Raw genomic sequence first — 456,881 nt, 5'->3', positions numbered from 1 at the left:
GGCTGATCAACCGGAAGTTCAAGGGCAACGACCTTTGGACAACACTGATCGTGCTGCCGATGATGCTGTCGCCGGCGGTGGTCGGGAATTTCTGGACGTTCCTCTATCAGCCGCAGATTGGCCTGTTCAACTACGGCATTTCGTTTCTGACCGGGGCCGACCCGTCGTCGTTTCAGATGATCGGGGATGTGGCGCTGGCGCCCTGGTCCATCGTGATCGTCGACACCTGGATGTGGACGCCCTTCGTCATGCTCATCTGTCTGGCGGGGCTGCGTTCGATACCTGACTACATCTACGAGGCGGCCGAAATCGACCGGGCCAGCAAGTGGCGGCAGTTCTGGACGATCACCGTACCGATGGTGCTGCCGTTCCTCATGCTGGCCGTGCTGTTCCGCGGTATCGAAAACTTCAAGATGTTCGATCTTGTCGTGCAGCTGACCGGCGGAGGGCCGGGCTCGGTGACGGAACTCACCTCGATCAATCTCAAGCGTGAAGCCTTCGAGAAATGGCGCACGGGATATGCCTCCGCCTACGCGATCATCCTGTTCGTCACCGTCTTCGGTCTTGCCTCGATCTATGTGAAGGCTCTCAACAAGGTGAAAGAAAGATGAGCAGCTATTCGATCACCGAACCGTCTTCGCGGCAGAAGTGGGCGGCCGGCACACTGGTCATTATTTATGCGGTCATCACACTGCTGCCGCTGGTCTGGATCCTGACAACCGGGTTCAAATCGCCCGTCGATGCCATCGCCTATCCGCCGAAGGTGCTTTTCGAACCGTCTCTGGAAGGCTACGTCAATCTCTTCACAACGCGCACGCGGGTCACACCGGAACAGCTGGAATCCCTGCCGCCGGCCGCCTCGTGGTATGAACAGATCGTCCGGAACCGCGATATGGTGATCGCCGGTCCGTCCCGCTACGGCGAGCGGTTCCTCAACTCCGTGATCATCGGTTTCGGGTCGACATTCCTGTCGGTTTTCCTCGGGACACTGGCCGCCTATGCCTTTTCCAGGTTCAAGGTGCCGATGAAGGACGATCTGCTGTTCTTCATCCTGTCGACACGCATGATGCCGCCGATCGCGGTTGCCATTCCGATCTTCCTGATGTTCAGAACCCTCGGGCTGTCGGACACCCATCTGGGCATGATCCTGCTGTATACAGCGGTGAATATTTCGCTGGCGGTCTGGCTGCTGAAGGGCTTCATCGACGAGATCCCGCGCGAATACGAGGAAGCGGCGCTGATCGACGGCTACACGCGGTTTCAGGCCTTCTACAAGGTGGTCTTGCCGCAGGCAGCCACGGGCATTGCCTCGACCGCGATCTTCTGCCTGATTTTCTCGTGGAACGAATACGCCTTCGCGGTGCTGCTGACCTCCGGCACGGCCCAGACCGCGCCCCCCTTCATTCCGACCATCATCGGCGTGGGTGGCCAGGACTGGCCGGCGGTGGCGGCGGGCGCGACGCTGTTCCTGGTGCCGGTCATGGTGTTCACCATCCTGCTGCGCAAACATCTCCTGCGCGGAATTACCTTTGGAGCGGTACGCAAATGAGCGCGTTTATCAGCGGCCTGGTCCGCTTCCGCCGTGGGGCCTGGGAATTGCTTGCATCGCTGCTGATCGCCGTGGGCGTGATCATGCTGATGCAGCCCCTGGTCCTGTGGGCTTACACCTACTCCTTCATTGTCACGCTGACCGGAACGGTGATGTTCATCGTCGTCAGCCATTTTCCGGAATAACGCCATGGCCGAGATCGTGATCAGAAACCTCAGGAAGGAATTCGGCGACTTCACGGCGGTGCAGTCTTCTTCCTTCAAGATCGAGGACGGCGAATTCTTCATGCTGCTCGGGCCGTCCGGCTGCGGCAAGACCACCACACTGAGGATGATCGCCGGGTTGGAACTGCCGACCTCCGGCGAGATCTATATCGACGGCGAAGAGGTGGGCCAAAGACCGGCGAGCAAGCGGGACATCGCATTCGTCTTCCAGATGTTCGCCCTTTATCCGCACATGAACGTGCGCAGGAACATCAGCTATCCGCTGGTCAGCCAGGGCATGCCGAAACAGCAGGTCGCGGAGAAGGTCGACGAGGTTTCCAGAATCCTCGGCATCGGCGATATTCTCGACCGACCCGTCAGCGGTCTGTCCGGCGGTGACCGGCAGCGAGTGGCGCTGGGGCGTGCGATTGTCCGCGACCCGAAAGCCTTCATGATGGACGAGCCGCTCGGCGCGCTTGACGCCGAGTTTCGCGAACACATGGCGGAAGAGCTGCGCGCATTGCACGACAGGATGAACGCCACGACGGTCTATGTGACCCACGATCAGCTTGAAGCCATGCAGATGGGTGACAAGATCGTCGTGATGAACCACGGGGTGATCGAACAGTTCGGTACGCCGAGGGACATCTACGACAAGCCGGCCACCATGTTCGTCGCTGATTTCATCGGGTCACCCTCGATGAATTTCCTGAGATTTCACGGGCAGGTGCATGCAGGCTCCGGCACCGTTGTCATGCATCACCAGGAACTTGAGGTGCCAAGATTGCAGGAGCCGTTCGAGGGCGATCTGGTCTACGGCATCCGGCCGGAGCATATTTCCCTGAGCGACAGCGGAACCTATCGCGGCGAGGTGATCGCCAGCGAATATCTGGGCACGACGCAGATCGTGACCCTGAAAACCGGCAGCGGGGAGCTCAAGGCCCGTATCCCGTCAGACCAGCCTGTCCGGGCAGGAGAACATGTCGGGCTGGAATTTGATGGCGCCACCGTCACGCTGTTCGACAACCAGACGGGCAGGGCGCTGAGGTCCGAGCTGAACGAGGGAGTGCTGTCCCATGTCTGAGGTCAAGCTTTCCGGGCTCTCGAAAGCCTTCGGCGAGACGGTTGCCGTCGACCGCGTCTCGCTGACGATCGAGAACGGTGCTTTCGTGACGCTGCTGGGCCCCACGGGTGCGGGCAAGACGACGATCCTGCGGCTGATTGCCGGGTTGGAGCAGCCCGATGCGGGAGACCTGGTCATCGGCGGGCGGTCCGTGGTCAGGGATACGCCGGCGCAACGCAACGTCGCCATGGTGTTCCAGCAGTATTCGCTCTACCCGCATCTGAGCGTCAGGGACAATCTGGCTTTTCCGCTGCGCTCGCCACTTCTGAAGACGCCGGAGGATCTGATCGACCGCAAGGTGGCAGAAGTCGCGGAGGTCCTGAAGATTTCCCACAAGCTCAACAACCGGGCGACGAACCTTTCGGGAGGCGAGATGCAGCGTGTGTCCATCGGCCGGGCGCTGGTTCGCAATCCCGCAATCTACCTGATGGACGAACCTCTGAGTTCGCTGGACGCAAAACTGCGCTCGGATCTGCGTATCGAGCTGAAGCGCATCCAGGAAAGCCTGGGCGCGACGATGCTCTATGTCACCCATGACCAGATCGAGGCGATGACCATGGCCACCCATGTCGGGGTTCTCGATGAGGGCAGGCTGGTGCAGTTCGGGTCTCCGCGGGAGATCTACGAGGATCCGGTCAATCTCTATGTGGCGGGGCGGCTCGGTCAGCCGCGCATCAATGTACTGCCCGCGGACATGTTCGCCGGAGCGCCAACCGGCGCGAAAACAATCGGTCTGCGGCCGGAACATATTTCGCAAGGAGAGGGCAAGACCTGCAATGTGAGACGGGTGGAGCATCTGGGCGACCAGATCCGACTGCACCTGTCGCTGGAAGGCCATGACATCGTCACGCTTTCGGAAAACCGCATGGATTATGAACCTGGCGATACCGTCGCCATTCAACCGCGCAAACCGCTGTTTTTTGACGCCAGCGGCGCGCGTATCGCCTGAGGAGACGGGATATGAAGCAGTTCATCAACTCTAAGGAAACGCTCGTCACCGAGGCCATCGACGGGACCTTGCGGACGGCCGGGGGGCGTCTTGCCCGCCTCGACGGCTACCCGCATATCAAGGTGGTGGTGCGCACCGACTGGGACAAATCCAAGGTCGCGCTGGTTTCCGGCGGCGGCTCGGGACACGAGCCCAGTCATGCCGGTTTTGTCGGTCAGGGCATGTTGACGGCTGCCGTCTGCGGCGAGGTTTTCGCCTCGCCATCGGTGGATGCGGTGCTTGCCGGTATTCTGGCGGTTACCGGCAAGGCAGGCTGTCTTCTGATCGTCAAGAATTATACCGGCGACCGGCTGAATTTCGGCCTGGCGGCCGAACGGGCGCGGGCTTTCGGTCTGAAGGTCAAGATGGTGATCGTCGATGACGATGTCGCCCTGCCGGACCTGCCGCAGGCGCGCGGGGTTGCCGGAACGCTGTTCGTGCACAAGATTGCCGGTGCGCTGGCTGACCAGGGGGCGGATCTGGAGACAGTGTATGAGACCGCGCAGCGCGTGATCGGCGGAGCGATCTCCATCGGCATGTCCCTTGACACTTGCACGATCCCGGGGTCTCCGAGAGAGGCGCGGATTGAAATGGGCAAGGCGGAACTTGGCCTGGGCATCCACGGTGAGGCCGGTGTCGAGCAGGTGGATTTTTCCAACGCCAAGGCGGCCATGGCAATGGTGGTCGACCGGCTTGCGCCCAATCTGGTCCCGGGACCGCATGTGGCGCTTCTGAACAATCTCGGGGGAACGACACCGCTTGAAATGGCGGTGCTCGCAGAAGAACTGACCCTGTCGCGCATCGGCGGACAGATCCGCTGGCTGATCGGGCCGGCCGAGATGATGACCTCGCTGGACATGCACGGTTTCTCCGTATCGCTGCTGCCGGTGAGCAAGTCGGACGAGGCGGCGCTCCAGGCTCCGGTGGCGCCGTGGGTCTGGCCCGGCTGCCTGGCGCTGGGGCCGGTTTCCATCCTGCCCCTGCCGGACGGACTGGCGCCCATTCAGCCGCTTCCTTCAAAGAACCCGGAGATGCGCGCGTTCATCGAGAATTGCTGCAATATCCTGATTGCAGCCGAGGCCGACCTGAACGCGCTCGATGCCAAATCCGGAGACGGTGATACCGGCAATACGCTGGCGACGGCGGCACGGGCGCTGATCAAGGCGCTCGAGCGGCTGCCGCTTGCCGATCTCACCCAGCTCTACCGGGCGATCGGCCTCGAACTCAGTCAGACCATGGGCGGTTCGTCCGGTGTTCTGCTGGCGATCTTTTTCGCGGCGGCAGGGGATGCCTCGTCCAGCGGGCGCAACGAAATCGGCGCGCTGAAGGCGGGCCTTGACCGGATCATGCAGGTTGGCGGTGCTCAGCCCGGAGACCGGACGATGATCGATGCGCTGATGCCGGCGCTGAATGCGCTGGACAAGGGCATCGGGGAAGCCGCGCGGGAGGCGCGTCAGGGAGCAGACGCCACGGCCCGGATCACGCGCGCACGCGCCGGGCGCGCCAGCTATGTCTCCGAGGCAAATCTTTCCGGCCACAACGACCCTGGAGCCGAAGCAGTCGCGCGCCTTTTCGAGCAGCTCGCCGCTCAGCCGTTCCTATCCTCCCGGAGCGCTTGAGCGGGAAACTTACCGGCAGTCCTCCGCCCAGCGGGTGGACTGCCGGATTTTTTTATGCGCTCACGAACATGTCGCCGTATTGATCCCTGAGGATGTTCTTTTGCACCTTGCCCATCGTATTGCGCGGCAGGCTGTCGACGAGGACGAGTTTGCGCGGGTGCTTGAAGCGGGCGAGTGAAGATCCGGCGGCCTTCATGATTGCATCGAGGTCCGGCGTCTGGCCGGGGGCCGGAACGATGAGCCCGAGAACCGTCTCTCCGAAGTCCGCATGGGGAACGCCGATGACGGCGCTTTCCAGAACACCGGGTTGGTCATCGAGGACCAGTTCGATCTCCTTGGGATAGATGTTGTAGCCGCCGGAGATGATCAGGTCCTTGTTGCGGCCGACGATATGGACATAACCGTCCGCGTCGATCAGGCCGAGATCGCCGGTGATGAAGAACCCGTCATCGCGAAGTTCCGCCGCGGTCTTCTCGGGCATTTGCCAATAACCCTTGAAGACGTTGGGTCCGCGGACCTCGATCTGGCCGACGGTGCCTTGGGGCAGTGTCTCGCCGCTTTCCGGGTCGGTGATCTTCAACTCGACACCGGGCAGCGGAAAGCCGACCGTTCCGGCGCGGCGCTCGCCGTCATACGGGTTGGAGGTGTTCATGTTGGTTTCGGTCATCCCGTAGCGTTCCAGGATGCGGTGGCCGGTTCGTTTCTCGAACTCCTGATGCGTGTCGGCAAGCAGGGGGGCACTGCCGGAAATGAACAGACGCATGTGGCTTGTCAGGTCGCGGGTGAACCTGGGGTCCTGCAGCAGCCGGGTGTAGAAGGTCGGCACCCCCATCATCACGGTCGCCCTGGGCATCCATTCGATCATTGCATCCACGTCGAACTTCGGCAGGAAAATCATCGATGACCCGGCTTCCAGCGAGATGTTGGTCGCCACGAAAAGGCCGTGGGTGTGGAAGATCGGCAGGGCGTGCAGCAGCACATCGTCAGCGGAGAAGCGCCAGTGTGCGGCAAGTGTCTCGGCGTTGGACAAGAGGTTGTCCTGCGTCAGCATCGCGCCTTTCGACCGGCCGGTGGTACCGGAGGTGTAGAGAAAGGCTGCGAGATCGTCCTTGCTCCGCTCGACGGTCGGATACTGCGCAGGCATGGTCTCGGCGAGAGCGGTCAGGGAGCCGGTCCCGTCGGCGTTCAGCGTTTCGATGCGCGCGTTCATCTCGGCGGCAACCGGCGCTAGCGACATCTTGCGGGCGTCATCGCAGATGACCGTTCTGGCGCCGCTGTTTTCGATGAAATAACTCAGCTCATCAACGGTGTAGGCGGTGTTCAGCGGCAGGAAGACGACGCCGGCCTGGACACAGGCGGCATAGAGCGCCAAAGCCATGGGCGATTTTTCGACCTGCGCGGCTAGGCGGTCTCCCGGCTGCAGTCCGTTTTCCGTCAGAACATGGGCAATCCGAGCCGCCTTTCCCAGGAAGTCCGCATGACTCAGGACAGTCCCGCCCGGCAGGTAAAGGAACGGGGTGTCCTTGCCTGCATGTTTGCCGAACATCCGGTCATAGAGTGGGTTGGTCATGGTATGGATTCCTAAACGAGAGCTTCTTCGGCGGACGCGCTCAGCGACCGGATTTCCGAGGAGGCGGCGATGGTGTGGCTGGAGGCAAAACGCTCATGGTTCTGCGTGACCTTCGACAGGTCATAGAGATAGTTGACCATGACACCGGCAGACTGCTGCATGCCTTTTTCGGAAATGTCGGCCCGTGCATGAACCTGATGTATTTGCGCTCCATTGCCGAGATGGAACCGGGCAACGGGATCAAGCGGCAGCTCGTCCTCGCGTTTGGCGGTCAGAAGATAATTGGCAGCAAGGCTCCGCATCCGTTCGTCGTCGGTGGGATCATAAGCTCTGCCGTCTTTCTTGAGCTTGCGCAAAAGCCCGGGGATCGGTGAGAGGGTGACGAATGTCTTCAGGCCGGGCAATTCAATGGAAAGATCCGTGACGACCTGCTTGATGAGAGAGTTTCCGAAGGAAATCCCGGCGAGCCCCTCCTGACAGTTTGAAATCGAGTAGAAGACAGCCGTATCCGCGCGTTCGGCGTCGATCAATTCGCGGTCGCCGGCAAGCAGGTCCTGGATCGATCCGGGGACGCCCTTGGTCAGCGCCACCTCGACAAAGATCAGAGGCTCGTCAGGCATTGCCGGATGGAGAAAGGCGAAGCAGCGGCGGTCTGCCGGTTCCAGGCGGCGCCTCAGGTCTTCCCAGCTGTCAATCGCATGCACCGCCTCATAGGCGATGATCTTTTCCAGCAATTGCGCCGGGCTTTCCCAACTGATCGGCCTGAGCACCAGGAAGCCGCGATTGAACCAGCTTCCGAAGAGATGGCGGAAATCGAGATCCAGCGCCTGAAGGGCGTCGTCGTCCCGACCCAGGCGCAAGAGATCCTCGCGCATACGGACCAGCGAGCGCGTCGCGTCCGGGACCTGGTTGAGCCGGCGGATCAACTCCTGTCGCGGCGGTTCGGACGCTTCCATGAAGGCCCGGTAGCTGGCTTTCGACTGGCCTTTTTCATAAGCCTCCAGCGCGGCCCGCACCGCGGGCGCCGAGATGGTCAGGTCCTCGGCGAGGTGATGGAAGAAAGCGCGCTTCTCATCGTCATCCAGAGTGGCATAGCGGCTGAGGATCTGCCGGGCCATGGTAACGCCGGAGACTTCGCCGGTCGCGCCGATAAGGTCGGCGACAAGCGCCTCCAGCGGCCTGCCATCCGCCTTGTCGGACGTTCTGAAGCGATATCTTCTCTCGAACACCGTTGAGAGGATGTCCGCAAGAAATGTCATCTAGGTGCTCCCATGACAGTATCGGGCAGCCAGGTGGCCAGATCCGGAAACAGGCACAGCAGAAAGATCGCCAGAACCATGCAGCCCACGAATGGCAGTGAGCCGGTGAGGATGGTTTTCAGCGAAATATCCGGCGCGATGCCGTTGATAACATAAAGGTTGAGGCCGACGGGAGGGGAAATCAGGCCGATTTCCATGTTGATGGTCAACACGACGGCGAACCAGACCGGGTCGAAGTTGGCCGCCACAATGATCGGCAGGAGAATCGGTGCGGCCATCAGGATCACCGCGACCGGCGGCAGGAAAAAGCCGGCGATCAGCAGGAACCCGTTGATCGCCGCCATCAGGATCCAGCGGTTGACGTCAAGCGTTCCGATCCATTCCGCGATGGCCTGGGTGATGAACAGCGAGGACAGCATGTAGGAGAAGACACCCGCGGCGGCGATGATGAACAGGATCATCACGCTTTCCTTGGTGCTGTCGCGCAGAACGACCCACAAGGCGGCCGGGCTCCAGAGCTTGTAGATGATCATGGCGATCAACAGGCACAACAGCGCACCCACGGCCGCGGTTTCCGAAGGCGTCGCGACACCTCCGTACATGGCGTAGAGAACACCGAGAATGATTGCCAGGAAAGGCAGGACGCGAGGCAGGATCTCGAATCTCTGTTTCCAGGAATAGCTGCCCGCGCTCAGGACACTGGCATTGCCGCTCCGCCAGGTCGAATAAAGCGACCAGGCCATGAACAGGCCCATCAGCATCAGGCCGGGAATGACACCGGCCAGGAACAGGCGGCCGATCGATGTTTCCGTTGCGATGCCGTAGACGATCATGGTGACCGACGGCGGGATGAGAATGCCCAGGGTGCCGCCGGCGGCGATGGACCCGGCGGCGACGCCATCGGGATAGCCACGCTTGCGCATTTCCGGAATGCCCATCTTGCCGATGGCGGCGCAGGTCGCGGGGGACGAGCCCGACATGGCGGCAAACAGGGCGCAGGCGCCGAGATTGGAGACCACCAGACCGCCGGGAATGCGCGTCAGCCAGCGTTCGAGCGCTTCGTAAAGGTCCGCACCGGCCCGGGTGGAGGCGATCGAGGCCCCCATGATGATGAACATCGGGATCGAGAGGAGCGCAAAATTGTCGAGCTTGCCGAAAAAGATCTCCGGCATCAGCTCAAGGGAACGCGCACCGTCGAAAGCAAGCAGGAAACCGGCGGAGACGATCAGCAGACCGATGGCGACCGAGACGCCGGAAAACAGGACAAGAATTGTGGTTACGGCAACCAGCAGTCCGAGAAAAAGCGGGTCCATCAGGCGTCCTCCAGTCCGAACGGTTTTTCCAGTCCGGCCAGGACGGCAAAGAGATCCGCGACCAGTTGCAAAAGGAGCAGGCCGAAGCCCACCGGGATCGACAGGTAAGGGATCCAGAGCCTGACGCCCCAGACCGTGTCCGATGTCCAGCCGCGCGCCCAGGCAAAGTACCAGTATTCAAAGCCGTAGTAGAGCATTACGGCGACGATCAGGGACGAGGTGGAAAGCGTGAGGCAGGCAAGAAAATATCTTGCGCGCGGGCCGAGCGACAATGGAAACAGATCGACATTCACATGCCCGCGCAGGCGCTGGACATAGGGAAGGCCGACAAGCGTGGCGGCGATGACGAGATAGATGACGGCTTCGGTCTGCCACACGGTGGAAGCGTTCAGCACGAAACGGACGAATATCATCTGGCAGGTGATTGCGACAGCAATGACGATCATCGCAGCCGAACACCAGCCGGCGACAGTCGAGATCGCCGCAACGCCGCGCAGAAAGGGATTGTTGCCGGCATACGCAACCGCAGCCGTACTGTGGCCCGCCATGGGTCACTCCTTCGAATGAAATCGGGTAGAAGGCGTTTTGCGGGGCGGCAGACTGCCGCCCCGGATCAGGTCATGTTCAAGCGCGTCAGTTGACCGACAGCGCCAGGTCGAGAAGCTGCTGTCCATTGGGAGTCTCCTCCACAAACGCCTTGTAGGACGTTTCCTTGGCCAGGGCCCGCCAGGCTTCGAAGTCTTCTTCCGTCATGGCCGCGATTTCCACGTCATTGTCGCGGAAAACCTGAGCCGACGCAGCATCTTCCTTCTTGGCTTCTTCAAGATAAAAAGCCTGTGCCTTTTCGGAGGCGGAAAGAAGGGCCTTCTGCTGGTCCTCCGTCAGCCCCTCGAAGGTGGACTTGTTCATGAGAAGCGGCTGGTACATGAACCAAAGCGCATATTCTCCGGCAGGAGTGTAGCAGGAGACCTGCTCATAGATCCGGTAGCTGACGAAGGATGATGAGGACGTATTCGCCGCATCCAGCACGCCGGACTGCATGGCGTTGTAGATTTCCGACGAGGACATGGAGGCGATGGATGCACCTGCGCCTGCAAGCATCTGTTCGAAAGCCTTGCCGGCGGCACGGGTCTGAAGGCCCGGCATGTCGTCAGGCTTGGTGATGCATTTTTCCTTGCCGGCAAAACCACCCGCCAGGTAGCCATGGACGAGGACCATCACGTCATCTTCGGCCATGATCTCCTCAATGGCGTCCATGAACGGGCTTTCGTTCAGCCGTGCAGCGTGATCGTGGTTCTTCACCAGACCCGGCATGAGGGTGAGATTGTATGCCGGCTGCTGTCCACCTGCATAGCTGAGCGGCAGGACAGTCATGTCGAGAAGGCCGCGGCTGAGCGGCTTGTACTGCTCGCGCGCCTTCAGGAGCGACTGCGAGGGGAAAATCTTGATGTCGAGGTCGACATCCGCGGCGGCAACGTCATCGGCGACCATCTGGGCAACCTTGTGACGGACATCGCCGTTCGACCACTGATGCGACAGGCGCAATTCTGTGGCGTTTGCCGTAAGCGCGCCGGCGAAAAGCGCCACGGCCGCGACGGACGCTGAGAGTTTGAAGTTCATTTTATTCCTCCCTGGAAGTTCCGGTTCTGGGACCGGGACCTGATCTTACCCTCAAGCCATGTTTTTTTGTCAAGCCTTTTTGTATACAAGAATGACAATATTGCACGCGATATAAGCTTATGCTAAATGCAACATCATGGAACGAAGACGTGCCGACTGTATTGCCGACGATCTGGAAGGACTGATTTTCGACGGTACTTTCGCCGATGGCGAGAGACTGGACGAGGTCCAGCTGGCCAACCGTTTCTCGGTTTCCAGAACACCCGTTCGCGAGGCTTTACAAAGGCTTACACAATCCGGTCTGGTTGTGCAGATCCCGCGCAGGGGCGTGTTCGTCCGTCAGCCCGGACCTGTTGAGCTTCTGGAAATGTTCGAGGTCATGGCCGAGCTTGAAGCGGTTTGCGCCAGGCTGGCCGCCTCGCGCATATCGGACGAAGGCTTCAATGACCTTCTCGATGCAAACAGGCGCTGCAAGTCAGTCGTCGAAGTGCTGGACACCGACACCTACTACCGTGAGAACGAGCGCTTTCACGCGATCCTCTACCGGCAGTCCGGCAATGCCTTTCTGGAGCAGGAATGCCTCCGCCTTCAACGCCGCCTGCAGCCCTTCCGCAGGGTGCAGTTGCGCGTTCGCGGGCGCATGAGCCAGTCGATGGCGGAACACGAGGCGATCGTTGCCGCCATAGGCGACGGAGACGGCGAAAGAGCCGCCGAGGCAATCCGGCAGCATGTGTCGGTTCAGGGGGAGAAGTTCCACCATCTGATCGCCCGTCTCAAGCCGGCGGCTGAATAATCGGTCGGTCCGCTCGGATCGGAATCGGTCCTCGAAGAGTACTATTCTTTCCTCAGATGTTTGGGCAGGGCCCGCAGGAAGACAATCGCATCCGGTTCGTAACGGACCGAATGTGACCGGTAACACATTCATTGTCCCGGCCCCAAGGTAACCTCTTTTTTGAAATGTCCAATTTAGTCCTTTTCACTTCCGGTTTTTCAACGGAAAGGAATTTTGATGTCGATATCGGACGCGCAATACATCAAGTGGGTACAGAGGTCCTTGAATCGCATCTTTGGCAGTGGCCTCAAAGTCGATGGCGTCAAGACTGTCGTGTATCAGGAGCAGGTGAAGGAATTTCAATTTGCCTATGCTCTGCCGTTGACCGGTTTCATGGCACCAGCGGATCAGAACAAGCTGATTAAAGCCAATCATTTTACATATGAATACGTTGTATGGATTCAGGAATGTCTCAATGCCGTCAAGGCCGGCGCGCTGGTGCCCGATGGCCTTATCGGTAACAAGACGCGCACATCCATCAAGTCCTTCCAGGCCTATCAGGGACTATTGGACGACGGTTGGGTCGGGGCAAAAACGGAGACCTCGATGATCGCTGAGGCCGGCAAACGCCCGCCGGGAGAAGAGGAAGCCGGACCAAAACCGCTGCCGGTTCCGCCAAAGCCTAAGCCAAAACCGGAAAATCCCCACGATCCGCTGACGCCGGAACAACGATTTACCAAGACGGTCAACAGTCTTTACTACGAAGCTCTCTATGATCGGGGGCGCATCTACCCGAATACATCCCAGCGCAAGAAACTGCTCTGCTTCCTTCACAAATTGAAGCAGCGCGGCAAGTTTAAGATGGATTTTGAATACATAACCGGTTCCGATGCCTACCGATACCAAAACAAGACCGGTTACACGGAAGGTGTCATGCCGGACGAGATCGTGAGCAACTTCGAAAAAGGTCTTAGACGACGGCTGAACTGGATGAGTTTCGAGGACAGGACCAACCAGGAAAAACTGAGATGGCATTTCCTTTCGGAAGCCAACGCGGTGGATTCCGGTGTCAATGCGATCAAGGACATTCATGGACGATGGGGCGATGCAAGCAACAGCGCAAAGGCGCTGGCAAGATGGCTCAGCAAGAAGCAGGACGATAACCGCAGTCTTTATTCCTGCTACCAGAGTGCAGGATTTTGGCCGTGATTAAGAGAAAACCCACGCATCCGCTCGTTCGTCGCGGTGAACAAGCTGCAGGAGGCTTTTTCCAGCTGGTGGCCGGATTGCCGTAGAAATTAAGTGGTTTTACAATCTTTGAAAGTACAAATTTATGGGTCCGTACCCTAATTCGCAAGGGAAACCAACGCCAACATTTGCCGCTTCAGGGAACCGAAAGATGCTCAAAGCCCTCTATGTCGACGATGACGAGGATATCGCAACCATTGTCGAGATGTGCCTTGATCTGGACGGTGCCTATGAGGTGCGATGCGTGATGTCGGGCCGGGATGCGCTCAACATGGCCCGTGACTGGAAGCCGGACGTGATCCTGCTGGATTTCATGATGCCGGAGATGGATGGACCGACGACGTTCGGCTATCTCAAGAAGGACGGCGAGACAGCGCAGATCCCGGTGATTTTCATCACCGCCAAGTCGATGCAGGAAGACATCGCAAAGCTTGAAGCGCTGGGCGCGGTCGGGGTGATTTCCAAACCATTCGATCCGACAAGCCTCGCAAGCGACATCAGAACATTGCTGTCGTGAACCGGGTCAGGGCGGCGCAGACTTTTTCAGCAGTCTGTGATGTTCAGACTATCCGACCGGGCGCTGGATTCTGACGCAGTTCCGTCCGTTGGCCTTGGCCTGATAGAGAGCTACATCTGCAGCGGAAAGAAGAGCTTCTTCTGAAGGGTTTGTTACGGACCCTGCCAGACCGCAACTGAATGTTACGTGAAATTTGCAGCCCGCGGCGCTGAACTCAATGTGCTCGAATGCGCTGCGAATTCTATTTACGGTCTTTTCGGACTGCTCCGGTGTCGCATCGAGGAGGATGACCGCGAACTCCTCTCCACCGTAACGGGCGATGATATCTATGTTTCTGAAAGAGTTCTTCAGCAAAGTCGCGAAGGTCTGGATGACCGTGTCACCGACCTGATGACCATAGGTATCGTTGATCGACTTGAAGTGATCGAGATCAAGCAGGGCGACGCTAAAAGTCGCCAGGGTGCGTTTGCTGCGGTTCAGTTCACCCGTCAGCCGCTCCTTGAACGCCACATGGTTCAAAAGCCCGGTCAAGCCGTCCTGAACCATGAGCTGGCGGAGTTCGACAGCTCTTACGGCGCGCATGCGCACCATCTTGACGAGGTAATTCACGTCGACGGGCTTCTTGATGAAATCGTCACCGCCGATCTCGCGGGCCAGTTCCTGTATGTCCTTCTGGTAGATGGAAGACAGAAACATGATAGGTAGCGACATGTAGGCCGGATCCAGACGGATCGCCTGTGCGACATCAATGCCGTTGGCCTGCGGCATGTCGATATCCATGATGACCAGATCCGGACGGAAGTCTTCTATCGTGGCTTGCGCCCGAAGCGGATCGTCGATGATCGCCACGCGTAAGCCGCACTCTTCCAGGGCCAGCGCATAGACAGAAGCGGTGAGTTCATCGTCGTCGATGATCAGAACCCGGGCGTCGGGCATGTCGGATTTGCGGGCGTCCTCAAGGTTGGACAAAACCTCAACGGCGTTCACCGGCAGGTTCAGCAGGCCCTTGGCGCCCATATTCACTGCCTTGATCTTGAACTCGAAATTCCGATCGTTGGTTGTGAGCAGGACCTTGCATTTTTTGCTGAGTGACTTGCAGATCTCGAGTTGAGGGTCATATTCCGGATTGACCAAGGCAACAACGACCGATTCCGCCCTGGTTCCTTCAGTGTGAGAAATGACCTTGAGCCCAAATTCGGCTAATTTATGCGTTATTTCTTTTAAATTGCTCTCACTGTCGACCACAATGACTGTTCTTTCGGGGGAAGTCAGTGTGGAACCTTCGTCAATGTCACCGTGAAATGATAGATTCTCTTTGGAACTAATCTTCATTGCCGACGCTTTCATTGCTTCTCACCTGTGAATTCACTCCGCGCGCGCATTCAACCATTCAGGTTGCTGCAGGCCTACAAGCAAGGACCGATCGATCCGTTCGACGAGTTCATTCACCGCCTGAATAACGAGGCTGGCATCCGCGCCGCAGTCGACCATTTTTTCAACGGTCCTTGCGGGCAGGTCTAAATCGTCACATCCAAACAAGTGCGCGCTTCCCACGAGCCGGTGTGCAATGTACCGGACCACTTCAAAACCATTGGTGGAACTGCCGTCACGAACCGCTGCCAAGCTGGAAATGAGTTTACTCTTGTCGTTGTCCAAACGTTGTTCAAACGCGGCTACAAGTTGCGCGCTCCTGGCCTTCAAAGCATCTGTCATGAAATTTCTCTTTACGTTACGTTCAACAGATTGACAGCTATATATTAAAATACTTTTATGTAATTTTATTGTAACATTTGACAATAAGTATCTATTTTCATCCGAAATATTTGATTTTTGTTGTATTTTCTGGTGAATATACTTGGTTTATTTGCCGGTGTTAATTTGCTTTTTGCTTGAGATCTACCGGTACTATTGTCGATGGTGGCCTTCGTGCTTTGGCTGGTTTGAAGGCCGAAGCAAGGTCATGCCGCTCCTGCCGCGCGGGTTTTTATCTGTTTTATCTCTTCAACCAGCTTGGAAACCTTGGCGGCGAACTCGCCCGGGCGTGTCTTGGCCTTGATCAGCGTAGCGTCGACATGAATGTGCTGAACATTTTCATCCACCGCCGTCACCACCAGGATCTTGGTGCTTTCGGGGGCAGGAATGAACCGGATCAGGTCCAGTCCATCGCCGTCTTCGATCAGCCGGTCGAGGATAACGATGTCGAACTCCAGTTCGTCCAGCCGCTGCCTTGCCTCGGCAATCGTCCTGACATGAAGCAGATCAAGATCAGGCTCCAGACCGGTGGCAAGAACGGTGTGGAAATCGGTGTCGTCTTCCAGATGCAGGCCACGCAGCCGGGTGCCTGGCGGACTTGGCTGGTGATTTCCACCAAGACCGGCGGGTACCTGCAAGGGGAATTCCACCCAGAAGGTGGTTCCAGAGCCCAGCAGGCTGTCAAAACCGATCTGACCGTGCATCCCTTCGACGAAGCTTTTGGAGATATTCAGACCGAGGCCGGTGCCGCCCTCGCTCCTGGTTGCGCTGCCATCGGCCTGGGAGAAGGCCTGAAAGATGTGCTTCCTGAAGTTCTCGTCAATTCCCACTCCCTTGTCCACGACTTCGATCCTGCCCTTGCGCCTGGAAACCGTGGTCCGGATCGTGACTTTATCTCCTTCGTTGGAAAACTTCACCGCGTTTGAGATCAGGTTGCTCATGATCTGCTGAAATTTCGTGGAGTCCAGGGAGAGGAGGATTTCACTGTCCGCCAGCTCCGCATCAAGCTGAATACCGGCATCGACCGCGTAGCCCTGATTGAGCTCCAGGGCCTTTTCGATTTCGCCGTTGAGATCGAGGATCTTCATCTCGAACTTGGTCTTGTTCGCGCGCAGCTTTTCAAAGTCGAGTATTTCGTTGACGAGCTGGATCAGCCGTTCCGTGTTTTTTCGGGCCATGCCGATCAACTGGAACACTTTGGGCGGCAAGTCGTCCGGCGCCATGGTGTCGATCAGTGTCAGCGAGCCCCGGATGGAGGTAAGCGGCGTTCTCAATTCGTGGCTGACGGTGGAGACAAACTCCTTGCGCAAACGGTCTATTTCCTTGCGCTGACTGATGTCACGAATGACGCCGCTGAATTTTGTCGTGCCGTTGAGTTTGACCGCGTTGATTGAAAGTTCGATGGGGAAGACCCGGCCGGACTTGTCGACCGCCTCGAGTTCACGGGTGATATCGAGCGTTCTGCCCCCAAGTCCATCTCTGTAGCGCTTCAGATAGCCGTCATGGGGTTTCGCATCTTCCGGCTTCATGAGCGTCTTGATATTGCATCCGATAGCCTCGGACGCGGAATAACCGAACATGCGTTCGCAACTCGGATTGAACTGCTCAATCAGACCGTAGCCGTCGATGAGGATGAGACCATCGACGACATTGTTGACGATCGCCGACGCACGTGTCCGGCTCTCCATGAGTTCAGAATTTCGTTTTTGAATGGCGGATGCCAGTTCGCCGATTTCATCGTCTCGATCCGTGGGAAGGTATTCAAACCTGTCCTCGTCGCTGGAATGGCGGACGGCGTTGGCAAGATCGGAGAGCGGCTGCATCATGGAGCGGGTAAAAATGACCGCGAACAAGGTGCTGATCAATATGACGATGAGCCCGACAATCAGGACTTCGTTGCGGCTTTGCGTTGCCGCCGCGTACCAGTCTTTCTTGGGTACGATGACAATGACACCCAGATTGGCCGATGCCTGGGAAAAGTAGCTGGTGTTGCGGATGAAATATCCCACTTCATCCGCAGTATAGAACAACCCCCGGTCTTCGGCGGTTTCCTGAACCCGCCGCACGATGTCCGGCAGCGGGCGCGTCAGGTTGCCATTCATCTCCAGTCGGTAGACAGGCTGCTGCATGCCGAGGTTGTGTTCCATGAAATCGCCCCATCCGTTGACAACGATGGTATGTCGCTTCGGGTTGATTTCGGAAAAGGCGGATTGCAGCATCGTCTCGTAGTTGACGTTTATGACGAGAAAGCCGAACCGGTTCCCGTCCTCATCGTCTATCGGCATCATGCCGCGCAATGTCGCGATGTAGGCGCCGTCCTGCTGGCCGTATTCCCGGTTGTAGGAGATATCGGAAAAGACGACATCCCCGGAGGGCGCTTCGACCGCGAACTTGAAATAGGATTCCAGTTTCTTCTGTTGAAGCTCCTCGCTTCGCTTCACTTTCAATCCATACCGCGTCCGGTCGACACGCACGAGCTCCCGTCCGGCATCTTCCACGCCGATATACCGGAACTGGAAATACTCCGGCCGTCCGCGGAGGACGGCTTGAAAGATGGTTGCAAGGCGCGAGCGCCAGAGAGCGTCGGTGGAGCCATCCAGGGGATCGACGCCCTCGTTCTTCATGCTGCGGATCATGCCCTGGATTGGCGGCGTTTCGGCAATTGTCTTCAGGTCATTGGCGATCAGATGATAGTCGAAGCCGAACCTCTGAGAGAGCAGCTGGGCTTCGGTGGCGAGATGTATTTCCGCCAGTTGAAGGGTCTCGGATCTGATGCGGACGTAGGAAAGCGTGCCGATCGTAAGCGTGGACAGGGCGACGCAGAAGGCGGTGAGGATCAGCGTTCTTTTCTTGAGGCTGGAACGGATCTTGAGCTCATGGAATTCCGCGACAATCTTGCCGAGCAGGTTTTTGTTCTTGGATGACACGGCAAGCCTCTGTTTCATCTCTTGATCAACAAACCTGTGATCGAAATCGAATACAGATCGCAAAATTGATCGATTTTAAAACTCCGAGCATGTTCCTGATCTCGGTTTTCAGCGCAAAACCGCGCCTTTGGCGGAAAGCCCGCAGAAACGAGTAAATTCGGCGGGAAACGACACCATCAAACGCCGCTTCTGACGCTTCTTGCCGTTCTGCCGACCTTCGGCCCGGGTTACTTTCCCAGACGAGACGTTATCCAGTCCGGCTGACGCACTCCCTCGGCAAGCAACCGTTCGATGCGGTCGATAAGCTCCTGCACGGCATTCACCACCTGGTCGGTATCGGCTCCGACATCGACCAGTTTCTCTACTTCCTTGGCCGGCTCAGCCAGGTCCTCGCAGCCGAACAGTCCCGCGCCGCCGTTTATGCGATGGGCGATGTAGCGCACATTGTCGAAACCGGCGGGATCGCACCGGGTGTCGTGAATGGACGATATGCTCGAGGCGAGCTCGCCTTTGTCGGTGTCCAGACGCTGCTCAAATGCAGACACCATCTGCATTGCCCTGGATTTAAGCGCATGGTTCATCGCGTTGTCTCGTTTGTTGCATCTATAAGTGTCTATCTTAAGTATTAATATTCTTTTTAAGAGTAATTTATTGTTAAATATGCCGATACTATAAACTCTGATCTTCAAGTTCTTTGTATTTGTAATATTTCCCGGTTTTTTCGGTTGCTGCGTGTATTTCCAGTTTGCGGGGCGTGTCACCTCCTTGCGTAAATTTGAGAGAACTTGTTCTGGCTTGTTTCCGCGGAGTTGCCTTATGACGGGATGTTGTCGGTGCAATATTCAGACTTCTCGTCCAAAGCGGTGGGACGGTTTCCATGCAGGTGTCAGTGGCAGCGCTGGTCAGGGAAGCTGCAGTTGACGGCATGGCGACACGTTCGGCGATGACGGCGAATGATTGGGCTTCTACCTACAAGGGAAGGTTCTTGAGGCTCTCGGCTTTCTGATTTCCGGCCGTAATTTCCGCTCTTATGGTGCGACCGTGAGTGTCACGATCCCGTTCTGACCGACCTGCCTCACTCGGTCACGCGAGGATCTGTTGCCGTGTGCGAAAGAAAACTACCCTCGAACGCATAATCGGGCAGGTCGGTGATCCGTTTGACCGGAAAGGACTTTCTGAAAACCCAAGTCTAAACAGATGCTTCAGGAGGGCACCGGTGCTGGACAGGTTCGTCAAAACAGGCTTAAAACCGGTCCTATCAGGTTAACTTGGGAGAATGCGGTCAAGGCGCAGAACTGCTTTCAGGCAGCCGCGATCACCTCAATCTCGATCTTCCAGTCTTCCGAGAGCGTTTGCGCGACGATAGCAGTTGTCGGCACACGCCTTTCGCCAAGAGCAGCCAGGCGGGCCTGCTGATTTTGCGCCGCGTAGGCAGGGTCCCTCATGTAGGACGTTACGCGGACGATGTTGTCCGTCGTCATTTGCGCTTCCGAGAGAATGCGACGGATGTTCGACCAGACACAGGTGAGCTGTTCCTTCAGAGTGTCCGGAGCCGTACCGTCCGCCGTCAGGCCCATGGTGCCGCTCAGATAGAGGATGCGCTGCGCGCCGGTCAGTTCGATGGCGTGAACATAGTCGCCGGTGGCCGGATAGATGCCGCTCTCCGGATTGACAATTCTCTCTTCCATGCTGAATTTCCTTTTGGTTTTGTCTAATATTGCCGATCAAAACTCGGCAAGAATAGAGAAAGCAATCGGCATGGTCGGAAAAACAGACAAGAGTCGCCGAAACCAATCGGCTAAGCGCCCGCTGGATGCGTTCGACCGAAAAATCTTAAGCGCATTGACGCGGGATGCGCGGCAGACCAATGCCGAAATCGGCGAAAGTGTGGGCCTGTCGCCGCCGGCGGTCTTCGAACGGATCAAACGGTTGCGTGGAAGCGGTGTGATTTCATCCACTGCTGCCAGGCTGAATGGTGCAGCTGTCGGCAAACCGATGCTGACTTTTGTTCATGTGGATGCCGATGGATGGGGCAAGAGCCAGCGCGTGATGAAGCTGCGCGATTTTCCGGAAGTTGAAGAGATCCATTCCGTCGCAGGAGATACCTGTGTCGTCCTGAAGGTCCGGACCGCGGATCCGCAAGCGCTGGAGCATTTCCTGTCGCAGCTTTATGTGCTGCCGGGCGTGCGCGGGACAAAAAGCTATGTGGTCCTGTCGACTTACCTGGAGCGGCCGGTGCAGGCGGACGTCACCGAGGACTGGCCGGCGATACCTATGCCACCGGTATGAACAGGGTCAGCCCACCGGCCGGTATCTGTGAACCCGGGACGGTTGCGCCGTTGCTGAAAACAACGGCAGCGACAGGCTGATAGGGTTGTTGATGAGCTTTTGGGTTGCGACAAGAACAAAATAAGAACATTATCGCGAAGCAATGTCCGGCGCACTGTCCGGATGTTACCACAGAGCAGATTGGTTGAATTGAATTCAGGAAACGGCCCGAACGCATTTGCAATGCAACCGCGGCCCCGGGCGTCTTCCCGAAGCCATGAAGCCGTTCAAACGCAAGACGCTTCAGGCGATGGTCAAAGGAGCAGGATTATGATCCGTGCCTTCAAATTAAAATACGCGATCTTCGCTCTTTTGATCCTCGGGGCAGGGTATGTTCTGGGATATTTTTTCGGGAGTATGCAGCCGTCGCCAAGCTATATCGCGGATCTGCGAACCATGCCGCTTCTTATGAATTCTCCGGAAGATGTGTCCGAACTGGTCAGGAGCCATCTGCCTGATGATCCATATGAGGCATTCAAGATCGTCGCGAACTCGTCTGAGCAAATAAAAGCGTATTACAGCAAAGAATGTGAATGCGATTTAATCGTTCTGCAGAGATACGTAACAAGGCTTCCTCTGCCCGACAGAGAGTTGACTATTTATTTCAAGGTGAAAGATGGGAAACTTGATTTTGAAAGTGCAGATGTCGTGATCTGGTTCGTTTAGAAAATGGACAGTTAAATTTATTCCTTAAGACGTTAATCCGGCAATCAAGATCGAGCAAAGGTGCTGGAGCGCCTTGCCCGAGGATCACGTGCTCGAGCATGTCGATTTGAATGGAATTCGGGAAGTTGCTCGAACGCAATTGCGATGCAAACGCTGCCTCGGGCATCTTCGTGCTGCCATGAACCCCTTACACGCAACACGCTCCAAATCTTGAAAACCGGTGAGTTTTCCAGCGCTTCCGCGCTCTGGACACAATCATTTTCTGAACGACCTCAAGCATATTCTTACGGGTCCGTGACCAAACTTGAGAAGGTGTTAGATGGAAAAAATTGAAGTCGGTTACAACGCGATCGGCACGACTGGTAATCTGGCTCACCACAAGTTCATTCTTTACACGCGCGCGGATGGAAGCACATTCCAGATTCATGGCGGCGGTTCGAGAGATTACGGATACAGTCCGGTCGAAGAACTTGTCTCCAGCGGCGTGCCCGGTCTTGTCGGATTCGGGCATCTGTCGGCAAAAGTCTTCAAGTCTTCAGCCAAGCAACAGGAGAATGCACTTCTGGCTCCGCGGGAAGTCATTTTTGAGGGAGAGGATCTTTCCAGAACCTTCTTCAAGATGGCTGGAATGGCGCAGGGAATAGCCGAGCAGGAGAGCAAATATCACGCAGACTCGAATAACAGCAATACACTGGTCGACCGGATCGTGCAGTGGTCCGGAGGGCGGGCGCCGGATCTGGACGAAAAGCACTGGTCACCCGGCAGCCTTGACGATCAGGAGTTCGATCCGGAATTTTTTTCCAAGTTGCCGCCGATCCTTTGGGGGAAGGACACCTATTCCAAGCACAAGGATGTGGTCGGGCAGCTATTCAAAAATACCGAAGAGGATGCGGGTGAAGAGGTCCTCCAGATTGAGGGCGCTCTCGATCCCCTGGATACAGCGCAAGGAGAAACTGACGGAGATCAGGCCGTCATGAAAGAGGCCGGTCGTATCGACTGGGGGGCGACCGAAGAGCCCATTCGGCAGCGGCATGCCAATGAGCCCGCCCTGACGGCAGGCATCATCGCGGAACTGGCTTCGGCCAAGTCTTTGGGGAGTGCCTGGGAACAGGATTTCGCAACCAGATATGAGGACTATCTGGTCTTCGAACCTGCTTTGGAGAGCTCCGCGAGCGGTCTGGCGCCTGATGTTCCGTCCCTGCCTGACCGCACGGATATTTCCGGATCCTTTCCGAGTGCGAATGAGCTGGAACCAGGTTCGCTTATCGCGACCGGCAGCGGGCAAGAGCGGCAATCCTCCTACGATACTTACAGACAGCTTGGCGCCACGCCGGAAGAGGAGGCGGCGGCTGTCGATGAATACAAAGCGCTTTTGAAGAAAAGTTACGTCGATGTCGGCGGGCGGAGCAGGGCGGCGGAAGCGCTGGCGACCTGGAGGTTCGAGCAGAGCTGGGGCCTTTCGGCGTTCGTGCCGGAAGGGCAGGGAACTGTCGTGAAGCATCCGGTGGAAAAGATGTATCCGGATCCTGAAAAGGACGGCCATGGTTACGTGCGGAAAGATGCCGAAGCGGCGCTTGAAGCCCGGGGCATCCGGGCGGCCCGATGGTATCTTTCGCCGAACGAAAAATCCGGGTCCGACAAGAGCAAGGGCATGACCGATGACCAGGGGCTGGGGCCGCGCATGACCTTGTCCTATGACGATGAAAGTGGCGTGCGGCACACGGTAACGGACAGCTTTCAGGCAGATGTGCGCAGCGCGGTCAAAGGCAGGAGAGAGGCACGCGGCCGGATGCATCGGGCAGAGGCAGGGCATGCCGGGCCGGAATTGCCGAACGCGGCTGCGGATGTTGCACCCGCACCGGTTCCCGCACCTTGACCGGAACCGTGCCCTGGAGGGGACGGGGAGGCTGCCAGCCAGAATTTTCACCTTAAAAACGGAATGAAGGAAGGCAGGAATGCCGACACCGGAACGTGATGCGCCGGCTCTGAAGTGGCCAACCAGGGCCACGCGGCGCAGGGCGTGTGAGGCGCTGTGTGCGCATATTGCCGCCGGATATTCGATCGACAGTTTTCCCGGCGCCGACAGGACGGCCATTCGCTATTACGCGGAGCAGTTTCCGGAAGACTTCCCGCCCGAGAAACTTGAGGAAGCCATGCGGCTCGGTTTGCTGGAATGGGAAAAGATCGGCAAGGAAGGTGCCAAGGGGGACCTTGCTAAATTCAATGCCAGCGCCTGGACCTTCACGATGAAAAACCGCGCCGGCTGGCGGGACCGGTCCGAGGCTGACACCCGAGACAATCCGTTGGCGCCGGGCGAGGCCAAGAGAAATGAGAATTTCAAGCCGCGCAGCTCGGAGGAAATTGCTCTGGGCGTTCTTGCCCTTCTGACCGCAAAGGATATGCCGACGGATGGCAACGGCTCTCAAGACGCTGATTGATCATATCGACAAGATGGCCGCGCCGGATCGCGTCGCCCTGCAAAAACAACTGGATGAGGCAGGCGTTCTTGAGCAGTTCGCTATCTGGCGTCCACAGCCGGGGCCGCAGACAGAGGGGTATTTCTGCGAAGCCGATCTGACGCTTTACGGCGGTGCCGCGGGCGGCGGCAAGACGGATCTGATCGCCGGACTGGCGCTTTTCGCCCATCACAAGACGGCAATCTTCCGCCAGTCGCTGAAATCCCTCAAGGGCTTGATCGAGCGGATGAATACGCTGTTGCGGCAGGCAGGTATGGGCAAGATCTCCGGCAATCCGCCGAGATGGGTGGGGCCGGATGAACGTATCATCGAATTCGGACATCTGGGCCTGCCGGGTTCGGAAGAGGACTGGCAGGGGCGCGATCATGACTTCAAGGCATTTGACGAAGGCGCGCAGATGGATCCGCGCAAGATCCTCTTCGTGCTTGGCTGGCTGCGCTCCGCACGGAAGGGGCAGCGCTGCCGCGGCCTGATTGCCACCAATCCGCCGCTGGGCGGGCAGGGTGACTTTCTGAGCGACTGGTTCGCTCCCTGGCTGGACCCGATGCATCCGCTTTACGGCAGGGTGAAACCCGGTGAGCTGCTCTGGGCCGTCTTCATCGACGACGGCGACGCCGTTCGCACTGTCTGGGTGGATGGGCCCGAACCGGTCAAGATCGAGGGCGAGATCCGCACTCCCAAAAGCCGGACTTTCATCCCGGCAAGGCGCGGCGACAACAAGTATCTGGGCACCGACTACGACGCCCAGCTCGACCAGATGCCGGAGCCGATGCGGACGGCCTTGAAGACCGGCGATTTCCTCGCTGCGCGCCAGGACCATGACTGGCAGGTGATCCCGTCAGACTGGTTGGACCTGGCCTTTCAACGCTATGACGAAGGTGTGGATGCCGACCAGCCCATGGATGTGCTCGCCGTCGACGTGGCGCAGGGCGGCAAGGACAAGACCGTTCTGCAGCCGCTGCACGGACGGAGGTTCGAGCAGAATATCGTGGCGAAAGGATCAGATACCAGGGACGGCGCGGATGTCGGTTCGCTGATCATCCGGGAGCGGCGGGACAACGCGCTGATCGTGGTGGACTGCACCGGCGGTTGGGGCGGCGATACGGTTGGATTCCTTCAAAGGGAAAACAGTGTCCCGGTCGAAAAATGCGTGTTTTCCGCACATTCGGGAGAGTGCGCGAAGGACAGCAGGATCCCTTTCTATAATCTTCGTGCGCAGCTTTACTGGCGGTTGCGCGAGGCGCTGCATCCGAAAAGCGGCATGGGGTTGGCGATCAAATGCACGTCGACCGTCAAGGCGCAGCTCACCGCGCATCGCTGGAAGATGAAAGGCGGTAGGATCCTGATCGAGAGTAAGGAAGAGATCAGGGAACGGCTCGGTTCGTCCCCGGACGAAGCCGATGCGATTGTCGAGGCTTTGGGATGGAAGGAAAAGGCGGAACTGAAGAAGGTGCTGAAGACCTCAAACCGGGCGGGGATGGCACCACTGTCCGATCCCCTGGAAGGCTTTTGATCAAGGATCTGTGCGTGCGTGACGCCAGTTTCATCGCCGCCAACATGCGGGTGGAGGATTTCCGGGAAATCGCCTGTCTCTGGAAGGACTGGGACACACGGGCGCTCGGGCTCTGCGCCCTGGAAACGGCCGTCCCGGGTATGGTCTGGTCGATCTGGTATGACGGTCAGCCGGCAGCGGCTTACGGTTTCAGCCGGGCTTCGGCCTTCGATCCCGAGCATTGGCAGGCCTGGGCTTTCGGGACGCGGCGGTTCAGGCGCTGCGTGCCGATGATGACCCGGCACTTCGTCGACCTCCGCCAACAGATAGAACGCGAATGCCGCCGCCTTCAGGTGATCTCACTGGTGGATCATGACATCGCGCATGGCTGGATCGAGGCGCTGGGCGCCCAAAAGGAGGGTCGGCTGCGGTCCTACGGCCGGGGAGGCGAGGATTTTTATGTTTATGGCTGGGTGCGGGAAGCAGCATCTCAGTCTTAAAAACGAGATGAATGCTGAAAATTCATGAAGATGCTTCGGTCTGGTTCTGTCTGTCACACAGCTCGGAATGGTACCGTCTACACCTTGCGCTGCAGGTCCGCTGACGGCTCACTGAGACGTCTCGGTTTCCCTGAAACCGATCAGTTCTTTTTTCTGATCTCAGCGGCTCTGCAGCATCGATCTGCCGAGGGAAAAATGCCTGCCGCGGTAATGTTTGCAGGTGCCATTCGGAGCAATCAAGAAACATCGTCCGAAAGCGCATAAAGATGCGAAGACGGAATGCGGTTGTTTGACAAGTTCTTATTCAAAAGTTGTGTCTAAACAGCAGCTTCAGACGAATTCAGTTGCTGGACGGTTCGTCAATTCGTGGCTAAAACAGTCCTCATACCGATAGCTTGAACAAGTGTAGCCAGCGCAGCGCGGTCAGCGCTTCAGCCTGTTTCCGCATCTTGCATGTCGAAACCACAGAGAGGCTGGCTCTCCGGGGGGCGGCAAGCCATGCGCTGTCGCAGGACCAGGCCCGTTCACCTTCGAAAAAAATCAATCAACTCAGAAAGGGACCACTCATGTGCATGTTTGGTGGGGGCGGCTCGAAGCAGCCTGACCCGGAACCGACGCCACCGCCGCCGCGCGAGCCCGATCCGCAGCGGCAGGCCCGGAACCTGCAGGAAAACAACCGGCGCCGCCGGGCCGCTGCCTATGGTACGCGGGCAACCAACCTGACCAGCCCGCTGGGTGTTGCCGATTACGGCAGCGCCTCCCGGCCTGGCGTAACGCTTCTGGGGCGGGCCTGATGGGCATTGTCGACGATCTGAAAACGGAACTGCAGTCCGCGCGCGCCGAGCGCCAATGGTATGAAGCCGACTGGCAGGAATATGTGACTTACACGGCGCCCGACATGGAGCGGGGGTTCAACCGGCCGGGCGGGGTGACCGCACCGGACGGAATGAGCGCCTTGAGGCATTCAGCGGCGCGCGAGCGTTCCCGCAAACTCTACGATCCGACGGCGGTCTGGTTGCTGGATCGCCTGGCCTCCGGCGTCGGCTCGCTGACCATGCCGGAAGGCTTTGCCTGGCATGGGGTCGGGTTCGGTGATCCTTTCGCGCCACCGCCGTCGCAGGTCGATGAAGAGTTCTTCGAGCTGGTGCGCGATCACCTCTTCCGCGTGCGTTATTCCGCCCGGTCCGGCTTTGCGCTCGCCAACCGTTCGCGGCTTCTGTCGACGGTGAAGCTTGGCACAGGCGTTCTCTTCCCGATCGAGAACGAGGACAATCTGGCCGATATCCGTACGCCGGTTCAGTACCGCTATGTGCCGCTCTACGAAATCTATCTGATCGTCGATGCGCAGGGGAACGATTGCGGGTTCTTCCGGGTGCGCATGTTGAAGGCCTGGCAGGCGGTGAAGGAATACGGCGGCAACGTTTCGGAAAAGGTGAAGGAAGAAGCCGGAGATCCGAAGCGCAAGAACACCGAGCACGCTTTCGTGCATGCGTGTTTCCTGCGAGAAGGCGGTCATGCACAGGCGGGGGACGTCCGGAAATCCCGCTATGAAAGCCTGCATTTCGAGGAAGAGAGCAAACATATCTGCCGGCGGGGCGGGTTCTTCGAATATCCGCTGGTGATCAGCCGCTGGGACCGGGACGGATTGTCGCCCTACGGGTCGCCACCGCAGGCAAAGCTGATGAGCGATATCAAGAGCCTGCAGAGCCTTGCCCGGGACGGGTTGATCGCAAGCTCACAGGCAGTGCGGCCGCCGATCGCAACGCATGCGCAGGAGCGCCAGCTCGATCTCAATCCGGGCCGGACAAATCCCGGTCTGATCGATGAACAGGGGCGGCCGTTGTTCCGGCCGATGATCGATACGGTCAATCCGGGCGCGGCCGACGCGCAGATCGAGAATATCCGTGAAAAATTGCGTGTCGGGCTCTATGGGGACCTCTGGCAGACGCTACTTCAGGGCAACGGCAGAACGGCAACAGAGGCCAATATCCGCCGCAAGGAAATGGCCGACATGATCGGGCCGTTCTCCACGAACATCATGGCGGGTAACGATGCCCTGTTCGAGCGGGAGATCGGCATTCTGGGCCGGCGGGGGGCGTTCGCTCCGGGATCTCCCCTGGCACCGCCGGAGAGTGTTCTCGAAAGCGATGTCACGCTGACCTCGACAGCGCCCATCGACCAGATGCGCGAGGCCGGGCATTTCGAGGCGATCATGGGCTTCCAGGACTATCTGGGTGTAGCCGCCGGTGCCGATCCGTCCATTCTGGATTTGCATGATCGTGAAGAAGAATACGACCTGACGCGGCGCGCATTGGGCCTGCCGGCGAAGCTGAAACGCCGCCCGGAGGAAGTGGAGGCGCTGCGTCAGGACCGGGCTGCGCAGCAGAAACAGCAACAGCAGCTTGCCGCAGGCGAAAGCATGGCACGGATGGCGAAGGACGGAACACCATTGTTGAAAGCCATCGGCGGGCAGGAGGGGCTGGATGGTCTGGCATAGCCTGAAACGGGTCGCACGGCGGCGGCGGGACAGGGTGGCAGAGATTGAACGGGCCTACCGGTCCGTTTTTTTGTGCCGGGAAGGTGAAACGGTGCTGGCGGACCTGGCTGCGGAATGCGGGATCTATCAGGCGCCGCCTTCCAGTCTCGAACCGCGTGCAAGCGGTTACCTGGACGGACGCAAGGCGCTTTATGCCCGCATCCTTGCCATGATCCGAATTTCGCCGGAAGAACATGCCGCACTGCAGGAAGCCGCTCGGCTGGAAGCCCTGCCAGATTTTGAAACGGATGAGGATTTTTGATGATCGACGGCGAAATTGACGTGAGCGAGAGCCTTGAAGCGGGGCAGGGCATGGACCCGGAGAATACCGGGTTCCTGTCCGCGCTGAGCGATGAGGACAAGGTTCTCGCATCCGAAAACGGCTGGCGGGGCGTCGGGAATATTCTGGAAAGCTACCGTTCGCTGCAAGAGCAGCTTTCCGGGTCGCTGACTGTTCCGGACAAGACGGCCAGTGCTGAAGAGAAAGCGGCGTTTTACGCGGATATCTCCAGGAACTGGACGCCGAATGAGGGGTATCAGTTCAAATTGCCCGACGCGTTGCCGGAGAACTTTCCCTACGATCAGTCCTTTGCCGAGGAGGCGGGAGGATGGTTTCAGGAAGCGGGGCTTCACCCGGACGCCGCGCAAGCGCTGCATGATCGATGGGTCGGCAAGATGGCCGGGCAGTTTGCTTCCCATCAGGAAACGGCCCGTGAGGCCTCATTGAAACAGACAGAAGCTGCGGAAGCGGCGCATCTGGCGCTGGTGAAGGAATATGGAGAGCCGGACAGCGACGGCTACCAGAACGTGGTTGCCAAGGCGGACAGGGCAATGAGCGGCCTGCAGTCGGCGGGTGTAGACCTTACGAGCTGGTTCTCGGAAAAGGGCGCTTTGACGGAAGCCGGAAAAGACGGCCTGCAGAAGGTGATCGATCCGGTCGCAGTCAAACTGCTTGCTTTTGTGCACGACAGTGCTTTTGCCGAGGACGGTTTGAGCGGGCTTGGCGAAGGTCCCGGCGGAGCAAATCCGTTCGACAAGGACAATCCCAATCTCAGGCTGCAATCGGAAATGCTGGAAAGCAATCCTGTACGCGCGCGCCAGCTGATCGTCTCCGCGGGCCGCAATCCGGATCTTTTCCGGGTTTAAGAGATTGCTGTTTCATGAAATCGCGTACCGATTTCCCCGTCTAATCCGTGTGGACCCTGGTCAAAATTTTGAAGTTGAAACTGGAACGAAAAGTGAACATATTTCCGGGTAAGGAAGCCTGACAGCAGGCGTATCGCAAGGGCGGAAAACTTCCGTCGAGGCGGTGAGCGGTTTGAACGGGATAGTGCGTTCGATGATTGGAGTGACCAGATGATAGCGAAGCGTATATTTTTTACAATTCTTAACACCGGGTTCCCGTATCTAGCCAATGTTATTTTTCTGAACGAGAGTAAAACCAATTTTATAATTTCTGGAGTTGCAATACTTCTGTTATTTTTCGGCCAGAATGATTTGTTCTTTGGAAGATATTATATTGATTTTTCTGTAATATTTTTGCTTTCTGTTATATTTTTATTTTTTATTCACTCCATTTATCGTTTGTGGAGTACATCTTCTGATGTTTCCCTAACCCGGTCGAAGGTTTGTTTGTCCGTTGTCTTGTTTTCTGTATTTCACCTGCTTTTCGTCGTGCTGCCAGTTGCTCCGGAGACGAACCGGATTGAATCGAATGGACTGCGACCGGTTCTGAAGCCTGGAAATATTGTTGTCAGTGAAAAGGCAGACTCGGGTCGCAGTGGTGATTTCATTCTTTTTACGAGTTCTGGCCAACAGAGAAAATTGGGATTTGTGGTCGCTGAGAATGTTGAATACGTAGGGGTTAGCGGTGAATTTCCCGCATATTGCGATCAAGGTGGTTGTTATATTCTGAAAAGCTTTTGTCCACTTGAGAAGGTGAACACAAACAAGCAAGCCATCACGAAATTCGATGAGCGGCGGGGACTGCTTGTTGTCACCAGTTTCGACCGTTCCGCTTTAACTTTTCAAAGCGAGCGCGAAATATTTCGGTACCTCATAAATAAAGAGGCCGTTTTCGGAAAAGTCGTTGGGGTGGTGGTGCCGGAGTCTTTTGTTTCGGGCGTTGTGCCTATTGACCAGGTCGTGAACCTGGAATGCAATTTGAGGTAAAAGATGTTCGGAAATTTCCTTATCAATCAAGCGAGAAAGCAAGTCGGTAAAGCACTTGGGAAAGCACCCTTTGATGGTTCTGTAAATGTAGACGGATTATTATTCTGGTGAGCGCGTTTCCGGGTTTCATCCGAGCTGGGAGAGACTTTACGGGAGCGACAGGCCACCCGTTTTCATGCCAGAGCAAAGAGAATTTCTCAAGGACTTGTCAAAACGAGACCTACCGGGCGACCGAACTTCTCTCGAGCATGATCCCCGCAAAAGCGCCAATCCGTTCGATATCAGGAAGCCGGACCTCAAATTGCTGGCCGCATTATTGAAACGTACTCCAGCGCTTGCGGAGCAACTGATTGTATCGGCAGGCCGCGATCCGAGGATGTTCGGGCTTTGAAAGCTCAAGAGCATGTCGCCTGAATTAAATTGAGGAGGCCGCCGCACGCATTTGCAATGCAAATTCTGCCTTTGGCGTCTTCCTGAACCCGGCCACCCGCCTAGACATAACACGCTCGAGAACGGTTTCCGTGGTTTTCAGTTTACCGTTGCTTCCCGTGCACCCCGGCCTTGCGCCGGGGTTTTGCTTTCATCCGGCGCATGGCTCCGGACAAGAGAGCTGAAGCTGCTGACACGCAATCCATACAGATTGGAACGGGGTTTCCCGGTTCCTGATTGCGCTGTGTCCGGCCGGAATACGGCAGCAGCAGCATTCCTGCACTCAATTCCAGTGCAAACCGCGGTGGGCCTTGTACGCCACCCGTCTTTCCCGGTGCGGCCGGAAATTCTCATAACAACTTCAACTCAAGGAAAATCCATGACTTCTGCAATTTCTGACATCGTCGTGCCGCGTGTCTTTACGCCTTACATGGCGGAGAACAAGCCGGCAAAGCTGGTCATGCTGGAAAAATCCGGCATCCTGGCGGCGCCGGCACCGGAGATCGCCAAGCGCTTCAAGACCGGCGGCAACCAGATCGAGGTGCCCTACTGGGAAGATCTGGACGATGCCGAACCGACGGTGATGGACGACAGCGACAACAAGATCACCACCAGCAAGATCACCGCCAGCGACATGAAGGCCTACAAGCATCGTCTTGCCAAGAAATACGGTGCCAAGACCGTGGCGAGTTATGCCGCGACGGGCAGGGGCGACAGCGCCATGAACCGGGTTGCCGAACGGATTGGCGCCTATTGGGGCCGGCGCAAGGAAGAGCGGATCATTGCCACCGCCGAAGGCGTGATCGCGGACAATGTGGCCAATGATGGTGGCGACATGGTGTATTCGATCTATTCCGATGTGGGGTCACCCACGGGGGCCAACCGGATCAGCTACCAGGCGATCAACCGGGCCCGGCTGACGATGGGTGAGAACCTCGACGATCTGCGTGTTATCGCCATGCACAGCTTCGTTTACGGTACGCTTCTGGATGATGAAAAGATCGAGTTCAAGAAGCCCTCCGAGGCTCCTTTCGAGGTGCCCTATTATGCGGGCATGATGGTTGTTCATTCCGAAATGATGCCCGTGACTGCGGGTGCGAATTCCGATGAATATTCCTGCTTCCTTTTTGCTCCGGGCGCTTTCATGCATTTTGACGAAGTCCCGAACCGGCAGACGATCTACGGCAATGAAGGTACGGAAATCACCCGCGATCCGGACATCGGCGACGGCGGTGGCGCTGACTATCTGACCACGCGGCGTTTTGAACTGATCCACCCGGCCGGCATGGATTTCCTGGCCAGCTCCCTTGCCAAATCCCAGGGCGCGTCGCTGGCGGAACTGCGCAATGCGGCGAACTGGGACCGGAAGTACACCCGCAAGAATGTGAAATTCGCCTGCCTGAAGGTGAATATCTAATTCCTGCTGCGAGGTATCGAATTTTCAGGGGTGGCTTCGGCCGCCCTTTTTCTTTGCGGGAAGGGGTTTGAAATGGACGAAATCATCATGCGGCGCCTGAAGCATCTGCAGACGCTTGAAGAAAATCACGAGTCGGATTTCCAGGCGCGTTGCGGTGACGGGAGAAGCAGCCCGGAAGAAAGACGCGCGGACCTGCGTGATGCGCTTTCCGCCGACTGGAACCGCAAACGCAAGACATCCGCCTCGCCAATGCCACCCAAAGCGCTCCCCAACGGCTGGCGCAAGGAGCACTGGAAGACGCAACAGGCGATGGCGGCTCACTATGCCGGTGTTACGACGGCCAACAAAAATGAAGCCGTTGAGGCACTCACAGCCTACGAGGCCCAATTTGCCGGAAATGCGGCAGCCTGATTTAAAAAAATAGAAAGCGTTTACATGTCCGGTACGGTCAACACATCCGTCGAGATGGCAAATCTTGCGCTTGCGCATTTGAAAGAGGCGCCGATCCGCGATTTTGATTTTTCCTCCGTCGCCTCCCGCTGGTTCCGTAATCATTACGCCGCCCACCGGGATGCGTACCTCGCCATGCATGACTGGGACTTCGCTACGGAACTTGTGAACCTGCCGGCGGAGACGGACAGGCCTCCCTTCCGCTGGACCTATCAGTACAGGAAGCCATCCGACAGCTTGCGCATACCACAACAGACCGTGAATGGTGAGGCAGGAGGCAGCATCATCGAGTTTGAAGTGGTCGGACAGCGGATCATGACCGATCAGCCACCGCCATTTCCGCTTCGTCATATCCGGCGGGTGATCCGCGAGGCCGAGTTTGCTCCTCTGTTTGTGCACGGCTTCTCGCTGTTCCTGGCAGCGGGCTGCGCTCATGCGATCACCGGCAAGAACAGTCGGGCAGAGGTCCTGCGTCAGGCGGCGCGGGAGACCTTCGACCAAGCTGGAACCTTCGACGCCATGCAAGGCACGTCCCTGCCCATGATTGACCTGGAAATAATCACAGACCGATGAGCTATCACCTTCAAGCAACGTTCAGCCGGGGCGAACTGGACCCCGAGTTGATTTACCGTTCGGATCTCGAACTTTTCCGCTCGTCTCTCGCGGAGTGCCGGAATTTCATCACGCTCAAGCGCGGCGGGCTGCGCCGGCGGGGTGGAACCAGGTTCATTGCGGAGCTCAAGAACAGTGCGGACAGCGGCTGGCTGATACCGTTCGAGTTCGGCAACGGCCAGTACTACATGCTGGAGTTCGGAGACTATTTCTTCCGGGTTTATACCCGTTCGGGCCGTGTCGGCACCGTGGAGGTGGCGACACCCTACAGCAAGACAGTGTTGCCGGAGTTGAAGTTCGTGCAGTCCACCGACACGCTGTTCATCACAGGTGGCGGTGTGCCGCCGCAGGCTCTGCAGCGCCTGGGTGAGACTTCATGGGCGATGGCACCGATGTCCTTCAAGGACGGCCCCTTTCTGGAGGTCAACATTTCGCCGACCAATCTGAAGCCTTCGGGCACCGGGAACCCGGTCCCTGACATGTCTTCCAACTCGGCGCCGAGCGGAACTGTTTCGGCCTCCAACGGCAGCGCAAGCGCATGGCAGGTGTTCAACCGTTCGGAAGGTAAAACTGTTCTGTCCGGCAGCGGGAACGGCTGGGTGCAGTATCACTTTCCAGGCGCGGTGGTGATCGACGGCTACATGCTGCAAGCGCCCGATGACAACAGCCAGAACGACGACATGCCCTGGCAATGGAACATCGAGGCGTCGAACAACGGATCGAGCTGGACTATTCTGGATACCCAGGACGGGCAGGACACATGGGCTTCGAACGAATGGCGGCAATATGCCTTTCACAACGAAACCGCCTTTTCCTATTACAGGCTGAGCTTCACTCAGGGTGGTGGCTCCAGTTCGGACAATTCGGCGATCGGACAGATTGTCTACCACCAGGCGGGAGAAGATCAGGCGCCGTTCAACCTGACTGCATCGAGCACGGCAGGCATTAACGGTGGAGCCGGGTTCAAGACCTCTGACGTCGGCAGACATGTGCGTTTTCGCGGGTCCGACGGATTCTGGCGCTGGTTCAAGATCACCAGCCGGACATCTTCCACCGTGGTGAAGGTCCAGCTTTTCGGACAGTCGCTTCAGGATATAAAGGCCCAGAGTATCTGGCGACTTGGAGCATGGTCCGAAACCACCGGCTGGCCGGAAACCGTCGGCTGGCACAAAAGCCGTCTTGCCTTTGCCGGAACCCAGCATGAGCCACAGAAAATATGGGAAAGCCAGACGGAGGACTTCACCAATTTTTCTGTTTCCCACGTTCTGGATGCATCGGACGCAGTGACCGCCGGCATATTGTCCGGGCAAGTGAACCGCATTCAGTGGCTCATTGACGACAGTGACCTTATCGTTGGTACCACAAGAGCTGTACGGGCCGTTGGCAAGGCGACCGACCAGGATCCATACGGGCCGGAGAATGTCGATCAGCGACCGGAAACCAATTTCGGGGCCAACAATGTCAGCCCAATCAAGGTCGGTTCAGTTCTGCTCTATTTTGGCCCGTATGCGACCGATATGCGGGAAATGGCTTACGATTTCGGAGCGGATGGCAGGGTTTCGCAATCGGTGAGCGAGGTGCAGTCGCATCTCTTTCGTGAGCGTATTTCCGGAGCCTGCTATCAGCAATATCCCGACAGCATCATCTGGGCCTGGGATATGCAGGGACATGCAATCGGCTTTACCTACGAGCGGCAGCAGCAGGTTTACGGCATGCAGCGTCATGACTTTGGCGGCATGGTGGAATGCATGGCCGATCTGGCCGGAGCCGGGGCGGATGAAGTCTGGATGATCGTCAAGCGGACCATCAACGGTCAGACGAAGCGCTATATCGAGATCATGCAGCGGCCCTTTTCGGCAGGCGCTATCGAAGATGCCTGGCATCTGGACTGTGCCAGCCGTTATGAAGGTCCCCCCGCGAACACGATTACCGGCCTGGACTATCTGGAAGGAGAGGATGTTGTTCTCTACGCGGACGGGACGGATTATCGCGCGCGCGTGTCCGACGGCGAGGCGAGACTGCCCAACGGGCAGACCGCGCAAAAGATCCTGATCGGACTGGATGTAAAGGCGAGAGCCAAAACGCTGCCTTTTCCGGTCAATGCCCAGGACGGATCGGCCATGGGCCGAAAAATGCGGATCGACAGTTGCAATGTCGCAGTTCTGGAAACCGGGACGTTGAAAGCGGGCTCCGACGAAACCTATCTGGACGAGCTGATCTATTATCGGGCAGGCGATCCTGTGGGGCAGCCGGCACCGCTGCGCACGGGCGTGCTCGATCAAACAATCGAAACCCGATGGGAAGACGGGGGGCAACTGACGCTTGAAGCCGGCGGCGGCAAACCCTGCACCATCCTGGCCATCAATTTCGGCCGAGACGCGGAGCCTTGAACCATGTGTCATCCAGCAATTTTAACGGCAGTTTCCGTCGTGGGGTCCCTGGCCGGCGGCGTCGTTCAAGCCAAGGGCATCAGCCAGCAGGCGGAAGCCGAGGCAAAGGCGGAGGAACGCCGCGCTCAGCTGACGGATCGTCAGAAGGAGGTCAACCAGACGCAGGCATCTTTCGAACGGAAACGAACGCTTGAGCGCCTGGACCGTGTGCTGGGCAACAACCGGGCCGCAGGAGCTGAACGCGGCTTGTCGGAAACCGGCTCGCTCACGGATGTCGCGGACGACAATGCTTACGAAGCTGCTCAAGATATTGAGGTGATCCGTTACAGGGCTGAGGGTGAGCGAAGCAATCTGACATTTGAATCCGCCGCCGCGAGAGAGCGGGCGAAATCCCAGCGCAGGGCCGGCAGCATCGGTGCCGCAGGCGCGATCCTGGGTGGCGCTACCGGTGCCGCAACCACACTCGGCAACGCCATCTACAGCAGCAGTTAAAATTCAGCCGACGACGGACGGTTCTCATAATATGGCAAGATTAGAAAAATACAGCGGTATGCAGGGGCTTCCGGGCGTGCGCCGACCGCAGGTAATTGCCGACAAGGCAGTCGGAAATGCCATCGAGGCGCTGGGCGGGCAGATCCAGCGATCTGCGGGACAGGCCGGCCGGTTGGCGCAGCTCGCGCAGAAGCGCCAGCAGCAGATAGACGACCTTGAGCAGGTCAAGGCTCAACGGCAGTTGGGTGCCTCTCTGCAGGCCAGGCAGGCGGAGGAGCTGCAGACGCTTCGCCCGGGAGGTGCCGGATACACCGAAGCCATGCTCGCCCATCTGGAAAAGGGACGCGAAGAGGCTCTCAAAACGCTGCCGGAAAGCGTGCATACCAGCTTCAATCGAGAATTCGAGACAAGGCGGGCAGGGTATGTCAGCGGTTTTGCCGCTGAAGAAAATGCTGCAAACAGGGCCTATTTCCGACAGGGAAGTCTGGATGTTTCGGTGCAGCTTGCTTCCGATGTCCGGGAAAATCCGGATTTGCTTGAAGACGCTTTCAAGGAAGGGGAAGCGGTTCTGGCAGCGATGCCCTTGCCGCCGGGCGAGAAAGAAGATGCGCTCCGCGAACTGGACGAGCGCCTTACCGGCGCCTGGGTGGAGGCCCGTCCGCCAAAGGAACAGGTTGCTGTTCTTGAAAGCGAACTGAGACGACGAGAACTGCCCGCTGCCAGCGACGATGAGCTTCAGATCGAAGAAGAGGTGTCGGGGATCTCTAGGTCCGGTGAGGCGCCAATCCGGCTCAGGGAGCTGTCGGACGTTTTCCTGAAGCGGCTGCATGACAACGCGGTGAAAAAAACGATTACGACGGCGTTGGCTGAATCAGAACGCATCGCCGACAGGATTGCCAAGGCACATGGGCAATTCGACCCGAAAGAAATCGAGACCAATTCAGTTCTCGAACCGTTTCAGAAGGTGCAGTTGATCAACCGGCTGAACCATGCTATTTTGGAACAAAAAGTGAACATTGATGCAGTTAATCGGGTGTTATTCTCGGAGACAGGAGAAGAACTGGGCGTGGACCAAGGTTCTCTCGTGGATCGAGCCTTTACCTATCTCGATGACGGTGAAACAGATCGCAATGTACTTGCGCGAGGGATTCTGCAGGCCAAGGGTGTGTTGCCTGAACCATATGTGAATTCGCTCAAAAGGAACTTGGAGAGCAACGATCCTGAGGAAGTTGGCAGTGCTTACGAAAATCTGACGCAGATATTCGCGATCAACCCGAATGCTTTGCAGGATATCGAGCATGCGGAAGGTCTTGAGGAGTCCGTAACAAAATGGCGATTGCTCACCGACCTGGACGGGATGAATGCCCAGGAAGCTGCCGTAAAACTGGCAAGGACCAATGATCCCGAACGACGCGTTGATCTTGCACAGGAGTTTGAAAGAGAGCTATCCGGCGGCAGGTTGAGACAAGTCGATACCACAGGAATTCTGGGTCGGCTTGGAACCTCGGTTTACGGCAATGTTGAAATTCCCGGTGACGGATTTTTAAACGGAATTGACTTCGTCGAGCAAAATCGCCGGCAAAGCAGGCGGGGGGACGAGATCAAGCTTGCGGGGAGTATCAGCGATTTCGGCAAGTCCGTCGGTGCACCTGTCATAGGCCGTCTCAATCCGGATGAGCCGAGCGGATTTTATGGTGGACTTTCTCCTGATCAAATGGGTTTAGCCACCTATCCCTATGTCCGCCTGATGTCGGACCTGATGAACCCGGTTTCGACTGCATCGGTTCTTCTGAGCAAAAAAGATGGAACGGGAGGAGGCAAAAAAGCTTCCAATAGCGGCAAAAACGACAACCATGGTGATGGCGGAAGACGGATTCAAAAATCAACGCCACAGATTGAAGAACTGGGTGCAAGGCTTTCGGATGCGAAAACACGGCGTGAGAAGAAAAAGCTGAAAGAAAAGATCAAGAGAATTTCTCAAGCGGGACACCGAGCCAAAGCGGGAGAAGCTCATAGTCAGAGAGGAAAGGGCAGAAAATGAGCGACCAAAACTGGAACTGGACGCCAGGTGTCGGAGTGGGGCCCCTTAAATTCGGAGTATCCATTGATGACAATCAGACGGATCTTGATCTGAAGCTCCTGGTGCCGGAAGGGGGCGATGCTTCGGGCTGGGCAACCTACGAGGTCGGCGGCCCGAACAAAACGATCTCCACCGAAAACGGAAAGATTGAGTCCATCCAGTGTGAAGACTATTTCGGTTACAAAAACGAAAATCTGATCGGAATGTCCGAAGCGGAACTTGTCGCGCATATGGGTGAGGAACCATATGAGATTGGTGTCAGTGTAGAATACGATAACGGGGTGATCGAGACCCCTTTCGAGTATGACAACCTGGCCTTGATCGCGTGGTCCGCCGACGGGAAAATCGTAAGTGCTTCCGCCCATGAAATCGTGGACGATTAGGTTAGCACCCGATTTTATGGGCTGACTGAAAGAAAAAAGCTCATCTTCGCGGGAGTATCGAAGTACACGGTCCGTGCTCTGCCGGACGGAAAATTCTCTGGAAGACATACCTTTCAGCTTGTGAAGCTGGTGCCAGTTCTTCAAGTGGGGGCGCTCGACCGATACATATTTGATATTTTACTCAATGCACCCTGATCGATCTGCGGTGATAGCTTTTCTTTTTCTGTCGTTTCCAGACTCCTTTGCAAACCAATTCGGCCTCCACTGGCTCGCCGCTGATAAGGCGGCTTCCGATTCAAGAGTTGGTTGAGGCCCATCGTCCTTTACGTCAAGCCGTTCTCATGCGGGTTGATCTGGGAATGGGTACTCTTTTCATTTCAATATTTTGCAGAATTTCTCAGCCTTCAGGCGAACGCCGGATGCTCCGGCCACCAATAGATTCTCTTGCACGCGGCAATTGATGCTGCTGCAATTACGAAGGAAAATTCATGACAGTAGCAGCCTTAACAGACGGCCGCGCCCAGATCCAAGGCGATGGCGTGACCAATCGTGTCGACTTGCCGTTCCAGTTTGTCGATCAAACCAACCTGCAGGTCATTCACACTTCCACGGAAGGTGAAACGACGATCTGGATTTACCAGCAAAGCCCAGGCAACTGGTCCTATTCTGGTGGGAATTTTTCGACCGGTACCGTTTTCTTCGACGCCGCGGCGTTGCAGACAGGAGAACAATTGACAGTCTTGCTGGTCAGCGGGTTTGACCAGCCCTACAGCCTGGCAGGCGGGGAAATTGACCCAACCGTCATGGAGCGGGCGATGGACCGCACTGCGATCAACATGCAGTCCGTGGCGACCCGGGCACTGATGGAAAACAACGGCGGCTTCGATCTTCTGGGAAGGCGCGTGACCAACGGGATCGAAGCGGCAGACAATGGCGACTTGCCGACCCTTCAGCAGGTGCTGGAAATAGCTTCGCTGCCAGGAGCTCAGGGACCCAAGGGACCGGTTGGCGACCAGGGGCCGACAGGACCGGCCGGTGCCCAAGGACCGGAGGGCCCGCAGGGACCACAGGGGGAGCGTGGTCCCCTCGGCTATGAAGGTCCGAGAGGGCCGACCGGACTGCAGGGACCGGAAGGTCCGCGAGGACCGGAAGGACCGACAGGGCCGACGGGGTCGCAAGGACCGATCGGCATACAAGGCACTCAAGGCCCGGAAGGTCCTGTGGGTAAGTCCTTTGATCCGGACGCTTCCGGTCTCACTGCAGACAGGAGCGCTTACAATGCGGAACCGGCCAATTTTTCATTTCTCGACGTCGAGACGGGAACGGTTTATTTCAAACTTTCCAACGATATAGCTGCCTGGTCGGAGGGTGTTCCCTTCGGCCGTGGGCCTCAAGGGTTGCAGGGCACGCAAGGCATTCAAGGGCCGGCCGGGCCGGTAGGGATCGTCCATCGGGGGAACTGGGCAAGTTCACAAAGCTACGACGTGGGCGATACCGTCTCCCATGACGGATCATATTACATTTGTGTTGAGGCCCATACGAATGTCCTCCCGGAAGATGCCGCTACTCAATGGGATATCGTTTCCTCGAAGGGCGAACGTGGCCTGCAAGGGCAGCAAGGCATCCAGGGACCTGAAGGCCCGCAGGGGATTCAGGGTCCGGAAGGGATCCAGGGGGCGAAAGGCGACACCGGTGCTCAAGGTCCGACGGGAGCTCAAGGTCCGCAGGGGCTGCAGGGAGACCCTGGCCTTATATACCGGGGAATGTGGTCCTCCGGCGAGACTTACAATTCCGATGAAACTGTTACCTACAACGGCTCGGCCTATATTTCGCTGACGGTAAACGTCGGGCAGAACCCAAGCACGTCTCCCGATGACTGGGGGCTGTTGTCAGCCAAGGGTGATACTGGCGCTACTGGGGCAACCGGACCGCAGGGTGCACAGGGTCCGGTGGGTTCAACCAGCTACGACGCCGGAACGCTGGACGGGCTGAACAGCACACAGTTCGTGCGCTCCGATGCAAGCGACACCATGGCTGGAACCTACACCGTAACGGGAAATCTTACGGTACAGGGGAGCTGCTACGTCGGCAAAAACGGAGGCAGTGACAGCAACGCTTATTTTTACGATGACAACAGCAATACTTGGAGGTCGTTGCAATGGGATGACAGTGTGAACCACTTTCGATTTGAGGATAACAGCGGTTCATTTTGGAAAGTTTCTGGAGTGTCTGACACCTCATCTTCGAGTTCTACAATTTTTCCTATTGGTCATGTTATTGATGTCTCAGGCGGCGGTTCGAATTACACGATAAATTCAAGTGTTCCAGCGAGAACTGCAAACACTCTCTTTTATGGCGTAAGTGGCGGCTCTGCACTCTCCGGCACGTGGCGAGCTCGAGGTCGTATCGAGGTTAATAGTTCAAACCGATTTTATGTTTGCCAACGAGTAGCTTAAGGAGAGTTAAATATGTCGATTATAGACATAAAAAAGTTTCTAGGATTTTTACCGAGTCCCGAAACAGATCATGATGAGTTCGATATGAGCGTAATTACTGGGATTGCTTTAATTGAGGGTAGACTTGATCGCGGCCCAAGCGAGATTATGCACTATGGACTTCGACCGGAAGATGTATCTTCGAACGCACAAAATATTCGAGTGCAAGCTCAATTATGGCGCAATTCTGGTGGTGTCATACCGGACTGGAAGCCCCCAACAATTGAGGAATTTCGAAAAGAAATGCACACTCTCTCTGCTCGGCAACTCCGTTTAGGGTTGATCCAGTATGGCTGCACATTGGCTCAAATAGATAGCGTAATTGAATCTCTCGAAGACGATATACTGAGGGATAAGGCCAAAATAGAATGGGAATATGCAACAGAATTAGAGCGTTTGCACCCACTCATACTTAATTTATTTGCGGCTCTCGGATTTAGTCCCGAGCAAGTAGACGATCTCTGGCGAGAATCTATGCAAATCTGATGTTTCTGACAATTTGAACTATTTATCCCGTTGTTAGGCGGTTTTTGCTTGAAAGAAACTTAATGACAATCGTTCCCGACTGGCGCCGGGTCCTGAAACGGGCGTGGAGCGTTCGTCTGATTGTGTTTGCGGCGTTGTTCTCCAGCGCCGAGGTGGCGCTGCCGTTCCTGGGTGATTTCATTTCACCCGGGAGAATGGCTGCGCTGTCTGCGCTTGCAACAGCGGGCGCGTTCGTCGCGCGGATACTTGCACAGAAGGACATGGAAGATGGGACGTAATACTCGTCTAGCGGGCGCCCTTGGTGCGGCCGCTATCGCTCTGGTCGGGGCCTGGGAAGGCCTGCGACTGACTGCTTATCGCGATGTCGTCGGGGTGCCCACAATTTGTTATGGCGAGACCCTCGGCGTCAAGCTTGGAGACCGACACACAAAGACCGAATGCGATGCCATGCTGCTGGCTTCGCTCAAGAAACACGAAGCCGGGATGCGGAAATGCCTGAAGAGGCCGGATACCATTCCTGCCCGTTCCTATGTCGCGTTTGTCAGCCTGACCTATAATATCGGTGTCGGGGCTTTCTGCCGATCCACCGCTGTGAGACGGCTGAACAGGGGGGATGTCGAGGGGGGCTGTGATGCGGCGACGTGGTTCAACAAGGCTGGCGGACGCAAGATCCGGGGGCTGGTGAACCGCCGCGCGGCGGAGCATGAGCTTTGTCGTGAAGGTGCGCGGGGATGATAGCCTTGATGTTGGGAGCTGTGCTCCGGAACCGAACCCTCAAAACCCTGATGATTCTGGCCGCCGTTTCGGGCGGCTTTTTTGTCTGGCACAAGATTGACAGAGCCAATGCAGTAAAGGCTGCACGGGAAGGCTACGTAAGGCACGTCGAACTGGTCGCAGCACAGAAGCAGTTGGAACTGCTTGAACACCGGCAAGCGATTGCCGATACGGCCCGGCGCCATTTGCACACCGAAATCGAAAAGGCCCTCGCCGAAGCGGAGGCCGCCGAACAGGAGCTTGAGCACTATGTCTCGACCGTTGAAGACAACTGTGTTGTTAAGCCTGACCTTGCTGAGCGCCTGCGGAACCGTTGACGGACGTTTGAAGGCGGCGGCGGAACAGGTCGGCCGTCTCGATGCGGAAAAGACACTGCCGAACTATCCGGCCGATTGCCGGAAAGAAGAGCGTTCTGGTGCCCGGATAGGCGAACCACTGGACGTGGCGCTGCTGCGAAGTGATCGAGCCTTGGGGCGGGCGAATGCCCGCGTGCTGCGTTGCGCGGGTTGGTATGATGAAATCAACACCGGTTTTGCCAAGGAGGAGTCGTGACTGAAGACGAGATGCGAGAAATCGCCCGGTTGGGCGGTAAAGAAGGCGGACGGGAAGGGGCGTGGGAAGTCCTTCGGGCATTGGGTGTCGACACTGAACACCCACTCGAAGCACAGAAGGACATGCATTTCCTGCGCGACCTCCGAAAAGGAACCTCCAGCGTCAAGGTGAAATTCACAAATACCGTAATTGGAGCCTTTGCATTGGCCGGTCTCTACAAGATTTTTTCTGGTGTCATATGGGAACCTTGAGTGAGATCCCGGGATATGATGGTGAGCGACCGGCCTCTGGAGATCTCGGCCCTTCTAAAACTGATTTCGTAGGTCCGCTTCGCCGGGTGGAGAGGTTGGAGATAGAAATATTCCCCAGTCTGATTTCTGGGCCGCTGTGATTTAGTTCCCAGGTTCCAGTCAGTTTCTATGGCACTTTTGAAAGCCAACTTTTCTTGCCGTGGTGATCAGATCTATCCGCGTATTCGTCAGGCCACAGCAGGGCGGTAAGAGAAAACGCAGTCGGGGGACTACACACTGTTCACTAAAACAGAGCTAGTATCCTGCATTTGGCGCGACTATCTCCAATTCACGTACAAAACGACCGGAAACGGTTGCCATTGATTGGAGATACCAGTGAGTAAGCCCGTAATCCTACAAATTGATGCTTCGGCCAGAAAGTCCGGTTCCGTAACGCGCGAGTTGACAGGTGCCATTGCAACACAGCTCCTGAACAGCTCTCCGACTGCGAAAGTTCTGGTCCGTGACGTTTCGCAGGGGCTGCCTTTTCTGGACGAAGAGTGGGTTGGTGCAAACTTCACCGATCCTGCGGAGCGAACAACGGAGCAAAGGCTGAAGCTGGCTCTGTCCGACACACTTGTTGCAGAGCTGAAGGCTGCGGACACGATCGTGATTGGCGTGCCCGTCTATAACTTTTCGATCCCTGCAGCTCTAAAAGCCTGGGTCGATCTGATTGCGCGGGCGAGGGAGACGTTCAGATATACGGAGAATGGGCCGGTTGGCCTTCTTGAAAGCAAGAAAGCTTATCTGGCGGTCGCGTCCGGAGGGACCAAAGTGGGCTCGGAAATCGACTTTGCCATCAACTACCTGAAACATATGCTCGGATTTGTCGGCATAAATGATGTCACTGTCATTGCCGCTGATCAGCTGATGATGGATCCGACCAAACAGGAGGCTGCGTTGGCGCAAACGCGTGAGCTGGCAGCATGACAGTTGAACCTAGCGCGGACAGACTGCTGAAAGCTCGATTCCAGTTGTCCTCAAGTCTCAGAACGTTCCGCTAGCGAACAAACGGACAACTGTTTTGGTCAAGCGTTAACAAGCCAAAACCGTTGTCCGATTCTGCCCAGTCTCCGCGAAACATTGTGGACTCAATCTATGATTGTGAGGGCGCCTGAGAAAAGTGGGGTGAATTTTTTGACTTCGGCCCGCAGACTCTAGCCAGGATAGGAACCGAGCGAGATCTCTGGTCGACAGATCCCTCGTTTCCATATCCTGCCTGCACCTTCTGGTGCAGCAGGTTGGAAACGCTTTTTTATTCTTTTTATTGCGGAGTATCTTTGGCCGACATTCCGGTATCAGTTTATTTTGTCTATCTATTTCCGGGTTGGATCAGATAACGCCAACCACAATGGCAGCCAGAAAAGCAAGGGCTGCAAGGAAGGCAATCATATTCAGGTTCCGTGAAAGGATCATCTGTGCGCTCCCGATTACCTCTGTTTGACGAAGCGATATTAAGGCAGCCGTTCCGGGAAACGAAGAAAAAAAGATGCTGCAATGCAAAGCCGGGATGCGCTCTTGAGTTGCGTTTCTTCAGGATCTGTTAATTAAGGCATTGATAGAAAACAGTCCCTGCGATTGCAAGGAGTGCGATTTTTGACCTCAGACAGGTTAAAAATTTTTCTGGCTGTCGATTTGTAAAGCTCCGAGATCACAACGGTTATTGAAGCCCCGGCTCGCAAAGAAACCCGCAGATAACCGGGGAAGTGGGTGGTAGTCTAATGTTAACAGGCTGTTGCTATTATCTTCGCTCATACGCGATCAACGCGTTGGAGTGTTAATGTTCAATCTTAGCAAACTTGCTGTTCTGGCAAAAGATCACAGCGCTGCAGGCCGAAAAAGCCTGATCTGCATGCTGACGGATCTTTTTGTAAGTGCAGGCGATGACCGGGATGAACAGATCAGTCTGCTTTTTGGCGATATCGTCCTGAAGGTTCTAGGACAGCTGGAGGAAGAGACCCGAATCATCCTGTCCAAGAGGATGTGCGCGGAAAAAGACGCACCGCACGAATTGATGGTCAAATTAGCACAGGATACGCTGGTCGTTGCCGAGCCCGTTCTGGAACAGTCTCCCGTACTCACTTCCGAGGACCTGGCGGACATAGCCAAGACAGCGTCCATGGACCATCTCGGCGTCATTGCAGGCCGAGACTCCGTCGATAAGTCAGTCACATCCGTGTTGGTCGATCGGGGTGATGCAGGTGTTCTGAGCAAGGTTACCGAAAACAAGGGAGCTCACTTTTCCGATGCTTCTTTCCTGAAACTGGTCGAGAAAGCCAGGACCAACGTACAAATCCAGGCTACGCTCATTCACCGCCCGGATTTAACTGAAGAGGCTGCCAAGGCCTTGCTGCCGTTCCTGACGGAAGAGCTGAAAGAACGTATCGCTGCTCTCGGTGCAGACAACACGCTTGTTCAGTTGCTGGCGCAGCGGGCAGCCCTTGAAGTGGCAGCCCGGTCCCAGAAACTTGAGGAAGCACGGGAGCAGTCCAACACGCTGATCCAGGATGTCGTCAGCAAAAAGGCGAAAATCGGCGATGCCGTGATCCTTTTTGCGCGGGCAGACCGTACGGCAGAATTGGGTATGCTGCTGGCCAAAGTGAGTCAACTTCCGCCAGCGGCTGTGTCTCAGCTGCTGTTCAGTACCAGCGACAAGCCACTGGTCATACTCTGCAAGGCAAACGGAGTTCCGCCAGAAGCTTATAAAGAGATCCTCACGATGCGTGCCAGGCGGCTTCGTATTGGCGGTTTGGAGCTGAATGCTGCCATCCAGCGATATGCCGCCCTGAGCGAAGAGGGAGCAAAGAGGTCGCTCGAGGTCCTGAAGCAGTCGGGTGCTTCGTTCGGCCTTAAAATCGGTGATGAAAAAGCAGAGCCGGATGAAGCGGTTGTGAAGAAAAAGATCCCTTTCGCATCCAGCAGAAGTTCTTCCTCCAGCTGAAGTCTATCCCGCCGTTCGTTGCAACGTAGCGGTCATAGCTGCTGCGGAAATTAGAAATCCACCCCCTACCTTGTTGACGATCCGCAGAAGAGACGGGCTTCGCAGCTTTCGGCCAACCGCCGCAGCTGCAAAAGCGTAAATTGCTGCATTGAAAATGCCCAGGACCACGAATGTAATCCCCAGCAGTGTCAATTGCGGCACAACGGGGGCCTGGGCAGCGATGAAGTGCGGCAGAAATGCCATGAAAAACACTATGCCCTTCGGGTTGAGCGCGGTAACGATGTAAGCATGCCAGAAGATCTTCCGGGCGGGTATGTCCGCCACTTCATGCGCGCCAAGTGCGGTGGGCCGGCTGCGCCACATTTTGATCCCAAGCCAGATCAGATAGATTGCCCCGATCCATTTGAGTATCGCAAATGCAGTGGTGGACGCCGCTAGAATTGCGCCCAGACCGAGGAGAGAAGCTGTCGCCGCGGTCGCATCGCCCAATCCTACACCCAACACGCTTGCGAGAGCCGATTTCCTGCCCTGGGTCAGGGCATAGCTCACGACAAGCATTACTGTCGGCCCGGGGATGGCCAACAGGATCAGCGTTGCAACAATATAGGCGGAATATAATTCTAGCGTCATGAGAAGCCTGAAGAGTTGTCTGCCGAAACTTAGCCTGCCGTTGAGTGTTATTCAAGCAAGCGCACCTGCTGTTGAATGGTTGGGAAACGTCGGAAATATGCGAATTGTCACTCAATTTGGTTGGGCCGTCCTGGCAGGGACAATCTTTGGTTTTCCTGCGTTTGCTGCGGGGGAACATGTTCCGGAGGCCAAGCCGTTGGCTACAGCGCAACAAGAGCCATTTCTGGAAGGGATCGACACGCCACCCGCCAAGCCAAAGGTTCCGGATAATCCCGGAAACACTCCAGGTGTCGTGCCAGAACCTCTTGCAGCATGTGTGATTCCAGGAGCCTTGCTGCTCGTGGCCGAACCACTCCGCGGTGGCGAATATCAAGATTGCGGGATTACGGACCCGGTCAGGCTTGCCGGTGTCGTGAGAGGGGCGAACGTAACAAAGTTTCCCGCCCCAGTGACAATCTCGTGCGACTTTGCCAGGGTTCTGACTGGCTGGCTGAGACAGGACGTTCTTCCCGCAGTTGAGCATGAATTCGAGAGTGCGGTGGCTATCGTGGCAAGCGGACCGGGTTACCAGTGCCGCCGGCGGAACAACCAGCCTGACGGTAAGCTCTCCGAACATGCACTGGGAATGGCCATTGATATCACTCAGTTTCAACTCGTCGACGGCTCAGACATTTCCGTCGAAAAAGACTGGGGAGTCGAGACCGAAAAGGGAAAGCTGCTGCAGGCAATTCATGCCAAGGCCTGCAAACGCTTCACGACGGTACTCGGTCCGGATGCCGATCCCAACCATCGATCTCATTTCCATCTGGATACAGGCTGTCATGGTCAGGACTGTACATATATTATCTGCCAATGATCCCAATCGCAGCTTGCAAATCATCTGCAAGCTTGTTCCATTCGATCCACTGACCGCAAACGCCGGAATCCCTGATGGAACGATATACGACTGCCGTTGAAGCCGCACTGGACCTCCGGCCCGACCAGCCGATTTACTGTTTCAGACCCGAGGTTTTGCGTCAGGACGTGAGGCAGTTTCAGGCCCTTTTTCCCGGGAAGACCGCATATGCGGTGAAGACCAACGGGGAACCCTTCGTGCTGGACGCGATCGCAAAATCCGGCATCGATTGCTTTGACGTCGCGTCTCCGGCTGAATTCGCTGCCGTCCGCAAGGCCGCTCCCAAGGCCGAGATGCTCTACATGCATCCGATCAAGGCTCAATCCGATATCCGGCTCGCCCTTGAACAATACGGCATCCGCACGCTGTCCCTGGATCACGAGGACGAGGTGGCCAAGATCCTGCGGATCGTGCGGGCTCTCGATATAGATCCGGCCACAATAACGCTGTTCGTACGCATCGCTACGAAAGGCCACGCAGCCTATGAGTTGTCGAAGAAATTCGGTGCGGCGCCGGCTCATGCGGTCGAACTCCTGCAGCGTATCGACCGCATCGGCTTCAAATGCGGGCTGTGTTTCCATGTAGGCAGCCAGATTGAAGAACCCGAAACTTATGAACGGGCTCTGGCTTCGGCAGACTGGATCAGGTCACGGGCAGGGGTGCCGATTGTCGAGTTAGACGTTGGCGGTGGCTTCCCGGCTGTCTATGGCCACGACCCGCGGCGCAAGGTTCGGGAAATGCCGTCACTTGATGAGCTCATGGCGCAGTTGAAGGCGGATATTACCGATTGGCAATTTGATGATTTGCCGCTGGTGGCCGAGCCAGGACGGGTCATTGTTGCAAGGTCGATTTCCCTGATCGTCCGGGTTCTTCTGAAAAAAGGCCGCCGTCTTTACATCAACGACGGCATCTGGGCCTCCTTGTCGGACAGCTGGACCGGCAAGATCACGTTGCCGGCGCGGTTTATCCCTGACCCTGCCCGGAAAACAAGGTCGGGGCAGGCTGACAAGATAGTACCGTTCAAGGTTTGTGGTGCGACCTGTGACAGCGTGGATATTCTTTCCCGTCCGTTCTGGCTCCCGGAAACAGTCGATACGGGAGACTGGATCGAGATAGGTCATATCGGTGCATACAGCCTGTCATTGAGAACGCGGTTCAACGGGTTTTATCCGGACAAGGTGATTGAAGTCAGCACGCCCTTCGATGCCGGTGAAGCACCCGAAAGCTTTGCCTCAATCGAAACGATGGCTGACTAGGCGGGGGCTAAAAAAAACGGCAACAAGCGGGTGGTCAGTGGTGCTAACCTGTCGCCTGTTGCCGCAAGTTTACGGGCTAGGGGGTATTCGGCTTTAGAAGCCTATTGGCAGAAACGTTGCTCGCCGCCATATGTCGTGTAGGTGCCGGTCGACGAATTAAAAGACCGGTATTTCGAGGAACAGTATTGGTACCAGGCAGGGCTCCACGGCTGGTATCCGACAACTCCGTGTACTCGTCCGGGATACGGGGTGGACGGATAGTAGTTCACAGGCGGGGGGGCGGCGTAGCTCGGTTGGCTGGTCGCGCCCAGCAGGATGGCACCAGCGGCAAGGCCGATGACACCAGCTGCGACGGCAGCACCGATATTGCCATTGTTTCCGTGTTTTTTGTGACCCTGCTTGTTGTTTTTGTTCCACTGGTTCTTGTGGTTCTTTTGCTCCCGATGCGACCGGTTATGCTGGTTGTGGCCGCCACGGTTGTCATTCCAACCGTTTCTTGGTCCTGCTTCTGCGGTTGCGATTGTCGGCAGAACGAGTACGCCTGTCAGGGCGGCGGCGATAATGCGTTTGCTTGTAGTGTTCATCGTCTCTCTCCAATGGCCCGCGCTTTTTGTGAATGGCGCCGTAGCTGATATTGAGAGAATTGCACACGCGGTCTGAACGCGTTCTGAGATGCATGTTCATCTGATGTTCAGATTCCAGACGCAGGGATTTCCGCATATTGTGCCGCAGGAAAAAGGTCTCCGGGAGTACCGGCGATCAGAAGGAATAATTGGGGGAACCGCAACGCCTTGGACAAAGAAACAAAATCCGTCATCCGTCCGACAGATAACGAGGCACGTATGCTGGCAAAGGGGTTGATCCGCTCTGCGAGGTTCGGTGCTCTTGCGGTGCTGGAAGCCAAGTCCGGGCATCCGCTGGCCAGCCGGGTTTCTGTCGCAACGGATCTCGATGGAACGCCAATTATTCTCACAAGCACATTGTCAGGTCACACTGCAGCAATTCTGAAAAATCCAGCCTGCTCGCTGCTCGTCGGAGAACCCGGCAAGGGCGATCCTCTGGCACACCCGCGAATTTCGCTCTTTTGTAATGCCGTGCCAGTTGAGCGGGGGAGCCCTGTCCATGAACGTTTGCGTGCTCGCTATCTGGCGCGTCATCCCAAGGCAGAGCTTTATGTCGATTTCGGCGATTTCTCATTCTTCCGGCTGGAGTTTCTGCGCGCCAGCCTGAACGGTGGTTTCGGCAGGGCTTTCGAATTGAGGCACGAGGACCTGCAGACACAGGTGAGCAATCTGGGGCATTGGGCGGAGTTTGAAGCCGGCGCCGTCGCGCATATGAACGAGGATCACCGGGACGCCGTAAAGCTCTATGCCGAAGTGCTGTGCAAAGCAGAGGTGGCCAATTGGCGACTGGCTTGTCTGGATCCGGAAGGATTGGATCTAGTCGCGGGAGATCGGATTGAGCGGCTCTGGTTCAGCGACCCGCTGGACGATCCGAAGGACCTGCGGCCAGCGCTTGTTGCCCTGGCTCTGCAAGCGCGCAATGCGTCTGGAAGCGCCTGAATGAGAGACGCTCTGCAATGGCTGCCAAAACCGCGGCCATTGCTCCTTCTCGTTACGGTAGCCGGACTTCCTGTCAACTTCACCGACTTGCTGCCGGGTTCAAAACCCACCTTGTCAGTCCGCAAATCCGCGGCAAGGTCTGTCTGACATGATAGTGGCCGCGGCTGTTTCGATCTGTCTCGGTCCGGCCATTTGTGCTTCAAGCAGCGCGCAGGTGCCCGAGGAAGTCGCCAAGGCCTTCACGGATGGTGCCGATCTGGTTGGAGACCTCCTGTATCCGGCCAACCACTTCTCTCACTTGTTGACCGGAGGTCTGGGCAGCCCGGTTCACCTCGGAAATATTCTGTGAAATGTCTTCGCTGCCACTGGCTACCTGATGCACATTCATCGCTATTTCCGAAGTGACCGCGTTCTGTTCTTCGATTGCCGAAGCGATGCCGGAAATCTGGTCCCTGATGTCAGTCATGGATTTGACGACTGTCGTTATGGACTGGGAGCAAGATGCGGCGCCGGACTGGACGCCGCTCAACTGCGACCCGATCTGGCCGGTCGCCTCGCCTGTCTGGTTGGCGAGCGCCTTGACCTCTGATGCCACGACAGCAAATCCCTTACCTGCTTCGCCGGCTCTGGCCGCCTCGATGGTCGCATTCAGTGCCAGAAGATTGGTCTGAGCGGCGATGTCGCTGATGAGTTTCAGGACTTCGTTGATCTCGTCGGCCGAAGCGGAAAGGCTTCCGACCGTAGCACTGGACGTTTGCGCCTGTTCAGACGTCTGGGTTGTAGAGGTATTGGCCAGGGTGATCTGGCGGCTGATCTCCTGAATCGAGCTGGCCAGTTCCTCTGATGCCGAGGCGACGGACTGAGCGCTCGTTGTTGCCTGGTGCGCGGCCGCGGAGACCGTGTTGGCGCGTTCCTCGGTTTCCTGGCTGTTCCTCGCAAGCTGGTCCGCGCCGTCTGCAAGTTCCTGCAAGGCGCTTGTCACGGTGTCGCAACTCGACATCAGCAGGCTTTCCAGCTGGTCCGCCAACCGGAGACGCGTTTCTCTGCGATCGGTCTCGGCCTGTGTTTCCTCCTCACGCGCCTGGTCTTGAAGTCGCTTCATTTCGATCGTGTTCACGCGGAACGTCTCAAAGGCTTCGGCTACTTTTCCGATTTCGTCCCTGGACTGTACGCGAACCTCCACTTCGGTGTTGCCCTGAGCGAGTTGAAGTAGGCCGTTGGAGACCCGGCCGAGCGGTTTCGAGATCATGAACCGTGCAAAAAGCAATGCTCCCACGCCACACAAGACAAAAGTCGCCACGGCGGTAAAGATGATTTGCTGGAGAGCCAGTTTTTCATGGTTCTCGGCCGCAGCTGCTGCCTCATGCGTAAAACGCTCGATTTCCTCCAGCAGCGCGACGAGTTCATGATCAAGCCGATCCTGTTCTTCTTCCAGGCGCAGAAGAAGATTGCCCGCTTCCACGAATTCGTTTTTTTCGATGAGATGCAGGATTTCGTCGACATGTGCCTTGTACTTGGCGTACTCGGCCGCGATGCGTTTCAGTTGCTCGACGGCAAGCAGAAACTCCTTGCGCTCGACCTCGGTGGTAGAATGGTTGAGGGCGTTCTGGGCCAACTGCTCGGCTTTCAGGATCTCCTCACCCACCTGGATTTCCAGTCGATGCAGTGTCGCTTTCAGCGATTGCATCGCGGCTGCTTCATTCTCGGAATGAATGCCGGCAATGCGTACGATCCGTTCAACAAGCGCTGCTTGCTCCAGCTGATGATTGGTCACATGGCTGATTGCTTCCGTGAGCGGGATGTCTTTCTCGGCGATGTCTGCGAGTTCCTTCCCGATAGCGTTCATCTGATAGATGGCAACTGCAGCCACGATAACGAGGCCGGAGCATAACAGCGCAACAAGTACGAGAATTTTGCCAGCGACAGTATTTGAAACCGGGTTAGATATCTGCATTCGGGAAACCTCAACCGTCCAAGGATGCTACTGAATTCGGATTTCGACAACCGCAAGCTTAAGTGGCAATGGGTTGAATAAATGGTAAAGGTATTTCTCAGGTTGATGGAAAAATGCACTTCTAAGTAGTGTTAACAGCGATAAGAGTACGCGTTTTTTGACAATCTGCTGATCATCAGTGCAACTGTCAGCGTAGTGTTGAAACGTTCGTCAAAAACGATGCAAGCCGCACCTTTCGATGCGGCTTGCAGTTAGTCTCGCGTGTGGTGATTTGGCAGCGCTCAGATTTTGCCCCAGCCGCCTGCTGTCGGTGTAACGACAGTCACTGCTTCGCCTGCTTCCAGAATTGTCTGGTCACAACCTTCAAGTTCCTCGATCGTCCCGCCCAGTCGCCGGACCTCTGTCCGGCCGAGCTGTCCGTCTGCGCCACCTTCGAGGCCTTTGGGCGGCACGGTTCGATGCGAAGCCAGGATGGCGCAATCCATTTTTTCCAGAAACCGCAAGGTTCGCTTCGTGCCGTCGCCAGCCGACCACTTGCCCCTCCCGCCGGATCCCTTGCGGATGTGAAAGTCCTCCAGAAGGACCGGGAAGCGGAATTCCAGCACTTCCGGGTCCGTCAGGCGGGAGTTGGTCATGTGAGTGTGAACACCATCGGTGCCATTGAAACCCGGACCTGCCGGCGAGCCTGAGCAGATGGTTTCGTAATACTGATAGGTTTCGTTGCCGAACGTCAGGTTGTTCATCGTTCCCTGGGCGTTCGCCATGGCGCCAAGCGCCGCGAAGACCGCGTTGGTGACATGCTGCGACGTTTCCACATTACCTGCGACAACCGCAGCCGGGTAGGTCGGCCGCAGCATGCAGCCGTCGGGAATGACGATATGGATCGGCTTCAGGCAGCCGGCATTCATCGGGATGTCTCCGTCGACCATAACGCGGAAACAATAGAGGATCGCGGCACGTGTCACCGGCTCGGGTGCATTGAAGTTGTTGGGCTTCACGTCCGAGGTGCCGGTGAAATCGACGGTTGCTTCGCGCTTTTCCTTGTCGACCGTGATCTTGACCTTGATCACCGCCCCCTGATCCGTCGGATATTCGTATTCAGAATCCTTGAGCGCCTCAATGACACGGCGCACGCTTTCTTCGGCGTTGTCCTGAACGTGACCCATATAGGCCTGGACAACGTCCAGTCCGAAATGGGTCACCATCTTCCTGAGTTCCTGAATACCCTTTTCATTGGCCGCGATCTGCGCAGACAGATCGGCGACGTTCTGGTGCGGGTTTCGGGCCGGATAGGCGTGATCGGTAAGAAGTTCGACGAGTTCGGTTTCCCGGAAATGGCCCTGGTCGATAATCTTGAAATTGTCGAAAAGGACGCCTTCTTCATCGACGACGGTGGCGCGGGGCGTCATGGAACCGGGCGCGGAACCACCGACATCCGCATGGTGCCCACGCGAAGCGGCCCAGAAAAGTATCTTTTTTCCCTCGTCATCGAACATCGGTGAAACCACCGTGATGTCGGGCAGGTGGGTGCCGCCATTATAAGGAGCGTTCAGGGCAAACACGTCTCCAGGTCTGATCTTTCCCTTGTTGAGCTTGATGACTGTTTCTACCGACCGATCCATCGAGCCGAGATGCACTGGCATGTGCGGCGCGTTGGCGACAAGCGCGCCATCGGCGTTGAAGACGGCACAGGAAAAGTCCAGTCTTTCCTTGATGTTGACCGAATAGGCCGTGTTTTGAAGTGTCACGCCCATCTGTTCGGCGATCGACATGAACAGATTGTTGAACACCTCCAGCATGACCGGATCGGCCTTGGTGCCGATGGCTTCGGTCTGTTTCAGAGGCACGACCCGCTTCAGGATGACATGGTCCTTGGTGTTGATTTCTGCCTGCCAGCCGTTCTCAACGGCAATGGTCGCATGCGGCTCAATGATCACTGCGGGTCCGGATACCTTCATGCCCGGTTTGAGTGCCTCGCGTTTGAAAATAGCCGCGTCATGCCATGCGTTCTCGGAATAAAGGCGCGTCGTGGAGACTTTTTTGGCGATGTCTGAGGAAAGGCTCAGATCGGGTTCCACGAGGCCTGCGCCACCGCCGGCCGTTTCAACTTCGAGCGCTTCGACAACAACAGGTTTGTTGTCATAGGCGAAGCCGAATTGACTGTGGTGGGCGCGCTCGAAAGCGGCACGCATGTCTGCAACGCCGCCAAGAGGAACGGGGAGCGGCGTGTCCGTTCCTTCATAGCGAAGATGCGCGGTAGCCGTTGTCCATCGGGCGTTTTCCGGAATCGCCTGTTTTTCGAGTTCTGCCTCCGTCTGAGTTGCCAGATGGTCTCGAAGGGCGGCCAATTCAGGGAGCAAATCTTCGTTCAGCGTCTTGACCACCGCCTGCTGGCGGTCGGCCCTGATTTCGGCAAGGCCCATTCCATACGCTGACAGAATGCCGGAGAACGGGTGCAGAATGACTGTTTTCATGCCGAGACTGTCGGCAACCCTGCAGCCGGTCTGACCGCCCGCACCACCAAAGCAGGTCAGCGCATATTCCGTGACATCATAGCCGCGCTGGACGGATATCTTCTTGATCGCATTGGCCATGTTCTCGACGGCAATCTTCAGAAAGCCGTCGGCGACCTCCGACGGCGTACGGCCGTCGCCGATCTTTTCAGCCAACTCAGCGAATTTTGTCGAAACGATTTCCGCGTCCAGCGGCTCGTCCCGGTTGGGCCCGAAAATCTTCGGAAAAAACTCAGGCGACAGTTTACCGGTCATCAGGTTGGCGTCGGTGACCGTCAGCGGTCCGCCCCGGCGGTAACAGGCCGGGCCCGGATTTGCGCCGGCGGAATCGGGACCGACCTGAAAGCGGCCGTCCGCGTAGTGCAGGATTGAGCCACCGCCTGCGGCCACGGTATGGATCATCATCATCGGGGCGCGCATGCGCACGCCGGCAACTTCCGTTTCGAATGCCCGTTCGTAGTCGCCTTCGTAGTGGCAGACATCGGTGGACGTACCGCCCATGTCGAAGCCGATAATCTTCTCAAAACCGGCCATGCGCGAAGTCTCGACCGCGCCGACGACACCTCCCGCCGGACCTGAGAGGATCGCATCCTTGCCCTGGAAGAGTTCCGCTGCCGTGAGACCACCGGAAGACTGCATGAACATCAGCCGCGGCCCTTCGCCAAGCTCTTCGCGCACCTGGTCCACATAGCGGCGCAGGATCGGCGAGAGGTAAGCATCGACGACGGTGGTATCGCCGCGTCCGACCAGCTTCATGAGCGGGGATACTTCGTGGGATACTGAAATCTGAGGGAAACCGACGTCCTGAGCGATTTTCTTCAAGGCCTGCTCATGGGTCGGATAGGCATAGGCATGCATCAGCACGATTGCGATGGAGCGAATGCCTGCATCCCAGATCGCCTGCATTTCGTTGCGGGCTCCGGCTTCGTCCAGGCCCATCTCCAGCGTACCATCCGCGCGGACGCGCTCGGAAATCTCATGGACGCGCTCATAGAGCAACTCCGGTTTGATGATCTCCTTTGCGAAAATATTCGGACGAGCCTGATAGCCGATTTCCAGAGCGTCCCGAAAACCCCTGGTGATCAAGAGAGCAGTGCGTTCTCCCTTGCGTTCCAGAAGAGCATTGGTGGCGACAGTCGTTCCCATTTTCACGGTCGCGATCATGTCCGACGGGATCTCTGCCCCCGGGGCGATTCCGAGCAACTCACGGATACCCTGAATGGCCGCATCCCGATAGGCTTCGGGATTTTCCGACAGGACTTTGTGCGGATGCAACGTTCCGTCCGGGTCCCTTCCGACGATATCGGTGAAGGTGCCGCCCCGGTCGATCCAGAAATCCCACTTGGCTGTCATGTGTTGCCCTCCGATTACCTTAAAATGCCGCCGTCGCGAGCGATCACTCGATTCTCGGCCGTCGTTCCGAATTTTGATATCTTGTGGCTTTATGTTTACATTTTATCGATAAATTGTCGATGAAAAATTTGGTCTTTCTCAAATCCGCCTTTTGGGCGGTTGAAGCCGTTTTCGGGATTGGAGTCTCGGGCGAAGCTGGCGTCCCGGGAAGTAATCGATCCAGACAGTCCGCTTACCGGTTCTCAGTTGCGAGGAGCAAATCGCAGCAGTTTCAATCCGCTTGCCCCCCACCCGAAGCGTTGCGCAACCGTTTCCGGTTCTGATGCGCTGAAAGCCTCAAGCGCCTGTTTCATTTCTTCGGGGCTGCTGTGAACCAGCAGAAGCCAGCGTTCATTTTCCGTTGTGCCTGACGGCTGTTTTTTCAGGTCGCCAATTTCTTCTGCCGCCACAAAACCGTCCGGTGATCTCAGATAGTATTCAAGGGCAGGGGCTGCGAACCCCTTGTAGAGCACAAGCCGATAGTTGGAGGAACGATTGGCCTTGTAATCCTGGACAATGCCGCGCCAGTCGGGCCGCATTTTGTCAAAGAGTGCAAATCTGAGTTCCGGAAATGTCAGCGTCAGCGCCGCAACGAGGAGCGCGGCCGGCCCTAATCGGGGAATGAGCTGATTTGCGCCGGCTGATGCAAGCAACAGCAAACCGGGCCAGGCTGCAATCAGGTACCGGTCGAACAGGATGGGTTGCACAAGAAGGGAATAGAGGTAAGCCAGAAGCAAGGGGCCGGTCGTGAAGGCGAGGCAGATTATCGCGAACTTTCTTGTGTTTCTGTCATCTTGTGAAGAAACGGATTCAACGAAAAACGTGCGCAGGCAGTAGACGAGTGCCAAAGTCGCCAGTGCCCAGAAAAACACAAGAGAGCCGGAAATACTGAATGCCATCGACTTCAGGAACGGAATGTCCGGGGAGGCAATCCAGAAACCGGCTTCGGCCACGGATCTGGCGCGGTTCGCCAGAATGAACAGCCAGGGCAGGAAGGCAAGAGCGCTGACACCCATGCAAAGGCAGGCAATGGTCGCAGGAGACAGCCGAAGCCGTCCGGCGCGAAGCGTGTCCTCAAGGGCGTAGATAGCGCAAACCAGACCGACCGCGGCAAATCCGAGCAGGGCATAGATATGGCTGTAGAGAAATGCCGCGCCGCTGAGGCTGAGAACAACGAACCAGCCGAGGGAAGGGCGGTTCAGCACTTTCATGACCGAAAGCAGGAAGGCAAGTCCGCCAGTCGCGAGAAGCGCATACATGCGTGCTTCGGTGGAATACCAGATGTGAAACGGCGAGACCGCAAGAAGCGCGGCGGCAAGCAGAGCGGCATATCTTCCATCCGGAGCGTTGCCGGTGAGTGATCTGCCGGCCAGGTAGATCAGCCAGACGGCCAAAACGCCGAGAATGACAGAGGGGATGCGAAGCGCAGTCTCGCTGTCGCCAAGGATCGGCATGGTCAGCCACAAGATCACATTGTGAAGAGGTGGGTAGTTGTCCGCAGCTACGGATGAGAGCAGTTCTGAAAAGGTTCCCCTTGACTGTGCCCAGGTCACCGCTTCGTCGTACCAAAGGCTGGTTCTGTCCAGATCGTAGATGCGGAGCGCAGCCGCAACGATCAGAATGACGACAAGCAACAGCGCGCCTGTCGTGTTGCCGGGTCCGCTGTGACCTAAGTTCTGCCGCACGTCTTGGCGTCCTCCCGCAGGCGTGATCGCGGCACGCTAGAACATACCGCGTTAACTTAAAAGCAGCTTGATACAGCGGCCCCTCCGATTGCGGAAGTCGTGTGCAGTTGGCGAAAGTAACGGCAACAATTTATCGATAAATTGTTGATGTTTCCGATTTTCGAGCTTAGGCTGCGGTGAGATGCGCTTTTAACAGGTGTGCACAGAATGCACTGGGAGCTGTATCGCGACGGGACCTGTCCCGCTTCCAAGAGGAGTATATTCATGCTGCAATCACGTTTTCTGAACCGGGCTGGCGTTCGTCTTGCCGCCGCCGCCGTTTTCGGTCTTGCCGGTGCCGCCGCTGTTTCCGCCGAAACCAAGTGGGACATGCCGACGCCTTATGGCGACAGCAACTTCCATACGCAGAACATCGCGGCCTTCGCCGAGGATATCAAAGAGAAAACCGACGGATCGCTGGTCATTCAGGTCCACTCCGCCGGTTCCCTCTTCAAGCATCCGGAAATCAAGAACGCCGTGCGCAAGGGCCTTGCGCCGATCGGTGAAGTTCTGGTGTCGCGGCTGTCGAACGAAGATGCCGTCTTCGGTGTCGATTCCGTGCCGTTCCTCGCACCGTCCTATGACAAGGCGTGGAAGCTTTATCAGGCCGCGAAGCCGGCCATGGAAGAGAAGCTGGACGCTCAAGGGCTAGTGCTCTTGTATGCCGTGCCGTGGCCACCCCAGGGCGTCTATGCGAAAAAGGAACTTTCCAGCGTCGATGACATGAAGGGCCTCAAGTTCCGCGCCTATAATGCGGCGACTGAACGCCTGGCCCAGTTGGCCGGTGCGGTGCCGACGCAGGTCGAAGTGCCGGATATTCCGACGGCATTTTCCACCGGTCGCGTGGAAGCCATGATCACGTCGCCCTCTACTGGCGCGAATTCCAAGGCCTGGGACTTCCTAAGCCATTATCACGACACGCAGGCGTGGTTGCCCAAGAACATGGTTTTCGTCAACAAGGGGGCATTCGATGGGCTCTCCGATGCCGAAAAGGCTGCCGTGATGGAGGCTGCCGCAGAAGCTGAAAAACGCGGATGGGAAGCCTCCAAGGTGGAGACCAACGGCAAGACCGCCATTCTGGTCGAAAACGGCATCACTGTCGTGGAACCGAGCGAGCAGCTGATCGAAGGACTGGCCGCCATTGGCGAGACGATGTCCGCCGAATGGCAGGCGGAAGCTGGTGAAACCGGTGCCGCCATCCTCGAAGCCTACAAGAACTAAATTCAAAAAAAACGCCGGGCAATTCAGCCCGGCGTTTTCTTGTTCAGCTGCACATCTGGTAGGGGGAGCCGATGCGAACGGCCCTGAATGCGCTCTATCGGGCGTCAACGGTACTGGCTGCGTCTTGTCTCGTCGTCATTGCCTCTCTGGTCGTCCTCCAGGTGCTCGGGCGTCTGCTGGACGGCGTGCTGGGCCTGATCGGTATGGATCCGCTCGGTTTGCTGGTTCCCTCGCTGGCCGAGATCGCGGGGTTCCTGCTCGTGGGAGCATCTTTCCTGGCGCTTGCCGGGACGTTCCGCAACAGCGACCATATCCGGGTCAATATCCTGCTTCAGGCGGTTCGGCCCCCGGTCGCGCATGTCCTGAATATCTGGGCCGTTGCGGTCGCTCTTGGCCTCGCCGCATTTTTCACCTGGCATGCCGCAGCACTTGCTCAAGACAGCTACACCTACGGGGAAGTGTCCTTCGGCATTATCCCGATCCCGCTGGTCATTCCGCAAACTGTCATGACGGCGGGGCTCCTGGTGTTTTCGATCGCCCTGCTGGACGATCTCATTGCTGCCCTTTGCGGACGCGCACCAAGCTTCGAGACGGTGAGCAAGGACGATCTGATTGAGGGAAAAGAGTAATGGACCTATCCCTGATCGCCTTTTTTCTCGGTTTCGGCATGCTGGCTGCCCTGGCAACCGGCATCTGGGTCGCGGTTGCTCTTTTTGCCGTTGCTCTTGCCGCCATCATGGCCCTCGTTGCAGTGCCTGCCGGCGCAGTCATGGCGACCACCGTCTGGGGCGCCTCGAATTCCTGGGATCTGACGGCTTTGCCGATGTTCATCTGGATGGGTGAGATCCTGTTCCGCTCGCGCCTGTCGGAGGACATGTTCGCAGGTCTCTCACCCTGGATGCGCAATCTGCCTGGCCGGCTGCTGCATGTGAACATTCTCGGCTGCGGCATCTTCGCAGCGGTTTCCGGATCCTCGGCGGCGACCACTGCAACAATCGGGCGGATGTCTCTGCCGGAACTCAAGCAGCGCGGATATGACGAACGCATGGCCATCGGTACGTTGGCCGGATCGGGCACGCTCGGACTTCTCATTCCCCCCTCGATCATCCTGATCGTCTATGGCGCCGCCACCGAACAGTCGATTGCGCGCCTCTTCATGGCAGGCGTTCTCCCGGGCGCAATGCTGTGTCTCCTGTTCATGGGATATGTGGCGCTCTGGGCGCTCGCCAACCGGCGGAAGATGCCCCCAAGGGAAGAACCGGTTCCCTTTGCGCGGCGGCTCGTTGCTACACGGAGGTTGTTTCCGGTCATCGGGCTGATTGCCGGTGTCATCGGTTCGATCTATGCAGGCCTGGCCTCGCCTACGGAAGCGGCCGCCATCGGCGTGATGCTGTCCCTGTTACTTTCCTGGGCAAGTGGAACCTTGAACCGCGAAAGCTTCACCGATGCGTTGATGGGGGCCACCAGAACTTCCTGCATGATCGCTTTCATTCTTGCAGGGGCATCGTTTCTGACCGTTGCCATGGGGTACACCGGCATTCCGCGTGAATTGGCCGGCTGGATAGGTTCCCTCGAACTGTCACCCTATGCGCTGCTGGTGGCGCTCACGCTGTTCTTCATTGTGCTGGGCTGTTTTCTTGACGGCATATCGGTGGTGGTTCTGACCACGTCCGTGATCCTGCCGATGGTGGAGCAGGCGGGTCTGGACCTTATCTGGTTCGGCATTTATCTGGTTCTGGTCGTGGAAATGAGCCAGATAACACCGCCTGTCGGGTTCAACCTGTTCGTGCTTCAGGGAATGACCGGATACAATATCTTCAAGGTTGCCCGGATGGCATTGCCGTTCTTCCTGTTGATGATCCTGGCTGTGGTTCTGATTGTAGCCTTCCCGGACTTGGCTCTTTGGCTGCCACAGACGATGTTGAGCAATTAACCAATAGCCCGCGCGGGAGGTCCATGCGTTGCCGGAGAAACCTGAGTCCAATACCGAACCGAAACCCGAAAGGTCGATAGGACCTGTTGTCTCCTCCGCGCATCTTGCTTCCGGTGCGATGCCGGCCCTGTCGGAGATCGAATTCGCTGTCACGATGATGGTCAATGCCTACCATCGCTGGATGGTCCGTTGCATGGCGGCCAGCGGCTCGGAGGGGCTGGGGCCTCTGGACGTCCTTGTGCTGCATTCGGTGAACCATCGTGGCCGGGCAAAAACGCTCTCCGACATTTGTCTGGTGTTGAACATAGAAGACACCCACACGGTAACCTACGCTCTCAAGAAACTTCAAAAAGCCGGACTAATTTCCTCCGGCCGCAGGGGCAAGGAAAAGACGGCGGAGATTACGCCATCGGGAGAAGCAGCCTGTATGGAATACAGGCGTCTGCGTGAAGCGTTGCTCGTTGAACCGATGAAAGCGCTGGGCCTGGACGAGAGCGAACTCTCCCGGTTGGCCGCGATGCTTCGCCTGGTATCGGGCAACTATGACCAGGCTGCCCGAGCCGCCGCCGCCATGTGAGCCCTTCCGACTGGATCGCGCGAAATCCGTTTGTTGAATATTCCAAAATTTCTTGTAAGATCGAATTATGAAAGATCAGGATGCCGTTTCAGCGCTTGGCGCTCTTGCCCAGGGCGACCGTCTGGCGGCTTTCAGGCTGTTGATGGCGGAGGGGCCGCGTGGGCTTCCTTCGGGTACGGTCGCCGAGCGCCTTGATATTCAGCCGACCCGCATGTCGTTCCATCTGACAACGCTTGAACGGGCAGGCTTGCTGACCGCGCGCCGGGACGGGCGCCATATCCACTACGCGGTCAATCATGACCGGATGAGAAACCTTCTGGCCTTTCTGACGGAAGACTGCTGCGGCAACAATCCTGCCGTCTGCGGTTTCTCCGTCAATGAATCCACAAAGCCTGCAGACCGCTTGGAGGACTGATTTCATGACCATTACGATCTATCACAACCCGAAGTGCGGCACGTCCCGCAATACTCTTGAGATGATCCGGAACGCCGGCGTGGAACCCGAGATTGTGGAATATCTCAAAACCCCGCCGAGTCGCGACGAACTTGTCAGTCTGATTGCAAGAATGGCTATCCCCGTGCGTGATCTTCTCCGCCAGAAGGGCACGCCTTACGATGAACTGGGCCTTGGCGAGGAGAAATGGTCAGATGACGAATTGCTCGATTTCATGATGGAACATCCCATCTTGATCAATCGTCCGATTGTTGTCTCCGACAAGGGCGTTTGCCTGTGCCGCCCGTCCGAAAAGGTGATGGACCTGCTGCCGTGGAATATCGGAACGTTTACCAAGGAAGACGGCGAAGTGGTGACATCCGGGGCGGGCAATGACTGAACCCGACCTGGCGGAACACGGACTTCGGAATGTTGCCGGTGGAGACTTGAGGCCGATCGCCAAGGAGCGGCTTCTTGTTCCCGACTTGCCGGCGCACCCGCCGCGCGTCCTGCTGCTTTACGGATCCCTGCGCGAACGCTCCTACAGCCGGTTTCTCGTCCTGGAAGCCGAACGGTTGCTGAAGACTTTCGGTGCGGAGACCAGGATCTTCAATCCATCCGGCCTGCCGTTGCCGGATGACGCGGACACCGGCCATCCGAAGGTCGCGGAGCTCCGGGAGTTGTGCGCCTGGTCGGAGGCTCAGGTCTGGTGTTCACCGGAACGGCACGGTGCAATGACGGGAATACTGAAATCCCAGATTGACTGGGTGCCCTTGAGCGTTGGTGCAATTCGGCCGACGCAGGGCAAGACGCTGGCCCTGATGCAGGTTTCGGGCGGGTCTCAATCTTTCAATGCACTCAACCAGATGCGTGTTCTCGGCCGCTGGATGCGCATGATCACGATCCCCAATCAGTCGTCGGTCCCACGGGCCTATCAGGAATTCGATGAAGAGGGACGGATGAAACCGTCGCCCTTGTACGACCGTGTGGTCGATGTGATGGAGGAACTGGTGAAGTTCACCCTTCTGACACGCGGGCAATCGGACTACCTCGTCGACAGGTATTCGGAAAGAAAGGCGGCGCGGGAAAAGCAGTCCGCTGCGGAAACGGCAGCGCTTGGTGTTGCCCGCTGACCAGGCAAGGCAATCCTACGTCATTGAAGTTGCGGGCCGCCGCGGTTCTTCACCTAGAGCTTCCGGTGCCGGAACGTTGCGGGCTTTGTTTTGCGAAAACCACAGCCCGCCGGAAGGGTTCATCGGGAAGGCCGGAAAATTGGCTTCGTGGCTCTCGACGCTGTCCGGTTTTCCGAACATGAAGCCCTGAACGAGGTCGCAACCGGCCGCGCTCAGCAGGATGGCCTGTTCTTCGGTTTCGACGCCTTCAGCAGTGATGATGACATCAAGAGACCGACCAAGCCCGACAATGGAGGTGACAATGGCGTCCGTGCTTACGTCCTTGCCGAGATTTTGAATGAAAGCCTTGTCGATCTTGATCTTGTCGAAGGGAAAGAGGCTCAGATAACTCAGGGACGAATAGCCGGTCCCGAAGTCATCCATTGCGATTGAAACACCCATGTCACGGATTTCCCGCAGTGTTGCAATCACTGCGTCGGTGTCCGAAATCAGAAGACTTTCGGTAACCTCGATCTCCAGGCGTCTGGGATCGAGACCGGATTTGCGCAGGGCTGCGGCCACACGTTTCTGGGTTTCCCCGGCGATGAATTGTGCCGGCGATACATTCACCGCCACGCGGCGGGTCTTGTCTTCCCAATGGGCAGCTTCCATGCAGGCGTTGTTCAGGACCCAGGTTCCGATTTCCACAATCAGTCCGGTGTCTTCGGCGATCGGGATGAAGATGTCGGGCTTGATGGTTCCCTTGGTGGGATGATCCCAACGGATCAGTGCCTCATAGCCCTTCAATTTTCCGTCTCGCAGAGAATATTGCGGCTGGTACAGGAGCTTGAACTGGTCGAACTTGATCGCCTTGATGAGGCCGGCTTCCACTTCCTTGCGTTTCTGGGCATCGGCGTCCAGTTCCGGCGTGTACCAGGAAAAGGTCGACCGCCCGCTATGCTTGGCGCGGTAGAGCGCAAGATCCGCGCAGTGCAGCAGACGGGAAGCCCGCCAGGAGCCGTCGGTGGCTCGTGCAATGCCGATCGACAGCGATATTCTGATCTCCTTGCCGTCAATGATGCACGGGACCTTTGTCGCCGCGTTCATGTTGGCGGCAAGCTTTGTCATGCGGGCCGGATCGGAAACAGAAGTCAGCAGAACGGCGAATTCGTCACCGGACAGCCGTGACACGAGATGGGTGTCGAAGACGGCTTTCAGGCGTTCGCTGACAATCTGGAGAAAAACATCGCCAGTACCGTGCCCGTGTGTGTCGTTGACCTCCTTGAACTTGTCCACGTCGATAAGCATGACGCCGATATTGGACGCCTTTGCCTGAGCCAGTCGCAAGGCTTCCGTAAGCCTGGCATTGAAAACGGCGCGGTTGGGCAATCCGGTCAACGCGTCGTGGTGAGCGAGATACTGGATGTCGCGGTTGGTCGTCACCTGATCGTGAAACCGCATCCACAACAGGATGCCGGCAAACATGAATGATGTCAGGCACAATCCGCCAATCGCAGCGCTGATGGACAGGATCAGGGGTCTCAGGCTGGACAGAAGATCGGCCTGCCGGGTCAGGAGCAGAAGGCTCGGCATGGCCGGATTCGTGCTTTCCGGCCGATAGGCGATCACGGCGTTGCGGCCAAACCTGCCTTCCCAGGTCATGTCCGGAACTGCGGCCAGCGATTGGAATTCCAATTTGGCATCCGCCTTGGCCAGAGTGTCCGGCGAAAGGAGGAACCTGTCTCTTTTCCACGGTATCTGTTGAAGATCCGTTTTCTGGTTGGTGGCGGGGAACACGACCGCCGCGTCCAGTATGGCCGAAACGCCATTTTTATGCTGAAACAGGGTCTTGATGGCCGCGATGTCTTTCGGCGTAAGGCGGGGCGCAGAAGCCGTCGCGGTGGAAAGCCGCAGACCCGACACTTCCTCGGGTACGGCCCCCCCATGATCGTCGGCAAGGGTCCCGAGCAGAGTGTCGATCGCCTTTTCCTGCGGAAGGAAAGTCTGCTCAAGCCCGCGGACAAGAAGCCAATGTGTCAGAAGCCGATTGCTGGCATACACACCCAGCGCCAGTGTCATCACCAGCGACATGGATATGAAAAATATAACAATGCTTTTTCTTGCCAGGGGGTCGGCCATCCAGAGAGGCACCATCTTCTTAAACTTATCGGTTGAGCCTAAGACGAATTTCTTTCACCAACATGAATCCCTCCTGATTTTTCCCTAGTTTCGCCGATGGAAAGGCCGGGTCAGGCTCGGTAGCCAGCCTGTCACATTCACCCTTGTGAGTTGTAAGGGTTACAGCATGAGGCGGAAACATCTGTGATCCTGCCTTGTGAACCTCCTGGCTCAGCCTTGGCACAAATCCCTAACACTCTCAGATCGATCAACTTTTCCGCTTTAGGGCGGTTCAATCCCGTCTCAGCTTGATCTGGTCAAACATCCGCACTGCCGATATGACTGGGGAACGCAACTGATTCATCTTAAAAAATGCGGGCCGAAAATGTCTGTTTCCCGCATCCGTGCCCGGCAGGAGCTGATTTGTGAGCGTCTGGAGCAGTATTGGCAGTATTGTTGGGGCAATCGGGACCGGCGGGGCCCAGTTGGTCGACCGTCTCGTCCAGCTTGTCCTGGCGCGCCCGGAGGGGACGGGAAGCGTTGCCTTCACCGTGGCGATGATTGCTCTGTCAGCGAAGATGGCGAAAGCCGACGGTGTCGTCACCACTGATGAAGTTCTGGCATTTCGGGATTTGTTCGAGGTTCCGTCGAATGAAGAGCGCAACGTTGCCAGACTGTTTAATCTTGCCAAGGAAGACGTGGCGGGATTTGAAGTCTATGCCCAGAAACTTGCCGACCTTTTCCCTTATGATCGCAAGACCTTGCTCGACATTCTCGACGGACTTTTTCACATCGCCAAGGCCGACGGTGTCATCCATGAGAGCGAACTGGGCTATCTTTCCAAAGTCGCCGAGGTGTTCGGACTGGACGACCGGGAATTCTCCAAGGTCATGGCCCGGCATGTCCGCAAGGACGGCAACCCCTACGAGATCCTGGGGCTTGGGGCCGAGGCCAGCGATACGGAACTGAAGGCGCACTACAGGCGGGAAGTCCAGGAAACGCATCCTGACCGGCTGATTGCCAGAGGTGTTCCGGAGGAGTTTGTCCGCATCGCCAATGACCGCCTCGCCGCGCTCAATGATGCCTGGGCGAAAATCTGCGCAGAAAGAGGGCTATGACAGTCGCAACCGACACAGGTCTGAAAGCCAGGGTCCATCCGTCGCCCAATCACGGCCCGAGGAAAACGGGCGTGCCGATCGACATGGTGATACTGCATTACACCGGGATGAAGACCGCCGAGGACGCGTTAAGCAGACTTTGTAATCCGGAGGCCGAGGTTTCGGCCCACTACCTGGTCGACGAGGACGGCAGCATTCTCCAATGCGTCCCGGAAGCCAGGCGTGCCTGGCATGCAGGGCGCAGCTTCTGGAAAGGGCAGAGAGATATCAATTCCCGGTCTATCGGCATTGAAATCGTCAATCCGGGGCATGAAAACGGATACAGACCCTTTCCGGACAGGCAGATCAAGGCCGTGGTGGCGCTGACGAAGGATATCTGTCACCGGCACGGCATTCAGCCCTGGATGGTGCTGGGCCACTCCGACATCGCGCCTGACCGCAAGGAAGATCCGGGGGAACTGTTTCCCTGGGACCGGTTGGCGCAAGCCGGTATCGGTCTTTACGTGCAGCCTTTTCCCATCGGCTCCGGACTGTTCATGCAGGCGGGCGAGCGCGGCCAGCCGGTGGAGGCCGTGCAGTCGATGCTGGCCCTGTTTGGATATGATGTTGCCATTTCGGGTGAGTTCGACGAGAAGACCCGGCTCTGCGTAAAGGCCTTTCAGAGGCATTTCCGCCCGGAAAAGGTGGACGGAGTTGTCGATCAGTCGACAATTGAGACCCTCAATGCGCTTTTGCGGAAGCTGCCGTCCCTGACCTGACCGACCTGTTGAAGACGATTGCGGCCGGGGAATCAGCCGCCCCGCTTTTAAAAAGAACGCGGGAATGACCTTTGCGAACGCAGCCGGGCCCAGTTTGTTCCCGCACTGCAGCAATTTCTTCGCAAAAAAATTTCGCCGATGTCACAGACTTTCTCTGGAGCGCCTCCAGGTAGCCGGAATTTCGGCCATTTTTGGTCACAAACCGCAGTATTTGACGAATTTTCGCACCGATTTTGCGTTAAAATTTGAAGTAATTTGAAATAATTCGTGATTTGGGCGCGCCTATTTTGGTCCCATAGCTCCGTCATTTCTCCGCCCCGAGTTCAATTGCAACCAATAACCAAAAAGGGCTGGACTGAATGTTACGGTCATTGAAGACACTTACTGGCGCACTCTGCCTTTTCGCCTATGCCACGACGCTTTCTGCTCCGGCAGCCCTGGCGGCAGGGTCAGGTGCCGAGCCGATCCTTCACATCATCGAAAAAGAGCAGGGCACACAGGTTGCCTCGCTAACAGGCACGAGGTCTGTCAAATCCGTCAGTCGCAAGGACAGATACGCGAAGCTGATCCGCAAGGCGGCCGCCAAACACGGTGTCCCGGTCAAGATCGCCAAGGCGGTGGTTGAGGTCGAGAGCAATTTCAATCCGAGGGCCCGGGGCAGTGCCGGTGAAGTCGGACTGATGCAGATCAAGCCGGCAACCGCCAGGGGCATCGGCTATCGGGGGTCCACCAAGGCGCTCTACGATCCGGAAACCAATCTGGAATGGGGTATGAAATATCTCGCGGGCGCCCATGATCGCGCCAACGGCGACCTGTGCGGCACCATCCTGCGTTACAATGCAGGTCATTTCGCGAAGCGGATGAACCCTGTCAGCCGTCGCTACTGTGGCAAGGTCCAGCGGATCCTGGCCTCGAACTGATCAGCCTCGGCACTTGTCGACAGGCCGTTAACCGGCCACGAAATATCCAAACCCCGTTGAGTATCAGCGGGGTTTTTATTTTTATTCAGCACCTTAAGCGAACTTCCGCCGCGCGGCGGAGAGGGACGTGGGCACAGGCGTGTCACCCGGCACATCGGACGCGGTGAGAGGCTGGCCGAGCGCAGTTGTGACCGGAACGATCCCGGCCCAGATATCGGTTCCCAGATCCTCACTGTCATCGACCGGCCCTCCTGTGCGGATTTTCGTGCTGGCGTGCTCTATCTCGAGCGACAGGACGCCGGTCGCCTTGTGTTCCTTCCGCATCATCTGGCGGCATTCGTCCCAGCGTCCCGGCAAGAGGTGGTCGGTTATGGCCGCAAGCGCCCTTACCTGTTCCGCCGGCTCATCCACCAGCCTCGCCGTCCCGTGCACGACTGCACAGCGATAATTCATCGAGTGATGAAATGCCGCTCTGGCAACGACAAGTCCATCGACCAGCGTGACCGTCGCGCTGGCAGGCACGCCGCCGGCATTGGCCGAGATAATGCGCGTGGTGCTGGCTCCGTGGATATAGAGCCTGTCGCCGATCCGGGCATAGGCCATGGGAATGACCATCGGCCGGTTTTCATGAATGAAGCCGCAATGTGCGATCAGGCCGGCGTCGAGAATTTCGTAGGCGAGGTCGCGGTCATAACTGCCACGCTTCATCTGCCGGATTTTGGCGAAATCCGGTGGGCTTCCGGCTTTCTGGTGCTCAAGAGAGGTCTTGTCCGAGGTCTTCATGGCTTGTCTCCACATGAATATCTGTCTTGTTTTCTGTGGTGTCGCCGATAAATTGGGTCCATGAAAGATCCGGTTTTTAAAATATGACAGAACCAGTTTTCCCTGACGGCGTCTTGTCCCTGGACCGATCGGGTGACGTTCCCTTGCCGGAACAGATTTATCGGGGTCTCCGGGAAGCTGTGCGGGCAGGCCTGTTGCCCTCAGGGGTGAGATTGCCGTCGACCCGCCGTTTGGCTTCGGACCTTGATGTTGCAAGAAACACGGTGAATACCGCTTACGAGCTTCTGCAGGCAGAAGGCATCATCTCCGTCAGGGCGGGGGCGGCACCGCGGATCGCGGAAGGTCTGTTTCCCGATGGGGTGTCGGCGGGTCGGCCGGAACCTGCTTCAATGCTCAATTTGTCACGGCGCGGCCGGATGCTTGCGGTGGATTTCCACGGGGATGGTTGGGCGGCACGTCACGGGTCGCTTCAGCCAGGAGCGCCGGCGCTGGACTGTTTTCCTTACGAGGACTGGGCGCGCTGTCTGCGCCGCGCAGCACGGCTCGAACGCAGCGCCGATCTGCAATACCGCAATTTCTCAGGTGTTCCCGCCCTCAAGCGGCAGCTCGCCCGCCATCTTGCAGCGGAGCGCGGTGTCCGGGCCGAACCGGATCAGATCCTCATCACCTGTTCCATGCAGGCCAGTCTGGCTCTCTTGTCTCAGGCGCTTGCTGACCCCGGAGATGAAGTCTGGCTGGAAGAGCCCGGATATCTGGGGGCTCGAACGGCGTTTCATGCGGCAGGATTCAAGATCCGGCCGCTGCCTACGGACGAGCATGGGGCGGATGCAGCGGAAATGACCGCCGGCGGTACGTCCCCGAAACTCATCTATGTGACGCCCTCCCATCACTATCCGCTCGGTGCGCGCATGCCGCTCGCCCGGCGCCTTGGCCTTCTTGAAGCGGCGCGCTCGGCGGGCGCTGTTATTCTGGAGGATGATTATGACAGCGAGTTTCTGTTTTCCGGACGTCCCGTCGCAGCTCTTTATGGCCTTGCGGGAGAAGGGCAGGTCATCTACCTGGGCACCTTTTCGAAAAGCCTCATGCCGGGTCTGCATATTGCCTATTGTGTCGTCCCGTCGCTTCTGGTCGAGCCGCTATCGCAGCTCATGCGCAACATGGGTTGCGCGGCCAACGTCCAGGCACAGGCTGCCCTGGCGAGCTTCATGGATGGCGGCGCCTATCAGAAGCATTTGAAGCTGATCCGGCGTGTCTACCTTGAAAGAGGCGAGATGCTCGTCGAGGCGCTGAAAGGCCGTCTGGGCAACAGGATCGAGGTCGAACCGCCGGCCGGCAATGTCCAGGTTGCCCTGACATTTCGTGAAAAACTAGACGATCAGGCTCTTGCGCGGGCAATGCACAGATCAGGATTTGCAGTCTCTGCTCTCAGCAAATGTTATCTCGGAGAATTCAGAAAATCCGGGTTGATCATCGGTTTTGCAGGAGCAACGCCGGATCAGATCTCTGCAGGCGTCGACACATTGGGCAACCTGCTTGAGCAATCTGTTGATGCGTGACAGCGGGCAGGCCACCGGCCGGGAAATATCAGAAGCCCGGAAACGAAAACTCCCGCGGTAGGTGTCCACCGCGGGAGGTAAGGCTGGCTTTCGCAAGCGAGGTCCGTTTGAAGAGGACGGTTTCCTCAGGCTGCGCGCACTTTGACCAGGAATTCGTCCATCGCGTGACGCAGGCTGCTGGACTGGTCGTGCAGTTCACTGACAGCAGAGTTCATTGCCGTGCCGAGCTTGGCGGTCTCGCCGGCGGCATCGCTGACTTCCGAGATGGAACGGGATACGCCTTCGGTGCCCTGTGCCGCTTCGGCAACGCTGCTGGCGATTTCCGTCGTCGCCAGGTTCTGCTCTTCCGCAGCTCCGGACATTGCGGCCGTGTTCTCGGTGATCTTGCGAACCATGTCCGCAACCGATCCGGTCGCTTCCGTGGACGCGTCCGCAGCCTGACGCATTTCGGTGATCTGACGGTCGATCTCTTCCGTCGCCTTGGATGTCTGTGCGGCCAGTGCCTTGACTTCGGAAGCGACCACGGCAAATCCCTTGCCGGCTTCCCCGGCCCTGGCTGCTTCGATCGTTGCGTTCAGAGCAAGCAGGTTGGTCTGTTCGGCAATGTCGGTGATCAGCTTGGTCACGTCGCCGATACGTGCAACCACCTGCTGCAGGCTCGAAACGGCCTGATTGGACCGCTCAACTTCGGTTTCCGCATTTTGTGCGATTTCCGCGGAAGAGCGAACCTGCTCGGTGATGGCGCGGATCGAGGCGGACAGTTCTTCCGTGGCGCTGGCTACAGTATTGACGTTGTTGGTAGCCTGTTCGGCTGCAGCCGACACCGTCAGCGCTTCTTCAGTCGTGTTGTTGGCGATATTCGACAGGGAGCCAGCCGAAGACGTCAGTTCGTCGAGCTTGGCAATCATGCCGTTGTAGATGCTCAGCACCGTGGTTTCGAAACCGCTGGCGACATTTTCCATTTCCTGGCGCTTCTGCAGTTCGGCGTTCTCCCGGTCCTGGGCGGCCGCGGATTCCAGTTCGCGCGTCCGGATCATGTTTTCCCGGAAAACGCCGAGAGCCCGTCCGAGCAGACCTATTTCATCACCCCTGTCGGTCACATCGACGGTCTGTGATGTGTCGCCGGTTGCCAGAGCTTCAGTGACACCTGAAAGCCGGGACAGAGGAACCGAAATGATCATGTGGTTCAAGAAGCCAAGGAACATGGCCAGTACCGTGAGCACCAGAGCACTGGCGATCGCAACGATCTCGACCGTCTGCAGAGCTGCGTCCTGCCGCTCTCCGGACGCGTGCCTTTTGGCGCCGACAGCGCCGGTGAAGTTTCTGCTTACCTGCTGTACGCCCTCGAGAAGCGCCGCGCTTTCGGGCGTCAACTCGATCGCACGGGCCAGATCGACCGTTTCAGGCGACCGCATGAGTTCAATCTGCCGCGACGCGATCTGAGAGTACCAGTTCTGCCAGTTCGTTTTGAGCTCGTCGAGGTTTGCCTGGAATTCAGGTGAAGTCTCCGAAATCAAGGTCTCGACTTCCGCGAACTGGGCAGAAATCTCATTGTCCAGCTCCTGCGACTTGGCAAGCCAATCGCGGTTGCCGGTCAGAAGGAACGATTTGACTGCAAGCGCCTGTCCGACGACCTTTTCGTTCAATTGAGCGGTCTGCGTGTTCAAAGTGGACAATGCGTTTGCTGCATTGACCTCCTCGCGCGCCGACATCGTCTTGTATGCACTTGCGCCGCCTGCGACGGCTCCGATGAGCGCCAGCCCGAGAAAGCCGGCGGCGATCTTCTTGCTGACTGAAAGGTTCTTGAGCATAGGGTCTATCCGTTCACGAATTCGGGGTCTGGCGACGCAAAAGTTCCGTCAGGTTGAATTCCACTGTTGCAGCACCAATCACTTTTTCGGTTTCCGGATCGGTAACCGCCAGGTTGAGCTGGGCACGCCAGATCTTGCGGTCCTCGTCCCATTCTGCTGCATCGATGAAAACCGTGCCCGGCCCGCCCGGGAAGGTTTTCTGGAACTTGTCTTCATCTCCCTGCCAGTAATCTCCGGTGATTGCGCTCTGGCCAACATTGAGGCCGTTGGCATCCATGACGAAGATTTCCGGATAAAGACCCAGCGAGTTGGCCTGCACCCTGAGAAGGTAGATTGAAAGTGGAGCGGACAGGGTGGCGGAAATCAACGGTTTGTCGCTCGCCTCGCGTTCCGCGCGCCATTGGGTGTCAAGCGCATCGATCTCGGCCTGGGAGAGCGCGCCACGCAAATTGTTCTGAGCGTTGATCGACAAGGAGACGATCGGATTCGAAAGCCACTCACCAACGCTTTCGATCACGGCAGGTGTGATCAGCGCCTCTGGATCAGGTGCATTTTCGGCGAATGCCCCCGGTGAAAATAGCAAAGCTATCGGTAAACAGGCGTGCAATATGCGCATGGAGTCTCTCCGTGAATAATCGTAGAGATACATTGAGGTAAAACACTTAATGTTACCTAAATAGATCGTTGATTATATTCTTGAATTTGGTATTGTTAGAAATACTTACTGATGAAATTAACCATATAATATTTCTGCTTATTTTTGGTCTAATCTACCTGAAATTGTATTCGGTGCTGTTTTTAGCTCTGATTGTGCTTTCGAGTGTCTAAGAAGGTACAAGGTATGCGGGGCACAAGTTTCGGGGAGGCGCGTTAACCGGCGGCGGGTTTTGAAGCGGCTGGGGTGCCTTGCTTGACCTTGGGCTCAAAGCCACTTAAGTCCGCAGGCGCCAGTCGGCCGGACAGCCGCTGCCGCAAGCGCCGAAAGGCCGCGGGGGAGGAAAGTCCGGGCTCCATGGAAACACGGTGCCGGGTAACACCCGGCGAGGGTGACCTTAGGGAAAGTGCCACAGAAAGCAAACCGCCTCGACCGGTCGCGAGACCGGATCGGGGTAAGGGTGAAAGGGTGGGGTAAGAGCCCACCGCGCAGCTGGCAACAGAGGCGGCATGGTAAACCCCACCGGGAGCAAAACCGAATAGGGGCAGCGCGGAACCGGAGTCATCCGGGGCCAGGCCGGTTTCCAGGTCAGCTGTCCGGGTTGGTTGCGTGAGGCGTCTGGCAACAGGCGTCCCAGATGAATGGCTGTCACGTCCGCGCAAGCGGGCCGTACAGAACCCGGCTTACAGGCCGGCTGGCGTTTCTATTGCGACAAGCAGATATCCGGGCCTCTCCATCGGGAGGGGCATCGGAGAGCTGCGTCCTGAGCGGTAAGACGCGTAAGGGTCACCAGTGCGGACCCTGAGGGCGGCCTGTCCCGGTCCGGCTTTTCATTCTCCACAAGTCTTTGCGACGAGGCAATTTTTGCCGGGTTTGCGTGCGCGGCGAGGCAAAACCTCCGTAAACCTGCGCATCCGATTCTTCTTTTCTGTCAAGGCTTCATTAAGCATGTTTGGCCTAAGGTCAGCCGATGGGGTCGTGTGCGATCAAATCGAGCCGGAATCCATGAGATTCCATTGACCACCCATGATTTCCCATGATATCCCATAAGAACCCGAAATGGGGAGCGCAGGCCCGTCTCAGTTGGGCTAAGGGCGGCAATTTAACGGCTCGGAAAGAGCTGCATTTGCAAATTGCACGTCCTGGCAGGTTGTCGGCCTTTCTTCTCATCAGGGTGTTTTCGTTTCGGGGATTGACGGGTGGAAGCCCGTTCGAGGGGTTTAATGGCCGGCTTTGTTTCTCATTTTACCAACCGGCTGGATGCCAAGGGTCGTGTATCGATCCCGGCGTCCTTTCGCGCGGTATTGGCGAGAGATGGGTTTGAAGGCCTTTATTGCATCAGCTCTTCCCACTGCCAGGCGGTCGACGCTGGCGGAAACGAACTGCTTGCCGAGATTGAAAAGCGTTCCGAAGCGTTCGCGAAACTGTCTCCGGATCATGATGCGCTCGCCGTTGCGCTTTTCGGTGCCAGCGAGAACCCGAAGATCGACGGAGATGGCCGCATGACCATTTCCGACATGATCCGCGATCACACCGGCATCACCGATCAGGTGACCTTCGTCGGCATGAAATACAAGTTCCAGATCTGGGAACCGGAAAAGTTCCGCGAGTATCGCGCAGAGGCTCAAAAGCGTGCGCTCGCGATGCTGTCGGGGGCATCCCCCGCATCCTCTCAAGGAGAGCCGGCATGATGGCGCTCGGCGACAAGGGCATGTCTCCTGCCGCTGGCGGACCCATGCGTCATGTGCCGGTTCTCCTGACAGAGGTTCTCAGGTGGCTCGACCCGCAGCCGGGTCAGGTCATCATTGATGGAACCTTCGGCGCGGGCGGTTATTCGCGTGCTGTTCTGGAGCGGGGTGCAAAGGTTCTCGGTATCGACCGGGATCCGGATGCGATTTCCGGCGGGCAGGAACTGGTGAAAGACGCCGGCGGGCAACTGGTTCTCGTGCAGGGGCAGTTCGCGGGTCTCGAAACCCATGCGCGCGATAACGGTTTTGACGCTGTTGACGGTGTCGTGCTGGATCTCGGTGTGTCTTCCATGCAGCTCGATGAGGCCGGTCGAGGATTTTCCTTCCTGCGCGACGGTCCGCTGGATATGCGCATGGAGCAGGCCGGGCCTTCCGCTGCCGATGTTGTGAACGAGCTTCCTGTAAAAGACCTGATCCGGGTAATCGGACTTCTTGGTGAAGAAAAGCGCGCCACCACCGTTGCTCATGCAATCGATGCCGCGCGCAAGGAAAAGCCTTTCTCCCGCACGCTTGAGCTGGCCGGGCTGATCGAGAAGGCGCTCGGCCGCTCGCCGAAGAAGGCCCAGATCCATCCGGCAACCCGCACCTTTCAGGCACTGCGGATCTACGTGAACGGCGAATTGCATCAGGCGGCCAAGGCGCTTGGCGCCGCCGAGCGCATTCTGAAGCCCGGCGGACGTCTGGTGCTGGTGAGTTTTCACTCCCTGGAAGACCGGATCGTCAAACGCTTCTTTCAGGACAGGACACGAACACGGGGCGGCGGGTCCCGACATATGCCGGAGCAGGACGTGCCACCGGCGACATTCGAGCTGCTGACGCGCAAGGCGGTCGAGGCGGCAGTGGACGAAACGGATGCCAATCCGCGTGCGCGCTCGGCAAAGCTCCGGGCGGGGCTGCGGACAGAAGCGGCCGCGCGCGAGCTGGACATACATGCCGCGGGCGTTCCGAGGCTGGCGGAATTTCACGGGTTAGGGGGCTAAGGTGGTTCGAACGCTGAACATCCTGTTCATTCTTGCGGTCGTGATCGGTGCGGCGACGGTTTACGACATGAAACTGGCGGCGACGAAATCCGCGGAAAAGGTTGCCGAGCTCCAGCGCCAGATCGACGAGGAACGGGACACGATCCAGCTTTTGAAGGCGGAATGGAGCCTTTTGAACAAGCCGGACCGTCTCCAGTCCCTTGTCGCGCGCTATAATGACTATCTGCAACTGGAACCCCTGGATGTGAAACAGATCGTGACGCCGGAAGACCTTCCGGCCCGTCCGGTCATGCTCGAGCCGATCGGCGGCAACCAGATGGGCGGCTATGCCGGCTCCTCGGCAGTGATCCGATGAGGAGCAGATCATGACAATGGTAAGTGAACCGGCAAGCTTCCTTCAGGTTCGGCGCGCGCAGCCAAGAGCAGCGCGCGGCTCTGTCTCCTCCAGCGCCGTCAAATCCCGTGTCTACGTCGCCATGCTGGCCTTCGCCTGCGTTTATGCGGCGATCGGGGGGCGGCTGGTGCTTCTTGCCCAGATGGAGGAGGCTCCGTCGAAGGCGTGGATCTCCGCGCAGGATTCCGTTTCCGCCTCGCGCCCGGATCTTATCGACCGCAACGGCGAAATCCTGGCAACGGATATCAAGACAACTTCCCTTTATGCCGAACCGCGCCGCATACTTGATGTGGACGAGGCGCTCGAGGGCCTGATCCGGGTGCTGCCGGATCTGGACCAAAACACCGTGCGCCGCCGCCTGGAAAGCGGTGCTGGTTTTGTCTGGCTTAAACGGGAGATGACACCCCAGCAGGCGGAGCAGGTGCATAATCTCGGGCTGCCGGGAATAGGCTTCCTGTCGGAAAACCAGCGTTTCTATCCGGGTGGGCCGACCGCCGGGCACATCGTGGGCTCCGTCAATGTGGACAACCAGGGGCTGGCGGGAATCGAGAAATATATCGATGACGCCTGGCTCGCCGAACTCCAGTCGCTGGGTTTTGCTTCCGACCGCACGATAGAGCCGGTACGCCTTTCCGTCGATTTGCGCGTTCAGCACGTTGTGCGCGACGAGTTGGTCAAGGCCATGGAGCGCTACAGGGCGATCGCAGCCGCCGGGATCGTGCTCGATGCGAAGACCGGCGAGGTCGTCGCGATGTCCTCCCTGCCGGACTACGATCCGAACGACAGGTCCCAGGCGCTGGAAAAGGACCGGTTGAACCGGGCCACAGGCGGCGTCTTCGAGATGGGCTCGGTGTTCAAGGCCTTCACGGTCGCGATGGCGCTGGATTCGGGGGCGGTCTCCATCAACGACAGCTTCGATGCGACCCGGCCGATCCGGGCGGCAGGGCGCACGATCACGGATTTCCACGGGAAAAACCGCATTCTGTCCGTGCCGGAAATCTTCATTTATTCGTCCAACATCGGCACCGCGAAAATGATGCTGGCAACCGGTATTTCCCGGCAGCAGGAATTCTTCAAGCGACTGCATCTGACGGAGCGTCTGAATACGGAGCTGCCTGAAAACGCCGCGCCCCTGCTGCCTCCGAAATGGAACGAACTGGCGGCCATGACGATCTCCTTCGGTCACGGGATTTCTGTGACGCCGATGCAGACCGCGGTTGCTGCGGCAGCGGTGGTGAATGGCGGTAAACTGTATCCGCCGACTTTCCTGCCGAGAAGCCAGGAAGAGGTTCAAAGCGTTGCGAAACAAGTCATTTCTCCAGATGTAAGCCGGATGATGCGCTATCTCTTCCGCCTCAACGTGCTGTCCGGTTCCGGGCGCAGGGCGGACGTGCCGGGCTATACGGTCGGCGGCAAGACGGGTACCGCCGAGAAGATCGAGAACGGCCGTTACATCAACAACAAGCTCCGGAATTCCTTCCTGTCGGCATTTCCGATGGACGATCCGCGATACGTGGTGCTGGTCGTTCTGGACGAGCCGAAATCGGAGCGCGAGGGCATCGGTGCAACCGCCGGCCTCAACGCCGCGCCGACCGTGGGAGCAATCATCCGGCGCTCTGCGCCGATGCTCGGCGTCATGCCGCGTTTCGGCAAGGGGGATGAACCGATCGAGATTTCCTATTAAGGAGACATGACTTCCTGGATCACTGCGTTCATATGACCGCAGCATGCTCAAGGAAAGCTTTGAAGACCGGCGGGGTCGCAGCCGTTATCCGGTCTTCAAATACAGCACCTGCAAGACGACGCACGAACCGGATGATCGGATGAGATGGATCTTGAATATTTAGCCGCCGGCCTGACATTGCCGGACGCGGCTGGCAGCCTGAAAATAGCGGGTTTGACCGCAGACAGCCGAAAGGTTCAACCCGGCTTTCTGTTCGCGGCCTTCAAAGGTGTCTCCGTCGATGGAACCCGGTTCGCCGCAGATGCTGCCGCGGCCGGGGCTGTTGCGGTTCTGTGCTCGGATGATGCCGTGGCAGCGGTGCGGGCGAGCTGTCCGCAACATGCGGTCGTTCTCGGTGCGTCCGAGCCCCGTCAGGTCTTTGCCAAAATGGCCGCCCGGTTTTACGGCGCCCAGCCGGACACGATCGTCGCGGTAACCGGAACAGCAGGCAAAACCTCCGTCGCCCATTTCGCCCGCCAGATTTTTCAGTTCGCGGGGCACCCGGCCGCAAGTCTTGGAACTCTGGGAACAATCAGGCCGGACGGCGAAAGCTATGGCGGTCTGACGACGCCCGATCCGGTGGCGCTTCACAAGGAACTTTCGGACCTTGAGGCTGAAGGCATCAATCATGCCGCGCTGGAGGCTTCCTCCCACGGGCTTGACCAGTTTCGCCTGGACGGTGTGCGGCTGACGGCGGCAGCCTTCACGAACCTTGGCCGCGATCACATGGATTATCACGCGAGCATCGAGGACTATCTGAACGCCAAGCTGCGCCTTTTTTCCGAATTGCTCCCGGCGGGCGGAACGGTGGTTGTCGACACGGGCGAAAAATACGCCGACCGGGTTCTGGCCGTCGCCGAAGCGCGTGGACTTCCCGTTCTGAGCGTTGGTGAAACAGGCAGGGATCTCAAGCTCACGGGGAGAAAACCGGCAGGAGCGGCGCAGCAGCTGACCCTGCAAACGGTTCGCGGCGAATACAAGGTGACCTTGCCATTGATCGGCCGTTTCCAGGTCTCCAATGCACTGGTCGCCGCCGGACTTGCAATTGCTGCCGGGATCGATGCTGGCACGGCTCTGCGTGCTCTGGAAAATCTGAAGGGCGCGCCCGGCCGGCTCGAACTCGCCGGCAAAACGAAGACCGGTGGGCTGGTCTTCATTGATTACGCCCACAAGCCGGATGCGCTGGACAATGCGCTTGCCGCCTTGCGGCCATTCACGGATGGCGCTCTTTCGGTCGTGATCGGTGCCGGTGGGGACAGGGACCCGGGCAAGCGGGTGCTGATGGGCGAAGCCGCCGCCCGGCACGCGGATCTGGTGATCGTCACCGACGACAATCCCCGTTCGGAAGATCCGGCGACGATCCGCAAGGCCGTGCGTCAGGGAGCACCTGACGCCCTTGAGATCGGTGACCGGTTCGAGGCAATCGCGGAAGGTGTCCGGCGGCTTGCGAAGGGCGATATCCTGTGTGTCGCCGGAAAAGGTCATGAAACCGGCCAGATTGTTGGCGACACAGTGATTCCCTTTTCGGATCACGAAGCCGTTATGCGCGCCATAAGCGTTGAAGGAAACACATGAGCAACCCGCTTTGGACCTTGGATGCCTTTGTTGAAGCTGCCGGTGGCAGCGCCAAAGGCGATATTGGCGCGGACATTACCGGAATATCCATCGACAGCCGCACGCTTGAAGCCGGCGATGCCTTTGTTGCGATCAAGGGGGACCGGCTGGACGGCCACGACTATGTGGCCGGTGCGCTGGAAGCAGGGGCATCGCTTGCGCTTGTCGCCGAAGATCAGCTGACGGAATTGCCCGAAGACGGCCGCTATGTTGTGGTTGCCGATCCGCTGGAAGCCCTGCGCGGTCTCGCTGTAGCCGCACGTGCCCGCAGTGATGCGCGCATCGTGGCGGTGACAGGCTCTGTCGGCAAGACGGGAACCAAGGAAGCTCTCCGGCTCGCGCTGGACCCTTCCGGCAAGGTGCATGCCTCTGTGGCGTCTTTCAACAATCACTGGGGCGTACCGCTCACCCTGGCGCGCATGCCGAAGGACACGGACTACGGCATCTTCGAAATCGGCATGAACCATGCCGGGGAAATCGTTCCCCTGGTCAAGATGGTGCGTCCGCATGTGGCCATCATCACAACGGTGCAGCCGGTTCATCTTGAGTATTTCGACTCCGTGGAGAAGATCGCCAAGGCGAAAGCCGAAATTTTCGAAGGCCTGGAGCCGGGCGGCGTCGCCATCCTGAACAGGGACAATCTTCAGTTCGATCTGCTGAAGTTTCTGGCGGCGACGGCCGGAGTTGCCAGGATCCATACCTTCGGCGAAACCCCGGCTGCCGACAGTCACATTGAAAAATCCGTCGGTTACCCGGCGGGCTCAAGTGTGGATGCCGTAATTCTGGGTCAGGAAATCACCTACAAGCTCGGCGCACCCGGCAAGCATCACGTGAAAAACAGCCTTGCCGTCCTGACCGCGGTTGCGGATCTCGGCGCCGATCTCGCCAAGGCCGGCCTTGCGCTGGACACCATGCGTGCACCGAAAGGACGCGGGCAGGTGAGCCGGTTGCCGCTGCCGGACGGCGAACTCAATCTCATCGATGAGAGCTATAATGCCAATCCCGCCTCGATGCGCGCCGCGTTCGCGGTTTTGGCAGAGGCGCCGATCAAGCGGCCTGGCCGGCGCATCGCCGTCGTTGGCGACATGCGTGAACTCGGCGAGGATGCCGACCGCCTTCACGCCGAGCTTCTTCAGCCGATCAGTGAAGCGCAAATAGACGCGGTCTATTGTGCCGGCCCGCATATGCATGCGCTCTGGAAACAGCTTCCGCATGAGCTTCGCGGGCATTACTGCGAGGACGCAAAAGATCTGGAAGACGTGCTTTTGAGCGACGTCCGTCCAGGCGATGTTGTTATGATCAAGGGATCGCTTGGAACCCGGATGGGCCCGCTTGTCGAAGCCCTTAAAAAGGAATACCCGCCTGCGGACGATAGCGCAGCGGCATAAGGGATAACTGATGTTTTATTTTTTGGGGCAATTCGCCGATCAGATCTCCGCACTGAACGTCTTCCGGTACATTACGTTCCGCACGGGCGGTGCCATCATGACCGCCCTGTTTTTTGTGTTCCTGTTCGGTCCTAAAATCATTTCAAGCCTGCGCATCCGGCAGGGACATGGCCAGCCGATCCGTGCCGACGGGCCGGAAAGCCATCTCCTGACCAAGAAAGGCACGCCCACCATGGGCGGGCTGATGATCCTCTCCGGTGCTCTGGTTGCAGCGCTCCTGTGGTCGGATCTTTCCAATCCTTATGTCTGGGTGGTGACAGGCGTGACGCTGGGCTTCGGCGGTATCGGCTTTTATGACGACTACCTGAAGGTGACCAAGTCGTCGCACAAGGGGTTCGGCGGCAAGGCGCGCCTGGGGCTGGAATTCCTGATCGCGGGTGCTGCCGCCTTCGCGGTCACAATTCTCGATTCGTCCCAGTCCTCGTCAGCGATCACCTTTCCCTTCATCAAGGATTTCACGCTTAATCTCGGCCTGTTTTTCATTCCCTTCGCGGCTTTCGTCATGGTCGGCGCCGGCAATGCGGTCAACCTGACCGATGGTCTGGACGGGCTCGCCATTGTGCCGGTGATGATTGCCTGCGCCTCCTTCGGGCTGATCGCCTATCTGTCGGGCAATGCGGTCTTTGCAAACTACCTGCAGATCCATCATGTCGCCGGAACCGGCGAACTGGCCGTGATCTGCGGTGCGGTGATCGGTGCCGGCCTGGGTTTCCTCTGGTTCAACGCACCACCGGCCGCCATCTTCATGGGGGACACCGGCTCCCTGGCGCTCGGCGGCATGATCGGGGCCATCGCGGTTGCCACCAAGCACGAGATCGTTCTGGCCATCATCGGCGGCCTTTTCGTACTTGAGGCCGTCTCGGTCATCGTGCAGGTCATCTCCTTCAAGCTGACCGGCAAACGCGTCTTCCGGATGGCTCCGATCCACCATCATTTCGAGATCATGGGCTGGACGGAAAGCCAGGTGGTTATCCGCTTCTGGATCATTGCCGTCGTTCTGGCCCTGCTTGGCCTTGCCACACTGAAGCTGAGGTAGGCCGCATGATCCCTGTCACCACATTTGAAAACAGCAATGTCGCATTGTTCGGGCTGGGCGGGTCCGGAATGGCGACAGCGCGCGCCCTCAAGCTGGGCGGCGCGAATGTGGTGTGTTTCGATGACAATGCAGAACGCGTCGAGCAGGCTGCAAGAGAGGGGCTCGATACCCGTGATCTGCGCGACCTCGACTGGAACGGCATCGCCGCCCTGGTTCTGGCTCCCGGCGTTCCGCTGACCCATCCGGTGCCGCACTGGTCGGTGGATCTCGCCCGCGAGGCGGGTGTGGAGATCATCGGCGATGTGGAGCTTTTCTGCCGCGAACGGCGCAAGGTCTGCCCGGATGCGCCCCTGATCGCGATCACGGGCACCAACGGCAAATCGACCACCACCGCGCTGATCGGTCATCTCCTGCGGGAACTGGGCCTTGATGTGCAGGTCGGCGGAAATATCGGGACGCCGGTTCTTGAGCTGGACCCGCCGCAACCCGGCCGCCACTACGTTCTCGAATGTTCTTCCTACCAGATCGATCTTTCGCCGACGCTGGACCCGACCGTCGGTCTACACATGAACCTGTCGCCTGATCATCTCGACCGGCACGGAACGATCGAAAACTACGCAGCGATCAAGGAACGTCTCGTGGCCGGGGCCAAGGTCGCGGTTGTCGGGGTTGACGATCCCATGTCCTCCTCGATCGCCGACCGTCTGGAACTGGCGCGCAAACCGGTCTGCCGGATTGCCGGAGAGCACGAACTCACCAGCGGCATCTATGCCCGCCACGGCCGCCTGATCGAAGCGCGGGACGGCAGCCAGAGCGAAGTTGCGCTTCTGGGCGGGATCGACAGCTTGCGCGGCGATCACAACGGCCAGAATGCAGCCGCGGCCTTCGCCGCTCTCAGGGCGCTGGAAATACCCGCTGGAAGAATTGCGGCGGCCTTGACGTCCTTCCCGGGCCTGCATCACCGCATGGAAGTGGTGGCAAAACAGGGTCGGGTGCTCTTTATCAACGATTCCAAGGCCACCAACGCCGACGCGGCCGCAAGGGCTCTCGCCAGCTTCGAGAGGATCTACTGGATCGCGGGCGGCCGGGCCAAGGCAGGCGGCATATCCTCGCTGGACGAGTATTTTCCGAGAATCGCCAAGACGTTTCTGATCGGCGAAGCGGCGGAGGATTTCGCCAAGACCCTTGAAGGCCGCGTAGCGTACAAGGTCAGCGGTACGCTGCCGCAGGCAGTGAAGGACGCTGTCAACGAGGCGGCGGAAGACGGGGCAGAGGAAATCGCCATTCTGCTTTCTCCCGCCTGTGCGAGCTTCGACCAGTACCGGAACTTCGAACTGCGGGGCGCGGCTTTCGTGGACGCGGTGCGTGCCTTGCCTGGTGCCGGCAATACGCAGGAGGTCGCCTAGATGGTGTCACGCGCTGATCGCAGCCGGTTCGCCGAGTGGCTCTGGACCGTGGATCACTATCTGCTCGCAGCTTTCGGTCTTCTGATGGTCGGCGGCGTGGTGCTGTCGTTTGCCGCCAGTCCGCCCGTCGCCGAACGGATCGGTGTCGATACCTTCTTCTTCGTCAAGCGCCAAGCTCTCTTCCTGTTGCCGGCCGTCACCATCATGCTGGCGGCTTCGCTCATGTCGCCGCGGGCGATCCGGCGAGCCGCGCTGATCGTTTTCGTTATCTCGCTGGTCCTCATGGTGGCGACCCTGTTCGCCGGGTTCGAGGCCAAGGGCGCGCGCCGCTGGATCTATATCGCCGGCTTCTCCCTGCAACCGTCCGAATTCCTGAAACCGGCCTTCGTGGTGCTGATCGCTTTCCTTTTGTCGGAAAGTGGCCGGCGGCGGGAAGTTCCGGGCGTTCTGTTCGCCTTCGTGCTGTTTGCCATCTGCGCAGCGCTTCTGATTGCGCAGCCCGATTTCGGTCAGACCATGCTTCTGGGTCTTGTCTGGGCGGGGCTCTTCTTTCTCAACGGGATTTCCTGGATCATCATCACGGCGCTCGGGCTGATCGGCATCGCAGGCCTGTTCGCGGCCTATGCCTTCCTGCCGCATGTGACCAACCGCGTGGACCGGTTCCTGGATCCCAGTTCCGGAGATACCTTTCAGGTCGATACCGCGATGGATTCCTTCCTTGCGGGAGGGTGGTTCGGGCGCGGTCCGGGAGAAGGCACGGTAAAGCGCATTCTTCCCGACAGCCATACGGATTTCATCTTCGCGGTGGTGGGCGAGGAATTCGGCGTCGTGGCCTGCCTGCTGCTGGTTTCCGTTTTCGCCTTCATCGTCATTCGCGGCCTGAACCATGCCAGCCGGGACCAGGATGCCTTCAGCCGCCTTGCCACGGCGGGGCTTGTCGTTCTCTTCGGACTGCAGGCAACCATCAATCTTGCCGTCAACCTGCATCTCATGCCGTCAAAGGGCATGACCTTGCCTTTCATCTCCTACGGAGGCTCGTCGCTCTTCTCTTCTGCGATGACGGCCGGTGCCATTCTGGCGCTGACCCGAAGGCGGCCGCAGCCTTCCCGTAGCGACGCCGTGACCGTGAGCAGGTTGTCGCCATCGTCTTTGATGTAAAGCCAGATCAAACGTTAGGCCAGAAACCGGACCTTATGAGCAAAACAGTACTCCTGACGGCCGGCGGAACCGGCGGCCACCTTTTCCCCGCACAGGCGCTCGCCAGTGAACTTATCCGGCGCGGCTGGACTGTCGAACTGGCGACGGACGAGCGGGCCGATAAATACGGCTCGGCCTTTCCGGCTCGCAAGATTCACATCATCGCGTCGGAAACCATCCGTGGCCGCAATCCGGTTGCGCTTGCAAGAACGGCCTTCAGCCTGCTGCGCGGCACGCTTCAGGCCCGGTCCGTGATCCGTGCGCTCAAACCGGATGTCGTTGCCGGGTTCGGTGGCTATCCGACTTTCCCGCCGATGTATGCCGCGCGCCTGACCGGTACGCCTTCCATACTGCATGAAGCCAATGGCGTCATGGGGCGGGCGAACAGATTGCTGGCCAAGGGCGTTACCGCGATTGCCACGAGTGTGCCTATCGGCGACCTGCCCGAGGAGCTGGCACGCAAGCTTGTTGAAACCGGGAACCCGGTTCGCGACGCGGTTCTGGATGCGTCGGAGCTGCCCTACGCAGCGCCGCGTCCGGGCGGAGAATTCAACCTGCTTGTCTTCGGCGGTTCGCAGGGGGCCAGGTTTTTCTCCGACCTCGTTCCCCCGGCGCTTGCAGACCTTCCAGCCGAGATCCGCGCCCGGCTGAAGATTGTGCAGCAATGCCGTCCGGAAGACATGGAACGCGTACAGAGCGTTTACGATGAGCTCGGGGTCCGGGCCGAATGCGCGCCTTTCTTTCAGGACATGCCGCAGCGCATTGCCCAGGCCCACCTGGTTCTGTGCCGGTCAGGAGCCTCTTCGGTGAGCGAACTCAGCGTGCTTGGCCGGCCGTCGATATTGGTGCCGTTGCCCGGCGCCATTGATCAGGACCAGGCCGCCAATGCCAGGGTTCTGGAAAAAGCCGGAGGCGCCTGGCCGATCCGGCAGGTGGATCTGCATCCGGGACGACTTGCCAAGGAGATCATCCGTTTCATGGAGACGCCGGACATGCTTGCGGCAGCGGCCGAAAAGGCCGGCAGTGTCGCAAGGCCCGACGCGGTGAAACGTCTCGCGGACCTGGTTGAAAAGGTCGCCAGCAAACAAGGAGAACGGCCATGAAAATGCCGCAGGATATCGGACCCGTCCATTTCGTCGGGATCGGCGGGATCGGCATGAGCGGGATTGCCGAAGTGCTCAAGACCCTCGGCTATCAGGTTCAGGGGTCGGACATGGCGGAAAACGCCAATGTGCAACGCCTCCGGTCTCATGGAATTGAAGTGAAGGTGGGCCATGCGGCCGAAAATCTCGGCGACGCGGAAGTTCTCGTGGTGTCATCGGCCATCCGGAAAGACAATCCGGAACTGGTTGCCGCCCGCGAGAAGCTCATTCCGGTGGTGCGGCGCGCTGAAATGCTGGCCGAGCTGATGCGCTTCAAGCAGGCCATCGCCGTCGGCGGCACTCATGGCAAGACCACGACGACCTCGATGGTGGCAGCGCTGCTGGATGCCGGTCGTCTCGATCCCACGGTCATCAATGGCGGCATCATCAATGCCTACGGCACCAACGCCCGCATGGGCAAAGGCGACTGGATGGTGGTGGAAGCCGATGAAAGCGACGGGACCTTCGTCAAGCTTCCGGCGGATGTCGCCGTCGTGACTAACATCGATCCGGAGCATCTCGATCATTACGGCGATTTCGCCGGGGTCCGTGCAGCTTTCCGGCAGTTCGTGGAAAATGTGCCGTTCTACGGCTTTGCGGTCATGTGCCTGGACCATCCGGAAGTCCAGACCATGATCGGGGCGATCGAGGACCGGCGGGTCGTGACTTACGGGACCAACCCACAGGCCGATGTCCGCTTCACCGATGTCTCGATGGACGGCGGCAAATCGGTTTTCTCGGTGACCATCCGCGACCGCCGGACAGGCGAGACAATCGAGCTGAAGGACCTGGTCCTGCCGATGCCGGGTCTGCACAACGTCTCCAACGCCACAGCCGCTCTCGCGGTGGCTTCCCAGCTCGGGGTCGGGCCTGAAGACCTGAAGAAGGGCATTTCCACCTTCGGCGGCGTCAAGCGCCGCTTCACCTTGACCGGCACCGCCGGCGGCGTTCAGATCTTCGACGACTACGGCCATCATCCGGTCGAGATCAAGGCCGTGTTGCATGCCGCACGCGAGTCGACGCAGGGCAAGGTCATCGCCATCATGCAGCCGCATCGATATTCAAGGCTCGCGAGCCTTTTCGACGATTTCTCGAATTGCTTCAACGATGCGGATGCGGTGATCATCGCGCCGGTCTATGCCGCAGGCGAACAGCCGCTCGAGGGGGCCGCGCATACTGATCTTGTCTCGGGCATGAAAACCAGAGGGCACCGCAACGTCCGGTCCATCGAAGGCCCTGAGGAATTGCCCGCGCTGGTAAAGGAACTGGCCAGTCCGGGGGATTTCGTGATCTGCCTGGGAGCGGGCAACATCACCCAATGGGCTTATGCGCTGCCGAAACAGCTCGAAGCGCTCTGAGGGAGGCTTTCAATGGGTTTCCCCGATCTTCTTGAGACTGTCCCGAACCTTGGTGAAGGCATTCGCGGCAGGCTGACCGCCAACCAGCCTCTCTCGTCAGTGACCTGGCTGCGCACCGGCGGCCCGGCGCAGCTGATGTTCCAGCCGGCCGATGAGGCAGATCTTTCGGTGTTCCTACAGAAACTGCCGAAGGACATTCCCGTTCTTCCCGTCGGTCTGGGGTCCAACCTCCTGATCCGGGACGGCGGACTGGAAGGCGTTGTCATCCGCCTGAGCGCCAAGGGGTTCGGGTCCATCGAGAAAATCAGTAACAACCGGCTCAGAGCCGGGGCCGCCGTGCCCGACAAACGGCTTGCCGAGGCCGCAGCGGAGGCCGGCCTTGGCGGTTTTGCATTTTACACGGGCATCCCCGGAGGCCTGGGCGGAGCCCTTCGCATGAATGCGGGCGCCCATGGAACGGAAACCTGCGAGCGAATGGTGGAACTCACTGCTTATGACCGTGACGGCAACCGCCATGTGCTGTCCAATGCCGACATGGGTTATGCCTACAGGCATTCTTCGGCACCCAAGGAACTGATTTTTACTGCCGCCGTATTTGAAGGCGTGCCTGGCGACGAGGTGGCAATCCGCGCGGAGATGGCGGATGTTGTCGCACACCGGGAAAAGGCGCAGCCGATCCGCGAAAAGACAGGCGGCTCGACCTTCAAGAACCCGCCGGGAACCTCGGCCTGGAAGGTCATCGACGCGGCCGGATGCCGTGGGCTGACGGTCGGTGGTGCGCAAATGTCGGAAATGCACTGCAATTTCATGATCAACACCGGCGATGCCACTGGGCACGATCTGGAGCTGCTCGGCGAAACCGTGCGGGCGCGGGTCCTGAAACACAGCGGCATCAGGCTGGAATGGGAAATCAAGCGGCTGGGTCGGTTCGGACCTGATGGTCCGGTCCAACCGTTTCTGGGTGAAGAAGAGGAGGCTGCGTAAAATGGCCGGAAAACATGTTGCCGTTCTGATGGGTGGCTGGGTCAACGAACGGCCGGTAAGCCTGTCTACTGGCAAGGAATGCGCCGACGCGCTGGAAGAAGCCGGCTACCTGGTAACTCGTATCGATGTGGACCGCGATGTCTCGGCCGTCCTGAAGGAATTGAAGCCGGACGTGGTCTTCAACGCACTGCACGGCCCCTTCGGCGAGGACGGCTGCGTTCAGGGAATATTAGAGTTTCTTAACATCCCCTATACGCACTCCGGCGTGATGGCGTCGAGCCTCGCGATGAACAAGGTGAAGGCCAAGGCGGTGATGGCTGCGGCCGGTGTTCCCGTGACCGAGCACGTGATCGTGAACCGCAGCGACATCCTTCGCGAACACCCCATGAAGCCGCCTTATGTGCTCAAGCCGATCAACGAAGGCTCCAGCTTCGGAGTGCTGATTGTTCAGAAAGATCAAGAGTTTCCGCCGCAAGAGCTGAGCCGGGAGGACTGGCCTTTCCCGGAGGTGCTGATGTGCGAGAAATTCATCGCCGGCCGTGAGCTGACCTGTGCTGTCATGAATGACAGGTCCCTCGGCATCATAGATATCCTTCCGCAGGGGCAGGGCTTCTACGATTATGAAGCGAAATATGCACAAGGCGGTTCAAAACACATTCTTCCTGCGAAAATTTCACCGATTGTTTACCAAAACATAGAGACACTAGCAGTCAAGGCGCATCAGGCTTTGGATTGCCGGGGTGTTTCCCGTGCGGATTTCCGATTCGATGAACGGGAAGACGGATCCGGAGAGCTGATTTGTCTAGAAGTGAACACGCAGCCAGGCATGACGCCAACCTCTCTTGTGCCCGAATTGGCGGCCCATCAGGGGATGAGTTTCAAGGACCTGGTAAGCTGGATGGTTGAGGACGCAAGTTGCTGTCGCTAGGACGCAAACATAAACGCAATGCACTTACCCGCCTGGAGGCCGAACTGGCTCCGCGCGGGCGCGGTGTCGCGCGTTTGCATCGTCAGCCGGTCTGGCGCGCTGCCGGGCGCCTCATGGAATTGCCGCAGTGGGCAGGGTCTGCTGCTGCACTGGGTTTCTTAACCTTAACAATTAGTTATGGAATAGTCATAGGGGGGCACGGTCGGATCGTTTCCGATGCGCTGCTCTCCGCTGCGGGTTTCGGTGTTGAAGCTGTAAAGCTCTCCGGCCAGCGGGAAATCGACGAGTTCCAGATCCTCGAAGCGCTGGAAATCCATGACGGCACATCCCTGGCACTCTTTGATGCCGCTGGGGCACGTGAGCGTTTGAACCGGATGGCGTGGGTGAAAAACGCCTCCGTCATGAAGCTCTATCCGAGCACGCTTCAGATCAGCATCGAGGAACGGGTTCCCTATGCTCTCTGGCAGCGGGGCGATCTGGTCTCGATCATCAACGAATCAGGCGACGTGATCACCGACGATGTCGATGGCCGTTACGCCAACCTTCTGCTCGTGGTCAATCACGGGGCGCAGCGCCGGGCTGTGGAAATCAATTCTGCTCTGACGACTGTTCCGGAGCTTCGTCCGCGTGTGCGGGCGGCGTTTCTTGTCAGCGACCGGCGCTGGGACCTGCAGCTTGAAAACGGCATCTCCATCCGTCTGCCGGAGAACAACATTCATGCCGCTCTGGCGGATCTGGTGAAAATGGATGAGGAAAGCGGTCTCCTGTCCCGCGACATCGTGGCGATAGATTTGCGTCTCGCCGACCGGGTGACGGTCCGACTGTCGGACGAAGCTGCCGAGCAACGCAAGGTCATGACCGGCGGCAAGGGACGATCCGGCAAGAAGGAGCGCGATACATGAGCCGCTCCTCCAGCCACCTCTATCTGCCTAAAATGCGGCCGCTGCCGACGCGGCGCGCGGTCATCATGTCGGTCCTGGACGTGGGCTCCACGAAAGTCTGCTGCCTGATCGCAAAGCTTGTGCCGCGGGACGACAAGTCGATCCTGTCGAGCCGGTCCCACAAGGTGGAAGTGCTCGGCTACGGATATCAACGTTCGCGCGGCATCAAGTCCGGTGTTGTGGTCGATATGGATGCAGCCGAGCAGGCCATTCGCCAGGCGGTGGATAGCGCCGAGCGCATGGCCGGCGTGACGGTCGAATCGTTGATTGCCAATATCAGCTGCGGCCGTCTGCAGAGCGAAATCTACAGTGCCGGCGTGCCACTGGCCGGCGACAGCGTGTCGGAAGCCGATATCCAGCGGGTTCTTTCCGCCGGCTCCAGCCATTCGGTCACCGACGGACGGGCGGTCACGCACGCGCTGCCGATTTCCTATTCGCTGGACGGAAGCCGCGGTATTCGCGACCCGCGCGGCATGATGGGGCACAAGCTCGGTGTCGAAATGCAGGTGGTCACAGCCGAAGTGCCGCCGGTCCGCAACCTGGAACTCTGCATCAACCGCGGCCATCTTCACGTTGAAACCATGGTGGCGACACCCTTCGCCAGCGGGCTGTCCACCATTGTGGACGATGAAGCGGAACTGGGTGTGGCCTGCATCGACATGGGCGGCGGCACGACAACGCTGTCGGTCTTCGTGGACGGCCACATGGTGCATCTGGATGCGATTGCCGTTGGCGGCAACCACGTCACCACGGATATCGCCCGCGCTTTCGCGACCCGTCTTCAGGACGCGGAGCGCCTGAAGACCCTTTATGGCTCGCCGCTGGCTTCCGGCTCGGACGACCGTGACCTGCTCACGGTGCCGCCGCTGGAAAGCGACAGCGACCTGCCGAACCAGATCCCGCGCTCGGCGCTGACCCGGGTCATCCGCCCGCGCGTGGAAGAAATCCTAGAACTCGTGAGAGATCGCCTGACTGCCTCCGGCTTTGCCGGTCGGGTGGGCAAGCAGATCGTCCTGACAGGGGGTGCAAGTCAGCTCACGGGTCTTGGAGAAGTTGCGCGTCACGTCCTGGGGCGCAACGTCCGTCTTGGCCGGCCACTTGGTGTCGCCGGTCTTCCCGAAGCCGCCAAAGGTCCGGCATTTGCCGCCGCGGTCGGCCTCTTGATTTATCCGCAAGTCGCTCAAATCGAACAGTTCGAACACAAGAACCGGAGATCTGGGTGGGGCGGGCAATCTGGTTATCTGGCCCGTGTGGGCCAATGGATCAGGGAAAGCTTCTGACGACATGAGCCAAGAAGACGAAAACCAGGAATTTGTGCTGCCAGCAATGGCGGAGAAAATTAGGGAAGAAGAGGCCACTCCCGTATCGGGGGCGCCATTGGGTCGCGAGGATAATATGACCATCAACCTGAAGATGCCCGACATTCAGGAGCTGAAGCCGCGGATTACGGTCTTCGGCGTCGGCGGTGCGGGCGGAAACGCCGTCAATAACATGATCACAGCAGGCCTCCAGGGGTGCGACTTCGTTTGCGCCAACACGGATGCCCAGGCGCTGGCCATGAACCAGTCCGAACGTCTCGTCCAGATGGGCGTGGCGGTTACGGAAGGTCTTGGCGCAGGCTCTCAGCCGGAAGTCGGCTCTGCCGCGGCCGAGGAAGTGATCGACGAGATCAACGACCATCTGTCCGGATCGCACATGGTGTTCATCACCGCCGGCATGGGCGGCGGCACCGGTACCGGTGCGGCTCCCGTGATTGCCCGTGCGGCACGCGAACAGGGCATTCTGACCGTTGGCGTCGTGACCAAGCCGTTCCAGTTCGAAGGCGCTCGCCGCATGCGGATCGCCGACAGCGGTATCGAGGAGCTGCAGCGCAGTGTCGATACGCTGATCGTCATCCCGAACCAGAACCTGTTCCGCATCGCCAATGCGCAGACCACCTTCGCCGACGCCTTCGCGATGGCCGACCAGGTGCTTTACTCCGGCGTTGCCTGCATCACCGACCTGATGGTGAAGGAAGGCCTCATCAACCTCGACTTTGCCGACGTTCGGTCCGTGATGCGCGGCATGGGCAAGGCGATGATGGGTACGGGCGAAGCCAGCGGCGAAAAGCGCGCGCAGCAGGCGGCGGAAGCTGCCATTGCCAACCCGCTTCTCGACGAATCCTCCATGAAGGGGGCACGGGGCCTTCTCATCTCCATCACCGGCGGCAACGATCTGACGCTGTTTGAAGTGGATGAGGCAGCGACCCGTATCCGCGAGGAAGTCGACGCTGACGCCAACATCATCCTGGGGGCGACATTCGATGAAACTCTCGATGGCATCATCCGGGTTTCGGTCGTGGCGACCGGCATCGACAAGGAGGAAGCCCTCGCGGCCAACACGTTTCCCTCCGCAGGTGCCCAATCCCTGAAAGCCGAGATGCCCGCAGCCGCGCGTATCCCGGAATTCACCACGGCCAAGCCGGCGGCAACGGTTGAAAAAGCCAATGCCATGGATGCGGCCGCGAAGGCGGTTGCCAGCCTGGAAAAGGAACTGGCAATTCCGGATCCGCAGCCGGTCTCCGTTGCCAGCGATCCCGACGTGGAGATCAAGCGCGTTCAGCCTTCGAGCGCCGCTCTTGCCGGCAAGGCCGCAATGATGGATCTCGACGGGGAAGCTCCGGCACAGGTCGTCGAGGATGCGCCGCTCAGCAAGCCGTATATTCCGCCGGCTGCCGAGGAACACACCACCACTTCGCGCATGCCGCGCGTCGAGGACTTTCCGCCCATCGCCCAGCGTGAATTGCGGGCACAGCAGACGGCTGCAAGTCCTGCCCGGCAACCTTTGGCTACCGAGGCTTCTTCAGCTCCGGCGCAGCCTGCTGCACCTGCCGCAGGCTACGAGGAGCACGGTGAGGAAGACCGGCGTCCGATGGGTCTTCTGCGCCGTCTCGCCAGTGGTCTCGGCCGCCGGGAAGACGAGGAAGATGAACTCGATGCAGAGGCTCCGGTTACCCGGTCCGCACCGCAGCTGCAGCCTGCGCCGCAAGCCGCGCCGCGCGCGCCTCAGCAGCGTCCTTCCGCCCAGGGGGCGGCCGGACAGCTGGACGGAACAGGCCGGGCAGCGCCCAAGCCGGTTACGACGACCGATGACGAACAGTTGGAAATCCCGGCATTCCTCCGCCGCCAGGCCAACTGATTCCCGACGCGATTGTCTTCCCTGATCGCAGCAGCCCGGAGCTCACGCTTCGGGCTGTTTTCGTTGGGGTCATAATTGTCGTGTTATTTCAGTATGTTGCGAAGCTGTGAATCGTTACAAACCGTAATAAAGCTTTATTTCGCTCTCTCCTGCATCGGGATTATCTTCCCCCAAATCGTGATCGTTAAAAGTCCGTAACCTGCAGGGGATAAATCCCGGACTATTTCCGATCGCTAACCGGAAGGGCAGAGCATATGACAACTTATGTCGATCGACAGACAACACTCGCCGATCAGGTAACCCTGACCGGGTTGGGTGTCCATTCGGGCAAGCCCGTGTCGATCACATTAGTGCCTGCCGAAACTGGTGTGGGGATTGTGTTTACCCGAACCGACAAGGAAATGTCCTCTGAGGTTCCGGCTCAGTGGAACAAGGTCTCCTCAACTGCTCTTTGCACGGTGCTCGGCGATCCTGCCGGTGAAGGCGTCGCTACTGTCGAACACCTTATGGCCGCTCTCGTCGGCATGGGGGTCGACAATCTCGTTGTAGAGATCGACGGACCGGAAATGCCGATCATGGACGGCAGCAGCTCGGCATTCGTCGAGGCGATCGAGCAGGTAGGGCTCAAGAAGCTTGACCGCGGCCGCCGGTATCTCAAGATCAAGAAGACCGTTCGTGTCGACAATGGCGGTGCCTGGTGTGAACTTCATCCCTATGACGGGACCAAGTTCGACATCACGATCGATTTCGACACCCCGCTGATCGGCCGGCAGCAGTTCGTCTCCGACATGACGCCGCAGGTGTTCCGCGACGAACTTTCCCGCGCACGGACCTTTGGCTATGTGAAGGATGTCGAGCAGCTCTGGAAAATGGGTTTTGCTCTCGGCTCTTCGCTGGAAAACTCCGTGGCCATTTCCGAAGACAAGGTTCTCAATCCCGAAGGCACACGCTGGCCGGATGAGTTCGCCCGTCACAAGGCGCTGGATGCCGTTGGCGATCTTGCTCTCGCCGGACTGCCCATCCTGGGCCTTTACCGCTCTTACAAGGGCGGCCACAAGATGAACAACGCCATTCTGGTCAAACTGTTTGAAGATCCGAGCGCTTTCGAAATTGTCGAAGCCCCGGCTTTCCGTCAGGTCGGTCAGGTGGACAAGGGCGGCCTGGCCGCGTCTGCTGCCTTCGGGCCGGACGTTTCCTGATCGTGTCTTGGGTCGTTTTCCGCAAATGGCCGTTTTTCAATTCGGCGGAAATCAGCACAATTCGGACCTCTTGCCACAAATTTGCTTAAAAAATCCGTCAGATGGCCGATGAGGACGTGACGGGGACGGGTGCTTTCCGCTAAACACTCCTGTCGATGAAATGCGTGGCCGTCTTAAAATTGGCCGGTTGGGCCGCTGCGGCCCGGGAGTATAGGCGTGAACGGAATGGACACTGGTTCTGAAGCAAGCGGAACCAAGGGTATGAAATTCTTCCTGAGACTGGCCGTCCTGGCCGCACCGCTGCTTCTGGCAGCTTGCGGAGGCAAGGACGATCTGGACGACCTGGCCCTCAACGACACGCCACCGGAAGTTCTCTTCAACGAAGGCCTCGCGCTGCGTGCGCAAGGCAAATTACGCGATTCCACCGAAAAGTTCGAGGAGCTGGACAAGCTCTACCCCTATTCGGAATATTCCAAGAAATCGCTCGTCAACCTGGCTTACCTGAATTACACGCGCGGCAAATACACCGAGACGATAACGGCGGCCAAACGATTCGTGACCCTTTATCCGGGGGACGGAGACTCAGCCTATATGCTGTATCTCGCCGGGCAGAGCTATTTCCGCCAGATGCCGGACATCACCCGCGATCAGGCGGTCACCCGGAAAGCAGCCGGCGCCTTCACCGAACTGGTCCAGCGTTTCCCGGAATCCGAATATGTGCCGGATGCGGAACAGAAACTGCGGATCGTGAAGGATCAGCTGGCCGGCAAGGAAATGCAGGTCGGCCGCTACTACTTGGAAAAGCGCAACTATGTTGCCGCCATCAACCGCTTCAAGACGGTGGTTGTCGATTTCCAGACCACGCGGCATGTGGAAGAGGCGCTGTTTCGTCTGACGGAAGCCTATTACGCGCTTGGCGTCGTGAACGAGGCACAGACTGCCGCTGCGGTGCTGGGTCACAACTACCCGGACAGTCAGTGGTATAAAGATGCCTATTCGCTGTTGAACAAGGGAGGCTACCAGCCTTCCGAAGACAGCGGAAGCTGGATAAGCCGCGCCTTCAAGAGTATCTAAAGCCTGTCTCGTCCATCTGGATGCCTTTGACCGGGACCGGCTCAAACATGCTCTGGAAAGACGACCCGATTCTCCTATATGGTGGATCGCGCCGAACCGTAGGCTATGCCCTTAGGAGCTTCCCTTCATGCTGGTCACGCTGTCTATCCGTGACATCGTTCTGATTGACCGTCTTGATCTAGATTTTGCCGCGGGAATGTCGGTTCTGACCGGCGAAACCGGTGCGGGCAAATCGATTTTGCTCGATTCCCTGTCGCTGGCTCTGGGAGCCCGCGGCGATGCGGATCTGGTCCGTCATGGCGAAGCCCAGGGACAGGTCACCGCGGTTTTCGATGTGGCTGCTTCCCATCCCGTGCGCGCGTTTCTGAAAGCCAACGATGTCGATGACGACGGCGATATCATCCTGCGCCGTATCCAGACTGCCGATGGCCGGACGCGGGCGTTCGTCAATGACCAGCCGGTCAGTGCGGGCCTGTTGCGTCAGGCCGGCAGCCTTCTGGTGGAGATCCACGGACAGCATGATGACCGGGCTCTGGTTGATCCGGAAAGCCACCGAGCGCTGATCGACGTGTTCGGCGGGCTTGTCGGGGAGAGCGAGGCCGTCGGGAAGGCCTTTTCGACCTTCAGGGCGGCGGAGAAGGCTGTGACCGATCACGAGAAGCGGATCGAGGCGGCACGCAACGAGGCCGATTTCCTGCGCTCCTCGGTAGACGAATTATCAGCCCTGCGGCCTGAGGCGGGTGAAGAGGATCAGCTTGCTGCCCGCCGTACGGACATGATGCAGGTGGAAAAGATCGCCGGAGATCTGAACGAGGCGTTCGAAACCCTGAATGGATCTGCATCCCCCATCCCTGAACTTGCCAGCCTGCTGCGCCGCCTCGAGCGCAAGGCCGACCAGGTACCGGTCCTCCTCGCGCCGCCGGTGCGTACGCTTTCTGAAGCGCTGGACCTTCTGGAAGACACGCGCGCCAGCCTTGAAAGCGCCCTTCGCGAAACGGAATTCGATCCGCGTGAGCTGGAATCAGTGGAGGAACGCCTGTTCGCGCTGCGCGCGGCGTCGCGCAAGTATTCGGTACCTGTCGACGATCTCGTGATGCTGCGCGAGCGCATGGCGGGCGAGCTTGCCGATCTCGATGCGGGCGAGGACAAACTTGCCGCTCTTTCCGAAGCTGCGGCCAAGGCCCGGGCGGATTACGACGCCAAGGCAGTTGCTCTTTCGGAGAAGCGGCGTAAGACCGCGCAGGCTCTGGAAAAGGCGGTGCTCGCGGAATTGCCGGACCTGAAACTGGAACACGCGCGATTCATCGTCGAGATGCAAAGCGATCCGCAAACTCCGGGCCGGTCGGGCATCGATCAGATCGAGTTTCACGTACAGACCAATCCGGGCACACGCCCCGGTCCGATGATGAAAGTTGCCTCTGGCGGGGAGCTGTCGCGTTTTCTACTGGCGCTGAAGGTGTCGCTCGCCGACAAGGGATCCGCCCCGACCCTGGTTTTTGACGAGATCGACACGGGTGTGGGTGGTGCGGTTGCCGAAGCTATCGGGGTGCGTCTGGCGCGTCTGGCGAGCAATGTTCAGGTGCTGACCGTAACCCATGCGCCCCAGGTGGCGGCGCGCGCGGAAGGTCATTTCCTGATCGCCAAGGAAGCGATGAAAGCGGACCGTGTTGCAACGCGGGTCAGGCGTATCGACGACAGCCATCGCCGCGAGGAAATCGCGCGCATGCTGGCCGGCAGCGTCATAACTGACGAAGCGCGCGCAGCGGCGGGCAAGCTGCTTACGGAAACGGCGGGATAGGGATCCCGCCGCTCTGATATTCATCGAAGTTACTGCGGGAGACCCGGGACTTTCAGTTCGATGCTGACGTCTTCGTCGTTGGTGAAATATCCATTGGTGTAGAGCAGGCCGCCGATGATCAGGGCGACAATCAGCCCTCCGGCGATGAACCAGCCGGCTCCGCCAGCGGTTCTTTTCTCGACATAATGCGTTCCATGGTCCTGATGGGCCATTTTCGTCTCCTGCTTAACGACAGCCTGCGTTCTTTCAAATGCGGGCTGCTCTTGCTTGATCATTTGCGCCCACCTGATGCAGACGCATGTATTATCAACGCTTGAGCCTCGGGTTTGGTTCCGGTATCCGGTTGGGATAGCCACTCCACTCAGGCCCGCGAAGACATCATGACCGACAGCTCAACCTCCCAGATTGGCATTGAGGATCTCACCCAGGAAGAAGCTCTGGTGGAGCTGAAGCGCCTGGCCGCGGAAATTGCGGTGCATGACCGCAGCTACCACCAGGAAGACGCTCCGACGATTTCGGATGCGGACTATGACGCGTTGCGCCGTCGAAATGCGGAGATCGAGGCGCGGTTCCCGGGGCTGATCCTTGCGGAGAGCCCGTCACATCAGGTCGGTGCGGCCCCGGCGTCAGGCTTCGGCAAGATCACGCACCGGGTGCCGATGCTGTCACTGGACAATGCGTTCAGCGACGAGGATGTGCGAGACTTTGTCGGCCGGGTGCGCCGTTTCCTGAAATTCGATCCACTGATGGGCGCGCTGGCCGTTACGGCCGAGCCGAAGATCGACGGCCTGTCGCTGTCCCTGCGTTATGAAAACGGCGACCTCATACACGCGGCAACCAGGGGCGACGGCACCACCGGTGAAAACGTGACGGCCAATGCCCGAACGATCGCCGATATTCCGAAAAAGCTCACCGGCGAGGTTCCGGACGTGGTGGAGGTGCGCGGTGAGGTCTATATGGCGCACAAGGACTTCCAGGCGCTCAACGAGCGCATGGCGGCCAATGGCGGCAAGGTCTTCGCCAATCCGCGCAATGCGGCCGCCGGATCGCTGCGTCAGCTCAAGCCGGAGATCACCGCTTCCCGGCCGTTACGCTTTTTCGCTTATGCGTGGGGAGAGATGACTGCGCTGCCGGAAGACACGCAGTCGGGCATGGTCGATCGGATGCGGGCCTGGGGCTTCCAGGTCAATCCGTTGATGAAACGCTGTGAAACCGTCGAGGAATTGCTGGGCGTTTATCATGCCATTGAGGAAAGCCGGGCCGAACTCGACTATGATATCGACGGAGTGGTCTACAAGGTCGACCGGCTGGATCTGCAGGAGAGACTTGGTTTCGTCTCCCGCTCTCCCCGCTGGGCCATCGCCCACAAGTTTCCGGCCGAGCAGGCCTTCACGCTTCTCAACGATATCGAGATCCAGGTCGGCCGCACCGGCGCTCTGACGCCCGTCGCGAAGCTCGAACCGATCACCGTGGGCGGCGTGGTCGTGTCCAATGCGACGCTGCACAATGAGGATTACATAAAGGGGATCGGACAGGACGGCGAACCCATTCGTGGCGGCAAGGACCTGCGGATTGGCGACACGGTGAAGATCCAGCGGGCAGGGGACGTCATCCCACAGATCGTCGATGTCGATCTGGACAAACGTCCCGGGGACGCGAAGCCCTACGAATTCCCGACCGTCTGCCCTGCCTGCGGCAGCCATGCCGTGCGCGAGGAAAATGAAAAGACTGGCCGCAAGGACGCGGTGCGCCGTTGCACGGGCGGGCTGATCTGCCCGGCGCAGGCGAGCGAAAAGCTCAAGCACTTCGTCTCCCGCAATGCCTTCGACATCGAAGGCCTCGGCGACAAGCAGGTCGATGCGTTCTACCAGGAGGGGCTTGTGACGACGCCGGCTGAGATCTTCACGCTGGAGGAGCGGGACAGGCAATCCCTGACCAAGTTGCGCAACCGCGAAGGCTGGGGTGCGTTGTCGGCGAAGAACCTGTTCGAAGCCATCAATGCCCGCCGGAACATCGATCTCAACCGCTTTATCTTCGCACTGGGTATCCGCCATGTCGGAGAAGGCAACGCCAAGCTGCTGGCGCGGGCCTACGGGTCCTGGAGTGCCTTTTACCGGGCGATGCAGGCTGCCCATGACGAGAGTGGTGAGGCCTGGGCCGAACTCAACGACATCGACGGGATCGGCCATATCGTTGCCGAAGCGCTGGTGGAATTCTTCGCGGAAGCCCACAACCGCGAGCAGTTGGACAAACTGCTGGCTGAGGTGACCCCGAAGGATGCGGAAAAGGTAGATGCATCCGGCTCGCCGGTCGCCGGCAAGACCGTGGTCTTTACCGGTTCCCTGGAACGCATGACCCGCGATGAGGCCAAGGCCATGGCGGAACGCTTCGGGGCGAAGGTCTCCGGATCGGTTTCCAAGAAGACCGACCTCGTCGTCGCCGGTCCGGGTGCCGGCTCAAAGCTGAAAAAGGCGCAGGAACTGGAAGTCGAGGTTATCTCCGAGGACGACTGGTTCGATCTGGTGGGGGCGTAAGCCTCCAGCAATTTCGCTTTGTCCTGCCAATCGCAGTTCGGAGGAGGGCCAGGATCCGGCACTTTTCGATTTCGGATCCTGGCAGCACGGAGGGGCATTTGTATCTCGACCGACAATATTACGTGTACATTCTGGCCAGCGGACTTGGTGGGACGCTTTATGTCGGAGTGACAAATGATCTTTTAGGAAGGGTCTCGCTTCATAAGGATGGTCTCGGCAGCCGTTTCACCGCAACGTATTGCGTAAACCGACTCGTCTATTACGAAGTTCATGAAGAGATCGAGCAGGCGATCAGGCGGGAAAAGCAGCTCAAGCGATGGCGGCGGGCCTGGAAGATCCGCCTTATTGAAGAACTCAATCCGAATTGGGATGATCTTTTTCCGAATCTGACCTGACATGTCTTTCCCTTCGCGTTGTGGTCTGCTGCGCAGAGCCAAGACCTGGCACGGGCAACTCCGATGGTGTCCTGGACCGGAGATGCCAGTGATTACTGGTTCCCGGACTTGGCTGCGCCAATCCAGGATGACAAACGAGGGCAATTGCACTTGCGTAATGGGATGGGCTGACATTTTCCGCAACACTTGCGATGCCAAGGCCTGTCTCACATCTCCACTTGTCGTCCCGGTTTGGCGCGGAGCGGCAAGACCGGGACCCAGTAGCCACGTGGTGGCCGGGTATCGGTCACTGTTAAGTGCGAGGGTTGGAAATATTTCAGAAAACAAATCTATCGGGATCTCCGATATGTTCGTCCCCACCAAAATCCAGATCTTTGCCTCGCCACAGCCGTTTTGTTGCTATATTGTTCTCGTCAAAGAGCGCTCAAAATCACCGGACCAGTAAACCATGGCAGACCCGGACGGGTATGACGATGCATTCGACGACCCTTTTCAGCGCGCAGGCGCGGGAGCGGCACCCGCGCCTGCGCGGGTGGAAGGCGGGATCGCGGCGCGAGCGATGGCGGCGCGGCAGGGGCCGTCGGATTACCTGACAGGGCTTAACCCGGAGCAGCGGCTTGCGGTCGAAACAACGGAAGGACCGCTGCTGGTGCTTGCGGGGGCGGGCACCGGCAAGACACGCGTTCTCACGACCCGTATCGCGCACATTATTGCGATGGGCAAGGCAAGTCCCGGTCAGATCCTTGCCGTGACCTTCACCAACAAGGCCGCCCGGGAAATGAAGGAGCGCATCGCCACTTTCGTCGGCGGCAATGTGGAGGGCATGGCCTGGCTCGGCACGTTCCACTCCATCTGCGTGAAGATCCTGCGTAAGCATGCCGAGCTTGTCGGCCTCAAGTCCAGCTTTTCCATTCTCGACACCGATGACCAGATCCGCCTGATCAAGCAGATCATCCAGGCCGAGGGGCTGGACGACAAGCGTTGGACCGCCAAGGCTTTTGCCGCGATGCTGGACGGCTGGAAGAACCGGGCCCTGACACCCGATCAGGTGCCGGAAGGCGAAGCGCGGGCGTTCGCCAATGGCAAGGGCCGCAAGCTTTACGCGGAGTATCAGGACCGCCTGTCGATCCTGAACGCCGCGGATTTTGGCGATCTGCTGCTGCATGTCATCACGATTTTCAAGACGCGTGCGGATGTCCTTGCCGAATATCAGCGCCGCTTTCGCTACATGCTGGTGGACGAGTATCAGGATACCAACATAGCGCAGTACCTTTGGCTGCGGCTGCTCGCCCAGGGCAATCCCAATGTCTGTTGCGTGGGGGACGACGACCAGTCGATCTATGGCTGGCGCGGGGCGGAGGTCGATAACATCCTGCGCTTCGAACAGGATTTCAAAGGGGCGGAAGTCATCCGGCTTGAGCGCAATTACCGGTCCACCAGCCACATTCTGGCGGCTGCCTCCCATCTGATCGCCTTCAATGAAGGCCGGCTTGGCAAGACGCTGTTCACCGACTTCAGCGAACCGGATCACGATCTGGTTTCTGTCGCATCCGTGTGGGATTCACAGGAAGAAGCCCGCACGATCGGCGAGGAAATCGAAGCGCTGCAGAGCAAGAACCATCCCTTGAACGAGATGGCCGTGCTGGTGCGGGCGTCTTTCCAGATGCGCGAATTCGAAGAGCGATTTGTCACGCTCGGGCTCAACTACCGGGTTATCGGCGGACCGCGTTTTTACGAGCGCATGGAAATCCGCGATGCGATGGCTTATTTCCGCTGCGTCATGCAGCCGTCGGACGATCTGGCCTTTGAGCGGATCGTCAACACGCCCAAGCGCGGTCTCGGCGATGCCACGCTGAAGCTGGTGCACGGGCTGGCCCGGGCCGAACGCATACCGCTGATGCAGGCGGCCGGCCAGTTGATCGATACGGAAGACCTCAAACCCAAACCGCGGAACGCCCTTAAAACCGTGCTCGACAATTTCGAGCGCTGGCGGCGCCAGCTCGAGCAGATCAAGCATACGGAGCTGGCGGAAATCATTCTCGATGAAAGCGGCTATACGGAAATGTGGCGGATGGACCGTTCGGCGGAAGCGCCCGGACGGCTCGACAACCTGAAAGAACTTATCCGCTCGATGGATGAATTTGAATCCATGGCCGGGTTCCTTGAGCATATCGCGCTGGTCATGGACCGGGACAGCGCCGACAGTTCCGACGCCGTGTCCATCATGACGCTCCACTCGGCCAAAGGGCTGGAATTCGACACCGTCTTTCTGCCCGGCTGGGAGGAGGGGCTGTTTCCACATCAGCGCGCGCTCGACGAGAGCGGTCGCGCCGGGCTGGAAGAGGAGCGGCGGCTTGCTTATGTGGGCATCACGCGGGCGAAAAAGCGCGTAAAGCTCTATTTCGCCTCCAACCGGCGCATCCATGGTCTCTGGCAGTCGACCGTCCCGTCCCGGTTTCTGGATGAGCTGCCGGCGGATCATGTGGAGATCGCCGAAGCATCCTCGAACTACGGCGGCTATGGCGGTGGCGGTTACGGTCCTTCGCGTTTCGACAGTCAGGATCCGTTCGACACGGGCAGCTATTCAACGCCCGGCTGGCAAAGGGCGCAGCGGGCGCGGCAATCCTCTGACGGGTTCAAGGACGGCGGTCGCGGCTACAAATCGGCACGGACGAAACGGCAGGGGCCGCTGACCATCGAGGGGGAGCTTGTGGCGCGGTCGGTCAGCGACACACCCTCGGACTTTTCCCTGGGTGAACGTGTGTTCCACATCAAGTTCGGCTACGGGGCTATCAAGTCCATTGAGGGCAATAAACTGACCATCGACTTCGAGAAGGCCGGCGTGAAGAAGGTCATCGACAGTTTTGTCGAGAGGCATTGATATAATTGACTATTGTTACAAGTATCTGAATTATATCTCAAAAATATCATTGTTTACCCTACGTTAATTTCCAGTTACGAGACTGGCGGATGAGAATCTTTTTCCGCGCTTGGTGCTGCGTTGCGGAGATCCGCAGAAGGTGCCGTGCGCATGAAAATACCAATCCGTTCCGGACGAAACGAAGCTTTCCGTTCCACTGTCCTGATGGCCGCCACCGGTCTTTTTCTATTGCCCGGAAGTTCGCCTTCAACAGCCAGCAGTTCCTGTGCTGCGCTCGGAGCGGGATTCGTGCGGGCGTCCGGAACGTTGACGATCGATGCCGCCAGCCTCTCGAGTTCAAGCACCCTGTGCGCATCCAACCAGCTTGAAACCAGCATCTCTTCAGGGACTGTCGCTTCGGACGGCCGATTGAACTTCTACGCGCCTGTCTTTTTTGCAAGTTCTGCCCTGTCCGGAAAGGTGCATTCCATCAACTTCATCGGGACGACTGTCGCCGGCAGCAGCACGTCTGGAACAGAGTTTCTGGAAACCTTCCAATATCCCGGTTCTGACGTTCTGGGAGCAACGCGGATCAATCTCATCAATACATCGATTGGTGCAAACCGCGCGATCACGCTGGTGGAGGAATCCGGCGGAACGCAGTTTCAAAATGTCTATATCGCAAGTACGGGCTCCGGTAGCCTGACCTACGACTCACTGACAATTTCAAATCCGACTCTTGTGGCAATCGGTCAGTACAACCTGATTGGACAGGACTTCACCAGCGCGACCGATCTGACCCTCAAGGACAGCATGATCGACAATGCGACACTTGTCGGGGTTCGCGGCGGGTCGTCACTGGCACTGGATAATACGACCATCGAAACACAATTCTTCCAACTCATTGGAACCGTTTCCGGGAACGGAACGATCAGCGGCAAGTCCGGTGGAAGCGATACGTCATTCTTCACGGTGGGCGGCGCGTCGATAAGGCCTGGCAATTCCATCGGGACATTGACCATCAACGGGAATGTGCGGTTAAGCGGTGCGACGGATCTGCTCTCCGAACTGGATCCGACAGCCACGCCGAATGCCGACCTTCTGGACATCAGCGGGAGCCTCACAGGCGCTGACAAGCTCACGATAACCCTGGAAAAGGACAGCGGCTACACCGGGTCCGGTGCAACGGAGATCTTGGATTTCAGCGGCGCAACCTATGTCGTCCTCGATGCCGCGAGTATCGACAGCGACGCCGTAACGCTGGTTGAGGGCAGCTCTCTGAATGCACATTTGAGTGCCAGCCTGGTAGGCTCCCCGACGTCCGCGACGCAGGTCGAGGTCCAGTTCACCGACAACTCCGCAAGCACGACCCATCTGCCTTCGAAAGTTAAGACCCTTCAAGGCGGCAAGTCGGTTCCGTCGGGAACTCCATGGGTTTCGCTCACCTCGGCGATTTCCGCCACCCACCATGGGACCGCCGTGAACGGAGCAACCGGCGGAAGCGGAGGCGGAAGCCAGACGCTCAGCAACGGCAGCACTGTCAGTCAGGCGTGGCTGTCGCTGACCAATGCCAACCTGCTCCAGCTCAACCAGGTCCACGCCGAGCCCTATTCCTCCAATTTGACCGTCGGACTGGAGCAACTCGACCATGTCGCCTCGACCGTGATGAACCGGATTTCCGGGAGCCATGATGTCCTGGACAAGGCACAGCGCGTGGTGGACGGACAGGGCCGGGCGATCTGGCTCGATGTTTCCGGTGTCATGGGAAACGTCGACGGCGAGGACGGCCTGGGCACCTTCAACTACCAGCTAGCCAACGTGATCGCCGGGGCGGATATCCTTGCAAGTCCGCTTGGCAGCCTCGGAGCGTTCGTGGGTTACGGCTATCAGCACATGGGAGAGCACGACACTGTAGACCAGACCTTTTCGGCGCAATCAGGATATGCAGGGCTATACGGCACCTTGTTGCTGGACAACTGGCAGTTCGCAGCATCGGCCGGTTATGGCTACAGCGCCAACAGCGGCTCGCGCAACAACCCGGATGTGGGGTTGTTCACGGGAGGAGAGGCCGAGTCGGACTTTTCCTCCAACGCGGTGTTTGTTGCCGTGAAAGCGGGCTATTCCGTTTCGGCGATCGGCGGGGTCACCCTGACACCTTTCGTTGCGTCTTCCTATGGTCATGTCTGGCAGAGCGAAGCTCGGGAAAACGGCGGCGGCGATTTCAACTACGATGTGCACGCGGCCACTGCCGATGCCTTCATGACCGGCGCCGGTCTGGACTGGGCCCTGGATATCGTGAATGTCGATCCGGCAAGGGCAAAGATCGTGGGCTTCGCGCGCTATGATCACGACTGGAGTGCGTCCCGCGACTCCGCCCATGAAGTGACCGTCACCTCCGATCTGTTCGGAACATTTACCCAGACAGGCCAGAACCGGGGTGCACATTCGCTTTCCGGTGGCTTGGGACTGGCAGGAAGCTTTTCCGACCGGGCATCCTGGAGGCTTGGTATCACAGGAGCCGCCCATGAACACGGCGAAGAAGTCGGAGCCGGCGCGCATTTCTCCTTCCGGTTCTGACCAGAGTGCAAGCGTTTCGTGCAGCCGGCAGGACCCTGGCCTTTACAAGTCCACGCCCTGCGGTTCGATCAGCATGTCGCGTTCCTTCAGGAAGGGATGAATCGCAATGGCCTCCCGCAAGGCTTCCTGCCCCAGCTTCACACGACCCATCGTCATGAAAATCATGGCCTTTCCCGATAGAGCGCCGAAGTGGCGGGGTTCCAGCTCCAGGGCGCGCTCGATGTCTTCCAGGCTGGCCTCGTAGTCGCCCTGGAGAAACAGGATGAATGCCCGCTGGTTCCAGCCTTCGGAATAATCAGGAGCCTGCGCGACAACTTCGTCGAGCAGGTCCCTGGCGCCCTGGAAATCATGTACGCCGCGTCGCTGCATGGCGGTGTCGATCTGTTTGCGGATCTCCGGCGTCGGCGCCGCATTCAGCCACGAATACCAGATGTCGTCCTCTATCTTGCGCGCCTCGGCTTCGTTTTGCGCGTTCTTCAATGCCTTGAAGAGAGCGTCCTGATCGGGAGTGGCGTTCGCCGTTGCCGCCAGTCCCGGCCCACAAAACAGAAGGACCACCAGAACGCAGAGGGGTTGCGTCATGCACGTGCGTAATTTCGCAAGGATCATCGATAGTCTCCTCTCCTTGGAGCATGTGGCATTAAATTGAATTCAGGAGGGCGCCCGAACGCAATTGCAAGGCAAACGCTGCCTCGGGCGTCTTCCAGAAACCGTAGATCGGCTTAAACGCAACACGCTCCCATGAAAGAAATGGAGCACAATGCCGAATTGCCCAGTCTGCAGGGGCTCTGGTATCTGCACTGGAGTACAGCTATACCGCTGGCCTCGACCCAATTTTACCAAAGGCACGCAAGGGCATGAAAACCATCCGGGTGCGGATTACAGCCGCGGAACTGGAAGCCAAACGGATCTCCGAAATTCTGGAGCGCGCTTTCGAGGATGACGGCAATCCGGTGGCGATCTACGAAGATTCAGCGGACGGAAAGACTTGGACGGCGGAGGTCCTGCTTTTCGACATGGAGCCGGAAGAAGCTGCCGCCATGGTACGGGACCGAGTCGGTGCGGACGCCTTCGCAGCGCCGCTCGATGCAGAAGAACTCCCGGATATCAACTGGGTCGCAAAAAGCCTCGAAGGGCTGAAGCCCGTCAGGGCCGGAAGATTTTTCGTCCATGGCGGTCATGACAGGAGCAAGGTGCCGGGAGGCGCTATCGGGCTTGAGATCGAAGCCGCGCTGGCCTTCGGAACCGGACACCACGGTACCACCGCTGGCTGTTTGGAGGAAATCGATCGGTTGCTGTCGCTGAGGGACTACGACAGCATTCTCGATCTCGGTACCGGCACGGGCGTGCTGGCAATAGCGGCGGCGCTCAAGGCGAAGCAGAGCGTTCTGGCAACCGACATCGATCCGGTTGCCACCAGAACGGCGCTGGAAAACGCAAGGCTCAACGGCGCAGCGCATCTTGTGCGGGGTTTCACGGCAAACGGCATGGAAGATCGGCGGTTCAGGCTTCACGGGCCTTTCGATCTGGTGATCGCCAATATTCTGGCGCGGCCGCTCATGAAGATGGCCAAATCCATCGGCGGACAGATGACACGAGCGGGCACACTGGTGCTGTCAGGCCTCAGGGTGGAGGATGGTCCGCGGATATTGTTTGCCTATGGGTGTCAGGGTTTCGTGCTGGACCGGCGCCGGGAAAAGGACGGCTGGCTCACGCTTACCCTGGTGCGCGGGCGCAAGACCGCTTGAACGGAAAATTCTATAACTCTTTAAATTATCTAGGCTTTCCAGTTTTCATATTGAGTCACATGAAAGCGGGTTGAACTGACACGTGAAGAGAAACCGGCTTTTCGGTCGCTTTTGTGGCTCGATGCCGGCAATACGGCTCTCTGAATTCGGATTTTGATTCACTGAAATTATTGAAGTCATTGATTTGAAAAGCAAAGAGCCTGCCGGAAATCGGCAGGCTCTTTAGAGTGCACAGTAATTTCAATCGAGCGTCCTGAGCCCCGTTTCAGGAGCTTAGAACCCGGCGGTCGTCGAACCTTCGCGCTCAAGCTGCTTGCGGTCATAGCCGTGGGTGGCCAGTGTCGCGTCGTCAAGCGAAAGCAGATATCCGTTGACGTAGCGGCGCGCCTGAATGGTGCGTGCTTCGATCATGCGGTCCAGTGCGCGGCGCATGAAGCTGTTTCCGCCGATACGGGTCGAAGTCGTGGTTGCAATGCTCATGGTGATCTTTCCCATTTGAAGTTTAAGAGCTTCCCTAGGGAGAAACGTCTTTTTGTTTTGTTGAACCATATATGCAGATTCGTTTCCCGGAGCGGTAGGCCTGCAAGTGCATGTCAGCCCTGCGCATTTCGCATATGCGAGAAGAAAATGCTGCATTGCGAAGTATGAAGGGCCAGGCTCGGGGCTTCTTTCTGTTGAGACGGCAACCGGGGGCATTATCCAGCTTGATCCCGGGCGCGGGCCAAATTAACGTCCGGGCATGTTTCAGACCTTCGACGATCTCAGCGATCCCTCCTGCGGAGCGCCGCATGCGGCCCTTCTCAGGGCAGAACTTTCCCGCCGCGGCCTTGACGGTTTCCTGATCCCGCGTGCCGATGCGCACCAGAGTGAATATGTGCCGCCGCATGACTGCCGTCTGCAGTGGCTGACCGGTTTTACCGGATCTGCGGGTGTGGCAGCGGTCCTTGGCGACGATGCCTCGATCTTTGTCGATGGGCGTTACACCATCCAGGTGCGCGAGCAGGTGGACCTGAACACATTCCCGGCACGGCATCTGATCGAAGAGCCGGTCACGAACTGGCTGGCAGAGCGGCTGCAGTCAGGCCAGAAGCTTGGTGTCGATGCCATGCTTCACACGGTGCGAGAAGTCCGGCGTCTGAGAGAGATTTGCAAGCAGGCAGGTGCCGAACTGGTCACGCTGGACGACAATCCTATCGACAGTGTGTGGCAGAACCGGCCGGAGCCGCCGGTCGGTCAGGTGTCGCTCTATCCGGTCGAACTGGCGGGCAAGGCGGCCCTCGACAAGATTGCACAGATCCAGTCTGCGCTCGCCGACAAGAAGGCCGATGCCTGCGTTCTGACGCAACCGGATTCGATTGCCTGGCTGTTCAACATCCGCGGTTCGGATGTCACCCATACGCCGCTGCCGCTTTCCTTCGCGACGGTGCCCGCGAACGGCAAGCCATCGCTTTATATCGATGGACGCAAACTTTCCAACTCTGTGCGCGATGCTTTGTCGGACCTGACCGAATTGTTCGAACCGGGAGATTTCAAAAGTGGGCTGAGTGCCCTCGGTGCCTCCGGTGCGAGTGTCATGATCGATCCCGGCCTGGCGGGGATCGGTATCGCAGAGGCGATCACGGGAGAGGGGGGTACGCTGGTCGAGGCTCAGGACCCGGTCCTGCTGCCCAAGGCGGTAAAAAACGAAACTGAACTGAATGGCGCCCGCACGGCCCACGTCAGGGATGCTGCGGCGTTCGTGAATTTCCTGTGCTGGTTCGACGAGGAAGCCCCGAAGGGGAGACTCGACGAAATTTCGGTGACGGAAAAGCTGGAAGAGTTCCGCAACGCGACAGGGGTTCTGAAGGATATTTCCTTCGACACGATTTCCGGGGCAGGGCCGAACGGCGCGATTTGTCATTATCGCGTCAGCCGGGCCAGCAACCTGAAGATACCGCTCGGCAAGCCGTTTTTGATCGATTCAGGCGCTCAGTATCTGGATGGCACCACGGACATCACGCGCACTCTTGCCGTCGGAGAGACAAGCGCGGCCATGAAAAAGCACTTCACGCTGGTGCTGAAGGGACATATCGCGATCTCGTCCGCCCGGTTTCCGAAAGGGACGACCGGCGCTCAACTCGACACGCTGGCGCGCATCGCGCTCTGGAACGCAGGGCTCGACTATGACCATGGGACCGGCCACGGTGTCGGCGCCTATCTCAGCGTCCATGAAGGGCCGCAGCGTATTGCCAAGACGGGGACGGTCCCGCTTCAACCGGGCATGATCCTTTCCAACGAACCGGGGTATTATCCGGCGGGAGACTACGGCATCCGTCTGGAAAACCTGGAGGTGGTCACCGAGGCTGCGGACATTCCCGGCGGCGAACGTCCGATGCTGGGCTTTGAAACGCTGACCCTGGTTCCGATGGATTTGCGTCTGGTTGACCTGGCTCTTCTGACGCAGGTGGAACGGGACTGGCTGAACAGCTATCACACCAAGGTGCGTGAGAAGATCGCTCCTCTCCTAGAGGAAAAAGAGCGTGAGTGGCTGGTGCGTGCAACAAAATCGGTCTAGATTTTACGGGAGCGATCCTGATCGCTCCCTTGTTATTTGAGTGACTTTACGCAATTTCGAGTTGAATTTCCTGTGATGCGCGCTGCCGATCTTTTCAAGACACCTCTTTATGCCGCCGAACTGGCGACAGGTTCAAAATCGTTCTGCGACAATCCGCTGATCGGCAGCCGCCGGCTGAACGAGGCGGGCCTGCACGTGAAGCGCATAGAGCTTGCCGAACGCATGGCCGATGCGCGGAGGCGTCGGCTTGCCCATCTCGTCCCGCAGGAAGACCAGGCCGCTTATGCCAGGGACGGATTCATTCAAAAACGCGGCCTGCTGGCGGAGAGCGATCTCGAGGGCCTCAGAGCCGAAATCGCGACAACCCTCTTCGATGCCTGGGACATGCGACAGGGAAATGCGGTAACCCGTTTCATTCCTCTTCCGCCCAAAGTGCTCAAGAACCTGCCGTATCTGCGTGATTTTGTCTGGAGCAAGCCCTTTCAGAACGGTTTGCGGTATGTCGGCTCCACCAATGGAGATCCGCTTGTTTACCTGCATATCGTCCTGACCGACCCGAAAGCTGGCAAGCGGGCGGATCCGCAGACGGCGTTTCACTCGGACACCTTTCATCCGACAGCCAAGGCATGGTTCTTCCTGTACGATATCGACGATGCGGAAGGCCCGTTCACTTTTGTCCCAGGGTCACACCGGCTGACACCGGAACGACTGGCTTGGGAACGCGAGCAGAGCCTGACGGCGGCGGTCAATCCAAACAGACACCATAGAGGCGGCTCCTTCCGGCTGCGCGCGGACGAACTCGGCCGTCTGAATTATCCCGAACCCCTCCGGTTCGCGGTGCCGGGCAACACGCTTGTTGTCGCCGATACCCACGGGTTCCATGCGCGTGCAACGAGCGAAAAACCGTCTGTCCGGGTCGGAATTTACGGATCCTTGCGACGGAATCCCTTTTTACCCTGGACCGGGCTGGATCCCTTCAGCCTGCCCGGCATGCGTGGCCGGCAGGCAAGACTGTTCGTCGCTCAGAAAGATCTGGCGACCCGCCTCAAGGGCAAGCCGGTTTCCCATCGCTATGCGGGCAAGGTCCTGGCGACAGAGCCGTCTCGGTTTTAGGGAGCGGCCAGTAAGATTTTGCTGTCAGACCGTCCAGAAAATGACTGGACCTATTGACGCGAAACTGGAGAAACCTTCTTGAGGCCCGTCCCAAGTTGTCTGAACCCGAAATAGTTCAGACATTCTTGCCACCTAAGTCGATGCAGCTAACGGACAGCGCCAGAGCCGTTGCGTTGCTGCGCCAGAACAGGGCGTTCAGCAGGCAATGATGGTCCGCGAGTAGCGATCCGGCGCTTTCAGGAGTTGGAGCTGCATGCTGTCCGTTTGCTTGAATGTACCGCTGTCGTCGTATATTACGCGCGCTGGAGTTTCGCGGCAGCCGATGCGTTCGGCACCACCCGTGACGAAGAGAGTGGCGGCCCAAGTGTCCCATGACGGGAGACCTGTGTAGCCGAGAAATTTCATCATTCGGCTCCGCTTGCGCGCATGTTCGGCAATTGCCTCGATACTGAAACTTTCCGCCAGTTCAGGGGAAAGAACTCTTTCTCCAACGCCTGCGCGATAGGTCACCATGTTGAGTTTGCCGGGATGATTGCGCACCAGATAGGCAATAGCCGTGACATCCATTGCAACATTCATGTCACGCAGGGCAAAGGCGCGAAACCCACGGCCTGTCGCGAAGTGCTCACCTGGCGAACGTCCACCAACCCCGATGATTTTCGCGATCATGCGAGGAGGGACAAGACCGTAACGCAAAAGACTCGCCGCGACCGTGGTTGGGCCCAATTCCAGGAGTGTCACGGCACGTGACGATCCCTTTATGACCTGTGCGATTTTCTTCAGATAGGAGAGGTCACCGGGTGTCGGTTGACCATTGTGGTCAAAGGACATCCGTCTGTCGGGTCCGTGAAGGAGCATCCAGTTGTCGATGCCGAGCTGGCCGAGCCGCACAATTAGATTGTCATGAACTTCGTTTGTGCTGGAATTACTATTTCCGAAAATGGACACAGCGGCGAGAATCTCGACGCACCCGCTTTCCTCGAGGCGCCTGACGAGCGCGATGGACACGGTATCGTCGATTTCACCGTCGCGGCTGACATCTGCAACAATGATGATCGGCTGATTGCGCGATACGCACACTGGGTTTTCGCCGAGAAAGTGGTCGTAGATATCGGGCGCTGCATCTGACGGATACGTAAAGCCGAGCATCATCGCGCTGAAAAAAATGGCGATACGCATGAAAGTCGTCCCCCCCAACGCCTCAAGGTTAGATGGTCTTGTGTAAAAATACTATTTTAAATTGTAACCCTTGCAAAAAGGGAAAAGAACCGGGTTACGGACTCATGGAGGAAAATCAAATGGTCTCGGAAATGGTTTCATCCCGAGGTGTCGGAGCGCCGGTCTACTGGTGCTCTTCCTTGGTCGCCTTGATCAGGGCGGCGTTGAAATAGCGAAGGGCCCGGACGTGGCGGGCGATTCCGATAATTTGGGTGGCATCGCCCTTGCGGACCACCGGCAAGGCGGCCTTGCCACAGGAATCGAAGCTTTTCAGCGCGCTTTCCAATGTGTCCGTGTCATGCAGATACGGACCGTCTTCTCCGGGATTGAATACCCGGTCTTCTTCCGCCTCCGGGGGCGGATCCATGAATTCGCCGACCTTGACCGCCTCGCTGAGGAACTGGTGCACACCTTCGTTCACGAAGCAGCCGCGCATGCCCAGCTGCCAGTGGAAGAAGGACTTGCCGTGGACAGCCTGGGTCAGGCCCGTGGCGATGGAAACAGCCAGCAGAAGGGCGATGGACAGGGCGTAGCCGCCGGTCAGTTCGAACACGATCACCGTGGTGGAGAAGGGCGCGCCGAGGACGGCCGCGGCGACGGCCCCCATGCCGAGAATTGCATACAGTCCGTGGCTCGACGCCATTTCAGGGAAGACCGAAGCGGCTATAAGTCCGAAAGCACCACCGGTCATGGCCCCGAGGTAAAGGGACGGTGAAAAAATCCCGCCCCCAAAGCGCGACGCCAGTGTGATCGATGTGGCCGCCGCCTTGACCACCAGCAGGGATAGCATCGTGGTGATCGTCAGTTCGTGTTTGAGGGCCATATCGGTCGCGTCATAGCCGACACCCAGAATGCCCGGAAAAGAGATACCGATGGCCCCGACCACGAGGCCGCCGATGACGGGCCGCAGCCACAGGGGCATGGTGATGTTGCGGGCTGTCCAGTCGGTGCCGATCAGGGCGAACTGGAAGAGGATCGCGACGGCCGCGCAGGTGAGGCCCAGCAGTGCGAAGGCAGGTATTTCGAGATAGGAGGTGATCTCATACTGTGGGATCACGAAGGCGGCGACATCGCCGAACCACAGGCGCGACAGAAGCGTTCCCATCACCGAGGCAAGCACGATGGGCACGAAGGCGGAGACCGCATAGTGACCGAGAACAACCTCGTGAGCAAAGAGAACACCTGCAATCGGGGCGTTGAAGGAGGCTGAAACACCGCTTGCGACTGCGCTGGCGATGAGAATGCGGCGGGAGGTGTCGGGCAGTCGAAAATAGCGGCAGACAGCGGCGCCCAGAGTGGCACCCAGATGCACGACCGGGCCTTCACGGCCCGCACTCGCGCCGCTGCCCAGCGAGATTGCCGTCACCAGGGCGGACCACAGACCGGCGCCAAGCGGCAGGCCGCGCCCGCCGTGGACCCTGGCCTCGATCACGTCGGCGACAGCGCCGGCGCGTTGATTGGGATGAAATCTCTGCAATATGAAGCCGACGATCAGACCGCCGACGGCAGGAGCCAGCAGGATGACCCACCAGGGCTGGTTCGCGGCGGCCTGCATGGTCAGTTCGGTCGTCGTGCGCAGCCAGGGCCACTGAAAGAGGCCGATCGCCGTCCTGAAGGCAATCGCGGCGAGCGCCACCAGCGCGCCGATGAAAACGGCAAGTACCCAGACAAGTTGCATCCGTCCCGCGCGGAACTGGCGCACGTTGGGCGTAATCCAGCTGATGAGAATGTCTGGGAGCTGTGCGGCGGTTTCTATTATTTTGCGCATCAGTCACGGTTGCTTTTTATGGGGCGTGAACGTGATTGCCCATCATAGTGCCCGAGTCGACGCGAATGAACAGACCCGACCACCTGTTTTCACTCGGAAATCACTCACTTTTTTGTCGTCTGTGTTCCGTGGGCCGTGTTCGGTCCGGTGTTAGCGGGGAATTTCGATGCGCCGTCCGGCCCGTTCGGGGCGGGGAAGGGAGGCATGGTCCTTCATTAGCGCGGCCAGCCTGGTCGCAATGTCTTCCGGCCAGGGGGCGACTTTCCTGGTGTTCAAATCGACGTGGAGGCTCATCTGTTCGGATGTGGCGGACAACCAGCCTTCCTCTGCGTGGCGCAGTTCCTGGAAGATATGAGCACGCTTCGCGTCGAAGTCTATAAGCTGCAGGTTGACCGTGACCGGCATGCCCGCCTCCAGTTCCCGCAGATAGCAGACATGCACCTCGGCGGTGAAATAGGACGCGTTGCGGGCCTTCACATAGTCGGGGCCAAGGCCAAGCTGCTCGAACATCTGGTCGAGCGCGGTATCGAACAGGACGTTGTAATAGGCCATGTTCAGATGACCGTTATAGTCGATCCAATCCGGCTTGACAGTCATGACCGCGCTTTGTAGCGGTTCGGCCTCTCGGGCAACCTTTGTCCCGTTCTCTCCATGCTTTTCCATGACCGTACCCTTATCGCCGGATTTGACTTTGACCTTTTTCGTGTCTCCTAACATATTCGGTTTTCACAGCGTGGCCAGAACCGCGCGACAGGAGGAAAAAACATGCCGGAAATGGCACGCGCTCAGCATTCGCCCCTAACCGACGACCAGAATCGCACTATTTCGCAGGCGATCACCGAGCTGAAGGAGCGTTTCGGCGAGCGTTGCGCCACGTCCGCAGCCCTGCGCGAACAGCACGGACACACCACGACCTGGCTCAGAAACCAGCCGCCTGACGCGGTGGTCTTTGCCGAAAGCACACAAGAGGTGGCGGAAGCCGTGCGCATTTGCGCCGCCCTCAAGGTGCCGGTGATTCCCTTCGGCGCCGGATCGTCTCTGGAAGGCCATTTGAATGCGCCGCTCGGCGGGGTCTCTCTCGACCTGTCCAGAATGAACCGTGTTCTCGAAGTGCATGCGGAAGATCTCGACTGCCGCGTGGAGGCGGGAGTGACCCGCAAGCAGCTCAACAGCGACCTGCGGGACACCGGCCTGTTTTTCCCGATCGACCCGGGCGCCGATGCCAGTCTCGGCGGCATGGCGGCGACCCGTGCTTCGGGCACGAACGCAGTGCGCTACGGTACGATGAAGGACGCGGTGCTTGCCCTTACGGTCGTAACCGCCGACGGACAGATCATCAGGACAGGTGGCCGGGCGAAGAAATCCTCAGCCGGGTACGATCTGACGCGGCTTTTTGTCGGGTCGGAAGGAACGCTCGGCGTCATCACGGAACTGACCTTGCGCCTTCATGGTCAGCCGGAGGCCATTTCGGGAGGTGTCTGCCCGTTCCCCGATGTCAACTCGGCTTGCAATGCGGTGATTTCAACCATCCAGATGGGCATTCCCGTTGCCCGGATCGAGTTGCTGGACGCTCTGCAGGTGAAGGCGTGCAACACCTATTCAAAACTTGACCTTGCCGAAACGCCGACCCTGTTCCTGGAATTCCATGGTTCGGAAGCAGGTGTGCGGGAACAGTCCGAAATGTTTTCCCAGATTGCCGAGGAATTCGGCGGCGGACCATTCCATTGGGCAACGGCCGCCGAGGAACGCACGAAGCTCTGGACCGCACGTCATGACGCCTATTGGGCGGGCAAGACCTTGAAGCCGGAAGCGGAAATCATGGTAACGGACGTCTGCGTGCCGATCTCCCGGCTGGCGGAATGCGTCAGCGAAACTGCGGAAGACATTGCAAGGGAGGGTTTTCTCGCCCCGATCGTCGGACATGTCGGCGACGGCAATTTCCATGTCCAGATCCTTGTCGACCTGGACAACCCGGAAGAAGTCCGCAGGACGGAAGCCTTTGTCGAACGACTGGCCATCAGGGCCATCGGGATGGACGGAACATGCACCGGCGAGCACGGCGTGGGGCAGGGCAAGGCCAAATATATGCGCCGCGAACACGGCGATGCGCTTGAAGTCATGGGTGCCATCAAGACGGCGCTCGATCCGGGCAATATCATGAATCCGGGCAAGATCCTGCCGCAGTCATGATATTGTATCGAATCAGTTCGATAAGCGCTGATTTGCTCGGCGGATGTTTCTTCGGCGGGTTTGCCCATACCGTGTTTGCACTGCAGCAGGGATCGGGTAAACCTGACCGGTAAGGTTTCCGGTGACTTTGGAGAACAAGGAGACAAGGCCTGAACTCCGTCTACATCACTGTGGGAATAGCCGTCATACTGGTGCTGGTCACGGCGCTGGTGGGGCCGTTCTTTATCGACTGGACGGTTTACCGGTCCACATTCGAAAGCTATGCGGAGCGGGCTCTGGGGCACCGCGTGACGGTGCTCGGCGAAGCCGACCTCAGGCTTCTGCCTGCACCGTCGATCAGTTTCTCCGATGTTCGTGTCGGAGAAGCAGAAGACCCGCTTCTGGTGGTCTCCCAGTTCAACATGCGGATCGAGCTGTCGCCGCTTCTGAAAGGCGAAATCCGTGTCATCGACATGGAACTGGATCGGCCGCAACTTTCCCTGTCGCTCGATGAAGACGGCCGGCTGGACTGGCTGACGGCCATGACGTCAGACGGCGCGCTGACGAAGCTGCCGCCGGACGATGTCGCATTCGAGAAAGTTTCGATCCGCAATGGAGCCTTGTCGATTGTCGACGCGCGTTCCGGCGAGATTCACCATGTCGACAATGGCAATCTGTCCGTCAGTGCCCGCTCGCTGGCCGGGCCTTTCAAGGCCGCCGGCAGCCTCTCCATTGAAGGGACGCCCTATAATATCAGCCTTGCGACCGGCAGGGCGCAGGATGACACGGGGCTGCGGATAAAGGGAGAAGTCACTCCTACCAACATGCCGGTGAATTTTGCCTTTGACGGCATGCTGACCCAGACGGACGCGGCGCCCACTTTCCATGGTGACTTCAACATCGCCTCTATCTCCCTGGAGGACACCGATGGTCCGGGCTGGACCGCGGAGGGCCAGTTCACGGCGGATATCGCCGAGGTTGCGGTGCCGGCATTCGAATTCCGGTATGGTCCGGAAGACCGGCGGCTCAGCGTTACCGGCAATGCCGATCTGCTCTATGCCGGCAACAAGCGCTTCGAAGTCCGGGCACAGTCAAAGCAGCTTGACCTCGACCGATTGCTCGGGGGTGGACCGCAGGAACCAGTCGATCTCGATACGGCGGGCGAACAACTGATCGCCGCGCTCAGGGCCGTGCCGCTGCCGCCTATCGACGGCGCGATCTCCATGGATGTTCCGGCGGTCGTTGCGGGTGGTGGAATTATCCAGAACGTGCGCCTCGATCTTGAAACCATGCTTGGCGGTTGGCGGGTCGCGCGTCTGGCCGGGCGCTTGCCGGGCCGGACCACCGTCGCGACCCAGGGCGATCTCGGGCTCGAACCGGCGCTGACCTACCGGGGGGCGGTCTCCATCAGTTCCGATCAGCCAGGGTCTTTTCTGAGCTGGTGGAAGCAGAAGGATACCGGCGTCAAGGCTCTGGATCCGGTCTCGCTGGAGGGGCGGCTCAACCTGCTTCCCGAAGGTGCTGCGCTGGACAATCTTCGCCTGACGCTTTCCGGAGCTGAAGCGCGTGGCGGTCTTTCCTATCGCAAGCCGCGCTCGGGAAATGCTGTCTTTTCGCTCAGTCTCGACGCGGACAAGCTGGACCTGGGCCAGGTGGAGCAGCTTGCCGCGCTCATCCAGCCCGACCGTTCGACATCGGGAGATACTGAAGATCCTACGGGTCTCGACGTCTCGGTGCGTCTACGCGCCAAACAGGTGAGCGCAAGGGGCGTGGAGGGCGAAAGCCTTGCCCTGGAAGCGGAATATTCCGACGGCGGTGTTCGCATCGACCGGCTGTTCGCCGAGGATCTGGCGGGCGCGCGGCTGGATGTGCAGGGCGCGATCCAGAACCTGTTCTCTGCGCCGGAAGGCTCGGTCTCCGGAACGCTTGATGCCAGGGACCTGTCCGGTCTCGTCGCGCTGGCGGGCGGCTTTTTTCCGCAGACCGTTTTTGTAGAGCGTCTTGAGAGAGCTGCAGCGAGCCTCGTACCGGCAAAATTCGATGCCAATCTGACAGCTGCGGCTGCGGGGGACGGCACCGACATGACGCTCAGTCTGGAAGGTTCGGCGGGCGGTGCGGATGCTTCCGTCAGGGCCGAGTTGAAAGGGCGTGTCGACGATTGGCAGAACGCCGGGATCGATCTGGCGGTGGGGCTACAGGGACCGGATGGCGGCAAGCTGCTGCAACAGCTCGGCTTTGATGTGATCCCCATCGATGCGGACAATGGCGGCAAGCTCAGTGTCACGGCGAAGGGCGTTCCATCGGAGGGCCTTGCCCTAGAAATTGAAACGTCGGTTGGCGAGTCGGAAGTCGCTGCGAAGGGGACGCTCACCCTGGAAGAGGGGCGTGAGCCGCAGTACCGCATGACGGTGGCCGCGAAAACGCAGGACCTTACACCGCTCGCCCTTATGGCCGGCCGGGTTCTTCCTGTCATGAGCGGAACGCTGCCTGCCGACGTCAGTGTCGACCTGGAAGGTGCCGGCAGCGCCCTCAAGGTGACGAATGCCTCCGGGCAGGTTGGAGAAACCTCGTTCGAGGGCAGTCTGGAAGGCGATCTTCAACCGGCACCGGGGGAGCGCAATCGCCGCTTTTCGGGAGATATCAGCGTTTCCCGGGCGGATTTGCGCAGCTTGAGTGAACTCATTCTGGGCCCGGACCAATGGTTTTCCATTGGCGACGGAAGCAGCAACTGGCCTTCCGCTCCCTTCGGCTCACCGCTTCCGGACGGCGTGGACCTGAGTTTCGATTTCCGGGCGGACCGGCTCCTTGTCGATGACGAGACGGAAATAGCCAATGCCCGCGCCCAATTGCGGATCACGCCGACGCTCCTGCGTCTTGACGGGCTCAACGGTGCATTCTCCGGCGGCTCCCTGGAAGCCAGTCTGTCCCTGCGCCGGTCCGATGCCGAAGCGGCCGCATCCGGCCGGGTGAAGCTGGAGGGAGCCGATCTGCGCCAGCTCGTATGGCGGCCGGACAGCCGGGCGGTTGCTTCCGGCACGCTTGATCTGTTTCTCGAATTCGAGGGGGTAGGCCGTTCGATTTCGGCGATTGTCGCCGGTCTTGGCGGCGGTGGAACCTTCTCGATGGAGAACGGTGATTTCAGGGGCGTCAATCCGCAGGCGTTCCAGCTCGTCACGCGAGCGGTCGATTCCGGCCTCGATCTTCAGGATGAGAAAATCCGCGAGATATTCGTCAGCCATATGGCCGCCGGCAATCTGCCCTTCAACCGCGTGGACGGTACGTTGACGCTGGTCGGCGGCCGCTTGAGCGCCCGCAATGTCGTGGTCGATTCGGGCAAGGCGGAGATTTTCGGATCCGCGGAAGTGGATCTGGGGACCTATGATCTGGATGCCGATTTCTCGGTCAAGGTCGACCCCGGTGAAGATGCCGTTACAGGAGCGGAGCCCCAAGTGGGTCTGCTCTTCGAAGGTCCGGTCGAAGCGCCTTCGCGACGGGTCGATATAACCCCCTTCACTGCATATCTGACCCTGCGCGCCTTCGAGCAGGAGGTCGAACGGGTGGAGCAACTGCAGGCGGAAATCCTTGAACGCGACCGGCTGGCGCGTGAACTCAAGCATCAGCGGGAAGAGCAAGCACGCAGGGAACGCCAGGCCGCCGCGACGGAAGCTGCGGAAGAAGAGCGGTTGCTGCAGCTTGAAAACGCGCCTCCCGGCGACAGTCAGGGCGGGTCTTCGGAGACCGATAACACGGTATTGCCGAGGCAGGGCAGTGCGGAGCCCGGGGAACAGGAGCAATCCGGTCACACCGGTTCTGTGCCATTGACGGAACGGATCCGCGCTCTTCTCCAGGACGATGAGCCAGCCCGGGTCGCGCCGGACCCGAAACCGGGCAGCAGCCTGCCGCCGCTCGATCCGCCGATTTCCATCGAGGATCTGTTGACGCAGGATGTTGGCGGACCGATGGTCCTGCCGGGTGCAACCCGGTAATTTCAAATGTGATTTTGAGGGGTCTTTTCGACCTGCTTCAAGGCCCAGACCCTGACCGCTGAGGAAAGCGGATCGTCCGGGTCGCGGTTGTCGTCGATTTCGACAATCAGGCTGGCGAGAGAGCATTTTTCTTCGCCAACATATCGGTCCACCACGTCCCAGAATTCGGTTTCCAGCGCCAGGCTGGTCCGGTGTCCATGCAGGGAAAGGGAGCGTTTGACGAGCGCCATGGCGGTTTATGCAGCGCCGTTGTCGTCAGGGGGACGGGGCGTGTCCAGGAGATGGCCGTCGACCTGTTTTTCCAGATCGTCCCGGCGTTTGCGGGCAGCTTCTCGTTCAGCCTTGGAGCGTCCGAACTTGCGACGGTTGTCGTCCGCCGCCTGGTCCTTGTCCTGACGCTGTTTCTGTTTGCGCACCATGCGCAGATTGATGATCTCCGCGCTCATGAGTGTCACTCCGGCTAAATTCAGGTCTTCTTGCGGAAGGCGTCCAGTGACACGACCTCACCGCCGCCATCGTTTCCGGTCGCCTCTGCCGCAGGTTTGGCCTTCTTGCCCTTGGGCTTGGTGGAGGCTGCAACTTCCTTGCCGTCTTCTACGCCGTCCTGCTTGGCTTCGCTGTCGGAATGTTCCTGTTCCACCTTGGCGAGTTCCTCTACGGCTTCCAGCAATTCCTCGGGCAATTCTTCCGCCGTCTTGCCGGGGTCGAATTCCAGTGCGAACTGCACGGAGGGATCGAAGAACCCTTTGATGGCAGAATACGGGACGAGCAGCTTCTCCGGCACGCCGCCGAAGGAAAGGCCGACTTCGAAGGCATGTTCCCCGATCGCGAGATCCCAGAACTGATGCTGAAGCACGATCGTCATTTCCTGCGGATAGCGTTCCTTGAGGCGCGGGGAAATGCGAACACCCGGCGCATTGGTATCAAACGCGATGTAGAAATGATGGTCCCCGGGAAGTCCGGTGCGTCCGACTTCGGCAAGAATCTTTTTGACCGCGCCACGCAGCGCGTCCTGAATCAATATGTCGTATCGCAGAAGGTCTTCAGACATCAGTTTTCGTCATATCTCGATGGGAATCTTATCTATCGCATCCACATTGACGGTCCGGGATGAAAAAGAAAAGGCTCTTTTCCAAGTGATACCAGATAAATGCACCTGATCTTTGGTATTATACCACTCCGGCTGGCAGAGGTACTCACGTCTTCACGACTGTCTTGAAAATTGAGTGGAGGCTTCTGTTGCCAGGTGCCTCCGGACCCCGCCTGAAGGTGCTACCCTACGGGACTTAGTGGACTACCGGCACTGCGTTACGCAGCGACAGCGTTGTCCATAGCATAGTTGTCATTTGCAACTATTAAGAAAGCCCGATAACGGTGGTACAATACCGGGCAAAAGCGCAGTCTTTACACCCTCGTCGATCCTATTTCGCCCCCGCCGAAACCCACAGGATTTCCGCTGGAAAAGCCCGTGGGCTTGGGTGGAGGCGCCGGGTACCGCCCCCGGGTCCGATAGGCTTATTGCACTGTCCATTTATTGCCATAGCTGGCGAACCAGCACGCCTGATATAAGGTGTTCGTACCTGAAATGAAAGAGGCTTGCGGGGTGAGAGACTGGTTTGCCGGTGAAGCTCATCCACAATTAACGGCAGGATCTGGGGAAAGACGCGGGCAGGGGCTGCGTTTTTGAAAAAATCTGCGAAGTTGGACCCGTTCCGCCTGAAACCGCCAGAAGGGCCGCGCCGTGCAGCAATATCTCGATCTCATGCAGAAAATCCTCGATGAGGGCGTTGACCGGGGAGACAGGACGGGAACCGGCACGCGCTCCCTCTTCGGCCATCAGATGCGTTTCGATCTTTCGAAGGGCTTTCCGGTGGTGACGACCAAGAAGCTGCATTTAAGGTCGATCATTCACGAATTGCTCTGGTTCCTCGCGGGCGACACCAATATCCGTTACCTGAAGGAAAACGGTGTCAGGATCTGGGACGACTGGGCGGACGAGAACGGCGAGCTCGGTCCGGTCTACGGCTATCAGTGGCGCTCCTGGCCGGCGCCGGACGGCCGGTCCATCGACCAGATCGCCAACCTCCTGACCATGATCCGCACCAATCCGGAAAGCCGCCGGCTGATCGTCTCGGCCTGGAACCCGGCACTGGTTGACGAGATGGCTCTGCCGCCCTGTCATGCCCTGTTTCAGTTCTACGTGGCGGATGGAAAGCTCTCCTGCCAGCTTTACCAGCGCTCGGCGGATGTTTTCCTTGGCGTACCCTTCAACATCGCTTCCTATGCGCTGCTGACCATGATGATCGCCCAGGTCACAGGCCTGAAACCGGGAGACTTCGTCCACACCCTGGGCGACGCGCATCTCTACTCGAACCATTTCGACCAGGCGCGCGAACAGCTCAAACGCTCCCCTCGGGCTTTGCCGCAGATGAAACTCAATCCGGACGTCACCGACCTGTTCGCGTTTAAATTCGAGGACTTCGAGCTTACGGGGTACGACCCGCACCCGCATATTTCGGCACCGATTGCGGTGTAGACCTCAGGGAACTCACCCCACTTCGAACCAGTCCATCATCCCCGAGGCCGCATGGCCGAGCATATGGCAGTGGATCAGCCATTTGCCGGGATTGTCGGCGACGAAGGCGATCTTGACCGTTTCGTCGGGCACGGTCGTATAGGTATCGCGCCAGTCCGGATGCACTAGCTTCCGGCCGTTCCGTTCAAGAACCCGGAAATGATGGCCGTGCAGGTGGATCGCGTGGGCGAAGGCGGTGTCGTTGCGGCTCTCAACGACGATGGTTTCGCTGCGTTCTGACGAGAACATCGGCGTGTCATCCATGCCGGCCTTGCCGTTGAAGGCCCAAAACTGGCCCTCCTGCATTCTCCGCTGCATGTCAGCGCGCGAGCCCATCATGCCGCGCATGCCGCCCATGGCGCCACCGGCCATGTCGAGAGTCAGTTCGCGCGCGTTTTCAAGGTCAGGTTCCGGCAGGTCGTTCCGCACTGGCAGCATCAGAGGTTGATCAGGAGCGGAGGCTTCACCGACTTTGAAAGTTGCGAACGTGATCGGCTGGCCGGTCATGGTCTCGAAGGGAATGTCACCGGCCTCACCAGGGCGCATCACCACGTCCATGCGCTGGCCGGGGGAAAGCTGCAGGATGCCGTCCATCTCGCGCGCTGTCGCAAAGGCCTGTCCGTCGAGAGCGATCACCTTGGCGCCGAAGCGGGACGGGGCAAAGTCGAGCACGCGCGCGGATGAGCTGTTGACCAGGCGGAGCCGGTGCCAGCGGTCCTTCTGCAAGGGGATGTCCGGCATCGAGGCACCGTTGATCGTCATCCAGTTGCCGAGCCGCCCGGCGTGGGCGAAATCGTGCATACCACCGAAACTGGCGGTTTCCATCACCCCGTTGTCGTCGAGGCGCCAGTCGCTGAGCATCAGGGTAATGTCGAGCGCGGGGTCGAACGCCGGCACATCATCCTCGACGATCAGCGGACCAGCGAGACCGCGCGGCACCTGGTTCCAGCTCATTGTGTGGGCGTGGTACCAGTAGGTGCCGGCATCGGGCGCGACGAAATCGTAGTCGAAGCTCTCGCCTGCTTTCACTGGGGGCTGCGTCAACCCGGCTACACCGTCCATGGTGTTGTCGATGCGGATGCCGTGCCAGTGTACGGACGTCGGCTCGTCCAGCTTGTTGAGGAAGCGGACCTTGACCCGCTCACCCCGCTTCACCCGGATTTCCGGGCCGGGCAGGCGCCCGTTGTAGAGCCACAGGTCGGAGAGCCCGCCGTCGTCGCCGAAAAGCCGTGCCTGACCCTTTTCTGCTGTGAGTTCAAAGAAGCCGTCATCTGACTTAGCCAGCGAAAATGTGGGCATCAGTGTGGCTGCGCAGCCGGCCACCGACGCCTTCAGAAACGATCTGCGGTTCACTTTATCGAACTCCCGGACTGTGTGTTGAGGCTACCCCTTTAAAACGATGGTGGTTCCAGTGGCTGGAAGGTCAAGGCTGCCCTTTCGAACTTTCACGCCTGATGTCAGAAAGCGCTCGCATTCCGTGTCGACACGCTTCACTCTGGCGCTGACATTGACGACGGGATTTCAGAACGATGGAGTCAACGAACGGTCTTTCCCTCTCGTCCCATGTATTCGCAGCCGAAAGGCGTGGTTTCGATCCTGCGATGGGCCACAAACTGTGCGCGGGGGTCGAAGCCGGGCTGCTGCCGCATCTTCATGCGGTGCTGGCGGAGCGGGGAGGCGAGACGGTTCTGGAGAGCTACGGAACCGGTCCGGACGAGACCTGGGGCAAGCCCCTGGGCGAGGTGAGTTTCGGGGCCGAGACGCTGCATGACCTGCGCTCCGTTTCCAAGAGCATTGTCAGCCTGCTTTATGGAATTGCGCTTGAACGCGGCGAGGTTCCGAGGCTCGACACGCCGATCCTGGAGTTGTTTCCGGGGTATGAGGATCTGGCCACCGATCCGAAACGCAAGAGTCTGACCGTCGAGCATGCACTGACCATGACCCTCGGCATGGAGTGGGACGAGACCCGCCCCTACACGGATCCGCTCAACAGCGAAATCGCAATGGAACAGGCCGCCGATCGCTACCGCTATATTCTGGAGCGCCCGTTCGTCGCGGACCCCGGAACACGCTGGATCTACAGCGGTGGCGCGACCGCACTGGTCGGTGCGATCCTGCAGCGGGGCACCGGCAAGAAACTGCCCGAATTCGCCCGCGAGGTGCTGTTTGCCCCCTTGGGCATCACACGCTTCGAATGGGCTGCAGGGGAGGATGGAACCCACTCGCCCGCCTCCGGCCTGCGGCTGACTGCGCCGGATCTTCTGAAAATCGGACGGCTGGTTCTGAACAACGGCATTTGCGAGGGGCACCGGGTTGTTCCGGAAGCCTGGATCACCGCATCATTGAGACCGGTGATCGCGACCAGCGAGGGTCTGTACTACGGCTATTTCTGGTTCTGCGGCGAGGCACCGGTGCCTATGCTTGGCGGCCCGGTGCCGTGGGTCGCCGGGTTTGGCAATGGCGGTCAACGGCTCTGGCTTTGTCCAGAGGCGGATGTGGCTGCTGTGATCTTTTCGGGCAATTACAACGTCTGGGATGCCTGGGTTGCTCCGACCCGGGTGTGGAGCGAGATCATTCTGGCGAATTTGCGCGCGGCATGATGCCGGTCCCGGTGGCAGGTCTCCGGGATCTGAACCACTGCCGAGCGGAAGCGTCAGTCGCCTGCCTTATGCGCATCCAGAAGATCCCGGTACCAGAGCGCGCTGTTTTTCAGGGTGCGGACCTGGGTGTCGTAGTCGACATGAACGATGCCGAAGCGCATCCGGTAGCCTTCCGCCCATTCGAAATTGTCCATCAGGCTCCAGAGGAAGTAGCCCTTCACGGGCACGCCGGCTTCCCGGGCATCTGCAATCGCGCCGAAGTGCTTTTCGAGATAGTCGATGCGGCGCTGATCGTCGACAACGCCGTTTACGGGGCCGTCGTTGTAACAGGCGCCGTTTTCGGTGATGTAACAGTCAGGCAGCCGGTAGCGCGCATAAAGGTCCTTCATCAGGTCCGAAAGTCCCTTCTCGTAGACCTCCCAGCCGATATCGGTAAGGTCCGGACCCTGCTCGGGCGCGATGGTGCGGGCTTGCGGGTAGTCTGCTGCATCCGGGTCGTGCGCGATGCGCAGGGGCGTGTAGTAGTTCAGCCCCCACCAGTCGAGCGGCTGGCTGATGATCTCCAGATCGCCGTCGCGGATGTCCATGCTGTCGCCGAATGCCGACAGGATGTCCGGGTGGTAGGTCCCCTGGAAGAGCGGGGAAAAGAAGATGCCGTTGTTGAACTCGAAGGCACGCTCGGCCGTCTCCCGGTCTTCCGGCGTCTCGCTTGCCGGATAGACGGAATGGGCATTGATCACGATGCCCATCGGCAGATCGGACCGGACCGCGCGGGCTGCCTGAACGCCAAGCCCGTGCGCAAGATTGAGCGTGTGCACGACCGCTGCGAAGGCCTCGGTGCTTTTCTCGCCGGGGGCGTGAATACCGTAGAGATGGCTCAGGTGGCAGATGCACCAGGGTTCGTTGATCGTCGCCAATGCGTCTATACGGTCGCCCAGCCTGCGGACGACAATGTCCGTGTAGTCGGCAAATGCCTCGGCGGTGCTGCGGGCTGTCCAGCCGCCGTCTCCTGCCAGCATCAGCGGCAGATCCCAATGATAAAGCGTCGGATAGACCTTGAGGTCGCGCTCCACCATTGCGTCGATCAGCCGGTCATAAAAATCCAGCCCTTTTTCGTTCACCTGGCCGCGCCCGTCCGGCAGGATGCGCGGCCAGGCAATGGAAAAGCGGTAGGCATCGACCCCAAGAGACTGGATCAGATCGATATCGCTTTCCCAGCGGTGATAGTGGTCGCAGGCGACATCGCCGGAATGCTGTTGAAAAACCCGGCCGGGCATCTTCGAAAAGGCGTCCCAGATGCTCGGCTTGCGGCCGTCCTCGTTTGCCGCGCCTTCGATCTGGTAGGCAGCGGTCGCAACGCCGAACAGGAAGTCTTGGGGGAAACGCTGCGCCAGCTCTTTGTTCGGTGCCATCGGGTCTCTGCTTCATCTTTATGAAAAACACGACGGTCATAGATTTCAAAGCGCTTTGGATCAAGCTTTTTCCTGCAGTCGCATGAGCCATTTCCAAAACGGCAGCGTGTCCTTCCAGGTCGCCAGCAGGGAGGTTGCGGCCGTTTCTCCCTGAACGAGGCGGGTGTCCCCTAGCGTCTTCCACAGCGCCAGCCCCTTGTGTCGTGCAAGCTCGCCATGCGGGTGATCGCGCGGAAAACCTTTCGGGACCTTGGCAAGGTCGGGTTCCGGTCCTTCGAAGCCTTCTGCCTCCAACCGCGCGATCAGGGCCGAGATCTCGTCGCCGTGTCCGGTTTGGAGCGCGTTGAGATAGGCAGCAAGCATGGGCTTGGCGAACACCATGGAACCGGTGCCGATGCGCAGATGATCTGTTTCGACAGACAGGAAAAAACCCGGCGGCTGGGCTTCCCTGCCGGCAAAGACCGCGTCCTTCGGCCAGAAGGCCATGCGGATGTGGGTGTTGTAGGGGGACTTGTCCTTCGAAAAGCGCAAATCCCGGTTGATGCGGAATTGTTTGGAGGCGATTTCGCGGCCGGTCAGTTCCGCAAGCGCCTCTTGAAGGCAAGAGCGTACAGCGTCCGCCGGTTTTTTCGCGAAGCGCAGATAGTCCTGCCGGTTGGCCTCGAACCAGTCTCGGGTGTTGTTGCCGGCAAGCGTCTTCAGAAAGGCAAAAGTCTCCGGAGAAAAACCGGCGGCGCTCATCGTGTTGTCTTTCCGACCCTGGACTTTTTGGGCCTGGAGGCATTGGGCGGAAGCGCGCAGACATAGGTCCGGGCCATTTCGACCCAGTTTTGCAGCACCTCATCGCTGTCGATGCCTTCCGGTTCGACCCGGATGAAGCCGGCCATGGGCCGTCCCGTCGGCCGACATTGCGAGGCATATGGCTTTGCCAGGGCTTCCGCTTCCTGTTCCTTGCCGACGCGCGCCATCAGGCCGCGTCTGGAGATGCAGACCAGCATGTTGCCGTTGACCATGAAGCAGGTTCCTCCGAACATCCGCTTCTGCTCGACATTCTCGTCCGGGATCAGGTCGCGGATACGCTCGATCAGAACGGTTTCCATCAAGTCGGACATGGCAAAAGAAATCTCCTGAATAACAGTTCCGGTACCAAGGACGGGGCGGGGCGCCTTGAACCGACAGGCTGTTGAAAAGAAATTTGCGTTGGTTTTTCACTGCCTTGAATTTCATGCTAGAGCATCACCCACTTTGATTGTATCGCTTTGGCGATCAATAAAATGGGTAAAGATGCTCTAACATGCTAAAAAGGCGAGCAAATTTACCTGGTCACACCGAACCGGAGCGGTTCGGTGTGACCAGGTTTTGCTCTCGGAGGCGATCGTGAAAAAGAAAACCGGAAAGGGTGGGTTGGGTGCCTGATATCGTCTTGATTGCCGCGGTTGCCCACAACGGGGTCATCGGCGCCGATGATGACATGCCCTGGAAACTCTCGACCGACCTGAAGCGGTTCAAGAAGCTGACCCTCGGAAAACCGGTTGTTCTTGGCCGCAAGACGTTTCTGTCCTTCGGCGGCAAACCCTTGCCGGGCCGTCCGCACATCGTGATTTCGCGAAATGCCGACTACGCCCCCGAGGGCGCCGAGGCTGCAACGTCTCTCAAGGATGCTCTGGAGCGGGCAGGTGTGCTGGCCGGCCAGCTCGGCGCTGAGGAGATCATGATCATCGGCGGCGGCCAGATATATGCCCAGGCCATCGGGATCGCCGACCGGCTTGAAATCACCGAAGTGGATGCGGAGCCGGAGGGCGACACAAGGTTTCCAGTCATCGATTCCGGTGCCTGGGAGGAAACCAGCCGCATTCCCGGCGAGCGGGGCGAAAGGGACAGCTCCGATTTCACCTTCGTGACCTATCGTCGCAAGAGCTGAGCGAAGCGGGTGTCAAATTTCATGAAACTGCCTGAAACAATGACCGCGACATGGGCGGCCTTCGAAGAACTGAGCCCGGGGGACGTTCATGATCTCCTGCAACTCCGGCAGGCTATTTTCGTGCTGGAGCAGGCGTCGCTTTATGCCGATATCGACGGAAAGGACCCGCTCGCGTGGCATTTTCTCATCAGGAACCGGGAGACGGGCGATCTGGCCGGCGCCATCAGGCTGTTCACAGGGCTGGAGAACGGTGACGCGCGCATCGGCCGGGTGGTGATTGCCCGTGAATACCGGGGAAGCGGCCTTGGCCGGACGATGATGCTCGCCGGGATCGACAGGGCGGAGGCGCTTGCGCCGGGCTGCCGGATTCATGTCACGGCCCAGGCGCATCTTGAAAAATTCTACAATTCTCTCGGTTTCCGTACCGTTTCGGAGACCTATCTGGAGGATGGCATCCCCCATATCGACATGTTGCGTGGCGATTGAGGCGGCTGGCTGAATTTATTTGCGTGTTTCTCACCGTGCAGTCTTGAAAGCCGGGACTTCCTTTCCCACCTGCGGCGCGGGAAATTGTACCGGATTTACCAGGGAGGCTGTCAGCCGTTTTCGTTGAAAGCGGGTCGTAACCTCCCTATAACCAACGGTGAGTCAGAAGAGGCGCGGCCTGAAGCCGGCAACGCCTGCGGGAATTCACAGAAGGAAGTTTTGATGCCTTGGAGCAATCAGACAGGTGGCGGTGGCCCCTGGAAGGGTGGCGGAAACAACGGCGGCCCATGGGGTAGCGGAAACAATGGTGGCGGCCCCTGGGGAGGTGGTGGTCAGAACCGGGGCGGTGGCGGTAGCCCGCCCGACCTGGAAGAGCTTCTGAAACGCACGCAGGACAGGATGAAAAACGTCCTTCCGGGCGGTGGCGGCGGCGGCCTGGGCTTTGTCGGCATCCTGATCGTCATCGGCATCGGTGTCATCGGCTGGCTGCTGACCGGGCTTTATGTGGTCGACGAAGGTGAAGTCGGTGTCGAGCTGGTTCTCGGCAAGGTGGAAGACCAGACGCCTCCGGGCCTCAACTACAACTGGCCCTATCCGATCGGCGAAGTTTACAAGCCCCAGGTCGAACTGCAGCGTGAAACGACCGTTGGTGTCGAGGAAAGCATCACCAGTTCCGGCGCCGTGCGGGCTCGCGATATCCCCGAGGAAAGCCTGATGCTGACCGGCGACGAAAACATCGTTGACGTCGGCTTCAAGGTCCTGTGGAGGATCAAGAGCACCCGTGAGGGCATCAGCGATTATCTGTTCAATATCCAGGAGCCGGCCGGAACGGTGAAAGCCGTTGCCGAAAGCGCCATGCGCGAAGTGGTCGGCGAGTCGAATATCGATTCCATCCTGACGGAAAACCGGGTCGCCATTCAGAACGACGTGGTGACCTTGATGCAGACGACGCTGGATTCGTATCAGGCCGGTATCGAAGTCGCTGAAGTGCAGATGCAGCGGGTTGACCCGCCGGCACAGGTCATCGACGCGTTCCGGGATGTCCAGGCGGCGCGTGCCGACCAGGAGCGTATCCGCAACGAGGCCGAGGCCTACGCCAACCGCATCGTTCCGGAAGCACGTGGTGAATCCGCCCGTGTCCTGGAAGCGGCGAACGCCTACAAGGATCAGACCATCGCCGAGGCGACCGGTCAGTCCCAGCGTTTCACCAAGATCTACGAACAATACGAGAAAGCACCGGATGTCACCCGGGAGCGCATGTATCTCGAAACCCTGGAAAAAGTTTTGGGCGTTACCAACAAGATCATCATCGACAGCGATGCATCCGGTACCGGCGTTATGCCGTTCCTGCCGCTTAACGACTTGAACGGACGCGGTTCCACCGCTCCGTCCGCACGGACAGGAGGGAATTGATCATGCGCAGCGGAATTCTGGCAGTCATTCTCGTTATCGTCGCCGTTCTCGGTTACATGTCGATCTTCATCGTAAACCCGACCCAGCAGGCGCTCGTCCTGCAGCTCGGCCGGATTATCGACACCAAGACCGAGCCCGGTCCGTATTTCAAATATCCGTTCATCCAGAACGTCGTCTATATGGACAAGCGGATCCTCAACCTGAACATGCCGCCGCTTGAGCCGATCTCCTCGGACAAGAAGCGGCTGGTGGTCGATGCGTTCGCGCGTTACAAGATCATCAATCCGGTGCTCTTCTACCAGCGTGTTCAAAACGTTCCGACGGCCAACCGGCGCCTGTCGACCCTGCTGCAGTCCTCGCTGAGGTCCGAACTGGGCCGCACCAGCTTTGCTGCCCTCGTCAGGGACGACCGGTCCGGTGTCATGGAGAACATCCGCCGGGATGTCAGCGCAAATGCCGCCGAACTCGGTATCGAAGTGATCGACGTGAAGATCCGCCGCGCGGATCTGCCGGATGCCAACTCCCAGGCCATCTACGCCAGAATGCAGACGGAACGTCAGCGGGAAGCAACGGAGCTGCGTGCGCAGGGTGAAGAGCTCGCCCGGCGTATCCGCTCGCGAGCCGACCGCGATGCAACGGTTCTTGTCGCGGAAGCCAAGCGGGATTCGGAAATCACCCGTGGTGACGGCGATGCGGAGCGGAACAAGATCTTCGCGGAAGCCTATGGCGCGGATCCGGAGTTCTTCGCGTTCTACCGCTCGATGCTGGCCTATGAAGAAGGTCTCAGGGCAGGCGACACCAGCCTTGTCCTGACCCCTGATTCCAGCTTCTTCCGGTATTTCAACGACCCGAGGGGCCCTGCGGCTCCGGCAGCGGGCAATGACAATGCTGGCACAGGGAACACCGGCGCGGCGTCGCTCTCCGCGCAATGAGTGAACTGATGACCGCACTGGGGCTGGTGCTGGTGGTCGAGGGCGTGCTTTACGCCCTCGCACCGGGCGGCATGAAGGCCGTCATGCGCAGCGCGCTCGAGACATCGGACCAGACTTTGCGCGTTGCAGGGCTGGTTGCGGCCGGTGTGGGCGTATTTCTTGTGTGGATCATACGCGGATAACGAAAAGTTTTCGGGCGGGAGAGGCAAAAATCTCCCGCCCGATCTATAATCCCGGTCAAGAACCTGAATGAAGCCGGTCGATTGTTCGCTGTTCAGGGTCTGTTGAGAACTAGGATCCAGTCGCTTGTCCGGACGCAATTCGCCCGGTTCAGGAAGCGAAAGCGCAGGGGCGGTGTGATTTTTCAGGTCCCGGCAGCGTGGACCTTTGGAACGCGCCGCAGGCGGAGCCTAATTCTCAGCAGATCCAGGGAACAGTCCAGCCGGCTGGGATGAGGAGAACACCCCATGGCCCCAGAATTTATTCGTCGTAAAATCTCCCGTATCGCCTTTGCGGCCGCAGGCATTGCTCTCGGCGGGATGATCGCAATTCAGCCTGTGCAAACCGCCCGGGCGCAAGGGCCGGTCTCCGTCGCCGATCTGGCGGAGAACCTTGCTGATGCCGTCGTGAACATTTCCACTGCCCAGACTGTGCAGGGACAGCGGTCCGTTCCCATGCCCGAAGTTCCGGAAGGATCGCCGTTTCAGGAATTCTTCGAGGAATTCTTTAACCGGCAGAACCGGGACAACGACCAGCCGCGCCGGGTGCAGTCGCTCGGTTCGGGCTTTGTCATCGACGGCAAGGAAGGCATCATCATCACCAACAATCACGTCATCGAGGGAGCCGACGAAGTCACGGCCAACTTCAATGACGGCACCAAGCTGAAGGCGGAAATTCTCGGCACCGACGAAAAAACCGATCTGGCGGTGCTGAAGGTGACGCCGGAGACGCCGCTCAAGGACGTCAATTTCGGCGATTCCGACAAGATCCGCGTTGGTGACTGGGTGATGGCGATCGGCAACCCGTTCGGTCTCGGCGGCACCGTGACCGTCGGCATCGTGTCTGCGCGTAACCGTGACATCAATTCAGGACCATATGACAATTTCATCCAGACCGACGCCTCCATCAACCGGGGCAATTCCGGCGGGCCGCTGTTCGACATGGAAGGCAAGGTCGTCGGTATCAACACCGCTATCATTTCGCCGTCCGGCGGGTCCATCGGCATCGGTTTCGCCATTCCGGCCAAGACGGCAATGCGGGTGATCGAGCAACTGCGCGAATTCGGGGAAACCCGCCGCGGCTGGCTGGGTGTCCGCATTCAGGAAGTCACCGACGAGATCGCCGAAAGCCTGGGCATGGACGAAGCCATGGGTGCGCTGGTTGCCGGTGTCACCGAAGACGGTCCGGCAGCCAAGGGCAAGGTCGAGCCGGGCGACGTCATCATCAAGTTCGACGGCAGCGAAGTCGAGTCGATGCGCGAGTTGCCGCGCATGGTGGCCGAAACCGCAATCGGCAAGGAAGTCGAAGTGGTGGTTCTGCGCAAGGGTGAGGAAGTCACCATCAGCGTGACGCTCGAGCGCCTTGAAGAGAATGAGGTCGAGGAAGCGAGTGCTGACGCCGAAGAGCAGCCGGAAGACCAGCCCGTCGAGAAGAGTGAAGTTCTCGGAATGATGCTGGCGGAGCTGGACGATGCCCTTCGCAAGCAGTTCTCCATCGATGAGGACGTCACCGGCGTCGTCGTCACTGAAGTGATCGCAGGCTCTTCGGCTGAGGAAAAACGCGTGACGGCTGGCGACGTCATCAAGGAAGTCGCCCAGGAGCCGGTCTCCACTCCGGCCGATGTCGAGGCTGAAATCAAGAAGCTGAAGGACGACGGCCGTCGCTCGGCGCTGCTGCTCCTGGCAAATCCGACCGGCGATGTGCGTTTCGTGCCGGTCCGGATCGAGGACGAGTAAGCCGGTCTGTCCGGTTACACGAACAGGAAAAGGCGCCGGAAACGGCGCCTTTTTGCTTTAACCCATAGATCCTTGCGCTGGTCTCAGCTCAGCACGAAATCGCTTTCGCTGTAGCCCTGCAGATAGAGCAGGGCGGTCAGATCGCCGTGATCGACGCGGAAGTCGGCGGCGGCGGCGACCGCAGGTTTCGCCCTGTAGGCGACACCGGCGCCGGCCAGTTCGATCATCGCCAGGTCGTTAGCCCCGTCGCCCACGGCGAGCGTTTCGCTGAAGGAAAGGCCCTTGTCCGCGGCAAGATACTCCAGCCGGGCGCGCTTGGCGTGGCGGCCGAGAATGGGTTCATCAACCTTGCCGGTCAGATGTCCGTCTTCCGTCAGAAGGATGTTGGCCTGGTGCTCGTCAAAGCCGATCATGCGATAGACCGCCTTGGTGAAATGCGTGAAGCCTCCGGAGACAAGGGCGCAATAGGCTCCGTTCGCCTTCATGGTCTGCACCAGCGTGCGGCCGCCGGGCATCAGCTGGATGCGGTTGGTCAGAACCGTATCGATGGCCGAAAGGGAGAGCCCCTCCAGCAGGGCGACGCGTTCCCTGAGGGCGGGTTCGAATTCGATTTCGCCGCGCATCGCCCGTTCGGTTATCTCGGAAATCCTGTCCTTCAGGCCAAGTTCGGCAGCCAGTTCGTCAATGCATTCCTGGCGGATCATGGTGGAATCCATGTCGGCGATCAAAAGCCTTTTGCGCCGTGCCTCGGGCGGCTGGACAAAGACATCCACCGGGGACCTGCCGACGATTTCGCGCAGAATGGCGTCCGCGGTACTTGCGTCGGGCCCGTCAAAGCGGATATCGGCTGCAATGCCGGGATTGAGTATAGTCGTGGTTCCGGTCACGCCGAGGACATCCGAAGCCTGGCGCAGCAGGTCCTGATCGACCGCCGGTGCAGTGGGAGTGGACACCAAAGTGGCAACTAAAGACATGGAGGCTTCCCTGGAAGGCAGTCGCAGATGGGCTGAAGACGAACGCGTCGTTTTGATAGCGGGACCGACGGCAAGCGGCAAGTCCGCATTGGCGCTGTCGCTGGCGAGAAAGCTGGACGGCGTGATCATCAACGCCGATTCCATGCAGCTTTACGAGGACTTGCGTCTGGTGAGCGCGCGCCCTTCCACTGAGGAGGAAACGGAAGTTCCGCACAGGCTTTACGGGGTTCTGCCGGCATCGACCGCCTTTTCCACCGGTGACTGGCTGCGGCTGGCCCCCGGGGAAATCGAGGCTGTGCGTGCGGCCGGCAAGACCGCGATCCTGGTCGGGGGAACCGGCCTTTATTTCAAGGGACTGACGGAAGGTTTCGCCGAGATGCCGGCGATTCCGGACAAAGTGCGCCGCGATGCGCGGCAGCTTGCGGATGTGGGCGGTGTCGAGGGGATCAAGGCACGCCTTTTGGATCTGGGTGACAGGGACGCGGCCTCCGGCCTGAACGACCCCCAGCGACTCACCCGGGCGCTTGAAGTGATCATGGCAACGGGAAAACCGCTTTCCGCCTGGCAACGGGAGGCACAATCCGCTCCGCTGCTGCCGGAGGCAAAATGCCAGAGGTATGTCCTTGCACCGCCGAGACCATGGCTGCACCAACGAATCGAACAGCGTGCCCGGATGATGCTGTCGCAGGAGGGCTGCGAGGAGGTGCGCGCGCTTCGGGCAAAGGGCCTCTCCACCAGGCTTCCCGCCATGCGCGCAATCGGCGTTGCGGAGATAGGCGCCTATCTCGACGGCAAATTCGATTATCAAGAGGCCGTCCACAGGCTGACTGTTGCAACGCGGCAGTACGCCAAGCGTCAGGAGACATGGTTTCGAAACCAGATGCCGGACTGGCAACGGATTGATCCATCAAACGGAATCAGCACGGACGATTTGGAGAAGCTGACCTGACAGAAGTGCCAATAACTTCTGCGTGTGCGGTGCACAGCCCGGTATTCACCTAACTTGTTGGTTATGCGTATATATTTTCGCAAATTTTAAGTTTATGATCGTGTTTGTCACAGGGTCGGCACAATTCAGGGTTACACGGGTCTACGCCTTTGGTGGAGGACCATTTTTGTAAATCTGGTGCCCGCCGTACGTAGTTCAACACCTGGAGGATACGGTGCAGACGATATTTCTCGAATGCGGCGCTGTGAAGCTTGTTCCCTTTTCTCCGGCCGATGTCGAACTTATCGACGACCTTCATTCTGACGCCTATGGAAACCGGTGCACGGAATATTCGACAAGCTGCACCGTCATGGACGCGGCCGAACTGGTAAATTCAGCCCTGCAGCATCAGGAAGATCTCGGATTTGGCAAATGGAAGGCTGTTCTGGAAGACGGAACCTTTCTCGGCTGGGCCGGCTTCACGCCTGTCAGCGAAACCTCCGAGATCAGTGTGAATTACTGCCTGCCCAACGAAGTGCTGCAACGCGATCCCGAACTTGCGAAACGTCTGTTCGCAGCTCTGGCCGACTGGTTCTTCGAAAACACCTATTTCTCCCATCTGATCGCGGTCGTGCGCACGGACAATCGAGAAATGCGGGATGTGGTGCTTAATTGCGGCTTCTATCATCGCGAAAGCAAGGTGATCGAGGGCATGCAGGCGGATGTCTTCCAGATGCTCAGCCCTTCCATGCAGTCCTATCTTCTGAGCGCCTAGACTGCTGACAAGATCACAGCCTAACGGCCATCATCCCGGCCAAGCGAAGCGCGAGCTGGGACCGGAGAGCCGCAAAGTGTTGTCTTGGCTGAGGCTTTTCCCACGAATAGCCTCGGCTCACCGATCCGGGATCTACGCTACGCTGCGTCCGGGATGGCGAATTGCAGGGTTGTCGGCAGACTGAAGGGCCGCCGTAGCGGCCCCTTGTGCATCTTCGGGTCCTTCCGCTCAGACGGCCTGCAGGGCGCCCGGGTTGTCAGCCTGCTGGCGCAGGGCCAGTTTGTTCATGGCCGAGACATAAGCGCGGGCGGAGGCGACCAGCGTATCGGTGTCCGCGCCCTTGCCGGTGGCGATCCGGCCGCCGGCTTCCAGCCTTACGGAGACTTCGGCCTGCGCGTCCGTGCCTTCGGTCACTGCATGAACCTGATAGAGCGACAGGGTCGCCTCATGCGGCACGATGGACTTGATCGCGTTGAAGGTGGCATCGACCGGGCCGTCTCCGGTGGCTTCCTTGGTGATATGCTGGCCGGCAACATCCATGGTCAGGATCGCCTTCTGCGGGCCACCTGTTCCGGCGATCACCGTCAGCGCGATCACCTTGGTGCTTTCGCCCAGGATGGTGATCTCGTCCTCGACCAGGGCCTCGATGTCCTCGTCGTAGACATGCTTCTTGCGGTCGGCCAGATCCTTGAAACGGCGGAAGGCGTCCTGCAGGGCATTGTCGCCCAGATCGAAGCCCAGTTCCTTCAGCTTGTCGCGGAAGGCATGGCGGCCGGAATGCTTGCCCATGACCAGCGAAGTGGCTTTGACGCCGACATCTTCCGGACGCATGATTTCATAGGTCTCGGCGTTTTTCAGCATGCCGTCCTGGTGAATGCCGCTCTCGTGCGCGAAGGCGTTCTTGCCGACGATGGCCTTGTTGTACTGCACGGCGAAGCCTGACGCCCCGGCCACCATCTTGGAAGCGCGCACCAGGAATTTCGGGTCGATCTGCGTCACGTAGGGCATGATGTCGCTGCGGGTGCGCACCGCCATGACGATCTCTTCCAGAGCCGCGTTGCCGGCACGTTCGCCGAGGCCGTTGATGGTGCACTCGATCTGGCGGGCGCCACCGGCGACACCGGCCAGGGAGTTGGCCACCGCCAGCCCCAGGTCGTCATGGCAATGGACGGAAAAGATCGCCTTGTCGCTGTCCGGAACCCGTTCGCGGATCTGTTCGAACATCGTCTTGTATTCGTCCGGCGTGGCATAGCCGACCGTGTCCGGCAGGTTGATGGTGGTCGCCCCGCACTTGATCGCGGCATCGACGCAGCGGCACAGATAGTCGATCGGGGTGCGGGTGGCGTCCATGGCCGACCATTCGACATCGTCGATCAGGTTGCGTGAGCGGGTCACCGTGTCGGTGATGATGTCCAGAACCTGGTCTTCCGTCTTGTTCATCTGGTACTTCAGATGGATCGGCGAGGTGGAGACGAAGGTGTGGATGCGGCCCTTGTCGGCGTGTTTCACCGCTTCGCCGCAGCGGTCGATATCGGCATGGATGGCGCGGGCCAGCCCTGCGATCACCGAGTTCTTCGAGCGCTTGGCGATTTCGCTGACAGCTTCAAAATCGCCGTTGGAGGCGATCGGAAACCCGGCCTCGATGATGTCAACGCCCATTTCGTCGAGAATTTCGGCAATCTGCAGCTTTTCTTCCAGCGTCATGGAGGCACCGGGCGACTGTTCGCCGTCGCGCAAGGTGGTGTCGAAGATGCGGACCTGCTCCGTGGAGGTATTGGCAGTCATGGTTGTTTCGTCCCTGGCTTGGATCGGGCCTTCCTGAATGAAAACGTCAGGAAGCAAGCGACGCGATCCGAATATCGTGATGCGTTGTCCGAAGTATCTCCCCTAAGTGCCCGTTCCGCAACAACAAGCGGATCAGCCGACGCTCAGGGGCATCTAAGAAGGAGGAGGTCGCCAAGTAGGAGGAGGCCGCCGCGCAGGGCCTGCGCGTCGCAAGAAGAACCGGAAATGTCGCGTGCCGCGATCATGGGTCTGTCTTTGGCCTTTGGTCGTCTTTCAAAAGGTCGCCCACCGAGGGTGACTCAAAAGCGTGACCCGACGGTTAACGGGAATGTTCTTAAGACAGGATCGGCTTCGATGCAACCGGCTTTTGCCAGAGACGGCATGCTGGTTGCCGAAACAAAGAGCCGCTGCAGATCTTTACCGTCCGGGCTTTGAGCCGGGATCTCCCGCCAGGCTGCGAGGTGGCCCCGGCTCAAGGCCGGGGCGGCAAAGCGTTGGAGAGCGTATCGGGATATGTTGAACAGAGGCTGCGGGAACCTTGCCTCAAGCCCCATACCTGTCCCGCCGTCTGACCCACGCCATCGGATAGTCGAGGGCCTCCTCGTGGCGGCCCATGGGGGTGAGGTCGAGGATGTTGTAGGCCGTGTTGAGGATGTCGATGCCGCGGCCGTAGGTGGAGTAGCTGTGGGCGATGCGGCCGTCTGCCAGTTTCAGGAAGGTGCTGATGCCTGGCATTTCCTCGCCGAAGATCTTCTCCGAATAGTTATAGCCGCCGGCTGCGGTCTGCTGCTTGTCGGGGAAGGTTACGCCGAAATCGACACCGAAACCGTTGCCGGCGCTGGAAACCCAGTCGAAGCTCCAACCCATGCGTTTCCTGTAGGCCAGGAGCTTTTCAAGCGGGGCGTTGGAAATGCAGACCAGCGCCGTGTCGCGGGCGGCGAGATGTACGTCGAGCCGTTCGTAATTGTCCGCCCAGAAGGAACAGCTCGGACAGCCTTCCTCCCAGGTCTCGCCGAACATGAAGTGATAGACCACGAGCTGAGGGTGGGAGCCGAACAGATCGCCGAGGGATCTTCTGCCCGAAGGGGTATCGAACTGATAGTCCTTCTCGACAATCACTACGGGCAGATCCCGGCGCGCGGCGGCGAGGGCGTCGCGTTCGCGGGTGAAAGCCTTTTCCCTTGCAAGAAATGCCTTTCTCGCCTCGAGCCAGTCTTCCCGGTTCACGATGTGCGGTGTCGTCATGATTTTCCTCCTGCGATTGCCGCGTCAAGCGGCGACAAGATCCGCCAGACGGCCGAAGCAGCCGTCCCAGCCGCCACCGACACCCCGGCGTGCGTCTTCGGTCTTGATGGCTTCGTGGCGAAGGCGGACTTCGGTCGCCTTGCCGGTTTCCGTAAAGGTGACCGTTACATGCGATGCGTCGGTCGCCTCGCGCCGGCCGTCGGCGAATTCCTGCACGTGACGCCAGCTGAATTCGAGCCGGTTCGGCGGGTCCAGGGCCAGATATTCGCCCTCGAAGTGGATCTGCTTTTCTGCCGTTCTTTCGATCACGAAACACCATCTGCCACCGATCTTCAGATCGATCTCGGCGGAAACGAGATTGCCGGAACTCGGCACGAACCAGGCCTGTACATCCTTCGGTTCGGTGAAGGCGCGGAAGACCCGCTCCGGTGAGGCGCGAAACAGTCCCTCGACCAGGACCGGTTCCATGCCGGGTTCGGATTTCAGAAATTTCCTGGGCTGCTGAACAGTCATTTGGCGCTATCCTCCTTGGCGAGATGACGGGCGAGGGCGTCGAATCGGTCGATCCAGAAGGCCTCGTATTTGCTGAGCCAGTCGACCGCTTCCTTGATTGGTGCTCCCTGGAGCCGGCAATGACGCGTGCGGCCGCGCTTTTCGATGTCCACCAGACCTGCGTCGGACAGAACCTTCAGGTGCTTCGACACGGCAGTGAGCGACATGTCGAAAGGCTCTGCAAGATCGGAAAGGGAGGTTTCCCCATCGGCGAGACGCGCGACGATGGCGCGCCGTGTGCTGTCGCTGAGGGCGGAGAAGGTTGCATCGAGCTGGGGCATGTCCATTGCATTCATAAAGTGAACCTTTTGGTTGACTAACATTGAATTCCATTATAGTCAACTAATTGGTTGAGTAAAGTGAAGCGCGCTCACCGGCTCAAGCCGTCAGGCGGAACGGGACCAACCGGACCGCATGCATCAATCAGACTGGAGAGACCGACATGAAACTCTATACGAGCAAGTTTTCGCCGAATTGCCGCCGCGTCGAAGCGGTCCTGCATCACCTCGGCCTTTATGAAGAAGTTGATATCCGCCGCCCGAACATGATGGAGGGGGAACACAGGAGCGACGAAATGCGCGCCGTCAATCCCAACATGAAAGTGCCGACACTTGTCGCCGGGGACATGAACCTCTGGGAAGCCAACCCGACCATGATCTACCTTTGCGACCGGGCCGGTGCGGAGGAGTTTTGCCCCTCGGATCTGAAAGGCCGGTTCGAAATCCTGCGCTGGATGTCCTGGGAGGTTCAGCACTATAACCGGGCGCTCGGCGACATCCTGTGGGAAACGGTCGCGAAAGGCCTGTTTGGCGGAGGGGATCCGGACCAGAACAAGATCGATGCCGCACTGGAAGAGTATCGCCGCTTCGCCGCTGTTCTCGAGGATCAGCTTGCGGGTCGGGACTTCGTTCTGGGGGACAAGGTGACGGTGGCGGATTTCGCCGTCGGAGCATACTCCGCGTTGGCGATGTTTCCCGGGTCGCAAGTGCCTCTGGATGATTATCCGGCTATCAAGGCGTGGTATCTGCGGCTGGAAAGTCTGCCATCCTGGGCAAAGACAGCACCCGAGAGCATGGCCGAAGCTGCGCAATAGGAGCGGGAGAAACCTGGCCTATGGATCTGTGGCGGACGGAATTGCCTGTCCGCCACGACCGTTGCCTGTTTTGATCGGGATTATCGCGCAGATCCGACCGGGAGGAACGCTTCTACAAATACAGCTCGCCGCGCGCGACAACAACGGCCTGACCGCCGATACGAACCGCGTGCATTTTTCCCGCCTCAATGTCGATTTCCAGATCGATCAGCGAGGGGCGGCCCATCTCGAAGCCCTGTTCGATGCGGATATGATGGGTTCCGTTCGGCAGGTCGTCGTAATAGTCGACGACACCGGCAAAGGCTGCGGCGGCAGACCCCGTTGCAGGATCTTCCGGGATGCCCATGTCGGGTGCAAACAGGCGGGCGTGGAAGGCACTGTCGTGAGAACGGGTTTCGCGGCAGTAGATATAGGCGTCGTTATGCTCGTCCTTGCCGAACCCGGCCTTCCACATGGAAGCCACGGGCTTGGCGCGGGCGAGGGCGTCGAGGTCGCGGACCGGAACGAAGGTGAAGGGCGGACCGACGCGGAACCTTGAAGGCGAATGGTTTTCGAAGCCGATGTCGGACGGTTCCAGATTGAGCGCAGCGGCAATCACATCGACACTGTGTGTGGGACCGGCCGGTTCGGGCAGGATCGGCACATCGAACTCGGCAAAGGCAGCTGCGTTTTCGCGCAGGATGACGGCGCAGCGTACGGGGCCGATCTTCTGTTTCAGCACCACGACGGAATCCTGTTCGCCGGTGATGTCGCCGAAGCGTTCCGTCGCCATCAGGATGGCGGTGCCGACGGTGGGATGACCTGCAAACGGTAGTTCCAGTCTCGGTGTGAAAATCCGAATGCTGGCGGATTGGCCGGGATGTTCGGGGGGAAACACGAACACCGTTTCCGACAAGTTGAACTCGCCGGCGATTTTCTGCATCTGCTCGTCGCTCAGGTCCTCGGAGTCCAGAACCACCGCCAGTGGATTGCCGGCAAGGCTGGTGTTGGTGAAGACATCCAAGATGGCGTAGCGACGGCCCATTTATTCATTCTCCCTGGCGATTGATGCCGCAGCGGCTCGTAAGGTGAGCGGACTTTTGCATTTCTAGGCAAGTCCCGCCAGTGCCTATCAGTCTTTCTTGGTGAACAAATTGTTGCCACCCGAAACACCACGCCTTAGCCGGATTCTTCTGTTTTCAAAGTGACCCCGGAGGCAGCAGATACGCGCCGATGGCGCGGGCATAAGGCACGATCGCAGGATCTGTCAGATCCTCCCGGCTGCGGACAATGCGGATATCGGCCAGTTCCTGTTCTTCGGAAGCTTCCGAAAAACGCAGGATGCTGTTGCGCAGGTCTTCGGCTTTCCTGTCGATGTCAAAAACCTGCGCGATGGAAATGCGCGGACCGTCGAAGGCGACCAGAAGATCGGCCGGGCGAACATCCCTGGCGGCAAGCCCGGTTTCTTCCGCCAGCTCCCGATAGATTGCGCCGATAACATCGACCTTGCCGTCCGAGGTCAGGTCGACCGGATCCAGATTGCCGCCGGGCGGATAGATCAGGCCGGCCGTGGCCGCGCGCTCCGACATGACGCCGTAAAGAAGTGCCCCCTCGGCGGATCTCAGCACCGCGGAGCCGAAGAGATTGTATGCCGAGGCATCGGGGGCTCCCCATTCCCGCCAGGTCAGGAACGCGGCGTAGGAACATTCGCAGCACGTGCCCACGAAGGCTCCGTCCTCGAAACGGAAGCCCGTCAGTTTCAAGGTACGGCCGTTCCACAGGAGGGCGATGCGTTTCCTGGCTTCTTCGAAATGGGCGGCAATGGCGGCTTCATTCGCCTCCTCGAACGTCCAGGGGGCGGGGGAGAGGTCGATGTCGATCGCGGAGACCTTGTGAACACCGGGCTGCAAGATCTTCTCCATCATGGGGATCTCACCGCCTGGCTGCATCTCGCTCGGCCTGGTCGTCATCGTCCGGAAGCCGCGTTTTTCGTAAAAAGGCGCTGCATTGGTGTCCGATTCAAGGAAAAGCCGCGTGAGATTTCGGGACCGGGCTTCATCCTCGGCGCGGGTCAGCAGCAGGTCGCCGATCCCCTGGCTTTGAGCCTCCGGGGCGACGAACAGGAAATCGATGAGGAGCGTCTCTTCGTCCTGCGGGGTGAGCGCTGAAAAGGCCACCGGATGTCCGCCGCGTTCCGCGACGGTCACGGCAAGGGAGGCGATGGTGGCCTCCGAAATCCGCCATTGCGCCCGGAATTCCTCCAGCTTCTCTTCCGGATATCCCCAGGAGGCCTTCGCCCGATGCAGTATATCGGTCAGCGCAGGCGCATCGGCGGGTGTGGCAGGGCGAAGCTTCAGGGGCATGAACGGTCCGGAGTTTCAAACATCGGTCATGCCTAGCGAGAGATTGTGAAACTGACAAGGCAGGGCTTTGCCCCAATGCCTTCAGAGGTATAGAGGGGCATTCCGGGTTAATACGCTGTTGGTCGCCAATTGTCTTTCCTGACTGTTACGCTTGCCGGGTTTAAAGCGGAATGTGACGGACCAGCATATGCCATTGGCGTGCCTGCATAGAAAGTCGGTTTGAAGGTGGGTCGAGATGTCAAAACATCGTCTCTCTAGAACCTCATAAATGCGTTCTTTCCTGGCGCCGGGTCCAGAACAGGGAATTGGGCCATCGCTTTTCCATGGCGTAAAAAAAATTTCGATTTTCGAGGTAATGATTGAACCGCGATAGAATGTCGATTTGGTAGGCGTCCAATGAATTGGCCTCTCCTGCGAGATACTGCACGATGATTTTGGCTGCCGACAGGCCGTCAAAAAGCGCCTTGTAGATCCCCTGTGACGAGATCGGGTCATATGAAGATGCCGCGTCGCCTACCGCGAGCCAGTTATCTCCGGAAATTTTATCGAGGATGAAGGACAATGCAGGATAGGTTAGCGGCCGCTCCAGATTGAACTCGCGTCCGGCCACTATGGGTGCAATGTGTCTGGTTTCTTTCAGTTCACAAAGCCAGTCGCGTGCATTGCAGAGTGCGCGTTGCCTGACCGTTTCTGGGTCGCTGGCGATGGCGACAGCCAATTTGTTGTTTGGCAATCTTGCTGCATACCACCAGCCATATTCCGACGACTCGAGGATCGTGAGCCTGGAGAAATCATGCGTTGCGGAATAGTCGAAAAAGCCGTAGGCGCAGATCAACCGGTCCAGAAAGCGTTTTCGGGCCCCCATTTGACGGGCCAGGCCAGAGTGCATTCCCATCGCGTCCACGACAAATCGTGCGCTGATTTCTTTGACTTTTTCGTCTGACTTGGACTGAAGTGACAGACCGTGCCCGTCACTTCCCTGGGGCTCGCATCTCACGAACCTGGTGTTCGTGCATACCGTGATGCCCTTCCGCGCAGCCATTTTGGCAAGGAATTGGTCGAAGCGGATGCGATCAAGATGCCAGCCATGGCCGAGCGGGTTGAACAAAAAATCATTGTAACCCAGAACATCGTCGCCCCAGGAGGAACAGCTGCCAAGACAAGGCTCGTGAGCCTGCTGTAAGAATTCTTCCCAGATACCCAACTCGTTCAAAAGCAGACGAGTGTCGGGGGGGATGCTTTCACCGACGCGGGCCGAAGTGTAGTCGCCACTCTCGACGATCAGGATGTCACGGATGCCGTGCTGCGCAAGGGCCATGGCTGTCGCACAGCCAGCCGGACCGCCGCCAAGGACCACGACCTCGAAACCGATTGACAGATCGCGCATTGCGGTGAAATCGGACCGGTTCAAACCTTTTTTGCATCCCGTCCCTTGAGCGGCGTCGCGGCAACGTAGAGCACTGCGTCTTCGGCTCCATCGTCGACGGGGGGGAAGTTGTCGATGGCGTCCTGATTGCGCTCGATTTCGAGGAAGTTTTTGCCAGCGGCATCGGTTCTCAGGATGATTCCCAGGTCTTTCCAGTTGGTTACCATTTGCAGATCTTCGAACTCTTTTGAGTTCGTGTCGCTTTGCCTTGTCCACTGCAGTTGCTGGGCCGGCATGGCCAATGGGAACACCGCATATGGCCTTTGTGCCGGCCACCACCAGCCAAAATCTCCTTGAACCGAGCATTCATTGAAATCCGCCTGCCATGGCTGCGCCATGTATTTGGTGGCGTCGCCCGGTTCCAGCCCAGCGGAATAGTCGTTGTTGGCGCCGTTGGTCAGGCTTAGCCCGCCCGACACATCCTTGTGTCGCAACCGGAAAGCGTCCGACAACGCGGGGAGGGCAGGCAGCGGTTGGTAGAGCGTCGGATTGCGGCAGATCCAGGTAATTTCGATACCAGGACAGAATGCGCCGCCGACGCAATTTTCCAGATTGGCCCGGTCCAGCGCCACGCCATCTCCGGCGGAGGCGGTTGGCGTGGTGGTGACGTTGCCGTGGGCGAACTGCTGGAACAGGAAGTACTGGGTCCGGGTGACGGAAAGATATTCGGACGTTGTGACTTTGCTGATCGGGTTGTCGCCTGCGAGTTTGGGCATCAAATCTTTGCCCACATTGGTTTGGTCGGGCCGCCGTACCAGCGGCAGGGACTGGCTCTTGAAGGATGAGGAGCCTTGCACCGCAACCGAGGCATGCTCAGTGGCGCCAAAATCTGAAATCTTGGCCACGTTCCGGTAGAGGTTCGGACGGATCAGGATCGGTTCGATGTCAGTCGTCTTGTTCGGCTTGTAGGATGTCTGGAACTTTCCATTCGCAAAGATTGCGGGGTTCAGGTCAAACTCTCGGATAAATACGTCGTAGATGGTGTCGTAAAGCGAAACCAGATTGAAAACTTCGGGTGCGTAGGCAGGCGGTCCGCACAGCACCCAGGACGGTTGATCGATGGGGATTCTGGAGCCATTCGCCAGCACCAGGGTGGCATTGACCGGGCCGTCCGACACATCATCGAACCAGCCATCGTTGTTGGCATAATGCTTGATCTCGGTTGTGGTGCTATTGCTGCCGGAATTGCCTTCGCCACCAAGTACGATCAGGTTGCCATCGGCATCGGTCTGGATGTTGCCCAGCGTCGTAATATCGAAGGGTTTCAGCCCCTTGCTGGCCACGGTGAAATCTGCAGGTGCGGCAGTGGCACCCGAAACGGTTCGTGGGCCGGGGTCGAGCAGCAATTGCCTCCGCCGGGGGTCGTCCAGGGTCGTAGGGTCCGTTGTCAGCCCAAGTTTGCTGTTGGACCGCAACGGATTGGCGGAGCCATTTTTCAGATAGCCCGCGTCTCCCTCCATCCCTGATCCGGTCAACTGCTCGAACTGAAACCAGCTGGCCTTTTTACTGGCGAGATAGACCGTCCATTCAATGCTGGCAACAGCTTCGCCATTTGCCGTCGATCCGATCTGCACCAGCGTGCCGGGGTCTTCCGGATTGGTGTCGTCATAAGCGTAGACCTTGAATCGAGCGGCTTGTTTCTTCAGCGCGCCACCTGCGTCGCGGAACAGGTTGGCTGGCAGCGTTCCCTGCCCGTCATAGATTGGTTGGTTGGTGACAGGGTCCAGCGGGAGCCCCCCGGGGGTATCTGGGGCAAGGTAGAACTCGGCGCTGTTGCCGACGCGGGCAATGCCGATTGCCGGATGGATCTTGTATTTCGTACCCATGGAATATGCTCCCCCGCAAAATGTCTTATGGAAACCGACACCGCTCTTGGCGGCCCTAAGGTCCTGCCAATTTATCGCCCTATTTTGGGTTGGCTTTCTGCGGGAACGGCTGAACCTTGTTACCGCCGTCGCCCAACTGGCTTTGCACCTCAAGATAGTGACCCGCTTTGAACGGCCCGCCGTCGCTGGCGTCGATCGAGGTGCCTTGAAGGATCACTCCGATCTTGTGAAAATTCTTCACCATGTTTAAGGAGTCCTGATACCGCCCCTGATCCGCCGGATTGTCGGACCCGGTCCCGTCGCCGCGCACCGAGAACCGCTGATCCCCAAGATTGCCGCCGCTCACATCCTTTGCTGCATAGACCGCGACCGGGCGTTGGGCGGGCCATGACCAGTAAAGCATGCGCGATGCATTGGGTGCCGGGCTCGGTGTATGGGTGGCGCAGGAATTGTAATCGGTGTGCCAGGGCAGGGCCATGAATTTTGACGTGTCACCCGGTTCCAGTCCTTCGTTGCCGGTGTGCAGCGGTACGTAGCCTTCGGTCAGCAATGGCGTGCCGGTCTTGGCGTTCGTGTAGCCAAGTGTCTTGGCCTTGATCCGGAACGGTCCCGAACCCGAGGTTTGCCAGTTCCTGATGTACAGATCGGGCTGCCGGACGATAAATGTCATGTCGATGCCGGGACTGAACCGCCCGCCCAGGCAATTGACCAGAATGGCCTTGTCCAGCGCCTCGCCGGGGCCCAGGTCCGGGCCTGCGGCGGCACTAAAGTTCTTTGCGTTCCATTGTTGCAGGATGAAGTATTGCGTCAGCGACAACGAAAGGAACGACTGCCCCTGATCGCCCAGCGACAGCGGCATCTTGTGTGTGTCGCTGGACTGGCCAGTGACATTCGGGTCCCTGATAATGTTCAGACCGGCGACGGGGGTTGATCCGGGATCTTCCGTTGCAGTGATTCCACCAACACTGTCATGCGCGCCTGCGGCAAAAGACGGCAGGTTCGTGTTCCATTGCTGCAGCGAGGCCGCAACAAAGATCGGCTGGATCTGGTCAGGAAACGCCGGCTTGTAGGCGCTGTTGAAGGAGCCGCTGGCGTAAAGGTCCGGCACAAGGTCCAGTTCACGAACGAAGGTGTCGTAGAATTCGTCCCAAAGCGAGACCACGTTCAGCGTCTGCGGCGCATAGCTTGGATCGGTCGAGACCACCCAGGCACCCTGCACCTCTGCGGTGCTCTGGTCGTCGAACACCAGCGCTGCCGAAACTGGTCCGTCCGCCGTGTCGTCAAACCAGCCGTTGTTGTCGACGAAATCGTCCAGCGGATAGGGCTTGCCCTGCTCGTCGTACCAGGCACAGGCCCGCCCGTAGGCGCCGACCACCAGAAGCCGCCCGTCGCTGTCGGTCTGCATCTCGCCCAACGTATCGATGGGTCCGACCGGGCAGTCCAGCTTGGCAAAGCTGTCGTCGGGAAATACCTTCGGGTAATTGGGTAGCGGCGCAACGGCGCTGCCGTCCCACCACGACGCTCCCGTCACCTTGTCGATGCCGACCTTCGCGGTGTTCTTGCCGGAGATGGTTCGGGGACCGGGGTCGATGGTCAGCTTGCTGACCCGGGTCGGATCGTTCAGCACCGAAAGCGGATCTGTCGGCTGGGTGCCGCCGGGCGCATTGCGGATCGGCGGCAGTTTGCCATTCTCATAACCCGCGATGATCAGATCATCGGGCGCCAGTCTGTTGTTCTCGGTCTTGAAGGTGTTGGCTTTCTTGTTGGCGACGTGCACGGTCCAGACAATGTTGGTGACGGTCTTGCCATCGACCTTCGAGCCAATTTTGATCTCGGTCCCCTGACCTGTGGGGTAGGATTCCGAACCGGTTTCCGGGTATTGAAAAATCTTGAACCGTGCGGCCTGGCGTTTGAACGCGCCCGTGTTATCACGCAATTCGCTGCTGGTGATGGTGTCTGATTCAGTCCCCGGTCTGATCGGTATGCCACCGGTTTTCTCACCGGTGCCAAGCGGCAGCCCAGCCATGGTTTCGGGGCCAAGATAGAACTCTTCGCTGTTGCCGACGCGGGCCATGCCGACGGCGGGGTGAACGCGGAAAATCATTAACTCGCTCCTGAAATTATTTTGTCATTCCGGACGCACCAGAAACCTCACCCGTGGGCGGTAGAGCCCGCTTGGAAAAGCGGACCTTGCCGTTTCAACTTGTCGCGGAGGCATTGCCTTTGGGGGCACCGGCCTTTACCCAGTCGAAAAAGGTCTGAACTTTGTCGGCAGTCCAAGCGGGTTCTCCTATCGGCATGGCGCCCGATTTGACCTTGATGTAGATCGCTTGTGCGTGTTGCTGATTGCTGACGTAGTCGTAGCTGTCCAACAGAACCCCCCTTGGGGTCATGCAGGCGACATCCTTAGCGGTGAAATAGTCTTTAATGGTGTTTTCCCATGTCACTTCGGCAGCACTGGTCATGTCTTGCTCCTTGGTCCGTAATTAGGAAATTTGAGATTGAGATACGTTCGTCAGCGCAGGCTACGATTTCGTATGGTCAAGCTGATGCCTGATGTGGTTTCAGGCGCTGGTGCTTCGGGTTCGGAAACCGAACCGCGTGCTGTAATCACGCTGAAATCTCCGGCTTGGTTCAGCGGGTTTTGGCCCTGACTGCCATGACAGCCCATGCAACCGCCCATGGCGTAGAAATGACCGCCGTAATAGCTGTTCTTATGCTCGGTGCCGTCGGTGTTCCAATCGGTTGTAATCGTGCCGTTTTCCGACAAGCCACCGCTGAACAACTGCAGCGACCGGTTGGTTTCGACCATGATATTCGCCAGATAGAAGGTCGAAGGCAGTGGATCGGTGCCGCTATAGATCGATCCGTTCTTGGTCTGAATCGTAATGTCCTTGTCGTGAGGGACGTACTGGACGTTGATCAGCTTGTAGGCCAGCCAGGGCGAGCCCGCGCTGCCCACATAATCTGAGATTGCATCATGCGCTGCTGAGTTAGCCGCGATCACATCGGCGGGGATCGCGTTCTCGCGCTTATTGACGCAGATCTTGCCTTCGCTCGGTGCATTGTTTGGCGACGGGAACTTGGTGTTCTGATAATAGATCCTGGAGCCAGGGGTATCGCAAAAAGCCACAGTGGATTGTTGATCCGCGCAAGTCAGTGGATCGCCCGGGACCGTTTCGAAGTTTTTGGTCAGGACGATATTTCCGGCGTTGCTGGCTCTTTCAGTTCCGCTGGGAGCGGTCATCGCTGGACGCGGGTCGTTCAGACAGACCTGCGGTTCCAGGCTTGTGACGCCGGATACGTCAACGACGATATTGCCGTCTTCGTCCTCGACCGGTTTGCCATCTGCGGTCAGGATGTTGTCGGCCTGCTCGAAAGTGGCGTAAATGAAATAGGGTGCGGTGGGCGTCTTGTGGATGATATGAAGTGCGACTAGCCCCCACGTCGCGTCGCGGTAGCAGATGCCATGGGTATTCTTGGCTTCCTCGTAGTATCGCACAAGCTGGGTGTGAAAGCGGCCCGAGGCCATTTCGTCAGCATTGAGTTCGCGCCAACCAGCCTTGGTCTCAATGGTACCATTGCGCAGACTGACCAGCTTGTCACCCATGTCTACTGGCGGGCTGGCCCTGTTGGCGGCCAGATAGGTCTTGGTATCCGCGACTACCTGCTTCGGGATTGCGTTCCACCATTGCTGATCGTTTGCGACCGTGCTGGAATTTCCAACAATATATTCGAAATGGGTCCGGTTCGATTTTGCCAGAAACCGCACCAACTTCGGCGCCGCGTTTGTGGCTGACGAAGCTGAACTGACAACTCCCGCGAACATCGATGCAAGCGTGATCTCGTCGGTTTCGTCAAGGTTGATCCATGGTGGCGTCGTGGGTGCCGTCTGGCCATGGCAGGGCGGTACGTCGGTAGAATACTTGTAAGCAGGTAGCGCGTCGTATCCGTAAGACTTTGATGCATCGGCAATATAACCGGGGGGCGGCGGTGGTGGTGAGGGTTCTTTAAACGCGTTGTAGCCGGGGAAAGTCTCGACCTTGTTGCGCATGGTCTCCCATACCAGCGGGCCATTGTAACTGGGATCACCGAACTTGACGGTTGTCGACGGTGCCTCGCGCTGTCCCGGCATTCCTTCTTGGGGACCGGCGGGCCAGCTTAACGCGATAAATTCCTGCCACGCGAAAGCCGAGGCCTGCGCCAGCGTCGCCTTGGGCGCGCCGCCGCCGGTCGGATTCAGCTCATCGGGAACCGTCGGATCAATGGTAATGACAGGTGTCGATTGGGCCATTGCCGGCGCAAGGGGTGTGGCAACGGAGGAAACCACTAATATGGTAGCGCGCGCAAAACTCCGAGCGGTGCCGACACATCCAGATGGATTTGGCATCATGCCTTTCGGAGACGGGTAATCATGCATTGCTAAACTCCCTTCGATGGCATCATTTGAACGGTCAACAAGCACTTCAAACAAATCTCGACATGAGGCTTTTCCTGGCGAAAGAGCCGAGTTCCTTGTTGGCGGCCAGTTATCAGAAGAAGCCCTGTGAATTCACGCGCACTCCGTCCCCTCTTAAGAAGCGGCGAGAACGACCACTCTTAGGTAGGCTGTTTTTCATCTGAAAATATTATGTAAATCTCATGTAATAATAAACGAGGAGTCTCAATTTAATGAATATCATTCACGAAGAACTAATTCACTTGTAGTAGTCGTTTATTTTTACATTGAAATTACGCTATCATAGTTTATTTGCAATCTGAAGTAGTTTTTATCAATTTTGAATCTATTTATTTAAGTTATTGATTTAAAACAAAAATAATAAATTGCCGCTAGGGCAACGACACGCTGGGATGGGGGCGTCTTGGCGGGCTTTGATGGGACATCAATTCGTAAAAATGCCTGGCATGTCCACGATCCCGTCACGCCTTTTGTCGTCGTTGTATCGGGTCAGTTTCTCGTGCAACTGCCGTCCGAGGATGCATGAGGCATTCGCTTGTCAATCGAGCCCCGGCTACATGCTTCAGGGCACTCATTGGTGATCCGGACGAACACTCTCTTTCTGTCTGTCCTATAAATCGGGGAGAGCATTGGGTGGATCAAATCACCTGAGACAGGGCACCATGGCTACCCTTTGACATTGATAAAAATTATTGCGCTCGAAACACGCCAATCACCGGTTCACACAAGAAGATAATCTGATTTTGCCGGAAGGAGCGCGTTGAATGGACGTACCCTGAAATCCGACTCGCCCCTTGTTTTCGGAACCTGGAATTTAACATAAATCAGATGCCCATCAGATTCCGTCTTCTTTGCTCAGGGCCGTATTCTTGCGGACCTTGTCTTTCTGACCTCTGAACGTTCGATGGATGCCTGCTTTTCGCTACCGGATAAACGTGCCGCTGCGCAGTTCCTTGATCGCCTGATTAAGCTCCTCATGGGTGTTCATGACGATCGGGCCGTGCCAGGCGACGGGTTCGCGGATCGGGGCGCCGGAGACGAGCAGGAAGCGGATGCCTTCATCACCTGCCTGGACGACGATCTCGTCGCCTGAACCGAAGATCACCAGCGAGCGGTTTCCGGTTTCGTCGCGGATCTTGAGTTCCTCGCCGCCGAATTCCTTTTCCGTCAGCACACCGAAGGGGTCGGAGGCGCCTTCGAAGCTGCCCGAGCCTTCGAAGACATAGGCGAAGGTCTGCTTGTAGGTGTCCACCTTGAAGCGTTTCTTCTTTCCCGCAGGCACATGGATATCGAGATATTGCGGCTCGGCGGCGATGCCGTCGACCGGTCCGCGTTTGCCCCAGAATTCGCCGCAGATGATGCGCGCCGAGGTGCCGTCGTCATCCACCTCGACGGGGATGTCTTGTCCCGCGACGTCCTGGTAGCGCGGCTCCGTCATCTTCAGCGAGGACGGCAGGTTGGCCCAGAGCTGGAAGCCGTGCATGCGGCCCTTCGCGTCACCCTTGGGCATTTCCTGGTGCATGATGCCGCGCCCGGCGGTCATCCATTGCACGTCGCCCGCGCCCAGATTGCCGGTATTGCCCAGGCTGTCGCCATGCTCGACGGTTCCGGCGAGCACATAGGTGATGGTCTCGATGCCACGGTGGGGATGCCAGGGGAAGCCTTTCAGAAAGTCTTGCGGCCTGTCGTTGCGGAAATCGTCGAGAAGCAGGAACGGGTCGAGCATGTCCGGATCCTGGAAGCCGAAGACGCGTTCGAGCTTGACCCCCGCGCCTTCCATGGTCGTTTGCGTGCTTCCGATGTGTGTAACGGGGCGGATGGACATGGGCGTCTCGCTTTCATCGAAGATTGTATCAGCCAAGATAGCGTCAATTTTCCGAAATCCCAGCCGGGGCACACCAAACGCAGTGTTTGCGCGGTGTGGACAATCCCGGTTGCCCGGGGTGGTCTCCTGCCGGAAGATCCCGGTAGGCCGCACGTCTTGCATCTTGCGGCATTCCAGCCCACATGCCAGTGTGGCGCGCCGATTTGGCCGCCCGGTCAAATTCGACTTTCTCAACCGGTTGGAACTTCATGGCTCCCATATTGTCCGTTCGCGACCTGGAAAAGACCTATGATGGCGGTTTCCAGGCTCTCAAGTCCGTTTCGCTGGATATCCGCGAGGGAGAAGTCTTTGCGCTTCTGGGACCGAACGGCGCGGGCAAGACCACGCTGATCAGCACGATCTGCGGTCTCGTGCGGCCGACGTCCGGAAGCATTGATGTGGGTGGTTTTGATGCGCTGAAGGATTTTCGCGCCGCCCGCCAGCTCATTGGCCTCGTGCCGCAGGAAATGCCGACCGCGCCGTTTGAAATGGTTGCCGATACCGTTGCCTTCAGCCGCGGACTGTTCGGTCTGAAACCGGACCCGGCGCTGGTTGAAAGTATCCTGAAGGACCTGTCCCTTTGGGACAAGCGTGACAATGCCATCATGTCTCTGTCCGGCGGCATGAAGCGCCGCCTTCTGGTTGCCAAGGCGCTTGCCCATGAGCCGCGGCTCCTGTTTCTGGATGAGCCGACGGCAGGTGTCGACGTTGAACTCAGGCACGACATGTGGCGCATCGTCGGCAATCTGAAGGAGCGCGGCGTCACCATTATCCTGACGACGCATTACATCGAAGAAGCCGAGGAAATGGCCGACAGGGTGGGGGTGATCAACGGCGGCGAAATCATCCTCGTGGAAGACAAGGCGGAGCTGATGCGCAAGCTTGGCCGCAAGCTGCTGACGCTCAACCTGAGCGAACCTCTCAGCGCCTTGCCGGCAAGCCTGGCTCAATATGACCTGACCCTGGCGAGCGACGGAACCAGCCTGGTCTACACCTACGATACGCACGCGGAGCGAACGGGCATCACGTCGCTTCTGACGGATCTGTCGTCGGCCGGTGTCCGGTTCCAGGATCTGCAGACCGACCAGTCTTCGCTTGAGGACATTTTTGTCGATCTGGTGAAAAGCGGGTAATGATCATCATGGGCAATGACTTCGCCATTCGCAGAGCGGAACCGGGCGACAGGGACGCTCTGACAGACCTGTGCATGCGCTCGAAGAGATCGAACGGCTATGACGATGCGTTCATGGCGCAATGCGCGGAAGAACTGAGGGTTCGCGACAGCTGGATTTCGGACGATCACTTCTGGCTGGCCGAGACGGCAAGCGGCAATCCGGTCGGCTGTATCCGGCTCAGCATTGCCGCCGACGGCGAGACGGGGGAAGTAGGCACCTGCTTCGTGGATCCGGACTGGAAGGGCAAACAGGTCGGCCGCCGGCTGTTCGGTCCGCTGCTGGAAGAAGCCAGGAACCGGGGAGTGACCCGGATCGAGCTGGATTCCGATCCGTTCGCCGAACCGTTTTACGTCCGCATGGGCTTTGTCACAACCGGCCGCACGCCCTCAGGCTCCATTGCGGGCCGCACGCTGCCGCGGATGGAACTGCTGCTCGACAGCAAACTGGTATAGAGACGGACATTTTATGAATTTCGAAGCGATCAAATCCATCTATCTTGCCGAAATGGCCCGCACCCGGCGCACGATCATGCAGAGCATCATCTCGCCGGTGATCTCGACCGTGCTCTATTTCGTGGTTTTCGGCGCAGCGATAGGTTCGCGCATCACTGAGGTGGATGGCGTGAGCTACGGAGCCTTCATTGTGCCGGGCCTGATCATGCTGTCGCTCATGACCCAGAGCCTGTCCAACGCCTCTTTCGGCATCTATTTTCCCAAGTTCACCGGGACCATTTTCGAAGTCCTTTCGGCGCCCGTCTCGTTTCTGGAAATCACCATCGCTTATGTCGGCGCGGCGGCGACGAAGTCCGTTCTGGTCGGCTTGATCATCCTGATCACGGCGAATTTCTTCGTGCCGCTGGAAATCCAGCATCCTGTCTGGATGGCGGCGTTTTTCGTGCTGACGGCGGTGACCTTCGCCCTGCTTGGCTTCATCATCGGCATCTGGGCGGACAACTTCGAGAAGCTTCAGTTCGTTCCGCTTCTGATCGTGACGCCGCTCGCGTTTCTGGGCGGGAGCTTTTATTCCATCAACATGCTGCCGGAATTCTGGCAGAAGGTGACCTTGATCAATCCGGTCGTCTATCTGATTTCCGGTTTCCGTTGGAGCTTCTACGGTCAGGCGGATGTGAGCTTGTGGCTTTCACTGCTTGCAACGATGATCTTCCTCGGTGGATCGCTTGCCATCATACATCGTATCTTCAAGACCGGTTACCGCCTGAAACCGTAATGCGGAAGACCGGATAGGAATGGGGCCGGGAATGCGCTGGACCGCACATCTGAAAATGACGGCTGCCATCGGCCTGGCCGTACTGCTGGCGGCATGTCAGACGGCGCAGCCGCCTTCCGGGTCCGCTCAGGCGCCATCGGGCGCTGCGGTGCAGACCGCTTCCCTCCCGGTTGTCAGCTATGCACCGGCCACCGCCGTCGAGCGCGGCTATTCAGCTCTGGTCGTGAATGCCGCGACAGGGGAAGAACTCTATGCGGTCGATGCGGACGCTGCGCGCTATCCGGCCTCCCTGACCAAGATGATGACGCTCTACCTGTTGTTCGAGGCGGTCTCCGAGGGGCGCTATTCGCTGTCGTCGCCGTTGACGGTCTCGGCGACTGCGGCATCGCAGCCTCCCGCGAAGCTTGGACTGAAGGCCGGATCCACCATCACCGTGGAACAGGCTGCCCGGGCCCTGGCGGTGAAGTCCGCCAATGACGTTGCCGTCACGATTGCCGAAAACCTTGCCGGAAGCGAAGCCGCCTTCGCCCGGCAGATGACGCAGCAGGCCCGGGCGCTGGGCCTTTCCAGAACCCGCTTCGTCAATGCGACCGGTCTTCCCGATCCGGCCCAGGTGACAACGGCGCGCGACATGGCCACCCTTGGCCTCGCCCTGAAGCGCCGCTTTCCGCAATATGCAAGCTACTACCGAGCCAAATCGTTTTCATACGGCGGCCGCACGTTCCGGGCGACCAACAACCTTCTCGGCAAGGTTCCCGGTGTCGACGGCCTGAAGACCGGCTATATCCGCATGTCCGGCTACAATCTGGTCGCCACCGCGGACCGCGGCGGCAAAGGGTTGATCGTCGTCGTGATCGGCGGCAAGAGCGAGGCTGCGCGGGACAAGGAAGTCACCCGGCTGATCGAGGCGCATTTCTAGAAAAAAGGCCCCGCCGAAACCGGCGGAGCCCTGTGTCTGCTGACGATCCCGAAAGATCAGTTCTTTGACTTGTCGACCAGTGCGTTGGACTTGATCCACGGCATCATGCCGCGCAGTTTCTCGCCAACTTCCTCGATCTGGTGAGCGTCGTTCAAACGGCGGGTCGCCTTGAACTTGGCAGCACCTGCACGGTATTCCTGCATCCAGTCGGAGGTGAACTTGCCGGTCTGGATGTCGGTCAGGACGCGCTTCATTTCCGCCTTGGTTTCGTCGGTCACGATGCGCGGGCCGGTGACATACTCACCCCATTCCGCCGTGTTGGAGATGGAGTAGTTCATGTTGGCGATGCCGCCTTCGTAGATCAGGTCCACGATCAGCTTCACTTCGTGCAGGCACTCGAAATAGGCCATTTCCGGCGCGTAGCCGGCTTCCACCAGTGTTTCGAAACCAGCGCGGATCAGCTCGACCAGACCGCCGCAAAGAACAGCCTGTTCGCCGAAGAGATCGGTTTCGCACTCTTCCTTGAAAGTGGTCTCGATGATGCCGGAACGACCGCCGCCGACGCCGCAGGCGTAGGAGAGGCCAAGGTCATGCGCGTTGCCCGATGCGTCCTGATCGACGGCGATCAGGCACGGCACACCGCCGCCTTTTTCGTATTCACCGCGCACTGTGTGGCCCGGGCCCTTCGGCGCGACCATCAGAACGTCGACAGTGGATTTTGCTTCGATCAGGCCGAAATGCACGTTGAGACCATGGGCGAAGGCAATCGCCGCGCCGTCACGGATGTTGTCGGCGATATGATCGCGGTAGATGTCGGCCTGAAGTTCGTCCGGTGCGGCCATCATCATCAGGTCGGCCCAGGCGGCAGCCTCGGCAACATTCATGACCTTGAAGCCGTCGGCTTCGGCCTTGAGGGCGGTGGTGGAACCATCGCGCAGGGCAACGGCAACATTGGAGCAGCCGCTGTCCTTGAGGTTCATCGCATGGGCGCGGCCCTGTGAGCCGTAGCCGATGATGGCGACTTTCTTGGATTTGATCAGGTTCAGATCGGCGTCACGATCGTAGTAAACGCGCATGGGGTGTCCTTTCTCCCGTTTGCATTCTGTCTTTTTGAAAAGCCGGATTTCAGGCCGGTCTTTGTTGTCGTCTGGCCGGCAGGGCTTACGCCCCGAACAGCCGGTAAAAGCGGTCAACGGCCGTTTGGGCCTGAGCTTTCAGATCCTTTTCGGCGGGGCCTGCGGCCTCACCGAGAAGCAGGCGGATATGAACGTCCCGGATCGCAAGGCCGTAAAGCACCTGATAGGCGTCCTCGGCCTTGTCGAATTTCAACAGCCCGTGGCGGCGGCCGCTTTCCAGCATGGCGCGCGCGCGGGCGGAGATCATGTGCTTGCCGCGCACCAGCAGCAGCTGTCCGAGACGGTTGGAATTGGTGTTGGACTGGCCGATGGACAGGCGGTTGAGCGCCAGCGATGTTTCGGAAAACAGCACGCCCAGCAGGGCTTCCACGAAGGCGGCCACATGGGCGCGAAAGGTTTCAGCGTCGGCAGTCGCGCCTGCTTCGGAGGGAAACTGCACCTGGCTGGCCTGAAAGGCGACGACCGCTGCCAACAGACCGTCCCGGTCCCCGAACCACTTGTAGAGGCTTTCCTTCGAACAGCTGGCAGTGCGGGCGAGACCTGCCGTCGTCAGGGCTTTTTCCCCGCCTTCGACCAGCAATGTCAGCGCGTGCTGGAGGACCACCTGCTGGCGCGGCGAGAACTCCGGCGCGGCATCCGGACGGGAGGTGGCGATATCGAAGGCGGCTGCTGACATTTTTCAGGGCTTGATCAGGACTGGGTACACATGAGGATGATCGATACGGTGAACCGTACCGTACGGTTCTGTCGAGGTTATGGCATCGGCGGAAAAAGAGGTCAAGAGCTTTTCAGGGAATTTTGAGTTTGGGCGTGTTGCCTGCGCGAGGGCGGTGGCGCATCGGCTCTCAAACCGGAGCGAATAACGTCGATGAAGAGCAGCGAGCAGAAATGTCGAGGAATACATCCAACAGCTTTTCAATTTTAAATACGTAATTATTGTAATAAGTCACAGTGTTGTTATTGCTATCGATTTGATATTTCAGTTTTTTTTAGTAGTCAGGATTCTTTTAAATTATAAAAATGTTAGTTTGTTTGTAGTTCAGTAATTAATTCTTGGTGCCTCGGGAATTGTGAATGTTTAGCAAGTCAAACGGTATACGCGGCTGGTTGAATTTTGCGATGTTGATCGCATTTATTGCAGTCATGCTTGGTGTGGGGAACCTGGCCATCAAGCAATCTGTGGATGCCGTGATCGTAGCCAGTGCCGAACGCAAGGCGACAAACTGGAGCCACTATCTCTCCACCGCCATGCCGGATCTTCAGGCCTTGATAAAAACGGGTGAGGCGACGGCGGAGCAGCAGGCGGTCATTGAAAAGGCGGTCCAGGTTGCGGACGTCTTCCGTTTCAAGCTTTTCAATGCATCCGCGCAAATGGTTTTGATTTCCGACGAACTCGGCAAACCGCTGGAGGCGGGAGCGCAAACCGATCACAACGGCCATGCGCGCATGGTTCTGGACACCGGCCATGCGAAGATCGATGTTCAGGATGGCAGTCAGAAGGAAAACCGTCCCGACCTTTATGTTGAAGCCTATGTTCCGGTGATTTCCGAAAGCGGGGACCGGCTTGGCGTTGTCGAAGTCTACCTCGATCAGACGCCCGTCGCCAATCTGTTCCGGAGCAAGTTCGTCTCTCTCGTGACAGCGCTGGGCTTCGTCGTGCTCTTCAGTTTCGGTGTGCCCTTTCTCGCCTATTTCTTCAAGATGCGGCAACAGGTCAGGACCGACGCGAAGGTCCGGCTGCTGTCCTCGCGCGACCAGCTCACCGGGTTACCCAATCGCTCGACATTTTTTCAGAATGTCGAGGATGCCCGCCGGGCCGGCAGGCTTGATCTGCGCAAGGCGGCGATCATTTTCATCGACCTGGACAACTTCAAGGCCATTAACGACACCTTCGGCCATAAGGCGGGCGACGCGTTCCTGCGCCATGTCGGCAATGCGATCTCGTCCCATCTGGCGAACGGCGATCTGGCTGCTCGTTTCGGTGGGGACGAATTCATCCTGATTTCCGCAAACCGCACCATGGCAGACCTCAAGACACTAATCGAAAGCCTCCGAAAGGCTGTCAGCATGCCTGTGCGGACAGATGGTATCGCGCTGACCGGCCATCTGAGTCTCGGGGTTCATTTTGACACCCTGGATGATCTGAGCCTGAAAGACCGGATGCACAAGGCCGATATCGCCCTTTATCAGGCCAAGCTTACGGGCCGGAACACATGGGTGCTGTTCACGCCGGACCTGGAGGAGAAAATCGCCCGGCGGCGCTATGTCGAGGAATGCATCATTGCCGGTTTCCCTCAGGAGCGGTTCGAGGTGCATTACCAGCCCTTGATCAAACATTCCTCGTCCGAGGTCGTGGGCTTCGAGGCGTTGTTGCGGCTCAGGGATGCCAAGGGAGACTTCATTGCGCCCACGGAGTTCATACCCGTTGCGGAAGACGCCGGTGAAATCAACAAAATCGGCAAATGGATTCTCGAGGAAGCCATAAGGACCGCGGCAACCTGGCCGGAACCGCTGTTTGTCTCCGTGAACCTCTCGGCAAAACAGTTTGATGACGGCAAGCTGGTCGAGGACGTGAGAACGCTTCTGGACAGTGCCGGGCTGCCCGCCAACCGGCTGGAGCTTGAAGTGACCGAGAACACGCTCATCGAGCAGGAGGAACAGGTGACCGGTCAGTTGCGCGCCTTCAGCAAGATGGGTGTTTCGCTTGCCATGGACGACTTCGGCACGGGCTATTCGAGCCTCGGCTATTTGTGGAAATATGCCTTCGACAAGATCAAGGTCGACAGGTCCTTCATTACATCCCTGACCGACATCGACGGGAAATCGCTCCATGTGCTGGACACGATCATCGAGCTGGGACACCGGCTTGACATGACCGTGACGGTCGAGGGGATCGAGACTGCTGACCAGGTTCATGCGCTCGACCACCTGTCCTGCGATCATTTTCAGGGCTTCTACTACGGGGTGCCCATGCCGGCTCACGACCTGGCACCCTTCGTGGCTGAAAATCTCGCTCAGGTAAAAGTCCGCGGGGACCGGCCGGTTGCTGTTTCGGAGAAAAAGGCGGCGGTATAAACGAGCAGGTTCCTGCCATCGAAACCCGGTTCCCAAAGAGGCCTTCAAATACAGGCACGGACCGCGACCTGCCGTTGATCCGGCAAAGGTCCGGCGTCAGTCGATCTGTTTGCCTGTTGCGTTCAAAGGCTCGGGAGGCATGTCTCCGGGCGTGAACCACAGAGCGGGATCGTTCAGGGGTGTTTCAGGGCCCAGATTAGGATTGGGAATCCTGATCATCCTGCGCTCGCTCAGGCCGGCCCGTTCAATATCCTTCTGGAAATATTTCCAGAAAAGCCTGTCCAGTGATCCATCTGCAATCATCGACCTCAGGCCCCGCTCGAAGCGCTCCGCCAGGTCGGGCCGTTCAGGTGACACGAACAGATAGGTCGGGAGCGGGATAAAGAGCGTCAGTGTGTCCTCGATGGCGAGGTCCGGCATTTTTTCCGACCATTTCTCATATTCGAAGAAAATCTCGTCCATGCCTCGCGGCAGGCTCTTGAAGCGCCCGAGTTCCAGCATCCGCAACAGGTGTTCCAGCGTTTCGGCCCTCACGACGTGGAGGCCGGCTTCTTCCATGATGCGGCTTGTCGACCATTGAAGGCCGGATCCGACAGAGAACATTTTCAGGTCTTCCAGCGTTTCGACCCGTGAATATGCGTCCTGATTGGCACCAAGGATGAACAGGATGCGGTAGCCCTGAAGCCCCTTGCGCAGAGGGATGCGTATGGTGATCAGTTTCGCTTCCCATTCCGGCTTGGTGGCCATGGCCGCATAGTCGATCAGCTCGCCGCTTATAAGCTCGGAAAGCAGCCGGTCCCTGGACATGCCGGCTGCGTCTGCTGGCCGATGCACGGCCGCATCCGGACCCTCGGTGCGCCTCAGGATTTCGGCCAGAATCTCGTCGACATAGCCGTTGTTGGTTGCCGGTGGCGTGTTAGCGCCGACAGCCTGCGCAAGTCCCGGCTGTGCCGTGACAAGGAAAGACAAGAGAGTGGCAAAAGCCAGGGAATACTTGCCCGCCATTTTGAAGGTGCTTTCCAGCAATTTTTCTGCCTTTCCCGGGGCGGGTCTCGTATTTTTTTGGAAGAATTTACTTATCACAAATATAATAGAATAATAATCAACCTGTGATAAGAAGTTTTGCGTATATCAGCTTCATTACCTTTGCGTAATTAGATAATTTTACTGATAAGGCGACGTGTCCAACGCCGATTTTCGCTCTATAGCGTCGGTCTTTCGCAATGCGCAAGTCTGAAGCACACATATCCGCTGAAATGATCTTGGGTCAGAACTCGAATTGGACACGGATATTCAGGCATGGGCCGAAAGGGGGAAGAGACGTGTAAACGCACGGATGATACCTGGGGCATGTCAGAACACAGGGTTCTCTCCGGTCAGGTTTCGGAATCACCAGCCGCACGCGCCAGCCAGTCCGCCACCACTCTTGCCGTTTCCGTCTTCCGGCTGCGGTGCGAGAGGACAGCGTGATAGGCGTTGTCCGGTTGCAGGGGCGGCAGGCCGGCGGGGACGAGGAGGCCGTTTTCGACCTGGTCGCCGGTGATAGACCGCCAGCCGAGCATGACGCCATGACCGGAGAGGGCGGACTGGGTGGCCTGGACGTAATTGGAAAAGCGCAGGCCCTTTGCGGAGCCTGCCGCCTTCTGCCCGGTACGGGCGAGATAATCGGACCAGGTGAGCCAGCGCCGGTCGGCAAAATCCACATGGATCAAAAAGGCGGAGGCAAGGCTGCCACCGTTTTCCTCGATACGCCTTGCCAGAGACGGCGCGCAGACCGGCTCGATGGTTTCCGCGAACAGCAGGCGGACCTCGCCGTCATCCCAACGGCCGTCGCCATAGCGCAAGGCGATGTCCGTGCCGGGGCCGAGCCGGGGAACTTCCTGCGCAGTGGTCTGCACGTTCACCGCTATGTCAGGATGCTCGAGATAGAAGGCTTCTAGCCGCGGCATCAGCCAGTAGGTGGCAAAGCCGATGGTGCAGGCAATGGTGATGGTCGGAACATCCGGAACCGTGAGTGCCCGGATCTCCTCCAGCGCTTCGGTCAGCCGCTCCCGGTTTTCCGTAACGGCTTTGAGCAGGATGGCGCCGGCCTCCGTCAGGCCTGCCGGGCGGGTGCTGCGGTCGAACAGGGGCGCACCAATATGGCCTTCCAGTTGCCGCAGCGCCTGGCTGATGGCGGACATCGACACATTCAGGTCGCCAGCGGCGCGCTTGGCGCTGCCCGCCCGCTGCACGGTTTCGAAAACACTCAGGAGACGGAGCGGGGGAAGGCGGTGCATGGAGCTCTCAAGTTAAGTTATGGCTTAAGTTAACTTGTGTTTTTATCGTCTTTTCAAATCATCGCTGCAAGTTCAATTTGATCAAAGTGAATGATTTGAAGGCGCTATCGCATTTGGCTGTCTTGTGGCGGCAAAAAACTGCGAACTTAAGTTAAGGGTGAGAACCATGCTTGGAACCGGTGAAGCAGGCGTGCTCCTGCAGGAAAAGGGTCTCGATGTGCCGCTTGGTGACGGCCGGACCGCCTACTTCAATTATTACTGGCTGCGCGACAGTTGCCCGACCTCCTTCGACACGGAAACCCGGGAGAGGGTGTTCGACATCTTCGCCGAAGAAGATGCGCCGAGGGCCGCGTCCGCCGCGATTGCCGGTGGGCATCTGGAGATTACCTGGAAAGGCTCCGGCCACGTCACCCGCATGCCGCTCGGCTTGCTCACCGAGTATGCGGGCGGCGAGAAGCGCGCCGATGCGGCCAATCTGCCGCGTGTGCCCTGGTACGCGGACCACTATACGAAGATGGCGCGCTTTGCCTACGATGATCTGGTCGCGGAGCCGGCCAGCGTGCGCGACTGGAGCCGGGCGATGCTTGTCGACGGAGTGGCGTTGCTGACGGGATTGCCCGACACGGACGCGGCCCTGAAAGACACTGCCAGCCTGCTCGGCCACGTGCGGCCGAGCTATTTCGGGCCGGACTTCGAGGTAAAAACCCACATCAAGCCGACCAACCTGGCCTTCACCTCCAAGGCGCTGCCGCTGCACACGGATCTGCCCGACGAGGACCTTGCGCCCGGTGTGCAGTTCCTCCATTGCCGGGCGAATTCTGTCGAGGGCGGCCAGAGCCTGTTCGTCGACGGGCTGGCGGTTGCCGAGGATTTCCAGGAACGGCATCCGGAGGACTTCGAGCTTCTGGTGTCGGTCGACGTGCCGTATTACTGCGAGCATGACACGTTCGACATGCGTGCCCGCCAGCATGTCATCGAGCTGGATGCCTATGGCAATATTTCCGGCGTCACGATCAGCCAGCACCATGCCGATATTTTCGACATGCCGCAGCAGGATCTTGACCGTTTTTACCCTGCGTTCTGCCGCTTTGGCCGGATGATGCGGGATGAAAAATACCTGATGCGGTTCCGTCTGAATGCCGGTGAGTGTATCGTTTTCGACAATCACCGCATCGTGCATGGCCGGGCGGCCTATTCGGCCACCAGCGGCGAGCGTCATCTGCGCGGCTGTTACATCGACCGGGGCGAGTTGCGCTCCACCTACCGGGTGCTTTCCGGCGAAGGGCGGTTCAAATGAGTGTTGTCACCGATGTCGCGTTCGGCTCCCCGGACAGGCAATCCGAACAGGCCCTGCGCGAGGATCTCGCGGCCGCGTTCCGGATCGCGGTCAGGATGGGCTGGCACGAATCCGTCGGCAACCACTTCAGCGCCGCTGTCTCCGAGGATGGCTCGACCTTCCTGATGAACCCGAAGTGGCGGCATTTTTCCGATGTGAAGGCCAGCGACCTGCTGCTTCTCGACGCCCATGACGATCAGGTGATGGCAAGCGACACTGCGCCGGATCCTTCCGCCTGGTGCATTCACGGCACGGTTCACCGGATGAACCCGAATGCCCGGGTGCTGTTTCATTGCCATCCGCCCAATGCCACGGCGCTGGCGACCTTGCAGGACCCGTCGATGAAGCCGATCGACCTCAACACCGCGCGGTTCTTCGGCAAGGTGGCGGTCGATCTCGGCTTCGGTGGCATGGCCGACGAGGCGGAGGAGGGGCGGCGGATCGCCGAGACGCTGGGCGACAAGCCGGTGCTGGTCATGGGCAATCACGGGGTCTCGATTGCCGCCAGGACGGTGCCCGAAGCCTTCGAGCATCTGTATTTCTTCGAACGCGCCGCCGAAACACTGCTCAAAGCCTATGCGACCGGCCAGCCGCTCGCGGTCATGTCCGACAACCTGGCGGCCAAGACGGCTGCCGAGTGGGAGCCATATGCCGGCATGGGTTATGCCCATTTCGAACACTGGAAGCGGGAACTGGACCGGACCGAGCCGGACTACAAGGGCTGATCGCTTTTTGCCATCAAGTGCTTCCAAATGAAGAAGAAACGCTCTAATTGGTGCGCATGACCAAGGCGAGCACCCTCATCCTGTTGCCGTTACTGAGTTTTTTCTGGCTTGTCTGCGGTGTGCTTGTGGCCGGCAGCTATTATCCGGACTACAGCCATCTTTCCCAGTTCATGAGCGCGCTCGGCGCTACGGGAACCGCACATGGAGCCACGGTGAACCTGGTCGTTTTTGCCGGAGCAGAACTCTGGGTTCTGCTGTTTGTCGGACTGGCGGTCAGCGCGGTTGGCAAAGACAGTCTGGCAATCTCGGGGCTGAGCCTGATCGGGCTGTACGCGGTTCTGCTTCTGGCGGCGGCCTACTATCCGTGCGATTTCGAGTGCCGTCCCGAAGAGCCTTCGAGCGCGCATCTCATTCACGTCAGCGCAGGGTTTCTGGCTTATGTCTGCGGCTTGGTCGGCCTGTTCGTGGTCTCCTGCGCTCTGAAAAGGCGGGGGAGCAGCCTGTTGCCCAGGGGGACGGCAACCGGACTGCTTCTGATCGGGGCTTTGCTGCTGGCTGGAACCGTTCAGATTGAGGAATTTGCCGGACTGTTGCAGCGATTGCTGGAAGTCCTGATCTATCTCTGGCTGACGCTGACCGGCATGGCGCTGGTGCGTGCGTTGAGGCAAAGCCAACAAAGTACCTGAAACATCTCGGGACGCGGGTGAGGTCATGCCGATCTCACATTTTGCGCTGTAGTAATCGCCTAATACCCGCTCGAACCGGTTGCCTGCTAGCATTTCTCCATCGCATTTTTGCCAAGCTGGAGGAGAAAGCATGAGCGCGAAAAAAATCCTGATGATCACCGGTGACTTCACCGAAGACTACGAGACCATGGTGCCGTTTCAGACGCTTCTGGCCATGGGCTATGAAGTCGATGCGGTTTGCCCCGGCAAGAAGGCCGGAGAGACAGTCGCGACCTGTATCCACGATTTCGAGGGCGACCAGACCTATTCGGAAAAACGCGGTCATAATTTCACGCTGAACGCCAGCTTCGCCGATGCGGATGTCACCGGCTATGACGCCCTGGTGATCCCGGGCGGCCGGGCGCCGGAATATCTGCGTCTCGATGCTGATGTCATCGCGGCGGTCAAGCATTTCATGGATGAGGGCAAGCCGGTCGCAGCGATCTGCCACGGCGCGCAGATCCTCAGCGCCGCGAAAGTCATCGAGGGACGCACCGTCTCCGCTTACCCGGCCTGCCGCCCGGAAGTGGAACTGGCCGGCGCGACCTATGCCGACATCGCAATCGACGGTGCCGTGACCGACGGCAACCTCGTCACCGCCCCTGCCTGGCCCGCCCATCCGGCATGGCTGTCGCAGTTCCATGCGGTGCTGACCGGCGAAGCAGCCGGGTCACTGGCGGCCTGACCACAACGGTCTTCCGCACCTTCCAACTGTCTTCCCACCAAAAGACACTGGAAGGCTACGGTTCCCGCCCGGGGCTGCAAGCAGTCCTCGGGCGGGCTTTTCAGCCGACGGGAAAAGCACTAGGGTACGGACCCATAAAATTCTGCTTTCAGGTCGTTCAGAAAATGACTGGTTCCAAGGCGCAAGATCGCAGGAAACCTTATTGGTTTTCAAGATGTTGCAACGCCGGAGACAGTCGCTTTCTGAACGATCCGATGGACATCAACCCGGCCGCGAAGCGCCGCGTCAAAGCCTTTGCGTCATGCACCAGCATGGCTCTTCAGGCTTTTCCTAACTCTTCTTTGCCGGTTTGATGCCTGAAAGTACAATTTTATGGGTTCGTACCCTAGCCTTGAAGACCCTGAAAACCGGATACACCCCATGTGCAAACTTTTCATAGATGCCGACAGCGGGCTTTGGGAAAGCACAACCAGATCCCTGCGGATCGACGGTATGGTCACCTCCGTGCGTCTGGAAACGTTTTTCTGGAAGGTGCTTGAAGAGATTGCCGGGCGGGACGGCATGAATGTCGTGCAGCTCATCACCCGGTTGCATCATGAAAGCATCGATGCCGGGCATGATCTCGGCAATTTCACGAGCTTCCTGAGGGTCTGCTGTGGCCGCTACCTTGCCCTGCAGCTCTCCGGCGACGTGCCCACAGATACCCGCCTGCCGATTTCCGGCCTCGATGCGGATGGTATTCTGGACGCTGAAACCGGCCGCATGCACTGAGCTTGCCCGGCGCTCAAGCCACCGCGCCGGCGATCTGTCCGGACATATCCGAGGGCTTTTCTTCCGTTTCGCTTTCCAGCAAGGCGCTGTGCATTTCCGCAGCAATCGCGACGGGCCGCGCATCGAACGGAACGGCAAGAAGGCCGAGCCTGCGGCTGATTTCCCCCAGCATGACCGAGGACGTCATCCAGACGAGCAGCGGTGCGAAGACCAGCGGCAGTGCGACGGGCAGGAGCCAGTAGAACAGTTCCGGCACGTAATAGTGCGAAAAGGCGACACCGGCGGCCCCGGTCAGGGCCATCCACCATGTGGCGCTGATGGCAGCACCAAGGGGAAGGGAGCCGTCGTCGCGGTCGGCCGTCGGCCAGCCGGAATCGGCTCCGACAAACACCTGCATCACCGAGCGGCAATGGAACATCATCAGGATCGGTGCCAGGATCGAGGTCAGGAGGATCTCGATCACGAAGCTGAGGACGAGCCGTGCCGGGCCGCCGAAGGCCTTTGCGTTGCCGCCCGTGAGAGTTCGGATCACCAGCAGAAGCTTGGGCAGGATCAGCAGCGCCACGAGACCGAAGAGCAGGGCGAGCGCCGTGGCCGTTTCCGGATGGGGAAAGACGGGGAACGGCGAGTAGCCATCGAAATAGACCGGCGGCGGGGCCACCAGCGGTGCGGTCAGGCTGGTCAGCAGAAACAGGAACCAGATTGGCGAGGCCAGATAGGCGAAGATCCCCTGCAGGATGGAGATCCGGCTCCAGAACTTCAGACGCGGGGCTGCCAGAATGCGGCTGTGCTGCAGGTTGCCCTGGCACCAGCGCCGGTCGCGTTTGGCGTAGTCCACCATGTTGGCCGGAGCTTCTTCGTAGGAGCCGGTCAGGTCCGGATCGAGACGCACCTTCCAGCCGTCCCGCGCCAATAGCGCGGCCTCCACCGTGTCGTGGCTGAGGATATGGCCGCCAAAGGGCGGTTTGCCCTGCAGAGGTGCCATGCCGCAGGACGCCGCGAAAGCCCTGGTGCGAATGAGGGCGTTATGTCCCCAGAATGTGCCTTCCTCGCCCTGAACGGCGGCAAGGCCGCGCGCGAAATAGGGTCCGTAAAGGGAAGTGGCGAACTGCAGCAGGCGACCATAAAGGGTTTTCAGGCCGATGATCTGTGGCAGCGATTGCAGCAGCCCGAGGCGCGGGTCGGCTTCCATGCGCCGAACCATCTCCACGATGGTTTCACCGTCCATCAAACTGTCGGCATCGAGCACCAGCATATATTCGTAGGCACCGCCGGAGGTCTCCAGAAAATCGGCGATATTGCCTGCTTTGCGGCCGATGTTCTGTTCCCGGCGCCTGTAGAAAAGCCGTCCTCCCGCCTGGTGCCGGAGCAGCAGTCCCCGATAGGCGGACTGTTCCTCGCGGGCAACGTCGGCTCTGGTCGTGTCGGACAGGATGTAGAAATGGAAACAGTCCGCTTCCAGCAGCTTGTCGACGGATTTCATGATGGCTGCGAGACGCGCGAAGACCGGGCCGGTGGCTTCATTGTAGATCGGCATCAGGATGGCTGTGCGGCCCTGGGGACGGCCGGTCACCGCCGCCGCCTTGTCCGGGGGAAAGAGAATGCCGAACAGCGCGATGCAGCCGCCCCAGGCAAGCCAGAAGGCGGCCACCGCCATCAGCGCGATCCGCACCACGTCAAGCCTGTCGAAGCCGTCGGACTGAACAACCGTGGCGAACATGAAGGATGCCGCGGTCGTCAGGCAGACGGCTGCCAGAACCATGGCCAGCCGGCGGGGGCCGGCAGAGCGGACCTTTGAACCGGCCGGCTGCATGTCAGCGGTTCCTTACGGGCGCCGGCGTCCGTTTCATCTGAGGCCGGAGCATGTGCACCGCCCGCCGCCAGCGTGCCGCGAGGGGGGCGAAGCGACGGGAAAGAGGTGGTTCAAGGTCGTGAGCCGGCATGTCGAGACGGTGCAGGGGCGGCGGCACGATCATTGTGCGGATCACGCCCGCCCGCTCTTCCGCCAGGCCTTTTCCGGCAAGGAATGCATCTGCACCCAGCTGCGTATCGGCACCGAAGCGGCGCTCGGCAAGGATTTGCTGCAGCACGCCATCGGACAGGTCCGGCCGCTTGAGAACGTGCCGGATTTCCTCGTATACGGATCCGTTGTCGCACGGAGCCAAAAGCGGCCCGGTGCCGGTTTTATCGTGCGAAATCATGAGTTTCCACTCCACTGATACATCCAGGTTTCCGTCTGGTCGGTTCCGTTGAGCTGCAACGCCAGAGCGAACTCAACCGGAATATCCGCGGCCTTGCGTTCGACATCCACGACAGCCCGCCAGGAGCCCCCTTCCAGACGCTGAATAAAATGGTGTTTGACCGTGGCGTTTTGAACCGTGAGGCTGGGTTCCAGAGCTGCGTCGGCTCCAAGGCCGGAAAGCGCTTCGCCGGCGAACTCCACCACGAACTTGCGCAACTTTGGATCGGGATCGGAAGCCGCCGCGCCGCCGTGGCCCGTGCTCGTGCGGACGACCTGCGCCAGTTCGGTTCCCGGTTCCGGATTGCCGCCCCAGATCATCCGGTAGGCGAACCGGTGTTCCGAACCTGCCTTGGCGCCGCCTTCGGGCACCCAGAAGGCAACGATATTGTCGTAGATTTCCTTGTCCGCCGGAATTTCAGCCAGCATGACATGCCCGGGACCCCAGCCGTTGACCGGCTCGATCCACAGGGACGGCCTGCGCTGGTATTTGGCTTCCGTGTCCTGGTAGTGCTCGAAGTCGCGGTCGCGCTGCAACAGACCGAACCCGACCGGGCTTTCCTCCTGGAAGAAGGACAGCGAGAGAGCTTCCGGGTTGCGGATCGGCCGCCACAAGCGCTGGCCGTTGCGCCGCAGGATTAAAAGGCCGTCGTTGTCGTGAACTTCCGGACGATAGTCGTCAAAGCCGGTCCGGTCGTTTTCACCGAACAGGAACATGGAGGTCAAGGGAGCAATGCCAAGCCGTTCGACATCTTCGCGCAGGAAGATCCGTGCATCGACCTCAACCACGGTGTTGACGCCCGGTTTGACGGTGAACTGATAGGCTCCGGCAACGCTCTTGCTCTCCAGTTCCGCGTAAAGCCGTATCTCGGCGGCCCCTTCCTCGGGACGCTCCAGATAGAAGCGTGTGAACCTGGGGAACTCCTCAGGCCCGGAAATGGCCGTGTCGATGGCCAGCCCGCGCGCGGACAGGCCGTAGAGATTGCCTTTACCCAGTGCCCGGAAGTAGCTCGCGCCGAGGAACACGATCAGTTCGTCGAAGACGTCCGGGGTGTTGAGCGGATGATGCAGCCGGAAACCGGCGATGCCGGGAAGTTCCAGGTCCCTGAATTTTTCCGGGTCGAGCGGCTCCCGGTATTCGAAATCGGCGCCGGTAAAGCGGATTGGACGGGTTTCGTCTCCGGTGATTTCGAAAAGCTCCACCGGTTCCTTGTAGAGCCAGCCGGGGTGAAAGGCCTGAAGCCTGTAGTTTCCGGCGTTTTCGGTCCAGACAGCGCGCTCCGGAAGGAAACGGATGGCCCGGTGCCGGTCATAGTCGAGCTCGCTGAGGATTTCCGGCAGGTCCGGCGTTGCGGCATCGAAGGTTTTTGCAGCCTTCTCTTTCATCCGCAGGATCAGGGAATCGAAGCTGAAGGGTGTCCCGGAATCAGATCCGGATCCGCCTTCTGCAGGTGCGATATTTTCAGCCCCGGCGACGCCTGGTATGGCTCCGCCCGCGAGCGAGCCGGCCATCAGGGCTGTTGCCGACAGGAATTTGCGCCGATTGATCACAGTGATCGATCACCTCGTTGAAATTAAAGCGTTCTTTTATGGACACGATTTCAATGAGCACACGCACTGGAGCGATTTTATGGACAAAAACGGACCAAAAAGTGGTCTTTCTGTGCGCTGCAGCATCGGGTGCCGATCTCTTCTGATCGCAAACGCACAAGTCGTCAATTGGTTTCATCATTCAGCCAGCAAAATCAGCTGGGTGGTGGTTGCCCCTACAATAGAGTGACCACGAAATCGCCGATCGCAAGCGCCGACGTCAGGCCCGGAGATTCGATGCCGTAGAGGGCAACGAGACCTTTCCGGCCGTGGGCGCGCTGCCCGTCGATGCGGAAGTCCTCGGCGGGTTCGCCGGGGCCGGAAATCTTGGGTCGGAAGCCGCAATAATCCGGGATCAGGGAATTGTCCGGCAGGCCGGGCCAGTAGCTGCGGATGGCTGCGTAGAATTTGTCGCCGCGCGCGGGATCGACTTCATAGTCGATGTCCTTCACCCACTCCACATCGGGGCCGAAGCGGGCCTGATGTTGCAGATCCAGCGTGATGTGAACGCCGGAGCCGCCGGGTTCCGGCACCGGATAGACAAGCCTGGAAAACGGTGCCTTGCCCTGAAGCTTGAAATAGTTGCCCTTGGCCAGATAGGCCTTCGGAGCATTGGCGCCGGCAACGTCCTCCATCAGGCCGGGCGCGCCATGTCCGGCGGACACAACGAGCTCCCGGCAGGTCAGTGAATAGGACCCGGTGTCGCCGGTATCGACCGTGAGCTTGTAGCCGTCGTCGGTTGGCTCGATCCGCTTGACATTGCTGTTGAGCACGACCTGGCCGCCACGGTCCTCCAGACCACCCTGAAGGGCGAGCATGAAGCCGTGGCTGTCGATGATGCCGGTCGAAGGGGACCAGAGGGCGCCGCAGCAATCGAGCTCGGGTTCGATCTCCTGAAGCTTGTTGCGGTCGTAGAAGGCCAGGTCGTCGAGATCCGTGTCGAGGGCCTGCCTGTGCAGGCGCTCCAGTTCGGGCAGTTGCGCTTCGTCGGCGGCGACGATCAGCTTGCCGATCCGCTCATGGGCGATGCCGTTTTCGGCGCAGAACCGGTATAGCTGCTGCTTGCCGGGAAGGCACAGTTTCGCCTTCAGGCTGCCGGGGGGATAATAGATACCCGCATGGATGACTTCGGAATTGCGGGCACTGGTCTCCGAGCCGATGAGGCCGTGCCGCTCCAGCACCATGACCTCGCGGCCGGACAGCGCCAGGGCCCGCGCACAGGCCAGCCCGACGGCTCCCGCCCCGATCACGATGGTTTCGATGTCATGCATGGGATTGATTTCCAGTTGTCATGATTTGCGGCCGGTCCTGTCCGGACGCCGCCCCGGCCGTGGGCCGGGGCCTGCAGATGGAATCTGCTTGAAGGTCCCGGCTCAAGGCCGGGACGGCAGGCGGTTGTGGTTCAGCCCCACCACTTTTCCGGTTCGAACGACCCGGCGGCGTCCTCGATCACCTGGCCGATCTGGAACAGGGTGCTTTCGTCAAAGGGCTTGCCGATCAGCTGCAGGCCGAGGGGCAGTCCGGTCTTGTCGAGACCGGCGGGGACGGAAATGCCCGGCAGGCCGGCCATGTTGACCGTGACGGTGAAGATGTCGTTCAGATACATTTTCACCGGATCGGAATGCAGCTCCTGATCTGCGACGCGGAAGGCGGCCGAAGGTGTTGCCGGGGTCAGGATGGCGTCGACGCCGTTCTGCCAGGCCAGATCGAAATCGCGCTTGATCAGGGTGCGCACCTTCTGGGCCTTCAGGTAATAGGCGTCGTAATAGCCGGCGGACAGCACGTAGGTGCCGATAAGGATGCGGCGCTTGACCTCCTCGCCGAAACCGGCAGCCCGAGTGTTTTCATACATCTCGGCGATGTCCTTGCCCGGCACGCGCAGGCCGTAGCGGACGCCGTCATAACGGGCGAGGTTGGAGGACGCTTCGGCCGGCGCGACGATGTAATAGGCCGGCAGGGCGTATTTGGTGTGCGGCATGGAGAGGTCGACGATTTCCGCGCCAGCATCCTTCAGCCACTGAATGCCCTTCTGCCACAACTCCTCGATTTCGCCGGGCATGCCGTCCATGCGGTATTCCGCCGGAATGCCGATCTTGAGACCCTTCACGGATTTGCCGATGGCGGCTTCATAGTCCGGGACTTCGATGTCGACAGAGGTCGTGTCCTTCGGATCCACGGAGGCCATGGACTTCAGCAGGATTGCGCTGTCGCGAACCGTGTGTGCGATCGGCCCGGCCTGGTCGAGCGAGGAGGCGAAGGCGACCACGCCCCAGCGCGAGCAGCGGCCGTATGTCGGCTTGATGCCGACGGTGCCGGTGAAGGCCGCCGGCTGGCGGATGGAGCCGCCGGTGTCGGTCGCCGTGGCGCCCATGCACATGCGGGCTGCAACGGCTGTGGCCGAACCACCGGAAGATCCGCCCGGAACCAGATCCTGGTTGGAGCCCTTCTTGCGCCACGGGTTGATCACCGGGCCATAATAGGAAGTCTCGTTGGAGGAACCCATGGCGAACTCGTCCATATTCAGCTTGCCGAGCATGACGGCGCCGTCCGCCCACAGGTTGGACGTCACGGTGGATTCGTACTGCGGCTTGAAACCGTCGAGAATGTGGCTGCAGGCCTGGGTGTGCACGTCCCGGGTGGCAAACAGGTCCTTGATGCCTAGCGGAATGCCTTCCAGCGCCCCGCCGTCGCCCTTGGCGAGTTTCGCGTCGGAGGCCTTTGCCATGTCGCGGGCCTTGTCGGCGGTCACGGTCACATAGGCGTTCAGCGATGCGTTGGCCGCTTCGATGTTGCCGATGAAGGCGTCGGTCAGTTCGAGGGACGTGTAGTCCTTGTTCTTCAGGCCGTCGCGGGCCTCGGCAATGGTGAGTTTGGTGAGATCGGTCATGTCTTGGATCTTTCAGGCGGCCCTGAGCGGCCGTGTGTAAAAAACGGAATAGGGACTTTCGGGATAATCGAGAACCGGACCGCACTCGCTGAACCCGGCCTGCTCATAGAGCCGCCGCGCGGCCTGATAGTTGTGACCGGTTTCCAGAACCAGGCGTGTGAGGCCTTCCCTGGCGGCCAGTTCACTCACGTGCTCAAGGATACGGCGTGCCAGCCCCAAGCCCCGAAACTGGGGGCGGGAATAGAAACGCTTGAGTTCGCCGATACCATCTGCGTGCCGGTACAGCGCGCCGCAAGCCGCGGCTTTCCCATCCACGCGGGCGACGAAAACCGTCGTCTCCGGTCCGTCCATCTCTTCGGCGCTCATGCTGTAGTTGGCCTCGTCCGGCGTCAGGGAGCCGAGTGTGGCGTTCAACTCGCCGATCATGGCGCGCATGTCGTCCGACAGGCGTGTTTCAACGGATATCATTATGGAACTGGAAGCGGTCATCCCGGTGGTGTCCGATTATTCGACGACTTTCGGAACCATGAAGAAATTGTCTTCCGAGGCCGGTGCGTTGCGGACGATATCGTCCGCCTTGTTGCCGTCGGTCACGCCGTCGGCGCGCTTCTTCATGGTCTGCTCGACCACCGAGGTCAGCGGCTCGACACCGTCGATATCGACTTCATCGAGCTGTTCGACGAACCCGAGAATGGCGTTCAGCTCGCCGGTCATGCGGGTGGCGTCGTCGTCGCTCACCTTGATCCGTGCGAGGTGGGCGACGCGCTTCACCGTTTGAGTATCAACAGACATTTGGTCCTCGTTATTCTTTGAGTTTCGCAGATCCGCCAGGTGCCGGATCCTGCATGAGGTCTTGCCTCTGTTTGCGGCGCATTCGCGCCGAAGGCAAGCGTGCTGCCTTGCGTGCCGATGTGTTTTGGATTAAATCGGTACCATTGGTAACCGTAATACGGAGAGCGGCTTCGGCGACCGCGAGGATGCTGTAAAGGAGACCGCCGGTGGCTGAGGTCAGGGAAGGGACTGCAGGAAGACCGCGCGAAAGCCGGGTGACGCAAGCGCTGCTCGAGGCGACGCTGTGCGAGCTGGCCGAACACGGCTATGAGAAAACCGCCATTTCGGCGGTCGCCGCGCGGGCACGGACCAGCAAGCAGGCTGTCTACCGGCGGTTTCGCGACAAGGAGGCATTGATTGCGGCGGCGCTTCAGCAAGCGCTTGCTGCCGCCAATCCCGGTCCGCCGCAGCGAGGCAGCGTGGCGGAGGACCTGAGGCAATGCCTTGCCGCGACTGTCGACGCCTTTCAGGACACACCGCTGGGAGAGGCGATCCGCGCCGTGGTGCCTCATCGGGGAAAGCCGTGTCTGGCGGCGGTTCTGGATGAGGCGGAAGAAGGCAGGCGTCTCCTCATGCGCCAGATCTTCGTTGCAACGCCTTTCGAAGCCGATATGGAGACACGGATCGATCTCCTGCTTGGCCTGATCTATTTCCGTCTGTTCATCCGCGGTGTCAGGATCTCAGGTGAGGACATCGAAACGGCCATTTATCTGGTACTCGGCCTCGTCGCGCCGCGGGATCCGGTGCCCAGGGACGGCTTCCCCGGGATGTGAGCGCACTTGGCCCACACATGGGCGATCACGGGTTCTCCCGTCCGGTTGGCGACCCTGTGATCAAGGGTGATTGGCGTTCTTTTGCCGGGAAGCACATCTTCCAGTCGTTGCGGAGCGCGGAGCCAGCGCCCGAACCTGTTCATATTCACCACTGATGGAGATCCCGATGCCGCTCTACACCTCCAAGTCCGTTCTCCTGGGACTGACCGCGCTGTTTTCCGCTGCTGCCTTCACTGCTTCGGCCGATGAAATCACCACGTTCACCAAGTCGGGCGCTGCCATCGGCGGCACGGATCCCGTCGCCTATTTCACCGAAGGCAAGCCGGTCGCCGGGTCGGATGCGTTCACTGCGGACTATGACGACGTCACCTGGAAATTCGCCTCCGCGGCAAACCGCGATGCGTTCGTTGCGGACCCGGCCAAATACGCCCCGCAATTCGGCGGTTTCTGCGCCTTTGGCGCGGCCATGGGGTTCAAGGTTCCGGTGGTGCCGGAAGCCTGGTCGATCGTAGATGGCAAGCTCTATCTCAACAATTCCCTGGCGGTGCAGGACCGGTTCGAAAAGGACGTTCCCGGTCACATCCAAAACGCCACATTGAACTGGGAAATCATCCGCGAGAAAAAGCCGGAAGATCTGAAAGAACCGATCATCCGCGACTGACGGCGGTGCGCCTGAAGAGCTGAAGCCCGCCAACCGGCGGGCTTCGTGCTGAAGACGAAGACGTGTTCCCGACGGGGATATCAGGCCGTCTTCAGGCCGTAGTTCGCGACAGCACCCAGGACGCTGTCGATCTCGCTGTCCGAGAGGATGTGCGGTGTGCCGATGCTGCGGCTGATGATATAGGCGCGGGCGAGCACTTCCAGCTCTTCCAGGCGCCAGAGGCCTTTTTCAAGGGTCTCGCCGGTAACCACGGCACCGTGGTTGGCCATCAGGCAACCGTGCCTGTCGCGCATGGCGGTGACCACCTCGCCTGCAAGCTCTTCGCTGCCGAACAGGGCGTAACCGGCCAGTGGCACGCTGTTGCCGCCGAACAGGGCGATCATGTAGTGGCAGGCCGGAATTTCCTCGCGGTTGATGGACAGCGCCGTGCAATGCACCGGATGGGCGTGCACGATGGCGTGCATCTCGGGTTTTGCCTGCAGCAGCGCCAGGTGGAACTGCCATTCTGTGGAGGGCGGCAGAGATCCTTCCGGCTCTCCCTGTCCGTCAAGAGGTATGGACACCAGCATGTCGGGCGTCATCCGGTCGTATGGAACACCCGAGGGCGTGATGATCATCCGGTCGTCCGCGCGGGCCGAGATGTTGCCGGAAGTGCCCTGGTTGATCCCCCGGCGGTTCATGTCCCGGCAGGCGTCGATAATGGCCTGCCTGAGGTCCGGCGTGTCCCGGTAGGGTGGTTTCAGCATGATTTCACGCGAGCTCCAGCAATTGTGCGGCGGTTTCTGAACAGGTGGCGACATGGGTGGCGTAACCGCCGCGAATGGCGGCGAGCATCGGGGCCGCCCGCTCGGGACCGGAACCGACCAGCAGACCCATGTCCTTGTTTTTCATCTGGTCGAGGGTGACGGCGATCATGCGGTTTTCGATCTCCCGCAGGACGGGGTTGCCTTCGTGATCGATCAGCCGGCCGCAAATGACACCGATCGCGCCCTTTTCGGCGCAGGCATCCACTTCGGACCGGTCGAGCAGCCCTGCATGAACCACGTGGCTGCCGGCGGTGCAGGTGCCGCAGGCGAAGATGGTCTTGTTGCAGTCGGCGACGGCATCGAGCTGCTCGCGGATCACCGGTTCCTGCTTGAGACGGTCGACGAGTTGTTTGTCCGAGAGCAGCAGCGGCACATGCAGGTTGACGCAGTGGGCACCGTAGCGGCGCGCCAGCGTGGCCGAGCAGGTTTCGGCGGCAAAGCCGAGTGCGGCGGGCCGCGATCCGACAAGCTGCACGACGGTCAGCCCGTCGATGGTGACACGCGGAGCGGCTTCCGCGACCCGGTAGACGGTCTCGCCCCATGCCACCCCGAGGCGGTCCCCCGGCTCCAGCAGGCTTGGCAGCCAGTCTGACACCACCCGGGTCACCCGGTCGAGCGACTGGTCCGCACCGTCCGGGGAGGAGGGCACGACGATGGCGTCGCGAAGGCCGAACTTGTCCACGAGGGCACGAGCCAGTTGCTGGTCGCGGAAAATGTCGCTGTCCAGCGTGATCCGGACGTAGTCCCGCCGCCGCGCCTCGGACAGGTAATTGACCACCGTCGCGCGCGAGATGCCGAGCCGTTCGGCGATCTCGTTCTGGTTCATGCCGTCCTGGTAATAGCACCAGGTCACCTCGATGATCGCTTCATCCTGGGACCGGGTGCGCGTGACGGTTTTCGCATCGCCCGACCGGGACGATCTGCCGGGGGCCGGTGTCATGCGCTCTTTTCGAGATTGGCGAGATCGGGAAACAGACCGGCAAGCCCCTCGGCGCTCGCCTCGCAAACACCGCGTTCGGTGATCAGGCCGGTGACCAGATGGTTCGGCGTCACATCGAAGGCCGGATTGCCGCCGGGCGTGCCGGGCGGCGTCACCTGAACCTGGCCGATGGTGTCCTCCGCCGTTAGACCCTGAATATGCGTTACTTCGCGCTCGTTACGTTCCTCGATGGGAATTTCCACGACGCCGTTGTCCACCGTCCAGTCGATGGTCGGGGAGGGGAGGGCCACATAGAAGGGTACGTCGTTCGCCTTGGCCGCCAGCGCTTTCAGATAGGTGCCGATCTTGTTGCACACGTCGCCCCTGCGGGTGGTGCGGTCCGTGCCGACGATGACCATGTCGACAAGGCCATGCTGCATCAGATGGCCACCGGCATTGTCGGTAATGTAGGTGTGCGGGATGCCGTGGCTGCCGAGTTCCCAGGAGGTCAGTGCTCCCTGGTTGCGCGGGCGGGTCTCGTCGACCCAGACATGGATGGGGAGGCCGGCGTCATGGGCCTGGTACATCGGGCTCGTCGCCGTGCCCCAGTCGACTGTGGCGATCCAGCCGGCGTTGCAATGGGTCAGCAGCCGGACGGGTTCGCCGTCCTTCTTGGTAGCCGCGATCTTGCGGATGATCTCCAGCCCGTTGAGGCCGATGTTTCGGTTGATCTCCACATCCTCGTCGGAAATCTCGTGCGCCAGCTTCAGGGCGGCGGCGGCACGCTCGTCTTCGGGCAGGGTCTTCAGCCGGGTGCGGCAGCGGTTGAGCGCCCAACGCAGGTTGATCGCCGTCGGACGGGTCTTGTCGAGATAGTCGAAGGCTTCGTCCAGATGGGCGTCGGACGGGTCGAGCCGGGCGGCCAGCGCCATGCCGTAAGCGGCGGTCGCGCCGATCAGCGGTGCGCCGCGAACCCGCATTTCCACGATCGCATCGGCGAAATCGCGAAGCGTATCGACCTGCTGGATGCGGAAGTCGTGCGGCAGCCAGCGTTGATCGATGATCTGCAGGGCGGACTGGTCCTCATCCCACCAAAGCGAGCGGTAATGTGTGCCGTTGACCTTCATAGGATGTCCTTTGCATTGAATTGGCGGGCGAGATCGAGAAGCGACGCTGTCGAGCCGAACTCACCGGCGCGCAGAATGAGCTCCGCACCCATGGCCAGGTTGCGGGCTTCGAGACGGCTTCTCACTTGGGTGTCCTCGATGTCCTCGAAATCGGCATTGTGGGCGAGCGACAGCGTGCGGCGGTGCATCTCGATGCCGCAGAAGCCGAGCGCGTCGGTGCGGATGTCCGCCAGCAGGTCCTCGCAGATGCCGGTGCTGGGCTGGTCCTGGTCCTCGAACAATGCGGCGGGATAAAGCATGCCGGTGCGCTCGCTTTCCCAAAGTGTCCTGAATTCGGTCTCGAAGGAGGCGAACACCTCGTCGATGATCCTGAGAATCCACTCCTGGTAGGGCTCCAGCCCGGCGGCGTCGCGATGGGCAGGCTGGCTGAAATAGGCCATCAGGAAGTTGGCGACGAGCATGCCGATGTCGAAGCCCATCGGCCCGTACTGGACGAATTCAGGATCGATGACCTTGCTTTCGGTTTCCGTCGACATGATCGAACCGCTGTGCAGATCGCCATGGAGCATCGTTTCCGTGTTTGAGGCGAACTTCATCAGCATGCGCTGCGCCTGCGCCTTCATACGCACATTTCCACGCAGTTCCGCCACCACGGGATCGAGGCCCGGCGTGTGGTGGTTCATCTTGGCGTCGTAATAGGGATCGGTGAAAACAAGCGCCTCGGTGATGGCCGGGATCTCGATGTTGCCGGAGAACAGGCCAACGTCCTTTTTCTTGTCGGCGCTCTTCAGGGAGAGCTCGGAGCCGCGGAACGCCGTGCGTGCGCAGAACCGTCCGAGGAATTGACCAAGCCCGTCGACCTTTTCACCGTCGATCAGTTTGCGGCGCAGGATCTTGTGGGGCGAAAGAAACTCCATCACGATCAGAGCCTGGGCCTCGTCGAAATGGAAGACCTCCGGGACAGACCCGGGATCGCGTTCCGCCTGTCGGACAAGCGCATTGTTCTCGTAATAGGCGCGATAGAGCGGCAAAGGCCAGCTGTCTCCGACCAGGCGCACATAGGGCAGGGCCTGCTTGACGATTACCGTGCCTTGCGGCCCTTCCACGATGAAAACGAGATTCAGGTTGCCGTCGCCAACTTCCTTCACTGTCCATCGGTACGGGTCGGAGCCGACGCGTTCGGCAATCACGGGCACCGCCGAAAGACGGGTTCCAAGCTCTTCAGGGGTTAACGGGCGATAGAGATCCGGCGTGTCCATCTTGCTGTACTGTCCTCCCTATTTTTCCCGAATAAAGGTCAAGATTGTTCAAAAGTCAACTCAGTTGACAAATGACTATTTTACGTGCTGTAACGATTGCAGCGAGAGAGGAGCTCGTCAAAAATTGGGAGGAAAGGTGAAAGAAGTCACCTGTACATTGAACGGTCTGGAGAAGTCCTTCGCTCGCAATCACGTGCTGCGCGGCATCGATCTGCAATTGCGCGCAGGCGAGGTCACGGCCCTGATGGGAGCGAACGGTGCGGGCAAGTCGACGCTGGTCAAGATCCTGTGCGGCTACCATTTCGCGGATTCCGGTCGGATGGAGCTGGGCGGTGCACCCTTTGCGCCGGCCGATGCGGCCGACGCCATTTCCAAGGGCGTCGTCACTGTGCACCAGTCCATCGACGATGGCGTCATTCCAGATCTCGACGTTGCGACAAATCTGACTCTCGACCGGCTGACGGAACCGGGCGTCGGCCTGTTCGTCAACGACCGCAAGCTCCGCCGTCAGGCCCGTGCGGTCGCCGAAAGCATGGGGCTGACGATGGACGTGCGCACTCGTGTCGCGGACCTTGATGTCGCCGACCGCCAGATGATCGCCATCGCCCGGGCAATGGCAAGATCCCCGAAACTGCTGATCCTCGACGAGCCGACATCCTCCCTGTCCGCTTCGGAGGCGGATCGTCTATTCAATCTGATCGACAGGCTCAGAGCCGACGGCGTCGCCATCTTGTATATTTCCCATCGCATGTCCGACATCCGCCGGGTGGCGGACCGGATCGTCTCCATGCGTGACGGCACCATTTCAGGTTTCTTCGACACGGAACCGCTCGATTATGTCGGCGCGGTCAACGCCATGCTCGGTCATCAGATGACCGAAGTCGACATCGACCCGGTTACGGGGGGCGAAGCTGTTCTTGAGGCCAGGGAACTGCGGTTGTTCGCGGACAGCCCGCCCATCGATTTCACGGCCAGGGAAGGCGAGGTCATCGTGTTCACCGGGCTTCTGGGCAGCGGTACGACCGAACTCGCCGAGGTTCTTTTCGGCCTTGCCGAACCGGCGGACGGCGTGCTGCTTCTCGACGGCAAGGCCTACCGCCCGGAAAGTGCGGCGGAAGCCGTTGCCAGCGGCGTGTTCATGTCGCCCAAGGATCGCAGCGTGAATGCGGTGATTGCCGATTTCGACATCGCCGACAATATGACGCTACCCTTCCTGAAGGCGTTCAGCCGGTTCTCTTTTCTGAGCGAGCGCGCCCAGCGGCAGGCCAGCAGGGACATGATCGGCAGGATCGGCGTCAAATGCCAGAGCGAGCGGGACGGCATCGGCACCCTATCAGGCGGCAATCAGCAGAAGGTCATGATCGGCCGCTGGCTGCTTGAAGACGCGCGTGTGCTCTTGCTCGACGAGCCGTTCCAGGGCGTGGATATCGGGGCCCGGCGGGATATCGGTAAGTACATCCGCCAGACCGCCGCCGGCCGCACCACACTCGTTTTCGTCGCGGAAATCGACGAAGCCCTCGAAATCGCGGACCGGATCATCGTGCTGAACGAGGCGATGATCGCCGGTGAATACGTCAACAGGGACGTGGACCTGAACCATCTGGTCGCGGCTGTATCCGGTCCTGCCCGGGCGCAGGCTTCAGGCCAACCGTTTCCCACGTCTCCAAACCAGGCAATGGCATGAATTCCAACGACACATCCAGGTCCGCACTCGAACTCGCCATCCGCTACGGCTTCATCGTGCTTTTGTGCGGGCTTGCGGTCTTCTTCAGCATCTACGCCAGCGGCTTTGCCAGCGCCCGGTCGGCGGTGTTCATTTTTCAGTCGGTGGCTATCACCGGCATTCTGGCCCTTGGCGTGACCTGCACGCTGGTTGTCGGCGGCTTCGACCTGTCGATCGGCTCGGTCGCGACCTCCGCACTCATGCTGTCGGCCTATACGATGGTGATCCTTGAACAATCGGCGTTCGTGGCTGTGGTCGTGTGCCTGGCCATGGGCGCCCTTGTCGGGCTGATCAACGGGCTGCTGATCGTGAAGATGCGCGTTCCCGACCTTCTCGCCACCCTGGGGATGATGTTCCTTCTGATCGGCCTGCAGCGCATTCCGACCCAGGGCAATTCGATCGCAACCGGCATGAACCTGCCGGACGGCTCGGTTGCCGAAGGCACGTTTTCCGCTGCCTTCCTGTGGCTGGGGCGGCACCGGTTCGATCTCTTTCTGGATCGGCTGCTGCCGGTGCCGGTGGTTGTCTTCCTGCTGATCGCCCTGATCATCTGGCTGTTTCTCGGCTACACGCGCCATGGCCGACTGATGTATGCCATTGGCTCCAACGAGCGCGCCGCCGGGCTGGTCGGCACCAATGTGCATCGCTACAAGATCGTCGCCTACATGATTTCCGGCATGCTCGCCTCGGTCGGCGGTATCCTGCTTGCCGCCCGCCTCGGCCGCGGCGACATTGCGTCGGGCAACAATCTTCTGCTCGACAGTGTAGCCGCCGCCCTGATCGGCTTCGCGGTTCTGGGCGCGGCGCGTCCGAACGCCTTTGGAACAGCGGCGGGCGCGCTTTTCGTCGGCATTCTTCTTCAGGGGCTCACCATGATGAACGCCCCTTATTACATGCAGGACTTCGTCAAGGGCGCCGTGCTTGTCGCCGCCCTTGTCTTTACGTTCTACCTGTCTTCGCGTCGCGGCGGCAGGAGAACAGCGTGACGCCGCAAAGGCGCCCGTTCGAAAAATGGGAGGATACACAATGTTGAGACGTGAATTCATGAAGCTCGCGGTTGCCGCCGGGCTGGGACTGTCCGGCAGTGGCCTTGCGCTCGCCGCCGACATGCCGGCTCCGTTCGATAAGCCCGAGGATGTAAAGATCGCGCTGGTGCGTTACCTGTCCACCGGTGACTTCTTCCAGTCCTATCTTTCAGGCGTCGAAAAACAGGCCGAGGCACTCGGCGTGGACTTGCGCGTGCTGGACAGCCGCCAGGATGCCGCTCTTCAGGCCGACATGGTCGATCAGGCAATCGCGCTGGGCGTGGACGGCATCATCATCCAACATGGGCTGACGGAATCCATGAAACCCGCCGCCCAACGTGCGGTCGAGGCCGGGATCAAGGTCGTTGCCTTCGACGTCAACGTCGAAAATGATGCCATTCCCCAGGTCGAGCAGTCCGATTATCTTCTTGGCAAGCTGGCCCTGGAACAAGCCATCAAGGACAATGGCGACAGCTTCACCGCAGGCTATGTCTATGTGCCGGGCATTGCCCCGCTCGACCGGCGTGACGTTGCCTGGAAGGAAGTCAAGGAAGCCAATGTCGGCATCAAGGAAGCGGCCATGTTCGGCACGCTTGACAACCCTATCGCCAATTCGGTCGCCAACCAGGCACGGTCCGTTCTGCAGGCCAACCCGACGATTTCCGTCGTTTTCGCCCCCTATGACGAATTCGCCAAGGGCGTGAAGATCGCCGTCGATGAAGCAGGCCTCAGCCAGGACATCAAGATCTACTCCGCCGATGTCTCGACCGCGGATATTTCCGCCATGCGCGAACCGGACAGTGCCTGGGCCGCGACGGTCGCAACCAACCCGGCCGTTGTCGGCGAAGTGAGCGTGCGTACGCTTGCGCTGATGCTGGCCGGTGAAAACCCGGGCAAGCAGGTCATCGTCCCGCCGACGCTGATCACCCAGGACTTCCTCAACGAACAGGACGTGAAGAACATGTCGGACCTCGGCGAGAAAATGCCGCAGTTCCAGCATGCGGATGTCTCCACCGCCGAGTGGATCCCGCTGCCCAAGCGGTAATCCGCCAGCCGTCGTTAACAGCGGAAACGGATGAGCAACAAACTTCGAAAGCCCGGCAGAGATGCCGGGCTTTTCAGCATGATGACAACCGCCGTCATCCCGGCCAAGCGAAGCGCGAGCCGGGATCGGAGAGCTGCAAGCCATTGTCGTAAATGAGGTCTTTCTATAAATACCCCTCGGCTCACCGATCCCGGATCTACGCTCCGCTGCGTCCGGGATGACGAATTGAAGGGTTATCGACAGTCTGGAAGGCCCGGCAGAGATGCCGGGTTTTCATGGTTCAAGAGATGCGAAAAGAGGCATGGTGACGGACTGTCTTCAATTTATCTGCGTCGCGGGTCTTTAAATACGCAAGTGCCGGTGTTAAATCCTGAATATTATATTCAGCTTTATGAGGTGCTCCATTGGCCAGCCGTCCGAAACGCCTTCCCCGGGTCCTTACAGTCCGGCGTGCAGACTATCTCAGCCCGAACATGATCCGCGTCACCTTTGCCGGGCCCGAGCTGGAAGGCTTTCCGCCGGGACATGAGGGCGCGAACTGCAAGCTGATCCTGCCGCGCGAGGGCGAAAGCCGTGAAGAGTTCGAAACCTTTTTTGCGCCCGACGGGCCCGAGGAGAAGGTTCATGCGGTGCGGACCTATACCATCCGCAGCTTTCGCCCCGAGAGCCTGGAGCTGGACATCGATTTCGTCGCTCATGGTGACAACGGTCCGGCAACGCGCTGGGCGCAGCGCGCAACGGAGGGCTCGTTCCTCGGTCTTCTGGGCCCCGGCCCGGCGAAACTCACGGATTTTTACGCGGACTGGTACCTGGTCGCCGCCGATCTCTCGGCTCTGCCGGTAGCCGAGGCAACGCTTGAGGCCCTGCCTGCGGACGCACAGGGGGTTGCCGTTTTCGAGGTGCCTTCCACGGAGGACATCCGCAGCATAACCGCGCCGACGGGCGTCGAGGTGACCTGGCTCGTTCAGGAGGACGTCCACAAGCCTTCGACCGCACAGGTGGACCTGATCCGTGGGCTGGACTGGCCGTCTGGAACCATTCAGACCTGCATTGCCGGCGAAAGCTCGGTCATCCGGGCGCTGCGCGACTATCTGCACAACGAGCGGAGCGTGCCGAAGAAGGACACCTACATTTCCGGATACTGGAAGATCGGGCTGATCGAAGACCAGCACCAGCAGATGAAACGCGCGGAAGCGGCGGCGGTTCAGGCGTAGGGGCTTCTTATGCCCTTACTTGTGCCGCGGTCCGGGGCACAGGGATTTCCTGATTGCCTCGAGTGCAGCCACGATTGCCGCCCTGTGGCCGGCGTTGCTGCAGAGAAACTCCACGTCTACATCGTTTGTGGTCAGGCCCAGATTGAAGCCAGCTTGCGGAACGATCCTGGCGGCCATCGTCTTCAGGACCTCTTCAAGCTGCGCCGGTGCGAAAGCATGCCGGGCACTCACGTGGGCAAGCGCGACGGGTTTTCCAGGAAACCGCTGACAGCCGACCATCCAGTCCAGCGTGTTTTTGAAACTTCCGGGCAGGCCGTGCATATATTCGGGAACCGCGAACAAAAGGCCGTCTGCCGCGGCAACCTGATCGCGCAGGTCCCGCGCCGCTGCCGGGAGGAGGGTGTCATGGTCCAGATCCGGGGTGAAGTGGGGAAGCTTGGCGACGCCTTCATATCGACGGACGGAAAGCCCCTCCGGGACAAGCCGCTCCACGGCGGTCAGTAGTGCCCGATTGGAGGAGGCGGCACGCAGGCTGCCGCAAAAGGTGATGATCTGAAAGTGCATGGCACCGGTCCGACTCCGAGAATGAAGACAGCCTAGCGGATTCGTCGTTGCATGTGAGCCGTTAGCCCGTTGTCAGACTTCACCCATCGCCTTGCGGAACCGGTTGACGCTTTCGGCGAACCCGCAAACCAGTGCATCGGCGGTGAAGCCGTGGCCGATGGACATTTCACGGATGAAGGGAGCGCGGGCGAGTAACGCCGGGATATTTTCGACCGTCAGGTCGTGCCCGGCATTGACGCCGAGGCCGCAGGCACGGGCAGCTTCCGCCGTGGCAACAACCTTGTCGAGTTCCTTCACCGCTTTGGCCGGATCGTCGTAACAGGCGCCATAGGGGCCGGTGTAGATCTCGATCCGCTCCGCACCCAGCCGGGCCGCATGTTCGGGCGCAGCGGGATCCGGATCGCAGAAGAGCGACACGGTCACTGACCATTCCTTAGCGGCAGCGATGGCTGTTTCAAGCGCTGCGGTATCTTTGGCGAAATCCCAGCCATGGTCCGAGGTGGTCTGCTCCGGATCGTCCGGCACAAACAGGACCTGCTCCGGGCGGGCCGCCTCGACCAGTTGCATGAAATCCGTGGTGGGGAAGCCTTCCAGGCACAGTTCCTTGTTCGGGAACCGGTCCTCGATCAGCTCGGACAGCTCGAAGACGTCCGTCTTGCGGATGTGGCGCTCGTCCGGGCGCGGATGCACGGTAATGCCCTTGGCACCTGCTTCCATGGCAATCGCGGCAAGTCCGGTGACGCTCGGCCAGGGCAGGTCGCGGCGGTTGCGCAGCATGGCGACGGCGTTGACGTTGACGGAGAGGCGGGAAACAGCGGCCATTGTCGGAAATCCGGATGAAATTGTTACCAGCCCGCTTTAAGCGTCTGGATCATTCCTGCAAGATTATTTTGAAAGCCATTGATGTCAAACGGGAAATTGTCTCTAGGGACAATGTTTCCGGTCCCGGGCCTTATCCGATCCGCTGCCTCGCCAGCCATTGTGTTGGCGTCATGCCCAGTTCGGCGCGAAAGGCCTTGCGCAGGGACGGGGCGTCAGGAAAACCGCTGCTGGCCGCGATGTGCTCAAGTCCCTTTTCGCCGCGCAGCAGGATGTCCTGGGCGTGGGCGATCCTGGCGCGGCGCAGCCAGCCGCCAAGGCTGCCGCCGGTGCGTGCACGGATATATCTGCTCAGACTGCGGCGGCTGATGTTGGCCTGGGAGGCGAGGTCGTCCAGGGACGGGGTCTGTGCGGGATCTGCCCAAAGCTGTTCCAGGATATCGGCAACGCGGTGCTCCGCCGATGTGGCTGGTGCGGGCCGGTCGATCAATTGCGGCTGTTCGCCACCGCGCTGCGGCGCGACGACAAGATGGCGGGCAACGCGGTTGGCTTCGGCAACGCCGGAGAGGCGGGCCAGCAGATGCAGGCAGCAATCGAGACCGGCGGCGATTCCCGCCGAGGTCACCACCTGGCCGTCGTCAACATATATCGCTTGCGGATCGATCCGGATCGCCGGATAACGCGCGCCGAGCTCCTTGACCCGCGCCCAGTGGGTTGTTGCGCGCCGGCCGTCAAGAAGTCCTGCCTCGGCAAGCCCGAAAGCGCCGAGACACAGGCCGGCAACCAGGGCATTGCGTTCATGAGCCGACCGGAGTTGCGCTACGATTTCCGGTGAGACCGGCTCGCTCGCATCCCGCCAGCCGGGAAAAATAACGAGATCCGCTTTGCCTGCTGCGTCAAGCGGGTGGGCGGTTTCGATGACGAGGCCGCCCGACGCCGAGATCCGGCCGCTTTCACCGCACACCACCACGTCATGGCCGCTGGCGAGAAAAGGCTCGCCGAATACCGCAAGCGGCGTCGACAGCATGAAGGGGCTGATGCCCTGATAGGCGATGATGGCGATGCGCATTGGCCCAATTTAGTCCCAACATGTCCTTCGGGCCACTGAAAAACACCGGATAGCGGCAGTAAACCGGAGGAACAGCAAAAGGAGTTCCACAGATGAGCCGTGCCCTTCTCGTAATCGATATCCAGAATGACTATTTCGCCGGCGGCGCCCTGCCGCTGCATCAGGCCGAGGAGGTGGAGGCGGGCATCGTTGCCGCGATCGGCCAGGCGCAAAAGGCCGGGGAGCTTGTCGTTCTGGTGCAGCATGTCTCAAACGCATTGACCGGACTGTTCGCAGCCGGCGCAAGCGGAACGGCGATCCGGCCGGCGATCCTCGCTGCTGCCGGAGAGGCGCCCGTGGTGGTCAAGCAGGTGGCTGATGCTTTTCAGGACACCGACCTCTCAGGATATCTGGAAGGGGTGACCGAGCTGCTGATCTGCGGGATGATGACCCAGAACTGCGTGGTGTTCACGGCAATGTCTCGTTCGGCCGACCCATTCGACGTGACCGTCATCGGCGACCTGTGTGCCGCGCCCACCGAGGCTGTGCACAAGATTGCGTTGAACGCGCTGGCCTCGAAACTGCGGGTCGCGACTTCGGGCGATATCTGGCGTTAAATCTTCCTGACCCTATACTTCCCGCGGCATCTGCATGGCGTTTCCAGCCGTTCGGGCGTAATGGGCCGGCGGCTGGCCGACGCGGCGGGAAAAGGCGACGCTGAAAGCGCTGGTCGAGCCGTAGCCGACCTTTTCGGCAATCTCTGCAATGCTGTTCTGGCGCGTTCTCAGCATGTGTTTGGCCAGCGTCATGCGCCAGTTCTGCAGGTAATCCATCGGCGGCATGCCCACGATCCGGCTGAACCGGGTGAAGAAGGCGGAGCGAGACAGGCCCGCTTCCCGTGCCAGGTCGGCGATGCTCCACAAGCGTCCGGGTTCGGCATGCATGGCGCATAGCGTTCCGGCGAGCCTCTTGTCCGCCATCGCGCGCAGAAGGCCGGGCGTGGCGCCGGTCTCGGCGCCCGAGCGCAGTGCTTCGATCAACAGTACCTGCAGCAGATGTTCCAGAACGACATCCCGGGCCGGGCGCTCCGCCCGGGCTTCGTCGCGGACAAGACCGGCAAGGTCGCCGAGCCGCTGCTCGCCCCGGGCAACGACCATATCGGGCAGCAGGGAAACAAGAAGCCCGGCATCAGGTGACCCGAAGCTGCAATAGCCAATGAGGAGCTGCTCCGTGGCCGGTCCCTCCTCAACTCCCAGCCGGACGATGCCCTCCTCACGCATGAGAGGACGGCTCTCCAGTCCTGGCGGGGGAAGCGGATGGACGCTCGACATGGAAAAGCCCTGGGTGGCCGGGAGGAGAACGAAATCGCCCGTCTGCAGATCGAGCGGCGTTTTGCCGTCGATCTCAAGGCGCGCCTGACCGGCAAGAAGCAGACAATAATAGACCTGTTCAACTTCGGTTCGGCGCACACGCCATGGACCGGCCGCGTCGACCAGTTTCGAGGAGGGCGCGCGCGGTCGCAGCAGGGCGATGATTTCGGACAGGGGATCAGACATTTCGGACTTTTGCTAAATCATTGCGGATTTCTGATTATAGAAAGTACGATCTGTCTTGTCGATAGTGCGGTCTTCCACAAACAGGAGAACGCTTCATGAAAACCGTGATGATCACCGGATGTTCCTCGGGCTTCGGGCTGGAAACCGCCCGGCATTTCCTCGGCGAGGGCTGGTCCGTCGTTGCCACGATGCGCAATCCGCGTGAGGATCTTCTTGGCGCATCGGACCGTTTGCGTGTGTTGCCGCTTGATGTGACCGACAGTGGCTCGATTGCCCGTGCGGTCGAGACGGCCGGACCCGTCGATGCTTTGGTCAACAATGCTGGGATTGGATGGATGGGGCCGCTTGAGGGGACGCCGCCGGATACCATCCGCTCCATTTTCGAGACGAATACATTCGGCACGATGGAGGTGATCCGGGCCGTCCTGCCACAGTTCCGCGCAAGGGGCTCCGGGACAATCGTCAATGTCTCTTCCAGCACCACATTGAAACCGCTGCAACTGCTGCCGGTCTATACCGCCAGCAAGTCGGCGGTGAATGCCTTCACCGAGTGTCTGGCGCTCGAGCTGGAACCGTTCGGCATCCGCACAAGGCTGGTCCTTCCCGGCAGGGCGCCCGGCACCAGCTTCGGGGCAAATGCGAAGGTTCTGATGACGGAGGCGGGCGGCATTCCCGACGCCTACCGCGCTCAGGCGGAACAGGTTTTCGCCGCCGCGGCTGCTGCCGCGAATGCGGACATCACCCATGCCGAGGATGTCGTCGCAGCAATCTGGCGGGCGGTGATTGATCCCGACTGCCCGATGAGCCAGACCGCAGGTGCGGACGCGGACGCTCTGGCGGCCTGATGGCCGGTGCCTCGGGGCACGGACCTCCGGCTGGAGGCGACCGGGGATTTGAAAATCTGTTGTATTAAGGGATGAGCAGGCTCAGGGCAGAAATGCCCTGGGCCTTGCCGGTGTTGAGCGTTGAACAAGGCGCGTTTTGCTTGCCGATGCGCGGAACCGGTCCATTTCGATCACGAGCCACCAACATCTTGCCCCTGCCTGAAGGAGCCGTACTTCCGGCCTTTGGTGCACCGGAGGGCCTTCATGTCGTTTCGGTTGCAATCTGGCGGGATCAGGGGAAAATGACCACTGTCAGGCCAATTCCTCGCCAAAATGGCTTGTCAAAACAATCATGGCATACTCTACGTGAGGCAAGCTGGAGTGAAGACGCGGCGCTGTCTTCCGATTCTGAAATTCATCTCATTTTCGGTGTCTTGGAGACCATGATCTGGTCCGCCGGGAAAAGCTGAGCTTGGATATGGCAATTTTCAACGCGTTTCTTCTCTTCGCCCAGGCGGCCGTCTATTTCACTGTCATGATGGCTCTGCTCAGAGCGCGCAGGGTGATCGGCATAGGCGTTTTCATGTGCGCCCTTGGCGTCATGCATTTCCTGGAAACCTATCTCGCCAGCATTTTCTACATAGAACTGCCTTTCGGCATCGTTTCGCCAGGCTCCACGGTGCTGTTCTCCGGAAAGCTGCTGATGATCCTGTTGCTCTATATCCGCGAGGACGCGCTGGTGGTGCGCCAGCCGATCTACGGACTTCTGATCGGCAATTTCCTGATCGTCGCCCTGGTAATGATCCTGCGCAACCATGAGACGATCATCGTCACCGAAGGGCGCAGCCCTGACATTGCCTTTGTCGACGAGATGGGTTTCCTGATGGTGTGGGGAACCTTGCTGCTGTTTATCGACGCGATTGCAATCATCGTTCTGTATGAGCGGATCGGCAAATGGTTCGGCGGAAATCTGGGGCTGCGGTTCCTGGTCTGCGGCGCTCTGGTGCTCACCTTCGATCAGGCCGGCTTCTTTCTGGCCCTTCATTACGTTTCCGACGCGCCGTGGCATGTGTTCTTCGGCGGCTGGGTGGCCAAGATGGTGGCGACGATCGTCTATTCGGGGCTGCTGCTGGCCTACCTGAAGTATTTCGACAACGAGGACAGCTGGCTCTCGACCCGGCCGCTGCAGGACGTCTTTCAGGTTCTGACCTATCGCGAACGTTACAAGCAGCTTCTGGAGGCCTCCATCCGCGATCACCTCACGGGGACGCTGGACCGCAGCCAGTATGCCGAAAAGGGCCCCGGAATAATCGCCAGGAACCTTGAGGAGAAGCGGCCGGTCTCGCTTCTGGTGATCGATATCGATCATTTCAAGCTGGTCAATGACCGCTACGGACACCAGGCCGGCGACGAAGTGTTGAAACTGGTTGCGCGGCTGCTCGCGGAGAACCTGCGGACGGACGACCATCTCTACCGGGTGGGCGGCGAGGAATTCGTGCTCTTGTGCGAACGGTTGCCGGTGGACGGTGCGGCCTCCCTGGCTGACCGGCTGCGACGGATGATCGAACGCTTCAGCAAGGTCTATCTGCCCGAAAAGGTCACCGTCAGCATCGGCGTGTCCAGCGCGCCGGAGGACGGCAGGACGCTTGAAGCTCTTTTCAAACGCGCTGACCTCAGGCTTTACGCAGCAAAGGAGGGCGGCCGGAACCGGGTCTGCGGCCCGGCTCCGAGCGCCTGAAACTGCGGGTCGCTCAGACCCGGTTGAGCAGCCTTGCGCGAATTGTGTTCGGCAGGGCGCGGATCTCTTCGAGGATCCTGACCGGCTCGTCGACCATGCTGTCCACATCCAGAACCACATAGCCGATGTCCTGATGGGACTGCAGGTACTGGGCGCAGATATTGAGATCATGCCGGGTGAAGAGGTCGTTCAGGGTGCGCATGGCGCCGGGCGCATTGTGATGCACCTGGATGAAGCGCGTCACTTCCGTACCCTTGGAAAGCTGAACCTGAGGGAAGGAGACTGCACCGATGGTGGAGCCGACGTCCGAATATTCGACCAGCCGTTTGGAAACTTCCTCGCCGATCCGGTCCTGGGCTTCTTCCGTCGAGCCGCCGACATGCGGGGTGAGGATGACGTTGTCGAGACCGCGGAGCGGCGAGACGAACTCGTCCTTGTTGGATTTCGGCTCGACCGGAAACACGTCGATGGCGGCGCCGGCCAGATGACCGGACTTCAGCGCCTCGGCAAGGGCGTCGATATCGATGACCTTGCCACGGGCGTTGTTGATGAGGAACGCGCCTTTTTTCATCTTGGCGATGTGTTCGGCGCGGAACATGTTGCGCGTTGTCGGCGTGTCCGGCACGTGCAGGGAGACGACGTCGGAGGCGGCAAGCAAGCCGTCGAGGCCTTCCACCGGCATGACATTGCCGTGCTGCAGCTTGTCGACAAGATCGAAATAGATGACCCGCATGCCCATGGCTTCGGCAAGGTTCGACAGCTGGGTGCCGATGTTGCCGTAGCCTACGATGCCGAGGGTCTTGCCGCGCACCTCGTGAGAGCCGGCGGCGCTCTTCATCCAGCGACCTTGATGGGCAGCTGAGGACTTGGTGAAGATGCCGCGCATCAGCATGACGATTTCGGCGATCGTCAGTTCCGCAACGGAGCGCGTGTTGGAGAAGGGGGCGTTGAAGACCGGAATGCCCCGTGTCAGCGCCCCTTTCAGGTCCACCTGATTGGTGCCGACCGAAAAGCAGCCGACGGCGACGAGGCTTTTGGCCGCTTCCAGAACCTCTTCCGTCAGCTGTGTCCGGGAGCGGATGCCGAGAATCTGGACACCCTGCAGCTTTTCGATCAACGCATCTTTCTCAAGAGCGCCGGGAAGGACTTCCACATTGGTGTAACCGTTCTTTTCCAGAATCGCGTGCGCTGTCGGCGAAATGCCCTCCAGCAGCAGCCAGCGGATCTGGTTCTTCGGCCGGGACAGACCGTGGATCATGTGCGTGAAGCCTTTTCTTTGAACTTGAACCTGTCAGAAAAAAGCGCGCCGGAACGGGCGCGAATTGCCGGTGTCGTATACGCGCTCATCCGTGTCGCGTCTAGGTCGCCGATAGGTCTCGTGAGCTGAATCCGTCCGGGTGAGGCGTCCGCACGGAGATAAAACTTTCATTGAATCCGGCGCTTATCCGGGATACGGCTTTGCCGCACTCCGCATTACAAACTTCAAGGCGCCCGGGATCCATGCTGCAATACCAGAATGCGCAATTCGATTACGAACCCTATCCGGTCTGTTACGTCAAAGACGTTCTCGATGCAGAAGCCTATCGGGCGCTCGTCGAGACCTATCCGGCCAAGGACCTTTTCGAGTACAAACCCAACCTTGGTCACAAATATTCCCTGTCCGAACTGAACAACCCGGAGAATTACGACAGTTTCCTGTCGCAGACGCCGGTGTGGAAATCCTTCTACGATCATGTGAAGTCGCCGGGCTTTGTCGAAAATGTCCTGTCGATGCTTGCCGCCAACAATATCGATCTCGGTCTGAGGCGGCTGCGTGTTCTGTCCGGGCGGGGCTCTCACCGGGCAAGTTTCATGAGCCGGGTGCGGCGGCAGACGGAACTGCACGCACGGTTCGAGTTCTCGATGATGCCCGCCGACGGCGGCCAGATCGTGCCGCACACCGACGCGCCGAACAAGCTCGTCACGCTTGTCCTGTCGATGATGGAGCCCGATGCCTGGGATAACACCTGGGGCGGGGGCACATCCGTCTGCCTGCCGAAAGACCGCACGAAGATCTTCAACCATCTCAACAAGGCCATGAGCTTCGAGGAAGTCGACACTTTGAAGACATTTCCGTTCGAGCCGAACCAGTGCGTGCTGTTCGTGAAGACCTACAATTCCTGGCACCACGTCGAGCCGATCACCGGACCGGAGACGGGTCCGATGCGCAAGACGCTGACCATCAACATCATGAGCAGGGTCTGAAACCTGCCGTATTCAGCTGACGCCCGTTTGACTGGTTGGGATTAACAGTCTCAGCCCGGCGCAGGCGTCAGCCGCAATTGCTTCAGCCGTTCGGCGATCGCCTCAATGACATCGTTGCCATAGCCAAGCCCGATATCCTGCCGCATGAACCCGGTCAGTTCATCCACGTCCCGGATCTGCCACTCGCGTTTTCCGTCCTTGCCGACCAGCCGGGCGCGTCCGTCGAGAAAACTGATGAAGCCGGTTTCCGTCAGCCGGTAGAACTTCATGCTCGCGGCGAAGGACTGGTTCGGAGACGTCGCGCACAGATAGTTGGCGGCCTCGATATCCGCATGGCGCACGTCCACCCGGTCGAAGCCGTAGAGCGGAAACCAGCCGTCCTCTGTTTTGCGTTCCAGAACGTGTTCAGCGGAGCTTTCCTCAAAACGGATCCGGTAGACCTGATCGCGGATCTGCTGTTCACCGGTGGAAACCCTGACGGGATGTGCCGGTGCCTGGCCGCCGAAGCCGGCATCGACCAGCCACTCGTCGCCATCCAGCGTGACCACGAAGGCCAGGTGGGTCCGCGCGCCACCCTCGGCGGCGCCCATACGAACGCGGGCGAGCACCTGCCGCGCAGAGAACCCAAGCGCGGCCAGAGCGTCGCCAAGCAGTGCATTCAGCTCGAAACAGTAGCCGCCGCAGCGCTGGATGACGAGTTTTTGCCAGAGACTGTCCGGATCGAGAACCGGCACCTTTGCGAGAAACGGCAGCACGTTTTCAAAAGGTATCGCACCGATCTGAGCGGCCTGCAGGCTTTTCAGCCCGCCGAGGTCCGGTGAACACGTCTTCAGACCGACCCGGCGGAGGTATGCGGCGATATCGAAGGTCATGGCGTGTTCCCGACAAAAGAAAAGACCCGCCGAATGTAGGCGGGAGAGGCTGACCGTCAAAGGCCCGGGAGGGATTAATGCCAATCCGGACTGCGCTCGGCGGCCTGCCGGAATTTAGGAGAATTCCCTCATGCCGTGCAGCCGGTCTTCAATTCCAGGTCCGTTACCAAAGGTTAAGCGCTGCTGGATAGGGTAGGGATATGTAAAATTGCCGGGTCTGATTGGGTGATGCCGGTTTCGACGAAGAGAACAGCGCCGGCATGGGATATCTTGATCAGATCTATGAGACTTTTCTGGGAAGCTTCTACCTCAGGATAGCGCCTCTCTATGTCGTGGCCACTGTAGTCATCGGGGCAGCGATATATTTCTTCAGGGAGCGGGGAGCCGGGCTGACAGGCTTTTTCTCCTGGCTGTTTCCGAAGTCCATCTATCTGCACGCCTCTCATCTCAACGATATCAAGATCTTTTTTGCCGGGCGACTGCTCGTGCTGTTCGGGGTCTTCAATCTGTTTTTCGTCAGTCCGCTGACAATTGTTGCGGTGATGAAGAGCCTGGACGGACTGGCAACCACGGGGAGCGAGGCTGCTGCCGGGCCGATGGCGCAATCGCCTCTGGGGCAGACTGTACTGGTGACCGTTGTCCTTGTTGTCGTCGCCGACTTTTGCACCTATTGGGTTCACCGGCTGCATCATGAATGGTCTGTGTTCTGGCCGTTCCACGCGGTCCACCATTCCGCCGAGGTGATGACGCCGATAACCGTCTACCGCAAGCATCCGGTCTACGACCTGATCAACGGGTTCGTCCGGAACCTTGCGATCGGCCTGATCACCGGTCTTGTGCTTTACGCGACCTTTGACAAGGTGAGCTACCTGCAGATCGGTCAGGCGAACGTCATTTACGTGCTTTTCAATCTGCTCGGCGCAAACTTCCGCCATTCGCATATCTGGATCAGCTACGGGCGGTGGCTGGAACATATCCTGATCTCGCCAGCTCAACACCAGATCCATCACTCTTCCGCGGTTGAACATCACAACAAGAATTATGGCGAGATATTCGCCCTTTGGGACTGGATGTTCGGATCGCTTTACATTCCCGAAAAGCGGGAGGACCTCGTGTTCGGCCTGGCCGATGCCGAAGGCCAGCTGATGGAGCAGCCCCACCCGTCCTTGCGCAGGGCGCTGATCGAACCGGTCGAGTCTTCCTACAGGGAAGTCCGGAGAATCTTTCGCGGCAGGCGGGCAGGCTCCCAGGTCGAACTGGCCTCGCGGGACCCGATGTTACCGCCTGAGCCGGTCGAATGATCGGCGATGACCCGAGGTCTTTCCCTTTATCTTGATGCCGTCAGGTTCAGCGCTGCCTTCTTGGTGCTTCTGTCCCACTGGGCCTACCCTCGGTTTACCGGTGGAAGCTATCTCTGGATCCGGGAGCTCAATCTGGGAAGCGACGCGGTCGTCGTCTTCTTTGTTCTGTCCGGTCTGGTGATCGCCTTCGCCGCCGAGCGGAAGGACAAGACCGGAGGTGTGTTTGTCTTCAACCGGCTGACACGCCTTTATTCGGTCGCGCTTCCCGCTCTTCTCCTGACCTTCGCTGCGGACCGGCTCGGTGTCCTTCTGTGGCCTGAAGCCTATGACGGCTGGTGGTACAATGCCATTTCTGCGCAACAATTTCTTTTCACCGGTCTGACGTTTACGGGGGAGTGGGGTCTTTCCGGTCTGCGCCTGGGAACGAACGGTCCCTATTGGTCGCTGAGCTATGAAGTGGCCTACTACTGTCTGTTTGCCGCGGCGGTCTATTTGCGCGGCGGCGTCCGACTTGTCGTCCTGTGTCTGATAGCGCTGTTGTGCGGTTACAAACCGCTGTTGCTGCTGCCGGCCTGGCTCGCAGGTGTCTGGACCTGGAAGGTGATCTCCCGGCCGGACTTCCGTGCAGGTCCGGCGCTGTCGTGGGCAATGATTGCAGGACCGGTCGCCGTCTATGGTCTTTGTCTCGCCGGAGACGTTCCCGGCCTGCTCATGCAACTCACCGAACAGGGGTCAGGTCTGACGAATGCACAGATCGGCATGCTGTTGCGCTTTTCGGATGAATTCTTCTGGAACAACATGCTGGCGGTGCTGGTCGCGGTGAATTTCGCCGGTGTCGCGGCGCTCACTCGGTCCGGCGCTCTCTCACGTGTGCCGGCTGATCTGCGCAAGGCGGTGGTCTGGGCGGCGGGGGGTAGTTTTTCGCTCTACCTTGTCCACTATCCCTTGCTGCAGTTCGCAGGCAGCGCGATGGGACGGTTCCGTGACGTTCCCGGTTACGATTTCATATTGCTGGCGGTCGTCTTTGCACTGTCCATGGCGTTCGCCGCCCTGTTCGAACGCAGGCTCGGTGTGTTTCGCAAGACGGTTCTGTCGGTGGCAAGAACGGGAAATGACCAGCGCCGCCGCGTTCTGGCGCTGGTCCGATTGGCGTCCGGGCGTTAGAGCCCTTCCGTGCCGCGCTGGACTGCGGCGACGCCGGTGCGGGACACTTCCACCAGGCCGAGCGGTTTCATGATGGCGATGAACTGCTCGATCTTCGAGGTTCTGCCGGTAATCTCGAAGACGAAATGTTCCGTCGTCGCGTCGATCACCGTGGCGCGGAAGGCGTCGCCGAGGCGCAGCGCTTCCAGGCGCATTTCGCCGGTTCCGGTCACTTTCACAAGCGCCAGTTCCCGCTCCAGCGGCTTGTCCTGATTGGCGCGCAGGGCGCGCACCGTCAGGTCGGTCACCCGGTGAACCGGAACCAGCCGGTCAAGCTGGTGGCGGATCTGCTCGATGATCATCGGCGTGCCCGTCGTCACGATTGTGATCCGCGACAGGTGCTTCTCGTGCTCGGTTTCCGAGACGGTGAGGCTGTCGATGTTGTAGCCGCGACCGGAGAAAAGGCCGATCACACGGGCAAGAACACCCGGCTCGTTGTCGACGAGAAGCGCGAGGGTATGGGTTTCGATTTCATTGCTGACTTCGGCCAGGAAATAGGCGGAAGGCGCATCAACATTTTGAGCGTTCATTTTCGATACTATCCTTGTGCCTTGCCTTAAACGAGGGACTTGCCTTCGGCGCTGATGGCGTTGGCGAGGACTTCGTCATTGGCCTCGTCCGGCAGCAGCATTTCATTGTGAGCCTTGCCCGACGGGATCATCGGGAAACAGTTGGCGAGATTGGCCACCCGGCAATCCATCAGCACCGGCTTGTCGACGGCGATCATTTCCTCGATTGCCCCGTCCAGATCTTCCGGCTTCTGCACCCGGAACCCGACGCCGCCATAGGCCTCGGCCAGCTTGACGAAGTCCGGCAGGCTGTCGGTATAGGAGTGGGAGAGGCGGTTGCCGTGCAGCAGTTGCTGCCACTGGCGTACCATGCCCATGTACTGGTTGTTGAGGATGAACACTTTCACCGGCAGGCCGAACTGAACCGCGGTCGACATTTCCTGGATGTTCATCAGGATGGAGGCATCGCCGGCGATATCCACGCACAGGGCGTCGCGGTGGGCGACCTGCGCACCGATGGCAGCCGGCAGGCCGTAGCCCATGGTGCCGAGACCGCCGGAGGTCAGCCAGTGGTTGGGCTCCTCGAAGCCGTAGAACTGGGCCGCCCACATCTGATGCTGACCGACTTCCGTGGAAATGAAGGTCTTGCGGTGCTTGGTCAGCTCATACAGCCGCTGGATCGCATATTGCGGCATGATGACGTCGCTGCTCGGCTTGTAGGCCAGAGAATTGCGCGCCCGCCAGGCATCGATCTGCGTCCACCAGTCCTTCAGGGCCGGCTTGTCGGTCTTCAGGGCGGAGGAGCGCCAGATGCGGACCAGATCCTCGAGGACATGGCCGACATCGCCGATGATCGGCAGGTCGACATTGATCGTCTTGTTGATCGACGAGGGGTCGATGTCGATATGGATCTTGCGCGAGTTCGGCGAAAACGCATCGGTGCGGCCGGTGATGCGGTCGTCGAAACGGGCGCCGATGCAGACCATCACGTCGCAGTCATGCATGGTCATGTTGGCTTCATAGGTGCCGTGCATGCCCAGCATGCCGAGCCAGTTCTCGCCGGACGCCGGATAGGCGCCGAGGCCCATCAGCGTCGAGGTGACCGGAAATCCGGTGAGCGAGACCAGTTCGCGCAGCAACTGGCAGGCCTGCGGGCCGGAATTGACGACACCGCCGCCGGTATAAAGGATCGGCTTCTTGGCGTTCGCCATCAGCTCCACCGCAGCGCGGATCGAGGCGGCGTCGCCCTTCAACTGCGGCCGGTAGCTCTTGTGGGCCGCCGCCGGGTTCGGTGTCGGGCCCTGATAGGTGCCGGTGGCGAACTGGACGTCCTTGGGAATGTCGACCACGACAGGGCCGGGACGGCCGGAGGTGGCGACATAAAACGCCTCGTGCAGGACGCGCGCCAGATCGTCGACATTGCGCACCAGCCAGTTGTGCTTGGTGCAGGGGCGGGTGATGCCGACCGTGTCGCATTCCTGGAAGGCATCGTTGCCGATCAGGTGCGTGGGCACCTGGCCGGTGATGCAGACAAGCGGAATGCTGTCGAGCATCGCGTCGGTCAGCGCGGTCACCATGTTGGTGGCGCCGGGGCCGGATGTCACCAGGGCAACCCCGGGCTTGCCGGTAGAGCGGGCATAGCCTTCCGCCGCATGGCCGGCACCCTGTTCGTGCCGCACCAGAATGTGCTCCAGGCCTTCCTGCTGAATGATCTCGTCATAGATGGGAAGTACAGCACCGCCCGGGTAGCCGAAGATGGTGTCGACCCCCTGATCCTTCAGCGCCTGGATGACCATTTCGGCGCCGGTCATTTCCCGTGTCATTCGTTCCGTCCTTGCATTGACCGCCTGGGTTTCCAGGCTTTGGCTCACGATTTGTTTTTCTTTCGGCCACGTGCATGCGGCATCGAAGATCCGGGTGGTGCCGGGAAGCGTTTTCAGGAGACGGGTACAAAAAAAGGCCCCTGAGGGAGCCTTGGTCGCGCGCCATCCTGTCCAAACGGGGCTATCCCGCTTCGGAGGCGCGCTTTCCTACCACTACTAGAATGAGCGACATCATCATGTCGTCCCGGTCCTTTGATGCTGCAGGCCCGATGGCCCTGCCGGATAGCAGATGTGGCGGTTTCCACGTCGGCCTGACGGCGGGATCACCCGTCCGGAAAGCCGGCACAAGCCGGTCATATCCGCCCGGACTTGATGCGCCGCACCCTAGAGAGGCGGATTTATACGGTCAAGCGCTAATTTCGAAAATTGCGCCAAAGTCGCGCGATGTTTCTGAAAATTGCCGGAAACGGCCATGAACAAGGGCGTGAGAAAGTGACTTGAAACCCCGGTCCTGCTCCGGATCTCCCGTGTGTCCCGGTTTGCGCCCGGCGCATGACGGCAATGATAAAAAAGTGTCGCAAACCCCATTGCGCCGGAGGGGGAGGCACTATATACACCCCGAATTCGGCGCGCTGCACACTCGTTGCGGCGTTTCGCCTGTGGGTGTGTAGCTCAGTTGGTAGAGCAGCTGACTCTTAATCAGCGGGTCTGGGGTTCGAGCCCCCACTCACCCACCATTTTCTCTCTGAATATAAAATTTCGCAGCCAAGGGTGTTTTGTGTACCCAAGTGGCCGGTGTCTGATCAGAGAAACTGCGGACTTGGCACGCAAGGGGCCGAGGATGTATAGAGGGCGCCAGCAGAAGCTCGTGGAGGGATTGCAGTTGCATCCTGACCGACCCGGTGCCTTTCAAGAAAAAGAACACGTCCGATGAACGACTTTCTCGTGTCCGCTCTTTACATGTTTACCCCGCTCGATGACTTCGAGGCGATGCGCGAGCCGTTGAAGGCCTTTTGCGAGGCGCGGGACGTGCGCGGCAGTCTGCTGCTTGCGAGCGAAGGCATCAACGGCACGATCTGCGGACCGGAGGCCGGGGTGCGGGCGGTTCTGGCGCATCTGCGCGCCGATCCGCGGCTTACGGGCCTCTCCCACAAGGAATCCTGGTGCGACAGGCATGTGTTCAAGCGCATGAAGGTGCGGCTGAAGCAGGAGATCGTGCGCCTTGCGGTCGATGGTGTCGATCCGAACGAGATCGTCGGCGAATATGTGCCGCCGGAAGACTGGAACGCGCTGATTTCCGATCCGGACGTGGTCGTCGTCGATACCCGCAACGACTATGAATACGCCTTCGGCACCTTCGAGGGGGCGGTCAATCCGCAGACCCAGTCGTTCCGCGAATTTCCAGATTGGGTGGAAGGTCAGGACGAGCTCAGGAAGAAGCCGAAGGTCGCCATGTTCTGCACCGGCGGCATCCGCTGTGAAAAGGCGACCGCCTGGATGCTGAAGAACGGCTTCAATGAGGTCTATCACCTGGAAGGCGGTATCCTGAACTATCTGGAAAAGGTTCCTGAGGCGAACAGCCTGTGGAAGGGCGAATGTTTCGTCTTCGACGACCGCGTCTCCGTCGACCACCAGTTGCAGCCGCGCTGGGGCGAATGGGTGCCCGAGGCGGCCCGGCATGTCATCAATGAAGACACCGATTACGACAAGGGGCAGGGGTCCGGCAGCGGCTCCTGAAGGCGCACCTCGTGCCATTTGTTAACGAAAATTAACTTTTTCGCTTTAACCCCTTGAGGTTCTTCCCTAAAGTCAGAGTGCAGAGCGGATTATCGTATTTTCGATCTCCGCACCGGACTTGGGGGAACAGTTCATGCGTCACAGGTTCTGGAGCGCGCTCGCCGTTCTGGCGTTCAGCCCGTTTTTCGTTTCATCCGTATCGGCCGGAGGCCGCGCCTTGTCCTGCTATGAGCAGGCGACGGTCCCACCCGTCTACGGGACAGTGCAGGAGCGGGTGCTGGTTCAGGCGGCAAGCAGTTACGTGGTGAAGCAGCCCGCGGTCTACAGCTACCAGACCCGGCGCGTGCTGGTGCAGCCCGAACGGGTCAGCTACCGCGCCTCTCCGGCGGTCTACCAGACACAGTACCGCAAGGTTCAGGTGCAGCCGGCCAGCATCGGCTGGGAGTACCGGATGATCAAGGGCAGGAACATCCTGTGCAAGGTCAAGCATCCGGCTGTCTACCGGTCCGTCGGCCAGCAGGTTCTGGTTCGGCCGGCGTCTCGCGTTGCCGTGCGTCAGCCGGCCATCTACAGCCATGTGAAGGAAAAGGTGCTTGTCCAGCCCGCCACGCGGCGTGTGGTGCAGAAGCCGGCGGTCTACCGGACGGTCAGCCGGCAGGTGCTGGTGCAGCCCTCACGGACCGTCTGGCGCCCCGTGCGTGTGCGCGGCTGTCGCTACTGATCGGCTGATCGCGATACGCTGAATCCCGACAGGCCGGTCTTTACAGGCCGGCCCTGATGCGAGAACCCGGAACCGAACCATGATCTGTACCCTGATTGCGTCTTCCATCCTGCTGAGTGTCGGGGACGGGTCGATGGCGGTTCTCATTCCCGAGGACCAGTCGGTACGGATCTTCAACGAAAGCACCGCCACAGGCGAAACGGCGGTCGTGCATCTTTACGGCGAGACCAAGATCCAGTTGCCGGGTGTTACCGCGCAGCAGGTGATCGAAGCGCTGAAGACCTGCGGGACCAGCAGCGACAGCTCGAACTGAGCGGCCACCGTATTCCAATCACGGGTTCAGGAACGATTGAAACCTTTATCGGCTCTGGAATGACCCTGAGCGCGAGGCTCGTCGACCCCACATTCTCCGCGCTGTCCCGGACGAGATCCGGAACCTTTTTGCGTTCTGGAGAGGCCCAGGCTCGAGGCCGGGGCGGCGCCCTGGAAAGCGTTTTTCTGCGATCCCCTCGGAGGCTCAGACCTTGAACCTGTAAGTCTTCAGGCCCTTGCGGCCGTGGCCTTCCACCAGGAACAGACCGCCGGAAAGTGTGTCCGGTTCGACTGCCGCCGGGGCGGCGGGCTGCTTGATGCTGGTGACGATCAGGTGGTCGAGATCCGGGCCGCAGAAGCAGGGCATGCTCGGTTTGTCGACCGGCATTCGGATCGCTTCAAGCAGACTGCCGTCCGGGGCGAAGCAGTTCAGCAGCCCGGCGGAGACGCCGGCACTCCAGTAATTTCCGTCTGCGTCCACCGTGGCCCCGTCGGGACGGCCGGTCTTGTTGGTCTGCTGTGCAAAGAGCATCTTGGAGCCGAGCGTGCCGGTCTCCGGATCGAAGCCGTAATACTCGATCCAGCCCGGAGAGCTGTCCGAGTGATACATGAAACTGCCGTCCGGGGTCCAGGCGAGGCCGTTCGAGCACTGGAGCTCGTCGCGGATCTCGGCGACTTCGCCGTCGGCGGTCACGCGGTAGAGGCCTGCAATCGGTTCACGCGGGGAACTGGTGTCCATGGTGCCGACCCAGTAGGCACCGTCCGGGCCGACCTTGCCGTCGTTCAGCCGGGTGCGCGGTTCGTCCGTCTGGACTTCCGCCAGAACCTCGCTGGCGCCGGTCCGCGGATCGAACAGCAGAACCTTGTCCCAGACACAGACGATCAGACGGTCATCCTCCGTCAGGCCGAAGGAGCCGACCTCGTTGTCGAAATGCCAGGTTGTGATGTCCCGGCTCGCCCAGTCCATCGACTGGATGGTCCGGCCCTGGATATCCGCCCACAGCAGGCGGTTCGTTCTGTCATCCCATGTCGGGCATTCGGCAAGCTGATAGGTCGTGTCGAGAAAACGGGTAATCGTGTGGGACACCGGAACGGGTTCCTTGAAGGGCCAATCTATTCAATGGACGCGGACTATAGCCGCCAGTGCATCCGGCGTCGAGACTGCTGGCGCGTCCATGGCCCACCCATGGGGCGCTCAACCCTACGCGTGTCGATAATGACACATCCGGGCGCGTGCGGAGGTCCATAACCGTCCGGCCGACTTCGTTGCACTGCTTGCCAGGCCGGTCAGACATCCCTGTCGAGCGGAATCGCCGTCCGGCGCACGACGGGCCGGATGGCGAAAGAGGATTTCATCCTCAGCACACCGGGAAGCCGGGCGAGATGATCGCGGTGGATGCGTTCGAAATCCACGGGATCCTCGGCGGTCAGCCGCAGGATATAATCCGCATCCCCCGCCATCAGGAAACACTCCATGATTTCATCGGAGCGGGCGACTTCCCGTTCGAAGTTTTCCAGCGTCTCGCGGGACTGGCCGGTCAGGGAGATCTCGACGAAGATATCCATGCGCCGGCCAAGTTTGCGCTGGTCGAGAAGCGCCACGTATTTTTCGATGATGCCGGCTTCTTCCAGAGCCCGCATGCGGCGCAGGCAGGCGGAAGCGGACAGGCCCACCTTTTCGGCAAGATCCGCATTGGCGATGCGGCCGTCGCTTTGAAGGACATCGAGGATTTTCCGGTCGAGACGATCGAGGTTCACGTGTTGCATCGCACATACTGCTTGGTTTCAGGCTATGTTCGACGGAATATTTGAACATTTATCAAATTGACGCAAGAAAATTGCAGAATGTGCCTTTATTTCCGGCGATTACGCAAGCACATGCGGCGTCTTGAGGCGTACACTTTTGGGCATAATAATTCTTCCAGTGGAGACGGGACTATGCGCATTGGTGTGCCGAAGGAAATCAAGAACCATGAATACCGGGTCGGTCTGACGCCTGACAGTGTTCATGAGATGGTCGCTCACGGGCATGAGGTGGTCGTGGAGACCAATGCCGGCGCCGGTATCGGAGCAAGCGATGCGGATTACGAGGCGGCCGGCGCAAAGATCCTGCCAAATTCACGGGATGTTTTCGACGCGGCGCAGATGATCGTCAAGGTGAAGGAGCCCCAGGCCGGCGAACGCGCCATGCTGCGTCCCGACCATATTCTGTTCACCTACCTGCACCTGGCGCCGGATGCGGCCCAGACCGCCGATCTGGTGAAATCGGGTGCCACCTGCATTGCTTATGAGACGGTGGTGGATGCGCGCGGCGGCTTGCCGCTGCTGGTGCCCATGTCACAGGTCGCGGGCCGTCTGTCGGTGACCGCAGGGGCGACAGCGCTGGAAAAGGCGCATGGCGGCTCGGGCATCCTGATCGGCGGCGTTCCGGGCGTGGAGCCGGCGAAGGTGGTGGTGATCGGCGGTGGTGTCGTCGGCTCGCATGCCATCACCATGGCCATCGGCCTGGGCGCGGATGTCAGGGTACTTGACCGCAACACCGCCGTTCTGGGCAATCTGGCGCAGATCTTCGGCCCGGCCCTGACGACCATCTATTCCACCAAGGCGGCTCTGGAAGCCCAGGTGCTGGAAGCAGACCTTGTGATCGGCGCCGTGCTTGTCGCCGGGGCTGCCGCGCCGAAGCTGGTTTCCGCCGATCTGGTGCGCCGTATGAAACCGGGTTCCGTGCTGGTGGATGTGGCCATCGATCAGGGCGGCTGCTTTGAAACGTCCAGGGCAACGACCCATTCCGATCCGACCTATATCGTCGACGGGGTCGTGCACTATTGCGTTGCCAACATGCCGGGCGCCGTGCCGAAGACATCCACACACGCGCTGAACAACGCGACGCTGCCCTTCGCTCTGGCGCTTGCCGACAAGGGCGCGAAGAAGGCGCTGCTTGACGACCCGCATTTCCTGCCGGGCCTCAACGTGCATCAGGGGCAGGTGACCTGCGAAGCCGTTGCCTCCGCACTCGGTTACGACTACCTGGCTCCGGAAACGGCGCTTGCCCGTGAAAAGTCCACCCGGGCGGCTTGATCACGGTTCAAACTGAAAAGGGCCGGTTCGCTGAGCCGGCCCTTCAAGCGGCTGACAAACCCTCAGGGCGTCTTTCCGGACAAGTAAGACGCAAGTCGAACGCAGATCCGGAATGACGCCCGTGTGAGAGGCGTTCAGCCTCCATCTTCGCTCAACAGAGTTGATGATGCGCTGAAGATTTGTCTGCAGTCAGAAGGGGCGGTTCGCTGAACCGGTCTCTTTTGGGAAGCTGCCGGCGATCAGGGGCAACGGACCTTGTAGGGCGTGCCGTATTCGTCCTGAGCGATGCAGTTGCGTGGCGTGGTGACCACGCCGATGAGGCCGCCGCCGATGGCACCGAGAGCCGCGCCCGCCAGTGAGGCGTTCACGGTCGATCCGGCGACGGCGCCGATGGTGGCACCCGTCGCGGCTCCAAGACCGGCGCCGATCAGCATCCGGTCCCTCTGGCTTTCGGTGTTGACGCATCCGCTCAGCAAGAGCACGAGCGCCGTGGCGGCAAGGATGGATTTCATCCGGAATCCTTTGGCGAAGATAGGCGTCCGCCAAAGGTGGCCACTTATGGTTAACAGATCCTTACCGGGACCCGGTTATCCAAGGATACGGCGTGCCGGTTACGGGCAGGCGACCCTGAAGGGATTGCCGTTGCGGTCATAGGCTACGCAGTTTTTCGGTGCCGTGGCGCCGCCGACGATGGCGCCACCCGCGCCGCCGATTGCAGCTCCGACCAGGGCAGGGCCGACGCCGCCGCCGGCCGCAGCGCCGATGATGGCGCCCGTTGCGGCACCCAGACCGCCGCCTACAAGCGCACGGTCTGTCTGGCTCTGGGATTGGCAACCTGCCAGCAAGGCCGCTGCAGCGGCAATCATAAGTATTTTCTTCATCACAGTCTTCCTGGCGGTCAAGTTACCAATATAAAACGCGTACCCGAGTTCACTTACGGGCAAGCAACACGATAGGGATTGCCGTACTGGTCGTAGGCGACGCAGTTTTTCGGCGTTGTGGCGCCACCGACGATCGCTCCGCCGGCTCCACCGATTGCGGCACCGACAAGTGCGCCACCAACGTCGCCCGTTGCAGCAGCACCGATTGCAGCACCGGTCGCGGCACCAAGACCACCGCCGACGAGGGCGCGGTCGCGCTGGCTGTCGGATTGGCACCCGGCGAGCGCAAGGCCGACGGCTGCGAGCAGAACAAGCTTCTTCATAGAATCATTCTCCCTTCCGGACCGCGTATCACGGTGCGTTCTTCCGAATTCGTATCACCGAGGGTAAGCTGCTTTGCTTTTCCGGGCAACGGCTCATTGCCGTATCCGGCCAGCGGTGAAAAAGTATTCCGATCAGAGTTCTTCAACGTTGTGAACCAGATAGGCTACGTGGGGCAGAAATAAGGCGGACTTTCACGCTCTATAACGTGTGGTTTCTTAAAAGGTTCCTAACGCTCAACTTTTGAGTGCTGCCAGCAGGCCCCTGGTGGAGGAATCCTTTGCATCCGCCGGTTCTTCTCCCTTGACCATCGGCAGCAGCGCGGTGGCCAGTTCCTTGCCGAGTTCAACACCCCACTGGTCGAAGGAGTTGATCTCCCAGATGACGCCTTCCACGAAGACGCGGTGCTCGTATAGCGCGACAAGGCGGCCGAGCGCGTAGGGCGTGAGCATGTCGTAGACCAGGGTCATGGACGGCCGGTTGCCCGGAAAGACCTTGTGGGGCGCAAGGCGCTCGGCCTCACTGTCCGGCATTCCCGAGGCCAGGAGAAGGTCCCTGGCTTCCTCCAGCGTCCGGCCCAGCATCAGGGCTTCGGACTGGGCGAGGCAGTTGGCGACCAGCAGGTCGTGGTGGTGTTTCAGATCGTCTTCATGGCCGTTGGCGGCGATGAGAAACTCGCACGGGATGACGGTCGTGCCCTGATGGAGGAGCTGATAGAAGGCGTGCTGGCCGTTCGTGCCGGGTTCACCCCATACCAGCGGGCCTGTTTCCTGGCTCACCGGGCTGCCGTCAAGCTTCACCCGCTTGCCGTTGGACTCCATGTCGAGCTGCTGCAAATAGGCGGGCAGGCGGGCGAGGCGCTGATCGTAGGGCAGGATTGCGCGTGCCGAAAAGCCGAGAACATCGCGGTTCCAGACGCCGATCAGGGCCATCAGAACCGGGAGGTTCTGCTCGAGCGGTGCCTGCCTGAAGTGCGTGTCGAGCGCGTTTGCGCCTTCCAGGAACTCGGAGAAGGCGTCGGGCCCGACGGCGATCATCAGCGGCAGGCCGATGGCGGACCAGACGGAATAGCGTCCGCCGACCCAGTCCCAGAAACCGAAAACGCGGCTTTCGTCGATGCCGAAGGCTGCCACCTTGTCGAGCGCCGTCGAGACGGCCGCGAAGTGATCGCCCACCGCGTCCTCGCCCAGGGCGCCGGCGATCCATTTACGCGCGGTCTGCGCGTTGGTCATGGTTTCGATGGTGGTGAAGGTCTTGGAGGCGACGATGATCAGCGTGGTTGCCGGGTCGAGCTTTTCCAGCGTATCGGCGATATGCGCTCCGTCCACGTTGGACACGTAATGCAATTCGGGCCCGTCGTGATAGGGAGCCAGCGCCAGCGTCGTCATGGCCGGGCCGAGATCGGACCCGCCGATGCCGATGTTGACGACATCGGTGAACGCGTCTCCCGTTGATGAGGTCAGTTCGCCGGACCGGACAGCTTCGGAAAAATCCGCCATGGCATCCAGCACCGCGACAACATCCGGCATCACGTCCTTGCCGTCGACCAGCACCGGATCGCCAGACCGGTTGCGCAGGGCGGTGTGCAGCACCGCGCGCTTTTCCGTACCGTTGATGGTGTCGCCCGCGAACATCGCCGCACGTCTGCCTTCCACATCAGCCGCTTTGGCGAGGCCGATCAGCAATTCGAACGCCCTGGCGTCGATCCTGGACTTGGAGTAGTCGAGAAGGAGATCGTCGAAGCGGCCGCTGAACGTCTCGAACCGTTTGGGATCGGCGGCAAACAGCTCCCGGAGCGTGGTGTCTTTCAGCTTTTCAGCCTGCTGGCCGAGTGAGACAAAAGCTGCTTCCAACGCCATGAAAAAATCCCTCAAATCGATTGAATTCACCTGGACCGGCGTCGTTGCGGACACCGCGCATGAGATAGCACAGCAATTTCTCAAGGGGGAGAAGAAATTCCGGCAGAGGGCCGCGCGGTTTGCGGTCAACGCTCATGGCAAGTGATCTCGGTACAGTTCCCTTAAGTCAGAAACGAACAAAGCCGCCCGGAAAAGTTCTTTGACCTGTTAAAATTACGGATATGCATTTCTACGGGCGGAAAAACGCAGAAAAGCCAAAGCTCATTAAGTAAATTGCAAGCAGCTCACAGTAGAGTTTTCGCATGAGCGCGGACAACAATAAACACGGCCTTACCCACCTCCAGGACAAGCCGGATGCGGAAGAAGAGGCCCTGGTCGTCGATTTCGACAATCTGGCCGTCATCAATGCCGTGGTTTCCAATGTCAGCGAATGGGGATGCCGCCTGACGTCCGTGGACATCAGCGAGCTCTACAAGAATATCGGCATTCGGGCCGGGGATACGGGCAAGCTCGTGAAGGCCCAGGTGACGTCGATAAGGGGGAACGACGCGGCCGTCCTTTTCCCGAAAACCGAAAAGATCGTCACCGACAAGCGCCGCGAAAAGCGCAACAACGTCAATATCCCGGTCAAGGTCGCCGATCTTGAAGGGATCACCGAGATCAGCGGCCTTATCGTCGATGCCGGTAAAAACGGCTGCCGGATTTCCGCCCAGGGACTTGCCGCGCTTCCCGAAGAGGTGGTCCTGAGCATCGGGAAAATGGAAAGACCGGTCGTTGCCGAATTCGCCTGGCGGACGGCGAGCACCGCCGGCCTGCGCCTTTTGTGGGACCGGACCTTGCAGGAATTCAGCAGCGACGAGGAAGCCCAGGACGCCTGAACGAGGCGCCTGGTCCGCTCTCCGGATCAACCCGCATTCATCGCCTGACCGCGAGAGGTCTACTCAGCCCTTGAGGCCGGCCGCCGCGCGCGCACGCTCCTCGATGCCCGCCCAATCTTCAGCGGCGATGGCCTTGGCATCGGCAATCCACGAGCCGCCGACACACAGCACGTTCGGCAACTTCAGATAATCCGGAGCCTTGTCCAGGCTGACACCGCCGGTCGGGCAGAATTTCGCCGCCGCGAGAGGAGAGGAGAGGGACTTCAGGTAGGAGGCGCCGCCGGCCTGTTCCGCCGGGAAGAACTTCAGCCGCTCATAGCCGCGCTCCAGCAGGAACATGACTTCGGAGGCCGTCGCCGCGCCGGGCAGGAGCGGAACGCTGTGCTGGTCCGCCGCATCGAGCAGCGCTTCCGTCGCGCCCGGAGAAACGACGAAACGCGCACCGGCGGACACGGCCGCATCATATTGTCTTGCGTCCAGAACGGTGCCCGCGCCGACAATGGCGCCTTCCACATGTTCGTTGACCGCGTCTATCGCTTCCAGGGCGTGAGGGGTGCGCAGGGTGATTTCAATGGCCGGCAGGCCGCCACGGACCAGGGCCCGTGCCATCGGAACGGCTTTTTTCGGATCTTCGACGATCAGAACCGGAATGACCGGTGCCGCACACATCACTTGTTCGATTTTCGCTTTGTCCTGGGCCAAGTCAGCCTCCTGGTTCGTTGGGGTTTCGCTCAGCTGCCGAAGACGTGTGCGCCGGTGTCGGCGGTGCCGACATTTCTGCGGAAAGCCGCGAAAAGATCGCGGCCGACGCCGAACTGGTGCTGGCTCAGGTCAGCCTCGGCAAGCGGGCGGGCGTTGAATTCAGCTTCATCGACCAGAACCGTCAATTCGCCGCTGATTGCATCGACCCGGATCATGTCGCCGTCGCGGATCTTCGCGATCGGGCCGCCGTCGGCAGCTTCCGGTGTTACATGGATGGCCGCAGGCACCTTGCCCGACGCGCCGGACATGCGTCCGTCGGTGATCAGGGCAACCTTGTGGCCGCGGTCCTGCAGGATGCCGAGGCAGGGGGTGAGCTTGTGCAGTTCGGGCATGCCGCAGGCCTTGGGGCCCTGGAAGCGGACCACAGCGGCGACGTCGCCGGTGAGTTCCTTGTTGTTGAAAGCCGTCAGGAAGTCGTTCTGATCGTGAAAGACGCGGGCGGGCGCTTCGACGATATGGCGCTCCTTGGCGACAGCCGAGATCTTGATGACGGCCTTGCCCATGTTGCCGGACAGCATCTTCAGGCCGCCCGTCGGCTGAAAGGCCTTGGAGAATGGAGCGAGCACCGTCTCGTCGCCGGACACTGCCGGGACTTCTTCGCGCATCACATTGCCGTTCGCATCGAGCTTGGCCTCCACGGTATAGCCGGACAGATCCGTGCCGTGGACGGTCTTCACGTCCTGATGCAGATATCCTTCGCCGAGGAGTTCGCGGATGAGGAAAGCAAGTCCGCCTGCGGCCTGGAAATGGTTCACATCGGCCTTGCCGTTCGGATAAACGCGGGCAAGCAGCGGCACCACGTCGGAGAGTTCCGAGATGTCGTCCCAGGTCAGGCGGATACCGGCGGTTGCGGCAATCGCGACCAGATGCATCGTGTGGTTGGTGGAGCCGCCCGTGGCGTGCAGGCCGACAACGCCGTTGACGATGGCCTTTTCATCGATGATCTCGCCCGCCGGGGTGTATTCGTTGCCGAGGGCCGAGATGGCGAGGGCGCGCTTGGCGGCCTCTTTGGTTAGCGCCTCGCGCAAGGGCGTGCCCGGATTGACGAAGGAGGCGCCCGGCATGTGCAGGCCCATGATCTCCATCAGCATCTGGTTGGAATTCGCGGTGCCGTAGAAGGTGCAGGTGCCGGGGGAATGGTAAGCCTTCGACTCGCTTTCCAGAAGCGCGTCGCGGCCGACCTTGCCTTCCGCATAGAGCTGGCGAACCTTGGACTTGTCGTCGTTCGAAATGCCGGTCGTCATCGGACCGGCGGGAACGAACACCGCCGGCAGGTGGCCGAAGGACAGGGCGGCAATCGCCAGGCCTGGGACGATCTTGTCGCAGATGCCCAGGAAGACAGCCGCATCGAACATCTGGTGCGACAGACCGACGGCCGCCGCCATGGCGATCACGTCCCGTGAAAACAGCGACAGCTCCATGCCGGCCTGTCCCTGGGTGACGCCATCGCACATCGCCGGAACGCCGCCTGCGACCTGCGCCACCGCGCCGACTTCATGGGCCGCCTGCCGGATCAGTTGCGGATAGGTTTCGTAGGGTTGGTGCGCCGACAGCATGTCGTTATAGGAGGTGATGATGCCGAGGTTGGGAACGACATCCCCGGCAAGCGCCTGCTTGTCGGAAATCCCGCAGGCGGCAAAGCCGTGGGCGAGGTTGCCGCAGGAAAGGCGGGAGCGCTGCGGGCCCTGTTCGGCCGCCTTGCCGATCCGCTCCAGATAGATGGAGCGGCTGTCGTGGCTGCGTTTGACGATCCGTTCGGTGACGTCGCCGATGCGGTCCTGGATGGTCATGGCTTCAATTCCTTTGCTAACCGGAAACCGGTCTGGCTGCGCCTGCTCGGGCAAATGGGACACGCGTGCCCCTTTGCAGCTTGCTGGTCGAATTAGGAGATATAGGGCGAAGGGAGGCGGTGTCCCTGCAGCCTTCTCCTATTTGCCGTCGTCTTCGGTCCAGGTGCGGCCGTCCCGCTCCACCAGCGCGATGGAGGCCGAGGGACCCCAGGTGCCGGACGTATAGCCCTTCGGCAGATCCTTCGAGGAGGCCCAGGCCGTCTGGATCGGGTCAATCCACGCCCATGCCGCATCCACTTCGTCGCGGCGCATGAAGAGCGTCTGGTTGCCACGGATGACATCCATGATCAGGCGCTCGTAAGCATCCGGGTTACGCACCTTGAAGGCGTCGGCGAAGCTCATGTCGAGGGGAACCTGGCGCAGGCGCATGCCGCCGGGGCCGGGGTCCTTGATCATGATCTGCATCTGCACGCCTTCGTCCGGCTGCAGGCGGATGATCAGGCGGTTCGCGGTGATGACACCGGCTTCCGCATCGAAGATGGAGTGCGGGATCGGCTGGAACTGAACGACGATTTCCGAAACCCTCTGCGCCAGGCGCTTGCCCGTACGCAGGTAGAACGGCACGCCGGCCCAACGCCAGTTGGCGATCTCGGCCTTCAGGGCGACGAATGTCTCCGTGCGGCTCTCTTCATTGCCGAGCTCGTCCAGATAACCGGGAACGGCGCCTCCGGCGGAAGCTCCGGCCCTGTACTGGCCGCGAACGGTCAGCTTGTCGGCGTTGTGTTCGTCGATCGGAGCAAGCGCCTTGAGCACTTTCAACTTCTCGTCGCGGACGCTGTCGGCGTTCATGGATTCTGGTGGTTCCATCGCAACGAGGCAGAGAAGCTGCAGGATATGGTTCTGCACCATGTCGCGCAGCGCACCCGCCGTGTCGTAATACCCGGCCCGGCCGCCAACGCCGAGGGATTCAGCCACGGTGATCTGGACGTGATCGATATGGGCGGCATTCCAGAGCGGCTCGAACAGGGCGTTGGCAAAACGCAGGGCCATGAGGTTCTGGACGGTTTCCTTGCCCAGATAGTGGTCGATACGGAAGATCTGTTCTTCCTTGAAGACAGCCCCGACCGTTTCGTTCAGGGCCTTTGCGGAAGCGCCGTCCTTGCCGATCGGCTTTTCGATCACGACACGGGAATGCTCGTTCACCGCGCCGGCCTTGCCGAGATTTTCGCAGATCGTGCCGAAAAGATCCGGGCCGACGGCCAGATAGAACGCCCGCACGACCTTCGGCCGCTCGTCCAGAATCGTCTTCAGGTCGTCAAAGCCTTCGCCGGACGCCACGTCGATTTTCACGTAGTGGAGACGGTTCAGAAACAGCGCCAGGTGCTCGTCGTCCAGATCCTTGACGTGCTCCTCCAGGGCTTCCCTGGCATATTTCCGGTAGTCTTCGTCCGAATAATCGCGGCGCGCGCTGCAGATGATACGGGCATTTTCCGGTACCTGGCCGTCGGCATCCCTGTGGTAAAGGGCCGGCAGCAGCTTGCGGTGGGCAAGGTCTCCGGATGCTCCGAATACGACCAGATCGAATTCTTCAACTTCGATGACGCGTACCGCCATAAATACATCCCTTCTGAGCAGCAGTCTTTTCAACGGACCTAGGGTGCGCCCGGATTCGATCCGGGTTCTAAATCGGTTTAATTTCCCTGTCAGCCCCTCATTTCAAGGTGGCCCATTCTTTTTCCAGTTCTGCCCGTGTGGGAAGGTCGGCTCCGCGCCGTGAACAGGTCACGGCAGCGGCCTTCACTGCAAATCCCACAAGCCGGGAGAGTTTCGCTTCTTCAAGGGCCAGGAGCGTGCCGCGATCCGTCACGCCGAGCTCCTTCAGGCCGGCCAGAAGCGCGGCCTGGAACGTGTCGCCGGCGCCGACCGTATCTTCAACCTTCACCGTGACACCCGGACAACTGATCTCGGTGTTGCGCATGAAGGCGGTTGCGCCGTTCTGACCTCTGGTGACGACAACGAGGCCGGCGCCGAGGGACAACCAATTGCGGGCAATCTCGCCCGGATCGTCGCCCGGCGCGATCTGGGCCAGATCCTCATCGCTGACCTTGATGATGTCGGTGAGGGGGACCAGGGCTTCGGTATTGCTGCGCCATTGCGTCATGTCCGGCACGACGGTCGGGCGGATGTTGGGATCGAACGAGACCAGCGTGTTGCCCTTCTCGCGTTCTATCAACGTCTTGAACGCCGTGGCGACCGGTTCCACAAGGGCGGTATAGGAACCGATGTGCAGGAACATCGGCGGTTCGGCGAATACGGGCAGATCGTCTGCCGTTACCATCCGGTCCGCCGCGTCGACGCCATAGAACGTATAGGCGGGATGGCCGTGATCGTCTTTCTGGACCACGCTCAGGGTCGTCAGGTAATCGGTTCGGAGAATATGCCGGTCAGAGACGCCTTCGTCGCGGAGCTTCTGGATCAGCCTTTCGCCGAAGGCATCTTTCGAGATGCCGCCGAAAAAGGCAGCGTCCTCGCCCAGCCGGGCAAGTCCCGTTGCAACATTGAACGGCGAACCGCCGATCCGGGCATCGAAGGTCAGACCGTCACCGGTGGGGCTGTCGCCGAAGAGATCGAACAGGGCTTCGCCGCATATCAGAAACATCAATTGTCCATACAGTTCGTCGGTTGTTCGAAAGGGCCCGGCCGGGCGAGCCCCCGGAAGCGTTTCCCGCATCCGGAGCATTCCGCGCCCTGGTGACCGGGGACATGACCTTCAGTCATCGCAAGACCGATCAATTCTGCAACTTCCGGCGCTGCCCGCTGAAAACAGGCTGATCTGCTGTTTATTGCCAGCCTATTCAAAAGGCAATGGCCGGAGCTGCGGGATAAATAGGCACTCGGTCATGCCGCCTTGCTCTCCGGCGGGTCCATTGCACCGGTCATGATGGCCACGGCGTCGGACATGGAAAAATCGGCCGGTCTGATGACGCAGGCGCGCCGGCCAAGCCGGTGAATGTGAATGCGGTCCGCGACCTCGAACACATGCGGCATGTTGTGGCTGATCAGCACGATCGGCAGGCCCCTGGATCGCACGTCATTGATCAGCTCCAGCACCCGGCGGCTTTCCTTCACGCCGAGCGCGGCCGTCGGCTCGTCCATGATCACAACCTTGGAACCGAAGGTGGCGGCGCGGGCCACGGCGACCCCCTGGCGCTGGCCCCCGGACAGGGTCTCCACCGCCTGGTTGATGTTCTGAATGGTCAACAGCCCGAGCTCGTTGAGCTTGTCGCGGGCGATTTCCTCCATCTTGCTGCGGTCGAGCTGCCGTAGCCACTTGCCGCGGAACCCGGGCTTGCGGATTTCCCGGCCCATGAACATGTTGTCCGTGATCGACAGGGCCGGGGACATGGCCAGGGTCTGGTAGACGGTCTCGATGCCTGAGTTACGCGCGTCGATGGGCGAGGTGAAATGCACCGGCTTGCCGTCCAGTAGGATTTCGCCGCTGTCGGGTTGCACGGCGCCGCTGAGCGCCTTGATGAGTGTCGATTTTCCTGCGCCGTTGTCGCCGATCACGGCGAGGATTTCACCTGGATAGAGTTCCAGGTCGGCATGGTCCATGGCCACGACGCGGCCGTAGCGCTTGACCAGATTGCGCGCTTGCAGAACAGGTTCCATCACACCGATACCTTTCTGATCCATTGGTCGACCGCGACCGCTGCGATAATCAGCAAGCCGATAAGCAGGTAGGTCCATTGTGCGTCGGCGCCGAGCAGACGCAGACCGAGGGTGAATACTCCGACGATCAGCGCGCCGAACAGGGTTCCCAGAACGGACCCCCGGCCACCGAAAAGTGAGATGCCGCCGATCACCACGGCAGTGATGGATTCGATATTGGCGAGCTGGCCGCTGGTCGGCGACACGGAACCGATACGCCCGATCATCGCCCAGCCGGCGAAGGCGCAGATGAGTCCGGAGAGCATGTAGACGGAAATCAGGGTCTTCTTGACCTGCACGCCCGACAGCTTCGCGGCTTCCGGATCGTCTCCCACCGCATAGACATGCCGGCCCCAGGCGGTCTGGCGCAAGGCGTAGGCAAGCACCAGCACCAGAAGCACCATGAAGATGACGCCATAGGTGAAGACCGCTCCGCCGACATTCACCTTGTTGCCGAAGAACTGCAGCAGGGGAGCGCTGCTGGAAATGTCCTGCGAGCGGATGGTTTCATTGGCCGAATAGAGGAAATTCGCCGCCAGAACGATCTGCCACATGCCAAGCGTGACGATGAAGGGCGGCAGTTTGACGACGGCGACCAGGAACCCGTTGATGTATCCGCACAGCGTGCCGCAGAGAAGGCCGCAGGCGATGGAGACCTCGACCGGCAGGCCATAGCGGAACGTGAACTGGCCCATGACCACCGAGGACAGCACCATGATCGCGCCGACGGACAGGTCAATCCCGGCCGTCAGGATGACCACGCTCTGCGCGGCGGCGACGATGCCGACGATCTGCACCTGCTGCAGGATCAGGGTGAGTGCGAAAGGGGAAAAGAATTTCGACCCGAGCAGAAGGCCGAATACCGCGATGGACAGGATCAGGACTACAAGGGGCACCAGCGACGGTGTCTGGTGCAGCGTGTGCTGGATTCTGTAGCCTATTCCGTGATTGTGATCGTCGAATTCCGCCACGACGTTGGGACCGGAAGCTGCCGCGGTTTCGAAATCCGCGGGGCCGCCCCTTGTTTTCGTGTCTGAGTTCATGCTTTTAACCCTCCCACAAGCCGACCCGGAAGGGGCGGGGTTGCCCACGTCCCTTCCGGTATTGTTTCAAGCCGCGCTTAGCCCCAGCACAGCTCCGTGCCCTTCGCGGTGTCGATGGATTCAACACCGTCCACCGGCTTGTCGGTCACCAGGGCGACCCCGGTGTCGAAGAAGTCCTTGCCGGGAGTCGTTTCAGGTTTCGCGCCACTGTCGGCCCAGGTCTTGATGGCTTCAATGCCCAGGGAGGCCATCAGCAGGGGATACTGCTGCGAGGTTGCACCGATCACGCCGTCCTTGACGTTCTGGACGCCAGGGCAACCGCCGTCGACCGAGACGATCAGAACGTCATTTTCACGTCCGATTGACTTGAGCGCTTCGTAGGCACCCGCAGCGGCAGGCTCGTTGATGGTGTAGACGACATTGATCGACTGATCCTTGGCAAGAAGGTTCTCCATGGCACGGCGGCCACCTTCCTCGTTGCCCTGGGTCACATCGTTGCCGACGATGCGCGGGTCGGTTTCGTCACCCCATTTGTTCGGGTCGCCGAGCTCGATGCCGAAGCCCTGCAGGAAACCCTGGTCGCGGAGCACACCGACGGTCGGCTGGCTGATGCCCAGGTCGAGCATGGCAATTTTGGCGTCGGCGGCCTTGTCGCCAAGGCTGGCTGCTGCCCATTGTCCGATCAGCTCGCCGGCCTTGAAGTTGTCGGTCGCGAAGGTGGCGTCTGCCGCGTCGATCGGGCTCAGCGGAGTGTCAAGTGCGATCACCAGAATGCCGTTGTCGCGGGCCTGCTGAACGGCCGGCACGATGGAAGATGTGTCGGACGCGGTGAGCAGGATACCCTTGGCGCCGTCGGCGATGCAGGTTTCGATAGCGGCCACCTGGGTCTCATGATCGCCGTCGACCTTGCCTGCAAAGGACTTCAGCTCGATGCCCAGCTCCTCGGCCTTGGCGGTCGCGCCTTCCTTCATTTTCACGAAGAACGGATTGGTGTCGGTTTTGGTGATCAGGCATGCGGTAATATCTGCGGCGACCGCCGGAGCGGTGGCCATGACGGCAAGGATCGAACCCGTCGCGAGTAATGTGCGGATCATTTCGTTTTTCCTCCCTGGCCCTTGTCAGTCGGAACGGTCGGGTGTGGCCAGATGTGATCCCAACCGTGCTGCCCGCGCCGGAAAACCGGCACGATCTTCTGTGTGTCCGGCTCCGGCGGGGCCGGTGTCTTTCCCGCCCGTCAGGATTGCCGCCCGCGGGGAGAAGTTGAAAAACTGCGGCAGGCTGGCCGCTCCCATGGCGCCAGCGTCATGTCCGAAGCTGCCGACATGGATATCTGGTGACTTGCGCTTCTCCGGGGCGGTCGCCTCAACGGCAATCTTCAGCGCCTGGCGGAACCTTTCGCGGAAGGGCTCCTCCAGATCTCCGTCGATGACCACCAGCGGCATGTCGAGCAGCGAGAAGGCGGAGCGCATGGCCAGCGCGAGCGCGGCGACGCAGTCTTCCATCCATTCCTCGAACCTGGCCTCACTGCGTGCAAAGGCCTCGTGCAGATCCTTGCGACTCATGTTCGGAAAATTGTTCGGGTCCAGATGACGGGCCAGAGACACCAGAGACGCACGGGAAAGCAGAAGATCCCAGGTTTGCCTCGAAGGCGGGGCGGACGGCAGGCTGCTGGGGGGGACGGGTATCATCGCCACATCGGCGGCATTGCCTGTCTTGCCCCGGACTACGTCGCCCTTCAGTATCAGGCCTCCACCAACGGCAGGGCCCAGGAAGAAGTAGAGGAAATCATCCTTCTGCCTTCCAAGGCCATAGAAGAGTTCGGCCACTGCGGCTGCGGTGCCATCGTTCTCCTTGAAGACGGCAAAGCCTGTGGCTTCCTGAAGCGCTGCTGCAAGGTCGAAGTCTTCCCACTTCCTGAAGTCCGCTTCCGGCAGGCCAAGTTCGTGCAGCCAGGCACCGAGATTGAATGGCTGCGCCAGTCCGATGCCGGTGATGCGCAGCTTGTCCTTTTCGTTCAGGTGACCCATCAGACTGTCGAGGTCTTCCAGAAGGATTTCCAGCGCCTGCCGGGGGGCGGGCAGGATCATGTCATGAAGCCGCCGGTCGATGATTTGGCCGGAGAAATCCATAAGGACCGTTTCCATGTTGGTCCGGTCCAGGCGGACACCGAAGGAAAACGCGCCCGATGCGGCGAGCCGCAAGATGGTCGCCGGCTGCCCTCTGCTGCCGTCATGGCGCTTGCCCGCCTCGACGATCAGGCCTTCCTCGATCAGGTCCTGGATGATGGCGCCGATTGCGGCATTGGTGAGCTGGACCGCCCGGGCAAGCTCGGCTTTGGAGGCTTCGCCGGCACGCCGCAGAATCTGAAGGACGATGCGCTCATTGTAGCGCCGCAACTGCGCGGAATTCGAACCGCGACCGCTTTTGCGGGTTCCATCCACCGTTGTCGCTCCTCCAGCGTGCGTCCGTCTTTCGTGACGGCTCGATAATAATTTATTGTGGTTTAATTATTTGCCCGCATGGCCTTTCTGTCAATTCGAATTCGCTTTTGCGCTGCGAGTAAAATATGTTGCTATGCGGTAAGCTGCTGACTTTAATTGTCAATTTCTCACACTTCATTCCAGGTTTTCTACCGTAAGGTAAGATGTCCGGCGGCCTGGTTGCAAGAAAATGTTAAGCACGTTCCAAAATCCGCCTCAGGCCGGCGCAGGCAAAGTCCCGGTGAAGTTCTGGGGACAGATCGTACGCGAAAGCGTTGATAGCGGGCGCAAGTTCCGTATTGTCAGAAACACAACTGGAATCGGAGAGAACATTTATGCCGGTGAAACATGATGAAGCGTTTCTGGCGCGTGCGATTGCCGCCGGTTCGGGCGAGATCGACGCCGATCTGGTGATCAAGGACGTCCGTCTTTTCAGTGTGATCGACGGCAGCACGGTTGAGACCGATATCGCGGTCGTGGGAGACCGGATCGTCGGCACGCATGGACAGTACTCCGGCGAAGTCACCCTGGACGGCAAGGGGCTGACGGCGGTTCCAGGCTTCATCGACACGCATCTTCATGTCGAATCGTCTCTCGTCACACCGTTCGAATTCGACCGCTGCGTGCTGCCGCACGGCGTGACCACGGCAATCTGCGATCCGCACGAGATCGCCAATGTGCTCGGTTCGGAGGGCATCCGCTATTTCCTCGACAGCTCGCTCGAGACGGTGATGGACCTGAAGGTCAACCTGTCGTCCTGCGTTCCGGCGACTGCGTTCGAAACCGCCGGCGCCTGTCTGGAAATCGAGGATCTGCTGCCGTTCCGGGACCACCCCAGTGTCATCGGCCTTGCGGAATTCATGAACTTTCCCGGCGTGCTGGCGCGCGATCCCAAGGTGCTTGCCAAGCTCGCCGCGTTTCAGGACGGACATATCGACGGCCACGCGCCGCTGCTCTCGGGGCTGGGTCTCAATGGCTATCTGGCCGCCGGCATCCGCACCGACCATGAAGCCACATCGGCGGAAGAGGCGCTCGAAAAACTTGCCAAAGGCATGACCATCCTGATGCGCGAGGGCTCGGTCTCCAAGGATCTGGAGGCCCTTGCCCCGATCCTGACGCCGGATGTCTCTGCCTTCGTGGCCTTGTGCACGGATGACCGCAACCCGCTGGACATTGCCGAAGAAGGTCATCTGGACAGCATGGTCCGACGCTTGATCGCCAAGGGGATCAGACCGCTCGACGTTTACCGGGCGGCAAGCTGGTCGGCGGCAAATGCGTTCGGGCTGAAGGATCGCGGATCCGTTTCGCCCGGCAAGCGCGCCGACATCGCGTTACTCGACGATTTCGAGGATTGCCGGGTGGCTCAGGTTATCTGCGGCGGTGTTCTGGTGACTGACGAAGTGTTTTCCAGGCGCTCCATCGTGTCCCCGGTTGGACTGGACAGCGTCAAGGTCGCTCCGGTGACCGCGCAGCAATTCGACGTTCCCGCCCGCAACAGCGAAGCGGACGTCATCGGTGTCGTTCCGGGCAGGATCATCACCGAGCATCTGAAGAAAACCTTGCCGGTCACGGGCGGAAAGACGCTGGCCGATCTCGACCAGGACGTCCTGAAGGTGGCCGTGGTCGAGCGCCACAAGGGAACCGGCAACATCGGTCTTGGTTTCGTCAACGGGTTCGGCATGAAGCGCGGAGCGATCGCCTCGTCCGTCGGTCATGACAGCCACAACATCTGCGTCGTTGGGGCGGACGAGGAGGCCATGGCGCATGCGGTCAACCGGGTGATTGCCATGAAAGGCGGTTTCGCGGTGGCCGATAGCGACGGGGTCAAGGCGGAACTTGCCCTGCAACTCGCCGGCCTGATGAGCCTGGAACCCTTCGAGACGGTGAAGTCTGATCTGGAAGAGCTGCGTGCGGCGGCCAGGGAGCTCGGCTGCACACTTGCGGAGCCTTTCCTTCAGGTCGCCTTCCTGCCGCTGCCGGTTATTCCGCATCTTAAAATTACCGATTTCGGCATGTTCGATGTCAACAAGTTCGAACTGATCGACCAGGGATCGTGAGCCGGTAAACTGGAATAGGGGGGCGTCCACCTTGATCTTGACCCTTGCCGTTTCCGGCTACCGGTCCCTGCGCGATCTTGTGCTGCCGCTGGACCGGGTGACGCTTGTGACCGGGGCCAACGGCAGTGGAAAATCGAGCCTTTACAGGTCGATCCGCCTGTTGGCCGATGTGGCCCAGGGTCGTGCGATTGCCTCGCTTGCGGCGGAAGGTGGGCTGAACTCGACCCTTTGGGCCGGTCCGGAAGCGTTCTCCAGAGCGATGAAACAGGGTGAGCAGCCGGTTCAGGGAACCCTCCGCAAGGGTGTTGTCAGCCTGAAGCTTGGATTTGCCGACGAGGACTACGGCTATGCCATCGATCTCGGGCTTCCGGCCGATTCGGGCCTCTCGATGTTTTCCATGGACCCGGAAATCAAGGTAGAGGCGCTGTGGGCAGGCGAGGCATTGTCGCGGTCGAACGAGATCGCCGGCCGTAACGGTCCGTCCGTACGCGTGCTGAACGACCGGGGTCAGAGAATGCCGGTATTGCAGAACCTGGCCCGCTTCGACAGCATGATGACCCACGCGGCGGATCCGAAAGACGGACTGGAACTGCTGGTGATGCGCGAGCGCATGCGCGCCTGGAGGTTTTACGATCACCTTCGGACCGACCGGGAGGCGCCCGCCAGATTTCCGAAGATCGGCACGCGGACACCGGTTCTCGGCGCCGACGGGGGTGACCTGGCGGCGGCCGTTCAGACGATTCTGGAGATCGGCGATCATACCGCTTTTGCCGAGGCGATCGACGATGCGTTTCCAGGGGCCAACGTCGAAATCACGGTCAACGACGGCTATTTCGAGTTGCTGATGCGGCAGAAGGGCCTGCTGCGGCCACTTCGCTCCAGCGAACTCTCGGACGGTACGCTGCGCTATCTTCTGCTCACCGCGGCCTTGCTGTCGCCGCGGCCCGCACCGCTCGTCGTGCTCAACGAGCCTGAAACCAGCCTGCATCCTGCACTGCTGGAACCGCTTGCCCGGCTGATCGCCAGGGCGGCCGAATCAACCCAGGTGCTGGTGGTCTCCCATGCGGACGAACTGGTCTCCTGTCTGGCGCCGCACCCTGGCTGCGTCCGCTACGACTTGCGCAAGGAACTGGGAGAAACCGTTGTGGACGGATTGGAGCTGCCACGCTGGAACTGGCCGAAACGCTGAGAGGTTATGCGATCAATCGACTGCAGGTTGATGGCGACAGCGTAAACAATTCCGCGAGGAATGATAAGTAGCTGATTTTGAAGGTGCATCTTAATTCTGAATTGGAAAATTCTCTCTTGCCGACGATCGGCGGGCGCAAAAAAACGACGAGGTTTCGTTACGTCGCGAGTTGACGTGAACGGAAGGTTGCGTCATGTCAGAAGGACCTTGGGCCACGCACCTGTTTCCTGTTCGTTTACGGGTTTGCGGCCCAAAGAGGTGCGCTTTGCCAGTGCTCGGGTGCGACGGAGGACGAATTTTCCCGGGGATCCTCGATCTTCCGGAAAATTCAGGATTGCAGCCGAACCGCGCGGTAACGCGACAAAGACGTTTTGGAGAACGTAATGACGACTGCGGAGGAGTGGACCGCGGCCTTCAGGCCCCGTCCAATACACGAATATCTGGAACACACCGTCGCGACATACGGTTCGCGGCCCGCCGCCGACTTCATGGGCAAGGGTTGGACCTATTCCGAACTCGGCGCGCTGGTGGATCGCACGGCGGCGGGGCTGCAGGCCATGGGGGTGGGGCCGGGTGTTCATGTCGGCCTGTGCCTGCCGAACACGCCGTTTTACACCATCTTCTATTTCGCGATCCTGAAAATCGGCGGCACGGTCGCCAATTTCAATCCGCTGTATGTCGAGCGTGAAATCGCCTTCCAGGCACGCGATGCGGATGTGCGCATCATGGTGACGATGGATCTGAAGGTGATCTATGACAAGGTCGAGCAGGTCCGCGCCGAACGGGGGCTCGACAAGATCATCGTTTGCCCGATGAGCTTCTGTCTTCCGACTGTCAAGAAAGTGCTGTTCAGCCTGTTCAAGCGCAAGGAATTGGCCAGCATCCCCGAGGATGACGCGCATATCCGCTTCGCCGATCTGCAGACCAGAGGCGCGCATCCAACACCGGTGGACATCGACCCGAACGAAGCCATCGCGGTGCTGCAATATACCGGCGGCACCACGGGCGTTCCCAAGGGAGCGATGCTGAGCCATGCGAACCTTTCGGCAAATATCGAACAGATGCGCTGCGTGTTTGAAAAGGCACAGCCGGGCAATGAGCGGATGCTATGCGTGCTGCCGTTCTTCCACGTGTTCGCCATGACCGTGGGACAAAACCTGTCGGTCATCCTGGGCGCTGAAATGGTCCTGCAGCCGCGCTTCGAGTTGAAGGCGCTGCTGGAAGCGATCAAGCGCAAGAAGGTGACGCTGTTTCCCGGTGTACCGACCATCTACACCGCGATCAACAATTCACCCATGACCGCGAATTACGATCTTTCCAGCATCAACCTGTGCCTTTCGGGAGGCGCACCGCTTCCCGTGGAGGTGAAGGAGAGTTTCGAAAAACTCACCGGCTGCATCCTCGCGGAAGGCTATGGCCTGACGGAAACCTCTCCCGTGGCCGCGGTCAATCCGCTCGACCGAAACAGCCGTGCGGGCTCCATCGGCCGGCTGGTTCCGGGAACCAGCGCGCGCTTTGTCAGCATCGAGGATCGCAAGACCGAAGTCGGCAAGGGCGAAAAGGGCGAGTTGCTGCTTCACGGGCCACAGGTCATGAAGGGCTACTGGAAGCGCCAGGACGCGACCGCGGACTGCATCACCGCAGACGGTTACCTGCATACCGGCGATGTCGGATACCAGGACGACGACGGGTTTATCTATCTGGTCGACCGGATCAAGGACCTGATCCTGTGCTCCGGCTACAATGTTTATCCGCGTGTCATCGAAGAAGCGATCTATCTGCATGAGGCCGTCGACGAGGTGATCGTCATCGCCATTCCGGACGAATACCGCGGCCAGTCGCCCAAGGCCTTCATCAAGCTGAAGGAAGGCTGTTCCGCCACGGCCGTCGAGATCAAGACCTTTCTGAAGGACCATCTGTCGACCATCGAGATGCCACGGGAATTCGAGTTCCGTGACGAGCTGCCGAAGACCATGGTCGGCAAATTGTCGAAGAAGGAGCTGGTTGAGGAAGAAGCGAGAAAACGTGCGGGCGTCGACGCCGGAGCGGCCTGAGCGCGGGTCACAAACCCTTCAGGACTGACCGTTTTGAAATGAATGTCAGGCGGTATGTACGACTCAGACTGCCGGCAAAGTCATAGCTTTACTGCCGTCATCCCGGATCTTCGCTACGCTGCGTCCGGGATGACGAATTGAGGGTTTGTCAGCAGTCTGGCCTCTCTGCATGGCTGTTGATTGCGCCACCCCGGACTTGATCCGGGATCTGCCAAACTTGGCGGCCGAGGCCCCGGCTCAAGGCCGGGGCGGCTTTTCAAACCTGTTGCCTTCCACTCTGAGCGAAGAAATTCTTCAGTTGTTGTACCCGCGCCCGTCGGCGGCGCGGGCGAGTTCGCGGCCGCGTTTGGCTTCCCGGCGCACGGTGTAGATTGACGCGGCTATAATGACGGCGGCTCCGATCAGCGTTTCGAGCCGCGGCCACTGGCTGAAGACCAGTGCACCGAAGATCGTCGCATAGAGAAGCCGGGTGTAATCGAGGGAGGCGATGGCGGTGGCCTCTCCCGCCTTGAACGCCTGAATGTTGGCCATCTGGGCGGCCCAGGACACGATGCCGATCAGGAGCAGCAGTCCCCATTCCACCAGGGTTGGCATCTGCCAGGTGAGGGCTGCGGGGACCAGCATGATCAGACCGACACCGAAGGCCTGGTAAGTCAGGATGGTGACCGGTGCGTCGGTCCGGGTCAGTATGCGCACCACGATCATCACCATGCCGGCGCAGGCCGCGCCAGCGATGGCGAGCAGGGCAAAAGGATCGATCAGACCTTCACCGTCGGGACGCAGCATCAGCACAACCCCGAGGAACCCCACGATCGTCGCGCCCCAGCGGTGTACACCGACCTTTTCGCCAAGCAGCCAGATGGCGAAGATGGTCAGGAAGAAGGTCTTGGAGAAACTGATCGCGGTCGCATCGGCCAGCGGCAATTCGATGATGGCCGTGAATCCGAACAGCATGGCCGCTGTCGCGAAAACGATACGGGTAATCTGGAGACCCGGCCGTTGCGTTGCCAGGGAGGTGGGCAGACCGCTGAGGATTTGCGGTGCGACGATCACCAGCATGATCGCCTGCCGGACGAGGAGGATCTGAAAGACGCTGAGGTCCTGACCGACAAACTTGATCAGCGTGACCATGATTGAAAACAGGAACGCCGCCAGCAGGATCCAGATGGCGCCGACGGTGTTGGACGGCAGATGTCCGGTCTTTTCGGCGAACTTCCTGGCAAGGCGATTGCCCTTCTGAGGGCCGGAAACGCCGGCAGCCTGAGACGGCTCCGGATCTTTCTGGTGCATATCCATGTTGGTCCTGGCCCGGAAGTCTTTTGGAAAGGGCGATGCGAAATGAGCATCGCAAACAGTGTCAGTCAGGTCGGGCAGTTGGAGGTGATTGGACCAAACTTAGCGAATTTCCAGAAGAAGGGAAGAGGGGGCGGACGTTTGCCTTTCCGCCGGAGATGACCCTAAATATCCAATGACGCAGTCAGCGGAGGGAGGACCGGAATGCGCAAGATCCAGACCCAGGGTATTCACCATATCACCCTGGTCGGCGCCGATCGGCAGACATCCATCGATTTCTGGGAGGGGCTTCTGGGCATGCCTTTCGTGTTCGAACAACCAAATCTGGACGATGCAGAGCAGAGCCATCTCTATTTCGATCCGGGCGACGGCCGGCTGATCACCATCTTTACCAGCGAAGACCGCACACCGGATGCCAGTCCTGCGCCCCAGGCAACCGGCTGCGTCCATCATCTTGCGCTCGATGTTTCCCAGGCAACCTTCCGGCAGATCGCGGAGCGGCTTGACGCGCGCGGGATCGACCACAGCGGACCCGTCGACCGCGGTTTCATGGATTCGCTTTATTTCCGCGACCCTCTTGGTTTCCTGATCGAGCTTGCCAGCTACCGGTTCGTCCCGCCCGCAGGCGTGCTCATGGGCGAAGTCATGCTGGAAGCCCACAAGCTGAGGGTGGCGCGCGGCGACTACAATATTCAGGAAGTCCACCTGGCGGATGCCATCGAGAACCTGACCCGGGAGACCCGTCGCAGCCTGTCTGACGACAGGCTGGCGAAAAATCCCTATTCCCGCTAGGGCTGATTTGCAGCCGGGCCGTACGCTCTTTTTATCGCTGTCGATCGCAAGGCGGGGAGGCATGGAACGTCCGGGTGGTTCGGCTTTGTGGAATGAACGGAGACGAACCGCAACCTTATTGCGCTTGCGTCACCGTCATGTAATGCTCGCATTCAGGATGGGCATTTCGGCGCACGGACCGGAAGTGCCGCCAGGACTCCAATGAATGACAAGGTTGAAAAAGGCTCGCGCCGTAATCGCATCGGATGTTGTCGGTTGGCGTGAAGTCGTCAGTTTGCCGGAGCTGGGCGTTTTCGACATGCGGGCGAAGATCGATACCGGCGCGCGCACGTCCGCGCTTCATGCGGAAGACCAGGAAATCTTTGAGCGGGACGGGGTGAAATGGGTTCGCTTCAAGGTGCCTGCTTCCCGTCACCATGCGGATTTCAAGGTTGAGGTGCCGGTCCACGATGAGCGCGATATCAAGAATACCAGCGGTGTTCCCGAGCGGCGGATCGTCATCAGAACCTTGCTGCACCTGGGAGACCGTCACTGGCATGTGGATGTTTCGCTGGCGAACCGCGCGAATATGGGTTTCGACATGATCCTCGGGCGCACGGCCATCCGGCGGCACAAGGTCCTGGTGGATGCGGGGCGGTCCTTTCTGGCCGGCAAGCCCGCAGTAGCGACAAAACACTGACTGTCATTGTCCGGCGGAAAGAAGGTTTTCGGGAAGATCCCGGAGCCGGCCGGCATGGCGGTATTGAACCGAGAGGACCTATTCGATGAAAATCGCAATGCTGGCGCGCAATCCCGACCTCTATTCCCACAGGCGTCTCAAGGAAGCTGCGGAGACGGCTGGTCATGAACTGGAGATCATCAACACACTGCGGTGCTACATGAACATCGCCTCGCGGCGGCCGGAAATCTATTACAACGGTGAAAAGCTGACCGGGTTCGACGCGGTGATCCCGCGGATCGGAGCGTCCATCACCTTTTACGGTCTTGCGGTTCTGCGGCAGTTCGAAATGATGGGGGTCTATCCTCTGAATGAATCGGTGGCCATCGGCCGCTCGCGCGACAAGCTGCGCTCAACGCAGTTGCTGGCGCGCGACGGGATCGGTCTTCCGGTGACCACTTTCGCCCACGACCCCAAGATGACCGAGGAAGTTCTGCGCACAGCCGGCGGCGCGCCGGTGGTGATCAAGCTTCTGGAAGGCACCCAGGGCATCGGGGTGGTTCTGGCAGATACGGAACGCTCGGCCATATCGGTGATCGAGGCCTTCCGCGGCGCCAACGTGAATATTCTGGTGCAGGAATTCATCAAGGAAGCCGGTGGAACCGATATCCGCGCACTGGTGGTCGGCGGCAAGGTCATCGCCGCCATGAAACGCACGGGCGCGGAAGGGGAATTCCGCTCCAACCTTCATCGCGGCGGCAGCGCCGCGTCCATCAAGATCTCGCCGGAAGAGCGCTCGACGGCCATCCGGGCGGCCAAGTCCATGGGTCTCAACGTTTGCGGCGTCGACATGCTGCGGTCCAACCACGGGCCGGTGGTGATGGAAGTCAACTCTTCACCCGGCCTGGAAGGCGTGGAGAAGGCGACCGGCATCGATGTTGCCGGGAAGATCATTGCCTTTCTCGCAAAGAACGCCCAGGTGGGCAAAACCAAGACAAAGGGACGCGGGTAAGGTCACCCGCCTTCGTCGCTTCTGAATATGATCAACGAAACGAGATCGTGAGATATGCCGGCCAGCTCATTCCACATCGGTGAACATGTCGTGGCGCCGGGAACCCGGCGCACGGTGGACTTGCCCGTCAGTGTCCTTTCCGATCATACGCCCGTGACCATGTCGGTGCATGTGCTGCACGGCCGCAAACCCGGGCCGGTGATGTTCGTCAGTGCGGCGGTCCATGGCGACGAAGTGATCGGGGTGGAGATCGCCAGGCGGCTGCTCAAGGCGCCGCAGCTTGAAGCGCCGGAACTGGAAAAGCTCAAGGGGACATTGCTGGTCATACCGATCGTCAATGCTTTCGGTTTTCTCAACCATTCCCGCTACCTGCCGGACCGACGCGATCTGAACCGATCCTTCCCCGGCAGCCTGAAGGGATCGCTGGCAGGGCGTCTTGCGAACCTGTTCATGACGGAAATCGTCAGCCGGGCCGACTATGGAATAGACCTGCATTCAGCGGCGGTTCACCGCACCAACCTGCCACAGATCCGGGTGTCGCCGTCGCAACCCGAAACCCTGGTTCTTGCGAAGGCCTTCGGCGCCCCTGTCATCCTGACATCCAAGGTTCGCGAAGGATCGATGCGCGAGGCGGCCCAGTCCAAGGGCAAGGATGTGCTGGTGTTCGAGGCGGGGGAGGGGCTGCGTTTCGACGAAATGTCCATTCGCGCCGGCGTTTCGGGAATATTGCGCGTGATGCGGACGCTGAAGATGCTTGGGCCGAAGGGCATCACCCGGCCGAAGGTCCGTTCCATCCTGACCAAGTCCAGCTATTGGGTCCGGTCCCCGGCGGGCGGTCTTCTCAGGCCGTTCAAGTCGACCGGTGATGTCGTGGAGCCGCAAATGCTGCTGGGAATTGTCTCCGATCCGTTCGGCGAGATCGACCGGAATGTTGTCGCGGACTACGGCGGGCTGATTGTTGGACGCTCGAACCTGCCTGTCGTCAATGAAGGCGACGGCCTGTTTCATATCGCCGATGTCAGCGAGAAATACGATGCGGAACTGACGCTCGACAGTCTTGCCTCGCAGCTTGTCGCCGACCCCTTGTTCGATGAGGATGAAATCATCTAGAGTCGATCAACGAGCGCTCATATGCGTTTTTTTACCGTCGGCCGGTTTCCTGATGCGATTGTTCTGATATTGTCATATGGCCTCATCCGCCATTGCGCACTATGATTGAGCCATCGCTCCTGGTGTTCGGCATTCCCGGGAAGATCTTCCCAAAAACTGCAGGTCCCGTTTCATGAACCAGATGGTCACTCCGAAATTCGGTGTTGGCGCTCCACTGCGTCGCAAGGAAGACGAGCCGCTCCTGACAGGGCACGGCATTTATACCGGCGATTACACGCCGCAAGGATGCCTCCACAGTTATGTTCTGCGGTCGGCCATGGCACACGCGAAGATAAGCCTTGGCAATGTGGACGACATCCGGGCGATGGACGGGGTCCGGATGGTCCTGACCGGCGCGGAGCTTGCCGGCAGGTCCATGCCCTGCCTGGGGCGGCCCAAGCAGATCGACGGGACGAGCTTTCCGATCCCCGAGCAGCCGGTGCTGTGTTCGGATACGGTGCGTTATGTGGGCGATGCGATTGCCTTCATTGTCGCCGACAGTCTCGATATCGCCCGCAATGCCGCTGAAATGTTGGAAGTCGACTACGATCCGCTGGATGCGGTTGTCGGCATAGAAAAGGCGCTCGCTCCCGGCGCGGTTCAGGTCTGGCCCGAATTCGGTTCCAACGTCTCCTTCACGTACGGACAGGGCGACGAGGCGAAGACCGCCGAGGCTTTCGCACAGGCCGACAAGATTGTTTCGATCGATCTGGTCAACAACCGCATCGTCGCCAACTACATGGAATTGCGCGGCTGCGTCGCCGAGTTCAATTCCGAAAGCGGCCGTTTCAAGCTGACCCTGGGAACCCAGGGCGGTCACGGCATGCGCGACACCATTTGCGGCATTCTGGATCTGCCCAAGGAAGACCTGCAGGTGATCACGCCGGAAGTCGGTGGCGGTTTCGGGACAAAAGGCTTCTGCTACCGCGAATATCCGCTGGCCATGATTGCTGCCCGCGAGCTTGGCCTGCCGGTGCGCTGGGCCGGGGACCGTATGGATCATTTCGTCACCGATGCCCATGGCCGCGACAATCTCAGCCATGGGGAGCTGGCTCTGGACGGTGAAGGTCGGATCCTCGGACTGAGAGTGGACGTGAAGGCCGCCATGGGCGCCTATCTGCACCAGTTCGGCCCGTTCATTCCCTTTGTCGGCACATCCATGACCTCCGGGCTCTATGATATCCCGGCCGTATTCGCCAAGGTCGAAGGCGTCTACATGCATACGGTGCCGACGGACGCCTTCCGCGGGGCAGGGCGGCCGGAAGCGGCCTATCTCATCGAAAGACTGATTGAAAAGGCCGGCGAGGAAACCGGGCTCGGCTCGGTGGAAATCCGCAAGCGGAATTTCATCAAGCCGGAGCAGTTGCCCTATACGACCGGAACCGGCCGCATGTACGACACGGGCGATTTTGCAGGTCATCTGGACAAGGCCCTGGAGGTTGCCGACTGGGCGGGCTTCAAGGCACGCCAGGACGCCAGCGCCGCTGTAGGAAAATACCGCGGCATCGGCCTCTGCTCCTATGTCGAGGCCTGCGCCTTTCCCGGCAGCGAGGAAGCGACGCTGGAGCTGGATGCGAACGGCGGACTGACTCTGCTGATCGGCACCCAGACCAACGGCCAGGGGCATGCAACGGCCTACAGCCAGGTCGTGGCGGAACAGTTCGGCGTATCCATCGACGATATCGAGGTCATCCAGGGCGATACCGACCGGGTGCGCAAGGGCGGTGGCACGGGCGGATCGCGTTCGATCCCGATCGGCATGCCGTCGGTGCGCGATGCCAGCGTTGCACTGGTCAAGAAGGTCAAGGAGCTGGCCGCCGACAAGCTCGAGGCCGGGATCGAGGATCTCGAACTGGAAAGCGGCGTCGTGCGTGTCGTGGGAACCGACCAGCAGGTGACGCTGGCCGAAATCGCGGCTTCGTCGGGCGAAACGCTCAAGGCCAGCGAAGAAGTCAGCCAGAGCGAAGCGACCTATCCCAACGGCACCCATATCTGCGAGGTCGAGGTCGATCCGGAGACCGGCGATGTCACGGTTGAAAACTATGTCATTGTTGACGATTTCGGCGTCACCGTGAATCCCATCCTGCTTGCCGGCCAGGTGTATGGCGGCACGGTCTCGGCGATCAGCCAGGCGCTGTGCGAACACACGGTCTATGACGACGAGGGCCAGTTGCTGACGGCGTCCTTGCTGGATTATCAGATGATCCGTGCGGCCGATCTGCCGGATATCCAGTTCGAAACCCACAACATTCCTTCCACGACCAACGCCATGGGCATCAAGGGGGCCGGTGAGGCCGGGTCCATCGGTGGCTGCGCCTCCGTGATGAACGCGGTGCAGATGGCCCTCAAGGAGGGAGCCGGGGTCACCGAGGTGATCGATATGCCCGCAACCCCGCTCCGGGTCTGGGACGCGATCCAGGCGGCAGGCTAGGTTCATCCGGCTATACCAGGCGTCTGGATGCGGAAATTCGCTTGATACGAAAATCAGAGGCCGGCGCGGGACGCCGGCCTTCGTTTGTCGATAACCTCGCCTTCATCACCCCGGTTCGCGCGGCGCTTTGCCGGGATGATGACGGTGAGAGCATGCTTTTGTCAGCAGTCTGAAGAGCCGTTCGCAAAAGGGCTACGTACCCATCAGCACGTTCCAGCCGGATAAATCTGCCAGCCGCCCGGGACGGTCTCCGCCTGAGAGCGAACTCGCGCGAATGTGTCTGTGGTTTGTTTCAATTATACGTTTGAAATGGCCGGTTCTTGCCGCAATCTGAGCTTTCCCTGTCGTGTGTGGCGCGATTCACCTCTTTCCAGAAACAGGATCCTCCCTGTGTTCAAGTCCTTCTTTCCAAGACCCCACCTGTTTTTTACCTCCGCTGTTATCTGGTCCCTGGCCGCCGTGCTTGTTTGGTACGGCTTTGCCGACGATCTCGGCGGACCGCTCGGTTTCGGCTCCATGCCGGAGGACGTGTTGCCACCGGTCGGCCTGAGTTTCTTCATCACGCCCGACTTTCTCTGGTTTTATGTCTATTACGCGCTCAGTACGGGAATATTCTGCGGGGTCTGGTCGTTCCTGGCACGGAACCACCCCTGGCAGATCTGGTCGATCTGGGGATCGGCTCTGATCATCTTCACGACCTATTTTTCCGTCCAGGTGTCGGTGGCGATCAACAACTGGCGGCGGCCCTTCGGCGACACGCTGCAGAATGCCTTGCAGGGGGACAAGGGCGTCACCGCGGTAGACTTCTACTCCCTGATGCTGAGCTTCGCGGAAATCGTTTCCCTGAGCGTGACGCTGTTTGTGGTGACGCGGTTTTTCGTCAGCCACTACATCTTCCGCTGGCGCACCGCGATGAACGATTATTATGTCAGCAAATGGGGCAATGTGCGCCACATCGAAGGGGCCTCGCAGCGTATCCAGGAAGACACCATGCGTTTCGCGCTGATCATGGAAGGGCTGGGTGTTTCCATGATCGATGCGGTCATGACCCTCATCGCCTTCCTGCCGGTCCTGTTCGCCCTGTCCGGCTATGTACAGACCCTGCCGATCATCGGCGAGATTCCGGCGCCCCTGTTTACGATGGCAATCTTGTGGTCGCTGTTCGGGACGGTGCTCCTGGCGGTGGTCGGCATCAAGCTGCCGGGCCTGGAGTTCCACAACCAGCGCGTCGAGGCCGCCTATCGTAAGGAACTCGTCTACGGTGAGGATCACGAGCACAGGGCGCAGCCGGTCACCCTTCAGGAGCTGTTCTCCAATGTGCGGCGGAACTATTTCCGGCTTTATTTTCACTACCTCTATTTCAACCTCACCCGCAGCGTCTACCTGCAGGCGGATAACCTGTTCACCTATTTCCTTCTCGTTCCAACCATGGTAGCCGGTACGATCACTTACGGCATTGTCCAGCAGATCCTGACCGCTTTCGGGCAGGTGTCCTCCTCGTTTCAGTATCTGGTCAATTCCTGGACGACGATCATCGAGCTGCTTTCCATCTACAAACGCCTGAAAGGCTTCGAGGTCTCTATTGCCGAGCGGGAAAGTCTGATGACGGACGGAGCGGGAGAACCGGTCTCCCACCCGGCTGAGGGTTCATAAACCAGCGCCGCCGATCTGGCGTTACCCAACCTGATCCTCGCGGTTCTGCGGCCCGACGCACCGCGTGAGACACCTTTCTGCGCCGGGCCGCGGAAGATCTGCATGACGCTTCGGAGCGTATTGTCCCGCTTTTCGGGTCCGCCAGCGCAGTCGGGCATGACCCGGCACGCACCGCTGATCGGCATCTCGCTGAAACTGGCCTCGACCATCGCGTTTTTCATGATGGCGACCGCCCTCAAGATCGCCGCCGACACCGTGCCCATCGGCGAACTGGTATTTGCCCGAAATTTCTTCGGCCTGTTCCCGGTCCTGCTGATGGTCGCCATGCGCGGTGAACTGGTGCTGGCTTTCCGGACGAAAAATCCGAAAGGGCATCTGACCCGCGCGACCGTCGGCCTTTCCGCCATGGTCTGTTCGTTCACCGCGCTTTACCTGCTGCCTTTGCCGGACGCCACGGCCATCGGCTTCGCAACGCCGCTGTTTGTGGTGGTGCTGGCGTTTTTCCTGCTCGGGGAACAGGTGCGGATTTATCGCTGGAGCGCCGTCGTGATCGGGTTTCTCGGCATTCTCGTGGTGCTGTCGCCGCATCTGGGCGAAAAGGAACTGGACAATGCCTCCACACTCGGCGCGCTGCTGGGCACGGCAGGCGCCGGTTTCGGCGCGCTTGCCATGATCACCGTGCGCAAGCTCTGCGAGACGGAACGCACCTCGACCATCGTCACCTGGTTCGCCGGATCGGCGACAGTTCTGTCGCTGCTGACCCTGCCGCTGGGTCTTGTCGTTCCGGAATTTGCCTGGGTGGTCCCGGATGCGGAGACGGCCGGCCTGCTGCTGCTGATCGGTCTCGCCGGCGGTGTCGGCCAGATCCTGCTGACGCAGAGCTACCGGTTCGCCGATGCCTCGACCATCGCGCCCTTCGACTACGTCAACATGCTCTGGGCGATCATCGTCGGCTGGCTGATCTTTTCGGAGATACCGGTTCCAGAAGTGGTGATCGGTGCGCTGATCGTCATTGCCGCAGGCGTTTTCGTCATCTACCGCGAACACAAACTCGGCCTCGACCGCACCAAATCCCGCCGCGCGTCGTCACCGTCGAGATCGTGAGAGCGCCTTTACAGGCCGACTTCAAACGCTGAATGCCGTCCCGGCCCTGAGCCGGGACCTATCCCGAAAAGACCCCGGTTCAAGGCCGGGGAGGCACTTCGTGCCTGGAATTTCCTGACTACTGCGGCTTGTACAGGAAAGTCTCGACGGCGCTTTTGGTGCCGTCCGGGAAGATCAGCTGCACGCTGATGGACTGGGTCGAGCCATCGGGCCGTTCCAGGTAGGGCTTTTCCTTCAGGACGGCGTTCGGGTTGTCCGGATTGCATTCATCCAGTTCCCAGATCTGGTCCAGTGGGCCGCCGTTCAGACCGTAGAAAACAAAGTCGATACCGCATTTCCATGCTTCCAGGTGGGTGAAATAGATCAGTTCCTGACCCTGCCAGTCCCGGAAGCCCACCCAGTTGGCCTTGGTCACGTCAAGGATCTGCTTGATCTGCTCCGGCGGCATGCCCTGGGCGGACGCCGGAAGCGGAAGGAAGCTGAGGCCCAGTATGAGGGCGGCGGATTTCAAAATGCGCATGGAATATCTCCTGATCGGAAAAGCGTGCGATAAATCAGTCGGGCCTCCTGCGTTCAAACAGATGCGGGAGGTCCACACCCTAGAAAGCCTTGAAGGTAATGATGGTTTTCGTGTCCTGAATGCCGTCGATGGGATGCACCTTTTCATTGACGAAATGGCCGATATCGGCACCGTCTTCGATATAGAATTTTATCAGAAGATCATAATCGCCGCTGGTGGAATAGACCTCGGAGGCAATCTCCGCGTCGGCGATCGCGCTGGCGACCTGGTAAGTCTTGCCGAGCTGGCATTTGATCATCACGAAAAACGGGGTCATGCGGCGCTCCGGACATTGGGACGAGAGCATCACGCGGTCCTGCGAAGACACACAGGATGCTCTCTCATTTCAAGATCGATCAGCTTTCGGCCTTTGATGCAATTGTGATCGAACGGCCGCTGATCCGGATAAATTTCTTCTCAAGGACATCGCCCATCTCGGCATTCCAGTCAATTGCCTCAGCAGTTAATCGGCAAGGGTTCGTGGCGAGCGGGGACTTGCAAAAGCGGACGGGCCTTGTTAGCTGTCAGATATCTCATGGGGGTGCCTGGCTATAGTGGCTCGGGCTGAGAGGCGACTGGCCAACTCCTTGAACCTGATCCGGCTTGTACCGGCGGAGGGATTTGAGATGATGACATCCAGGGCAGATCGCCCGCTCCACATCCATCGTCATACCGGCGCATTCGCGGTCCTCTCGGGAGGTGCCTCATGAGCCTCACCGTTGCCGCGTCCACCGACGGCCTGTCCGCCGAGACGGTTTACGAGCTTCTGCTGCGGGTGCGCGAGAAGACGCCGCGTGTCCACGCGATCACCAACGGGGTCGCGCAGAACTTCACCGCCAATGTGCTGCTGGCGCTCGGCGCGGTCCCGTCCATGACCATCGCCGAAGAGGAAGTCGCCGGATTCGCCGGGAGTGCGGATGCGCTGCTCGTCAATCTGGGAACCCTTGACGAGACCCGGCGCGCGGCAATCCCGCTTGCCATCGAGGCGGCGAGAACCGCCGGGCGGCCGGTCAGCATCGATCCGGTCTTCGTCAACCGTTCGCCGGTTCGCTGTGCCTATGCGACAGAGCTTCTGTCCTGCGGTCCGGACCTCGTGCGCCTGAATGCACCGGAAATGGAAGCGCTGTTTCCCGGAAGGACCGGCGTGGAAGAAATGATCGCTGCAGGAACGGTGTTCGCGGTGACCGGTGAAGAAGACAAGATCGAAAGCAGCAACAGGGATTTCCGGCTCTTGAACGGACATCCGCTGATGGCGCGTGTGACGGCGACGGGATGTGCGGGCGGGGCGGTGCTTGCCGCCTTCGCGAGCGTGGAGACCGACCGGGCGCTTGCTGCCGCCTGTGGCTTGTCGGTGTTCAACATCGCCGGAGAAGTCGCGGCTGCACGCTCTTGCGGTCCGGGCACCTTCGTGCCGGAGTTGCTCGACGCGCTCTATGCGATGAGCCTTGTCGATATCGAGGCCCGGCTCAAGGCCGCCTGACGACTGTTCCCATTTCAGAACGAAGAGGAGACGCCCATGACCGCTATCGCGGTGACAATAGCAGGGTCGGATTCCGGCGGAGGGGCCGGCATTCAGGCAGACCTGAAGACCTTTTCCGCAAACGGTGTCTACGGCGCCAGTATTCTGACGGCCCTGACCGCGCAGAACACCCTCGGTGTGAGCGCCATTCACGACGTTCCGCCCGATTTCGTACGCGCCCAGATGGATGCGGTCTATTCGGACCTGAAGGTGAATGCGACCAAGATCGGCATGCTGTCGCGTGTCGATGTCATCGAGGCGGTCGCCGAAGGTCTGGCGGTGCATGACACCGGACCGGTGGTTCTCGATCCGGTGATGGTGGCCGCCTCCGGGGATCCGCTGCTTGCCGAAAGTGCTGTCGACAGCCTGATGAGCCTGCTCGTGCCGCGCGCCGATGTGATCACGCCGAACCTCCATGAAGCTGCCCGCATGCTGGAGGGAGAGGTGGCGGACAGCGAGGCCGCCATGCGCGCACAGGCCGAACAGTTGCTTGAGCGCGGGGCCAGGTCCGTATTGCTGAAAGGCGGGCACGGCACGAGCGACGAAAGCGCGGACCTTTTCATCGACCGGAGCGGAACCGAACTCTGGCTGCGGCAGGACCGTATCGCGACCAACAACACGCATGGAACAGGCTGCACCCTGTCGTCCGCCATAGCCGCCGGACTGGCGGCGGGAAAGGATCTGGAAACCGCGCTCAGGCACGCGAAAACCTATATCCAGTCCGCAATCGCTGCCGCCGACCGCCTCGACATCGGTGCGGGGCACGGACCTGTCCATCACTTTCATGAATTCTGGAGAAAATGAGATGTCTGACGGATCCTCAAACGCCAGCAAGACGATAAATCGCAGGGCACTGCTCGGGGCGTCCGCCGCTGCCGGTGCCTCAGTCCTGGCAGCTCCCGCCCTTGCGCAGGAAAACGCCACCCTCGAATGGAAGATGGTGACCTCCTGGCCGAAGAACCTGCCGGGTCCCGGTGTGACCGCGCAGCGGATTGCCGACCGGGTCGGCGAAATGTCCGGCGGCCGGATGCGCATTCGGCTTTATGCGGCCGGAGAACTGGTTCCGGCGCTGGGCGTGTTCGAGGCTGTCGCAGCTGGAACGGCCCAGATGGCGCATACGGCGTCGTTCTTCTGGCAGGGCAAGATCCCTGCTTCGGTCTATTTCACCGCGATCCCCTTCGGTCTCCTGCCTCATGAACACATCGCCTGGATCGAGCAGGGCGGCGGGCAGGCGCTGTGGGACGAGCTCTACGCGCCCTTCGGCCTGAAGCCGGTGATGGCGGGCAACACCGGCGTGCAGATGGGGGGCTGGTACAGGCGAGAGATCAACAGTCTCGCCGACCTCAAGGGGCTCAAGATCCGGATGCCGGGACTTGGCGGCGAGGTGATGCGCCGGCTCGGCGCGACACCGGTCAGCCTGCCGCCGGGCGAATTGTTCCAGGCCCTGCAGACCGGCGTTCTGGACGCGACCGAATTTCTCGGTCCCTGGTCCGACCGGGCCATGGGCTTCCACAAGGCCGCCAAATCCTATTATTCGCCGGGCTTCCACGAACCGAACGGCACGGGGGAAGCGATCTTCAATCAGGTCGCGCTTGACGGACTGCCCGAGGAGTTGCGGGCAATCGTTCTGGAGGCCTGCCGGGCGGAGAACGGACGGGCCCTTGCCGAAAGCGACTGGCAGAACGCCGGCAGCCTGAAGCTGCTTCAGGAAGAAGATGGCGTCACGGTCAGGTTCTATCCGGAGGATGTTCTGGTCGCCTTGCGGGAAACCGCTGCCGTGGTTCTGGCCGAATTTGCCGAAAAGGACCCGCTTAGCGCGCGTATTCAGGAAAGCTACACCGCTGCCCTGGTTCGTCTGGCGCCCTGGAGCGATGTTGCCATGCGGCGCTTCCTGACGGCCCGGGACGGTTAGCCCTGTCACCGGTCGGGTGCGAAAGTGCGTGCCGGCCGGCGCCGGATCGCGGCGGCTCTTCGGTCGCAGACAAACAGGTTTATGACGAGGGAGCGGGGCAGCAATGCCTCGCTTTTTCCGATTCAGCCGGAGAAACGGGCCATTTCATAAGTCGGACCATTGGTGTTTTTGCGAAGGTATTTCAAGGGACTTATCCCCCGGATGCCGATGTTCCCCTGGGAAACCTGTGGCAAAGCCGCAACGATCCAACACTAATGCACGTCAGAGAAAATGCGTAGTCGCCCTGCCTAATAATTAGGCAAGTGAGCAAACATGTGTCGTTGGTGTGACGAACCGTCGCCGAACATATCCTTTTCGAAGAGTTTGAGAGGTGCAACCAAAAATATCTTGTCACATCACGGCGTATTTTGCGGTGCAGCATCAAAAACCGCAGCAGGTCTTCCCGTTATTATTAGGTTGAAACCTGAAACTTTCTCCCGAAAATCTGTCTTCAGTTGTCGTGGAACACCCGGCGGGACGGGTAGGGGAGGAAACGCTATGACAAGCGTAAACAAAAAAACCATTCTATTTGCTGCAACCGCAGTCGCACTATCTATGATTGCAGGTTCGGCTCATGCGGGCGGCTTTGCGCTACGTGAGCAGAGCGCTTACTATCAGGGCATGTCTTTTGCGGGCTACGGAACGACGGGTGGCGGCATATCGTCGATGTACTGGAACCCGGCGTCCCTGATGGGCGCAGAGAAGGGACTGACCGTCGAAGCGCATAACACGGGCCTGTTTCCCGTTTCCGAGATCGATGGCACCCTGTCCGGAGGTCTTCTGGGATCATCTTCCATCGGCAGTGGCGATATTGCTTCCGATGCTTTCATTCCGGCGTCCTATGCGGCCTACCGGCTGAATGACAATCTGATCTTCGGTGTCGGCATCAACGCGCCGTTCGGTCTTTCTACCAAACCAGACATGAACTGGGCCGCACAGTTCTATTCCAGGTCGTCCTCGGTCTTTTCGATCAACGTGAACCCGGCCATTGCCTATCAGATCAACGACATGGTCACGGTCGCGGTCGGTGTGCAGGTTCAGTATCTCGACGTTGCCCTGAAATCCGCCGATGCGACGTCCGGTGCGGGCTTCCCGCGATCCAATGAGATCACTGGGGATGGCGTCGGCTTCGGCGTCACCGCCGGTGTGACCGTGCGTCCCTTCGAGGGCACCGAAATCGGCGTAGGCTACCGTTCGGGGGTGGGTCACGACCTGGAGGGAGACCTCTTCGCCAGCGGTACGCGCAGCGCGATCGGTCTCGGCGTGGTGACGCCGGATATGGTCAACATCTCTGCCCGGCAACGCTTGACCGACAAGTTCCGGGTGCTGGGCACCGTCGAGTGGACCAACTGGAGCCGCCTGAAATCGCCGCGTGCGATCTCGGACGCATCGGGTGCGACACTGACCACGCTGCATTTCAACTACGACGACGGCTGGTTCTTCTCGCTTGGCGGCGAGTACGACTTCAACGAGAAACTGACCTTGCGCGCCGGTCTCGGATACGAGATTTCCCCGATCGACGAGGAAATCCGGTCCACACGTCTGCCGGACAACAATCGTTGGTGGCTGTCGGCAGGTGGGAGCTACAATTTCAACCAGCATCTGTCCTTTGATCTGGGCTACACCCACATCATCCCGGAATCGACCAAGATCAACATCGATCCCAGCCATCAGGACTACAATTCGACCTTCGGGACCTACGCCGCCGACGTCGACAGCCATGTGAACATCATCTCGGCTTCGCTGCGCTACAAGTTCTGACGGCCCTCCGCAGACGCTTCAAATGAGAAAGGCCGGGGCTTGCCCCGGCCTTTCCAGTTTCAAAAAGGTCCGGCAAACCTCAAAAGGCGGAGGGAAACAGGCCGCCGTCCATGAGGATGTTCTGACCGGTGATATACCCGGCCTGCCGGGAGCACAGGAAGGCGCAGGTCTGGCCGAATTCCTCTGCCGTTCCGAAGCGCTGTGCCGGAATTTCCGCAGCTTGGGCCGCGCGCACCTGATCGACGCTCTTGCCGGTTTGCTCGGCGGCGCGTGTGAAGCCGCCTTTCAGGCGGTCGGTGTCCATCTTTCCGGGAAGCAGATTGTTGATCGTGATGCCGTGCGGAGCGAGTTGCCGGCAGACGCCGGCCAGAAATGCCGTGAGGCCCGCGCGGGCACCACTGGACAGGTCAAGACCTTCAATCGGCATCCTGACAGAGAGGGAGGTGATGTTGACAATCCTTCCGAAGCCGCGTTCCTGCATGCCCGGGGCAACTGCCTGGATCAGTTCGACAGGCGTGATGAAATTCTGGATGGCTCCGTCCAGCATCGCGGCCCGGTCGAGTTCGGAATAGTCCCGGCGGGGCGGGCCGCCGTTGTTGTTGACCAGGATGTCGGGGTTAGGGCAGGCCGCCAGCAGGGCTTCCTGGCCTTCGCGGGTGGAAACATCCGCTGCAACGCTGGTTACTTTCACCTTGTGGGCCGCCTCGATGGCGGCTTTTGTTTCGGACAGCACGGCTTCGTCGCGTCCGTTCAGAACGATTTCGCACCCCGCTTCGGCCAGGGCCTCCGCACAGCCCCTGCCGAGACCTCGGCTGGATGCGCAGATGATCGCCTTCTTGCCTTCAAGACCCAGGTCCATGGAATGTCTCCTTCTGTTTCCGCTTTGGCGGTTTGTCGCCGGTGTGTCGCAACCTGTCAATCGCCCGCACGACCCGATGCCTCCGTGCTGGATGCGGTTGATGTGCCGGAAAGTTTCAACCGTGTATCGGGTAAAGACAAAACCGATTCCGTCAAAGCGTTTTACGATTGAAACAAACCATTTGAATGCAAAGCACTCCAGGCCAAGTGGTGTTGATCATGGAGGCGGACGGCAGACATCAGACAGAAGGACGCAAGTGGTGTCATAATATTGATACTTGAATCGCGTCTATAGCGCTCCAGAGAGAATATGGAGAAGTGCTATGTCTACCGCAGAGACATCACGGCATTACCGGGCTTTGTTCATTTCTGACGTTCATCTTGGCACACGGGGCTGCCAGGCGGATATGCTGCTGGATTTCCTCAAGGACAACGATGCGGAGACCATCTATCTGGTCGGCGACATTGCCGACGGATGGCGTCTGAAGCGGTCCTGGCACTGGCCGCAGCTGCACAACGATGTCGTGCAGAAAATCCTCCGCAAAGGCCGCAAGGGAGCCCGGATCATCTACATTCCGGGCAATCATGACGAGTTCCTGCGCAATTTTCTCGGCACCCACTTCGGCGGGGTCGAGGTGACCGACAGCATCATCCATGAATCCGCCAGCGGCAAGCGCTACCTTGTCATCCATGGAGACCAGTTCGACGTCGTGATCCGCCACGCCAAATGGCTGGCGTTTTTCGGCGACAAGGCCTACGTGACAGCGCTCGGCGTCAATACGTGGCTTAATGTTGTCCGCCGCCGCCTTGGCCTTACCTACTGGTCGCTGTCGGCCTGGGCGAAGCTGAAGGTCAAGAATGCCGTCAGCTTTATCGGACGGTTCGAGGAGGCGCTGTCGGACGAGGCGCGCCGCCAGGGGGTGCAAGGGGTGATCTGCGGTCACATCCACCATGCCGCTGATCGCGACGTGAACGGCATACACTATATAAACACGGGTGATTGGGTGGAGAGCTGTACTGCGGTAGCAGAACACCATGATGGTACGTTTGAGGTGATCCGATGGGTGGAACAGACCCAGACAGGAGCGGTGCCGGCGAAGTCCAGGGAAACAGCGGTCGCCGCATGAGTTCCATCCTGATCGTGACGGATGCTTGGCGTCCGCAGATAAATGGTGTTGTCCGGTCCCTGGAGCGAACGGCGGAACAGCTTGAAGACATCGGAATTCGGGTCGAGTTCCTCTCGCCCCAGGCGTTCAGAACCCTGCCGTGTCCCACATATCCGGAAATCCGCCTGTCGCTGACCCATCGCGGCATCGTCGGCCGGAAAATCGAAGAATTCGATTGCGAGCATCTGCATATTGCCACGGAAGGCCCGCTGGGACTTCTGGCTGCCAGTTTTGCACGCAAGTCCGGGCGGCCTTTCACGACGAGCTATCACACCCGGTTTCCCGAATATGTTTCCGCACGTTTGCCGATCCCGCTTTCCTGGTCCTACAGCTGGCTGCGCAGGTTCCACAATTCGGCGAGCGGCTGCATGGTGGCGACGCGCTCGCTGGAGCAGGATCTGCGCGACCGGGGCTTCCAGAACCTGATGCGCTGGTCGCGCGGCGTGGATGAGCAGCTTTTCAGGCCCTATGAGGGCTCGGTGCTGCCGGCGGAGCTGCCCAGGCCTGTGTTCATGTATGTCGGCCGGGTGGCGATCGAAAAGAACATCAGGGCCTTCCTGGACCTCAAGCTCGACGGGTCCAAGGTGGTCGTTGGCGACGGACCGCAACTGGAGACGCTCCGGCGCGAATATCCGGACACGCATTTTACCGGCTCCAGAACGGGTGAGGATCTGGCGCGTCATTATTCAGACGCTGATGTTTTCGTGTTTCCGTCGCTGACGGACACATTCGGAAACGTAATGCTCGAAGCGCTTGCCTGCGGTGTGCCCGTAGCTGCCTATCCGGTGATGGGGCCACTGGATGTCATCGGCGATACAGGCGCCGGGGTGCTGTCGGAAAATCTTCAGGAAGCTGCGGAGGCCGCACTGGACATTCCGCGCGATCATTGCCGGCAGATCGCCATGAACTACACGTGGGCGGCAAGCGCCCGGCAGTTTCTCGACAACTGCATAGAAGCCCGGGACATCTACAACGGCACGTCCGGGCAGGCGAGGGCGGCGGAATAGGTCTGCGCGGCTTCTGCCCGGGAAGGGTGGGGAAGGGCCTGTGAGTTAATCGGGTCTTCCGCCTTTGGTGTTGATGTCACTCCCGAACCTCACTACTCATCTGTTCCTGTCGATTACCATCGGGACGGATACAGATGAGCGATATGCAGCTTCAGGCCGAGCAGGGCAAGACACCGGTATCTTCCGGCAACGCAATCACGTTCGAGGATATCGAGGCGGCCGCTGTACGGATTGGCGGCGAGGCGCTCGCCACACCGCTCCTGCGGCATCCTCTCTTGGACGAGCGGACCGGGGCGCGGGTGTTCATCAAGGCGGAGAACCTGCAGCGCAGTGGGTCCTTCAAGTTCCGCGGTGCCTTCAATTGCCTCAATCTTATTCCTGAGGAGGCCCGTCCCAGGGGTGTGGTGGCCTGTTCTTCGGGAAATCATGCCCAAGGGGTCGCCGCCAGTGCGCAGCTTCTCGGCATGCCGGCCACCATCGTCATGCCGGCCGACGCACCGGCAATCAAGCTGGAGCGCACGCGCGGCTATGGTGCAACAGTGGTCACCTATGACCGGGAAACCGAAGACAGGGAAGCCATCGCAGCGGCGCTTTGCGCGCAAACTGGCGCGACCCTGGTACACCCCTATAACGACCCGGCGGTGATTGCCGGCCAGGGGACCGTCGGGCTGGAAATGGCCGCCCAGGCCACGGCACTCGGTGTGGAGCTTGACCATGTGCTGGCCTGCACTGGCGGCGGCGGGCTTTCGAGCGGGATTGCGCTCGCGATGGCGTCCAGGTCACCGTCCACGCTGTTCCATACCGTGGAACCGGAATTGTTCGACGATTACAAGAGATCCCTTGAAGCGGGAACGCGCCTGTCGAACGCGGCAAAATCCGGCTCCATCTGCGATGCGCTCATGTCGGTCTCTCCCGGTGAAATCGGGTTTTCCATACTCCGCAAGCTGGCGGGAGAGGGCGTGAGCGTTTCCGATGAGGAAGTTCTGGACGCGGTCGCCTTTGCCTTCAGGGAGCTCAAGCTGGTAGTCGAGCCGGGTGGCGCAGCAGCGCTGGCGGCGGTCCTTTCCGGCAAGCTTCCGATCGCGAACGCGGCTGTCGGGATTGTCCTGACCGGTGGCAACATCGATCCGCAGATGATGGTGAAGGTGCTCTCCCGCTAAAACTCGCCGCCTGCCGGCCCGGTATTTCAAGGAAAAAGGGCGCTGCCATCCGGCAACGCCCTTTCTTTTTCGCAAAGACCGGTCGGTCCGCTTAGTTGAAGAGTGCCTGACGCTCGGCTTCGGTCAGTTCTTCCAGCGGATCGGCGTCCTTTGACGTTTCTTCCGTCATTTCCCACTCGGCGTCGGCGTCGGCTTCCTCGGCTGCATCTTCGGCAGCGGTCTCGGGGGCTTCCTCGGCAACTTCATCCGTTGTGGCATCGACTTCCGTGTCGAACAGTTTTTCAATCGCCGCCTCGTCGAGCAGCGCATCCGCGTCGTCGCCGCCGGCCGCGTCGTCTTCAGGCGCTGCTTCTTCATCGGCATCGTCACCGGCGGGGGAAGCAAACATGTCATCGATCGCGTCGGCACCCATCGGTTCGTCGCCACCTGCCATGATGGCGTCGACGTCTGAATCGCTGGCATGGCTGTTGGCCGGTGCGGCAGCTTCGGTCTCGTTGATAGCCGCGTCCAGGACATCGTCACTGACCGACATCAGTTCATCGACGCTGTTCTGGGAAACGCCTTTTCCTTCGTGCTGCGGGCCGTTCAGGAGATGAGCATCCGGGCGGGAGTCGACCGGGCCGGCATCTGCTTCGGCTTCCATTTCCTCGATGCCCCAGATGCCGATCATCAGATTGATGCGGCTTTCCAGATACCTGAGAACCTGCACGACCTTGTTGGTGCGCTGTCCTGTCAGGTCCTGGAACGAACAGGCCATGAAGATTTCGGTCGCTTTCGCGTCAATTTCGTCGCAGGCCGCGTCGTCCCCACCATTCTCACGCAGGATCCAGGCTTTTTCCTGGATCTGTTCGGCGGCTTCCAGAATGGACTGGGTCGCCCCTTCGGTCTGGGTGATGATCGCGTCGAGTTCGTGAGATGCATCGACGAAGCGATTGCTTTCGTCGCCCTCGTCCTTGATGTTGGATATTTCCGACTTGGTACGCTCGATCGCCTCATGCATGTCGGCGATGTCGAGACGGATCTTGTCGAGATCGGGCACCTTGCGTTGCCGGGTGACCACTTTCTCGAGACGCTGTATTGCCGTCAGGATCTCGGTGGTTTCCGGCGTCTTGTGCCGATTCAGATACTCGGTCAGAAACCGCCGTCCACGATCGGACTCCAACAGAGTCTGTTCGAGGGTGTGGTATTCGGCTTCGCCGATCAGCTCCGGCTCTTCCGGTTTTGCTTCCGCTGTCATGTGGACGCTAATCTCAACTTGCCTTAGGGATCGGATGTTGTCCTGCTACGAACAACTTGTCCTTAAAGGTAAGGCTAAAATCGTTAACATCCCTTTAGGCGCAAACCTTGACATTAATCACATGATCCTCCCTTCACCCAAAGTCAGCACAAGGGTCTCAGGCCTTTTTGCGGCTCACTTTTTCGGGTTCGGTCTGTTCCTGCCGTTTCTGCCGGTGGTTCTCGAATTCCGGGGTTTAAGCGCGGAGGATATCGGTTTCATCCTGGGGGCGGGTACGATCACCCGAATCGCGGCAAGTCCGCTTCTGGCCAACATCGCCGACAGGACCGGACAAAGACGGCTGGCGATCCTGATCTACAGTCTCGCCGGCGCAGCATTCATCGGACTGTTCTCGGGGCCTGCTGAGATTATCCTGATCGGCACCGCCGTCATCGGATACATGGTGTTTCAATCCCCCGTCCTGCCGCTGAGCGATGCCTATGCGCTCGATGTCGCGCGCAATACGGGCACCGACTATGCCCGGATGCGGCTGTGGGGATCCGCCGGTTTCGTTGCGGCCACGCTGGCAGGGGGCGCGCTCGCCGCGCAGGCAACGAATTGGCTCATTCTGGTGTTCATCGCAATCTCCGCCCTGATGACCGGTCTGGTGGCCATGTCGATGCCCTCGCAAAAACGGGCTGACCGGACAGGCATGCCGGAAACGCCGGAACAGGCCGCACCTTTCGCAACCGTGTGGTTCTGGCCGGTGCTGGCGGTGTTCGGCCTGTTTCAGGCGAGCCATGCGGCGTTCTATGGCTTCGGAACGCTGTACTGGCAGGCCATGGGTGTGCCGGATTTCACCATCGGTGTCCTCTGGGCGATCGGGGTGGTGGCGGAAATCGGACTGTTCGCCATCGCCGGAAGACTGCCGATCCGGATGGACCCGCCCATGTTCCTTCTGGTCGCCGGCATTGCCGCCGTCATCCGCTGGGGTCTTTTTCCGTTCGCCGACACGTTCGTCTCGATGGCCGCGCTGCAACTGCTGCACGGGCTCACCTTCGGCGCAGCGCACCTTGGATCGCTTGCCATCCTGGCAAAGGTGGTTCCGAGCCGATGGTCCGGGACCGGGCAGGGGCTTCTGGCCACTTCCATCGGCATACAAATGGCAATCGGGCTCGGCGTATGCGGTGCGCTCTACGAAACCAGTCCCGACCTGCCTTTCTATCTGATGGCGGCCGTCGCCGCGGTCGGCGTTCTCATGGTGCTTGCGCTGACGCCGCTGATGCGCAGGCAGATGGCTGCCGACGGCTGATCTTGCCCGTTTGCTATCAGCCCCAGAGTTCCGGTTGCGGCGGGTAGAGGGTGCTGCCTTCGAACCTCAGGCCCGGCGATCTGTCGTGCGCCAGCAACAGCGGGCCGTCGAGATCGACGTAATCCGCCTGCTGGGCGATCAGCACCGCCGGAGCCATCGCCAGCGACGTGCCGAGCATGCAGCCGACCATGATCGCAAAGTCCTGCTCTCTGGCCGCCTTTAAGAGTTTCATCGCTTCCGTCAGCCCGCCTGCCTTGTCGAGCTTGATGTTGACCGCGTCATATTTGCCCCGCAAGCCGTCGATCCCCATGCCAGGATGAAGGCTTTCGTCCGCGCAGATCGTGATGGGACGCTTGATTTCCGCCAGAAGACCGTCGTTTTTCGACGGCAGCGGCTGCTCAATGAGGGCGACACCGGCGGCCACGCAGGCTGCCATGTTTTCCTCAAAACAGCTTGCGTCCCAGGCTTCATTGGCATCCACAATCAAGGTGCTTTCAGGTGCGGCCTGCCGGACCGCGGCGATGCGTTCGGCATCTCCCGGGCCCGCCAGCTTGATCTTCAGAAGCGGACGATGTGCCGCTGCCGCGGTTTTTTCCGCCATGAGTTCCGGCGAATTGACGCTGATGGTGAAGGCTGTCGTGACGGCTTTCATCGCTCCGAGGCCGGCAAGCTCCGCTGCCGGTTTTCCCGCCTTCTTGGCTTCCAGGTCCCACAGGGCGCAATCGACCGCGTTGCGCGCCGCTCCCGCCGGCATGGCGTCCTGGAGCATCGCCCGGGAAATGCCCTTTTTCAGAAGGGGCGTGATTTCCTCGATCAGGGCCTGAACGCTTTCAAGGGATTCGCCGTAGCGCGGGTAGGGGACACACTCGCCCCTGCCGGTGTGATCTCCGTCCGTCAGGGTAACGACGACGACTTGCGCATGGGTTCTGGTTTCGCGGGAAATCCTGAAACCCCCGGCGATTTCGAAGCTCTCGGCCTCAATGCTGACAGACAGGCTCATGGGGCACCGAACTCGGCGGAGACCTTGTCGACGATGACCTCCATGCCATAGCGGACAGGGTCGGTCGCCGGCAGTCCGTGTTGTTCACCGACCTTGGCGAGATAGGCGAGCGCTTCATCGTCGTCGAGAGCGGCTGTGTTGACCGCGATGCCGATGCAGCGGATGTCCGGATTGGTCAGCTGGCCTAATTGAACCGTCATGTCGATGACCTGCTGAATGGTCGGCAGCGGTGTTTCGACACCGCGCATTTTTGTGCGCGTCGGCTCATGGCAGACGATGAAACCGTCCGGCTGTGAGCCGTGCAACAGCCCGAGCGTCACTCCGGCGAACGAGGGATGGAACAGCGACCCCTGGCCTTCGATGATCTGCCAATGGCTTTCGTCTGTTTCCGGCGACAGCCATTCCGCGGCGCCGGAAATGAAATCCGCGATCACGGCATCGAGCGAGGCACCGCGCCCGGAGATGAAGACGCCGGTCTGGCCGGTGGCGCAGAAGGAGCTGGTGTAGCCGCGCTCGTTCATTGCCTTGTCCATCGCAAGGGCGGCGTATTTCTTGCCGACGGAACAATCGGTTCCGACCGCCAGAATGCGTTTTCCGGAGCGTTTGGTGCCCTTGCCGGTGGCAAAACTAATGGTGCTGTGGCGCACATCGTGCAGTTGGCGGCCGTTCTTGTCGGCAGCGTTCCTGATGGCCGGAATGTCGCCCAGACGTACATGCAGGCCCGAGGCGACGTCCATGCCCGCTTCCAGCGCCGTCACGACCGAATCGATCCAGTGTTCAGGCAGGCGTCCGCCGGCATTGACCGCGCCGATGACGAAGGTCTTCGCCCCGGCAGCAGCTCCGTCCGCAATCGACATGTCGGGGAGCCCGGTATCGGCAACGCATCCTTCCAGACGAACCTGGCCGATACACCAGTCTTTGCGCCAGTCGACGATGCCGGTCGCGGTTTTTGCCGCAAGGGAATCTGCAACATCACCAAGAAACAGAAGGTAGGGACGGGCTATTTCCATGGGTAAATCTTTCAATAAGTTGCCGGTGGTCAGGTTACGGCTCCAAGAACGACGGGAAAGTGGTATCGAAGATGGAGATGCACTGTTGAGTGCGGCCATCCCGAGGTGATTTCGATCTGAGCGGGCTGTGTCCCGAAAAAGGACAAACCGGTTCAAACCGCACTATTCCCGTTTTTGGGTCCGTGACCTGACCTGTTCCATCAGGTATACGGGGGGAGGTGAACCAGCGGCAAGAGGGCAGCCAGCCGGAATGGCATTCTTGGAAAAAAACATTGCGCCGGAGATGCAGATCGAGGCGAACGGCCCTGATCATCTGTGTCTTGCCCTCTCCGGGGACTGGACTGTCAGCACGATCGGTCAGGCGGAACAGGAAATCGCCAACCTGCAGCTCGGCAAGGACCGGCCGACCTCGATCGACGTTTCCAACATCGAGCATCTTGATACAAGCGGTGCCTGGCTGATCCATCGCACCCGCGGACGTCTGGAGTTCGAGGGACGCAAGGTCGAGCTGACGGGCGTCACGCCTGTGCGCCAGACATTGTTCGAGGAAATCGAGCAGCATCATCCGCCCAGGTGGAAACCGGACGTGCAACGCTTGTCCATCCTCGGCTTCCTTGAGGCAACCGGTCGGCAGATGGTCGATGTCGGCAAGGACGGCCTCGCGATGCTGCATATTCTCGGCTCGCTCGGACTGGTCCTGTCGACGGTGCTCCTGCAGCCCAAGCGTCTGCGCGGTATCTCCATTGCGGTGCAGTTCGACCGGAGCTGCGTCGGCGGGGTGCCTATCGTCGCCCTGATGAGCTTCCTGATCGGCGCGATCATTTCGCAGCAGGGCGGTTTCTATCTGCGCCAGTTTGGCGCCGACATATTCGTCGTTGATCTGGCGGGTATTCTGGTGTTGCGCGAGATCGGGGTCATTCTGACGGCGATCATGGTGGCTGGCCGCTCCGGGTCGGCCTTCACGGCGGAGCTCGGGGCCATGCGCATGCAGGAGGAGGTGGACGCCCTGCATGTGATCGGCCTCAGCGTCACCGAGGTTCTTGTGCTGCCGCGGATCCTGGCGCTGATGATCGCGCTGCCGATCCTGACTTTTATTGCCGATATTTCGGCCCTGTTGGGGTCCGGGCTTGTGACCTGGGCCTATCTGGACATTCCGCCGGCGGCCTTCCTCACGCAGTTGCAGGCGGCGATCACGGTGCAGACCCTGGCCGTTGGTCTGGTGAAGGCGCCGTTCATGGCGCTGATCGTGGGCTTGATTGCCTGCGTGGAAGGGTTGAAGGTCGAAGGCTCATCGGAATCACTTGGACGTCACACCACGATGTCCGTGGTGAAGGCCATTTTCCTTGTGATCGTCGTGGACGGCATGTTCGCCATATTCTTTGCCGCCATCGGAGTTTGACCGGATCCATGTCGCTGACCGAAGCCGAATATACCCAGACCGAGGTCGAACCGACCGGCGACGGCACCGACTATGTTCTGTCCGTACGCGGCGTTACCGTCGGATTCGGCAGCAAGATCATCCTTCAGAATCTGGATCTGGATGTGCGCCGGGGCGAAGTGCTTGGGTTCGTCGGTGGTTCGGGGACCGGTAAATCGGTCCTGATGCGGACAATTCTCGGCCTGAACCAGAAGCGGGCCGGCGCGATTTCGGTCTTCGGGCACGATCTGTCGACGGCAACCGACATCGAGCGCAAGACCATCGAGCGCCGCTGGGGTGTCCTGTTCCAGCAAGGGGCGCTGTTTTCCTCGCTCACCGTGAAGCAGAACATCCAGGTGCCGATGCGCGAGCACCTGAAGCTTTCGCCGCAGCTGATGGACGAACTGGCGACGCTGAAGCTGGAGCTTGTCGGCCTGTCGCAGGACGCTGCGGACAAGCTGCCGTCGGAACTTTCGGGCGGCATGATCAAGCGCGCCAGCCTGGCGCGCGCCCTTGCGCTGGATCCGGATTTGGTGTTTCTGGACGAGCCGACGTCTGGGCTCGATCCGATCAGCGCCGCGGCCTTTGATTCGCTCATTGCAAATCTCAGTTCAACCCTCGGGCTGACTGTTTACATGGTCACTCACGATCTCGATAGTCTTCACTCTATCTGCGATCGTATCGCTGTCCTTGGGAAAAAACGTGTTCTGGCAATCGGAACACTGGACGATATGATGAAAAATGATGATTCCTGGATTAAATCGTATTTCCGGGGTGAACGGGCGTTGCGCCGGGTATAGGTAGGACTGGATGGAAACTCGAGCGAACTACATTCTGATCGGCGCCTTTATGGTCGCCATCCTGATCAGTGCGTTCGGGTTCGTCTACTGGCTGGCCGTGACGGCGGAATCCCGCCAGAACGTACAGGTCAAGATCTACTTCCCGGGTCCCGTCACCGGCCTGCCCGTTGGCGGGCAGGTGCTGTTCAACGGGATCAAGGTCGGGGATGTCGGCTCGCTGGATTTTGCCCCGGACGATCCGACCAAGGTTGTCGCCACCGTGCGCATCAAGCCAACCACGCCCGTGCGCGAAGACACCAAGGCAACCTTGAACTTCACCGGACTGACAGGCGTCGCCTATGTCGATCTCAGCGGTGGTACCTCCGCGTCACCGCTGCTCCTGAGCGATTACGATGAAGACAAGGTGCCGGTCATCTACGCCGACAAATCCTTCTTCGACGATATCGTCGACGGTGCGCGCGACGTTCTCAAGCGCGCCGATTCCACCATGAAGACGGTGGATGACTTCCTGGAGGAAAACGGCCCGGTCGTCACCAGAACCATCAAGAACGTGGAAACCTTCTCCGCTGCACTGGCCGCGAATTCGGACGGCGTGAAGACGTTCATGGCGAGTATCGGCAAGGCATCGGACGCTTTTGCAAGCCTGTCGGGGCGTTTGGAGCCCCTCGTGGATCAGGGCGAGCGCCTGCTGGCCGCCGTTCCTTCGGACAAGGTCACCGCGATCGTCGACAATCTCACCACATTCTCCGACAGTCTCGGCAATGCCAGCAAGGATATCGATCTTCTTCTTTCCGACGCTCGCGGCGCGGCGCAGGAGATGCAGAAATTCAGCGAAGGCCTCAACGCGAGCCTCGGCAAGGTCGAGAATATCGTCAGCGAGATCAAGCCGGAGCAGGTCGCGCGTATCATGAAGGGGGCGTCCGCAGTTGGCGACGTTCTCGACAATCGTTCGGCTGATCTCGACAAGCTCGTCGTTGCGACAAGCGAAACGATGCAGAACGTCAACGGCATCGTCGAGGCCGTCAAACAGCGCAGCAGCGACATCACGGAAATTCTCGCCGGTGGGCGGGATGTCGTGGTCAAGGTCGACGCCATCATGACAAGGGGCGTGGAGATCGCCGCAGCCATCGATCCTCTCAATATCGAGGAAATCGTGAGCTCGGTCGGCAGCTTCACCGACGGTCTGAATTCCTCGCTTGCCCGTGTTGACGAGATCGTGGCCAATGTCGACCCGCTGAAGGTCGGCAACGCGGTCGATGGAGCCGCCAGCTTTATCGACAACATCAACGGCCAGCAGACCCAGATCAACGACATCATCGCCTCGACCAAGGCGACCGTGCAGAATTTCGAGGCGGTCTCGGCGACGGTTCGCGGTCAGGATGACCGGATCGCGGCGCTGATCACCGATGTCCAGGAAGCGGCGACACGGTTTGCCTCGACACTGCAGACCGCGGACGATCTGCTGAAGGCGGTGGATCCGGCCAAGGTGTCCAATATCGTCGGCTCCATCGAGACGGCGGCTGCGGATCTGACCAGCCCGCAGGACGGCATACCGGCTGTGCTGGCGAGTGCGAGGCAAGCCGCCGACAACGTGCAGCGCATGACGGACGATCTATCCAAGCGCACGCCGGACGTCGACCAGATCATCACCGATGCCAAGCAGATGGCGGCAACGCTGAATTCCACGTCGGTGCGTGTGGAAAGCCTGGTCGAAAAGGTTTCCACGATGGTGGACGGCGACGGCGAAGGGCTGATCAAGGAAGCGACGCTGGCGGCGCAGGCAATCAGGAAAGTGGCGGTGGCGTTTGAAAGCCGGGCGGATTCAATCGCCGGAGGCCTGTCGAAGTTCGCGACGCAGGGGTCCGCCGATTTCGCTTCCGCTCTGGGGCAGTTCAACCGGACGCTGGTGTCTATCCAGCGCGCCGCGGAGAGTTTTGAACGCAGTCCGAACCGGGTGATCTTCGGTGGGGAAGACGTTCCGACCTATACAGGCGGCCGGCGGCGGTGATGAAGAGTTTTAAGGGGCAGGGCGTTATGACGAAGGCAACTACGGACATGACCCGGCGGGGCGTGCTTGGCGTTCTCGGGCTGGGTGTGCTGGTCACCGGTTGCGCGAGTTCCACGCCCTCCGCCTATTACGGAATCGAGGCGGCCGATGTCGGCGGCCTGACCGGACGGTCCAGCCGTGTCCAGTTGCTGGTGGCCTCTCCGCGGGCTCTGAAAGCGCTCGACACCAGCTATATCGCCGTGGTCGACAAGGGTCCCGTCTACAGCTATTTCCCCGGCTCCGCATGGGCGGACACCCTGCCGAATGTCGTGCAGCTCAAACTCGTGGAAACCTTGCAGAACACCAACCGTCTGCGCGGCGTCGGGCTTCCCGGAGACGGGCTTCTGATCGATTATCAGCTGCAGAGCGAAATCCGTGCATTCGAGCTCAGGCTCGGCAGCGGCAACCGGGGGGTCGTCGAGATTTCCGCACGGATCGTCAACGACCGCAACGGCCGGACCGTCGCCACCAAGGTGTTCCGCGCGGCAACACCGGCAGGCGCGACCTCCGTCGACAAGGCCGTCGAAGCGATGAACCGCTCCGCCGACCGCGTCTTCGCGGAAATAGCCGCCTGGACGCTGCAGAACGTTTAAGCATGTCTGCTGTCTCTCATGCGGGGCGGCACCAAGGTCTTCAGGACGCGAGATAAATCAGCGGCATCATTCTCCCGTGAGGCCCTCCCGATCTGGCCTGGCTTGATCGACGTGGTTCCAAGGCACCATCTCCCCAGAGAATATTGCTCTCTGCAGGCTCCACACCACAGCTCTTTCCGGCCGCGGTTCTGTTCCAACAAAATTCCGCTCTCACCTTCACACCACTCCGGCAATGAAGCGGGCGCGTGATCTGACGCCTGCCCCGGATTGCTGACAAAGCCACAGCTGTGCCGCGGTCATCCCGGCCAAGTGAAGCGCGAGCCGGGATCGGTGAGCCACAAGCCCTGTTGCAGCTGACACTTTCCAATAGAAAACCCTCGGCTTACCGATCCCGGATCTTCGCTCCGCTGCGTCCGGGATGACCGCCGGGGGTGGTATTCAGCTTCTCGGTTCACTCAACAGAGTTGATGACCGTAGGGGGTTGTCAGCCAACAAAAAAGGCGGGCCGAAGCCCGCCTTTATGCGTTTGGATGATCGCCGCCGCTTAGTCGAGACGGCCGCTGGCGTGGGCGAGCATGGTGTAGACCTTGCCCGTATCCGACGTGAGATAGGTCTGGCCCAGCATGTTGTCGCGGTCGTTGCGCGAGACCTGGGCGAGAAGCTGCTCGAAGTCGGCCACGTAGCGTTCCACGGCTGTGCGGAACTCAGGGTCGCGGGAATACTTCTGACGGATCTCGTCGAAGGTCTGCTGGCCCTGCAGCGTGTAGAGGCGGCGGGTGAACACATGGCGCTCACCGCCACGGTAGCGGTTCCACAGGTCGATGAAGGTCTCGTGATCGATTGCCCGGGCGATATCGACGGACAGGGAGTTGAGGCTTTCAACAGTCTGCAGCGGTGTGCGACCCGGCTGGATGTCGGAGTCGGCATCCTCGTCACGCGACGCGCGGCGCAGTAGATCGGACACCCAGCCCTTGCCACCGGAACCGCCCGTTTCGGCCTGTGCCGGTTGCTGCCGGCGCGTGTCCATCGGACGGCTCTGTGCCGGGCGCTGTTCGCCGGACGGAGCTGCCTGCTGACGGGCAGGGGAGGCGGGGGCGTAATTGACCGGCGCCGGTGCGGGCGCGGCAGCGGCGGATGCCGTTGCGGCCTGCGGGCGGGAGAGGTCAAGTACATTGGACTGCTTGGCGACGATCTCCGACAATTCGGTCAGCGCGCGGATCTGCTCGTTGACCACCTTGCGCAGGGCCGCCGAGGATTCCTCGGCTTCGTCCGGCAGGTTGAGGACGCCCTGCTTGAGTTCGGAGCGGGTCGCCTCCAGTTCGCGGTGAACGTCGCGAGCGACATCGCGCATGCGCACCGCCGCATCGTTGAAGCGTTCGGATGCCTCGCTGACAGTGCGGGTCATTTCGGCAATGATGTCGTCCTGAGCGGCGCGTACCGCATCGCGCGCCTTCTGGCCTTCCATGCCGGCAGTCAGACGCATGGACTCGAACTGCTCGGCAACCTGTCTGGAGGCAGCTTCTGCAGCCGCGCCCAGCATGTTAGCCGCTTCGCGGGCCTTGTCGTCGGCTGTTTCCAGCGTGCTGGACAGGGTCTGCGTGAAGGACCGCATGAGCGTGTCGACCGACTCGGTTTTCGCCAGCAGCGTATCGGCCACTTCCTCGATCGCCGTGCGGCGTTCCGCGACGCGGTTTTCCACGGACCGGTTGGTCTCTTCCAGGTGACGAGCCGCCTTGGTGAGTTCCTCCGACTGATCGCCGAAGCGGTTGGTCAGGTTCATGATGTCCGCAAGGGTCGTCTCGGTCACATCGCGCAGGTTGGCAACCTGTTCGGTGATGACGGAGGTCGTCGAGTTGGTCTCGCCGACAGCCCTGTCGACCGCGGAGCGGAACTCGCCGGCGCGGCGGGCAAGGTTGCCTTCCACTTCGGTGAGGTTCTCTCCGGCCGAGGCGACGATATCCTGCAGATTGGTATTGGACGCCTCGATCTTGGAGAGAATTTCGGAGACATCCGCTTCCAGACGGCGCCGGGTCTCCGTGAGGAGGGACGTGGCGTGTTCGCTGCGCTCGTTGATGCTGGTGACGATCTTGTCACCGGCCTCGACCAGCGAGCGGGTGGCATCCAGACCCGTATGGGCGAAGGTATCCGTGACATCGCGGCCCTTGACCGTGATGGCTTCCAGAATGGCTGAATGCACCTCGGACAGGCGTCCGGTCAGATCGTTGGCGCGCAGTTCGATGGCCTTGACGAGTTCGTTGCCATCCGTGCCGACAATCTTGGCCAGTTCGCCGGAGCGGGCACCGAAGGCTTCGTTGAGGGCGTTTGCCTTTTCCAGAAGTTCGTTGGCGACCTCGTTGCCGCGGCCCACCAGAAGTTCCGCGGCTTCCGCCACGGCGCTGTTGACCCGGGCGCGGACGATGCCGGCTTCGCTCGACATCTGGCCGCGCATTTCTTCCAGCGTCTTGGCCAGCGTCAGGCGGGCCTGTTCGCTTTCGGCGGACAGGTTGCCGGAAATTTCGGCGATCAGGCCGGAAAGGTCGTTGCGGACCTTGTCGCTCTCGCCGGTAAGGGACCCGCTGAATTCAGCCAGTGTGCCTGCATAGAGCGTGCGTGCCTTTTCGCTTTCCGCCGACATGGCGCGGGCAGCGTCACCGACAGCCGCGAACACAAGGTCGCGGATCTTGATGCTTTCGCCGGACATGGAGCCGGTTGCCTGGTTCATCGCCGAAGTGACGGCCTCGGCCGCTTTCTGGCTTTCGCCCACCAGCACGCCGCGGGCTTCGCCCACCGTGCCGAGGACGATCTGGCGCATGCGGTCGCCTTCGCCGGCAAGCTTTTGCGTCGCTTCACTGAGCGCTCCATCGACGATCTCGACGGTCTTGTTGCGTTCATCGGAAAGAGACTGAACTGCAGCGCCGACAGCTTCCTGAACCACGTCGCGCAAACGCGTGCTTTCGGTGGACAGGGTCGAGCCGGCTTCGGCAATCACGGTCGTGAGGATGTCACGGGCGCGCTCGCTTTCACCGGTGAGGGTCCCGGAGATGCTTTCCAGGCGCTCGTTGAGCAGGGTTTCGAGCTGGCTCGCGCGGGTATCGAGGGTTTCTGCGACCTCGAACACCTTGGCGCCCAGGGAAACGTTGATCTCCGCGATCCGCTCGGAGAGGGATTCAGTGAGCTCGGCACTCTGCTTGCCCAGAACGCTGCCGGCTTCCGCCAGACGGTTGTCCAGGGCCGAGGTCATTTCCTCCTGGCCCTCGACAAATGCCTGGGCGATCTCCTTGGTACGGGAAATCAGGGTCTCGGAGATCTGACGTGCCCGTGCGTCGAGCGTTTCGTCGATCCGGTCGGTACCGCTGGTCATGGAGGCGGACAGCAGTTCGGCTTTCTCGGCCATGGACGATGCCGCACCGTCGACGCGGGTCGACAGGGACTGACCGATTTCCTCGGCGCGTTCCGCCAGAGTGTTGCCGGCGTCTTCGATGCGCTGACCGAGCTGCAGGGTGATGGCGTCGGAACGGTCTGCCAGGATATCGGTGATGTTGCGGGTCTTTTCCTCCAGCGCATCGCTGATACCGGAGGTGCGGTGGTCGATGGCGTCCGCAAGGATCTGTGTCCGGGCTTCCAGGGTCGCCTCGAAGGCGGCAGTGCGCTGGTCGAGTGTGAGGTCCAGCGTGTTGATGTGGCTGCCGAGGGACGTGTCCATCGTCGCGATGCGGTCGCCGAGCGAGGCATCCATCATGTCGATGCGGGCCGCGAAGGTGTTGTCGAGGCCCGACAGGCGGGTGTCGAGCGCTTCCGACAGAACTTCCGTCCTGGAATCGAAGGCTTCGATTAGCTGGCCGCCACGTTCGCCGACAAGCGTTTCCAGTTCGGCCAGACGCGAGGACAGGCCTTCCTGCAGGGCGAGGCCGCGCACATCCAGCGTCTCGGCAATCTTGCCGCTGATTTCGTTGATGTTGCTGGTCACGCGGTCACCGCGGCTGCCGATCAGTTCGGCAAGCTGGGTGCCGGTTTCGGCAAGTTTGTCGGTGAGGGCGGATGTCTGCTCGCCGAGGCCGGTCGAGAACTTGTAGGACACGCCTTCGAGTGTCTGGCGGAAGCCGTCCGTCTGCTGCTCCAGGACCGTCGCCATCTCGTTGCTGCGGGCTGCCAGACGTTCGTCCAGCTCGCTGCCGTTGATGGAGATCGCCGTGTAGATGCGTTCGGAGATCGTATCGAGTTTCTCGGCCAGTTCGCCACCGCGCACGGTGATGGTTTCGGTGAGAGAACCCGCGGTTTCGTCCAGTTTGGAGGCGATTTCGCCGCCGCGCAGGGAAAGGTCGACAACAATACTTTCGCCTGTGCCGCGCAGGATCTCGGACACTTCGGTGGACCGGCTCGACAGGGTGTCGACGATTTCGGCTCCACGGATGGATATGGTGTCTGTGACGGTCTGACCGCGTTCGGAGATGCTCTCCACGACCCGGTTGCCTGTTTCGGCAAGGGACTCGTCGAGAGAGGTGACGCGGGTGTCGACCGTTGCAACCAGCTCTTCGGTCCGGGCGGTGATCGTGTCGATCAGGCGGCCGGATGTCAGCGACAGGTTGGCGTTAATTTCCTCACCGCGCTGGGTGATGATCTCGCTCACGGACGCCCCGGTGTTTTCCATCGAATGACGGAACTCGTCGGCCTTGGTGCTCAGCGTCTCGATGACGGAGGTGCTGGAGGAGGTGAGGGTTTCGTTTATGTCACTGCCGCGAGCGGTCAGGGTCTCGACGAACTGGTTCGCGGTTTCCGCGAAGCGCTCGTTCACCTCGTTGCCGCGGATCGACAGCGTCTCCCACATGGTGGAGCCGGTTTCGGCCAGATTGTCGACCAGATCGTTGCCGGTGGTGGACAGGCGGGAGACATAGTCCTCCGCACGCACCGTCAGGGAGTCGACCAGTTCGCTGCCGGAGGCATGCAGGGTCGCGCCAAGCGTCTCGATGCGCGAGTCCACGCTGGAGGTCAGTTCCTCCACGCGGCTGTTGACCGCATCGATCATCCGCTGGGTCGCCGTTTCCACGGTACTGCCCAACTCGCCGGAGGTGTTGGACATCTGCGCAGCGAAGCTTTCGTGGGCGCCGGCGATGGTCTCGCGCACCCGTTCGGCGTTCATGACGATGGATTCACGCTGGCTGACCAGTTCCTCGATCAGGCCGCGGATCTTGAGTTCGTTGTCGTTATAGGACCGTTCGAGGGAAGACACCTCGTTATGGACCAGGACTTCCAGCTCGCTGGCGCGGGCAATCGCGCGCTCGATGCCGTCACCCATGGCCGCGACTTCACGGCGGATGGCCTGTCCGACACTGAGGATGGATTCCTTGGCCATGTCTTCCGGTTCGGCCAGCCGCAGGGCGACTTCCGTCATGCCGCGGGCGACGATGCGCATTTCCTGCGCGCGCCAGATCATCATGGCCATGACGAAGAAGAAGACGATCGGCACGACGATCCCGGCACCGGCCAGGATCATTTCAGGCGAGCCGAGCAGGGCCTGAAGGTCGTTGATGGTGGCAACCTTGTCGGCGAAGGCGGTCAGGAAAAGACTGCTGCCGAGGGCGGCCCAGATGGCGCTGAGCGCAAGGGCGCCCCAGAAAGGCGTGGAGGAAGGCCGGCGCTGCAGGGCATAGATCAGAGTGCCGATGTTTCGGCGGTCGTCATTGGCCGCAGGCGGGCGTCCGCCGCGTCCCCGGCGCCTTGCCTGGCGCTGTTCGTCACGTGGAGAGGACCCCGACTTGGCCGTCTGGGATCTGCGTGCCGTGTCCGCTTCCACAGCCACGCTCGCCTCCGCAGCCGGTTGCGCTGCTGCCGCCTCAGGGCCGCCGAAGTCAAGCTTCAGGGCTTCTTCAACCGCAGAAAGTGCCGCTTCCGCCGGATCTTTCGCCTTTGTCGGATTTGCCATATAGGGTCGCCTCACGTCCGTACTCATTACACGCCGGTAATATCAGCCAGCTGCTACTTGCAGCACTCCACAGTGACTACCGGATGCGCCAATTTTACGGCCACAGTTCGACAGAACTGAACCGTGGATATTCTCCAAGAGGAGGGCCGCCGCCGACCGACCGTGAACATTCTGTCCGACGGTACACTCCCCACCTTGCCGCATCAGTAACTGTAATGGCACAATCTCTCCTAACGAACAAGAAACGGCAATAGCGTGAGTCACTTAAGGGGCTGTTTGAATGCCAGAATCGAAGCCAGAAGACGTCGTGGAAGAGCATCGCAACACCGCTTCAGGCACCGCGCTCAAAGCGGGAAACCTGACCGCTGCGCAAAAGCGGTGGTTGCTGAAGGGGCTCGATCAGGCGGGTGGCAAGCTGCCGTTGTTCGATGACAACGGACGGGAAATTCCGGCGCGTACAATCCGGGCCTGTATCGAGGCAGGCTGGGCAGAGCCTTGGTTTTCCAACCCAATCAAGCCCGATTGGCTGGTCTGCAAGCTGACGCCTGCAGCAGTTGAAGTTCTCTCCGCAAGTCAAAAACGTGAAAAAAGTTAACGCCGAATCATTTCATTAAAATTTTATCGATTCAATAAATCGGCTAATTTGCAAGGATTTTTTTAATTGTATTTTGAAACCCGTGTTAACCCGCGTTAACCAAAAAAACAATTTTTTGGGGACACAGGGCCGAAGGACCCGTCCGGCGGGTCCGTTTAACCGGGTGTTTGGGGGTTTGGGGGCACAGTCTGACACGTCATAGCTTGCGGCAGGGTGCCGACAGGCATGAGCTGAGCAGTTTGGAGCACCTACATGGCCCCTTCATCCATGGCCCGTGTCGCCGGCCGGGCCGGGCCCGAAGCACCGATAGATCTGGTGCGACTGGCCACCAACACCCTGGGAAACCGGGATCTTGAAGTGCAGGTTCTTCATCTTTTCAAATCGCAATCCTCCACCACGCTTGAACGGCTGGCAGGCGAAACCGACGCATCGGTGCGGCTGGACCTCGTTCACACGCTGAAAGGCTCCGCACTGGCCATCGGGGCGGAACGGGTCGCGGTGGTTTGCGAGAGCCTTGAAAGCAAGATGAGATCCGTGCCCAATCCCGCGACGGAGAGCCTGATCGCCGCCGTCGACGAGACCAATCGCTATATCCGGGATCTCCTGGAAGGTTAGATCGACTGGACGGGTGAACAGGGTGACCCGGCGCTTCTGCGCATGAGGCGATTTATCCGGGGCAGATTGACGCTTGGAAACGGCACGGTCCTTGACCTTTTTCGCGGAAGCTTTATGTCGGGACGACCGGAGCGCAATGCTCCCGGTGTGAAACGTTTGAGGACCGGCGTCAGAAGCGCTGAAAACGTTCATGACGGGCACGGCGCTGCATTGACCACAATTGAAGGCCTGGACGCGACGCATGCCGAAGATCACATTCATAAACGCCGATGGAACCCGGACCGATGTGGACGCCACCGAAGGCTCCACCGTGATGGAAAACGCCATCAAGAACATGGTTCAGGGCATTGAAGCGGAATGCGGCGGGGCCTGCGCCTGCGCCACCTGCCATGTCTATGTGGACGAAGCCTGGCAGGGCAAGACCGGCACGGCGGAGCCGATGGAAGAGGACATGCTCGATTTCGCCTATGACGTGAAGCCGACCTCGCGTCTTTCCTGCCAGATCAAGGTCACCAGCGAGCTCGACGGCCTGGTGGTCCATGTGCCTGAGCGGCAGGCCTGAACAAGCCGCCCTGTTTCAACACTGACATCTGATCGCCCGAAAGGATCCCCCTCGCACGGGGGAGCCTTTCGTGATTTTGAAGCTGCGTGTGGGTCCGCCTTACTCGGCCGGCTGGGCGATGGGTTTGCGGTACCAGAAGTCGACTTCCTGACCTTCTTCCGGCGCGCTGGGGATCAGTGTCGCCAGCCCCAGGCTGACGAGAGCCATGACAGCGCCCGACAGGAAGACCGCCGTCGGCGAGACCAGCCAGACCAGACCGAAAACCACGGGAATGAACACCGCTGCGATGTGGTTGATCGTGAAAGCGACACCGGCTGTCGGGGCGATGTCGGCCGGATCTGCGATCTTCTGGAAATAGGTCTTGATGGCGATCGCGATGGCGAAGAAGGCATGGTCGATCACATAGAGGCTGGCCGCCAGCGTCGCGCTGGTGACGAAGGCATAGCTGACGAAGACCAGGAACAGGCCGACATATTCCAGGACCAGCGCCTTGCGCTCGCCGAAGCGGACGATCAGCCTGCCGATCTTCGGGGCCAGCAGCATGTTGAAGAAGCCGTTGAGCAGGAACAGCCCTGCCACCTCGTGAACGTCATAGCCGAACCGCTCGACCATCAGGAAGCCAGCGAAGACCGTGAAGATCTGGCGGCGGGCGCCGGCCATGAAGGTGAGGGCGTAATAGAGCCAGTAGCGCCTTTTCAGGATCAGCTTCTTGTGCTGCGGAACGCCTTCCTTGAAATGCGGATAGGCCATCATCAGAAAGGCCAGCACCACAAGGGTCAGGCCGCCGGCGATGGCGAAGACCGTGGTGAACGACAGGTCGAACATCTTCCAGGCCACGAAAATGACGCCATAGGCGATCAGCTGGGCGAAAGCGCCGACGGAGATGATCTTGCCCATGCTGGCGGCCGCCGTAGCCTTCGGCAGCCATTGCAGCGACAGCGACTGGGCCATGGTCTCGTAATAATGAAACCCGATCGACATGATCAGCGTGGTGGCATAAAAGCCGATCGCGGTCGGAAAATACCCGGTGAGGGCAACGCCGACGCCAAGCATCAGCAGGGACAGATAGGCAAGCGTCTGCTCGCGCATCAGCAGCAGCAGGTAGATTGCCAGAAAGCTCAGGAACCCCGGAATTTCGCGGATCGACTGCTGTATACCGATCTCGCGGCCGGTGAAATCAAGCTCCTGCACCGCAAAATTGTTCATCAGGTTCCACCAGGCGGCAAAAGACAATTGCATGGCGCCTGCCATGATCATCAAAAGCACTGCCGGGGAGCGCCAGCCGGTGGTTCCATCCGCGCTGACGGATCGGGTGAAATAAGTCATTCCATAGCCGTAAACATAATGAGTTGATCTGAGGCCAAGCTTCTAAACCCATTTGCGTTTTGCGTGTTAGCGCTGTTTTGTCACGATATGTTTCCCACTCGCCAAAAATCAGACTGAACCTCGTCCCGAACTCGCTTCCCGATGCCGCGGCCGGCTGCGAGAACGGCGAAGTGTAAAGCAAGCTTTACAATTGCGCGGCAATGTGAGATGTAAAGCTTGCTTTACAAATTGACGCCAAGGGAGGCGGATATGAACCGCTTTGACAGGCTGACTTACCGGTATCTGGCGGAGACCTTCACCGGAACCGCGCTTTATGTCCTGGCGAGTTACCTTGCCCGGCAATATCTGGAAACACACACCGCTCCGATGGTGGTGGTTGCCGTTTCGTTTGCAGCGACATTGCCGATGGGGCTTGCCCTTTGGGCACAGGTGCGGTTCTACCGCAAGGTGGATGAGCGCGAGCGGCATATTCTGGCCGTTGCCGGAGCGCTGACATTGCTCGCGGGCGTGTTCCTTGCGCTTTTCCTGGACAAGCTTGGAAATGCCTGGCCGGTTGATTTCAGTCTTTACGCGACCTTCCTGATGATCGCCTGGTCGGTCGCGACCGTGCTTGTGCGTCTCAGGACCTGATGCGCAATCACCTCAAGGATCTGAGATGCGCAAAAGGCTGGTCCCAGGCGGCCCTGGCAGAGAAGCTGGACGTCACGCGGCAGACCGTCATCGCGCTCGAGCGTGGCAGATACGATCCGAGCCTGCCGCTGGCTTTCCGGATCTCGCGGGTGTTCGGATTGCCGATCGAGCGGATATTCGATCCGGAAGATGGATAGGTCTGTACCCACGCCTGCCGAAACCGGGTAAAACAGATGTCGGTTTCAACGGGCGGGAAGGCTCGCGAAGACAATGAGCATTCATCCGGAGCTGGCGGAGTTTCCCAGGCACGCGGTCGCCGCGCCGCTTATCGGCTATGCGCGGACGGAGCTTCAGGGACAGAACAACGGCTGGCATGCCCATGACGCCGCCCAGCTTTTCCATGTGGTGAACGGGTCGATCGCGATCGACACAGACATGGGCACCTATTTCGTGCCGCCGGAGCGTGCGGTGTGGCTGCCGCCCCGGGTCAGCCATCAGACACGCTACCTGACGGACACCGAACTGCGCTACATCTACGTCCAGTTCGAGCATGCCCGGAACCTTCCGCAGTCGCCGCAGGTCATGCAGGTCACCACGCTCCTGCGCGCTCTGATCCTGGAGTTCATGTCCTATGCGCGGGCGGAAACGGAAGAGGGGCCGGCTGCGCGCATCGCCGCCGTCATTCTGGACCAGCTCAAGATGCTGCCCGCGGCGGGGCTACAGCTTCCCATGCCGCAGGACGCGCGGCTCAGGCAGTTGTGTGACGACGTGGTGCGCTGTCCGGCCGATGTGCCTTCGCTGACCGAGGCTGCGGAGCGCTGCGCCACCTCCGTCAGGTCTTTCGAACGGCGGATCAAGGCGGAAACCGGGCTGAGCTACCGGACCTGGTGCCGGCAGGTGAAGCTGTTCCGGGCGCTGGAACTGCTTGCCTGCGGGCGCAGCGTCTCCGATGTTTCCCACAAGCTGGGCTATGAAGGCCCGAGCGCTTTCGTGGCGACGTTCAAGAAGTCTTTCGGGGTGACGCCGGGACGGTACTTTGGCGGGAGCAATCCGGATTGATCTGGCTCATGGCGGTGGTCCCCGCCCACGGCGATGGTTGGATGAAACAACACGCCGGAGACAAGAGCCATGTTCAAGAAAATCCTCATTCCCCTGGATCCCGCCGAACCGGGCTTCGCGGATGATGCCCTTGCCAAAGCCTCACAGCTCGCCAGGGACTATGGCGCGAAGATCCATCTTCTGGCGGTGTGTCCGGAAGTGCAGAGCTTCGTGGCCAGCCAGTTGCCGGAGGGCTGGCAAAAGCGGGAAATCGAGGCGACGACGCTCATACTCGAGGAGCTTGCTGCGAAGCTGGACGTTCCTGCGGGGGCGGTCGACAGTCAGGTTCGCATGGGGACCGTCTATCACGAGGTGATCGAAGAAGCCGAAATGTCCGGCTGCGACCTCATTCTCATGACCTCGCACAAGCCGGGACTTTCCACCTATTTCATCGGCTCCAACGCGGCGCATATCGTGCGTCACGCACCTTGCTCGGTGATGGTCCTGCGCGGCGACTGACGTGTCTTATACCAACCTCAATAAATAGGGACCTACTTGATGACTTGTTCAGGGCCGCAGGCAAGGAGCGGCGCGCAGATCGGCCTGGTTGGCCGGTCAAGCGGCGCAACGCAGTCCGGCGGGCCTGAACAAGCCACCGAAGGCCAAGACATGAGAGCGCTCCACAGCGTTGCGCGTCTTGACCGATGCCCCGCATCGTCCTGCGACACGCTCCTCGCGGAACGCTTTCATGTCATGGTCAAATAGGTTCTTATTTATTGAGGTTGGTATTAGCGCGCCAGTTCCTTCATCCCCTCGGTCAGACCCTCCAGGGTCATCGGGAACATCCGCCCTTCCATCAGCTCGTTCAGCATCTGGATGGACTGGGTGTAGCCCCAGTGTTCTTCGCGCACGGGATTGAGCCAGATCGCGCTCTTGTAAAGCCCGGTGAGGCGTTGCATCCAGGCCGATCCCGGCTCCTCGTTCCAGTGTTCCACCGAACCGCCGGGATAGGCGATCTCATAGGGGCTCATGGAGGCGTCGCCGACGAAGATGATCTTGTAGTCGGCTGGATACTTGTGCAGCACGTCCATGGTCGGCAGGCGCTCGGTATGGCGGCGGCGGTTTTCCTTCCAGACGAATTCATACGGGCAGTTATGGAAGTAGAAATGCTCCATCACCTTGAATTCCGAGCGGGCGGCGGAAAAAAGTTCCTCGCAGACACGGATATGATCGTCCATCGAGCCGCCGATATCGAAGAACAGCAGAACCTTGACCGCGTTGTGCCGTTCCGGGCGCATCCTTATATCGAGCAGCCCCTTGTGAGCGGTGGAACGGATTGTGCTGTCGAGGTCCAGTTCGTCGGCAGCCCCCGTGCGGGCGAAGTTCCTGAGGCGCTTGAGGGCTACCTGGATATTGCGTGAGCCCAGAAGCTGTGTGTCGTCCAGGTCCTTGAATTCCCGCTTGTCCCAGACCTTGACCGCCCGCCGGTGACGGCTCTCGTGCTGACCGATGCGGATGCCTTCCGGATTGTAGCCGTAAGCGCCGAAGGGGGAGGTTCCGGCCGTCCCGATCCATTTGTTGCCGCCCTGGTGACGCTTTTCCTGTTCCTTCAGGCGCTCGCGCAGGGTTTCCATGAGTTTCTCGAAGCCGCCGAGAGATTCGATCTGCGCCTTGTCCTCTTCGCTCAGGTGCTTTTCGGCGAGCTTGCGCAGCCAGTCTTCGGGAATGTCGGTCGCCGGCACGTCGCTCAACAGCTCCAGACCCTTGAACACATGCGCGAAGACCCGGTCGAACTTGTCGAGATTGCTCTCGTCCTTCACCAGGCAGAGGCGGGCGAGGTAATAGAAGTCCTCGACGCTCTTTTCCGCCAGATCCTTGTCCAGCGCCTCCATCAGCGTAAGATATTCGCGCATCGAGACCGGTATTCCGGCGGATTTGAGCTCAGTGAAGAAATTGATGAACATGAGGGGAAAATAGCGACGCGGGCGAGCACTGTCGAGGCGGGAATTTTCCACTTGCCCAGACAAATGAGCCGCTTTCCGGTTCCCGTTTCAACCTGCGGCCAGACCGGGGCCAAACCGCGGGATGAGTGTTTCAGGAGCTATTGAAGCTCGTCGCCACCGGGAGACCGCGGGCGTCCTGTGGTTATGCTTCCGGGGATCCGGAAGTGGATTTTTCCGGCTTTTCGGTGGAGGAAATCAATTCGCCCATGAAATCCGAAATGGTCGGCCCTCTTGTCGCGACAAAGGGGGCGGGGCGGCAGACGGCAATTGCGGCGATGCCAATGCGGGCGGTGAGGAGGCCGTTGATGACGCCTTCGCCGAGCCGGGTCGACAGGCGGGCCGCCAGACCGTGTCCCAGAACCTGTGACGCCAGGCTGTCGCCTGCGGCCATGCCGCCGGTAACGGCCAGATGGCCCACCACATGCTTTGCAAGACGCAGAAACCCGAGCATGCCGGGCCGCCCTCCGTAGAGTGTCGACAGGCGGCGGATGGTTCTGAGGTTTTCAAACAGGACCGCCAGCAGGTCGATCAGCGCCCGGGGACTGACGGCGGTGACCAGCGAAACCCGCTTGGCACTGTTCATCACGATCCGGCGGGCTTCCAGATCCAGCGGGGCGAGAAGGTCGCGTTCAGCGAGTTTTACCAGATCCGCGCCGTCGATCACCTCGCGCATGTGACCGGCGAGCTGCTTGCGGCCATGAGCTGTCTCGGGCCTGTCCAGATAGAGCGCAAGCAGGTCTTTCAGGCCGGAAGAGGCCGCCTTGCTGTCATCCGTATCTGCGGCCAGCTGCAACCGGTCGCGCAGATGATCGATGCGGGAGAGCCGCAGGAGGCCGGCAATTTCCCGTGCCGCCAGGCCCAGCACGCCGAGTGCCGCCAGACCTGCGAGGGCAAGGCCCAGCCAGCCCAGCCAGTCGGTGCGGGTGAAGAGATCGCGGATCAGGCTGTCCACCGCCAGCCCGATGGCGAGCGATACCAGCCCGGACAGGCCGACAAGCAGCCATTTGCCGAAACGGAAACGGGTTTTCGGCGTGCTTGCGGCGCGCGGCAGCCGGGGCTCCTCGTCTTCAGCGGACATCTGCGTTATCAGGGCTTCGCCGGCCGAGGGTGTCCTCGTATCGTCGTCGGTCATCCGCACCTTGGTATCGTCAAGGCGGAAGGCAGCCGGTTTGCGGCCGGAGGAAGGGCCAGAGGAGGGGGTGGTCCCGGTCATGCCAGACGGTCTCCGATGAGGAATTCAAGGGCGCGGTCGAGACGGATATGCGGCAATGACAATGTCAGGCCCTCGGCCGTGGTATCCAGCTCCGGTGGGCGGAAGCGCAGGAACTGGAGATCTGCCTGGGCCGACAGAAAGTCCGGGCGGATGCCTTCAGAGATTGAGTCAACTCGTCCAAAAACTGATTCAGGGTTTTGCGGCAAGTCCCCGGGAAACATCGCTATTTCGGTTTCGCCGTCATAGGTTTCGCCGTTGAGACGTTCGCCCGGTAACGGCGTTCCGAGGATCGCGGGGAGGGCTTCGCCCCGGTGTTTGATGGTTGCCTCCCGGGTCGCGCGTACGGCGGCCAAGGCAATGACGTCCACCTCGGCCCCCTTGAAGCGGGCGGTCTCCTCTGCCCGGGCGACCAGACGCCTGAGGATTGCCTCCAGCCGGTCGTGATCGCTCCTGTGCAGATGGTCCGCCTTGGTGGCGGCGAACAGGATACGGTCGATGCGCCGTGTCAGGATCGAGGACAGCCAGCTGCGCTTGCCGGGTCGGAACGCGCCGAGAACTTCGCCAAGGGCCGTCTGAAGGTCGGCGATCGCATGCGGGCCGGCATTCATGGCGTGAAGCACATCGACGAGCACGATCTGCCGATCAAGCCTGGCAAAGTGATTGCGGAAGAAGGGCCGGACCACATGGGTCTTGTAGGCTTCGTAGCGTCTTTCCATCATCGCCCGGACCGTGCCGGAGCGGGCAGGGGCGGAGTCCGCCGGGATGTCGAGTGGTGCGAAAGTGAGCGCCGGAGAGCCATCCAGGTCACCGGGCATCAGAAATCGGCCGGGAGGCAGCATGGACAGGGCATGGGTATCGTCCCGGCAAGCGGCCAGGTAGGACTTGAACGAAGCGGCAAGCGCCTGTGCGATCTGTTCGCTTTCGGCGGCATCGTGATCGACCGCGGCCAGAGCTTCCAGAAACGGTGCGGCGATCTCCCTGCGGTTCGGCGCCCTGGCCCGCCCAAGGGCTTCGGCGGAAAAGGCTGCGTAGTCCTTGTTCAGAAGCGGCAGGTCCAGCAGCCATTCGCCGGGATAATCGATCAGATCCACATGCAGACGGCCCGGTCCGAGCTTCCTGTAGAAATAGGATGCGCTCTCGAAGTCGATGGTCAGCCGCAGCTCGGAGACCTGGCGGGTCGAATCCGGCCAGATGCGGTCGCTGACAAGGGCACGGACATGGGCCTCGTAGTCGAAGCGCGGCACGGCGTCGTCCGGCTGGGGCTGGAGGCTGGCGCCGGTTATGCGGTGGCCGGCTGCCGCGCTGAACACAGGCAGGCGCCCACCATGGACCAGGTTGTGAACCAGGGCTGTCAGAAAAACCGTCTTGCCGGAGCGGGCAAGTCCGGTCACGCCCAGGCGCAGGCTGGGTACGGCAAGGTCGCCGACCGCATCGGTCAGGTTCGCGAGTGTCAGCCGGGTTTCTTCGGCAAATGTCGTCAATGGGTTCAAGAGCGCCTCCAGCGCGTTCATGTAAGCGCGGGAAGGGGCAAGTGCAAATGCGGGCTCTCGCGGAGCCGGACTATTGCGAAGGCAAGGCCGACGTTCAGTCGGCGGCGTCTTTCAGGTCGCGCGGTCTGGTAAACCGCTCCAGGTGGCCGGTTTTGGGATGCAGCTCGGCCCACTCGGCAATATCGAAATCGATGACCGCCAGCGCCCCGGTCGGATATTTTTCCTGAAGGTCGGACATGGCCTGCGCGTCGGCGGTTCCCGTCAGGCTGAGGGCGGTGTCTTCCGTCGCGGGATTGTGACCGATCACCATCAGGTTCTGGGCCCTGCCGCCATGTTTGCGAATGAGGCCGGAATAGTCGTCCTCGCTTTGCTGGTAAAGGTCGGAGATCAGGTGGATCTGGGCTTCCTGAGGCAGGAAAGGCAGAAGCCGAGCCAGGGTTTCGCGCGTGCGCTGGGCCGTTGAACACAGGATCTGATTGGGCAGCAGTCCGGCGTCCTTCATGTAACGCGCCATCGTCACGGCGGCGGTCTTGCCACGGCTGTTCAGCGGACGGTCGATATCCGCGATATCGTCATCTCCCCAATCGGATTTGGCATGTCTTAGAAGAAGTAACCGCATGTCATGTTTCCGGAGCTCTCGTTTGCCGCGGCGGTGTGCCCGCAAAACGGTCAGGGTCGTGTCGCCGTCAGTTCTGGCTGGCGAGGGCCTGGGTGAAGGCCGCCACCGCCGGACCGACTTCAATTTCCTGAGTCGGCAAAGTGTACGACAGCCATAGGGTATAATCGGCCTGTTCGCCGGAAAAATACCACAGGGTTTCGCACAGGCTTGTGGGCGTCCAGTTGCGGGTGCGGAAGGAGGTGCCCGATGCGGCGGCGCCCGACAGCTTGATCGGCTCGAACCCGGCGGCCTTGTAGCTGCGCGAAAATGTCAGTGCTTCGCGGCGGCCGGTTGTTTCAAGATGATTGCGCAGCACGGCGGTTATGCCATCGCGGCCGGTATAGACGCAGCCGGCCAGGCTGACCGCGTCCCCCTGCATCACCTTTATGCGATAAAAGCTGCCGATCATGTCCGGGCAGCGCAGGCCGGTGAAATGGCGCAAGCCGCCGACGGCGCTCTGCCAGCCCGCATCCTGCTCCGGCGGAACCTGCGCGCGGGCGGGTCCCGACATCAGGCCATGCGGCAACAGGCTTGCAGCCGCCAGCAGAAACAGGATCGCGAGCCGTCTCGCCAAGGCATTCTCCTCTTTGCGTTCAGGTCCGCTCCCGGCGCGACATGAACGCCAGACGTTCAAACAGATGGACGTCCTGCTCGTTCTTCAACAGCGCGCCGTGCAGCGGAGGGATCAGTTTGGCACCGTCCTGTTGACGAAGGGTTTCCGGATCGACGTCTTCGTTGAGCAACAGCTTGATCCAGTCGATGAGTTCCGAGGTGGACGGCTTCTTCTTGAGACCAGGCACGTCCCTGACATCATAGAACAGGCGCAGGGCTTCTGACAGCAGACGCTTCTTGATGTCCGGAAAGTGCACCTCCACGATTTCGGCCATCGTTTCCGCGTCCGGAAACTTGATGAAGTGGAAAAAGCACCGGCGCAGAAAGGCGTCGGGGAGGTCCTTTTCATTGTTGGAGGTGATGATCACCACCGGCCGCTGTCTTGCCCGCACGGTATCGCCGGTCTCGTAGACGTGGAATTCCATGCGGTCGAGTTCCAGAAGAAGGTCGTTCGGGAACTCGATGTCCGCCTTGTCGATCTCGTCGATCAGCAGAACCGGCCTTTGCGGCGCATCGAACGCCTCCCAGAGCTTCCCCTTGCGGATGTAGTTGTTGATGTCCTTCACCCGTTCGTCGCCCAACTGGCTGTCGCGCAGACGGGAGACCGCGTCGTATTCGTAAAGGCCCTGCTGCGCCTTGGTGGTGGACTTGACGTGCCACTCGATCAGGGGCGCGTTCAAGGCCGAAGCCACCTGCTGAGCGAGCACGGTCTTACCGGTGCCGGGTTCCCCCTTGATCAGCAGCGGCCGCTCCAGCGCAACGGCCGCATTCACGGCAATACGCAGGTCTTCCGTGGCGATGTAGTCTTCAGTTCCTTCGAAACGCATGGGGCCGTCCATCTTGAATTCGTTGCGCGAAAAGTGGCAGGCCCGGCTTCCCGACGCAAGTGCGTAAAGAGGCGGAGAGCCTGCAGCCTGTGCATATGGACAGTCTTGCCCATCACGGCAGGAAGTTTTTGCCCTTCACGCTGATGCTTGCCGGGTGGTTTTTGCATCCTCACAGACGGGCTTGTTATTCAAGTTATTGAATTAAAACAATAAAATTTCATTCTTCCGACTTGGCACGCCCCTTGCGGGTGAAGGGCCGAATAGGGGCGCAAGCTCTCGTCAATCGTGCCCAATCTATCAAGAGGACGAAACATGGGTATTTATGGGGCTATCAATACGGCGGTTTCCGGCCTGACTGCGCAGGCAACGGCGCTGGAGAATATCTCCGGTAACGTCGCCAACTCGCAGACAACCGGCTACAAACGGCTCGATACGACTTTCTCCGATCTGGTATCCGGCGGCGGTTATACCCAGGCTGCGCAGGTGTCCGGTACCACCACGTCCACATCGCGCGCCACCAACACGATCCAGGGCGACATTACGGATGTCGACGTGGATACCTACATGGCGATCAACGGCGAGGGCTACTTCGTCGTGACCCGGGCCTCCGATGTCATTGACGGCTCGACGTCTTTCGCCGAAGAGACTTTCTATACACGCGCCGGCGATTTCGAGCGCGACCAGGAAGGTTATCTCATCAACGGCGCGGGATATTATCTGCAGGGTTTTCCTCTCGACCCTGAAACGGGCAATGCGATCGGCGATGCAGCCTCGGTGATCCGTGTGGAGAACCAGCCGCTGGCAGCCTCCGCAACTACGACGATTGACTACCAGGCCAACCTGCCGCGCATCCCGCAGCCGAACGATTATGCCGATACCGATGCATCGGCGCTGCTGAACGGGTCGGTTGGCACCGGCAATGTCGATGCCGCCGATAATCAGGACTTCCTCGACAGCTCCATCTCCGGCGGGTCGATCAGCATCTATAACCAGAACGGTACGGCGATGAACGTCGAGGTGCGTTACGCCAAGACAGCGAACGAGGATACAGGAGCTCTGCCGCCTGTCGAAGACACCTGGAACATGTACATCGCGACCGGTGAAGATACCGGGGACACCTGGTACAACGTCGGGGAAGTGACGTTCGACGACACCGGCGAACTGAGCAGCATGGACGGTACCCTGGGTATCGGTACCGCCGACTTCGCCAACGAGAACTTCACCATCGCCAGCCTGACCATCGGCGGAACAACCGTTTCCAATGTCGAAATATCCTTCGGTGGTGGCGCGCTGACGCAGTATTCGGATGCGGACGGTACGGCGAGTTCCGTCAGTCTCGATCAGGACGGTTATGCAGCCGGTGAACTGGTTGGGGTTGCTGTCGATGAATCCGGCCGGGTGATCGCGAGCTATTCCAACAACCAGCAGCGCCCGGTCTTCCAGATCCCACTTGCGACCTTCGAAGCCGAGCAGAACCTGCAGCGCGTGGACGGGGCTGCCTTTGCGGCAACATCGTCTTCAGGTGATCCGGATCTGACCGGCGGCGGACAGATCCGCTCGAACAAGCTGGAGCTGTCGAACGCGGATATCGCGGACGAATTCTCCAAACTGATCATCACGCAGCAGGCTTATTCAGCCAACTCCAAGATCGTCACATCAGCCGATGAGATGCTCGACAGCGCCTTGAACATGGTCAGGTAATCTGAGCTCGCCGGCGGGTTCCAACCCGCCGGTTCTTTCGGCCAAGCCGTAGCGTAACCCTGGGAGAAACCGCCATGGGACTGACAAGTGCCCTGAATACCGCGGTCTTCGGAATCAAATACAATCAGCGCCAGTTGGACGTCACGGCGGCCAATATCGCGAATGCTGACACGGCTGGTTATTCGAAAAAGACCGTTTCGGCGAATGTGTATTTCGACACCCTGGGCAATGTTTCCGGTGTCACGGCGACGGAAGTGCGGCGGATCGTCGACGAGCAGATCCAGGCCGACTATTTCAACTCGATCGCCGATACCAGTTACGCTCGGCAGATCTCCGACTTCACCGACCGCCTGGACGATATTTTCGGGACACGGGACGACAGCAGCGGTCTTTCCGTTCTGGCCGGTGAATTGTCATCCTCCCTGTCTCTCCTGGTCAACGATCCGGGCAACTTTGCAGCCCAAAGTGACGTCGTCGCGCTCGCCGACGCCTTTGCCCGCGAGCTCAATTCGTCCTACAGCCAGATAACGGACCTGCGCCAGGAAGCCGACGACAGTCTGGCGCGCCAGACGGAAACCGTGAACAGTCTTCTCGCCAGCATTGCGGATATCGATGTGGCGATCCGGGATGCGACCCAGGCCGAGATTTCAAGCGCGGAAATGGAGGACGAGCGCGACCGGCTGGTCGAGCAGCTCTCCGGTTATCTGGACGTGAATGTCACCAAGGAAGAAAACAACACGCTTTTCATCCAGACGGCAGAAGGGCAGCAGCTATATGCGGATACCCGTGCCTCGACACTCACATACGACAGCTCGCATTACCTGCAGCCGGGGCAGCCCGGAAATTCGGTTCTGGTGACAACGGCCGGTGGCACCACCTACGATCTTATTTCCGGATCCCGCTCGGGCTCGATGCTGGCAACCGCTGAACTGCGGGACGATATTCTGCTCGAAGCGCAAAAGCAGCTCGATACGATCGCCGCGGAAATTTCGCTGGCTTTCTCGAATGTCACCGAGTCCGGCACGGCTGCGACCGTCGGCCTTGACGAAGGTTTCGACCTGGATGTGTCCGGCATGCAGCCGGGAAACACGATCACACTGGAATATACCGACGCAGCCGGGGATGCGCAGACGGTGACGCTGGTGGCCGTGGACGATCCGACGCTTCTGCCACTGGACAACTCCGCAACCGCGGACCCCAGCGACACCGTCTACGGCTTCGATATCTCCAGCGGCTTGCCGGCGACCTACATCACAAATATCACTGCCGCGCTTGGCGGTACCGGACTTCTTGTCAGCAATGACGGTTCCGACAATCTGCGCGTTCTGGGCGACAACACGGCGCCGACCAGCGTTCAAAGCCTGTCTTCGGAAGTCACGGCCACCGCCGATTCCGACCAGGGGCTCGCGCTGGCGATCTTCGTCGACAAGCGGGACGGGCCGGAGCTTTTCACCGACGCTCTGGAAGGCGGCGGCCAGCGGGTTGGATATGCCAGCGGCATTGGCGTCAATCCGGATCTGCTCGCCGACAGCGCTCTTCTGGTGAACTACCAGACGACGCCCGAGCCGAACACCACCAACGATCCGGCGCGGGCGCAGTATCTGTCCGAGGCGCTCAGGAGCGGAACGACCTATTTCGATCCGGCAGCAGGTATCGGCAGCACATCGACACCCTTCCAGGGCACCGTCCTGGACTTTGTGAACCACACCGTCGCTTTCCAGGGCAATCAGGCCGAGGACGCGGCGACATTTGCGAATTCGAAGGAAACGCTGACCGTCAATCTGGCGGTCCGCTACGAGGAAAGCTACGCGGTGGACCTGGACGCGGAACTTGCCTTCATGGTTCAGCTTGAAAATGCCTATGCGGCCAATGCGCGTGTCATGCAGACCATCAAGGATCTCTTCGACGAGCTCCTGACAATCGTGTAGTGCGGGAAGTGACTTATGACGATCGGTAACATCACAACCTCCAGAAACTATATCACGCGTCAGCTCAGCGAGATGAACGATCTGCTGGCCGAAAAGACCACGCAACTGGCAACGGGCAAAGTCGGGACCACTTTCGGCGACGTCGGCGACCGGCGCCTTCTGGATATTCAGCTGACACAGAAGGTCAGCATGATCGAGACCTTCCAGGAGACGATCACCGTTGCCAATCTGCATCTGGAGACGATGAACCTGTCACTCGACCGCCTGGAAGATATCCGGCGCGACTCGAAAACGGCGCTCGATAGCAACGACTTCGTGGTTCAGGACGACGGGCAGACACAGACCCAGTCGCGGGCCGAGCTTCTGCTGAACGAAACGCTCAACATCCTCAATACCGAAATTGCAGGATACTATGTTTTCGGCGGAACGGATGCCATCGACAGCCCGGTCGCCTCCATGGACACCATCCTGAATGGCGCCGGTGGTCTTGACGGTCTGCGAACCTACATGAGCGAATTCGCCGAGGCCAATCTCGGTGCGACCAATACGGGTCGGACGACGATTTCGGCGTTGACGACGAATTACGACGGCTTCGGCGATCCGACCGATTCCACCTTTTCGATTACGGAAGACGGAGCACATGACTTCGGCTTCGATATTTCCGCCGTCACATCGTCGCTCACCAACGTGACGATCACCGGCCCGGCCGCGGCGGACCCGGACAACGTCGATATTGCCTTCACCGGCCAGCCGGCGCTGGGAGAAACGATAACGATCGAACTGAGCCTGCCGCCGGATCATGCGGAAACGATTTCGATAGAGCTGACAGCCTCCCTGACGGACGAAGCGGAAGGGACCTTCGTCGTCGGTGCGGATCTCGAAGAGACCGCCCAGAACCTGCGCGATGCGGTGGCCGCTGAAATCGAGAACCAGGCGATGACAACGTTGCGCGCGGTTTCAGACGAATGGGCGTCGGACGAGTTCTTCAGCACCTTCGCCGGCGAGGAGCCGCTGCGTGTGGACGGCCCACCATTCGACAGTGCGACCGCTCTGGTCGCCGGCGGATCGACCACGGTTGAATGGTACACGGGACGCAACACGGCAACCGACGACCCGCGCGCGGACAAGAATGCCGTGATCGATACGAGCCTGTCGGTGAATTACGGCGTGCGGGCCAACGAAGACCCGCTCAAGGAGCTGGTGCAGTCCCTGGCGACCTTCGTGGCCGCCGACTTTTCCGGTGCGACCTCGACGGACGAGGAATATTACAACGCCCTGTCGAAGGACATGCGGACGATCCTGCAGCCAGCGGGCGTGGATCAGTCCGGCATCGTCGACATTTCGACCGACATCGCGATTACGCATCGCACGATGTCACTGACGAATGACCGGCACAGTCAGACCAAGAACAGCTATGAGGGCACCATTGCGGAAATCGAGGGTGTCGATCAGGAACTGGTCGCTGCGCAGATCCTGACGCTGCAGAACAATATCGAGGTGTCCTACCGGGCCTCGGCGATCATCTTCAATCTGTCGCTCTCCGATTACCTGTAAGTTCAGCAGACGATTTCGCTACGGTATGATTCCCCTGAAATCTGCCAGTTCGCACCCTTGCCCTCGGCAGAACCCCGAAAGCCGCGAAGAGAGGCCATTGGTCTGCCATCGGGGCCGGGCGTGCGAGATCCAGCCGTATGGGCTGTCTCCTGACATATCCGACAGTCGCTCTGGAAATGCTTGAGCCCAGGCTCAGCGTTGCGTTGCGCTTGACAGTGAAGGTGGGGAGGGCGTGTCGCTCTTGCGAGATCCGGCCGGCAAGCGTCTGATGACGTGCTTTGCTTGCCTCCGGTCCGGATGGTTCCTCCGTACTCCGGACGTCGTCAAGGCAACGCGTCAGGGACGACCTGAAAGCTTGCAGACATGCAAAAAGCCGGTACGAAAATCATACCGGCTTTCATATTCAGGTGCGTGCGAACGGTCCTGTTCAGACGGCGCTTTGCTCTTTGAGATCAGAGGCTTCCAGTTGCTGCCCTGTTGATCCTGATGCCAGTTCCGGCGACGATCGCAAGCCTTCCGCAATGGCCCTGTTGATCCCGATGATGGAGGCCAGTTTGCCTGCGTCATCATCTGTCATGATCGTGATGGTCTGCTTGAAAATGAACACCGCCAGAGTGGCGATGTTGTTCTTGATATCCTGTGGCAACTCGCTTTCCGCGCTGGTTGCCGACGTTACAAGAATGGTCCAGAGCTTGCGGTTGTAAACGAGTGCGTCGTCCTTCTCTGCAAGTGAGGAGTCTTCCCATTCATCCTTGATCAACTGGAGCCGTGCCGCGGCTTTCATCAGCAGATTCGCTTCCAGCTCCCTCGGTGACATCGCCACCTGGCTCGTTTTCTGGTAAGCCTGCGCTGCCTGCTTGTACATGACCGATCAGCGTCCCTTCATACTCGATAAGCTTGCGTGCTTCTTTCAGTGCTTTATAAAAGGCGCCGGTTATTATCGCGTTACTGATCCTGGTTACATAAGGGATCGTACTGGGCGCCGCTTTCACTATGTCGTTGACGAGGGTGAAGTAATTCTCCTGGATTCTCTCGACATCCGTAGACAGATACATCAGCTGGACGGCCAGATAGACGCGTTTTGCCGGGGTATCTGCAGTAGCAAGTGTGAGAATATCCTTTTCCCGCAGAATGGGTGCCTGGCCTTCAATAAAAAGGCGGGTTCGCTGATTGTCGTTGGTGATAACGCTATCACCAATAATAATCCGTTCGCCCGGTTTCAGCTCAACCTTGAGCGCCATTCCGTGACCTCCACGTCTGAGTATCGCCCGAATCGTTAACGAATTGGTTAACGCCCGCTGCGGGTACTTTAAAGATAAACACTGTAAGTGTTAACCGAACAGGCTCAGAACACTCTGATCCGCCTGGTTCGCCAGCGATAGCGCAGTCGATGAAAGCTGCTGGCGGGTCTGCAACGCCAGCATGTTCGCGCCTTCTTCATTCATGTCGGCAATGGTCAGATTGCCTGCGCCGACTTCGAGCGTGTTGATCATGTGCTCGGTGAAGTCGGTCCGGATCTCTACCGTGGAGAGGGCAGTACCCATGGCCCTGGCCGCCGATCTGAGTTCGTCCAGAGCCGCGTTGATTGCCTGAAGGGTACGGTCGATATCCGTGTCGGTCTTGAACTCCGAGGCAGCGGCGGCCAGGCTGACTGTTCCGCTTGCGGCCGCGAGCGTCGTTCTGTTGAAGTCCGCGTTGTCGCTGGTGATGTCGAAGGACACCTCGCCGATCAGACTGATGCTTCCACCGGAGAAGGTGGCATCCAAGCCCTTGACGTTGTTGAGGAAACTTACCAGATCGCCGACCGTGGTTTCGTCATCGATCTCAATCGAGGCCGGTTCGAAATCATTGCCGTCCGTAATGGTGATCGTGTCACCGGCCTGGAAGCCGCCGGAGGATATCAGGGTTGCACCCGCGGTGAGCGGAGTGACCGACAGCGTAGTCGAGCCTGTCGCGCCGGTACCACCGTTGGTGGCGGTGCCGCCGCCGGCTGCATCCTTTGAAATCGATAGTGTGTTGTCCAGACCGGAGGTAACCGTGATCAGGTCGGTTGTCTCGTCGAAGCTGGCATGAACACCGCTGAGACCGTCCAGAGCGTCGAGGTAATCCTGTACGGTCGTGATGGTTGCACCGACCGTGAATGTCGTGGTGCCGGAACTGTCGGTTATCGAGACAACATCCCCGTTCGCCCAGTCACCCAGGTCGCTCAGGTTCGAGGACGCCTGCAGTCCGGACAGGTCAAGGGTGGCCGTTCCGCCATTGATATTGAAGGAAGAAGTGCCGGTTCCGCCCGGATCGAGGTCATCGAGATTGAGCCCGTCATCCAGGCTGGTGTCGGTGAAATCAACCGGATTGACTGTCAGGTTTGACGTGGAATCCTCGTTGAAGATCACTTCCAGCTCGTTGCCGGCACCGGAAAGCAGGTTCTTGCCCTTGTATCCGGAGTCACCCGCCATGTCCTCGATCTGCTGAAGGAGATCGTTGTACTGGCTCGTGTATTGCTTGCGTTCATATTCGCTGGAAGTCTGCAGCGCCTGATTGGCGATTGCCTTGGCTGACTCAACCAGCTTGGTGATGGATGTGATGCCCTTGTCGGCGGCGCGGAGCGTCTGAACGCCCTGACCCATATTGTCGAGCAGGTTTGCCAGATCACTCGCCCGGTCATTCAACGATTGCGCCGTAAAGAACGAATTCGGGTTATCGAGAGCCGTGTTGACCTTCAGACCGGTCGCAAGGCGACCTTGCGTGATCGACTGGAGGCTGGCTGTTTGTTTGAGCGACAGGAGATTGTCCCGGACCGCACTGGAAAGAACAATATCAGGCATCAGATTTCACCACGTTTCCTATTCAGCACTCGCCAAGTTGGCCTTCCATTGGAGCAAGAAGACCCGGTACCAATGGCGTAAAACTAAAGGGAAAGTTAATCGGTGATGCACTCATTAACCTGTTGTAAATAAAAGTTACCAAAAGCTTTCTTTTAAGTATCTGAGATTCAAGCGAAAATTTTCAGGTGTCCGAAGAGCGGAAAAGCATGAAAAGGAAACGGCGGGCTTTTGGCCCGCCGTTTCCAGTTGTTTGTACGTGTCTTCTCTGTCTGACTGATTCTAGCTGGCCTAGAAGAGGGACAGCACCGTCTGGTCTGCCTGAGAGGCGAAGGACAGCGATGTCGAAGCAAGCTGCTGACGGGTCTGAAGAGCCAGAAGGTTCGCACCTTCTTCGTTGGTGTCCGCCAGGGTCAGAAGACCGGCACCTTCCTGCAGAGTGTTGATCATCGTCTTGGTGTAATCCTGACGAATCTCGACTGTCGAAAGGTTTGTACCGAACTCGGAAGCCTGGGACCGGAGGGTCGAAAGTGTGTTGTTCAACCTGTCGATGACCCGGTTGATGTCACCGTCCGTCGCAAACCCGGAGTCGCTGAGTGCGGAAATCGTCACGCCATCGGAGTCCGCCGTATAGTCGTCAGCGGCAAAGTTGGCATTGTCGCTGGCCAGCGTAAGGTCCGTCTCGCTTTCGATCGCGATCCGGCCGGTCGAAGTATTGAATTCAGCCGACACGCCTCTGAAGTCATTGATGAAATTTTCCAGATCATTGACCGTGGAGTCTTCATCCACTTCGAACGAGCCGAGTTCGTAGCCGTTGCCATCGGTCAGGGTCAGAGTGTCGCCTGTTTCGAAGGAACCGCTGTCGACCAGCGTGTCGGATGTCGTGGAGAACGCGGTCGCGTTGACTGAGACAAGCTGAGCCGTGGTCGAGACGTCATTCTGAAGAGCGATGTCGTCGTTGGAATAGACGGTGACCTGACCGGTGCCTTCATCGAATTCCGCACGAACGCCCGGAACGCTCTCGATGGTATTGAGAAGGTCCTGAACGGTGGTCCCGGCCGTGACTGCCAGCGTGGAGCCGGAAATGACAGCGGTGGTGGTGCCTTCGTTCAGCGTCAGGGTGTTGGTTGTCGAAATTCCGGCTGCGGATGCGAGCAGGGAGCTGGAGTTCAGCGCCTGGCCGTCTGCGTCCGTAAGTGTGAAGGTGTTCTTGCCGCCTTCCAGCTGGAAGGATGTCGCACTGCCTTCGCCTTCTGCCAGGTCGGAAAGGTTCAGACCGGTGGAGAGACTGGTGTCGGTGTAGTCGACGGCTTCGATTTTCAGCTTGGACGTGGAGTCTTCGTTGAAGATCGTGGTGAGGTCGTTGCCATCGCCGGCAAGCAGGTTCTTGCCCTTGTAGGAGCTGTCTTTCGCAATGTCTTCAATCTGTTCCAGAAGGGCGTTGTACTGCTCTGCGAAGGTTTTCCGCTCATACTGGCTCTGTGTCTGCAGCGCCTGGTTGGCTTTCGCCTTTGCGGTTTCCACCAGATCCGTGATGGTCTGGATACCCTTGTCCGCCGCCTTGATGGTCTGAAGGGACTGTCCCATATCGTTCAAAAGGGTGGACAGGTCACTGGCACGTGAGTTCAGGCCGGAGGCGGTGAAGAAGCTGTTCGGATTGTCCAGAGCGGAGTTGACCTTCATTCCAGTGGCCAGTTTGTTCTGGACGCCGGACATCAGATCTGCGGTGGATTGAAGAGTAAGAAGGTTCTGCCGAACGGCAGCTGACAGGGTGATGTCCTTCATCAGTATATCCCTTTCCTGGGGTCACGATGTCTTCTGCTCATTCTGAGCAGGTTGATCAGGATAATGTTCTATTAACCCTAATCACTGGTTAACTTAATTGCATTTTGCAGTTAACGAATCGTTAAAATACTGAAGTGGTTGGCAAAAATCTATCAGCGGCAGGGAGTGGGGGAGTGGGGATGGCCCCTCGGTTGAGGGCCAAAAAAAGGCGGGCCTGAGCCCGCCTTTCCTTGTCTTGAAAGCTTTTTGAGAGCTTAGAAGAGACGCAGAACGTTCTGGTCCGCCTGTGCCGCGAAGGACAGCGAGGTGGATGCCAGGCTCTGGCGGGTCTGCAATGCAAGAAGGTTTGCGCCTTCCTCATTGGTATCTGCCAGGGTCAGTTTGCCGGCGCCTTCCTCGAGCGTGTTGATCATGCTCTTCGTGAAATCCTGACGGTTTTCAACGATGGAAAGATTGGTACCGAATTCCGACGCCTGCGTGCGCAGGGTGCTCAGTGCCGTGTTCAGGCGATCCACTGTCCGTTCAATGGAGGAGTCGGTCGCAAAACCGGAGTCCGACAAGGCGGAAATGGTGACACCGTCACTGTCGGCTGTGTAGCTGTCTGCATTGAAGTTCGAGTTGTCACTCGTCAAGGACAGATCAGTTTCACTTTCCATCGCAATCTTACCGGTGGAAGTATTGAATTCCGCCGAGACGCCCTGGAAGTCGTTGATGAAGTTCACCAGGTCGTCGACCGAGGAGTCTTCTTCGATCTCGAACGAGCCGAGTTCGTAGCCGTTACCATCGGTCAGGGTCAGAGTGTCGCCTGTTTCGAAGGAACCACTGTTGATCAGCGAGTCGGACGTCGTGGAGAATGCCGTAGCGTTCACCGAGACAAGCTGAGCGGTGGTGGAAACGTCGTTCTGGAGAGCGATGTCATCGTTCGAGTAAACGGTAACCTGACCGGTACCTTCATCGAATTCCGCACGAACACCCGGAACGCTCTCGAGAGTATCGAGAAGGTCCTGAACGGTGGTCCCGGCCGTGACCGCCAGCGTGGAGCCGGAAATGACAGCGGTGGTGGTGCCTTCGTTCAGTGTCAGGGTGTTGGTTGTCGAAATTCCGCTTGCGGAAGCGAGCAGGGAGCTGGAGTTCAGCGCCTGACCGTCTGCATCCGTAAGCGTGAAGGTGTTCTTGCCGCCTTCCAGCTGGAAGGATGTCGCACTGCCTTCGCCTTCTGCCAGGTCGGAAAGGTTCAGACCGGTGGAGAGGCTGGTGTCAGTGTAGTCGACAGCATCGATGTTCAGCTTGGACGTGGAGTCTTCGTTGAAGATCGTGGTGAGGTCGTTGCCATCGCCGGAAAGCAGGTTCTTGCCCTTGTAGCCGGAGTCTTTCGCCAGATCTTCAATCTGGGTCAGCAACTCGTTGTACTGTGCCGTAAACTGCTTGCGCTCATACTGGCTCTGTGTCTGCAGCGCCTGGTTAGCTTTCGCCTTTGCAGATTCAACCAGCTTGGTGATGCTGGAGATACCTTCATCGGCAGCCTTCAGCGTCTGAACAGACTGACCCATGTCGTCCAGCAGAGTGGACAAGTCATTTGCACGGGAAGTCAGGCCGGAAGCGGTGAAGAAGCTGTTCGGGTTGTCCAGTGCGGAGTTCACCTTCTTACCAGTGGCCAGTTTGTTCTGGACGCTGGACATCATTTCAGCAGTTGACTGAAGGGATGAAAGGTTTGCGCGAACCGCGCTGGAGAGAGTTACGTCACCCATTTTGTGTCCTTTCTAGGAATACAAGATACAGAGACCCTTCCTGGGTCCGGCGACATAAAACGACTTGGGAATGTAAGAAAATCTAAACAAACATGGTTAGCGACCGTTAACCTTAACGCGAGGTGAAAGGGTTGCGGCAGTATTGGTAAGCGTTGTCCCGGCAGCATCGGTTCGGTACGGCCTGAATCAACTTGTCTGGTTCTGGGTAAAGAGAGGTGAGGGCAATAAATTATCGTACTACCGCACTGCGGACAGTTTAGGGTACGGACCCATAAAATTGTACTTCCAGGCATCAACCCGGCAAAGAAGAGTTTGGAAAAGCCTGAAGAGCCATGCTGGTGCATGGGGCAAAGGCTTTGACGCGGCGCTTCGCAGCCGGATTGATGTCCTTCGGATCGTTCAGAAAGCGATTGTCTCCGGCGTTGCAAAATCTTGAAAACCAGAAAGGTTTCCTGCGATCTTGCGCCTTGGAACCAATCGTTTTCTGAACGACCTGAAAGCACAATTTTATGAGTCCGTACCCTAGTTTGGAATACGTCCGGCCGAAGCAGAAATTTCCCTCACTGTCTTAGTGCAGTAGATTATCCGGAAGCCGTAGCTATGTTCAAAGCACGAAAAGGAAACGGCGGGCTTTTGGCCCGCCGTTTCCGGATGTTTGTACGTGTCTTCTCTGTCTGACTGATTCTAGCTGGCCTAGAAGAGGGAGAGCACCGTCTGGTCTGCCTGAGAGGCGAAGGACAGCGATGTCGAGGCAAGCTGCTGACGGGTCTGAAGAGCCAGAAGGTTCGCACCTTCCTCGTTGGTGTCCGCCAGGGTCAGAAGACCGGCACCTTCCTGCAGAGTGTTGATCATCGTCTTGGTGTAGTCCTGACGAATCTCGACTGTCGAAAGGTTTGTACCGAACTCGGAAGCCTGGGACCGGAGGGTCGAAAGCGCGCTGTTCAACCTGTCGATGACCCGGTTGATGTCACCGTCCGTCGCAAACCCGGAGTCGCTGAGTGCGGAAATCGTCACGCCATCGGAGTCCGCCGTATAGTCGTCAGCGGCAAAGTTGGCATTGTCGCTGGCCAGCGTAAGGTCCGTCTCGCTTTCGATCGCGATCCGGCCGGTCGAAGTATTGAATTCCGCCGACACGCCTCTGAAGTCATTGATGAAATTTTCCAGATCATTGACCGTGGAGTCTTCATCCACTTCGAACGAGCCGAGTTCGTAGCCGTTGCCATCGGTCAGGGTCAGAGTGTCGCCTGTTTCGAAGGAACCGCTGTCGACCAGCGTGTCGGACGTTGTGGAGAACGTGGTCGCGTTGACTGAGACAAGCTGAGCCGTGGTCGAGACGTCGTTCTGAAGAGCGATGTCGTCGTTGGAATAGACGGTGACCTGGCCGGTGCCTTCATCGAATTCCGCACGAACACCGGGAACGCTCTCGATGGTATCGAGAAGGTCCTGAACGGTGGTCCCGGCCGTGACTGCCAGCGTGGAGCCGGAAATGACAGCGGTGGTGGTGCCTTCGTTCAGCGTCAGGGTGTTGGTTGTCGAAATTCCGCTCGCGGAAGCGAGCAGGGAGCTGGAGTTCAGCGCCTGACCGTCTGCGTCCGTAAGTGTGAAGGTGTTCTTGCCGCCTTCCAGCTGGAAGGATGTCGCACTGCCTTCGCCTTCTGCCAGATCCGAAAGGTTCAGACCGGCGGACAGAGTGGTGTCGGTGTAGTCGACGGCTTCGATTTTCAGCTTGGACGTGGAGTCTTCGTTGAAGATCGTGGTGAGGTCGTTGCCATCGCCGGCAAGGAGGTTCTTGCCCTTGTAGGAGCTGTCCTTCGCAATGTCTTCAATTTGTTCGAGAAGGCCATTGTACTGCTCTGCGAAGGTTTTCCGCTCATACTGGCTCTGTGTCTGCAGCGCCTGGTTGGCTTTCGCCTTTGCGGTTTCCACCAGATCCGTGATGGTCTGGATACCCTTGTCCGCCGCCTTGATGGTCTGAAGGGACTGTCCCATATCGTTCAAAAGGGTGGACAGGTCACTGGCACGTGAGTTCAGGCCGGAAGCGGTGAAGAAGCTGTTCGGATTGTCCAGAGCGGAGTTGACCTTCATTCCAGTGGCCAGTTTGTTCTGGACGCCGGACATCAGATCTGCGGTGGATTGAAGAGTAAGAAGGTTCTGCCGAACGGCAGCTGAGAGGGTAATGTCGTTCATAAGTATATCCCTTTTCTGGGGTCGCGATGTCTTCTGCTCTTCCTGAGCAGGTTGATTAGGATCATCTCCTGTTAACCCTAATCATTGGTTAAATGGATCGCATTTTAGGGTAAATTATATATTAACAACTTGAATTCATTGGCGAAAATCTATCAGCGGCAAGGGGTGGAGGAGTGGGGCTGCCCCGGTTGAAGGCCAAAAAAAACGGGTCAGAGCCCGCCTTTACTTGTCTTGAGAGCTGAGAAGAGATGGAGAACGTTCTGGTCCACCTGTGCTGCGAAGGAGACGGAGGTGGATGCCAGGCTCTGGCGGGTCTGCAATGCCGGAAGTTTGCACCTTCCAGACCTCATGAACCTGCCTGGACGCGACACGCTATAGTGAACGCGGAGCGTTTTTCAGTGTACCAGCAAACTTGGGAGCCGCTCATTGGTCGACGGAAATCAAAACGGATGCTTCGCAAGCAGAAGGTGCGATAAGCCGTGGAGCCTGCCAAGAGCGTGTCACGTTAAATAGAATTCTGGAATTCGCCGAACCCGTTCGCAATGCGATCACTGCCTCGAGCCTCTTCCTGAACTTATGATCACGCATATACGCGATACGCTTCAGAACGGTCGCTGCCGTGTCAGACCACCCGTTGAACCGGTTTCGGTGTCTGGTTGGACTGATGATCTTCCATCGTCTTGGAGTAGGCCCTGAGGCGCAGCAGGGTTTCGCTGGGGATTTGCCGCACGACCTCGCCGGTATCGGTATTCGTCGCGACGTAGATCATGCTCTCGCTGTCAGGATCCAGCACGTTACGGCGCTCAACGCGCGGGGTGATCGGATCCTGCTGCTGTTGCTGATCGCGTGCGTTGTTCGCCGCCCTCTGCCCGCCGCTGCCCTCGTCGGAGGGTTTGACAGTCGCTTCTGCCGGCAGTTCGGTTTTTGCTGCGGGCGCGTTCCGCTCTGGAGCCCGCGTAACCGGCGTGATCGCCGTGTACGTCGGCGATGGCGGCCGGGCCAATCCCGTGTCCATCATCTTCTCTCCGGGTTAGTCGATACAGATACCCATGCAGTTGCAAGTTAACGTAGGGGAATGAATATTTTGTTAACGGATTAGATACGATTTGAAAGATCGGTTTTTGGATGATTCGCAGGCGTATGATTCGCTTGCGGAATAGCCGCGCGTTCGCCGGGCATTTCCGTTTTTGCAGGGATGGGGGAGGGGCAGAGGACCCGTATGCGTGAGGCTCTGCCACCTTCAGTTCACTCACTAACTTGCAATGCAAGGTAGCTTGTATTAGGTCTTAGTGATGAATAACGGCGTTGCAGGTTCCGACACTATCCAGGTGCAGCTCAAGAAGGGAGCGCTGGAACTGTGTGTGCTTGCCATGCTGTCGCGCAAGGAAAGCTATGCCTACGAGATTTCGAGCGCGTTGGCTGAAGCCGTCGGGATCGGAGAGAGCACGATCTATCCGCTCATGCGCCGCATGCAGAAGGAAGACCTGGTGGCCTCTCGCATTGTCGAGTCGAGCAGCGGCCCGTCTCGCAAATACTACACGCTCACCGAGGCCGGAAGACAGAGGCTGGAACAGCAGACCCGGGATTGGAGAGCCTTCATGACATCCGTAAACAAGATCCTGGGAGACAGCCGGTGACCCAAGAGCAGTTCCTGACAGAGCTTCGCCAGGCATTGGCGGGTATCCCTGCGCCTGACATTGAGGACATCGTTGCCGACTACCAGTCCTATTTCGCGGAAGCTTTGTCGGCGGGCCGGAACATTGAAGATGTTGTTGCTGCCCACGGCGATCCTAGGCGGCTGGCTCAAGAACTGCGCGCGGAACTTGGTATTCGCAAATGGGAAGATCATCAGAGCCCGCGGACGTTCTGGAACGCAATGCTTGCGTTGGGCGGACTGGCTGCAATCGATCTCATTATCCTGATACCCGGTCTGCTCATTCTCGGTTTCGTGGTCCTCATCCTGTTCTTCGTCCTGTCGCTGTTCGGGGTGATCGGCATCGGAACGCTTCTGGACCTTTTGTCGGCCAGCCACGATCCGGCTGAGGGCTCCCGGGTCTATCTTCTGTTCCGCAGCATCGGATTTCTTGCCGCTTCGCTCGGCGGGATCGTTTTGCTGGTCCTTGGGCTCCGCTGGGGAATGACCCGGCTGGCACGCTATGTGCGGCTTCACTACCGGCTGGCAAGACCTGATCCTGCGGGGACGCGGCCTGCGAGCGGGTGAACCCCGAACATAGATGACTTCATGGGAGGTGCCCTGGATGAAGCGCCGCGCTGTAGCCTGCATTTCAGCTTCGCTGATGATCGTCATGGCCGGGATGGTCTATCTTGTCCTGACCGGTGAGAACGGGCTCTCACGCCCGCAACCGCGTGGGCGATCGATTGAAGTCATAAGGCTCGATGCGGCCGAGACCCGAGATCTTGGATGGAACCCGGACGGGCTGGACGCGGTATTCAGCCATGTGGCCAGGCTGAGCACCGATGCGCTGATGATCGTCACGAATGGACAGGTTGTCGGTGCATTCGGGGATCTCTCGGAGCCTTACAATGTTCATTCCATCCGGAAATCTCTTCTGAGTGCTCTGATTGGCCAACAAATGGCCTCCGATGCGAACCCGCTGCGTCTCGATGCGACGCTTCAGGAACTCGGTATCGATGACTCCCCGGTCCAACTGACAGAGTTGCAGCGGCAGGCAACCTTGCGCGATTTGCTGAAAAGTGTTTCCGGTATCAATCACCCGGCAGCCGCCTCAGGCAGCCTGCAGGCGGAGATCGACAGGCGTCTGGGTCACAAGGAAAACCGGCCCGGCACTGTCTGGGCGTACAACAACTGGGACTATAATGCCCTGACCACGGCTTTCGAGCGCGAAACAGGCACCGGGATTGCCGAAGCGTTCGATATCGGGATTGCGCAGCCTGCAGGGATGCAAGACTTCGACCGATCTGCCGTCTCCTATATTTCCGATGCCAGTCAGTCCGAACACAGGGCGGCAATGTTCTCAATGTCCGCACGCGACCTTGCTCGGGTTGGAGAGCTCTATCTCAACCACGGCCGCGCCGGAGGACAGCGCGTTCTTGCGGACAACTGGGTGAGGCTCATGACAGAGGATTTCACCGAGACAGGCATTGGCGGGTTGAGATGGGGCCACGGATATCTGTGGTGGTTACCCGGTCCGGAGACCGGGTTGCCGGAAGGGACGTTCTGGGCATGGGGGCTGGGAAATCAGGCCCTCATGGTTATCCCGCAGTGGAACACGGTGGTTGTCCACCAATCGGACACCACGGAGTTCTGGAAACGGTTTGTGCCGTTGGTCCGCGATGAGGGCTTGAGCGGAGAAGCGGCCATAGAACAGCTCATTCTGTCATGCCGCGACGCGGCCGCCCGTGAAACCGAATATTGCACCGAGCATCGTTTCATCACGCGGCGCGAGTTCGATCAGCTCATATCGTTGATTGTTGCTGCACGTACAGGGAACGGCTGAAGCGAAAGCGATAAGTCACCTGGCTACGGCGACGCTGCACTTGACCGGAAAGGCGCGCTGAGAGTTTGTCAGCCGTCTGGGCTCCCGTTGCCGGGAGCTTTCGGGCAGCAAGCTGCCGCAGGCCAATCCATGTCGTCTAAAGGTGCGGGACCTAAAGGGATTGATTGATCGCTATCCCGTGTGCCATCTGCGGACCGGTCGGTGCCGACCCGTTGCGTCCGTAGGTCGTTGGCGCGGCCGCGTTCTTGGCGCCGGCCACCTTGGCGACCGTGGCGACAATGCTGCCTGCCACATCGCGCGCGGTGGAGAGAACGGCCAGGTTGATCCGCAGGACAGGCTGGAACTCGCCGTGCTGGCGGCGCAGGGCCTGGGTTGCCGCCGGCGCAAGATTGCCGAGCGCGACCGAATGCTCCTTGGCGGTGATCATGCCGCGTGTGTATTCATGAATAAGGCGGGCCTTGTCCGGCTGGAGTTCGCCGGCTGCCTGTAGCTTTCCGGCCCGGACGAGGTCGGTTTCCATTTCGATGACCGATAAAAGCGCTTCCATGGTGCCGGACAGGGCCTTGCAGAATGTTTCCGCATCCTGGTAGCTCGTCGGCCGATCAAGGGAAAACGGAAACGTCGTCGTATCTGTCTGAGCTGTCATCTGGCCCCCTCCTGCAAAGAAAGCAATTCGCGTTCCACGCTATCGGCCAGTCCGATGCCGCCGTTATCAGCGATGGTGCGTGCGTATTCGTCGATCAATAGGCTCTGCCAGGCATCCGCCCCATGGCCGCTGCCCCAGGTTCCACCTTCTTCCAGTCCGGTAAACATGCTCTGAAGCATGGTGTTCAAAAACACCGCCTCGAATTCCTGCGCCGCCTTGCGGGCCCCGGTCTTGTCGCTCCGGTCGACGCCCTTGAGGGAATCCATCGGGTTTTGCTGGATCGTGGGTGGTGTTATCGCCTCAAACATCACAGCACCTCGATTTCGGCCTGCAGGGCGCCGGACGCCTTGATGGCCTGCAGGATGGAGATCATGTCCCGGGGGCCGATGCCCAGAGCGTTCAGTCCGTCGACCAGCTGCTTCAGCGTCACCGTTTCCGGAACGATCGCAAGTTTCGTCGCGCCGTCCTCGTTGACGGTAACTTCCGAACGCGGCACCACGGCGGTCTCGCCGTTGGCAAAGGGCAGGGGTTGGGAAACCTGAGGCGTTTCGGCGATGGTCACCGTCAGGTTGCCCTGGGCGACGGCGACCATGGACACCTTGACGTCCTGTCCCATGACGATGATGCCTGAGTTTTCGTCGATGACGACGCGGGCGGCGAGATCCGGTTCGACAATCAGCTGCTCGATATCCGTCAGAAGATCGACGATGTTGCCGTCATAGCGTTGCGGCAGATCGAGGCGCACCGTGGCGGGGTCGAGCGGTTCTGCGGTCGGAAGGCCGATCAGCTCGTTGATGGAGAGCGCGACCCGCCGTGCGGTGGTCAGGTCCGGATTGCGCAACGCGAGCCGCAGGGTCGTCAGGGAGGCGAGCTGGAATTCCAGTTCACGCTCGACAAGAGCACCGTTGGCGATGCGCCCGGAAGTGGGAACTCCGCGTACGACCGAAGCGGCGTCTGCCTGGGCGGAGAAGCCGCCGATGGCCACCGAACCTTGCGCGATGGCATAGACCTCACCATCGGCGCCGACCAGAGGAGTGACCAGAAGCGTGCCACCCTGAAGCGACTGGGAATCTCCGAGGGCGCTGACGTTCACGTCGATCCGCGTGCCCTGAGTGGAAAAGGGCGGCAGGTTCGCGGTGACCATGACCGCGGCCACGGTATCGGTGTTCAGGTCGACATTCCGGGTGTTGACGCCGAGCCGTTCCAGCATTGCCTGCAGGCTCTGCTGGGTGAATGGAGAATTGTTGAGAGAATCGCCCGTGCCGTTGAGGCCGACGACAAGACCGTAGCCGATGAGCTGGTTTTCCCGGATCCCCTCGAAATCGGCAATGTCCTTGATGCGGGAGGCGGCAAGCGCAGGCGTCAGCAAAACAGCCGTCCCGATGATCAGGGCAGCGGCGCTGCGCGTGATCCGCGCGGTCCATCCTGAAATCTTTTCACCCAAATTTCGCATTACTGGTTCTTGCCCGTTATCCCCTCCGGCGAAAGCTGCCGGGTCACACATCCTGGTAATGCGTAATGCGAGAGCCGTGCCACTTTTGGGCCGCCTCATGTTCTTTCCGATAATTTGCCCGGATTCTGGGGGGAATGCTGATACAATCACAAGCATATCCACGTAAAATTGCCGATCTGGGTAAAGAAAATGCGTTTGCCGGGCGGCAAATATTGCCCAACCTGCAAGGACTCATTTACCCTTGGCGGCAGAATCTGACGGGCAGGACCGGTTTTATCGGCTAACCTGCGGATGGATCGGAAGAGAAAATGCGTATCACCGGCAATAAACCGATTACTGGCGTCCAGGGGAAAGGTGCGAAAAAGCGCAGCCCGTCCGGGGCGGACCAGTTCGCGCCCGATCTGGGCTCGGAGGTTTCTCCGTCAGCGCAGACGGCCGGCGGCGCCTCTATCCAGGGAATGGATGCGCTTCTGGCCCTGCAGGAAGTCGATGAAGTTGCCGAGCGCCGGTCACGGGCTGCCCGACGCGGACATTCCCTGCTCGATTCACTGGAGGCCGTGCGCGCGGATCTGCTCGGGGGGCACGTCTCCGAAGACCGGCTGGAGACGCTCGCGCAGGACGTTTCCAGACGTCAGCCCAGCGGCGATCCCGATGTGGATTCCGTGATGGATGAGATCGAATTGCGTGTCAAAGTCGAACTGGCGAAGCTTGGCCGATTCCTCGATTAAGCCGTCCTGCAGGCGAGGGGAATATACGTCAAATGTGAGCTAAACTCACGCAACGTTTTGAAAATTCTGGTATTTCCGCGTTTTCATTTTTTTCAAATGGACCGTTGTCGGTTGGAGGATGCGGCTATATATTGCGCCCGGCCTAACGGTAATCCGGAGCTATCGATGACGGTTGAAATAGAGTCTGACTACCGACCCTCGGAAGACGAGCCGTTCATGAATGACAGGCAGCGGGAGTACTTCCGTAACAAGCTGCTGGCCTGGAAAGAGGACATCCTGAGGGAGAGCAAGGAAACGCTCACCAATCTTCAGGAAGAAAGCCAGAACCATCCCGACTTTGCAGACCGTGCGTCGTCCGAATCGGATCGCTCGATCGAGCTGCGTGCCCGTGACCGGCAACGCAAGCTGATTTCAAAGATCGACGATGCGCTGGAACGTATTGTCGACGGGAGCTACGGCTATTGCGAAGAGACGGGCGAACCGATTTCGCTGCGACGTCTCGAAGCCCGGCCGATCGCAACCTTGTCGATTGAAGCCCAGGAAGCACATGAACGCCGCGAAAAGGTGTATCGCGACGACTGACCTTTCATGAATGGCAGTGCTGCCGCATGACTCGCTTTAAACCTTCCCCTTCGCGGGAAGGTTTTTTTATGGCGCGGCGGTATTCAGGCCGGGCCAACAGATGCACGGCCTGCGCGAGGCATTATCCGGCGATCTTGTCCGCCATTACCGAAATTGTCTGGACGTAAACGCTGGCCTTGTTCCATTTCTGCAGAACCTTGTAATTGGCGGTGCCCGGGCCCCAGCCCTGACCGCGGCGCCAGCCGTGCTGCGCCAGGTAATTTGCCGTGGAAGCGAGAACGTCGGGGATCGAGCGGACCAGGTCGCGGCGGCCGTTGCGGTCATAGTCGACGGCGTATTTGACATAGGATGAGGCCAGAAACTGGGTCTGACCGAGTTCGCCCGCCCAGGCCCCCTTCATCTCTTCCGGCGACATGTCGCGCCGTTGAACGATGGTCAGGGCGGCAACCAGTTCGTTGGTGAAAAACGCCGAGCGACGGCAGTCATAGGCGAGGGTGGCGAGAGACTGGAGGACCGGCATGTTGCCGGAAAAGCTGCCGTAATTGGTTTCCAGACCCCAGATCGCCAGAATGACCGGCGCCGGAACACCGTACTTCTTTTCAATGCCCCTGAAGATGCGCGCGTAGGTCTGGCCGAGCTTCTGACCGCGCCGGATCATCGCGTTGTTGACCCGCTTGGCGTAGAATTGCTCAAAGCTCAGCTTGAAGGATTTCTGGCCGCGGTCCAGCCGGATGACCTTGGGATTGTAGCTGACATTCTGCAGGGCCGCCTTCACGACCCTCGGCTTCAGGCGATGACGGGATGCATCGGCAATGAAGGATTGTTTCCAGGCTTCAAAGCCCGCCGGACCGTTGCCGCAGCTGGCGCTCAAGGCCGGTGTGGCCGTCAAAAGACCCAGTCCCAAAAAACAAACGAGCAATCGAACCATCAAATCCTCACTGAATCGCAATCGGCCTGCGATCATTCTAGCTCAAAACGACCCTGCGTCATCCTGACATTGAAATCCTATCGAAACGGCACCTGCCTGACACAGTTGGACGCCTTCAGGTAAAGAGCGGTCAAGGGCGGCCGGCAGGCCATCACGGCTCATGCCGTATGAAATGTGAGTGGACCGGAGCGCCGGGCCGCAGGCGTCCGCGTTCGAAATCGCTGTCCGCATTGAAAGTCAGGCGCGGCAGAGTGTCGTATCCGGCGATTGCCTCGCAATGGCCGGCAAGTTCGGCTTGCAGCCGGGCTTCAAGATCCATTTTTGCCGGACCCTTGTGATAGCCATGCACTCCGTGAATGGTTCTGGGCCTCAACACGTCAAAACCGAGGTAGCGGAAGGTGTAGGCGAGGGGCCAGAGCAGCATCTGGATATCGCCTTCCTTGCCGTTGTAGGCGCTTTCCTCCTGTCTCGACCCGGTGGTTGCGCAGAACAGCACGGACTTGCCGCGAAAGCGGCCGGTATCGAACCTGTTGTCGGTATCGTGCAGCCCGCCATTGACCAGAACCCTTTCGCACCACCCCTTCAGCATGGCGGGCGGGGCGAACCACCAGACGGGAAAGTGCAGGATGATCCGGTCCGCGGCGCGGACCTTGTCGATTTCGTGTTGAACGTCCGCAGGCAACCGGCCCGCCCTGGCGGCAGCTTCCTGTGTTTTCAGGACGTCGTAGGGATCGCTCACGCAGGCCGAAGCATAGTGACCGGGACGCTCCGCCGGATCGAACCCCATGGCGTAAAGGTCGGACCGGAGCACCTCGTCGCCAAGCGACAGGCAGGCCGTTTCCGTAGCTTCGGCCCAGGCGGCGTTGAAGGACGTCGGGGCGGGGTGGACAAGCACGATCAGGGTGATCGTCACGGATTTTATCCTCATTCAGGCTTTAAGGGGGAGGCGTGACACGGTCTCCTGAGGCCGGATCCTCTCGAGAGATTGCGGTAAGAGAACGGGCATGGCGCTCGGGGAGCGAGACGCCATGCCCGTCGTCAGCCGGAGCCACGGGCGCTTCTAGAACACGTCAACGGCGGCCGGCCGGGGGGACGTTAGACCACGGGCCCGTGATCGAGGATCGAAAGAGCCCGCCGTCTGATCGGGTGCCGGGTCAGAACGGCAGCAGGATATCCAGGACCTGGTTGCCGACGCGCGGCTGCTGAACATCGGATATCTGGCCGCGGCCGCCGTAGCCGATACGGGCTTCGGCAATCTGTTCGCTGGCGATACGGTTGTTCGCGGTGATGTCTTCCGGACGGACGATACCGGCGACGATCATTTCGCGGACTTCGAAGTTGACGCGCACCTCCTGGCGGCCTTCGATCACCAGATTGCCGTTTGGCAGGACCTGGGTCACGACGGCGGCCACCGTCGTTTGCAGCGTTTCGTTGCGGTCGACGCTTCCGTCTCCCTCGAAACTGGAGTTGCTGTTGGTGCTCGCAAGATCGCTGGCGGCGACACTGGCCGGCATGAAGATCGTGTCGATGGCCGTGCCGAGGGCGCCGCCGACGCCGGCTCCGCTGGTTTCCGAGCGGCTGCGTTCGGTCTTGTTCTCGATTTCGGCCTGGTCGTCGATGGTGACGACAACGGTCAGGATGTCGCCGACCTGGCTGGCGCGCTGGTCCTTGAAGAAGGCCCGGCTGCCCGACTGCCAGAGCGAATTCGGATTGTAATGCGCCTGCTGCGGTTCCGGCATGGGCATCTGCACGGGGCGGTAGCCCGGCGTCGTGGTCGGATCCTGGATGGCGTTCAGCGCAGGTTGCTGGCCGACATTGGCGAGTTTGTCGGCGGTGCCGCACCCTGCTGCGAGAGCGCTCAGCGCGATGCTCGCCAGCAGGTTTCTGGGAAGGGAGGTCAACATTATTTGGTCTCGCTGTTCAAGCTTGCAACAACAGGATTTGCGGTGAGAACGCGTACTTGACCGCGGGAGGAAACAGTTGCCGGGACGATGCGCCGGGACTGAAGGTTCATGACATCGATGACATCGCCCTTGGCGCCGTCATCCATGGCCTGGGCGCGCGAAGTGAGTTTCATACCCACCATTTCGAAGGTGACCGTGACCTTTTCGCCCCGGCTGACAAGCACCGGGTGGCGGAAATCGTGGCGGGCGAGGGGCGCATTGGCGCGCAGGCTGTTGCGCGCTTCCTTGCCGGCAATTTCCGCCGGATCCAGAATAGCGCCGGCCGGAACCTTGCTGCGCGCGAGCCGGATAACGGTGATGTCGTCTTCGCTGAGAATATCGCCGCGGCGGAGCGGCTGCGTCAGGGTCGCCACCTCGATCATTTCCACGGCGGTACCGCTCAGGGTAACCGCCCGGGTGCCATGTTCGACCGCCACTGTGGCGAAGAGGGTGAAGCGTCCGTTGGACTGCTGCCAGTCGACACGGTCGATCCGTACGGGATCCGTCACTTTCGGGTCGGCCATGATCTCTTCGGGGGCCTGCACCAGCCGCACGTCGAGATTGTCGGCGTCCACACCGGCATTGCGTTCTGCAAGAGCCGTCCGGACCAGTCCTTCAAGACGGCCCCGGTCGAACCTTGTTGCGCCCCGGTGGACGACAACCGAGCGCAATCCGTCGGTTCCGGCAAGTTCCAGACCCGCCGCCCGGGCGCGCTTGGCGACGACATCGGCGGCCACATTGCCGGATGTTCCCATGTCCGGCGAGCGGAAGAGGGGTTTGGACGCCAGCAGGCCGGCGTTTGAGTAGAAGTCTCCGACGGTCACGATGTCGGACAGGGTCAGAACCTGGGAGCGCAGGATCGGGCGCTCTTCCGCGAGCGACACTCCGCCGGCGAGTCCCGCCAGCAGAAGGGCGATCGCGGTCTTCAGAAGGTGTTTCATCATCTCAGCCTTCCAATCTTAGCGCAGGTTGGTGGTCGTGGAGTACATCTCGTCGGCTGCCTGGATGATCTGCGAATTCATCTCATAGGCGCGCTGGGCGGAGATGAGGTCGGCGATTTCCGTCACCGCGTCCACATTGGCCATTTCCAGGAAGTACTGCGCGACGCTGCCGAAGCCGTCATCGCCGGGGTCGCCGGTTTCCGGTGCGCCGCTGGCATCCGTTTCCCGGAAGAGGTTGTCGCCGATCGCCTCGAGGCCCGCAGTGTTGACGAACCTGACCAGCTGGACCTGTCCGAGCTGGACGGTGTTGCCTGCCTGATCGACGCCCTGAACCTCACCGGTGTTGGAAATGGTGATGTCCAGGGTGGTTTCGGGAATGTTGATGCCCGGGTTGACGGTGTAGCCGTCAACGGTCACGAGCTGGCCGTCGGCGTCCCGCTCGAACGATCCGTCGCGGGTGTAGACCGTGGTGCCGTCCGGCATGTCGATCTGGAAGAAACCTTCACCGCGGATGGCCAGGTCGAGCTGCTTGCCGGTCTGTTCCAGCGAGCCTTGCGACATGATGCGGGTGGTGGAGGCCAGCTTTACGCCAGAGCCGATCTGGATACCGGTCGGGACGATCGTTCCGGCGTCGGAGGTCTCCGTGCCCATGCGGCGCAGGTTCTGGTAGAGAAGATCCTGGAAATCCGCCCGCTGCTTCTTGAAGCCGGTCGTGCGCATGTTGGCCACGTTGTTCGAAATGACTTCGACGTTCAGTTCCTGGGCCTTCATGCCCGTCGCGGCGATATGGAGTGCTTTCATTTTCTTATTCCTCGATGCCGCTTAGGCCTGAAATTTTCCAAGGGTGCCGATGGCCTGCCGGCGGAGCTCATCCAGGTCCTTCACGACCTTGGATGTCGCGTCATAGGCGCGGGTGACCTCGATAAGCCGGGTTACTTCGGTGATGCCGTAGACATTCGAGCCTTCTACGGCTCCCTGAACCATGCGCACTTCGGCGGCAGCGATGGGGTCTTCACCGGCAAAGAGCGTGTCGCCGACCTTCTCGAGGGTGCGCACGTCTTCAAAGTTCACGACCTTGATCTTGCCGCGAATGCCCTGCTCGGTCGCGATCGTACCGTCCTTGGCGATTTCCACCCGGCCGTCCTCGACCGAAAAGGTGATCGGGCCCACGTCGGTCATGACAGGATGTCCGCTGCCAGAGATCAGCTGGCCGTTCGCGTCGAGACCGAAGGCGCCGCTGCGGGTGTAGGCTTCCGTGCCGTCTTCCATCTGGACGGCGAAAAAGCCGTCGCTGTTGAGCGCGAGATCGAATTCATTGCCGGTCAACTTGATCGAGCCGTGCTCGAAGTTGGTCCGCGTTGTGAACATGTCCGTGTAGGAAATCTTGCGGTCCTGCGGCAGGAAGGCGGTCCCGTCCGCGACGGGCATGAGATATTCCGCGAAATGCAGATTCTGCGACTTGAAGCCGGTTGTGTTGATGTTCGCCATGTTGTTGGCGACCACATCCAGCTTGTGTCTCAAGATCGATTGCCTCGACAAGGCAACTAGTTGAGCGTTCTCCATGGCGAACGGTTCCCTTCATGCTCCCCGAAAAGCCGGCTGATCTCCCCAGATCCGCTGGCTCGTTAAGGTTAATGCACGGAGCGTGCCAATTTTTAAATCGTTGGGAAATCTGGGTAAAAGCTTAACGGGGCGGATGCATGCGGCAAGAGATTCCGGCAAAACTTAACCAGTTGGCAATATTTGCCCGGTGACTCGCGTCAGTGGAGCGGATCCAATCGTTAACCACTCGTTAACCATTAACTCTTTAGTAATAATTTAGCGCGCGCGAGCGCAAGCTTGAAGCGGAGTGCGGAATGGCGGACGAAAATGCCGCAGGCGAAGAAGACGAAGACGCCGCTGAGGGCAGTGCCGGCGGTGGCCGGAAGAAACTGTTCCTGTTCGGCGGCATCGGACTTGTGGTCCTGCTCGCCGCGGGCGGTGGGGCCTATTTCTTCCTGATGGGGTCTGACAGCCCGGCACCGACGCCGGGCGAGGGGGATCCGCTTCAGGAAGTGCAGAAGCCGGTGGTGTTTTACGACCTGCCGGAGATGACCGTGAATTTGGCGACGGACGGGCGCTCCACCTATCTCAAGGTCCGCATCGCCCTGGAAGTTGAAAACCGCGGGATGATCGAACAGATCCAACCGTTTTTGCCGCGTATTCTGGATGCGTTCCAGATTTACCTGCGCGAGCTGCGCCCAGCGGACCTGGAAGGGTCTGCCGGTCTGTTCCGTCTGAAGGAAGAATTGCTCAGGCGGATCAATCTGTCGGTCTATCCGGCAAAGGTTGAAGGGGTACTGTTCAAGGAAATCCTTGTTCAGTAGGGTTTAATGGCTGATACCGACGAAGATGACCTGTCCGAAGAGGACATGGCCGACGCCTGGGGCGCTGCCCTGGCGGAGCAGGGTGCCGGCGGCGACGAGGACGACGATCTGGCCGCGGCCTGGGGCGCGGCGCTCGAAGAGCAGGGAGCCGGGGGCTCCGACGATATGGCGGCCCAATGGGCGGCGATGATCGACGACAGCGAGCCGGATCTGGAAAACGCCACGAGAGGCGCGGATCGTGTTCTCAACCAGGAGGAAATCGACAACCTTCTGGGCTTCAATATCGAAGATACGATTGCCGGCGACCAGAGCGGCATTCGGGCGCTCATCAACTCGGCGATGGTCTCCTACGAGCGTCTGCCGATGCTCGAAATCGTGTTCGACCGTCTGGTGCGGCTGACGACCACCTCCTTGCGCAACTTCACCTCCGACAACGTCGAGGTGTCGCTGGATTCCATCAGCTCGGTGCGTTTCGGCGATTACCTGAACTCGATTCCGCTGCCGGCCATTCTGGGTGTGTTCAAGGCTGAGGAATGGGACGGCTTCGGGCTGATCACGGTTGAATCCAGTCTCATCTATTCCATCATCGATGTGCTGCTCGGCGGCGGGCGGGGAACATCGGCCGTCCGTGTGGAAGGCCGCCCATACACCACCATCGAAACGGGCCTCGTGCAGCAGATGGTGTCGCTCATCCTGCAGGATGCGGAGCAGGCATTCGCGCCGCTTTCGCCGGTTCACTTCAATCTCGAACGGCTGGAAACCAACCCGCGCTTTGCGGCGATCTCCCGCCCGGCCAATGCCGCCATTCTCGTAGAGCTCAGGATCGACATGGAAGACCGGGGGGGCTCGGTCGAGATCATGATGCCCTATGCGACGCTGGAGCCGATCCGCGATCTGCTCCTGCAGATGTTCATGGGCGAGAAGTTCGGCCGCGATCCGATCTGGGAGGGCCATCTGGCTTCCGAGATTCATGCTGCGGAAATCGAGATCGATGCCGTTCTTTACGAAACCTACCTGCCGCTCGGGCGGGTCCTGAGCCTTGGTGTCGGTCAGACACTGGTGTTCGATGTGGGACCGTCCGATCCCGTGCTGATCAAGTGCGGCAATGTTCCGTTGACGGAAGGGACGCTCGGGAAAGTGAACGATTCCATTTCCATCCGTGTCGCAAAGAATTTGCGCAAGCAGAAAATGACCCTGGCTGCATTCGAGCGTGCCATGCAAAGCGAAATGGAGAATTAATGACCACCTTGCCACTCGGAATGATTATCGAAGGTATGGTCGCTGTTCTGTTGCTGATCACGATCGGCTACTGCTGGATGCTGAACAAGCGTTTGCAGCGGCTGCGCGCCGACGAGCAGGTGCTGCGGGCAACCATTTCGGAGTTGATGACGGCAACGGAAATCGCCGAACGGGCGATCCTCGGCCTGAAGACCACCGCCGCAGAGGCCGACAAGACCCTCGGCACCCGTCTCAAGCAGGCGGAAACAATGTCGCACAGCCTGGCCGACCAGCTTGGTGAAGGCGAGAAGGTGTTTACCCGCATCACGCAGATCGCCGAAGCCGCCCGCTCTGCCATGCCGGCGCGTGAAAGCGCGCCGCACAGCGACGTCTATGCGGCGCCGCCACAGACCTCGGCCCCGGCCTATGCTCCGCAGCAGCCGTCCTATGCGCCTGCCTCTCATTATGGCGGGCCTGCTGCTCCCGAACCCGAGCCGGAGCGCAAGCGCAGCCGTACCTCCGATATCCGCAGCGCGGCAGCGGAAGCGACGGCCCGGCTTGAGGAATTCCGCAGGCGCAAGGGCGCTGCGGCATGAACTTGAGACTGCTGCCATTATTGGGGATTTCGGCAAGCGCTCTGCTTGCGCTCAAGGTGCTCGGGCTCGTGCTCGGGCCCGACAGCGGCAATCTTCCGATCAATGGCGCAGTCGCCCAGGAAACCGCGGCCAGCGCCGATGCCGGCGAAGCCCCGCCCGACATGCCCGAGGATGGGGCGCCTCCGCCGCCTCCCGCAGGCGGCGTGCCGGACCAGCCGGTCTTGCCGGACAATCTTGAAATCGGGGGATCCGCGGCCGAGCGCGCCGTGCTGGAAAGCCTCGGAAAGCGCCGGGAAAACCTGCAGCAGCAGGAGGGGCAGCTCGATCTGCGGGAAAAACTCCTGCAGGCGACCGAGGAACGCATTCAAAAGCAGGTGGACGAACTCAAGCAACTGGAACAGCGCATCGAGGCCGCCGTCGGCGAAAAGGAAAAGCAGGAGCGTGAGGAGATAGCCGGGCTTGTCACCATGTATGAAAGCATGAAGCCCAAGGACGCCGCCCGCATTTTCGACCGGCTCAGCCTTCCGATCCTCCTCAAGGTGGTTCGCCAGATGAAGCCGAGGAAGATGGCCGATATCCTGGCCCGGATGTCAGGCGAATCTGCGGAAAAGCTGACGGTCGCCATTGCTGGTGACCCGGACGCGGGTGCGGAAACCGCCAAGCCGATGCCGGCCCAGGTGCCTGTTCAGGATAACTTGCCTAAAATCCCATCTAACTGAGCGAAACACGTGGATTTAAACGTGTCGCGTAAGAGCACGTTAAGAACAGAAAACTAATAATGGTGTGTTGGTGTTATCCAAGGACAGAACAACTTGCAGGGACTATTCCTGACCATTGGTAAAAGCTGCTATTCCGCCGTTGCCGGCGGACAGCGGGCGCTTTCGCGTCTGGCTGCGGCTGCCGTTTGGTCAGTCCTGGTCCTGTTCCTGAGTGCCGGACTTGCCCCGCTTCGGGCTCAGTCGCTCGAACCGGTGGATGTCGACGTTTCCCAGAAAGACGGATACGGCCGGATCGTCCTGACCTTCAAGGACCGGACGCTGCTGCCGATCTACGATGCCCTGATCACCGGCGGTGTGTTGCGGATCTCCTTCGAGGAGCCGATCGACATCAATGTCGACGACGTGCCGCTCGATCTCAAGGATTACGTCGCCATCGCCCGCCGCGATCCCGACGGCAGCGCCATCCGCTTCGCCCTGAAGAACCAGTTCAAGATAAACACGCTGGAAGCCGGGGAGAAACTCTTCGTCGATATCCTGCCGCTCAACTGGCAGGGTCTGCCGCCCGGTCTGCCCGACGATGTGGTGCGGGAATTGGCCAAGCGGGCAGAAGCCGCCATGCGCAAGGTTCGTGCGCTGGAACAGGCACGGCTGAAAGTGCAGGAAGGTCCGGAAGTCGCGCTTTACGTGGGCGAACATCCGACCTTCACCCGGCTTGTCTTCGACTGGTCCATCAAATTCGATACTGCGTTCGTACGCGAGAACGACATCATCAAGTTGACGTTCAATCATCCGGCGCAACTGGATATCTCTCATCTGCGCGCGCATCTCCCCCAGGGGGTCATCGATGCCACCTCGTTCCTGGACCAGGGCAAGCTCAAGTTCCTGATGCGTATCGAGCCGTCCGTGGACATCCGTGCCTTCCGCGAGGAGCAGACCTACGTCATAGACGTGACGCCCGAGAACATGACCGCCAACGATCCGGCGAATGCCCTGATCAACAAGGAACTGTCGGTCGAGGACAACGAAAACCGCCAAAGCATGATCACCGCTCCCGGCCTGAGGGATACGCGGGAAGTGAAGGAACCGCGCGGTCTGCCGTCGTCCGGTCCCACCGTTTCCACAGGCGGCAACATCATGAAGGAATCGGAAGCTGACGATTCCCCTGCCTATACGGTGGTCCCACTTGCCCCTGCAAAAGCCGGGGAGGGCACAGGGTTGCTGGATACCGGGCAACCGCCGACGGAAAACCCCGATCTTTCGAATTCGGCTCCACCCGAAGGACCCCGGTTGGCGATGGTGCCCAGATCCAAGCCGGTTCGTTCCGCGCAAACCGAAACTACTACGACCGCCACGGCGGTCGAAGCACTTCCTGCGCCGGACCTTGTCGCTTCCGTGCTGTCCCCGGCCGATGCGGACGACGTTCATCGGTCGGACGGCCTGATCACGTCGGCAATTCCGGATCCGGCCGCCGGCAAGCGCGAGGAAGATCAGGCGGCTGCGGCGCCGGTTGTCACCGCACAGGCGGCGCCCGGCGCGTTGCCCCTTTCCGGTTCGGCTCCGGTAGAAGTACAGGAAGAAGAATTCGTCCGGCAGGCGCCGATGCTCGATCTTTCCACGCAGCAGATTGAGCCGCCACAGGATCCGGATCAGAACCAGGATCAGGATGGCGCGCAGGGCGATGCCGGAGACATCCAGACCTTGCCGCAAGGCGACATAGCTGACGGTTCAGCCGAGGGGGCTATGCCTTCTCCGCAGGATCCCTCGGAGATGCAGCAACCCCTGAGCCTCGGGGGATCGGATGTGCCGGCCGGCATTCAGCTGCCCCGTCGTTCACAATCTGCCGTGCCGGATGTCTGGCGGGCAACGGGCGGGCAGGATCTGACGCAGATGCCGGACTCGCCGGAAACACCTCCAGCCGAGTTCGCGGAGGAGGTCCGCAACTTCGTATCGGCCGAGGCGCGCAGGATCGGGAATACCGTGCGCGTGGTCTTTCCCTTTTCCGAGCCGGTCTCGAGCGCCGTTTTCCGCCGCAACGACAGCATCTGGCTGGTGTTCGACACCGACGCCACCATCGATACGAGGGGCATGGTCTCGGCGCTCGCCGAAACCGCGGAAGCCATCGATGTGCATCAATTCGAGGATTACCAGATCCTGCGGATGGACATGAACGATCCCGTGTTGGCAACCGTCGGTGTGGACGGCAATGCCTGGTCGCTGGTGATCGGCGACATGATCCTGGAGCCGTCCATTCCGCTCAAGCTTGAACGCAATATTCGTGGTGACGGCGGCTCGGCGCTCAGGGTGCTTTATCAGGAGCCCCAGAACATCCGCCAGGTTGAAGATCCGTTCGTCGGCGACACGATTTCCCTGGTGACCGGTTTCGGTCCGCCGAGGGGCTTGTTGAAACCTCAGAATTTCGTGGATCTGAGCGCGCTGAGCTCGGCCCAGGGGATTGCCATCGCGTCGAAGTCCGACGGTGTGAAGATGAAGATCCTCGGCGATGACGTGATCATCGAAAAGGACGGTGGTCTTTCCCTGTCCAGCGAACATCTGCGCGGCGGAACCGGGGCTTTCAACAGGATCATCGATCCCGCGGAAAGCAACTATATCGAATTCGTGTCTCTCAGCACGGAAGGGCCGGGTGCCTATCGCTCGCGGCTTCAGGAGCTGCAGGACCGTCTGGCGCAATCGCCGGAAGGCAAGCGCCGGCAACCGCTGATGGCGCTGGCCCGGTTCTATCTGGCCCACCAGTTCGCGCAGGAGGCACAGGGTCTCATGAAGCTGGCGCTTGAGGAAGAGCCGGCAATGGCGGAGGACAGTTCCTTCAACCTGATGATGGGTGCTGCCCAGACGATGGCCAACCGTCCGGAAGAGGCCTATCACCATCTGAACCGGCCCGAACTGAAGAACAGTCCGGATGCGGCCATCTGGCAGACCATCGTTGACGTCAAGCTGGGGCACTGGACACCGGCGCGTATCGCAATGCCGCGTGGTCGTGCCGTGGTTGGCAACTATCCTTCGGCCATCCAGACCGAATTCAAGCTTGCCGCTGCCCAGGCCTCCGTGGAAGTCAACGATTTCGGTGTCGCCAACGGGATCCTGGCCGAGATCGAACCGAGTGAAGTCACCCGTGCGCAGGCCGCACGCTACGACATCCTGCGCGGACGGGTCGCCGATGCGTCCGGCCGGTCTCAGGAAGCTTTGACCGTGTTCGATCTGGTTACGCGGTCCGACGACAGGCCGCGTGCCGCCGAAGCGGAATACCGGGCACTTCGGATCCGCTACCGGGATGGCGAGCTTGGAATAGATGAAGCCATCGACAGGCTGGCCGGACTGGCCACGTCCTGGCGCGGGGACGAGATAGAGCTGAAAACGCTGCGCTTCCTGGCGCAGCTTTATGCCGAACGAGGCCAATACCGCGAAGCGTTCGAGGCCATGAGGTCCGCGGTTCAGGCCGAACCGGATGCCGATACCACCCGCCTGCTGCAGGAAGAAATGAACGGCTTGTTCAATTCCCTGTTCCTGGACGGCAAGGTCGATGAAATGCCGACGATCAAGGCGTTGGCTCTTTATTATGATTTCCGCGAGTTGACGCCCATCGGCCGTCGGGGCGACGAGATGGTCCGTCTTCTGGCCGAGAAGCTGGTGGAAGTCGACCTGCTGGGACAGGCGACCGACCTGTTGCGGCATCAGGTCGACAACCGGCTGAAAGGCGCGGCCAGAGCTCAGATCGCAGCCGATCTGGCTGCCATCTACCTGATGGACCGCAAGGCGGACGAAGCTTTGCGTGTCCTGAACCGCACGCGGCAGGCGAGCCTGCCATCCACTCTTGAACGGCAGCGGAACATCGTCGAAGCCAGGGCACTTACCGAAAGCGGGCGCCCGGATCTTGCCTTGGAACTGGTGCGCAACATGCGTGGTTCGGATGTGGACCGTCTGCGAGGCGACACTTTCTGGGCTGCCGAAAGCTGGCGGGAAGCCGGCGAACAGTTCGAGGCGATGCACGGTTCGCGCTGGTCGGACAATATTCCCCTCGACGATCTGGAACGCCGCGATATTCTTCGCGCCGGAATTGCCTTTTCGCTGGCAGGCGACCGCTTGAGCCTGGAACGGCTGCAGACCAAATATATGACGAAAATGTCCAACAGCCCCGAAGCTCTGGCCTTTGAAATCGTCACCCGACCGTTCGAAACCCAGGGCGTCGAGTTCCTGGAAATCGCCAATCAGCTGGCGGATGTCGATTCACTGGAAACTTTCCTGAAGGAATACCGCCGCCAGTACATGTCGCCTGACCGCAGCCCGGACCAGTCCACAGCGGTTTCGCAAGCCGGCGACGCTGCCGGTTAGAGCAAGCTGCGTTCAATCGAACTGTCAGCTCCCGGCAAGTCTACTGAGCGGCCAGCTGCTGGCTGTAGTATCGCGGGTTTCTCAGTTCAGCCTTGTAGCGCATGACCAGTTCGGGAATTGACCGCGTGCTGCGGTCGAGCCAGCCGCTGCGGGCTTTCAGGAAATCGCGATAGGTCTTCTCGTGGATGCCGGTCTGCAGCATCAGGCGCATGATCGCGCCGTCCGCGTCCGATTTGAGCGTATCGGAAACGACTTCATCGGCGAGATTGATCTTGCGGCTGATCAGCCAGATGGCGGCATCGAGGCGTTCCTGCTCGAAGAGGGTGCGCAGGATGGCGTCGAACGACAACTCACCGTTGGCAATCTGGATGCTGGCCTCGTGGCGGGAGTATTTCACACCGTCCAGCTCAATGCCGCCGTCGCGCGGCAGGTCCTTGATCGAATTGGCCAGCCGCTCCAGGTCGCCCGTTTCCAGCGCTTTCCTGAGCGGAGCGGGTATGAGCGGGCAGTTGGTCTCCAGAATTTCCATCTGGGTCTTCAGGAATTGCTCGTCCTTGATCGCGCGCTTGGCAATCCAGGCAAGGACATCGGGCTCTGTATTTGCAAAGATTAGCAGGGCCAGGGTGCCCTTGACGGAAAACGGCGCGGCCGGATTGTCCAGCAGCGCGTGAACCACATCCCTGCTGCTGCGGGCGATGAGCGTGTCACAGATTTTCTCGCTCAGATCGGCCCGGCGGGCCATGGACAACCGCTTGTCGTTCCCCCCGGCCTGGGCAATCCGCATCAGCCCGTTCTGGCTGATCATGGGAGAACACTCGATGACGGGTTCGGAGAGCTCGTAGTCTTCCTGGGCGAGCCTGTCGGCAAGTTCGGATACGATGCGATCGGTCTTGGCGAGCCGCACGACCAGTTCGTAGCGGGCCTCACGGTCGAGCTGGTTGAACACGGTCAGAACGATTCCGGAAAACAGCTCCCGTTCCATCTCGCTGGGTTGATGCTCTTCCGAACGGGCATATTCCCCCACAAGGGTCCGGATGAGTTTTGACCTCGATTCCGGTTCCCTGATCCTTGCGAGCTGTTCAAGTTGTTCTTGTAGCACTGGTTCACCACTGCGATTTCAGAGGGAGAAGCCCTTGAATTGAGTGGTGATCTTCGCGTCCTATTGTTAATTTTCCTCTACTTTTAGATTTTATGTATGCGTAATTTTATCCTCCGCCAAAACTCTTAACCAGCGATCCGGCGACAAGGTTCCAGCCGTCGACGAGCACAAAGAAGATCAGCTTGAAGGGCAGGGATATGACAACGGGCGGCAGCATCATCATGCCCATGGACATCAGGACGGAGGCGATCACGAGATCGATGATGAGAAACGGCAGATACAGAAGGAAGCCGATTTCGAAGGCGCGCCTGAGTTCGGAAATCATGAAGGCGGGAATCAGCGTCGCCATGGAAAGATCTTCCGGGCCGTCCGGCGCGTCCTGGCCTGAAAGCTCCTGGAAGAGGGCAAGGTCCTTTTCGCGAACCTGAGACAGCATGAAAGTGCGGAACGGGTCCGAAGCCCGCTCGAAAGCCTGTTCGAATTCGATGTCCCCGTTGACCAGCGGCTCGACGCCGGCGTCATAGGCCGCCTGCAGGGTCGGCATCATGATGAAGGCCGAGAGAAACAGCGCCAGGCTGATCATGACCATGTTGGGTGGGGCCGTCTGCAGGCCGATCGCGGAGCGGAGCAGCGAAAGAACCACGACGATCCGCGTGAAACTGGTCACCATCACGAGTATAGACGGTGCGAGCGACAGGACTGTCAGAAGGATGACGAGCTGTACCGCGCGCTCCGTCAGGCTCGCATCATCTCCGAAGCCGACAGAAATTTCCTGGGCGGCGGCAGGTCCGGCCAGAAGGGCGAACAATGCCGCTGCGAGGGCCAGAAATGCGACCCATCCGTATCGTCGCGAGGAAGGTCTGTCGCGGGTCATCAGTTGGGCTGCCCGCCCAGCTCATCGAGAATTTTTGCCATTTCCTCTTCAATCGGGTTCTTGTCGCTCCGGCCCTGAACCGGTTTGGTGGCCGGCTTGACCTCGTCATTCCCGGTCTTCGCCTCGAGAGAGGTCTCATCCTCCTCAGAGGCAGCCTGGACCGGCTCCTGAGGGGCAGGGCTTTCTGACGGGGACATGGCTACCTCCGCGACCGGTTCGGCGGGAGTCTCCGCTGAAGCCTCTGCTGAAGTCTCCGTTGAAAGTTCCGGGGCAGTCTCTTTCGACGCCTCGGGGGCGGGTCCGGCAATGAGGTGATCCAGATCGAGCACGATCTCTCTCTGGACGGGCCTCTCGGGTGTGGGGTTTTCGGCGGAAATCCCGGCATCTGCCTGTGGGAGAACCTGCGCTGCTTCCTGTGTCTGGTCGGGCGCCGGATCCGGGGCAAGCGCAGACACATCGGAGAGATCGCCGGATGCGGTGGACGCGTTTTCATTGAGGCCGGTATCGACCTTGTCGTCGCTTTCCGCGCTGCCGGTTTCGGTTGCATCCGCAGTCGAAATGCCGGCAAGGGTGGCGGCCAGAACTGTGGGACCCGGTTCAACCTTTGCATCTGCATGTGATGTGTCGGTGGAGATTCGAGGCTCTGGAGAACCGGTGCCTGCACCCTGCGGGGCGACGGCAGGTTCGATCCTTTGCGGTACCGTTTCAGCCGGCTTCAGCAGGGCGGTCTTGGCACGCGCTGCCGGCCCGGAGGCAGGGGGCGTGATCGAGTGACCGGCGTAGGCAGGGCGCTCCCGCGAGGCGAAGGAACGGGACGTGGATGAAAGCTCGCCAGCGGGCTTGTCGGCGGAAGCCATTGCCTCCTCGCCTGACATGGTCGGCCCGGTCTTCACTTCTGGAGCCTTGCGGTTCGCGGCGACAGCGTCGGGCGCTGCTACCGGAACTGCGGGTGTTCTTGCAAGGGCCCGGTTGAAGCCGTTCTGGGTGGCCGCCCGCAGAAGATCGGCTGCGCGGCTCGAACCGTTTCCGGCGCCAATCCTGGGTTCCGGCTTGAGAGGCCTGGCTGTTGCAGGAGGAGCAATATTCGATTGCACCGGTCTGGGGGAAACAGGGGCAGTCTGCGTTCTTTCCGGAGGCATGTGCGCGCGAGTGACAGGGGGAGGCGCAGCAGTCGCTTGTGCGATTGGCGCTTGTGCAACGGGGGCTGGCGCAGGCGAGGCGGTTTCGGGGACGGGGAGCGCCGCCGGGCCGTCTTCGAAAACAGGATCGGGGTCGGCCATATCGGCAGGCGCCCTGACAGGCGTGGCCTGGGCTGCCAGCGTTCCGGGGTCTTCTTCAGGCATGCGCTCGTCCGGCCTGAAGGGGATATCGGGGCCCGGCGCCATCGGCGATTTTATCTGGCCGGGGCCGGCAAGTCCCATGCCCGGAAGGGCTCCCTGGCGCGACGTGGCCAGCGGAGCGTTGCGGATTATGTTCTGCTCGACCACCACGTCGCTCGGCCCGCCGACGAGGATCAGATGCTCGATATTATCGCGCCGGATCAGCACAAGACGGCGCTTCGTGTCGATCGGCGCGCTGTCCATGACGGCAATCCGGGGCTGCCTGTTCCTGTTTTGCGGGGCATTCACTCCGGTGAGTCGTTTGAGAATGAAAATGAACAGAGCAAACAGCAGCAGTACGACGGCAAGCGCCAGTATCACCGCGACCACCTGGGTGATGCCTCCGCTCACATTGAAAGTCGTCTCAATCCAATTGTACATCTTGACCTCATGCCGCCCCTGCTTGCGATATCAGTGCGATTGCCGGTTATCCGGATTTTTTGCCGCAATTGGGGAGCGTCACGCTTATCCCCAGTAATTCCAGGATTTGCACCGGCAACGTCCCGGTGCCTCAAACCTCTTTGTTTTTTCGCTTTTCATTGCCGTAAAGGCATCGGCCCTGGCTCAAAGACTGTTTGTTCCGCTTGCTGATCCGCTTCGAATCTCACTAGGTCTTGACGTTAACAGAAGCAGGCAAATTTTGCCCGTCATGTGCAGGGTTCAAATTGCGAAATGCAAAGGAATATTACCCTCTTCCACGGGTTTCTGAATGAACTGCCCCTATGCGCGAAGCTCGCGTTAACCTTTCATTAACCATTTGCCCGGCAATCATTGCCTGGTGGTTAACAAATGGTGAATTAAATGGCTGTGACGGATCTGCCGCTGTTCCAGGCGCTGAAATCGAAGATGCGGTGGCATCAGGCGAGACAGGGTGTGCTTGCCGAAAACATCGCCAATGCGGATACGCCGGGATACGGGGCGCGAGAGGTCAAGGCCTACAGTTTCAAGGACCATTTGAGCCGGGGAGCGCTGGCGCTGTCCACCGACACGACGCGCGCCGGTCACATCACCGGAAACATTTCAGGCACCAAGGACGCCAAGATCGAAGAGATGGATTCCTTTGAGGTTACGCCCAGCGGCAACAGCGTCAACCTGGAAGAGCAGATGATGAAGATCACCGAGAACCAGATGGATTACCAGGCCGCGACGACGCTCTACACCAAGGGAATGGGCCTGATCCGGACCGCGTTGTCGAAAAGCGCATAGGTCGGCTTTCGCGCATGCTCCCGGACCCGGAGTTGTCGGGGCGTGCCGCAGGAAAATGAGACAAAAGGACCGACGACATGGACCTGATCAAATCGCTGTTTGTTTCGGCAAGCGGTCTGAAAGCGCAAAACGGGCGCATGCGGATCATCGCGGAGAATATCGCCAACGCGAATTCGACCGCCAAGACACCGGAAGAAGAGCCTTACCGGCGGAAGATCCCGACGTTCAAGACCCAGTTCGACAAGGAGCTGGGCGCCGAAACGGTGGAACTGGGACCGATCGCCGAAGACAAGACAGATTTCAAGTCGGTTCACATGCCCGGACACCCGGCTGCCGACGAGAACGGATACGTGCTGCAGCCGAACGTCAACACGCTGATCGAAACCACCGACATGCGTGAAGCGCAGCGGTCCTACGAGGCCAACCTGAACGTTATCGAATCGACGCGGCGGATGCTGCAGCGAACCATCGACATCCTGCGGGCCTGATCCTCGCAATTCGTCCACACGGACTAAGGAGTGGAGCTCATGTCCACAGCGTCAATTGCAAACAATGCCTACCAGATGGCCGCGCGACTGCAGCAGCAGATGCCCGGTGTGGAGGATTCTGCCCCGAAGGCGGAAATGGTCGATTTCGGCAAGATGGTGAGCGAAGCCGTCGGGACCGTTGTCGACAAGGGGCAACAGGCGGACGACAAGGCTGTCGGACTGATCGAAGGCAAGGCGGATGTCGTCGACGTGGTCACCGCGATCGCAGAGACCGAACTTGCCCTGGAAACGATGGTGGCGGTCAGGGACCGCGTCATTTCCGCTTACGAAGAAATCATGCGGATGCCGATCTGACCCGACCTGGATCAAATCTTGAAGTGGCCGAGCTTCGTGTCCGCGTTCAACCGAGCGCGGACATCATGGTCTGGAGGGGCGTGCGATGACAGGCGGTGAAGTTCTCGATCTTGCCCGCGAAGCGGTCTGGACGATGATCCTGGTGGCCGGGCCGATCATGATCGTCGGTCTGCTTGTCGGTGTCGTCATCGCCCTGTTTCAGGCGCTGACGCAGATCCAGGAAATGACACTCGTCTTTGTCCCGAAGATCCTGGCGATTTTCCTGACGATGCTGATCACACTGCCTTTCATGAGCCAGTTGTTGCAGGCTTTCATGGCGCGGGTGGCCGAGATGATCCTTGCGACGAGCTAGAGGCAGAGCGTCCTGCCTGCGCGGGACTGCGGGAAAGGCGATCCGGGAGGGAATATGACCGTTCAGCTCAATTTCCTGCCGGATGTCGTCGCGGTGTTCATGCTGATGTTCGCGCGTCTCGGCACGATGGTCATGCTGCTTCCAGCCCTCGGGGAAAGTTCCATCCCGATGCGGTTCCGTCTGACCATCGCCCTTGCGCTGACCCTCGTCCTTTATCCTGTTATCGGGCCGCAGTATCCGGCCGGACTGACTGCCGATCCCTTCCGCCTTCTTCTCCTGCTTGGCGGAGAACTCGCCATCGGCTTCGGAATCGGTCTTTGCGCCAGGATGATCACTTCCGTTCTGCAGATCGCCGGTGTCATCGTGGCGAACCAGTCCGGCATGGCTTTCGCGCTTGGAACGGATATCGCCAATGAAGGCCAGCAGGGCGCACTCTACGGCAACTTCCTGTCGATCCTCGGCATCACGCTGGTCTTTGTCACCGACAGCCACTATCTGGTGATTGCCGCGATCTATGACAGCTTTGAGATCTTTCCGCCGGGAACAACGCCGCCTGTCGGCGACTTTTCGAAGAACGCAGCGGAGACTGTCTCCCATGTGTTTTCGATTGCGGCGCGCGTAAGTGCGCCTTTTCTGGTTGTCGGTCTCGTCTTCTATTTCGGTCTCGGCCTGCTCAACAAGCTGATGCCGCAGATGCAGATCTTCTTTATCGCCATGCCCGTGAATATCGCGATCGGGCTGTTCATGTTCATGGTTCTTCTGACGACGATGATGATGTTCTATCTGGAACATTTTCAGGAGTCGCTCGGCAAGTTCATATTGGGATAACGCTGCACGATGGCAGAGGGTAGCGACGACTCAGAAAAGACAGAGGACCCCACACAAAAGCGTCTCAAAGAGGCGCATGACAAGGGGGACGTTCCCAAATCGCAGGAGGTCAGCACCTGGTTCACCCTGGCCGGTGCGACCCTGATGATTGCCATTTTCGCGCCCTCGGCAGCGGCCTGGCTCGGCGATCTGATGAAGGGCTACCTGGAGCATTCCTACCAGATGCCCGTCGACGGCTACGCCCTCAGGGCATTGTGGCGCGATACCGGACAATCGGTTGCGCTTATTGTCGGCGTGCCCTTGCTCATGCTTGTGCTGATGGCGGTCGCGGGAAATCTCATTCAGCACCAGCCGCTGTTCACCGCCGAGACGATCAAGCCCAAACTGTCCAAGATTTCACCGGCCTCCGGGTTCAAACGGCTGTTTTCCGCTGACAGTCTGGTGAATTTCGCCAAGGGCATGGTCAAGATCTCGGTTGTCGGCTCGGTCATGGTCGCGGTCATGTGGCCGCACCGCGACGAGGCCGACATCATGATCTATGCGGACCCCTCGGTGATCCTGCCGGAAGCAAGAGTGCTGATCCTGCAGCTTCTGGCAGCAATTCTTGCAGTGATGACCGTTGTCGCGGGCGCCGATTTCGTTTACCAGCGCAACAAATGGTTCAACAAGCAGAAGATGTCGCTGCGCGAGGTCAAGGACGAATACAAGCAGACGGAAGGCGACCCGCTCGTCAAGGGCAAGATCCGGCAGTTGCGCATGGAGCGCTCGCGCAAGCGCATGATGGCTTCGGTTCCCCTGGCGACAGTGGTTGTCACCAACCCGACCCACTACGCGGTGGCGCTGAAATACGAGGAAGGCATGGAGGCGCCTCTATGCCTTGCCAAGGGAACGGACGCGGTGGCGTTCCGGATCCGGGAAGTGGCGAAGGAAAACGAGATTCCGGTGATCGAGAATCCGCCACTCGCGAGGGCTCTTTACGCTACGGTTGACATCGATCGGGACGTGCCCGAGGAACACTACAAGGCTGTCGCGGAAGTCATCGGCTTCGTCTTCCGCATGCGTCGGCGGGCATCCTGGCGCAGTAAATAGTCCCTGAGGGGCGCTGCCGGTTTGATTACCGGGGCAAACAGGTGAATTTCAACAGGACTTGCCTTCATATAAGTTGAATTTGGCGCTCAAGCACAGAATGCTTGGAAACGGCCCGTTCAAAAACCGAATCGGGCCGGGGAGACAAGGCGAATGAGTGACATGGACGGAACGCCGAGCGGGCCGATGATCAGCCGGCCGGAGCGTTCCGGGAATATTGGTCTGTTGATAGGTCTGGCGTTATTGCTCGTCGGCGCGGCTGCTGCCTTCGCGGTCATGGACCGTGACGTCGCCCAGCCGTTCATTCTTGCGCTGCTCGGCATCCTGGCCGTGGTCGGCGTATTTTGCCTTTTTGCCGGTGCAATAGGCTTCCTGCGCCTGTCCGCCCGTCCGGGCGAAGCCAACCCGCTTGCCTCCGCCTTCGTCGACACTCTGGAAGACGGCGCCCTGATCACCGATCTGGACGGTCGCCTCGTCTATGCCAACAAGTCCTACGCGGATCTGACCGGCGCGGAATCCGCTGCCGACATTCGTGTGATCGAACGTGTCTTTTCCTCCGACCCCGATGCGGCCGACGCGATCTTCCGTCTGTCCCAGGCCATGCGCGAGAGCCGCAGGGCGCAGGAGGAGATCCGCATGCCGGTTCCGCTCGGGCGTGCGGAAGGCGCGGCCCGCTGGTACCGGGTGTCGGTTCGCCCGCTGCAGGTGCCGAAGGAGCGCGGCGGCGGCAAGCCGATGGCTGTGTGGCAACTGGCCGACATCACCCGTGATCGTGCCGAGCAGGAAAACTCCTTTCAGGAGCTGCAGCGCGTCATCAATTTCCTCGATCATGCGCCGGCGGGTTTCTTCTCCTGTGACGCGGAAGGCCGTCTCGTCTATCTGAACGCGACGCTTGCCGACTGGCTCGGCTATGACCTTGCCCAGTTCGATGCCGGCGATCTCGATCTGTCGAGCATCGTGCGCGGGGACGGCACGGAGCTCATCCGTTCGCTCAAGGGGCAAGCCGGAGAGGTCAAGAGCGAAACCTTCGATCTCGATTTCGTCACCCGCAACGGGCGCGGGCTGCCTGTGCGCCTGCTGCACCGGGTGCCCTTCGGAGAAAACGGCCAGCCGGGCGACAGCCGTACGCTGGTGCTCAACCGCTCGCGCGGCGAAGAGGTCTCCGAAGCCCTCAGGGCCGCGGAAGTCCGTTTCGCGCGTTTCTTCAACAACACGCCCATCGCCATTGCCTCGCTGGACAAGGAAGGCAGGGTTCTGAGGACAAACGCGCCGTTCCTGAAGCTGTTCGGCGCGGTTGATACCGGTGACGAGTCGCCGAAGCTGGAAGCCTATGTAGCCGAAAACGGCCGGGAGCATCTTGCCAGGGCCCTGTCGGCTGCTTCCAACGGGATCGGCGAGATCGCGCCGATCGACATTCCGCTGGTTGAAGGCAACGATCCGCGTTCGGCCACCTTTTATGTTTCCGCCGTTCAGGAAGGCGAGGGCGACGGGGAGGCGGCGATTGTCTACGCGCTGGAGACCACCCAGCAGCGCGCCCTTGAGGCCCAGTTCGCGCAAAGCCAGAAAATGCAGGCGATCGGCCAGTTGGCCGGCGGTGTCGCCCATGACTTCAACAACGTCCTGACGGCAATCATAGGCTTCTCCGACCTGCTGCTGGCCAGCCACCGGCCGACCGATCCGTCCTTCCAGGACATCATGAACATCAAGCAGAACGCCAACCGCGCCGCCGGTCTCGTGCGGCAGTTGCTGGCCTTCTCCCGCCGCCAGACGCTGCGCCCGCAGCAGCTTGAGCTCAATGACGTTCTGGCGGATCTGTCCATCCTGCTCGACCGCCTTCTGGGCGAAAAAGTGGAGTTGAAGGTTATCCACGGCCGCGACCTGTGGCCGGTGATGGCGGATCTCAACCAGCTGGAACAGGTGATCGTCAACCTTGCAGTGAATGCGGGCGACGCCATGGCCGATGGCGGCCGGCTGACCATCCGCACCCGCAACGTGTCGGAGGCCGAGAGCACCCAGTTCGACAACGTCCGCGGCATGCCGCCGGGCGAATATACGCTGGTGGAGGTCGAGGACACCGGCCACGGCATGCCGGCGGACATCATGGAGAAGATCTTCGATCCGTTCTTCTCCACCAAGGAAGTCGGCAAGGGCACTGGCCTCGGCCTGTCAACCGTTTACGGCATCGTCAAGCAGACCGGCGGTTTCGTCTTCTGCACGTCGGAAGTGGATGCGGGAACGACTTTCCGCCTGTTCCTGCCGCGCCACATTCCGCAGTTCGTGGAAGAAAAGAAGCCGGAACCGAAGGAAAAAGAGCCGGAAAAGGTCACCGATCTCACCGGGTCCGCCTCCATCCTCCTGGTGGAGGACGAGGAGGCCGTGCGCGCCTTCGGTGCCCGTGCGCTCGCCTCACGCGGCTATACCGTCTACGAGGCCGCCTCCGGCAACGAGGCGCTGGAGGTGATGGAAGAGACGGACGGAAAGATCGATCTCGTCGTCTCCGATGTGGTGATGCCGGAAATGGACGGTCCGACCCTGCTCGTCGAGCTGCGCAAGACCCAGCCGGACCTGAAGATCATCTTCGTCTCCGGTTACGCGGAAGACGCGTTTGAGGAAAACCTGCCGCCGGGCGAGAAATTCTTCTTCCTGGCCAAACCGTTCACGCTGAAACAGCTGGCGACGACGGTGAAGGATGTCCTGAACGGGTAGGGGCTGGCGCGTAATTGAAAAAAACCATTCGCGGTTGGTAAAAGGGTTGTAAATTCGAATGTCCGCGAGACCGCGTGGGGTCCGGTGAGAAATCCGGATCAGGTTTTCAACCACCATGACTTTGCTGCCCCGGCGGCGAAGACAGTCGGGCTATCGGTTCAATGCTATTCGTGCAAGATTTGAATAGGAACGTCCGTTATTGGCAATTCTGAAGCGGGTTCATTTTTTTTCTGAATGAGTTTTATATCCTCTCCCTGAAGGATTATCGATTGCAGGACACCCTCCTGCGGGTTGACAACTTGCTGTGCCAAAGGCTCGTGAGAGCCCCGGTTGCAATGGTCGAATGTCGTGTCGATTGGGTAAATTTCAAGAATAAAAATCTTATCCTGAAAACCGCTTTGCCTGAGCATGAGCATTTTGTTCTGCAAAGCGATTTCCGGATTTTGATATTCTTTCAGGACATCCTGGTCAAAGCACGGAGAGGCACCATCTTCGGTGGCCTCCCGGTCGCATGAGATGGTCAGTAATGCCAGAATGACTGCCACGGAACGCATGACGCACGATCGCGGGCAACTCAAAGTGTCACCATTCCGAATAATAGTAGAAATCACTGGCAACACCCACCTTTGTCAAATGATGAGATAACCCGTCCGGCAGCTTCAGGGTAACGCCTGTTGAGATGGGCAAGTTTGTGAAATACGACTTAGGGAAGGGCTCAAAATCGTAGAGGCTTTCAACGCTCCAATAGAGCGCGTAATCGTCATCCAGATTCTTCAAGTTTTCTACAGAGTTTTGAGCATCTCCAATTCCGAGGGCAGAGTGGATATTGCCCTGAAGTCCGTTGTTCCAGGTGTTCTTTACACTCGTACAGGCATCGTAAAAACTTTGAGAGATACTGCCTTTCCTCGCTGTAACCTTGAGAAAGAAGCGATGATCCGCGTTTTTGAGTCTGAGATTGTCTTGTTCGCTAAGCAATGCGCCTCCGGGAAGAACATGCCCTTGGCTGTTCAGCTTTCGGTGTTGCCGTTTCAGGCCATTGGCGGAAGGCGAATTCAGGAATTGGGGATTTGAACTTTTAAGTTCCAGGTGGTTGGAGGACGTGTAATTTTGCGTTTTCAAATAGTTGACCATTGCGGTCATCGTGTCCCGGACAATTACGGAATCAATATAACAGTCCGGGTTTATGAAGAGCCTTGCTCCTGCGCCGTTTACGTAATGGTTCGCAAGGATGGCCGCCTCATAATAACCCTTGAAGGTGCCGCCGTACCAGAAGGATTCAAACAAAGACTTCATAAATTCTTTGTCGTCCTCGGTAAATGGTTGCGATGTTTTGGCTTTCGTCGTCAGATGGTCAATAGCCGACTGCAATAAAGCTGCGCTGGATTTGTCTCCCCTCAAATGAATATTCCCCATATTAGCGATGGGGTAGGAGGGGATCCCGTCCTTGTTTTTGGACTGAAGTGCCGAGAGCGCTAAAGCTTCAAGCGACTGCGCCAGACCGGAAATTGATTTAGCTGCCGTATCGGCCGCTTGCTGCAATTGACCGCTGCCCAATTCCAAACTCCAATACAATTTTAAATTTAGAAAGTAATTTTTACACATTAAAGCTTAGGCGGATCGGAAGAAAGGCTTATTTTCGGGGAACACCGGATACATATACGGCGCAGCCAGGAAATTTCGTTCGTAAGGTCCGATATGACCGCCTTTGGAACTAAAATCCCGGTCTTTCTTTGCTTTTGCCGGGAGCGGTTTGAAGTCAAGGAGCACTCACCACCCAAATACTTTGAAATAAAAGATGTAAAAAATGATCCACAGCACAAGGCTTGCCGCCAGCTTTGCGCCGTTCGGCAGCCGTTCGCCAACCAACCGCGAGAGCCCCCAGGCAATCAGAACCATCACCATGAACCTCGGCAGCCGGGCGATGGGCGAGAGCAGGGCGAAGGCCCAGAGGCTGGTGCCGTTCATTCCGGCATCGGCTGCGAAGATTTTGTAAGGCACGCCGGAAAAGGCACCCTGCAACATGCCCTGAAAGAGGCCGCTTTCCAGATAAAGCCGGACGGCGGCGAAGGTATTTTCCGAGATGCCGGGCACCTGCAGCAGCACCGAACGGCTCACCTGGGGCGCGTAGTGCGCGCAACTCCAGATCAGGGCACCGCCGACGGCAGCTGCAAGCGCCGCTGCCAGGGCGGCCCAAAGTGCTTTTTTGAGGGACGTCAGTGCCAGGCTGGTTAGCAGCACGTCCGGGACGATGAAAAACAGCGTCGCCTCGGCAAAGCCCCACAGGGCGGCCAATGTCCTACTCCCAGGGCGCAAAGGTCTTTTCCTTGGAGAGCGCGGCGAAACGGTCCTGAAGCGCGCTCATGAACTGAATCCGGTTTCCCTCCCAGGTCATTGGTTCGCCAACGAAAATATCGCAGAAGAACGGCACCAGCAGGAAAGACCCTCTGGGCAGGGCCTTGCCCAGCCCGTGGGTGAAAACAGGCACCACTGGGGCTTGCGGAAAGCGCTCGGCCAGATAGGAGACGCCTTTCTTGAGGTCGGTCATCTGCTCCGGTTCGCCGCGTGAGCCCTCCGGGAAGAGGATGAGGACCTTGCCGTCGCCCAGAGCGTCGTAGCAGCCCTGCAGCGGATCCTTCGATCTGTCGTGGCCATCCTTGCGGCGGCGTTCCACCGGAATGATGCCCAGCACATGTTCCGACAGCCACGCCTTGGCCGGGGAGGAGAAGAAATAGTCCGCTGCGGCAACCGGCTTGATGTCCTTCAGTCGTGACAGCGGCATCAGCGCCATCAGCACCATCGTGTCCAGATGGCTGTTGTGATTGGCGACGATGATCGCAGGACCCTTCACCGGCAGCAGCTCCTTGCGGCGGACATTCAGCCCGAGGAGAAACAGAACCGCGATCCTGATGACGATATAGAAGGCTTTCTGGAGCATCAGTATCTCACCTTCTTCTGCGGGCCGTTGCGGCAAATCCCGGTCTTTTCCACCGTCATCCCGGTCAAGCGCAGCGCGAGCCGGGACCGGAGAACCCTGGGCTCAGCCGGGATGGTTCGTGTATCCTGCACCCGCAGAGGCGCTCCGGCCCCGGATCTTCGCTTCGCTGCGTCCGGGGTGACGACAGAGAGAAAGGGATATCGGGAGAGCCGCCGGGCCACCGCGAGAATAGTCATCCTGGTACCGCCCCTAGTAATAGAAATACCGGGTGAAGTGGAAGAACAGCGGGGCGGTGTAGGTGAGGCTGTCGATGCGGTCGAGAATGCCGCCGTGGCCCGGGATAAGACTGCCGGTGTCCTTGACGCCGAGGTCGCGTTTCAGGGCCGAAACGGTGACATCGCCGATGAAACCGGCAATCGGAATAAGCAGGCCGGCCAATGCCGCATGCGCCATGTCGAAGGGCGTGACCAGCGGGGCGGTCAGGAGCGCGAGAACGAACGTGGTGGCGACGCCCCCCAGAAAGCCTTCCCAGGTCTTGTTCGGACTGACACCCGGGACAATCTTGTGGCGGCCGAGCAGCTTGCCCCAGGTATATTGGGCGACATCGTTGAACTGGGTCAGGAAGATCAGGAACAGCAGCAGACCGGGCCCGCCCGCGCTGTTTTCCGCGGTCGGCGGCAGGATCAGCAGGAAGGCTGCGTGGCTGATGGAAAAGACGCACAGCATCAGTCCCCAGTTGAGCGTTCCAACGGCTTTCAGGAACCCTTCCGTCTGCTGGGTCAGCAGGCTGGCGAAGGGCAGGAAGAGGAACATGTAGACCGGGATGAACACGGCGAACATGCCGTAGTAGCTGTCATAAACCCAGAAATACTGGACCGGGATCGCAAGATACGCCCAGAAGAGCACCCGACGGTCGGCCCGGCGGGTTGGGATCATGGAAAAATATTCCTTCAGCGCCAGGAAGCTGATCAGCGCGAAGACGATGATGGAAAGCGTGTTGCTGACCAGAAACGAAACCGTGAAGATCGCCACCATGACCCACCAGCTGCGGGTACGCTCGACGAGTTCGCTCATGTTCTTCCGGGAGCGCCTGGAAATCGCATAGACGATAACGCTTGCCACGGCGAGCAGACCCCAGATGCCGATCAGGGCCCAGTGAAGTGTCTGGAGCTGAAGGTTCATGCGGATTTCTTCTCTTCAATGGCCGCGCGGGAACGGTTCAGGATGGTGAGCGCCGAAAGGGCCAGCCCGGCCCCGAAGAGGATCTGATAGAGGAGGGGGCTGGTCAGCCCGAAGGCCATCAGAAGGCCACAGAGGCCGAAGAGCACCGCCCGGTCGCTCTTGCCGAAGGGGCCGTCATAGCGGCGGCTGGCGCCGATCTGAACGCCGATGACGCCGGTCATCTCGCCGATGAGCGCAAGGACCACGAGCCCGACAACGAGCGGGCCGGAGACAAAAGGCAGGAGCGCGAAGGGCAGGTAGAGGGCGGCGTCGGACACAACATCGCCGAGTTCGTTGAGGACAGCGCCGAGATCCGACTTCTGGTCATGCTCGCGTGCCAGCATGCCGTCGATGGCATTGAGACCCATGCGGATGAATAGGACGACCGGAAGCAGCAAAAGCGGCAGAAAGGCCCCCGGAAACAGCCAGAGCGCCATGCCTTCCAGAAGCGAAAGTCCCAGAGCCGCGAGCGTCACCTGATTGGCGGTGATGCCTGCCGCCGCAAGGCTGCGGCAAAGCGGGCGGAGCAGATCCTGAAAGCGGGATTTAAGCTGATAAACGGTTGGCATTCAAAAATCCGAGAATGTTGCGAAACGCTGTCTGAAAAGGCCGGAGCGACGCATCAAATGCTTTAAACTGCCGCGAAACCGAAGCGATATCGCGCCGCGCGAGACTAAGCACTTACAGGAATAATTCCAAGTCCTATCAGCCCGGCGGTGACCTCCGCGCAGCTCTCCATCTTCTTGTCCGCGTCCGGCCCCGGCGGTCTGGAAACGAAGATGTGAGCAGTGAAGGAGAACAACCAGGGCCGACGGGCACACTGTTGAAGGGTCGTCTGGCCGGGGGCTGCAGGTTCGACCAATGCGTGGCGCCGGAAGCGATACAACGGCAGGAAATACAGATGAAATCTTGCAAACAGCACGGCGGTGACCCGGCGCACGCTTCGCTCGTGTTATTGTGAGGGAACGAATGCGGAGCTGCGGAGTTTGCCCGCTACCGCGACATGCAAAAATTTCGAAACACCCCGGCGGATATGACATCTACCGGGCCCGCGGACTTTCGACAGGAGAAAAGAGTGACGGTTTCAAATCCGGTAACAGGTGGAATTGAGAGATTCCGGTCAGAGGAGCGGCTGGTTCGATGATCGATCCCATTCTGCTCACCACGCCGCGCGTCTCCACCTTCAACGGGGAGCAGCATCTGACCAACGCCAGCGGCTTTTTCTTCAGGCGGGAAGACAGGCTTTTCCTGGTGACCAGCCGCCATGTCATGATCGACAAGGAAAGCGATCACCTCCCGACGCGCATCGAGATCGAGCTGCATAACAATCCGCAGAACCTTGCCGAGTCGATCGGGCTTTCGATACCGCTCTACCGTGATGGAACGAGCCTGTGGCGTCAGGGAACGGATACCGCCGGCGAGATCGATGTCGCGGTTATCGAGCTTGAAAAGGACGCCCTGCCGGAAGACCAGCTCTATCGCGTCTTCGGGCCCGAGCACCTGGTCAACCCGCACGATCAGGTCGAGGTCGGTTCATCGATCCTGGTGGTCGGGTTCCCGCTCGGCTTCCACGACACGCTGCACCACATGCCTGTGGTGCGGCACGCCGTCGTTGCCTCCTCGTTCGGGTTCCGCTTCGAGGGCATGGGTTATTTCCTGACCGACGGCCGGACGCACCGCGGCATAAGCGGCGCGGCCGTGGTGATGCGTGCGCCCGATCTGGAAGGCATGGAAGGGGATCTGCCGTGGAAACTGCTCGGCGTCCATTCCGCACGCCTGGACGTTGGCACACGCGACATGGAGCTCGACGAAGCGCTGGGCCTGAACTGTGCCTGGTATGCGGATATCCTGATTACGCTGACCGAGGCCTGATCGGGAACGGTCCGGCCGCTCCGGCGGCCGGCGTCTCTTTCGAAGGCGGGTTACAATCAGGAGGAAAGCGGCGGGCAGGAGCTGCCCTGTTCGGCGCGGGACTTCAGGCCCTGAAGGCTCTGCATGGTGTTCTGGTTGCCCGGCAGCACGAAGCTCTGTTCCAAGGCGGTGCGCACATTGTTGATCACCGCGAGGTCCTGGACCGCCAGCGTCTGGCAGGGCGTTCCGGTGAAGCGCACGCGGATGCGGATGACGCGCTGGCCGTTGTCGGAAGGGCCGAATTCGGAATCGAGGGCGGGATTTTCGCCGGTCATCGGCCTTTCCAGGACGACCATGTTCGGTTCATCCTGCAAGACGACCGTGCCGCGTTCCTGTGCGCTGGAAACAAGCGCGGCGCGGACATTGGTCGGACCGGCGGCAATATTGACGCTTTGGGCGCCGGCCGGAACATCCAGCTGCGGCTGATCGGGAAGGGCGGCCCGGCGGCTCGAGCCGCTCTGGCAGGCGGCCAGGGCGAGGGCGCTCAGGCCGATAACTAGAAGGTTCCGCATCTGCTTTCCCGCATTTGAATAGATCATAAACCGCTTTCCGCATTGTGGAGCAAATCATCCGCGCCCGTGTTCAGGCGGGCAAGATGCTCTGGCACATTAAAACTGAACAACCGCTCTGCAATCAATTGGTTCCATATGAATGCAGTCCGATCCGGCGCCGGAGTGCAAAAAACTGTCTTACTGCTCTTCGGACCGCAGCCTGCCACAGCTCTCCTAACGAAGCGTTGTGGCAGCAGCGGGGCGCAATTTGCGTTTGGTGGTGCGGTTAAAAATGATCGCCCGTCTTGAAGCCGCCGCCGCCAAATCCACCGCCGGTTTTGAAGCCTCCGCCACCAAACCCGTCGCTACCTGGAAAATTGCCACCCGGTCCTCCGGATCCGCCGAAACCTCCCATGGATTTCGGCAGCCCGGTGCCGCGTGGAAAGGCCACCTTGCGGCCGCGCGGTTTGCGCCGTTTGTGCGAGCGTTCGGCCCGGGCCCAGTAATCCGCCCCCGTGATGGCGCCCTTCACGAGTTCCCCCAGAAGCACCGTGGTGAGCTTGTTGTCGGAGAAGGTGGATTCCCAGCTGCCGTAGCCGCTGGAGCGGAAGCGCTTGATAACGTCCGCCAGTTCGGTACGCCGCCGGCTGATATCGCGTTGCAGTTCACGGTCCTGGCGGATTTCGCGCGCGACCTGCTCGATGCGGTCCTTCAGGTCCTCGATCCGCTGGACGATTTTTTCGTCGTCGGGGGAAGGCGTGTCGTGTGCCGCGCGCCACAGGTCGGTCAGGTCGTCGGCCTGCAGGGAGACGGACAGGTGTTCCTCCGCCTTCAGGAAATCGGCGTCTTCGCCGCCTGAAAACTCCGCAAGGGCGGTGGAGAGCGTCTCGATGCGCCGGTCCAGCGTGTCCAGCTCACCGTCGATGCGGTCGATGTCCTCGCTGTAAGTCTCGATAGAACCGACAAGATCCGTCCCGGCAGCGTCCGTCATGGCGTTGCGGCTGAATTCGGCGAGCTTTGCCTGTTCCTGGCGGGCAATCTGCGCGCAGTGTTCTGCGTGTCTTGCCATGCGTTCGGGAATGCCAGTCAGCATGGCGTAGTTGGCGCGCGCGTCGTGAAAGCGGATCAGACCGGCAACCCAGCCGTCCAGAGAGCGCACGATGCCCCGGTGCGTGTAATCGGGCGTGCCAAAGCCGCGCTGCCACAGATAGATGAACAAGGGATCTTCGTCATAGGCCTTGCCCTTTTCGGCGCGGTCCCGGGCAGAAGTTTTCGCCTTGGCGGCGGCAGCTTCCGCCGTCGCGAGCGCGGCTTCCGTGGCGCGGTTCTGGGCCTGATAGGCGCTGTCGTTCTCTAGGCGGCTGTCGACCGCCTCCATCAGTTCATCCATCTGGTTTTCGGCGGCGTCGCGGGTGCTGTCCAGTTCGCCGCGCTTTTTCTGAAGCTGAAAGCGCTCGCTCTCGCACTGGCGGAGCTGTTCGCTTAGCACCTTGTAGTCGGCGCTGCGTTTGTCCAGAAGTCTCCGGGCTTCGCGTGCGGCGCTGTCGAGGCGGGTGTTCAACGCACCGGCGGCATCGGAATCCAGGCGGAAGCGGGCGAGATCGCGATAGGCTTCGCTCTGGCGTTCCTGCAGATCGGTGAGCGCCCGCGTCGAGCGTTCGATGCGCTTGCTGAGTTCGGCTTCCTCGCGGCGCAGGTCCTGAAGGGACTGTTCGATGGTGCCGAGGGTCTCGCGTCCGGTCAGCATGTGTCAGCTTTCCTGCAAGCGGGGTGTGGGGTCCGGGCTGTTACCATTTCGTGATCGCTCCGTCCTGAACACCGCCGCGCCATTTGATATCAAGTTCGCCGCGCCGTTTCTGGCCAAGGATGCCCTTCTGCACGATGCCGTCTTCCATCTTGTCGCGGCGGACCGCGTTGTAGATGGTCTCCGAGACGCGCTGGCCCCATTTGTCGACGGTTTCGGCGGCGCTGCTCTCCTCCGACGCGATGCTGCGTTTGAGTATGTTGCCGTCCGGATCCACGGCTTCCACCACGATATAGTAGTTTTCGGTGTCCGGATTGGCATCGGGAATACGGGTGATGCCGGTCGGGACGCCTTCGCGGGCGATGATGCGGACCTCGAAGACTTCCTGAAGCTGTGCCGCGAGCTGGCGCAAGTCGGCCTCCGCCTTGAAGGCGGCGTCATTGCGGCCGTCTGCGAGGGCGAGACGTCCGTCATCGGCCAGGGTCCGGGCTTGGCCCTCCACCTCGGCGTTTTCGGTCAGGGTGTCGATGCGCTCGACCAGTTCGCTATAGGTGTCCGGCAGGGACTGCAGCCGGGCCAGGAAATCGGCCTCCGCCCTCTGCGCGGGCAGGCTGACCAGGAAATACCAGGCAGCGATCGCAATTACGAGTACAGCGGCGGCCCCGGCAAGCCATTTCGACCAGGTGGCGCGGGAAATATAGATCATCGCCAGCGTGCGCTGGAAGCCGGCGGCCGGAGGTATGTAGAGAAAACGGTCGCGTTTCAGATCCTCGACGCCCGCCTTGAGAATGTGGTCGGGAACCTCGATACCTTGCGCGGCATAGACCTGACGGAGACGCTCGATCATCGCCGCGTCGCGGTCGTCGGCCTTCAGTTCCCGGGCAACCTGACCCTCTTCGTGGCGCAGCGTATCCACCACGTCCATCGCCATCATCAGATCGTCGAGAGGAGCGTCGGTCTTGCTAGCCATAAATGCAGTCTTCTCAAATCGGGCGGGCCGGAGAAAGTCCGGCCCGTCAATCCCTTCAGTCTAGAGTCTGTCTACGCGGCGGGGAAGGGCGAACCCCTAGAGAGCCGAGCCTTCAGCCGTCAATTTGGCGAGCCGCCGCTTGCCGTCTTCCACCGCGGTGCGGATCTCTTCGGAATTCTTCGTCGACATGTCCCGCATTTCGGAAATGATCTCGCGGGACTGAACCTGAAAGTTGACGACGGAATCGACGAGCTTCTTGACGGAAGCGGCAGCGACCGTGGGGCCGTAGCCGGCCTTCAGAGCTTCCGTCTGGACCGCGTCGCCGATCTCCGCCAGGGTTTCCAGGCTCTTGTTGATGCCTTCCTTCATGGCGTTCAGCGTTTCTGTCGATTCATGCAGGCCCTGCAGGCCGGTGAAGGATGCATTGAGCGCGGTCAGGACGGATTCGTTGGTCGAAAAGAAGCTCACCGACTGCGCATACACCCGTTCCTTGGCGTTGGTGGTCTGCACCAGCCGCGCCATGATCACCTCGGAGGTGTTGTAGCCGATGGTCAGGTTGTCGGAGAGGTCCTTGGCGATCTGGTAGCGCTTTTCCTCGTCCTGCATTTCGCGCAGCTTTTCGTCCCGCGCAAGTTCCAGCCTTGCCTTCTGTGCCGGATCGTCGCCTGTATAGGCCTCGACGTCTCCGGAGGCGGCCTTCAGCGTTGCCTGGGCACTCTCCAGTTTCGCCGTGGCCATGTTGAGAAGTTCCAGCGCCGTGACTTCAGCCTGTTTCAGTGCGCCGCGGAAATCACGGTAGGCTTCCAGAATGGTCTGTTCGCGATCGATCTGATCCTTTGTGGCACGGGCAACTTCCTTGTAGGTGTCGCGAATGTCCGTGAAGCGGTCGGAGATCGTGCCGCGGCGCATGTTGCGCCAGGTGTTGGCCAGGTTCTCGGTGAAGGAAATCCTGCCGTCGGCGAGTTGGTCGACCAGCGCCTTGGCGTCATCGCGAATGGAATCGAAGGCCTTGGTGACCTCTTCATAACGCTCGCCGATATCCATCTGCTGCACCTGGGAGCGAACGACTTCGTTGAAGTTGGAAGCCTGTCCGAGGGTGCGCGTGATGACGAGGACCTTGTCCGGGGACAGATCGGAGATCTTCTCCAACAGCGCATTGATCGGCGCGTCGGTTTCCGTCTCCGGCGTGATGCCGGCGTCGCGCAGGGTGCTGAGCGCGCGATCGAGATACTGAAGTGGTGAAAAGCCGCCTGCGGGCGCTGCCGGGGCTACCGCCGTTGTGCCCGGGGATTGCGGTGCTGCCGCGTCTGTCATATTCGACCTCCTCGAAAGGACGGCGGCGATTTTTGCGGCGCTCTTGTGCGCCTTTGCCGCATCGTCCCGTTAACGATTTCAAGCCGCAAGTTAGGGCAGGCTTACGCCGCCGTGTCAACGGTTTGGAACACAAAAGCCGGTGTCGCCGGGCAAGGCATACACGCCTTTCCGGTTCCCCATAGGCGGATTTTACGACATGTGTGTAGCGAACCTCGCTGGAAGCTCCGAAATCCGATGGCGCCGAAGACGCCTGTTGCGCGGGGCGCTATGGGGGCTAGGGTACGGACTCATAAAATTATGCTTTCAGGTCGTTCAGAAAACGATTGGTTCCAAGGCGCAAGATCGCAGGAAACCTTTCTGGTTTTCAAGATTTTGCAACGCCGGAGACAATCGCTTTCTGAACGATCCGAAGGACATCAATCCGGCTGCGAAGAGCCGCGTCAAAGCCTTTGCCCCATGCACCAGCATGGCTCTTCAGGCTTTTCCTTGCTCTTCTTTGCCGGGTTGGTGCCTGGAAGTACAATTTTATGGGTCCGTACCCTAGGCTCTTTCAGCCTTGTTTCGACGACCGTTTATGCCTCCTGTGCGGAGAAGTGAGTTTTTGGAAAAGAGACCGATCGTGACAGCAGACGTTGCGCAGGACCCGTATGGCTTCAGTCGTTTCCCGGTGATCGGAAGCGCTGTGCGTACAGTTCTGATTGCAGTCGTGATCCTGGCGGGCCTGGCGGGCCTGGCGGGTGGATATGCCCGCGCTCAGGAAACCCAGGAGCCGCTGACGGCGGAAGCGGAGATGACCGCGCAATCGCTTTTCGATCGCGCGGTCAGGGCAATCGAAGAAAAAACGGTTTCGCTGCAGGCGCTTGAGCTGCTGCGCGGGCAGCTCGTCAAGGTGCGGGACACCAATGCGGCAATCGTTCGGCGGGACAATCTTGCTGTCGATCTGCTTTCCGCGCAGCTCGGCAGCCTGGGCCCGGCACCCGCCGAGGGAGCCGAGGAGGCCGCCGATGTCGCGGCGCGTCGCCTCGAACTGGAAAACGCACTGGCACAGGCCAATGCACCCATCCGGCAGGCAGGCGAGACCCTGCAGCGTGTCGAGGTTCTCATTCGAGAATTGGACAAGCAGCTGCGACTGAGGAAACTGCAGGACGTCGTGGAACGGTATCCGTCACCGCTGGCGATCTCCACCTGGCAAGACGGTCTGCAGGAGATTTCGCAGTTCCGGCAACGCCTCTGGCGGGACATTCAGAGTGAGCTGGCGCGGCCGAGCGTTTCCAAGCAGTTGAACCGGACAGTCCCCATCGCGCTGGGGCTTGCCGTTTTCGGTTTCGGTTTTCTGATGTTTGTACAGTTTCCCATTTCGCGCGGCCTGATGCGCTACGCCGAACGCCGGCGTGGAGGCGTCAGGGGACTGCTGCTTGCGCTGGCGAGCAATTCGACCTTCATTCTTTTGCCCGCGATCGGTGCTGTGGCCCTTGTTGCGATCCTTCCGATCCTGGATATCCGCCCGAATGCGGTCAGGACGGTGGTGAGCGCCTTGCCTTGGTTCGCGGTCGTGATGATCGTCGCCCATTGGCTGGGGCATACGATTTTTGCCCCCGAGGCACAGCGCTGGCGGATGCTCGATCTTTCGGAAGCGGAATCCCTGCGTGGTTTGCGGCTGTGTCAGGCGCTGGGCGTTTTCCTGATGCTGGAGCTGCTTCTGGAATTTCTCGAGATCGACCAGGCGTTCGGTCCGGCCGCTATCTCGGTATTGTCGGCGCCGTTGATTTTCCTGGCGGCAGGGCTGCTGTGGTTGCTGGCGGGAACGCTCAGAAAAAACCAGGCCACTGCGGAACCGTCCGAAGCGGGAGAGGATGGAGAACCCGATGAAACCGCGGTGGCCCCGAAGGATTCCGGGTTCCTGCTGTTTCTGTCCCTGTTGATGAGAGGGGCTGCCATTCTGGCGGTCGGCGTCGTTCTTGCCGGATATGTCCAGCTTGCCCGGGTGGCGAGCATTCCGATAATTGTCACCGTGGCCGAGTTGGGCCTAGGATATCTGCTTTACCATCTCGCCCGGCAAATCTTCAATGCGGTTACGGACAGGCAAGATACGGAGCCGGTCCCCATTTCGCTGGCGATCAGTCTGGTCTGCGTCTTGACCCTCGTCTTTGCACCATTGATCGCCTTGACCTGGGGCGCGCGGCCAACGGATATCGTTGAAGTCGGCCGGCTGCTTTATAATGGTGTCCAGTTCGGCGATATCCGGCTGTCACTGGATTCCGTCATTATTCTGGCTGTGGTGTTCGGGCTGGGTGTGCTCGTCACGAGGTGGCTCCAGAACGTTCTGAAAACATCGGTTCTGCCGCAAACCCGGATGGATGCCGGCGCCAGAAATGCGGTGCTGACGGGTGTCAGCTATGTCGGTCTGACACTGGCCGTCCTGATTGCGGTTTCAACTGCGGGCCTGAACCTCTCCAGCCTTGCGGTCGTGGCCGGTGCGCTTTCGGTCGGCATCGGCTTCGGTCTGCAGACGATCGTGTCGAACTTCGTCTCCGGGATCATCCTTTTGATCGAACGGCCGATCAAGGAAGGCGACTGGATCGAGGTCTCGGGACAATCGGGATATGTGCGCAAGATTTCTGTCAGATCGACGCGGATCGAGACCTTCGACCGGCATGACGTCATCATCCCGAATTCGGACCTGATCGCCGGCACAGTCAAGAACATGACGCTGTCGAGCAAGACGGGACGCCTCATTCTGCCGGTCGGGGTGGCCTATGGCAGCGATCTGGAAAAAGTGAAATCGATCCTTCTGGATGCAGCCAGGGGGCATTCGTCCATCACGCTCTATCCGATGCCGTCGGTTCTGTTCACAGGGCTGGGAGACAGTTCGCTTGATTTCGAGCTCAGATGTTACCTGAAAGACGTCGGAAACATCCTGACCACCCGGTCGGATCTCTACTTCACCGTCTATAACGAACTCGGCAAGGCCGGTATCGAAATTCCGTTCCCGCAACGGGACCTTCACCTGAGGGACATCGACCGGCTGGTCGAAGCGATCGAACAGCGCGGCGGTTCAGAAAAGCCGGGCTGAAACTGCCCTGGAGCACGTCGCGTTGAAGTGACTTCAGGAAATCGCCCGAACGCAATTGCAATGCAAACGCTGCCTCGGGCGTCTTCCTGAGCCCGTCAATCCGCTCAGACGCGACAGGCTCTACGCCAGTGCAACTGCGATGCGGGCGGCGAGGCGGGCATTGTTGCGGACCAGAGCGATGTTGGTCTGAAGACTGCGCCCGTCTGTCAGGTCGAACAGCGCGCCGAGAACGAAAGGCGTGACTTCCTTGCCGCGGATGTTTTCCGCTTCGGCCTTGCGGATCGCCGTGTCGATGTAACCGGCCATCTCGTCCTGCGGGATTTCATCGACTGCCGGAACGGGATTGGCGATCAGTATTCCGCCGTGATCTGCAAACAGGGCGCGAGTTTTCAGAAGGGCGGCGATCTCCCCGGCCGAATTCAGGGAGTAGGGGGCCGGAAGGCCGCTGGAACGGGACCAGAACGCCGGCAATTCCTTCGTGCCGTAGGCGATGACCGGAACGCCCTTGGTTTCGAGGACTTCCAGGGTCTTGGGAATATCGAGCAGCGCCTTGGCGCCTGCGGAAACGACGCAGACCGGCGTGCGGGCAAGTTCGTCGAGATCGGCGGAAATATCGAAGCTGAGCTCCGCTCCCTTGTGGACGCCGCCGATGCCGCCGGTGGCAAAAACCTTCAGGCCGGCCGCATGGGCCGCCATCATGGTGGCCGCGACCGTCGTGGCACCGTAGAGGCCGGAGGCAAGCGCGAAGGTCAGGTCCGCGCGCGAACACTTCATCACATTGTCTGCCTGCGCCAGGCGGTCGAGATCGGCATCGCTCAGGCCGACCATGATTCGGCCGTCCATAATGGCAATCGTCGCCGGAACGGCCCCTTCGGCGCGGATATCGGCTTCCACTTGGCGGGCGGTCTCGACGTTCTGCGGGAACGGCATGCCGTGGGTGATGATGGTGGATTCCAGCGCGACGATTGGCTTGTCCGCCGCAAGGGCAGCCCGCATCTCGTCATTGTAGACGATCAGATCCTTGAGGGTGGCGGTGTCGGGGTGTGTCACGGGAACGGGCCTTTCTGCCGGACAATGTCGGCGTTTCAGGAGAGTGCCGGTCTTATAGGCGCCGCAAGGTACGGCGCCAAGCGGTGAATTTGTCCATCCGGTCAAATGACCTTGAGCGCACCCCAGGAGAGATCCGCCGCGAGTGCGCCGGTCGTGCGCAACGTCAGTGCGGCGGCGGAAAGGCCGAAGGGAATGGCCCCGGTGAGGGAATATCCTCTTGCCAGTGCTGCAAGGGTAGCAGCGGCGAGGGCATCTCCGGCACCGGTCACATCGACGATATCGCCTTGAGGCGGAGAAAACCGCGTCAGTTCGTCATCCTCCCGGACCAGAACGTCGCCCCCGCCGCCGGTCAGAACGAAACTGCGAAGAGCGGTTTCTGCGAGTGCACGGGCGAGGTCTTCCTGCGAGGCATCCCGGGAAAGACCGGTCAGAGAGGCGGCCTCGCCGCGATTCAGAAACAGGCAGTCGAGGTGTCCAAGAACGGATTGCAGCCGTGGGGCCTTGGCCTCGGAGACGGCATTCGCGATCATCCGTGGTCCGTTCACGCCGGTGGTCAGCCGGCCGATCACGCTCTTCAGCACCGGTTCCGGCAGATTTGCGTCGAGAAACCAGAGCGCTTCGCTTGATGTACGGGTGATCAGCTCCGCAAGGATCGGGTCGAAAAGCTCGGCAGGGGCTTCGGACAAGACCCGGTCGTCGACGCAGGCTGCGGCAAGCGAACCGTCGGGATCGTGCAGCGCCAGATATTGACCGGTCGACATGCCGGGCCGTGTCGCATGGGCCAGCCTGAGCCCTTCGCCCCCAAGCTGGCCGGCGAGCATCTGCGCGGCGCTGTCGTCCCCCAGAGCGCCGACGAGGCTTGTCTCGACGCCGAGCCGGCAAAGGGCGCGGGCGACATTGGTGGCCACGCCGCCGGGCCGTGAGCTGAACGCCGCCGGCGTGGAGGTCTCGCGGCGGATTGTTTCTCCGGCATGGGCGATCGTGTCGAGGTGGATTGCGCCTATCGCGATCACCGGCCGGGCGGAACTGGAAAACATCGTCGGAAACATCCTCGCCGAGATCTCCCGCGTTGCGATCGCTGGCGAGAGCGCACGGGTGGTGTGTGATCGGTGACCTGAAGCGGGCTAGCAGATCGCTGCGCGTGCGGCAACCGCTTCCCGAAAGCAGCGATGATTCTCTCCGGCAGACAAACGATGATTCTCCGCAAGGCACAGACACGGGTGTAACGCGCATGAACGGATGGCGGAGAACGGGGAAAACCGGGATTATGCGGGATCTGGGGATATTTGGCGGTATTCTGCGAGGTTTTAACGGAGTGGAGTGGGGCCAGGAGGGAATTGGTGCGCAAGTTCGTCTGGCGGAATCGGGGTGAAATACGGAGTACGGATCTTCCGACAGTTGAAATTACCTTTAGAAGTCAACACCAGCGCATTTTTTAGGTGGGCACTGTTTCAAGGTTAGGAAGGTCAGTTCCTACCTAATCAAGAATTACAGCATTCTGCGCTTTTCACTCTTTTTTGCGCATCGTACGCTTCACTGAGGTGGGAACAAAAAACTCATTAGTGGGACCTAAACAACGATGCCAAAGAGTGGAAAAAATAGACAGAAACCGAGACCCGACGATAAGATTCTTGAAGAGTTTTTGCGGAGATTTCTGAAATATGAAGTGGATATGCTTAGGGCTACGCATATTCTCATATTAAATTCACCTGATAGCCAAATTGTCATTAATGTATTAATTGAATCTTTTTGCATTCATGCGCGAAACATTATTGAATTTCTAAAAAACCATGGCGCCTGTGATGTTGATCCAAGGTGGTTTACTGGTGAAAATTATAAAGTTGACCGGAATTTCTTGAAAAAAAGTCTGGGTGATCGGGTCAACGCACAAATTGCTCATCTGTCCCATAATAGAACTACGGATTCAAAAAAGAAGATCGATGCTAAAGATAGAAAAGAACTCTCCGATGCAGTGGAGCTCCAGCTGTCTAGGTTTTATAATAATCTAAAAGTCGAGTGGAGGAAGTGTTGTGGCTTTAAGCCGGAGATCAATCAAATCAGCGCTAAATGCCATAGCGACGCAGCAACCAACAATATAGAGGAGGTGCGGAGTACCTCTCTTGTTGAAATTGATGAGCAAAGTGGGGTGCTTATATACAATACTTCCGATGACAGATCATAGCATTCAAGTCTTGCGAAGGGCCTGATTCAAGTGCTCCATATGACACATTATGCGAGTCCAGTTGAAAGCACGCCGTTTCGCCATTGAATCGCTCTATTTGCAAACGGAAGCCAAGTTGGCTCGATCACGGCGTTCTTTACGGTTTTGCAGAGTGGCACGCAGTCGATCACTTAGATGCATCGTGCATTTTTCAATCAGCGGCTCATTTTCACCTACAACATGTACTTCGATGGAGATTTCTATCCGATTGACTTCGCCATTAATAATTTGACTGGAAAACTTAGCCCAATTCGTGAAGTGTTGCTCATAGAAAGAAATAAATCGCAGTTCTGCAACATTTGCTTTTGATCCCTCGACTAAAAAAGGTACAAATGGACGCGATTTATTTTCGCTCCCCTGGACAAGTTCAGTATTGCGAAGACGTACGGTATGTCTTGGAACTCGCTTATCGAGCTATGGTCTACGAAAACCCTCTGCTTCATCAATTAGGTGTCGAAGATATTCTAAAAGAATAGCGGCGGCCTCAACTGGGTTAGTGACGTTCATAGGTGTACCTAAATGCTCATTAGGCGGATGATAAACGCGACCGCGATCAGTGACGGCAACAAGAGAAATCTTCGCCGGCGTGAATTGTGAAGAGACGGGCTTTCCGTCTAGAGATGTGAATTTTGGGATATCTGAGGGGTTGACGTTTGTCAGTTCAAATGCGGCGCCTACATCCTCGTAGATATTTCCTCCCTCGTCCATGAAGCGACGGCTTGCTCCTTCTGCCTTTATGCCACCAATAAACTTGTTGGGTGTGACTTCTGTTCCAAAGTCCAGACCGTGCTCGTCACTGTTTCTGGCATGATGAAAGTAGCTGAGAAGAGGATCCCTTTTTCGCTCTGATTTCTTGTTGCCATACCAATTAAAGCAGCGCTGATCCATCTTTGCGCCTTGTTCCAGAACGGTGAAAATACCCGACGCGTTGATTAGGAACTGGTACCAGAAATCACAGAAGTCCAGATATTTCTCACAACTATCGAGCTTGCTGAATGCATCTTCTGCCAAGCGACACCTACTGCGGGCTTTGACGATAGCTTTGGGATCCATTGTTGTACCTTCGAAGAATTCAGAACCGACCAAACGCATCACATTTAGGTCCGTCCGTTTGTGTCCATGATCATCGTCAAAAAAATGAATCTACAATCAGGTTTGGACCACTGGATAAATGACGATTGATCAATCTTAGTGCGCTGGTCATAAGTTCTTGCGATGTGAATAAAAAGAGGAACATCAAGAGATTACAGCGTGCGACTTTCAGAGGCGGCTTAAACGCGGTTTAAGGTGTGGTATCGAATGCCTCACGAATCATATGGAATAGCATATGCTTTTTACTCGCCTCGGCAAAATCGCCGCGTATCTGGCTCTTTTAGTTGGCGGCATGGAGTTCTTGGTAGGGCTCGGTGTTGCTTTTGAGTTCATCGTGGAGCCGACGCCTGGCCGCTATTTGGGCTCGCGCACGCCCGGGCAGGCAATCGATCGGGGCACCTTAATCATTCTCTTCGCGATCGTTCTGGGAATTGTGACGGAGATAAGCCGGTCCCTTCGAGCTGTTAGTAATCCACAAAACCGTGACTGAGATGAAGTACATCGCCACGGTGCTCCGCAAGTTGGGAGATCTGAAGCGGGTAGGCTACCCGCTTTACGTTCCCCGTTATTGCGGGCATGCTCAGATTTTTGAGGCTCGACGCGCTGACTGATGGTCCCGGAGAAAACCACTAGTTCATCAACAAAAAGCGCACTGTCAGAGCAATACGATGCTTAGAGTGTATTCGGTCAGCCGGTCAGTTCACGCCGCTGCCGAGGTCGGACGAGCAACAATGGAAACTTCGGAAACAGGGCAATACTTCAAATGAAATGGATGCTGATAGCGTCCGTGGTCTGGCTTGTGGTTGGCGGTCTAGTGTTGGTGAACTCCAACGGATGCGACGCGACGAATGCGCTCTTTTGCCTTGACGCAAACGAATTGGGTGACTTTCTCGCCGGTTTCTCTGCCCCCCTGGCATTCTTCTGGCTTGCTTATGCTGTGCGTATTCAATCGAGAGAATTGGCCACACAACAAGACGAATTGAGACTGACTAGGGAAGAATTGAGGTTAACGCGAGAAGTGGCGACAGAGGCCAAGGAAGCCACCCGCGAACAAGCAAAAGAAGCTCGACGTAGCGCTGAGTATTTCGAAATTCAGACGAAATTGATGAAGGACGAGCGGGAGGTTGACATACACGTTGACGCTTCAGAGAAGCTCAAGCGAGCGCTTCGCGTTGCGAGAGGATCGCTTATCGCAAATCTTGGCTCGCCAAATCTAGAATACCATATTGACGAACAGGAATGGTTCGCTGCAAATCATCGTACGCTCGTCACGATGATAAGCCAAATGGGGGAAAGCATCACAGGTGACGACAATCGATCTCAACAACTACGTTCCTCTCTTTCGCGGATCGCTGAAGTGCTCCCAGCACTAAATGCCGCGCTTGCCTTGGAGCCAGACCTTGGTGCGACAGACAAAGCAATTTTCAAGGCGATCGGGATACAGCAAGTTCAAGATGCCGTGGCACACGCCTTATCAACGGCTTCACGAAAGCGACTTGCCACTGCACTCACTAATCTAAAAAATCCGGATGCCAAGTGAAGTTCCGCGATTCGCCAAATGAAGTTGCGCGCTACAACGGGGCGTGTTCCTGTTCTCTTCTTACGTTGCGTAAGTTTTTAGCAGGCGGGTGGGAACATATTGGAAACAAATGGTCATTTCCATTTAGATACCAATCGGTTTGACCAGGTTGCAAAATGAGAACAAAAAGTGTACAAAGGCTTTCATTGAAACGCCGCGTCCATCGTGGAATAAGGAGCGTTAGCCATGTCGCAAAGTACACTTCGTCTCGTAGAAAGCACCCAGATGGATAAAACAAAAGCGCTGGATGCAGCGCTCAGCCAGATCGAAAGAGCCTTCGGCAAGGGATCGATCATGAAGCTGGGCCAGGGCCAGGCCGTTGAGGTTCAGTCGGTTTCAACCGGATCGCTGGGCCTGGATATTGGCCTGGGGATCGGCGGGTTGCCGCGTGGCCGTGTCGTCGAGATCTATGGTCCCGAATCCTCCGGTAAAACCACATTGTCGCTGCATGTGGTCGCCGAGGCCCAGAAGGCCGCCGGCATCTGTGCGTTCATTGACGCCGAACATGCGTTGGATCCGATTTATGCGCGCAAGCTGGGCGTCGATATCGACAACCTGCTGATTTCGCAGCCCGATACCGGGGAACAGGCCCTGGAGATCGCCGATACGCTCGTGCGGTCCGGCGCCATCGACGTGCTGGTCGTCGACTCCGTCGCGGCCCTGACCCCGAAGGCTGAGCTGGAAGGGGAGATGGGCGACAGCCTGCCGGGCATGCAGGCGCGGTTGATGAGCCAGGCGCTGCGCAAGCTCACCGCTTCGATTTCCAAGTCGAAGTGCATGGTGATCTTCATCAACCAGATCCGCATGAAGATCGGGGTGATGTTCGGTTCGCCGGAAACCACGACCGGCGGTAACGCCCTGAAGTTCTATGCCTCTGTCCGTCTCGATATCCGCCGTATCGGCGCGATCAAGGACAAGGATGAGGTGGTCGGCAACCAGACCCGTGTGAAGGTGGTGAAAAACAAGCTCGCGCCTCCCTTCCGTCAAGTCGAATTCGACATCATTTACGGGGAAGGTATCTCCAAGACGGGTGAATTGATCGACCTGGGCGTGAAGGGCAACATCGTTGAAAAATCCGGTGCCTGGTTCTCCTACAACAGCCAGCGTTTGGGGCAGGGGCGTGAAAACTCCAAGCAATTCCTGAAAGACAACCCTGAAATCGCCGATGAGATCGAACTTGCCATCCGGCAGAATGCCGGCCTCATTGCCGAAGCGATCATCGATCCGGATGCAGTCGCGGCTGGCGATTCGGAAGATACCGCGGAATAAGAGACTTTTGCCTGCATTCAGGTGATTGCTCCTGGAGGCAGGCTGCCCAGCTGTCTTGAATTTTTCAAGGGCCCTTTTCCGTTCGCCGGAAGAGGGCCTTTGGTTTTCAGGATCTGGCCCGGACGAAGCTGATCTGAAGGCGTTGCCGCCGGTTTGCCCGACCTTGCCGGTGTGCAACCGCTGGACAGGGTTGGAGGTCAAAGTTAAAAGGCTGTTCCGGCGCGCATCCAGTTCAGGATACCGGGCCGGGAAAGACTGTTAACAGGCCCGCGGAACGGGGCCGGACCGATGCGAGATCCGAATGACCGGCGTTAATGAAATCCGATCGACCTTTCTGGACTATTTCAAGAAGAACGATCACGAAGTGGTCGAGTCCGGACCGCTGGTCCCGCGCAACGATCCGACCCTGATGTTCGCGAACGCGGGCATGAACCAGTTCAAGAATGTTTTTACCGGCCTGGAAAAGCGTCCCTATTCGCGGGCGACCACGGCGCAGAAGGTGGTTCGCGCCGGCGGCAAGCACAATGACCTGGACAATGTCGGTTACACCGCCCGTCACCACACGTTCTTTGAAATGCTCGGGAACTTTTCTTTCGGGGACTATTTCAAGGACCGGGCGATCGAGCTTGCCTGGAACCTGATCACCAGGGAATTCGGCTTGCCCGCGGACAGGCTGCTGGTTACCGTTTATTCCGAAGACACCGAGGCAGCGGACTACTGGAAGAAGATTGCCGGTCTGAGCGATGACCGGATCATCCGCATTCCGACATCCGACAATTTCTGGACGATGGGCGATACCGGCCCGTGCGGTCCGTGCTCGGAAATCTTCTATGACCACGGCGAGCATATCTGGGGCGGTCCTCCGGGCTCTGCAGATGAAGACGGCGACCGGTTCATCGAGATCTGGAACCTTGTCTTCATGCAATACGAGCAGACGCCGGAGGCGCGTCTCGACCTGCCGCGGCCGTCCATCGACACGGGCATGGGGCTGGAGCGGCTGGCAACCGTGTTGCAGGGCGTCCACAACAACTACGATATCGATCTCTTCCGGGCGCTGATTTCCGCGTCCGAACATGAAACAGGCGTGGATGCCAGCGGCGCCGCACTGTCCAGCCACCGGGTGATCGCCGATCACCTGCGCTCCACCAGCTTCCTGATTGCCGACGGCGTGCTGCCGTCCAATGAAGGACGCGGCTACGTGCTGCGCCGGATCATGCGCCGCGGCATGCGCCATGCCCATCTGCTGGGCGCGGCGGAGCCGCTGATGCACAGGCTGGTGCCGACGCTGGTGCGGGAAATGGGCCGGGCCTATCCGGAGCTTATCCGCGCCGAGGCGCTGATCACCGAAACGCTGAAGCTGGAGGAAACCCGTTTCCGCAAGACGCTGGAGCGCGGCCTGGGACTGCTCGACAGCGCGACGGAGGATCTATCTTCCGGTGGCCGGCTCGACGGAGAAACTGCCTTCAAGCTTTACGACACATTCGGCTTCCCGCTCGACCTGACACAGGACGCCCTGCGCGCCCGCGACATCAGCGTCGATACGGATGGTTTCAATGCCGCCATGGAACGGCAGAAGGCCGAAGCTCGTGCAGCCTGGTCCGGTTCGGGCAGCGCGGCGACGGAGGCCGTCTGGTTCGCCCTGAAGGACAAGCACGGTGCGACCGACTTCCTCGGCTATGAGACCGAAACCGCCGAGGGCGTTGTTGCGGCGCTCGCCGCCGACGACAGCGAGATTGATAAACTGTCCGCCGGCGAGAGCGGCTACGTCATTCTCAACCAGACGCCTTTCTATGCCGAAAGCGGCGGCCAGGTCGGTGATATCGGCGAAATGCTGGGCGCCGGCGTCAGGGTCAGCGTTACCAACACCCAGAAGAAAGCCGACGGCCTGTTCGTGCACGCCGTTACGGTCGAGGAGGGAGAGCTGGTTCCGGGGACGGCCCTGGAACTGAAGGTGGATCACGCAAGGCGCGGCGCGGTGCGCTCCAACCATTCGGCGACCCACCTTGTCCATGAAGCCCTGCGCGAGGTGCTCGGCACCCATGTGGCGCAGAAAGGCTCGCTTGTCTCGCCGGACCGGCTGCGCTTCGATTTTTCTCATCCCAAACCGATGAGCGACGAGGAACTGGCAACGGTCGAAACCCTCGCCAACGAGATCGTTCTGCAGAATGCGCCGGTGGATACCCGCCTGATGGCGGTGGACGATGCCATCGAAGCCGGCGCCATGGCCCTGTTCGGCGAAAAATACGGCGATGAAGTTCGCGTCGTCTCGATGGGCACGGCCCTTCACGGCGACAAGGAAGGCAAGCCCTATTCGCTGGAACTGTGCGGTGGAACCCATGTGAAGCGCACGGGCGATATCGGTCTCGTGACCCTTGTGTCGGAAAGTGCGGTTGCGGCAGGTGTCCGCCGGATCGAAGCGCTCACCGGCGCCGAGGCCCGCACGTATCTCGATGCGCAGGACAAGCGCGTGCGCGAAATCGCCGGCATCCTGAAGACCAGTGCGGACGAGGCTCCAGCCCGCGTCGCCCAGCTGATGGAAGAGCGCCGGCGGCTGGAAAAGGAACTGGCCGATGCCCGTAAGAAGCTCGCCATGGGCGGCGGAGGCGGCGAGGGGACGCCGGTGAAGGACGCCGGACGGTTCAAGCTGATGGCCCGCGCCGTGGAAGGTATCAATCCGAAGGACCTGAAAGGCATGGCCGATGAGGCCAAGACCCAGCTCGGCTCCGGCGTCGTCGTCTTGATCAGCGTGGCGGACGACGGCAAGGCGGCTATCGTCACGGCCGTCACCAAGGACCTGACCGAAGAAGTCAGTGCCGTCGATCTGGTGCGGATCGGATCGGAGGCGCTTGGCGGCCGCGGCGGCGGCGGTCGTCCCGACATGGCCCAGGCCGGCGGCCCGGACGGCTCGAAGGCCGATGCCGCGGTTTCCGCCATCGAAGCGCATCTGGCAGGACTGTAGCGCCGATGAGGCGTGCCGTAAGGCACGCCTCCTTGTCCAGCGACCGGAGGCCGGCCTGTCCGTTCTGCTGTAAAGCCTTTTGAAAACAACCTGATCCTGTTCGCAGCTTTCCGGGCGCTGCGCGGCCCGGTATTTTGTCCTTTTGCTTTCTTCCGCTATTCATGCGGGAGCTCATGATAGACGGAGAAGCGCGGTGCAGGGCCAGGACGTCAAGCGGGCGCTTTTTGAAGTGCTCGAGGATACAGGCAAACGGAAGGTCGCCGCGCGTACGCTGCGTCAGTTTCTTGTCTTTCTGATTCTCGCCAATATCGTGCTGGCCGTTCTGGAGACGGTTCCGGAAGTCCGGCAGATTCTCAACACCTATCTGAGTTTCGTACAACTCGGCTGCGGTTTCATATTTCTGGTTGAATATATCCTGCGGCTCTACGTCGCCGACCTGCATCCGCCGTTGCGCCGTTACGGCCCGTTCTGGGCGCGGGTGCGATATGCGATGCATCCCGATGCCATCGTCGATCTGATCGGCGCGCTGCCGCTGCTCTTCGTGCTGTTTCTGCCGAACCAGGCGTTGACTGTCGTCGTCATCCTGCGGCTGCTGCGGTTTCTCAAGCTCGCCCGCTATTCTCCCGCCCTGCGCTCGCTTATCTCGGCGGTGGCCGGAGAGAGAAAGGCGCTGCTCGGCTCCACGATGATCATCTTTGGCGTCGTGCTGCTGGCGGCCACGGTGATGTATCTGATCGAGCACAGTCATCAGCCGGAAAAGTTTCGCAGCATTCTGCACGGCATGTATTGGGCGATCACCACGGTGACGACGGTCGGCTACGGCGACGTCGTGCCGGTCAGCAATCTGGGAAAAATGGTCGCCAGCGTAGTCATGTTCATGGGCTACGGTCTGATCGCGCTGCCGGTCGGCATCATCGCTTCGGCCTTCGCCCGGGAGATTCACAGCCGGGACTTTGTCGTTACCTGGTCGATGGTGGCGCGCGTGCCGCTGTTCGAAGACCTGAAGGCAACGGAAATCGCCGAGGTTGCCAAGCTGCTGCAGGCCCAGAATGTGCGCAAGGGAAGCACGATCGCCGAGAAAGGCGCGGTGGCGGACCGGATGTTCTTCATTGCAGACGGCGAGGTGGAAATCAGACTGCCGCATGAAACGGTCTATCTCGGCGTGGGGAGTTTCTTCGGCGAACTGGCGCTGATCAACCAGACCCGGCGAACCGCGAACATCACTGCCTACAGGGACTGCCAGCTGCTGGTGCTGGAGGCCGATGCGCTGCATCACCTTATGGACCGGGACGGGGAACTCGCCAAGAAAATCATGGATGAGGCGAAGGAACGTGCGCATGAGGGCAAGAAGATCCTCGGCGAGCTTGCCGAGGAAGAACTGCAGCAGGCCGGCGTGTTCGCGTCAATGGACGACGCGCGCGAGGAACCGGAGCTCTTCGGCGAAGAGGACAAGGACGAGGCAGACGGGCCCGACAAGAAACCTCCCGAGGATCCGAAGCCTCAATAGGGCGTGAGGCCCGGCGGCAATTGGGCATAGAGCGGATCGCCCTGCCAGAAGACATCCGTCGGGCCGACGACAAAATCGACCAGGTTCCAGCGGCCATACTGATGCCGCAGCAGCGCAAAGGTGAGCAGGCCGTCCATATATTCGGCATCGCTGGCGAAGGTGGTCCGCGAGAGATCTATGGCGCCGCCACCCGGACGCTGCGGGCTGAGCTGGACGAAGGCCCAGCCGCTACCCGACCGCATCCAGTCGACCACGAATTCGACCGGCGGGCCGACCCTGGCTTCCAGCATCGGGCGCACCGCGTTGAGCAGCTCGGAGCGCTCGGCGGTGCCGCGCGCCGGTTCATGAACGCTCTGGGCGCTCACCCCGGAGCTGGCTGCAAGCAGAAGAAACAAGCTTAAGAAAAGTCCTGCAAGGAATTGCGAATAAAAAGAAAAGCGTCTTTCTTGAGAAAATGATTCAATCATTGTCGCCCTGCTGATATTCCTGTTTGACCATGGCAGGAAAAACGTAGCATGAAAACCATCGGACTGCTTGGTGGGATGAGCTGGGAGAGCACCGCCACCTACTACCAGATGCTCAACCGAATGGCGCGGGAGCGGCTCGGTGGGCTGCATTCGGCCAAATGTCTTCTCTGGTCCTTCGATTTCGCCGAGATCGAGGCCGCCCAGGCCGCCGGGGACTGGGACGAGGCGACGGAGATGATGGTCGACGCGGCCCGCAACCTGGAACGCGGCGGCGCGCAGTGCCTGGTGATCTGCACCAACACGATGCACAAGATGGCCGGGCAGGTGCAGGCGGCGGTTTCAATGCCGCTGATCCACATCGCCGATGCGACGGCACCTGCGATCAGGGAAGCCGGCTGCAAGGCGCCGCTGCTGCTGGCCACCGCCTACACGATGGAGCAGGATTTCTACAAGGGCCACCTGAAGGATCGGCACGCGATAGACGTGCGAGTGCCTGAGGCGGAGGACCGTGAGGAGATCCACCGGATCATCTACGAGGAGCTCTGCCGCGGTGAAATCTGGGCGGATTCCAAGGAAACCTATCTGGAGACGGTCGCCCGGGAAAAGGCGCGCGGCGCGGACGGGGTGATCTTCGGCTGCACGGAAATCGGTCTTCTGGTGAAGGCGGAGGATTTCGACATTCCCGCCTTCGACACGACCGCGCTGCACGCCAAGGCAGCGCTGGATTTCGCGCTTGAGGTCTAGGCCATCACAGCCTGAAAACTGTCTCTTGCCCTGACCCTTTCCAACCAGGCGGTGAGCCGGGGCGCAGCTTTGAGAAGCATGGCGCCTTCCTCTGCCTTCTGAAAAAGGTCGAGCATTGGGGCGGCGTGGCAGTCGGCGAGGGTCGGGTGGTCACCGAGGAGGAACGGGCCGGGTGATGCCAGAGCTTCCAGCGCAGACACGATCCTGCGGGCCGGGCCGAGGGCGGAGGAAATCCTGACCTCGTCGGGCGCACCGCCCTCACGGGGCTTGACCACCCGCTCGACGTAGATCTCCCAGACCAGGGTGCGATAGGCATAGGCGTCCAGGATCGACTGGATCTGTGTCATGCGGGCCCGCTCCACGGGCGTTTCCGGCTGCAGGGGCGGGCCGTCGAAGGCCTCGTCCACGTAGCGCAGAATGGCGGTTGTCTCGTAAAGAGTGAAACCGTCCTGCTTCAGCGCCGGGATCCTGCCGAAGGGATGCAGGTCCAGATAACCGGGGGGCGGTCCTTCCGGGCCGAAGACGTCGACCGGGTGCAGCACATAGGCGACACCTTTTTCTTCCAGCGCCAGCCGGACGGCGCGCACATAGACCGAATATTCGGCTCCGAAAAGATCAATCATCGTTTCTCCAACCGGTCGAGACGCAGCCTGTGCCTTGTGTCGGTAAGGCGCCAGATGCTGGCGAAAGTTGCTCCCAGCACACCGAGCCCGGTGGCGCCACCCAGCAGGAACATGATCATGAGCTGGTATTTGACGGCTTCGCGCGGATCGATGCCGGAGAGGATCTGGCCGGTCATCATGCCCGGCAGCGAGACGACGCCGGTCGCCGCCATGGCGTTGATGATGGGTGTGAAGCCGGACCGCAGCGCCTGGCGCAGGGCAGGGCGCGTCGCTTCCCAGCGGGTTCCGCCCAGAAGTAGCCGGGCCTCCACGTCGCGCTTTCCCTGTGCGAGCGCCGTGTGCAGGGTGTCGAGGCCGAGGCTGACGCCGGTCATGGTGTTTCCGAGGATCATTCCGAAGAGCGGCAGGGCGTATTGCGGCTGCCAGACGGGCTCCGGACGGATCAGCCCGGCAAGGGCGTAGAGCGTGACCAGCGACCCGGCGAGCAGCATTGCCCCGGCGCCGAGGCCAACGCCCAAAAGCCCGTCGAGACGCCGCTTCTGGCGCGCCCGGATCTCGCGGGCCGCAAAGGCGGCCATCACGGTGGCGGCAAGCAGGGTCCACCACAGGGAGCCTGCAAAGAAGATCGCCTTCAGGATCAGGCCGACCAGGACGAGCTGCACGGTCATGCGCAAGGCGGAAACGATCAGCGTGCGTGCAAGACCGAGGTTGAGGGCGATGGAGAAAACCGCGTTCAGAACCAGGAAGATCGAGGCGGCGACCAGATCCCAATAGGTGAGGGCCTGATATCCGCTCATGGCGCGTCTTGCCGCGAAGGGGAGGCAGATAACCTGCCGCTTTCCATATACAGGTGACGGGCGCCCAGACGGTCCGGTTGGTCCGGATCGTGGGTGACGAACAGAATGGCGCACCCCCTTGCCGTACAGTCCTTCATCAGCATCTCGACCCTGGCGACCGACGGTGGATCGAGCGCCGAAGTCGGCTCGTCCAGCAGCAGGACCTTCGGGCCGAGCTGGAGTGCACGGATCAGCGCGAGCCTCTGGCGCTCTCCCGTGGAGAGCCGCGAAACCTGCCAGGAAAGGGCGTCCTTCAGACCGACAGCCTCCAGCTGCTTTCCCAGATCCGGCGTCTCGGTGAAATGATCGCGCACGTCCTCCGCCCACCAGCCGCTTTCGGCCGGAACGAACGCAACCTGTCTGCGCCAGACAGGCGCCGGCATTTTCTCCCGCTCCGTTCCTTCGAGGGTCAGCATGCCGCTGTTCAGGTCGAGGTCCGCAATGGCGCGCAAGAGCAGGGATTTTCCAGCTCCCGAGGGACCGGAGATCGCCGTGAAACTACCCTTTTCCAAGTCAAGATCCACCGGCCCGACCAGCGGCGTCCTCAGATTCTCGATTGTCAGCACCAAGCGTTCCCCCAGACCAGGTCGCTGGAGAGCCTAGAACAACATGCCATCGGTTGGAATCAATTGAATGTGCGAAAGGCACTCATTGCTAAAACGGGCGAGATGAAGCGCCGTCCAAGGAGCTTTACCGGGTGTCACCCCAGGCGCAGCCCAGCGGAGACCCGGGGCCCACTCGCGGTGCCGCTTGCCAAGCAAGGATGATTGTCCGTCGGCGGTTGCTACCCGCTTCGGGCCTGCGTTGTATGTCTCAAGGCGGTGTGTGAAGCGGACTTGGGGATACCCAACAGAGGCTCTGCGAACGAGTGGGCCCCGGCTCGGCGCTACGCTTGGCCGGGGTGACGGTTGAGGGTGGGACTTGGCTTCTTGGTTCACTCAACAGAGTTGATGACAGCCGAGGGGGATGGCTGCTGCAGGTCGGCTGGCACCGGGAACCGTCCTTCGATTCCCGTGCCAGCAATTGCCGTCCTTACAGCTCGCTCATTGCCTTTGCCAGGTTTTCGTCGATCTTGTCGAGGAAGCCTGTGGTGGTCATCCAGGACTGGTCCGGGCCGACCAGAAGGGCGAGGTCCTTGGTCATGTAGCCGGCTTCCACCGTCTTGATGCAGACGCTTTCCAGGGTCTTGGCGAACCGGGCGAGCTTGTCGTTGCCGTCGAGCTTGGCCCGGTGGGCGAGGCCGCGGGTCCAGGCGAAGATCGAGGCGATGGAGTTCGTGGAGGTGCTTTCGCCCTGTTGGTGCTGGCGGTAGTGGCGGGTGACCGTGCCGTGGGCGGCTTCCGCTTCCACCGTCTTGCCGTCCGGGGTCATCAGCACCGAGGTCATCAGGCCGAGCGAGCCGAAGCCCTGGGCCACCGTGTCGGACTGGACGTCGCCATCGTAGTTCTTGCAGGCCCAGACGTAGCCGCCGGACCATTTCAATGCGGAGGCGACCATGTCGTCGATCAGGCGGTGCTCGTACCAGATGCCGGCTTCGGCGTATTTGTCCTTGAAGTCGGCCTCGTAGACCTCCTCGAAGATATCCTTGAAGCGGCCGTCATAGGCTTTCAGGATGGTGTTCTTGGTGGAGAGATAACACGGCACCTTGCGCTGCAGGGCGTAGTTTAGCGAAGCGCGGGCGAAGTCGCGGATCGAGTCGTCAAGATTGTACATCGCCATGGCGACGCCGGCAGAAGGCGCGTCATAGACCTCGTGCTCGATGACCTCGCCGTCCTCGCCGGTGAAGGTGATGGTCAGCTTGCCCTTACCCGGGAAGCGGAAGTCGGTGGCGCGGTACTGGTCGCCGAAGGCATGACGGCCGACGATAATCGGCTGAGTCCAGCCCGGCACCAGCCGCGGGACGTTCTGCATGATGATCGGCTCGCGGAAGATCACCCCGCCGAGAATGTTGCGGATCGTGCCGTTGGGCGAACGGTACATGCGCTTAAGGCCGAATTCCTCCACCCGCGCCTCGTCGGGCGTGATGGTGGCGCACTTGATGCCGACGCCGTGCTTCTTGATGGCGTTGGCCGCGTCGACGGTGATCTGGTCGTCGGTCTCGTCGCGCTTCTCGATCGAGAGATCGTAATATTCCAGATCGATATCGAGATAGGGGTGGATCAGCTTGTCCTTGATGAACTGCCAGATGATCCGGGTCATCTCGTCGCCGTCAAGTTCGACAACCGGATTATCGACTTTGATCTTTGCCATGGAAACTCGGCCTCGCGTTTTTTTAGAAGATGGGGTGGTGCAGACGCATGTCTCTGAAGAGGTGCTTTAGCAGATTATAATTGTGTGCGCTTGTATACAATTATAATGAGGTAGACAAGGGGTGGATCTGCCGGAGTTCCCGGTGAACAGAGAGCATCAAGCCTGAATTCTTCCGTGGGCTCGAAATTTGATCCATCATGCAGTTTCTCCGGTTGCTGCATTTGCTTGAACGGCATTTGAACACGGAAGCATCGAACTTTTGCGACGTCCTTCCGGACCTGCGTGCAGCAAGGGCTGGATTTGTCCGGTTTGACGAAGAGGACCGGATGGGATTTCTCATTGATCACCCATTTGGGGAACCTTGCCGGTTCTCTTCTCCTGATGCTCCCGGATCTCCTGCGCATGCGGCCTCACAAGATCGGCGACCGTCACCCGTTCGAGCTCGGCTTGGAAGGTTTCCCGCGCGGCCTCGAGGGCCTTGCCGGTGGCCAGGTTGGCTGCGCGTTCCAGCAAGCAGGTGGGGGCGTCAGCCGAGCGGCCGAGGGAGAAAAGCTCAGGGGAGCCGAGGGCGGCGTAGACATCGGCAAGGGCAATTTCGTTCAGCGGCCTTTCCAGAACCCAGCCGCCGCCATGCCCCCTTGTGGAGCCGACGAAACCCACCTCACGCATGCCTGCCATTGTCCGCCGGACCAGCGACGGGTTGGTGTTGAGCATCTTTCCGATCTGCTCTGACGTTAACGGCTCTTCCGCTTGCTCCAGATGCAAAAGCACGTGAAGCACGCGCGGCAGACGGCTGTCGGTGCGCATTTTCTGATCTCCGCTGTTGCCGCGAGGATAAGGTATGTCCGCTCACGTTACAAACAGAGATACAAAAGATTGACAGATAAAAATTTGTTACTTTATAAGTAACGAAATGCTTTGATTTTCGATAAGGGAGTCGCCGGAACGATGCCAGCGGTTGCGAAAAAAGGTGAGGGGATGCAGAGGCGCCGGGCGGTCCTGGCCGCGCTTTATCTCGCCATGTTCATGAATATTCTGGATGTGAGTGCCGTCAATCTCGCGCTTCCCTCGATCCGGGAGGGGCTTGACGCTTCCGCGACAGACCTGGAATGGGTGCTCGTCATCTATGTCCTCACATTTGCTGCGGGGCTTCTGCCCTTCGGCCGGTTTGGCGATGTGATCGGCCGCGAGCGGGTATTCATGTGGGGCGTTGCCGGTTTCAGCCTGAGTTCGCTTGCCTGTGGACTTGCTCCGGATATCGGTAGCCTCGTCGTCAGCCGTGCCGTCCAAGGGGTAGCTGCCGCGATGATGGTGCCGCAGGTGCTTGCTATCATGCGTGTGATCTTTCCCGAAGAGGAGCGAGGCAAAGCCATCGCCCTTTTCGGGACGATAAGTGCGCTCGGAGCGGTGGCGGGGCCGCTGGTCGGCGGCGTGATCGTATCGGCCGATATCGCCGGGCTCGGCTGGCGGCCTATCTTCCTGATAAATATCCCGGTCGGTATGTTCTCGCTTTATGGAGCCTGGCGGTTCGTCCCGAAGATCCGTGCAGGGGAGCGTGTCACCTCCGACTGGGCCGGCACGATCCTGTTCGCGATGGCGATCGCCGGTTTTGTTTTCCCTCTGGTCGAGGGACGCCAGTTCGGCTGGCCGCTGTGGTGCTTTGCGCTTATGGCCCTTTCGGCGGGTCTGGGAGGCCTGTTCCTGAAGCTGCAGGCGCGCCGGGCGGCGGCGGGCCTGGCGCAGCTTTTGCCGACCGTTCTCCTGTCGGACCGGATGTTCGTTTACGGGCTGGCGACCGTCTGCGCTTTCTTTTCGGGACTGGCCGGTGTGTTTTTCGTTCTTGCGATCTTCCTGCAATCCGGCCTCGGCCTGTCGCCTCTCGCGGCCGGGATAGCTCTTGCACCGCATCCGGTGGGTGTGATGATCGGATCCTATCTGAGCGCCCGGCTCGGCGGCCGCACGCCCGGTCAGCGGGTCGCTATCGGCATTTTCATTCTGTTCCTGGGCATGGTGTCCGTACGGCTTGCAACCGTTGGCACGCTGCTGGCCGGGGGAGACTTTCTTCTGCCGCTGTTGACTGTCGGACTTGGCACCGGAGTGGCCATCGCTGCCCTGTTCCAGAGTATTCTCGCGCGCGTCTCCGGTCCGGATGCGGGGGCAGGGTCGGGCGTGCTGCAGGCCTTCCAGCAGATTGGCATTGCCCTCGGGATCGCTTTGCAGGGGCAGATTTTCTTTTACGTTCTCGGAGCATCCTCGTCCCCGTCCGCCTATCTGGCGGCGGCGCGGGCGGCGTTGCTCTATCCGGCCGGGGTCTTTCTTCTCCTGACGCTTACTGCCGTCCTTGCGATGAAATCGCAGGGCGGCCGGTTGACATAATCGGACGACGGACACCCCACGACGGCAAACGACGAGAATTCGCTTGCAGTCCTTCGGCAATCGCTGCAAATCTACCCGGTGAGATGGTTCTGCCTGAACAAGCGTGACGGCGGATGAAATGGGAACACGGTGCGGCGTACCCAACAGGGACCAATACCGTGGCTGCCCCCGCAACTGTAAGCGGTGAGCGATGCCCTTCAGCCACTGGCCTTTTGGCCGGGAAGGCGGGCGGAGCTGAGACCCGTGAGCCAGGAGACCTGCCATCCGACGGTTTTTTGCGAAAAGCCAATCAGAAACCCTGTTCGCGCACGGAGGGTGCGCAAAGGAGACAAGACATGCATATCGAACCCGGCATCGTTGACGGCGCCAAAATCGTTCTCAGCTACGGCACGGCCGCGGCATCCTTCGGCCTTCTGGGCAAACTGGCGCTCGACACCATCCGCAAGAGCGGCGTGGCAAGCCTCGCCGTGCGCTCGCTCATCACCACGCTTCTGGTGTTCTCCTTCTTCGAACTGCTGCCGCATTATCCGGTTGGCGTTTCGGAAGTACACTTCGTCCTCGGCTCGACGCTGTTCCTGATGTTCGGAGCCGGACCGGCCGCCATCGGTCTTGCCTTGGGCCTGCTGCTGCAGGGCATGCTGTTCGCACCGTTCGACCTGCCGCAATACGGCATGAACGTCACCACGTTGATCGTGCCGCTCTGGGCCGTTGGCGTCGTTGCGAAAAAGCTGATTGCGCAGAAGACCGCCTATGTGGACGTGACCTACGCCCAGGCCCTGGCCCTTTCCACCACCTACCAGGGCGGCATCGTTGCCTGGGTGGCGTTCTGGGCTTTCTACGGCCAGGGCTTCGGTGCGGAAAACATGGTCTCGATCGGATCCTTCGGTGCGGCCTACATGCTGGTTGTTATCGGCGAGCCGCTGGCGGACCTTGCCGTTCTGGCCGCAGCCAAGACGCTGGCGCCGTTCACCAGGAACATCGCTTTCAACAGCCGCCTGCACGAGGCAGCCGCTTAAGGCGCAACACTTTTACTGATACCGGAAAGGGCGGCCATCGAGCCGCCCTTTTGTTTGATGACAAACCTTCAAGTCGCCATCAACTCTGTTGAGCGCAGTGCTGACTTGAGGACTGTAATTCTCGAAAGCGCTTCGTCATTGCAGGGCTTGCCCCACTGCTGTCCGGTTTAAAAATCTAGACAGAGCGCATGACATTGATTCTACTCGGCTTCAGACGTTTGGCCGCGTTTGAGACACGAACAGAGGATCAATGTCATGCGCCATCACAATAGCGTTTTTCATCAAGTGCTGAAGCATGTTCCTTGGGGCGAGTTCAATCGCCTTGTGGATGAGCATAAAGCGGACCACCGCGTCCGCCGTTTGACGACGAAGACCCAGTTTCTGGCCCTTTTGTTCGGCCAGCTTGCAGGCGCGCAGAGCCTCAGGGAGATTGAGACCGGTCTGATGAGCCAATCCGCCCGGCTTTATCATGCGGGTGGCAACTGCGTGGCCAGGACGACACTGGCTGACGCCAATGCCCGGCGGCCGGCCGCACTCTATGCTGAGCTCTTCGCCTTTATGGCTGCTGCCGCCAGTCGGCGAACACGCAGGCACCTGGCAGATGCCGTGCGCATCCTCGATGCCAGTCGGATCCGCTTGTCTTCGGCCGGGACAGGTTGGGCCGATACAGTAAGCGGCCATCGGGCCATCAAGCTGCATGTCACTTACGATCCGTATGCTGACACCGCGCTGGAGACCACTGTAACCGGTCAAAGGGTTCACGATGTTCTCCCTGCCAAAGACATGGAGATCGAGCCGGGGATGACCTATGTGTTCGATCTCGGCTATTACGATTACGCTTGGTGGAAGAAGCTCGACGCGAATGGATGCCGGTTCGTTTCCCGGTTGAAGACCAACACAAACCTTCAGGTCAGCGCAGAACGGGATGTGCCCGCAAGCAGCAACATCCTTTCCGACCGCATCGGGTTGCTCCCACAGCGCTTGGCCCGGTCGCGCCGCAATCCCTTCGACGATCCCGTCCGTGAGATCACCGTACGGATCTCAACAGGCAAAACCATCCGGCTTGTCACCAACGACCTGGACGCACCGGCCGACGAAATCGCCGATCTCTACAAACAACGCTGGCAAATCGAGCTGTTCTTCAAGTGGATCAAGCAGAACCTGAAGATCCGGCATTTCCTCGGAACGTCCGAGAATGCCGTACGCATCCAGATCTTCATCGCCTTGATCGCCTATATCCTGCTGAGAGCCGCTCAGGCGACCCAGACCGCAGTCAAGCAACCACTCGCCTTCGCACGCCTTGTTCGCCTCAACCTCATGCATCGACGCACAATCAACGCACTAAACACTCACAAACCACCACCGGAAACAGACACAAGGCAGATGACCCTAAACCTTAATCCAATTTAAACCGGACAGCAGTGGGCTTGCCCCTGCAATCCATGCCGTGACATCCGGTCAGGACAGGCTGCCCTGCGTGGCAACGAAGCGGCGTGGATGCCATGGTCAAGCCATGGTTTGACGAAGAAGAAATGTTTTTGGGCAGGTGAGGGAGGACGAGCGGGAAGATTGCCTGTCTCAGAAGTGTAAAGGGCGGCCCCTGGGCCGCCCTTTTGTCGTTTGCTATCTTTTGGCGGATCAGCCGATGATGCCGTTCAGCGTCGCACTCGGACGCATGACGGCGTCGACCTTGGCCTGCGGGGCGTGATAATAGCCGCCGGTATCGGCCGGTCCGCCCTGAACGCCGTTCAGCTCGGCGACAATGGCATCCTCGTTGGAGGTCAGCGCCTCGGCAACCGGTGTGAACTGGGCTTTCAGGTCCGCGTCCTTGTCCTGGGCCGCCAGGGCCTGGGCCCAGTAGAGCGCCACATAGAAATGGCTGCCACGGTTGTCCAGCCCGCCAACCTTGCGGGACGGGGACTTGTCATTGTCGAGCAGCTTTTCAACCGCGCTGTCCAAGGTTTCGGCAAGGATTGCCGCCTTGGTGTTGCCCTTGGCGTTGGCAAGGTGCTCCAGCGAGGCGCCGAGGGCGCAGAATTCACCCAGCGAATCCCAGCGGAGGTAATTTTCCTCCATGAGCTGCTGAACGTGCTTGGGGGCCGAACCGCCGGCACCGGTCTCGAACAGGCCGCCGCCGTTCATCAGCGGTACGATGGAAAGCATCTTGGCTGAGGTGCCGACTTCCAGGATCGGATAGAGGTCCGTCAGGTAGTCGCGCAAGACGTTGCCGGTGATGGAAATCGTGTCTTCACCGCGGGCGATCCGCTCGGTGGTGAACCTTGCGGCGTCTTGCGGCGCCATGATCTTCAGGTCGAGACCGTTCGTGTCGTGGTCCGGCAGGTAGGCTTCGACCTTCCTGATCAGCTCCGCGTCATGGGCGCGGTCCTTGTCCAGCCAGAAAATGCCCGGCATGCCCGACAGGCGGGCCCGCGTAACACCGAGCTTGACCCAGTCACGGATCGGCGCGTCCTTGGTGCGGCAGGCGCGCCAGATGTCGCCTTCTTCGACCGAATGCTCGATCAGGGTGTTGCCGGCCTGGTCGACGATGCGGATGGTGCCGTTCGCCGGTGCCTTGAAGGTCTGCGGATGAGACCCGTATTCCTCGGCCTTCTGGGCCATCAGGCCGACATTCGGCACGGTGCCCATCTTTGCCGGATCCAGGGCGCCGTTTTCGCGGCAGAAGTCGATCACCGCCGAATAGACGCCCGCATAGGAACTGTCCGGGATCACGCATTTCGCGTCGGCTTCCTTGCCGTCCGGGCCCCAGCCCTTGCCACCGGCGCGGATCAGGGCAGGCATGGATGCATCGATGATGACATCGGAAGAGACATGCAGGTTGGTGAGACCCTTGTCGGAGTTCACCATGTACAAGGCCGGCCCGTTGTCGAGCGCATTCTTGATATCGGCCTGGATTTCCGTCGCCTTGACGGCCGGCAGGGTGGCTACCTTGGCTTCCAGATCGCCGATGCCGAGATCCGGATTGACGCCGAGTTCGGCAAAGGTGGCCGCATGCTTGTCAAAAACGTCCTTCAGGAAAACCCTGACGCAATGGCCGAAGATGATCGGGTCGGAGACCTTCATCATGGTGGCCTTCAAATGCAGGGAGAACAGGATGCCCTGATCCTTGGCATCGCGGATTTCCCTGGCCAGAAACGCGTCCAGCGCCCTGACGCTCAGGAAGGTGGCGTCGATGACATCGCCTTCTTCCAGCGGCCAGTCACCCTTGAGCGTCGTGGCGGCACCGTCGGCCGCGACGAATTCGATCTTCGCGGTGCCGGCGGAAGCGGCCGGAACGGTCACGGACTTTTCGTTGGCGCGGAAATCGTTCGCGTCCATCGTGGCGACATGCGTCTTGGAGGAGGGCTGCCACGCACCCATGCGGTGCGGGTTCTTGCGGGCATATTCCTTGACGGCCTTCGGTGCGCGGCGGTCGGAGTTGCCCTCGCGCAGGACCGGGTTCACGGCGGAGCCCTTGATGGCGTCGTATTTCGCCTTGACGGTCTTTTCCTCGTCCGTCTTCGGCTCGGAAGGATAATCCGGAAGTTTGTAGCCCTGAGCCTGCAACTCCTTGATCGCGGCGTTGAGCTGCGGCTGGGAAGCGGAAATGTTCGGCAGCTTGATGACGTTCGCTTCCGGCTGCTTGACCAGATTGCCAAGCTCGGCCAGGTCGTCCGGCTGTTTCTGGTCTGCGCTCAGATACTCCGGGAAATTTGCGAGGATACGGCCGGCAAGGGAAATGTCCTTCGTGCCGATGGTCAGGCCGGCTGCCTTGGTGAAGGAGCGGATGATCGGCAGGAATGAGGCGCTTGCCAGTTCCGGTGCCTCGTCGACCCTGGTGTAGATGATGTCGGCCATGACTCTTCCATTTCCTTAGCGTTAGGTACGTTATCCTGTGGAGCGGAAATCGCGTGCTCCGATGGAATTTCGAAATGCGTATACAATTGTACGCAATCAATTGCCAGCCCTCCGGAAGGCGGAGACGGCCTGTCCCGGGGAGTTCTAGCAAAGGCTGAGGAAAAGGCAATCGGAAGGAAGCCCGAGGGCGGGGTTCAGAGGCGGGGCGTCCAGAAATCGACCGCGCCTTCCGGCAGTCTTGCGAGCACGCGATCCAGCTGCCTTTCATCGACCGAGGACCGTCTCAGGGCTTTGGCGACATCTGATATCGCGCTGTCCGGCGCCATATTATGGTCCTGGCGCACGGATTTGACCTTGCGCGTCAGCGAATTGCGGTCCGGAAAGGGCGGCGGCGTTTCACCGGGCTGCCAATCCTCGACCCAGTCCTCGACGAAAATTGCCCGGGTGACAGCCGGCAGGATGTTTGCAAATTCAAGCGCCTGGGAGGTGGTCAGGTGGGCGCGGAAGGTGTGCAGAACGGCGCGCAGGGTATGGTAGGCCTGATGATGTGTCTGCAGTATGCAGGTGTCACGCACATCCTGAAGGAAAGCGTCGAAATCCAGGGAAGCGTGAAAATAGGTTTGCGGCATCGGCATGGTGACTTCATGATTCTCATTGTTATTTTTATCAATTAGTACCCGTATCACCGCTCGCCGTCATGATTTTTCTCAAAAGAATCAACCCGTTAAAGTTGTCTACCGGTTGTTGTTCCGAAAAGTGCCGCCGGGTCCCGTCACGCTTTGGTCCCGGGAAAAACGGTTTCAACCAGCTTTCCATTTTTCCAAGAAACCGCTAAATCCCGCCCCTATGAGCAAGAACGTGAAAATCAGGGATGAAGCCCGCAATGTGACGGCGAAACCGCCGGCGGTGATCCTGTGCGAGCCGCAGCTTGGCGAGAACATCGGCACAGCGGCGCGGGCCATGGCGAATTTCGGACTGGTCGACCTCAGGATCGTCAACCCGCGCGACGGCTGGCCAAGCGACAGCGCGCGCGCTGCCGCGGCCCGGGCGGATCATGTCATCGATAACGTGCAAGTGTTCGACAGTGTCGAGGCGGCGATTGCCGATCTGCAGTTCGTCTACGCGACGACCGCACGCTCGCGCGAGGTGTCCAAGCCGGTGCGCGGGCCGGACGAAGCCGCGGCCAAATCCGTGCAACTGGGTGAAAACGCGCACGCCACGGGGTATCTGTTCGGGCGGGAACGCTGGGGGCTCAACAATGACGAGATCGCCCTGGCCGACGAAATCGTCACTTTGCCTGTCGATCCGGATTTCGCCTCCCTGAACATCGCTCAGGCCGTGCTGGTGTGTGCCTACGAGTGGCGCAAGCAGGCAACTTCCGGCGCGCTGCCCTTTCTGTTGTCGGAAGAAGTGCATCCTCCGGCAAACAAGGACGAGATCGTTCGCTTCTTCGAGCATCTCGAAGGCGCCCTGGATGCGGCGACCTTCTTCCGTCCGCCCGAGCGGCGCCCTCATATGGTTCTGACCCTGCGCAACATCTTCCAGAAGGCGCAACTGACCGACCAGGAAGTGCGCTCGCTGCGCGGCGTGGTCGCCGCACTGGAAAAGCGCGCAACGCGGCCGCCCAAGAAGCGAGGCCGGAAAAAAAGTGAAGAATGAGGCGCAACTCGCGATACCGGCCGGACCGGTTCTCTTCTTCGATTCCGGGCTTGGCGGCCTGACGGTCCTGCGCGAGGCCCGCTATCTCTTGCCTTACGAGCGTCTGCTTTATGTCGCCGACGATGCGGCTTTTCCGATCGGGCGGTGGCCCGAAGCCGATCTCAAGGCGCGGCTCCTGTCGCTTTTCGACGACCTCATTGTTGCCCATCGCCCCAAGGCGGTCGTCATCGCCTGCAACACGGCCTTTACCCTTGTCGGCGATGCTTTGCGCAAGGCGCATCCGCAGTTGCCCTTTGTCGGCACGGTTCCGGCGATCAAGCCGGCGGCGGAGCGGACGTCCTCAGGTCTGATTTCCGTCCTGGCAACTCCGGGCACAGTGCGCCGGGCCTACACACGGGGCCTGATCGACAGTTTTGCCGGCCAGTGTCACGTGCGCTTGGTGGGGTCCGACACGCTGGCGGAACTGGCGGAACACCATATGCGCGGCGACATGGTTTCAGACGAGGATCTGCTGGCGGAAATCTCGGACTGTTTCGTTGAGCGGGACGGGCAGCGCACCGATATCGTCGTGCTGGCCTGCACGCATTATCCGCTGCTGGCCAACCGTTTCCGCAAGATCGCGCCCTGGCCGGTCGACTGGCTGGATCCGGCGGAAGCCATTGCGCGGCAACTCGTGCGGGTTCTGGGCAGTACGGCGGCGGAAGGACCGGTGCAGGCACCGGACAGCGCCGTCTTCACGTCCTCACCAAAGGACCCGGTGCTGGAAAGGCTTCTGGCCGGGTTCGGGCTGGTTCTGACACATGACCGGAGCGTCAGGCCGCAAGGCACTTGACCGCCAGGCCGTCATCGGAGCGTTTGGCGGCCCGTTTCAGGTTCCAGATCTCGTCGTTGAGCTGATCCGGATGCAAGGTCGTGTTCCGCGGCAGGGTCAATATGGAAATGGAGCACTGGAGCAGTGGAAACCGGCGGGTGGTGCCGAACCGGTCCTGGGCCTCGATATACCCTTGCTCGCGATGCTCCGGCTCGTAGAAGCTTTCCACATTCACGCGGAAGGCGCGCTGGAGGGTGAGCAGTTTTGCAGCGACATCCGTCTGGTCAGTATTCGAGAAGCCGGCGAAAAAGTCGTCCCCGCCCAGATGCCCCACAAAGGTGCCTTTTCCGGAAATATGGCGCTGCAGAAGCTCGCTGAACAGGATGATGGCCCGGTCGCCCTGACGATAGCCGTAGGTATCGTTGAAGGGTTTGAAGTTGTCGAAGTCCAGGTAACACATGTGCCGGACCTTCGATCCCTTGCCCGCGGTCTGCGAGATGAAGCGCATGATGGCGCCGTTCCCCGGAAGCCGGGTGAGGGGGTTCTGGTCCTGCGCTTCCTGCAGGCGCTTTTCGTGGATGATCTTCAGGAGCGACGTTGCTGAGAGAAAACCGCAATAGCGGAAATTCTCGGTGATGATGATGCCGTCCGAATTGATCGAAGAGGCAAAGGTCACCAGGAGCATGTCCGCGTTGGAATCGATATCGGCGACCGGGCAGGCCCGGACAAAGGAACGAAGCGGGAAGTCCAGCGCGGCTCTTGTATCCTCGTCCTCCGGAGCGCCCGCGTACAGATAGGCTTTCAGATCGCGCTCGTGGATGAGCCCGCGCGGTTCCCTGTTGGAATCCAGCACCGGGACGACGTTGGCTTCCTGGTTATGCACGACCATGTCGAGCAGTTCGTTCATGGACGCGCCGAACTGGATGGTTGGCAGAGCCAGAAGTTCGTTGCGGATGCGTTCCTGCTCGTCGCGCCGCTTGCGGCCCGACCCGGCCGGGCGGATATGATCGTAAAAGAGCTTTGCCCGCGAGGCGTTCCGGATGGGACTGGCGACGAATTCGCCCTGGAGAAGGTCGCATCCCGCGTCCCGGCAGGCCTTGAATTCGCGCTCTGTTTCCACGCCCTCGGCGATCACCCGCGCGCCAAGCACATGGGCGAGATTGGTGACAGTGGTGACGAACAGTTTGCGCCGCGGATCGCTGTCGATGCCGTTCAGGAAAAACCGGTCGATCTTGACGAAGTCCGGCGACAGGTCATGCAGAAGGCGCAACTCGGAAGACCCGCGTCCGAAATCGTCCAGTACGACCAGGAACCCGAGTTGTCTGAGACGGCTGATGGCATGATGGGTGACGTCGTCGAACGTCTGACGGTGGCGCTCGGAAAATTCCAGGCAGATCTGATTCGGTTCAAGGCCGGCCTCGCGCACCTGATCCGCCAGTTGCATGCGCGGGTCGTTCTCCTCGCCGAGGTCACGCGAATCCAGCTTGAAGTAGAGCTTGGAATCCTGGGCGATGTTGAGGCCACTGAACTGTTCCAGAGCCTTGCGCAGGAGTGCGGTTTCCAGTTGCGGCAGGAACCCTTCTGAGCAGGCGCGGTCAAACAGGTCGCCGGGCGAGGCTGCGCCGCACAGATCGAAGTTGAGAAGCCGGGCCTCGTAGCCATAGACAACGCCGGTTCCGATATCGGCCACAGGCTGAAGCGCGTATTCCAGCTTCTCCTGCATGAAGCTCATTGGAACGCCAGGAGGGGCCAGGCTGAAGACACCAGTCTCCTGGGCTGAAATACGATGAGCTGACATGTCGATCCTTGTAAAGAAGGTCTGTAAGTTGAAATTTCGATCGTGTAATGGGATTTCGTGCAGACGGTCTAATTGTTATAATTAGCTATGGTTGCAACAGCGATTGCATAGTGAAAAGCCGCAATTAAAAAAGTCTAAATTTATACATTGTTTTTGGGCAAAATGTTCCCGAATGCGGCGAGATGAGCGAAAACCAACGGCAACCGGCGGTTAAAAGCGGGTACGACTATCCGCAAATCCCGAAAAAAAGTTCGGTTTCCCGACACTGACGTCCCTCCAGCATTGACATTTGAGGGAGCGGCTTGTATCTCCGCGCGGTCCGGCAGGCTTTTGTCTTCCGGATTTACGCACCCGTGGGCATCCAGCCGGCGCCGTCTTGCTGGGTCCCTGTCGATCCCACAGTCCGTTCAATGCGGGCGCCGGGATAAAGGAGGGCGCGTTTCCTTTATAGAAAAACAACGCGAACTCAAAGGAAACCGCGATGTCAAAGCGCCACAGCGTTAAGTACAAAATCGACCGCCGGATGGGCGAAAACATCTGGGGTCGTCCGAAGAGCCCGGCCAACAAGCGTGAATACGGCCCGGGTCAGCACGGCCAGCGCCGCAAGGGCAAACTGTCCGACTTCGGTGTTCAGCTCCGCGCAAAGCAGAAGCTGAAAGGCTATTACGGCAACATCACCGAGAAGCAGTTCCGCAAGGTCTATTCCGACGCATCCCGTCAGAAGGGCGATACGTCCGAAAACCTGATCGGTCTGCTGGAGCGCCGTCTCGACGCGATCGTCTATCGCGCCAAGTTCGTTCCGACCGTGTTTGCTGCCCGTCAGTTCATCAACCACGGCCACATCAAGGTCAACGGCAAGCGCGTCAACATCGCGAGCTACCAGGTACGTCCTGGCGACCTGATCGAAGTTCGTGAAAAGTCCAAGCAACTTGCGCTGGTTCTGGAAGCAGTTCAGTCCGCAGAGCGCGATGTTCCCGATTACATCGACGTGGACCATTCGAAAATGACCGCGACCTACACCCGCGTTCCGGGCTTCTCCGATGTGCCTTACCCGGTACAGATGGAACCGAACCTGGTGGTCGAGTTCTATTCGCGGTAATCAACCGCCGAATACAGATTACGAAAAGGCCCGCCAATCCGGCGGGCCTTTTTTATTTGTGGTCACAAGGGGTGAAGGCGTTTCAGGTCGTGAACCGTCAGGTCGCTCTCCGCGTCTCCGGTATTCAGTGTCGTCGCAGGTTCGAACATCACCACCACCGGCTTGTCGGTCAGCGATCTGGGACGATGTTCAACGGTTCTGGGAACCACCATGAAATCGCCTTCGCCGAGTTCTACCGACCCGTCGCGAAAATCGATGGCGATGCGGCCGCGAAGAACGAGAAAGCCCTCGTCTTCGTTTTCATGGGAATGCCAGTCGAATACATCGCCGAATTTCGCGACTTTCACATAGGATTCGTTCACCGCGCCGACGATATGCGGATCGAAAACCTGCGAGATCTGAGCGTCCGCGGACGCGACGATGTTGAGTTTTTCCGGTGGCATTCCCTGTTTCCCTTAGCGTATCGGTCTAGCCCTGAAAGGGCCCCTCTATCAGATATCGTTCCTGGGGATCCGGAGCAACTGACCGGGGAAGATAAGGTTCGGGTCGTTCAATATGTGCTGGTTGGCCTGGAAGATCGGCTGAAAGTCGGAATTGCCGTATTCCTGCTGTGCGATCTTGGTGAGCGTGTCGCCCGGCTTCACCGTATAGGGCCGCCAGCCACCATAACCCGGCAGAATTTTCGGACCGAAGAGGACCGGGATGACGACGGAAGGCCCGTTTTCGTTGCCGCTGTCGTCGGCAAGCGTCAGGAATAGCCGGTTGAGCTGGAAACTGTTGTTGTCCGGAATGTCGATCGAGCCCTGAAATTGCCTGAGCGCGAGAGAACCAACGTTTGCAAAGGATGAGTATTCGTCGTGGCCCTCGGATACGCGAATGCTCAAAGTGCCTTCAAAGGCCACCGCGTTTCCGGAAATAAGAATTGTCGAGCCGACAAGATCAAACGGCTGGGGCTGCTGGATATCGAGCGTAACGGTCATCTGAAAAAACTCCAAAAAGATCTATTGAAAATACTTCGCGCCTTGGGCGCGAAATAAGATCAACACAACTTTTAGGCAGATGTTTGATGGCCGGGCCTCGGGGAAGGGACCCTGGCGGGAGCGTGACCACCAGGGCTTGGCTCGGCTTATTGCACGCCGATTTCCTTGTAGTAGCGTGCCGCACCGGGATGAAATTGCGCGGTGCCGAGCTGCTGTGCGGCAAACTCCGGGGACAAAGCCTTTGCCCAGGGCGCGTCCGTGGTGATGCCGTCGAGATTTTCCCAGAACGTCTTGGTGATCCGGTAGACGAGGTCCTCGTCGAGGTCGGCGCGAACGCCGATGCCGACGGCGGTGTCATTCGACATCACCGGGCCGTCATTGACCTGGTTCTCGTAGAGACCTGCGGGGATTTCGGCCCGCTTGCGGAACTTGCCGAGGAACTTGTCGACCGCTTCGCCTTCATGGTCTTCCGGGCCGATGAAGCGGATTTTCTCCGTTTCGGTGAACTGGATGAACTGCTGGCATGGGTCGATGCAACCGTTCACATAGACATCGACCTTGCCGTCGAGAAACGACTGGAACCCGGTTGCCCAGTTGGCCTTGATGGCATCGTAGTCCTCGCCCGCGACAAGGCCCGTCGTGGCCTCGACCCAGCCCTTGGCGGCGTTATAGGCACCGCCGCCCTGGGGGCCGAGAAACACCGTTGCGCCCTCGATGTCATCAAGCGTCGTGATATCGCTGTCGCCTCTGACGGCGAAATGATATTCGCCGTAGGGGAACCACATCAGCACCTGGACATTCTTGGCGAGCTCCGGAGCTTCGGGCTCGTTCTTGTACATGGCGATGCCCTTCGACATCAGGATGTGGATGGTCGGCGAGGTCATGAACATGTCGAGATTGCCGCGAGCGGTCTCCATCTGGTGAAGCGTCGCCGCGCCGCCGCCGGCAACTTCGATGGCGATATCGTCGAGCTTGTCCGTCACCAGATTGGCGAAGGTCGCCATGGTGATCGCCTGACCCAGGCTGGGCTCGATTGTCTGCATCTTGAGCGTGGTGTCCTGCGCCGAGGCGGCGCCTGTTGTCACAAGGGCCGCCAGGGCCGCATATGCCAGTCGTTTCATTTCTTCCTCCCTTTTTATAATCAGCTTGCCGGCACATTGCCGGGGGCCGTTACCGTCTCCCGGCGGTGTACGATGATGTGGGCGGCAAGAGCCGCCAGAAGCAGCCCGCATGCAGGTCCTGCCACCCAGACGTCGGGAACCAGCACCAGCAGGCCGAGACCGATCCGCAGGATTCTTTCGGCAGCGCCCATACGGCCGCGGTCAAACCCTGCGAGCGCCGAGCTCACGGCCCACATGGCCAGCACGTAGGCGGCAAGGATCCAGAAGAAACCCGCCCAGGACACCGTGGAGATGTCGGGCATGGCGCTGCTGTCCGGTGCGCCGGTGCCGAACCAGATGAACAGCACCTGGAGCTTGTAGAGAACCGCCGGGTGATAGACGAAGATGAACGGTATCAGGAACCCGGCGATGCCGATCCTGGCCGCCTGAAAGCCGGTGCGGATCGGATCCGCTCCGGCAATCGGCGCCGCGGCAAAGGCGGCAAGGGCAACCGGCGGCGTCACCGTCGACATGACGGCGAAGAAGACGACGAACAGGTGCAGGGTCAACAGCGGAACCCCGACCGCGTCGATGCCCGAGGACAGCGCGATGACGATGATGAAGTAGGTCGCGCCGGGCGGCAGGCCCATGCCCAGAACGATGGCGCCGAAGGCAACGACCAGCAGCACGATGGGCAGGGGACCGTCGGCAAGCTGGGTCAGCAGCAGCGCGAGACGTCCGGCAAAGCCCGAAACCTGGATCAGGCCGACGATCAGGCCGATGGCGGTGACGATCACCACGATGGTGGCCGCCATCCGTCCGGCGTTGACGAAGGCCCGCCAGATGCGCGGCCCCGAGCGGAATTCGCGGAACAGGATCAGCGACGATACGATGGCGGCGAGAAATCCGTAAAACCCGGCCTTGGGGACGGACGGCTGGCTGAACAGGAAATATGTCAGCACTCCCAGGGGCACGACAAAGACGAGGCACTGAACCCAGTCCTTGCCGGTCAGGGGCGGGCGCTGATCTTTGGGCAGGGCACCGATGCCATGGCGGCGGGCCTCGAAATAGACCGCCAGGAACGTGGCGAAGTAATACATGATCGCGGGCGCAATGGCCGCGACGACGATGTAGCGGTATTCTAGGCCGATCTGGCCGGCGACGAAGAAGGCCACCACCCCCATGACCGGGGGCATGACCTGGCCGCCGGTGGAGGCGGCAGCCTCGACCGCACCGGCGAAGGCGGGCTTGAAGCCGGACTTCTTGATCACCGGAATGGTCATCACGCCGGTGGAGACCACATTGGAGATCGCCGCGCCTGACAAAGTGCCGAACAGGGCCGAGGACGCCACCGCCGCATGCGCCGCGCCGCCGACCATTCCGCCGGTCAGCCTGTTGGCGATCTTCATCAGGAGATCGCCTGCGCCGGAGGCCATCATCACGGCGCCGAAGACGATGAAGATCAGCACGCTGCCGGAGACGACCTGCAGGGGCTGGCCGAACTGGCCGCCGGTCTGCGCCCAGAAATTCAGCACCATGGCTCGCAGGCTCTGGGCAAAGGTCGAGTCCGATCCGGCGAGAATGCCGGTCCAGGCGGGCATGTAGCCGCGGATAAAGAAGTAGATGACCCAGAAAAGGCAGAAGGCGACGATAAAGCCGCCGAACAGACGCCAGGTCAGATAGAGGGTGATCGCGGTCGCGAGCGGGAACATCACGAAGTCGATGGGGCTGGCCGAGGGCAGGGCGCCGCCGTCGGTGGCGAAAATCTTGACCATCCAGGAGATGTAGGCGGCAAGCGCCAGCAGCGTCAGCACCCAGTTGATCAGGCGTCCGTGTTTCCCCTTGTGGAGGGTCAACAGCGAAATCGCGAAGGAAAACACGATCGGCAGACCGATGATCAGGCCGGTCGGCAGGAGGAAGGACCGCTCGAAGGCTCGGTAGCCTGCGCCCAGCCAGTGTTCGCGCATGAGGACGCGCTGGTCGCGGCGGGACAGGTCCTCGAACCCCTGCGTCGTGGTTTCGACGAGCCAGCGCACCAGATCGGTGACCGGGCCGGAGGCTGCATAGACGACGATGACGCCGACGAAAAGCACCGCGAGGATATCGGCGATCCGTGTGTCTGCCGAAGAGGCGGGGGCGGCTCCGGTCCCGGCGGCCATGTCAGAGGCCTTCCTTGGGGGTGTCTGAGGTGTGGTCTTGCGCGACTGCGCCGCGATAGGCTCCGGTCAACTCCTCAGGGACCTCCGACCCGTCCTTGAGGAAGGGCAGGATGCCGCGCCGTATCGAGCGGCCGCGCATGGCGGCAATGTCGTCTTCCGATCTGGTCACCCGCTGCGACATGCGCCGGCCCCAGCGGCCAAGACAATCATAGAGCCGGTCGATCTCCGCCGTGTGCGCGCCGGCCTTGGCAAGATCGTGGAATTCCTCGGGGTCGGAGACCAGATCGAACAGCATCGGGCGGAAGCCGCCTTCGGCATGGATGAGCTTGTAGCGGCCGTCGAACACCATGAAGAGCCGGGCGTCGCGGGAAGAAACGCCAAGGGCCTTGCACATCGGTGTGACGGAATAATCGTATTCGCTGACCACAAAGCCGCGCCAGTCGGGCGTCTCGCCGCGCAGCCACGGAGACAGGCTGCGGCCTTCCAGAATATGATCGGCCGCCCGGCCGCCTGCGGCCTCGAGGAACGTCGGCGCGAGGTCGATGGATTCCACCAGTGCGTCACAGGTGGTGCCTCGTGTCGGGTCTGCCTGAGCCCGCGGATCGTAGACGATCATCGGAACCTTCACCGAGGGCTCATGAAACAGGTCCTTCTCGCCCAGCCAGTGATCGCCGAGGTAGTCGCCGTGATCGGAGGTGAGCACGATCATCGTGTCCTTCATCCGACCGGTGGCCTCCAGGTGGTCCAGCAATCTGCCGAGCTGGTCGTCGCACTGCTTGATCAGGCCCATGTAGGCCGGGATGACCTTGCCGCGCACCTCTTCCTGCTGAAACGCCGCCGCGATCCTGTTGCTCATGAAGGCGTCATAGACGGGATGTGCGTCCTCGCGCTCGACATGGGCACGCACAGCCGCCGGCACATGGTTCGGTCCGTAGAGGGCATGGTAGGGCGCGGGAACGATATAGGGCCAGTGCGGCTTGATGTAACTGACGTGGGCGCACCAGGGGGCTTCGGCCTGATCGATGAACTCGATCGTGCGCGACGTCAGCCACGGGGTCTCGCTGTCCTCCTCGCGAATGTTCGCCGGCTTGTCGGCATTGTCGAACATCCAGCCGGAGGCCTTCTGGCCGTCCTCGATCCCGGCGTTTGCAAAATCCGCCCAGGGATTGTCGCCGCAATAGCCCTTCGACTTCAGATACTCGTTATAGGGAGAGCGCTTTTCGTCGTAAAAGCCGTCCGGCCCTTCGCCCCAGAGCCCGTCATCGCGGATCCACACGTCGAAACCGCATTCGGCCTGGCGCGCGCCGATGACGCTGTCGGGCGCGAGGCCGAGCCGGGCCATGCCTTCCGCATCGGCCTTCATGTGGGTCTTGCCGATCAGCCAGCACCCCATTCCGGCCTTGCGCAAGTGGTCTCCGAGGGTGTGTTCGCCGACCCGCAGGGGAAAGCCGTTCCACTGGGCGCCATGGGAAGACGCGTAGCGCCCGGTGTAGAAACTCATCCGGCTGGCACCGCACACGGGTGATTGCACATAGGCGTTGGTGAAGCGCACGCCCATGGCCGCGACCCGGTCGAAATTGGGTGTTTCAAGATGCGGATGACCGGCACAGCTCAGATAATCGAAACGGAGCTGGTCATACATGATGAACAGGATGTTCAAGCGGTTCCCTCCCGAAGCGCCGGTTGACCGGCATTCTTGGCGAGAATGCTACCACCTGAAGGTATATCTCTCAATTAACGTTATCTCATGGACATAACTTCAGGTTATGTCTCGGCACACAGCGTCCGGCCTTCTTCGCGGACGATATCCGCAAAGGCGAGGGCGACCGGTGTCAGCAGCTTTTCCCGGGTCCAGGTGAGTGCGATATCGACCTGCAGCATGCTCAGGTCCACGGGCAACGCCGTCACGTCCCAGCGTTTGACGACATCATCGGCGATCACCGACGGGAACGAGCAGATGACATCCGAACATTCGAGTATGGCAAGAATGCTCATGATGGAATCCGACCGGATGACCGGTTCCGGTCCCTCGAGGCCGTGATGCCTGAAATAGTCCTTGAAGAGCGGCGGACGGCTGCGCGGTCCGATCACGGCCCAGCGAGCCGCCAGCAGGTCCTCGGGCCGGTGGAGCTCCCTGAGGGGCGAGTGCGCGCCGGTCAGGAAGGTGATCGAGGTTGTCAGCAGTTGTTCGACATGCAGTCCGGTCTTCGATGCAGGGTCGGGGGCCGGACCGATGACAAAATCCGCCTCGCCCGACCGCAGCCCGCGAAACGCTCTGGGCGCATGACCGCCTGTTATGCTCAGTTCTATGCCTGGAAACCGGCTCTGGAACCTGCGCGTCACCGGCGGCACGATCTTCAGCGCGGCGAGGGGCGAGACCACCACGGATATCGACCCGACGAAGTCGCCGCGCGCCTGGGCGACACCCTCTGTCAGCTTCTGAAGGTCACGCCTGATCCGCTGGCAGCGTTCGATGACGGGCAGTCCTTCCAGCGTCGGCACGATCCCGCTCGGCACCCTGTGAAAGAGCACCACTCCGAGTTCGCCTTCCACCTTCTTGAGCGCCTTGGTGATCGCCGGCTGTGACTTGTTCAGCGCCTTCGCCGCGGCAGCGAGGCTGCCCTGGGTCGCGATCGCGTCCACCAGTTCCACATATTGGGTTTTCACTTTCCGGATCTCCCGACCGTGTGCTGACCGGCGGCGACTGTGCCAAAGTTCGGTCCATGGGGCCAGTGGTCCGTGTTGTGGTTTGAGGCCATCGCGCGACGCGCGGACTTTCGTATCCGGGGATCTGCGCCGGTGTTTTTCGCCAGAATTGCTTTTCGCTTTTCCCCATGTGCCCGATCCGCTATGTCAGCAACACCACCGGACACCCCGCAAAGCCGCCGAGCCTCGACCATGAACGACATTGCAGACAGCTCCGCCATCGATGTGCCCGCGCTCTTGAGAAATGCGCCGTCCAGCGTGGAGTTCAAGAAGTTGCGCAAGCGGCTGCTCAGGCAGGTGCGGGAAGCCATCGGCGATTTCGGCATGCTGCCGGAGAGTGCTTCGGAAGAAAACCGGCCGAAGTGGCTCGTTTGCCTGTCCGGCGGCAAGGACAGTTACACGCTGCTGGCGGTGCTGGTCGAGCTGCAATGGCGCGGGTTGCTTCCGGTGGAGCTGATCGCCTGCAATCTCGATCAGGCGCAGCCGGGGTTCCCGGCGCATGTCCTGCCGGAGTTCTTCGAGGAAAACGGCATCAAGCATGTCATCGTGCGTCAAGATACCTATTCCGTCGTCACCGAAAAGATCCCGGCACACCGCACCTATTGTTCGCTGTGCTCGCGTCTGCGGCGCGGGATATTGTACCGGGTGGCGCGCGAACAGGGCTGCGAGGCGATCGTGCTCGGCCATCACCGCGAGGACATTCTGGAGACGTTCTTCATGAATCTCTTCCATGGCGGGCGCCTGGCCTCCATGCCGCCGAAACTGATCAATGACGAGGGCGATCTCCTGGTGCTGCGTCCGCTCGCTTATGCTGCGGAAAACGATATCGCCAGGTTCGCCACAGGCATGCGTTTCCCGATCATTCCCTGCAATCTTTGCGGCTCGCAGGACGGGCTGCAGCGCGACGAAGTCAAGCGTCTGCTGCAGACCTGGGAAAAGGAGACGCCCGGCCGGCTCGGCATCATGGCCCGGGCGCTGGGCAACTCGCGGCCGTCCCATCTGCTCGACCGGTCGCTCTACGATTTCGTCAATCTGCGTCCGGCAGACGGGGAAGAAGTCCCGGACGAAGGCGAAGCTGAAGAACCCTGCGGGGCGAGCCTTGCCATGACCGCGAAGCTGTTCGCGGCGGAGTGATCTCTTTTCCCCGCGCCGCGCCGTCCCGGCCTTGAGCCGGGACCTTTTTGGGGGATTACATGCGGGTCCCGGCTCAAGGCCGGGACTGCGATAACGAAATTCTCATGTGACCTTCGCGACGCCGGCCACTCACGCAAACAAGTCCCTGAGCCAGGCCTCCACCATTCCTGTTGCCGCTTTCGGAGCGGGGGCATTGTCCCGCATCAGGAGAAAATGCGTCTGCATGGAGGGGATTTCGAGGTCCAACGGACTGGCAAGCCGGCCGGTTTCCGTCAGCCTCAATGCGATCTTTCCAAGCAGGAGGGCGGTGCCGCCGCGCGCTGCCGCGAGTTCAACTGCGGCCAGCGAGGTGTCGACCGTAACGCCTGACTGTATGGCTTGGTCGGGCAGGCCGGTGGTTTCGAAAAACCGTGGCCAGTGATCGTCGAACCCGAGGATGTGAATGCGCGGGTGCTCCAGCAGCTGGCGCGGGTTCCGGATCGCCGCCGCAAGGTCCGGCGCACAGACCGGCACGACAACCTCGGTGCCCAGAGGTTCCGCATGCGCGCCCGGCCAGGAGCCGGTGCCCAGGCGGATTTCGATGTCGATGCCGCTTTCCAGAACCGTATCCGCCCAGATGGCCGAGAGCAGCCGGATCCGGAGTTCCGGGTGCCGGAGCTGGAAGTCAGCCAGCGCGGGCGCAATGATCAGCGCGGCTTCTGAGATCGGCGCGCGGATCGTCACGGTTCCGGCCGTGCGATTGCCGAACAGCCCTTCCGTCGACAGCGCCAGATCCTGAAGAGCCTTGCGCACGGAGGGCAGATAGGCCCGGCCGCTGGCCGTCAGGTCCACCTTGCGGGTGGTGCGTTCAAAGAGCTGATGACCGAGCTGGGTTTCCAGCGCGCTGATGTGAGTGCTGACGGCGGCCTGCGTCAGCCCGAGTTCGCCTCCTGCCGCGGTGAAACTGCCCAGGCGGCTGGCCGCTTCGAAGCTCCGCAGCCAGAGAAGATTTGGAAGCGACTTCATTGCGATCCATTCATAAAAAATTTCGTGTAATCGCATCTGATTATATCGTTTCTCTTCGGCTTTGACGAGACGCAGACTTGGGCCTTCTTTATCCTCATTCAGGAAAGGCGCTCTCCATGCGTGTCGGGTTCATCGGTCTGGGAAATGTCGGCGGCAAACTTGCCGGAAGTATTCTGCGCAACGGTTTTGAGTTGACCGTTCATGACCTTGATCAGGAACTGGTCGAGACTTTTGTAGCCATGGGGGCGGAGCGTGGAACAAGCCCGAAGCAACTGGCGGAGACCTGCGATGTTGTCATCACCTGCCTGCCGAGCCCGGCCGCCTGCGCTTCGGTGGTCGAGGGGCCGGACGGGATTCTGGAAGGCATCGGGCCCGGCCGCATCTGGGCGGAGATGTCGACCACGGATGCCGGCGAGATCAAGCGGCTTGCGGAGCGCGTCATCGCGACGGGTGCCGAGGCGATCGAATGCCCGGTGTCCGGCGGCTGTCACCGCGCGGCGACCGGCAATATCGCTATCTTCGCCGGCTGTACAAGGGCGACCTTCGAGAAAGCCCTGCCGTTCCTGACGGTCCTCGGCCGCAGGGTGTTGCACACCGGCGAGATCGGCTCGGCATCGGTGCTGAAGGTGGTGACGAACTATCTGGCGACCGCCAATCTGGTGTCGCTTGCCGAAGCGCTTGTGACCTGCAAGGCGGCGGGCATGGACATGGCAACCGCTTATGAAGCGATCCGGATTTCGTCGGGCAATTCTTTCGTCCACGAGACCGAAAGCCAGGTGATCCTCAACGGATCGCGGGATATCTCCTTCACCATGGACCTTGTCGCCAAGGACATCGGCCTGTTTCAGAAGATCGCCGAAGCCCATGAGGTGCCGCTGGAACTCTCGCCGCTTCTCAACCAAATCTTTGCCGACGGGATTGCCCGCTTCGGGCCGCGTGAACTCTCGCCCAACATCATCAAGCGGCTGGAGCAGGCGACCGGCCTTGAGGTGCTGGCACCGGGTTTTCCGGCGGAGATGGTTGACGACGAGCCCGAAGAAGCCGGATATGAAGTGGTGCCGAAACGCGGCGAACAGAGAGTTCAGGACAGACTGGAAGCGGTGGGACGATGATCGAAAAACGGCAATTCTATATCGGTGGTGACTGGGTCGAACCGGTCGTGCCGAACGATCTGAAGGTCATCAACCCGGCAACCGAGCAGCCCGTCGCGGTCATATCCCTGGGAACGGCCGCCGATGTCGACAGGGCTGTGGGGGCGGCCCGGACCGCATTCGAAACCTGGGGCGAGGCGAGTGTCGAGGAGCGCGCCGCGCTGCTGGAGCGGATCATCGCTGTTTACGAGCGTCGCTCCGACGAGATGAACGAAGCGATCCGGCTGGAAATGGGCGCGCCGGTGACTTTCGCGCGCGAGCAGCAGACACCGGCCGGGACCGGCCATCTGCAGGCGACGCTGGAAGCTCTCAGGGATCACAGTTTCGAATTTCCGAGCCCGCGCGGCGGCAGCCTGCTCCGGCACGAGCCGGTCGGCGTCTGCGGCCTGATCACGCCATGGAACTGGCCGATCAACCAGATCGCCGCCAAGGTCGCTCCGGCTCTGGCCGCCGGCTGTACGGCAGTCCTGAAGCCGAGCGAAATCGCGCCGCTGTCAGCGCTTCTCTTTGCGGAGATCCTTGATGAAGCCGGTTGCCCGGCAGGTGTCTTCAATCTGGTGAACGGCGACGGGGCCGGTGTCGGCACGGCGATGGCGCAGCATGCGGATATCGACATGATGTCGTTTACCGGCTCGACGCGGGCGGGCGTCTCGGTAACGCAGAACGCAGCGGTGAGCGTCAAGCGGGTGGCGCTGGAGCTTGGCGGCAAGTCGCCCAACCTGCTATTCGCAGATGCGGATCTGGAAGAGGCGGTCCGTTTTTCGGTCGAAAGCTGTTTTTCCAACACCGGCCAGTCCTGCGATGCACCGACGCGCCTGCTCGTGGAGCGCAGCGTCTACGCGGAGGCGGTGGATCTTGCGGCCGGGGTTGCGGCGGGCGTCAAGGTCGGCGATCCGGCGGAGGAGGGCGATCATATCGGCCCGGTGATCAGCGAACTGCAGTATGAGAAGATCCAGGGCCATATCGAGCGCGGCATGGCCGACGGTGCCCGTCTGGTCGCCGGCGGTCCCGGCAAGCCGGACGGCTTCGAAGCCGGCTATTACGTGAAACCGACGGTCTTTGCCGATGTCGATAACGACATGTCCATTGCCCGCAACGAGATTTTCGGCCCGGTTCTGGTGATGATCCCCTTCGATTCAGAGGAGGACGCCATCCGTATCGCCAACGACACGCCCTACGGCCTTGCCGCCTATCTCCAGACCGGCGATTCTGACCGGGCGAAACGCGTCTCGCGCAAACTGCGCGCCGGCAGTGTCTATATCAACGGCGCCGGCCCCGACTGGGACGTGCCCTTCGGCGGCTACAAGCAATCAGGAAACGGCCGTGAATACGGCGAATTCGGATTGATGGATTTCCTGGAGTTGAAAGCGATCACCGGGTGAGGGGATCCGGCCGAAAGGCCCGTCAAGCCGTTAGCGCAGCGCCTTGTCACCGTCGAAGCCGCCCATCGGCTGGTTGCGGACCAGGATGACCAGGCCCTGCTTGCTGGGCTCGGCGTCCTTCAGGGCCACGCCGCCATAATTGGCGCAAAGGTCCTCGGCGGGTTTGTTGTGGGCCGGTGTGAACATGGTGATGGCGCGGCAATCGACGCGGCGGAGTTCGCGCTCGGCGTCAAAGCTGCCGGACACGGCAAATCCGATTCCGGCGAGGATCAGAGCGAAGGTAGAGGTGGCTGCAATCGTTTTCTTGTTCATCGTCCCCGGTCCCATTCCCGGCCCGCTGGTTTCAGAAGGGCCTTTCGATATGGACGGAGAATGGCGGAACGCACCTGTACTCGCCCTGAAATCCGCATTCACCTTACGTTCAGTTTAGATGATTCGGCAGAATTTGCCGAGTGCACGCCCAAATTCCGCCGGATTCGAATCGAGACAACATTGGATAAAGGCAGCCGGGAGCTGTGCGTTGATCGGAAAATCCACGGGTTCAGGTGACGTAGCGGTTACTTGGTGTAAGCCGCCGTCCTTCATTGCATCCCCTGAGAACACTTCTTCTTTGTCATGCCCTTGACCCTGCAATCCATGGCTCGACCATGGCATCCACGCAGACCCGTTGCTGCGGACCGCGGCCTGACCTGGTCACATGCCGCGGCATGGATTGCAGGGTCAAGTCCTGCAACGACTGAGTGATTTCAATGAATGAGCGGTTCCAAAATCAGCACTGCGCTCAACAGAGCTGCGGAAGCCGAGATAGTGAGTCCGCTCAGGCGGACTGTTTGGTCTCGACACCCTTTTCGGTGAACAGGCCCTGGAGTTCCTGGTTCTGGAACATTTCACGGATGATGTCGCAACCGCCGACGAATTCGCCCTTTACGTAGAGCTGTGGAATGGTCGGCCAGTTGGAGAATTCCTTGATGCCCGAGCGCAGTTCGTCGTCCTCAAGCACGTTGATGCCTTTGTACGGGCTGCCGACATAGTCGAGGATCTGCACGACCTGACCGGAAAAACCGCACTGCGGGAAGTTCGGGGTGCCTTTCATGAACAGCACGACGTCGTTGCTGTCGACTTCGTTCTTGATCCAGTCCTGAATGCTCATGAGCGTATGTCCTTGTGTTTGGCCGCCGCTTTAAGCGTGCATGCGGCGCTATATAGCAGTTTGGAAGCGGCTCGCCATATCCGAAATTCCATGATCAGAAGGACCAGGAGTGTCGCGACAAGAGCAAGCCAGACCATGTTCCGTTTCCGTCCGGATCAGTCCGGAGCTTTTGTCTGCAGGGCGAGGGCGTGTAACGCGCCGCCCATATTGCCTTTCAGGGCTTCATAAACCAGCTGGTGCTGCTGGACGCGGCTCTTGCCCCGGAATGTTTCCGAGATGACATTTGCCGCGTAGTGGTCGCCATCACCAGCCAGATCACGGATCTCCACCTGAGCGTCGGGCAGCGCCTCCTTGATCAGGGTTTCGATCTCATTCGCGTTCATTGGCATCGTGCGTCCGTCCTTTTTTGAAAAGTTCCTGAAGGGCCAGGCCGTTCAGGCTGTAGCCATGTAGTTCGGGAACCAATCTTCATGCGCTTTGCGCATGTTTGCAACGGATATGGTGAGGATGCCCTCAACAGTCAAATCAGTGCCGCCCGTGGTGCCGATCTGACGCACGTCGATGCCCGCATCGATAATATCCTCCAGGACGGCTTCCAGCTTGTCCGGCGCGACGGTGAGAACGTAGCGGCCCTGGTCCTCGCCGAAGAGGGCGGCGTGCGCCGGGCCTTCCACCTTGACGGTGGCGCCGATGCCGCCTGCCATCGCCATTTCCGCAAGGGCGACGCCGAGGCCGCCGGAGGAAACGTCGTGAACGCCGGTGACGCGGGCAGCGCCGATCAACTGGCGCACCAGCGTGCCGCGGCGTTTTTCTGCTGCAAGATCGACCGGGGGAGGGGCGCCTTCCTCACGGCCGAGGATTTCCGCCAGATATTGCGACGCGCCGAGATGGGTGCCGTAGCCTCCGATGACGAGGATCGTGTCGCCGTCCTGGGTGAAGGCGGCGTTTGCACGCACGCCGACATCGGGCAGCAGGCCGACGCCGCCGATTGCCGGGGTCGGCAGGATGCCTTCGCCGTGGGTCTCGTTATAAAGCGACACGTTGCCGGAGACGATGGGGAAATCGAGCTCGCGGCAGGCTTCGCCGATGCCCTTAATGCAGAACACCAGCTGCCCCATGATTTCAGGCTTTTCCGGGTTGCCGAAATTGAGGTTGTCGGTGGCGGCCAGCGGCTCGGAACCGACGGCGGTCAGGTTGCGCCAGACTTCGGCGACCGCCTGCTTGCCGCCTTCGAAGGGATCGGCCTCGCAATAGCGCGGTGTCACATCGACGGAAAAGCTCAGACCCTTGCGCGTGCCTTCCACGCGGATAACGCCTGCGTCGCCGCCCGGCGTTGCCGCCGTGTTGCCTTGGATCAGCGTGTCGTACTGCTCGTAGACCCAGCGGCGGGAAGAGCCGTTGGCGCTGCCGATCAGGGTTGTCAGGGCCGCTGCATAGTCTTCCGGCTCGGCAACCTCGGCGGCGGAGAGCTCCGGCAGTTTCTTCGGCTCGATCCACGGACGGTCATATTCGGGTGCCTCGTCACCGAGTTCCTTGATCGGCAGGTCGGCGACGACATCACCCTGGTGGCGGACCACGAAGCGCAGCGTGTCGGTGGTGACGCCGACAATCGCAAAGTCGAGGCCCCATTTCTTGAAGATCGCCTCGGCTTCCTGTTCCTTTTCAGGCCGCAGAACCATGAGCATGCGCTCCTGGCTTTCCGACAGCATCATTTCATAGGCGCTCATGCGCTCCTCGCGCACCGGCACCTTGTCGAGGTCAAGCTCGATGCCGAGACCGCCGCTGGCGCCCATTTCGACCGCCGAACAGGTGAGGCCGGCGGCGCCCATGTCCTGAATGGCGATGACGGCACCCGTCTGCATCAGTTCAAGGCAGGCTTCCAGCAGGCATTTCTCGGTGAACGGGTCGCCAACCTGAACGGTGGGGCGCTTTTCCTCGATGGTGTCGTCGAATTCGGCGGAGGCCATTGTCGCACCGCCGACGCCGTCGCGTCCGGTCTTGGCGCCCAGATAGACGACCGGCAGACCGACGCCTTCCGCCTTGGCCAGGAAGATGGCATCCGACTGTGCCAGGCCGGCGGCAAAGGCGTTGACGAGGCAGTTGCCGTTGTAGCGGGGATGAAACTCGACCTCGCCGCCGACCGTCGGCACGCCGAAGGAATTGCCGTAGCCACCGACACCGGCAACGACGCCGGAGACGAGATGCCTGGTACGCGGATGATCCGGCGCGCCGAAGCGCAGCGCATTCATGGCAGCGACCGGGCGCGCGCCCATGGTGAAGACATCGCGCAGGATGCCGCCGACACCTGTCGCGGCGCCCTGATAGGGCTCGATATAGGAGGGGTGGTTGTGGCTCTCCATCTTGAAGACCACCGCCTGGCCGTCGCCGATATCGACGACACCGGCGTTCTCGCCCGGACCCTGCAGCACCCTGGGGCCTTCCGTGGGCAGGGTCTTCAGCCATTTCTTCGAGGACTTGTAGGAACAGTGCTCGTTCCACATGGCCGAGAAAATGCCAAGCTCGGTGAAGCTCGGCTCGCGGCCGATCAGCTCCAGAATGCGTTCATATTCGTCCGGCTTCAGGCCGTGGGAGGCGATCAGGTCGGGCGTGATCTTGATGTCGTTCGGGATCATGTCGTTCCAGTGTTCTTGGCCGCTTTGGTCGGTCCGGGCGGGCGCAGGCAGGCAGTGATGCCGCCATTTAGCAGATTGTCCGGCGAATGGGGAGACTTGCCGGATAAAGAAAATCCACAAACGGTCCGCTCATCCAAGGGCGATTGCCAGAATCACCGCTGTATAGCCGCCATAGGCCAGCAGCATGGCCGCGCCTTCGCGTCGGCAGATGCGCCGTCCGGTCATGGCGAAGACCAGAAGAATCACCGTGGCCGCCAGCAGCACCCAGATATCCAGCCGCATGATCTCCGGCGGGATCGGCAGCGGGGCCATGGCCGCGGTCACACCCAGAATGCCGAGAATGTTGAACAGGTTCGAGCCGAGGATATTGCCAAGCGCAATGTCGGTCTGGCGCTTGAGGGCGGCAATGACGGAGGTGACGAGTTCGGGCAGGGAGGTGCCGACGGCGACGATGGTCACACCGATCACGGCATCGCTGACACCGGCAGCCTTGGCCAGGGTGATGGCACCGGAGACGAGAAAGTGCGCTCCGCCCAGGATCATGGCGAGACCGCCGATGGCCATGACCAGGTTGAGCGCAAGGTTGGTTGCCTGAGGGCTGGGAACGATCAGTTCGGCCTCGCCCCGGTGCAGGTCCGCCGAAGGCGTGTGCCGGCCCTTTTCCATGCGGTAGGTGAGGACGAGATAGACGGCAAGCGCGGCCATCAGGGCAAGGCCTGCTTCGCGGCTGATCAGGCCGGTGAGCGCCAGCCCGGCAAAGGCCATGGCGGCGAGCAGGTTGGCGGGGCCGTCGCGCATCAGGGCCGATGGTTCGACCCGCAGGGGGCAGATCACGGCGGTCAGGCCGAGTATGAGCAGGATGTTGGCGATATTGGAGCCGGCGACATTGCCGACGGCAATGCCGGGAGAGCCGTTCAGGGCGGCAAGGATACTGGTCAGCAGTTCCGGCGTGGAGGTGCCGAAGCCGACAAGGACGAGGCCGATCAGCAGTTCGGACATGCCGAAGCGTTGCGCAAGGCCGACCGAACCGCGCACGAGAAGGTCGCCGCCGGCAACCAGAAGCACAAGTCCGAGCAGAATTTCAAAGAGGGTCATTTGCGGGGTCCGGGAAGCAGGTTCGCAGCATATGGTGCGTCCGTTTCCGCCTCACAATGGGTACGTAGCGGCGCGGGCTTTATTTGTAGCCGGGCGCACCGAACGCCTCACTCGAAACTGTCGTAACAGGCGCCGCTGTCTTCCATGATATTGCGGACGACCTGAAGGCCCTCGGAGGTTTCCTCGCGGGTGAGCGGGTTGGTGACGCCGATCCGGACCCGGTGGTAGACCTTGCCGGAGCGGCCGGTCTTGAACTCGTCCTCGTCGTCGACCAGCACATTTGCGCTTGCAGCGGCGGCCTTGAAGGTGCCCGAAAGCCAGGGCTCGGGAACCTTCAGCCACAGGAACGGGGCGTCGGGAGCCGCTTCCAGCTCGTAGCTGCCGAGATGCTGTCTGACGAGAGCATGGCGGGCGGCAATCTCCGCGAGAATTTTTTCGCGAATGGAATCGGCCGCACCGGACAGGATCAGGCGGGCGGACAGTTCGGACAGGAGGAACGATATGCCGCCGGTCAGCATCTTGTGCGCCGTATAGATCCGCTGTGCGTGGGACAAGGGGCTGGAGACCCAGCCGCCGCGCACGCCGGCGGTCACCGATTTGGACAGGGAGCCGACATGGAAGGTCCGGTCCGGCGCCAGCGCGGCCAGCGGCGGCAGGGATGTTTGCCGCAAGGAGCCATAGACCTCGTCCTCGATGATCCAGAGATTGTTCTGCCGGGCGATTGCCGCGATGTCCCGGCGCCGGGCCTCGCCCATAAGGCCCAATGTCGGATTGTGCATGGTCGGCATCACGAACAGGACCTTGGGATGTTTTTGCGCGCAGACGCGCTCCAGGTCTTCGGGAAGCGGGCCTTCGTCATCCCGCGCGACCTCGACGGGCCGCCGACCCATCAGGGCGCCGCCGCGGGAGATCGAACTGTAGGTGAGTTCCTCGAAGGCGATCTGGTCGCCCGGAGCGGTGGTTGCCGCGATGATCGCCATGATCGCCGCCTGTGCGCCGGTGGCCGGCACGATACTGCCTTCCGATGGCTCCCAGCCGCTGCGCGCCAGCCATTTCCGGCCCGCCTTGCGCCAGCTGTCCGGCACGTCGCGCGTATAACTGGAGATTTCATGCGGGTGGTCGCGGGTGATGTCCGATGTCAGCCGGCCGATGATCTCCGCCTGACCGATTTCAGGGGCCGATGTACTGTCGAAGCGAATGGCACCGGGGGCAGGCACGGAAATCCGTGTGCCGGCAAAAGCGGTATCCTTCGGAACGGAAGTGGCCTCCCGCACCCAGGAAGGGGACTCGTTTGCTGCCCCACGGGTGTCGGCAACCAGCTGGACGCCGAGGCCGATGTCGGGTTTGCCGTATTCCTGAAGCGGAGCGGCGTCCCTGCTGCCGAGGACGAAGGTGCCGCGACCGACTTCTCCGCTCACCAGCCCCTGCTGGCGGATCACGGCGTAGGCCCGGCCTATGGTGCCGACGGTGACGCCGAGGTCATAGGCAAGATCGCGCTGCGGCGGGAGTTTTGCGCCCGCGGACAGCGCGCCGGTGGCGATGTCGTCGGCAATCCTGTCCGCCAGACGGATGTAAAGCGGACCTTTGCCTTCGGGAATCTCAGGGTGCCAATTTGTCATGGTGACAATTTTCTATATTGCATCTCAAAAAGAGTCAATTCATAAGATTGAAGCGCTACAATGTCCGATATTGTGGCGATTGTAACCGTATCGAGGTGTTGAGATGAGTTCAATAGAGACAATAGGAGGGCGGCGGTTATCACGTGTGCCGGCCTTCGGATCGCTGTTCGCATTCCTGTTGAGGAAGGTGGCGGGCTGGAGACGGACCGCGCAGACGCGAAGGCAGTTGCTGGAGCTTTCGGATGCAGCGCTTGAGGATCTCGGCCTGACCGCCGAAGCCGCACGCCAGGAAGCTGAAAGGCCGTTCTGGGATACCCGGGGTGAAACCTGGCGAAGGTTCCGGTAGAAAGTGCGCGACACCGAGATGTCAGAGACTTCGGACCGGGAGCTGCCTGCACACCCGGAGAAACATCAAAATGCCGGACACGTTGCAGTTCGTGCCCGGCATTTGTCTTGAATTCACCAAGTCATCGTCAATGAAGTGGGTCAGACCGCTCCGGTATATTCACCGCGGGCGGGGTAGTCGTTTTTCTGAACGAAATCGAGCGCGCCGACCATTTCCTGGAAATGCGGACGGACGAACGGCATGGTCTGGACGGCGGAGAAATACAGGGTACCATCCGCTTTCACCAGGAAAACGCCGGGTTCGGAAAACAGCGCAGGTTCCTCGATGCCGATCGAGGTGGTGCCGCGGCTGGTGGAGATGAAGAGGCCCCAATCCTTTGCAACGGAGAGCGGCAAGCCGTAACCGAAGCGCAGATCCGGGAAACCGACCTTGTCCGCCATCTGCTGGGCGCGGTCCTTGTCGTCGGAAGAGATTGCGACGGTCTTGACACCTTTTTCTGCAAAATCCGGGGTGAGGCGTCCAAGTTCCTTCAGGTAGGTGGCGCAGATCGGGCAATGCAGGCCACGATAAAACACGACGAGAGTTGCAAATTCCGCGGCATCTGTGGACAGGTCGAACGGAGCGCCCGAAAGGGTTTCTACGGTCAGGCCGGGAACCGGCTGGCGTGGGATAAGCATGTGTTTCCTCATTCGGCTGGAGAGCAAGGCTTCACATTGCCCTGCGTATAGCCTTAAGGTAGTGAACGAATGCAGAAGGAACATCCTAAAAAGATGATCGGGAGTACGGAAATGTTGGTCCCTTATCGGACATCCTTTAATGGCAAGCTGGACCGGCTGTCGTCTCTCATCGACCGTCTCAGGGTTCACGTTTCAAATACGCTGACCGAAAGTGCTGATGAAGACTTCGCCAATTTCAGAATTTACGCAAACGAAGGGCGGGCGCTGCGGCTGGTTTACAGCCCGGTGAAGAATGGTGAGGCCGGGGTCCATCGGGACATGGAGGCGATGCCGGACGAACGGCCCCTGGTTTCCGCGCGTATCACCATTTCAGGTGTCGGCGGGCAACTCGTCAGCGCCCTGCCGGATTGCATCTCCGTGCCGCTGGCTGAAGATCCCTACCTGACTGCGGTCGTCATGCCGCTGATCGAGGAGGTTACCCAGCCGAGATGCGGCGGGCAGGCGGCGTTTCAGCGGCTGTGCGAAGTGGTGGTCATCCGGCTGTTGCGCCACGCCATGGAAGCGGGCAAGGCAGATACCGGCCTGCTGAGCGGTCTGGCGCATCCGCGCATCGCCGCTGCGCTTGTCGCCATACACGAGGCGCCGGGCGACATCTGGACGCTTGAAAAACTGGCGGAGACCGCCGGGATGTCCCGCACGCAATTTGCCGTCACGTTCAAGGAACGGGTCGGCACCACACCCATGGGATATCTTTCCAACTGGCGGCTGGACATTGCCAGGTCCGAGCTGGAATCCGGTCTGCAGGTCAAGTCCGTTGCCTCGCTGTGCGGATTCACAAGCCCGGCAGCGTTTTCGCGGGCCTTTTCCCGTCGTTTCGGCTACCCGCCCAAGCAAAGGCGAAACCATGCAGCCTGACGCAAAGGACGCGCTGCCGCGGAGTTGAACGCCGCAGTTCGCCGGCGGTCCTAACCGCGATCCTCGACCGGCTGCTCCAGGGCGTAGATCTCGTCGTTGATGTCATCCGCCTTGCGGGCAAAAAGCGCCTGGGCGTCGTTGAGACCAAGATTGTAGAAGCGCGCGCCGAGAGAGGTTGAGAGAAAGTCGATCAGCCGGTCGGCATCCATATTGCCGATCTCCACGTCCAGTTCCTCGTCCAGAAAACGCTGGATCTGCGAGGCAAGGCGGGCCCGGGCATCCTTTTCGAGTTTCAGCTCCGTCATGTCCGCTTCCCGTTGATCTTGCTTTCTCAGGCAGCCTCGTCGAGCAGGCTTTCAAACAGGGTTCTGCCGTCCAGGCCCCCATGGAGGGGTTCGATCAGGTTTTCGGGATGCGGCATCATGCCGAGGACGTTGCCCTTTGCATTGGTGATGCCGGCAATGTCGTTGATCGAGCCGTTCGGGTTCGTGCCGTCCGCGTAGCGGAACACCACCTGGCCGTTATCCTCGATGCGCCTGAGCGTATCGGCGTCGGCGAAATAGTTGCCGTCGTGATGGGACACCGGGCAGCGCCAGACCTGGCCGTTGCTGAATTTGGAGGAGAACCGGGTCGCCGTGTTGACGGTTTCGATCCTGACTTCCTTGCAGACATAGGTCAGACCCGCGTTGCGCATCAGCGCGCCAGGCAGAAGTCCGGCTTCCGTCAGGATCTGGAAGCCGTTGCATACGCCGAAGACCGAGACGCCGCTGTCCGCCTTGGCGACCAGATCCTTCAGGATCGGCGAGCGGGCGGCAATCGCACCGGAGCGCAGGTAATCGCCATAGGAAAAGCCGCCCGGAACGATCACCAGATCGACGTCGGGCAGGGTGCTTTCCGTGTGCCAGACACTGAGCGGGCGCGTGCCGGTGATGTGTTCCAGCGCATGGAACATGTCACGGTCGCGGTTGGAGCCGGGGAAAACGATGACGGCGGTTTTCATTGGGCAATCCCACTAGTCGTTCAGAGCAACACGATAACGGCGATCAAGGCCGCGAGTGCGGGCACGAGGATGAAGATCGCCGCCTTGGCGGCCATGAAGATTACGGCCCTGCGCGTGTCTTCATCCATAATAATACGCTCAATCGATCTCGATGGCGTAGTTCTCGATCACGGTGTTGGCAAGCAGCTTTTCGCACATCTTCGTCAGCTCGGCCCGTGCGGCGTCCTTGTCGGAGCCGGTCAGTTCGACGTCGAAGACCTTGCCCTGGCGGACGGACCCGATATCGGCGAAGCCGAGGCCGCCAAGGGCGCCTTCAATGGCTTTTCCCTGAGGATCGAGAACACCGTTTTTCAGGGTGACGATCACACGTGCTTTCATGAGGTCTTGTCTCCATCAACATGCTGCAGGGCAACTGCTGGCTCCATACACCACGATGATTGGTTCTGGAAGGGAAGAAGCGGCGCGAAAGCAAAAACCCCCGCCAAACTTTTGCCTGGCAGGGGTTTGCATCGTTACTGCACCAGTGTCGGACCGGACCCGGCGGGCCGTTCGTTGACATTCATGATGCCGAGGCGCTTGGCGACCTCCTGATAGGCTTCCAGCATCCCACCCATGTCACGGCGGAAGCGGTCCTTGTCCATCTTGTCGTTGGTTTCGATATCCCACAGACGGCAACTGTCGGGGGAGATCTCGTCCGCGACGACGATGCGCATCATGTCGCCCTCGAAAAGGCGGCCGCATTCGATTTTGAAGTCGACCAGACGGATACCGACACCGAGGAACAGGCCGGAGAGGAAATCGTTGACGCGGATCGCCAGCGCCATGATGTCGTCCAGCTCCTGCGGGGTAGCCCAGCCGAAAGCGGTGATGTGCTCTTCGGCCACCATCGGGTCGTCAAGCTCGTCGTTCTTGTAATAGAACTCGATGATGGAACGCGGCAGCTGTGTGCCTTCTTCCAGGCCAAGCCGCTTGGCGATGGATCCGGCGGCGACATTGCGCACGACCACTTCCAGCGGAATGATTTCGACTTCGCGGATCAGCTGTTCGCGCATGTTCATGCGGCGAATGAAATGGGTCGGTATGCCGATGGCGTTCAGCTGGTTGAAGATGAATTCGGAAATGCGGTTGTTGAGCACACCCTTGCCGTCAACAATCTCGTGTTTCTTGTTGTTGAAGGCTGTCGCGTCATCCTTGAAGTGCTGGACCAGCGTTCCCGGTTCCGGACCTTCATAGAGAATCTTGCCCTTACCTTCGTAAATGCGGCGGCGGCGGTTCATTGGCTATACCGTATCTTTTAAAAGAGAATCCTTCGGAAGGGTCCTTGCGCATCCTGGTCTGATTTCCACCGGGACGTCCTTGTCAAACCGGCGGGCGCCTTCAGGCGGCAATCCCTATTTTGCGGCGCGGAACTTAACCGAAGCGGAACAAAAGTACAATCTTATGTTTTCCGCCATTTTATGAATGAGGTTATGCTTTTGGCGCAAGGAAGCAGTATCTGCGTTGATTTGCGGCGCGTGCGGGGATATGCAAGAGACCAAATCGACCCCATATAGGGGTGTATGCATCAGCGCGGTTCAGGAGACGATGAGTTATGAGCACATTCGACAAGCGCGAACAGGGGTTCGAAAACAAATTCGCGCATGACGAGGAGCTGCGGTTCAAGGCGACAGCACGGCGCAACAAGCTGCTGGGCCTGTGGGCTGCCGAACTTCTGGGTCATGCAGGCGAGAAGGCGGAAGATTACGCCAAGGAAGTCGTGCGGGCAGACTTCGAGGAGCCGGGCGACGAAGACGTCTTCCGCAAGATCCGTGCGGATTTCGACGCAAAGAACGTCGAGCAGTCCGACCATCAGATTCGCCGCACCATGGACGAACTGATGCATACGGCCATCGCACAGGTTCAAAATCAGGGTTGAGCGCACCGCAAACCCGATGACGAAAATGCAAAACGCCTGCCGCTTGCGGCAGGCGTTTTTGTGTCCGGCGTGCTCCAGGCGTACCGGTGCGCGGCAATAGGACTTGCGGGCAGGGTCATTCGCTCGTTTTATGGCTGACCTGACCGAGGAGGCTGCCCGTGAGCGAACAATCCAATCTTGCCGACAAGTTGCGATCCGGAAAGCCAGTCATTACCGGCTGGTCCGTGCTGAACGTGCCGATGTTCGTCGAAATGATGGCGCGCGGCGGCTATGAGGCGGTGACGATCGATCTTCAGCACGGCATGTATGATTTTGCTTCCGCCTGCGACGCGCTGGCGGCGACTGCCCTCGGCGGCGCGCACCGCATCGTGCGCATTCCCATTGGCGACAATGCGCTGGCCGGCCGTCTGGCCGATATGGGGGCGGAATGCCTGATCGCGCCGATGATCAATTCCCGCGAAGACGCCGTTTCCTTCGCCAGAGCCGTCAAGTATCCCCCGGACGGGGACCGGAGCTGGTCGCCCTTCCGGGCAGCGATGCTCAGCGGTCAGACGCTGGAAGAGTACCGTCAGGGCGCGAATTTGCAGACGCTTTCCCTGGCGATGATCGAAACCCAGGAAGCGATCGATGCGCTGGACGATATCCTGTCGGTGGCCGAGCTCGACGGGGTTTTTGTCGGGCCGAGCGATCTGTCGATTTCGCTGTCGAACGGTGCGCGGCTCGACCCGAACGGCGAGGAGAACGCCAGAGTCTGTGCGGGGATCGCGGAAAAGGCGGTCAAGGCCGGAAAGATTGCCGGTATTTTCTGCATGAACGCCGACAAGGTGAAAGAGGCCATTCAGCAGGGGTTCTGCCTGATGAGCCACGGCATCGACCGGTCGTTCGTCGCCGATTCCATCGCCAACACCCGGCGCGAAGTGGACGAGATCACTTCAGCTTAAGCGCCTGGTACCTCTCGGAGCGGCGCAGAGGCTTGCTCAGCCGAGCCGCTTCATGAAATGGGCGAAGGACATCATGCCTTCCGGCCATGGGCCGTGGCCGCTTTCCAGATTGATGTGACCGGCTTGACCCGCGTCCTGGATCGTGGCGCCCCAGGCCATGGCGAATTCCCGCGCCCGCTCGTAGTCGCAATAGGGATCGTTGCGGCTGGCAACGAGATGCGACTGGAACGGCAGGGGGTTGAGGGGCACGGGGCGGAAATCGCCACCGTCGAATTCTTTCACCAGTCCGTCCCGGTCCCAGTCCGAGGGGGCGACCAGATAGGCGCCGGCGATCCTGTCCTTCAGCGCACGGGCGGCGTGGGCAACCAGGATGCAGCCGAGAGAATGGGCCACAAGTACGACAGGCCTTTCGCAGGCGTCCACTTCGGCGCTCAGCGTCTCCAGCCATTGTTTTCTGCTTGGCACCTGCAGCTCCGCCTGCTTGACGACGCGTGCGGTCGCCATCTTGTCGCGCCAGCGCAGCAGCCAGTGGCCGGGCAGCGTTTTTCCATAGCCGGGGATGAGCAGAATGTCGGTCTCGGAGATTTTCACGGGAACCCTCCCTGTCGCGAACAAAACGTGTCCTTGGTGCTCTCTCGCAGATGATCGCCGGTGTTGTCAAACGCAAGAGCCCCGGTAGCCCAAAAGCCGATGGAAGGCGGGTTCAAAAAGCAAAAACCTCAGGTCGTCTCCCCGGACGCGGCATGGCCGGGATCCGGGATGACGATCCTGAGGGTTTTTCAGCCGTTTTAGCGGCAGCAGGTGAGGGCCGTACCTTCAGCGGACGTATGGCGATACGCAGGCCCGGCGCGGGCCGTTGTAGGGCTGGAAGCTGTTGTCCGACGCACGGTAGGACCGGTAGCGCTGGTCGCACCACTGGTAGTGGGCCGGGCTGTAGCCGCGGGCGTGACGCGGCGGTGCGGCATAGCGCGGCGGGGGAGCATAGCGCGGGGGCTGCACGTAAGCCGGCCCGGTGCCGAACCCGAAGGAAAAGGCTGCGGGCGGGAACCACCAGCCGTTGAACTGCCGGTAGCCCTGGCGCTGCCTGCGTTGGCCGCGGTGGCCGTTGTAATAGTGTTTTCCGTTTTGGCTGTGGTAGCCGCGTCTGCCATTCCCGCGCCGCTGGTCCACCTGCACGAACAGGGACGCATCGGCTTTCTGGGACGCGACTGGGCCGGCCAGGACAAGCGGCGAAGCGCCTGCCGGTGCGGCGAACAGAATACCGCCTGCCATAATACTGCTGAGGATAAGCGCTTTCATACGCATGAGTGTCTCCATGTCTTGTCAGATGGAAACGCTACTCACGCACGCCGGTTCCCCGGTATTGCCAGCTAGCCGCAAGTTTGCAGTCAGGAAAGCGGTCCGTAGAAGCCGTGTTTCAGCGCCCGTGCCCAGCCGGGGCGGCCGTTTTCCAGCGCCGCCTGGCTGGCGGCATCCCAGTCGTAGGAGAGCATCTTGTGCTGGAAGTTCCAGGCCCCGCCGTTGTTTGTCATCAGCGCGTAGCGGGCGTGCGGACTGCCGGTCTCCATGACATGCCGCAAGGGGTGGTCGTCTTCATAGGAGGGAAGGCCGACGCTGCCGGGGTTCAGCACGATCTGACCGGTTTCCTGAAGCCGGATGAGCCGTGGAATATGCGTATGGCCGCAGCAGACGATGGGCGACGTCTCGCCTTTCAGGTCGCGTAGGAGCGTGTCCTCGTCCGGCAGATGGCCTTTCGGTCCTTCGACCTTTTCACTCAGATAGCGGTCATCGTTGTCGGGCGTTCCGTGGCAAAGAAAAATATCGTCCTCGAGCCTAATGGTCGGTTGCGTGGTTTGCAGCCAGTCCAGGCTCTCCTGCGACAGGCGTTCGGCGGCGAAAGCGTCGGTGGGGCCCATCTTTTCGATGGGGTCGTCCAGAACGAAACGGTCATGGTTGCCGCGCACGGTCGGCCAGTCAGTTTCACGCAGGATCGCTGCGGTTTCTTCCGGCCAGAGCGGGCCGGAAACGCAGTCGCCGAGATTGACGATCAGATCCGGCGCCTCCGTCTTGAGATCGGCGATCACCGCCTCAAGCGCCAGCACATTGCCGTGAATGTCGGAAATGACCGCAATTTTCATGTTTCGCTATCCTTGCGGCCGATGGAACCGAGATGGGTGACCCCGAAGCCTTCCGGGCTTTTCAGTCCGTAGCCCAGAATCCGGTCGAAGGCGATATGGGAGGTCCAGATGACGGCAAGCGGGGCGAAGTCCCAAAATGCGTAGGGTGCCCGAAGGAAATCCGTGAGGAGTACACCCGCACCAAGCAACAGCGCCGGACCGATATAAGCGTGCGCAAGATTATAGGCAAAGGCACCGAACCGGGGACCGGCGAGATAGCCCAGCATCGACAGGTCGGGGATCAGAAACAGCAGCAGGAACATCCACCAGTCAGCCGCGCTCCAGTAATAGAGGACAAGCATGCCCAAGAACACGAACAGCGCCTCGATTCGCTGCCATGCCAGGAGAGACTTTTCGCTGCTCACCGGTCCTTCTCCTGCTGCTCAGGGGAAGGCGCTCAGGCCTCCCCGAACACCCGCTTGAAAATCACATCGACATTCTTGGTGTGATAGCCGAGGTCGAAGCGGTCGCGGATTTCGTCTTCGGAGAGATACTTGCGCACGTCCTCGTCGGCCAGCAGCTCGCTCAGGAAATCGACAGAAGCGGCGCCGGCGACCTGGTAGCTGTCCCAGACCTTCATGGCGTTGCGCTGGACCAGCCGGTAGGCATCCTCGCGCGACGAGCCTGCCTGGGTGAGGGCAAGCAGGATGCGCTGGGAGTGCACGAGGCCGCCGAGACGGTCCATGTTGCCGACCATCCGCTCCGGATACACCATCAGCTTGTCGATGACGCCGGTAAGCCGGACCAGGGCGAAGTCGAGGGTGACGGTAGCGTCCGGGCCGATCATGCGCTCGACTGAGGAGTGCGAAATATCGCGTTCGTGCCAGAGGGCGACGTTTTCCATGGCCGGGATGGAGAACCCGCGCACGATGCGTGCCAGGCCGGTGAGGTTTTCGGTCAGCACAGGATTGCGCTTGTGCGGCATGGCCGAAGAGCCCTTCTGGCCCTTGGAGAAGAATTCCTCCGCTTCCAGAACCTCGGTGCGTTGCAGGTGGCGCACTTCGGTGGCCACGCGCTCGATGGAGGAGGCGATGACGCCGAGCGTGGCGAAATACATGGCGTGGCGATCGCGCGGGATCACCTGCGTGGAGACGGGCTCTGCCTGCAGGCCCATTGCCTTTGCGACATGTTCCTCGACGGCCGGGTCGATGTTGGCGAAGGTGCCGACGGCGCCGGAAATGGCGCAGGTGGCGATTTCCTCACGGGCAGCCAGAAGGCGCTTCTTGCAGCGGTCGAATTCCGCGTAAGCCTCGGCCATCTTCAGGCCGAAGGTGACCGGCTCGGCGTGGATGCCGTGGGAGCGGCCGATGCAGACGGTGTCCTTGTGCTCCATCGCCCGGCGCTTGAGCGCGGCCAGCAGCGCGTCCATGTCGGCAAGCAGAAGATCGGTGGCCTTGACCAGCTGCACGTTGAAGCATGTGTCCAGAACGTCCGACGAGGTCATGCCCTGGTGAACGAAGCGGGCATCGGGGCCGACGATCTCGGACAGATGGGTCAGAAAAGCGATGACGTCGTGCTTGGTTTCGCGTTCGATTTCATCGATGCGCTCGATGTCGAAGGTCGCGTTGCCGCCTTTTTCCCAGATGGTCTTTGCTGCTTCCTTTGGAATGACGCCGAGGTCCGCCAACGCGTCGCAGGCATGGGCCTCGATCTCGAACCAGATGCGGAATTTCGTTTCCGGCGACCAGATGGAGACCATGTCAGGGCGGGAGTAGCGCGGGATCATCTGAGGAAGCACCTTATCGTATGTTCTTTTCTGGAGGCGGAATAGCAGAGGGGGCGGGCCCCTTCAATGCGCGCTGAACGGTTTTTCCTTGCGGAGCGGTCCTGCAAGGTGAATTTTATGGCAAGTCCTGCCCCAAGTCCGTCCAGTGGAGACCGCGATGAAGCTCTGGCGCCCTGCAAACACCATAACGGTGAAAGCGCTCGCCCTGATCTGGCAGGACGATGCCCTGCTTCTCACCGATATTCACGATGACAGCGGCCGGGTGACCGGGATGCGCCCGCTGGGCGGAACGGTCGAATTCGCCGAACCCTGGCGCGACGCCCTGCAGCGGGAGTTCCTGGAAGAACTCGGTGCCCGGATCTCCTTGCTCGACAACCATTTCGTGATGGAAAACATCTATGAGCATCATGGCGTCGCGGGCCATGAAATCGTGTTTTTCTGCCACGCCCATTTCACGGATTCCAGCTTTTACAAAAAGGAGAGTTTCGCTTTCAAGGACAGCGATGAAACGGACGGTACGGCGAAATGGATCTCGCTGGACGAACTCGCTGCCAGGGGGCTCGAACTCTATCCCGCCGGATTGGCGGAGCGGCTTGAATGCCGGAAGTCCGCCGGCAATCCCGGGCGTATTCTCAGCTGATCTTGCCTGGGTGCCGCCGGTTCATTCTTTTTTGAATTTTGGCATGCAGATTTGACCGTGACGATTGCGTTTTACCTTCCCTGATTGGAGTTGTGAATGTCCGGTAAATCAATTGCTTGTACGGCAATGCTGATGATTGCGTTTAATACTGCGCCTGTCCTTGCGGCGGATGTCGATTTCGGGAGGTTCATGGCCTCTCCCTCGGGTGCCGCCGGGCTCAGCGCCGCCATTTCCAGTCTCGGAGCGTGTGACACCAGGCCGGTCTGGTCACTCAGCTACGATCCGGATATCGACGGGGACAATCCCAACCATGTCTATGTCGGCTGCCAGTATGACCCGGAGTGGGAAGAGGGCGACGATCTTTACGACAAGGGCATTCTGGCAAAATTCTTCGAGCTGGACGGCGTCCTCACGCTGGACAGTCTGACCCAGCTGCCGTGATTGTTTCCACCGTGGCCGCCCGGCTCAATCGGCGTGGCGGCCACGGTGACAAGTACCTGAGTTGCGCGGCGGTCCTTAAAGGCATGTCGCGTTGACTTGAATTCCGGAAAACGCCCGAACCCGTGATCCGCTTGAACGCGGCACGCTCTAAACCGGGCGGCCGTCGCCGTTTGAGCCATATTCCATCTGCTCGTCCATCTTTTCCTCGGCCATGTAGCGTTCGAATTTTTCCTTGTTCAGACGGAGGCGGACGGCGAACACATAAACGCCTGTCGCCAGCACGGCGACGATGGGAATATCAGGCCCGACGGGGATGATACCTGATCCGCCGCCGAAAGACCCGAGCCAGGACAGAAGCACGATCCCGGCAAGAAAAGGCACGAGCCACGCTGCCTCGCGCCAATCCAGGCTGTCGAAACCACCCTGCCAGTTGCGGTAGAGCATCAGCACGAAGCCGGCGGCAAGGCAAAGACCCAGATGCAGCATTGTGTCCCAGCCGCTCCAGTAGATGATCAGCGTTGCGACGATGAAGGCGAGGCAACCGGTGATGGGCGCTGCCGGCAAAACAAAGGCCCGCTTGGCATCGGGGAGCAAATGCCGGAAAGCCAGAACCGCGACCGGGCCGACAATGAACGACATGACGATCGAGGACGTGTTGAGGGCGATCACTTCCTTGAAGGGCAGCAGCACGAAGAACAGGGCTGCGACGACAAAGTTCACGATCAGGGAAAAAAGCGGGACGCCCCGGGCCGACAGGGTTTCGATGAATTTCGGGAACAGCCCGTTCTGCGCCATGGCGAGACCGAGACGGGCGTTGGAGCCTACAGACACCAGGCCGGAGGCGAAGCTGGAGATGCGGGCACTGGTGTCGAGTATGCTGACGATCCACAGCGCTCCGACAGCGGTTGCCAAAGCTGCCATGGGCCCGAGTTCACCCGAAAAATGCAGCTGTGGCCAGCCGTTCTTGAGCTCGTTGTCACTGAGTGCGCCGAGAAAGGCGAGCTGCAGGGCGCCGTAAATCACCAGGCAGACGACCAGGCTGATCACCAGCGCAAGCGGTACGTTGACCTTGGGATTGCGGGCTTCTCCGGCCATGTCGATGATATGGCGGAAGCCGATCAGGGCGAAGATCACGCCGCCCGTGGATATCGCCGACAGGATGCCCTTGAGACCTTCAGGAGCGAAACCGCCATACTCGCTGAAGTTGGTGAAGCGGAATTCCGAGGTCAGGATGACGACGGCCAGCAGCCCGGGCACGAGGATCTTGATCCAGGTGAGGGCCGTGTTGATCCGCGCGAACAATTTTACGCCGAAGGCATTGAATACGGTGAAGACCGCCAGAAGGATGCAGGCGACACCGAGTCCGGCGGTGCTCAGATGGCCGGCATCGCTGTAGAGCCAGGGCGCCAGGCTTTTCGAATAGCGCAGCACCGCTTCCACCTCGATGGTGGCGGTGGTGTTGTAGCCGATCCAGGCGGTCCAGCCCATGGCCATGGACACCACCGACCCGTGCGAAAAATGCGGCACCCGGCCGATGCCGCCGGCAACCGGCAAAATGGCGGCGATTTCGGCAAAAGTGGCCGCGAGCAGCAATATGGCAATGCCGCCGATCGCCCAGGCTATCAGCGCGGAGGGCCCGGCAGCCTGCGCCGCGAGTAGCGGCGCGAACAGCCAGCCCGACCCCAGAATGCCGCTGATGGCGATGAAGGTAAGGCCCAGCAGCCCGATATTGCGTTGCATATGCGCCAAGACGAATCCCCCCGGTATTTGTCGCAATTACCCTAACCGAAGGAATGTCTTGTGGGAAATACTGAACACATGCGCGTTCGGGGGAACGCTCAGCATGAAGAAAACGGAAACAACCCCGCCCGCCAGAAACGAACCGCTACCTTGGAAAGCGCGAATCGGCGGCCTCGACGGACTGGCAGCAGACGCCGGTCAGGCGTTTTCCGCGGCCTGCCGGATCGCCGAGATATTGGTTTTGTAGCTCTCGATGGTTTCGCCCTTGAAGATCGCCGAACCGGCGACGAGCACATTGGCGCCTGCTGCGGCAACCAGGGGGGCGGTGTCCGGGGTGACGCCGCCGTCGATCTGCAGGTCGATCGGCCGGTCGCCGATCATCGCCTTGATGCGGCGGGTCTTTTCCACCATGGCGTGAATGAACTTCTGTCCGCCGAAACCCGGATTGACGGTCATGACCAGGACCAGGTCCAGCCGGTCGAGCACGTATTCGATGACGCTTTCCGGTGTCGACGGGTTCAGGGAGACGCCGGCCTTCTTGCCCAGATTGCGGATGGCCTGCAGCGAGCGGTCGAGATGCGGCCCGGCTTCGGCATGCACCGTGATGATGTCGGACCCGGCCCTGGCGAAGGCTTCGAGATAAGGATCGCAGGGCGCGATCATCAAATGGGTGTCGAAAATCCTGTCGGTGTGCGGGCGCAGCTTTGCAATCACATCCGGGCCGAAGGTGATGTTGGGGACGAAATGCCCGTCCATGACGTCCAGATGGATCCAGTCCGCACCGGCCTCCACCACATCACGGACTTCCTGGCCAAGCTTTGAAAAGTCGGAGGCAAGGATGGACGGGGCGATGGCGAGCGGGCGGGTCATCTGGGGCTCCGGAAGGTCTTGAAAGAGTAACCGCCCGCTAACATGCCTGACCGAAAGGCGCAAGAAAAACGCATTGAGACTATCGGACCAGGGACACCTGGACTGCCGCCGCCTTGCGGGTTTCCAACCCGCCCTCGCTCCCCTCTCGATCAGAAGGTGTCTTTCGGAAGCAGTCTCCGGAGTTCCGTCTATTCTCCTGTCAGGACAGTTGTGGCCGGATTGAACGCAGGGCGCTGAATTCAAGCAAGGTGAGCAGCGTGACGGCTGCGGCCTGAACGAGGATGAATGCAACGCCAAGGCTGTTGGGTGCAGTGAGCCCGGCGGCGACGATGACGAGGCTTGCCGCAACCCATGCGCCGTTTCCGGCTATGACCAGCATCACGGCGGGCACCAGGGAGGAGAAGCGCATGGCGACGAGCCCAATGAAGAAAGCCGAAGGGATCAGCAGCACCCCGGCACCGAGCGAAAGCATTTGCGGAATTCCGGTGACCGTTTCAAGCAGCGGCGCACCGGCGATAAGGACAATGGCCATGACGGCGCAGGTCAGGGCATCGAAAGCAAGAAGCAGTTTCAGAGAGGGCATTGGACTTCCTTTCGGGTTTTCAGACGGCGACTTGCCGTCGATTGCCCGCATCCTCGCCGGTTGCGGGAATGAGGTCGATTACGTCGCAGGTAATAGGATCGCCACGAAACGTCCTGTAGGCTGGACCCATGACCGGACACACGTTTCCTGAACCCGCCGGCGGCGGCGGTGCTGCAACCGTCGGGCAAATGCTGCGCGATTGGCGCTCGAGACGCCGCCGCAGCCAACTCGATCTCGCGCTGGATGCGGGGATTTCCCAGCGGCATCTGAGTTTCGTGGAATCGGGCCGTTCGATGCCCAGCCGGGACATGGTTCTGCGTCTCGCCGAACGATTGGCAGTGCCCTTGCGCGAGCAGAACCGGCTGCTGACGGCCGCGGGGTTCGCCCCGGTCTACAGCGAACGCTCCCTGGACGATGCCGCGCTGGAGGCGGCAGGCGCCGTTGTCCGGCAGATCCTGGCGGGATACGAACCACATCCGGCCCTTGCCGTCGACCGTCACTGGACCATGGTTTTTGCAAACAGGGCCGTCGAGATCTTTCTGGCGGGTATCGACCCGAAGCTTCTACAGCCGCCCGTAAATGCACTGCGTGTCAGCCTGCACCCGCAGGGACTTGCTTCACGGATTGTCAATTTTCGGGAATGGCGGACCCACATTCTCGTCCGTCTCGCACATCAGGCGGAGGTCTCCGCGGACCAGATACTCTTTGGCCTGATGGAGGAGTTGAAGTCCTATCCGGTCCCGGTCGATGCGCGGCCTTCAACCCGCATCGATAGCGAAGCCTACGGCGGTGTCGCGGTGCCGTTGCAGCTCTCAAGCGAGCATGGTGTGCTGGAGTTCTTGAGCACCACGACCATTTTCGGCACCGCGCAGGATATTACGCTGTCTGAGCTTGCAATCGAGGCGTTCTTTCCGGCGAATGCCGAAACCGCCGCCGCAATCCGCCTTCTCGACAAGCCTCCCCATGCTTGATGTCTTTTTCGATCAGAGCCGCCCCGTAATCGCCAGATAGCGCCGGTCGGGGCCTTCGAAGCCGTGGGTGTCCATCTGGATCAGGACCGCGTAGACCGGCGGTCCATCTTCCGGGAAATGGGTGATGATGCGCTCGACGCGATAGGCGAGCGGGCATCCGCGGCTTTCGGGCAGGCTGGTGTCCTGGTTGAGGACACGCGTCTGGCCCTTGTAGGTCATGGTCAATCGGAAGCCGCGCGTATCGTCGATCTTGAGACCAGCGCATCTGTCCGAGGTCATCAGGTATTCGTTCAGGTTCAATTCCAGCTCGTCCTGGCCGGGGCGGAAGAAATCGCGTGGTGCGACGACCATCCGGAACGGGTCGGAATTGAGTTCCGTGCGGGGATTGTGGCCTGCCGTCAGGCCCTTTCCGGCAATCCGGGTCGTCTGCAGAAGCTGCTGTGCCTTTTCGCGGTTTTCCGTGCGCACGGCTGTCACCAGGGCATCCGGGTCGAAGACGCCGCCGGCTTCGATTTCGTCTTCGTTCTGGTTGCGCAGAAGGAAGGGCGAGGGTTTTACCCAGCTGTCATTGGCGACATCGAGCACGAAGATCTCCGAATAGGGAAAGCCGGAGCCGTCCTGGATCCCGTATTGCTCGAAGGCGAAATAGGCGCCGTCTTCTGAAAAGCCGAGGATTTCGGCTTTTGCCGTGTCACCGGCCATGGCGGCTGGTGCGAGGAGGGGAATGGCGAGGAGAACCAACAGGCAGTGCAGTGCTGCCGGGAAAAGCAGGCTCAGTCCTGGTTGAAGCTGGGGCATCACGGGCTCCTTGGAAATCAAGAGACGTTCGAATTCGATTTCCGGAAACTAAGCATGACTGGCAGGATTATCAGGCCGGCTACGTCACACTTTTGCTGTTCAGCCGGCAAAAAACGCGCACGAAGGGCTTGAGAAGCATCGGCAGCATGTAGATCGGGAACTGGCCGACCGCGAACCACAGCCAGGTGAACTCCGGCAGCGTGCCGCCGAATGCCGCCACCATCAAGCCCATGTTGCGGGTTCCGCAGGTATGCGCGATCGCATAGGCGTCCTCGCGGCTGGCGGGGGCGAAAACAAGCAGGGTCAGCCCGATCTGCAGCAGCGCCAATACGAAGGTGAGGGCGGTGAGGCCGAGGGTAAACACCGGCTTTTGCAGAAAACTCAACGCGACACCGTCCATGGCCGCGATGGCAAAGAACAGAAGCAGGAGCACATTCAATCCGCTGATGTGAAGGCTGCTGCGGGAAAGGCGCTCCGCACCGGCCAGTTTGCGGAACGCGGCGGATACGAGGAAAGCGCCACTGAGCAGGAGGGACAGTTGCACGGCCAGTCCGCCAACGCTCAGGGGCAGGGAAGGGCCCAGCATCAACTCGCCGATGAAGGGCGCGGTGAGCGGGGTCACGATCAGGGCTGCAACGGAAAGCGCGAGGCTGAGTGTGGCGTCCAGGCCGAGCAGATAGATGAAGGCGGGGGCAGCCATGACCGGCGGGGCGGCGGTGGAGATGAACAGCGCCAGGACGACGTCCGGACCGAGGACGGCGAGACCGGAGGCTTCGATCGCCAGCCAGGTCAGAAGAGGCGCGCCGAGCATCATCCAGACGAGTGCGGCAACCAGAAGCGCGGGGCGGCGCAGACGCAGCCTGATCGCGTTCTTGTCGACCCGCAGGAAGGCCAGGGTCAGGAGGCAGAAAACGGCCAGGGTCAGATAGGGCCGCAAAAAGGTGGACAATGCCGGCAGTGCAAGGCCGATGAATATACTCACGGCCAGCGCGGCGGTTCCGTGGAGGCCTATCCATGCAAGACCTGCCCCAAACACTCGAATCATCTAAACTCGTCTCCGGAAAAAACGTGGGGCGGGAAGCACTTCCTCATCTTTTAGATCAACCGGCATTGATATGGAAACACATGAAGCCGGAATGAGTCTCGATCCAGGGTCCGTACCCTGGCGCTTTGAAACGGTTCGCGCCTGCAATCATGCGGAAGCAGGGCGCGCGAGGGGAGACAGGCCGCACTTTTCCATCCGTTCGACGGCACGGGACGGTACGGGAGTTCGCGGCTTGAGGAAATGACGAAGCAGGCAAAGCAAAACCAGTCTTTCGAGGTGATGGTTCTCGGTGCCGGCATCGTCGGGGTTTCGACAGCGCTTCATCTGCGCCGTCTGGGTCTGGACGTTGCCCTGGTCGACCGGACACACCCGGGTCTGGAAGCATCCTTCGGCAATGCAGGCATTGTTCAGCGCAACGGCTTCGTGCCGCACGCCGTGCCTTCGCGTGCGCGGGAGCTGATGGGGGTTCTGTTCAGGCAATCGAGCGCCGTTTCCTATGACCTTGGAACGCTGGTGCGCCTGCTTCCCTGGTTACGGCGCTATCACGCGGCCAGTGGCCCGAGGGGCGCCGAACTTTATTCGCGGGTCGTTGCTCCCCTGCGGGCCTTGGCGGTTCAGGAACACCTCAACCTTGCTCACTCGGCGAATGCGGACCGCTTCTACCGGCAGGGCGGCTGGATCCATCTGCACCGGACCGGGGCCTCCTACAGCCAGGGTGACGCAGAGCGCTATTATGCGCGGGTTTACGGGGTCGCCTATGAGGAGCTGTCGGCCGGCGAGATCGGCATGCTCGAACCGGGCCTGAAAATCGCCGGCCGCAGGGCGGCGAGCATGAAAGGGGTTCATTGGACCGAAAGCTGTTCCGTCTCCAACCCCGGTGCGGTCGTCGACGCCTTGTGGCGGACATTCGTTCGGGAAGGCGGCCGGTATTTCCGAGCGGATGCCGCAAAGCTGCAGCGCAAGCGGGGGGGATGGCGGCTTGATGGAGAACGCGGCACGGTCTTTGCCGGAAATGCGGTGATAGCGCTTGGCGCCTGGTCGCAGGATATCATGAAGGCGCTGGGCGAGACCTATCCGCTTGCGGTCAAGCGTGGCTATCACTTGCATTACCGGCCGTTGTCGGGGGCTTCCCTGTCACGTCCGCTCGTCGATGTGGACAACGGCCTGGTGCTGACCCCGACGGACAACGGCATCCGCCTGACGACCGGCGTTGAACTGGCGGAACGCGACGCCCCGCCCAATCCGAAGATTATCGCAATGGCGAGACGGCGGGCGGAGGATCTCATGCCACTCGGTCGGCCATTGCAGGACACGCCGTGGATGGGATCGCGGCCGTGCCTGCCCGATTCCCTTCCCGTTGTCGGAGCTTCGCCGACAATCCCGGGACTATGGGTGAATTTCGGTCATGCGCATGACGGCTTCACGCTTGGACCGATCACCGGCCGGCTGCTTGCCGAGATGATCGCCGGCAAGACGCCCGTGCTGGATCCGACAGGCCTGTCGCCGCTCCGGTTCATGGCGTGAAAAGCGTCTTGTGGTTCAGCTCTCGCGCAGAGGCAGGGCGACCGTGTCCTTGACCGTATTGACGACGATACGCGACTGGACGTCTGAAACCAGCGTGTTGTCGAGCAGCTTCAGCCTGAGGAAATTGTCGTAGGTTTTGATGTCGTCGGTAACTACCTTTATAAGATAGTCGACCGCCCCGGTGATGCGTTCGCAAGTGACGACCTCCGGCCAGTGATGCACCAGCTTGTCGAAGGTTTCCATGTTGTCGCGACTGGGAACCGCGAGCTTGACGAAGGAATAGGCGACGAAACCGAGCCCGACGGATTCCCTGTCTATGATCGCGGTGATCTGACGGATAATGCCCTGTTCCTTCAACCGCTTGATCCTTCGCCAGCAGGGCGTCTGGCTCATGCCGGCTTCCTTGGCGACCTCGGCTATGGACAGCGAGGCGTCACGCTGCAGGACTCGAAGAACGCGAACGTCGGAAGGGTCGAGAAGATATTTGTCTGTCATGGAGGGATTCGGGAATATTTATGCTGTGTCGGGGCGATTTCCCGTGACGATAGCACAGAATTTGCCGGAGAAAAGGATGATATTTATCTGACTAGAGGTTGACCGGGAGGCGGCGCGCCTGAATTGCCGGTCGGAGAGGATATCGGATGAACGTGCATATGCCAGCGGTGACCCTTGAGGACAAATATGTCGCCACTCAGGGGCGGGTCTATCTGACGGGGATACAGGCGCTGGTCCGTCTGGTTCTGGACCGGGCAAGGCTCGACCGGCAGGCGGGTCTGAAAACCGGCGGGTTCATCTCCGGCTATCGCGGCTCTCCGCTTGCGGGCTATGACACGGAACTGATGCGGGCGCAGCGCCATCTCAAGCCCCATGACGTCGTCTTCAAACCGGGCGTGAACGAGGAACTGGGCGCGACCGCCGTCTGGGGCAGTCAGAAACTGCGCGGCGAAGGCGGCACCGGCCGCGCCACGGATTACGACGGCGTCTTCGGTATCTGGTACGGCAAGTCGCCGGGCGTCGACCGGGCAGGGGATGTGCTGCGTCAGGCGAATGCCTCCGGCACCGACCGCAACGGCGGCGTTCTGGCTCTTGCCGGTGACGATCATCTTGCCAAGTCCTCCATCCTGCCGGCGCAGAGCGAATTCTATTTCGAGCATGCGGAAATTCCGGTGCTCAATCCCTCCGATATCCAGGACGTGCTCGACTATGGTCTGCACGGACTGGAGATGTCGCGCTTCACAGGCCTATGGACCGCGCTTATCTGTGTCGCGGACACCATGGATGCCTCGGCGACGATTGATATCTCTCCGAAGCGGTTGCAGCTCGTTCGCCCGCTCGAGGGCGACCCGCGCAAGGACTACCGCCAGAACCGCGATCTGCTTCTCGCCAACCGGCTGGAAACCGAACGCCTGCTGCGCGACATTCGCATTCCGGCGACGCATATATACGCACGCGCCAACGGCCTCGACCGGGTGGCCTTCGGCACGCGCGGTCAGGCCAAGCTGGGTATCGTTACATCGGGCAAGGCGTATCGCGACCTGTTGCAGGCGCTGGACCTGATGGGCATTTCGGAAGATTTCGCCAAAGACCTGGGCCTTGCCGTCTACAAGGTCGCCATGACCTGGCCACTGGAACCGCAGGGCCTGCGCGAATTTGCCCGTGGCGCCGAACGCCTGCTCGTCGTCGAGCACAAGCGCGGCTTCATGGAACCGCAGATCAAGGAAATCTTCTATCACTGGCCGCATATGAGCCGGCCTGAAATCTGGGGCAAACGGCGGCCGGACGGAGCGCCGTTCCTGTCCGATGTGCTTGAGCTCTCGGTCGCAGAACTCATCGAAGGCCTGATGACCTGGTTGCCGGATGAGGTGATTTCCGAAGATATGCGCGCCGTTGCCAGCCGCATGACCCATCAGGTCATGTGGGCGCAGGGCCACGCGGAGCGCGCTGCCCGCATTCCCTATTTCTGTTCCGGTTGCCCGCATTCGACCTCGACACTGACGCCCGAAGGCTCCCGCTCGCTGCCGGGGATCGGCTGTCATGCCATGACGGAAATGGCCGGGCGCACCACGGAGGGCCAGATCGCCATGGGCGGCGAGGGTATTCTGTGGGTCGGCCAGCAGCCGTTTTCCGGGGACAGCCACGTCTTCGCCAATGTCGGCGACGGCACCTATTTCCATTCCGGCATTCTGGCGATCCGGCAGGCGCTGGCATCGAATGTGCCGATCACCTACAAGATTCTCTACAATGATGCGGTCGCCATGACCGGCGGCCAGAAGGTCGACGGCCAGCTCTCCGTTCCGCAGATTACCCGTCAGCTCGAGGCGGAAGGGGTGGAACGGATAGCAATCGTTTCGGAGAACCCGGAAAATTACGGCTCCTGGTCGCCGATCGCACCGGGCACGAAGGTGCATCACCGCGACGAACTGATGGATGTGCAGACGGAAATGCAGTCCTTCAAGGGCGTTTCCGTCATTGTCTATGACCAGACATGTGCGGCGGAAAAACGCCGCCGGCGCAAGCGCGGCCTGTTTCCCGATCCGGACAAGCGGCTGTTCATCAACGATCGTGTCTGCGAGGGCTGCGGCGACTGCTCGGTTCAGTCGAACTGCCTGTCGGTCGAGCCGCTGGCAACCCCGTTCGGCGAAAAGCGGGTGATCAACCAGTCGAGCTGCAACAAGGACTTTTCCTGCATCAAGGGGTTCTGTCCGTCTTTCGTGGAGATCGAGGGCGCGGAGCTGAAGAAGCCGAAGAAGGCCGATGTCGATATCGATGCGCTGGTGGCTGACCTGCCGCAGCCGGTCCTGGCCTCGCTCGAACGCACCCGCAATGCCCTGGTAGCCGGTATAGGCGGCATGGGCGTGACGACCATCAGCGCCGTCCTTGCCATGGCCGCCCATGTGGACGGCAAACAGGCGTCCACGCTGGACATGACCGGCCTTGCCCAGAAAGGCGGCCCGGTCACCTCGCATATCCGCTTTGCGGCGAGCGACAGGTCCATCGAAGGGCCGCGCGTTCCAGCGGCCAGTCTCGATCTGCTGATTGCCAGCGACATGGTCGTGGCCACCAATGCGGACCAGCTCGCGATGACGCATCGCGGTCAGACCCTGACCGTGGCGAATACGAAGGTCGCGCCGACGGCAGAATTTGTCCTGAAGCAGACCCTTTCCTTCGATGAAAAGCGCATGGACACCGCCCTGAGCGCGGCGTCCGGCACCTATCTTGCCGTGAACGCGGCAGATATCGCCGAAAAGCTTCTGGGCGATGCCATCTATGCCAACATGCTGCTTGTCGGCATGGCCTATCAGAGCGGCGGCCTGCCGATCACCGATTATGCCATCGAGACGGCCCTGGAACTCAACGGCGCTTCGGTTGCAAGCAATATCAAGGCATTCCGGGCCGGGCGTGTTCTGGCTGCCGATGCGGAAAAACTGCTGAACGCGCTTCCGGCCGAGACAAAGCCGCGCGAATTCGGCCTCGACGAGAAAATCGACTTCAATGCGCAGGAGCTGACCGCCTACCAGGATGCAGCCTATGCAGCCCGCTACCGGGAGCTTGTGGGCAAGGTCAAGGCCGCGGACGAGGCCCACGGGCCGGGGACCCTGCGTCTGACGCGGACCGTTGCCGATTTCCTTTTCAAGGTGATGGCCTACAAGGATGAGTATGAAGTCGCCCGGCTTTATTCCGATTCGGACTTCCGCCGGAAAATCGCCCAGCGGTTCGAGAATCCGCGGAAGCTCAAGGTGCATCTGGCGCCGCCGATCATCGCCCATCGCAAGGATCCCAAGACCGGCAGACCGGAAAAGATGGCCTTCGGTCCCTGGGTGTTCAGCGTCTTCAAGATGCTGGCGAAGTTCAAGGGTATTCGCGGCAAGTGGTTCGATCCCTTCGCGCGGAACGCCGAGCGCCGGGCCGAACGGGCTCTGATCACCCAGTATGAAGCGGATGTCGCGGAGATCCTGAACCGGTTGCCGGGTGGCAACTACGGGCTGCTGGTCGAGCTGGCCCGTGTGCCGGATCTTGTCCGCGGCTTCGGTCCGGTGAAGGCCGGGAACATGCAAAAGGCCACGGAAAAGCGTCTGATGCTGCTAGAACAGCTGCACACGAGCAATGACGGCGGCAACGATGGTGCCGAGGTTTCAAAGCTCATGCTCGACGCCGCAGAATAAAGGCGTCGCCATCAACGAGGAGAGTGCGGCGGCGAATTTCCCGCCGGCTCTCTTTCAGCGCCCTGTCGGCCCGCAATTGCTCGGCCCGTCGGATCCGGGGCTCTGCGCCGAGTGCGCCGAGTGTCGCTTTTTCCGGTGGCCTGAAGGAGAAAGCCTTCAAGAATTTCCCTGACCGGGCCTTCAGCGACAGCGCGAGACAAGTTTGCTGGCTTAGAGCCTCCGGGAAGTGTCGTGTAAGGCTATAAATATGGATCATATAACTGCGGGTTTTGCCCGCCGACGTCGCTGGATCGCCTCTTTCCATGGGGTTATGAAAGCCGGCAATCCGTTAGTCCGGCTGCCGTACGGACTGTCAAATGATCTATATTTACCGGCTTGATCCGCTGAAATTTGACGCAACGCGCATTAACAAACCGATGATTTTCGCCCGCCCTTTTGTCCGGGAAACCTCCATTCAGGAGCTATTTCAGCAAAGAAGAGTGATTTACCGGGCTGCTTGTTCACTCGGTTAACTGGATGTGAATTCCAGAAAAATCCTTTATTTTCAATATCTTGAATTCACTCTGCGCCGTGATGTTACAATTGTTCTCAATTTTGAAAAAAAGATAATTACATTCTCGGAACGGGAGTTTTGTTCTTTTTTAAAACTCGGCTTCATCTTCGGTATCACCGCCGATAGGCAAAAATTTGAGAACTGGTATCGAAGCATGACGGAAGCGTTGAAAACAGAACTGGTAAACTTTTCGGAGCTGACCGGGGAAGCTGGCAGCGCCAGACGGGCGGAACTGGCCCGACATGTGGCGACATTGTTCGCATTGACCTCAGACCGGTGTTCGGATGAGCAAGTCGATATATACGACTCTGTTCTTTTGCGTCTGGTCGACATGGTCGAGGCAGAGGTCCGGCGTTATGTGGCTGACCAGATGTCCAGTCTTCGCCGCGGACCGGAAGAAACGATCCGCCGCCTTGCCGATGACGACATCGAGGTGGCCGAACCCATTCTTCTCAGATCGACTGTCCTGCGCGACGCGGACCTGATCAAGATCGCGGAAAAACGCAGCAATGCCCACCGTTTCGCAATTGCCCAGCGCGAAGTTCTTTCCGAGGAACTGACGGATATCCTGGTGCGGACGGGGGATCTCAAGGTAAAACGCAAGGTTGCCGGCAACGACGGTGCCTGTCTTTCCAACGCGTCGGTGATGGCCCTGATCAGCGACGCGGCTTCGGACGCTACCCTGCAGCTCTCGCTGAGTGAACGCGCCGATCTTGCCCAGGCGCATATCAGTAGCCTTGTCTCGGTGGCCAGCGAAGAGGTTCGCCAGAAACTCCAGGCGGCGGGACGCAACGACGAAGCTGAACGTGTCGAGGAAGCAGCGCAGGTTGCGGCCCAGCGCATGTCGAACCAGTACTGGCTGAGCCGCTATGATTTCGAAACCGCGCGCAGCCGGATCATCCTGCTTGCGAAGCGTGGCATGGTCAACGAAGCCGCCTTGCGCCGTTTCGCTTCCGAGGACCGCTTTGCCGAAGTCGTCGCAACCTTCGCCTGGCTTGTCCGCTGCGGAGTTGAAGAAGTGAGCCACTGGATGGTGCGTCCGGATCCGGAGCCTTTCGTGATCCTGGCCAAAGCATTCGGCTTTTCCTCCATCACCGTCGGGTCTCTGCTTTCCATCGGCCCCTGGCGTCACCGCCTGACGCAGGAAGCGCGCAGCGACGCGATGAACCTGTTCGAGCGCATGAGCGTTGCAGAAGCCAAGCGCAAGATGTCGCACTGGCAGAACATCGTCCTTCATTGAGGCCTGAAGCCTCGACATCCTGAAGGCGATCCCGTTCAAGGCCTCCAATCGATCTCGATTGGAGGCCTTTTAAATATGTCATTCGCAGTCAAAGGCCCGGTCCGCACGCCGGGCCTTTTTTTGCTGGTTCCTCCTGCAACGGGCCGGATAACTTTTAAAATACCTGGAACCGTGCTTAACAAAGACAGGAACCGTCAACGCGACTTGCCGTGGGGCCAATATGCGCTTTTCAATCAGACTTCCCGCACGTTTTCACCCGGGTCGGGACGTGCTGCGAATGGCAGCCCCCTGGGTGCTGGCATTGAGCGTATTCGGTCTTGCCGTTCTCGCCGGACCTTTCGAGGCGCATGCGCAGGGAGTTCCCGGCACATTCAAAAGCCTCGTCGGGGCTGAACAAGGCGCTGCGGCTTCCTCCGGGACAGATGAGGCGAGCGGGACTGCAGACGCGGCGGCAGCACAAGGCGATGAAAACGAGGAAGGCGCGGGCGCAGGCCTGATCGAGGCGCTGGAAGGGTTTTCCGACGATGCGGTCGAAGCCCGTAACGAATTCAAGTCGATCGTCGGGGAAATTCCGACGATCCACCAATCCATAAAGAACATCCTGAGCGCTCGCGGCGAGGGCCAGGGGCCGGGCTGGCTTCCAGCGGTGCTTACCGACGTGGTGATCGCCATCGCGGTGGGCCTTGTAGCATATGCGCTGCTCAGCAGGTGGGGACACCGGCAGTTCGAATTCCTCTACAAGGCGGACGTCTACAGCCGGTCCGACAAGATCATCTATCTTTATCTGCGCGCGCTGTTGATGGCTGTCGGTGTCGCGTTGTTCTTCGCGGTTGCCGCGGTTGTCTATCTGGTTGTCGGCACCGGCCTGCAAGCCGCCAACGAGACGGCACTCGTGGTGCTCAGCGTCGTTTCGGTCTTCATGCTGCTGCGTGTCATCTGGCTCAACCTGTTCGCGCCCGACGCCGAAACGCACCGCCTTCTTGTGCTGTCCAACAGAGAGGCGACCGGGCTTTACAGAACGCTTCTCGTCGGCTCGGGCGTTTCGCTTGCCGCTGTGGCCTTCTGCATCTGGATGGAACGTCTCGGCCTGTCGAACGACGCTCACAAGATCGCATTGATCGGCGCTTCGGCGCTCTCCATGCTGATCCTTCTGGGAATTACCGTTGTCTACCGCAGGGTGATCGCCCGGCTTATCCGGGGACGGGAAGGCGATGCGTGTCCGCTCTGGCGCAAGGTGCTTGCCCGTATCTGGCACTATCTCGCGATCCTTTATCTGATCCTGGCGTGGAGCATCTCCGCGGTCCGTATCCTTCTGGATCTGCCCGATGCGACCGGACTGGTCGGCGCGCCGATCCAGGTGCTGCTTCTGGCCGCCTTCGCTTATGGCATCCTGATCCTGATTATCGACAGGGTGCTTCTTCCGCGGCTCGACACGGCGGACGCCCAGGCGAAAATCGTTGAAGACATCAAGCGGGCGGAGGAGAGCGAAGGCGGAAATGACGACCCGGAAAGCGCCCTGGCCCAGGCCCGGGCGGAGGCCGCGGAACGGGAAGCACGGCGTACGCCTTTCCGGGACCTTTTCGACCGGGGCGCCGTCATTCTGGTCGCCTTCGGTTCCCTTGATCTTCTTGCCTCCTGGTGGGGGCTGCCGCTTGCCGGCAGCGGCTCGCTGATCGGCTCCTTTGTCGAGGTGCTGCTGGTCGTGTTCCTGGGGTATATGGCTTACGAGGCGGTCAAGATCCTCATCGACCGGCAGATCGCCAAGGAAGCCCCCGCCGAAACGGACGAGGAGGCGGAAGTCGGCGGGGCAGGGGAAAGCCGGATCGCGACGCTGTTGCCCATCTTCCGGAACTTCCTGCTGATCACAATCGTGGTGATCGCCTCCATGGTGGTGCTGTCGGAGCTTGGTGTGAACATTGCCCCGCTGTTCGCTGGTGCCGGTGTCGTCGGCCTGGCCATCGGTTTCGGGGCTCAGACGCTCATCCGCGATATTTTCTCGGGCGCCTTCTACCTGATCGACGACGCCTTCCGCAAAGGCGAATACATCGATATCGGCAGCGCCAAGGGCGTGGTGGAGAAGATCTCGATCCGCTCCATGCAGCTGCGTCATCACCGGGGTGCGCTGACGACAATCCCCTTCGGCGAGATCCAGCAGGTCGAGAACTTTTCCCGCGACTGGGCTGTGATGAAGCTCGCCTTCCGTGTCACTTACGATACGGACGTCGAAAAGATGCGCAAGATCATCAAGAATTTTGGCAAGGAGCTGATGGACGACGAATATTTCGGCCCGATGTTCCTGGCACCGCTGAAATCCCAGGGCATCATGTCCATGGAGGATTCGGCGATGATCGCCCGGGTGAAATTCACCACCAAACCCGGCAAACAGTTCGAGTTGCGCAAGGTCGTCTATGCGGGACTGCGGGATCTCTTCGAGGAGAACGGCATCAAATTCGCCCATCGTCAGGTGACCGTGCGGGTTGCGGGCGGCAACGACGAGCACGGGTCCGTCTCGCCGGATGCCGCGCAGATTGCCGCGGCAGGCGCTGCTGCCGCCGGGATGATCGGAGAAGAGGACGAGGCGGACGGCGGAGCGGATGCGAACCAGCTCTGACTTTCTCCCTTTCAGGCGCGACGGATTCCGGAGGAGAAAGCGTGCGTTTGCTCGGGGTCGTGGCCCGGTTTACGCCGCTGTCCATGGACCTGCCGCGTGAAATCCTTTATCGGTCTCGACGGATCTGGAAACTCGGGGCCGGGATGCGGATTGGATTTCAGGCGGGCGCCATAAACGAACGCGGCATGAGCGTCGCGCTCCACGATTATGTTGTCGGCACACAGGCACTGCCTGGTCACGAGGCGCTGGTTTTTTATGACGAGGCCAAAAGCGCGCCCGCGGTTGTCGAGAAATTCAGGCGGTCGCTGACCCTGGTTCCGGTGCCTGCGGGTAGGGACGGGCGCGCGCGCGTGGCATGCTGCCGCCCGGAAGCGGTCATGAACCGGTTTGACGCCGTGTTCCTGTCCGGGGCATATCCGACCGGAGATCTTGAACTGCCGCTGCCGTTCAAGGCAAAGCGGATTTTGCAGGAAAAAGCCATGCGGGCGAAATTCCGGCTATGGAAAAGCCTTTGAAAATGAAGCTCTACGACTGTTTTGTCTTCCACAACGAATTCGATCTTCTGGAACTGCGTTTGCGGGAGATGGGCGACTATGTCGACAAGTTCGTTCTGGTGGAAGCGAACCAGACCCAGAGGGGCGGCGCCAAGCCGTATTACTTCGCTGAAAACCGGGAGCGCTTCGCGCCCTGGGCCGACAAGATCATCGATCTGCAGATCGAATTTCCCGATGAGCTGCCACCGGCGCTGGGCGTCTACAAGAGCCGGCGCAAGAAGGACTGGGAGCGGGAAAACTATCAACGCAACTGCATCGCGCAGGCGCTGGAAAGCTGCGCAGAAGACGACCTGATCCTTGTGTCGGATGTCGACGAGATTGTTCGGAAAGAGGTGCTTGAGAAGGTCCTGCGGGACCGGCTTTACAAGGGCAGGCTGCTGGTGTTCGAGCAGAGCCTTCACAAGCACCACCTGAACCGGATCATGCCGGGAAAAAGCTGGCTGCTCGGCTCACGGATGATCGAAAAGAAGTATCTGACGACGCCGCAGCAATTGCGCCGGACAAAGGCGCGGATGACAAAGAAATCCTGGGTGCCGGCGGCTCTCGCCCAGCCATTTCTGAGGATCCGCAACAACAATCTCACCGGCATCAGCCGGCCGGTGAAAATCATCCCGGACGCCGGATGGCATTTTTCCTCCATGGGCGGCCTGGAGGCCTTCAGGACCAAGCTGGCATCTGTTGTGCACGGTCAGACCGTCGACACCAGCGACATCGAACGGCTCTACGAGCGGGAGCTCGTCGGAACGGAACTTGTCCCGCAAAGCGGTTTGCCGGAGGCACTCAACTCCGGGCTGTTCGATCATATGCTGGCGAATGCGGACAGGGCATAGGAAGGCCGACGAGACGTACGGGCTGTGCCTGCGGGTCGTGGCAGTCCGTCAGACTGCAATCTCGCAGATCCGTCTCACAAATGCAGATACTGCTCCACGTGTGCCCGGTTGGCTTCAAAGGCTTCGGCGGTGCCGCTCCAGACGATTTCGCCCTTTTCGATCACATAGTACCGGTCGGAAATCCTGGAGAGTTCGTCGAGGTTCTTGTCGATCAGGAGTATCGAGAGACCGCTTGCCTTCAGGCGGGCGAGCATGGACCAGATTTCCTCGCGGATCAGCGGTGCCAGTCCTTCGGTGGCCTCGTCCAGGATCAGGAGGTCAGGGTTGGTCATCAGGGCGCGTCCGATGGCCAGCATCTGTTGCTCGCCTCCCGACAACTGGAAGCCGAGGTTGCGTCTGCGCTCCGCCAGGCGGGGGAAGGCGTCGAAGACCTTGTCTTCCGTCCATCCACCGGGCGCCGGACGCGCCGTGGCGCGCAGGTTTTCGCTGACGGTAAGAGACGGGAAGACCAGCCGTCCCTCCGGCACCAGCCCCAGTCCCGCCTGGGCGATCCGGTAGGGTGGTTCCCCGGTCAGGTCCTCGCCCTTCACAAGAATCCGGCCCTTTCCGGGCTTCAGGAGACCCATCAGGCACCGGACGGTGGTGGATTTTCCCATGCCGTTGCGGCCCATGAGCGTGGTCACTTGGCCTTCGGTCAGATCGAGATCGATCCCGAATAGAACTTCGGCGCGCCCGTAGCCTGCATGCAGATCGGAAACGCTCAGGAGAGTGGTCATTGTCCGGTGTCTCCGAGATAGGCCGCCTTGGCCGCCGGGTCGTTTCGCACGTCTTCCGGGGCGCCCTGTGCCACGATCTGTCCGTCGACCAGCACCGACACCGTATCCGCAAGCTGGAAGATGGCATCCATGTCGTGTTCCACCAGCAGCATCGGGATCGAGCGGCGCAGGTCGGCCAGTATGTCGATCAGCATCGCGCTCTCCACCCGGCCGAGGCCGGCCATGGGTTCGTCCAGAAGCAGGAAACCCGGTGCACCCGCCAGGGCGATGGCAAGTTCGAGAAGGCGCCTTTCCCCGTGCGATAGATCATCGGCAGGCACATGGGCCCGGTCCGCCATGTTGAGGCGTTCGAGCGTCTCGATGGCTGCTTCGTTCAGGTCCTTCTCCTGTGCGGCCGGGCGGAAGAAGCGGAAGCTCGACCCGGACCTGGCCTGCACGGCCAGGGCCACGTTCTCCAGAACGGAGAAGGACGGCAGGACCGAGGTCAGCTGAAACGTGCGTCCGAGGCCCGCCTGGGCGCGTTGCCATGTCTTTCTGGTGGTGATGTCCTGGCCGGCGAGAACGACTTCGCCGGAATCGGCGTGCAGGACGCCGGAGATCTGGTGGATCAGGGTCGTCTTGCCCGCGCCGTTCGGTCCGATGAGCGCGTGGCACTGGCCTTCGGGCACGGACAGCGAGATGTTCCTGCTGACATGCAGCGCACCGAAATACTTGTTCAGATTGCGGATTTCCAGCGCATTCATGACGCATGGTCCTCGCTTGTGCGGGGTGCGTCGGTTCTCGCGGGTGCCGTCACCGGCAGCAGCAGGTGGCTCAGCCCTCCCTTTGCATGAAGCGCCAGAAGCACCAGCAGCGGGCCGTAGATCAGCCGCCATTCGTGAATGAAGGAACCGAGCACTTCCTCCACGATCACAAGGAAGAACGCTCCCAGAAGTGCGCCGCTGCGGGTTCCGAGGCCTCCCAGGACCACGACCACAAGAAGATCTCCGGAACGCTGCCAGGCCGCCAGTGCGGGGCTGACAAATTCCGCATGCTGCATTGTCAGCAGCCCGGATACGGCGGCGATCATTCCGGCGATGACATAGGCGGTCAGCCGGTAGCGGAAGACAGAAAAGCCTATGATCTCCGTTCGTTCGGGATTGTCGCGCGCGGCCCGCAGCACCCTGCCGAACCGGGACTCGCCGAGACGGTGCACGCCCCACCACACGAGCAGCAGGGTCAGCAGAACCACAAGATAGAGGTGGCCGCCGCTCTGGACCACGTCGCTGCCGAAAAGGGTTGCCATCGACCAGAGCGTCAGGCCGTCGTCCCCGCCATAGGGGGCAAGGGAGGTCAGCGTGAAATAGGTCATCTGGCCGAAGGCGAGCGTGATCATCAGGAAGTAGACGCCGGATGTCCTGAGCGCCAGCGCGCCGGTGATCAGGGCAAAGAGACCGGAGACCAGAAGCGCCAGAAGCAGCAGAACCAGGATGTTCTCGATGCCGCTTTCCAGACCGATGGCCGCTGTATAGGCGCCAATGGCCACAAAGGCCGCATGGCCCAGGCTGATCATCCCGCCCTGACCGATCAGAAGATCGAGCGAGATTGCCGCGATCGCCAGCAGCATTGCCTTGATCAGCAGGCTCAGCAGGTAGGTCTGGCCGACCAACGGCAGGACGAACGGGGCGGCAAGCAGAAGCGCGAAGATCAGCGCCATGAGCAGGAAGCTGCGGTCCACGCGGATCATGCGGCCCCCTTCGCGGGCAGCAGACCTTGAGGGCGTACGACCAGGATGGCGGCCATCAGGATGTAGATGAGCATCGAGGCCAGCGCCGGCCCGACCTGATTGGAAAAGGAGGGCGGGAACACCAGCTCCAGCCCCTCGGTCAGGAGTGTGCGCCCGAGCGTATCGAAGAGGCCGACCATGAGAGCGGCCAGAAATACGCCCCGGATCGATCCGATGCCGCCGATGATGATGACCACGAAAGCAATGATCAGGATATTGTCTCCCATGCCGGGTTCGATGGCGAAGATCGGTGCGGCGATCACGCCGGCAAAACCGGCCAGCATCGCTCCGACGCCGAAGACGATCATGAACAGTTTCTTGACGTTGACCCCCAGTGCGGACACCATTTCCGGCGTTGTCGCGCCGGCACGGATCAGCATGCCCACCCGGGTCCGGGTCACGGTGATGTAGAGCAGGGCGGCAACGGCGAGCCCGGCCAGGATCGTCACGAAGCGATACACCGGATAGCGCAGCTGTTCTGTCAGCTGGATCGATCCGGCCAGGAATTCCGGAGGTTCGATTGTCAGCGTGCCCGGACCGAAGATGACCTTGGCCAGTTCATTGAGAAAGATGATGATCCCGAACGTCGCCAGCACCTGGGACAGATGATCGCGTCCGTAGAGATGCCGGAAAATGAAATATTCCAGCAGCAGGCCGAGCAAGAGCGCGGCGGCGAGGGAAAGCACCACCGCAGCGGCAAAGCTGCCGGTCAACTGGTGGAAGGCGAAAACCAGATAGGCCCCCACCATGTATTGTACGCCATGGGCCAGGTTGATGAACCCCATGACCCCGAAGACAAGCGTGAGCCCGGCTGCGATCAGAAACAGGAGCGTACCGTACTGGAGTCCGTTCAGGCACTGGATGAGAAGGAGGGTCAGTGACACCGCGTCAGCCTTTTCATGGATCGGATGCGCCCGCCCCAGGTCGGGGCGGGCGCGATCTGCTTCCTACATTTTGCACTCGGCATGGAAGCTGTCGGCATAGTCGGTGACGACCGTCCGCTTGGCTGTCGTCCAGAACTTGCCGTCGTCCCGCTTCGCCACTTCAAGCAGATGGAAGTCCTGAACGGGGTAGTGGTTGTTGCTGAAGGCGAAAGACCCGCGCACGGAAGTGAAATCCGCTGCCTCGAGCGCTGCGCGCGTGGCGTCCTTGTCGCTCATGTCGCCGCCGGTCTTTTCCAGGGCGCTGGCAATCAGGTTGGCCGTGTCATAGGACTGGGCGGCGTAGGAGCCCGGAACATAGCCGTATTTCTCCTCGAAGGCCGAGACGAAGGCCTGATTGGCGTCGTTCTTCATGTCCGGCGCCCAGGCACCGGCGGACAGGAAGCCGACAGCAGCGTCCTGCTGCCCTGGCAGGGTGGTTTCATCGGTCGTGAAGACCGACGTGAACTCGATGCTGTCGCCAAGGCCCGCAGCCTCGAACTGCTTGACGAGACGCACGCCCATGCCGCCGGGCATGAAGGTGAAGAGCGCGTTCGCGCCCGAGGTGGAGATCTGTGCCAGCTCGGAGGAGAAATCCTGATGGCCGAGAGGCGTGAAGATCTCGTCCGCCACGGTGCCCTTGAAGGTCTGCTTGTAACCGGCAACGTTGTCGCGTCCGGCCTGGTAGTTGGGCACCATGAGGACGACTTTCTCGAAGCCTTCCTCATTGGCAATCATGCCGCTCACCTCGGCATTCTGGTTGTTCTGGTAGGAGGTGACGAAGAAATAGGGATTGCAGTTCTTTCCGGCGAAGGTCGACGGTCCGGCATTCGGGCTGATCAAAAAGGTATCGGACTGGATCACCGGCTTGAAGATTGCCTGAAGCATGTTCGAAAAGACGGTTCCGACGACAAAGTCGACTTCGTCACGTTCCACCAGCGACTTTGCCTTGAGCAGAGCCACGTCAGGCTTGAGTTCGTCGTCCTCGACGATCAGGGTGACGTCCTGGCCGCCCAGCTTGCCGTCGTTCTGGTCCAACGCGAGCTGGAAACCGTCGACGATCTGCTGGCCGAGCGCGGCCGGCGGGCCGGACAGGGTCACGACCATCCCGATCTTGACCTCCTCGGCAAGGGCAGCCGTACAAAGCGCGGTGCTTGTTATCAATGCCGCCGCCAGCTTCGCAATCGTTGTTTTCGCCTCTGCTTTCATAATCATTTTTCCTCTTGTCCCCCCTCCGGGGTTGGTTGAACTGCGGTTTTTCAGAGTTTCCGGGATGTCTTAGCGTTTTTATGTTCCCGTAGCCCCGTTGGGACCCTTGATCCTTGTTTGCGGTCAGGGATCCTCCCTTGTGGCGAAACCGGCCATCTTTGCGTAGCCTTTGACAATCGCCTTGCGATCTTCATATCCCAAAATGTCGTCCACGTTGTCAAAACGACGCGGGCTCAGCTTCTCGACCTCGTCGATCACGCGCTCGGGTCCGCCGATCCGGTTGGTACGTACCACCTCGGCGGTCTTGGGCAAGCGTTCCTTTTCGTAGCGGTAAAGTGCTTCGCGCGGGTGCTCCGCAGCGGCCAGTTCGTCGGCAAGGCAGCGTGCATCCAGAATCGCCTGAGCCGCGCCGTTCGATCCCACCGGATACATCGGGTGCGCCGCGTCTCCCAGCAGGGTCACCCGCCCGTGCGTCCAGCGCGGCAGCGGATCGCGGTCGGCCATCGGATACTCGAAGATCGTTCCGCTGGCGCGAACGAGTGCTTCAAGGTCGATGCCGGGCACGTTGAACCGCTTTGCATAGGGCAGCACCTTGGCAAGGGACGCCTGCTTCGACCAGCTTTCGGGCGGCGGTGGCGAGACGGAGGCATCGGCCATGCGCACGTTCACCACCCAGTTCATCAACTGCCGTCCATCTTTGGCGGGCGCGATTGGATAAAGCACCAGTTTCCCGCTCAGACCGCCGGCGATGGCCATGGTCTCGCCATCCTCCCAGACAGGCCATTCGGCCGCGCCGCGCCACATGACGACACCGGCCCAGCTTGGTACACCCTCGTCCGGATAGAACCTGCGCCGGCCGACGCTGTGAATGCCGTCCGCGCAGATCAGCACCTCGGCGCGTATCGTGCTCGATCCGACACCGTCGATGGTGTTGGTGAAATGTGCGGTGACACCGGCCTCGTCCTGCACGAACCCGGACAGGCGCCGCCCGGTCAGGACGGCGTCCGGTCCCATGCGTTCGACCGCCGCATCGTAAAGCATCTTCTGCAGCCGGCCGCGGTGGATGGAAAACTGAGGGTGTTCGTGGCCGGCATGAAGCCCGCGCGGTTCTCGCCAGACCTCCTGGCCGATGCGCGTCAGATAGCGCAGCTCCCTGGTGCGCAGCCCGATCTCGTCCAGCCGCTCCAGCAGGCCGAGTTCGGCAAGCTCGGCGATGGAATGGGGCAGGGTGTTGATGCCGACCCCGACCTCGCGGACTTCCGGGGCCTGTTCCACGACCTGTGCCCGGATGCCCCGCTTGTGCAGCATCAAGGCAGTGGTCAGCCCGCCAATCCCTGCGCCTGCGATCAGGACAGTCACTGTGCGGCCTCTTCTTCCGGGGGGAGAAAATCGATGGCGTGGGCGGCGGAGACGGCAACGATCTCGGCCGGATCGGCCTCGGGTCCCAGGTTGTGAAGCGCCCAGAAGAGATCATAGAGCTGCGCGCTCGGGGTGACCCAGAAAAGCGTCTTGATCGTGCTTTCGGACTTGTTGAAAATGCCGTGCGGGATGCCGCGTGGCAGTTTGACAAGATCTCCGGGCTCGCCGACGGCTTCCTGCCCGTCGAGAAGGAAATCGAAGCGGCCTTCGAGAATATAGAGAAATTCGTCCTGGTCCGGATGGATATGCGGCGGCACAAAGGTTCCCGGGGGCAGGGTCGCGTGCCAGGAAAAGCATTCCTCGGTCATCTGCTTGGGCACATAGGTCTGGCCCAGAATGTTCCAGCGTATCTCGTCGAGACTGTCACGGGATTTGACGATACCGGGAGCCATGGCGGTCATTTCTGTTTCCTCCGTCTCTCAGGAGCCTGAATATCGGGAACCTGAAGTTTGATAGTCATGCGTCCGCACCAGCTTCGTGCTGCGGCCGGGCCTGCTGAAACGGGCCGACAAAGGCCGTCGTGATCGGCGAGTCCGGTTCCCTGAGACCTTCAATGATCGTGAAGTGGTTGTGATCGCCTTCAATTTCGCAGCGTACCGGAACGTCCAGTCCTGCCCACATGTCGGTGAGGAGGCGGGTCTGGCGGATGAATTCGGGGCGTTCACCGCCTCCGACCCAGCAGGTCAGGGGCGCGGCTGCCGCCGGTTGCGCCAGAACCGCGCTTTCGGCGCGCGCCTCCTCGAGATCCAGGTTGAGTGTCCGGTTCATCTCGGTGTGCAGCAGCGGGCGCAGGTCATGAAGACCGCTGATAGAAAGGGTATGGGCAATGCGTTTGAACACGGCGCCCGGCAGCGGGGTGTCGGAGCACAGCATGCGCGTTGCAAGGTGACCGCCGGCCGAGTGCCCGGACAAGCGGATGGGGCCGTCTACCAGCCCGGCAGCGGTTGAAATCGCCCGGCCGATCTGGGCTGTGATCTCGTGGATGCGGGCTTCCGGGGCCAGGGTGTAGCTGGGCAGACATACGGCCCAGCCCATTGCCCGCGCACCTTCCGCGAAATCCGTCCAGTGCCCCTTTTCCAGCCGCATCCAGAAGCCGCCGTGAACAAAGACGGCAAGTCCCTGAGGGGTGCCGTCCGGCCAGACGATGTCGAATTTTTCCCGCGGATGGTCACCATAGGCGATGTCCAGGTCCAGCCGCTGCCCGCCTGCCTGCAGGTCGGCCCTGTAGGCTGCGGCCCGGGCGGTCCAGAAGGGGGGCAACTCGCCGGAGTTGGCCACATGCTTCATGTTGGCGAAGGCGTCGTCCCAATCGCACAGAGGTTCAAGTGTCATTCGGGCCTATTGCGCATCGGGGGGAGGGAGGAAGTTCACTTCGCGCAGCGCGGACAGGCGCACCAGCTCCGCGGGGTCGCTCACCCCGTCCAGCTCGGTAAACAGCTTGTAGAGTTCGCGCGCCGGCGATACTCCAAAGATGCATGTTGCCGTCCCACCGGAGCGATTGAAGATGCCATGGGCGATGCCGCGCGGCATCTTGACGGTGTCACCGGCACCGGCCTTGAACTGCTCATCAGCGAATTCGATGTCCAGTTCGCCTTCCAGCATGTAGATCCATTCATCCTGGGTCGGGTGGATGTGCGGCGGCACGAAAGTGCCATCGGGAATGGTGGCATGCCAGACGAACGCCTCTTCGCTCAGGAGCTTGGGAACATAGGTGTGCCCCACGACATTCCATGTCAGAGCGTTCATGCCGGCATCGGCCTTCAATACGCCTTTTTCCATTTTCCGGGTTCCTGCTGTTACAGTTGGGACTTGATGCTCAGCCTACACTGCATTGCATTCGCGCAATCAATTATCCGAAAAACGAACCCGACTTCGCTATAGTTTTAAGCTTGAAGTAAATTGGAAGTCATGCACAAGATCGTGCCGGATGAACCTGGAACCGTCCTGCAAGGAAACCGATGGCCACAACAGGGGCTTTGCCAACGAAGGAATATTTCGCGCGCAATCCGGTGGTTCGCACCCGCGACCTGGAGGAGGCAAAGCACATCATTTCCGGCAAGCTGTGCGATCACAAGCTGGAGGTCGTTGGTTCTCAATCCGGCCTTTTCGTCCGCCACAATGCGGTGAGCGGGCAGAACATTTCCGCCAACTACCTGCATTACGGTGCCGACGTAACGGTGGATCCGGGACGGCTGGACTCCTTCTATCTGTTTCAGGTGCCGCTTTCCGGAAGCGCAAAAATCAGGCACCGCGGCGAGGAAATGATCGCGACCACACAGATGGGGACCATATTGAACCCGGACCGGGGCGCATTGCTGCATTGGAGGCGCGACTGCAGCAAGCTTCTGCTGCAGGTCGACAGGACCCGGCTGGAAGAGGCTGCCCGGTCGATAACGGGCGCCCCGCTGCCCGGGCCGATCAGGTTCAAGATGCAGGTCGATCTGGTCAACGGACCGGGGCTCCAGTTGAAACGTCTCGTGATGGCCTGCGTTCAGGCCATTGAAAACGGAGATCTGTTTCAGGGGTTGCTGGCAGCACGGGACCTGAGGGCGGAAGAGGATCTGGCGCATGCGCTGCTGACCCTTCAACCCAGCAACATCTCGCACATCATCGAACGCTCGGACCGCCGGGCCAATCCCAGGGAAATCCGGATGGCGCTTGAGTACATTCACGCCAACCTGGCGGAACCGATCAATCTGGCCGATATCGCACGGGCTGCACATATGAACGTGCGGACGCTTCAAAAGGGGTTCCAGCGGGTTTTCGGCCAAAGCCCGATGCAGGTCCTGCGCAATGCGCGGCTGGATACGGCGCATTATCTGCTGGCAGCGCGGCGCGATCCGCCCAGCGTCGGTGAAGCAGCTTATTCCTGCGGCTTTTCTCATCTCGGCCGGTTTTCATATTACTACAAGGACCGCTTCGGACATCTGCCGAGCGAACAGCGCTGAAGCAATCCGGCCTCCGCGCGCACCGCTGCATTTGCAAGGGCGCGCGCAGACAGGGAGCGCTTCCGCTACGCCGCTTTTGCGCCAAACCACGTCGGATCCGTTTCGCCCCCTTGCACCTGCGCTACAATTGATATAAACATATCTTTATATCGACATTGTTGGCAGGCGCATGAGTGAAGAACCGATCCTTTCCGTAGACGATACCCTTGCAGCCCTCAGGGCTGTGGGCGAGGCGACGCGGTTGCGGCTGGTTGCCCTTCTGGCGGAAAGCGAGCTGACGGTGAAGGATGCCACCGCCATTCTCGGTCAGAGTCAGCCACGAATTTCCCGACATCTGAAGCTTCTGGCGGAAGCGGATCTCATCCAGCGTTTTCCGGAAGGTTCCTGGGTCTATTACCGTCTGGCGGATGGGCCGGAAGGCGAGCTCGCCCGCGCGCTTGTCGCACGCATCTCGAAAGAAGATCCGGTTCTGGCGGCCGATCAGGAGCGCTGTCGGGCGATCCGCAAGGCCAAGGCGGAGGAGGCCGCGGCCTATTTTGCCGCGCGCGCGCTCACCTGGGACCGGGAGCGCTCGCTGCATGTCTCCGAAGACGATGTGGAAACCGCGATGCGGGCAGCCCTTGGCGATAAGCCGTTCCAGTCTTTCCTGGATCTGGGCACCGGTACCGGTCGCCTGCTGGAAGTGTTTTCCGACCTCTATACCTCCGCGCTGGGCATCGACGCCTCGCATGACATGCTTGCGGTCGCGCGGGCGAACCTTGCCAGGTCCGGCCTTGCCAATGCGCAGGTCCGCCATGGCGACGTCTATGCGCTGAACGTGCCGCCGCGCTCCTTCGATGTTGTCGCAGTCCATCAGGTTCTGCATTTCCTCGAGGAACCGGCGCGCGCGCTGAGCGAAGCTGCCCGGGCCCTGCGGCCGGGCGGGCGCTTGCTGCTTGTCGATTTTGCTCCACACGAGCTGGAGTTCCTGCGCGAGAAACACGCCCACCGCCGGCTCGGCTTTGCCCATGACCAGATGGAACGCTGGCTGGAAGCTCTTGAACTCGATCTGGAAAAGGTCACCGACCTGGTTCCGACCGAGGAAACCGAAAACAACCTGACCGTTACACTTTGGCTCGCTCGTGACCGCCGGATTGTCACCGACCTGCCTGCCCGAGATACGTCCCGAGAGGTCGCCTGAAATGTCTGAATCTTCTTCCCGCCGGTCGCATCAGGCCGCAGCATCGCCGATAACCGCTTCTTTCGAGTTCTTCCCGCCGAAATCCGAGAAGATGGCGGAAACGCTCTGGAACACGGTGCAGCGTCTTGCTCCGCTTGAGCCGTCCTTCGTGTCCGTGACCTATGGCGCCGGCGGTACGACGCGCGAGCGCACGCACAAGACGGTGGAGCGGTTACTGAAGGAAACGGACCTTGCCCCGGCTGCGCATCTGACCTGCGTCGGCGCGTCGCGGGACGAGGTGGATGCCATTGTCCGGGACTACTGGAACCTGGGTGTGCGCCATCTGGTTGCCCTGCGCGGCGACCCGCTGGAAGGCATCGGGACGCGCTATGTCGCGCACGAGCAGGGCTATGCCTATGCGTCCGACCTGGTCGCGGGCATCAAGAAAATCGCCAATTTCGACATCTCCGTTTCCGGTTACCCGGAAAAGCACCCGGAAAGCGGCAACTGGCAGACCGAAATCGACAATCTGAAGCGCAAGGTCGACGCGGGCGCCGACCGGATCATCACCCAGTATTTCTTCGACAATGACATGTTCGATGCCTATCTGGACAGGATCGCAGCGGCCGGGATCAACATTCCGGTGATCCCGGGCATCGTGCCGATCCACAATTTCGAACAGACCATGGTGTTTTCGGCCAAATGCGGCACGTCGATCCCGCAGTGGCTGGCCCGCCGGTTCGCGGGGCTCGCCAACGACCCGGAAACCCGCAAGCTGGTCGGGGTCGCGGTCGCCTGCGAACAGGTCATGGATCTGGTGGACAGGGGGATCTGCGACTTCCACTTCTACACCATGAACCGCGCCGATCTGACCTACGCCATCTGTCATATGCTGGGCATGGGAAAGCCCGCGCATGAGGATATCGCGGCATAAGCTTTCGGACGTCCGCCGCAGTTTTTGTGGGGGGCACCCGCCGCTGAACTCTTGTAGGGACCCCCACCCCTAACCCTTCCTCACAAGGGGGAAGGGGATCAGGCCTCAACTGCCGGGATGCGGCGTTCTTTTCAAAGGGGTGATTGAGCACCGCGTCGCGACGCATTCTGCGCAATTCCCTTCCCCCTTGTGAGGAAGGGTGAGGGATGGGGGTTAACGGCGAAAGCCGTAGCAAGATCGCCGCAGCCGGTGCGCGCGGTGCCCGTCAGGCTCCCGCCGCACACAATTAATTCAAGGGCGCTTCCGATACCTCGGCGCCCGAACCAAAAACAACGAACCAGACACTCTGGAAGGAAATACCCGTGATCAAGTCCGACGCCGTTGAGCGCCTCCGTGATCTTGCCAAATCCCGCATTCTCGTGCTGGACGGCGCGATGGGAACGGAGATCCAGCTTCTGAAGCTGGACGAAGCGGCCTATCGCGGCGCGCGCTTTGCCGACTGGCCGAGCGACGTGAAGGGCAACAACGATCTGCTCAGCCTGACGCAGCCTGACGCGATCCGGAAGATCCACGTCGATTACCTGGAAGCCGGCGCGGACATCGTGGAGACCAACACCTTTTCCTCCACCACCATCGCGCAGGCCGACTACGGCATGCAGGAACTGGCTTACGAGTTGAATTTCGAAAGCGCGAGACTTGCGCGCGAAGCCTGCGATCAGGTGACTGCAAACGATCCGTCGCGGCCTCGGTTTGTCGCCGGTGCCCTCGGCCCGACCAACCGCACGGCGTCGATCTCGCCGGACGTGAACAACCCGGGCTATCGTGCCGTAAGCTTTGACGATTTACGCATTGCTTATGCAGATGCTGCGCGCGGCCTGATTGCCGGCGGTGCCGATATCCTGCTGGTGGAAACCATCTTCGATACGCTGAACGCCAAGGCCGCGCTGTTTGCCATCGACGAAGTGTTCGAGGAAACCGGCAAGGCCCTGCCGGTGATGATTTCCGGCACGATCACCGACCTTTCGGGGCGCACGCTTTCCGGCCAGACGCCGGAAGCCTTCTGGAATTCGGTCCGTCACACCAGTCCGGTCAGCATCGGCCTTAACTGCGCGCTCGGCGCGAAGGAAATGCGGGCCCATGTCGATGAACTCGGCCGCATCGCCGACACGCTGGTCTGCGCCTATCCGAATGCGGGTCTGCCCAATGAATTCGGCGAATATGACGAGAGCCCGGAGCATATGGCCGAACTGGTCGGCGAATTCGCCTCTGCGGGGCTGGTAAATATCGTTGGCGGCTGCTGCGGAACCACGCCGGCCCATATCCGGGCGATTGCCGAAGCGGTCGCGGACACGAAACCGCGCGAGATCCCGGAAATCGAGCGGCACATGCGGCTTTCCGGGCTCGAGCCCTTCGTGGTCACGAAGGAAACCAATTTCGTCAACGTGGGTGAGCGGACCAACGTCACCGGCTCGGCCCGCTTCCGCAAGCTGATCAAGGAAGACGATTACGCCGCCGCGCTGGAGGTTGCCCGTCAGCAGGTCGAGAACGGCGCCCAGATCATCGACGTCAACATGGACGAAGGGCTTCTGGACTCCGAAGAGGCCATGGTCACCTTCCTCAATCTTGTGGCCGCCGAACCGGATATCGCCAAGGTGCCGGTGATGATCGACAGTTCCAAATGGAGCGTCATCGAGGCCGGTCTCAAATGCATCCAGGGCAAGGGGGTGGTGAACTCCATTTCCATGAAAGAAGGCGAAGAAGCCTTCATCGAACAGGCAAAACTCGTTCGCCGCTATGGTGCGGCCGTCGTGGTGATGGCCTTTGACAAACTGGGGCAGGCCGACAGTTTCGAGCGCAAGACCGAGATCTGCGCGCGGTCCTACAAGCTGTTGACGGAAGAGGTCGGGTTTCCGCCGGAAGACATCATCTTCGATCCGAACATCTTCGCGGTTGCGACCGGCATCGAGGAACACAACAACTACGGCGTCGACTTCATCGAGGCGACCGGCTGGATCCGCGAGAACCTGCCGCATGCCCATGTCTCGGGCGGCGTGTCCAACCTGAGCTTCTCGTTCCGCGGCAACGAGGCCGTGCGTGAAGCGATGCACTCGGTGTTTCTCTACCATGCCATTCAGCGCGGCATGGACATGGGCATCGTCAACGCCGGACAGCTTGCCGTCTACAACGATCTGGACAAGGAACTGCGCGAGCTGTGCGAGGACGTGGTGCTGAACCGCCGCGACGACAGCACCGACCGCATGCTGGAGGCGGCCGAGCGCTGGAAGGGCGAGGGCGGCCAGAAACGGGTGGCGGATCTCACCTGGCGCACCTGGGACGTTGCCAAGCGCATGGAACATGCGCTGGTGCACGGTATTGCGGACTATGTGGAAGAAGACACGGAGGAGGCACGCCAGTCCTTCGACCGGCCGCTGCATGTGATCGAAGGCCCGCTGATGGACGGCATGAACGTCGTTGGCGACCTGTTCGGGTCCGGCCAGATGTTCCTGCCGCAGGTCGTCAAATCCGCGCGCGTGATGAAAAAGGCCGTGGCCTATCTGATGCCCTTCATGGAGAAGGAAAAGGAAGAGCTGGGGATCACCGGCGATTCCTCGAACGGCAAGATCCTGATGGCGACGGTCAAGGGCGATGTGCATGACATCGGCAAGAACATCGTCGGCGTCGTTCTCCAGTGCAACAACTTCGAGGTGATCGACCTCGGGGTGATGGTGCCTGCCGCGAAAATTCTGGAAACCGCACGTCAGGAGAAAGTCGATATCATCGGGCTCTCCGGCCTGATCACCCCGTCGCTCGACGAAATGTGCCATGTGGCTGCAGAGCTTGAGCGGGAAGGCATGGACCTGCCGCTGCTGATCGGCGGCGCCACGACGTCGAAGATCCACACGGCGGTGAAGGTTCACCCGAATTACAAACGGGGTCAGGCGATCTATGTCACCGACGCCGGCCGTGCGGTCGGGGTTGTCTCCAAGCTGATGAGCGAAGGTGGACGTGAGCCATATTTCAGCGATATCCGCCTCGAATATGCGGACATCGCCGAAAAACATGCCGCCGGCCGGGGCGCGCAGAAGCGCAGTCCGCTTGCCGTGGCACGCGAGAATGCCTTCAAACCCGATTTCGCCGGCAAGCCTCCGTTTGCGCCTTTGAAACCGGGCAGCACGGTGTTCGACGATTTCCCGCTGGAAGATCTGGTGCCGCTGATCGACTGGACGCCGTTCTTCTCCACCTGGGAGATCAAGGGCCGCTACCCGGCGGTGCTGACCGACAACCGCTACGGTCCGGCAGCGAGGGCGCTTTACGACGATGCACGGCGGATGCTGGACGAGATCGTCGAGGGCAAGCTGCTGACCGCAAGAGGCGTGGCCGCGCTGTGGCCGGCCAATGCGGACGGAGACGACATTCGTCTCTTCACCGACGAGAGCCGCTCCGAAACGCTTGCGACGTTCCATACGCTGCGCCAGCAGATGGAACGGAACGCGGGCGGGCGGGCGAATGTCGCTCTCAGCGACTTCGTGGCGCCGCAGGGCAGCGGCATAAACGACTGGATCGGCGGTTTCGCGGTCACCGCGGGCCATGGTGAAGACATACTCGCGGCGCGCTACGCTCGGGAAGGGGACGACTACAACAAGATCCTCTCACAGGCGCTCGCCGACCGGCTTGCGGAAGCCTTTGCGGAAAAGCTGCACCAGATCGTGCGCAAGGACCTTTGGGGCTATGCGGCCGACGAGTCGCTTTCCAATGAGGATACGATTGCCGAGAAATACCAGGGCATCCGTCCTGCCGCCGGCTACCCGGCCCAGCCGGACCACACCGAGAAGGACACGCTGTTCAAATTGCTCGATGCGGAACGTCTGACCGGCATTGAGCTGACGGAAAGCCGGGCCATGCTGCCGGGATCATCGGTCTCCGGTCTTTATTTCAGTCATCCGGACAGCCACTATTTCGGTGTTGGCAAGATCGAAAAAGACCAGGTGGCGGATTATGCGGCCCGCAAGGGATGGGATCTGGCCTATGCCGAACGCTGGCTTGGTCCAATCCTGAATTACGACCCTGCGCGCATGGAAGCGGCCGAGTAGCCTTTTTATCTCCTGCACTGCCGGAACTTTCACGGCCTTCCGCGGTTTACCCCCGGAAGGCCGTTTGTTTTGGTGGGGGCGTCATTGACGTAACGAAAATAATACAAATTTTTGGCAATATGCACCAAGTGCGCTCTAGATAAGTGCACAATGTGCGCCTATATATAAGACATAACGTGGTGTGCGGGAAATCCGGCGCACCTGACAGGAGATTAAAATGAACGTTCATACCGCAAGATATTTTCTGGTTCAGCACCGTCAGGACTACAACCGTGACCGCCTGCCGTGGTTGCCGGCGCGGCTCTACCGCAGCTTTCGCGAAGCGATGCCGAACACTCAGGAGCCCAAGCAGGCTTCCTGAGTTCAGGGCCGAGCTACATCGGCCCCAATAACAAGAATACGACCCCCCGATTAGACGTTTATCATGCCCCGAACGTCTACTCACCTGACTACAAGACCCGGCTTCGGCCGGGTTTTTTGTTTTCTCCCACTGGGCCTGCACCTTACGCCGGAAACAGCTTGCAAAGCTCCGCGTGTCCGTTTGGGTGGATGGTCACGACCCGGCTGCCGGATTCCCGCCGCAGCCAGCCCTTGTCCTGGAACCGGTCGAAAAGCGCTGCCCCGAGACTGCCGGCAAGGTGGTTGCGCCGCTCGCTCCAGTCGAGGCAGGCGCGGCAGAGCGGGCGGCGGGTGGAACCGAGGGCGTCCAGATCGATGCCGATCGTGGAGATGAAGTGCCGGCCGTCTTCGGTCGGGCCGAGCCCGCCCTTGTCCGTTGAGACCACCAGAAACCCGCGATTTTGAAGACTGTCGTACATCCGCACGGCCAGGTCGCCGGCAAGATGGTCGTAGCAGATGCGGGCGGCGCGCATTGCCGGATCCTTCGGGCCCGTGCGGGTGCGCAGATGGCCCTTTCGCGCAGCAAGACCCATGAGCGCTTCAACGACCGTGCCGACCTCCGGACCGGCGAGGGTGAAATACCGGTGCCGACCCTGTTTGGCCTGGGTCAGCAACCCGCCTTCCATCAGCTTTTTCAAATGAGAGCTGGCGGTCTGTCCGGTGATCCCGGCCTCGGCGGCAAGTTCCGTTGCCGTCAGCGCCTTGCCGCTCATCAGCGCGCTGAGGATGTTGGCTCGGGCGGGATCACCGATCAGCGATCCTATGCGGGCAATGTCCGGGCCATCTTTCATGGACAGGTCGCCTTTACTGGTAAAAGGTCTTTCATGGTTCGATCCGTGTCGAAGCATTCCTGCCGCAGACCATGGCACATGGAACAGGTCAACGGCAACGGAAAGGCAAGACCGTCATGATCACCTGTTTCATCCGCTATCACATCGACCCGGCGAAAAAGGCCGCCTTCGAGCACTATGCCCGCAACTGGGGCCAGGCGATTCCCCGCTGCGGAGCGGATCTGATCGGCTATTTCGCCCCGCATGAGGGTTCCTCCACGCTGGCCTACGGAGTCTATACCATCGAAAATCTGGCCGCCTATGAGGCCTACCGGGCGCGGCTGGCCGCCGATCCGCTGGGGCAGGAAAACTACGCCTTCGCGCAATCGGAAAGATTCATCTTGCGGGAAGACCGGACCTTCCTGAAACTGGCGTCCGCGCCGCATGCCGGGAGGGAGGGCAGTCGATGATAGCCGTGATATTCGAGGTCATTCCGCATGCGGACAAGAAGCAGGCCTATCTCGACATGGCCGCCGAGATGCGGCCACTTGTCGAAAGGATCGACGGGTTCGTATCCGTGGAACGGTTCCAGAGCCTGACAGATCCGGACAAACTCCTCTCGGTGTCTTTCTTCCGGGACGAAAAAGCACTTGATGAATGGCGCAGCCTGACCCAGCACCGCAAGGCGCAAAAGGCCGGGCGGAGCAGCTATTTCAGGGATTACAGGCTCCGCGTGGCCCATGTGCTGCGCGACTATGGCATGGAAGAGCGGGATCAGGCGCCTGAAGACAGCCGCGCCGTGAACGGATAAACCAGCCCCATGCAAAACCGTTCCTTCGAATTTGCCCTGCTGGGCTGTCTCGCCCTTTTGTGGGGATCGTCCTATTTCTGGATCGCCCTGGCGCTGCCGACGATCCCGCCGGCGACGCTGATCGCCGTCAGGGTTCTGTCCGCCGCCGTGGCGCTTCTGGCGATCATGGCTGTGCGGGGTATCCGGATGCCGCTCGACGGCCGCAGCTGGCGCCTGTTCTTCATTCAGTCGCTGGTCAACAGCACGGGGCCCTGGCTGCTGCTGGCGTGGGGGCAGCAATATGCGGGCACGGCGGTCTCCAGCGTGCTCAACTCCACATCGCCGCTCTGGGTGTTCGTCTTTTCCTGGCTTCTGGTGGGCAGTACCCAGCGTCCGGGAATGCGTCAGCTTGCCGGTGTGCTGCTCGGTTTCGGCGGTATCATCCTGATCGTCGGTGTCGGTGCGCTGGACGACCTCGGACAGAATCTCATCGCTCAACTGGCGGTGCTGGCCGGTGCGGCGCTGTATGGTATCGCGGCGCTGCAGGGCAGGCGGTTTGCCGGGATGCCGCCGATCGTGACCGCCACCGGAACGCTGATATGTTCCGCGCTGGTGCTCGTGCCATTCAGCCTGGTGGCCGAGCAGCCATGGACGCTCTCTCCGGATGCGACCGGCATTGTCGCAGCCCTTATCCTCGGCCTTGTCTGCACCGCGCTGGCCTTCCTGATCTATTTCCGCCTGCTGTCGACACTGGGGGCGATGGGGACGGCCAGCCAGGCCTATCTGCGCTCCGGGGTCGGGGTCTTTCTCGGGGTGGTGTTCCTGTCGGAACGGCTGGAGCTGGAAACATTCGCCGGAATCTGTCTTGCCATTTTCGGGGTTGTTCTGATCAACTGGCCAAAGAAAGACAAATCGCGAGTCACGCCCCTTGTGGGCAAGGAGGTGTCATGAGTGTCCTGACTGTCTATGAGGCCGGATCCCGGCCGTCACTGAAGGCGAGTTCGGAGTATTTTACCGGAACGGTCTGGCAGGATCCGGTGATCCAGGCGCCGGCGCCCGCCAGCCTGCGTGCCCTCAAGGTGACTTTCGAGCCCGGTGCGCGCACCAACTGGCATACGCACCCGTTCGGCCAGACCCTGCAGATCCTGGACGGCGCCGGGTTCATTCACGTCTGGGGTCAGGAGAAACTTTCCATTCTGCCGGGCGACGTGATCTGGATTCCACCGGACGTGAAACACTGGCACGGCGCGGGCCCGACCACCTGTCTCGTGCATATGGCAATGCAGGAAGAACGGGACGGCAAGGCGACCAACTGGCTGGAGCCGGTCGATGAGGCGACCTATTCCGGAGGGATCGAAGCGCGGCGCTGAGGCCTATAGCCCGCAGATTTCATAAACAGCGCGCCGGGCAGCAATCGGGGGGAGAGGCGACCGTCGGTTTCAGGCCCCCAGAGGCAGTCTGATCTCCACTTCCAGCCCGCCTTCGGGCCGGTTCGCCAGTCTGATCGTTCCGCCATGAGCATGGACGATGGAGCGGGCGATCGCCAGTCCGAGACCGATTCCGCCGGTCTCCTCACTTCGGGATTCTTCAAGCCGTACAAAGGGTTCGAACACGTCCTTCAAGCGGTCCTCGGGAATGCCGGGACCCTGGTCCTGAATGCGGATGACAACTTCGGCCGCATCCTTCACAGCCTTGATTGAAACGTTTTTACCGTAGCGGATGGCGTTTTCGATGAGATTGCGCAGCGCCCGCTTGAGGGCCATCGGACGGCAGGACAAGACGATCCTGTCGGCGACATCGACTGAAATTTCCTGTCCGAGATCCTGCTGATCTCCGGCCAGAGCATCGAGAATCGCGCCAAGATCGGCTTTTTCCGCCGGTTCCGCATGGGCTTCGTCCCGCGTGAAACGCAAGGTGGCCTCGGTCATCGCAGCCATTTCTTCCAGGGTCTCTATCACCTTCTCGCGGTTTTCGTCGTCGTCGATGAATTCGGCCCGGAGCCGCAGCGATGTGATCGGTGTCCTGAGATCATGGCTGATGGCCGCCAGCATGCGGGTGCGGTCGCGCACGAACCGGGTGAGCCGGTCCTGCATTTCGTTGAAAGCGGTGGTGAGCGCCTGAACTTCCCGCGGGCCGCTTGGACGCAGCGGTTCCAGGTTCTCGCCGCGGCCGAGCCTTTCGGCCGAAACGGCCAGTTCCTTCAAGGGGCGCGTGACCCTGCGCACGGCCAGGCCGATAATGATGACGGCGGCGAGCGCCGTCAGGCCCAATTGCACCAGCAGGGGAAGGAAGGTGCCGCGCGGCGGACGGTAGCTGGTGGCGACATTGAGCCATTTGCCGTCCGACATCGGGATCGACAGCGCCAGGTCTTCCGGCCGGTTCATGATCTTGTTCAGGTTGCGCGGCCGCTCGTGTTTGGGCACCGCGCGCCAGCTCGGAGGATCGCCCGGAGCGGAGTTCCGGCTGGAGGGCCCGCGTTTTTCATCGGCGTGAATATTCAGATGCGCGGTCTTGCCATTGGCCAGCTGGGCATTGAGATAGCCCTGCAGGCGCTGTTCGACACTGGATCTGCCGGGTTCGGGCGCCAGTGGCGTGTCCCCCAGCCAGAAAACCGCGAACCGGCTGCTGCTGGCTTCCACGACCCGTTCCTGCAGCGACGGCGGGGTGTCCTCCAGAAGTTCGGCGATGGACACCGCCCGCGTCAGCAGGCTGTCTCTTGCAACGGCGACCATCGCAATGCGCCGTTCATCCTGAAAGATCCAGATGCTGAAAGCCTGGGCCGCGACGATGGCGGCCAGCAACAGCACGACCAGCTGCGAGGCCAGGGTGCTGGGCCACAGGAACAAAAGCACATTGCGGATGGACGAGGGTAATTTCATTCAGCCTGGTCTTTCACATCTGCCGTAAACATGTAGCCGCCGCCCCAGACGGTCTTGATCATCTTCGGATCTTTCGGGTCCGCCTCGATCTTGCGGCGCAGGCGCGAGACCTGGTTGTCGATTGAACGGTCGAAGACGGCCGCGGTTCTGCCTGTGGTCAGATCCAGGAGCTGGTCGCGATTCAGCACCATCTTGGGGCGTTTCAGAAAGGTGCAGAGCAACTGGAATTCACCGCTGGACAGTGCGACCGACGTGCCGTCCGGATCCTTGAGTTCCCGCCGCGAGACGTTGAGCGACCAGCCGTCGAAATACAGCAGTTCCTGTTCGATCGGGTCGCGTTCGCGGGGCGCAAGGGACGTCCTGCGCAGCACCGCGCGGATGCGGGCGAGCAGTTCGCGCGGGTTGAACGGCTTGGTAACATAATCATCTGCGCCGATTTCCAGACCGATCACCCGGTCCGTGTCATCGGCCATTGCGGTCAGAAGGATCACCGGCATGGCACCGGTTTCAACCAGGTGGCGGCACAGAGACAATCCGTCCTCTCCCGGCATCATGATATCCAGGACCACCAGATCGACGGAGGCAGCCTTCAGGGCCTTGCGGGCATGGGCGGCGTTTTCAGCCGTCGTGGCGCGCAGGCCGTTCTTGATCAGATAGCGGGCCAGTGTCTCGCGTATGTCGCGATGGTCGTCCACCACCAGGATATGAGGGCTCGGATCGCTCATTTTCGTCTCCATACGAGAGCATCCTGCAGTGCCGGGATTGTGTATGACAGCAGGGTGATCTCCTTGGCCGCGCCGGACAACAGTTTCTTGCGAAGCCACCGATCTGTTTGTTTCTAAGGCTTAAATAGCAGTCTGGGATTTATGGTGCCCACGGAACTTGTAACAAAGTGTGTCGGGATGGCCCAGCGGGACAGATGGCGACACTTCGGACCGGTATGAAGGGTATTCTTGCGACAATTGCCACCTACCTTCAGCTCATCAACGAACCAAGGAGTTGTTGGAATGAAACCGTTCAGGAAAATTGCAATTGCCGCTCTGGCTGCGAGCGTCGCGGGCGTCGCACTGACCGCCGGTCTGTCTGCTTCGGCCCAAAGCGGGCCTGCAAACGGGGACGGGGGCAAACAGATGCAACAGGCCGCCGGCGAGCGTTTCGCCCATATGGGCAAGCGCGGCGGACGTGGTCATGGCGCCGGTCCGGGTGGCGGCCGACATGCCGAGCGCATCTTCGAGCGTTTCGACGCGGATAAGGACGGCGTGATCACCGAGGCGGAAATCTCGGAAGTACGGACCCAGGGTTTCCAGTCTGCCGATACCGATGGCAGCGGAGATATCAGCCTGGAGGAATTCAAGGCTGAATTCCTGACCCGCAGCAACGACCGGATGGTCCGGGCGTTCCAGTTCGTAGACCGTGACGGCGACGGTACGGTCACACAGGCGGAGACCGATGTGGTTGCCAACCGTCTGTTCAAGATGATGGACCGGGATGGAAACGGCACCGCTGAACGCATGCACGGCGGCAAGCGCGGGCAGGCGGAAGGGCGTGGACCTGACGAAAGAAAGGCCCAGGGAGCCATGGACGGCAAAGGTGGCAACAGGGACGGCAAGGGTGGACCCAGGGCCGAAGCCCGTGGCCACGACGAGCGCGGCGGTCCGCGTGGCGGCCATCACGGTCGCGGCGGCCCGGGACAGATGTTCCTCGGGCTCTTCGACACCGACGGTGACGGCGCTGTAAGCCGTGAGGATTTCGATGCCAAGCGCGCCGAACTCTTCGCATTGGCCGACACGGACGGCAACGGGTCCTTCACTCTTGAGGAGTTTGGCCCGCTGTGGCTGAGCCTCAACGAGAACCGTGTCGTCGACATGTTCCAGCGCGCCGATGCCGATGGCAGCCTGGGCATCAGTGCCGACGAGCATGACAAGCGCCTGGACAAGATGATGGAACGCGCCGACCGCAACAAGGATGGCGTCATCACCAAAGCCGACTTCAAGGGCGGCAAACACGGCGGAAAAGGCAAAGGCCACGGCAAACACCACCGAGGCTGATGTGAATAATCCGGCTCCACACGCGGAGCCGGATGTTCACATGCAAGCGAACCCAGACGTTGGGACGACAAAGAGGGAGCCGCACCTGCGGCTCCCTTTTTTCCGTTTGTCATCGGCAGTCGTGGTCGCTGTCCCGATGCTACCGGCTGAACTCTCCAGCCAGATGATCAATCAGGGCGCGGACCCGGCGGGTAAGATGGCGGTTGGGTGGGTAGAGGGCGTAGACGCCGAAGACGTCGGTTTCATAATCCGGGAGCACGCGTTCCAGTCTCCCGCTGTCGAGCGCCGCCTCGACGGTGTAGAGCGGTGCGATTGTAATGCCGAGCCCGCCTTCGGCAAGGCGGGCCAGGGCGCCAGGAGAATTTGCCTGTATGGTGGCTCTGTGGCGGACCGCATGTTCGCGGCCTCCGGCGCGAAGCCGCCAGACATTGAGATCGACCTGGTTATTGTTGACGAGGCAGACGTGAGTGGCGAGTGCGCGTGGGTCCTTTGGGCGTCCGTGGGCGTTCAGATACTCCGGCGCGGCACACAGAACGAGCGGCATATCCACGAGCTTGCGGGCGATCAGCGTTGAATCTCTCAAGGATCCGATGCGGATGGCCAGGTCAAAACCTTCCTCGACAATCGCAACCCGGCTGTCGGTCAGCGTCATGTCGAGTTCCACATCCGGGTGCTGTTTCAAAAAGGGCAGAAGTGCTGCAGGCAGACGCGTGCTGCCGAAGCCGGTCGGCGCGGTGAGGCGAATCGGCCCGGCCAGCGCACCCTGGCGCTCGCGCACCAGAGCGTCCAGTTCGTCCAGCTGCTCCAGGATCGGACGGCAGCGCTCCAGATAGGCGGACCCGACATCCGTCAGCGACACACTGCGGGTCGTGCGGTTGAAGAGCTGGGTCTGGAGCTCGGCCTCCAGGTGCCGGACATATTTGCTCACCAGCTTGGTCGACAGGCCGAGCCGCCTGCCAGCTGCCGTGAAGGAGTTGTCCCGGGCAACGGCCATGAACGCCCGCATCGTTTCAATCCTGTCCACCGGGTTGCTCTCCGCCGTGCCGATTTATCTCCATATTGTACATAATTATTGAATAAACGAGGAGATTATTTCCAGATTTATCCGTTGGCATATTGGGCTTGGCGGGCTGTTCATGTGAACCGGCACCGCAGAAAAATCAGGATTTACGAGGAAACTGCCATGTCCAATGCCATCCGCATCCACAATTTCCCGCTCTCCGGCCACTGCCACCGGGTGGAGCTTTTCGCCAGGCTCACGGGCATCGACCACGAGCTTGTCTTTGTCGATCTCGCCGCCGGTGAACACAAGAAAGAGCCGTTCCTGACGCTCAATCCCGCCGGCAAGGTGCCGGTGATCGAGGACGGCGATATCGTCATTGCCGACAGCACCGCCATTCTGGTCTATCTGGCCCGCAAATACGCCCCGGACTGGCTGCCGGCGGATGCTCTGGCGGAAGCGCAGGTTCAAAGGTTCCTGTCGCTCGCCGCCAATGAAATCGCCAACGGCCCGGCCGCTGCGCGCCTTGTGACCGTCTTCGGCGCGGAGCTGGATGCGAACAAGGCAAAGGCGACCGCAACCTATGCCTTCGATCTGCTGGAAGGTCATCTGGAGGGCAGGGACTGGCTGGTCGGTGACCGTGTCACGATCGCGGATGTGGCGATCTACAGCTACACCGCCCATGCACCGGAGGGGAATGTCTCCCTGGAGCCCTATCCCCGGATCAGGGCGTTCCTGAAGCGTGTCGAAGCCCTGCCGGGGTTCGTGGCAATGCCGGTGTCCAAGGCCGGTCTTGCTGCCTGACGATCCGACGCGGCCGCCGGATGCTCACTCGCAAGCGTCCGGCGACCGACCAGCGTTAAACCATTAAGGCCGAAATCATGCACGAGACAGATCCGCTTGCATCCGCAACACGCTCCGCATCGCCCTTTCATGAGGGCGAACGGCGTATTCAGGAAAAGCTGGGGGAGCGCGACATCGAGGGCTGGGCGCGCAAGGCCATTCGCCCGTTCCTGCCCGACCAGCACCGGCATTTCTTCGCAGCCCAGCCGTTTCTGGTTGTCGCCGCGCGAGATGATGACGGTCGTCCCTGGGCAACCGTTCTGGAAGGCCCGGAGGGCTTTGTGTCTTCTGCCGATCCGGAACAGCTTCAGATAGCGGCGGCGCCGGTTCCCGGCGATGCGCTGGAAGGGGCGCTTATCGAGGGAAGCGATATCGGTCTGCTCGGCATCGAACTGGCGACCCGGCGCCGGAACCGGGTGAACGGTACCGTGGCGGCGCGCAAAGAGGGCGGTCTTCGTTTCACGGTCGGCCAGTCCTTCGGCAACTGTCCGCAATATATTCGCGAGCGGGCGTTCTGGTGGAGCTCCAGGGCACCGGACGGCAAGGCAACGCGAGGAACGGTACTGACGGAGGATCAAAAAGACTGGATCGCCTCCGCCGACACGTTTTTTCTCGCCACCGGCTATCGCGGCGACGGCGAGGATGCCTCGTTCGGCATGGATGCTTCGCACCGGGGCGGCGAGCGTGGTTTCGTCGAGGTTCTGAGCGGCACGAAGATCCGCTATCCGGATTATGCCGGCAACAGGCATTACAACACGCTGGGCAACATCCTGCTCGACAAGCGCGCCGGGTTTCTGTTTCTCGATTTTGCGACCGGCAGCCTCCTGCAACTGACGGGTCGTGCCTCGATTGACTGGGACAGCGCGGATGTTGCCAGGTTTCCGGGCGCGCGCCAACTGGTCACGCTGGAAATCGAAGAGATTGTCGAGCTGTCTTCCGTCCTGCGCCTGCGCTGGCAGGCGGACGCGGTCTCCGCCCGTTCGTTGCGGCTGGTCGAAAAGCACCAGGAGAGCGCCGATGTCATGTCCTTCGTCTTCGAGGCGCGTGATGGTGGAGCACTGCCTGCCTTCAGGGCGGGTCAGCACCTGCCGGTGGAGCTGCGCATTCCGGGGCTGGGCGGCAAGGTGCAGCGTACCTATTCGCTCTCCGGTTCACCTTTCGATCAGCGCTACCGGATTTCCGTCAAACGGGAGCCAGGCGGGCTGGCATCGACCTATCTGCACAATGGACTGGAGGTCGGCGCCATTGTCGAGAGCCGGGCTCCGGCCGGAGATTTCGTGCTGCCGGAGGTGCCCGGTCCGATGGTGCTGGTCAGCGCGGGGATCGGCGTCACGCCGATGTTGAGCATGTTGCATGCGCTCACGCGGGAAGGTGGCGGCCGCCCGGTCTGGTTCGTCCACGGCACCCGCGACGGCGATCACCACCCGTTTCGACGGGAAGTCGCCGAACTGATCGAAGCCGGGGCGGATATCGGGATGCAGATATTCTACAGCCGGCCGCAGGCTCCGGATATTCAGGGCAGGGACTTCCACCACGCCGGACGGATCACGGGCGATTTCCTGATGTCGATCACAGACAGGTTGGACGCCAGCTATTTCCTGTGCGGTCCTGCGGGTTTTCTGGCGAAGGTGAAATCGGAGCTGGAGGCGGAAGGCGTGCCGGAAAGCAGGATCCGATACGAAAGCTTTTGAGGCAGAGGCGCAGTTGGCAATGCCTCGTGCGCTCGGCTCCTCCTTGCTCAAAACATCCTTTTTTTAGCGAGCTGAACCGCGAGTAGGCCCGGGATCTCCGCTTCGCTGCGTCCGGGGTGACGTGAGGTGAGAGGTGAGAGGAAACGCCAGCCCCTCCTGCGTCATTCCGGATCTGCATTCGACTTGCGTCTCACTTGTCCGGAATGACTGGCGAGAGGGAGGTGCTCAGCGTCACTCTTCAGGCGGAAAGTCGACGTGGATGTGGTTGCCGTCCGGATCCCAGATGTTGAAGGCGACGGTGCCCGTGCCGGTCTGAACCGCGCGGCGATATTTTTCGCCGCGTTCCTTCAACCGGGCTTCGAAGTCCTGTGCGCCCGAGGCCGTGAAGGCGAAATGTTCCAGCTTGAGTTCTTTATCCGACCCTGTCGCTTCCGGGCCCTCGATTCCGACCAGGTGGACCGCAGCTGCGTCACCGGCGTAGAGCCAGGCACCGGGAAAGGGAAAATCGGGACGGGGGCCGGGGTTCATGCCCAGAACGTCCGCGTACCAGGCGATCAATTCGTCGAGCCGTGTCGTGCGCAGGTTGACGTGGTCGAGTTTGCCGATCTGCATCATGCTGCCTTCCATTTGATGGAGCAGCCCATGGACGGGATCTGCTCTGCGGGGCCTTCCCCGGTTTCCGCGACCTGCTTCATCGCCTCAAAGAGATCCCGGCGCAAATCGGGAGCCTGCCTGTTGACGCGTGTCGCATCGAGGCGGCCGCGATACTGCAGGCCGAGGTCCCGGTTGAAGCCGAAGAAATCCGGCGTGCAGGCTGCGTCATAGGCCCGGGCGACGCTCTGGTCTGCGTCATGCAGATAGGGGAACGGAAAAGCATGTTCTTCTGCCATCTTGCGCATGTTGTCGAAATTGTCGGCCGGATAGGCGACCGGGTCGTTCGAGCAGATTGCCGCGACACCGATGCCCAGCGCCTTCAGGTCGGCTGCGTCCCGGTTGATCTTGTCGAGCACCGCCAGAACGTAGGGACAGTGATTGCAGATGAACATCAGCAACAGGCCGTTGTCGCCCTTCAGGTCACCGAGGGCATAAGTGCCGCCGTCGGTGGCAGGCAGGGTGAAATCCGGCGCCTTCCATCCGAAGTCGCAGACAGGCGGTGTCGCGGCCATTGAGCATTCTCCCGGTCATCACATCGAAGGGCAGGCGCGAGGCGCCTGCCGGATGTTTTTAGTGTTCTTGATTGTCAAATCTGCCCCCGCAACGCGGTTGATGCAAGCGCTGCAGGGACCGATACGGGCTATCCGGGCCGATCATTCATATGATCTGGCCGACATCGATCCTGTTTCCGTCAGGATCGGCGAAGACGAAGGCGCGCAATCCGTAGTCCTTGTCCTGAAGGTGCCGGATGATTCTCAATCCGTGCCGCTCGCAGGCCTTCAAGGCTGCATCCGCGTCCGCGACAAGCATATGTGCCTGATTGAATGCAGGGGCCTTGTAAGTCTTTTGCAGGGACAGATGAAGTTCCGCGTCGTCCTTCTTCAGGATCATGAAGCCCACGGGATCGCCATTCTCGAAGACTTTTTCGAGACCGAATACTGCATGATAAATCTGCAGGGAGCGGTGGATGTCGGTGACCCCGAGGGTCGCGGCGATGCGGCCGAGGCGCTGGTTGGTGGAATTGTCTGAAGGCATGCCTTGTCCTTTTGAGCGTTTGGTGGCGCCATGCATCGGTTCCGGTCGGTGCCGGCGGCCAGTGCGTGTTCGCCGGTTCAACGCAAGACCGGCCGGGTTCGGCAGGTATCCAAGTGTTGATCGGTGCAAAAGTGTCAGGGCGGTGCCTTGATGTTTGATACATCATGGACCGCGCCTCTGCAATCGTGCAGCAGGCCGTGGCGGAAAGCCGGCCCCCTTCGGAAAAGCCCCTTCGGGAACCGGTGGGCAGCCATGCAAAAATTTCCGCTTGCATCGATCGGCAAACCGTCGCATATACGCCTCGCCCAAATTCGCACGTGCCCGTGGTCGTCCATGGAGTGTTGAAGAAACGCTTCTTAAGGGACCGCTGCCAGACAATCCGCCAAGGGGCGGGGCAGTATCATCCGGACGGCTTAAAGCAACGACGTAAGAGGGCTTTTTTGGTCTCTGCCGGGGTCTCCAACCTCCGGCGTCACTGAAGAGGCACTTGTTACATCATTGCCCGACGTGCGGCTCGGTTCTCCCGATCCAATCAACGGCATTCCCGACGCGGGAAAGCATTGTGTCTGCCCACCGGCAGCCGCCTTGCCCAACCGTCGCCGCAGTCAACCCGGCCTCCGGTTCCATCCCGGGGGAGGCCCGGTGCGTATTGCGGCACCTGCGACGAGAACCTGCAGCGCGCCCACCGGAACAGATGCGCGACTGCGGCTTGATTTGAGAAAAGGGATATCCCCATGAGCGACCGTATCCGCGACTTCCTGCGCCAGCGCCAAGACGACAGCCCGTGCGTTGTTGTCGATCTCGACATCGTCCGTGAAAATTTCGAAGCTTTTGCGAAGTCCCTGCCGGATACATCCGTTTATTACGCGGTCAAGGCCAACCCGGCACCGGAAGTTCTTTCGCTCCTGGAAAGCCTCGGCTCGTCCTTCGATTGCGCCTCCGTCGGCGAGATCGAAATGGTGCTGGCGACCGGCGCCGCCGCCGAGCGCATTTCCTTCGGCAACACCATCAAGAAGGAAAAGGACATCGCGCGTGCCTACCAGCACGGCGTTCGTCTGTTCGCGGTGGACTGTGTCGAGGAAGTCGAGAAAATCGCCCGCGTCGCTCCGCATTCCAAGGTTTTCTGCCGCGTGCTGTGTGACGGCGCCGGGGCCGAATGGCCGTTGTCGCGCAAATTCGGTTGCGATCCGGAAATGGCGCCCGACGTCCTGGAGCATGCGCATCGTCTTGGTCTGACCGCCTATGGGGTTTCCTTCCATGTCGGTTCGCAGCAGGCAAACCTGCAAGCCTGGGACTTCGCGCTGTCGATGGCGGCAGGCGTCTTTCAGGAAATGGCGCTGCGCGGCATCGAACTGAAAATGGTCAACATGGGTGGGGGCTTCCCGACCCGTTACCTGAAGGACGTTCCGGGCGTGCCGAGCTACGGCGAAGCGATCTTCCATGCGCTGACCAAGCATTTCGGCAACCGTCTGCCGTCGACGATCATCGAGCCGGGCCGCGGCATGGTCGGCAATGCCGGCATGATCGAGGCTGAAGTCGTTCTGATCTCCAGAAAGTCTGCCGACGACGAAATCCGCTGGGTCTATCTGGACATCGGCAAGTTCCACGGCCTGGCCGAAACCATGGACGAAGCGATCCGCTATCCGATCCGCACCCCGCGCGACGGCGACCGGACCGCACCCTGTGTTCTGGCCGGGCCGACCTGCGACAGTGTTGATGTTCTTTATGAGAAGACACCGTATGAACTGCCGGTCAGCCTGTCGATCGGCGACAAGGTTCTGATCGAGGCCTGCGGGGCCTACACCACCACCTATTCGACTGTCGGTTTCAACGGCTTCGCGCCGCTGGCGTCCTTCGTTATCTGAGGCCGTCGCCATGATCGATATTGTGGAGGAGGCGCCGGTTCATATCGGCGCCCGCGAGGCTTTGCTCGACCTCAGCTTCGGCGAGGCGCGCTTCGCCAAGACATCGGAACGCCTGCGCGAAGGCCGCCTGCCGGTCTTCGCATTCACAGCGCTTGACGACACGGGCAAGCTGGTCGGCACGGTACGTCTGTGGTCCGTGGCGGACCGCGACGGGTTCCAAAGCCTGCTGCTCGGACCGCTGGCCGTCGACCCGGGGTGCCGAGGCAACAAGGTTGGTGACAGGCTGATGCGCCATGCGCTCAACCAGGCAGCCATGCACGGCCACGGATCGGTGATCCTGGTCGGAGATCTGCCCTATTATGCCCGTTTCGGTTTTGCGGCGGGGCTGCTGGACGACGTCACGCTTCCGGGACCGGTCGATCAGGACAGGTTCCTGGGGCTGGAAATGGTTTGCGGCCATCTGTCAGGGCTGAACGGCCTGTTGGAAGCTGCGGGCAATCTCGACCCGGCAGTCGCCCCCGCGCCGCTCTCGAACGGCTTTTCAATGCCGAAAGCAGCCTGAGACTTTCCAACGCCTGTGCTGTCCCGGCCTTGAGCCGGGACCTGTCCCGAGGCCCCGGCTCAAGACCGGGGCGGCAACTGGGGGATCTATCGAGTCTGACGCGTCGCAAGTCGAAGGCTTCCGGGAAACTGACGCCAAGCTTGATATTCCAGTGAAAAGCAGTCAAACCTGTCCTCAGGCGCAATAAGTGCACTTTTTATGCAGGTAAATATTCCCACCGGACCGGACCCGTGATTAAGCTGTCTGGCGGCGGAACAGGAATTGATCGGAGAGAACAACATGACCGACGACACCAACGACGGCGCGCCGAAACAACCGGCGAAAACCACGACCTCAAAGCCTGCCCGCAAACCAGCTCGTAAACCGGCCGGCAAGACCGCAGCCAAACCTGCGGCAGGAAAACCGGCAACCTCTCGATCGGCTTTTGCAAAACCCGCAGCGGCGGCGGCAAGTGCGAGAAAGCCGGCGGCTGCAAAGCCTGCCAGACAGAAAAACGCCATGAAGCCTGCCGCGATCAAACCGGCGGCGACAAAGTCGGGAACGACCAAATCGGCAGCGAGTAAACCTGCCGTCGTAACACCGGCTGCCGTGGCTGTCGGCAAACCCGCAGCGGCAAAGCCGGCTGCTGCGAAACCGGCTGCCGCAAGAAAAGCGCAGCCTCCCAAAACGACGCCTCCGAAAGCGGCCACAAAACCGGCCGCCGCGAAAAAGACAGCGGCCCGTTCCGCGACAATGAAGAAAGCTGCTGCTCCGAAGGCTGCATCGAGGGCGGCCAGGCCCGCTCCGGCAAGGCGTCCGCAGGTCCATGGCACGATCAGCGGACCCGTGGTGATGATCGGGCTCGGCTCCATCGGCAAGGGCACGCTGCCGCTGATCGAACGGCATTTCAATTTCGACAAGAGCCGCTTCACCGTCATCGATCCTGTCGACATGAATGCCAAGCTGGTGACCGACCGGGGCTACAGGTTTGAGAAAACCGCTCTGACACCGGAAAACTACAAGGATGTGCTGACGCCGCTTCTCACCGAGGGCGAGGGGCAGGGGTTTGTCATCAACCTGTCCGTCGATACGTCGTCGCTCGACCTGATGAAGCTCTGCCGCAAGCTCGGCGCGCTTTATATCGACACGGTGGTCGAGCCGTGGCCGGGCTTTTATTTCGACGACAGGGCATCGGCCGCGGACCGCACCAACTATGCGCTGCGCGAAACCGTGCGCAAGGAAAAGAAGAGGAAGCCGGGCGGGACGACGGCGGTCTCCTGTTGCGGGGCCAACCCGGGCATGGTGTCCTGGTTCGTCAAGCAGGCGCTGGTCGATGTGGCCACTGAAACCGGTGTGAAGTTCAAGGAGCCTAAGTCCCGCAAGGACTGGGCGAAGCTGATGAAGAAAACCGGCGTCAAGGGCATCCACATTGCCGAGCGCGACACCCAGCGCGCCAGGGAGCCGAAACCGGCGGGTGAATTCTGGAACACCTGGTCCGTGGAGGGATTTCTCTCCGAAGGGTTCCAGCCGGCCGAACTTGGTTGGGGCACCCACGAAAAATGGAAACCGGCCAACGCCCGGCAACAGAAGAAGGGCTGCAAGGCCGCGATTTATCTGGAGCAACCGGGCGCCAATACCCGCGTCAGAACCTGGTGCCCGACACCGGGCGCCCAGTACGGTTTCCTGGTGACCCATAACGAGGCGATTTCCATCGCCGACTATTTCACGGTCGACGACGGCAAGAAGGTCTCCTACCGGCCGACCTGCCACTATGCCTATCACCCGGCCAATGTGGCGGTGCTTTCGCTGCACGAGTTGTTCGGCTCGGCCGGCAAAGTGCAGGACAAGCTGCATGTTCTGGAGGAAAACGAACTCCAGGACGGCACCGACGAACTGGGCGTGCTGCTCTACGGCCACAAGAAGAACGCCTACTGGTACGGTTCCCAGCTTTCGGTGGAAGAAACCCGCAAACTCGCGCCGTATCAGAATGCTACCGGCCTTCAGGTGACGTCTGCGGTCATCGCCGGCATGGTCTGGGCTCTGGAAAATCCGGAAGCCGGCATCGTGGAGACCGACGAGATGGACTATCGCCGCTGCCTGGAAATCCAGCGGCCGTATCTTGGCCCCGTCAAAGGCTATTACACCGACTGGACCCCGCTGGAAGGCCGCCCGGGCTTCTACAAGGAAGACATCGACACCAGGGATCCGTGGCAGTTCCGGAACATTCTGGTGCGGTGAGGGGCGTCATAGGGAAGGGGTAGCTTTGCCTGGATTTTGCGCAAACGCCGCTGGAGCAATCCGGCGGCGTTTGCGTATGGACGCGCAGGGGAGCGTGTGGGGAGCGCATGCCCACAGCACCTGCCGCCGGAATTTGCCGGCGGGCACTCAGCCAATATCCAGGCGAGCGGATAAAGCGGAGCAGGAAATCCTTGCATCCACTCAGGCCCTGCATGACGGGTGCTGGTGCGACCTGCATGAGCACAACAAAGGCTTCGCGAGGGATGCGCGCGAACCTGAATGAAAATTCAATCTACGTTTGCTTTGCACGATCAATTTCATTGACCGTGTCATTATTTTTTGTATTAATTCATTTGTAGAAAACTCTATCTATCTAGTTTTAGTTGAAATAAATAATAAGTCATTGGTTTCTATATAGAAATTTGATAATATTTATTCTGAGCCGCAATATAAATAGTATTTATGAGAATAATATCTTTATATTTTTTATTTTTTTAAAATATATACTTTTATTTTTGATGTGAACGCCTTCGAAATTTTCCCCAGCTTATGTAATGATTGCGTGCGCTTGAGAAGCATAAATCTGGCAAAAGCGAGAGTGTTTGAATTCGCAGCTTTCGCCCGGGCCAGCAGGTGCTGACGTTTCATTTTGTTAGGGAGAGGACAAGAGCATGGTGATGACGGCTTTGGAACGCTGCAAGTATTTCGGTGTCAGCAACATTCAGGGCATGGCCTACCACCCGGGGCCAAGCAACTATAAGAAAGGTACTCCATACGATTCAATCTATCACCGGTCGGATTTCTACAACAATATCTTCACGCAACTCTGGTCGGAGGAAGGCAACGACGAAACCGGTGTGCAGGGGCGCGGAGATCTAAAGCGGTTCAAGGACCAGCTCGGGGTAAATTTCATCCATTGCTATGACTGGTCCGAACCAATCATCCAAAGAGATCAACACGGCAAGGATCTAAAATTCCTGGTTCACAAACCCTTTTTCGATGCTTGTCATGATCTGGGAATGAAGGTCACCATTCCCATCAGCAACCATATCATGAGACTGATGGCCAGCGGAGATATGGCGGAAGCGCACGAACTGATCCGAGCCATTTTGGGCGAGGTCGGCCAGCGGCCTCCGCACCCCGCCGCGGGCATGATCAAGATCTTTAATGAATACGAGCTCGTCGAACATCCTAAACCGGAACATGTGGCCCAGGTGATATCCTGGATCCTCGAGTGGGAAGGAAACCTGGAAGACAAATTTTGCCTTCCGATCATGGTGTGCACGTCCTTTGGCATGAAAGACGACATCGAAGGTGCCGGCTACATGAAGGATGTGTTTCTGGCAATGAAGCGCAGCTCGGGCCTGAATCCAATAGCTGAAAAAGTCTGGCGAACGAGAATGGTGTTTGCGACAAACCCTCAGCGTGAAGGCTCTGCCATCGAGGACTACCTTGAAAACCGCCTTCCGGCGTATTGGGAGAAGAACAATATTCCGGTGCCGCCCGTGATGTTCACGGAGCTCGGGTCCAGTATCGAGCAGACGGGAAGCGAGGAAAAACAGGCTGAGTGGATGACCGAGCAGATCAAGGCATCCAGGCCAGGAAGTTCCGGGGGCAACATGCTTGGGGCCTGCATCTTCCTGAACGAGGAACGCGTTTGGGAGACCGGCCCAGAATTGACCTTCGGCATCACGCGTTTCGGACCGGATACGACCTGGGGCCGTCCAGACAAGAACGGCGAGGCGAAGACGGTATTTCCGGTGTGGGATAACGGTGGTTGGTTTTGGGGCAAGGAGGGAACCTACCCGGTCGAACAGCAGGTGCCGAAGCTGAACTACAAGAGCGTCGCCAATGCCTGGCGGAGGTCTGGGAAGGAATAACCCGGCTGCTCAGCAAAACTTTGGAAAATCGCCCCTGCCTAGTGGTGGTGGGTTTGGCCGCGCTGCGACTGCAGCGCGGTTCAGTGTTTCTCGACGGGGAGATAGGAGTGGTCTCGGGGCGATGCACTCAACGACAACCAGCCTCAATCTGACAATTTTCCTGGCTCTCGACAACAGCGTCAGGTCGATGTCTCGGCAACATTGCCGCTGCATTCTCGTGCGAAATACTCTGGTGCGAAGAGGAGGGCACGCGAGCCCAATGTTTGCTTTTCCCAGCCGGAGATCTTCGCGGTAAGCCTCAACTCAAAATGTGTGAATCGAGGCGAGCTGTTCATGCCCGGTCCGTGTCGCCGTCCCCGGCGCGCGACTTCTGTTCCCGGCAGGCCGGTCCCGGTCCGCGCATGTAGTGCAGTTCCGGCCGGTAGCGATCAGGGTTCACAGCCGCTTTCAGTGAACGGATCAGGGCTCTTATTGACGACAACATCCTTTTGGTTTTCCCGGGTCTTCAGCCGGATCTTTCCGGCAGTCACGACAGGCATCGCTTCATTTTTCAGGGTGCCGGCTGTTTGCGGCCATCGGTGGCGCGAAAGTTCAGGCGGTTTATGACAATCGCGAGGCCGGCGACGGCGACGGCTGAAAGGTGAATATAGGCGACGGGCGAAATCAGCGCGGCAGCAGTGGCCAGCCGGAGGACCGCTTCCGGCAGGCTCAGGCGGCGCGCGTCGAAGCGGTTCGCCGCCGAGGTCAGCATCCAGATCATCAGGCCGCTGCGCACAATGACCAGCAGTATATCGAGCGCTCCGGCATCGCTTCCTGCTTCACTCACCAGAAGCATCTGCGGATTGAAGGTGAACATGAAGGGAATGGCGAAAATGGCCACACCGATGCGGGCAGCCGACACGCCTGTGCCGATGGCGCTTCCGCCGGAGATCGCGGCGGCGGCATAGGCGGCGATCGCCACGGGCGGGGTGATCGCGGAGGCGACGCCAAAATAGAAGACGAAGAAATGTGCCGTGAGCGCCGAAAGGCCAAGCGCCATCATCGCGCTGCCGCTGATGACGATGATCGTCAGATAGGCCGGTAGCGTCGGCATGCCCATGCCAAGCAGGATGCAGCCGAGCGCCGCGATGACGAGGGTGAGGGTGAGGCTCTGCGAGGAAAGCGCGTCAAGCTGCAAGGCCAGCATTGTAGGCAGGCCGGTGGACGACAAGGAGGCGACGACAATGCCGATGGCACCGACGGCCATCATCAGCTGTGCGAAGGTCAGGCCGCCGCGTGCGAAAGCCTCCACAAGCGCGAAGGGGCGCTGGCGCACAGCCGGGTTCATGAAGCTGAGCGGGATGAGAACGGCAAGCGCGGTCAGGGCTGCACCTGAGGGCGATGCCCCCTGGATCATCGAGATGATGACGACGGCAAGCGGAATGGCCACAAGCGCCAGATTGCGCCAGTCCTGTGCGGTGACCATCATGTCGGACTCGATCGTCTCGGTGACCTCGATCCCGAGCCTGCGGCTCTCGAAGATGACCGACGCGAACAATGCGCCATAATAAGTGAGCGCCGGAATCAGAGCGGCGACGATGACGGTCAGGTAGCTGACGCCCACGAGATCGGCCATCACCAGAGCTGCCGCTCCCATGATCGGCGGCATGACCTGGCCACCGGTGGAGGCCGCAGCTTCCACACCGCCTGCGAAGTTCGCGCTGAAGCCCCGCCGCTTGATCATCGGAATGGTGATCACACCGGTTCCCACGACATTGGCAACCGCCGATCCGGAGACGGCGCCGAACAGGCTCGAGGCGAGGATGGCGGCATGCGCCGGGCCGCCGCGGAAGCGGCGCATTGTATGAAATGAAACGCGGATCAGCGATCCGCCGGCACCACAGCCCTCGAGCATGGCGCCCAGAATGATGAACGGGAAGACGGTGCTGAGAACGATGTCCATGATGTTGCCGAGCACGCCGTCGTCGAGAACCATCCAGAGGTTCTCGGTCGTCGCCTGAACGAAATCGCCACGGAAATCCCAAAGAAACCAGAGGAGGGCGGCACCGGCGACCAGCGCCAGAGGAGCCCCCCAGACCCGCCAGGTCATGACCAGCACGACAAGGCAGCCTGCAAGCGATGTCCATGCCTGCCACGGCTCGAAAAAGACGATGCTTTGATGCATCGCCGTGACATCGACATAAAAGCGCCAGCAGGCCCAGGCGGCCGTGGTGATCAGGAGTGTGTCGAAGAGATAGCCCAACACCTTGAACGGGCCGCGCCCCTGACGTCCGAAAGACGCAAGGACGACACAGATCAGCACGCTCAATGCGAGCACGCCGCCCCTCATGGGCTCCGCCTCGAACGGCCCGATGCGAGGCATCGGGCCGAACGCGGGAAGTTTGTGACCGAGAGGGATCAGGGCCATGAAGAAAGCGAGGGTCAGAGCCACACGCCTGGCCAGTCGTCCGCTTGAAAGGTCCGTTCGGTCATTCGGCATTATGCAGGTCTCGACCCTTGTTCCGGGCCTCTCCGAAGGTAGGGGTTATTCGGCTGGAGGAACGATGGCGGCGGGAATTTCAATTCCCTGTTCCTCGTAATAGCGCGCGGCCCCGGGATGCAGCGGAACGTTGTTTCCGGCCAAAGGATCATCCGTGGGAAGTTGCGCCAGCACGGCGACCGATTTCTTGTAGCCGTCGACACTGTCCCAGTATGTCTTGGTCAGGGAGTAGGCCAGGTCGTCGTCCATGTCCTTGTTGACGCCGAACACCATCGCATAGGCGGGGATCGAGATGGTTTCATCGCCGTTCACCTGACCGTCATAGGTGCCCGGAGCCACAGAGCTGTTGAGTTCGCCCATCTGGTTGAGGTACTTGGCCCATTCCGGGCTGTTGCGCACCTCTTCGGACACACCGATCAGCCGTATTTCCCGCTGCAGACCAAGCTGCTGAACTGCGGCGGCTCCAACCGGAAACGCTCCGACGAGGACATCGAACTGCCCATCCTGGAAGGCCTGTATCGCGGCGCCCCAGCCGAGCCGGATAGGGGTGTAATCCGTGTCTTCCTCAAGGCCGCCGGCCAGCCGGATCAGTCCGGTGATCTGCCGGTTGGCCGCACCGGCCGGTGGGCCGATGAAGATGCGCTTGCCTTTCATGTCATCCCAGGAATCGATCCCGGAATCCGCCCAGACGATAGGATGGAAAACACCGCCTGCGAACGGAAACAGCGAGCGAATGTTCGCTGCGGCTTCCTTCGCGCTGTCACCGGCTTTCTTGTAAGGGCCGGCGGCGTGCTGCATGGCGTTGAATGCCGGAGGCGGAACGACCGCCGCATCGATACGCCCGATACCCAGGCTCATTGCAGAGCGTGTCAGGGTCTGGTCCGAGTTGATCAGCAGCGTCACGCCGGATTCGGTCAGCGACTTGGCCAGAAGCTGCGGGACCAGGGTTGTCAGGCCGGCCGAGTTGCCGGTCTCGACCTTGAGCGACTGGGCCAGAGCACTCCCCTGGCATACGGTGGTCGCGACAACGGCTGCGGCGCATAAAGCGAGTCTTGCAATTCCTATCATGTTTCCTCCTCCTAAACACTCAATCGGCCTTGTCGGTTCAGGCCTTGGTATGGGGACGTTGACATATGATTGCATGCAATTCAAACACTTTTGGTTGCAATATCCGGCAAAACTTGAAAACAATGGGCGTGACGGAGAGGAAATTGCATGCAATTGAGAGAAGCTAGCAGTACCAACAGCACCGAGGCGGTGACCGCGCGTCTGAGGGAGCTGATTCTGAGGGGCGCACTTCCCCAGGGCGAGCGGGTGACCGAGTCCGGGCTGGCCTCGCTCCTTCAGGTTTCACGCACACCCATTCGCCTTGCCCTGGCAACGCTTCAGCAGGAAGAGCTTGTGGAGGGAGCACCGAACCGAGGGTTTCGTGTTCGCCGGTTCACGCTGGAGGACTTGCGGGAGATCATCGAGGTCCGCGCCACGCTCGAAGGCATGGCCGCACGCCTGGCGGCGGAAAAGGGCATGTCGCAGCAGCAGGAAGACACGCTCGTTCGCTGTATTGACGAACTGGAGGAGCTGATTGCCTCCGGTGCCTGCGATCATGCGACGTTCCAGAGGTTCTCCGAAATCAACATCGCCTTTCACGCGACAATCACCGAGATCGCCGCTAACGCAGCGCTGACCCGCTCGCTTGAGCGGACCACGAACCTGCCGTTCCGCTCCGCGCCCATGCTCTATGTGCTGCCGCGTGATGAGGCGCTGATGGCAATGAGCGAATCCCAGCGCGACCACAAACGCCTGCTCGATGCCATTCGCCAGTGCCAGGGCGCGCGCGCGGAATTCCTGATGCGCGAACACGCTCTCATCCCGCTGGCCAAGGCCGCGCTTCTGATCGAGCACATGGATGCGGCACTTACAATTCCGGCAGCCGCCGATGGAACATTCTGATCAAAGGGACAACCGATGGCTCGCAGGCCGAATTTTCTTGTTTTCGTCACGGACCAGCAGCGCGCCGACTGGTTGGGGTGTTACGGCCACCCGACCCTGCGTACACCCAATATCGATGCGCTAGCGGCACGTGGCACCCGGTTTGACGATTTCCACGTCGCCATGCCTGTCTGCATGCCAAATCGCGCTTCCCTGCTCACCGGCCGCTATCCCTCGGTTCACGGCCTGCGATATAACGGATGTATTCTTTCCGAGCGTGCCAACACGTTCGTCGAAGTGCTTGCGGCCTCCGGCTACCGCACAGCGGCAATCGGCAAGAGCCACCTGCAGCCCTTTACCGGTCAGCCCCCGAAAGGACAGCTCCGCGCCGAAACCGGTCCCATCGAGGAGGCGTGGAAACCGGATCCTGTAACCTACGAGGAGGAGGAGCCGGACACCTATTCCAGTGATCAACCCTACGCGATACGGACACCGTATTACGGCTATCAGCATGTCGAGATGGTGACCGGTCACGGCGACCGGTGTGGCGGACACTATGGTCAGTGGTTCCGGCGCCGCCACGAGAACTGGCGGGAACTGCACGATCCGGCGAATGAGCTGCCGCACAATTACAAGTGCCCGCAGGCTTATCGGACGCCGGTCCCCGAAGAGAGTTATCCCACGGCATGGATCCGGGACCGCGCCTCGGACTGGTTGCGCGCCCAGGCAGGAGAGGAAGATCCCTTCTTTTCCTTCGTGTCGTTTCCCGATCCGCACCATCCGTTCAATCCTCCCGGACGCTACTGGTCCATGTATGAACCCGATCAGTTTGAAGTTGCACTTCCCTATGAAGCGCACCGCAACCCGCCGCCGCCGCTCCGGTATTTGCGGGACAGGTGGGAGCGCAACGTGCCCGAAGAAATCTCCCAGGCTGCTTTCTATGCGGACGAACAGGCTCTGCGCGAGGCGATGGCGCTGACGGCCGGCATGACGACGATGATCGATGATGCGATCGGCGATGTGCTGGCCGCACTGGAGGACTCCGGCCGGGCCGAGGACACGATCGTCATCTTCACGTCCGACCACGGCGACTATCTGGGAGACTTCAATCTGCTGCTGAAGGGTGCACTTCCACTGCCTGCCATCACCCGTGTGCCTTTCATCTGGGCCGACCCGAAAGATCCGGTGCCGCGCACCTGCGGCAATCTTGCCTCCACGATCGATATCGCGTCGACGGTGCTGGAGAAGGCTGACATCAAGCCCTACTGGGGCATGCAGGGGCACAGTCTTGTCGACAGCATTGGAGGCGGCGAAGGGCCGCGCAGCTCCCTGCTCATAGAGCACCACGACGGCGGCGCGCGCATGGGCTTCAATGAGCCGGCGCGCGTGCGGTGCCTGCTCACGGATCGTTGGCGGCTGACCCTCTACAAGGATCAGGACTGGGGAGAGCTGTACGACCGGCAGAATGACCCGCAAGAGACGCTGAACCTTTGGGACGATCCGGAGCATGTGTCGGTGCGCTCGGAGCTGACCGAACGCCTCGTTCACATGATGATGAACACCATGGAGGAAAGTCCAAGGGCGACCCGGCTGGCGTGATCCGAGTGTTTCCCCTCGAACCTCCTGCCTCGCCACGTTGGGCGGTTCGGCATTGCCCCTGACCCACTACAGGGGCCGATGTCGCCGACAACGAGGAAGGCCGGCATGAAGCCGCTGCATCAGACAATCGGTGCAGCGGCTTCATCGAACAATCGGAAACTCCGGGCGGTGTGCCTGAAAGCGCGATCTTTCCGGGGCTGGTGAAACGCTCCCCGGATGTGTTTCCGGTCACGCTTTCTGTTTGCGTCGCGGCAGGGCGGTGAGAATGAGAAGGACAATCGAAATCCCTATCAGGACGGCACTGCCCGGCCGTTCGAAGAAGACCATCGGGTCTCCGCGCGACAGCAGCATGGCGCGCCTGAGATATTCCTCCATCATCGGGCCGAGGATGAAGCCGATGAGAAGCGGGGCGGGTTCATAGCGATAGAGCCGCAGCACATAGCCGAGAAAGCCGAAGGCGAGCATCGTCCAGACGTCGAACAGGCTGTGATCGATGCTGTAGACGCCGATGGAGATGAGGACGACGACCGCGGGATAGAGAAAATAATGCGGGATCTGCAACAGCCGCACCCAGATGCCTATGAGCGGAATGTTGAGCACCAGCAAAAACAGATTGCCGAACAGGAAGGACACGATCAGGCCCCAGAAAAGGGCAGGATGTTCGGAGATCAGCCGCGGACCTGGGGTGACGCCGTGGATCATCAGGGCGCCGATCATCAGCGCCATGGTCGTGCTGCCGGGGATGCCGAGCGTCAACGTGGGGATGAAGGCGGTCTGGGCGGCGGCGTTGTTGGCCGATTCAGGCACCACGACGCCCTCGATCGCCCCCTTGCCGAACTGGGCACGGTTGCGGGAGACGCGCTTTTCCAGGGCATAAGCAATGGACGAGGCGACCGTCTGGCCGGTGCCGGGCAGCGTTCCGAAGAAACTTCCTATAAAACTGCCGCGCAGGGCAGGGGCGAGCGCGCGCAGCCATTCGTCCGCCTGGGGCAGAAAACGCCGCCATGAGACCTTTTCCGTTGCGTAGGACGGTGTTGCGCCGCGCGCCGAAGTCATTGCCTCGGAGACACCGAAGAGACCCATGGCGACGACGACTAGGCCGACGCCGTCGCGCAGGTCCTGAACGCCGCCGGTAAAGCGCGTGACGCCGCTGTTGACGTCGACGCCGACCGTGCCGAGAAGCACACCGAGACAGACCATCATCACACCGCGCAAGGTGCCGGAGTTGCTCACTACCGAGGCAGCCACCAGTCCGAGTAGCATGACGGCGAAATAATCGGCCGGCTGCAGCAACAGCGCGAACTCCGCGAGCACGGGTGCGAGCGCTGCAATCACGAGAATGCCGAAGACGCCGCCGAAGAACGAGGCGAGGGCGGTCATCAGAAGCGCCACGCCGGCGCGGCCCTGCCGGGCCATGGGATAGCCGTCCAGGCAGGTGATCGACGAAGAGGGCGTTCCGGGAATGTTGAGCAGGATCGAGGCGATGGAACCGCCGTATTCGGCGCCGTAATAAACCCCGGCCAGCATGACCAGCGCGGTTTCGGGCGGCAGGTAGAACGACACCGGAAGCAGCATGGCGACCGCGGCCAGCGGGCCGAGCCCCGGCAGGACACCGATGAAGGTTCCCAGAAAGGTCCCGAGAAAGCAGTAGAGAAGGTTCGGAAGCGTGGTGGCGGTGGCAAAGCCGAGCGCGAGATTGTCCAGCATCGGATCAGAACCCCTTGAACGCTTCGAGCGGCAATTTCAGCCCGACAATGAAAATCAGCCAGACACCGGCAACGGCGCCTGCCACGAGCGCGGCCCGCCGCAGGTGCGACAGGCGGCCGACGGCAAAGCTTGCGGCAAGCGCGCAGGCGCCTGCGGCTGGCAGGACGCCGAAGGCGGGTGTGACAAGCGCAAACAGGGCGACGGCTACGGCAACAGCGCCGACGGACCGCCAGTCCGCAGGCGTGTAATCCGGTGCCTGCCGCAGATCCCTGACGAGTGCGATACAGGCAAGGATGACAAGAACGAGCCCGGCGATCATCGGGAAGGCGCCCGGTCCCATGCGCCGCGGTGTGCCGGGATCGAGGAACGACAGTGCGCCGAGCCCGAAGAACAGTCCGATGGCCAGAAGCAGAAGCGTTCCGGACTGTTGCTTGAGCCGTTTCAGCATCATCCCCTTGCCTCCGCTGCCATGCCGGGAACGAACTCCGCACCGTTGAAATCGCCGCCGAGCGCAAGATCACCGCCCTTGAGGGCCCGAACGACCGGCTGAAGACGTTCTGCGATGTCGTCGGGGACGTCTCCGCCAAGACTGAGGCCGACATATTCGCCTTCCGCCAGACCAAGCGTGATGCTCTCATTAGGTAGATTGCCGGTCGCGACATCTGCAATCGCGCGTTCGACGCCCCGGTCGATGCGGGCGAGGGCGGAGGCGAGAAAGACATCCGGATGAAGCGCGACCCAGTCGAGCGCGTTACCGATCTGCCAGGCTCCCCCCGCACGGCAGGCATTGATCGCTCCGGCGCGGGCGCCGTTGAGCATCGTGAACATGACATCGGCTCCCGCTTTGATCTGAGCATCGGCCCATTTGCGGGTCACCAGGTTGTCGTCCTGGGAACCGCAGAAAGAGGTCAGAACCGTGACCTCAGGGGCGGCGTGGCGCACGCCCTCCACGAAGGCGGCGCGGGCCTTCAGGCCCGGCCGTACACGGTGGCCGGACAGATGGCCGACCGTCCCTGAGCGTGTCATCCAGGCCGCGAGGCAACCGGCGAGAAACGCCGATTGCTCCTGGGCGACATCGTAGCAGGCAAGGTTCGTCAGGCGGCTCTCGCCCTGAACGATCGCAAACCGCTTGCGACCAAAGGCGCGGGCGACGTGCGGCATTACACTGTCCCCCTGACCGCCGATGAAAACCAGCCCGTCAAAATCCGCCATTGCTGCCAGAAGGCTTTCGGTAATGGCGTGCGCATCATAGGCAAGGCCGTCGATGATGCTGATCCTGGCCATGCCGGCGTCCGCTGCCGCCTGCGCCCCCGCCAAACCGCTGGCGTTGAAACCGTCGTCATTTGCCTCGCCGACGACAACGACGGCAACTTCCGGTAGATCTTTCCCTGACGGGGAAAGCGGGCGAATACGCATCATTCACTCGCCTGCCTGACGAGCGGCGCCCAGCTCTCGGCAGAAGCCGCGACATAATCGGCGAAGGCTTCACTCGACATGTCCGAACGGATGATCCCCCAGGTGTCGAACTGCTTGACGACATCGTCGGATTGCAGCGCGGTTGCCAGGGCTTCCTGCAAAGTTCCGGTTATCTTCGCGTCGATGCCGGCGGGAGCCGAGATGCCCAGCCAGTTTTCCGCGACGATGTCATAACCGAGTTCGACAAAGGTGGGTGTGTCAGGCAGCGTTGCGAGGCGCTCCGGGGCGCTGACGGCGAGGGGGATGGCGTTGCCTTCCTCGACATTGGGCAGGTTCTGCGGCACGGCGTCGAATATCACCGGAATCACACCGGCACGGAAGTCGAGACGCATGGGCCCGGAGCCCTTGTAGGGAATGTGGGACAGTTCGACGTCGGCCTCGTTGGCGAAAGCGACGGCGAAGACATGGCCCCAGGAGCCGACCCCGGAGGAGCCGAAGTCCAGCACGCCCGGTTCGGCCCTGGCCTTTTCCGTGAAGGCTGCCATGTCGGGTGTGCCGAGTTCGGGAGACGCGAACATGCCCAGATGAACCGCGCCGATATAGGCGATATGGGTGAAATCCTCGACCGGGTCGTAAGGCGTGTCGGGAAAGCGGGTCGGTGCGACGCTGAACGGGGTGAGGTTGGACAGCATCAGGGTGTAACCGTCATTGGCCGCGTTCTTGAGCTCTGTCGCGGCAACCGTGCCCGCGGCTCCCGGCTTGTTCTCCACCACGAACTGCTGGCCGAGTTCGCTGCTCAGCTTTTCCGACAGGAGACGGGCAACGAGATCGCTCGATCCACCCGGCGGGAACGATACGAGGATACGCACCGGACGCTCGGGATAATCTGCGGCATATGCCGCCGGAGCAGTCACGGAAAGGCCGGCGGCAAGGAGGGCAATCGTCAGTCTGGAAGTGGCAGGCATGGCGGAACTCCTGGATGTGGATACGTAATGGCGAACGCGAAATTCAATTTCCAGAAAATGAAATTACAGTTTCATATTCACCGCAAGCGGAAAAACAGGCAATTCGGGCAAGTGCAATAAATTTGGTCAGACTGGTGAAGTCCTAGGCGGAAAATGGCCCGGAAATGCCGCGTTTCTCGCCGAATTTCGAGGGTTGCGGTCCAGGAATATTCCACTTCTCACAGCGATGAATGGAGAGCGCTTGCAATTTCAGCAGTGAAACCGTTAATTGGAAAGATGAAATCAGAGTTTCAAAATCACAGTGATGACGAGCCGTTCCTGGGCAGGGTGCAGCGTGTTCTGCCGGTGCTCAGTCCGGCGGAGCGCCGCCTTGCCGAATTCCTTCTCGACTTTCCCGGGGAGCTCGGCAGCTATGATGCTCAGGAGCTGGCACGGCTGTGCGAGGTATCCAAGGCCACGGTGTCCCGCTTCGTTCGGCGCATCGGCTTTGAAAGCTACGACAAGGCCAGGAAGGCCGTGCGCGACGAGCGCGAGACCGGATCACGGTTGTTCTTTGCCCACTCCGAGCCAGAGGCGAACGCCGCCGCGCTGGCCATGGACATGCGCGAGGACAAGGACAATCTCGACTGGACCTTCAGCAAGCTCAGCGCGGCCGATCTCGATGCGCTGTCGCGGGCCGTCATTTCGACACGCAAGGTCTGGATCGCCGGGCAGCGCATAAGTCATTCCTTTGCACAGTATCTCTATTGGCAGCTCACCAAGATCGTTCCCGAGGTGGTGGTTTTTCCGCAAGGTGGCGAGACCCTCGGCGAGCATGTGGCGCGGATCGAAAAGGGCGATCTGGTGATCGCGATCGTGCTTCGCCGCCGGATGGCGGGCACGAGCCGCCTTCTGGATGCGGTGACGGAAGCCGGCGGCGAGCTTGCGCTGATATCAGACGAGAGCATGCCGCGCCATTCCGGAGCGCGCTGGCATTTCCATTGCCGCACCCATTCGGAAGGTCCGCAGTTCAATCATGCCGCCGTGCTGGCGCTTTGCCACCAGATCGTCGTGCGTGCCACCTTGCTCAGCGGCCGCGAGGGCAGAGAGCGGCTGCGGGCGGTGGACGCCGTCAATGAGAAGCTGTTGCAGTATGAATAGAGGCGACAGTTGGAGCTGCGCCGTGACGGGCAGGTCATTCGGGACATATCACTTGCAGGTTATGAACGGGTTCCAGCTCACGAAATAGGAAACCGGCTGGAGCTTGCCGACGGTCACCTTGATCTGGATCTGATAGGTCTGTGTCCCCTTGTTGAATGCCTGGCCGATCCAGTAGGCCCCGGCGGGTTCTCCGGGAAGAGCCGGTTGCGGGCGCGGCATGCCGGCAGCACTGAAAACGCTGCCGTAAGAGACATTGATTGCCGTAATTTCCACCTCGTCTTCGGAAGACCCCAGTGCGTTGATGGGGACCGCGTTGAAACCGACAAGGTCACCGACGTTGCAAACGGTGCTGAGTTCGAGTGTCCCTTCACCGGTTGTGCCGTTGGCGACACGATTGTCCATCATGTAGATACCCTGGACGATATTACAGCTCTGCTGCCCGGCGACATAGGCAGTGTCCACCGCAATGGTGATGCTGGTTTGCGGTTGAATTTTCGTCGATGGAACAAGCGAGACTTCGGCCACGATTTCGGGAGTGGTCATTGTGGTTTCCTTGGGGGCAGTGGACATATCGTCCGATCAGCCGGCTTTCAGGCTCGGGGTAACTCTGGTCAAAATGGGAGTAGAGCAGGAGTTGAACGCACTGAAATTGATTGCGTAACGATCTGTTCCCTCGGCCTGCGCCTGTCCGGTCCATGTGGTCGCATTGACCATTTGCGGGGCTCCACCGGCGCCGAAGATGTCGGCGTCTCCGAAACTCCGGATCCGCAATTGCATGCCGGAAACCGGATCGATATTGAGCAGCGTCCAGCAGATATATGTGCCTGTGTTTACGACGGTAAGGAGATTTGCGGAGCCTTCGTTCGATCCTCCGTCGTGAAGCGTGTTGTCTACCAGATAGATGCCCGTGGCCTTGCTGTTGAGAAGTGCATTCGAATTCACCCAGATCTGAATGAAGCAGGAGCAAATGCCCGGTTGAATGACGGCCATAAGACTTCCTTCCATTAGGCTCTACGCGACGATGGTCGCAGCTCTTGTTGCTCTCGGCACCGGCGTCCAGTGGTGTCAGGGTAAGCGAGCCGAATATTTTCTGTCAGTAAAAAATACGTAAAAAATAGCAATCCGGCGATATTGGCGTTTCATTGTTAATATTCAGCTCGTCTAGACTATTATTTCATCTGGCATACCATGCATAAAATATACTTCATAAATAATGTATGCAGTAATTTCATCGCATAGTTTATTGGAGATATCTGCGGAGCGCGCCTTGCAGGTGCACCCGGGCGCCTGAAAGGCGCCGCTTTGTCTATCCTTCGATTATTTCTTGAAATGAAAACCGCGATCTGACGACAGCCCGCGCGGTTTTCCGGGGTGCTTCCACATGTCTGGATTTTACGAATAAATGATGGCCGTAAAAAATCTGAATAAAAAATTATCGCGTAAAATCAATAATTTACGCATTTTTGACTGACTGAAATCTGAAGGTCCCGACTACGTTGAAGCGGTCCACAGGCCACACCGATGGCCGAGGGATCGAACCTTCACGAGAGGAAAGTCAAATGACACTTGAAATCAGTTATGCAAGGCAATCGTTGAGCCAAGAACTGCGCGCATCTCAGGAAGCGGTGGAAGCCCTTGGAACCCAATATTCCATGACGCTGACCAACGAATCTGCACAGCCCTGGACCTTCTTCGTCTACCAGAAATTGCCCCAGCCGTCGGCGGATGTGTTCTCGATGGCCTGGTTCTGCTCGCCTTACAAGTTGCGGGTCGGCAACCGGATCAAATTCACATGGGAAATCGACTATAATTTCGTCTGGAGCGACACGGGCGTGTTGATGCCTGGCGTGGATTTCCATGCGTCGGGTGATGTGGACTGCAGTCCGGCCGGAGCCAACACCACAGAGTTTTCGCTGACAGATGGACCGGGCCTCAGCACGCCGGTCAAGGGTCCTCCGTCGGGATCTCTGGTCATCAATGATGCCGCAAACGTTCCGAACAACCGGTATTCCGTCGGCATCGGGATGTCGGGAACCGGCACCTACTGTGTTCAGGCCGGGACCAATCTGAAGCATACTTTCACGCCGACCCCGAGCTACTGGATCGCCGCGGGAACGAACGTGAAAATCGGCACGGTTCTGAATATCGATACGATCACCCAGACCGCCGAAGCCAAGTTCCCGCCTGCGGTCTACGATCTCAATTGTGTACTCCAGGCTGACAATACCTGGGACATTTCACCGGCCTGATCGTCCATCGCCCAGTTCCGGCTCCGCGCTATCTGCGCGGCGCCGGTGGGATCGGAGCGCGCCCTGCCGATGGCTGCACCTCCCGGCAGCGCATTCGCGCCTGTGACAATGCCTCCGGTCCCTTCTTCAACACGTAACATTGAAAGGGGATGAACCATGTTTTCTGGACCGCCCGTTGGCACCGTGTGCCCTTTTGCAGGACAGGTCGACCCGGTCTCGGGGTCTCCAAATACGACCTGGGCGAACGCGCCCTGCGCGAGCACGGGGGCGGCGCAAGGAACGCTTGCCGACTCGCCGTTAAGTCACGTGGAATCGCAGGGCTGGATGCTTTGCGACGGCCGTTACCTGAATGCAGCCGCTTATCCGGAACTCCACGCTGTCCTGGGTGAGCTTTACGGGAAGCAGAATTCCGGGGCGGACCTGGAGTTCCGCCTTCCGGACTACCGCGGCCTGTTCCTGCGCGGTGCCGATGCCGGAGCTGGTATGGACCCGGACGCAGGACATCGTCTCGACCCGACCGGGAACAACGTGGCGAATGTCGTCGGCTCTCTCCAGTGCGATGCGCTGCAGGACCACACGCACTCGTATGACATCACCCAGCCGGCAGCCATCTCGCAGCAGGGCAGTGCGGCGGGAACATCGATTTCGAGCAAACTGACAGGTTCACCGGATTCTCCGGCAAGGACCGCCCCCGAGACGCGGCCGAAGAATGTCGCCGTCAACTACATCATCAAGTTTCGCTGACAGGTGACCGGGACCGCTCGAACCGTTTTTCCTCCCGTCAACGAAGCTTGCCCGCAACTCCATCCGATCAACTTTAAAACACAGGAGAATACCAATGACTTCCAGATCAGTATCGCTTGCCTGCCTGCTGGCTCTCGGCATGGCTTGCGCCGTCGCCCTGCCTGCCGCCGCTCAGGACGACAGCGCCCAGGCCGGGACGAAACCGGTGACCTCGGGCGTGGTCATTCGCGGCGTCACCCTGGGAGGACCCACGGGTGTATCAGGTACGTCGACCGGGAAACAATGCGACTTCAGCGGCGAAGACGTCGACCAGAACGGCCGCATGACCGGGGCAAGCGTCAATTGCCGGCCCGGGGGCAATCTCGCAAACACGCTGGCGGGTCTGCCCGCACGTTTTGACGCCTATTGCGCCATCAACGCTCCGGTCAAAAGCGCGCGGCTGATCCAGGCGGCCGTCCCCGGCAACGCCAACCATTGCGATCTTTCCGGTATCACGCCGAAGGACGCAACTGGTCAGTTCAAAGGCGCGATTTGGCGTTAGAAATCTCCCGAAGTCTCCCGTATTGATCTGAATGCGGGAGACTTCGACGCTTCAAGATCGATCCGCTCTTCCGCTTTCCTGCGCCTTCGGCAATATTGAGACCTAAGCGTTCCATTGCTGTTTTCGGGACTGGATGGAATGAACGTCCTGAAATCCTGCTCTGCATGCGACAATTATCGATGGGACCCGGTTGGATGGGGCTCACATGTCACGCGGCAATTCACGGGCGGTTCTTGTCGCATGCAGGGATCGGCGGCGGTGATCGGCGTGGCTTTGTCAGCCGCGGTAGTTTCCGGGGTAGGGCGCCATGGGGTCAAGCTCCAGGGCCTGTTCCCATTGACTGAGGGTGAGGTCGACCAGCACTTCAGGATGCATATTATGGGGAATGGCGTTGTGAGGCAGGGTGACATAAGGCACGCAGGCCAATGCACAGCCGACCGTCCCTTTCTTGATTTTCAGGGCCTTGTGGCCGATGAAAATCTGCTGGTAGGCAACGCCCTGATCGGCTCCGCACAGCAGAATTGATCGCGCAATGTTGCGATCGATATCGACAAGCGGCGCTTCACCCGTGGTTTCTGTATCCGAGCTGTCTTCGATGAACAGATTGGCGGTCGTGAGCCGGTCCTGAGCGATGGCGATGGCAAGGGCGCACCATACCGTTGTTTCCCGCTCCGGGCTTATGGTCCGGGATTTGTTGGCGCACACCACCATGGAGCCCGGCAACGGCGGAAACCGCCGCTGGTTGCGCGAGCCGAACAGCCGGTAAGCCGCGTCCAGTAAGGGTGCCATCGGCATGACGGGTATTTCCACGCCATCGTGACGGGGCAGCATCATCAGCGGTTTTATGAGGCCGTTGGCCAGGTCGTCGTGCCGGGCCAGATCGTACCCCCAGACCGCGCCATTGACGCCGCAGAACGAGGACGCGGTGAGCATGTTGATCTGGCCGATATAGGCGTCCTCGCACTCCGCCCGGTCATAGGACACGATGCCGTCAAGGCCCGTGTCCATGTCCGCCGCCACCGTGCCGATGGACAGTTTCAGGGCGGCGATATAGCCCCATCCCGCCGCCGGCGGGTTCATGTAACCCGCGCAATTGGCCGGGAACGGACCGACCGCGTTGTTGACCACATGTTTCAGATGAAGATCATGGGAGGTCCGTTCCGGGTAGATGCTCATCATTCACGAACCCCGCTTGGGGTTGACATGAGCGGTGACCGACGCACCGGTATCCCTGCGGTCCGCTGCCGGATCCGTATAGTGGATTATGACCGACAGGCCGTCGCGCGTGTAGCGATGGGGTGAATTTTTCATGCCGGCGCTTGCCACCTGACGCAGATCGTCCGGTGAAATTTCCAGGTCCTTGCACATTTGCCCGAGCGTCGTACCCGGGTGCATCCAGATTCCGGTGTCATCCATGGCAAATCCTGCCTTGCGCAGGCGGGTCGTGTCGAAGGCAGGGCCGCGCTGAACACTGCGCACCGGAGAGGAGGGGACGGATGCCGCCTGCAGTTGGGTCGGGATGGTCAACAAATTACGCTCCGTGAAACGCACTTCCTTCACCGGGTTGGAGATCGTGTGCGGGAAGCAGTCGTGATAATAGGCGTTGACCAGGGATGCCCTCAGGTTGGTCTCGCTGAGCCAGGAGGCTCCCATACCGGAGTAATGACGGGTCCCAAGTTCGTCCTTGCCCATATACATCGCATTGAGGCCGGTCCAGAAACCGTCCGGCGCCCATTTGAGATAGTCATCCTTGTTTTTGAAATACATGTAGTCGCCGGGGATGGGCGGGTCCTTCAGCGGTGCGGATTTCATGAACAGGGTGGCCGGATTTGGCGCGCCTTTGAGCAGGCTCCAGGGACCGATGTACATGGTGCCGAAATCGGACGCCATCTTGTCAAATCTTTTCTGCCCCAGACCCGTCAGCAAGCCGAAATAGACGGCCATCTGGAACGCGCCGGCACATTCTCCCCGGAAGGGAAAGGTCGCATTGGCCATGGGAGCAATGGCCTCCGAGGCAAGCGTGCCCTGAACCTGGCTGAATTCCGCGTCGTCCTGCGCATGCGGATGGAGAAAAGCCCAGAACCTGCTGAGCCGCGACGCATCGGTACTGCCGATGCGCGGCTGCAGATCGATGGATGGATTGAAGTAATCCATGTCGTACTCGCCGGTATTGCAGAATGTCATCGCATCGATGGCATGAAGACGAAAGGCGATGTTGTCCTTCAGGTCCTGAAGCGAGGCGAAAGCGTGAGGGGAGGAGGACGCCTTCATGGCCTCGACAATTTCCCGGGCGATCGGGTTTTCCAAATTGCGTATCTCGAGCACCAATCCGCTTTTGAAGATCGGGGTGTCCTGCAGTTCTTCGGGAACCGTAATGTACTTCTCGATTTCGTGAAAAGTTTCGTCGTGATTGAAAAGCGTTTGTCCTGCCACCGAGAGACCGGTGTTTTCCGTTACCAGCTGATCCATTGACCCGTTCCTTCCAAGTCTGAAAACTATGCAGCCGGAAACTTTTCCGTCTGCTCAGTACAGTCTCCGCGTGTCAATTATTAATCGCTCAACCCGATTCCGGGCGTAAAAAATACGCAAATAATGAGTTCCGTAATTGTAATTATGTATAATGCAACTTTCTATGATGTTTTTAGGGACTCCAGCGGGAGGGGGCACGTTTGGAACTGCAACTCACTCTGCTGGACGGCTGTGTTCTCAGCAGTAAAGAAGGACACCAATTCCGGCTTGGAACCCGAAAGTCCTGGGCTCTTCTCGCCAGGCTGGCGCAAAGCCGCGGAGGAGATTGCACGCGCGAAAGCGTCGCTGCCTGTCTCTGGCCGCGCAGCGGAGAAGAGCAGGCACGTGCCAGCCTGCGTCAGGAATTGGCAGCCCTTCGTAAAATCCTGAAGGAAGGCGGAAGCCCGGACCCGTTCGAGACCCAGCAGGATAGCCTGGCCCTGCGGAGCGATATCGTTGCAATCGACACTCAGGAGCTGGAGAAGATCGCGCTTTCGGGTGACATCGAGCGCATTCGCCACATTCCGCACATCTACAAGGGGGAGTTCGCGGAAGGACTGAACATTCGCTCGGCCCCTTTCGCGGATTGGCTGCAAGGCGAGCGGTACCGTCTCTGCGATATCGCGATTTCCGCGCTCGAAACCGTCCTGGCCCATGACGAGAAACTCGGGGACCCGCATGTTTCGCTAAAGACAGCTCAGGCCATAATTGCCCTGGACCCCTCCCACGAGGCTGCGCACCGGAGGGCGATGAAGAGCCTGGATGCCCTCGGACGGCGCGCCGATGCCGTGATGCAATTCAACCGGCTGGAACAAATTCTGCGGCAGGAGCTCAATACGGACCCGTCCGCGGAAACGGTCGAAGTGTTCAAACGGCTCCGCCAGCAAGGAGGAGATTCAACCGCTCACCGGCTGGAACGCAGCAATGGCTTGGCGGGGGGCAAACCCGAGAAGCGTCTGGTCACCATCGCGGCGTTCGGAATTCCCTTTCAGACCACGACTGGTC

Annotated in this window: 417 protein-coding genes, 1 tRNA gene, 2 other RNA genes and 2 riboswitches (2 of these 422 running past the window's edge); of the genes, 221 read left to right on the top strand and 199 right to left on the bottom strand. The window is 60.0% G+C overall.

Translation table 11 applies throughout. The annotated features are described in order from the left end of the window. The 6 genes in view from Q1B40_RS18630 to Q1B40_RS18605 are tightly spaced (at most 11 nt apart) and all read left to right on the top strand, a layout consistent with a single transcriptional unit that may run on beyond the window. Window positions 1-611 carry the 3' portion of a carbohydrate ABC transporter permease gene (locus Q1B40_RS18630; protein WP_299817569.1) on the top strand. Its footprint begins 337 nt before the window's first position, so the window shows 611 of its 948 coding nt (coding positions 338-948); the start codon falls outside the window, past its left edge; its stop codon occupies window positions 609-611. Further along, window positions 608-1,549 carry a carbohydrate ABC transporter permease gene (locus Q1B40_RS18625; RefSeq protein ID WP_299817567.1) on the top strand — a complete coding sequence of 314 codons (942 nt, stop codon included), beginning with the start codon at window positions 608-610 and terminating at the stop codon, window positions 1,547-1,549. The genes Q1B40_RS18630 and Q1B40_RS18625 overlap by 4 nt, the downstream gene beginning before the upstream one ends. Next, window positions 1,546-1,734 carry a hypothetical protein gene (locus Q1B40_RS18620; protein ID WP_299817565.1) on the top strand — a complete coding sequence of 63 codons (189 nt, stop codon included), beginning with the start codon at window positions 1,546-1,548 and terminating at the stop codon, window positions 1,732-1,734. The genes Q1B40_RS18625 and Q1B40_RS18620 overlap by 4 nt, the downstream gene beginning before the upstream one ends. A 4-nt stretch (window positions 1,735-1,738) precedes the next feature. Next, on the top strand, window positions 1,739-2,836 hold the full coding sequence (locus Q1B40_RS18615) for an ABC transporter ATP-binding protein (protein WP_299817563.1): 1,098 nt from the start codon (window positions 1,739-1,741) through the stop codon (window positions 2,834-2,836). After that, a complete protein-coding gene (locus tag Q1B40_RS18610) occupies window positions 2,829-3,824 on the top strand; it encodes an ABC transporter ATP-binding protein (RefSeq protein ID WP_299817561.1) in 996 nt (331 codons plus the stop codon). Before Q1B40_RS18615 ends, Q1B40_RS18610 begins: the two co-directional genes overlap by 8 nt. 11 nt (window positions 3,825-3,835) lie before the next feature. Further along, a complete protein-coding gene (locus Q1B40_RS18605) occupies window positions 3,836-5,482 on the top strand; it encodes a dihydroxyacetone kinase subunit DhaK (RefSeq protein WP_299817559.1) in 1,647 nt (548 codons plus the stop codon). 52 nt (window positions 5,483-5,534) lie between these two features. Here Q1B40_RS18605 and Q1B40_RS18600 read toward each other — a convergent pair whose 3' ends face one another. The 5 genes from Q1B40_RS18600 to dctP all read right to left on the bottom strand — a co-directional run bounded on the left by Q1B40_RS18600 (window position 5,535) and on the right by dctP (window position 11,244). Next, window positions 5,535-7,052 carry a malonyl-CoA synthase gene (locus Q1B40_RS18600; protein ID WP_299817557.1) on the bottom strand — a complete coding sequence of 506 codons (1,518 nt, stop codon included), beginning with the start codon at window positions 7,050-7,052 and terminating at the stop codon, window positions 5,535-5,537. 11 nt (window positions 7,053-7,063) lie between these two features. Further along, window positions 7,064-8,311, bottom strand: coding sequence for a malonyl-CoA decarboxylase (locus Q1B40_RS18595; protein ID WP_299817555.1), 1,248 nt, complete (start codon window positions 8,309-8,311; stop codon window positions 7,064-7,066). Next, window positions 8,308-9,624 (bottom strand): TRAP transporter large permease, encoded by a 1,317-nt coding sequence (locus Q1B40_RS18590; RefSeq protein WP_299817553.1) that lies wholly within the window; start codon window positions 9,622-9,624, stop codon window positions 8,308-8,310. The genes Q1B40_RS18595 and Q1B40_RS18590 overlap by 4 nt, the downstream gene beginning before the upstream one ends. Next, window positions 9,624-10,172, bottom strand: coding sequence for a TRAP transporter small permease (locus Q1B40_RS18585; protein WP_299817551.1), 549 nt, complete (start codon window positions 10,170-10,172; stop codon window positions 9,624-9,626). Before Q1B40_RS18585 ends, Q1B40_RS18590 begins: the two co-directional genes overlap by 1 nt. 85 nt (window positions 10,173-10,257) lie before the next feature. After that, window positions 10,258-11,244 (bottom strand): TRAP transporter substrate-binding protein DctP, encoded by a 987-nt coding sequence (gene dctP / locus Q1B40_RS18580; RefSeq protein WP_299817549.1) that lies wholly within the window; start codon window positions 11,242-11,244, stop codon window positions 10,258-10,260. 136 nt (window positions 11,245-11,380) lie between these two features. Between dctP and Q1B40_RS18575 the strand changes: the two genes are divergently transcribed. The 3 genes from Q1B40_RS18575 to Q1B40_RS18565 all read left to right on the top strand — a co-directional run bounded on the left by Q1B40_RS18575 (window position 11,381) and on the right by Q1B40_RS18565 (window position 13,781). Further along, window positions 11,381-12,037: a GntR family transcriptional regulator gene (locus tag Q1B40_RS18575; RefSeq protein WP_299817547.1), complete on the top strand. Its 657-nt coding sequence runs from the start codon at window positions 11,381-11,383 to the stop codon at window positions 12,035-12,037. A gap of 216 nt (window positions 12,038-12,253) precedes the next feature. Then, window positions 12,254-13,225 (top strand): peptidoglycan-binding protein, encoded by a 972-nt coding sequence (locus Q1B40_RS18570; protein WP_299817546.1) that lies wholly within the window; start codon window positions 12,254-12,256, stop codon window positions 13,223-13,225. A 190-nt stretch (window positions 13,226-13,415) separates the two neighbouring features. Beyond that, window positions 13,416-13,781 carry a response regulator gene (locus Q1B40_RS18565; RefSeq protein ID WP_299817544.1) on the top strand — a complete coding sequence of 122 codons (366 nt, stop codon included), beginning with the start codon at window positions 13,416-13,418 and terminating at the stop codon, window positions 13,779-13,781. A gap of 48 nt (window positions 13,782-13,829) precedes the next feature. Here Q1B40_RS18565 and Q1B40_RS18560 read toward each other — a convergent pair whose 3' ends face one another. The 5 genes from Q1B40_RS18560 to Q1B40_RS18540 all read right to left on the bottom strand — a co-directional run bounded on the left by Q1B40_RS18560 (window position 13,830) and on the right by Q1B40_RS18540 (window position 20,148). Next, a complete protein-coding gene (locus Q1B40_RS18560; protein WP_299817542.1) occupies window positions 13,830-15,128 on the bottom strand; it encodes a diguanylate cyclase in 1,299 nt (432 codons plus the stop codon). Window positions 15,129-15,146: 18 nt separating this feature from the next. After that, entirely contained in the window at window positions 15,147-15,494 is a 348-nt protein-coding gene (locus tag Q1B40_RS18555; RefSeq protein WP_299817540.1) for an Hpt domain-containing protein, read from the bottom strand. A 245-nt stretch (window positions 15,495-15,739) separates the two neighbouring features. Continuing rightward, window positions 15,740-18,460 carry an ATP-binding protein gene (locus Q1B40_RS18550; protein ID WP_299817538.1) on the bottom strand — a complete coding sequence of 907 codons (2,721 nt, stop codon included), beginning with the start codon at window positions 18,458-18,460 and terminating at the stop codon, window positions 15,740-15,742. 227 nt (window positions 18,461-18,687) lie between these two features. Continuing rightward, complete coding sequence (locus tag Q1B40_RS18545; protein ID WP_299817536.1) at window positions 18,688-19,041, bottom strand: Hpt domain-containing protein; 354 nt, start codon at window positions 19,039-19,041, stop codon at window positions 18,688-18,690. Between the two features lie 720 nt (window positions 19,042-19,761). Further along, a complete protein-coding gene (locus tag Q1B40_RS18540; RefSeq protein ID WP_299817534.1) occupies window positions 19,762-20,148 on the bottom strand; it encodes a RidA family protein in 387 nt (128 codons plus the stop codon). A gap of 70 nt (window positions 20,149-20,218) precedes the next feature. Here Q1B40_RS18540 and Q1B40_RS18535 point away from each other — a divergent pair, with 70 nt between their 5' ends. From Q1B40_RS18535 to Q1B40_RS18405, 27 genes are all read left to right on the top strand, one after another. Then, complete coding sequence (locus tag Q1B40_RS18535) at window positions 20,219-20,749, top strand: Lrp/AsnC family transcriptional regulator (RefSeq protein WP_299817778.1); 531 nt, start codon at window positions 20,219-20,221, stop codon at window positions 20,747-20,749. Between the two features lie 309 nt (window positions 20,750-21,058). Continuing rightward, window positions 21,059-21,454, top strand: coding sequence for a hypothetical protein (locus tag Q1B40_RS18530; protein WP_299817532.1), 396 nt, complete (start codon window positions 21,059-21,061; stop codon window positions 21,452-21,454). 319 nt (window positions 21,455-21,773) lie between these two features. Further along, the gene (locus Q1B40_RS18525; RefSeq protein WP_299817530.1) at window positions 21,774-23,330 is read left to right on the top strand and encodes a hypothetical protein; all 1,557 of its coding nucleotides are present in this window, start codon (window positions 21,774-21,776) and stop codon (window positions 23,328-23,330) included. A gap of 79 nt (window positions 23,331-23,409) precedes the next feature. Beyond that, window positions 23,410-23,892: a hypothetical protein gene (locus tag Q1B40_RS18520; RefSeq protein ID WP_299817528.1), complete on the top strand. Its 483-nt coding sequence runs from the start codon at window positions 23,410-23,412 to the stop codon at window positions 23,890-23,892. Continuing rightward, window positions 23,864-25,444 (top strand): hypothetical protein, encoded by a 1,581-nt coding sequence (locus Q1B40_RS18515; RefSeq protein ID WP_299817526.1) that lies wholly within the window; start codon window positions 23,864-23,866, stop codon window positions 25,442-25,444. Before Q1B40_RS18520 ends, Q1B40_RS18515 begins: the two co-directional genes overlap by 29 nt. 14 nt (window positions 25,445-25,458) lie before the next feature. After that, window positions 25,459-25,923, top strand: coding sequence for a hypothetical protein (locus Q1B40_RS18510; RefSeq protein ID WP_299817524.1), 465 nt, complete (start codon window positions 25,459-25,461; stop codon window positions 25,921-25,923). A 566-nt stretch (window positions 25,924-26,489) separates the two neighbouring features. After that, entirely contained in the window at window positions 26,490-26,717 is a 228-nt protein-coding gene (locus Q1B40_RS18505; RefSeq protein WP_146048588.1) for a hypothetical protein, read from the top strand. Beyond that, a complete protein-coding gene (locus Q1B40_RS18500) occupies window positions 26,717-28,420 on the top strand; it encodes a portal protein (protein ID WP_299817517.1) in 1,704 nt (567 codons plus the stop codon). The genes Q1B40_RS18505 and Q1B40_RS18500 overlap by 1 nt, the downstream gene beginning before the upstream one ends. Further along, window positions 28,407-28,721: a hypothetical protein gene (locus Q1B40_RS18495; protein ID WP_299817515.1), complete on the top strand. Its 315-nt coding sequence runs from the start codon at window positions 28,407-28,409 to the stop codon at window positions 28,719-28,721. The genes Q1B40_RS18500 and Q1B40_RS18495 overlap by 14 nt, the downstream gene beginning before the upstream one ends. Next, window positions 28,721-29,605, top strand: coding sequence for a hypothetical protein (locus Q1B40_RS18490; protein WP_299817513.1), 885 nt, complete (start codon window positions 28,721-28,723; stop codon window positions 29,603-29,605). The genes Q1B40_RS18495 and Q1B40_RS18490 overlap by 1 nt, the downstream gene beginning before the upstream one ends. Window positions 29,606-29,815: 210 nt before the next feature. After that, complete coding sequence (locus Q1B40_RS18485) at window positions 29,816-30,631, top strand: hypothetical protein (RefSeq protein ID WP_299817511.1); 816 nt, start codon at window positions 29,816-29,818, stop codon at window positions 30,629-30,631. An 808-nt stretch (window positions 30,632-31,439) separates the two neighbouring features. Beyond that, window positions 31,440-32,477, top strand: a complete 1,038-nt coding sequence (locus tag Q1B40_RS18480) for a hypothetical protein (protein ID WP_299817509.1) — start codon at window positions 31,440-31,442, stop codon at window positions 32,475-32,477. 72 nt (window positions 32,478-32,549) lie between these two features. Continuing rightward, on the top strand, window positions 32,550-32,888 hold the full coding sequence (locus Q1B40_RS18475) for a hypothetical protein (RefSeq protein WP_299817507.1): 339 nt from the start codon (window positions 32,550-32,552) through the stop codon (window positions 32,886-32,888). Between the two features lie 24 nt (window positions 32,889-32,912). After that, window positions 32,913-33,500, top strand: coding sequence for a hypothetical protein (locus tag Q1B40_RS18470; RefSeq protein ID WP_299817505.1), 588 nt, complete (start codon window positions 32,913-32,915; stop codon window positions 33,498-33,500). Next, entirely contained in the window at window positions 33,497-35,929 is a 2,433-nt protein-coding gene (locus Q1B40_RS18465; RefSeq protein ID WP_299817503.1) for a hypothetical protein, read from the top strand. Before Q1B40_RS18470 ends, Q1B40_RS18465 begins: the two co-directional genes overlap by 4 nt. 39 nt (window positions 35,930-35,968) lie before the next feature. After that, window positions 35,969-36,421 (top strand): hypothetical protein, encoded by a 453-nt coding sequence (locus tag Q1B40_RS18460; protein WP_299817501.1) that lies wholly within the window; start codon window positions 35,969-35,971, stop codon window positions 36,419-36,421. Window positions 36,422-36,452: 31 nt separating this feature from the next. After that, a complete protein-coding gene (locus tag Q1B40_RS18455) occupies window positions 36,453-38,462 on the top strand; it encodes a hypothetical protein (RefSeq protein WP_299817499.1) in 2,010 nt (669 codons plus the stop codon). Continuing rightward, complete coding sequence (locus tag Q1B40_RS18450) at window positions 38,459-38,884, top strand: hypothetical protein (protein ID WP_299817497.1); 426 nt, start codon at window positions 38,459-38,461, stop codon at window positions 38,882-38,884. The genes Q1B40_RS18455 and Q1B40_RS18450 overlap by 4 nt, the downstream gene beginning before the upstream one ends. Before the next feature lie 488 nt (window positions 38,885-39,372). After that, window positions 39,373-41,340, top strand: a complete 1,968-nt coding sequence (locus tag Q1B40_RS18445; RefSeq protein WP_299817495.1) for a carbohydrate-binding protein — start codon at window positions 39,373-39,375, stop codon at window positions 41,338-41,340. 12 nt (window positions 41,341-41,352) lie between these two features. Then, window positions 41,353-41,865, top strand: coding sequence for an F-BAR domain-containing protein (locus tag Q1B40_RS18440; protein WP_299817493.1), 513 nt, complete (start codon window positions 41,353-41,355; stop codon window positions 41,863-41,865). 62 nt (window positions 41,866-41,927) lie between these two features. Continuing rightward, a complete protein-coding gene (locus Q1B40_RS18435) occupies window positions 41,928-42,143 on the top strand; it encodes a hypothetical protein (RefSeq protein WP_299817491.1) in 216 nt (71 codons plus the stop codon). Continuing rightward, a complete protein-coding gene (locus Q1B40_RS18430) occupies window positions 42,133-42,600 on the top strand; it encodes a lysozyme (RefSeq protein WP_299817489.1) in 468 nt (155 codons plus the stop codon). Before Q1B40_RS18435 ends, Q1B40_RS18430 begins: the two co-directional genes overlap by 11 nt. Next, the gene (locus Q1B40_RS18425; RefSeq protein WP_299817487.1) at window positions 42,597-42,956 is read left to right on the top strand and encodes a hypothetical protein; all 360 of its coding nucleotides are present in this window, start codon (window positions 42,597-42,599) and stop codon (window positions 42,954-42,956) included. Before Q1B40_RS18430 ends, Q1B40_RS18425 begins: the two co-directional genes overlap by 4 nt. Next, window positions 42,916-43,191, top strand: coding sequence for a hypothetical protein (locus Q1B40_RS18420; RefSeq protein WP_299817485.1), 276 nt, complete (start codon window positions 42,916-42,918; stop codon window positions 43,189-43,191). The genes Q1B40_RS18425 and Q1B40_RS18420 overlap by 41 nt, the downstream gene beginning before the upstream one ends. Beyond that, window positions 43,188-43,442: a hypothetical protein gene (locus Q1B40_RS18415; protein ID WP_299817483.1), complete on the top strand. Its 255-nt coding sequence runs from the start codon at window positions 43,188-43,190 to the stop codon at window positions 43,440-43,442. Before Q1B40_RS18420 ends, Q1B40_RS18415 begins: the two co-directional genes overlap by 4 nt. Before the next feature lie 375 nt (window positions 43,443-43,817). After that, a complete protein-coding gene (locus Q1B40_RS18410; protein ID WP_299817481.1) occupies window positions 43,818-44,411 on the top strand; it encodes an NAD(P)H-dependent oxidoreductase in 594 nt (197 codons plus the stop codon). 850 nt (window positions 44,412-45,261) lie between these two features. After that, a complete protein-coding gene (locus tag Q1B40_RS18405) occupies window positions 45,262-46,422 on the top strand; it encodes a DUF2336 domain-containing protein (RefSeq protein WP_299817479.1) in 1,161 nt (386 codons plus the stop codon). A gap of 3 nt (window positions 46,423-46,425) precedes the next feature. On the opposite strand, the gene Q1B40_RS18400 is transcribed toward Q1B40_RS18405, so the two are convergent. After that, on the bottom strand, window positions 46,426-47,052 hold the full coding sequence (locus Q1B40_RS18400) for a LysE family translocator (RefSeq protein ID WP_299817477.1): 627 nt from the start codon (window positions 47,050-47,052) through the stop codon (window positions 46,426-46,428). Between Q1B40_RS18400 and Q1B40_RS18395 the strand changes: the two genes are divergently transcribed. After that, complete coding sequence (locus tag Q1B40_RS18395; protein WP_299817475.1) at window positions 47,051-47,908, top strand: extensin family protein; 858 nt, start codon at window positions 47,051-47,053, stop codon at window positions 47,906-47,908. The genes Q1B40_RS18400 and Q1B40_RS18395 overlap by 2 nt on opposite strands. Before the next feature lie 74 nt (window positions 47,909-47,982). After that, entirely contained in the window at window positions 47,983-49,203 is a 1,221-nt protein-coding gene (locus tag Q1B40_RS18390; RefSeq protein ID WP_299817473.1) for an alanine racemase, read from the top strand. 101 nt (window positions 49,204-49,304) lie between these two features. Here the strand turns inward: Q1B40_RS18390 and Q1B40_RS18385 are convergent, their stop codons facing one another. After that, window positions 49,305-49,787 carry a BA14K family protein gene (locus Q1B40_RS18385; RefSeq protein WP_299817471.1) on the bottom strand — a complete coding sequence of 161 codons (483 nt, stop codon included), beginning with the start codon at window positions 49,785-49,787 and terminating at the stop codon, window positions 49,305-49,307. Between the two features lie 207 nt (window positions 49,788-49,994). Between Q1B40_RS18385 and Q1B40_RS18380 the strand changes: the two genes are divergently transcribed. After that, window positions 49,995-50,765, top strand: a complete 771-nt coding sequence (locus Q1B40_RS18380) for a HugZ family protein (RefSeq protein WP_299817469.1) — start codon at window positions 49,995-49,997, stop codon at window positions 50,763-50,765. Between the two features lie 199 nt (window positions 50,766-50,964). On the opposite strand, the gene Q1B40_RS18375 is transcribed toward Q1B40_RS18380, so the two are convergent. The 3 genes from Q1B40_RS18375 to Q1B40_RS18365 form a co-directional block, all read right to left on the bottom strand. Further along, window positions 50,965-52,635 carry a methyl-accepting chemotaxis protein gene (locus tag Q1B40_RS18375; protein WP_299817467.1) on the bottom strand — a complete coding sequence of 557 codons (1,671 nt, stop codon included), beginning with the start codon at window positions 52,633-52,635 and terminating at the stop codon, window positions 50,965-50,967. A gap of 365 nt (window positions 52,636-53,000) precedes the next feature. Beyond that, a complete protein-coding gene (locus Q1B40_RS18370; RefSeq protein WP_299817465.1) occupies window positions 53,001-56,585 on the bottom strand; it encodes a hydantoinase B/oxoprolinase family protein in 3,585 nt (1,194 codons plus the stop codon). A 242-nt stretch (window positions 56,586-56,827) separates the two neighbouring features. After that, window positions 56,828-58,309, bottom strand: a complete 1,482-nt coding sequence (locus Q1B40_RS18365; RefSeq protein ID WP_299817463.1) for a glycosyltransferase family 39 protein — start codon at window positions 58,307-58,309, stop codon at window positions 56,828-56,830. A gap of 264 nt (window positions 58,310-58,573) precedes the next feature. On the opposite strand from Q1B40_RS18365, the gene Q1B40_RS18360 reads away from it, so the two are divergent. The 7 genes from Q1B40_RS18360 to arsH all read left to right on the top strand — a co-directional run bounded on the left by Q1B40_RS18360 (window position 58,574) and on the right by arsH (window position 63,645). Next, the gene (locus tag Q1B40_RS18360) at window positions 58,574-59,569 is read left to right on the top strand and encodes a TRAP transporter substrate-binding protein (RefSeq protein WP_299817461.1); all 996 of its coding nucleotides are present in this window, start codon (window positions 58,574-58,576) and stop codon (window positions 59,567-59,569) included. A 71-nt stretch (window positions 59,570-59,640) separates the two neighbouring features. Next, window positions 59,641-60,198 (top strand): TRAP transporter small permease, encoded by a 558-nt coding sequence (locus Q1B40_RS18355; protein WP_299817459.1) that lies wholly within the window; start codon window positions 59,641-59,643, stop codon window positions 60,196-60,198. Continuing rightward, a complete protein-coding gene (locus Q1B40_RS18350) occupies window positions 60,198-61,502 on the top strand; it encodes a TRAP transporter large permease (RefSeq protein ID WP_299817457.1) in 1,305 nt (434 codons plus the stop codon). The genes Q1B40_RS18355 and Q1B40_RS18350 overlap by 1 nt, the downstream gene beginning before the upstream one ends. 118 nt (window positions 61,503-61,620) lie before the next feature. After that, on the top strand, window positions 61,621-62,079 hold the full coding sequence (locus Q1B40_RS18345; protein WP_299817776.1) for a winged helix DNA-binding protein: 459 nt from the start codon (window positions 61,621-61,623) through the stop codon (window positions 62,077-62,079). A 67-nt stretch (window positions 62,080-62,146) separates the two neighbouring features. Continuing rightward, window positions 62,147-62,494 (top strand): helix-turn-helix transcriptional regulator, encoded by a 348-nt coding sequence (locus Q1B40_RS18340; RefSeq protein ID WP_299817455.1) that lies wholly within the window; start codon window positions 62,147-62,149, stop codon window positions 62,492-62,494. A gap of 4 nt (window positions 62,495-62,498) precedes the next feature. Beyond that, on the top strand, window positions 62,499-62,912 hold the full coding sequence (gene arsC / locus Q1B40_RS18335; protein WP_299817453.1) for an arsenate reductase (glutaredoxin): 414 nt from the start codon (window positions 62,499-62,501) through the stop codon (window positions 62,910-62,912). Beyond that, window positions 62,905-63,645: an arsenical resistance protein ArsH gene (arsH, locus tag Q1B40_RS18330; RefSeq protein WP_299817451.1), complete on the top strand. Its 741-nt coding sequence runs from the start codon at window positions 62,905-62,907 to the stop codon at window positions 63,643-63,645. The genes arsC and arsH overlap by 8 nt, the downstream gene beginning before the upstream one ends. Before the next feature lie 15 nt (window positions 63,646-63,660). Here the strand turns inward: arsH and Q1B40_RS18325 are convergent, their stop codons facing one another. Then, window positions 63,661-65,763, bottom strand: coding sequence for a bifunctional diguanylate cyclase/phosphodiesterase (locus Q1B40_RS18325; protein WP_299817449.1), 2,103 nt, complete (start codon window positions 65,761-65,763; stop codon window positions 63,661-63,663). A 404-nt stretch (window positions 65,764-66,167) separates the two neighbouring features. On the opposite strand from Q1B40_RS18325, the gene Q1B40_RS18320 reads away from it, so the two are divergent. The 3 genes from Q1B40_RS18320 to Q1B40_RS18310 all read left to right on the top strand — a co-directional run bounded on the left by Q1B40_RS18320 (window position 66,168) and on the right by Q1B40_RS18310 (window position 68,538). After that, entirely contained in the window at window positions 66,168-66,860 is a 693-nt protein-coding gene (locus Q1B40_RS18320; protein WP_299817448.1) for a DnaJ family molecular chaperone, read from the top strand. After that, on the top strand, window positions 66,857-67,618 hold the full coding sequence (locus Q1B40_RS18315; RefSeq protein WP_299817446.1) for an N-acetylmuramoyl-L-alanine amidase: 762 nt from the start codon (window positions 66,857-66,859) through the stop codon (window positions 67,616-67,618). The genes Q1B40_RS18320 and Q1B40_RS18315 overlap by 4 nt, the downstream gene beginning before the upstream one ends. A gap of 473 nt (window positions 67,619-68,091) precedes the next feature. Beyond that, the gene (locus tag Q1B40_RS18310) at window positions 68,092-68,538 is read left to right on the top strand and encodes a lytic transglycosylase domain-containing protein (protein ID WP_299817773.1); all 447 of its coding nucleotides are present in this window, start codon (window positions 68,092-68,094) and stop codon (window positions 68,536-68,538) included. 93 nt (window positions 68,539-68,631) lie between these two features. Here the strand turns inward: Q1B40_RS18310 and Q1B40_RS18305 are convergent, their stop codons facing one another. Continuing rightward, on the bottom strand, window positions 68,632-69,321 hold the full coding sequence (locus tag Q1B40_RS18305) for a pyridoxamine 5'-phosphate oxidase family protein (RefSeq protein ID WP_299817444.1): 690 nt from the start codon (window positions 69,319-69,321) through the stop codon (window positions 68,632-68,634). Between the two features lie 83 nt (window positions 69,322-69,404). On the opposite strand from Q1B40_RS18305, the gene Q1B40_RS18300 reads away from it, so the two are divergent. Beyond that, window positions 69,405-70,877: a PLP-dependent aminotransferase family protein gene (locus Q1B40_RS18300; RefSeq protein ID WP_299817442.1), complete on the top strand. Its 1,473-nt coding sequence runs from the start codon at window positions 69,405-69,407 to the stop codon at window positions 70,875-70,877. 125 nt (window positions 70,878-71,002) lie between these two features. Here the strand turns inward: Q1B40_RS18300 and Q1B40_RS18295 are convergent, their stop codons facing one another. Continuing rightward, the gene (locus Q1B40_RS18295) at window positions 71,003-72,688 is read right to left on the bottom strand and encodes a methyl-accepting chemotaxis protein (RefSeq protein ID WP_299817440.1); all 1,686 of its coding nucleotides are present in this window, start codon (window positions 72,686-72,688) and stop codon (window positions 71,003-71,005) included. A 13-nt stretch (window positions 72,689-72,701) separates the two neighbouring features. Then, window positions 72,702-73,337 (bottom strand): hypothetical protein, encoded by a 636-nt coding sequence (locus Q1B40_RS18290; protein WP_299817438.1) that lies wholly within the window; start codon window positions 73,335-73,337, stop codon window positions 72,702-72,704. Between the two features lie 298 nt (window positions 73,338-73,635). Here Q1B40_RS18290 and rnpB point away from each other — a divergent pair. From rnpB to Q1B40_RS18220, 14 genes are all read left to right on the top strand, one after another. Beyond that, window positions 73,636-74,045: RNase P RNA component class A (rnpB, locus tag Q1B40_RS18285), an RNA gene on the top strand. 521 nt (window positions 74,046-74,566) lie between these two features. Then, window positions 74,567-75,034 carry a division/cell wall cluster transcriptional repressor MraZ gene (locus Q1B40_RS18280; protein ID WP_299817436.1) on the top strand — a complete coding sequence of 156 codons (468 nt, stop codon included), beginning with the start codon at window positions 74,567-74,569 and terminating at the stop codon, window positions 75,032-75,034. Further along, on the top strand, window positions 75,031-76,071 hold the full coding sequence (rsmH, locus tag Q1B40_RS18275) for a 16S rRNA (cytosine(1402)-N(4))-methyltransferase RsmH (RefSeq protein ID WP_299817434.1): 1,041 nt from the start codon (window positions 75,031-75,033) through the stop codon (window positions 76,069-76,071). Before Q1B40_RS18280 ends, rsmH begins: the two co-directional genes overlap by 4 nt. Window position 76,072: 1 nt before the next feature. After that, window positions 76,073-76,426, top strand: coding sequence for a hypothetical protein (locus tag Q1B40_RS18270; RefSeq protein WP_068416567.1), 354 nt, complete (start codon window positions 76,073-76,075; stop codon window positions 76,424-76,426). A gap of 10 nt (window positions 76,427-76,436) precedes the next feature. Continuing rightward, complete coding sequence (locus Q1B40_RS18265) at window positions 76,437-78,149, top strand: penicillin-binding protein 2 (protein WP_299817430.1); 1,713 nt, start codon at window positions 76,437-76,439, stop codon at window positions 78,147-78,149. Window positions 78,150-78,293: 144 nt separating this feature from the next. Beyond that, the gene (locus Q1B40_RS18260; RefSeq protein WP_299817428.1) at window positions 78,294-79,763 is read left to right on the top strand and encodes a UDP-N-acetylmuramoyl-L-alanyl-D-glutamate--2,6-diaminopimelate ligase; all 1,470 of its coding nucleotides are present in this window, start codon (window positions 78,294-78,296) and stop codon (window positions 79,761-79,763) included. Next, window positions 79,760-81,190, top strand: a complete 1,431-nt coding sequence (locus Q1B40_RS18255) for a UDP-N-acetylmuramoylalanyl-D-glutamyl-2,6-diaminopimelate--D-alanyl-D-alanine ligase (RefSeq protein WP_299817425.1) — start codon at window positions 79,760-79,762, stop codon at window positions 81,188-81,190. Before Q1B40_RS18260 ends, Q1B40_RS18255 begins: the two co-directional genes overlap by 4 nt. Before the next feature lie 10 nt (window positions 81,191-81,200). Further along, a complete protein-coding gene (gene mraY / locus Q1B40_RS18250) occupies window positions 81,201-82,286 on the top strand; it encodes a phospho-N-acetylmuramoyl-pentapeptide-transferase (RefSeq protein ID WP_299817422.1) in 1,086 nt (361 codons plus the stop codon). Window positions 82,287-82,291: 5 nt separating this feature from the next. Next, window positions 82,292-83,692: a UDP-N-acetylmuramoyl-L-alanine--D-glutamate ligase gene (gene murD, locus Q1B40_RS18245; protein WP_299817420.1), complete on the top strand. Its 1,401-nt coding sequence runs from the start codon at window positions 82,292-82,294 to the stop codon at window positions 83,690-83,692. After that, window positions 83,693-84,850, top strand: coding sequence for an FtsW/RodA/SpoVE family cell cycle protein (locus Q1B40_RS18240; protein ID WP_299817418.1), 1,158 nt, complete (start codon window positions 83,693-83,695; stop codon window positions 84,848-84,850). Window positions 84,851-84,885: 35 nt separating this feature from the next. Then, entirely contained in the window at window positions 84,886-85,992 is a 1,107-nt protein-coding gene (gene murG / locus Q1B40_RS18235; RefSeq protein WP_299817416.1) for an undecaprenyldiphospho-muramoylpentapeptide beta-N-acetylglucosaminyltransferase, read from the top strand. Beyond that, window positions 85,989-87,389 (top strand): UDP-N-acetylmuramate--L-alanine ligase, encoded by a 1,401-nt coding sequence (murC, locus tag Q1B40_RS18230; RefSeq protein WP_299817414.1) that lies wholly within the window; start codon window positions 85,989-85,991, stop codon window positions 87,387-87,389. The genes murG and murC overlap by 4 nt, the downstream gene beginning before the upstream one ends. Before the next feature lie 12 nt (window positions 87,390-87,401). Continuing rightward, on the top strand, window positions 87,402-88,373 hold the full coding sequence (gene murB, locus Q1B40_RS18225) for a UDP-N-acetylmuramate dehydrogenase (protein WP_299817412.1): 972 nt from the start codon (window positions 87,402-87,404) through the stop codon (window positions 88,371-88,373). Window position 88,374: 1 nt separating this feature from the next. Then, window positions 88,375-89,301, top strand: a complete 927-nt coding sequence (locus tag Q1B40_RS18220; RefSeq protein ID WP_299817410.1) for a D-alanine--D-alanine ligase — start codon at window positions 88,375-88,377, stop codon at window positions 89,299-89,301. Between the two features lie 164 nt (window positions 89,302-89,465). Here Q1B40_RS18220 and Q1B40_RS18215 read toward each other — a convergent pair whose 3' ends face one another. After that, on the bottom strand, window positions 89,466-89,618 hold the full coding sequence (locus Q1B40_RS18215; protein WP_299817780.1) for a hypothetical protein: 153 nt from the start codon (window positions 89,616-89,618) through the stop codon (window positions 89,466-89,468). Between Q1B40_RS18215 and Q1B40_RS18210 the strand changes: the two genes are divergently transcribed. The 6 genes from Q1B40_RS18210 to recN all read left to right on the top strand — a co-directional run bounded on the left by Q1B40_RS18210 (window position 89,580) and on the right by recN (window position 97,490). Then, window positions 89,580-90,203 carry a cell division protein FtsQ/DivIB gene (locus Q1B40_RS18210; protein ID WP_299817771.1) on the top strand — a complete coding sequence of 208 codons (624 nt, stop codon included), beginning with the start codon at window positions 89,580-89,582 and terminating at the stop codon, window positions 90,201-90,203. The genes Q1B40_RS18215 and Q1B40_RS18210 overlap by 39 nt on opposite strands. Continuing rightward, window positions 90,200-91,522 (top strand): cell division protein FtsA, encoded by a 1,323-nt coding sequence (gene ftsA / locus Q1B40_RS18205; protein WP_299817408.1) that lies wholly within the window; start codon window positions 90,200-90,202, stop codon window positions 91,520-91,522. The genes Q1B40_RS18210 and ftsA overlap by 4 nt, the downstream gene beginning before the upstream one ends. A 115-nt stretch (window positions 91,523-91,637) precedes the next feature. Beyond that, a complete protein-coding gene (gene ftsZ / locus Q1B40_RS18200) occupies window positions 91,638-93,419 on the top strand; it encodes a cell division protein FtsZ (protein WP_299817406.1) in 1,782 nt (593 codons plus the stop codon). Between the two features lie 254 nt (window positions 93,420-93,673). After that, complete coding sequence (gene lpxC, locus Q1B40_RS18195) at window positions 93,674-94,618, top strand: UDP-3-O-acyl-N-acetylglucosamine deacetylase (RefSeq protein ID WP_299817404.1); 945 nt, start codon at window positions 93,674-93,676, stop codon at window positions 94,616-94,618. 225 nt (window positions 94,619-94,843) lie between these two features. Further along, entirely contained in the window at window positions 94,844-95,692 is an 849-nt protein-coding gene (locus Q1B40_RS18190; RefSeq protein WP_299817402.1) for an outer membrane protein assembly factor BamD, read from the top strand. Window positions 95,693-95,819: 127 nt separating this feature from the next. Further along, on the top strand, window positions 95,820-97,490 hold the full coding sequence (recN, locus tag Q1B40_RS18185) for a DNA repair protein RecN (RefSeq protein WP_299817400.1): 1,671 nt from the start codon (window positions 95,820-95,822) through the stop codon (window positions 97,488-97,490). 29 nt (window positions 97,491-97,519) lie between these two features. Here the strand turns inward: recN and Q1B40_RS18180 are convergent, their stop codons facing one another. Continuing rightward, window positions 97,520-97,702: a hypothetical protein gene (locus tag Q1B40_RS18180; protein WP_299817398.1), complete on the bottom strand. Its 183-nt coding sequence runs from the start codon at window positions 97,700-97,702 to the stop codon at window positions 97,520-97,522. 168 nt (window positions 97,703-97,870) lie between these two features. Here Q1B40_RS18180 and ligA point away from each other — a divergent pair, with 168 nt between their 5' ends. The 3 genes from ligA (at window position 97,871) to Q1B40_RS18165 (ending at window position 103,300) form a co-directional block, all read left to right on the top strand. Next, a complete protein-coding gene (gene ligA / locus Q1B40_RS18175; protein WP_299817396.1) occupies window positions 97,871-100,024 on the top strand; it encodes an NAD-dependent DNA ligase LigA in 2,154 nt (717 codons plus the stop codon). A 98-nt stretch (window positions 100,025-100,122) separates the two neighbouring features. After that, a complete protein-coding gene (locus tag Q1B40_RS18170; protein WP_299817394.1) occupies window positions 100,123-100,419 on the top strand; it encodes a GIY-YIG nuclease family protein in 297 nt (98 codons plus the stop codon). A gap of 448 nt (window positions 100,420-100,867) precedes the next feature. Next, window positions 100,868-103,300 (top strand): ATP-dependent helicase, encoded by a 2,433-nt coding sequence (locus tag Q1B40_RS18165; RefSeq protein ID WP_299817392.1) that lies wholly within the window; start codon window positions 100,868-100,870, stop codon window positions 103,298-103,300. 74 nt (window positions 103,301-103,374) lie between these two features. Here Q1B40_RS18165 and Q1B40_RS18160 read toward each other — a convergent pair whose 3' ends face one another. Beyond that, window positions 103,375-103,644, bottom strand: coding sequence for a hypothetical protein (locus Q1B40_RS18160; RefSeq protein WP_299817390.1), 270 nt, complete (start codon window positions 103,642-103,644; stop codon window positions 103,375-103,377). A gap of 64 nt (window positions 103,645-103,708) precedes the next feature. On the opposite strand from Q1B40_RS18160, the gene Q1B40_RS18155 reads away from it, so the two are divergent. After that, window positions 103,709-105,856, top strand: a complete 2,148-nt coding sequence (locus Q1B40_RS18155) for an autotransporter outer membrane beta-barrel domain-containing protein (RefSeq protein ID WP_299817388.1) — start codon at window positions 103,709-103,711, stop codon at window positions 105,854-105,856. Between the two features lie 42 nt (window positions 105,857-105,898). On the opposite strand, the gene Q1B40_RS18150 is transcribed toward Q1B40_RS18155, so the two are convergent. Continuing rightward, window positions 105,899-106,438 carry a tetratricopeptide repeat protein gene (locus Q1B40_RS18150; RefSeq protein ID WP_299817386.1) on the bottom strand — a complete coding sequence of 180 codons (540 nt, stop codon included), beginning with the start codon at window positions 106,436-106,438 and terminating at the stop codon, window positions 105,899-105,901. A gap of 275 nt (window positions 106,439-106,713) precedes the next feature. Between Q1B40_RS18150 and Q1B40_RS18145 the strand changes: the two genes are divergently transcribed. After that, window positions 106,714-107,604: a 50S ribosomal protein L11 methyltransferase gene (locus tag Q1B40_RS18145; RefSeq protein ID WP_299817384.1), complete on the top strand. Its 891-nt coding sequence runs from the start codon at window positions 106,714-106,716 to the stop codon at window positions 107,602-107,604. 273 nt (window positions 107,605-107,877) lie between these two features. Here Q1B40_RS18145 and Q1B40_RS18140 read toward each other — a convergent pair whose 3' ends face one another. After that, on the bottom strand, window positions 107,878-108,084 hold the full coding sequence (locus Q1B40_RS18140) for a hypothetical protein (RefSeq protein ID WP_299817382.1): 207 nt from the start codon (window positions 108,082-108,084) through the stop codon (window positions 107,878-107,880). A gap of 259 nt (window positions 108,085-108,343) precedes the next feature. Here Q1B40_RS18140 and Q1B40_RS18135 point away from each other — a divergent pair, with 259 nt between their 5' ends. Together Q1B40_RS18135 and Q1B40_RS18130 are read left to right on the top strand one after the other, a co-directional pair. Then, a complete protein-coding gene (locus Q1B40_RS18135; RefSeq protein WP_299817380.1) occupies window positions 108,344-110,158 on the top strand; it encodes an aminopeptidase P family protein in 1,815 nt (604 codons plus the stop codon). A gap of 75 nt (window positions 110,159-110,233) precedes the next feature. Further along, on the top strand, window positions 110,234-111,271 hold the full coding sequence (locus Q1B40_RS18130) for a phytanoyl-CoA dioxygenase family protein (RefSeq protein ID WP_299817378.1): 1,038 nt from the start codon (window positions 110,234-110,236) through the stop codon (window positions 111,269-111,271). A gap of 195 nt (window positions 111,272-111,466) precedes the next feature. On the opposite strand, the gene Q1B40_RS18125 is transcribed toward Q1B40_RS18130, so the two are convergent. The 3 genes from Q1B40_RS18125 to Q1B40_RS18115 form a co-directional block, all read right to left on the bottom strand. Continuing rightward, the gene (locus Q1B40_RS18125) at window positions 111,467-112,450 is read right to left on the bottom strand and encodes a hypothetical protein (RefSeq protein ID WP_299817376.1); all 984 of its coding nucleotides are present in this window, start codon (window positions 112,448-112,450) and stop codon (window positions 111,467-111,469) included. 163 nt (window positions 112,451-112,613) lie between these two features. After that, the gene (locus Q1B40_RS18120) at window positions 112,614-114,257 is read right to left on the bottom strand and encodes a chloride channel protein (RefSeq protein WP_299817375.1); all 1,644 of its coding nucleotides are present in this window, start codon (window positions 114,255-114,257) and stop codon (window positions 112,614-112,616) included. Window positions 114,258-114,407: 150 nt separating this feature from the next. Beyond that, a complete protein-coding gene (locus Q1B40_RS18115) occupies window positions 114,408-114,920 on the bottom strand; it encodes a thioesterase family protein (RefSeq protein WP_299817374.1) in 513 nt (170 codons plus the stop codon). Between the two features lie 111 nt (window positions 114,921-115,031). On the opposite strand from Q1B40_RS18115, the gene Q1B40_RS18110 reads away from it, so the two are divergent. Further along, a complete protein-coding gene (locus Q1B40_RS18110; RefSeq protein ID WP_299817768.1) occupies window positions 115,032-116,447 on the top strand; it encodes an FAD-linked oxidase C-terminal domain-containing protein in 1,416 nt (471 codons plus the stop codon). 170 nt (window positions 116,448-116,617) lie between these two features. Then, window positions 116,618-120,412: an AsmA family protein gene (locus tag Q1B40_RS18105; protein ID WP_299817373.1), complete on the top strand. Its 3,795-nt coding sequence runs from the start codon at window positions 116,618-116,620 to the stop codon at window positions 120,410-120,412. A 2-nt stretch (window positions 120,413-120,414) separates the two neighbouring features. On the opposite strand, the gene Q1B40_RS18100 is transcribed toward Q1B40_RS18105, so the two are convergent. From Q1B40_RS18100 to ssrA, 4 genes are all read right to left on the bottom strand, one after another. Then, window positions 120,415-120,642 (bottom strand): ribbon-helix-helix domain-containing protein, encoded by a 228-nt coding sequence (locus Q1B40_RS18100; protein WP_299817371.1) that lies wholly within the window; start codon window positions 120,640-120,642, stop codon window positions 120,415-120,417. 6 nt (window positions 120,643-120,648) lie between these two features. Continuing rightward, the gene (locus tag Q1B40_RS18095) at window positions 120,649-120,858 is read right to left on the bottom strand and encodes a DUF4169 family protein (RefSeq protein WP_299817369.1); all 210 of its coding nucleotides are present in this window, start codon (window positions 120,856-120,858) and stop codon (window positions 120,649-120,651) included. Window positions 120,859-120,878: 20 nt separating this feature from the next. After that, on the bottom strand, window positions 120,879-121,463 hold the full coding sequence (locus tag Q1B40_RS18090; protein ID WP_299817367.1) for an SspB family protein: 585 nt from the start codon (window positions 121,461-121,463) through the stop codon (window positions 120,879-120,881). A gap of 174 nt (window positions 121,464-121,637) precedes the next feature. Beyond that, window positions 121,638-122,007: a transfer-messenger RNA gene (gene ssrA / locus Q1B40_RS18085) on the bottom strand. A 146-nt stretch (window positions 122,008-122,153) separates the two neighbouring features. On the opposite strand from ssrA, the gene Q1B40_RS18080 reads away from it, so the two are divergent. After that, complete coding sequence (locus Q1B40_RS18080) at window positions 122,154-122,948, top strand: thymidylate synthase (RefSeq protein WP_299817365.1); 795 nt, start codon at window positions 122,154-122,156, stop codon at window positions 122,946-122,948. Between the two features lie 12 nt (window positions 122,949-122,960). On the opposite strand, the gene Q1B40_RS18075 is transcribed toward Q1B40_RS18080, so the two are convergent. After that, complete coding sequence (locus Q1B40_RS18075) at window positions 122,961-124,340, bottom strand: multicopper oxidase family protein (RefSeq protein WP_299817363.1); 1,380 nt, start codon at window positions 124,338-124,340, stop codon at window positions 122,961-122,963. A 176-nt stretch (window positions 124,341-124,516) separates the two neighbouring features. Between Q1B40_RS18075 and Q1B40_RS18070 the strand changes: the two genes are divergently transcribed. After that, entirely contained in the window at window positions 124,517-125,587 is a 1,071-nt protein-coding gene (locus tag Q1B40_RS18070; RefSeq protein WP_299817361.1) for a serine hydrolase, read from the top strand. Between the two features lie 53 nt (window positions 125,588-125,640). On the opposite strand, the gene Q1B40_RS18065 is transcribed toward Q1B40_RS18070, so the two are convergent. Genes Q1B40_RS18065 through Q1B40_RS18055 form a run of 3 tightly spaced genes read right to left on the bottom strand, consistent with a single transcriptional unit; the run spans window position 125,641 to window position 128,111 of the window. Next, complete coding sequence (locus tag Q1B40_RS18065) at window positions 125,641-126,999, bottom strand: GH1 family beta-glucosidase (RefSeq protein WP_299817359.1); 1,359 nt, start codon at window positions 126,997-126,999, stop codon at window positions 125,641-125,643. Between the two features lie 60 nt (window positions 127,000-127,059). After that, on the bottom strand, window positions 127,060-127,740 hold the full coding sequence (locus tag Q1B40_RS18060; RefSeq protein ID WP_299817357.1) for a DUF2461 domain-containing protein: 681 nt from the start codon (window positions 127,738-127,740) through the stop codon (window positions 127,060-127,062). After that, window positions 127,737-128,111, bottom strand: coding sequence for a TfoX/Sxy family protein (locus Q1B40_RS18055; protein ID WP_299817355.1), 375 nt, complete (start codon window positions 128,109-128,111; stop codon window positions 127,737-127,739). Before Q1B40_RS18055 ends, Q1B40_RS18060 begins: the two co-directional genes overlap by 4 nt. Before the next feature lie 296 nt (window positions 128,112-128,407). Between Q1B40_RS18055 and Q1B40_RS18050 the strand changes: the two genes are divergently transcribed. The 6 genes from Q1B40_RS18050 to Q1B40_RS18025 all read left to right on the top strand — a co-directional run bounded on the left by Q1B40_RS18050 (window position 128,408) and on the right by Q1B40_RS18025 (window position 133,706). Then, window positions 128,408-128,920, top strand: a complete 513-nt coding sequence (locus Q1B40_RS18050) for a dihydrofolate reductase (protein ID WP_299817353.1) — start codon at window positions 128,408-128,410, stop codon at window positions 128,918-128,920. Window positions 128,921-128,941: 21 nt separating this feature from the next. Next, window positions 128,942-129,406 (top strand): GNAT family N-acetyltransferase, encoded by a 465-nt coding sequence (locus Q1B40_RS18045; RefSeq protein WP_299817351.1) that lies wholly within the window; start codon window positions 128,942-128,944, stop codon window positions 129,404-129,406. A gap of 222 nt (window positions 129,407-129,628) precedes the next feature. Next, on the top strand, window positions 129,629-130,819 hold the full coding sequence (hflK, locus tag Q1B40_RS18040; protein ID WP_299817347.1) for an FtsH protease activity modulator HflK: 1,191 nt from the start codon (window positions 129,629-129,631) through the stop codon (window positions 130,817-130,819). 2 nt (window positions 130,820-130,821) lie between these two features. After that, complete coding sequence (hflC, locus tag Q1B40_RS18035) at window positions 130,822-131,751, top strand: protease modulator HflC (protein ID WP_299817345.1); 930 nt, start codon at window positions 130,822-130,824, stop codon at window positions 131,749-131,751. An 8-nt stretch (window positions 131,752-131,759) separates the two neighbouring features. Beyond that, the gene (locus tag Q1B40_RS18030; RefSeq protein ID WP_367279150.1) at window positions 131,760-131,933 is read left to right on the top strand and encodes a DUF2065 domain-containing protein; all 174 of its coding nucleotides are present in this window, start codon (window positions 131,760-131,762) and stop codon (window positions 131,931-131,933) included. Between the two features lie 285 nt (window positions 131,934-132,218). Continuing rightward, on the top strand, window positions 132,219-133,706 hold the full coding sequence (locus tag Q1B40_RS18025) for a Do family serine endopeptidase (RefSeq protein ID WP_299817341.1): 1,488 nt from the start codon (window positions 132,219-132,221) through the stop codon (window positions 133,704-133,706). An 83-nt stretch (window positions 133,707-133,789) separates the two neighbouring features. Here Q1B40_RS18025 and serB read toward each other — a convergent pair whose 3' ends face one another. Beyond that, window positions 133,790-134,680 carry a phosphoserine phosphatase SerB gene (serB, locus tag Q1B40_RS18020; RefSeq protein WP_299817339.1) on the bottom strand — a complete coding sequence of 297 codons (891 nt, stop codon included), beginning with the start codon at window positions 134,678-134,680 and terminating at the stop codon, window positions 133,790-133,792. Here serB and miaA point away from each other — a divergent pair. Continuing rightward, window positions 134,664-135,629, top strand: a complete 966-nt coding sequence (gene miaA / locus Q1B40_RS18015) for a tRNA (adenosine(37)-N6)-dimethylallyltransferase MiaA (protein WP_367279149.1) — start codon at window positions 134,664-134,666, stop codon at window positions 135,627-135,629. The two genes, serB and miaA, sit on opposite strands and share 17 nt — an antisense overlap. 214 nt (window positions 135,630-135,843) lie before the next feature. Beyond that, window positions 135,844-136,383: a GNAT family N-acetyltransferase gene (locus Q1B40_RS18010; RefSeq protein WP_299817337.1), complete on the top strand. Its 540-nt coding sequence runs from the start codon at window positions 135,844-135,846 to the stop codon at window positions 136,381-136,383. Window positions 136,384-136,611: 228 nt separating this feature from the next. Here Q1B40_RS18010 and Q1B40_RS18005 read toward each other — a convergent pair whose 3' ends face one another. The 4 genes from Q1B40_RS18005 to Q1B40_RS17990 form a co-directional block, all read right to left on the bottom strand. Then, on the bottom strand, window positions 136,612-138,168 hold the full coding sequence (locus Q1B40_RS18005; protein ID WP_299817335.1) for a 2-isopropylmalate synthase: 1,557 nt from the start codon (window positions 138,166-138,168) through the stop codon (window positions 136,612-136,614). Window positions 138,169-138,711: 543 nt separating this feature from the next. Beyond that, complete coding sequence (locus Q1B40_RS18000; protein WP_299817333.1) at window positions 138,712-139,413, bottom strand: DUF899 domain-containing protein; 702 nt, start codon at window positions 139,411-139,413, stop codon at window positions 138,712-138,714. 24 nt (window positions 139,414-139,437) lie between these two features. Then, entirely contained in the window at window positions 139,438-139,926 is a 489-nt protein-coding gene (locus Q1B40_RS17995) for an SRPBCC domain-containing protein (protein ID WP_299817331.1), read from the bottom strand. Next, window positions 139,923-140,261: a helix-turn-helix transcriptional regulator gene (locus tag Q1B40_RS17990; RefSeq protein ID WP_299817329.1), complete on the bottom strand. Its 339-nt coding sequence runs from the start codon at window positions 140,259-140,261 to the stop codon at window positions 139,923-139,925. The genes Q1B40_RS17995 and Q1B40_RS17990 overlap by 4 nt, the downstream gene beginning before the upstream one ends. 146 nt (window positions 140,262-140,407) lie before the next feature. On the opposite strand from Q1B40_RS17990, the gene Q1B40_RS17985 reads away from it, so the two are divergent. Next, window positions 140,408-141,058: a glutathione S-transferase family protein gene (locus Q1B40_RS17985; protein WP_299817327.1), complete on the top strand. Its 651-nt coding sequence runs from the start codon at window positions 140,408-140,410 to the stop codon at window positions 141,056-141,058. A 112-nt stretch (window positions 141,059-141,170) separates the two neighbouring features. Here Q1B40_RS17985 and Q1B40_RS17980 read toward each other — a convergent pair whose 3' ends face one another. The 8 genes from Q1B40_RS17980 to Q1B40_RS17945 all read right to left on the bottom strand — a co-directional run bounded on the left by Q1B40_RS17980 (window position 141,171) and on the right by Q1B40_RS17945 (window position 152,936). After that, entirely contained in the window at window positions 141,171-142,082 is a 912-nt protein-coding gene (locus Q1B40_RS17980; RefSeq protein ID WP_299817325.1) for a PhzF family phenazine biosynthesis protein, read from the bottom strand. A 154-nt stretch (window positions 142,083-142,236) separates the two neighbouring features. Continuing rightward, window positions 142,237-143,400 (bottom strand): GNAT family N-acetyltransferase, encoded by a 1,164-nt coding sequence (locus tag Q1B40_RS17975; RefSeq protein WP_299817322.1) that lies wholly within the window; start codon window positions 143,398-143,400, stop codon window positions 142,237-142,239. A 262-nt stretch (window positions 143,401-143,662) separates the two neighbouring features. After that, window positions 143,663-144,811: an NAD(P)/FAD-dependent oxidoreductase gene (locus tag Q1B40_RS17970; protein WP_299817321.1), complete on the bottom strand. Its 1,149-nt coding sequence runs from the start codon at window positions 144,809-144,811 to the stop codon at window positions 143,663-143,665. Beyond that, entirely contained in the window at window positions 144,808-146,652 is a 1,845-nt protein-coding gene (locus Q1B40_RS17965) for a LodA/GoxA family CTQ-dependent oxidase (RefSeq protein ID WP_299817318.1), read from the bottom strand. Before Q1B40_RS17965 ends, Q1B40_RS17970 begins: the two co-directional genes overlap by 4 nt. 79 nt (window positions 146,653-146,731) lie before the next feature. Next, window positions 146,732-148,756 carry a LodA/GoxA family CTQ-dependent oxidase gene (locus Q1B40_RS17960; protein WP_299817316.1) on the bottom strand — a complete coding sequence of 675 codons (2,025 nt, stop codon included), beginning with the start codon at window positions 148,754-148,756 and terminating at the stop codon, window positions 146,732-146,734. 94 nt (window positions 148,757-148,850) lie between these two features. Continuing rightward, a complete protein-coding gene (locus tag Q1B40_RS17955; RefSeq protein WP_299817314.1) occupies window positions 148,851-149,117 on the bottom strand; it encodes a hypothetical protein in 267 nt (88 codons plus the stop codon). A 50-nt stretch (window positions 149,118-149,167) separates the two neighbouring features. Then, a complete protein-coding gene (locus Q1B40_RS17950) occupies window positions 149,168-151,072 on the bottom strand; it encodes a hypothetical protein (RefSeq protein WP_299817312.1) in 1,905 nt (634 codons plus the stop codon). Window positions 151,073-152,033: 961 nt separating this feature from the next. Next, window positions 152,034-152,936, bottom strand: a complete 903-nt coding sequence (locus tag Q1B40_RS17945; protein ID WP_299817763.1) for a pirin family protein — start codon at window positions 152,934-152,936, stop codon at window positions 152,034-152,036. Window positions 152,937-153,184: 248 nt separating this feature from the next. Between Q1B40_RS17945 and Q1B40_RS17940 the strand changes: the two genes are divergently transcribed. Genes Q1B40_RS17940 through Q1B40_RS17925 form a run of 4 tightly spaced genes read left to right on the top strand, consistent with a single transcriptional unit; the run spans window position 153,185 to window position 156,296 of the window. After that, entirely contained in the window at window positions 153,185-154,108 is a 924-nt protein-coding gene (locus Q1B40_RS17940; RefSeq protein WP_299817310.1) for an ABC transporter ATP-binding protein, read from the top strand. After that, window positions 154,108-154,602, top strand: coding sequence for a GNAT family N-acetyltransferase (locus Q1B40_RS17935; RefSeq protein ID WP_299817308.1), 495 nt, complete (start codon window positions 154,108-154,110; stop codon window positions 154,600-154,602). Before Q1B40_RS17940 ends, Q1B40_RS17935 begins: the two co-directional genes overlap by 1 nt. 13 nt (window positions 154,603-154,615) lie before the next feature. Beyond that, window positions 154,616-155,377, top strand: coding sequence for an ABC transporter permease (locus Q1B40_RS17930; protein WP_299817306.1), 762 nt, complete (start codon window positions 154,616-154,618; stop codon window positions 155,375-155,377). 31 nt (window positions 155,378-155,408) lie between these two features. Continuing rightward, window positions 155,409-156,296 (top strand): D-alanyl-D-alanine carboxypeptidase family protein, encoded by an 888-nt coding sequence (locus Q1B40_RS17925; RefSeq protein WP_299817304.1) that lies wholly within the window; start codon window positions 155,409-155,411, stop codon window positions 156,294-156,296. 56 nt (window positions 156,297-156,352) lie between these two features. On the opposite strand, the gene ilvC is transcribed toward Q1B40_RS17925, so the two are convergent. Further along, the gene (ilvC, locus tag Q1B40_RS17920) at window positions 156,353-157,372 is read right to left on the bottom strand and encodes a ketol-acid reductoisomerase (RefSeq protein WP_103224711.1); all 1,020 of its coding nucleotides are present in this window, start codon (window positions 157,370-157,372) and stop codon (window positions 156,353-156,355) included. A gap of 85 nt (window positions 157,373-157,457) precedes the next feature. Then, a complete protein-coding gene (locus Q1B40_RS17915; protein WP_103224710.1) occupies window positions 157,458-158,108 on the bottom strand; it encodes a TetR/AcrR family transcriptional regulator in 651 nt (216 codons plus the stop codon). Window positions 158,109-158,506: 398 nt separating this feature from the next. On the opposite strand from Q1B40_RS17915, the gene Q1B40_RS17910 reads away from it, so the two are divergent. Then, entirely contained in the window at window positions 158,507-160,507 is a 2,001-nt protein-coding gene (locus tag Q1B40_RS17910; RefSeq protein WP_299817300.1) for a bifunctional diguanylate cyclase/phosphodiesterase, read from the top strand. Between the two features lie 96 nt (window positions 160,508-160,603). On the opposite strand, the gene Q1B40_RS17905 is transcribed toward Q1B40_RS17910, so the two are convergent. Together Q1B40_RS17905 and Q1B40_RS17900 are read right to left on the bottom strand one after the other, a co-directional pair. Then, on the bottom strand, window positions 160,604-161,512 hold the full coding sequence (locus Q1B40_RS17905) for a hypothetical protein (RefSeq protein WP_299817298.1): 909 nt from the start codon (window positions 161,510-161,512) through the stop codon (window positions 160,604-160,606). Window positions 161,513-161,883: 371 nt separating this feature from the next. Continuing rightward, window positions 161,884-162,786: a LysR substrate-binding domain-containing protein gene (locus tag Q1B40_RS17900; RefSeq protein ID WP_299817296.1), complete on the bottom strand. Its 903-nt coding sequence runs from the start codon at window positions 162,784-162,786 to the stop codon at window positions 161,884-161,886. Between the two features lie 166 nt (window positions 162,787-162,952). Between Q1B40_RS17900 and Q1B40_RS17895 the strand changes: the two genes are divergently transcribed. The 5 genes from Q1B40_RS17895 (at window position 162,953) to Q1B40_RS17875 (ending at window position 167,028) form a co-directional block, all read left to right on the top strand. Next, the gene (locus Q1B40_RS17895) at window positions 162,953-164,083 is read left to right on the top strand and encodes a TauD/TfdA family dioxygenase (RefSeq protein ID WP_299817294.1); all 1,131 of its coding nucleotides are present in this window, start codon (window positions 162,953-162,955) and stop codon (window positions 164,081-164,083) included. Then, window positions 164,080-164,847: a class II aldolase/adducin family protein gene (locus Q1B40_RS17890; RefSeq protein WP_299817292.1), complete on the top strand. Its 768-nt coding sequence runs from the start codon at window positions 164,080-164,082 to the stop codon at window positions 164,845-164,847. Before Q1B40_RS17895 ends, Q1B40_RS17890 begins: the two co-directional genes overlap by 4 nt. A gap of 56 nt (window positions 164,848-164,903) precedes the next feature. After that, window positions 164,904-165,533, top strand: a complete 630-nt coding sequence (locus tag Q1B40_RS17885) for a DUF998 domain-containing protein (protein ID WP_299817290.1) — start codon at window positions 164,904-164,906, stop codon at window positions 165,531-165,533. 130 nt (window positions 165,534-165,663) lie between these two features. Beyond that, entirely contained in the window at window positions 165,664-166,257 is a 594-nt protein-coding gene (locus Q1B40_RS17880; RefSeq protein ID WP_299817288.1) for a DJ-1/PfpI family protein, read from the top strand. Between the two features lie 420 nt (window positions 166,258-166,677). Further along, complete coding sequence (locus tag Q1B40_RS17875) at window positions 166,678-167,028, top strand: ribbon-helix-helix domain-containing protein (RefSeq protein WP_299817286.1); 351 nt, start codon at window positions 166,678-166,680, stop codon at window positions 167,026-167,028. 13 nt (window positions 167,029-167,041) lie between these two features. Here Q1B40_RS17875 and mdoH read toward each other — a convergent pair whose 3' ends face one another. The 7 genes from mdoH to gatC all read right to left on the bottom strand — a co-directional run bounded on the left by mdoH (window position 167,042) and on the right by gatC (window position 174,536). Further along, window positions 167,042-168,841: a glucans biosynthesis glucosyltransferase MdoH gene (gene mdoH, locus Q1B40_RS17870; RefSeq protein WP_299817284.1), complete on the bottom strand. Its 1,800-nt coding sequence runs from the start codon at window positions 168,839-168,841 to the stop codon at window positions 167,042-167,044. Window position 168,842: 1 nt separating this feature from the next. Then, the gene (locus Q1B40_RS17865) at window positions 168,843-169,229 is read right to left on the bottom strand and encodes a hypothetical protein (RefSeq protein WP_299817282.1); all 387 of its coding nucleotides are present in this window, start codon (window positions 169,227-169,229) and stop codon (window positions 168,843-168,845) included. Then, window positions 169,226-170,818, bottom strand: coding sequence for a glucan biosynthesis protein (locus Q1B40_RS17860; RefSeq protein ID WP_299817280.1), 1,593 nt, complete (start codon window positions 170,816-170,818; stop codon window positions 169,226-169,228). Before Q1B40_RS17860 ends, Q1B40_RS17865 begins: the two co-directional genes overlap by 4 nt. 215 nt (window positions 170,819-171,033) lie before the next feature. After that, window positions 171,034-172,128 carry an NAD(P)/FAD-dependent oxidoreductase gene (locus Q1B40_RS17855; RefSeq protein WP_299817278.1) on the bottom strand — a complete coding sequence of 365 codons (1,095 nt, stop codon included), beginning with the start codon at window positions 172,126-172,128 and terminating at the stop codon, window positions 171,034-171,036. Between the two features lie 131 nt (window positions 172,129-172,259). Further along, window positions 172,260-173,744, bottom strand: a complete 1,485-nt coding sequence (gene gatA, locus Q1B40_RS17850) for an Asp-tRNA(Asn)/Glu-tRNA(Gln) amidotransferase subunit GatA (RefSeq protein WP_299817276.1) — start codon at window positions 173,742-173,744, stop codon at window positions 172,260-172,262. A gap of 12 nt (window positions 173,745-173,756) precedes the next feature. After that, window positions 173,757-174,233 (bottom strand): GNAT family N-acetyltransferase, encoded by a 477-nt coding sequence (locus Q1B40_RS17845; RefSeq protein WP_299817274.1) that lies wholly within the window; start codon window positions 174,231-174,233, stop codon window positions 173,757-173,759. Between the two features lie 15 nt (window positions 174,234-174,248). After that, window positions 174,249-174,536 (bottom strand): Asp-tRNA(Asn)/Glu-tRNA(Gln) amidotransferase subunit GatC, encoded by a 288-nt coding sequence (gene gatC, locus Q1B40_RS17840; RefSeq protein WP_299817272.1) that lies wholly within the window; start codon window positions 174,534-174,536, stop codon window positions 174,249-174,251. A 206-nt stretch (window positions 174,537-174,742) separates the two neighbouring features. On the opposite strand from gatC, the gene Q1B40_RS17835 reads away from it, so the two are divergent. After that, complete coding sequence (locus Q1B40_RS17835) at window positions 174,743-175,348, top strand: TetR/AcrR family transcriptional regulator (protein ID WP_299817270.1); 606 nt, start codon at window positions 174,743-174,745, stop codon at window positions 175,346-175,348. Between the two features lie 166 nt (window positions 175,349-175,514). Then, window positions 175,515-176,009, top strand: a complete 495-nt coding sequence (locus Q1B40_RS17830) for a YHS domain-containing (seleno)protein (protein WP_299817268.1) — start codon at window positions 175,515-175,517, stop codon at window positions 176,007-176,009. A gap of 80 nt (window positions 176,010-176,089) precedes the next feature. On the opposite strand, the gene Q1B40_RS17825 is transcribed toward Q1B40_RS17830, so the two are convergent. The 4 genes from Q1B40_RS17825 to mtnK are packed head-to-tail and all read right to left on the bottom strand — an operon-like array spanning window position 176,090 to window position 180,120. Then, the gene (locus tag Q1B40_RS17825; protein ID WP_299817266.1) at window positions 176,090-176,755 is read right to left on the bottom strand and encodes a class II aldolase/adducin family protein; all 666 of its coding nucleotides are present in this window, start codon (window positions 176,753-176,755) and stop codon (window positions 176,090-176,092) included. 4 nt (window positions 176,756-176,759) lie between these two features. After that, on the bottom strand, window positions 176,760-177,755 hold the full coding sequence (locus Q1B40_RS17820; protein ID WP_299817264.1) for a sugar-binding transcriptional regulator: 996 nt from the start codon (window positions 177,753-177,755) through the stop codon (window positions 176,760-176,762). Beyond that, window positions 177,752-178,861 carry an S-methyl-5-thioribose-1-phosphate isomerase gene (gene mtnA, locus Q1B40_RS17815; RefSeq protein ID WP_299817262.1) on the bottom strand — a complete coding sequence of 370 codons (1,110 nt, stop codon included), beginning with the start codon at window positions 178,859-178,861 and terminating at the stop codon, window positions 177,752-177,754. Before mtnA ends, Q1B40_RS17820 begins: the two co-directional genes overlap by 4 nt. Continuing rightward, a complete protein-coding gene (mtnK, locus tag Q1B40_RS17810; RefSeq protein ID WP_299817259.1) occupies window positions 178,858-180,120 on the bottom strand; it encodes an S-methyl-5-thioribose kinase in 1,263 nt (420 codons plus the stop codon). The genes mtnA and mtnK overlap by 4 nt, the downstream gene beginning before the upstream one ends. Window positions 180,121-180,256: 136 nt before the next feature. On the opposite strand from mtnK, the gene Q1B40_RS17805 reads away from it, so the two are divergent. From Q1B40_RS17805 to Q1B40_RS17790, 4 genes are all read left to right on the top strand, one after another. Continuing rightward, a complete protein-coding gene (locus tag Q1B40_RS17805; RefSeq protein ID WP_299817257.1) occupies window positions 180,257-181,804 on the top strand; it encodes a sugar ABC transporter ATP-binding protein in 1,548 nt (515 codons plus the stop codon). After that, a complete protein-coding gene (locus Q1B40_RS17800) occupies window positions 181,801-182,829 on the top strand; it encodes an ABC transporter permease (RefSeq protein ID WP_068416293.1) in 1,029 nt (342 codons plus the stop codon). Before Q1B40_RS17805 ends, Q1B40_RS17800 begins: the two co-directional genes overlap by 4 nt. A 58-nt stretch (window positions 182,830-182,887) precedes the next feature. Beyond that, window positions 182,888-183,913: a substrate-binding domain-containing protein gene (locus Q1B40_RS17795; RefSeq protein ID WP_299817760.1), complete on the top strand. Its 1,026-nt coding sequence runs from the start codon at window positions 182,888-182,890 to the stop codon at window positions 183,911-183,913. A gap of 404 nt (window positions 183,914-184,317) precedes the next feature. Then, window positions 184,318-185,127 (top strand): siderophore-interacting protein, encoded by an 810-nt coding sequence (locus Q1B40_RS17790; RefSeq protein WP_299817254.1) that lies wholly within the window; start codon window positions 184,318-184,320, stop codon window positions 185,125-185,127. Window positions 185,128-185,142: 15 nt separating this feature from the next. Here the strand turns inward: Q1B40_RS17790 and Q1B40_RS17785 are convergent, their stop codons facing one another. From Q1B40_RS17785 to Q1B40_RS17775, 3 genes are all read right to left on the bottom strand, one after another. Further along, a complete protein-coding gene (locus Q1B40_RS17785; RefSeq protein WP_299817252.1) occupies window positions 185,143-185,691 on the bottom strand; it encodes an NADPH-dependent FMN reductase in 549 nt (182 codons plus the stop codon). A gap of 72 nt (window positions 185,692-185,763) precedes the next feature. Further along, a complete protein-coding gene (locus tag Q1B40_RS17780; RefSeq protein WP_299817250.1) occupies window positions 185,764-186,513 on the bottom strand; it encodes a pyridoxine 5'-phosphate synthase in 750 nt (249 codons plus the stop codon). A gap of 130 nt (window positions 186,514-186,643) precedes the next feature. Next, entirely contained in the window at window positions 186,644-187,579 is a 936-nt protein-coding gene (locus Q1B40_RS17775) for a GlxA family transcriptional regulator (protein ID WP_299817248.1), read from the bottom strand. A 92-nt stretch (window positions 187,580-187,671) separates the two neighbouring features. Here Q1B40_RS17775 and Q1B40_RS17770 point away from each other — a divergent pair, with 92 nt between their 5' ends. Beyond that, window positions 187,672-188,175, top strand: a complete 504-nt coding sequence (locus tag Q1B40_RS17770; RefSeq protein ID WP_299817245.1) for an isochorismatase family protein — start codon at window positions 187,672-187,674, stop codon at window positions 188,173-188,175. Window positions 188,176-188,187: 12 nt separating this feature from the next. Here Q1B40_RS17770 and Q1B40_RS17765 read toward each other — a convergent pair whose 3' ends face one another. Further along, window positions 188,188-189,114, bottom strand: coding sequence for an AraC family transcriptional regulator (locus Q1B40_RS17765; protein ID WP_299817243.1), 927 nt, complete (start codon window positions 189,112-189,114; stop codon window positions 188,188-188,190). A gap of 95 nt (window positions 189,115-189,209) precedes the next feature. Between Q1B40_RS17765 and Q1B40_RS17760 the strand changes: the two genes are divergently transcribed. Both Q1B40_RS17760 and Q1B40_RS17755 read left to right on the top strand, forming a co-directional pair. Continuing rightward, window positions 189,210-189,959 (top strand): SDR family oxidoreductase, encoded by a 750-nt coding sequence (locus tag Q1B40_RS17760; protein WP_299817241.1) that lies wholly within the window; start codon window positions 189,210-189,212, stop codon window positions 189,957-189,959. A gap of 457 nt (window positions 189,960-190,416) precedes the next feature. Beyond that, window positions 190,417-191,676 (top strand): diguanylate cyclase, encoded by a 1,260-nt coding sequence (locus Q1B40_RS17755; RefSeq protein WP_299817757.1) that lies wholly within the window; start codon window positions 190,417-190,419, stop codon window positions 191,674-191,676. Between the two features lie 13 nt (window positions 191,677-191,689). Here Q1B40_RS17755 and serA read toward each other — a convergent pair whose 3' ends face one another. Beyond that, the gene (serA, locus tag Q1B40_RS17750; RefSeq protein ID WP_299817239.1) at window positions 191,690-192,934 is read right to left on the bottom strand and encodes a phosphoglycerate dehydrogenase; all 1,245 of its coding nucleotides are present in this window, start codon (window positions 192,932-192,934) and stop codon (window positions 191,690-191,692) included. Window positions 192,935-193,176: 242 nt separating this feature from the next. Here serA and Q1B40_RS17745 point away from each other — a divergent pair, with 242 nt between their 5' ends. Beyond that, window positions 193,177-193,920 carry a 2OG-Fe(II) oxygenase gene (locus tag Q1B40_RS17745; protein WP_299817237.1) on the top strand — a complete coding sequence of 248 codons (744 nt, stop codon included), beginning with the start codon at window positions 193,177-193,179 and terminating at the stop codon, window positions 193,918-193,920. Between the two features lie 50 nt (window positions 193,921-193,970). On the opposite strand, the gene Q1B40_RS17740 is transcribed toward Q1B40_RS17745, so the two are convergent. Then, window positions 193,971-194,792, bottom strand: coding sequence for an arylamine N-acetyltransferase (locus Q1B40_RS17740; protein WP_299817235.1), 822 nt, complete (start codon window positions 194,790-194,792; stop codon window positions 193,971-193,973). A 260-nt stretch (window positions 194,793-195,052) separates the two neighbouring features. On the opposite strand from Q1B40_RS17740, the gene Q1B40_RS17735 reads away from it, so the two are divergent. Together Q1B40_RS17735 and Q1B40_RS17730 are read left to right on the top strand one after the other, a co-directional pair. Beyond that, window positions 195,053-196,093 carry a sterol desaturase family protein gene (locus Q1B40_RS17735; protein ID WP_299817233.1) on the top strand — a complete coding sequence of 347 codons (1,041 nt, stop codon included), beginning with the start codon at window positions 195,053-195,055 and terminating at the stop codon, window positions 196,091-196,093. 6 nt (window positions 196,094-196,099) lie between these two features. Further along, on the top strand, window positions 196,100-197,257 hold the full coding sequence (locus Q1B40_RS17730) for an acyltransferase (protein ID WP_299817231.1): 1,158 nt from the start codon (window positions 196,100-196,102) through the stop codon (window positions 197,255-197,257). Here the strand turns inward: Q1B40_RS17730 and ilvN are convergent. Next, the gene (ilvN, locus tag Q1B40_RS17725) at window positions 197,254-197,826 is read right to left on the bottom strand and encodes an acetolactate synthase small subunit (RefSeq protein WP_068417794.1); all 573 of its coding nucleotides are present in this window, start codon (window positions 197,824-197,826) and stop codon (window positions 197,254-197,256) included. The two genes, Q1B40_RS17730 and ilvN, sit on opposite strands and share 4 nt — an antisense overlap. 26 nt (window positions 197,827-197,852) lie before the next feature. Next, window positions 197,853-199,628, bottom strand: a complete 1,776-nt coding sequence (locus tag Q1B40_RS17720; protein ID WP_299817228.1) for an acetolactate synthase 3 large subunit — start codon at window positions 199,626-199,628, stop codon at window positions 197,853-197,855. A 661-nt stretch (window positions 199,629-200,289) separates the two neighbouring features. On the opposite strand from Q1B40_RS17720, the gene Q1B40_RS17715 reads away from it, so the two are divergent. The 4 genes from Q1B40_RS17715 (at window position 200,290) to Q1B40_RS17700 (ending at window position 202,399) form a co-directional block, all read left to right on the top strand. After that, window positions 200,290-200,365 (top strand) — tRNA-Lys (locus Q1B40_RS17715). A gap of 193 nt (window positions 200,366-200,558) precedes the next feature. After that, the gene (locus tag Q1B40_RS17710; RefSeq protein WP_299817226.1) at window positions 200,559-201,365 is read left to right on the top strand and encodes a rhodanese-related sulfurtransferase; all 807 of its coding nucleotides are present in this window, start codon (window positions 200,559-200,561) and stop codon (window positions 201,363-201,365) included. A 133-nt stretch (window positions 201,366-201,498) separates the two neighbouring features. Then, window positions 201,499-202,086 (top strand): hypothetical protein, encoded by a 588-nt coding sequence (locus Q1B40_RS17705; protein ID WP_299817224.1) that lies wholly within the window; start codon window positions 201,499-201,501, stop codon window positions 202,084-202,086. 79 nt (window positions 202,087-202,165) lie between these two features. Continuing rightward, a complete protein-coding gene (locus Q1B40_RS17700; protein ID WP_299817222.1) occupies window positions 202,166-202,399 on the top strand; it encodes a hypothetical protein in 234 nt (77 codons plus the stop codon). A 204-nt stretch (window positions 202,400-202,603) separates the two neighbouring features. Here the strand turns inward: Q1B40_RS17700 and Q1B40_RS17695 are convergent, their stop codons facing one another. Together Q1B40_RS17695 and Q1B40_RS17690 are read right to left on the bottom strand one after the other, a co-directional pair. Continuing rightward, on the bottom strand, window positions 202,604-203,485 hold the full coding sequence (locus Q1B40_RS17695; protein ID WP_299817220.1) for an SMP-30/gluconolactonase/LRE family protein: 882 nt from the start codon (window positions 203,483-203,485) through the stop codon (window positions 202,604-202,606). A gap of 200 nt (window positions 203,486-203,685) precedes the next feature. Continuing rightward, a complete protein-coding gene (locus tag Q1B40_RS17690; RefSeq protein ID WP_299817754.1) occupies window positions 203,686-204,156 on the bottom strand; it encodes an Lrp/AsnC family transcriptional regulator in 471 nt (156 codons plus the stop codon). 180 nt (window positions 204,157-204,336) lie between these two features. On the opposite strand from Q1B40_RS17690, the gene ald reads away from it, so the two are divergent. After that, window positions 204,337-205,476, top strand: a complete 1,140-nt coding sequence (gene ald, locus Q1B40_RS17685) for an alanine dehydrogenase (protein WP_299817218.1) — start codon at window positions 204,337-204,339, stop codon at window positions 205,474-205,476. Between the two features lie 239 nt (window positions 205,477-205,715). Here the strand turns inward: ald and Q1B40_RS17680 are convergent, their stop codons facing one another. The 4 genes from Q1B40_RS17680 to pgi form a co-directional block, all read right to left on the bottom strand. Then, the gene (locus tag Q1B40_RS17680) at window positions 205,716-205,988 is read right to left on the bottom strand and encodes a hypothetical protein (RefSeq protein ID WP_103224672.1); all 273 of its coding nucleotides are present in this window, start codon (window positions 205,986-205,988) and stop codon (window positions 205,716-205,718) included. A gap of 99 nt (window positions 205,989-206,087) precedes the next feature. Beyond that, a complete protein-coding gene (locus tag Q1B40_RS17675) occupies window positions 206,088-206,357 on the bottom strand; it encodes a lipoprotein (RefSeq protein ID WP_299817214.1) in 270 nt (89 codons plus the stop codon). Window positions 206,358-206,410: 53 nt separating this feature from the next. Continuing rightward, a complete protein-coding gene (locus Q1B40_RS17670) occupies window positions 206,411-206,680 on the bottom strand; it encodes a glycine zipper domain-containing protein (protein ID WP_299817212.1) in 270 nt (89 codons plus the stop codon). Window positions 206,681-206,914: 234 nt separating this feature from the next. After that, a complete protein-coding gene (gene pgi / locus Q1B40_RS17665; protein ID WP_299817210.1) occupies window positions 206,915-208,537 on the bottom strand; it encodes a glucose-6-phosphate isomerase in 1,623 nt (540 codons plus the stop codon). Window positions 208,538-208,839: 302 nt separating this feature from the next. Here pgi and Q1B40_RS17660 point away from each other — a divergent pair, with 302 nt between their 5' ends. Then, on the top strand, window positions 208,840-209,415 hold the full coding sequence (locus tag Q1B40_RS17660) for a PilZ domain-containing protein (protein WP_299817208.1): 576 nt from the start codon (window positions 208,840-208,842) through the stop codon (window positions 209,413-209,415). A 63-nt stretch (window positions 209,416-209,478) separates the two neighbouring features. On the opposite strand, the gene eda is transcribed toward Q1B40_RS17660, so the two are convergent. The 8 genes from eda to Q1B40_RS17620 all read right to left on the bottom strand — a co-directional run bounded on the left by eda (window position 209,479) and on the right by Q1B40_RS17620 (window position 219,162). Further along, window positions 209,479-210,117 (bottom strand): bifunctional 4-hydroxy-2-oxoglutarate aldolase/2-dehydro-3-deoxy-phosphogluconate aldolase, encoded by a 639-nt coding sequence (gene eda / locus Q1B40_RS17655; protein WP_299817206.1) that lies wholly within the window; start codon window positions 210,115-210,117, stop codon window positions 209,479-209,481. 29 nt (window positions 210,118-210,146) lie between these two features. Then, window positions 210,147-211,967 carry a phosphogluconate dehydratase gene (gene edd, locus Q1B40_RS17650; protein WP_299817204.1) on the bottom strand — a complete coding sequence of 607 codons (1,821 nt, stop codon included), beginning with the start codon at window positions 211,965-211,967 and terminating at the stop codon, window positions 210,147-210,149. Between the two features lie 138 nt (window positions 211,968-212,105). Then, on the bottom strand, window positions 212,106-213,581 hold the full coding sequence (zwf, locus tag Q1B40_RS17645; RefSeq protein WP_299817202.1) for a glucose-6-phosphate dehydrogenase: 1,476 nt from the start codon (window positions 213,579-213,581) through the stop codon (window positions 212,106-212,108). A 97-nt stretch (window positions 213,582-213,678) separates the two neighbouring features. Next, window positions 213,679-214,626, bottom strand: coding sequence for a carbohydrate kinase (locus tag Q1B40_RS17640; protein ID WP_299817200.1), 948 nt, complete (start codon window positions 214,624-214,626; stop codon window positions 213,679-213,681). 239 nt (window positions 214,627-214,865) lie between these two features. Next, entirely contained in the window at window positions 214,866-215,663 is a 798-nt protein-coding gene (locus Q1B40_RS17635) for an ATP-binding cassette domain-containing protein (RefSeq protein WP_299817198.1), read from the bottom strand. Continuing rightward, a complete protein-coding gene (locus tag Q1B40_RS17630) occupies window positions 215,639-216,721 on the bottom strand; it encodes an ABC transporter permease (protein ID WP_299817196.1) in 1,083 nt (360 codons plus the stop codon). The genes Q1B40_RS17635 and Q1B40_RS17630 overlap by 25 nt, the downstream gene beginning before the upstream one ends. 77 nt (window positions 216,722-216,798) lie before the next feature. Beyond that, window positions 216,799-217,815 carry a sugar ABC transporter substrate-binding protein gene (locus Q1B40_RS17625; protein ID WP_299817194.1) on the bottom strand — a complete coding sequence of 339 codons (1,017 nt, stop codon included), beginning with the start codon at window positions 217,813-217,815 and terminating at the stop codon, window positions 216,799-216,801. A gap of 24 nt (window positions 217,816-217,839) precedes the next feature. Next, window positions 217,840-219,162 (bottom strand): ROK family transcriptional regulator, encoded by a 1,323-nt coding sequence (locus tag Q1B40_RS17620; RefSeq protein ID WP_299817192.1) that lies wholly within the window; start codon window positions 219,160-219,162, stop codon window positions 217,840-217,842. Between the two features lie 374 nt (window positions 219,163-219,536). On the opposite strand from Q1B40_RS17620, the gene ade reads away from it, so the two are divergent. The 3 genes from ade (at window position 219,537) to Q1B40_RS17605 (ending at window position 224,501) form a co-directional block, all read left to right on the top strand. Then, the gene (ade, locus tag Q1B40_RS17615; protein WP_299817190.1) at window positions 219,537-221,258 is read left to right on the top strand and encodes an adenine deaminase; all 1,722 of its coding nucleotides are present in this window, start codon (window positions 219,537-219,539) and stop codon (window positions 221,256-221,258) included. 31 nt (window positions 221,259-221,289) lie between these two features. Beyond that, window positions 221,290-222,447, top strand: coding sequence for an AAA family ATPase (locus tag Q1B40_RS17610; protein WP_299817188.1), 1,158 nt, complete (start codon window positions 221,290-221,292; stop codon window positions 222,445-222,447). Between the two features lie 383 nt (window positions 222,448-222,830). After that, a complete protein-coding gene (locus tag Q1B40_RS17605; RefSeq protein ID WP_299817186.1) occupies window positions 222,831-224,501 on the top strand; it encodes a long-chain fatty acid--CoA ligase in 1,671 nt (556 codons plus the stop codon). Between the two features lie 294 nt (window positions 224,502-224,795). On the opposite strand, the gene Q1B40_RS17600 is transcribed toward Q1B40_RS17605, so the two are convergent. Beyond that, the gene (locus Q1B40_RS17600) at window positions 224,796-225,791 is read right to left on the bottom strand and encodes a DMT family transporter (protein WP_299817184.1); all 996 of its coding nucleotides are present in this window, start codon (window positions 225,789-225,791) and stop codon (window positions 224,796-224,798) included. Between the two features lie 207 nt (window positions 225,792-225,998). Between Q1B40_RS17600 and Q1B40_RS17595 the strand changes: the two genes are divergently transcribed. The 7 genes from Q1B40_RS17595 (at window position 225,999) to Q1B40_RS17565 (ending at window position 234,593) form a co-directional block, all read left to right on the top strand. Beyond that, window positions 225,999-226,586 carry a VOC family protein gene (locus tag Q1B40_RS17595; protein WP_299817181.1) on the top strand — a complete coding sequence of 196 codons (588 nt, stop codon included), beginning with the start codon at window positions 225,999-226,001 and terminating at the stop codon, window positions 226,584-226,586. A gap of 205 nt (window positions 226,587-226,791) precedes the next feature. Beyond that, complete coding sequence (locus Q1B40_RS17590; RefSeq protein WP_299817179.1) at window positions 226,792-227,265, top strand: RimK/LysX family protein; 474 nt, start codon at window positions 226,792-226,794, stop codon at window positions 227,263-227,265. Between the two features lie 85 nt (window positions 227,266-227,350). After that, complete coding sequence (gene rimK / locus Q1B40_RS17585; protein ID WP_299817177.1) at window positions 227,351-228,256, top strand: 30S ribosomal protein S6--L-glutamate ligase; 906 nt, start codon at window positions 227,351-227,353, stop codon at window positions 228,254-228,256. 54 nt (window positions 228,257-228,310) lie between these two features. After that, entirely contained in the window at window positions 228,311-229,366 is a 1,056-nt protein-coding gene (locus Q1B40_RS17580; RefSeq protein WP_299817175.1) for a succinylglutamate desuccinylase/aspartoacylase family protein, read from the top strand. Window positions 229,367-229,538: 172 nt separating this feature from the next. After that, complete coding sequence (locus Q1B40_RS17575) at window positions 229,539-231,836, top strand: xanthine dehydrogenase family protein molybdopterin-binding subunit (RefSeq protein WP_299817173.1); 2,298 nt, start codon at window positions 229,539-229,541, stop codon at window positions 231,834-231,836. Between the two features lie 390 nt (window positions 231,837-232,226). Further along, on the top strand, window positions 232,227-233,489 hold the full coding sequence (gene sbmA / locus Q1B40_RS17570; RefSeq protein ID WP_299817171.1) for a peptide antibiotic transporter SbmA: 1,263 nt from the start codon (window positions 232,227-232,229) through the stop codon (window positions 233,487-233,489). A 102-nt stretch (window positions 233,490-233,591) separates the two neighbouring features. Next, complete coding sequence (locus Q1B40_RS17565) at window positions 233,592-234,593, top strand: DMT family transporter (RefSeq protein ID WP_299817169.1); 1,002 nt, start codon at window positions 233,592-233,594, stop codon at window positions 234,591-234,593. 118 nt (window positions 234,594-234,711) lie between these two features. Here Q1B40_RS17565 and Q1B40_RS17560 read toward each other — a convergent pair whose 3' ends face one another. Then, entirely contained in the window at window positions 234,712-235,113 is a 402-nt protein-coding gene (locus Q1B40_RS17560; RefSeq protein ID WP_299817167.1) for a hypothetical protein, read from the bottom strand. 79 nt (window positions 235,114-235,192) lie between these two features. Continuing rightward, window positions 235,193-235,429 (bottom strand): Lrp/AsnC ligand binding domain-containing protein, encoded by a 237-nt coding sequence (locus tag Q1B40_RS17555; RefSeq protein WP_299817165.1) that lies wholly within the window; start codon window positions 235,427-235,429, stop codon window positions 235,193-235,195. A 250-nt stretch (window positions 235,430-235,679) separates the two neighbouring features. Continuing rightward, a riboswitch (TPP riboswitch) is annotated at window positions 235,680-235,790 on the top strand. Between the two features lie 68 nt (window positions 235,791-235,858). Here Q1B40_RS17555 and Q1B40_RS17550 point away from each other — a divergent pair. From Q1B40_RS17550 to Q1B40_RS17535, 4 genes are all read left to right on the top strand, one after another. After that, window positions 235,859-236,632 carry a hydroxyethylthiazole kinase gene (locus Q1B40_RS17550; RefSeq protein ID WP_299817163.1) on the top strand — a complete coding sequence of 258 codons (774 nt, stop codon included), beginning with the start codon at window positions 235,859-235,861 and terminating at the stop codon, window positions 236,630-236,632. 36 nt (window positions 236,633-236,668) lie between these two features. After that, a complete protein-coding gene (gene thiD / locus Q1B40_RS17545) occupies window positions 236,669-237,475 on the top strand; it encodes a bifunctional hydroxymethylpyrimidine kinase/phosphomethylpyrimidine kinase (RefSeq protein WP_299817161.1) in 807 nt (268 codons plus the stop codon). A gap of 1 nt (window position 237,476) precedes the next feature. After that, complete coding sequence (locus Q1B40_RS17540; protein ID WP_299817159.1) at window positions 237,477-238,583, top strand: TRAP transporter substrate-binding protein; 1,107 nt, start codon at window positions 237,477-237,479, stop codon at window positions 238,581-238,583. Window positions 238,584-239,177: 594 nt separating this feature from the next. Beyond that, window positions 239,178-240,383 (top strand): OmpP1/FadL family transporter, encoded by a 1,206-nt coding sequence (locus Q1B40_RS17535; RefSeq protein WP_299817157.1) that lies wholly within the window; start codon window positions 239,178-239,180, stop codon window positions 240,381-240,383. Window positions 240,384-240,462: 79 nt separating this feature from the next. Here the strand turns inward: Q1B40_RS17535 and Q1B40_RS17530 are convergent, their stop codons facing one another. Continuing rightward, window positions 240,463-241,242 (bottom strand): SDR family oxidoreductase, encoded by a 780-nt coding sequence (locus tag Q1B40_RS17530; protein ID WP_299817155.1) that lies wholly within the window; start codon window positions 241,240-241,242, stop codon window positions 240,463-240,465. Between the two features lie 322 nt (window positions 241,243-241,564). On the opposite strand from Q1B40_RS17530, the gene Q1B40_RS17525 reads away from it, so the two are divergent. The 3 genes from Q1B40_RS17525 (at window position 241,565) to Q1B40_RS17515 (ending at window position 244,574) form a co-directional block, all read left to right on the top strand. Continuing rightward, the gene (locus tag Q1B40_RS17525) at window positions 241,565-242,368 is read left to right on the top strand and encodes a UDP-2,3-diacylglucosamine diphosphatase (protein ID WP_299817153.1); all 804 of its coding nucleotides are present in this window, start codon (window positions 241,565-241,567) and stop codon (window positions 242,366-242,368) included. Continuing rightward, on the top strand, window positions 242,365-243,414 hold the full coding sequence (locus Q1B40_RS17520) for a glycosyltransferase family 1 protein (RefSeq protein WP_299817151.1): 1,050 nt from the start codon (window positions 242,365-242,367) through the stop codon (window positions 243,412-243,414). Before Q1B40_RS17525 ends, Q1B40_RS17520 begins: the two co-directional genes overlap by 4 nt. 143 nt (window positions 243,415-243,557) lie before the next feature. Then, window positions 243,558-244,574: a threonine/serine dehydratase gene (locus Q1B40_RS17515; RefSeq protein WP_299817751.1), complete on the top strand. Its 1,017-nt coding sequence runs from the start codon at window positions 243,558-243,560 to the stop codon at window positions 244,572-244,574. A 91-nt stretch (window positions 244,575-244,665) separates the two neighbouring features. Here the strand turns inward: Q1B40_RS17515 and Q1B40_RS17510 are convergent, their stop codons facing one another. Beyond that, on the bottom strand, window positions 244,666-245,811 hold the full coding sequence (locus Q1B40_RS17510) for a protein phosphatase CheZ (protein ID WP_299817149.1): 1,146 nt from the start codon (window positions 245,809-245,811) through the stop codon (window positions 244,666-244,668). A gap of 121 nt (window positions 245,812-245,932) precedes the next feature. Between Q1B40_RS17510 and Q1B40_RS17505 the strand changes: the two genes are divergently transcribed. Continuing rightward, window positions 245,933-247,102, top strand: a complete 1,170-nt coding sequence (locus Q1B40_RS17505; protein WP_299817147.1) for an MFS transporter — start codon at window positions 245,933-245,935, stop codon at window positions 247,100-247,102. Window positions 247,103-247,118: 16 nt separating this feature from the next. Here the strand turns inward: Q1B40_RS17505 and dgcA are convergent, their stop codons facing one another. Together dgcA and dgcN are read right to left on the bottom strand one after the other, a co-directional pair. Continuing rightward, a complete protein-coding gene (dgcA, locus tag Q1B40_RS17500; protein ID WP_299817145.1) occupies window positions 247,119-248,102 on the bottom strand; it encodes an N-acetyl-D-Glu racemase DgcA in 984 nt (327 codons plus the stop codon). Further along, entirely contained in the window at window positions 248,099-249,112 is a 1,014-nt protein-coding gene (gene dgcN, locus Q1B40_RS17495; RefSeq protein ID WP_299817143.1) for an N-acetyltransferase DgcN, read from the bottom strand. Before dgcN ends, dgcA begins: the two co-directional genes overlap by 4 nt. A gap of 250 nt (window positions 249,113-249,362) precedes the next feature. On the opposite strand from dgcN, the gene Q1B40_RS17490 reads away from it, so the two are divergent. Genes Q1B40_RS17490 through Q1B40_RS17475 form a run of 4 tightly spaced genes read left to right on the top strand, consistent with a single transcriptional unit; the run spans window position 249,363 to window position 253,969 of the window. After that, window positions 249,363-250,511 (top strand): ABC transporter permease, encoded by a 1,149-nt coding sequence (locus tag Q1B40_RS17490; protein WP_299817141.1) that lies wholly within the window; start codon window positions 249,363-249,365, stop codon window positions 250,509-250,511. 8 nt (window positions 250,512-250,519) lie between these two features. Next, complete coding sequence (locus Q1B40_RS17485) at window positions 250,520-251,329, top strand: ABC transporter ATP-binding protein (RefSeq protein WP_299817139.1); 810 nt, start codon at window positions 250,520-250,522, stop codon at window positions 251,327-251,329. Window positions 251,330-251,339: 10 nt separating this feature from the next. Continuing rightward, the gene (locus Q1B40_RS17480; RefSeq protein WP_299817137.1) at window positions 251,340-253,337 is read left to right on the top strand and encodes an MlaD family protein; all 1,998 of its coding nucleotides are present in this window, start codon (window positions 251,340-251,342) and stop codon (window positions 253,335-253,337) included. Between the two features lie 26 nt (window positions 253,338-253,363). Continuing rightward, on the top strand, window positions 253,364-253,969 hold the full coding sequence (locus tag Q1B40_RS17475) for an ABC-type transport auxiliary lipoprotein family protein (protein WP_299817135.1): 606 nt from the start codon (window positions 253,364-253,366) through the stop codon (window positions 253,967-253,969). 544 nt (window positions 253,970-254,513) lie between these two features. Here the strand turns inward: Q1B40_RS17475 and Q1B40_RS17470 are convergent. After that, window positions 254,514-259,889, bottom strand: coding sequence for an antitoxin (locus tag Q1B40_RS17470; protein ID WP_299817133.1), 5,376 nt, complete (start codon window positions 259,887-259,889; stop codon window positions 254,514-254,516). Between the two features lie 280 nt (window positions 259,890-260,169). Here Q1B40_RS17470 and Q1B40_RS17465 point away from each other — a divergent pair, with 280 nt between their 5' ends. From Q1B40_RS17465 to Q1B40_RS17455, 3 genes are all read left to right on the top strand, one after another. Further along, entirely contained in the window at window positions 260,170-260,484 is a 315-nt protein-coding gene (locus Q1B40_RS17465) for a hypothetical protein (RefSeq protein ID WP_299817131.1), read from the top strand. A 252-nt stretch (window positions 260,485-260,736) separates the two neighbouring features. Further along, window positions 260,737-261,099, top strand: a complete 363-nt coding sequence (locus tag Q1B40_RS17460) for an Hpt domain-containing protein (RefSeq protein ID WP_299817129.1) — start codon at window positions 260,737-260,739, stop codon at window positions 261,097-261,099. 241 nt (window positions 261,100-261,340) lie between these two features. Next, entirely contained in the window at window positions 261,341-261,661 is a 321-nt protein-coding gene (locus Q1B40_RS17455; RefSeq protein WP_299817127.1) for a 2Fe-2S iron-sulfur cluster-binding protein, read from the top strand. A gap of 99 nt (window positions 261,662-261,760) precedes the next feature. Here Q1B40_RS17455 and Q1B40_RS17450 read toward each other — a convergent pair whose 3' ends face one another. Next, window positions 261,761-262,987, bottom strand: a complete 1,227-nt coding sequence (locus Q1B40_RS17450) for an MFS transporter (RefSeq protein WP_299817126.1) — start codon at window positions 262,985-262,987, stop codon at window positions 261,761-261,763. 249 nt (window positions 262,988-263,236) lie between these two features. Between Q1B40_RS17450 and Q1B40_RS17445 the strand changes: the two genes are divergently transcribed. The 4 genes from Q1B40_RS17445 (at window position 263,237) to Q1B40_RS17430 (ending at window position 265,174) form a co-directional block, all read left to right on the top strand. After that, window positions 263,237-263,617, top strand: coding sequence for a hypothetical protein (locus Q1B40_RS17445; RefSeq protein WP_299817123.1), 381 nt, complete (start codon window positions 263,237-263,239; stop codon window positions 263,615-263,617). Beyond that, window positions 263,617-263,814 carry a helix-turn-helix transcriptional regulator gene (locus Q1B40_RS17440; protein WP_299817121.1) on the top strand — a complete coding sequence of 66 codons (198 nt, stop codon included), beginning with the start codon at window positions 263,617-263,619 and terminating at the stop codon, window positions 263,812-263,814. Before Q1B40_RS17445 ends, Q1B40_RS17440 begins: the two co-directional genes overlap by 1 nt. 73 nt (window positions 263,815-263,887) lie before the next feature. Continuing rightward, the gene (locus Q1B40_RS17435; protein ID WP_299817119.1) at window positions 263,888-264,676 is read left to right on the top strand and encodes a helix-turn-helix domain-containing protein; all 789 of its coding nucleotides are present in this window, start codon (window positions 263,888-263,890) and stop codon (window positions 264,674-264,676) included. A 69-nt stretch (window positions 264,677-264,745) separates the two neighbouring features. Further along, complete coding sequence (locus Q1B40_RS17430; RefSeq protein ID WP_299817117.1) at window positions 264,746-265,174, top strand: universal stress protein; 429 nt, start codon at window positions 264,746-264,748, stop codon at window positions 265,172-265,174. Between the two features lie 269 nt (window positions 265,175-265,443). Here the strand turns inward: Q1B40_RS17430 and Q1B40_RS17425 are convergent, their stop codons facing one another. The 6 genes from Q1B40_RS17425 to Q1B40_RS17400 all read right to left on the bottom strand — a co-directional run bounded on the left by Q1B40_RS17425 (window position 265,444) and on the right by Q1B40_RS17400 (window position 271,458). Further along, entirely contained in the window at window positions 265,444-266,619 is a 1,176-nt protein-coding gene (locus Q1B40_RS17425) for a VWA domain-containing protein (protein ID WP_299817748.1), read from the bottom strand. 181 nt (window positions 266,620-266,800) lie between these two features. Then, entirely contained in the window at window positions 266,801-267,871 is a 1,071-nt protein-coding gene (locus Q1B40_RS17420) for a YcjF family protein (RefSeq protein ID WP_299817115.1), read from the bottom strand. Then, window positions 267,868-269,361 (bottom strand): YcjX family protein, encoded by a 1,494-nt coding sequence (locus Q1B40_RS17415; protein ID WP_299817113.1) that lies wholly within the window; start codon window positions 269,359-269,361, stop codon window positions 267,868-267,870. Before Q1B40_RS17415 ends, Q1B40_RS17420 begins: the two co-directional genes overlap by 4 nt. Window positions 269,362-269,455: 94 nt before the next feature. Next, entirely contained in the window at window positions 269,456-269,980 is a 525-nt protein-coding gene (locus tag Q1B40_RS17410; protein ID WP_299817111.1) for a histidine phosphatase family protein, read from the bottom strand. Window positions 269,981-270,047: 67 nt separating this feature from the next. Next, complete coding sequence (locus Q1B40_RS17405; RefSeq protein ID WP_299817108.1) at window positions 270,048-270,593, bottom strand: hypothetical protein; 546 nt, start codon at window positions 270,591-270,593, stop codon at window positions 270,048-270,050. A gap of 19 nt (window positions 270,594-270,612) precedes the next feature. Next, window positions 270,613-271,458, bottom strand: coding sequence for a MoxR family ATPase (locus Q1B40_RS17400; RefSeq protein ID WP_299817106.1), 846 nt, complete (start codon window positions 271,456-271,458; stop codon window positions 270,613-270,615). A gap of 312 nt (window positions 271,459-271,770) precedes the next feature. Here Q1B40_RS17400 and Q1B40_RS17395 point away from each other — a divergent pair, with 312 nt between their 5' ends. From Q1B40_RS17395 to Q1B40_RS17385, 3 genes are all read left to right on the top strand, one after another. Next, on the top strand, window positions 271,771-273,159 hold the full coding sequence (locus tag Q1B40_RS17395; protein WP_299817104.1) for a flagellar hook protein FlgE: 1,389 nt from the start codon (window positions 271,771-271,773) through the stop codon (window positions 273,157-273,159). A 74-nt stretch (window positions 273,160-273,233) separates the two neighbouring features. Further along, window positions 273,234-275,087 (top strand): flagellar hook-associated protein FlgK, encoded by a 1,854-nt coding sequence (gene flgK, locus Q1B40_RS17390; RefSeq protein ID WP_299817102.1) that lies wholly within the window; start codon window positions 273,234-273,236, stop codon window positions 275,085-275,087. A 15-nt stretch (window positions 275,088-275,102) separates the two neighbouring features. Further along, window positions 275,103-276,641 (top strand): flagellar protein, encoded by a 1,539-nt coding sequence (locus tag Q1B40_RS17385; RefSeq protein WP_299817100.1) that lies wholly within the window; start codon window positions 275,103-275,105, stop codon window positions 276,639-276,641. A 427-nt stretch (window positions 276,642-277,068) separates the two neighbouring features. On the opposite strand, the gene Q1B40_RS17380 is transcribed toward Q1B40_RS17385, so the two are convergent. The 7 genes from Q1B40_RS17380 to Q1B40_RS17350 form a co-directional block, all read right to left on the bottom strand. Continuing rightward, window positions 277,069-277,458 carry a flagellar biosynthesis regulator FlaF gene (locus Q1B40_RS17380; protein WP_299817098.1) on the bottom strand — a complete coding sequence of 130 codons (390 nt, stop codon included), beginning with the start codon at window positions 277,456-277,458 and terminating at the stop codon, window positions 277,069-277,071. Further along, a complete protein-coding gene (flbT, locus tag Q1B40_RS17375; protein WP_068417626.1) occupies window positions 277,388-277,882 on the bottom strand; it encodes a flagellar biosynthesis repressor FlbT in 495 nt (164 codons plus the stop codon). The genes Q1B40_RS17380 and flbT overlap by 71 nt, the downstream gene beginning before the upstream one ends. Before the next feature lie 90 nt (window positions 277,883-277,972). Further along, window positions 277,973-279,466 carry a flagellin gene (locus Q1B40_RS17370; RefSeq protein WP_299817095.1) on the bottom strand — a complete coding sequence of 498 codons (1,494 nt, stop codon included), beginning with the start codon at window positions 279,464-279,466 and terminating at the stop codon, window positions 277,973-277,975. Between the two features lie 288 nt (window positions 279,467-279,754). After that, window positions 279,755-281,248 carry a flagellin gene (locus Q1B40_RS17365; RefSeq protein ID WP_299817093.1) on the bottom strand — a complete coding sequence of 498 codons (1,494 nt, stop codon included), beginning with the start codon at window positions 281,246-281,248 and terminating at the stop codon, window positions 279,755-279,757. Window positions 281,249-281,502: 254 nt separating this feature from the next. Further along, the gene (locus Q1B40_RS17360; RefSeq protein ID WP_299817091.1) at window positions 281,503-282,996 is read right to left on the bottom strand and encodes a flagellin; all 1,494 of its coding nucleotides are present in this window, start codon (window positions 282,994-282,996) and stop codon (window positions 281,503-281,505) included. A 693-nt stretch (window positions 282,997-283,689) separates the two neighbouring features. Next, window positions 283,690-285,183: a flagellin gene (locus Q1B40_RS17355; RefSeq protein ID WP_299817089.1), complete on the bottom strand. Its 1,494-nt coding sequence runs from the start codon at window positions 285,181-285,183 to the stop codon at window positions 283,690-283,692. 622 nt (window positions 285,184-285,805) lie between these two features. After that, the gene (locus tag Q1B40_RS17350) at window positions 285,806-286,201 is read right to left on the bottom strand and encodes a hypothetical protein (protein ID WP_299817086.1); all 396 of its coding nucleotides are present in this window, start codon (window positions 286,199-286,201) and stop codon (window positions 285,806-285,808) included. A gap of 274 nt (window positions 286,202-286,475) precedes the next feature. On the opposite strand from Q1B40_RS17350, the gene Q1B40_RS17345 reads away from it, so the two are divergent. From Q1B40_RS17345 to Q1B40_RS17335, 3 genes are read left to right on the top strand one after another with little or no spacing between them, the layout of a single operon-like run. Further along, window positions 286,476-286,820 carry a PadR family transcriptional regulator gene (locus tag Q1B40_RS17345; RefSeq protein ID WP_299817084.1) on the top strand — a complete coding sequence of 115 codons (345 nt, stop codon included), beginning with the start codon at window positions 286,476-286,478 and terminating at the stop codon, window positions 286,818-286,820. Beyond that, window positions 286,817-287,404 (top strand): DUF1700 domain-containing protein, encoded by a 588-nt coding sequence (locus Q1B40_RS17340; protein ID WP_299817082.1) that lies wholly within the window; start codon window positions 286,817-286,819, stop codon window positions 287,402-287,404. The genes Q1B40_RS17345 and Q1B40_RS17340 overlap by 4 nt, the downstream gene beginning before the upstream one ends. 13 nt (window positions 287,405-287,417) lie before the next feature. Next, on the top strand, window positions 287,418-288,662 hold the full coding sequence (locus Q1B40_RS17335) for a serine hydrolase (RefSeq protein WP_299817080.1): 1,245 nt from the start codon (window positions 287,418-287,420) through the stop codon (window positions 288,660-288,662). Between the two features lie 151 nt (window positions 288,663-288,813). On the opposite strand, the gene Q1B40_RS17330 is transcribed toward Q1B40_RS17335, so the two are convergent. From Q1B40_RS17330 to Q1B40_RS17320, 3 genes are read right to left on the bottom strand one after another with little or no spacing between them, the layout of a single operon-like run. Further along, a complete protein-coding gene (locus tag Q1B40_RS17330; protein WP_299817078.1) occupies window positions 288,814-289,308 on the bottom strand; it encodes a flagellar protein FlgN in 495 nt (164 codons plus the stop codon). After that, window positions 289,305-289,616: a rod-binding protein gene (locus Q1B40_RS17325; protein WP_299817076.1), complete on the bottom strand. Its 312-nt coding sequence runs from the start codon at window positions 289,614-289,616 to the stop codon at window positions 289,305-289,307. Before Q1B40_RS17325 ends, Q1B40_RS17330 begins: the two co-directional genes overlap by 4 nt. Beyond that, on the bottom strand, window positions 289,616-290,761 hold the full coding sequence (locus Q1B40_RS17320; RefSeq protein WP_299817074.1) for a flagellar basal body P-ring protein FlgI: 1,146 nt from the start codon (window positions 290,759-290,761) through the stop codon (window positions 289,616-289,618). The genes Q1B40_RS17325 and Q1B40_RS17320 overlap by 1 nt, the downstream gene beginning before the upstream one ends. 308 nt (window positions 290,762-291,069) lie before the next feature. Between Q1B40_RS17320 and Q1B40_RS17315 the strand changes: the two genes are divergently transcribed. After that, window positions 291,070-291,489, top strand: a complete 420-nt coding sequence (locus tag Q1B40_RS17315) for a flagellar assembly protein FliX (RefSeq protein WP_299817072.1) — start codon at window positions 291,070-291,072, stop codon at window positions 291,487-291,489. 165 nt (window positions 291,490-291,654) lie between these two features. After that, window positions 291,655-292,071 carry an RNA polymerase-binding protein DksA gene (dksA, locus tag Q1B40_RS17310; RefSeq protein ID WP_299817070.1) on the top strand — a complete coding sequence of 139 codons (417 nt, stop codon included), beginning with the start codon at window positions 291,655-291,657 and terminating at the stop codon, window positions 292,069-292,071. Window positions 292,072-292,192: 121 nt separating this feature from the next. Here the strand turns inward: dksA and Q1B40_RS17305 are convergent, their stop codons facing one another. From Q1B40_RS17305 to flgF, 6 genes are all read right to left on the bottom strand, one after another. Further along, complete coding sequence (locus tag Q1B40_RS17305; RefSeq protein WP_299817068.1) at window positions 292,193-292,960, bottom strand: lytic transglycosylase domain-containing protein; 768 nt, start codon at window positions 292,958-292,960, stop codon at window positions 292,193-292,195. 190 nt (window positions 292,961-293,150) lie between these two features. Further along, window positions 293,151-293,912, bottom strand: a complete 762-nt coding sequence (locus tag Q1B40_RS17300) for an NAD(P)H-dependent oxidoreductase (protein ID WP_299817066.1) — start codon at window positions 293,910-293,912, stop codon at window positions 293,151-293,153. 241 nt (window positions 293,913-294,153) lie between these two features. Next, window positions 294,154-294,903, bottom strand: coding sequence for a flagellar basal body L-ring protein FlgH (gene flgH / locus Q1B40_RS17295; RefSeq protein WP_299817064.1), 750 nt, complete (start codon window positions 294,901-294,903; stop codon window positions 294,154-294,156). After that, on the bottom strand, window positions 294,903-295,886 hold the full coding sequence (gene flgA / locus Q1B40_RS17290; RefSeq protein WP_299817062.1) for a flagellar basal body P-ring formation chaperone FlgA: 984 nt from the start codon (window positions 295,884-295,886) through the stop codon (window positions 294,903-294,905). The genes flgH and flgA overlap by 1 nt, the downstream gene beginning before the upstream one ends. A 15-nt stretch (window positions 295,887-295,901) precedes the next feature. Further along, complete coding sequence (gene flgG / locus Q1B40_RS17285) at window positions 295,902-296,684, bottom strand: flagellar basal-body rod protein FlgG (RefSeq protein ID WP_299817060.1); 783 nt, start codon at window positions 296,682-296,684, stop codon at window positions 295,902-295,904. 21 nt (window positions 296,685-296,705) lie between these two features. After that, window positions 296,706-297,446 carry a flagellar basal-body rod protein FlgF gene (gene flgF / locus Q1B40_RS17280; protein WP_299817058.1) on the bottom strand — a complete coding sequence of 247 codons (741 nt, stop codon included), beginning with the start codon at window positions 297,444-297,446 and terminating at the stop codon, window positions 296,706-296,708. A gap of 293 nt (window positions 297,447-297,739) precedes the next feature. On the opposite strand from flgF, the gene fliL reads away from it, so the two are divergent. From fliL to Q1B40_RS17255, 5 genes are all read left to right on the top strand, one after another. After that, the gene (gene fliL / locus Q1B40_RS17275; RefSeq protein WP_299817056.1) at window positions 297,740-298,249 is read left to right on the top strand and encodes a flagellar basal body-associated protein FliL; all 510 of its coding nucleotides are present in this window, start codon (window positions 297,740-297,742) and stop codon (window positions 298,247-298,249) included. A gap of 6 nt (window positions 298,250-298,255) precedes the next feature. After that, the gene (gene fliM, locus Q1B40_RS17270; protein ID WP_299817054.1) at window positions 298,256-299,488 is read left to right on the top strand and encodes a flagellar motor switch protein FliM; all 1,233 of its coding nucleotides are present in this window, start codon (window positions 298,256-298,258) and stop codon (window positions 299,486-299,488) included. Next, the gene (locus tag Q1B40_RS17265; RefSeq protein WP_299817052.1) at window positions 299,488-300,063 is read left to right on the top strand and encodes a DUF6468 domain-containing protein; all 576 of its coding nucleotides are present in this window, start codon (window positions 299,488-299,490) and stop codon (window positions 300,061-300,063) included. Before fliM ends, Q1B40_RS17265 begins: the two co-directional genes overlap by 1 nt. Next, window positions 300,060-300,782: a hypothetical protein gene (locus tag Q1B40_RS17260; RefSeq protein ID WP_299817050.1), complete on the top strand. Its 723-nt coding sequence runs from the start codon at window positions 300,060-300,062 to the stop codon at window positions 300,780-300,782. Before Q1B40_RS17265 ends, Q1B40_RS17260 begins: the two co-directional genes overlap by 4 nt. Window positions 300,783-300,875: 93 nt before the next feature. Further along, complete coding sequence (locus tag Q1B40_RS17255; protein WP_299817048.1) at window positions 300,876-305,129, top strand: tetratricopeptide repeat protein; 4,254 nt, start codon at window positions 300,876-300,878, stop codon at window positions 305,127-305,129. A gap of 40 nt (window positions 305,130-305,169) precedes the next feature. On the opposite strand, the gene Q1B40_RS17250 is transcribed toward Q1B40_RS17255, so the two are convergent. From Q1B40_RS17250 to Q1B40_RS17240, 3 genes are all read right to left on the bottom strand, one after another. Beyond that, window positions 305,170-306,228 (bottom strand): DUF2336 domain-containing protein, encoded by a 1,059-nt coding sequence (locus Q1B40_RS17250; RefSeq protein WP_299817046.1) that lies wholly within the window; start codon window positions 306,226-306,228, stop codon window positions 305,170-305,172. A gap of 106 nt (window positions 306,229-306,334) precedes the next feature. Next, entirely contained in the window at window positions 306,335-307,102 is a 768-nt protein-coding gene (gene fliP, locus Q1B40_RS17245) for a flagellar type III secretion system pore protein FliP (RefSeq protein ID WP_299817044.1), read from the bottom strand. Continuing rightward, window positions 307,102-308,862, bottom strand: a complete 1,761-nt coding sequence (locus Q1B40_RS17240) for a flagellar biosynthetic protein FliO (RefSeq protein ID WP_299817042.1) — start codon at window positions 308,860-308,862, stop codon at window positions 307,102-307,104. Before Q1B40_RS17240 ends, fliP begins: the two co-directional genes overlap by 1 nt. Before the next feature lie 420 nt (window positions 308,863-309,282). Here Q1B40_RS17240 and flgB point away from each other — a divergent pair, with 420 nt between their 5' ends. From flgB to cckA, 7 genes are all read left to right on the top strand, one after another. Continuing rightward, window positions 309,283-309,687 carry a flagellar basal body rod protein FlgB gene (gene flgB, locus Q1B40_RS17235; RefSeq protein ID WP_299817040.1) on the top strand — a complete coding sequence of 135 codons (405 nt, stop codon included), beginning with the start codon at window positions 309,283-309,285 and terminating at the stop codon, window positions 309,685-309,687. A gap of 77 nt (window positions 309,688-309,764) precedes the next feature. Further along, window positions 309,765-310,175 carry a flagellar basal body rod protein FlgC gene (flgC, locus tag Q1B40_RS17230; RefSeq protein WP_299817038.1) on the top strand — a complete coding sequence of 137 codons (411 nt, stop codon included), beginning with the start codon at window positions 309,765-309,767 and terminating at the stop codon, window positions 310,173-310,175. Window positions 310,176-310,214: 39 nt separating this feature from the next. Beyond that, complete coding sequence (locus Q1B40_RS17225; RefSeq protein ID WP_299817036.1) at window positions 310,215-310,529, top strand: flagellar hook-basal body complex protein FliE; 315 nt, start codon at window positions 310,215-310,217, stop codon at window positions 310,527-310,529. An 85-nt stretch (window positions 310,530-310,614) separates the two neighbouring features. Next, complete coding sequence (gene fliQ / locus Q1B40_RS17220; protein WP_299817034.1) at window positions 310,615-310,881, top strand: flagellar biosynthesis protein FliQ; 267 nt, start codon at window positions 310,615-310,617, stop codon at window positions 310,879-310,881. Between the two features lie 54 nt (window positions 310,882-310,935). After that, window positions 310,936-311,709, top strand: coding sequence for a flagellar biosynthetic protein FliR (gene fliR, locus Q1B40_RS17215; protein WP_299817032.1), 774 nt, complete (start codon window positions 310,936-310,938; stop codon window positions 311,707-311,709). A gap of 9 nt (window positions 311,710-311,718) precedes the next feature. Next, the gene (flhB, locus tag Q1B40_RS17210; RefSeq protein ID WP_299817030.1) at window positions 311,719-312,798 is read left to right on the top strand and encodes a flagellar biosynthesis protein FlhB; all 1,080 of its coding nucleotides are present in this window, start codon (window positions 311,719-311,721) and stop codon (window positions 312,796-312,798) included. A 150-nt stretch (window positions 312,799-312,948) separates the two neighbouring features. Beyond that, complete coding sequence (cckA, locus tag Q1B40_RS17205) at window positions 312,949-315,501, top strand: cell cycle histidine kinase CckA (RefSeq protein ID WP_299817028.1); 2,553 nt, start codon at window positions 312,949-312,951, stop codon at window positions 315,499-315,501. 164 nt (window positions 315,502-315,665) lie between these two features. Here cckA and Q1B40_RS17200 read toward each other — a convergent pair whose 3' ends face one another. The 6 genes from Q1B40_RS17200 to Q1B40_RS17175 all read right to left on the bottom strand — a co-directional run bounded on the left by Q1B40_RS17200 (window position 315,666) and on the right by Q1B40_RS17175 (window position 320,226). Beyond that, window positions 315,666-316,055, bottom strand: coding sequence for a hypothetical protein (locus Q1B40_RS17200; protein WP_299817026.1), 390 nt, complete (start codon window positions 316,053-316,055; stop codon window positions 315,666-315,668). A gap of 28 nt (window positions 316,056-316,083) precedes the next feature. Then, window positions 316,084-317,055, bottom strand: coding sequence for a hypothetical protein (locus Q1B40_RS17195; RefSeq protein ID WP_299817024.1), 972 nt, complete (start codon window positions 317,053-317,055; stop codon window positions 316,084-316,086). A 213-nt stretch (window positions 317,056-317,268) separates the two neighbouring features. Further along, window positions 317,269-317,793 (bottom strand): hypothetical protein, encoded by a 525-nt coding sequence (locus tag Q1B40_RS17190; protein ID WP_299817022.1) that lies wholly within the window; start codon window positions 317,791-317,793, stop codon window positions 317,269-317,271. A gap of 4 nt (window positions 317,794-317,797) precedes the next feature. Further along, window positions 317,798-318,436, bottom strand: a complete 639-nt coding sequence (locus Q1B40_RS17185) for a lysophospholipid acyltransferase family protein (RefSeq protein WP_299817020.1) — start codon at window positions 318,434-318,436, stop codon at window positions 317,798-317,800. 249 nt (window positions 318,437-318,685) lie between these two features. After that, the gene (locus Q1B40_RS17180) at window positions 318,686-319,618 is read right to left on the bottom strand and encodes a phosphatidate cytidylyltransferase (RefSeq protein WP_299817018.1); all 933 of its coding nucleotides are present in this window, start codon (window positions 319,616-319,618) and stop codon (window positions 318,686-318,688) included. Then, window positions 319,615-320,226 carry a CDP-alcohol phosphatidyltransferase family protein gene (locus tag Q1B40_RS17175; protein WP_299817016.1) on the bottom strand — a complete coding sequence of 204 codons (612 nt, stop codon included), beginning with the start codon at window positions 320,224-320,226 and terminating at the stop codon, window positions 319,615-319,617. Before Q1B40_RS17175 ends, Q1B40_RS17180 begins: the two co-directional genes overlap by 4 nt. Window positions 320,227-320,797: 571 nt before the next feature. Between Q1B40_RS17175 and Q1B40_RS17170 the strand changes: the two genes are divergently transcribed. Beyond that, on the top strand, window positions 320,798-321,529 hold the full coding sequence (locus Q1B40_RS17170; RefSeq protein WP_299817014.1) for a trypsin-like peptidase domain-containing protein: 732 nt from the start codon (window positions 320,798-320,800) through the stop codon (window positions 321,527-321,529). Between the two features lie 56 nt (window positions 321,530-321,585). Here the strand turns inward: Q1B40_RS17170 and Q1B40_RS17165 are convergent, their stop codons facing one another. The 4 genes from Q1B40_RS17165 to Q1B40_RS17150 all read right to left on the bottom strand — a co-directional run bounded on the left by Q1B40_RS17165 (window position 321,586) and on the right by Q1B40_RS17150 (window position 326,087). After that, a complete protein-coding gene (locus Q1B40_RS17165) occupies window positions 321,586-322,080 on the bottom strand; it encodes a hypothetical protein (protein WP_299817013.1) in 495 nt (164 codons plus the stop codon). A 265-nt stretch (window positions 322,081-322,345) separates the two neighbouring features. Then, window positions 322,346-323,806, bottom strand: coding sequence for a hypothetical protein (locus Q1B40_RS17160; protein ID WP_299817011.1), 1,461 nt, complete (start codon window positions 323,804-323,806; stop codon window positions 322,346-322,348). Between the two features lie 40 nt (window positions 323,807-323,846). After that, the gene (locus Q1B40_RS17155) at window positions 323,847-324,773 is read right to left on the bottom strand and encodes a DUF6384 family protein (RefSeq protein ID WP_299817009.1); all 927 of its coding nucleotides are present in this window, start codon (window positions 324,771-324,773) and stop codon (window positions 323,847-323,849) included. 96 nt (window positions 324,774-324,869) lie between these two features. Then, on the bottom strand, window positions 324,870-326,087 hold the full coding sequence (locus Q1B40_RS17150) for a cell surface protein (protein WP_299817007.1): 1,218 nt from the start codon (window positions 326,085-326,087) through the stop codon (window positions 324,870-324,872). Between the two features lie 619 nt (window positions 326,088-326,706). Here Q1B40_RS17150 and Q1B40_RS17145 point away from each other — a divergent pair. Then, window positions 326,707-329,160: a DUF3772 domain-containing protein gene (locus tag Q1B40_RS17145; protein ID WP_299817005.1), complete on the top strand. Its 2,454-nt coding sequence runs from the start codon at window positions 326,707-326,709 to the stop codon at window positions 329,158-329,160. A gap of 120 nt (window positions 329,161-329,280) precedes the next feature. On the opposite strand, the gene Q1B40_RS17140 is transcribed toward Q1B40_RS17145, so the two are convergent. Beyond that, on the bottom strand, window positions 329,281-330,156 hold the full coding sequence (locus tag Q1B40_RS17140) for a pseudouridine-5'-phosphate glycosidase (protein ID WP_299817745.1): 876 nt from the start codon (window positions 330,154-330,156) through the stop codon (window positions 329,281-329,283). Window positions 330,157-330,311: 155 nt separating this feature from the next. After that, the gene (locus tag Q1B40_RS17135) at window positions 330,312-331,247 is read right to left on the bottom strand and encodes a PfkB family carbohydrate kinase (RefSeq protein ID WP_299817003.1); all 936 of its coding nucleotides are present in this window, start codon (window positions 331,245-331,247) and stop codon (window positions 330,312-330,314) included. Between the two features lie 542 nt (window positions 331,248-331,789). Here Q1B40_RS17135 and Q1B40_RS17130 point away from each other — a divergent pair. Further along, the gene (locus tag Q1B40_RS17130) at window positions 331,790-332,392 is read left to right on the top strand and encodes a hypothetical protein (protein WP_299817001.1); all 603 of its coding nucleotides are present in this window, start codon (window positions 331,790-331,792) and stop codon (window positions 332,390-332,392) included. Between the two features lie 453 nt (window positions 332,393-332,845). Here the strand turns inward: Q1B40_RS17130 and Q1B40_RS17125 are convergent, their stop codons facing one another. Continuing rightward, a complete protein-coding gene (locus Q1B40_RS17125) occupies window positions 332,846-333,526 on the bottom strand; it encodes a hypothetical protein (RefSeq protein ID WP_299816999.1) in 681 nt (226 codons plus the stop codon). A 232-nt stretch (window positions 333,527-333,758) separates the two neighbouring features. Between Q1B40_RS17125 and Q1B40_RS17120 the strand changes: the two genes are divergently transcribed. The 5 genes from Q1B40_RS17120 (at window position 333,759) to Q1B40_RS17100 (ending at window position 340,837) form a co-directional block, all read left to right on the top strand. Then, window positions 333,759-334,013, top strand: a complete 255-nt coding sequence (locus Q1B40_RS17120) for a hypothetical protein (RefSeq protein ID WP_299816997.1) — start codon at window positions 333,759-333,761, stop codon at window positions 334,011-334,013. 273 nt (window positions 334,014-334,286) lie between these two features. Further along, a complete protein-coding gene (locus Q1B40_RS17115) occupies window positions 334,287-335,063 on the top strand; it encodes a hypothetical protein (RefSeq protein ID WP_299816995.1) in 777 nt (258 codons plus the stop codon). 225 nt (window positions 335,064-335,288) lie between these two features. After that, complete coding sequence (recA, locus tag Q1B40_RS17110) at window positions 335,289-336,371, top strand: recombinase RecA (protein ID WP_299816993.1); 1,083 nt, start codon at window positions 335,289-335,291, stop codon at window positions 336,369-336,371. A gap of 301 nt (window positions 336,372-336,672) precedes the next feature. Further along, window positions 336,673-339,330, top strand: a complete 2,658-nt coding sequence (gene alaS / locus Q1B40_RS17105) for an alanine--tRNA ligase (RefSeq protein ID WP_299816991.1) — start codon at window positions 336,673-336,675, stop codon at window positions 339,328-339,330. Between the two features lie 193 nt (window positions 339,331-339,523). Then, window positions 339,524-340,837: a cyclic nucleotide-gated ion channel gene (locus Q1B40_RS17100; RefSeq protein ID WP_299816989.1), complete on the top strand. Its 1,314-nt coding sequence runs from the start codon at window positions 339,524-339,526 to the stop codon at window positions 340,835-340,837. On the opposite strand, the gene Q1B40_RS17095 is transcribed toward Q1B40_RS17100, so the two are convergent. After that, entirely contained in the window at window positions 340,831-341,232 is a 402-nt protein-coding gene (locus Q1B40_RS17095; protein ID WP_299816987.1) for a hypothetical protein, read from the bottom strand. The two genes, Q1B40_RS17100 and Q1B40_RS17095, sit on opposite strands and share 7 nt — an antisense overlap. 120 nt (window positions 341,233-341,352) lie before the next feature. Here Q1B40_RS17095 and Q1B40_RS17090 point away from each other — a divergent pair, with 120 nt between their 5' ends. Next, entirely contained in the window at window positions 341,353-342,048 is a 696-nt protein-coding gene (locus tag Q1B40_RS17090; protein ID WP_299816985.1) for an aspartate/glutamate racemase family protein, read from the top strand. Here the strand turns inward: Q1B40_RS17090 and Q1B40_RS17085 are convergent. The 5 genes from Q1B40_RS17085 to Q1B40_RS17065 form a co-directional block, all read right to left on the bottom strand. Next, on the bottom strand, window positions 342,045-342,671 hold the full coding sequence (locus tag Q1B40_RS17085) for a glutathione S-transferase family protein (protein WP_299816983.1): 627 nt from the start codon (window positions 342,669-342,671) through the stop codon (window positions 342,045-342,047). The genes Q1B40_RS17090 and Q1B40_RS17085 overlap by 4 nt on opposite strands. Further along, window positions 342,668-343,468 carry an ABC transporter permease gene (locus Q1B40_RS17080; protein ID WP_299816981.1) on the bottom strand — a complete coding sequence of 267 codons (801 nt, stop codon included), beginning with the start codon at window positions 343,466-343,468 and terminating at the stop codon, window positions 342,668-342,670. The genes Q1B40_RS17085 and Q1B40_RS17080 overlap by 4 nt, the downstream gene beginning before the upstream one ends. After that, window positions 343,465-344,073, bottom strand: coding sequence for an ATP-binding cassette domain-containing protein (locus Q1B40_RS17075; RefSeq protein WP_299816979.1), 609 nt, complete (start codon window positions 344,071-344,073; stop codon window positions 343,465-343,467). Before Q1B40_RS17075 ends, Q1B40_RS17080 begins: the two co-directional genes overlap by 4 nt. Before the next feature lie 466 nt (window positions 344,074-344,539). Beyond that, a complete protein-coding gene (locus Q1B40_RS17070; RefSeq protein ID WP_299816977.1) occupies window positions 344,540-345,757 on the bottom strand; it encodes an NADP-dependent isocitrate dehydrogenase in 1,218 nt (405 codons plus the stop codon). 336 nt (window positions 345,758-346,093) lie between these two features. After that, window positions 346,094-346,564, bottom strand: a complete 471-nt coding sequence (locus Q1B40_RS17065; RefSeq protein ID WP_299816974.1) for an Rrf2 family transcriptional regulator — start codon at window positions 346,562-346,564, stop codon at window positions 346,094-346,096. Window positions 346,565-346,735: 171 nt separating this feature from the next. On the opposite strand from Q1B40_RS17065, the gene Q1B40_RS17060 reads away from it, so the two are divergent. The 3 genes from Q1B40_RS17060 to Q1B40_RS17050 all read left to right on the top strand — a co-directional run bounded on the left by Q1B40_RS17060 (window position 346,736) and on the right by Q1B40_RS17050 (window position 350,559). After that, a complete protein-coding gene (locus Q1B40_RS17060; RefSeq protein WP_299816972.1) occupies window positions 346,736-348,133 on the top strand; it encodes an MFS transporter in 1,398 nt (465 codons plus the stop codon). Between the two features lie 67 nt (window positions 348,134-348,200). Then, a riboswitch (cobalamin riboswitch) is annotated at window positions 348,201-348,413 on the top strand. A 55-nt stretch (window positions 348,414-348,468) separates the two neighbouring features. Beyond that, window positions 348,469-349,149 (top strand): energy-coupling factor ABC transporter permease, encoded by a 681-nt coding sequence (locus Q1B40_RS17055; protein ID WP_299816970.1) that lies wholly within the window; start codon window positions 348,469-348,471, stop codon window positions 349,147-349,149. Window positions 349,150-349,404: 255 nt separating this feature from the next. Further along, window positions 349,405-350,559, top strand: a complete 1,155-nt coding sequence (locus Q1B40_RS17050; protein ID WP_299816968.1) for an IS4 family transposase — start codon at window positions 349,405-349,407, stop codon at window positions 350,557-350,559. 228 nt (window positions 350,560-350,787) lie between these two features. On the opposite strand, the gene Q1B40_RS17045 is transcribed toward Q1B40_RS17050, so the two are convergent. Together Q1B40_RS17045 and Q1B40_RS17040 are read right to left on the bottom strand one after the other, a co-directional pair. Next, on the bottom strand, window positions 350,788-353,004 hold the full coding sequence (locus Q1B40_RS17045) for an NADP-dependent isocitrate dehydrogenase (protein WP_299816966.1): 2,217 nt from the start codon (window positions 353,002-353,004) through the stop codon (window positions 350,788-350,790). A gap of 194 nt (window positions 353,005-353,198) precedes the next feature. Beyond that, entirely contained in the window at window positions 353,199-353,639 is a 441-nt protein-coding gene (locus Q1B40_RS17040) for a DUF2267 domain-containing protein (protein ID WP_299816964.1), read from the bottom strand. Between the two features lie 211 nt (window positions 353,640-353,850). Here Q1B40_RS17040 and Q1B40_RS17035 point away from each other — a divergent pair, with 211 nt between their 5' ends. Next, window positions 353,851-354,663, top strand: a complete 813-nt coding sequence (locus Q1B40_RS17035; protein ID WP_299816962.1) for an RNA methyltransferase — start codon at window positions 353,851-353,853, stop codon at window positions 354,661-354,663. Continuing rightward, window positions 354,653-355,495: a glutamate racemase gene (gene murI / locus Q1B40_RS17030; protein ID WP_299816960.1), complete on the top strand. Its 843-nt coding sequence runs from the start codon at window positions 354,653-354,655 to the stop codon at window positions 355,493-355,495. Before Q1B40_RS17035 ends, murI begins: the two co-directional genes overlap by 11 nt. Here murI and Q1B40_RS17025 read toward each other — a convergent pair. Then, on the bottom strand, window positions 355,476-357,206 hold the full coding sequence (locus tag Q1B40_RS17025) for an EAL domain-containing protein (RefSeq protein WP_299816958.1): 1,731 nt from the start codon (window positions 357,204-357,206) through the stop codon (window positions 355,476-355,478). The two genes, murI and Q1B40_RS17025, sit on opposite strands and share 20 nt — an antisense overlap. Before the next feature lie 547 nt (window positions 357,207-357,753). On the opposite strand from Q1B40_RS17025, the gene rpsD reads away from it, so the two are divergent. Further along, window positions 357,754-358,371: a 30S ribosomal protein S4 gene (gene rpsD / locus Q1B40_RS17020; protein WP_299816956.1), complete on the top strand. Its 618-nt coding sequence runs from the start codon at window positions 357,754-357,756 to the stop codon at window positions 358,369-358,371. Window positions 358,372-358,433: 62 nt separating this feature from the next. On the opposite strand, the gene Q1B40_RS17015 is transcribed toward rpsD, so the two are convergent. The 6 genes from Q1B40_RS17015 to Q1B40_RS16990 form a co-directional block, all read right to left on the bottom strand. Further along, window positions 358,434-358,814: a cupin domain-containing protein gene (locus Q1B40_RS17015; RefSeq protein WP_299816954.1), complete on the bottom strand. Its 381-nt coding sequence runs from the start codon at window positions 358,812-358,814 to the stop codon at window positions 358,434-358,436. A 48-nt stretch (window positions 358,815-358,862) separates the two neighbouring features. Then, window positions 358,863-359,351, bottom strand: coding sequence for a LysM peptidoglycan-binding domain-containing protein (locus Q1B40_RS17010; RefSeq protein ID WP_299816952.1), 489 nt, complete (start codon window positions 359,349-359,351; stop codon window positions 358,863-358,865). A 146-nt stretch (window positions 359,352-359,497) separates the two neighbouring features. After that, window positions 359,498-360,472, bottom strand: coding sequence for a TAXI family TRAP transporter solute-binding subunit (locus Q1B40_RS17005; protein ID WP_299816950.1), 975 nt, complete (start codon window positions 360,470-360,472; stop codon window positions 359,498-359,500). Between the two features lie 20 nt (window positions 360,473-360,492). Continuing rightward, the gene (locus Q1B40_RS17000; RefSeq protein ID WP_299816948.1) at window positions 360,493-362,610 is read right to left on the bottom strand and encodes a TRAP transporter fused permease subunit; all 2,118 of its coding nucleotides are present in this window, start codon (window positions 362,608-362,610) and stop codon (window positions 360,493-360,495) included. Between the two features lies 1 nt (window position 362,611). Then, the gene (locus Q1B40_RS16995) at window positions 362,612-364,270 is read right to left on the bottom strand and encodes a sulfatase-like hydrolase/transferase (RefSeq protein ID WP_299816946.1); all 1,659 of its coding nucleotides are present in this window, start codon (window positions 364,268-364,270) and stop codon (window positions 362,612-362,614) included. Between the two features lie 104 nt (window positions 364,271-364,374). After that, entirely contained in the window at window positions 364,375-365,277 is a 903-nt protein-coding gene (locus tag Q1B40_RS16990) for a LysR family transcriptional regulator (protein ID WP_299816945.1), read from the bottom strand. Between the two features lie 231 nt (window positions 365,278-365,508). Here Q1B40_RS16990 and ttcA point away from each other — a divergent pair, with 231 nt between their 5' ends. After that, the gene (gene ttcA / locus Q1B40_RS16985) at window positions 365,509-366,450 is read left to right on the top strand and encodes a tRNA 2-thiocytidine(32) synthetase TtcA (protein WP_299816944.1); all 942 of its coding nucleotides are present in this window, start codon (window positions 365,509-365,511) and stop codon (window positions 366,448-366,450) included. A 129-nt stretch (window positions 366,451-366,579) separates the two neighbouring features. Here ttcA and Q1B40_RS16980 read toward each other — a convergent pair whose 3' ends face one another. Then, window positions 366,580-367,455: a LysR substrate-binding domain-containing protein gene (locus Q1B40_RS16980; RefSeq protein WP_299816943.1), complete on the bottom strand. Its 876-nt coding sequence runs from the start codon at window positions 367,453-367,455 to the stop codon at window positions 366,580-366,582. 116 nt (window positions 367,456-367,571) lie between these two features. Here Q1B40_RS16980 and Q1B40_RS16975 point away from each other — a divergent pair, with 116 nt between their 5' ends. Together Q1B40_RS16975 and Q1B40_RS16970 are read left to right on the top strand one after the other, a co-directional pair. Continuing rightward, on the top strand, window positions 367,572-368,567 hold the full coding sequence (locus Q1B40_RS16975) for an NAD(P)-dependent oxidoreductase (protein ID WP_299816942.1): 996 nt from the start codon (window positions 367,572-367,574) through the stop codon (window positions 368,565-368,567). Beyond that, the gene (locus Q1B40_RS16970; RefSeq protein WP_299816940.1) at window positions 368,564-369,988 is read left to right on the top strand and encodes an aldehyde dehydrogenase family protein; all 1,425 of its coding nucleotides are present in this window, start codon (window positions 368,564-368,566) and stop codon (window positions 369,986-369,988) included. Before Q1B40_RS16975 ends, Q1B40_RS16970 begins: the two co-directional genes overlap by 4 nt. Before the next feature lie 30 nt (window positions 369,989-370,018). On the opposite strand, the gene Q1B40_RS16965 is transcribed toward Q1B40_RS16970, so the two are convergent. The 6 genes from Q1B40_RS16965 to Q1B40_RS16940 form a co-directional block, all read right to left on the bottom strand. Beyond that, window positions 370,019-370,300: an antitermination protein gene (locus tag Q1B40_RS16965; protein ID WP_299816938.1), complete on the bottom strand. Its 282-nt coding sequence runs from the start codon at window positions 370,298-370,300 to the stop codon at window positions 370,019-370,021. Window positions 370,301-370,805: 505 nt separating this feature from the next. Next, window positions 370,806-371,138 (bottom strand): Grx4 family monothiol glutaredoxin, encoded by a 333-nt coding sequence (grxD, locus tag Q1B40_RS16960; RefSeq protein WP_299816936.1) that lies wholly within the window; start codon window positions 371,136-371,138, stop codon window positions 370,806-370,808. Between the two features lie 155 nt (window positions 371,139-371,293). Then, window positions 371,294-371,527 (bottom strand): BolA family protein, encoded by a 234-nt coding sequence (locus Q1B40_RS16955; RefSeq protein WP_299816934.1) that lies wholly within the window; start codon window positions 371,525-371,527, stop codon window positions 371,294-371,296. A gap of 45 nt (window positions 371,528-371,572) precedes the next feature. Next, complete coding sequence (purL, locus tag Q1B40_RS16950; protein WP_299816932.1) at window positions 371,573-373,771, bottom strand: phosphoribosylformylglycinamidine synthase subunit PurL; 2,199 nt, start codon at window positions 373,769-373,771, stop codon at window positions 371,573-371,575. A gap of 129 nt (window positions 373,772-373,900) precedes the next feature. Further along, window positions 373,901-374,866, bottom strand: coding sequence for a calcium/sodium antiporter (locus Q1B40_RS16945; protein ID WP_299816930.1), 966 nt, complete (start codon window positions 374,864-374,866; stop codon window positions 373,901-373,903). Between the two features lie 107 nt (window positions 374,867-374,973). Beyond that, a complete protein-coding gene (locus Q1B40_RS16940; RefSeq protein WP_299816928.1) occupies window positions 374,974-376,485 on the bottom strand; it encodes a PLP-dependent aminotransferase family protein in 1,512 nt (503 codons plus the stop codon). Window positions 376,486-376,588: 103 nt separating this feature from the next. On the opposite strand from Q1B40_RS16940, the gene Q1B40_RS16935 reads away from it, so the two are divergent. After that, window positions 376,589-376,831, top strand: a complete 243-nt coding sequence (locus Q1B40_RS16935; RefSeq protein ID WP_299816926.1) for a DUF1127 domain-containing protein — start codon at window positions 376,589-376,591, stop codon at window positions 376,829-376,831. 140 nt (window positions 376,832-376,971) lie between these two features. On the opposite strand, the gene Q1B40_RS16930 is transcribed toward Q1B40_RS16935, so the two are convergent. Then, window positions 376,972-377,508, bottom strand: a complete 537-nt coding sequence (locus tag Q1B40_RS16930) for a peroxiredoxin-like family protein (protein WP_299816924.1) — start codon at window positions 377,506-377,508, stop codon at window positions 376,972-376,974. 111 nt (window positions 377,509-377,619) lie between these two features. Here Q1B40_RS16930 and Q1B40_RS16925 point away from each other — a divergent pair, with 111 nt between their 5' ends. Then, window positions 377,620-378,423 carry a helix-turn-helix domain-containing protein gene (locus Q1B40_RS16925; RefSeq protein ID WP_299816922.1) on the top strand — a complete coding sequence of 268 codons (804 nt, stop codon included), beginning with the start codon at window positions 377,620-377,622 and terminating at the stop codon, window positions 378,421-378,423. 50 nt (window positions 378,424-378,473) lie between these two features. Here the strand turns inward: Q1B40_RS16925 and Q1B40_RS16920 are convergent, their stop codons facing one another. The 5 genes from Q1B40_RS16920 to purC form a co-directional block, all read right to left on the bottom strand. Further along, complete coding sequence (locus Q1B40_RS16920) at window positions 378,474-378,728, bottom strand: DUF2164 domain-containing protein (RefSeq protein ID WP_299816920.1); 255 nt, start codon at window positions 378,726-378,728, stop codon at window positions 378,474-378,476. 26 nt (window positions 378,729-378,754) lie between these two features. Beyond that, window positions 378,755-379,423 carry a phosphoribosylformylglycinamidine synthase subunit PurQ gene (purQ, locus tag Q1B40_RS16915; RefSeq protein ID WP_299816918.1) on the bottom strand — a complete coding sequence of 223 codons (669 nt, stop codon included), beginning with the start codon at window positions 379,421-379,423 and terminating at the stop codon, window positions 378,755-378,757. Between the two features lie 20 nt (window positions 379,424-379,443). Then, window positions 379,444-379,551, bottom strand: a complete 108-nt coding sequence (locus Q1B40_RS16910) for a phosphoribosylformylglycinamidine synthase-associated small membrane protein (protein WP_299816916.1) — start codon at window positions 379,549-379,551, stop codon at window positions 379,444-379,446. 10 nt (window positions 379,552-379,561) lie between these two features. After that, the gene (gene purS / locus Q1B40_RS16905) at window positions 379,562-379,801 is read right to left on the bottom strand and encodes a phosphoribosylformylglycinamidine synthase subunit PurS (RefSeq protein WP_299816914.1); all 240 of its coding nucleotides are present in this window, start codon (window positions 379,799-379,801) and stop codon (window positions 379,562-379,564) included. Between the two features lie 134 nt (window positions 379,802-379,935). Further along, a complete protein-coding gene (purC, locus tag Q1B40_RS16900; RefSeq protein ID WP_299816911.1) occupies window positions 379,936-380,700 on the bottom strand; it encodes a phosphoribosylaminoimidazolesuccinocarboxamide synthase in 765 nt (254 codons plus the stop codon). Window positions 380,701-381,014: 314 nt separating this feature from the next. Between purC and Q1B40_RS16895 the strand changes: the two genes are divergently transcribed. Both Q1B40_RS16895 and Q1B40_RS16890 read left to right on the top strand, forming a co-directional pair. Further along, complete coding sequence (locus Q1B40_RS16895; protein WP_299816909.1) at window positions 381,015-381,338, top strand: DUF1476 domain-containing protein; 324 nt, start codon at window positions 381,015-381,017, stop codon at window positions 381,336-381,338. Window positions 381,339-381,496: 158 nt separating this feature from the next. Next, entirely contained in the window at window positions 381,497-382,279 is a 783-nt protein-coding gene (locus tag Q1B40_RS16890; protein ID WP_299816907.1) for an aldolase/citrate lyase family protein, read from the top strand. A 36-nt stretch (window positions 382,280-382,315) separates the two neighbouring features. On the opposite strand, the gene Q1B40_RS16885 is transcribed toward Q1B40_RS16890, so the two are convergent. From Q1B40_RS16885 to purB, 5 genes are all read right to left on the bottom strand, one after another. Then, window positions 382,316-382,870, bottom strand: a complete 555-nt coding sequence (locus Q1B40_RS16885; protein WP_299816905.1) for an alpha/beta fold hydrolase — start codon at window positions 382,868-382,870, stop codon at window positions 382,316-382,318. 225 nt (window positions 382,871-383,095) lie between these two features. Beyond that, window positions 383,096-383,584 (bottom strand): BA14K family protein, encoded by a 489-nt coding sequence (locus Q1B40_RS16880; protein WP_299816902.1) that lies wholly within the window; start codon window positions 383,582-383,584, stop codon window positions 383,096-383,098. A gap of 83 nt (window positions 383,585-383,667) precedes the next feature. Next, window positions 383,668-384,417 carry a metallophosphoesterase family protein gene (locus Q1B40_RS16875; RefSeq protein WP_299816900.1) on the bottom strand — a complete coding sequence of 250 codons (750 nt, stop codon included), beginning with the start codon at window positions 384,415-384,417 and terminating at the stop codon, window positions 383,668-383,670. Continuing rightward, on the bottom strand, window positions 384,414-384,821 hold the full coding sequence (locus tag Q1B40_RS16870) for a DUF4260 domain-containing protein (protein WP_299816898.1): 408 nt from the start codon (window positions 384,819-384,821) through the stop codon (window positions 384,414-384,416). Before Q1B40_RS16870 ends, Q1B40_RS16875 begins: the two co-directional genes overlap by 4 nt. 32 nt (window positions 384,822-384,853) lie before the next feature. Beyond that, a complete protein-coding gene (gene purB / locus Q1B40_RS16865; RefSeq protein ID WP_299816896.1) occupies window positions 384,854-386,182 on the bottom strand; it encodes an adenylosuccinate lyase in 1,329 nt (442 codons plus the stop codon). Window positions 386,183-386,339: 157 nt separating this feature from the next. Here purB and Q1B40_RS16860 point away from each other — a divergent pair, with 157 nt between their 5' ends. Further along, complete coding sequence (locus Q1B40_RS16860; protein WP_299816894.1) at window positions 386,340-386,822, top strand: NUDIX domain-containing protein; 483 nt, start codon at window positions 386,340-386,342, stop codon at window positions 386,820-386,822. Between the two features lie 132 nt (window positions 386,823-386,954). Next, window positions 386,955-387,263, top strand: a complete 309-nt coding sequence (locus tag Q1B40_RS16855) for a hypothetical protein (protein ID WP_299816892.1) — start codon at window positions 386,955-386,957, stop codon at window positions 387,261-387,263. A gap of 147 nt (window positions 387,264-387,410) precedes the next feature. On the opposite strand, the gene Q1B40_RS16850 is transcribed toward Q1B40_RS16855, so the two are convergent. From Q1B40_RS16850 to Q1B40_RS16840, 3 genes are all read right to left on the bottom strand, one after another. After that, window positions 387,411-389,003, bottom strand: coding sequence for an APC family permease (locus Q1B40_RS16850; RefSeq protein ID WP_299817742.1), 1,593 nt, complete (start codon window positions 389,001-389,003; stop codon window positions 387,411-387,413). 198 nt (window positions 389,004-389,201) lie between these two features. Next, window positions 389,202-389,873: a ribulose-phosphate 3-epimerase gene (gene rpe / locus Q1B40_RS16845; RefSeq protein ID WP_299816890.1), complete on the bottom strand. Its 672-nt coding sequence runs from the start codon at window positions 389,871-389,873 to the stop codon at window positions 389,202-389,204. 199 nt (window positions 389,874-390,072) lie between these two features. Beyond that, entirely contained in the window at window positions 390,073-390,456 is a 384-nt protein-coding gene (locus tag Q1B40_RS16840) for a hypothetical protein (protein WP_299816888.1), read from the bottom strand. A gap of 128 nt (window positions 390,457-390,584) precedes the next feature. On the opposite strand from Q1B40_RS16840, the gene Q1B40_RS16835 reads away from it, so the two are divergent. Then, a complete protein-coding gene (locus tag Q1B40_RS16835; RefSeq protein WP_299816886.1) occupies window positions 390,585-391,427 on the top strand; it encodes a helix-turn-helix transcriptional regulator in 843 nt (280 codons plus the stop codon). Window positions 391,428-391,439: 12 nt separating this feature from the next. Here the strand turns inward: Q1B40_RS16835 and Q1B40_RS16830 are convergent, their stop codons facing one another. Then, entirely contained in the window at window positions 391,440-392,225 is a 786-nt protein-coding gene (locus Q1B40_RS16830) for a DUF2259 domain-containing protein (RefSeq protein WP_299816884.1), read from the bottom strand. 79 nt (window positions 392,226-392,304) lie between these two features. Then, window positions 392,305-393,270, bottom strand: a complete 966-nt coding sequence (locus Q1B40_RS16825) for a sodium:proton symporter (RefSeq protein ID WP_299816882.1) — start codon at window positions 393,268-393,270, stop codon at window positions 392,305-392,307. Window positions 393,271-393,510: 240 nt separating this feature from the next. Between Q1B40_RS16825 and Q1B40_RS16820 the strand changes: the two genes are divergently transcribed. Further along, window positions 393,511-394,794: an FAD-binding oxidoreductase gene (locus Q1B40_RS16820; protein WP_299816880.1), complete on the top strand. Its 1,284-nt coding sequence runs from the start codon at window positions 393,511-393,513 to the stop codon at window positions 394,792-394,794. Window positions 394,795-394,809: 15 nt separating this feature from the next. Here Q1B40_RS16820 and Q1B40_RS16815 read toward each other — a convergent pair whose 3' ends face one another. Beyond that, window positions 394,810-395,289, bottom strand: a complete 480-nt coding sequence (locus tag Q1B40_RS16815) for an Lrp/AsnC family transcriptional regulator (protein ID WP_068414057.1) — start codon at window positions 395,287-395,289, stop codon at window positions 394,810-394,812. A gap of 146 nt (window positions 395,290-395,435) precedes the next feature. Here Q1B40_RS16815 and Q1B40_RS16810 point away from each other — a divergent pair, with 146 nt between their 5' ends. From Q1B40_RS16810 to Q1B40_RS16790, 5 genes are all read left to right on the top strand, one after another. Next, window positions 395,436-398,957, top strand: coding sequence for an indolepyruvate ferredoxin oxidoreductase family protein (locus Q1B40_RS16810; RefSeq protein WP_299816874.1), 3,522 nt, complete (start codon window positions 395,436-395,438; stop codon window positions 398,955-398,957). A gap of 707 nt (window positions 398,958-399,664) precedes the next feature. Next, window positions 399,665-400,750 (top strand): DUF2336 domain-containing protein, encoded by a 1,086-nt coding sequence (locus Q1B40_RS16805; RefSeq protein WP_299816872.1) that lies wholly within the window; start codon window positions 399,665-399,667, stop codon window positions 400,748-400,750. Between the two features lie 277 nt (window positions 400,751-401,027). Continuing rightward, window positions 401,028-403,361, top strand: a complete 2,334-nt coding sequence (locus Q1B40_RS16800) for a mechanosensitive ion channel domain-containing protein (RefSeq protein ID WP_299816870.1) — start codon at window positions 401,028-401,030, stop codon at window positions 403,359-403,361. 41 nt (window positions 403,362-403,402) lie between these two features. Next, window positions 403,403-403,876: a hypothetical protein gene (locus Q1B40_RS16795; protein ID WP_299816868.1), complete on the top strand. Its 474-nt coding sequence runs from the start codon at window positions 403,403-403,405 to the stop codon at window positions 403,874-403,876. Window positions 403,877-403,878: 2 nt separating this feature from the next. Next, window positions 403,879-404,745 (top strand): hypothetical protein, encoded by an 867-nt coding sequence (locus Q1B40_RS16790; RefSeq protein ID WP_299816866.1) that lies wholly within the window; start codon window positions 403,879-403,881, stop codon window positions 404,743-404,745. 74 nt (window positions 404,746-404,819) lie between these two features. Here the strand turns inward: Q1B40_RS16790 and Q1B40_RS16785 are convergent, their stop codons facing one another. The 9 genes from Q1B40_RS16785 to Q1B40_RS16745 all read right to left on the bottom strand — a co-directional run bounded on the left by Q1B40_RS16785 (window position 404,820) and on the right by Q1B40_RS16745 (window position 412,613). Further along, a complete protein-coding gene (locus tag Q1B40_RS16785; protein WP_299816864.1) occupies window positions 404,820-405,521 on the bottom strand; it encodes an ABC transporter ATP-binding protein in 702 nt (233 codons plus the stop codon). Further along, a complete protein-coding gene (locus Q1B40_RS16780; protein WP_299816862.1) occupies window positions 405,518-406,264 on the bottom strand; it encodes an ABC transporter ATP-binding protein in 747 nt (248 codons plus the stop codon). The genes Q1B40_RS16785 and Q1B40_RS16780 overlap by 4 nt, the downstream gene beginning before the upstream one ends. After that, entirely contained in the window at window positions 406,261-407,247 is a 987-nt protein-coding gene (locus Q1B40_RS16775; protein WP_299816860.1) for a branched-chain amino acid ABC transporter permease, read from the bottom strand. Before Q1B40_RS16775 ends, Q1B40_RS16780 begins: the two co-directional genes overlap by 4 nt. Further along, window positions 407,244-408,164 (bottom strand): branched-chain amino acid ABC transporter permease, encoded by a 921-nt coding sequence (locus Q1B40_RS16770; protein WP_299817739.1) that lies wholly within the window; start codon window positions 408,162-408,164, stop codon window positions 407,244-407,246. The genes Q1B40_RS16775 and Q1B40_RS16770 overlap by 4 nt, the downstream gene beginning before the upstream one ends. A 69-nt stretch (window positions 408,165-408,233) precedes the next feature. Beyond that, on the bottom strand, window positions 408,234-409,421 hold the full coding sequence (locus tag Q1B40_RS16765) for an ABC transporter substrate-binding protein (RefSeq protein ID WP_299816858.1): 1,188 nt from the start codon (window positions 409,419-409,421) through the stop codon (window positions 408,234-408,236). 117 nt (window positions 409,422-409,538) lie between these two features. Then, window positions 409,539-410,774, bottom strand: a complete 1,236-nt coding sequence (locus tag Q1B40_RS16760) for a flavin-dependent oxidoreductase (RefSeq protein ID WP_299816856.1) — start codon at window positions 410,772-410,774, stop codon at window positions 409,539-409,541. Next, complete coding sequence (locus Q1B40_RS16755) at window positions 410,771-411,235, bottom strand: cupin domain-containing protein (protein WP_299816854.1); 465 nt, start codon at window positions 411,233-411,235, stop codon at window positions 410,771-410,773. Before Q1B40_RS16755 ends, Q1B40_RS16760 begins: the two co-directional genes overlap by 4 nt. 55 nt (window positions 411,236-411,290) lie before the next feature. Continuing rightward, complete coding sequence (locus Q1B40_RS16750; protein WP_299817736.1) at window positions 411,291-412,151, bottom strand: alpha/beta hydrolase; 861 nt, start codon at window positions 412,149-412,151, stop codon at window positions 411,291-411,293. A gap of 21 nt (window positions 412,152-412,172) precedes the next feature. Next, window positions 412,173-412,613 (bottom strand): cupin domain-containing protein, encoded by a 441-nt coding sequence (locus Q1B40_RS16745; RefSeq protein ID WP_299816852.1) that lies wholly within the window; start codon window positions 412,611-412,613, stop codon window positions 412,173-412,175. Between the two features lie 179 nt (window positions 412,614-412,792). On the opposite strand from Q1B40_RS16745, the gene Q1B40_RS16740 reads away from it, so the two are divergent. The 5 genes from Q1B40_RS16740 (at window position 412,793) to Q1B40_RS16720 (ending at window position 420,327) form a co-directional block, all read left to right on the top strand. Next, on the top strand, window positions 412,793-413,782 hold the full coding sequence (locus Q1B40_RS16740) for an AraC family transcriptional regulator (protein WP_299816850.1): 990 nt from the start codon (window positions 412,793-412,795) through the stop codon (window positions 413,780-413,782). A gap of 169 nt (window positions 413,783-413,951) precedes the next feature. After that, window positions 413,952-414,962, top strand: coding sequence for a metalloregulator ArsR/SmtB family transcription factor (locus Q1B40_RS16735; protein ID WP_299816848.1), 1,011 nt, complete (start codon window positions 413,952-413,954; stop codon window positions 414,960-414,962). A 1-nt stretch (window position 414,963) separates the two neighbouring features. After that, complete coding sequence (gene metF, locus Q1B40_RS16730; protein WP_299816846.1) at window positions 414,964-415,875, top strand: methylenetetrahydrofolate reductase [NAD(P)H]; 912 nt, start codon at window positions 414,964-414,966, stop codon at window positions 415,873-415,875. A gap of 362 nt (window positions 415,876-416,237) precedes the next feature. Then, window positions 416,238-419,966 (top strand): methionine synthase, encoded by a 3,729-nt coding sequence (gene metH / locus Q1B40_RS16725; protein WP_299816844.1) that lies wholly within the window; start codon window positions 416,238-416,240, stop codon window positions 419,964-419,966. A gap of 217 nt (window positions 419,967-420,183) precedes the next feature. Beyond that, complete coding sequence (locus Q1B40_RS16720) at window positions 420,184-420,327, top strand: hypothetical protein (RefSeq protein ID WP_299816842.1); 144 nt, start codon at window positions 420,184-420,186, stop codon at window positions 420,325-420,327. Window positions 420,328-420,469: 142 nt separating this feature from the next. On the opposite strand, the gene Q1B40_RS16715 is transcribed toward Q1B40_RS16720, so the two are convergent. Next, window positions 420,470-421,156 (bottom strand): helix-turn-helix transcriptional regulator, encoded by a 687-nt coding sequence (locus tag Q1B40_RS16715; protein WP_299816840.1) that lies wholly within the window; start codon window positions 421,154-421,156, stop codon window positions 420,470-420,472. Between the two features lie 116 nt (window positions 421,157-421,272). Here Q1B40_RS16715 and Q1B40_RS16710 point away from each other — a divergent pair, with 116 nt between their 5' ends. The 4 genes from Q1B40_RS16710 to Q1B40_RS16695 are packed head-to-tail and all read left to right on the top strand — an operon-like array spanning window position 421,273 to window position 423,295. Continuing rightward, complete coding sequence (locus Q1B40_RS16710; protein ID WP_299816838.1) at window positions 421,273-421,605, top strand: NIPSNAP family protein; 333 nt, start codon at window positions 421,273-421,275, stop codon at window positions 421,603-421,605. After that, window positions 421,602-421,946 (top strand): antibiotic biosynthesis monooxygenase, encoded by a 345-nt coding sequence (locus Q1B40_RS16705; RefSeq protein ID WP_299816836.1) that lies wholly within the window; start codon window positions 421,602-421,604, stop codon window positions 421,944-421,946. Before Q1B40_RS16710 ends, Q1B40_RS16705 begins: the two co-directional genes overlap by 4 nt. Before the next feature lie 9 nt (window positions 421,947-421,955). After that, the gene (locus Q1B40_RS16700; RefSeq protein ID WP_299816834.1) at window positions 421,956-422,876 is read left to right on the top strand and encodes an EamA family transporter; all 921 of its coding nucleotides are present in this window, start codon (window positions 421,956-421,958) and stop codon (window positions 422,874-422,876) included. Then, the gene (locus Q1B40_RS16695; protein ID WP_299816832.1) at window positions 422,873-423,295 is read left to right on the top strand and encodes a cupin domain-containing protein; all 423 of its coding nucleotides are present in this window, start codon (window positions 422,873-422,875) and stop codon (window positions 423,293-423,295) included. The genes Q1B40_RS16700 and Q1B40_RS16695 overlap by 4 nt, the downstream gene beginning before the upstream one ends. A gap of 69 nt (window positions 423,296-423,364) precedes the next feature. Here the strand turns inward: Q1B40_RS16695 and Q1B40_RS16690 are convergent, their stop codons facing one another. Both Q1B40_RS16690 and Q1B40_RS16685 read right to left on the bottom strand, forming a co-directional pair. Next, complete coding sequence (locus Q1B40_RS16690) at window positions 423,365-424,804, bottom strand: ATP-binding protein (RefSeq protein WP_299816830.1); 1,440 nt, start codon at window positions 424,802-424,804, stop codon at window positions 423,365-423,367. After that, a complete protein-coding gene (locus Q1B40_RS16685) occupies window positions 424,801-425,529 on the bottom strand; it encodes a response regulator (RefSeq protein ID WP_299816828.1) in 729 nt (242 codons plus the stop codon). Before Q1B40_RS16685 ends, Q1B40_RS16690 begins: the two co-directional genes overlap by 4 nt. A gap of 282 nt (window positions 425,530-425,811) precedes the next feature. On the opposite strand from Q1B40_RS16685, the gene Q1B40_RS16680 reads away from it, so the two are divergent. Continuing rightward, window positions 425,812-426,852, top strand: a complete 1,041-nt coding sequence (locus tag Q1B40_RS16680) for a calcium-binding protein (protein ID WP_299816826.1) — start codon at window positions 425,812-425,814, stop codon at window positions 426,850-426,852. A 139-nt stretch (window positions 426,853-426,991) separates the two neighbouring features. Here Q1B40_RS16680 and Q1B40_RS16675 read toward each other — a convergent pair whose 3' ends face one another. Then, window positions 426,992-427,876: a LysR family transcriptional regulator gene (locus Q1B40_RS16675; RefSeq protein WP_299816824.1), complete on the bottom strand. Its 885-nt coding sequence runs from the start codon at window positions 427,874-427,876 to the stop codon at window positions 426,992-426,994. A 159-nt stretch (window positions 427,877-428,035) separates the two neighbouring features. Here Q1B40_RS16675 and Q1B40_RS16670 point away from each other — a divergent pair, with 159 nt between their 5' ends. Then, on the top strand, window positions 428,036-428,656 hold the full coding sequence (locus Q1B40_RS16670; RefSeq protein WP_299816822.1) for a glutathione S-transferase family protein: 621 nt from the start codon (window positions 428,036-428,038) through the stop codon (window positions 428,654-428,656). 77 nt (window positions 428,657-428,733) lie between these two features. Further along, window positions 428,734-430,386, top strand: a complete 1,653-nt coding sequence (locus tag Q1B40_RS16665; protein ID WP_299816820.1) for a pyridoxamine 5'-phosphate oxidase family protein — start codon at window positions 428,734-428,736, stop codon at window positions 430,384-430,386. A 231-nt stretch (window positions 430,387-430,617) separates the two neighbouring features. On the opposite strand, the gene Q1B40_RS16660 is transcribed toward Q1B40_RS16665, so the two are convergent. From Q1B40_RS16660 to Q1B40_RS16650, 3 genes are all read right to left on the bottom strand, one after another. Next, window positions 430,618-431,001: a VOC family protein gene (locus Q1B40_RS16660; protein WP_299816818.1), complete on the bottom strand. Its 384-nt coding sequence runs from the start codon at window positions 430,999-431,001 to the stop codon at window positions 430,618-430,620. After that, entirely contained in the window at window positions 430,998-431,552 is a 555-nt protein-coding gene (locus Q1B40_RS16655; protein WP_299816816.1) for a thioredoxin family protein, read from the bottom strand. Before Q1B40_RS16655 ends, Q1B40_RS16660 begins: the two co-directional genes overlap by 4 nt. A gap of 145 nt (window positions 431,553-431,697) precedes the next feature. After that, on the bottom strand, window positions 431,698-432,075 hold the full coding sequence (locus tag Q1B40_RS16650; protein ID WP_299816814.1) for a glyoxalase/bleomycin resistance/extradiol dioxygenase family protein: 378 nt from the start codon (window positions 432,073-432,075) through the stop codon (window positions 431,698-431,700). A gap of 734 nt (window positions 432,076-432,809) precedes the next feature. On the opposite strand from Q1B40_RS16650, the gene Q1B40_RS16645 reads away from it, so the two are divergent. After that, entirely contained in the window at window positions 432,810-433,940 is a 1,131-nt protein-coding gene (locus Q1B40_RS16645; protein WP_299816812.1) for a type III PLP-dependent enzyme, read from the top strand. A 10-nt stretch (window positions 433,941-433,950) separates the two neighbouring features. After that, the gene (locus tag Q1B40_RS16640; protein WP_299816810.1) at window positions 433,951-434,502 is read left to right on the top strand and encodes a GNAT family N-acetyltransferase; all 552 of its coding nucleotides are present in this window, start codon (window positions 433,951-433,953) and stop codon (window positions 434,500-434,502) included. A gap of 86 nt (window positions 434,503-434,588) precedes the next feature. On the opposite strand, the gene Q1B40_RS16635 is transcribed toward Q1B40_RS16640, so the two are convergent. Beyond that, entirely contained in the window at window positions 434,589-435,191 is a 603-nt protein-coding gene (locus tag Q1B40_RS16635; protein WP_299816808.1) for a hypothetical protein, read from the bottom strand. A 142-nt stretch (window positions 435,192-435,333) separates the two neighbouring features. Between Q1B40_RS16635 and Q1B40_RS16630 the strand changes: the two genes are divergently transcribed. Both Q1B40_RS16630 and Q1B40_RS16625 read left to right on the top strand, forming a co-directional pair. Continuing rightward, window positions 435,334-436,719, top strand: coding sequence for a homospermidine synthase (locus Q1B40_RS16630; RefSeq protein ID WP_299817733.1), 1,386 nt, complete (start codon window positions 435,334-435,336; stop codon window positions 436,717-436,719). A gap of 671 nt (window positions 436,720-437,390) precedes the next feature. Continuing rightward, a complete protein-coding gene (locus tag Q1B40_RS16625; protein ID WP_299816806.1) occupies window positions 437,391-438,599 on the top strand; it encodes a hypothetical protein in 1,209 nt (402 codons plus the stop codon). Window positions 438,600-438,930: 331 nt separating this feature from the next. On the opposite strand, the gene Q1B40_RS16620 is transcribed toward Q1B40_RS16625, so the two are convergent. From Q1B40_RS16620 to Q1B40_RS16610, 3 genes are all read right to left on the bottom strand, one after another. Further along, on the bottom strand, window positions 438,931-439,083 hold the full coding sequence (locus Q1B40_RS16620) for a hypothetical protein (protein ID WP_299816804.1): 153 nt from the start codon (window positions 439,081-439,083) through the stop codon (window positions 438,931-438,933). A 66-nt stretch (window positions 439,084-439,149) separates the two neighbouring features. Next, window positions 439,150-441,078 (bottom strand): TRAP transporter fused permease subunit, encoded by a 1,929-nt coding sequence (locus Q1B40_RS16615; RefSeq protein ID WP_299816802.1) that lies wholly within the window; start codon window positions 441,076-441,078, stop codon window positions 439,150-439,152. Between the two features lie 45 nt (window positions 441,079-441,123). Then, a complete protein-coding gene (locus Q1B40_RS16610; protein WP_299816800.1) occupies window positions 441,124-442,146 on the bottom strand; it encodes a TAXI family TRAP transporter solute-binding subunit in 1,023 nt (340 codons plus the stop codon). Between the two features lie 147 nt (window positions 442,147-442,293). On the opposite strand from Q1B40_RS16610, the gene Q1B40_RS16605 reads away from it, so the two are divergent. Both Q1B40_RS16605 and Q1B40_RS16600 read left to right on the top strand, forming a co-directional pair. Further along, entirely contained in the window at window positions 442,294-443,028 is a 735-nt protein-coding gene (locus Q1B40_RS16605) for a GntR family transcriptional regulator (protein ID WP_299816798.1), read from the top strand. Between the two features lie 15 nt (window positions 443,029-443,043). Then, window positions 443,044-444,606: a sulfatase-like hydrolase/transferase gene (locus Q1B40_RS16600; RefSeq protein WP_299816796.1), complete on the top strand. Its 1,563-nt coding sequence runs from the start codon at window positions 443,044-443,046 to the stop codon at window positions 444,604-444,606. A 228-nt stretch (window positions 444,607-444,834) separates the two neighbouring features. On the opposite strand, the gene Q1B40_RS16595 is transcribed toward Q1B40_RS16600, so the two are convergent. Genes Q1B40_RS16595 through Q1B40_RS16580 form a run of 4 tightly spaced genes read right to left on the bottom strand, consistent with a single transcriptional unit; the run spans window position 444,835 to window position 448,694 of the window. After that, window positions 444,835-446,313: a tripartite tricarboxylate transporter permease gene (locus tag Q1B40_RS16595; RefSeq protein WP_299816794.1), complete on the bottom strand. Its 1,479-nt coding sequence runs from the start codon at window positions 446,311-446,313 to the stop codon at window positions 444,835-444,837. A gap of 4 nt (window positions 446,314-446,317) precedes the next feature. Then, window positions 446,318-446,764, bottom strand: coding sequence for a tripartite tricarboxylate transporter TctB family protein (locus Q1B40_RS16590; protein WP_299816792.1), 447 nt, complete (start codon window positions 446,762-446,764; stop codon window positions 446,318-446,320). Further along, on the bottom strand, window positions 446,761-447,732 hold the full coding sequence (locus Q1B40_RS16585; protein ID WP_299816790.1) for a BMP family ABC transporter substrate-binding protein: 972 nt from the start codon (window positions 447,730-447,732) through the stop codon (window positions 446,761-446,763). The genes Q1B40_RS16590 and Q1B40_RS16585 overlap by 4 nt, the downstream gene beginning before the upstream one ends. Further along, complete coding sequence (locus Q1B40_RS16580; protein ID WP_299816788.1) at window positions 447,729-448,694, bottom strand: tripartite tricarboxylate transporter substrate binding protein; 966 nt, start codon at window positions 448,692-448,694, stop codon at window positions 447,729-447,731. Before Q1B40_RS16580 ends, Q1B40_RS16585 begins: the two co-directional genes overlap by 4 nt. 276 nt (window positions 448,695-448,970) lie before the next feature. Here Q1B40_RS16580 and Q1B40_RS16575 point away from each other — a divergent pair, with 276 nt between their 5' ends. After that, a complete protein-coding gene (locus Q1B40_RS16575) occupies window positions 448,971-449,834 on the top strand; it encodes a MurR/RpiR family transcriptional regulator (RefSeq protein ID WP_299816786.1) in 864 nt (287 codons plus the stop codon). A gap of 48 nt (window positions 449,835-449,882) precedes the next feature. Here Q1B40_RS16575 and Q1B40_RS16570 read toward each other — a convergent pair whose 3' ends face one another. Continuing rightward, window positions 449,883-450,377, bottom strand: coding sequence for a hypothetical protein (locus Q1B40_RS16570; protein ID WP_299816784.1), 495 nt, complete (start codon window positions 450,375-450,377; stop codon window positions 449,883-449,885). A gap of 36 nt (window positions 450,378-450,413) precedes the next feature. Then, entirely contained in the window at window positions 450,414-450,824 is a 411-nt protein-coding gene (locus Q1B40_RS16565) for a hypothetical protein (RefSeq protein WP_299816782.1), read from the bottom strand. A gap of 569 nt (window positions 450,825-451,393) precedes the next feature. Between Q1B40_RS16565 and Q1B40_RS16560 the strand changes: the two genes are divergently transcribed. The 3 genes from Q1B40_RS16560 to Q1B40_RS16550 all read left to right on the top strand — a co-directional run bounded on the left by Q1B40_RS16560 (window position 451,394) and on the right by Q1B40_RS16550 (window position 453,368). Beyond that, window positions 451,394-452,083, top strand: coding sequence for a protein rhiA (locus Q1B40_RS16560; protein ID WP_299816780.1), 690 nt, complete (start codon window positions 451,394-451,396; stop codon window positions 452,081-452,083). Window positions 452,084-452,239: 156 nt separating this feature from the next. Beyond that, window positions 452,240-452,827: a phage tail protein gene (locus Q1B40_RS16555; protein WP_299816778.1), complete on the top strand. Its 588-nt coding sequence runs from the start codon at window positions 452,240-452,242 to the stop codon at window positions 452,825-452,827. 94 nt (window positions 452,828-452,921) lie between these two features. Then, window positions 452,922-453,368, top strand: a complete 447-nt coding sequence (locus Q1B40_RS16550) for a protein rhiC (RefSeq protein WP_299816776.1) — start codon at window positions 452,922-452,924, stop codon at window positions 453,366-453,368. A gap of 276 nt (window positions 453,369-453,644) precedes the next feature. Here Q1B40_RS16550 and Q1B40_RS16545 read toward each other — a convergent pair whose 3' ends face one another. Next, window positions 453,645-454,547: a histidine decarboxylase, pyruvoyl type gene (locus Q1B40_RS16545; RefSeq protein WP_299816774.1), complete on the bottom strand. Its 903-nt coding sequence runs from the start codon at window positions 454,545-454,547 to the stop codon at window positions 453,645-453,647. Beyond that, the gene (locus Q1B40_RS16540; RefSeq protein ID WP_299816772.1) at window positions 454,548-455,837 is read right to left on the bottom strand and encodes a hypothetical protein; all 1,290 of its coding nucleotides are present in this window, start codon (window positions 455,835-455,837) and stop codon (window positions 454,548-454,550) included. Window positions 455,838-456,037: 200 nt separating this feature from the next. Here Q1B40_RS16540 and Q1B40_RS16535 point away from each other — a divergent pair, with 200 nt between their 5' ends. Further along, window positions 456,038-456,881, top strand: partial view of an AAA family ATPase gene (locus tag Q1B40_RS16535; RefSeq protein WP_299816770.1) — the beginning only. The gene runs 2,990 nt beyond the window's last position; the window shows 844 of its 3,834 coding nt (coding positions 1-844); it begins with the start codon at window positions 456,038-456,040; the stop codon falls past the right edge of the window.

It is taken from the genome of uncultured Roseibium sp. (assembly GCF_947496995.1).
Classification (GTDB): domain Bacteria; phylum Pseudomonadota; class Alphaproteobacteria; order Rhizobiales; family Stappiaceae; genus Roseibium.
Note: the sequence above shows the minus strand (reverse complement) of the source record. Positions and strands in the feature narration are given on the sequence as shown.

Excerpts from the sequence above, each read along its gene's own strand:
- Q1B40_RS18625 (WP_299817567.1), top strand. The coding sequence starts at position 608 with ATGAGCAGCTATTCGATCACCGAACCGTCTTCGCGGCAGAAGTGGGCG.
- Q1B40_RS18620 (WP_299817565.1), top strand. The coding sequence starts at position 1,546 with ATGAGCGCGTTTATCAGCGGCCTGGTCCGCTTCCGCCGTGGGGCCTGG.
- Q1B40_RS18615 (WP_299817563.1), top strand. The coding sequence starts at position 1,739 with ATGGCCGAGATCGTGATCAGAAACCTCAGGAAGGAATTCGGCGACTTC.
- Q1B40_RS18610 (WP_299817561.1), top strand. The coding sequence starts at position 2,829 with ATGTCTGAGGTCAAGCTTTCCGGGCTCTCGAAAGCCTTCGGCGAGACG.
- Q1B40_RS18605 (WP_299817559.1), top strand. The coding sequence starts at position 3,836 with ATGAAGCAGTTCATCAACTCTAAGGAAACGCTCGTCACCGAGGCCATC.
- Q1B40_RS18600 (WP_299817557.1), bottom strand. The coding sequence starts at position 7,052 with ATGACCAACCCACTCTATGACCGGATGTTCGGCAAACATGCAGGCAAG.
- Q1B40_RS18595 (WP_299817555.1), bottom strand. The coding sequence starts at position 8,311 with ATGACATTTCTTGCGGACATCCTCTCAACGGTGTTCGAGAGAAGATAT.
- Q1B40_RS18590 (WP_299817553.1), bottom strand. The coding sequence starts at position 9,624 with ATGGACCCGCTTTTTCTCGGACTGCTGGTTGCCGTAACCACAATTCTT.
- Q1B40_RS18585 (WP_299817551.1), bottom strand. The coding sequence starts at position 10,172 with ATGGCGGGCCACAGTACGGCTGCGGTTGCGTATGCCGGCAACAATCCC.
- dctP (WP_299817549.1), bottom strand. The coding sequence starts at position 11,244 with ATGAACTTCAAACTCTCAGCGTCCGTCGCGGCCGTGGCGCTTTTCGCC.
- Q1B40_RS18575 (WP_299817547.1), top strand. The coding sequence starts at position 11,381 with ATGGAACGAAGACGTGCCGACTGTATTGCCGACGATCTGGAAGGACTG.
- Q1B40_RS18570 (WP_299817546.1), top strand. The coding sequence starts at position 12,254 with ATGTCGATATCGGACGCGCAATACATCAAGTGGGTACAGAGGTCCTTG.
- Q1B40_RS18565 (WP_299817544.1), top strand. The coding sequence starts at position 13,416 with ATGCTCAAAGCCCTCTATGTCGACGATGACGAGGATATCGCAACCATT.
- Q1B40_RS18560 (WP_299817542.1), bottom strand. The coding sequence starts at position 15,128 with ATGAAAGCGTCGGCAATGAAGATTAGTTCCAAAGAGAATCTATCATTT.
- Q1B40_RS18555 (WP_299817540.1), bottom strand. The coding sequence starts at position 15,494 with ATGACAGATGCTTTGAAGGCCAGGAGCGCGCAACTTGTAGCCGCGTTT.
- Q1B40_RS18545 (WP_299817536.1), bottom strand. The coding sequence starts at position 19,041 with ATGAACCATGCGCTTAAATCCAGGGCAATGCAGATGGTGTCTGCATTT.
- Q1B40_RS18540 (WP_299817534.1), bottom strand. The coding sequence starts at position 20,148 with ATGGAAGAGAGAATTGTCAATCCGGAGAGCGGCATCTATCCGGCCACC.
- Q1B40_RS18535 (WP_299817778.1), top strand. The coding sequence starts at position 20,219 with ATGGTCGGAAAAACAGACAAGAGTCGCCGAAACCAATCGGCTAAGCGC.
- Q1B40_RS18530 (WP_299817532.1), top strand. The coding sequence starts at position 21,059 with ATGATCCGTGCCTTCAAATTAAAATACGCGATCTTCGCTCTTTTGATC.
- Q1B40_RS18525 (WP_299817530.1), top strand. The coding sequence starts at position 21,774 with ATGGAAAAAATTGAAGTCGGTTACAACGCGATCGGCACGACTGGTAAT.
- Q1B40_RS18520 (WP_299817528.1), top strand. The coding sequence starts at position 23,410 with ATGCCGACACCGGAACGTGATGCGCCGGCTCTGAAGTGGCCAACCAGG.
- Q1B40_RS18515 (WP_299817526.1), top strand. The coding sequence starts at position 23,864 with ATGGCAACGGCTCTCAAGACGCTGATTGATCATATCGACAAGATGGCC.
- Q1B40_RS18505 (WP_146048588.1), top strand. The coding sequence starts at position 26,490 with ATGTGCATGTTTGGTGGGGGCGGCTCGAAGCAGCCTGACCCGGAACCG.
- Q1B40_RS18500 (WP_299817517.1), top strand. The coding sequence starts at position 26,717 with ATGGGCATTGTCGACGATCTGAAAACGGAACTGCAGTCCGCGCGCGCC.
- Q1B40_RS18495 (WP_299817515.1), top strand. The coding sequence starts at position 28,407 with ATGGTCTGGCATAGCCTGAAACGGGTCGCACGGCGGCGGCGGGACAGG.
- Q1B40_RS18490 (WP_299817513.1), top strand. The coding sequence starts at position 28,721 with ATGATCGACGGCGAAATTGACGTGAGCGAGAGCCTTGAAGCGGGGCAG.
- Q1B40_RS18485 (WP_299817511.1), top strand. The coding sequence starts at position 29,816 with ATGATAGCGAAGCGTATATTTTTTACAATTCTTAACACCGGGTTCCCG.
- Q1B40_RS18480 (WP_299817509.1), top strand. The coding sequence starts at position 31,440 with ATGACTTCTGCAATTTCTGACATCGTCGTGCCGCGTGTCTTTACGCCT.
- Q1B40_RS18475 (WP_299817507.1), top strand. The coding sequence starts at position 32,550 with ATGGACGAAATCATCATGCGGCGCCTGAAGCATCTGCAGACGCTTGAA.
- Q1B40_RS18470 (WP_299817505.1), top strand. The coding sequence starts at position 32,913 with ATGTCCGGTACGGTCAACACATCCGTCGAGATGGCAAATCTTGCGCTT.
- Q1B40_RS18465 (WP_299817503.1), top strand. The coding sequence starts at position 33,497 with ATGAGCTATCACCTTCAAGCAACGTTCAGCCGGGGCGAACTGGACCCC.
- Q1B40_RS18455 (WP_299817499.1), top strand. The coding sequence starts at position 36,453 with ATGGCAAGATTAGAAAAATACAGCGGTATGCAGGGGCTTCCGGGCGTG.
- Q1B40_RS18450 (WP_299817497.1), top strand. The coding sequence starts at position 38,459 with ATGAGCGACCAAAACTGGAACTGGACGCCAGGTGTCGGAGTGGGGCCC.
- Q1B40_RS18445 (WP_299817495.1), top strand. The coding sequence starts at position 39,373 with ATGACAGTAGCAGCCTTAACAGACGGCCGCGCCCAGATCCAAGGCGAT.
- Q1B40_RS18440 (WP_299817493.1), top strand. The coding sequence starts at position 41,353 with ATGTCGATTATAGACATAAAAAAGTTTCTAGGATTTTTACCGAGTCCC.
- Q1B40_RS18435 (WP_299817491.1), top strand. The coding sequence starts at position 41,928 with ATGACAATCGTTCCCGACTGGCGCCGGGTCCTGAAACGGGCGTGGAGC.
- Q1B40_RS18430 (WP_299817489.1), top strand. The coding sequence starts at position 42,133 with ATGGGACGTAATACTCGTCTAGCGGGCGCCCTTGGTGCGGCCGCTATC.
- Q1B40_RS18425 (WP_299817487.1), top strand. The coding sequence starts at position 42,597 with ATGATAGCCTTGATGTTGGGAGCTGTGCTCCGGAACCGAACCCTCAAA.
- Q1B40_RS18405 (WP_299817479.1), top strand. The coding sequence starts at position 45,262 with ATGTTCAATCTTAGCAAACTTGCTGTTCTGGCAAAAGATCACAGCGCT.
- Q1B40_RS18395 (WP_299817475.1), top strand. The coding sequence starts at position 47,051 with ATGAGAAGCCTGAAGAGTTGTCTGCCGAAACTTAGCCTGCCGTTGAGT.
- Q1B40_RS18400 (WP_299817477.1), bottom strand. The coding sequence starts at position 47,052 with ATGACGCTAGAATTATATTCCGCCTATATTGTTGCAACGCTGATCCTG.
- Q1B40_RS18390 (WP_299817473.1), top strand. The coding sequence starts at position 47,983 with ATGGAACGATATACGACTGCCGTTGAAGCCGCACTGGACCTCCGGCCC.
- Q1B40_RS18385 (WP_299817471.1), bottom strand. The coding sequence starts at position 49,787 with ATGAACACTACAAGCAAACGCATTATCGCCGCCGCCCTGACAGGCGTA.
- Q1B40_RS18370 (WP_299817465.1), bottom strand. The coding sequence starts at position 56,585 with ATGACAGCCAAGTGGGATTTCTGGATCGACCGGGGCGGCACCTTCACC.
- Q1B40_RS18360 (WP_299817461.1), top strand. The coding sequence starts at position 58,574 with ATGCTGCAATCACGTTTTCTGAACCGGGCTGGCGTTCGTCTTGCCGCC.
- Q1B40_RS18355 (WP_299817459.1), top strand. The coding sequence starts at position 59,641 with ATGCGAACGGCCCTGAATGCGCTCTATCGGGCGTCAACGGTACTGGCT.
- Q1B40_RS18350 (WP_299817457.1), top strand. The coding sequence starts at position 60,198 with ATGGACCTATCCCTGATCGCCTTTTTTCTCGGTTTCGGCATGCTGGCT.
- Q1B40_RS18345 (WP_299817776.1), top strand. The coding sequence starts at position 61,621 with ATGCCGGCCCTGTCGGAGATCGAATTCGCTGTCACGATGATGGTCAAT.
- Q1B40_RS18340 (WP_299817455.1), top strand. The coding sequence starts at position 62,147 with ATGAAAGATCAGGATGCCGTTTCAGCGCTTGGCGCTCTTGCCCAGGGC.
- arsC (WP_299817453.1), top strand. The coding sequence starts at position 62,499 with ATGACCATTACGATCTATCACAACCCGAAGTGCGGCACGTCCCGCAAT.
- arsH (WP_299817451.1), top strand. The coding sequence starts at position 62,905 with ATGACTGAACCCGACCTGGCGGAACACGGACTTCGGAATGTTGCCGGT.
- Q1B40_RS18325 (WP_299817449.1), bottom strand. The coding sequence starts at position 65,763 with ATGGCCGACCCCCTGGCAAGAAAAAGCATTGTTATATTTTTCATATCC.
- Q1B40_RS18315 (WP_299817446.1), top strand. The coding sequence starts at position 66,857 with ATGACAGTCGCAACCGACACAGGTCTGAAAGCCAGGGTCCATCCGTCG.
- Q1B40_RS18305 (WP_299817444.1), bottom strand. The coding sequence starts at position 69,321 with ATGAAGACCTCGGACAAGACCTCTCTTGAGCACCAGAAAGCCGGAAGC.
- Q1B40_RS18300 (WP_299817442.1), top strand. The coding sequence starts at position 69,405 with ATGACAGAACCAGTTTTCCCTGACGGCGTCTTGTCCCTGGACCGATCG.
- Q1B40_RS18295 (WP_299817440.1), bottom strand. The coding sequence starts at position 72,688 with ATGCTCAAGAACCTTTCAGTCAGCAAGAAGATCGCCGCCGGCTTTCTC.
- Q1B40_RS18290 (WP_299817438.1), bottom strand. The coding sequence starts at position 73,337 with ATGTATCTCTACGATTATTCACGGAGAGACTCCATGCGCATATTGCAC.
- Q1B40_RS18280 (WP_299817436.1), top strand. The coding sequence starts at position 74,567 with ATGGCCGGCTTTGTTTCTCATTTTACCAACCGGCTGGATGCCAAGGGT.
- rsmH (WP_299817434.1), top strand. The coding sequence starts at position 75,031 with ATGATGGCGCTCGGCGACAAGGGCATGTCTCCTGCCGCTGGCGGACCC.
- Q1B40_RS18265 (WP_299817430.1), top strand. The coding sequence starts at position 76,437 with ATGACAATGGTAAGTGAACCGGCAAGCTTCCTTCAGGTTCGGCGCGCG.
- Q1B40_RS18260 (WP_299817428.1), top strand. The coding sequence starts at position 78,294 with ATGGATCTTGAATATTTAGCCGCCGGCCTGACATTGCCGGACGCGGCT.
- Q1B40_RS18255 (WP_299817425.1), top strand. The coding sequence starts at position 79,760 with ATGAGCAACCCGCTTTGGACCTTGGATGCCTTTGTTGAAGCTGCCGGT.
- mraY (WP_299817422.1), top strand. The coding sequence starts at position 81,201 with ATGTTTTATTTTTTGGGGCAATTCGCCGATCAGATCTCCGCACTGAAC.
- murD (WP_299817420.1), top strand. The coding sequence starts at position 82,292 with ATGATCCCTGTCACCACATTTGAAAACAGCAATGTCGCATTGTTCGGG.
- Q1B40_RS18240 (WP_299817418.1), top strand. The coding sequence starts at position 83,693 with ATGGTGTCACGCGCTGATCGCAGCCGGTTCGCCGAGTGGCTCTGGACC.
- murG (WP_299817416.1), top strand. The coding sequence starts at position 84,886 with ATGAGCAAAACAGTACTCCTGACGGCCGGCGGAACCGGCGGCCACCTT.
- murC (WP_299817414.1), top strand. The coding sequence starts at position 85,989 with ATGAAAATGCCGCAGGATATCGGACCCGTCCATTTCGTCGGGATCGGC.
- murB (WP_299817412.1), top strand. The coding sequence starts at position 87,402 with ATGGGTTTCCCCGATCTTCTTGAGACTGTCCCGAACCTTGGTGAAGGC.
- Q1B40_RS18220 (WP_299817410.1), top strand. The coding sequence starts at position 88,375 with ATGGCCGGAAAACATGTTGCCGTTCTGATGGGTGGCTGGGTCAACGAA.
- Q1B40_RS18215 (WP_299817780.1), bottom strand. The coding sequence starts at position 89,618 with ATGGATTTCCAGCGCTTCGAGGATCTGGAACTCGTCGATTTCCCGCTG.
- ftsA (WP_299817408.1), top strand. The coding sequence starts at position 90,200 with ATGAGCCGCTCCTCCAGCCACCTCTATCTGCCTAAAATGCGGCCGCTG.
- ftsZ (WP_299817406.1), top strand. The coding sequence starts at position 91,638 with ATGACCATCAACCTGAAGATGCCCGACATTCAGGAGCTGAAGCCGCGG.
- lpxC (WP_299817404.1), top strand. The coding sequence starts at position 93,674 with ATGACAACTTATGTCGATCGACAGACAACACTCGCCGATCAGGTAACC.
- Q1B40_RS18190 (WP_299817402.1), top strand. The coding sequence starts at position 94,844 with ATGGACACTGGTTCTGAAGCAAGCGGAACCAAGGGTATGAAATTCTTC.
- recN (WP_299817400.1), top strand. The coding sequence starts at position 95,820 with ATGCTGGTCACGCTGTCTATCCGTGACATCGTTCTGATTGACCGTCTT.
- Q1B40_RS18180 (WP_299817398.1), bottom strand. The coding sequence starts at position 97,702 with ATGGCCCATCAGGACCATGGAACGCATTATGTCGAGAAAAGAACCGCT.
- ligA (WP_299817396.1), top strand. The coding sequence starts at position 97,871 with ATGACCGACAGCTCAACCTCCCAGATTGGCATTGAGGATCTCACCCAG.
- Q1B40_RS18165 (WP_299817392.1), top strand. The coding sequence starts at position 100,868 with ATGGCAGACCCGGACGGGTATGACGATGCATTCGACGACCCTTTTCAG.
- Q1B40_RS18150 (WP_299817386.1), bottom strand. The coding sequence starts at position 106,438 with ATGACGCAACCCCTCTGCGTTCTGGTGGTCCTTCTGTTTTGTGGGCCG.
- Q1B40_RS18145 (WP_299817384.1), top strand. The coding sequence starts at position 106,714 with ATGAAAACCATCCGGGTGCGGATTACAGCCGCGGAACTGGAAGCCAAA.
- Q1B40_RS18140 (WP_299817382.1), bottom strand. The coding sequence starts at position 108,084 with ATGAGCATTGCAACCACGACTTCGACCCGTATCGGCGGAAACAGCTTC.
- Q1B40_RS18135 (WP_299817380.1), top strand. The coding sequence starts at position 108,344 with ATGTTTCAGACCTTCGACGATCTCAGCGATCCCTCCTGCGGAGCGCCG.
- Q1B40_RS18130 (WP_299817378.1), top strand. The coding sequence starts at position 110,234 with ATGCGCGCTGCCGATCTTTTCAAGACACCTCTTTATGCCGCCGAACTG.
- Q1B40_RS18125 (WP_299817376.1), bottom strand. The coding sequence starts at position 112,450 with ATGCGTATCGCCATTTTTTTCAGCGCGATGATGCTCGGCTTTACGTAT.
- Q1B40_RS18120 (WP_299817375.1), bottom strand. The coding sequence starts at position 114,257 with ATGCGCAAAATAATAGAAACCGCCGCACAGCTCCCAGACATTCTCATC.
- Q1B40_RS18115 (WP_299817374.1), bottom strand. The coding sequence starts at position 114,920 with ATGGAAAAGCATGGAGAGAACGGGACAAAGGTTGCCCGAGAGGCCGAA.
- Q1B40_RS18110 (WP_299817768.1), top strand. The coding sequence starts at position 115,032 with ATGGCACGCGCTCAGCATTCGCCCCTAACCGACGACCAGAATCGCACT.
- Q1B40_RS18100 (WP_299817371.1), bottom strand. The coding sequence starts at position 120,642 with ATGGCGCTCGTCAAACGCTCCCTTTCCCTGCATGGACACCGGACCAGC.
- Q1B40_RS18095 (WP_299817369.1), bottom strand. The coding sequence starts at position 120,858 with ATGAGCGCGGAGATCATCAATCTGCGCATGGTGCGCAAACAGAAACAG.
- Q1B40_RS18090 (WP_299817367.1), bottom strand. The coding sequence starts at position 121,463 with ATGTCTGAAGACCTTCTGCGATACGACATATTGATTCAGGACGCGCTG.
- Q1B40_RS18070 (WP_299817361.1), top strand. The coding sequence starts at position 124,517 with ATGGAGTCAACGAACGGTCTTTCCCTCTCGTCCCATGTATTCGCAGCC.
- Q1B40_RS18065 (WP_299817359.1), bottom strand. The coding sequence starts at position 126,999 with ATGGCACCGAACAAAGAGCTGGCGCAGCGTTTCCCCCAAGACTTCCTG.
- Q1B40_RS18060 (WP_299817357.1), bottom strand. The coding sequence starts at position 127,740 with ATGAGCGCCGCCGGTTTTTCTCCGGAGACTTTTGCCTTTCTGAAGACG.
- Q1B40_RS18055 (WP_299817355.1), bottom strand. The coding sequence starts at position 128,111 with ATGTCCGACTTGATGGAAACCGTTCTGATCGAGCGTATCCGCGACCTG.
- Q1B40_RS18045 (WP_299817351.1), top strand. The coding sequence starts at position 128,942 with ATGAAACTGCCTGAAACAATGACCGCGACATGGGCGGCCTTCGAAGAA.
- hflK (WP_299817347.1), top strand. The coding sequence starts at position 129,629 with ATGCCTTGGAGCAATCAGACAGGTGGCGGTGGCCCCTGGAAGGGTGGC.
- hflC (WP_299817345.1), top strand. The coding sequence starts at position 130,822 with ATGCGCAGCGGAATTCTGGCAGTCATTCTCGTTATCGTCGCCGTTCTC.
- Q1B40_RS18030 (WP_367279150.1), top strand. The coding sequence starts at position 131,760 with ATGACCGCACTGGGGCTGGTGCTGGTGGTCGAGGGCGTGCTTTACGCC.
- Q1B40_RS18025 (WP_299817341.1), top strand. The coding sequence starts at position 132,219 with ATGGCCCCAGAATTTATTCGTCGTAAAATCTCCCGTATCGCCTTTGCG.
- serB (WP_299817339.1), bottom strand. The coding sequence starts at position 134,680 with ATGTCTTTAGTTGCCACTTTGGTGTCCACTCCCACTGCACCGGCGGTC.
- Q1B40_RS18005 (WP_299817335.1), bottom strand. The coding sequence starts at position 138,168 with ATGACTGCCAATACCTCCACGGAGCAGGTCCGCATCTTCGACACCACC.
- Q1B40_RS18000 (WP_299817333.1), bottom strand. The coding sequence starts at position 139,413 with ATGACGACACCGCACATCGTGAACCGGGAAGACTGGCTCGAGGCGAGA.
- Q1B40_RS17995 (WP_299817331.1), bottom strand. The coding sequence starts at position 139,926 with ATGACTGTTCAGCAGCCCAGGAAATTTCTGAAATCCGAACCCGGCATG.
- Q1B40_RS17990 (WP_299817329.1), bottom strand. The coding sequence starts at position 140,261 with ATGAATGCAATGGACATGCCCCAGCTCGATGCAACCTTCTCCGCCCTC.
- Q1B40_RS17985 (WP_299817327.1), top strand. The coding sequence starts at position 140,408 with ATGAAACTCTATACGAGCAAGTTTTCGCCGAATTGCCGCCGCGTCGAA.
- Q1B40_RS17980 (WP_299817325.1), bottom strand. The coding sequence starts at position 142,082 with ATGGGCCGTCGCTACGCCATCTTGGATGTCTTCACCAACACCAGCCTT.
- Q1B40_RS17975 (WP_299817322.1), bottom strand. The coding sequence starts at position 143,400 with ATGCCCCTGAAGCTTCGCCCTGCCACACCCGCCGATGCGCCTGCGCTG.
- Q1B40_RS17965 (WP_299817318.1), bottom strand. The coding sequence starts at position 146,652 with ATGGGTACGAAATACAAGATCCATCCGGCAATCGGCATTGCCCGCGTC.
- Q1B40_RS17960 (WP_299817316.1), bottom strand. The coding sequence starts at position 148,756 with ATGATTTTCCGCGTTCACCCCGCCGTCGGCATGGCCCGCGTCGGCAAC.
- Q1B40_RS17955 (WP_299817314.1), bottom strand. The coding sequence starts at position 149,117 with ATGACCAGTGCTGCCGAAGTGACATGGGAAAACACCATTAAAGACTAT.
- Q1B40_RS17950 (WP_299817312.1), bottom strand. The coding sequence starts at position 151,072 with ATGCATGATTACCCGTCTCCGAAAGGCATGATGCCAAATCCATCTGGA.
- Q1B40_RS17945 (WP_299817763.1), bottom strand. The coding sequence starts at position 152,936 with ATGTCCATCCGCCCCGTTACACACATCGGAAGCACGCAAACGACCATG.
- Q1B40_RS17940 (WP_299817310.1), top strand. The coding sequence starts at position 153,185 with ATGGCTCCCATATTGTCCGTTCGCGACCTGGAAAAGACCTATGATGGC.
- Q1B40_RS17935 (WP_299817308.1), top strand. The coding sequence starts at position 154,108 with ATGATCATCATGGGCAATGACTTCGCCATTCGCAGAGCGGAACCGGGC.
- Q1B40_RS17930 (WP_299817306.1), top strand. The coding sequence starts at position 154,616 with ATGAATTTCGAAGCGATCAAATCCATCTATCTTGCCGAAATGGCCCGC.
- Q1B40_RS17925 (WP_299817304.1), top strand. The coding sequence starts at position 155,409 with ATGCGCTGGACCGCACATCTGAAAATGACGGCTGCCATCGGCCTGGCC.
- ilvC (WP_103224711.1), bottom strand. The coding sequence starts at position 157,372 with ATGCGCGTTTACTACGATCGTGACGCCGATCTGAACCTGATCAAATCC.
- Q1B40_RS17915 (WP_103224710.1), bottom strand. The coding sequence starts at position 158,108 with ATGTCAGCAGCCGCCTTCGATATCGCCACCTCCCGTCCGGATGCCGCG.
- Q1B40_RS17910 (WP_299817300.1), top strand. The coding sequence starts at position 158,507 with ATGTTTAGCAAGTCAAACGGTATACGCGGCTGGTTGAATTTTGCGATG.
- Q1B40_RS17905 (WP_299817298.1), bottom strand. The coding sequence starts at position 161,512 with ATGGCGGGCAAGTATTCCCTGGCTTTTGCCACTCTCTTGTCTTTCCTT.
- Q1B40_RS17900 (WP_299817296.1), bottom strand. The coding sequence starts at position 162,786 with ATGCACCGCCTTCCCCCGCTCCGTCTCCTGAGTGTTTTCGAAACCGTG.
- Q1B40_RS17895 (WP_299817294.1), top strand. The coding sequence starts at position 162,953 with ATGCTTGGAACCGGTGAAGCAGGCGTGCTCCTGCAGGAAAAGGGTCTC.
- Q1B40_RS17890 (WP_299817292.1), top strand. The coding sequence starts at position 164,080 with ATGAGTGTTGTCACCGATGTCGCGTTCGGCTCCCCGGACAGGCAATCC.
- Q1B40_RS17885 (WP_299817290.1), top strand. The coding sequence starts at position 164,904 with ATGACCAAGGCGAGCACCCTCATCCTGTTGCCGTTACTGAGTTTTTTC.
- Q1B40_RS17880 (WP_299817288.1), top strand. The coding sequence starts at position 165,664 with ATGAGCGCGAAAAAAATCCTGATGATCACCGGTGACTTCACCGAAGAC.
- Q1B40_RS17875 (WP_299817286.1), top strand. The coding sequence starts at position 166,678 with ATGTGCAAACTTTTCATAGATGCCGACAGCGGGCTTTGGGAAAGCACA.
- mdoH (WP_299817284.1), bottom strand. The coding sequence starts at position 168,841 with ATGCAGCCGGCCGGTTCAAAGGTCCGCTCTGCCGGCCCCCGCCGGCTG.
- Q1B40_RS17865 (WP_299817282.1), bottom strand. The coding sequence starts at position 169,229 with ATGATTTCGCACGATAAAACCGGCACCGGGCCGCTTTTGGCTCCGTGC.
- Q1B40_RS17855 (WP_299817278.1), bottom strand. The coding sequence starts at position 172,128 with ATGCATGACATCGAAACCATCGTGATCGGGGCGGGAGCCGTCGGGCTG.
- gatA (WP_299817276.1), bottom strand. The coding sequence starts at position 173,744 with ATGACCGATCTCACCAAACTCACCATTGCCGAGGCCCGCGACGGCCTG.
- Q1B40_RS17845 (WP_299817274.1), bottom strand. The coding sequence starts at position 174,233 with ATGACCGCTTCCAGTTCCATAATGATATCCGTTGAAACACGCCTGTCG.
- gatC (WP_299817272.1), bottom strand. The coding sequence starts at position 174,536 with ATGTCTGTTGATACTCAAACGGTGAAGCGCGTCGCCCACCTCGCACGG.
- Q1B40_RS17830 (WP_299817268.1), top strand. The coding sequence starts at position 175,515 with ATGCCGCTCTACACCTCCAAGTCCGTTCTCCTGGGACTGACCGCGCTG.
- Q1B40_RS17825 (WP_299817266.1), bottom strand. The coding sequence starts at position 176,755 with ATGCTGAAACCACCCTACCGGGACACGCCGGACCTCAGGCAGGCCATT.
- Q1B40_RS17820 (WP_299817264.1), bottom strand. The coding sequence starts at position 177,755 with ATGACACCGGCCCCCGGCAGATCGTCCCGGTCGGGCGATGCGAAAACC.
- mtnA (WP_299817262.1), bottom strand. The coding sequence starts at position 178,861 with ATGAAGGTCAACGGCACACATTACCGCTCGCTTTGGTGGGATGAGGAC.
- mtnK (WP_299817259.1), bottom strand. The coding sequence starts at position 180,120 with ATGGACACGCCGGATCTCTATCGCCCGTTAACCCCTGAAGAGCTTGGA.
- Q1B40_RS17800 (WP_068416293.1), top strand. The coding sequence starts at position 181,801 with ATGAATTCCAACGACACATCCAGGTCCGCACTCGAACTCGCCATCCGC.
- Q1B40_RS17795 (WP_299817760.1), top strand. The coding sequence starts at position 182,888 with ATGAAGCTCGCGGTTGCCGCCGGGCTGGGACTGTCCGGCAGTGGCCTT.
- Q1B40_RS17785 (WP_299817252.1), bottom strand. The coding sequence starts at position 185,691 with ATGCACTTTCAGATCATCACCTTTTGCGGCAGCCTGCGTGCCGCCTCC.
- Q1B40_RS17780 (WP_299817250.1), bottom strand. The coding sequence starts at position 186,513 with ATGGCCGCTGTTTCCCGCCTCTCCGTCAACGTCAACGCCGTCGCCATG.
- Q1B40_RS17775 (WP_299817248.1), bottom strand. The coding sequence starts at position 187,579 with ATGCGCATCGCCATCATCGCCTATCAGGGCATCAGCCCCTTCATGCTG.
- Q1B40_RS17770 (WP_299817245.1), top strand. The coding sequence starts at position 187,672 with ATGAGCCGTGCCCTTCTCGTAATCGATATCCAGAATGACTATTTCGCC.
- Q1B40_RS17765 (WP_299817243.1), bottom strand. The coding sequence starts at position 189,114 with ATGTCTGATCCCCTGTCCGAAATCATCGCCCTGCTGCGACCGCGCGCG.
- Q1B40_RS17760 (WP_299817241.1), top strand. The coding sequence starts at position 189,210 with ATGAAAACCGTGATGATCACCGGATGTTCCTCGGGCTTCGGGCTGGAA.
- Q1B40_RS17755 (WP_299817757.1), top strand. The coding sequence starts at position 190,417 with ATGGCAATTTTCAACGCGTTTCTTCTCTTCGCCCAGGCGGCCGTCTAT.
- serA (WP_299817239.1), bottom strand. The coding sequence starts at position 192,934 with ATGATCCACGGTCTGTCCCGGCCGAAGAACCAGATCCGCTGGCTGCTG.
- Q1B40_RS17745 (WP_299817237.1), top strand. The coding sequence starts at position 193,177 with ATGCTGCAATACCAGAATGCGCAATTCGATTACGAACCCTATCCGGTC.
- Q1B40_RS17740 (WP_299817235.1), bottom strand. The coding sequence starts at position 194,792 with ATGACCTTCGATATCGCCGCATACCTCCGCCGGGTCGGTCTGAAGACG.
- Q1B40_RS17735 (WP_299817233.1), top strand. The coding sequence starts at position 195,053 with ATGGGATATCTTGATCAGATCTATGAGACTTTTCTGGGAAGCTTCTAC.
- Q1B40_RS17730 (WP_299817231.1), top strand. The coding sequence starts at position 196,100 with ATGACCCGAGGTCTTTCCCTTTATCTTGATGCCGTCAGGTTCAGCGCT.
- ilvN (WP_068417794.1), bottom strand. The coding sequence starts at position 197,826 with ATGAACGCTCAAAATGTTGATGCGCCTTCCGCCTATTTCCTGGCCGAA.
- Q1B40_RS17720 (WP_299817228.1), bottom strand. The coding sequence starts at position 199,628 with ATGACACGGGAAATGACCGGCGCCGAAATGGTCATCCAGGCGCTGAAG.
- Q1B40_RS17710 (WP_299817226.1), top strand. The coding sequence starts at position 200,559 with ATGAACGACTTTCTCGTGTCCGCTCTTTACATGTTTACCCCGCTCGAT.
- Q1B40_RS17705 (WP_299817224.1), top strand. The coding sequence starts at position 201,499 with ATGCGTCACAGGTTCTGGAGCGCGCTCGCCGTTCTGGCGTTCAGCCCG.
- Q1B40_RS17700 (WP_299817222.1), top strand. The coding sequence starts at position 202,166 with ATGATCTGTACCCTGATTGCGTCTTCCATCCTGCTGAGTGTCGGGGAC.
- ald (WP_299817218.1), top strand. The coding sequence starts at position 204,337 with ATGCGCATTGGTGTGCCGAAGGAAATCAAGAACCATGAATACCGGGTC.
- Q1B40_RS17680 (WP_103224672.1), bottom strand. The coding sequence starts at position 205,988 with ATGAAATCCATCCTTGCCGCCACGGCGCTCGTGCTCTTGCTGAGCGGA.
- Q1B40_RS17675 (WP_299817214.1), bottom strand. The coding sequence starts at position 206,357 with ATGAAGAAAATACTTATGATTGCCGCTGCAGCGGCCTTGCTGGCAGGT.
- Q1B40_RS17670 (WP_299817212.1), bottom strand. The coding sequence starts at position 206,680 with ATGAAGAAGCTTGTTCTGCTCGCAGCCGTCGGCCTTGCGCTCGCCGGG.
- pgi (WP_299817210.1), bottom strand. The coding sequence starts at position 208,537 with ATGGCGTTGGAAGCAGCTTTTGTCTCACTCGGCCAGCAGGCTGAAAAG.
- Q1B40_RS17660 (WP_299817208.1), top strand. The coding sequence starts at position 208,840 with ATGAGCGCGGACAACAATAAACACGGCCTTACCCACCTCCAGGACAAG.
- edd (WP_299817204.1), bottom strand. The coding sequence starts at position 211,967 with ATGACCATCCAGGACCGCATCGGCGACGTCACCGAACGGATCGTCAAA.
- zwf (WP_299817202.1), bottom strand. The coding sequence starts at position 213,581 with ATGGCGGTACGCGTCATCGAAGTTGAAGAATTCGATCTGGTCGTATTC.
- Q1B40_RS17640 (WP_299817200.1), bottom strand. The coding sequence starts at position 214,626 with ATGTTTCTGATATGCGGCGAAGCCCTGTTCGATCTCTTCGGCGACAGC.
- Q1B40_RS17635 (WP_299817198.1), bottom strand. The coding sequence starts at position 215,663 with ATGGATCAGAAAGGTATCGGTGTGATGGAACCTGTTCTGCAAGCGCGC.
- Q1B40_RS17630 (WP_299817196.1), bottom strand. The coding sequence starts at position 216,721 with ATGAACTCAGACACGAAAACAAGGGGCGGCCCCGCGGATTTCGAAACC.
- Q1B40_RS17625 (WP_299817194.1), bottom strand. The coding sequence starts at position 217,815 with ATGATCCGCACATTACTCGCGACGGGTTCGATCCTTGCCGTCATGGCC.
- ade (WP_299817190.1), top strand. The coding sequence starts at position 219,537 with ATGCCGGTGAAACATGATGAAGCGTTTCTGGCGCGTGCGATTGCCGCC.
- Q1B40_RS17605 (WP_299817186.1), top strand. The coding sequence starts at position 222,831 with ATGACGACTGCGGAGGAGTGGACCGCGGCCTTCAGGCCCCGTCCAATA.
- Q1B40_RS17600 (WP_299817184.1), bottom strand. The coding sequence starts at position 225,791 with ATGCACCAGAAAGATCCGGAGCCGTCTCAGGCTGCCGGCGTTTCCGGC.
- Q1B40_RS17595 (WP_299817181.1), top strand. The coding sequence starts at position 225,999 with ATGCGCAAGATCCAGACCCAGGGTATTCACCATATCACCCTGGTCGGC.
- Q1B40_RS17590 (WP_299817179.1), top strand. The coding sequence starts at position 226,792 with ATGACAAGGTTGAAAAAGGCTCGCGCCGTAATCGCATCGGATGTTGTC.
- rimK (WP_299817177.1), top strand. The coding sequence starts at position 227,351 with ATGAAAATCGCAATGCTGGCGCGCAATCCCGACCTCTATTCCCACAGG.
- Q1B40_RS17580 (WP_299817175.1), top strand. The coding sequence starts at position 228,311 with ATGCCGGCCAGCTCATTCCACATCGGTGAACATGTCGTGGCGCCGGGA.
- Q1B40_RS17575 (WP_299817173.1), top strand. The coding sequence starts at position 229,539 with ATGAACCAGATGGTCACTCCGAAATTCGGTGTTGGCGCTCCACTGCGT.
- Q1B40_RS17565 (WP_299817169.1), top strand. The coding sequence starts at position 233,592 with ATGACGCTTCGGAGCGTATTGTCCCGCTTTTCGGGTCCGCCAGCGCAG.
- Q1B40_RS17560 (WP_299817167.1), bottom strand. The coding sequence starts at position 235,113 with ATGCGCATTTTGAAATCCGCCGCCCTCATACTGGGCCTCAGCTTCCTT.
- Q1B40_RS17555 (WP_299817165.1), bottom strand. The coding sequence starts at position 235,429 with ATGACCCCGTTTTTCGTGATGATCAAATGCCAGCTCGGCAAGACTTAC.
- Q1B40_RS17550 (WP_299817163.1), top strand. The coding sequence starts at position 235,859 with ATGAGCCTCACCGTTGCCGCGTCCACCGACGGCCTGTCCGCCGAGACG.
- thiD (WP_299817161.1), top strand. The coding sequence starts at position 236,669 with ATGACCGCTATCGCGGTGACAATAGCAGGGTCGGATTCCGGCGGAGGG.
- Q1B40_RS17540 (WP_299817159.1), top strand. The coding sequence starts at position 237,477 with ATGTCTGACGGATCCTCAAACGCCAGCAAGACGATAAATCGCAGGGCA.
- Q1B40_RS17535 (WP_299817157.1), top strand. The coding sequence starts at position 239,178 with ATGATTGCAGGTTCGGCTCATGCGGGCGGCTTTGCGCTACGTGAGCAG.
- Q1B40_RS17530 (WP_299817155.1), bottom strand. The coding sequence starts at position 241,242 with ATGGACCTGGGTCTTGAAGGCAAGAAGGCGATCATCTGCGCATCCAGC.
- Q1B40_RS17525 (WP_299817153.1), top strand. The coding sequence starts at position 241,565 with ATGTCTACCGCAGAGACATCACGGCATTACCGGGCTTTGTTCATTTCT.
- Q1B40_RS17520 (WP_299817151.1), top strand. The coding sequence starts at position 242,365 with ATGAGTTCCATCCTGATCGTGACGGATGCTTGGCGTCCGCAGATAAAT.
- Q1B40_RS17515 (WP_299817751.1), top strand. The coding sequence starts at position 243,558 with ATGCAGCTTCAGGCCGAGCAGGGCAAGACACCGGTATCTTCCGGCAAC.
- Q1B40_RS17510 (WP_299817149.1), bottom strand. The coding sequence starts at position 245,811 with ATGACAGCGGAAGCAAAACCGGAAGAGCCGGAGCTGATCGGCGAAGCC.
- Q1B40_RS17505 (WP_299817147.1), top strand. The coding sequence starts at position 245,933 with ATGATCCTCCCTTCACCCAAAGTCAGCACAAGGGTCTCAGGCCTTTTT.
- dgcA (WP_299817145.1), bottom strand. The coding sequence starts at position 248,102 with ATGAGCCTGTCTGTCAGCATTGAGGCCGAGAGCTTCGAAATCGCCGGG.
- dgcN (WP_299817143.1), bottom strand. The coding sequence starts at position 249,112 with ATGGAAATAGCCCGTCCCTACCTTCTGTTTCTTGGTGATGTTGCAGAT.
- Q1B40_RS17490 (WP_299817141.1), top strand. The coding sequence starts at position 249,363 with ATGGCATTCTTGGAAAAAAACATTGCGCCGGAGATGCAGATCGAGGCG.
- Q1B40_RS17485 (WP_299817139.1), top strand. The coding sequence starts at position 250,520 with ATGTCGCTGACCGAAGCCGAATATACCCAGACCGAGGTCGAACCGACC.
- Q1B40_RS17480 (WP_299817137.1), top strand. The coding sequence starts at position 251,340 with ATGGAAACTCGAGCGAACTACATTCTGATCGGCGCCTTTATGGTCGCC.
- Q1B40_RS17475 (WP_299817135.1), top strand. The coding sequence starts at position 253,364 with ATGACGAAGGCAACTACGGACATGACCCGGCGGGGCGTGCTTGGCGTT.
- Q1B40_RS17470 (WP_299817133.1), bottom strand. The coding sequence starts at position 259,889 with ATGGCAAATCCGACAAAGGCGAAAGATCCGGCGGAAGCGGCACTTTCT.
- Q1B40_RS17465 (WP_299817131.1), top strand. The coding sequence starts at position 260,170 with ATGCCAGAATCGAAGCCAGAAGACGTCGTGGAAGAGCATCGCAACACC.
- Q1B40_RS17460 (WP_299817129.1), top strand. The coding sequence starts at position 260,737 with ATGGCCCCTTCATCCATGGCCCGTGTCGCCGGCCGGGCCGGGCCCGAA.
- Q1B40_RS17455 (WP_299817127.1), top strand. The coding sequence starts at position 261,341 with ATGCCGAAGATCACATTCATAAACGCCGATGGAACCCGGACCGATGTG.
- Q1B40_RS17450 (WP_299817126.1), bottom strand. The coding sequence starts at position 262,987 with ATGACTTATTTCACCCGATCCGTCAGCGCGGATGGAACCACCGGCTGG.
- Q1B40_RS17445 (WP_299817123.1), top strand. The coding sequence starts at position 263,237 with ATGAACCGCTTTGACAGGCTGACTTACCGGTATCTGGCGGAGACCTTC.
- Q1B40_RS17440 (WP_299817121.1), top strand. The coding sequence starts at position 263,617 with ATGCGCAATCACCTCAAGGATCTGAGATGCGCAAAAGGCTGGTCCCAG.
- Q1B40_RS17435 (WP_299817119.1), top strand. The coding sequence starts at position 263,888 with ATGAGCATTCATCCGGAGCTGGCGGAGTTTCCCAGGCACGCGGTCGCC.
- Q1B40_RS17430 (WP_299817117.1), top strand. The coding sequence starts at position 264,746 with ATGTTCAAGAAAATCCTCATTCCCCTGGATCCCGCCGAACCGGGCTTC.
- Q1B40_RS17425 (WP_299817748.1), bottom strand. The coding sequence starts at position 266,619 with ATGTTCATCAATTTCTTCACTGAGCTCAAATCCGCCGGAATACCGGTC.
- Q1B40_RS17420 (WP_299817115.1), bottom strand. The coding sequence starts at position 267,871 with ATGACCGGGACCACCCCCTCCTCTGGCCCTTCCTCCGGCCGCAAACCG.
- Q1B40_RS17410 (WP_299817111.1), bottom strand. The coding sequence starts at position 269,980 with ATGCGGTTACTTCTTCTAAGACATGCCAAATCCGATTGGGGAGATGAC.
- Q1B40_RS17400 (WP_299817106.1), bottom strand. The coding sequence starts at position 271,458 with ATGCGTTTCGAAGGAACTGAAGACTACATCGCCACGGAAGACCTGCGT.
- Q1B40_RS17395 (WP_299817104.1), top strand. The coding sequence starts at position 271,771 with ATGGGTATTTATGGGGCTATCAATACGGCGGTTTCCGGCCTGACTGCG.
- flgK (WP_299817102.1), top strand. The coding sequence starts at position 273,234 with ATGGGACTGACAAGTGCCCTGAATACCGCGGTCTTCGGAATCAAATAC.
- Q1B40_RS17385 (WP_299817100.1), top strand. The coding sequence starts at position 275,103 with ATGACGATCGGTAACATCACAACCTCCAGAAACTATATCACGCGTCAG.
- Q1B40_RS17380 (WP_299817098.1), bottom strand. The coding sequence starts at position 277,458 with ATGTCACCGAGGGAGCTGGAAGCGAATCTGCTGATGAAAGCCGCGGCA.
- flbT (WP_068417626.1), bottom strand. The coding sequence starts at position 277,882 with ATGGCGCTCAAGGTTGAGCTGAAACCGGGCGAACGGATTATTATTGGT.
- Q1B40_RS17370 (WP_299817095.1), bottom strand. The coding sequence starts at position 279,466 with ATGCCTGATATTGTTCTTTCCAGTGCGGTCCGGGACAATCTCCTGTCG.
- Q1B40_RS17365 (WP_299817093.1), bottom strand. The coding sequence starts at position 281,248 with ATGAAGGACATCACCCTGTCAGCTGCCGTTCGGCAGAACCTTCTTACT.
- Q1B40_RS17360 (WP_299817091.1), bottom strand. The coding sequence starts at position 282,996 with ATGGGTGACGTAACTCTCTCCAGCGCGGTTCGCGCAAACCTTTCATCC.
- Q1B40_RS17355 (WP_299817089.1), bottom strand. The coding sequence starts at position 285,183 with ATGAACGACATTACCCTCTCAGCTGCCGTTCGGCAGAACCTTCTTACT.
- Q1B40_RS17350 (WP_299817086.1), bottom strand. The coding sequence starts at position 286,201 with ATGATGGACACGGGATTGGCCCGGCCGCCATCGCCGACGTACACGGCG.
- Q1B40_RS17345 (WP_299817084.1), top strand. The coding sequence starts at position 286,476 with ATGAATAACGGCGTTGCAGGTTCCGACACTATCCAGGTGCAGCTCAAG.
- Q1B40_RS17335 (WP_299817080.1), top strand. The coding sequence starts at position 287,418 with ATGACTTCATGGGAGGTGCCCTGGATGAAGCGCCGCGCTGTAGCCTGC.
- Q1B40_RS17330 (WP_299817078.1), bottom strand. The coding sequence starts at position 289,308 with ATGACAGCTCAGACAGATACGACGACGTTTCCGTTTTCCCTTGATCGG.
- Q1B40_RS17325 (WP_299817076.1), bottom strand. The coding sequence starts at position 289,616 with ATGTTTGAGGCGATAACACCACCCACGATCCAGCAAAACCCGATGGAT.
- Q1B40_RS17320 (WP_299817074.1), bottom strand. The coding sequence starts at position 290,761 with ATGCGAAATTTGGGTGAAAAGATTTCAGGATGGACCGCGCGGATCACG.
- Q1B40_RS17315 (WP_299817072.1), top strand. The coding sequence starts at position 291,070 with ATGCGTATCACCGGCAATAAACCGATTACTGGCGTCCAGGGGAAAGGT.
- dksA (WP_299817070.1), top strand. The coding sequence starts at position 291,655 with ATGACGGTTGAAATAGAGTCTGACTACCGACCCTCGGAAGACGAGCCG.
- flgH (WP_299817064.1), bottom strand. The coding sequence starts at position 294,903 with ATGTTGACCTCCCTTCCCAGAAACCTGCTGGCGAGCATCGCGCTGAGC.
- flgA (WP_299817062.1), bottom strand. The coding sequence starts at position 295,886 with ATGATGAAACACCTTCTGAAGACCGCGATCGCCCTTCTGCTGGCGGGA.
- flgG (WP_299817060.1), bottom strand. The coding sequence starts at position 296,684 with ATGAAAGCACTCCATATCGCCGCGACGGGCATGAAGGCCCAGGAACTG.
- flgF (WP_299817058.1), bottom strand. The coding sequence starts at position 297,446 with ATGGAGAACGCTCAACTAGTTGCCTTGTCGAGGCAATCGATCTTGAGA.
- fliL (WP_299817056.1), top strand. The coding sequence starts at position 297,740 with ATGGCGGACGAAAATGCCGCAGGCGAAGAAGACGAAGACGCCGCTGAG.
- fliM (WP_299817054.1), top strand. The coding sequence starts at position 298,256 with ATGGCTGATACCGACGAAGATGACCTGTCCGAAGAGGACATGGCCGAC.
- Q1B40_RS17265 (WP_299817052.1), top strand. The coding sequence starts at position 299,488 with ATGACCACCTTGCCACTCGGAATGATTATCGAAGGTATGGTCGCTGTT.
- Q1B40_RS17260 (WP_299817050.1), top strand. The coding sequence starts at position 300,060 with ATGAACTTGAGACTGCTGCCATTATTGGGGATTTCGGCAAGCGCTCTG.
- fliP (WP_299817044.1), bottom strand. The coding sequence starts at position 307,102 with ATGACCCGCGACAGACCTTCCTCGCGACGATACGGATGGGTCGCATTT.
- Q1B40_RS17240 (WP_299817042.1), bottom strand. The coding sequence starts at position 308,862 with ATGTACAATTGGATTGAGACGACTTTCAATGTGAGCGGAGGCATCACC.
- flgB (WP_299817040.1), top strand. The coding sequence starts at position 309,283 with ATGGCTGTGACGGATCTGCCGCTGTTCCAGGCGCTGAAATCGAAGATG.
- flgC (WP_299817038.1), top strand. The coding sequence starts at position 309,765 with ATGGACCTGATCAAATCGCTGTTTGTTTCGGCAAGCGGTCTGAAAGCG.
- Q1B40_RS17225 (WP_299817036.1), top strand. The coding sequence starts at position 310,215 with ATGTCCACAGCGTCAATTGCAAACAATGCCTACCAGATGGCCGCGCGA.
- fliQ (WP_299817034.1), top strand. The coding sequence starts at position 310,615 with ATGACAGGCGGTGAAGTTCTCGATCTTGCCCGCGAAGCGGTCTGGACG.
- fliR (WP_299817032.1), top strand. The coding sequence starts at position 310,936 with ATGACCGTTCAGCTCAATTTCCTGCCGGATGTCGTCGCGGTGTTCATG.
- flhB (WP_299817030.1), top strand. The coding sequence starts at position 311,719 with ATGGCAGAGGGTAGCGACGACTCAGAAAAGACAGAGGACCCCACACAA.
- cckA (WP_299817028.1), top strand. The coding sequence starts at position 312,949 with ATGAGTGACATGGACGGAACGCCGAGCGGGCCGATGATCAGCCGGCCG.
- Q1B40_RS17200 (WP_299817026.1), bottom strand. The coding sequence starts at position 316,055 with ATGCGTTCCGTGGCAGTCATTCTGGCATTACTGACCATCTCATGCGAC.
- Q1B40_RS17185 (WP_299817020.1), bottom strand. The coding sequence starts at position 318,436 with ATGCTCCAGAAAGCCTTCTATATCGTCATCAGGATCGCGGTTCTGTTT.
- Q1B40_RS17180 (WP_299817018.1), bottom strand. The coding sequence starts at position 319,618 with ATGAACCTTCAGCTCCAGACACTTCACTGGGCCCTGATCGGCATCTGG.
- Q1B40_RS17175 (WP_299817016.1), bottom strand. The coding sequence starts at position 320,226 with ATGCCAACCGTTTATCAGCTTAAATCCCGCTTTCAGGATCTGCTCCGC.
- Q1B40_RS17170 (WP_299817014.1), top strand. The coding sequence starts at position 320,798 with ATGATCGATCCCATTCTGCTCACCACGCCGCGCGTCTCCACCTTCAAC.
- Q1B40_RS17165 (WP_299817013.1), bottom strand. The coding sequence starts at position 322,080 with ATGCGGAACCTTCTAGTTATCGGCCTGAGCGCCCTCGCCCTGGCCGCC.
- Q1B40_RS17160 (WP_299817011.1), bottom strand. The coding sequence starts at position 323,806 with ATGCTGACCGGACGCGAGACCCTCGGCACCATCGAACAGTCCCTTCAG.
- Q1B40_RS17155 (WP_299817009.1), bottom strand. The coding sequence starts at position 324,773 with ATGGCTAGCAAGACCGACGCTCCTCTCGACGATCTGATGATGGCGATG.
- Q1B40_RS17150 (WP_299817007.1), bottom strand. The coding sequence starts at position 326,087 with ATGACAGACGCGGCAGCACCGCAATCCCCGGGCACAACGGCGGTAGCC.
- Q1B40_RS17140 (WP_299817745.1), bottom strand. The coding sequence starts at position 330,156 with ATGCGGGCTGCCCTTGCGGCGGACAAGCCAATCGTCGCGCTGGAATCC.
- Q1B40_RS17135 (WP_299817003.1), bottom strand. The coding sequence starts at position 331,247 with ATGTTTTCCAGTTCCGCCCGGCCGGTGATCGCGATAGGCGCAATCCAC.
- Q1B40_RS17130 (WP_299817001.1), top strand. The coding sequence starts at position 331,790 with ATGCCAAAGAGTGGAAAAAATAGACAGAAACCGAGACCCGACGATAAG.
- Q1B40_RS17120 (WP_299816997.1), top strand. The coding sequence starts at position 333,759 with ATGCTTTTTACTCGCCTCGGCAAAATCGCCGCGTATCTGGCTCTTTTA.
- Q1B40_RS17115 (WP_299816995.1), top strand. The coding sequence starts at position 334,287 with ATGAAATGGATGCTGATAGCGTCCGTGGTCTGGCTTGTGGTTGGCGGT.
- recA (WP_299816993.1), top strand. The coding sequence starts at position 335,289 with ATGTCGCAAAGTACACTTCGTCTCGTAGAAAGCACCCAGATGGATAAA.
- alaS (WP_299816991.1), top strand. The coding sequence starts at position 336,673 with ATGACCGGCGTTAATGAAATCCGATCGACCTTTCTGGACTATTTCAAG.
- Q1B40_RS17090 (WP_299816985.1), top strand. The coding sequence starts at position 341,353 with ATGAAAACCATCGGACTGCTTGGTGGGATGAGCTGGGAGAGCACCGCC.
- Q1B40_RS17085 (WP_299816983.1), bottom strand. The coding sequence starts at position 342,671 with ATGATTGATCTTTTCGGAGCCGAATATTCGGTCTATGTGCGCGCCGTC.
- Q1B40_RS17080 (WP_299816981.1), bottom strand. The coding sequence starts at position 343,468 with ATGAGCGGATATCAGGCCCTCACCTATTGGGATCTGGTCGCCGCCTCG.
- Q1B40_RS17070 (WP_299816977.1), bottom strand. The coding sequence starts at position 345,757 with ATGGCAAAGATCAAAGTCGATAATCCGGTTGTCGAACTTGACGGCGAC.
- Q1B40_RS17065 (WP_299816974.1), bottom strand. The coding sequence starts at position 346,564 with ATGCGCACCGACAGCCGTCTGCCGCGCGTGCTTCACGTGCTTTTGCAT.
- Q1B40_RS17060 (WP_299816972.1), top strand. The coding sequence starts at position 346,736 with ATGCAGAGGCGCCGGGCGGTCCTGGCCGCGCTTTATCTCGCCATGTTC.
- Q1B40_RS17055 (WP_299816970.1), top strand. The coding sequence starts at position 348,469 with ATGCATATCGAACCCGGCATCGTTGACGGCGCCAAAATCGTTCTCAGC.
- Q1B40_RS17050 (WP_299816968.1), top strand. The coding sequence starts at position 349,405 with ATGCGCCATCACAATAGCGTTTTTCATCAAGTGCTGAAGCATGTTCCT.
- Q1B40_RS17045 (WP_299816966.1), bottom strand. The coding sequence starts at position 353,004 with ATGGCCGACATCATCTACACCAGGGTCGACGAGGCACCGGAACTGGCA.
- Q1B40_RS17040 (WP_299816964.1), bottom strand. The coding sequence starts at position 353,639 with ATGCCGATGCCGCAAACCTATTTTCACGCTTCCCTGGATTTCGACGCT.
- Q1B40_RS17035 (WP_299816962.1), top strand. The coding sequence starts at position 353,851 with ATGAGCAAGAACGTGAAAATCAGGGATGAAGCCCGCAATGTGACGGCG.
- Q1B40_RS17025 (WP_299816958.1), bottom strand. The coding sequence starts at position 357,206 with ATGAGCTTCATGCAGGAGAAGCTGGAATACGCGCTTCAGCCTGTGGCC.
- rpsD (WP_299816956.1), top strand. The coding sequence starts at position 357,754 with ATGTCAAAGCGCCACAGCGTTAAGTACAAAATCGACCGCCGGATGGGC.
- Q1B40_RS17015 (WP_299816954.1), bottom strand. The coding sequence starts at position 358,814 with ATGCCACCGGAAAAACTCAACATCGTCGCGTCCGCGGACGCTCAGATC.
- Q1B40_RS17010 (WP_299816952.1), bottom strand. The coding sequence starts at position 359,351 with ATGACCGTTACGCTCGATATCCAGCAGCCCCAGCCGTTTGATCTTGTC.
- Q1B40_RS17005 (WP_299816950.1), bottom strand. The coding sequence starts at position 360,472 with ATGAAACGACTGGCATATGCGGCCCTGGCGGCCCTTGTGACAACAGGC.
- Q1B40_RS17000 (WP_299816948.1), bottom strand. The coding sequence starts at position 362,610 with ATGGCCGCCGGGACCGGAGCCGCCCCCGCCTCTTCGGCAGACACACGG.
- ttcA (WP_299816944.1), top strand. The coding sequence starts at position 365,509 with ATGAACGACATTGCAGACAGCTCCGCCATCGATGTGCCCGCGCTCTTG.
- Q1B40_RS16980 (WP_299816943.1), bottom strand. The coding sequence starts at position 367,455 with ATGAAGTCGCTTCCAAATCTTCTCTGGCTGCGGAGCTTCGAAGCGGCC.
- Q1B40_RS16975 (WP_299816942.1), top strand. The coding sequence starts at position 367,572 with ATGCGTGTCGGGTTCATCGGTCTGGGAAATGTCGGCGGCAAACTTGCC.
- Q1B40_RS16970 (WP_299816940.1), top strand. The coding sequence starts at position 368,564 with ATGATCGAAAAACGGCAATTCTATATCGGTGGTGACTGGGTCGAACCG.
- Q1B40_RS16965 (WP_299816938.1), bottom strand. The coding sequence starts at position 370,300 with ATGAACAAGAAAACGATTGCAGCCACCTCTACCTTCGCTCTGATCCTC.
- grxD (WP_299816936.1), bottom strand. The coding sequence starts at position 371,138 with ATGAGCATTCAGGACTGGATCAAGAACGAAGTCGACAGCAACGACGTC.
- Q1B40_RS16955 (WP_299816934.1), bottom strand. The coding sequence starts at position 371,527 with ATGCCAATGAACGCGAATGAGATCGAAACCCTGATCAAGGAGGCGCTG.
- purL (WP_299816932.1), bottom strand. The coding sequence starts at position 373,771 with ATGATCCCGAACGACATCAAGATCACGCCCGACCTGATCGCCTCCCAC.
- Q1B40_RS16945 (WP_299816930.1), bottom strand. The coding sequence starts at position 374,866 with ATGACCCTCTTTGAAATTCTGCTCGGACTTGTGCTTCTGGTTGCCGGC.
- Q1B40_RS16940 (WP_299816928.1), bottom strand. The coding sequence starts at position 376,485 with ATGACAAATTGGCACCCTGAGATTCCCGAAGGCAAAGGTCCGCTTTAC.
- Q1B40_RS16935 (WP_299816926.1), top strand. The coding sequence starts at position 376,589 with ATGAGTTCAATAGAGACAATAGGAGGGCGGCGGTTATCACGTGTGCCG.
- Q1B40_RS16930 (WP_299816924.1), bottom strand. The coding sequence starts at position 377,508 with ATGCTTATCCCACGCCAGCCGGTTCCCGGCCTGACCGTAGAAACCCTT.
- Q1B40_RS16925 (WP_299816922.1), top strand. The coding sequence starts at position 377,620 with ATGTTGGTCCCTTATCGGACATCCTTTAATGGCAAGCTGGACCGGCTG.
- Q1B40_RS16920 (WP_299816920.1), bottom strand. The coding sequence starts at position 378,728 with ATGACGGAGCTGAAACTCGAAAAGGATGCCCGGGCCCGCCTTGCCTCG.
- purQ (WP_299816918.1), bottom strand. The coding sequence starts at position 379,423 with ATGAAAACCGCCGTCATCGTTTTCCCCGGCTCCAACCGCGACCGTGAC.
- Q1B40_RS16910 (WP_299816916.1), bottom strand. The coding sequence starts at position 379,551 with ATGGATGAAGACACGCGCAGGGCCGTAATCTTCATGGCCGCCAAGGCG.
- purS (WP_299816914.1), bottom strand. The coding sequence starts at position 379,801 with ATGAAAGCACGTGTGATCGTCACCCTGAAAAACGGTGTTCTCGATCCT.
- purC (WP_299816911.1), bottom strand. The coding sequence starts at position 380,700 with ATGAACCGCCGCCGCCGCATTTACGAAGGTAAGGGCAAGATTCTCTAT.
- Q1B40_RS16895 (WP_299816909.1), top strand. The coding sequence starts at position 381,015 with ATGAGCACATTCGACAAGCGCGAACAGGGGTTCGAAAACAAATTCGCG.
- Q1B40_RS16880 (WP_299816902.1), bottom strand. The coding sequence starts at position 383,584 with ATGCGTATGAAAGCGCTTATCCTCAGCAGTATTATGGCAGGCGGTATT.
- Q1B40_RS16875 (WP_299816900.1), bottom strand. The coding sequence starts at position 384,417 with ATGAAAATTGCGGTCATTTCCGACATTCACGGCAATGTGCTGGCGCTT.
- purB (WP_299816896.1), bottom strand. The coding sequence starts at position 386,182 with ATGATCCCGCGCTACTCCCGCCCTGACATGGTCTCCATCTGGTCGCCG.
- Q1B40_RS16860 (WP_299816894.1), top strand. The coding sequence starts at position 386,340 with ATGAAGCTCTGGCGCCCTGCAAACACCATAACGGTGAAAGCGCTCGCC.
- Q1B40_RS16855 (WP_299816892.1), top strand. The coding sequence starts at position 386,955 with ATGATTGCGTTTAATACTGCGCCTGTCCTTGCGGCGGATGTCGATTTC.
- Q1B40_RS16850 (WP_299817742.1), bottom strand. The coding sequence starts at position 389,003 with ATGCAACGCAATATCGGGCTGCTGGGCCTTACCTTCATCGCCATCAGC.
- rpe (WP_299816890.1), bottom strand. The coding sequence starts at position 389,873 with ATGACCCGCCCGCTCGCCATCGCCCCGTCCATCCTTGCCTCCGACTTT.
- Q1B40_RS16840 (WP_299816888.1), bottom strand. The coding sequence starts at position 390,456 with ATGCCCTCTCTGAAACTGCTTCTTGCTTTCGATGCCCTGACCTGCGCC.
- Q1B40_RS16835 (WP_299816886.1), top strand. The coding sequence starts at position 390,585 with ATGACCGGACACACGTTTCCTGAACCCGCCGGCGGCGGCGGTGCTGCA.
- Q1B40_RS16830 (WP_299816884.1), bottom strand. The coding sequence starts at position 392,225 with ATGCCCCAGCTTCAACCAGGACTGAGCCTGCTTTTCCCGGCAGCACTG.
- Q1B40_RS16825 (WP_299816882.1), bottom strand. The coding sequence starts at position 393,270 with ATGATTCGAGTGTTTGGGGCAGGTCTTGCATGGATAGGCCTCCACGGA.
- Q1B40_RS16820 (WP_299816880.1), top strand. The coding sequence starts at position 393,511 with ATGACGAAGCAGGCAAAGCAAAACCAGTCTTTCGAGGTGATGGTTCTC.
- Q1B40_RS16815 (WP_068414057.1), bottom strand. The coding sequence starts at position 395,289 with ATGACAGACAAATATCTTCTCGACCCTTCCGACGTTCGCGTTCTTCGA.
- Q1B40_RS16810 (WP_299816874.1), top strand. The coding sequence starts at position 395,436 with ATGAACGTGCATATGCCAGCGGTGACCCTTGAGGACAAATATGTCGCC.
- Q1B40_RS16805 (WP_299816872.1), top strand. The coding sequence starts at position 399,665 with ATGACGGAAGCGTTGAAAACAGAACTGGTAAACTTTTCGGAGCTGACC.
- Q1B40_RS16800 (WP_299816870.1), top strand. The coding sequence starts at position 401,028 with ATGGCAGCCCCCTGGGTGCTGGCATTGAGCGTATTCGGTCTTGCCGTT.
- Q1B40_RS16790 (WP_299816866.1), top strand. The coding sequence starts at position 403,879 with ATGAAGCTCTACGACTGTTTTGTCTTCCACAACGAATTCGATCTTCTG.
- Q1B40_RS16785 (WP_299816864.1), bottom strand. The coding sequence starts at position 405,521 with ATGACCACTCTCCTGAGCGTTTCCGATCTGCATGCAGGCTACGGGCGC.
- Q1B40_RS16780 (WP_299816862.1), bottom strand. The coding sequence starts at position 406,264 with ATGAATGCGCTGGAAATCCGCAATCTGAACAAGTATTTCGGTGCGCTG.
- Q1B40_RS16775 (WP_299816860.1), bottom strand. The coding sequence starts at position 407,247 with ATGATCCGCGTGGACCGCAGCTTCCTGCTCATGGCGCTGATCTTCGCG.
- Q1B40_RS16765 (WP_299816858.1), bottom strand. The coding sequence starts at position 409,421 with ATGATTATGAAAGCAGAGGCGAAAACAACGATTGCGAAGCTGGCGGCG.
- Q1B40_RS16755 (WP_299816854.1), bottom strand. The coding sequence starts at position 411,235 with ATGACCGCCATGGCTCCCGGTATCGTCAAATCCCGTGACAGTCTCGAC.
- Q1B40_RS16745 (WP_299816852.1), bottom strand. The coding sequence starts at position 412,613 with ATGGAAAAAGGCGTATTGAAGGCCGATGCCGGCATGAACGCTCTGACA.
- Q1B40_RS16740 (WP_299816850.1), top strand. The coding sequence starts at position 412,793 with ATGGCCACAACAGGGGCTTTGCCAACGAAGGAATATTTCGCGCGCAAT.
- Q1B40_RS16735 (WP_299816848.1), top strand. The coding sequence starts at position 413,952 with ATGAGTGAAGAACCGATCCTTTCCGTAGACGATACCCTTGCAGCCCTC.
- metF (WP_299816846.1), top strand. The coding sequence starts at position 414,964 with ATGTCTGAATCTTCTTCCCGCCGGTCGCATCAGGCCGCAGCATCGCCG.
- Q1B40_RS16720 (WP_299816842.1), top strand. The coding sequence starts at position 420,184 with ATGAACGTTCATACCGCAAGATATTTTCTGGTTCAGCACCGTCAGGAC.
- Q1B40_RS16715 (WP_299816840.1), bottom strand. The coding sequence starts at position 421,156 with ATGAAAGATGGCCCGGACATTGCCCGCATAGGATCGCTGATCGGTGAT.
- Q1B40_RS16710 (WP_299816838.1), top strand. The coding sequence starts at position 421,273 with ATGATCACCTGTTTCATCCGCTATCACATCGACCCGGCGAAAAAGGCC.
- Q1B40_RS16705 (WP_299816836.1), top strand. The coding sequence starts at position 421,602 with ATGATAGCCGTGATATTCGAGGTCATTCCGCATGCGGACAAGAAGCAG.
- Q1B40_RS16700 (WP_299816834.1), top strand. The coding sequence starts at position 421,956 with ATGCAAAACCGTTCCTTCGAATTTGCCCTGCTGGGCTGTCTCGCCCTT.
- Q1B40_RS16695 (WP_299816832.1), top strand. The coding sequence starts at position 422,873 with ATGAGTGTCCTGACTGTCTATGAGGCCGGATCCCGGCCGTCACTGAAG.
- Q1B40_RS16690 (WP_299816830.1), bottom strand. The coding sequence starts at position 424,804 with ATGAAATTACCCTCGTCCATCCGCAATGTGCTTTTGTTCCTGTGGCCC.
- Q1B40_RS16685 (WP_299816828.1), bottom strand. The coding sequence starts at position 425,529 with ATGAGCGATCCGAGCCCTCATATCCTGGTGGTGGACGACCATCGCGAC.
- Q1B40_RS16680 (WP_299816826.1), top strand. The coding sequence starts at position 425,812 with ATGAAACCGTTCAGGAAAATTGCAATTGCCGCTCTGGCTGCGAGCGTC.
- Q1B40_RS16670 (WP_299816822.1), top strand. The coding sequence starts at position 428,036 with ATGTCCAATGCCATCCGCATCCACAATTTCCCGCTCTCCGGCCACTGC.
- Q1B40_RS16665 (WP_299816820.1), top strand. The coding sequence starts at position 428,734 with ATGCACGAGACAGATCCGCTTGCATCCGCAACACGCTCCGCATCGCCC.
- Q1B40_RS16660 (WP_299816818.1), bottom strand. The coding sequence starts at position 431,001 with ATGATGCAGATCGGCAAACTCGACCACGTCAACCTGCGCACGACACGG.
- Q1B40_RS16655 (WP_299816816.1), bottom strand. The coding sequence starts at position 431,552 with ATGGCCGCGACACCGCCTGTCTGCGACTTCGGATGGAAGGCGCCGGAT.
- Q1B40_RS16650 (WP_299816814.1), bottom strand. The coding sequence starts at position 432,075 with ATGCCTTCAGACAATTCCACCAACCAGCGCCTCGGCCGCATCGCCGCG.
- Q1B40_RS16645 (WP_299816812.1), top strand. The coding sequence starts at position 432,810 with ATGAGCGACCGTATCCGCGACTTCCTGCGCCAGCGCCAAGACGACAGC.
- Q1B40_RS16640 (WP_299816810.1), top strand. The coding sequence starts at position 433,951 with ATGATCGATATTGTGGAGGAGGCGCCGGTTCATATCGGCGCCCGCGAG.
- Q1B40_RS16630 (WP_299817733.1), top strand. The coding sequence starts at position 435,334 with ATGATCGGGCTCGGCTCCATCGGCAAGGGCACGCTGCCGCTGATCGAA.
- Q1B40_RS16625 (WP_299816806.1), top strand. The coding sequence starts at position 437,391 with ATGGTGATGACGGCTTTGGAACGCTGCAAGTATTTCGGTGTCAGCAAC.
- Q1B40_RS16620 (WP_299816804.1), bottom strand. The coding sequence starts at position 439,083 with ATGTTGTCGTCAATAAGAGCCCTGATCCGTTCACTGAAAGCGGCTGTG.
- Q1B40_RS16615 (WP_299816802.1), bottom strand. The coding sequence starts at position 441,078 with ATGCCGAATGACCGAACGGACCTTTCAAGCGGACGACTGGCCAGGCGT.
- Q1B40_RS16610 (WP_299816800.1), bottom strand. The coding sequence starts at position 442,146 with ATGATAGGAATTGCAAGACTCGCTTTATGCGCCGCAGCCGTTGTCGCG.
- Q1B40_RS16605 (WP_299816798.1), top strand. The coding sequence starts at position 442,294 with ATGCAATTGAGAGAAGCTAGCAGTACCAACAGCACCGAGGCGGTGACC.
- Q1B40_RS16600 (WP_299816796.1), top strand. The coding sequence starts at position 443,044 with ATGGCTCGCAGGCCGAATTTTCTTGTTTTCGTCACGGACCAGCAGCGC.
- Q1B40_RS16595 (WP_299816794.1), bottom strand. The coding sequence starts at position 446,313 with ATGCTGGACAATCTCGCGCTCGGCTTTGCCACCGCCACCACGCTTCCG.
- Q1B40_RS16590 (WP_299816792.1), bottom strand. The coding sequence starts at position 446,764 with ATGATGCTGAAACGGCTCAAGCAACAGTCCGGAACGCTTCTGCTTCTG.
- Q1B40_RS16585 (WP_299816790.1), bottom strand. The coding sequence starts at position 447,732 with ATGATGCGTATTCGCCCGCTTTCCCCGTCAGGGAAAGATCTACCGGAA.
- Q1B40_RS16580 (WP_299816788.1), bottom strand. The coding sequence starts at position 448,694 with ATGCCTGCCACTTCCAGACTGACGATTGCCCTCCTTGCCGCCGGCCTT.
- Q1B40_RS16575 (WP_299816786.1), top strand. The coding sequence starts at position 448,971 with ATGAAATCAGAGTTTCAAAATCACAGTGATGACGAGCCGTTCCTGGGC.
- Q1B40_RS16570 (WP_299816784.1), bottom strand. The coding sequence starts at position 450,377 with ATGACCACTCCCGAAATCGTGGCCGAAGTCTCGCTTGTTCCATCGACG.
- Q1B40_RS16565 (WP_299816782.1), bottom strand. The coding sequence starts at position 450,824 with ATGGCCGTCATTCAACCGGGCATTTGCTCCTGCTTCATTCAGATCTGG.
- Q1B40_RS16560 (WP_299816780.1), top strand. The coding sequence starts at position 451,394 with ATGACACTTGAAATCAGTTATGCAAGGCAATCGTTGAGCCAAGAACTG.
- Q1B40_RS16555 (WP_299816778.1), top strand. The coding sequence starts at position 452,240 with ATGTTTTCTGGACCGCCCGTTGGCACCGTGTGCCCTTTTGCAGGACAG.
- Q1B40_RS16550 (WP_299816776.1), top strand. The coding sequence starts at position 452,922 with ATGACTTCCAGATCAGTATCGCTTGCCTGCCTGCTGGCTCTCGGCATG.
- Q1B40_RS16545 (WP_299816774.1), bottom strand. The coding sequence starts at position 454,547 with ATGATGAGCATCTACCCGGAACGGACCTCCCATGATCTTCATCTGAAA.
- Q1B40_RS16540 (WP_299816772.1), bottom strand. The coding sequence starts at position 455,837 with ATGGATCAGCTGGTAACGGAAAACACCGGTCTCTCGGTGGCAGGACAA.